The organism is Janthinobacterium sp. PLB04, assembly GCF_021165895.1.
GTDB classification, from domain to species: Bacteria; Pseudomonadota; Gammaproteobacteria; order Burkholderiales; family Burkholderiaceae_D; genus Janthinobacterium; species Janthinobacterium lividum.
In genome coordinates, this window is the sequence record NZ_CP088968.1 from 209,038 (window position 1) to 667,847 (window position 458,810).

Genomic DNA, 458,810 nt, shown 5'->3' on the forward strand with positions numbered 1-458,810 from the left:
ATATTACTCACCCGTTCGCCACTCGCCACCAGAGCAAGCTCCGTGCTGCCGTTCGACTTGCATGTGTAAGGCATGCCGCCAGCGTTCAATCTGAGCCAGGATCAAACTCTTCAGTTTAATCTCTGTTTAATGTCATTTCTGACAGGTCGGACAGTATCACTACCATCCAAATCTTTTGCATTGCAAAAGATTTGCTCACTCAAAAAACTGACAGGCCACTACTTTCGTAGCGCCTATTTCATTATTTCTTGTGAACATTTGATATATTTTAAGTATTACGCCAACCCTAAGATTGACGCTGCACTTACATCAAATGCCCACACTTATCGACTGTTAATTGTTAAAGAACTGTATTCGGTTACTGCTTTCGCGCCATCGACAAAGCGTTGTGTTTGTCAGCTGCGAAGAAGGAAGAGTATGAAGCATTTCAGCACAATCGTCAACACCTTCTTTTCTACTACCCAGCCCCTGAAGGCTGTCCCTTTTGTGCCGCAAACTAGTGCGTCTCATTGGGGAGGCGAACTATAGCAAAGCGCCCCGGGAGTAGCAAGACTTTTCCGGGGTATTTGCGGCCAACTGCTACAATTTCGCCCCCTCAGCGCACATTCGCGTCCATCCATAGAAGATTCACCATGAAACAACAAGCTCAAGGATCAGGCCTGACCCTGAAACGGGCTGGCTTTACCACTGGCTTCGGCGTGCTCGCCGCCACCCTCGGTTCCGCAGTCGGTCTCGGCAATATCTGGAAGTTCCCCTACCTGACGGGCGCCAATGGCGGCGCCGGCTTCCTGCTCATCTATTTGCTCGCCACCTTATTAGTAGGACTGCCCGTGATGATCGCGGAAATCACCCTGGGCCGCCGCGCCAAGGTCAACCCGATCTCCACCATGGAAAAGCTAGCGCCGAAGGGCAAGCCCTGGTGGCTGGTCGGCGTCATCGGCATGATCGCCGCCTTCCTGATCGTGGCGTTCTATTCGGAGGTAGTGGGCTGGGTGTTTGCGTATATCGCCAAGGCCATCGATGGTTCCATCCTCAGCAGCGACAAGCTGGTAACAGAAGCGGCCTTCGCCTCGCTGATCAGCAATCCTTTGCAATCGCTGTTGTGGCAATGGGGTGTATTGCTGTTTATCGGCGGCATCCTGATGCTGGGCGTGACCAAGGGCATCGAGGCAATCGCCAAGAAACTGATGCCATTGCTGTTCCTGCTGTTGCTGCTGCTCTGCGCGGTGAGCCTGTCGCTGGACAAGGCGGGCGAAGGCCTGGCGTTCCTGTTCCGTCCTGATTTTTCCAAGCTGACGGCCTCCGTCGTGCTGACAGCCATGGGCCTGGCCTTCTTCAAATTGTCTGTTGGCATGGGTACGATGATGACCTACGGCAGTTATTTCCGCGACGACCAGAATATCCCCGTCACTACCTTGCGCGTGATGGCGGCCGACCTCGGCGTATCCATGCTGGCCGGCATCGCCATCTTCCCCGCCGTATTCACCTTTGGCTTCGCCCCCAGCGCGGGGCCGTCGCTGGTGTTCATCACGATCCCCGCCGTGTTCTCGCAAATACCGATGGGACAAGCTCTGATGGTGGTGTTCTTCATCCTGGCTGCCGTGGCCGCCACGGGGGCGATGCTGTCGCTAATGGAAGTGCCCGTCGTGATTTTCCATGAACGTTTCGGCTGGACGCGCACCAAGTCCACCATCGTGACCATGCTGCTGCTGGCCGTGCTCGGTTCCGTATGCGCCCTGAGTAACAGCAGCCTGGCAGACTTCAAGCTGTTTAACTTGAATATGTTTGATCTGTTCGACTTCGTCTCATCGAATATCTTCCTGCCCGTGGGTGGCATCGCGATCGCCTTGTTTACAGGCTGGGCCTGGGGCAAGGACCATTTCATTGATGCGATCGGCAACCATGGCCAGCTGCAAAATAAAACCCTGGCGCATGTGCTGCTGTTCCTGCTGCGCTTTGTCTCGCCCGTGCTGATCCTGATCGTGATGCTGAAGGGTTTACAGGTCTTCTAATCAGAGTACCCGGGTGTAGGTCTGGCGCACCAGCACCCGGTCGCCGCAATCGAAATGCCACCATTCGCTGTTGATGCCGAAAAAGCCCGCCTGGAACATGGCGTCGCGCAACAATCGGCGGTGCGCCACGTGTTCCTCGGTAATTTCCCCTTTTTCCAGTAAAACCAGCTCCAGCGCCGGGTGCGAGCGCTCACTTAAATCGTCAAAGCCAGTTCCCATGTCCAGTTCCTGCCCATCCGGGCCGACGATGGTGATGTCGAGCGCCATGCCGAACGAGTGGATCGAGCCACGCGACGGTTCGGCGATATAGCCCAGCAACTCCGTTCCTTGCAACGCATCCCACAATTGCTGCTGCACCCGTTGCGGACGCAGGGCATCGAGCACCAATAAATGATGATCGGGGCGCTTCACGGCGAGCCAGGCCACGGCTTTTTCCAGGGCGGCCGCCGCATCGCGGTGCAGCCAGGCGCAATCGATGGGACTGTATAAGTCGCGGCCGACGAAATTGTCGGGCGTGGCATAGCGCAAGTCGACGGCGATGCCGGCGATGCTGCTCAGGTGGCGAAATTGCGGATCGCTGCCGACCGCTTCTAATTGCAAACTTGCAACAGACATCAGACTCCTCTTTCCAGGCAGTTGCGCGCCGCCACACCGATGCTGTCGGCCAGGCGCCGCGCGCCATGCGACAGCGGCGAGTGGCTCGCCGTCAATAAATACAGTTGGATGGGGATGGTGGGCGCCCAAGGACGGCGCTGCAGGCGCTCAGGCGAGCCGGACGCGGCCGTAAAAGGATCGACCACGGCCATGCCGGCGCCCGCTTCCACCAGGGAACGGGCGATTTGATAGGTTTGCACCACGGTGGAAAACACGGGGTGGATATCCTGCGCCTCGCAGGCGGCGACCACCAGTTCGCCCAGCGGATCATTGTCGGCATGGCCGATCAGTTCGCCGTTCAAGCCATGCGCCGTCAACGGCGTGCCGCAATCGGCCGCATGCCAGGTGCCGGCCGGCGCAATCACCGTCATGACGCCCTGCGCGATGGGTTCAGCCACGATGCCCGGATGACGCGGGTCTTGCAGCGACACGGCCAAGTCCGCTTCACCGAGGCGCAAGGTATTGACGATCTCGCCCGTGTGGTGGGTAGCCAGCTGACAACGCGTGTGGGGGAAGTCGCGCCGCCACTCCGTCATGGCAAACGGCAAGACGCTGATGGCGATCGTCGGCGTAGAGACCAGGCGGATGGTTTCCACCGCATGACCCTTCAGGCTGGCTGCCAGGCGGCGGATGCCCAATAAATCGCGGTTGAGCTTTTCCGTCTCGACAAACAAGCGGTGTGCCTCGGGCTTCGGATACAACTTGCCCCGTACGCGCTCGAACAGCGGCATGCCCAGTTGCAATTCGCAATGCTGCAAGACCTTGGTCACGGCCGGCTGCGAAATATGCAGCACCTGGGCCGCACCGCTGATGGTGCCAACTTGCATGATGGCGTGAAACACTTCGATATGACGCAGCCGCATGAGCTATTCCTTTACCTTGCCGTGGCCGCCAGGGCCGTCAATGTTCAGCATATAAGAAAAAGTCATGGGCTGGAACGGCCATGCTACTTTGCAACAACAGCCGGGGCCGGCGTCGTCAGCACTTCCAGCAGGGCCGCCGTTTCGCCATCGGGCGTGCCATCGAACAAGGTGTTGCGGTATTTCATCTGGAAAGCGATCAGCACATTGCGCGTCGCCTCATCGAAGACGCCCGTGTTCGGCGTCGCATAGCCGTGCTGGGCCAGCTTTTTCTGGAACCAGACGGCATCCGGCACTTGCTGCTCAAAAATGAGGCGCTGCGCTGCCACTCTGTTCGCATCGGGCCAGACAATCAGGCCCGCATCGGCCAGCTGGCGCCAAGGAAACAGCGGTCCCGGATCCTGCTTGCGCTGTGGGGCGATCTCGTTATGGCCAAGGATATTTTCCGGCGCGATGTTGTAGCGGGCCTGGATATCTTTCAGCAGTGGAATCAACTCATCGATCTGCGCTTGCGGGAATGGATACCAGAGGCGGCCTTCCGGCGTGTCCTTGTAGCCCGGGTTGACGATCTCGATACCGATCGAGCTGACATTCAGCTGTGTATAAGTCTTCCAGTTACTCACACCCGCATGATTGGCCTGGCGCGATTCATCGACCAGCACGTAAAACTTCGGCTTGTCCGTGTCGGTCAGCAAATAATGGCTGCTGACCACTTGTTCCGTCAGGATCTTGATCGAGCGAGGCAGGTCGCTGACCGTGTAATGGATGACGATGAATTTCACGCGCGGGCTCTGGCTGCGCGCGTTCAAGCTGTGGTCGAGGTGCGGCGCGGGCGTGGTACAGGCGGAGAGCAGGGCCACCAGCAGGGCGAGGGCGATTTTTTTCATGAAAGATCCGTGTTCGGGTTGGTAAAATGTTCAGTTCTTGCCAGTACGCTGGCTGGCTGCCCGGGCTGCCACCTTGGCCGCAGCCTCATGCGAACGGGCAACTTTTTGCTCCATCATCAACGATACCGGCAAAGCGGCGCGCATGGCAACCGCGATGGCCGGGTGCAATTGCGCTGCGCGGCCCGCCAGCACCACAGGACGGGGACCGTAGCGCGTCGTCAAGGCCAGCGCCAGACGCGCCAGTTCCTGTCCCGCGCGCTGCAAGATGTCCAGCGCCAGCGGGTCGCTTTCCGCACTGGCGGCCACGGCCAGCGCCAGCCGGCCGATGGCGCCCCGGTCCTGGCCATACATGAAGGCGCGCGACAGCGACCAGTCGCTGCCGCCCAGTTGCGCAAACACGGCCTCGGCCATGGGCGAGTCTTGCCAGCTGCCCGGCGCCTCGTCTTCGCGGCGCCAGATGTGGCGCAAGGCTTCGCGCGCGATCCAGTAACCGCCACCGCCATCGTCAAGCAGCACGCCGCGCCCGCCTGCGCGATGAAATACGCCATCCGCATCGATCCAGGCGGCAATCGAGCCCGTGCCAGCGTAGACCAGATAACCTTCGCCGGGTTCAAAACTGTCGCGATAAGCGATATCAATATCGTTGCCCAAGCGCACGTCGCCGGCGTCCAGCGCCAGCAACTCTGCCAGCATGGGTGCCAGCGCCACATCATCGCCGCCAAAGCCCGTCAAGCCCGCCACCACGGCACGCGGTTGGCCAACGGCCAGCACGGCCTGGCACAGTCTGGAAAATGCGGCGTGCACGGCCGCGCGGCCCGCTGCGCTGCTCATTTGCAAGGCAGACAAGCCTTCCACAGCCCCATCGGCCACGATGACGCCGTCCCCGTTGGCCAGGGCCCAGCGCGTCTGCGTGCCGCCCGCGTCGATGCCCAGCCCCAGCACGGCAGTGTCAGTATTGGTTACAGGGAAGGAAATCATGGCATGAGTGTAAAGCCAAGCTGAGCTTGCAGGCATGAAAGCTTGCGCATGTTTCATGCCTGCAGGTTATGGACTAGCGGTGAACGGTCAACAACTACTTGGCGGGGGCCGTAAACGGTGCGCGCACGGTAACGCGGGGGCTTTCATTGCCGAGGCGGTCCACGGCGCTGACCACTACCGCATTGACTTTACCAATGGCATCGTCGACCAGGGTCAGCTCGCCTTGCACGCCCGTGACCACGGTAAAGCGCCAGTCTTCGCCGTAGCGGGCCCAGACCGCGTACTGCGCCACGGCTTTGCCGCCGCCCGCCGTCAATTTGATGTTCAGGCTGGTGGAATCGCGGCGCAAGGCCAGCACGGGCGTACCCGGTGCTTCCTTGCCCAGCCATGGCGTGGCGGGAATGAGGGCAGGGCTTTGATATACAGTCGCCTTGAGTTGCTCGCTGACACCCTTGCGGTTCTGCATCAGGGGCACCATGCTGAAATGCACTTGTCCATTCGCGCCGGGGCGCGTGCGCGTCACTTCGATCTGCTTGATGATCTCTTGCGGCGTGAAGGACTTGGCGGAATTGTCGATGCGGCTCGTGTATAAACCGGGCCACACGTGGCGGCCATACGGATTTTGCGCCAGCCAGTAGTCGAGCAGCACGCCAAACGCTTGCGGCGCCTGCGCCACGGGCCAATACAACTGCGGCGACAGGTAATCGAGCCAGCCCTTGGCCAGCCACAGTTCCGCATCCGCATACAATTTATCGTACTGGCTGAAGCCAACGATGCCGGCCGGGCGGCGGTCCGGACGGCCGATGCCGAACGGGCTGATGCCGAAGCGCACCCAGCTCTTTTCGCGGTGGATGCCTGTATATAAGGCTTCGATCAGCTGGTTGACATTCTGGCGGCGCCAGGAAGCGCGGTCCAGCTGGCCACCGGCCAGCAAATATTGCTGCCAAGAAGGCTCATCGGGGAACGGCAGTTCACGCTTGGCGCCGCCATTGCCCGCATCCAGCGCGGCCGTCTCGGCGCCCGCACCGGCGCCAGGCGCATCGATCGGATACGGATAAAAGTAATCGTCGATGTGCACGCCGTCGATATCGTAGCGGCGCACGACGTCCAGCACCACGTCCGTCGTGTGCCTGGAGGCGGCGGCATCGCCCGGGTCCATCCACAGGTAGCGGCCGTATTGCTTGACGGACGCCGGGTTGGTGGAAGCGAAACTGTCGCGTGCCAGCGGCGACTTGGCCGTCGCGTGACGGGCACGGTAGGGGTTGAACCAGGCGTGCAATTCCAGGCCGCGCGCATGCGCCTGCGCCACCCAGAAGGCCAGCGGGTCATACATCGGCAACGGCGGCTGGCCTTGCTTACCGGTCAGGTATTCCGACCATGGCTCCAGTTGCGATGGGTAAATCGTGTCGGCGCTGGGCCGCACCTGCAGCACAATCGCGTTCAGATTCAAGGACTTGGCGCGGTCGAGAATGGCCAGCGCCTCCGCTTGCTGCTTGGCGACAGGCAAATTGCTGCGGCTGGGCCAGTCGATATTGGCGACCGTCGAGACCCAGGCGGCGCGGAACTCGCGCGGTGCTGGCGGCGGCACTTCGCCCGTGATGTGCTGCACGGGCGGCACGGCCGGCAAACCCGCTTCGCCTGGCGTCACTGCGGAGGGCAGCCTGGTACTGGTACAACTGCTGAGCAATGTGGCGGCGGCCAGCGCGGCCAGTACGCCGGCGCTGGCGCCCAGGCGTTTTTTGAAAGTAGACAACAAAACAATTCCTTGCAGTGGTGAAGCGCAGGTCTATCGGTGCGGGCATTTTACTGTGCGCCCGCCATCCATGCGGGCGCACGGTTCAAAAGAATCAGGCCTCGGCCTTCTTGCCGAATTCGGGATCGATCTTGACCAGCGCGGCCATGATGAAAGCGGGAATGGTAGCGATGCAAACCCAGATGAAGAAATGCTGGTAACCGAGCATTTGCTGGATCCAGCCGCTGGCCATGCCCGGCAGCATCATGCCCAGGGCCATGAAGCCCGTGCAAATGGCGTAATGGGCCGTTTTATGGGCGCCATCGGAGACCATGATCATGTACAACATATACGACGCAAAACCGAAGCCATAGCCAAATTGCTCCAGGGCGATGCCACCGGCGATCACATAGATGCTGCTGGGCAAAGCGGTGGCCAGATAGACAAACACCAGGTCGGGCAAATGGACGGACAGCACCATGATCCACAGGCAACGTTTCAAGCCGAAGCGGGAAATGATGAATCCGCCCAGCAAGCCGCCCAAGGTCAGGGCGATCACGCCAATGGTGCCGTAGACAAGGCCCACCTGTTCCGTGCTGAGGCCCAGGCCGCCCTTGGCAACGGGGTCGAGCAGGAAGGGCGCGGCCAATTTGAGCAGTTGCGCTTCGCCGAGGCGGAACAGCAGCAAGAAGCCCAGGATGACCAAAATATCCTTCTTCTTGAAGAAGGAGGCAAAGGTGGCAACGAACTCCTCCAGCGGAGAAACACCGGCGCCCTGGATGCTGGGGCGGTCATCCTGCGGTTTCGGCAGGACAAAATAGTGGTACAGGAAGAGGGCGATGAACAGGCCCGCCAAAATCGCAAACACGACGGACCAGGCCAGCTGCACATTGCCCGTCGCATGCGTCAGATAGCCAGCCAGATACACGAGGCCACCCTGGCCGGCGATCATCGCCAGGCGGTAAAACGTGCTGCGCACGCCGACAAAGGCCGCCTGCTGGTGTTCTTCCAGGCCCAGCATATAAAAACCGTCGGCGGCAATATCATGCGTGGCGGAACTGAAGGCCATCAGCCAGAAGATGGCCAGGCTGATCTGGAAAAAGTGCGGCAGCGACGTCGTCAGGGCCACCAGCGCCAGCGCGGCGCCGATCACCAGCTGCAAGCCGACGATCCAGAAGCGCTTGGTGCGGTACATATCGATAAAGGGCGACCACAGGGGCTTGATGACCCACGGCAAGTACAGCCAGCTCGTATACAGCGCGATATCCGTATTGGAAAAACCGTAGTTCTTGTACATGATCACGGAGAGTGTCATGACCACTACATAGGGGATGCCCTGGCCAAAATACAGGGAAGGGATCCACAGCCACGGCTTATTTGACGGCTTATTCGCGCGCGCCGGGGCGGTTTGTTTCACTAGCTCCATACATCCTTCGTTGTCTCCCAGACAGAAGAATGCCGCGCCATCGGATCACGCCGCCAGTGCCGCCCGCACACTGCCGTCCGCGCCGGCCAACAATGCCTGTGCCTGGTTCGTGTTGATTTTTTTGATCAAGGCAACTATCGCCACCTTGACGTGAAATTGGCATTGCTCCAGCACGGTCCTGGCCTGCACTTCGCTGGCGCCGGTGGCGTGCATGGTGAGACGCACCGCCCGCCAGATCAGCTTGGCGTTGGTCGGCTTCAAGTCTACCATCAAGTTTCCGTAAGTTTTATGCAAACCGACCATCAGCGCGCTGGAAATCGTGTTCAGGGTGATTTTTTGCGCCGTGCCCGCTTTCAGGCGGGTGCTGCCGGAAATGACTTCCGTGCCCGTGTCGAGCACAATGCCGCATTGCGCCTCGTGCGCCACGGGCGCATCCACATTGTTGGCGATGCCTATCGTCAAGGCGCCCGCCTTGCGCGCGGCCAGCAGGGCGCCCAGCACATACGGCGTGGCGCCGGAGGCGGCCAGCAGGATCACCACGTCATTGTCTTGCGGCTGCAGGGACAGCAAATCCGCCTCGCCTTGCTGCAAATCATCTTCCGCCCCTTCGACAGCCGTGAACATGGCGCCCGCGCCGCCGGCCAGGATGGCGACAGCCCGCTCGGGCGGCCACGAAAACGTGGGATTGAGTTCGACACTGTCGAGTACGCCCAGGCGGCCCGACGTGCCCGCGCCCACGTACAGCAGGCGTCCGCCGGCAGCGATGCGGGGCAGGGCGGCCGTGATGGCCGCAGCGATGTCGGGCGACGCCAGCCGCACAGCCTCGACGGCCCAGAACTGGTCATCGACCAGCGCCGCCACCAGTTGCTCCACCGGATACAGGTCCAGATCCGGATGCCGCCGGCTCGGAGTTTCAGTTTTCAACATGATTTCAGAACATGGTTAACCATGAAACCAGTTTAATACCAACGAGCGGGATCAACCATGAAAGGATGGCGGGCGGGCATAACGGGAGTTTATGGCCAGTGCAACTAGACGTACTTCGCTACGGCGACAAACCAGTTGCTGAATTTGTTCATTCAGTGGCCCAGAGGCAAGTTTTAGACCCGTTTATGTCTATACTTCAGTTCGACGCCAACATCCACGACACGCCCCATGATCGCTCGCCAATTGCTGTTCCTGTTTAGCGCCCTTGGCGCCATCAACGGCATTTTCCTGGCCGTCTATTTTTTCAGCCGCCGGCCCCGCTGCCTCGCCGACTGCATGCTGGGGGCATTGCTGCTTGCCGTCGGGGTGCGCACCGCCAAGTCCGCTTTCCTCTACTTCAACCCTGCGATCGCCATCGAATTCCGCCAGCTGGGCCTGTCGGCCTGCCTGCTGATCGGTCCCTTGACCTATCTCTATGTACGCGCCTTCATCGCCGGGCTGGCGCAACGGCCTGCCGGACAAGCATGGCGCTGGCATCTGAGCTTGTCCTTCCTGCTGATCGGCATTGGCGTTGCCTTTCCATATTCCGCGTATCGTTCTGTATGGAACCAGTCGAGCCATGCCATTCATGTGTTCTGGCTATGCTACCTGCTGGCAACCGCCAGGCTGCTGTGGCAAAGCCGCCGCGCATGGTGGAACGAGGGACAGCGGATGGCGACCAGCAGCGTGCTCCTGCTGAGCGTCTTTGCAGGCAGCTGCGTCATGCTGGCGGCGTACGCGAGCACGCCGTTCACGTCCTATATCATTGGCGCCTTGTCATTCACCTTCTCGCTGCATGTGGCGGTGATGGTCTTTCTGCTGAGAAAGGAAGGCTTGACGCCATCCGAGCCGAAACAGAAGTACCAGAATAACCGCCTGGCGCACGAAGATACGCTGGCCGTGCTTGCCGCGCTGGAACAACAGATGAGCGGACAGAAATCCTATCTGAATCCGAACCTGACCCTGGCCCAACTCGCCAAGCGGGCGGGATGCACGCAGGCGCAGGTGTCGCAGGTACTGAATGACAAGCTGGGCAAGAGCTTCACGACCTACGTCAACGAATACCGTATCGCCGAAGCGAAACAGGTATTGAGCGACGAGCCGCAATGGAACATGGATACCGTCGCCGAGCGCTGCGGGTTCAATTCCAGTTCCACCTTCTACTCGACCTTCAAGAAAGTGGCTGGACAGACGCCAGCCAGCTTCCGGGCTCAATCTGGCCAGGCGGCCAGGGCCATTTCCGCATGAAAGCACTCCGGAATCGCCATTCCGGAGTCTGAAATCGTGTTTGGCGACATCCATTCCCCTGCACTTCGATAAATTATCGAGCACCAGCGATCTGAAATAGTCGTTGCTCCGATAAACGCAGTTCTATATGCAGGGTACATCCATGATTCAGTTTTTATTGCGAACCATACTCGCCTGTTGCTTCCTGAGCATCACCGCCATCGGCACCGCCGCAGACCAGGACGAAAATGCCATCCGGGAAACCGTGCGCTTGTATATGCATGGCACCAGCTTTAACGTACAAAGCGAGATCAACCAGGCCTTCCATGCAAATTCCCGCCTTTACCTGGACGGCAAAAACGATGCGGAATGGGAGTTGAGCGGTCCGGAATACGCCAAACTCTTTTCCCAGGAGAAAGCAGGGCAATTCAATGGGCGCCACGGGCGGCTGATCAAGGTGGATGTGAGCGGCAAGGTGGCCACCGCCAAGGCCGAAATCCACATTCCTGAACAAGGGGTCCGCTATGTGGATGTCTTTCTGTTGAAAAAGATCGCCGGCAACTGGAAGATCGTCAGCAAGTCGGCCCATCGCGAGCCAGCAGCCCCGCGCCACGCACGCAAGGTGCTGCTGGTGGTGTCGAATGTGCATCAATATCCAGGCACAAAGGTTAACGCTGGCAATAATTTTCCGGAGATCGCGTATACCTATGATGTCTTTCGCAAAGCGGGGTATACCGTCGACTTCGTCAGTCCCGAGGGTGGCGCCATTCCCCTGGAAATGATCGTCACGTCGGACGAGCTGCTCAAGAAACACCTGTACGACAGTGATTTCATGTGGGCACTGGCCCATACCAAGCCCGTTTCCGAGGTCAGGGCAGACGAGTATGCGGGCATGGCTTTCGTCGGCGGCGGCGCGGCCATCGTCGGCATCCCGGAAAACAAGGCGCTGCAGGACATCGCCTTGCGTATCTACGAACAACAAGGTGGGGTGATCGCGGCCATCTGCCATGGCACCGAGGGCATCAAGAATCTGAAGCTGCGTGACGGTACTTTCCTGATCCAGGGCAAGGTGCTTACCTCGTTCCCCGATGCGTTTCTGAACAAGGAATCGCCGGTCTACAAGGCCTATCCTTTTTCGGCAGAAGCGAGCATCAAGCGCCATGGCGGCATATTCAGGCACGGCGCCAACGGCAAGAGCCACGTCGAGGTCGATGGCCGGCTGGTGACCGGCATGAGCTGGGAAGCGTCCGTCGGCGTGGCGGAATCCATGATCCGCCTGATCGAGCAGTAGATTTACGGAGCGCGGCGCATTTCCGCCACAAAGTCGTAATGATCGCTGCGGCAATACGAATGCGTGAGTTCCACCGCTTCGCCCGACTCCAGGTAGGCGATGCGCGTGATGAACAGCACGGCCTGGCCATCGGGGATGCCCAATTGCTTGGCCAGCACGTCCGTCGCATTCATGGCGCGGATGTGCTGCAAGGCGCGCACGGGGGCCTTCTTGATGCTGCTCAAGTATTCATATAGCGAATCACCCATCGCCTCAGGCTCCGGCACTACGTTGAACGGCAAGACGCTCACTTCATATGCCATCACGACGTCATCGGCCAGGCGCAGGCGCTCCAGGCGCGCCACTTTCGTGTTCTGCGCCAGGCCCAGGCTCAGCTGTTCATCGCTGCTGGCGATGACGACTTCGCGCTTGAGCCAGCGCGAGCCGGGGCGGTAGCCGCGCTGCTGCAGCTGCTCGGAAAAGCTCGACAGGTTCGACAGTGGCTGCTCGATGCGCGGGGCAATATAGTTGCCCGAACCGCGGCGGCGCACGACGAGGCCTTGCTCGACGAGCTGGTCGATGGCCTTGCGGGCAGTCACGCGCGATACGTCGAGCAGTTCGGACAGGGTACGTTCGGATGGCAGGGCCTGGTCTACCTGGTAGCGGCCGTTGCGTACGTCATCGCTCAGCTTGCGGGCGATCTGCATATATAAAGGCGAATTGTCATTTAAATCGACCTTGAGTTCTACGCTGGTCTGGCTCATACAGTTCTCCTTGTCCTCCTAGTGTAATAGCGATGGCGCCTGCGCGTAGCCCGTCCACCCATGAATAAATGGAAAATGACCATAAATAACGGTTATACACTTAAAAAAACAATGTTTTACCGTACGTATAGCTTTGTATTATGGATAAATAAGCAATTTTCATTAGCGCAGTAAACCATCGCGCCCTATGCTGGTGGCGCCTCCACCACACCGCGAAACAGGGAACATGCACAATAAAATGACGGGTTTACTGGGCTTGCTGCTGCTGGGTACAACGTGGACGGCGCTGGCCGCCCCGCCCGGTAGCGGCAAGGACCAGCAGCGCGCGCTCGATGCCACGCTGGCCGCCATCGTCGATGATGCGGCCCACCCGCTGGCCAGCCTGTCCGTGCTGGCCATCCGCCACGGCAAGGTGTCGTATCAACAACAATTTGGCTACCGGCATATCGGCGCCACGCCGACAGAGAACTTGCCCGTGACGCCAGCCACCCTGTTCCGCATCGCTTCCGTCTCGAAGATGATGACCACCCTGGGCCTGATGCGGCTGGTCGAGCAGGGCAAGCTGAGCCTGGACCAAGACGTGGGCATCTATCTGGGTTTTTCCCTGCGCAACCCGCATTTCCCCCAGCAACCGTTGACCTTGCGCAGCCTGCTCAGCCACACTTCCTCGCTGCGCGATGCGGGCGGCTATGCCTGGGGCCCCGAACGCAGCTTGCGCGACGTGTTTACGGCCGGCACCGATACGATGTGGGATGCGGCCGCGGCGCCGGGCCGCTATTTCACGTATGCCAACCTGAACTGGGGCGTGATCGGCACCGTGATGGAAAAAGTCACGGGCGAGCGCTTCGACTTGCTGATGCGGCGCCTGCTGCTCGATCCCCTCGATGTGCGCGGCGGCTACAATCCGGCCGCCTTCCCGGCGGAGGATGTAGCAAACACGGCTACCCTGTACCGCAAGCGCACGCTCGACACGGAGATCTGGCAGCCACACGGCCCCTGGATCGCGCAAGCCGATGATTTTTACCAACGCCCACCGGCCGCGCCAGCCGGCCTCGAACGGTATGTGATCGGCAGCAATGCCACCGTCTTCAGTCCCACGGGCGGCTTGCGCATCTCTGCTGCGGGCTTGGGCACGGTCATGCAGATGCTGCTCGACGGCGGGCGTTATCAGGGAAAACAACTATTGCAGCCGGCCAGCATCGCGCTGATGTTTGGCCGCCAATGGCAGCTGGCGCCGGACGGACGCAATGGCGACAGCGAACGGGGCCTGTACCACGCCTGGGGCCTGGGCAACCAGCAATTCGATGCGGTGGCAGGGCAGGGCAACCGCCTGGTCGAGGGTGCCAGCTTCACGGCCGTGGGCCACCTGGGCGACGCGTATGGCCTGGTCTCCGCCTTCGTGCTCGATTTCAAGAACAGGAACGGCATGGTGATGCTGGTGGGCGGCACGGGCAGCGATCCCGAACATTATTCTGGCACGTATTCCGCCATGGGGCGCAACGAGGAATTGATACTCGCCGCGCTATACCGTGGTGCGATTGACAACAATCCATCCTTGCATTGAAATGGTGCATTCCTGAAAGTTATGGCTGCACCATGATGTTTCATTGGCTGCGCTGACGGCCAGCCTCTAAGCTCTTCCCGAATGCTCCCGCACCATGGGAGCGCAACGCAGCGAGGCAACATGCAGCAACAAGTCATCATCATCGGCGGCGGCATCGTCGGTCTGACATCGGCCTGGTGGCTGGCCGAGGCCGGCTACAAAGTCACTGTACTGGAACGCAATGAACAGGTGGCGATCGCCGCCAGCTACCGCAATGGCGGCCAACTCAGCTATCGCTATGTAGCCCCGCTGGCCGATGCGGGCGTGCCCTTCAAAGCCCTGCAATGGCTGCTGCAGAAAGATGGTCCGCTGCGCTTCCGTCCCGAAGCGGACTGGCGCCAATGGCGCTGGATGGCCAGTTTCTTGCGTAATTGCAACAGCGCCAGCAATGCCCGCACGACGGCCAAGCTGCTGCAACTGGGAGAATGGAGCCGCGCCGGCATGGCGCAGCTGGAGCTGACCGTACCGCCCGAAGCGTATGCCTGGCGCGATGCGGGCAAACTCATCGTCTACCGTTCGCCCGCCATCTTTCAGCGGGCCGTGGCGCGGCCCGAGTCGGAAGAGGCGCGCATCGTCTTGTCTCCGGCGGAAGCCGTGCAACGCGAACCGGCGCTGGCCGCCTTGCAGGGCGCCCTGGCGGGCGGCATTTTTACGCAAGGCGAGGCGGTGGCCGATTGCCACGCCTTTTGCCTGGCGCTGGAAGCGCGCCTGCTGCAGCACCCGAATTGTTCGCTCTTATTAAAAGGCGAGGCGCGCCGCCTCGTCACGCACAAGGGCAGGATCACGGGCGTCGATACGAGCCTGGGCTTGCTGCAAGCGGATCACTATGTACTGGCGGCCGGCATCCAGAGCCGCGACCTGGCCGCCACGGCGGGCATCTACCTGCCTCTGTACCCGCTGAAAGGCTATAGCCTGACGGCGCCCATCCGCGCGCAGCACCGGGCGCCCGAGATCAGCATCACGGATTTCGAGCGCAAGGTACTGTATGCGCGCATCGGTGGCGACTTGCGCGTGGCCGCCATGGTCGACATCGTGGGCGCCGACAACAGCATCGACTGGGGCCGCATCGCGGGCCTGACGCGGCTGGCGCGCGAAGCCATGCCGCACGGCGCCGATTACGACCAGGCCACGGCCTGGGCCGGCCTGCGCCCCGCCACGCCGAACAGCGCGCCGCTGGTGGGCGCCAGCAAATATGCGAACCTGTGGCTCAACGTGGGCCATGGCCCCTTGGGCTTTACCTTTGCCGCCGGCACGGCGCGCATCCTGGCCGACCTCATGGCCGGCAAGGCGCCGCCGTTCGCGCTGGACTTCCTCAGCCCCAAAAAGTAGCCAGGCAAGGCGCGGCGCACGCGCCGCTGCCGATATGGCGGATAATTGCGGAACTTTTCAGTTCCCTCTTTTCTGTTCCTGATTGCCAGCGCATGCCCACACTCTCGACATCTGCCGCCTGCCCCTGTGGCGGCGCCTCCTACGCCGGCTGCTGCGGCCCGTATATCGCGGGCGATGCCTTGCCGCCCACGGCCGAAACCCTGATGCGATCGCGCTACACGGCGTTCACCCTGCGCGACGAGCCGTATCTGCTTGCCACCTGGCACGCCAGCACCCGCCCCACCGACGCTTTATTTGCCGAAGAAGAAAAAGTCCACTGGCTGGGACTTGAGGTAAAATCTGCTTTACGTTTACGTCAACGTAAAGCAGTATCAGCAGATCAAGCCGAAGAGATACACCGCGACAGCGTGGAATTCGTGGCCCGCTACAAGGTCAACGGCCGCGCGCACCGCCTGCATGAAGTGAGCCGCTTCGTGCGCGAAGCGGGTGAGGGCGGCGCCCTGCGCTGGTTTTATCTCGACGGCAGTTTTCCCGAATAGCGCGACCCGAGAGACCGGGCGATAATAAAAAGGAACCGCAATGCCGCACATCGAAAGCAAACTCAATCCGCGTAGTGAAGATTTCAAGGCCAATGCCGCGGCCATGCAAGCCATCGTCGACGATTTGCGCGACAAGGTCGAGAAAATCGCGGCCGGCGGCGGCGAAGCGGCTGCCGCCAAGCACCTGGCGCGCGGAAAGCTGCTGCCGCGCGACCGCGTGCAGATGCTGCTCGATCCCGGCACGCCCTTCCTCGAGTTTTCCCAGATGGCGGCCTATGCCATGTACCAGGACGCCAAGGGCGTCGATGCGGCGCCTTCCGCCGGCATCATCACCGGCATCGGCAGGGTCTCGGGCCAGGAATGCGTCATCGTCTGTAACGACGCCACCGTCAAGGGCGGCACGTATTACCCGATGACGGTGAAAAAACATTTGCGCGCCCAGGAAATCGCCGATCAGAACAACCTGCCCTGCATCTACCTGGTCGATTCGGGCGGCGCCAATCTGCCGAACCAGGACGACGTCTTCCCCGACCGCGACCATTTCGGCCGCATCTTCTACAACCAGGCGAACCTGTCGGCCAAGGGCATCCCGCAGATCGCCGTCGTGATGGGCTCTTGCACGGCCGGCGGCGCGTACGTGCCGGCCATGAGCGATGAGTCGATCATCGTCAAGGAGCAGGGCACGATTTTCCTCGGCGGCCCGCCGCTGGTCAAAGCGGCCACCGGCGAAGTGGTGACGGCCGAAGACCTGGGCGGCGGCGACGTGCACACGCGTTTGTCCGGCGTGGTCGACCACCTGGCGCAGAACGATCTGCACGCGCTGTCGCTGGCGCGCACCATCGTCTCGAACCTGAACCGCACCAAGCCGCAACAGATGGCGATGCGCGAGTCCGTCGAGCCGAAATATCCGACACAGGAGCTGTATGGCGTGATCCCCGTCGATACGCGCAAGCCCTTCGACGTGCGCGAAGTGATCGCGCGCATCGTCGACGGCAGCGATTTCGACGAATTCAAGGCCCGCTACGGCACCACCCTGATCTGCGGCTTCGCGCATATCTATGGGGTGAAAGTCGGCATCATCGCCAATAACGGCATCTTGTTCTCCGAATCGGCCCTGAAAGGCACGCATTTCATCGAATTGTGCTGCCAGCGCAAGATCCCGCTCGTCTTCCTGCAAAATATCACGGGCTTCATGGTGGGCCGCAAATACGAAAACGAGGGCATCGCCCGCAATGGCGCCAAGATGGTCACGGCCGTGGCCACGGCTGCCGTGCCGAAATTCACGGTGATCATCGGCGGCAGCTTCGGCGCCGGCAACTATGGCATGTGCGGCCGCGCGTTTTCCCCCCGTTTCATGTGGATGTGGCCGAATGCGCGCATTTCCGTCATGGGCGGCGACCAGGCCGCTTCCGTGCTGGCGACCGTCAAGCGCGACGGCATCGAAGGCAAGGGCGGCGAGTGGAGCGCGGACGAGGAAGCGGCCTTCAAGCAGCCGATCAAGGATCAATACGAACACCAGGGCCACCCGTACTACGCCACCGCGCGCCTGTGGGACGATGGCGTGATCGACCCGGCCGATACCCGCATGGTGCTGGGCCTGGGCCTGTCGGCCGCCTTGAACGCGGAAATCCCGGACACGAAGTTCGGCGTATTCCGCATGTAAGCGGCATTCAGGGAGAAGAGAATGGAATTTGAAACCTTAAAGCTGGTCATCGAGGGCAATGTCGCCACCGTGACCCTGAACCGCCCCGACGTGCGCAATGCCTTCAACGAGACGACGATCGCCGAACTGGCGCGCGCCTTCGAAGGCCTGGGGCGCAGCGACATGGTGCGCGCCATCGTGCTGGCGGCGAATGGCGCGGCCTTTTGCGCCGGCGCGGACTTGAACTGGATGAAGAAGATGGCAGGCTACACGCATGCCGAAAACCAGGCCGACGCGCTGCAGCTGGCGCAGATGCTGCGCACGATTTACCTGTGTCCCAAGCCCGTCGTGGCGAAGATCCAGGGCGACTGCTATGCGGGCGGCATGGGCCTCGTCGCCGCATGCGATATCATTCTGGTTGCGGAAGACGTGCATTTCTGCCTGAGCGAAGTGCGGCTGGGACTGATCCCGGCCACTATTTCACCGTATGTCATCAAGGCCATGGGCGAAAACGCGGCACGCCGCTATTTCCTGACCGCGGAGCGATTCTCCGCGCAGGAGGCGCTGCGCATCGGCTTTGCCCACGAGGTAGTCGCTGGCGACGCGCTGGACGCGAAAACGGCCGAGGTGCTCAAAGCGCTGACGGGCAACAGCCCGCACGCGGTGGCGCAAGCAAAAACGCTGGTGCGCGAGATCGTTGGCCAGCCGGTTGACGATGCGCTGCTGTTGGACACCGCCGAGCGCATCGCGCAGATCCGCGCCTCGGAGCAGGGACGCGAAGGCGTGCAATCGTTCCTCGACAAGCGCAAGCCGAGTTGGCTCATGGGCTAGCAATATCATTGGAGCAGTTTTGAAAGCAGAAAAACAATCGGGCTGGGTCGAACGCAGTCTGCGCAGCGTGTGGCATCCGTGCACGCAAATGCAGCACCACGAGACTGTACCGCTCATCCCCGTCAGCCATGGCCGCGGCGCCTGGCTGTATGACCACGAAGGCCGACGCTACCTGGACGCCATCAGCTCCTGGTGGGTGAACCTGTTCGGCCACGCGAATCCGCGCATCAATGCGGAACTCAAGGACCAGCTGGACCGCCTGGAACACGCGATGCTGGCCGGTTTCACGCATGAACCGGTGATCGAACTGTCGGAGAAGCTCTCCGCCTTGACGGGCGGCGTGCTTGGCCACAGCTTTTACGCGTCCGATGGGGCATCGGCCGTGGAAATCGCCCTGAAAATGAGTTTTCACGCCTGGCGCAACAGCGGCAAGAGTGAAAAGCAGGAATTCGTCTGTCTGAAAGGCAGCTACCACGGCGAAACCATCGGCGCGCTGGCCGTCACCGATGTCGCCCTGTTCAAGGATGCCTACGGCCCCTTGCTGCGCGCCACGCAGACGGTAATGTCGCCCGACTTCCGCCAGGCGGCCGAGGGCGAGTCCGCCCAGGACGTGGCGCGCCGCGCCGCCGCCGATGTGGAACAGCTTTTCCAGCAAAAAGCGGACAAGATCGCCGCCATCATCATCGAGCCGCTGGTGCAGTGCGCCACCGGCATGGCCATGCACGATCCCTTGTACCTGTCGCTGGTGCGCGCCCTGTGCGACCGTTATCAAGTCCATTTGATCCTCGATGAAATCGCCGTCGGCTGCGGACGCACGGGCACTTTCTTTGCGTGCGAACAGGCCGGCATCTGGCCCGACTTCGTCTGCCTGTCGAAAGGCATCAGCGGCGGCTATCTGCCTTTATCACTGGTGATGACGCGCGAAGATATCTATCAAGCCTTCTACAGCACCGACGTGCGCCGCGGCTTCCTGCATTCGCACTCGTACACGGGCAATCCGCTGGCCTGCCGCGCGGCGCTGGCGACGCTTTCCATCTTCGAGGAAGACGACGTGCTGGCCACCAACCGGGAACGCGCCGACAAGATCACGCAAGCGCTGGCGCCGCTGGCGCAGCATAACAAGGTAAAAAACTTCAGGCAGCAGGGCATGATCTGGGCCTTCGATGCGGTGGACGCTGCACCCGACTTTTCGCGCCGCTTCTTCAGCACGGCGCTGGAACACGAACTGCTGATGCGCCCCATCGGCTCCACCGTCTATCTGATGCCGCCGTACATCCTCGACGACGAGGAAATCGCGGGCCTGGGCCAGCAGACGCTGGCCGTCTTCAATCATGTGATCGGGGCCTGAGATGGAACTGATCGCGCGATTACAACAGCAGTTGCAAGGACTGGAAGAGCGCAGCCTGATCCGCCGCCGCCGTACCGTCGACACGCCGTGCGCACCGCGCCTGACGGTGGACGGGCGCGCCATGCTGGCCTTTTGCAGCAATGACTACCTGGGCCTGGCATCGCATCCGCGCATCGTCACCGCGCTGAAAGAGGGCGCCGACCTGTATGGCGCCGGCAGCGGCGCTTCGCATTTGATCAGCGGCCATAGCCGCGCCCACGCGCAGCTGGAAGAACGGCTGGCGGCATTTGTTGGCGCCAACCTGGAGCAGGCGCGCGCCCTGTATTTCTGCACCGGCTACATGGCGAATCTGGCCGTGCTGACGGCCCTGTCGGCGGGCGACCCGGACGCGGAAATCTTCTCGGAAGCGCTGAACCACGCCTCGCTGATCGATGGCACGCGCCTGGCGCGCGTGAAGACACGCGTATATCCGCACGCCGACCTCGAGGCCCTGGCGGCCCTGCTGGCAGCCAGCACGGCACAAACGAAAATCGTCGTCACCGACAGCGTCTTCAGCATGGATGGCGACCTGGCGCCGCTGCCCGCGTTGCTGGCCCTGTGCGAACAACATGGCGCCTGGCTGGTGGTCGACGACGCGCACGGCTTCGGCGCACTGGGAGCCCATGGCCGCGGGGCGCTCGAACACTTCGACCTGCATTCGCCCTACCTCGTGTATGTGGGCACCCTGGGCAAATCGGCCGGCGTGGGCGGCGCCTTTGTTGCCGCACACGAGGCCGTGATCGAAACCCTGATCCAGAAGGCCCGCCCGTACATCTTCACCACGGCGGCAGCGCCAGCGCTGGCGCATGCGCTACTGGCCAGCCTGGACATCATCGCCGGTGAAGAAGGAAAACAACGCCGGATGCACCTGGCGGCGCTGGTGGCGCAATGGAACGACGGCCTGCAGCTGCAACGCTGGCAAGCCTTGCCATCCGTGACCGCCATCCAGCCCGTCATCATCGGCGAGAACGCGGACATGCTGGACATCGCCGCCACCCTGTACCAGCAGGGCCTGTGGGTCGGTGCCATCCGCCCGCCCACCGTGCCAGCGGGGTCGGCGCGCCTGCGCGTGACCCTGTCGGCCGGCCACACGGCGCAGGAAGTGGCGCAATTGATCAACGCAGTCAACACCCTGGAAAGGAATCGCCATGAGCCTTGATGATCCTATCGTGGCGGAAGTGCTGGCGGACCTGGCGCCGGCCGTGCAGCCGGCTCCGGCCGCCACCGGCCTGCCATCGCGCTTTGCCTGTTTCGTCACCGGCACCGACACGGAAATCGGCAAGACCCTGACGTCGTCGGCCCTGCTGCACGCGCTGGTGGCGCGCGGCGTGCGCGCCTGCGGCATGAAGCCGGTCGCCGCCGGCGCCGAAATGCGCGACGGCGAACTGCATAATGAAGACGCCGACAGCCTGATCGCCGCCGGCAACGTCACCATGCTGCGCAGCCTGACGACGCCCTACATGCTGAAGGAGCCGGCCGCGCCGCACATCGCCGCCGCGCTCGAAGGCGTCAGCATCGAATCGGTGCCGATTCTGGCCGCCTACCTGGAAATCGCCGCCGCCTCGGACGCGGTCGTGGTCGAAGGCGTGGGCGGATTCCGCGTGCCGCTGTCTCCCGGCTTTGATTCGGCCGACCTGGCGCAGCAGCTCGATCTACCCGTGATCCTCGTGGTCGGCATGCGCCTGGGCTGCATCAGCCAGGCCTTGCTGACGCTCGAAGCCGTCGAGGCGCGCGGCTTGACGGTCATCGGCTGGGTCGCCAACACCCTGGAAGTGGAAATGCGCTTCCTCGACGAAAATATCGATGCGCTGATCGAGCGCATCCCCGCGCCGCTGCTGGGCAAGGTGCCGCGCCTGGCGCAACCGAGCGCGGAAGCGGCGGCGGCATATCTCGATTTCAGCGGCTTGCCGAACTGGCCGGCGCAGCAGTCGCAGAACTAGACCAAACAATTAAGCCAAACAACTGAACGTACTCAAAAATAGAAGCGAAGGAATCACCATGTCTTTAGTCCAAGAAGCAGCAAAAACCGTCGAACTGCACCGCCCTGCGGCGCGCATCACCCTGCCTGAAGCGGCCACCTGGCCCATCGATGATGTGCTGGCCCTGTTCGACCTGCCTTTCAATGACCTGATGTTCAAGGCCCAGCAAACGCACCGCATCAACTTCCCCGATGGCGACGTGGAACTGGCGACCCTGTTGTCGATCAAGACGGGCGGCTGCGAGGAAGACTGCGGCTATTGCCCGCAGGCGGCCCGCTACGACACGGGCGTGGAAGCGAAAAAAATCCTCGACATCGACACCGTGCTCGACGCGGCACGCCAGGCAAAAGCCAACGGCGCCACGCGCTTCTGCATGGGCGCCGCATGGCGCGGCCCGAAGGACCGCGACATGGACAAAGTCGAAGAGATGGTCAGCAAAGTGAAAGCGCTGGGCCTGGAAACCTGTGCGACTCTGGGCATGCTGGAAGAGGGACAGGCGGACCGCCTGAAAAACGCGGGCCTCGACTTCTATAACCACAACCTCGACACGGCGCCGGAATTCTACGACAACGTCATCTCGACGCGCGAATACCAGGACCGCCTGGACACCCTGGGCCGCGTGCGCGAAGCGGGCTTGAAAGTATGCTGCGGCGGCATCGTGGGCATGGGCGAAACACGTCTGCAACGCGCGGGCCTGATCGCCCAGCTGGCCAATCTGAATCCATATCCGGAATCGGTGCCCGTGAACCATCTGGTGCAAGTGGAAGGCACGCCATTGTTTGGCCTGGAAGCGCTCGACCCGTTCGAATTCGTGCGCACGATCGCCGTTGCCCGCATCACCATGCCGAAAGCGCGCGTGCGTTTGTCGGCCGGCCGCCGCCAGATGGGCGAAGCCGTGCAAGCCATGTGCTTCCTGGCTGGCGCCAACTCCATCTTCTACGGCGACAAGCTGCTCACCACCGACAACCCGGAAGCAGAAGACGACCGCACCTTGCTGGGCAAACTGGGCCTGCAGACGCGCGGCGCCATGCTGGACTCGGTACAGAAAGAGAAGTGCGGCTGCTGATCCAGCCCTGTCGGGTTACGCCGTGCCGGCTAACCCGACCTACGAATACCGCCTCACCATCCGTAGGTCGGCTTAGCGCGCAGCGCGTAAGCCGACAAGCCAACAGACCAGGTCCATCAAGAGACCGCTGCACCTTTGAGAGAATAGAGAGAGACCATGTTCACTAAAATCCTGATCGCCAACCGCGGCGAAATCGCCTGCCGTGTCGCCGCTACCGCGCGCCGCATGGGCATCCAGACCGTCGCCGTGTATTCGGAAGCGGACGCCAACGCCAAGCACGTTGCCGTGTGCGACGAAGCCGTGCTGATCGGCCCCGCGCCGGCCAAGGAAAGCTATCTGTGCGGCGACAAGATCATCGCCGTGGCGCTGGCGACCGGGGCGCAGGCGATTCACCCCGGCTACGGCTTCCTCTCCGAAAACGCGGATTTCGCCGACGCCTGCCACGCGGCAGGCCTCGTCTTCATCGGCCCGCCGGCGTCCGCCATGCGCGCCATGGGCTCGAAGTCGGCCGCCAAGTCGCTGATGGAAAAGGCGAATGTGCCGCTGGTGCCCGGCTACCACGGCGAGGAACAGGATGCGGACTTCCTGCACGGCCAAGCCGACAAGATCGGCTACCCGGTCCTGCTGAAGGCTTCGGCCGGCGGCGGCGGCAAGGGCATGCGCGTCATCGACAACAGCGCCGACTTCAAGGCCGCGCTGGCCTCGTGCAAGCGCGAAGCGATCAGCTCTTTCGGCGACGACAAGGTGCTGGCCGAAAAATACCTGTCGCGTCCGCGGCATATCGAAATCCAGGTGTTCGCCGATACCCTGGGTAACTGCATCTACCTGTTCGAGCGCGATTGCTCGGTGCAGCGCCGCCATCAAAAGGTGCTGGAAGAAGCGCCGGCGCCCGGCATGCCGGCTGAGCGCCGCGCGGCCATGGGCGAGGCGGCCGTCGCCGCCGCCAAGGCCGTCGGCTATGTGGGTGCGGGCACGGTGGAATTCATCGCCAACCAGGATGGTTCGTTCTACTTCATGGAGATGAACACGCGCCTGCAGGTCGAGCATCCGGTGACGGAAATGATCACCGGCACCGACCTGGTGGAATGGCAGTTGCGCGTCGCCTTTGGCGAGCCGCTGCCGAAAAAACAGAGCGAACTGACGATCCACGGCCACGCCATCGAGGCGCGCATCTATGCGGAAAATCCGGAAAAGGGTTTCTTGCCATCGATCGGCACGCTGCGCCACATGCAGTCGCCTTCCGCCGTGACGTTCGAGCTGGGTGGCACGGTCGTTCCAGCGTCCGTGCGCATCGATTCCGGCGTGCGCGAGGGCGACGCCATTTCGCCGTTCTACGACCCGATGATCGCCAAGCTGATCGTCTGGGGCGCGGACCGCCGCGAAGCGCTGGCACGCATGGCGCAGGCGCTGGCCGACTACCAGATCGTCGGCCTGGCCAGCAATATCGCATTCCTGAAACGCCTGGTCGAAGGCCAGGCGTTTGCCAGCGCCGACCTCGATACGGGCCTCATCGAACGCAATCAAGCGTCGCTGTTCCCCGCCCTGCAGGCGGCGCCCGACACGGCCCTGGCGCTGGCGTCCGTCGCCCTGCTGCTGGAAGAAAAAGCGGCCGCCGAAGCACAGTCGGCCAACCGCGCCGCCCCGTGGGGAAATGCCCTGGGCTGGCGCTTGAACAGCACCCTGGGACGCAGCCTGGCGTTTGCCGATGAATTCGCGCTCACTGGCGACAGCAAGGCCTATGCCGCGCGCATCGCCTACAAGACGGATGGCTGGCTGTTCAACGGCCAGCCCCTCACCCTGACGGCGCGCAAAGGCCTGGAACTGCACATCAAGCTCGGCGAGCGTGCCGTGCATGGCACCGTGCTGCGCGACGGGGAACAGTTCCACGTATTCAGCGGCGGCTTGCACTACACACTGCACTACAGCGATCCGATGGCGCATGCGGGCGAAGTGGAAGCGGAAGGCGGGCGCCTGACGGCGCCGATGCCGGGCAAGGTCGTCGCCGTGCTGGTCAACAAAGGACAGGACGTCAAGAAGGGCGAGCCTTTGGTCATCATGGAAGCGATGAAGATGGAACACACGATCGCCGCGCCGCACGACGGCCTGGTGGAAGACGTGCTATATGCCGTTGGCGACCAGGTGGCCGATGGCGCGCCGCTGCTGGCCTTCAAGGCTGCCGCGTAAGAGAACGCCATGCGCATCCTTTTACAACGTTCGGACGGCAAGGAAGCGGCGTGGATCAGCGACTTCCGCGACTTGCTGCCCGAGGCCGACATTATCTTCTGGCGCGAAGACGAAACAGTGGCGCCGTGCGACTACGCCGTCGTGTGGCAGCCGCCCGCCGCCATGCTGCCCGAGCTGGCCCACGTGAAAGCCATCTTCAACACGGGTGCCGGCGTCGACGCGCTGTTGAAATTTGGCGAGGCGCTGCCCGCCCACGTGCCGCTGGTGCGCCTGGACGACGCGGGCATGGGCGTGCAGATGGCCGAATATGTGAGCCACGCCGTGCTGCGCCACTTCCGCCGTTTCAACGATTACGAGGCGCAGGGCCGCGCCGGTATCTGGCAACCGCTGCCCGCATTCGACAAGGCGGATTTCCCCGTCGGCGTGCTGGGCATGGGCGTGCTGGGCACGCGCGTGCTGCAAGCGCTGGCGCAGTTCGAATTCCCCTTGCGCGGATGGAGCCGCAGCCGCAAGCACGTCGATGGCGTGCAGTGCTATGCGGGAGAAGAGGGACTCGAAGCATTCTTGCGCGGCACGCGCGTGCTGGTGTGCATGCTGCCGCTCACGCCGGACACGCACAACCTGCTCGACCGCGCGCGCCTGTCGATGCTGCTGCCGGGCGCCTATGTCATCAACGTGGCGCGCGGCGCGCATATCGCCGAACCGGATCTGCTGACCCTGATCCGCTCCGGGCATCTCGCCGGGGCGACACTGGACGTGTTCCGCAACGAGCCGCTGCCGCAGCAGCACCCGTTCTGGCAAGAACCGCGCATCACCATCACGCCGCATATTTCGGCCGCCACCCTGCGCCGCGAAAGCGTGGCGCAGATCGCCGCCAAGATGCGCCGCCTGCAAGCCGGAGACTCTGTCGCCGGCATCGTCAACCGTTTGCAAGGATATTGAAATGCATGCTCAAGCTAGTTTGCCGAAACAGGTCAAGATCGTCGAAGTAGGTCCGCGCGACGGCCTGCAAAACGAGAAGGACACCATCAGCGCCGCCGTCAAGATCGAACTGGTCGACCGCCTGACCCTGGCCGGCTTCGCCAATATCGAGGCGGCATCGTTCGTCTCGCCGAAATGGGTGCCGCAGATGGCCACCAGCGCGGAAGTGATGGAAAAGATCGCGCGCCGCGCCGGCACGATCTATTCCGCGCTGACGCCGAACATGCAGGGTTTCGAGGCGGCGCTGGCGGCAAAGGCCGATGAAGTGGTGATCTTCGGTTCAGCCTCCGAGGCGTTCTCGCAAAAGAACATCAACTGCTCGATCGCCGAATCGATCGCCCGCTTCGAAGGCGTGGCGAAGGCGGCCAAGGAACACGGCCTGCGCCTGCGCGGCAGCATCAGCTGCGCCTTCGGCTGCCCCTACCAGGGCGATGTGCCGCTCGACGCCGTGGCCGACGTGGTGGGGCGCATGCGCGACCTCGGCTGCGACGAGATCGACATCGCCGACACCATCGGCGTCGCCACGCCGCGCAAGACGCAGGCGGTGATGCAGCGCGCCATCGCAGCCTTCCACGTGAGCGGCCTGTCCGGCCACTTCCACGACACCTATGGACAGGCGCTGGCGAATATCTACGCCAGCCTGGAAACGGGTATCGCGATCTATCACTCGTCCGTGTCCGGCCTGGGCGGCTGCCCCTACGCCAAGGGCGCCACGGGCAATGTGGCGACCGAAGACGTGCTGTACATGATGCAGGGACTGGGGATTGCCACCGGCATCGACCTGGACCTGGTGGTCGATGCGGGGCAGTTCATCTCGCAGCAGCTGGGGCGCAAGGGTTCCAGCCGCGCGGGCAATGCCATCGCGGCGAAACGCCTCGCTGCGTAGGTCGGATTAGCGTGGCAACGCCACGCGTAATCCGACGTCACCGAGGTCATGGCTAACACTGTTGTCGGGTTACGCGCTTGGCGCTAACCCGACCTACGCCAACTTATTCCGCCCTGCCTGAACCGTACAGACGAAAAAAAACCCAAGAGCCGAAACTCTTGGGTTTTTTTCTACAAATTTGGTCGGAGTACAAGGATTCGAACCTTGGACCCCCTGGTCCCAAACCAGGTGCGCTACCGGGCTGCGCCACACTCCGAAGACCAAGATAATACAGGCCGTATCGACTTCGGTCAAGGGTCAGGTGAAACTCTATGTAAATTATTTACGGGCGGCACTGGAACCCATGTATTTTTCAAAACGATTGAAGTATGCGACACTGGCTTGGCAAGTTTTCCCGATCAGACATGAAGGCGACGACGGCAATGGAGTTCAGGATAGAAAGAAGCGACGGCGGCCGGCCCATGCCGAACCGCCGCGGCATCGTGCTGGGCATAGCCGTGTCCTTGCTGCTGCATGGCGCCTTGCTCTATCTGTGGCGCCATGTGCAGCCGCCTGTCCAGCAGGACACGGCACCGCGCGTCGAATCGATCGCCGTGTGGATACGTCCGCTGGCCGCCAAGGCGCCTCCGCCGCCTGTCGAAGTCGTCAAGCCGAAACGCGAACCCAAGCCCATCAGCAAGCCGAAACTCGCCACTGCCCGGGAAACGCCGGCGGCGGCCACGGCGCCGGCGGCCAGCCCGCAAGCCATCACTGTCGTACCGGCATCACCGGCCACGCCGGTGGCCAGTACCGATACCTTCAGGCAAAAAACCCAGGAAACGCCGAAATTCGATATGGAAGCGGCCAGAAGAACGGCGCGCAAGATGGCCGGCGAGCGCGATCCATCCAAGGTGGGCACGGCCGTGGGGCAAATCCCCGACAAGCCGCTGCAAACGGAAACCCAGCTGGCGCGCGACATCGCGCAAGGCAAGCGCGGCGATTGCCGCACCGCCTATTCAGGCGCAGGCTTGCTGGCGCCCGTGCTGATGTTGCTCGACAAGAAGGATAGCGGCTGCAAATGGTAACAATTTAACAATGCACCCATTTTGGGTGGGCCGTCATCCGCTTATTCCTGCCCCTTCAACTGCAACGCCCGCTCATACAGGGCGTTTTTCTTGCGGCCCGTGATCTGCGCCGTCAAATTCGCCGCCTGCTTGACGCTGCATTCGGCCAATAAAATATTCAGGATGCGTTCCGCTTCCACGTCTTCCGCGTCCTGCGCTTCCGTGGCGCCTTCCAGCAGGACGACGAACTCTCCCTTTTCGCGGTGCGCATCGGCGCGTATCCACGCCTCCGCTTCGGACAGGGGGCAACGGTGGATTTCCTCGAACAGTTTCGTCAGTTCGCGCGCGAACACCACCTGGCGCGTCGGCTCGAACGCTTCCACCAGGGCCGTGGCGCAATCGAGGATGCGGTGCGGTGCCTCGTAAAACACCATCGTTGCCGTCACGCCACGCAGGCTATGCAGCATGTTTTCGCGCTGCTTGGCCTTGGCCGGCAGGAAGCCGACAAAGTAAAACTGGTCATTCAACAGGCCGCTGGCGGAAATGGCGGTAATCGCCGCCGAAGGGCCGGGCAGGGGCAGCACGCGCAGGCCGGCCGCGCGCACGGCGTCGACGATGCGCGCGCCGGGGTCGGAAACGGCCGGCGTGCCCGCGTCGGAAACGAGGGCGATGCGCTCGCCGGCGTGCAGGCGGGCAATCAGGGTCTGCGCCACTTCGCGCTCGTTATGTTGATGCGCCGCAATTAACGGCTTGTTCAGGCCAAAGCGCGTCAGCAGGTGCGCCGTGTTGCGCGTATCTTCACAGGCCACGGCATCGGCAAGGCTCAGCAGATGCAGCGCGCGCAGGCTGATATCGGTCACATTGCCGATCGGCGTGGCCACTATATACAATGTTGCGATAGGATAGACCTGGTGCGCCGCCTCTGTCATGATGGGCAGGCTGGCGATGGAACTGATTTCTTGTACGGTCATTTTGGAGGTTAAATGCTTGCTAATAGTGTGAAGTTACTGCTTGTTTGTGCCGCGACCGGCATGCTGAGCGCTTGCAGCACGCCTTGCGACGCGCCCGGGCAATTGTGCGCGCCTATTGAATCTAACACAAGGGCGCTGCCGCCACCGAAGCCGCTGCCACCGCCCGTGCCGCCCAAGCCGCCCGCACCCGAACCAGTGACGTTTGCCGTGGCCGTGCCCGATATCACCGCGTACGACGGCAATGGCGCCCCGCTGGCGCCCATCAATACCAAGCCGGCGACCGGCACGCCGCAAGACATGCCGGCCGCCACGGCACCGGCACCGTCCGACGGCAAGGCCCACCACATCGGCCTGCTGCTGCCGCTGCGCTCGGCTTCGCTGGGTCCGGCCGCCGAACTGCTGCGCGCCGGTTTCATGGCCGCATACGAGCGCGACCGAAGCGGCTTTGAAGTGACGGTGATCGACACGGGCGACGGCAGCAGCGACGTCCTGAACAAGTTTGCGCAAGCACAGGAGGAACAGGACATCGTCGTGGGGCCTTTGTCACGCTCGGCCGTCACGGCCGTGGCGAATAGCGACCTGGTGCGCAAACCGACGATCGCCCTGAACCACCCGGACAACCGCGGCGAGGCGCGCCTGCCGGCCAAGCTGCTGGTGATGGGCCTGTCGATCGAGGCGGAAGCGCGTCAGGTCGCCGCCTGGGCCGCCAGCGAACAGCCTGGTGCCAGCGCGCTGGTCCTGTCGGCCGGATCGCCCTCGCAGCGCCGCATCAGCGCCGCCTTCAAGCAGGAATGGCTGCGCCAGGGCGGCAAGATCGAGACGATGGACTTGACGGCCACGAATGGCTACCTGAGTGATGCCGAACTGGTGCAACTGCGCGCGCGCTTGGCCGCCACGCCGCCGGGACTGCTGTTTGCCGCGCTCGACGCCGACCAGGCGCGCCAGCTGCGCGTGGCCATCGGCGGCGACTTGCCCCTGTATGGCACCTCGTCCTTGAATCCCGGCGCCGGGCGCGGCGCCAGCGGCCCCGAGCTCGATGGCGCGCGCCTGCTGGACTTGCCGTGGCAAGTGCAGCGCGACCATCCACAAGTGATGGTCTATCCACAGCCGCCGCAACCGGCCGACACCCGCCTGACGGCCGACATGGAGCGCCTGTACGCGCTGGGCATCGATGCCTTCCGCGTGGCGCGCGAAGTGGCGCTGCGCCCGAACGCGCCATTTACCCTTGATGGCGTGACGGGCCGCCTGGCCGTGCGCTTCGAGGGTGATCAAAGCGTGTTCGAACGCACGGAACAGGCCGCCACCTACCAGCAGGGCGTGCTGGGCACCTGGCCACCGGCCGCGCCTGTCGCCGTGCCACCGGCCCAATAAGGACACGCCATGCCTCCCCTGCCGTTCCAGAATAAACAGGCACGGGGACGGCAAGGGGAAGACGATGCGCTCGCGTATCTGCTGCTGCAAGGCTTGGTGCTGCTACAACGTAACTATCTGTGCAAGGGCGGCGAGCTGGACCTGATCATGCGCGATGGCGCATCGGTCGTCTTCGTGGAAGTGCGGCTACGCAGCAGTCCCACCTTCGGCGGCGCCCTGGCCAGCATTACGCCGGCCAAGCAGCGGCGCATGGTGGTGGCCGCGCAAACCTGGCTGCTGGGGCAAAAGGCGCTGCCGCCGTGCCGCTTCGACGCGCTGGCCATCGATGGCGGGCGCATCAGCTGGCTGAAGAACATCCTCGATATGTAAGCATTTTTAACAGTGCTTGTCCGCCATGCCGCGCGCCTGCACTATAATCGGCAGACTATGAATAATCAACGCATCCTCTCGCACTTCCACGAAAGTGCCGAACTCAAGATCCAGGCCGCTACCGTACTGGCGCAACCCATTGCGCAGGCGATCGACCTGATGTTTTATGCATTGTCCAACGGCAACAAGATCCTCGCCTGCGGCAACGGCGGTTCCGCCGCCGACTGCCAGCATTTCGCAGCCGAGCTGGTCGGACGCTTCGAACGCGAGCGCTTTCCGCTGCCGGCCCTGGCGCTGACGACGGATACGTCGATCCTGACGGCCGTGGCGAACGACTACAGCTACCGCGAGATTTTCTCGAAGCAGGTGCAGGCCTTCGGCCAGGCCGGCGACATCCTGCTGGCCATCTCCACGTCGGGCAATTCGGCCAACGTGATGGCCGCAGTGGAAGCGGCGCTCGAGCGCGAAATGCGCGTCGTGGCACTGACGGGCAAGGACGGCGGCGCCATCGGCAAGATGCTGACGGACGCCGACGTGCATATCTGCGTGCCGGCCGAGCGCACGGCGCGCATCCAGGAAGTCCATCTGACCACCATACATTGCATCTGCGACGGCATCGATGTCGCCCTATTCGGAGGAGACGTGAATGACTAAATTCGGTACTGGCCCAGGCTGGAAACGCGTACAACGCCCGCTGGCCACCGCACTGCTGTGCGGCGCCATGCTCACCTCGCTCACCGGCTGCATCGAACTGATGGTCGGCGGCGCGGTGATGGGCGGCGTTGCCGCAGCGGACCGCCGCACCCTGGGCGCGCAGACCGAAGACAAGTCGATCGCCCTCAAAGGCGAGTCGCGCATCCCCTCCATCGTCGGCGACGTGGGCCACGTGAATGTCACCAGCTTCAACCGCCGCGTCCTGCTGACGGGCGAAGTGCGCGATGAAGCGATGAAAAATGCCGTCGAGCGCGAAGTGCGCAATATCGAGGGCGTGGAATCGGTGGCCAATGAACTGATCATCGCCGGTCCGGCCAGCTACACCTCACGCTCGAACGACGCGCTGATCACCACCAAGGTCAAGGCCAGCCTGGTCGACATGAAAACCATTTCGGCGGCCTCGTTCAAGGTCGTCACCGAGAACGCCACCGTCTTCCTGATGGGCAGAGTCACCCAGCGCGAAGGCACGGTCGCGGCCGACGTGGCGCGCGGCGTGGGCGGCGTGCAGAAAGTGGTCAAGCTGTTCGACTACATTTCGGAAGCGGAACTGAAGCAATTGCAACCCGATCCGGCGCCAGCACGCACGACGAGCAGCGCCAGCGACACGGTCCAGCAATAAGCGGCATCCCCCATCCGGCCTACGGCGCCAGACTGATGATGCGTCTATAATGGACGCATCGTAGCGCTACTCTATTGAAAACCATGTCAACTTCGCCATCCGCAAGCAAGTCCTGGATCAAACCAGCCCTGATCGCCGTCTTCGTGGCGGGCGTGGCGGCGGCAGCCTACCTGTCGCTGAATGACAAGCAAAGCGCGCCGGACGTGACCTTCCACGGCATCCATGGCGAGAAAATCACCTCGGCCAGCCTGCGCGGCAAGGTGGTGATGGTCAATTTCTGGGCCACCTCGTGCACCACCTGCGTGGCGGAAATGCCGGACATGGTCGATACCTACAACAAGTACAAGGGGCAGGGACTGGAATTCGTGGCCGTGGCCATGAAATACGATCCGGCCAACTACGTGCTGAACTTCGCCGAAACGCGCCAGCTGCCGTTCAAGGTGGCACTCGACGTGACGGGCGAGGCGGCCAAGGCCTACGGCGACGTGGCCCTGACGCCCACCACCTTCGTGCTCGACAAGCATGGCAAGATCCTCAAGCGCTACGTGGGCAAGCCCGAGTTTGCCGAACTGCACAAGCTGCTGGAAACCGCCATCGCCGGTTGATCCAACGCAAAAATACCCGCTCTACACCGCACAAAACTCTGTTGCCAAGTGTTGCCAAACTGTTATAACCTTCCCAAGTGTGATTTCCACTCACCTTGTGAAGGCCAGCCGTGTCCCCAGCCGCCCAATCGCTCGACCCGCAGCAACTGAAAACCTGGCTGCTTGCCGCCGGTAACAAGGACGCCACCGCGTTCCGCCAGCTCTATCACTCCACCTCATCGAAACTGTTTGGCTTTGCGCTGCGTATATTGCATAAGCAAGAGCTCGCTGAAGAAGCCTTGCAAGAGGGTTTCGTCGCCATCTGGAACAATGCCGCCACTTACCAGAGCCATCTGGCGGCGCCGATGACCTGGATGGCCACCATCGTGCGCAACAAGGCGTTCGATGTGCTGCGGCGCAGCGACGATACCGTGGAAATCGATGCCGAACAGTTTGATAGCGAAGTCATGAATGCACTCCGGGATCCCCAGGCCACGCCGATCGAGTCACTGCAGCTGAGCGGTGACGCCAAGGCGCTGGCGTTTTGCATGTCCGCCCTGGAAGGGCTGCACCGGCAGGTGGTCGCCCTGGCGTTCTATCACGACCTGTCGCATAGCGAAGTGGCGCAGCAGATGTCGCTGCCGATCGGCACCGTGAAGACCTGGATACGCCGCAGCCTGGAACGGCTGCGCACGTGCCTGGCGAAACGGGAGGCATCATGAATATCCGCGGCAATGACGTGCTGCGCCAGAAACTGGCGTCCGAATACGTGCTGGGCACCCTGAAAGGGGGCGCGCGGCGGCGTTTCGAAGGCTGGCTGCACAACGACGCCGACTTGCGCAATATCACGGCCGAATGGCGCCAGCGCCTGGAACCGATGGCGGAATTTGCCACGCCCGTGGCGCCGCCCAAACGCGTGTGGCAGCAGATCGAACAGCGTCTGCACCTGGCGCCGCAAGGCGGCTGGTCGTTGTGGCGCGATTCGCTGACGTTCTGGCGTTCGCTGGGCATGGCGTCGAGCGCCATCGCCGCGCTGCTGGTGATCGTCGTGGCCACGCGCGTGATGGACGCGCCGCAGATCAGCTATGTCGCCAGCCTGACGGACGAGAAAGCGCAAACGGCCCTGCTGCTGACGGCCGACAGCCGCCACGGCGCCCTCGAAGTGCGCATGGTGGGCAATGCGCCCGTGCCTGCTGATCGCGATCTGGAACTGTGGGCCGTGCCGAAGAGCGGCAACCCGCGCTCCTTGGGCCTGCTGGCCGACAAGGGCAGCGTGAAACTGGCGTTGTCCCAGCGCGCCATCGGCAACGACGTGGCCCTGCTGGCCGTTACCCTGGAGCCGAAAGGCGGTTCGCCGGATCCGAACGGACCGACGGGACCAATCTTGTACAAGGGTAACTGGGTGAAAATATAGTCTTACTTGGGATACAGAATCATCTGCGTGCAGCGGAACAGGGCAATCGTCTTGCCCGTTTCCTTGCTTTTCACCACGGCATCCCACACCTGCGTGTTGCGGCCCTTGTGCTCGACCTTGGCCGTGCAGGTGAGCGTGCCTTCGCGGGCCGTGCCCAGGTGGTTCGATTTCAGTTCGATGGTCGTGAAATTGCTCGCGCCCTCGGGCAGGTTGACGATGCAGCCATAACCGGATGCCGTGTCGGCCAGGGTCACCACGCTGCCCGCGTGCAGATAGCCATTCGGCGCCAGCAGATGCGGCAGCACGGGCAATTCCGCCGTCAGCTGGCCATCGCCCACTTCCGTGATGACGATGCCCAGGTGGCCGGGCAGGCGGCCGGTGCCGCGTTCATTCAACATTGCTACGGTAATCTCGGGATTGCTCATGCTGGTCCTTGTGCGGGTGAATCCGGGATCCGCCGGAAAATACTATGATGATAGCAACTTTCCCCGCATCGGTTTGGCGGCCGCTTATTTCCGGCCGCGCCGCCGTTTCCACCACACCAAACTGCCCGTCAGCATGAACAACAGCGGCATGAGGCCGAAGACGGTAATGAAGGCGCGCCCCGCCGCGCCGAAGGCCTGGCCCGAATGCAGGGGAAATTGCCAGCCCAGGAAGACGTCACCGGCCGGCGCCCGCAAGGGATCGCGTATGCGCAGGGGCAAGCCGCTGCGCGCATCCAGGGTAATGCGCGTGGCGCCGTCGCCGTGGGCGATTTCACCGGGCTGGCGCACGCGCACGTCATACGGCTGGTCCTTTTTCGCCGGCAGCACGATGCGCGACACCCGCGCCTGTGGATACAGCTTCTGCGCGGCGGCCATGGCCTGGCCCGCATCGAGCACGGCGCCGTCCTGCTGCACATTCTTCAGTTTGGCCGTGTCCGGCACCGTCGACACGAGCGCCACCAGCGGCACGATCAATTGCGGCAAATTGAAATAGATGCCGGAAATGGCGAGCATGGCCAGCACGGGCGCGGCAAAGAAACCGGCCGCCTTGTGGAACGTATAGTTGAAGCGCGGCCAGGAGCCGCCATGCGACACCGTCAAGGCGCGCTTGATCGCCAGCCACTGCAGGCGCGGCCACCACAGATAGATGCCGCTCAAGGCCATCAGCAGCAGCATCACGCCCGAGATGCCCGTAATGGTCTTGCCCACCTCGCCCGACAGCAGATAGCGGTGCAGATGAAACATGCCCGACATCAGCAACGGGCGCGTGAGGCCGAAACGCCCCCAGTCGCGCTCGCCTTTGACTTGCAAGGTGTAGGGATCGACCATCACCTGGCGCACGATGGCCTGGCTGAACGGCGATGGCGTGCCGGCCTGGCGGTATGAGGCCACGTACACGTCGCGCGCATCGGCCGGTGGATTGAGCTGGCTCGGCTTGCCGTAGGCAGGGTCGGCCGTGAGCCCGTCCACCACGGCTTGCAGCGTGCGCGGCGTGACCTGGAACACCTGGCCAGGCGCGGGCGTACTCGCCTGCAACAGTGTGGGATTGAGCCAGGCATCGAGTTCCGGCATCCAGGCGATGGCGGACCCCGTCAAGCCCAACAGGACGAACAGGGCGCCAAACCACAGTCCCGCATACAGGTGCAGCTTGGCAAACAACCACTTGATCGAACGTTGCGACATGGAAACTTTGGAAAATTTGGGCTGCGAAACGATAGCATGAAAGGCCCGGAGTGAAAATCATTATCAGCTGGCATTCTGTCCTGCCCGCGCAGCGCAAATGACGCAACAAGCGCTGACAGCGGGGCGATTTTCTTGCTACTATGCGCCCATGTCTTCCCGCCAGCCCACCCGCACGCCTTACGGCGAGCCTGCCCATCACGGTGCCGCCGCCCTCGCGCGCACGCCGTGGCGGCTGTGCGTGGCGCTGTTCAGCGCGCTGGCCCTCGTGTTCCTGCTGTCGACGGCCGCCTCGCACCTGCACAAGACGACCATCGACGCGGAAGAGTGCGCGCTGTGCGCCACCGTCATCGACAAGGTGGCCGACATCGCCGTGCCGCCAGCCATCGCCGAGCCGCCAGCCCAATTACTGCCGTACCGCCTGCTGGCCCTGGCTCCCGCCACCCTGGCACCCATCACCGCCCTCATCCTGCCGCCCGTGCGCGGCCCGCCTGCCGCCTCGTTGTAGTTCCCACGCTGTTTTTATCCTTTTTTCAGGCTGCACCGCCGCGTCCTCATGCGCGCCGGGCCGCCTGGCGTTGACTATTTTTGAGGTTTACCATGCAACACACACCACGCTTGAGCGCGCTGTCGCTCGCCCTTGCCAGCCTGTTCAGCTTTTCCGCCCACGCCGCCGAGCCTGCCGAAGCCAGTGCCGATACTGCACCGCAAGACATGCAAAAGGTGGAAGTCACTTCCGCCCATTTGAAAAGCGCCCGCATCGAGCTGTCGCCGAAAGTCGGCACCACCATCTACAGCATCGACAGCCACATGGTCGACATGCTGGGCCAGGGCGACAACACGCCATTCAATGAAGTACTGCTGCGCCTGCCGGGCGTATCGCAGGATTCGAAGGGTTCCGGCGCCCTGCACGTGCGCGACGACCATGCCAACGTGCAATACCGCATCAATGGCGTGCAGTTACCGGAAAGCATCAGCGGCTTCGGCCAGTCGATCGATACGCGCCTGATCGACAAGACGGATTTCATGACGGGCGCCTTGCCGGCCCAGTTCGGCCTGCGTACGGCGGGCATTGTCGATATTGAAACGAAAGAGGGCGGCTTGAGCCCTGGCGGGCGCATCGGCATCATGGTCGGCAGCCACGACCATGTAGAGCCGAGTGCCGAATTTTTCGGCAGCGTGGGCAAGTTCAATTACTACCTGTCCGGCAGCTACCTGGGCAATTCCCTGGGCGTGGAAAACCCGCAGGATACGCGCAGCGCCCTGCACGACAAGACGCGCCAGAACAAATCGTTCGGCAGCCTGTCGTATTTCCTCGACGACAATACGCGCCTGGGCGCCATGTTCGGCACCTACAACGGCCGCTTCCAAATCCCGAACAATCCGGACCAGGCGCCGGGCTTCTCGCTGGCTGGCCACAGCGATGCGCAGGCGGGCACGTCCAGTATCCCGTCGTCGCAGCTGAATGAAAACCAGCGCGAAGTGAACCGCTTCCTCGTGCTGTCGCTGCAAAAGAGCCTGGGCGACCTCAATTACCAGGTTTCCGCCTTCCACCAGTATTCGGAACTGCACTTCACGCCGGATGCCATGGGCGACCTGATCTACAACGGCGTGGCGTCGGACTCGCGCCGCGCGAACAGCGCCTCGGGCGCCCAGTTCGACATCAGCTACAAATTGCATCAGGACCACACCGTGCGCGCGGGCCTGGCCTACACGCGCCAGAAGACGACCAGCGACAACACGGTGGCCGTCTTCCCCGCGATGGACGGCACGCAAACGTCCACCACACCCGTCACGGTACTGGACAACAGCGGCAAGACGGGCACCCTGGCCAGTTTCTACCTGCAGGATGAATGGCATATCAGCAAGCCTTTGACCCTGAACTATGGCGCGCGCTTCGACAAGGTATCGGCCTACACCAGCGAGCAGCAATGGAGCCCGCGCGTCAACCTGGCGTATCAACTGGCGCCGGGCACGGCCCTGCACGCCGGCTATTCGCGCTACTTCACGCCGCCGCCGCAGGAACTGGCCGCCCAGGGCAGCATCGACCTGTACGCGAACACGACGAATGCGCCGGAAATCGGCCAGTCCGACAACGTCAAGTCCGAGCGCACGCATTACTACGACGTCGGCATCAGCCACCAGGTGAATGCGAAACTGACCGTGACGGCCGATGTGTACTATAAAAAGATCAACAATCTGCTGGACGAAGGCCAGTTCGGCCAGGCGCTGATCCTGACGCCATTCAACTATGCGGACGGCTACGCCAAGGGCCTGGAATTGTCGGCCATTTACAGCGAGAAAAACTGGGGCCTGTTCCTCAACGCCAGCACGCAAAAGGCGCAGGGGCGCAACATCAATTCAGGCCAGGCCCTGTTTGGCGCCGATGAGTTGAACTACATCCGCTCCCACTATGTCTACCTCGATCATGACCAGAAATACACACTGTCCGGTGGCGGTCATTATCACTTTGGCGATTCGCAAGTGAGCGCTGACTTCCTCTACGGCAGCGGCCTGCGCATGACGCCGGACGGCGGCGCACCGAATTCCGGCCATTTGCCCAGCTACTTCACCGTCAACACGGCGCTCACGCACACGTGGAAAAACACGCCCGTCGGCAAGGTGGAAGGACGTCTGGCCCTGATCAACCTGTTCGACAAGTCGTACCTGCTGCGCGACGGTTCCGGCGTCGGCGTGGGGGCGCCGCAGTATGGCGCCCGCCGCAGTTTCTATGCCGGCCTGTCCACAAGCTTCTAAGAGTTACGCGCGAAGACAGCGGCAGAGAGCAACGCCTGCCGCTGTCGGTTGCCGTTCCGTGTCATGCCTTATCCCCAGGCGATGGCCTTCTGGCCATGCGCCTGCAAATACGCATTCGCCAGGCTGAACGGCTTGCTGCCAAAGAAACCTTTATTCGCCGACAAGGGAGACGGATGGGGTGCCGCCAGCACCAGGTGCTTGCCGGGGTCGATCAGGCTGCGCTTGGCTTGCGCGTAGCCGCCCCACAGGATGAAAACCAGGTGCTCGCGCTCGGCGGACAGGTGGCGGATCGCGCTGTCCGTCAATTTCTCCCACCCCTTGGCCGCGTGCGAACCGGCCGTGCCCGCGCGCACCGTCAGCACACTGTTGAGCAAAAATACCCCTTGCTCGGCCCAGTCGGACAAATCCGTACGCGTGCGCACCACGCCTGCGTCGCTATGTAATTCCTTGAAGATATTCTGCAGGCTGGGCTGCGGCGGCTTGCCTTCGGGTATGGAAAAACACAGGCCCATGGCCGCGCCGGGCGTGTGATACGGGTCTTGCCCCAGGATCACCACCTTGACTTGCTCGAACGGCGTCAGGTCGAACGCCCGGAAGATGGTTTTACCCGGCGGATAACACGACCCTGCCGCATACTCTTCCTTCACGAAGGCGGCCAGGCGTTCCCAGTAAGGCTGGGCAAACTCGCCTTCCAGCCGCGCCTTCCACGATGCGTCGATGCGTACGTCCATGCCTCACCTCATCACTTGTCCGTCAATCATGCTTTTTCAACATGCCAGTATAGGACGCCCGGCCGGATGAGGCACATACGATTCGAACAGGCAAAAAAAAAGCCGCCCAGCTCTGCAGCGGGCGGCTTTGATGTGACGCAAAGGGCTTAGAAATTCAGCGCCGATTCCACGCCGGCGCTGTGCGCCTGTTCATCCGCGTGGTACGAGCTGCGCACCATGGCGCCCACGGCAGCGTGGGTGAAGCCCATCTTGTACGCTTCTTCCTCGAACATTTTAAAGACGTCCGGGTGCACGTAGCGGCGCACGGGCAAGTGGCTGTTCGATGGCGCCAGGTATTGGCCGATGGTCAGCATGTCGATGTCGTGCTCGCGCATGTCGCGCATGACTTGCAGGATTTCCTCGTCCGTCTCACCCAGGCCCACCATGATGCCGGACTTGGTTTTCACGTCCGGGTACATGGCCTTGAAATCTTTCAGCAGCTTCAGCGAGTGCATGTAGTCGGACCCGGGACGGGCTTCCTTGTACAGGCGCGGCGCCGTTTCCAGGTTGTGGTTCATGACGTCAGGCAAGCCATCCTTGAACAGGTTCAGGGCTTTTTCCAGGCGGCCGCGGAAGTCGGGCACCAGCACTTCGATGCGGGTGTTCGGCGACAGGGCGCGCGTTTGCTGGATGCACTCGACGAAATGGCCGGCGCCGCCGTCGCGCAAGTCATCGCGGTCGACGGAGGTGATGACGACGTAGTTCAAACGCAGCTTGGCGATGGTTTTCGACAGGTTGGCCGGCTCTTCCTTGTCCAGCGGGTCCGGGCGGCCATGGCCGACGTCGCAGAACGGGCAGCGGCGCGTGCACTTGTCGCCCATGATCATGAAGGTGGCCGTGCCCTTGCCGAAACATTCGCCGATGTTCGGGCAGCTGGCTTCCTCGCACACCGTCACGAGTTTGTTTTCGCGCAGGATGTCCTTGATTTCATAGAAGCGCGTCGATGCCGAGGCGGCCTTGACGCGGATCCAGTCCGGCTTTTTCAGGCGCTCGACTTGCTCGATCGGAATGATCTTGATCGGGATGCGCGAAGTCTTGCTGGCGCCTTTTTGCTTTTCGCTCGGGTTGTACGCGGGAGCGGCAGTAGCGGCGGGGGCGGTGCTGGAAATGGTCTCAGAAGTCATGGCTGCAAGCCCTTGAGGGGCAAAGTTTGGTTTGTTTGCTCAGGCATCCGCTGCCTGAGGCGCGCCTGCGGCGCTGTTTGCTTCGCTTACATCGAGTAATACGGTCAATTCATGGGCCAGGGCCCGCTGCACCTCGGCCAGCGGCACCACGACGCCCATGCTGCGCATGTCCACCGTCTTCAGGCCGGAATAGCCGCACGGGTTAATCCAGGAAAACGGCGCCAGGTCCATCGCCACGTTGAGCGATACGCCATGGTAGGTGCAGCCGTTGCCGCGCACTTTCAACCCCAGCGCGGCGATCTTTGCACCCTTGTCTGGTCCGCCGGCAAGATAGATGCCAGGCGCGCCATCGATGCGCTCGCCAGCGAGATTATACGCCGCCAGCACGTTGATGATGGCTTGCTCGATTTTATGCACGAACTGGCGCGCATACAGCTTGCCGCCCGGCTTGTTGCGGCGCAAGTCCATCAACAGGTAAATCACCACCTGGCCGGGACCGTGGAACGTGACTTCGCCGCCACGGTCCGTCTGCACCACGGGGATCGCGTCAGCTCCCGCCAGCAAATGGCCGCGGTCGGCAGCCAGGCCCAGGGTGAACACGGGCGGATGCTCGACGATCCACAATTCGTCGCGCGTCTCCGTCGTGCGCGCGTCGGTGAAGGCGCGCATGGCGGCAAAGGTGGGCTCGTAATCGACGCGGCCCAGCTCGCGGATCAGCGCCGGTTCGGTTCGGGTGGTGGTCATGACGGATTCTGTAATCAGCTGCCGGCGCCCTGCGGACGCTGCGGCGAAGCCGTGATTATAAGCCAGGCAGCCGTTTCATTCCGGGACGGACTCTGGCAACAGCAGCAATCTGCCCAATTTTTGTGCAGCATGGCGTATCTGGGCCGCATTCAGGGCCGTGTAGCCGAGCAGCACGGCCGGTGCCAGCTTGGCGCTATGGCAAAAATCGCCGAGCGGCTGCAGCGCCAGCCCCTCTTGCGCCGCGCGGGCGCAAAATGCCCGCTCGTCGCTGCCTGGCGGCAGCCACAGCACGCAATGAAAGCCCGCCTGCTGGCCGGAAATGGCGTAGCGGCCGGGGGCCGTCTGCTCGAGGCAGGCCAGCAGCAGGTCGCGCCGCTCCTTGTAGGCCAGCCGCGCCTGGCGCAAATGGCGCACGAAAGCACCGTCTTCCATCCAGGCGGACAGCGCCAGCTGCTCCGTCACGCCCACGGACCTGCCCGTCAACTGCAGGGTGCGCAGCAACTGCGGGCGCAGGGCGGGCGGCAGCACCATGAAGCCCACGCGCAGGCCGGCAAACAGGGTTTTGTTGAAACTGCCACAGTAAATCACGCGCTGGTACTGGTCCAGCGCCTTCAGGGCTGCCAGCGGGGCGCTCTGGTAATTGAATTCGCTGTCGTAATCGTCCTCCACCACCCAGGCGCCGCTGTCGTTCGCCCATTCCAGCAAGGCCAGGCGGCGCGTGACGGACATGGTCACGCCCAGCGGCGACTGGTGCGCCGGCGTCACATACGCGAGGCTGGCGTCCGCATGCGCGGCCAGGGCGGCGCAATCGATGCCTTCGGCGTCGACGGCAATGTCCACCGGCACGGCGCCAGCCAGGGCGAACAGGGCGCGCGCGGCCGGGTAGCCGGGCTCTTCCAGGCAAACCTTGTCGCCATCGCGCACGATGCTGCGCGCCAACAAGTCGATCGCGTGGCGGATGCCGGTCGTGACAACGATGTCTTGCGGGTCGCAGCGGATGCCGCGGTACTTGGCGAGAAAATCGGCGATCTGCTGGCGCAGCTGGGGCAGGCCGGCCGGATCGGCGCTGCACAGCTGTTCCGGCGTGGCGGCGGCCAGGGCCCGCGTGGCGCACTTGGACCAGGCGGCCATGGGGAACAGGCTGGCGTCGGCGCGCCGCGCCACGAAGGGCAAGCCGTCGCGCACACCCGTATCGGACACAGGTATTGGCACGGAAAATGTCCCGGCCGGGGTGGCATCCGCAAATCCTGCCATCAGGAAGCGTTCCGGCACGACGGCGCACACGCGCGTGCCGGAACCGGGCACGCGCGTCACGTACGCCTCAGCATGCAGGCGGTCGAACACGGTTTCGATGGTGCCACGTGACAACTCCCACCGTTCCGCCAGGGTGCGGCTGGACGGCAAACGGCTGCCCGCCGGCAGCATCTTCGTCAGGATGGCCGAGCGCAGCGCTTCATACGCGCCATCCTGCTTGTTGACGCCCGCCTTGTCGAGCCAGCTGGTAGGACGAGGCAAGTCCAGGGCGTGTGGTGATTTTCCTCGCGGCATGATAATCGTCCAAGTGGTCCAATGAGTTTTCTAATGACTGGCACTTCGCATTACACCACAAACATTCTACTCTCACCGTTCCGGTGCGCCAGCGGGGCGCACGCTTGCATGGATCGTGTAAAACAATGCAGAAACAAATCGCTTTATGGGCCTGGGGCGGCATCGTGCTGCTGCTGGTCTGCCTGTCGCGCATCAGCATCGACATCTATCTGCCTTCGCTGCCGGCCATGGCCGATGCCCTGCACGCCAGCGATGCACAGTTGCAACTGACCCTGAGCCTGTTCATGGCCGGCTCGGCCGTCTCGATGCTCGCTTGCGGGCCGCTGGCCGACCGTTACGGGCGCCGCCCCGTGCTGCTGGCCGGCACTTTCATTTATGTGCTCGCCAGCATCGTCTGCACCGTGACCACCGACGTCCACGTGCTGATCGCCGCGCGCGTGCTACAGGCGTTCGGCGGCTGCAGCGGCACCATCATCGGCCGGGTGATGGTGCGCGACCGTTTTGATCCCGCCACGCAGGCGCGCATGCTGGGGAGAATATCGATGGTGATGGGCTTGTCGCCGATCCTGGCGCCGCTGGCCGGCAGCCTGCTCGATGCGGCGTTCGGCTGGCGCGCCGTGTTTGGCGTGCTGTGCCTGCTGGGAGCGCTGTCGCTGGGACTGATCGCCGCATACGTGCCGGAAACCAGGCCGGCCAGCGTCGTTCCCCAGGGAAATACCCTGGCCCTGTACCGGCGCCTGCTGGGCGACGCGTATTTCCTGCGCTATGCGCTGGCCATCGGCTTTGTGTATTGCACGTATTTCCCGTTCATCGCGGAATCGTCCGTGCTGTTGCAAAGGGGCATGCACCTGTCGCCGCGCGCGTATGCGCTGGTGTTCGCGCTGACGGTCAGCGGCTATGTGGCGGGATCGAGCCTGTTCCGCGCGCTAGGACCGCGCCTGGGCGCCGATTACATGCTGGGTGTGGCGGTGCTGATCAATGTGGCGGGCGCGGCCAGCCTGTTACTGGCGGGGACTTTGGCGCCGCAGCACGTGGCGTCGCTGGTGGCGCCCATGCTGCTGGTGATGGTGTCGGTGGGCATGGCCATCCCGGCCTGCCAGCTGGCCGTGCTGCAGCCGTATGGCGATCAGGCGGGCAGCGCCTCGGGCCTGTTCTTCTTCGTGCAGATGCTCATCACGGCCGCCTGCGGCGCCGTCATCGCCGCCATCACGGACGGCAGCGAAAAGCCGCTGCTGTGGGTAACGGCGGCGGCCAGCGCGGCCTTTGCCCTCGTGTGGCGGCTGACGAAACGCCAGCCCGGCCGGGGCAACAGCATGTCTTACATGACGATCTTGACCATCGGGTGGCCCGACAGCGCCATGTACAGGGCGTCGAGCTGCTCGCGGCTGACGGCGCGCACGGTGACGGTCAGGCCCGTGTAATTGCCCTTGCCCGATGGGCGCTCTTCCATGCGGCCCGCGTGGAAGGTCGGATCGTGGCTGATGACCAGTTCCAGCATGGTCGGCGCGAAGTCGACATGCGTCGGGCCCATGATCTTGATGGGAAAGTCGCTCGGGTATTCGATCAGCGATTCGCTGGGAGGAATCGTCACTTCGGTGGGTGGGGTGGTTTGCATGGGAAATCCAATCAGTGCCGGTCAGAACAGACGGCGCAGCGCATAGCGCGCGGCGGCTGCATAAAAACGTATTGTAGCCAACTTTGAGGGCGGCTGCGCCCGTTGCGATGACACACACGGCACGGCAAAAAAAAAGCCAGCTGGGTAAGCTGGCGAAAAACTATTTCGTTTGGACAAAATAGCCGGAAAAGTCAATGCTGTCACTTGGAGGATAAGCAGTGGTCGTACTGTAGACAAACCACGGCGGCTTTACCTCCGGTATGTGACGAACTGCGCATTTTGCGGCTTGAACGTCGATACGGCGCGACAGACGGCACGGCCGTCAGCGCTCCACTTCCTGCATCCGGCCATTACGGCCGGGACCGCCGCGCTCATGGTTGCGCTCACGCGGCGGCATCGGGCGCTCGGCACTGCGCGCCTCCTGTGGCGCACGCGCGGCAGGCGCAGGCATGGCTGGCGGCGGCGCCGTTTGCAGCACTTCGCGGCGGCGGCCACGTTCTGCGCGGTCCGGGCGCGGCGCATCAAATTGGCGTTCCATGACGGGGCGCGGCAGTGGCCGTTCGGCACGGGGCCGCTGCTCGCCACGCCAACCGGGGTGCGCCACCTGGTCTTGCACGGGTGGCAAGGCCGGCATCGCCGGCATCACGGGCTGGGGCGGCACCGGCGGCTGTTGCGGCTGTGCCGGCACGGGCGGGCGGTTCGGCTGCATGGGACGGGGCGCCATATGCGTCTGGCCATCGTCCGTATGCAAGCGGCCAGGGCGGTTGACCCAGTCGCGCCGGAACTCCCTGTCGCCGCGCGGCGCATCGGAAGGACGCTGCCAGTTGCCCGCCGGCGCAGGCGCCGTGCTCAACGGCAAGCTTTGCATGACGGGCGGCGGCATGGTGGTGCGGTTGCGGCGCGGCACGTCGACCGTGCGCGAGCCGCCAAAACGCTCGCCCGGCAGCATCGTCATGCCTGCACGGCGTTCGCGTTCGCCCGCCACAGGGCGGCGCCCTTCGGCGACGCGGTTGATGCGGCGTTCATACTCGGCGCTGGCGCGGTAGCCGGGCACGTAGCGCTCGTGCGGCGACAGGGGAAACCAGCCGACGCCAGGGCGCTGGCCATGCTGCGAACCGCGATCAGGCCTGCCGCCGACCCAGCCCACCAGGGCCGGCGCCCAGGGCACGCGGCCGCGCTCGCGCCCCGGTGCCCAGCCCCAGCGATGGCCCAGCAGCACCCAGCGGCCGTAGTGCGAGGGCGCATAGCCCCACGGCGCATTGTCCACCCAGGTCCAGCCCCACGGCGCGATCCACGTCCAGCGCCCGTCGCTGTACGGCGCCCAGCCGGCCGGCACCGTGCTCGGCAGCCACAAGGGGCCGTATTCCGCGTCGTCCTGCCAGGCACCGTAGCGGTCCAGCTCTTCATAGCCGGTGGTATCGTCCGTGACATAGCGCAAGGCCGGCGCGGCGGCGGGCAAGGCTTCGGGCCAGTTGTCGAAGGCGATCCTCTGCAAGGCGCCCGTGCGCAATTCCTCGTCCGTCAGCTCGGCGCGCTTGCCGGCGCGCAAGGTCACGCTGCCCGTCGCCCCATCCACGTCGGCCGCACCGTCGAGCACGCTGACGATGCTGGTGCCGGGCTGGCGCCCCGCCTCGATGCGCACCCAGCCCGGCTGGGTCAGGATCACGCGGGCCTGGGCCGTGGTCAGCTCGAAGCCGCGCAACGCGTCGGGATTGCGCACGCGCACGCTGACCGTGCCATAGCTGAGATGCAATTTGAAACTGTCGTCATCGAGCTCGCTCACTTCCAGCTCGGAATCGCCATCGAGACGCACGGCGGCCGCGCCCACGCGCAACTCCGCCAGCGCACCGCGCTGGGTGGTCAAACGGTTATCCGTGGTGACGGGCCAGTTCAGCAGGGCGTTTTGCGCCTCGCCATCGCCAGCGCGCACCAGCACCTGCCCTTCGACGGTGGAAATGCGCCCCACGCGGACGGGCGGGTCCTGCGCCAGGGCCAGGGAGCACGCCGACGACAGCAGCACGGCGCACACGGTGTTCAAGAAGGGGGAAGACAGGGTCGGACGCATGGCAGCGCTCCAGGCAGGACGGACAGAGATGAAAGGTAGACAACACCCCGATTACAGTCCTATCGGGCGGGCATCGCAAGCGGGCTTACAAATGTTTGCAACTTGATCTGGCTCAGGATGCCGCCTGGCCACCGCGCTTGACGAAGAACAAGGCCGTGCCGACAGCCATCAGCAAGCCGCCAAAGAAGCGGTTCTGCTTTTTCACGGCCCTGGCATCGCGGAAAAAGCGTTGCATCGACGAAGCCAGGAAGGCATAGCTGTGCATGACGACCTGATCGATCGTGCACATGGTGACGGCCAGGATCAGCAGTTGCGGCAGCAGGGGCGCAGCAGGGCTGATGAATTGCGGCAATACCGCCACCATGAAAATGATGCCTTTCGGATTCGTCACATTGGTCAAAAAACCCGTCAGCACGCGCCGGCCCATGGAGGGCACCACGGCGTCGGCATGCAGGTCGCCCGTCACGGCCACCTTGGCGCGCCACTGCGACAGGCCCAGGTAGATCAGGTACAAGGCGCCCACCGTCTTGACGATATTGAAGGCCACTTCGGAGGCCAGCAGCAAGGAACCGACGCCGGCGCCGGCGATGCCCAGCACCACCAGCAGCCCCAGCTGCAGGCCGAGAATGGTGGCGCTGGCCTTTTTCACCCCGTACGACAGGCCGTGCGACATCGACAGCACGGCGCCCGAGCCGGGCGAGACGGCGATGATGGAGGCGGCGATGACAAAGGTGATCCAGGTGGCGAAGTGCATGCGGTTTCCAAAAAATGGTGACGATGAACAATTTTAACCCGCTCAGTGCGGCCTTGCTGGCCCGCCCTGAGGTAAGATCGCACTCACACACCTCCTTGCCGTACAACCAAGAATAACATCATGAAAAACAACACTTTCCTCGCTCCGCCATGTCCTGCCACCACCGTGGGAGCGCGCTGAGATGGCCGGCTCCAGCCTGCTGGCCCTTCTCGACGACATCGCCAGCATCCTCGACGATGTTTCCCTGATGACCAAGGTAGCCGCCAAGAAGACGGCCGGCGTGCTCGGTGACGACCTGGCCCTGAACGCGCAGCAGGTGGCCGGCGTGCGCGCCGAGCGCGAACTGCCCGTCGTGTGGGCCGTTGCCGTCGGCTCGCTGAAGAACAAGGCCATCCTCGTGCCCGCCGCGCTGGCCATCAGCGCGTTTGCGCCGTGGGCCATCACGCCGCTGCTGATGGTGGGCGGCGCCTACCTGTGCTTCGAAGGCTTCGAAAAGATCGCGCACAAGTATCTGCACCCGGACGACAGCCACAAGGCCGAGCTGGCACAGGCGCTGCGCGACCCGCAGGTCGACCTCGTCGCGCTGGAAAAGGACAAGATCAAGGGCGCCATCCGCACCGATTTCATTTTGTCGGCGGAAATCATCGTCATCGCCCTGGGCACGGTGGCCGCGGCCACCTTCGCCGAGCAGGTGGCCGTCGTCGTCGGCATCGCCCTCATCATGACGGTGGGCGTGTACGGCCTGGTGGCGGGCATCGTCAAGCTCGATGACGCGGGCTTTTACCTGGCGGCGCGCAAGGGCGCGGGCGCGCTGATGGACGGCGTGCGCGGCTTTGGCCGCATGCTCGTGTCGGCGGCGCCGAAACTGATGAAATTTCTCTCCGTCGTGGGCACCCTGGCAATGTTCATGGTCGGCGGCGGCATCCTGACGCACGGCTGGCCGTGGGCCAGCGGCATGCTGCACCATGCGGAAGCAGCCGTCGGCGGCGTGGCCGGCATCGGCCCCGTGCTGGCCGCCGTCACGCCCAGTCTGATCAACGCGGTGGCCGGCCTCATCGCCGGTGGCCTGGTGCTGGCCGGCGTTACGGCCGTGTCGGCTTTATTGCGCATGGTCAAGCCAAGCAAATAAACTTTCTGGTCTGATGGGACGGCAGGCGCATCCGTGCCTGCCGCCCCGGCCATGCCGGCGGCGCTTGCCTGCCCATGGAGACCCTATGCAGACTTCCCCCATCCAACGTCCCAGCAGCGCCTTTATCGGCGCTTCCTGGGCGGCATTGCTGATCGGCGCCATCACCTACCTGTCCGGCCTGTGGAACGCCAGCATGGCGCTCAACGAGAAGGGCTATTACTTCACCATCCTCATGTATGGTCTGTTCGCCGCCATCTCGCTGCAAAAATCCGTGCGCGACCGCGCCGAAGGCATCGCCGTGACGGGCATCTATTTCGGCCTGTGCTGGATTTCCGTGCTGCTGGCCTTGCTGCTGCTCACGGTCGGCTTGTGGAACGCCACCCTGCAGAACAGCGAGAAGGGTTTCTATGCCATGGCATTCCTGCTCAGCCTGTTTGCCGCCGTCGCCGTGCAAAAGAATGTGCGCGACGTGGCGCGTGCCTCGGCCGCCTCGCCCGCCGAGGCACCGGGAACTTAAATAGCAGCAGCACGTCTATTCCTGTATCCATGTCGGGAGAGGATGATGGGCGACCAGCAGAAACGTTTACAGATGGCACTAGAGGCGGCGCACATGGCGATCTGGGATTCGCGCATCGTCGATGGCCAGGTCATCGACGGCACGGTCAGCTGGTCGGCCAAGGGCGCCACCTTGCTGGGCCTGGAAGAGCGCGCGCTGACGCAGCCATTTCGCAGCTTTCTCGACTGCGTGCACACCGGCGACCGCGACAAGGTGATCAAGGTGCTGCAGGACGGCGTGCGCCGGCGCGGCGGCTACGCCCTGCAATACCGCGTCGTCTGGCCCGACGGCAGCGAACACTGGCTGGCGGCCAAGGCGCACATCTTCATGGATGCCGGCGGGAAACCCGAACGCACCCTGGGCATCATCTGGGATATCACCGAACACATGGCGCGCGAGCTCATGATCGCCGAGCGCAAGGAACTGGCCGAAGTGACGCTCAGTTCCATCGGCGACGGCGTCATCACCACCGATCCGCACGGCAAGACGCGCTACCTGAACCGGGTGGCCGAGCAATTGACGGGCTGGAGCAACGAGCTGGCGCAGGGCCGGGACATCGGCCAGACCATGCCGCTGGCCGATGAACGCACGGGCGAAGCACGCGAGCACGTGGCCATGCGCTGCCTGCAACAGCGCCAGGCCATCGGCATTTCGCCCCGCTCGCAACTGATCACGCGCGAAGGGCGGCGCATCGCCATCGAAGAATCGGCCGCGCCCATCTGGTCGCGCGACGGCGACATCCTCGGCGCCGTCGTCGTGTTCCGCGACGTCAGCCACGAGCGCAAGCTGAGTCAGCAACTGTCGTGGCAAGCCACGCACGACGCCCTAACGGGGCTGATCAACCGGCGCGAATTCGAACACCTGGTGGCCGGCGCCCTGCACACGGCCAAGCAGGATGGCCACATGCATGCGCTGCTGTACCTGGACCTGGACCAGTTCAAGGTCATCAACGACACCAGCGGCCATGGCGCCGGCGACGTGCTGCTGCAGCTGCTGGCCAAGATGCTGCAGGCGCGCATGCGCGACAGCGACATCCTGGCGCGCCTCGGCGGCGATGAACTGGGCGTGCTGCTGCCGCACTGTCCGCTCGAGCATGCGCGCCAGATCGGCGAACAGCTGCGCCAGTCCATCCGCGATTTCCGTTTCGCCTGGGATAACCGCAGCTTCGAGCTGGGCGTGAGCATCGGCATCGTGGAAATCAACGAGGACAGCAAGTCCATGAGCGAGCTGCTGAGCGCCGCCGACCAGGCTTGCTACCTGGCCAAGGAGCAGGGCCGCAACCGCATCCATGTCTACCAGGAGTCGGACGTCATGCTGGCGCAGCGGCATGGCGAAATGCTGTGGATCTCGCGCCTGAACGAAGCGTTCGCGCACGATTATTTCCGCCTGTACGCCATGCCCATCGTGCACCTGCACGACAGCCCGGAACACCACGACGAAGTGCTGATCCGCATCCACAACAGCCAGGGCGACCTGATCTTGCCGGGCGCCTTCATTCCGGCCGCCGAACGCTACGACATGATGCTGTCCATCGACCGCTGGGTCATCCGTGCCGTCTGCCACCATATCCAGAGCGTGCGCGACAGCCTGCCGCCTTTGGCCGCGCTGGCGGAAAGCCGGCGCCGCGCACCGGCCCTGTATTCCGTCAACCTGTCGGGCATGTCGCTGGCCGATGCCGGCTTGCACGACTACATCACCGAGCAGTTCGTAGAATTCGCGATTGCCCCCGAGCAAATCTGCTTTGAAATCACGGAAACGGCCGTCATCGCCAACCTGCCCAAGGCGCAGGTGTTCATGCGGCAGCTCAAGGCCCTGGGCTGCCGCTTTTCGCTTGACGACTTCGGCAGCGGTTTTTCCTCGTTCGGCTACCTGAAGGCCCTGCCCGTCGACTATTTGAAGATCGACGGCGTCTTCGTGCGCGACATCGCCACCAATGCCATCAACCGCGCCATGGTGAAGGCCATCAATGAGGTGGGCCACGTGATGGGCTTGAAAACGGTGGCCGAATACGTGGAAGACGATGCCACCCTGGCCGTCATCCGCGAACTGGGCATCGACTACGCGCAAGGCTACGCCGTGGGCAGCCTGCGCCCCCTGACGGCGGGTATCGATTAGCCGCTGCCGACAACCAGTGCCTTTAAAACAATGCCGCATTGCTATCGCTAAATGCGTGCAAGCACGACCAATCTGGAGGATTTTGATCTACATCAATAAATTTGCGCAGGCGACTCCTTACACTGATCTCCATTCTTGCAATCGTGCAAGTCTTACTCACCAATTGCTTGTTTAACTGATCAGGAAGCCGCGACCATGCGACAAAATTTGCCAGTGACTAACCGTGAAGTCCTCGTCCTGGACGATCAGGCCATCGTGTCGAAAACGGATATGAACGGCAATATCGTATATGTGAACCCCTACTTCAGCCAGGTCAGCGGCTTCAGCGAGGCCGAGCTGCTCGGTTCGCCCCAGAACATCGTGCGCCACCCGGACATGCCGGCCGAAGCGTTTGCCGACCTGTGGGCCTCGATCCAGGCCGGCACGCCGTGGACGGGCCTGGTCAAGAACCGCTGCAAGAACGGCGACTTTTACTGGGTGCGCGCCAACGTCACGCCCATCCGCGAAGCGGGCAAGACCATCGGCTACATGTCCGTGCGCGTGAAAGCGGACAAGGACCAGGTCAAGGCGGCCGAAGAAGCCTATGCGGCCATCCGCAACAAGGAAGGCGGCAACATCGTCATCAAGAACGGACAGATCGTGCGCCCGGGCCTGGCGCACCTGCTGCACAACCTGACGCACATGTCGCTCAACCTGCGCATCTGGGCCGCCACCTCCATCGTCAACTGCCTGCAGCTGCTGGTGTGCGTCATCAGCCTGTTCGCCAGCGGCGGCAAGATCACCAATTACGCCATCTTCGGCGCCACCCTGTTCGGCTTCCTGATCAACGTCTTCCTCTGGTACACCTTGCGCATGTCCGTGCTCAAGCCGCTGGGCAAGGCCCTGAACGGCGCGCGGGCCATCGCCGCCGGCGACCTGTCGGGCAGTTTTGAAACGGAAAGCACGGATGAAGTGGGGCAACTGCTGCGCGCGCTGCAACAGATGAACAGCAACCTGATCGCCACCATCCGCGACGTGCGCATCAACGTGGAAACCATGGCCGTGGCCACCAAGCAAATCGCCGTCGGCAATATGGACCTCTCAGGCCGCACGGAATCGCAGGCGGCCAGCCTGGAAGAGACGGCCTCGAGCATCGAGGAATTCTCGTCGACCGTGAAACAGAACGCGGACAACTCGGTGCAGGCGAATGAACTGGCCGTGGCCGCCTCGAAAGTGGCCGTACAGGGCGGCGAGATCGTTTCCGAAGTGATCACCACCATGGACGAGATCAACACTTCGTCGAAGAAGATCGTCGACATCATCGGCCTGATCGAAGGCATCGCCTTCCAGACCAACATCCTGGCCTTGAACGCGGCCGTGGAGGCGGCGCGCGCCGGCGAGCAGGGCAGGGGCTTCGCCGTCGTGGCGGGCGAAGTGCGCAACCTGGCGCAGCGCTCGTCCGTGGCAGCCAAGGATATCAAGCAACTCATTGAAATTTCCGTCGGCAAGGTGGGCGCCGGCATGCTGCAGGTGAACCGCGCCGGCGCCACCATGGAACAAGTGGTCAGCTCCGTCAAGCAGGTGACGGCCATCATGCAGGAAATTTCCATCGCTTCGCGCGAACAGAGCATCGGCGTCGACCAGGTCAACCAGGCCATCGCCCATATGGACCAGGTGACGCAGCAGAACGCGGCCCTGGTGGAAGAAGCCGCCGCGGCCGCCACGCGCCTGGCGGAAGAAGCTGCCAGCCTGTCGCAAGCCGTGAGCCTGTTCAATTTCGGCAAGATGCCGCCACCGCGCCGCGTCGCCATGCCTGGCGGAAAATCGGGTGCCGCGGGCGCCGCGAACGCCGGCAAACCCGCCATGAAACGCCTGGCCGCCTAAACCTTTCAAGACTTCATACACACCATGCCTACACTACTCAGCAGTGCTTCCGCCGACCTGGACGCCGTCGTCGAATTCGACCCGGTCATCATCGGCAAGATGAGCCAGTCCGGCCCGCGCTACACGTCCTATCCGACCGCCGACCGTTTCCATGCCGACTTTGGCTACGGCAACTTCCTCGAAGCGCTGGCCGCCTTGCGCATGCGCGGCGGCCGCCGTCCGCTGTCGCTGTACGTGCATGTGCCGTTCTGCGACACCCTGTGCTACTACTGCGCCTGCAACAAGATCATCACGAAAGACCGCAGCAAGGCCGCCACCTACCTCAGCTATCTGAAACAGGAAATCGCCATGCAGGGCAAGCTGTTTGCCGGCATGAACCAGATCGAGCAGCTACATTTCGGCGGCGGCACACCCACTTACCTGAGCGAAAAGCAGATGGACGAACTGATGGCGCATTTGCGCCAGCATTTCGAGTTCGCGTCCGATGAAGACGGCGAATATTCGATCGAGATCGATCCGCGCACCGTGTCGCGCGAGCGTGTGTTTTCCCTGCGCGCGCAAGGTTTCAACCGCATCAGCCTGGGCGTGCAGGATTTCGACGCCGACGTGCAAAAGGCCGTCAACCGCATCCAGCCGGAAGCGGAGACGGTGGCCATCATGCAGGCGGCGCGCGACGCCGGTTTCCGCTCGATCAGCATCGACCTGATCTACGGCTTGCCCAAGCAAAGCCTGGACACCATGACGGAAACCTTGCGCAAGGTCATTTCCGCCAGCCCCGACCGCATCGCCCTGTACCACTACGCGCACATGCCGCACCTGTTCAAGCCGCAGCGCCGCATCCTCGACGCGGACATGCCCGACAGCGCCACCAAGCTGGCCATGCTGGGCCTGTGCATCGCGCGCCTGACGGCCGCCGGCTATGTCTACATCGGCATGGACCATTTCGCCAAGCCGACGGACGACCTGGCCGTGGCGCAGCGCCAGGGCCGTTTGCACCGCAACTTCCAGGGCTATTCCACGCGCGCGGAAGCGGACCTGATCGCCTGCGGCGTGTCGGCCATCAGTTCCGTCGGCGCCGTCTACAGCCAGAATGAAAAGACGCTCGACGCGTACTATGAAAAGCTCGACGAAGGCGTGCTGCCGATCGCGCGCGGCATCAAGCTCGATACGGACGATTTGTTGCGCCGTATCATCATCCAGATGCTGATGTGCAATTTCGAATTGTCGATCGCCAGCATCGAGCAAGCGCACCCCGTCAAATTCCGCAGCTATTTCGCCGCCGAACTGGACAAGCTGCGCGAACTGGCGCGCGACGGCTTGCTCGTCATCGAGGAAGACTGGCTGACGGTGACGCCGAAAGGGCGCTTGCTGATCCGCAATATCTGCATGGTCTTCGACCGCTACCTGACCCTGGCGCGCGCCAACACGGCGCCCGACGCCGTGCAGCCGCTGCGCTACTCGAAAACGGTGTAGCACAGCGCGATGAATGCCCTCAGCCTCGTGCCCATGTTCCTGGTCGGCCTGGCCGGCAGCGTGCACTGCATCGGCATGTGCGGCGGCATCGTCGGCGCCTTGTCGCTGGGCGGGGGCGCGGCGCCCGTGCGCCCCGTCATTTCCATCGCCGTGGCGCGCCCCGCATTGCAGACAAGCGTGCAAACGAACGTGCTGCGCGTGCTGGCGTACAACGGCGGGCGCATCGGCAGCTACATGCTGGCCGGCGCCATGGCCGGCAGCCTGGCGGGCGCCGGCATGCTGCACCTGGCGTCATTGCAGGTGGCCGGCTACTGGCTGGCCAACCTGATGCTGGTGGCTTTGGGACTGTACCTGATGGATGCCTGGCGCGGCCTGGCCCACCTGGAAGCGGCCGGCAATGTCGTCTGGCGCCGTGTGCGCCCCCTGCTGAAACCGCTGATGCCGATGGATACGCCGTTCAAGGCGCTGGCCGTGGGCGGCCTGTGGGGCTGGGTGCCGTGCGGCATGGTCTACAGCGCGCTGCTGACGGCCATGATGCAAGGTTCTGCCCTGAACGGCGCGGCCGCCATGGCCGCCTTCGGCCTGGGCACCCTGCCCACCCTGCTGGGCATGGGCTTGCTGGGCACGCGCTTGCGCGCGCAGATGCAGCGCCGTCCCGTGCGCATCGCCAGCGGCTTGCTGGTGCTGGGCTTTGGCGTGCTTGGCCTGCTGCGCGCCGCGAATGGCGTGTCGCTGGGCTGGCTCGACGCCCTGTGCGTCACGGGCCATCCATGAAAAGACGCATGAAACCAAACCTATGAATGCTGTTCTACAACCCTCCGCCTGCTTCCATTGCGGCTTGCCCGTCCCGAGCGGTTCCAGCTGGAACGTCACCATCGACGACGTGCCGCGCGCCATGTGCTGCCCCGGCTGCGAAGCGGTGGCGCAAACCATCGTCGACATCGGCCAGAGCGCGTACTACCGCGACCGCGATGAATACGCCGTCAACGCGTTTGATGCCACCCTGATGCCGCCCGAGCTGCGCCTGTACAGCAATGACGATGCACAATTCGCGCGCGACGCCAGCAGCTGCGAAGCGACGCTGTCCGTCGAAGGCATCCGCTGCGCCGCCTGCGTCTGGCTGATCGAGCGCCAGCTGACGCGCCTGCCCGGCGTGCAGGCGGCCAGCCTGAACGTCGCCACGGAGCGCCTGTACGTGCGCTGGAGCCGCGCCGAATGCGAGCCGGGCGACATCCTGCAAGCCGTGCGCCAAGTCGGCTATACGGCCTATCCGTACGACGCCGTGCGCCATGGCGAACGCCTGCAAAAGGCCAGCAAGACCCTGGGCCGCCAGCTGTTCGTGGCCGGCCTGTCGATGATGCAGGTGATGATGTACGTGGCGCCCGCCTATCTGGCCGAGGATGGCACCTTGGACGACAATATGGCCAGCCTGATGCGCTGGGCCAGCCTGCTCCTGACCCTGCCGGCCATCTGCTATTCGGCCATGCCGTTTTTCCAGGGCGCCTGGGCCAGCCTGCGCGCGCGCACCCTGGGCATGGACGTGCCCGTGGCGCTGGGCATCCTGGCGGCCTTCTTCGGCAGCGTGGTGGCGACCTTTACGGGCCGCGGCGAGGTGTATTACGACTCGGCCACGATGTTCATCTTCCTCTTGCTGTGCAGCCGCTATTTCGAGCTGCAGGCGCGCCGCAAGGCCGCCTCGGCCCTCGAGCGCCTGCAGCATGCCTTGCCCGCCTCCGCGTCGCTGATGGCGGGCTTCCCGGACAACCGCGCCACCACGCTGGTGCCGGCCGGCAGCCTGGCCATCGGTGACGTCATCCTGGTGAAACCGGGCGAGGCGATTGCCGCCGACAGCATCATCGTCGAAGGCACGAGCGCGCTCGATTTATCCCTGCTGACGGGCGAGAGCGCGGCGCAGCGCAGGAAAACCGGCGAGCGAGTGCCGGGCGGGGCGATCAACGCCAGCGCGGCGCTCATCTTGCGCGTGCTGAAACCGGCGCGCGAAAGCACCCTGTCCGACCTGTTGAAACTGATCGAACGGGCCGGCAGCGGCAAGCCGCAGATCGCGCAGTGGGCCGACAAGGTCGCCGCCTGGTTCGTGCTGGGCTTGCTGCTGTTTGCCATCGCCGTGTTCGCCTTCTGGAGCTGGCACGACCCGTCGCAGGCGTGGCCCGTGGCCATCGCCGTGCTGGTCGTCTCGTGCCCCTGCGCGCTGTCTCTCGCCACGCCGACGGCGCTGGCGGCGGCCACCGACAGCCTGCTGCGGCGCGGCGTGCTGATCGTCCAGCCGCATGTGCTGGAAACCCTGCACCGCGCCACCCACATCGTCTTCGACAAGACGGGAACCTTGACCCTGGGCCGGCCCGTGCTGCGGCAAATCGAGGGACTCGGCAGCATGAGCGAGGACGCTTGCCTGCAGGTGGCCGCCGCGCTGGAAGCGGGCAGCGCCCATCCGCTGGCGCAGGCCATCCTGGCAGCGGCAGACGGGTTGCCAATACAGCAGCCGCGCGCACATGTAGAGCACTTGCAGGAAGTGCAGGGCCAGGGACTCGAAGGCGTGATCAATGGCGTGCGCTACCGCCTGGGCAACGCGGCCTTTGTCGCCGCCATCGCCGGGCCGCCGCTGGGCGACACGGCCGTCGGCATGCAGGGCATGACGCCGCTGTACCTGGGTACGCAGGGGCGCTGGCTGACGCGCTTCTTACTCAGCGATGCGCTGCGCCCCGAGGCGCGCGACGTCGTCGCGTATTTCCAGCGGCGCGGCAAGCAGGTCGTGCTGCTCAGTGGCGACCAGGAAGCGCTGACGCAAAGCGTGGCGACGGAACTGGGCATCAACACGGCGTGCGGCGAATGCCTGCCCGATGAAAAGCTCGATTTCGTGCAGCAGTTGCAGGCGACGGGCGCCGTGGTGGCGATGGTGGGCGACGGCATCAACGACGCCGCCGTGCTGAGCGGTGCCGACGTGTCCTTCGCCATGGGTTCCGGCGCCGCCCTGGCGCAGGCGCATGCGGATACCGTGCTGCTGTCGAGCCAGTTGGTGTCCGTGCTCGACACGGCGAAAACGGCCGCGCGCAGTATGCGCATCATCCGCGAAAACCTGGGCTGGGCCACCCTGTACAATCTGACGGCCATCCCAGCCGCCGCGCTGGGTTTCCTCAACCCCTGGCTGTCCGGCGTCGGCATGGCTGCCAGCTCGGCCGTCGTCATCGCCAACGCCCTGCGCCTGCGGAAAGCCTGAACATGGAAGCACTCTACCTCCTGATCCCCTTGAGCGTCGTGGTCGTCTTCATCGCCCTGTGGGTGTATTTCACGGCCTCGGACGGCGGCCAGTTCGACGACCTCGTCGGACCGGGCCTGCGCGTGCTGCAGGACGACGATACGACGGCCAAGCCGGCGCCCGGCGAACCGCATCCCTGATTTCACCCGCCCGGATTGCCGGGATCTTGCATGGCTTTTTTGACCGAAATATCACTTTATTTCGATGCCAGTTCGCTACGCTTATTTCATCCGGGGAATTTTGATCCACATCAAAGTTTTTTCGCGGTCAAACACTTACTCTCTGGCCACCATCATAAATAGTAATTCCAGGGAGAGTCTTTGTGGATCAATCGCTGAACTATAACTACAAGATCGTGAAGCAATTCGCGGTCGCTACTGTGGTATGGGGCATCATCGGCATGCTGGTTGGCGTTATCATCGCCGCTCAGCTGGCCTGGCCTGCCCTGAACCTCGACATACCATGGCTGACATACGGACGCTTGCGTCCGCTGCACACGAATGCGGTGATTTTCGCCTTCGGCATCTGCGGCCTGTTCGCCACCTCGTACTACGTTGTCCAGCGCACCTGCCAGGTGCGCCTGTTTTCCGACAAACTGGCCGCCTTCACGTTCTGGGGCTGGCAAGCGGTGATCCTGTGCGCCGTCGTCACCCTGCCCTTGGGCATGACACGCGGCAAGGAATACGCGGAACTGGAATGGCCTATCGCCATCCTCATCGCCGTCGTCTGGATCGCCTACGCCATCGTGTTCTTCGGCACGCTGATCAAGCGCAAGGTCAAGCACATCTACGTGGCCAACTGGTTCTTCGGCGCCTATATCCTGGCCGTGACGATCTTGCACGTGGTCAATGGCGCCGTCATGCCAGCCTCGTTCACCAAGTCGTATTCCGCGTATGCGGGCGTGCAGGACGCGATGATCCAGTGGTGGTACGGCCATAACGCGGTGGGTTTCATCCTGACCGCCGGCTACCTGGGCATGGTGTACTACTTCATCCCGAAACAGGCCGAGCGCCCCGTGTACTCGTACCGTTTGTCGATCGTCCACTTCTGGGCGCTGATCTTCACCTACATGTGGGCCGGCCCGCATCACCTGCACTACACGGCATTGCCTGACTGGACGCAATCGATCGGCATGGTCTTCTCGCTGGTCCTGCTGGCACCAAGCTGGGGCGGCATGATCAACGGCATCATGACCCTGTCGGGCGCCTGGCACAAGCTGCGCACCGATCCGATCCTGAAATTCATGATCGTCTCGCTGTCGTTCTACGGCATCGCCACCTTCGAAGGTCCGATGATGTCGATCAAGACCATCAACTCGCTGTCGCACTACACCGACTGGACCGTTGCCCACGTGCATGCGGGCGCCCTGGGCTGGGTGGGCTTCATCACCATGGGTTCGATCTACTACCTGCTGCCGCGCCTGGCGGGCCGCACGCAGATGCACAGCACGCGCCTGGTCGACGTGCACTTCTGGGTGGCCACCATCGGCATCGTGCTGTACATCGCCGCAATGTGGATCGCCGGCGTGATGCAGGGCCTGATGTGGCGCGCGGTCAATCCGGACGGCACCCTGACCTACACCTTTGTCGAGAGCGTGAAAGCGACGTATCCGTACTACGTGGTGCGCGTGGCCGGTGGCCTGCTGTACCTGTCGGGTATGTGCATCATGGGCTACAACACCTGGATGACGCTGCGCGGCAGCAAACTCCCCGTCGCCCGCATTCCGGAACTGAACGCGGCGCACGCCTGATAGGAGCGAAAGCAAATGAAATTTTCACATGCATGGATTGAAAGAAACCCCTGGCTGCTGATCGCCCTGGTCACGGTGGTGATCAGCATCGGCGGCGCCGTCGAGATCGTTCCCCTGTTCTTCCAGAAGAGCACGACGGAGCCCGTCGCCGGCCTGAAACCGTACTCGCCGCTGCGCCTGGCGGGCCGCGACATCTACGTGCGCGAAGGCTGCTACAACTGCCACTCGCAGATGGTGCGTCCGCTGCGCGCGGAAACGGAACGCTATGGCCACTATTCGGTCGCCGGCGAATTCGTCTACGACCGTCCGTTCCAGTGGGGTTCCAAGCGCACGGGCCCCGACCTGGCCCGCGTGGGCGCGCGCTACAGCGACGAATGGCACCGCACGCACTTGAACAACCCGCGCGACGTGGTGCCCGAGTCGAACATGCCGTCCTACCCCTGGCTGGCGAAGACCAAGCTGGTGCCTGACGAGATCATGCCGAAGATGCGCGCCCTGAAACGCCTGGGCCAGCCGTACAGCGATGAAGAGATCGCCGCCGGCCCCGCGCAGCTGCAGGACAAGACGGAAGAAGACGCCCTGGTCGCCTATCTGCAAGGCCTCGGTACATTAATCAAAACAAGGAATTAGCATGGCAATCGAAAACCTGTTTGACAGCGCCAGCAGCGTCATGACGGTGGTTTCCTTTACGACGTTCGTGGGCATCCTGTGGTGGACGTTCAGCCGCAGCAACAGCGACTTCGACGCGGCGGCACGCCTGCCGTTCGCCGACGACGCGCTCGACTATCCGGCCGAAGCCGAAATGACCCTGGCGAAGGAGCACAACCATGGCTGACTTTACCAATGGCTTCTGGAATATCTATGTGATCGTGCTGTCCCTGCTGGGCATCATCGGCTGCGGCGTGCTGCTGTACTCGCAGTCGAAAGTGAAAGTGGCCGCCGGCGCCCCTGCCGACGGCACCACGGGCCACGTCTGGGACGAGGACTTGAAGGAACTCAATACGCCGATGCCGCGCTGGTGGATGTGGTTGTTCTACATCACCATCGTCTTCGCGCTGGCCTACCTGTTCCTGTACCCGGGCCTGGGCAACTATGCCGGCAGCCTGGGCTGGAAATCGACGGGCCAGTACGAGGAAGAACTGAAGAAGGCGGAAGCCGACTACGGTCCCCTGTTCAACAAGTACCTGAGCCAGGACTTGAAGACGGTGGCCGCCGATCCGCAGGCGCAAGCCATCGGCCAGCGCCTGTTCCTGACCTACTGCGCGCAATGCCACGGTTCGGATGCACGCGGCAACAAGGGCTTCCCCAACCTGACCGACAAGGACTGGCTGTATGGCGGCGAACCCGACGTCATCAAGACCACCATCCTGCACGGCCGCAATGGGCAGATGCCACCGATGGGCGCCGCCCTGGGTTCCGAAAAGGATGTCGAGAACGTGGCCCATTATGTGCTGAGCCTGTCCGGCTCGACCTCGGATCCCGTCAAGTCCGTGCTGGGCAAGGCCAAGTTTGGCGCCTGCATGGCCTGTCATGGCGCCGATGCCAAGGGTAACCAGATGCTCGGCGCGCCGAACCTGACGGACAAGACCTGGCTGTACGGCGGCAGCGCCGATACCATCATGGAAACCGTACGCAAGGGACGCAGCAGCACCATGCCGGCCTTCAGCGATTTCCTCGGCGAATCCAAGGTACACGTGCTGTCGGCGTATGTCTGGAGCCTGTCGAATCCGCAGGCACCCGCAAAGTAAAAATGGAACCTCAAGTCATCAAGATGTATGCGGCCCGCGAGCAAATCTACCCTCGCGAGGCCAAAGGACGCTACGCTACCTGGCGATGGGTATGCGTATGGCTTACCCAGCTGGCGTTCTACGGCTTGCCGTGGTTGACCTGGAATGGCAGGCAAGCCCTGCTGTTCGATTTGACCACGCGCAAGTTCTACATTTTCGGCGTCGTGCTGTGGCCCCAGGATTTCATCTATCTGGCGGCCCTGCTGATCATCTGTGCGTATTTGTTGTTCCTCGTCACGGCCATTGCCGGGCGGGTGTGGTGCGGGTTCTCCTGCCCGCAAACGGTATACACGGAAATTTTCCTGTGGGTCGAACGCCGCATCGAGGGCACGCGCAGCGCGCGCATGGCCCTCGACAAGCAGGGCCCCTCCGTGCGCAAGGCCTTCAAGAAAACGGCCAAGCACCTGGTATGGGGCGCCATCGCCCTGTGGACGGGCTTTACCTTTGTCGGCTACTTCACGCCGATCAAGGAACTGGCGCAGTCGGTGACCACCCTCAATTTCGGCCCCTGGGAATGGTTCTGGGTCTTGTTCTACAGCCTTGCAACCTACGGCAACGCGGGCTGGCTGCGCGAGCAGGTGTGCAAATACATGTGCCCGTACGCGCGCTTCCAGAGCGCCATGTTCGACCAGGACACGCTGATCATCACCTACGATGCCAAGCGCGGCGAACCGCGTGGCGCCATGAGCAAGAAGGCCGGCAACAACGACAAGCTGGGCGATTGCATCGACTGCACCCTGTGCGTGCAGGTGTGTCCGACCGGCATCGATATCCGCAACGGCCTGCAGTATGAATGCATCGGCTGCGCCGCCTGCGTCGATGCCTGCAACAGCGTGATGGACAAGGTCGAGCGGCCGCGTGGCCTGATACGCTACAGCACCGACCATGCGATGGAAAACAACTTCAATTCGAAGCAGATACGCCAGCGCGCCATGCGCCCGCGCGTCTTGATCTACACTTCCATCCTGGCCCTGATCATCATCGCCGTGTGTACCTCGCTGGCCCTGCGCACGCCCCTGAAAATGGACGTGATCCGCGATCGCGGTTCGATGGGGCGCGAAGTGGAGGACGGCATGATCGAAAACGTCTACCGCCTGCAGATCATGAATACGTCCGAGCAAAGCCAGCATTTTAAAATCAGCGCTTCCGGCTTGCCGGGCCTGACCTTGCTGACGCGCGAAGAAGTGACCTTGCAGCCGACGGAAACGCTGGGCTGGCCGATCCGCCTGCGCGTGCCGCACGGCGTCGGCGAGAAGGGCTCGAACAAGATTGCGATCGAATTGCAATCGCTGGACGATCCATCGCTGCATGTGCGTGAAAGCGCGGTATTCATCGTGCCACGTTAACAAGGAAAGGCGGACGGGGACCGGGTGCCCTCGCCGCCGCCACGAAGTTGCAGGAAGGCCGGTCCCCATGCGGGGGCTGGCTGATCAAACAGGAGAAATATCATGTCCGACAGTCTGAAACTGCAAGCACCCGTTGCACCGTGGTACAAGCATCGCTGGCCATGGCTGCTGATGATCGGTCCCGGCCTGTCCGTGGTCGTCGGCAGCTTCATGGGCTATATCGCGTTTACGCAGCCCGATGCGCTGGTGGTGGGCGATTATTACAAGCAGGGCAAGGCGATCAACCAGGATTTGAAGCGCGACACGATCGCCAGCGACCTGGCCATGGATACGCGCCTGTCATATGACGTGGCTGCAGCGCGCCTCAGTGGTTCCGTGCACAGCTTCGGCAAGGCCTATCAGGCGCCGCTGCAGCTGCACCTGGCGCATGCGACCCTGCCCGAAAAGGATATCAAGCTGCTGGTGCAGCCCGATGCGGCCGGCAATTTTTCCGTAGCACTGCCGATGCTCGAGCGCAGCCGCTGGCAAGTGCTGGTGGAAAACGACAAACGCGAGTGGCGCCTGTCCGGCATCTGGACCTGGCCCCTGCAACGCAGCATCGCGCTGCACGCGGATGAAGAGCTTTAACGTACAGCGCCGGGAAAACCGTCGCGAGCGGCAGTGATTTGTGGTTGAGAAGCGCAGCTGTGCTATGCACGGGCGCGCCGATCCAGCGAGCATCGCAGGCCGCAAAGCGCGACGCGCAGCAGGTTTTGACGGTGCTGTTACTTGCAGGTGTCCGTACCGGCCGTAATGGCTTTCAACTTGGCCGGCTGCAGGATTTCGATCTCGCGGTTCGAGACGCGCAGCCAGCCTTCCTTCTTGAATTTCGACAATAAGCGGCTGACGCTTTCGATGGTCAGACCCAGGTAGTTGCCGATTTCCTCGCGCGACATGCGCAGCTGGAAATTGCTGCCCGAATAGCCGCGTGCTTCATAGCGCGATGCCAGGTTGACGATGAAGGCGGCAAAACGCTGGGTCGCCTGCATATTGCCCAGCAATAGCATGACGCTTTGCTCGCGCGTGATTTCCTGGCTCATCATGCGGTGGAAATGACGCAGCAGGGTCGGCATATTGCCCAGCAATTGTTCCAGGCTGGAAAACGGAATTTCACACACTTCGCTGTCTTCCAGCGCCACGGCATTACAGTGGTGGCGGTCGGCGCTGATGGCATCCATGCCCAGCAGTTCACCGGCCATCTGGAAACCCGTCACCTGCTCTTCGCCACCCGGATTGATCTGGTAGGTCTTGAAGTGCCCCAGGCGGATCGCGTACAGGTTCTGGAACGAGTCGCCGATGCGGAACAGCGAGGCCCCACGCACGATCTTGCGGCGGCGGCCGATGATCTGGTCCAGCCTATCCATGTCGCCCACATCAAGGCCCATCGGCAGGCACAATTGATGCATGCTGCAGGTCGAGCATCGTGCACGCAACGCCTCCACGTTCACGGTGGGCAAGGTGGGAGTGAGTAGCGCTTCAGTCATGTCGGTACCTTTTAGAAAATGCAACAACAAGTTTACTGCATACAGCTGCATACAGGGTTGCCGTATGCCAATTTCACCGTAAATTCGGCGAATAAACGACGTCCAGCCTTTAATTATATGGCAACATCGTCAAAAGCCCATACGGGGCGGGCAATTTGCGCGGCGGCGCTTGCCAAGCTGGGGTATTGATAGGAAAATTCCTGACAGCATTATCTGCCGCCTGTGCCGCCCGGCACTGAAAAGGAAATCATGAAGCCTCTCGGCATTAAAGCAAAAGTCGCGCTGGCCACCAGCCTGACCTCGATCGCCATGATCGCGCTGGTCACCATGATCCAGGTGCAGCACATGCGCGACGACTTCACCCGAGTACTGCTGAGCCAGCAGTCATCCCTGATCAGCCGCACCGCTGCCGAGCTCGACGACAAGCTGGGCATGCTGCTGCAGATTGTCACCCTGACGGCCAGGCAGCAGCCGCCGGAACTGATCGCCCAGCCCGCCAAACTGCGCGAATACTATGCGCGCCGCTCGATGCTGGTGCTGTTCGACGACGTGCTGGTGCTCGATGCGCATGGCGCCATCGTGGCCGACATGCCGGAAGTGGCGGGGCGCGCCGGCATCAACGTCGCCGAGCGCGAGTATTTCCAGACCGTCCTGCGCACGCGCCAGCCCATGATTACCGAGCCGATGCTGGGCAAGTCGAGCGGCATGCCCATCGTGCAGATGGTGGCGCCCGTGCTGGCCGCCGATGGCCAGGTGGCCGGCGTGGTGATCGGCGTGCTGCGCCTGTACAAGGACAATCTGCTGGGCCGCCTGCGCTCGGAAAAGATCGGCAAGAGCGGCTATTACTTCATCCTCACGCGCGGCGCCGTGCCGCGCTATGTGCTGCACCCCGATACCAGCCGTTTGCTGCAGCCGCGCAAGCCGAACGCCAACCTGACGACCACCCAGCTGCTGAAGGAGGATGGCGAAGGCAGCATGGTCAGCACCAACAGCCGCGGCATCACGGCCGTCAACAGCTTCAAGCGCCTGAAATCCGTGAACTGGCTGCTGGCCGCCTCGCTGCCCGTCGAGGATGCCTTCGAACCGTTCGATGGCGTACTGTACCGGCTGGTGCTGTGGAGCATCCTCGCTTCGCTGCTGGCCGCCTTTGTTCTGGGCTTGGTCACCGTACGCCTGCTGTCGCCGCTGGTGCGCCTGCGCGACACCCTGCTGGCCCTGCGCACCAGCGGCAGCCGTTTCACCCCCGTGCCGGTACAGCAGCGCGACGAGATCGGCGAACTGACGGAAGCGTTCAATGGCCTGATGAGCGAACGCGACCGCCTGCAGCAGGAACTCGAAGCGCGCGCGGCGGAGCTGGAGCAGGAACGCGACCGGGCCGAGGCGGCCAACCGCGCAAAGAGCGATTTCGTGGCCAACATGAGCCATGAAATCCGCACGCCCCTCAATGCCGTGCTGGGCATGGTGTATTTGCTGGGCAATACCAGGCTCGACACGGAACAGCGCAAGTACCTGACCATGGTCAGAGTGGCGGGCCAGTCGCTGCTGGGCATCCTCAACGATGTACTCGACTATTCGAAGATCGAGGCGCGCCGCATGGAATTGTCACCCGTCGAATTCGACCTCGACGAAGTCATGAATACCCTGGCCACGACGATGACGATGAATGCGGGCGAAAAGGAACTGGAACTGGCCATCGCCGTCGAGCCCGACGTGCCGCGGCGCCTCGTGGGCGACGCCCAGCGCCTGCAGCAAATTCTCGTCAACCTGGCCGGCAACGCCATCAAGTTTACCGAGAGCGGCGAAGTGGTGGTGGCCGTCAGCCTGGCCGAGAGCGAAAACGGGCGCGCCTGGCTGCGCTTCGAAGTGCGCGACACGGGCATCGGCATGACGGAACTGCAGCAACAGCAGCTGTTTGCCGCGTTTTCGCAGGGCGACCAGAGCATCACGCGGCGCTTCGGCGGCACGGGCCTGGGCCTGGCCATCAGCAAGCAGCTGATCCACATGATGGGCGGCGACATCGCCGTCGCCAGCAGCGAAGGCAAGGGCAGCCGCTTCTGGTTCAGCGTGCCCTTCGAGATGCTGGCGCAGCCGGCCGAAACGCGGCGCACGCCGGCCCTGGGCCAGCTGCGCCTGCTGGTGGCCGACGACAACCGCACCACGCGCGAACTGATCGTCAAGCTGATCGAGGCGTGGGGCTGGCTGGCCGACGAAGTGGACTCCGGCTTTGCCGCCATCGAACTGTACCGCGAACGCCTGGCGCAGCAGCAGCCGTATGACGTGGTGCTGGCCGACTGGCACATGCCCGTGATGGACGGACTGGCCACGGCCAAGGCCATCCGCCAGGCGGCCAGCGGCCAGCGCCAGCCCATCGTGGTGATGGTCAACGCCTTCGCCCGCAACCACCTGGAGGAAATCTCCAGCGCGGCCGAGGCCGATGTCGTGCTGATGAAGCCGATCACGGGCTCCAGCCTGTTCGATGCCCTGCACCAGGCGCTGATCGCCAAGAATGACGGCGGCGAGCAGCGCATCCTGCACCAGCCGCTGGGCACGGAACTGGCCGGCGTGCATTTCCTGCTGGTGGAAGACAATCATTTGAACCAGGCCGTGGCGCGCGGCATCCTCGAACACATGGGCGCCACCCTGGACGTGGTGGGCGACGGCTTGCAAGCCGTGGAACGGCTGCGCACGGAAGCGCTGCGCTACGACATCGTGCTGATGGACATGCAGATGCCCGTCATGGACGGTTTCAGCGCCACCCACATCATCCGCACGGAACTGCGCCTGAACCTGCCCGTGATCGCCATGACGGCCGGCGTGCTGGCGTCCGAGCGCGAGCGCTGCATGACGGCCGGCATCAGCGACTTCATCGCCAAGCCCGTGGTGGTGGAAGAGATGATGGAAGTCATCCTGCGCCACCTGCCCAAGCGCCCGCAAGTGCAGGCGGCCGAGCCGGTACGCGTCGCCGATGAAGAAGTGTTTTCCATGGCGCCGCTGATGCGCGTGATGGGACGCGACGCGAAGGGGCGCGGCGTGCTGCGGCGCATGGTGGAAGACGCGCTGAACAAGGGCATGACGCCCGTGCGCGACGCCGAAACAGCGTTGCAATCGGGCCGCCACAGCGACGTGGCGCGCATCCTGCACGGCGTGCGCGGCTCCGTGGGCACCCTGGGCACGAAACGCCTGATCCGCGCCGCGTTCGCCACCGAGGAAGCCATCGACGCGGGCCGCCTGGACGAGGTGCCGGCGCTGCTGGCGCACACGGCGCAGGAACTGGAGCAGGCGCTGGCGGCGGCGACGGATTGGTTGTCCAGGCTGAAGGATTAAGCTCGTTTGAACCCAAGAGATAAAGGCCGGGGTCGTACCCTCAGGGTACGACCCCAGTCCTTGCTTTGGGTTTAGGCGGGCACGCCCAGAATCACGCTGGATGCCTTGAAGATCGCCGTCACGCTGCTGCCGATGGCGATGCCCAGGTCGGTGCTGCTCTGGTTGGTGATGATGGCGGCGATCGTGCCGCCGCGCGGCAAGTCCAGCACCACTTCCGTGTTGACGGCGCCCGTCTGCACCCGCGTGACGGTGCCGGCCAGCTGGTTGCGCGCGGAAAAGCGCGCGCCTTCGCTGTCCGCCACAAGGATGATGGACGAGGCCTTGATCAGCGCAAACGCTTCCGCGCCCGGCACCAGGCCCAGGCTTGCGCTGCTGCCTTGCGTGACGATGGCGACGATCTGCTGGCCGCCGGGCAATTCCAGGGTGACTTCGTCGTTGACGGCGCCCTGTTTCAGTTCGGCCACCTTGCCCAGGAATTGATTGCGTGCCGTGGTTTTCATGGCCATTCTCCGTATGAGTAAAAGATCGTCGGCGATGCCTTCCGCCTGGCTGCCCAGCTGGCGCAGGTAGCGGGCATGCTCACGCTCGATGATGCGGAAATTGTCGACCAGCTGGCGCCCCCGCTGCGTCAGCCGCGTGCCGCCGCCGCCCTTGCCGCCCGTCAGGCGCTCGACCAGCGGCTCGCCGGCCAGGTTGTTCATCGCGTCGATGGCGTCCCAGGCCGCCTTGTAGCTCATCTTCACAAGCTTGGCCGCCTGCGTGATGGAGCCGCATTCGGCGATAGCGCCCAGCAATTCCACCCGGCCGGCGCCGCCCAGGTTTTCTCCGCCCACCGTCATCCATACCGAGCCTTGCAAGCCGATTTCCGCTGCCGCTGATTTATCCAATGCGTTCACCCAATGCCATGTGTTCTTCCCTGTTATCGATCTGTCCGTCGCGCAAGTACAGCACATGCTCGCCCAGAATGCGCGCATCTTCCGGATCGTGTGTGATCAGGATCATGGGCACGTCCAGGCGCTGCTGCCACTGGCTCAGTTCCAAACGCATTTTGACACGCAGGGCCGGATCGAGGGCGGCAAACGGCTCGTCGAGCAGCAACGCGGCCGGCTCGGCCACGAGCGCCCTCGCCAGCGCCACCCGTTGGCGCTGGCCTCCGGACAACTCGTAGGGAAACTGGTGCGCCAGTTCCTGCAAGTGGAAGGCGTCAAGCCAATGCTCGACCTTCTGCAATTTTTCGCGCGCGCGCGGATTGAACCAGCCCCGCGCCAGGCCAAAGCCCACGTTCTGGCGCACCGTCAGGTGCGGGAACAGCGCGTAATCCTGGAACAGGTAGGCGACATTGCGCTGCTGCGGCGGCAGGTTGATGCCGGCGGCGGCATCGAACAGGGTGCGCCCGTTCAGGCGGATATGGCCCGCGTCAGGCGTGAAGAGTCCGGCAATGGCTTTCAGGGTCATGCTCTTGCCTGCGCCGGACGGGCCATACATGGCGATGCGCTGGCTATCGGACGTGCATTGCACTTGCATGTCGAAGCGGCGTTTGCCGGAGCGCAAGGTGGCGCGAATGTCGAGGTCGAGTTGCATAGGCGTCATCATAGCCGTCATTTGTGCGCGATGCGCCCGGGCGCCAGGCGGCCAGCCGACAACAGCACCACGATGCAGACAAAGGAGATAATCAGGACCAGCGTATTGGCCACGTCATCCTGGCCCGCCTGCACGGCTTCATACACGGCCACCGACAGGGTTTGCGTCTTGCCGGGGATGCTGCCGGCCACCATCAGGGTGGCGCCGAATTCGCCCAGGGCGCGCACAAAGCCCAGCAGCACGCCGGCCAGGATGCCGCGCCAGGCCAGCGGCAAGGTCACGCGAAAGAAGATCGCCATTTCCGAAATGCCCAGCACGCGGGCGGCCTGCTCCAGCTGGCCGTCGACGGCCTCGAAGGCGGCGCGCGCCGGCTTGAAGACGAGGGGAAAGGCGACCACGGTGGAGGCGATCACGGCGCCCTGCCAGGTAAAAATCAGGTTGATGCCGAAGCTGTCCTGCAGCCAGACGCCCAGGGTGCCGCGCCGGCCCAGCAGCACCAGCAGGTAATAGCCGAGTACGGTGGGCGGCATCACCATCGGCAGGGTCAACAGGGCGTCGAGCAGCTCGCGCCCGGGAAAACGCGTGCGCGCCAGCAGATAGCCCGTGCCGATGCCGAGCAACAAATTGAGCGCCGTAGCCCACGCCGCCACCTTGAGCGACAGGGCCAGTGCGGTCCAGGCGATATCCATGCAGGCGCCTACCTGAATTATGGCTTCTTAAAACCGTACTTGGCGAGGATGGCTTGCGCCGGCGCCGTCTGCAGGTAGCTGACGAAGCGCTTCGCTTCGGCGGCATTGCTGCTGCCCTTGATGGTGGCGATCGGATACAGCACGGGCGCGTCCAATGGCACGTCCAGCACCACGTTGACCTTGTCTTTCATGATGGCCGCGTCGGTGGCGTAGACAAAGCCCGCATCGACTTCGCCGCGCGCCACATAGTCGAGCGACTGGCGCACGTTCTGCGTGCCGATGGCTTTCGGCTGCACGGCTTCCCACAGCTTGGCCTTCTTCAGCGCGCCTTCGGAATAACGGCCGACGGGCACGCTGGCCGGATTGGCGATGGCCACGCGGGTCACACTTTTTTGCGTCAGGTCAGCCAGGCTCTTGATGCCCAGCTTGCTATCGTGCGGCACGATCAGCACCAGGCTGTTGCCGACGAAGTCCATGCGGTCGGCCGGCAAGACGAGGCCCTGCTTTTGCGCCGCATCCATGGTTTCCTGGTCGGCCGAAGCAAACACATCGACGGGCGCGCCCTTGACGATCTGTTGCAGCAGCACGCCCGAGGCGGCAAAGTTCAAGGACACCTTGCTGCCCGGATACTGCGCCTCATAGCTTTGCGCCGCATCCTTGAACGCATTCGTCAGGCTGGCCGCGGCCGACACCACCACTTCGCCGGCAAAGGCGGAGCTGGCGGCAGTAGCGAGAAGAGCGGTGCCAAGCAGGCGGGCGAGGGAGGTGAGGCGCATGATCGTATCCTTGTAAGTGAACGGTGACAAGGACCGTAATATACACTTATATATAGCGTTCTGCCATCGCGTGGATCAAGCAATGGCAAATCGGAGAAAGAGGAAAATGCAGCCAGCGCCGGGAAATGGCAGCTGGCTGCGGTATGTCAATACCGCCTGAGAGCAGAGAATCGATCACCTTTTCCCAGCCTCGCAGGCAATGCTTTTTTTGCCCGGGCGATGCAGAACTTGTCTTGATGCATTGTATTTTTACGCCGCCTGCCTGTCTTCCGACATCAGCACAAACCGTTGCGCATAATTTCTTCCCATCGCCATCGATCGCCCTCTGCTCCAGCGGCATGACGACAGGTTCATCACCCATCGCACGCCAGAGCCTATCGCGGTTTCGGGAACGAGCTCCAGCTTCGCAGAGAGTTCATTGCACCTACTCAGTGGCCCCTTCGCAAGCAGCAACTTCGTAATTCCACCGCCCACCGCGGTCCAGGCAGCTATCAATCGACGCTTCCCGCTTGATCCATATTCCGGCAGCAATGAGCACTGCCGCCAGAAGCAAGAGAACGCCTATAAGAAACGGTCGTTTCATCATTTCCTCAATAAGAATTAGACAAACCGTTAGGGCGGAACGTGCTGCACACGGCCTCACACGTCCCTCCTGAGCGTGCCTCTGAGCGGCCTGCCATATTGGCAACTTGATCGGCTGCCGAAGCACTCGCCGGGTCCAATTTCACGTACTGGTCAACCCCCTCGCGGACGTCCGAGATAACGCAAGCTGTCTTCTCACCGACCCATCCCCTCTGAGTTGCTTCGCAGTTGGCTTTGCAGTGGAAGTACTTGTCAGCGCCAATCGTGTTAGCAGTTCGCATGTCATTGTAATTGCGCGTGAAATCACGTGTGGCACCGGAGATCTGATTAGTGAAACCTGGCATGGGCCAAATGCTGCGCATGAAATCCCGGAACGCAACTGCTCCAGCCGGAGGTTCTAGCCCCGTAGGATCAACGAGACTAACTGGATTGCCACTCACATATGCGTAGGTATTGATTCCCCCAGCCAACCCGATCGGATCGCTCTGCAAATACCTTCCCAGCGATGCATCATAGTAGCGGTGCCAGTTGTACCACAGGCCCGATTCGGCATCGTAGTACTGGCTCGGGAAGCCGATATTCAGGCCGCCAATCGTGTCGACGATGACGGCGCGGTCAAATGCGGCATTGGCGGCGCGCCATACAACGGCACCACTGGCATTGCTCATGACTTCGGGACGACCCAGGTGATCGTTATGACTAAAGTAAACCTGGTTGGCACGCGCCAAGCCAATCAGCTCGCCGTTGAACCAGAAATAATGACTGGTTTGCGCTCCCACTTCTGCCAGCAATTCACCGCCTGGACCATAAATGGCTTGCGTGATGCCACCGGCTCCATCTTTTTGCACGCGCTGGTTCAGCGCATTGGTGCGATAGTCTCCGACATAACGGCCATTGACGATCACGCCACGCATGCGGTTGAATCCATCGTAGGTATAGGAACGGCTGCCATCATGGCGCGATTCGCTGGCCAGCGTGCCCACGGGGTTGTAGCTGAAGTTACGAAACTCGCCATTGCCGCTCCATGATGCGAGCCGGTTGCTGCCGCTATCGAGCACGAAACTATAATTGCTGCCTTTCCTGGCCTGGCCTGTACGATTGCCAGCCTGGTCCCAGGAGAAACTCTGATAGTCGATCCGGCGCGTCACCAGTCCTACGCGGTCAGCAGCATCATAGTCAATTCCCTGATTCATATGCTCATTGCCCGAATCGATCATGGCAATGATCTGATTCGTACTGTTATGGCGATATTCCACGTTTTCCACATTGCCGGAAATGCGCGTAATACGGCCATCCGCATCCAGCGTCACTCTGCGCGGTAAATTATTCCCGTAGCGCCATGCATGAGGCTGGCCGCTGACCGGCTGATACAGGACTGAATCAACGAGTTTCGTCCACACACCGGTCGCATTCGTCAACAGTTCACTCACGCGGCCATAAGCATCGTACGAATAAAAGGTACGCGTGCCCGATGGGTAATGGATGCCCTCCAGGCGACCAGCGGCATCATAGTCCCAGACAGTCGTATAGCTGGTGCCGTATATATTATTGACTTGTACAGTGAGCTGCCCAGATGCGTTGTAGGCGTAGCTGGTGTACCCCGTCAGATCCGTGAAACCAGTCAGGCGCCCCTTGCCAAACCGTCCCTCGTCATAGGTAAATTTCTCGGTTTCACCACTATTACTGCGTGATATTTGACGATCCAGACTATCCAGGGTGTAGCGGGTAACTCTGCCATCGGAACGTGTTTCACTTTCCAACCGGCCCGCCGGGTCATAGCCATATGTGGCGGTACCCGTATCTGGACTGACGATGCTGGTCACCTGCCCAAAACCATTATAGGTATAACGCGTTTGCAAGGGGCGCGGATCGGTCACCGATGCCAGCCTGCCTTCGGCATCATAGGCCCTTACGGTTACCCCGCCATCGGCCGCGGTCATCTTGACGAGACGATTCGCGGCGTCATACGCATATGAGGTCGAGCGGCCAGCCGCATCGGTAACGCTCACGAGATTGCCATTGTGATCGTATCGTTTGTCGAAACGCTGACCATTGTTACCAAGCTCGCTGTACGGACGGCCCAGGGTATCCGTTTCCATCGTGGCGCTCAACTCACCGGCAGCAACCGGGACTGGCAGGCCAGCACTCACCTCCGCATGATGCAGGGCGGAACTCACACGCACGCTGTTGTCGGGAACATTCACCGCAATATGCGTGAATTCCCCCAGCGCATTGCCGACATATTCGACCCGGCCGCCGGCAGTGTATTGATACTGCGTCATGCTGCCGTCCGGATAACTGATGGAACGCACCAGGTCGCCCGCATGATAGGCAAGATGCGTCGTCTGGCTGCCATTGAGCGTCGTTGCCAGCAGGCGGCCCATGTCATCGTAAGCATAGGTACTGGCGACACCATTGCTGTCGGTATAGCTCGATGGGCGCCCCATGCCGTCATGGCCTGCCCACGCTTGCTGGTGGCCCAGCGGATTCATCATGCCAGTCAGGTTGCCGCGCGTGTCGTAGTCATAGCGCGTGACTGCGGCGCCACCAGGCAGGCTGCGCGATACTGTCCAGCTCGACATGGTGCTGTTCGGATAAAACGTGTACGTGTGCACGAATTTCTTTTGCTTGCCGGTCTTCAGGTCATCCCAGGTTTCGCTCTCGAGCTTTCCCGACGGGGCCCACGCATGGTAGTAGGTATAGCTGACGCGCAAGTAGGCTACGTTGCCCGCATTGCGGTATTCGGTCTTCTCAATTTCATTCCCATTCCAGCTATGCACGACCGTCTGCGCCGCGCCCGTGCCTGCCGCCGTCGTCTGGCTCAACAGGCGGCCGCCAGCGTCATAGCTGTAATCCGTCTTGTTGCCATTCCAGTCCAGCGTATAGTCGACGTAGCCGTTGGCGTCATACGCGGTGCTGGCGGCCGCCGCGGCGCACGTCGCCGTGCCGGCGCGGGAAACCGATGTCGGCTTCAGCTCGCCACCGATCAGGGCAAACTTGTGGGTGGTCGCTTGTTGACGCGCATCGGTCACCGTCGTTTGATTAGCGCCATAGACGAACGTCTCGCGCTCCTCTCCACCCTCGAGGCCGCTCTCGCTGACCCGGCCATCGGCGAAATACGCATAGCGGCCATGGCGCTGCCCATTGATGCTGATCCCCGTCAACAAAACGGGATTGGCCGTCTCGTAGTGATACTCGCGTACCTCCTGGCTGGCTGGCGCCGTGACCTTGGCGAGCATGCCGCTGGCATGGTATTCATAATTCCAATCATTGCCCGCCGGATCACGCACGCGGCTCACCTTGCCATTGCCGCCCCAGGTGAACTGGATCAGCTGGCCGCTGCTGTTGCTGACACTGGCAAGCTGATTCGGATTGGCGCCGTACTGGAAATTGAGTTGCGCGCCTGCACCTTCCACGATGGAGACAATTGCCCCCACTTTATTGTAGGTATAGGTATTGCCGTTGGCCCACAAGGTCCAACCGGCGCCTGGGGCATACACCATTTCGCCGCTGCGCGCGGACTTTCCGGATAAGTACAAATAAGATTTTGCGCGCGGATCCTGAGGCGAGGGGAACTCGTTCTCTCCGACGAATTGATAATTGGTGGTGCTGCCGGTGGGATCAGTCACCGTCACGGAACGGGGTATGCATCGCCCCGTTCCCGTATTGCCGCAATTCGGTTCCTTCAACCTGGGCACATCCACGTTGGACAGCCACTGTGGTCCGAACAGGGTGCCGACCGCGTGCTTGCTGCGATAGGTCCTCTTCAGCCCCAGGCCGTACAGGCCCAAGGACTGGAAATCCACCTCGGGCTTGATCTTCTCACCGGTGGCAATGACCACCGGGTGCGCCGTCATGGCACCGCAGCGATTGATATTCGTATTGGCATTCGATGGCGCGGCATCGGTGTTGGCGGGGCCTGGCGTGCCGCCACCGCGCGAGGGACGGTCGTAGAGGTCGAACATGTCGCCGGGCCAGCGGCAAAATACACCGCTCATGGCGATGCAGTCTTCATAGGCCTGCCGTTCCCGCTCGGCGGTAACGGTGATGGTGGGCATGGTGTAGCTTTGCGCAAACGGACTCTGGAAGAAGAGAACGAGGAATACTAAAACGAGTTTTTTCTGGAATAGGCTGAACATGAGAGTGAATCGGAGGTATTTTTGGCTAAGCGTCTCAAAGAATGAAACTCCAGCTAACATTGACATGTTAGCACTATATTTCATTGCTTATACGTAATGTCCTTACCGTTTTCAGGCCATTCTTCCATATTCAAAAGACACGGCCCTTTGCAGGCAATGTCGCTGCACATTCCTGATATACTGTATATAAACACAGTATATCGGGGTGAGCCATGGAATTGACGGACAAGCTGGAAATCCTGGCCGATGCGGCCAAGTACGACGCGTCTTGCGCCAGCAGCGGCGCGCCCAAACGCGATTCCATCGGCAAGGACGGCTTTGGCGCCACCTCGGGCATGGGCATTTGCCACAGCTACACGCCGGACGGGCGCTGCGTTTCTCTGCTGAAAGTGCTGCTGACCAATTACTGCCTGTACGATTGCCAGTACTGCGTCAACCGCCGTAGTTCGAACGTGCCGCGCGCGCGGTTTACGGTGGCCGAAGTGGTCAAGCTGACGGCCGACTTTTACCTGCGCAACTATATCGATGGCCTGTTCCTCAGTTCCGGCATCATCCAGTCGGCCGACTATACGATGGAGCAGCTGGTGCAGGTGGCGCGCGAGTTGCGCGAGGTGCACCAGTTCCGCGGCTATATCCACCTGAAAACCATTCCGGACGCCGATCCCGCCCTGATCGCACAGGCGGGCCGCTATGCCGACCGGCTCAGCGTCAACATCGAACTGCCGACGCAAGACAGCGTGCAAAAGCTGGCGCCGGAAAAAAGCGTGCATACGATCAAGCTGGCAATGGGCGCCATCCGCCGCAAGCTCGATGAGAAAGCGGAAGAACCGCGCGCGCCGCGTTTCGCGCCGGCCGGGCAAAGCACGCAGATGATCGTCGGCGCCGACGCCAGCGACGACCAGCAAATCCTCTCCACGGCTGAGACCTTGTACGGCAGCTACAAACTCAAGCGCGTGTATTACTCGGCGTTCAGCCCCATCCCCGACAGCCCGAAAAGCGTGCCGCTGGCGCCGCCGCCCATGCTGCGCGAACACCGGCTGTACCAGGCCGATTTCTTGCTGCGCAGCTATGGTTTCCAGGCCAGCGAACTGCTGCCCGCCACGGGCGGCAACCTGGCGCTCGATATCGATCCGAAATTGGCGTGGGCGCTGGCGCACCGCGAACATTTTCCGCTGGACTTGAACCGCGCGGCGCAGCACATGATCGCCCGCGTGCCCGGCATCGGCCTGCGCAACGCGCAGCGCATCGTCGACCTGCGCCAGTTGCGGCAAGTGCGCTACGCCGACCTGTCGCGCCTGCGCTGCAGCATGAAGAAAATCGCTCCCTTCATCATCACGGCCGACTACTTTCCCGCGCGCGACACCACCGCCTCGGAACACCTGCGCCGCGCCATGGCGGAAGCGCCGCAGCAGATGAATTTGTGGCCGGAGCTGCAGGCCGCATGAGTACGGTGGTGCGGCTGGCGCAATCGTTCGACGAGTGGCGCGCGGCCGCGCGCGAACTGATCGCGCGCGGCGTGCCGCCTGCTGACGTTGCCTGGCAGTCACAGCCTGGTGATGGCGACCTGTTTTCCTCGACGCCAGATGCGACGGATACCAGCGCGCCGTTGCTGCGCCTGCCCCGTTCCCTGGTGGAATTGCTGGAAAGCGCCGCCTGTTTCAACGTGCATGACCGCTGGGCATTCCTGTACCAGGTGCTCTGGCGCTGGCAACTGGACCAGCACGATGTACTTTCTCCCGCCGACGCGGACGGTGCGCGCCTGCATGCCATGGCCAAGGCCGTGCGCCGCGAAGAGCACGACATGCATGCGTATGTACGTTTCCGCGAGCGGGCGGAAAGTGAGGGCGCACCACGCTTTGTCGCCTGGTTCGAGCCCACGCACGACGTGCTGCCGCAGGTGGCGCGCCATTTCGCCCGCCGCATGGGATCTGCCAGCTGGATGATCGCCACGCCCGCCGCCAGCATGCTGTGGGATGGCACGACCTTGCATGCGGGACCGGCCCTGCTGAGCGGAGCGGCCGATATCGACGATGCGGGCGAAGCCCTGTGGCTGACCTACTACCGCAGCATCTTCAATCCGGCCCGCGTGAATGCGGATTTGCTGCACAGCCATATCCCCTCGCGCTTCTGGAAAAACTTGCCCGAAGGCGCCATCGTGCCCGCCATGCTCAGCGGCGCCGCCAATGGCGAACGGCGCACGGGCCAGACGGCCAGCGTGGGCCAGCGCAGCGGCGCCACCATGATCCCGGTCTCCGCCGAGCGCGCCCAGCCCGCGCGCGAACTGCCCACCACCCTGGACCAATGCCGCCGCTGCACGCTGTGGCAGCACGCCACGCAAGCCGTGCCCGGCGCCGGGCCGCCACAGGCGCGCATCATGCTGGTGGGCGAGCAGCCGGGCGACCAGGAAGACCTGGCAGGCTTGCCCTTCGTGGGCCCGGCTGGCGCGCTGTTGGACCAGGCGCTGCGGGAAGCGGGCATGGCGCGCGACAGTATTTACCTGACCAATGCCGTCAAGCATTTCAAGTGGGAACCACGCGGCAAGCGCCGCCTGCACAAGACGCCAGCGCAGCGCGAGATCCTCGCCTGCCATGGCTGGCTGGAACAGGAATTGGCCAGCGTAAAACCGCAAGTGATCGTGGCGCTGGGCAGCACGGCATTGAAGTCCATCCTGCAAGACGGCGCGGCAAGCATGACGCCGCTGGTCGGCACGCCCATCCGGCACGATGGACGCTGGGTGGTCGCCGTATATCACCCCTCGTACGTGCTGCGCGCGCCCGATGCGGCGAGCCGGCGGCAGGCTTACGAAGTGATCGTGGCGGGGTTGCGGCAGGCGCTGCTGCTAGGGCAGGATAGCCATTACAGCGTTGAAGCCGGCACTTCCTGCCCCTCATCGCGCCGCGCATAGCGTTGCGCGATCACGGCGCAGATCATCAGCTGAATCTGGTGGAACAGCATCAGCGGCAAGATCACCATGCCCAGCGAACGGGTGGAAAACAGCACCTTGGCCATCGGCACGCCGCTGGCCAGGCTTTTCTTCGAGGCGCAAAAGACGATGGCGATTTCGTCTTCCTTGTTGAAACCCAGGCGGCGGCTGATGAAGGTGGAAATACCCAGCACCAGCGCCAGCAGCAGCAGGCTGATCAAGCCCAGGGCGACCAGGGTTTCCACCGAAATCGTATGCCACAGGCCTTCGCTGACGGCTTCGCTGAAGGCCGTGTAGACCACCAGCAAGATCGAACCCTGGTCGACATATTTCAGGGTGGCTTTATGGCGGTCGACCCAGCGGCCGATCCAGCGGCGCAGGAACTGGCCGGCCAGGAATGGCAGCAGCAGCTGCATGACGATGGACAGCACGGCGTCCACCGACGACTTGCTTTCCGCGCCCTTGGCCACCAGCAAGCCCACCAGGATGGGGGCGAGGAAGATGCCGATGAAGTTCGAGGCCGAGGCGCTGCAGATGGCGGCCGGCACGTTGCCGCGCGCCATGGCCGTCATGGCGATCGAGGATTGCACAGTGGAGGGCAGCGCGCACAGGAACAAAATGCCCATGTACAGGTCGGGCGTGAGGAAGGTCAGCGCCAGCGGACGCAGGGCCAGGCCCAGCAGCGGAAACAGGACAAAGGTGCTGGCCAGCACCAGCAAGTGCAGCCGCCAGTGCATGGCGCCGGCCACCACGGCTTCGCGCGACAGCTTGGCGCCATGCAGGAAGAACAGGGCGCCGATGGCAACAGTGGTGATGTTGCCGAAGACCACGGCCGTCTGGCCCGTGCAGGGCAGGAATGTGGCCAGCCCCACGGTGACGAGCAGGGCGATGGTGAAATTATCGGGTTTCAGATTGCGCAACAGGGCAGCGGGGGAAAAAGAAGACATGCGGTAGCCTGGTAACGGCGCAGCCTTGCAACAGCATGCTGTGCCGGGGATGACAAACAGCGCCGGGAGCGGCGCCAGTACTGGCTATTCTACCTGTATTGCCCAATTCCTTGCCTGATGGCATGGCCTGGCTTTTCGGCGCAAACCGGACAGACAAAAAAAATGCCCTGTCCGCAGACAGGGCAACCCGGAGTAAAGTACAGCGCGAGGCGTTACCGCGCGGGGATTAACCGGCGGCTTTGACTTTCAGCTCGTTCTTGATTTCTTTCACGCCGCTCACGGAAGCGACGATCTGCACGACGCGGTCACCCGCTTCGGCGCTCGGCACGTCGCCCGACAGGACGACCACACCTTGCTGGGTTGCTACCTTGACTGGCAGGGCAGCGGCTTGCGCATCGGCGCTCAGGGCGGCCTTGGCCGAGGAAGTGATGGTTTCATCAGGGACGGCAGCGGCAGCGTTGGCGGCCACGACGGTGTCAGCAGGAGCTTGTGCTTTTGGGGCGGAGTCAGCTGCATGCGAAGCGGTGATCGAGGCGCCCGACAGTACGATAGCGGCAACCAGGGTATTGAACAGTTTCGATGTTTGCATGGTAGTTCCTCTCAATGAAGTTAAAAGCTTCTTACTTGGATAAAGCAACACTTTGAAGCGTCACATCTACCCATACAGCAAGCACCGTGCCAGCTTTTAAATTTCCTTGAAAATCAACGACTTACACTCGAACTCGATTTCTCCAGCCCGTTTCAGACGGATCTGGCCGGAAAAACGGGGCTTTTTGTCGCCTGACAGCGACAGCTTGTGGCAATACCGTCAATGTTTTACGCCAAGCCCCTGATTTTCAACGCTTTATTTTTGTCGCTATTCAGCGACAGGGTCGCCGTCAAGCCGGAACAGGGCCGGCGTCAGCTCGTATTTCTGTAATAAACGATAGAACTCCGTGCGGTTGCGGTCGGCCAGGCGGGCCGCGTCGGCCACGTTGCCGTCCGTCAGACGCAGCAATTGAATCAGGTAGTCGCGCTCGAAGCGCTGCTTGGCTTCGTTGTAGCTGAGCGCCTCCAAGGACGGCACGCGCAGCGCGCGCTGCACCAGGGACAAGGGCACCAGCGGCGCCGTGGCCAGCGCGCACACTTGCTCAACGACATTGACCAACTGGCGCACATTGCCGGGCCATGGCGCGGCCACCAGGGCAGTCAAGGCATCGGGCGCGAAGCCATTCAGGGGTTTCTGGTACTTGGCCGCCAGCTTCTGCAGGAAATGGTTCGCCAGCAGGGAGATATCTTCGCGGCGCTCGGCCAGCGGCGGCAGGATCAAGGTCACCACGTTCAGGCGGTAATACAAGTCTTCGCGGAATTGCCCCTCCTGCATGGCCACGTCCAGGTCACGGTGCGTGGCGGACAGGAGCCGCACGTCGACCGGACGCGTCTGGTCGGCGCCCACGGGGCGTACGGCCCGCTCCTGCAGCACGCGCAGCAGTTTCACCTGCAGCGGCAAGGGCATGTCGCCGATCTCATCTAAAAACAGGGTGCCGCCATCGGCCGCCTGGAACAAGCCTTCGCGGTTGCCGACGGCCCCCGTAAATGAGCCTTTCACGTGGCCAAACAGTTCCGATTCCAGCAGCTGCTCGGGAATGGCGCCGCAGTTGACGGCAATGAACGGCGCCTTGGCGCGGCGGCTGGCGTTGTGCAGGGCACGCGCCAGCAATTCCTTGCCCGTGCCGGAGGGTCCGCGGATCAGGATGCTGGCGTCCGATCCCGCCACCAGCTTGGCTTCGGCCAGCAGTTCGGCCATCTGCGAACTGCGGCTGATCAGCTCGGCACGCCAGCTCTCGTCACCGGACGCTGCGGCCGGCATGACGGTGGACAAGTTGATGGCATACGCCACTTTTTCCATCAGCAGCTTGCCGTCGAACGGCTTTGTCAGATACGCAAACGCGCCGCGCGCCGTCGCGTCGACGGCGTCGGGGATGGTACCGTGCGCCGTCAAGAGAATCACGGGCAGGGCCGAATGCTGGCGGCGGATTTCATCGAACAAGGCCAGGCCGTCGCGGCCCGGTAATTGCACGTCGGTAATGACCAAGGCCGGCAATTCCACGGCCAGGCGCGCCAGTGCCGCTTCCGCGCTGCCCACGGCCGTGACCCGATAGTTGCCCGCCTTCAGGCGGATGGTCAGCAGGCGCAGCAGGTCGGGATCGTCGTCGACCAATAGAATGTGGGCGTGCTCGCTCATTTCGGCGCTCCCGCGGCGGGGCGCACGGACAGGCTGCGCTCGATGTTTTTCAGTGCTTCCAGTTTTTCATTGAGCTGGTCGATGCGGCGCTGGGCGTCGCGCAACTGCGTGTTGAGCTTGTCGAGGCTCTCATCCTGGCGGCGCAGCTCCGCATACTGGCTGCCGAGCAATTGCGCCAACGGTGCCAGCAATTGCGCGTCCTTGCCCGTGGCCGTGGCCAGCGGTTCCAGCAAGGCTTGCGCGCGGGCCAGGTCGCCGGGACCGCGCAAGGCCGCTTGCAGCATGGCGCGGCGCAGCGTGTTGTGCGGCGCGTGATCGGCCTTGGCCAGGTCCAGCTGCGCTTTCACCAGTTCCGACGGCGTCATCAGGCGCAAGGCGCCTTGATACGCGAGCAATTCGGTCAGCTGGGGATCGGCCACCACCACCACGCGCGGCGGCGTTTGCACCAGCACGGGCGTCTGGATGGGGGGCTTGGCGGCGCAAGCGCCCAACAGCAGCGCGCTGGCGGCCATGCCGGCCAGGGAAATTCTCGTCATCATAAGGGCAGTTCTATCCGAAAATGCGCGCCGGCGGGGCGCGGTAAAAGAGTGACGCTGCCATCGTGGGCGGCGATATATTCGCGCACGATGGACAGGCCGATGCCATTGCCGTTGCGCGCGCCGGCCGCCTGGCGCACTCCCTGGTAAAACGGTTCAAAAATCCGCGCGGCATCCTCGGGCGCCACGCCGGCTCCCTCGTCGATGCAGTCGATGCGCACGCGGCCGCCTTCGCAAGACAGGGTAAACCGTACGGTGCCGCCTTCCGGGCTGAAGCGCACGGCATTCGACAGCAGGTTCGCCAAGGCCGTCGCCAGCTTGTCGCGGTCGGCCTGCACGATCAGCGACTCGCCCTGCACCTCGACCGTCAAACGGCGCGCCAGCCATTGCAGGCGCTGCCCGGCCACCACATCTTGCAGCAAGACCAGCAGATCGACCTTGCTGTGCGCCAGGTGCTGGGCGTCAAAAGCGGCGGTATTGTAGCGCAGCAAGTCTTCGATCTGGGTTTGCAGCGAGGCCGTGTTTTGCTGCAGGATGCCGGCGATTTCGCGCTGGCTGTCGCTGAGCTTGCCGGCCACCTCGTCTTCCAGCAAGGCCACGCCTTCGCGCAGGGCTGCCAGCGGGGTTTTCAACTCATGCGAAATGTGGCGCAGAAAACGCTCCTTGTCGGCATCGAGATCGGCCAGGCGCTGGCGCAGCCAGTCGAGCTGCTGGCCCAGGCGGCGCGTATCGGCCGGTCCGCCGACGACGATGGGCTGGTCGTAGCGCTTGTCGCCCAGGCGCTCGATGGCCGTCTCGATGCGACGCAGCGGGCGCGACAGCAAGAAGCCAAAGCAGGTGGCCAGCACGGCCGCCAGCAGCACGGCGCCGCCCACCAGTACGCCCAGCAGGCGGCGCTGGCGTTCCAGCTCGGCCAGCAGGGCGTCGTTGCGGCTGCCGATTTCCGTCTTGCTTTCGCGCGCCAGGCTGTCATTGATCTGCGTCATGCGGGCAAACGCGCGGTACACGACGGCATGGCCATCGCGCTTGCGGCGCTTACCCGCTTGCAAGACTTCCCACGCCGATTGCGCCTGCACCGTCCATTCGTCGGCCAGCTGGGGAGCGAACTCGGGCGTGGCCCGGTTCAGCACTTGCAGCGCCGCCGTCGCTTCGTCGCGGGCCGCCGCGTAGCGCTCGCGGAACACGGGGTCGTCGAGCACGAGGAATTGGCGTGCGCTGCGTTCCATGGCCAGCGTGCGCTCGGACAGGCGCTGCGACTGTTCCGTCAAGGCAATCGCCTGCGCCGCCGTCTCGCGCCCCAGCCGCGCCAGGTGTTCCAGGGTCAGCAAGGCTTGCACGGAGGTGGCCGTCAAAATGCCCGTCGTCAAAATGAAGGCGGCAAATAACAGTTGGCGAAAGGAAAGTCGGGACAAGGTAGGCGCCTTCGGGTCAGTCTGGACAGTAAAAGGCGCATGGTACGCTAAGCTTTCATTCGGAGACGCCACCCACTCTGGAATGATCAATTTTACAACACTGTCGCTTTTCCAGCCGCCAGCAAGGCCCCGGCGGCGGCGCACGAATACTCCTAGTACAATAGGGAAAAGCTTCATACAGGCATCAAACTGGGACCCGCCCTGGCATTGCGCCAGTTTGCCCCCATATGTGATGCAGCCCCACCGACACTCCGAATCACCTACCGCAGAGATCCCATACCGCATGAGCACATTTGAAAAAGTCAGCAGCAACTTCATTCCAGTCTTGCAGGCAACCATCGAACAATATGTCGAGCCAGCAACGGGCATGCGCCATATCCACATGCATACCGAGCAGGCTGAGATGGTGTTCCTGGTGGCCTTTCCCACTGTGCCGGAAGTGAGCGACGGGCGCGCCCACATCCTCGAGCACCTGGCCTTGTGCGGCTCGTCCCGCTACCCGGTGCGCGACCCCTTCTTCTCGATGCTGCGCCGCTCGACGGCCACGTTCATGAATGCGATGACCTATCCGGACCGCACCGTGTACCCGTTCGCCAGCACCGACCGCAAGGATTTCTTCAACTTGCTCGACGTCTACCTGGACGCGGCCTTCTTCCCGAACCTCGATTACCTGAATTTCCGCCAGGAAGGCTGGCGCCATGCGTTCGAAGGCGACAAGCTGGTGTACCAGGGCATCGTCTTCAATGAAATGAAGGGCGCTTTCAACAGCCCCATGCGCGCGCTCGACAGCGGCATCGCCAGCGCCTTGCTCAAGGGTACGACGTATGAAGTGGAGTCGGGCGGCGATCCGCTGGTGATCCCGGAACTGACGCATGCCATGCTGAAAGAATTCCACGCCAGCCACTACCATCCGTCGCAAGCCGTGATCATGACCGCCGGCAATATCGAAGCGTCGGCCGTGCAGGAACAAGTCGCCGAGCGCGTGCTGTCCAAGCTCAGCGGCTTTAGCCCGCGCCGCCTGCCACAACTGGCGCCCGCGTGGACCGCGCCGCAGGAAAACGTGGTGAAAATTCCGTCGCAGGAAGCGCGCGACGATGAGTTCGGCCTGCAATTCGCCTGGCTGATGGGCGAGTCGAGCGACCCCATCGCGTACTACCACGCGCATCTGCTGTCGCACGGCTTGCTGGGCGAATCGTCGGCGCCCGTCATGCGCGCCATGGAATCGGCCGGCTATGGCCGCCCATCGGACATGAATGGCCGCGACGCGGGCATCCGCCAGATGGTGTTCCACATCGGCATGGAAGGTTTAACCCAAGAACAGATCGCCGATGCGCACCAGCGCATCTGGACAGCCCTGGAAGAAACGGCGCAAGAGGGTATTCCCGCCGCCGTGCTGCACGCTGCCTTGCGCGACATCAAGTACAGCCAGCGCGAAATCAGCAGCGGCCGCATGCCATACGGCCTGGGCCGCTTGCTGCACGCCTTGCCGCTGGCCATGTACGGCGGCGACGTGATGGACGCGTTCGACAACGCGGCCATCCTGGAAACCCTGGAACAGCAGATCGAGGACCCGGAATTCTTCAAGCAGCTGGTGCGCGAGCTGATCGCCAATCCGACCCGTTTGACGACCCACGTGGTGCCCGACAGCGCCTACTTCACGGACCGCGCCGCGCAGGAAGACGCCAAGCTGGCGGCCCTGCAAGCGACGCTGACGGACGCCGAACGCGAGCACATCATCGCCGAGTCCGCCGCGCTGGAAGCGCATCAGCAGCTGCCATCGAATTCCGAAGTCTTGCCGCGCATCCGCCCCGGCGACGTCAGCGCCTTGCCGCGCCCGGCCCTGCCGATTCCCCCGGCCGTCGACGGCGCCGTGGCGTTCAGTATCGCCTCGAACGGCATCAGCTATGCCAACGTGCTGTACGACGTGTCGAACCTGCCGGAAGCGTCATGGCCCTGGCTGCGCCTGTACACGGACCTGGCGCCGGAACTGGGCGTGGGCGACATGTCGTTCGACGATGCCAGCGCCTGGCGCCAGAGCATGGTTCCCTCGTTCCACATCGGCCTGGAAGCCATTCCCCGCCCGCAACAAGCGATGCGCGTGGAATTGTCGTTCTCGGCCAGCGGCTTGCGTGAAGAACACGCGGCGATCGCCGCCGTGCTGTCGGCCTGGATCGCCAAGCCCCGCTTCGATGAAGAAGAGCGCCTGGCTTTCCTGATCGAAAGCCTGGTGCAGGACAAACTCTCCAGCCTGGCCGAATCGGGCAACCGCTACGCCATGCTGGCCGCGGCGGCACCGCTGTCGCCCACGCGCCGCTTCGACGACATCGTCGGCGGCCCGGCAGCGCTGCCGTTCTACCGCCGCTTGCAGCAATTGAGCAAGACGTCGGCAGGCTTGCAGGAAATCGCCCGCGAACTCGACACCCTGCACGCGCACATCATCGCCCAGCAGCCGACCGTGCTGTGCGCAGGCCTGGAGCAAGATGGCATCACCCTGGCCCGCTTGCTGGAATTGCCAGCAGCCAGCACCGATGTCACGACGCCAAGCGACACGGCAACGCCAACTGCCTTGCCGCTGGCCAACACGGCCCTGCATGCGACGAGCCAGATCAACCATTGCTTCGTGTCCTGGGCCGTGCCTGGCGTGCACAACCCGGACGCGTCCGCCCTTGCCGTGGCCGCCGAACTGATGACCAACCAGGTGCTGCATACGGCCCTGCGCGAAAAAGGCGGCGCGTATGGCGGCAGCGCCAGCTATGCGGCCGGCGCCGGCACGTTTACGTTGAGCTCCTACCGCGATCCGCGCCTGGCCGGCACGTACGCCGACTTCGGCACGACCCTGGATCAAATCCTCGACGGCGATTTCTCGCAGGAACAAGTGGAAGAAGCCATCATCTGCGTCATCAAGGGCCTCGACAAGCCGCACTCGCCATACGCGGAAGCGCTGACGGCGTGGAACATGCAGCAGCGCGGTACGACGGAAGCCGTGCGCCAGCAATTCCGCACCGGCGTGCTCAATTGCACCCTGGCGCAGATCAAGGCTGTCACGCGCACCTGGCTGAAGAACGGCCAACCGAGCCGCGCCGCGTTTGCGGGCAACACGACGCAAGACCTGGCCGGCCTGGAAGTGGTCGATTTATTGGCGCTGGCCAGCTAAGGCGTGGGCTTAACAAGTGTTTTGACGTGGCTGTTGCAACGCCTGACAAAACCGTAGCGAGCGGCAGTGATTTGTGGCCGAGAAGCGCAACCGTACTTCTAGTACGGTGAGCATCGCCGGCCGCAAAGCGCGACGCGCAGTAGGTTTGGTCAGGCGTTTCCAGGTACAGAATTAGGTTCCATGTACATCAACTCCCACTGATGTCCATCCAGGTCCTGGAAACTGTGGCCATACATGAAGCCGAAATCCATCGGCTCCTTGTAGATGCTGCCGCCCGCCTGGACGGCCTTCGCCACCAGCTCATCGACTTCGCCGCGGCTCTCGGCCGACAGGCACACGAGCACTTCCGTCGCCACCTTGGTATCGCACAGCTGCTTGAGCGTAAATTGCAGGAATTTGTCGTGCGTCAACAGCATCACGAAGATGTCGTCGGCAACGATCATGCACGTCGCCGTTTCATCCGTGAAATGGGCGTTGAAACTGAAGCCCAGCGCCGTGAAGAACGTCACGGAACGTTCCAGCGACTGGACGGGCAGATTGACAAAGATTTTGCGGGCCATCATGTCTCCTTGTGGGTCGTATGAGTGTGCTGCCCGCCGATTCTACACCGGCTTTTTACGTGCCAGCGCGTCCCACGGTCTTCGGCGCGTAGCCGAAATAGCGGCTGAACGCGGCGCTGAAATTGGACGGATGACGATAGCCCGTTTGCCAGCCCGCTTGCGCCACCTGGCAACCATTTTCCAGCAGTAACTTTGCCCGCTGCATGCGCAGCGCCAGCAGGGTGCGCTGCGGACTGTCGTTGTAGCGGTAGCGCCATCCCTGCTTGAGCTTGAACAGGCTCAGCCCCACTTGCGCGCACAGGTAATCGAGCGTGAGGTCTTGCGCCATCTGCTCCTGCATCAACGCATGGGCACGCTCCAGCTTGATCATCTCGGCCTCGGGCCAGCGCGGCGCGGGAGCGGACGCGGGCGCCGGGCGCAGTGCCCGCAACTGTTCCGCCAGGACACTGAGCACGCCGATATGCACGGCCAGCGGGTCCGTCGCGCGCAACAGCGCCCGCGCCTGCAGGGCGGAGGCCGCCGTGGTGGCCGCATGCGCCAGCTGGCGCGCGCCTCCGTTGGGCAGCAGGGATGCCAGGCCCTCCGGCCAGTAGCGCGCCAGCGCGTCTTCAGCGACCAGCACGCGCAATTGCGCCGCCCGTTGATTCGCCTCGAAACGCCGCTCGCCGCTGACGTGGCGAAACGCCGTCACCGTCGTATGGCCCCCCCGGAAACGCAATTGTTCGCCATCGCGCGTCGTGTAGCCGGACACGCCGTCCAGGCCGATGGTGATCACCATGCCGCCCGCATCGTCATGCTTCGATTGCTCGACGAGCGCCAGCCGCGGGCGGTAATCGGAATGCACGAGCAGCAAGCCCTGATCGACCTGGCGCTGGTCGGCGCGGCACTCGCCCATGCCGGGATCAAGCTGGCGCCGCGTCCAGCCTGCCGCTTCCCTGTCCTGTTCCATCATCGCTCCTCCTGTTTTCCCGCGCGCCGTCGCGCATACGAAATGCACCGGGTCGCATACAAATGCAAATGATAATTATTCTCATTGTTGCATAAAATAGCGTTATGCACACCTCGTGCCCACTACGCCGAAAGGAAGCACCATGCCGTTCACCTCACAACACGCCTTGCAACCCTACTGGGACCTGGCCGTCGCCCCCGTGCAGGCGGACGGGCTTGCCGCCGCCCTGGAACTGGGCATTTTTGAACTGCTGGCCACGCCGCACACGCCGGCGCAGCTGGCCGACACCCTGTCGCTGCACGCGCCGCACACGGCCCTGCTGCTGGAATTACTCTGGAGCATGCAGGTGCTGGAACGCGATGCGGCCGATGGCGAGGCGCAGCGCTACCGCTGCACGGCCGCCACCTTGCAGTATTTCTGCCGCACCTCCGTTGCCTTTTGCGGCGACGCCTGGCTGTACCGGCTGCATGCGCTGCGCCATTTCGCCACGCAGCTGAGTACGCTGGTGCGCGAGGGTGGCAAAGCCGCACCGTACAACACGGCGACTGGGGTCAACTGGGCCGCTGCCGCGCAGCAGCAAATTGGCCAGGAACAACGCGCCGTCACCATGCGCGCGGCCCTGTCCGTGATGCAGCGCATCGCCCCGTTTGCAGACGGCCTCACGCCGCTGCGCCTGCTTGATGTGGGTGGCGGCCCGGGCTGGGTTGCCATTGCACTGGCACAAGCCCATGCGGGCTTGCACGGCTGCGTTTTCGACTGGCCGGAAACGGTGGCCGTGGCGGCCGCCAACATCGCCCATGCGCAACTATCGGACCGGCTGGAGACGCTGGGTGGCGACCTGGACAGTGACGATATCGGCAGTGGCTACGATCTGATCTGGTGCTCGTCCGTGCTGCATTTCGTGCCCGACATGGCGGCGGCCTTGCGCAAGATCCATGCAGCCTTGAAACCCGGAGGCGTGTTCGTCTGCGTGCAGGCGGAAATCGCCCCGGCAGCCGGCGACGCGGCGCGCGTGCTGCCGTATTACTTGCCGATGCGCATGCTGGGCCGCACGGTGACGCGCCAGGGAGAATTGGCGCAGTTGTTGCGCGACACGGGCTGGCGGCAAGTGGAGCAATACAGCGCCAGCGATTTCCCCATGGCGCCCGTGCAGGTGCTGATTGCGCGCACTTGAATTTCAGGCGTTTTCAATCGCCCCATTCTGCAGCGACTCGATGATCAGGCTGGCCAGCCGCTCGACGGGCGGCCTCGGCACGCTGGAGGCGCGCAGCAGCTCCAGCGACAACGGGGGCAGGGCGGGCAAGCCCGCCGCCACGTGATCGAGCGCGCGCACGGTTGAGGGCAAGCCCAGGCCCGTGCGCACCGTCACGCCCAACCCGGCGGCGGCCGCCGCCCACAGACCGGCCAGGCTGGGGCTGGTAAACGCCGTGCGCCAGGCGATGCCAGCATGATCCAGCGCCTGCGTAGCGCAGCGCTGGAACAGGCAGTCGCGATCGAACGCAATGAGCGGCAACGGTTCGCCCGACTCGGGCCGCCAGGCCAGGCTGGACGAAGCGATCCAGCGCATGGCCGGTTCGGCAATATGCTGGCGCTGCTGCGACGGGTACTCGGCCACGTCGGCGATGCACGCGCCGCCCCACAGCAGGGCCAGGTCCAGCTGGCCCATGGCCAGGCCTTGCATCAAGGCCGTGTTGCGCGCCACGTGCGCCTCGATGCGCACCTTCGGATGCGCGCGGGCAAAGCGCCCCAGCACGTCGGGTAGCAAGGCTTCGCCAAAATCCTCTTGCAGGCCCAGCCGGATCCAGCCTTCCAGTTCCGCGCCGCGCAAGGCGACGGCCGCCTCGTCGTTGAGTTCCAGCAAACGGCGCGCATAGCCGAGCAAGACTTCGCCGGCCGGCGTCAGCGCCAGTCCACGGCCATCCTTGCGGAACAGGGGCATGCCCGCCTGCTCCTCGAGTTTTTTCAGCTGTGCGCTGACGGCCGAAGTGGAACGGCCCACCTTGTCCGCCGCGCGGGCAAAGCTGCCCAGCTCGATGCCAGCCACATAGCTGCGCAAGAAGGCGATGTCGAAATTCAGCAAGCTCATGGCGTGACGGAGATTGTCCTGTTTTATGGGATGGTGACTGGTAAATTATCTGATATTCAGAATGATCGTACTGCGCAACACTGTCAGGGTCAACCACTTTCCCGTCCATGCCATGACCACCAGCTGCCCAGCCGTTCCTGTTCCTGTCCCTGTCCCCGTCACCGCGCCCACGTCGGGCAATGCCCACCGCTGGAAGGTGCTGGCCGTCGGCGTGGCCGCCAATGCCAGCTTTTCCGCCGCCGCCAACGGCATGCCCACCACGGCCATCTGGCTGCGCAGCGGCTATCACCTGAGCAATACGGAACTGGGCGTGGCGCTGGGCGCCATGGGCTTGGGCGTGGCCCTGACCGAATTGCCATGGGGCATGGCCACCGACCGCTGGGGCGACCGCCCTGTGCTGCTGACCGGCTTGCTGGGGACCATGCTGGCACTATTGACCTTGCTGCTATGGATCACCCCGACTGAGGGCACGGTGCCACCGCTATGGGCGCTGGCGGCCGGACTGGCGCTGGTCGGCGTGCTGGGCGGCAGCGTGAATGGCGCCAGCGGGCGCGCCGTGATGCGCTGGTTCGGCGCCGGCGAACGGGGTTTCGCCATGAGCATCCGCCAGACGGCCGTGCCCCTGGGCGGCGGTCTCGGCGCCCTCGTCCTGCCCAGCCTGGCATCGCGCTATGGCTTCATGCCCGTGTTTGGCGCCCTGGCCCTCGTATGCGCCCTGTCGGCGTTTTTTACGTGGCGCTGGATGCATGATCCCGATTTCTCTGCCGAGGCTGCCACAGGGCCGCATAACGCGTCCACGGGCCTGATGGAGGTCAAGCCTGCGCCGCCCTTGCGGAATCGTAAAGTCTGGCGCATGGTGGCCGCCATCGGCTTGCTGTGCGTGCCGCAATTTGCCGTGCTCAGCTTCGCCACCGTCTTCCTGCACGACCATGGCCACCTGGGCCTGGCGGCCATCACGGCCGTGATGGTGGCCCTGCAGGCGGGCGCCATGGTGATGCGCATCTGGAGCGGACACCACACGGACCGCCACGCGAACCGGCCCGCCTGGCTGCGCGGCTCGGCCCTGGTGGCGCTGGCCTCGTTCATTGTGCTTGGATGCATCGCCTGGCTGGACGCGCCAGGCTGGCTGTTGATGGCCGCCGTGGTGGCTGCCGGCATCGCCGTATCCGCCTGGCATGGCGTGGCCTACACGGAGCTGGCCACGGAAGCGGGCGGCGCCAACGCGGGCACGGCCCTGGGCATGGCAAACACGGCGGTCTACGTGGGGCTGTTCCTTACGCCGATCGCCATCCCGCACCTGCTGGCGGCCAGCAGCTGGCCCGTCGTGTGGTGGCTGGCGGGGCTGGTGGCGCTGTGCACCTGGCCCCTGTTTCCCAAGGCTTAGGGCAAGACAGAAATGCGGTAGACGCAGCGCATGGCATTGGCCAGCACATGCTGCTCGCGCACGATACTGGCGCCTGGCCCCACCACTTCCTGGAACAGCTGCAATTCGGAGCGGCAAAAGCCCTGGCAGGTGCGCGCGGCGGCGCAGATGGGGCAGTGGTCTTCGATCAGCAGCCAGTCGTCGCCGTCCGCTTCCACGCGCGCCATATAGCCCTCTTCATCGCGCACGGCCGCCAGCTGCTGCAAGCGCGTGGGCAAATCCGGCGCCGAGCACGCCAACGCATACGCGCTGCGGCTTTCCTCCTCGCGCTGGGTGATGAGTTTATCCAGCCCCGCTTCGCCGAACAGCTGGCGCACCGAGCCGATCAGCTTGATCGTCAGCTGCGCATGCGTGTCGGGAAAGCGCGCATTGCCCGCCTCCGTCAAGACCCAGTTCTGGCGCGGCCGTCCGGCGCCCGCCTGCGCTTCCTGGCGCCCCTCGATGAGGCCCGCCGCCACCAGCTTTTGCACTTGCTGGCGCGCCGCCTCGCCCGTCATGTCCAGCGTCTTGGCCAGGGTCGCCGTGGAGACGGGTCCCTTGGTCTTGATGAAATACAGGATGCGCTCCGTCGTTTGCGGCGCTTCGCTATTATCCAAACGTTTACTTGTGTAATTCATTTCGCTCAACTATCATGGGGCCAGTTAACCAACTAATTGCTTGCATAATAGGCCGGTAGCTCCCCGCTGTCGAGGAGTTTCCACGTCCGCGTGCCGGCAAGACACTCTTTGGACTGGAATCCCATGCAGCTGCAGCACTCCATCTGGCTGTTTCACGCCATCCTCGCCACCGGCCTGGCCATCTGGCTCACCCTGGCCGCCATCAACAACCTGCACGCCTTCCACGGCTCCGTCTGGGCCATCGGCAACACCATGCGCATGGACCCGCTGCGCCAGGACCCGACCATCCAGACGCCGCTGCTGCGCCGCGCGCTCACATCCTTGAGCTTGCATCGGCTGTCGCTGGGCGTGGTGCTGACGCTGCAACTGCTGGCAGCCATCGCCGCCTGGACGGGCGTAGCGCTGTTTGCCGGCGACGGCCTGGCCGCTGCCTTGCCCTGGCTGAATCTGGCCTTGTGCGCCATGGCCACATTTTTGCTGCTGATGCACCTGGGCGGCCTGTGGTTCGGCTACTGGATCGCACAGGAAGGCTTGCAGACGACGCATCTGGTGCTGCTGCTGTGGACCATCGCCCTGTTTGTACTTTTCAACGCGCAGCGGACCTGATCAGCCTCCGCTGCGCCTCTTCTCCCTTTGACTGCAGTAAAGGACTTCATCATGAATACGAAAATCGTCGGCGCCTCCGCGCTGGCCATCACCCTGGCCGTCGCCGGTGCCGCGCTGTATCCGCGTGCCGACTCGCATGCGGCCGATGCCGCCGCCTATCCTGCCACCAAGGTGGCGCTGGTCCCCGTCGTGCTGGGCACGCAGGAACGCTACTTCGCCGGCGTGGGCGAACTGGAAGCGGCGCGCCAGGTGCAGGTGGCGGCTGAGACGGGCGGGCGCGTCACGCAGATCCGTTTCGAGTCGGGGCAGACCGTGCCCGCCGGCGCCATCCTGGTGCAGCTGAATGACGCGCCAGAACAGGCGGCCCTGCTGCGCCAGCGCGCGCAGCTGAAAAACGCGGAAAGCAGCCATGCCCGCACGGTGCAGATGGTCAAGGAAAAGGCGGCCACGCAGGAGCAGCTCGACACGGCCCTGGCCGCCCGCGACGCAGCCCTGGGCGACGTGCGCCAGACGGAAGCGCTGATCGCGCAAAAGACCATCCGCGCGCCGTTCGCCGGGCAGCTGGGCATCCGCAAGGTGCACGCGGGCCAGTACCTGAACGCGGCCGACACGGTGGCCAGCCTGATCGACACGAAGTCGCTGATGGTGAACTTCGCCCTCGATGAACAGAGCAGCGCGAAGCTGGCGCCAGGCCAGGCCGTGCAAGTGCTGGTGGACGCCTATCCCGATGACATCTTCACGGCGAAGATCAACGCCATCGACCCGCTGATCGCCCGCTCGCGCATGGTGCAGGTACAGGCGGCATTGAGCAATCCCCGCGGCGCGCTGAAAGCGGGCATGTATGCGAATGTGCGTGTGGCGCGCGAGGCAGGCCAGCAACTGACGGTGCCGGAAACGGCGGTGACCTACAGCGCGTATGGCGACACCGTGTTCGTCGCGCAGCAGGAAGGAAAACAGCCGCTCACCGTCAAGCGCGTGGGCGTGAAACTGGGCGAGCGGGCCGGGGGCCGGGTCGCCATTCTTGACGGCTTGCGCGAAGGCCAGCGGGTGGTCGCCTCGGGCCAGCTGAAACTGGCCGACGGCATGGCAGTGCAAGCCGTGGCCAATACCCTGGACGAGGCCAAGCGCGCCGCGCCCAAGGCCGGCTCGTAAGGGAAGGCCATCACCATGAAATTTACCGATTTATTCGTACGCCGCCCCGTGCTGGCGCTGGTGATCAGCACATTGATCCTGATGCTGGGCGTGATCGCCATCCTGCAGCTGCCGATCCGCCAATATCCGATGCTCGAATCGTCCACCATCACGGTGAAAACCACGTATCCGGGCGCCTCGGCGGAACTGATGCAGGGTTTTGTCACGCAGCCCATCGCGCAAGCCGTATCGTCGGTGGAAGGCATCGATTACCTGACCTCGTCGTCGGTGCAGGGCAGCAGCACGGTCACCGTGCGCATGGAGCTGAACCGCGATTCCACGCAGGCGCTGACGGAAGTCATGGCCAAGGTCAACCAGGTGCGCTACAAGCTGCCCGAAGGCGCGTTTGACCCCGTCATCGAGCGCTCGGCCGGCGATTCCTCGGCCGTCGCCTATGTCGGCTTTGCCAGCGAGAGCGTGTCCGCGCCCGCGCTGACGGACTACCTGGCGCGCGTGGTGCAACCGATGTTCGCCACCATCGACGGCGTGGCCAAGGTCGACGTGTATGGCGGCCAGCAGCTGGCCATGCGATTGTGGATCGATCCGGCCAAGCTGGCCGCGCGCGGCTTGACGGCGGCCGACGTGGCCGACGCCGTGCGGCGCAATAACTACCAGGCGGCGCCCGGCAAGGTGAAAGGACAATTCGTCGTCTCGAACATCAGCGTCAACACGGACCTGACCAGCGTGGCGGAGTTCCGCGACATGGTCATCCGCAAGGGCGGCGATGACAGTGCTGCCCTGGTGCGCCTGAAGGATGTGGGCACGGTGGAACTGGGTGCGGCCGCCACGGAGACGAGCGGCATCATGGACGGCGTGCCGGCCGTGTATCTGGGCCTGTCGCCCACGCCAGGCGGCAACCCGCTGGTGATCGTCGACGGCATCAGGAAGCTGCTGCCGGAGATCCAGAAAACCCTGCCACCCGGCGTGAAGGTCGAGCTGGCATTCGAGACGGCACGCTTCATCCAGTCGTCCATCGACGAGGTGGCGCATACGCTGCTCGAAGCGCTGCTCATCGTCGTCATCGTCATCTACCTGTGCATGGGTTCCCTGCGCTCCGTGCTGATTCCCGTCGTGACCATCCCGCTGTCGATGCTGGGCGCGGCGGCGCTGATGCTGGCCTTCGGTTTCAGCATCAATCTGCTCACCTTGCTGGCGATGGTGCTGGCCGTGGGCCTGGTGGTCGATGACGCCATCGTCGTGGTGGAAAACGTGCACCGGCATATCGAGGAAGGCAAGACGCCCGTGGCGGCCGCGCTGGTGGGCGCGCGCGAAGTGGCCGGACCCGTCATCGCCATGACGATCACGCTGGCGGCCGTGTATGCGCCGATCGGCATGATGGGGGGACTGACTGGCGCGCTGTTCAAGGAATTTGCGCTGACCCTGGCCGGCGCCGTGGTGGTGTCGGGCGTGGTGGCGCTGACCTTGTCTCCCGTAATGAGCTCCCTGCTGCTGCAGCCGAAACAGACGGAAGGGCGCATGGCACGCGCCGCCGAGCATTTCTTCGAAGGCTTGACCTCGCGCTATGCGCGCCTGCTGGACCGCTCCCTGCACCACCGCTGGCTGAGCGCCGGTTTCGCCGCGCTGGTGATGGTCAGTCTGCCGTTTTTGTACCTGCTGCCGCAGCGCGAACTGGCGCCGGCGGAAGACCAGGCCAGCGTGCTGACGGCGATCAAGGCGCCGCAGCATGCCAACCTCGATTACGTGGAACGCTTTTCCTACAAGCTCGATGCCATCTACAAGAATATCCCCGAAACGGACTCGCGCTGGATCATCAACGGCGGCGAAGGCCCGGCATCGAGCATCGGCGGCATCAACCTGACGCCGTGGGCCGAGCGTTCGCGCAATGCGGCCGTCATCCAGGCGGAATTACAGCACGCCGTGGGCGACGTGGAAGGCACCAGCATCTTCGCCTTCCAGCTGGCGCCCTTGCCGGGATCGAGCGGCGGCTTGCCCGTGCAGATGGTCTTGCGCAGCGCGCAGGATTACGCCACCCTGTTCCGCACCATGGAAGACGTCAAGCAGCGCGCACGCGACAGCGGCCTGTTTGCCGTCGTCGACAGCGACCTCGATTACAACAACCCCGTCGTGAAAGTACGCGTGGACCGTTCCAAGGCGAACAGCCTGGGCATCCGCATGCAGGACATCGGCGAATCGCTGGCCGTGCTGGTGGGCGAGAATTATTTGAACCGCTTCGGCATGGATGGCCGCGCCTACGACGTCATCGCGCAAAGCCCGCGCGAACAGAGATTGACGGCGCAAGCCCTGACGCAGCAGTACGTACGCGCCGACGACGGCAGCCTGCTGCCCCTGTCCGCCGTGGTGTCCGTGACGGAACAGATCGAGCCGAACATGCTGACCCAGTTCAACCAGCAAAATGCGGCCACCTTCCAGGGCGTACCGGCGCCGGGCGTGACCCTGGGCGACGCCGTCGCCTTCCTCGATGGTGTCGCCAAGACCCTGCCGCCGGGCTTCAGCTACGACTGGCAGTCCGATGCGCGCCAGTTCGCCACGGAAGGCAATGCCCTGCTGCTGGCCTTTTTGGCGGCCGTCGTCGTCATCTACCTGGTGCTGGCGGCGCAGTATGAAAGCCTGACGGACCCGCTGATCATCCTGATCACCGTGCCGCTGTCGATCTGCGGCGCCCTGATTCCGCTGGCCCTCGGCTACGCCACCGTCAACATCTACACGCAGATCGGCCTCGTGACCCTGATCGGCTTGATCAGCAAGCACGGCATCCTGATGGTGGAGTTTGCCAATGAATTGCAGGTACATGAACAGCTCGACCGCATCACGGCCATCCGCAAGGCGGCGCAGATCCGCTTGCGCCCGATTTTGATGACGACGGCCGCCATGGTGGTGGGCCTGGTGCCGCTGCTGTTCGCTTCCGGCGCCGGCGCCAACAGCCGCTTCGGGCTGGGCGTGGTGATCGTCTCGGGCATGTTGATCGGCACCTTCTTCACCCTGTTCGTGCTGCCCACCGTGTACACCTTTCTGGCCCGCCGCCACACGGCCGACCATGCCACGCCGCGCGCGCGCGACCTGTCCCAGGCGCTGAAGGAATCCCCATGAAAAATTACCGCTATCTTGTCTCCCTTTTCCCCCTGCTGGCCGGCTGCGCCGTCAGCCCCGCCTATGTCACGCCGGGCACGCCCGCCATCACCCTGGCCAGCCCGCAGCAGGCGCAATTCGCACCCGGTGCAAGCGCCGTCAGCGAGGCCGCCTGGTGGACGTTTTTCGACGATGCGCGCCTGTCGCAGCTGATCGCCAGCGCGCTCGAACACAACCTCGATATCGTCCAGGCGCAAGCGAACCTGCTGGCCGCGCGCGCCGTCTTCGACGAACGCCGGCTCGATGAGCTGCCTGCCGTCACCAGCCACGCGGGATGGCAACGCCAGGTGCGACAGGACACACCCGATAGCCGCGCCGCCAGCGCCAGCACGCGCGTGGGTTTCGACGCGCAATGGGAGATCGACCTGTTCGGCCGCCTGGCCCATATCAGCCGCTCGGCGCAGGCGCGCGCCGAAGCGGTGCAGGCGGACTTGCGGCAAGTGCAGCTGACGATCGCCGCCGAGGTGGCGCGCAATTACTACGAGGCGCTGGGCTACCAGCAAAACCTGGCGCTGACGCAGGCGCAGGTGCACAGCTGGCGCGACACCGTCGCCCTGATCGATGCGCGCATCCGTGCCGGCAGCGGCTTGCCGGAAGAGCGCCACAACGCGCTGGCCAACCTGGCCCGCAGCGAGGCGATGCTGCCGCCATTGCAGGCGGGATTGCGCCAGGCGCAGTACCGGCTCGATGTGCTGAGCGGCCAGGCGCCGGGCGCCATTTCGCTGGCGACCATGCCGCGCCAGGAAGCGCTGCTGGCGGGCCAGCTGCCGCTCGGCGACGTGAACCGCCTGATCAAGCAGCGGCCCGACGTGGTGCGTGCCGAGCGCCTGCTGGCCGCCTCCAGCGAAGACGTGGGGGCCGCCACGGCCGACCTGTATCCGCGCCTGAGCCTGGGCGGCTTTTTGGGCTTCTTTGCGCTGCGCGGCAGCGGCGTGTTCGACGGCGGCGCGCGCGCCTTCGAGGTGGCGCCCTCCGTCAGCTATCCGGCCTTCCGCCTCGGCAGCGTCAAGGCGCGCTTGCGCGGCACGCAGGCCGAAGCGCAAGGCGCGCTGGCGCGCTATGAACAAACGATGTTATTGGCGCAGGAAGACGTGGAAAATGCCGTCACGCAGCTGGCGCAAAACCAGACGCGATTGGCTTCCCTGCTGGAATCGGCACGCCACGGCAACGCGGCCCTCGGCATCGCCAGCACGCGCTATCAGGGCGGTTCCGGCAGCTACCAGGCCGTACTGGAAAACCAGCGCGCCTTGTACGATATCCGGCGCGAAGCGCTGCTGGCGGAAACGGCGTCCTATATCGATGCGATTGCCCTGTACAAGGCGCTGGGATGGGGGCAAACTATGTGATCTTTTTAGCTCGGAAAGGCACGTAATGTTCACGCAAGGCAGCTGGCTCAATCCACCGGAAAACTGGTCCGCCGACGGCGCGCAATTGCGCGTGACGACGGATGCCAACACGGATTTCTGGCGCAAGACCGCGTATGGGTTTATCCGCGACAGCGGCCACTTTTTCGGCACTGACATCGAAGGCGATTTCACGGCGCAGCTGCATGTGGCGGCGCAGTACGCAGCGCTGTACGACCAGGCGGGAATGATGGTGCGCATCGACGCGGAAAACTGGATCAAATGCGGCGTCGAATTTTCCGACGGCCAGTTACTGTTGAGCACTGTGCTGACAGTGGACACATCGGATTGGGCCGTCAGCATCGCTCCCGCCATGCCGGACGGTTTCTGGCTGCGCGTGACGGTGGAAAAGGGTGTGATCCGGGTGCAGTATTCGACCGATGGCAAGCTGTGGCCGCTGCTGCGCCTGGCGCCATTTCCCGAGGCCAGCAGCTACCTTGTCGGGCCCATGTGCTGCACGCCGGAACGCGCCGGCCTCGAGGTCGCGTTTTCGCAATTTACGGTGGGCCCGGCCCAGCGCAAGGACTTGCACGACCTCACTTGAGTGCCCGTGTGTGCATGGCGGATCAGACGGCGGAATCCGTCCACTGATTCTCGATGCACCATTGCCGCACATCGGCGATCAGTTGCGCTGAAACGGGCTGGAGTCCCGGGAGTTTTTTCTCGTATTTACGGATGCTGGCGGCAAAAAAAGTGAAGAAAGCGGTGCCGATCAATTTGCGTTGCCCAGGCGTGTCTTTTTTCACCGGCACGAAGTCTTCCTCTTCCATGGCGATATCGAGGCCGAACATTTTGTCGCTGGCGTAATAGCGGCAGAATGTTTTTCGCTGCAAGTCTTTTGGCACGCAGCGCAGGCAGACAAACAATTCCCAGTCGAGATCAGGATATTTTTCTTCCATCAAGGGACCAAGCTGCCGCAGTTCATGACCAATGTCAAAGACCTTGGTCCAGCTTGGCGAGTCCGATGTCGTGTCTATGCGCATCTTTGTTTTCTCCGAGTGCAAGAACCGCATGATACGCGCATCGTCCTTCAGGCAGCGCGCGTGCCACCACGTGGCAAGATCAATCCGCCCGCGCCAGCCACGTCTCGTGCAAATGGCGCCACAGCAAGGCGCCATCCGGCGTTTTCTCATACACGACGGTCGACAGCCGCTCGGTATTTTCTCCACCGGGCAGCGACTGGAACTCGCGGTAAGACACGGTGGCGCCGGCAGCGCTGTCCTGGATCAATGCCAGGTCGGAAATACGCATGAGCAGGCCCGGACGGCTGCCGCCGGCGCCCTGGAAAAACGCCGTCAAGCCGGCATGATCGAGCTGTTTTCCGCCGGGTGACACCATCGTGAAAGCGGGCGAAAATCGCGCCAGCAAATCAGCGCAATGTTCCGGCGCCGTGGCCTCGCCGGAAAGCCATGTGCGGATCAGCACATGCGTGGATAACACGTCGTCAAAACAGGGATTCGTTGTCTTCATTTTTTGCTTGCTCCATGGTGATGTAAAAGGTCGAGAACGGCGCGGTTATCGATGCGCATGCACAGTGCCAGAGGCAGCACGCACGAGGCGGCGGCCAGCGCAAAGCACCAGTGAAAGACCCGCGCCGCGCGCGCATGCAGGGCAGGGTCGTCCAGGGTGGCGATGCCCTGCGCCGCCAGCAAGCCATTCAGAAGTACGCTGAGCAGCGCCACGCCCAGGCAAAAGCCCAGCTGGCGGTTGATATTCCACACGGCGCTGGCCTGGCTCAGTTGCGTATCCGGTGTGCGCAAGAACGCCGTACTTTGCGCCGTGCTGCTGCACAAGCCGCCGCCAAAACCCATCACGGCATATGCACCGGCCAGCCAGAAAAGCTGATCGGCCGCATCCACCCGCAGCAGCATCAGCATGCCCGCCGCCTGCAGCAGCGCACCAAAGATGAACAGGGGTTGCGGCCCCACACGGCGGTAGCTTTTTCCGGTGAGCGAAATGGCCGCAAACGAGGCCAGCGCCCACGGCAGCATCAGGGCGCCCGCCGTCGATGCCGACATGCCCAGCACGCCCTGCAGATACAGCATGGCCAGCAGGCTCACGCCCATGAACACGCCCGGCACCAGCAGATACATCAGCATGGCAATGCGCAGCAGCGGTTCGGCGGCCAGGCGCAGGTTGAGCAGCGGCGTCGATTTGCGCAGCGCGCCGCGCACATAGCCCCATGCGCAGGCAACACCCAGCGCCAGCATGGCGGCGCCGGCAAGCAGCTCGCCCGGCGTGCCCAGCATGGTCAAGCCCAGCAACAGCAAAAGGATGGCCGTGCTGCCCGCCAGCAGGCCGCCCGTGTCGAGACGGGGAACGGCCGCACGCGGCGGGTCGGGACGCAGCCAGCAGGCGGCCAGCAACAGCGCCAGCGCGGCAAACGGCACGTTCAGGTAAAAAATCCAGCGCCACGACAGGCTGTCGACGATGACGCCGCCCAAGGCGGGCGACAGGGCCGGCGCCAGCAAGCCCACCAGCATGATGACGGAGGACAGGCCGGGACGCTCGGCAGGCCGATACAGCTGGTAGGTCATGCTTTGTCCCAGCGGAATGAGCAAGCCGCCACCCAGGCCCTGCACGCAGCGCCAGGCGATCAGCGCCTCGATCGAGGGCGCCAGGCCGGCGCCGATGCTGGCGCATAAAAAAGTTAGCAACGATGCCATGAACACGGTTTTGCTGCCATAATAGGCAGCCAGCCAGGCGCTGGCGGGAATGACGATGGTCAGGCCGAGGATGTAGGCCGTGCTGATCCAGGCCAGCTGCGCCACCGAGGCGTGCAGGGCATGGCCGATGTCGGGATAGGCGACGCTGGTGATGAACATGTTGATCAGGTCGACGAAAAACCCCAGCAGATAGATGGCCGCCACTTTTTTGCGATAGTCCATGGTGCTCCGAATGGCAAACGGCCAGCTTAAGCGCCTAGCGCCATTTGCGTAACGGGCCGGCCCCGATTACACTGTCAAACAAATTTTGACAAACCGCTGGAAGCCGCATGTTTACTCATTTTTATTTATGATCAGTCTTGACCGCCTGGGTATTTTCATCGCCATCGTCGATGCCGGTTCGCTGACGGCCGCCGCCGCCGTGCTGGGCCAGAGCAAGGCCGTCGTCAGTTTTAACTTGAAACAGCTGGAAGCGGAGCTGGGCGTGTCGCTGCTGACGCGCAGCACGCGCAGCCTGGCGCTGACCGACGTGGGGCGGCGCTTTTATGAAGACTGCCAGCGCGTGCTGAGCGAAGCCCAGGGCGCCATCGAAACGGCGCGCCAGGGCCACCAGGGCTTGCGCGGCACCCTGCGCCTGACCACCACCGTCGAGTACGGCAGCCGCACGGTGATCCCCGCGCTGATCGCCTTTGCCGCCGCCCATCCGCAATTGCAGATCCAGCATTCCTCGTCGTCGTCGCATGAAGACTTGATCTCGGGCGGCTATGACCTGGCCATCCGCATGGGTTCACTCAACGACTCAAGCTACCGCGCCGCGCTGATCGAACCGTATGCGATCTGGCCAGTCGCCTCGCCCGCCTACCTGGCCAGCCTGCCCGGCAGGGACATCGCCACCTTGCCCGACTTGCAGCGCGCGCGCTGGCTGGCGCACAGCCGCCTCAGCACGCCCCTGCGCTGGGACGTGCACACGCCCGATGGCCCCGCCGCCTTTGCCGTGCAGGACGACGCCGCCATCCATTCCGACTCCGCCTCGGCCCTGCTGGGCTTTGCCCTGGGCGGCTGCGGCGTGGCCCTGCTGCCGCAATGGCAGGTGGAAGGGGAAGTGCGCGCGGGACGCCTGCGCCGCCTGCTGCCCGACGTCGCCTTCCCGGAGCAGGGCGTGTATGCCGTGTATCCGAACACCCAGCATATCGCGGAAAAGGTGCGCGCCTTTATCGACTTTTTGCGCACGTTTGTGGGCACGCCGGACTGAGATTTCACTTCGTCAATATTTGACGAAGACAACGGTTTCCAAGGGGCAAACGAGCGCCCCTTTCGGTTTTCACGGCCTACACTGGAAGGACGTTGTTCACCGATTGGAGACCATCATGGCACATACATTGGCAGCAGTTTTCGCCGTCCGCGACATGGCCGAGCGCGCCCGGCACGACCTGATCACGGCGGGCTTTCCCGGCGCCAGCATCCGCCTGCACGATGCGGGCAGTGACGACTTTTCCGCCACAGAAAACATCCGCCGCGACGACAGCGACAGCCTGCTCGACAATATCAAGCATTTCTTTACGGATCTGTTCGGCAGCCACGCCGACCGCCACATCTATGCGGAAGCCGTGCGGCGCGGACATGTCGTGCTGACACTGGAAGGCGCAAGCGACGCCGATATCCAGCGCGCCACCGACCTCGTCGAGCGCTACGCGCCGCTCGACATCGATGCGCATGCCGACCACTGGCGCGCCGGCGGCTGGCAAGGCGCGCCGCACGACGACGGCGCAATGCGCCAGGGCGCCAGCATGCAATCCAGCGAGCCATCGCAGCAGGGCGCGTCCGCCGGCAACCTGAACGAGGCGGCAAGGTCGCAGCAATTTGCGGGCGGCATGGCGCCGCCGTCATCGGGCGCGGGCGCCAACGCGCGCCGCTACCCCAGCGCGGACAACCTGCCAGGCACCAGCTACGACGACGAGCAGTACTACCGCAGCCACTGGAGCGCCACCTATGTCGCCACCGGCGCGCGCTTCGAGGACTACGATCCCGCCTACCGCTATGGCCATTCGATGGCCAGCAGCGACAGCTACCGGGGCCGCCCGTGGGAAGACGTGGAAGCGGACCTGCGTTCCACGTGGGAGCACACGTATCCGCAATCAGCGTGGGACAACTTCAAGGCGGCTGTCAAACATGGCTGGGAACGCATCACGTCCTGATGCGCGCTGAGGGGGACAGCCCCCCCTCAGCGCCCCTCGTGCGTGAGCTTGAGGAAGTGGTTCAGGATGTGAAAATGGTCTTCGAAGAATTGCTCTTCCATGGCCGGCAGGGCGCTCACCGGCACCCATTGCGCCAGCGCCGCATCGTCGGCCGCCTTCACGGCCGGCAGCTGGCGCGTCTTCAGGTCAAAATAATGCGCATGCGTGATGGTGCGCCCGCGCTGGCTGCGGTCCGGATGGTCGAACACGGCCACGCCGACCAGCGCCTCGACGAGGGTGGGCGCCAGCACGCCCAGCTGGGTTTCTTCCGCCAGCTCGCGCAGGGCGCCCTGCAGCAGACGTTCGCGCGGCTCCAGGAAGCCACCGGGCAATGCCCACAGGCCCTTGCCCGGATAGCCGCCGCGGCGCACGAGCAGCACGTGGCCACCCGTCTGCACCAGCGCGTCGACAGTCGTGAAGATGGGCGGATACGGCGCCGCGCGCCAGCGCGCTTTATACGCTTCGATGGCGCGGTATTCCTGCACCAGCGGTGCATACCATGGCAACAAGGTCCACGCCTTCACATACTGGCCGATGGCGGCCGGCAGCAGCTGCGCCACGGCGCTCAGCGACACATCCACGTCTTCCGCTTCGAACAGCACGTTGCGGATGGCCGTCGCGCCGATGGGCGCACCGGGATCGATCTCCAGATTCAATAACTGCCAGTGCGGGAAGTGGTGCAGGTAGTAGCTGGTGGCGTCCTTGAAGCAAGCCACCAGGGTGACGCGCTGCGCCGCGGGCAAGGCGCCCGCCACGGCGCGCCGCACGGCATCGGCCCACAAGCCATCGTCGTAGTAATCGCGCACGGCCACGTAGTGCACGCGCGCGCGCTGCGCCTCGGGCAGGGTGGCGGCGATCATGGCGGCCCGCTCCTGCCACGTAAACGGGTTCTTCGGGCTGCGCGCATGGAAGGCGGAACCGAGCACCACCACCACCTGGGCGGCCGTCGTCAGCGCCTTCTGCAACAAGCCCGCATGGCCATGGTGAAAAGGCTGGAAGCGGCCGATCAGGATGGCCGCGTCGGCAGGATAGGATGAGCTCATGCGTCGTCTCCGGTGGGGTAGTGGGCGGCGATCGGCAATTGGCGCCCGCTGCCAAAGGCGCGCGAACGCACGCGGATGATGGGCGCCGCCTGGCGCCGTTTGTACTCATTGCGGGCGACCATGCCGAGGATGCGCGTCACGAGGGCGCGGCCCTCGTCCGTCTCGCGCAGCTGGTCGACCAGGGTCAGCGCCTGCGCGCTTTCTTGCGCCGGCAGGCGGCGTCCCTCGATATGCCATTTCAAGATTTCATCGAGCACGGGATACGGCGGCAAGCTATCGGTGTCGCGCTGGCCCGGCGCCAGTTCCGCCGACGGGGGTTTCTCCAGCACGACGGCGGGAATCAGTTCGCGCCCGACTCTGGCGTTGAGGTGGCGCGACAGGGCGAACACCTCCGTTTTATACAGGTCGCCGATCAGTCCCAGTCCCCCGTTCGTGTCGCCATACAGGGTGCAGTAGCCCACCGAGATTTCGCTCTTGTTGCCGGTGGCGAGCAGCAGGGCACCGAAGGCGTTCGAGTATTCCATCAATATCGTGCCGCGCACGCGCGCCTGCAGGTTTTCCAGCGGCAGCCCCTGCAGCCTGCCGTCGAAGGCTTGGGCATAGCCGGCTTCGTATTGCGCCACGATGTCGCGTATCGGGTGCGTGTGCAGGACGATACCGAGGTTGGCGCACAGGGCGACGGAATCGGTAACGGAGCCGGCGCTGGAAAACACGGACGGCATGGTGATGCCCACCACGTTGTCGGCGCCCAGCGCCTCGACGGCCAGGGCCAGGGTCAGCGCCGAATCGATGCCGCCCGAGCAGCCGACGACGACTTTCGTAAAGCGGCAGCGGCGCGCATAGTCGCGCAAACCGAGCACGATCTGGCGCCGCGCAAATTCCACGGCGGGGATGCCGTCCGGGTCCGGCACGGGAAACGCCGATCCATCGGGTCGCGTAAAACGGCCATCGGCAAAGCGCAGCAAGGGAAAATCCTCGACGAAGCGGGCCGCCTCGAATTGCACGCCGTCGCTCGGCGACATGGCGAACGAGGCACCGTCGAACACGAGCTGGTCCTGGCCGCCCACCTGGTTGACGAACAGCAGGGGCAGCTTGACGCGCGCGCAGGCGGCGCCAAACACGGCGTGGCGCTGCGCGCGCTTGCCGATGTCGGACGGGCTGGCGTTGATGCTGACGACGAGGTCGGGCCCCGCCGCGTGCAAGGCCTCGAACGGGTTGACGGCGTAGGCGCGGCCATCGTCGTTCCAGCCATCCTCGCAAATCATGAAGCCGACCTTGCGGCCGGCGATATCGAGGGTGCAGGCGCCGGGCGGGCCCGGCTCGAAATGCCGCCCCTCGTCGAAGATGCCGTAGGTGGGCAGCAGCTGCTTGTAGTATTCGGCCACGATGCGCCCGTCGCGCAGCGCCAGCAAGGCGTTGTACAGGGGCTTGCCGATGCCGGGATTGGGCCGCGCCGTGCCGATGACGGTGACCAGCGCCGGCCAGCGCGTGGATGCCTGCAGCAGCGTATCGAGCGCCTGCTGCATGTCGTGCAGGAAGGCGGCATCCTCGAACAGGTCGCCCGGGTAATACGCACACAGCGACAGTTCGGGGCACACGAGCAGGTCGGCGCCATCGTCGCTGGCACGCTGCATGCGCACGATGATGGCGCCGACATTGGCGTCGAAATCGCCCACGGTGGGATTCATCTGGGCGAGGGCGATGGTCAGCATGGTGCTCCTTCAGTCGGTTGCGCGTGAAACCACTATCCTGCCTGAAAAGTTTTCTGAGCGTACTGATGCAATCGTGCAAGCCTGCCCGTCGGCTTGCTACAAGGTCTTCAACCAGGCCCGCAAGCGCGTGCGCGCATTCGCATACGGCGACGCCGTGTTGAACTGGATCATGCGCCCCATCGTGTAATGCGTGTACCAGGGCTGGCCATACAATTGCGCGTCGTCGTGCGCCTCGATCAGCACCAGCAGCTGGTTCTTCGCCTGTTCCAGGCGCTGCAGCAAGTCATCCATGCCCAGTTCAGCATAGTCCGCATAGAAGCGCTGCGCCAATTTTCCCAGAGCGTTCCACGTGAAACCTTCTGCCGGGAAGGCGATGTCCTCGATGCGTTTGCCGTCACGCAGCTGCGCATGCCAGTGCAAGACCAGCTCGTTCCAACCCACCAGATAGGCGAGCAGGTCGCACACGCTCATGCGCGTGCCCGCCACTTGTCCTTCCAGCACGGGATCCCGCGCCAGCGCGGGCGGCACGCGTGCCAGCTCTTGCATCAATTTTGCATACGTGCTGTTGATGGCCTCGATGAGTTCCTGCTTGCTGTCGGGGATCGCCATCACGCCGCCCGGCTCACCGGCAAGCCAGCCGCCTGCCAGTCATCGTAGCCGCTGCCGAGACGGCGCGCATGCAAGCCGTGCTGGCGCAGGGCCGCCACAGCCTGCACGGACAGCACGCAGTACGGGCCGCGGCAATACGCGGCGATCTCTGCGTTCGCGGGCAATTCGCCGAGGCGGCGCTGCAAGTCATCAAAAGGAATATTGATCGCACCGGGCAAGTGGCCGGCAGCGAATTCCTGCGCGGGCCGCACGTCGAGCACGGTGATGCTCGCTTCGTGCATGCGTTCCAGCAACTCATTGCCCGTGATCGCTTCCACGTGGTCGCCCCGGCTCAGCGCCTGCAGTTCGCTGCGCTGATGCTGCGCGTACACGTCCAGCGCGGCCAACAGCTGCACGATGGGACCGCTGCCGAGCCGGTACAGCACCCGCTTGCCGTCGCGCCGCGCCTGCACGAAACCGGCGCGCCGCAACTGCTGCAAATGCTGGGACGTATTCGCCACGGACAAGCCCGTCAACTCCACCAGCTGCTCCACCGCATATTCGCCATGTGCGATCTGCTCGAGCAGGCGCAATCGCGGCGCGCTGCCTAAAATATGGGCAAACCCGGCGGAACCGGTGAGAAATTCGATATCGGCATTTTTCATTGACACGATGCTAGCACCCTTATAACATTCAAGCAATTAATTGAATGTTAGGAGCGGCAATGCAAATACTCTGGCTCGATGCGCTGGCCATCGGCGTGGGCGCGACGGCGGTGATGGATGTGTGGGCGGTGGCGTTAAAACGCTTCTGGTGCATTCCTTCGCTGAACTTTGCGATGGTGGGGCGCTGGCTGGGACATCTGCCGCGCGGCACGATCACGCACACCAACATCGCCCAGGCGGCGCCCGTGCGCGATGAAGCCATCCTGGGCTGGACGTTTCATTATGTGATCGGCGTGCTGTTTGCGGCCGTGCTGCTGGCGCTGGTGGGAGAGGAATGGGTGCAAGGGCCGACGTTCGCGCCGACCCTGCTGGCGGGTGTGCTGAGCGTGGCCGCGCCATTTTGCATCTTGCAGCCGGGCATGGGCGCCGGCCTGGCCGCCTGCAAGACGCCGCATCCGACGGCCGCCCGCCTGCGCAGCCTGATGGCCCACACGGCGTTCGGCATCGGCCTGTACCTGGCGGCGCTGCTGTGGTCGACCGTGCGTTAAGAAGTCAGCGGCGGCACGGGTGTGGGTGCCGGTGCGGCTGCCACCGCCGACATGGCCGGTGCCTCCGGCTGGGCCGGCACCGTGCTCAGCACCATCGTGCTGGGCTTGGCGATGGCGATATGCGCCTCGTCCAGGCGCTTGAGCAGTTCGAACAGCAGCGCGCTGCGGATGCCCGACGTCAGGCGCGGCGACGAGGCAAAGCCGGTGGCGTTGAACAGCAACAGGCCATTGTCGATGCCATCGAGCTGCACGCTGGGCGCCGGCGTGTCGAGCACGTCGGGATTGTCGACAAAGACGGACAGGATCAGCGCGCGCGCCGCCTGCGCATCTGTGCCCAGCGGCAACGGCAGCTTGACCTGCACCAGGCCCAGCGGATTGGCCAGGGTCACGTTGCGCACCGTCTTGGTAATGAATTCCGAGTTCGGCACGATCACCGTGGAACGGTCGCCCAGTTGAATTTCCGTGGCGCGCACATTGATGCGGCGAATGTCGCCCTCCACGCCACCCAGCGATACCCAGTCGCCCACTTTCACAGGACGTTCGGCCAATAAAATCAAGCCGGAAACGAAGTTCTGCACCACCGCCTGCAAGCCAAAACCGATACCCACCGACAAGGCTGACGCCACCCACGCGATGCGTTCCAGGCCGATGCCGGCCGCCGACAGAGCCAGTGCCACGGCCAGCACGCCGCCGATGTAGCCGAACAAGGTGATGAACGACACTTGCATGCCCGTATCGAGATTAGTGGTCGGCAAATAACTGTTTTGCAGCCAGCGCTTGAACAGGCCCAGCGCAACAAAACCAACGAGCAGCACCAGCAGGGCCTGGATCAGCGCGGCAGGGCGGATCGCCACCTCGCCGATGGCCAGGCCATCCTGCAGCTTGCCGACCCGCTGGAACAGCTCGCCCGGACCTTCACCGAACGGCGCCAGCAGCAGCATCAGGGCCAGCAGCACGACGATGGCGCGGCCGATACCCGACAGCAGCACGGCCGCCTGGTCGCGCGCCTTGGGCGTGGCCAGTACAGGATGGGCCGCGTCCGGCGGCGGTGGCGTGGAGGCCAGCAGCATGCAGATATCGTCCACCAACACCGTCAGCAGATAGGTGCTGCACACCACCACGATGACCCAGGCGATTTGCTTGGCGACAAAGCTGCCGAACGCCACATAGCCGATCAACAAGCTGATGACGCTCGACGCCAGCGCCAGCCACAACAGCACCGTGACGCAGCGCAGCCACAGGGGCGTGACCAGGGTGGCGGGATCGGCCTCGCGCAACTGGCGCCAGCAGCGCTCGGCGCGCATCAAGCCATAGGCGATGGTCGTGCTCATCACCAGGGCGACGATGCAGTTGACGGCCACAGCCGTCGACAGGCCCGCATTGATGACGATGGTGACCCGTTCCGTCGCCCACACGAGCACGACGATGAAGGAAAACATCGACGGAAAGTTGCGCATGCGGTGCGCCAGCGCATCGGGCAGGGGCAGCAGACGCCACGACACGCGGCGCGGCGACAGCAGCGCGTGGCCGAGTCCCGCCGTAAAACCGGCAAAGCAGATGATGCCGATCAAGCTGCTGAGGAAAGTCGAGGTTTTTTCGGACAGGCCGCCCTCCCAGCGCAGCCCCATGGCCAGCAATTCCGCCACCAGGCCCGGCGTGGCCAGCGCCAGCACCAGCACGGCTAGCGCATGCAGCGAGCGGCGCAAGCGGCCGTGCGGCACGCGCGTGGACGTCACCACCAGCAAGTAGCGCGAAGCCCAGACGCTGGCGCCGATCACGGCCACGATGGCGGCCAGCAAGCCGCCCCAGGCCGACCACGGCGTGGCGCCTGCCGCATTCGCCAATTCCAGCTCCAGCGCGCGCAAGCGCTGCAGGTTTTGCGGCAATTCCGCATGCAGCTGTTTCCAGAACGAACCGGCGAGTATCGAGGCCGTGCGCTCGCCCAGGCGCGCCTGCAACTGGGCGCGGCGCACCGTCGACACCTGTTCCGAGGCCTGCGTCGCTTCCACCGCCAGCAGGCGCGCCAGTTTGACTTGCGCATCGAGCGCGCTGCTGGTGCGGTCCAGCTGGCTGCGCTGCGCCGCCACGTCGGGCGCATCTTTCGTACCCGCCGCCGGCTTGCCCAGCTCGGCCAGCCGCGCCTGCACGCTGGAGAGCGTCGGCGCGAGCGCATCGGCCACCTTGTCCGCCTCGGCGCTGGCCGCCAGCGCATCAGCCCGCATCTGCGACAGGGTCGCATCATCGAGCTCAGCCTCGCCATCGAGCGCCTTCTGGATACCGGTGATCTGCTTGCGCAAGCCATCGAGACGCTGGTCGGCCGTGGCGGCGTCATCGACGGGCTGCGACCAGGCGGGCGGCGGGGCGAGCGAGCACGCCAGCAGCAAGGCCAACAGGAAGGGGAAGAAACGGACACGGAAAGAAGTCATGCGGACCTATGGCTGGAAATGAGAAAAACGGCCGGATTGGCAGCAGCGCCAGTCATGGCGTGCTGCCCGGCAGGTGCCTGCCAATATAGCTGAAAACGCGGGCAAGCCGCAGGACAGGCGGAACTGGCGTGTGCCCCGGGGTGAAACTAGGCATATTGCCCTATGGAAATATCATTCAAAAAGGTCTAGGATCGTCGTCCGCTTGGCGGCGCGGCAGCCATCTGCACGCCGCCGATCTTTTCACCATTCCCTCCGTATTGAGACAGCCATGAAGTTTTTATCCCACCTGACCATCGGCACACGCCTCGCCACAGGCTTTGGCACCATCGGCGCCATGCTGATCATCATCTCTTGCCTGGGCATTGCCATGCTGGGCAAGATCAACCAGGGCACCGGCCATATCGTGCATGACAGCATGCCCAAGATCGAGCTCGCCAATAGCGTGTCGGCCAACATCAACGATATCGCCATTGCGCTGCGCAACATGATGCTCAGCGCCGATCCGGCCGACCAGCGCAAACAAACGGACGCCATCCTGGCTGCGCGCCAGGCGGCGGCCGGCAATCTCGGCAAGCTCGCGAACATGCTCGATTCCGACCGAGAGCGCGCGTTGCTGGCCAAGATGAACGACGCCAACACCCGCTACGCGCAGGGGCAGGAAGCCTTGCTTGAACTGATCCGTAGCGGCACCCCGGACGACAGCAGCGCCTACCTGTACGGCCAGCTGCGCCCCGTATTGCTCGTCTATAAACAATTGATTGCTGAACAGATCAGCTTGCAAAATACCCTGGCCAACACGGCGGGCGACAACGCCAATGCCACCTATGCCAATACGCGCACCTTGCTGATCGGCATGTCGCTGGCGGCACTGGCCATCGCGGCGGCGTTGGCGTATGGCATCACACGCTCGATCACCGGCCCCGTCACCACGGCGCTGCAGGTGGCCAACACGGTGGCCGCAGGCGATTTGCGCAGCCAGATCACCGTGCATTCGCGCGATGAAATGGGACAACTGTTGCAGGCACTGAAGCGCATGAACGACAACCTGGCGCAAACGGTGGGCACGGTGCGTGCCGGCACGGAAACGATCGCCTCGGCCTCGTCCGAAGTGGCGGCAGGCAGCCTGGACCTGTCTGCGCGCACGGAGCAGCAAGCCAGTTCGCTGGAAGAGACAGCCTCTTCCATGGAAGAACTGACCTCGACCGTCAAGCAGAATGCCGACAATGCGCGCCAGGCGCATGTGCTGGCCGATACGGCCTCCGGCGTGGCGCAGCGCGGCGGCGCCGTCATCGCGCAAGTGGTGGCGACCATGCGGCAAATCGATGCTTCGTCAAACAAGATTGCCGACATCATCGGCGTCATCGATGGCATCGCCTTCCAGACCAACATTCTGGCCTTGAACGCGGCCGTGGAAGCGGCGCGCGCGGGCGAGCAGGGCCGCGGCTTTGCCGTCGTGGCCACGGAAGTGCGCAGCCTGGCGCACCGCTCCGCTGCCGCGGCCAAGGAAATCAAGACCCTGATCGACGACTCGACCCAGACCGTGGCGGCGGGCAGCGAGCTCGTGCATCAGGCCGGCAACACCATGAGCGACCTGGTCGACAGCGTGCGCCGCGTTACCGACATCATGGAAGAAATCACCTCGGCCAGCGCGGAACAGACGGCCGGCATCGAGCAAATCAACCAGGCCATCAGCGAGATGGACAACGTCACCCAGCAAAACGCGGCCCTGGTGGAAGAATCGGCGGCCGCCGCCGCTGCCATGCAGGAGCAGGCGGCTACGTTGGCGCAGGTGGTGAGCGCCTTCAAGCTGGAAGCCGGCGCACCGGCAAGCAAGCCGGCAATCGCCGCGACAACCGTACCGCGCCAGCAAGCCGTCGCCCTGCGCGCGCCGGCGGCCAGGAAAACTGCGCCAGCCGCCACGGCGTCGTCCGACTGGGAAGAGTTCTAAGGCAGCAACGCCACAGGTGCCTCTCGGCGCCTGTGGCGTCATGCAGCATGGGCTGCTTCCTGCTACGCGATCTGATCCATGTCAATCAACAATCAAGTTTGACACGGCGCGGCTAGGCCGAGAGTTCTCTGCGGATGATGTCTGCGCCAGCACTGAGCGCATTGAGTTTGCCTCTGGCTACGTGACGAGACAAGGGCGCCATGCCGCAGTTGGTGCTTGGATAGAGTTTGTCGGCATCGACAAAGCGCAGCGCCTTGCGCAGGGTGTTGGCCACTTCCTCCGGCGTTTCAATGGTGTTGCTTGCCACGTCGATGGCCCCGACCATCACTTTTTTGCCGCGTATGAGTTCAATCAAGTCGATGGGAACACGCGAGTTATGGCATTCCAGCGAGATGATGTCGATATTCGATTTCTGCAGCTTGGGGAAAGATTCCTCATATTGACGCCATTCGGACCCCAGCGTATTTTTCCAGTCCGTATTGGCCTTGATGCCGTAACCATAGCAAATATGCACAGCCGTTTCGCACTTGAGCCCTTCGATCGCCCGCTCCAGGGTGGCAATCCCCCAGTCATTCACCTCATCAAAAAAGACATTGAACGCGGGTTCGTCAAACTGGATGATGTCGACGCCGGCCGCCTCCAATTCCCTTGCCTCCTGATTGAGGATCTTGGCGAATTCCCAGGCCAGTTTTTCGCGGCTCTTGTAGTGGCTGTCATACAGCGTATCGATCATCGTCATCGGACCTGGCAGGGCCCATTTGATCGGCTGCGTGGTTTGCTGGCGTAAAAACTTGGCGTCTTCCACAAACACCGGCTGCGGGCGGCTTACCGCGCCAACGACGGTCGGCACACTCGCATCGTAGCGGTCGCGGATTCTGACGGTCTCGCGTTTGTCAAAATCGACGCCGCTCAGATGCTCGATGAACGTGGTGACAAAATGCTGACGCGTCTGCTCGCCATCGCTGACGATATCGATGCCTGCCTGCTGCTGTTCCTGCAGTGACAAACGCAAGGCATCCTGTTTGCCCTCGATTAATTCCTCGTCCTGCAATTTCCACGGCGACCAGAGTTTTTCAGGTTGGGCAAGCCAGGATGGTTTCGGCAAGCTGCCGGCGGTCGAGGTAGGCAATAATTTTTTCATGGTGGTGATTTCGTGTGTTGGTTGGTCAGAGAGCGTAACTGGCAGTCCACTGTTCAAGAATATGCTTGTATGGCTTGATGAAATGCTCTTCCGTATATTTGCCCTGCTTGACTGCCAGCTGGCTGCGCTCTTCCCGGTCATAGACAATCTGCGTCAATGAATAGTCCTGGTTCTTCAGGCTCGGCTGATACGACTTGCCTGCCGCCGAATTGGCGTTGTAAATCTCCGGGCGGTAAATCTTCTGGAACGTCTCCATCGTGCTGATGGTGGCGATCAGCTCAAGATTGGTGTAGTCGCCAAGCAGGTCGCCGATGAAATAAAACGCCAAGGGGGCGGCGCTATCTGGCGGCATGAAGTAGCGAACCTGCATGCCCATTTTTTCAAAATATTGATCCGTCGAGGAAAATTCATTTTGTTGATACTCGACGCCCAATACGGGATGTTGATTCCCCGTCCGGTGATAGACCTTGCTGCTCGAGGCGCTGATGCAGATGACAGGCGGCTTGCTGAAGCGCTCTTTGTACGTATGTGATTTGACAAAGTGCCGGAACAGCTTGCCATGAAAATCGCCGAAATCGTCGGGCGCGGTGAAGGTGGATTGATTGTTGTTATGCTCAGGCAGCAGCACGCTGAAGTCGTAATCGCGCACGTAGGAGGAGAAATTATTCCCCGCGATCCCATCGATGCGTTCACCGGTTTTTTTGTCGATAACGGTCGGTTTCAATATCTCGATCAACGGGATATTACTGCCTTCGACATCAATATTCAGCTCCACCGAGATGATTTCAAGTTCTACCGAATAGCGGTCGCCGTTCGGGTTGTCCCAATGCGCCAGGTTGTTGAAGCGGTTATCTATCATCCTCAGGGTATTGCGCAGGTTTTCCTGGCGACTGTTTCCCCGGGCCAGATTGGCAAAGTTGGTCGTCAGGCGCGTATTGTCCGATGGGTGATAGTTTTCATCGAAAACAATGCTCTTGATACTGAATATAAAATCTTTGCTCATGGTGATCTGGTGTCCTGATTTTTGCGAATAATGTATGTGTTGATGGCTGAGCGTCGTGATGCGTATCAGGCTGCGACCAGCTCTTCAGCGGTGGCAGATCTCGCATGACGCGTCAAGTCGAGCAACGGCAATGCCCGTTGCACCGCCAGCGTGGCCCGCTGGATCAGGGCTTCGTCCTGCAGGCGGTAGTCGAGGAAATCCTTGTCGGTCGCATACACACCCAGCGGTAATGTGCGTGCCTGGAAAAAGCTGAACAGCGGCCGCAACTGGTGGTCGATCATCAGGGCATGGCGCTCGCTGCCGCCGGTGGCCGCCAGCAGGACCGGCTTGTCGATCAAGGCATCCTGGTCAATGAAATCGAAGAAGTGCTTGAACAGTCCCGTGTACGCGCCGCGGTAGACCGGTGTTGCCACCACCAGGATGTCGGCTTGCTCGACCGCTGCAAGTTCCCGCTCCACCGTATCGGGCAGCTGGGAGCGCCAGACCGCACCGGCAAGCTGCGGTGCGAGCTGGCCCAGTTCGACCAGGCGTTGTTCGCACAGCACTTCATCGGCGATCAGATCCATCAGGTGCTCGGCCAGGGCTGCTGCCTTGGAAGGGCGTTGCAGCCCGCCGGAAACCGCGACTAAACGAAGTGGACGTGTCATGTTTGCTTTCATGTGGATGGATGCGCCAGGGCCGTAAGAGTGCAGGCAACAAGGGGATCGATGATAGCGGCGGGAATCGATGAAGTATAATGGTCTTATTTCATACATCCATGAACATGGCTCATCTCAATGCTTGAACGCATCCACCTCAGCATCGTCCAGCAGGTCGAGAAACAAGGGTCGTTGACGGCTGCCGCAGGCGTGCTGCACCTGACCCAGTCGGCCCTGAGCCACAGCATGAAGAAGCTGGAGCAGCAACTGGGCACCGACGTCTGGCTGCGCGAAGGGCGCAACCTGCGCCTGACGCAGGCCGGCCAGTATCTGCTGGCGGTGGCGAACCGGGTGCTGCCGCAACTGGACCTGGCCGAAGAGCGCCTGGGCCAGTTCGCGCAAGGCGAGCGCGGTGCGCTGCGCATCGGCATGGAGTGCCACCCTTGCTACCAGTGGCTGCTCAAAGTGGTGTCGCCGTATCTGGCCGCATGGCCCGACGTGGATGTGGACGTCAAGCAGAAGTTCCAGTTCGGCGGGATCGGCGCGCTGTTCGGCTACGAGATCGACCTGCTGGTCACGCCCGACCCGCTGTACAAGCCTGGACTGACATTCGAGCCCGTGTTCGACTACGAACAGGTGCTCGTCGTGGCCAAGGGCCATGCCCTGGCTTCGGCGGCCTATGTGCAGCCCCAGCAGCTGACGCAGGAAGTGCTCATCAGCTACCCCGTGGACATCGAGCGCCTGGACATCTATAACCAGTTCCTGCTGCCGGCAGGTGTCACGCCCAAGCGCCACAAAGCCATCGAAACCACCGACATCATGCTGCAGATGGTGGCCAGCGGCCGCGGCGTGGCCGCCCTGCCGCGCTGGCTGGTCGAGGAATACGCGGCCAAGATGGACGTGGTGCCTGTGCGGCTGGGTGTGCACGGCATCGCCAAGCAGATTTTCCTGGGGGCACGCGAGACGGACACCGCCATCGACTACGTGCGGGCCTTCATCGCACTGGCGCGCCAGCCTGCCAGTGCGCAGTGACCGCGGCGACGCCATGGGTCATCTCTTGATGCATCCCGCTCAGCTCAGGGCCGCTGGCAACATCACGCACGCCTATTCCCTGGAAGTCAGTGCAAAGGACATGCCGGCGTTGAGCACGGCGGCGCCGCGGATAGCGCCCGCGTCCACCATTGCCATTCCCTACCTGCCACGCGAGGATAACGACGCGCGGCTGGCCGCGGCGCGGACCGTGCGCAGGCTCGGCTTCGAACCCATGCTGCACCTGTCTGCGCGCCGGATTGCCTCGCTTTCCGAGTTTGAGTCGTTCATCCAGCGCGCGGTCGCTGAAGCCGGCGTCGAGCGCTGCTTCGTGATCGCCGGCGATCCATCCACTGCGATGGGGCCGTTTTCCGACAGTGCCGCGCTGATCGACACGGGCGTGTTCGAGCGCGCGGGCATGCAGGTGATCGGCGTGGGTGGTCACCCGGAAGGCCATCCGGTGATGAGCACGGCCGAACAGTGGGAGGTGCTTGAACGCAAGTGCGACAGCATCGGCAAGCGCGGCATGGCGCCCTTGATCGTCACGCAGTTTGCGTTTGATGCCGACATCGTGTTGACGTGGTTGAAAACGCTGCGCGAGCGTGGCATTGACCATCCCGTGCGCGTGGGCGTGCCGGGCCCCGCCAGCATCGCGGTGCTGGCCCGTTATGCCGCAGTGTGCGGCGTCAGTGCATGCGCATCGATGTGGTCCAAGTACGGCGTGTCCATCGGCAAGCTGTTCGGCACGGCAGGACCGGATCTGTTTGTCGATCGCCTGGCCAATGGCCTGACCGAAGCACATGGCGAGGTCAGCCTGCATTTCTTTCCCTTTGGCGGCATCGCACAATCCGTGAAGTGGATAGAGCAGTACCGTGCTCGCACCGGCCCAGGCCTTTGACCATCCGGTGTGACGAGCGCCTCTCTGGCGGCACCACGCTGCCAGAGATGACTAGAACAAATAAAGTTGGTCGGATTTAAGAGTGTAACTCATTGATTCCTTGGTGTTCGTTTGCTGGCCGGATTGACCCTCTCAGATTGACCCTCCCTCCAGGTCCTCGCGAACGCCGCGACCCTGTCGTAAGACCCCTCGAACCCCAATTCTTTTAGGTCCTCATGGATCTGTTTCAGCGTGCGCCGCTGCTTGCGCGACTTGGCCGCCTCGGTCTTGAGGAGCGCTGAAAGCTGGAACGCGTATTTGTCGATGGCGCGGGTGGAGCGCCGCTCAGCGTAAGCTGGCTCTATGGTTTCCGAGCGCAGGTAGCGCCGGACGGTATTTCTGGAGATGCCCAACCGCCTGGATATCTCTCTCAATGGGATATGCTCGCGAATGTGCCAGCGTCGAATAATGCCTAGTAGTGCCACGTCGATCACTCCGATTCCCCGCTCAATGTCATGAGCAGGATTGTGTCTTAAACGTGGGTCAGATTCGTTTGCAAATTATGCTGCAAAGTGGGTCAGATTTCGCTGCAAATCAACAAAGCGCCGTTCCAGCCCTCAGAAAAATCGCCCTCGCGCCGCTGGACTGGCCGCTAACAATCGCAGTGATCGAAAATTTCATGGTGACGGCACCCTCCAACTGGGGAGGATCGCAAACGCACACTTCTCAACTAAAGTTGCTATAGGGCGTGCGTGCAGTTTGAAACAGTCAATTTTTTTCAAAATCCCGGTTGACGCAGCCGGACCCCATGTTCAAATGCGAATCGATAGTTTCAATCGAATCGAAAAGATAAGAAAGTAGCAACGCAACCATTTTTATGGTCAGGTATGCAAATCTTTGCTCTAAGTACTTGTCGAGAACCCAGTCCACCGTCCCTTTAGTCTTGTTTGACAATCTCGGCATAAATTTGACAAGCCAAGAATGGGGCAGAGCCTCTACCAAGGCGTCGCTTAGTAAACTTTGGCTGTCGCCCTTCGTGATCCCAATTCCTTGATGGAGGCAAGCGTCGAGGATGAGATCACATATATCACGTGAACGATACGGGACTTCTTTCTCCCTCCAAACCATGAGCAAGGCACTATAGCGGCGCAGGACAGGATTAGCGGCGTGTTCAGTACCCTCGACATAGACCGTTGGTGCGCCTACGGTCTTTGAGTCAGATGTAGGGTACTCAGTGTGGAGCATACGATAGCTCTCTAGGCCACAATAATGAACAGGGCACCAATCCACCGATGGCAAGTGGTGAGCGCGTCGCCAGAAAGACATCGAATGCACATGGCGATCGAGCTCTGAGCAGCGCGCGCAGTAATTGGCGGCAGTATTGATCTTTGGGCCAAAGAATGTTCGAAAACCGGCCCTTCTATTTACAATATCTACCAGGTTAGTCCCCCTATCTACAGCATACAGAAGGGGGTGCAAGGTATGCATTTTCAAAAACTCCGCGTTTCGGTAGCCCAGTGTCTGGGCGACCACTGAAACATGGCTTGATGACTTAGGTATACCGTAGAAACGTGCGAGCTTTGCAATAAGGGTATCGCTATCACAGCAATTCAAGAATGCTAGGCGCGCAATGATACTGTGCGCCAATTCATCAGGAAGGGGTTCTACATCAATAAAATCCAAATGCGCCACCTACCCACATCGGCCGGAAGCTAATAAAACGCCTCCGACCTGTTTGTCATCAACAAAGACAGCTGGCGGAAAACCTCGGAGTCACCGAATATGTTGGCTAAAAATCCGACCAACTTTATTGTTTTCCGACTGACTTTATTTGTTCTAGTCAGAGAAAGGCGCAATCCGCCTGCTTACTCCACCGTCACCGATTTGGCCAGATTGCGTGGCTTGTCCACATCCGTGCCGCGTGCCAGCGCCGTGTGATACGCGAGCAATTGCAGCGCTACCACGTGCAGGATCGGCGACAAATCGCCGTAGTGCTCGGGCAGGCGGATGACGTGCAGACCTTCGCCGGAGCTGATGCGCGAATCGACGTCGGCGAACACGTACAGCTGGCCGCCGCGGGCGCGCACTTCCTGCATGTTCGATTTCAGCTTTTCGATCAGGGCGTCGTTCGGCGCGATGGTGACGACGGGCATTTCATTCGTCACCAGGGCCAGCGGGCCATGCTTCAGTTCGCCGGCCGGATACGCTTCGGCGTGGATATACGAGATTTCCTTCAGCTTCAGCGCGCCTTCCAGGGCGATCGGGTAATGCATGCCGCGGCCCAGGAAGAGGGCGTTTTCCTTGCGGGCGAACTCTTCGGACCAGGCGATGATCTGCGGTTCCAGCGCCAGCACGGAAGCGATGGCGACGGGCAGGTGGCGCATGGCTTTCAGGTGCGCCGCTTCCTGTTCTTCGCTCAAGTGGCCATTGACTTGCGCCAGGCACAGGGTCAGCAGGAACAGGCCGGCCAGCTGCGTGGTAAACGCTTTGGTGGAGGCCACGCCCACTTCCACGCCGGCGCGCGTGATGTAGGCCAGGGCGCATTCGCGCACCATGGCGCTGGTGGCCACGTTGCAGATGGTCAAGGTGTGCTGCATGCCCAGGCTGCGCGCATGTTTCAGGGCGGCCAGGGTGTCGGCCGTTTCGCCGCTTTGCGAAATGGTGACGACCAGCGTGTTCGGGTGCGGCACGCTGTCGCGGTAGCGGTATTCGCTGGCCACTTCCACGCTGACGGGCACTTTGGCGATCGACTCGATCCAGTATTTGGCCGTCATGCCCGCATACGAACTGGTGCCGCAGGCGAGGATCAGCACGCGGTCGATCTGCTTGAAGATTTTATAGGCGTCGTCGCCGAACAGTTCCGGCATGATGCCCGTCACGCCTTCGAGCGTGTCGCCGATGGCGCGCGGCTGTTCAAAAATTTCCTTTTGCATGTAATGGCGGTACGGGCCCAGCTCTGCCGCGCCCGTGTGCGCATGCACGGTTTTCACTTCGCGCTCGACGGGCTTGCCATCGACGTCGACGATCCAGCAGCGCGACAGTTGCAGGTCGACCACGTCGCCTTCTTCCAGGTAGATGATCTGGTCGGTCGTGCCGGCCAGCGCCATGGCGTCCGACGCGACAAAGTTTTCACCATTGCCCAGGCCGACGATCAGGGGCGAGCCCTGGCGCGCGGCGACCACGCGGTGCGGTTCGTCGCGGCAGAAGACGGCGATCGCATATGCGCCGTCGAGGCGTTTCACGGCCTGTTGCACGGTTTCAAATAAATCGCCGTTGTACATGTGCTCGACCAGATGGGCGATCACTTCCGTATCCGTCTGGCTCTGGAAGACGTAACCGAGGGCCGTCAGTTCGGCGCGCAGTTCGTCATGGTTTTCGATGATGCCGTTATGCACCAGCGCCACGCGGGCATTCTCTTCCGTTGGGGAAAAGTGCGGGTGGGCATTGAACGAGACAGGGGCGCCATGCGTGGCCCAGCGCGTGTGGGCGATGCCCGTAAAACCGCTCAAGCCTTCTTCGGCGATCTGCTTTTCCAGCTCGGCCACGCGCGAGGTGGAGCGCGAACGCTGCAGACGGCCATCCGCATGCAGGGCGATGCCGCAGGAATCGTAGCCGCGGTATTCCAGGCGCTTCAAGCCTTCGACCAGGATGGGAGTGATATTACGTTGCGCTACCGCGCCGACGATGCCGCACATGGAAACCTCTGTCTAAAATTTAATCAATGCACGCATGCTAATGCAGAGTGAATGAAATATGCTTTCTAAATCCGTGTGTTTTTGACCGAATATTTCACTGTCATTTTGTAGTGAAATATTATTTCATTTAGAATCGATTTATTTTCCAATTCATCACAATCATGAACGATAGCAACATTACCCTCGACGAGATCGATCGTCGCATCCTGAACGCCATGCAAATTGATGCATCGCAAACCAACAGCGAGCTGGCCCAGGCGGTGCACGTTTCGGCGCCCACCTGTTTGCGGCGGGTCAAGCATTTACGGGAAAGCGGCGTCATCGAGCGGCAAGTGGCCATCGTCGCGCCGCAGCTGGTGGGCGCGCGCCTGACGGCCATCGTGGAAATCACGCTCGACGTGCAGGCGGCGGAACGCATGGCGGAATTCGAACAACTCGTGGCGGACGAGCCCGCCGTGTTGCAATGCTACCGCGTCTCGCCCGGGCCCGACTTCGTGCTGATGGTGCAGGTGGCCGACATGCCCGCCTATCACGCGCTGGCGCACCGCCTGTTCGCCGCGCACGCGAATGTGCGCAACGTGAAGAGTTATTTTTCCACGTTCCGCAGCAAATTCGAGACGCGCATCGCCGTGTGATTCATCGATTGTATTTGTCCACTGCTTGCCCACCGCTTGCCCACAGATTTATACGGTGCTTTTCCACTGCTTATGCCGTACTTGCCCACAGGTTTATACACAAGTGTGACGAGGGCTGGCCATGGCCGGCTGGCAGGGGGAGTAAGGCAGGCGCCACCGTCACCTGGTCCACGCGGTGCCGCAGCAGCATGAAAAGCGTGTAAAGATGCGGTAAGGCAAACTTGTGCACCGGCTGCACACAGCTTGCCAACAAGTTGCTAGCCTACTTATCGACAGGCTTATCCACAGCGCTTTCGCGGCGGCAGGCGGGAAACTCAGGGGCGCACTTCGGCGTCCGCATAGAAGCGGTAGCCGGCATTGCGGGCGGTATTGATGGGCAAGGCCAGGCCCGCCGCCTGTTCCGCCTTGCGGCGCAAGCGGCTGATCTGGGTATCCAGGCGGCGCTGGTCGTAGCTGAGAAAATCCTCGCCCAGCGATTGCACGATCTGCTGGCGGCTGACGATGCGTTCCGGCTCGGCCATCAACACGTGCAGCACGGTAACGTCCTGTTGCGACAGCGCAATGGCGCCACAGCCGGGCGGCAAGAGGCGACGCGGTCCCAGTTCCAGCACCCACGCCGTGGTGGGCGGCGGCACGGCGGCGGGCAGGGGCGCGCCGAGGCGCCGTGCAAGCGCGCCCAGGGTGGCGGCCAGTTCGTCCAGGTCGGCGCTCTTGGGCAGGTAGTAATCGGCACCACCGCCCAGTCCGTTGACCTTGTCCTGCGTCGCCCCGCGCGCCGTAAACACGACGATGCCGATGGGCTGCCCCTGCTCGCGCAAGGCGCGCACCAGCACCATGCCTTCGCCATCGGGCAAGCCGAGGTCGATGATGGCAATGCGGTGCAGGGCCGGCGTGTAGCAGGCATGGAAGGCGGCCAGGTCGGCCACGGCGCTGACGCGGTAACCGCAATCGCCGAGAAACTCGGTCAGCTCGTGGCGCAGCACGGCTTCGTCTTCAAGCAGGATGAGGTTCAACATGGCGCAAGGATAACCGATCGCCGTGGGGCCGGGAAGTTGTCTTTCTGACTGCCCCGATGGCCGTGGTAAGCTGCCTCGCCATGAAAATCCTGCTCGCCATTTGCCTGTTGTTCGCCACCCTGTTCCCCCACACTGCAGCAGCAGCGCCCGTGCCTGCGCCGCTGCTGCTGCCGGCCAGCGGGCAGCCCGTGTCCGCCAGCGGCCACCTGCAGATGCTGCGCGATGCCACGGGCAGGCTGGGCCCCGATGCGGCACTGGCGGCGCCCGGCTGGCGCACCTTGCCCGGCGCCGTCAGCGCCGGCTACACGCAGGACGCCGTCTGGCTGCGCCTGGACGTGGCACGCGCGGCCGCCGCCCCCGATGAATGGGTCCTGCGTTTCAGCAACGCAGTGCTCGACGATGTGCGGCTATACCGCTGGGATGCGGCGGGCCACTGGATCTTGCAGGAGGCGGGCGCCGACGTGGCGCGCAGCAACTGGCCCATCGATGCGCGCCAGGTGGTGTTTCCGCTGCGCCTGCAAGCCGATACGCCACAGCGCTGGCTGGTGCGCCTGCACAGCAAAAAGGCCATGTCGACGGAGCTGACCTTGCTGCCCAGCGATGCCTTCGACAACGCCTCGCGCCGCGAATACCTGTACTACGGCTTACAGTTCGGCACTTATTTGCTCTTGATCCTGTTCCATATCTTTTTCTGGCGCATGACGCGCGAAGCCCACAGCGGCTGGTATCTGCTGTACGTGCTGACGAATGCCACGACGGAAGCCCTGACGATCGCCATTCCCCAGCAAATCTTCAACATGCCGAACTGGCTGTCCGATCCCATGCTGGGCGTGTCGATGGCGATGTCCATCGCCGTCGGCGCGCGTTTTTCCACCTTGCAACTGGAACTGCCCGCTCTGTCTCCCCGCTTCAGCCGCGTCGTGGTGGGCTTGACGGCCGCTGCCGCGCTGTGCGGTGCGCTGCTGGTGCTGCATGGCGACTATGCCGCTGGCGTCCTCGTCGTGCAAATGACGGCCTTGCCATTGATCGTGCTGTTCATCGCCCTGGCCAGCTGGCTGGCGCTGCGCGGGCATCGACCGGCGCATGCCTTCCTATTTATCTTCGGCATCTTTTACGCGGGAGTAGTGATCAGTTTCCTGCGCAATATGGCCATCGTGCCACCGAACTTCTGGACCAACCACGCGGCCACCCTGGGTGCCTTCGTGCACATGATGCTGATGAGCCTGCGCCTCAACCGCCGCTACGCCGAATTGCGCCGCGCCAAGGACCGGGCGCAAGCGGAGGCGGTCAGCGCCGTGCGCGCCCTGAATGAACGCCTGGAAGAGCAGGTGGCGCTGCGCACCGTGGCGCTGCGGCAGGAAATCGGCCGGCGCGCCGCGCTCGAGGGCGAATTGCGCGCCGCGCTGGAAGTGGAAACCCGCACCCGCGAAGAACAACAGGATTTCGTTGCCATGGTGTCGCATGAATTCCACACGCCATTGGCCATCATCAATACCACGGCCCAGCAAATTGCCCGCAACGCGGACGCGCCACGGGAAAAAACCTTGCAGCGCTGCCAGAACTTGCGCGAAGCCAGCGGCCGCATGACGGCGCTGGTGGATGAATACCTGAGCGCCGACCGCATGGAAACGAGCGCGGCAACCTTCCGGCCCCTGCCGTGCGACTTGCCCGCCCTGCTGACGGCCGTGCTGGCCGAGTGGCCGCCGGGCCGCATCGAGGCCAGTGTGCAGGCGCTGCCCGCCAGCGCCGTAGTCGATGCCAGCCTGCTGCGCGTGGCCCTGCGCAACCTGCTCAGCAATGCCGACCGGCACGCGCCGCAAGCCCTGGCGATCCGCGTACAGGCCGGCACGCTCGAGGACGGCCACGTGCAGATTGCCGTCAGCAACGACGGCGAGCCGCTGCCTGCCGATGAAATCCCGCGCCTGTTCCAGAAATATTTCCGTGGCCGCATCGCCCAGCACAAGCCCGGCGCCGGGCTGGGCCTGTATCTGGTGCAACGCATCGCCGCATTGCACGGCGGCCAGGTCACGCTGGCCAGCGCCGGCAACGACGGCACCATCAGTTTCGTTCTGCGCCTGCCCGTCTGACTCTCTCCTGCATTCCCGACTAAATCAGTCGGGAATCGCTCAGGTTTGCTCAATTTTAAATTTCTCCGTTCTGATATCTTTCCGCTCAGAAATTTTTGTAGCTTTTTATAACGATCGTATCTAAAAAAGCAACAAATACAGCCGCTAACGGACGCCGTCCACGCACAGCACAGGGAAAACATGTATCACAACCAACTCGCCAGCCACCGCACCGGCCACTCCTTGTTCGCGCCGCGTTCCTGACCCGTTCTTTCCCCACTTCCCGTTTGCGCCAGCCCGGCCATGCCAGCTGACGCGCGGGCGTTTCCCCATTCATCTCAACAAGGACATCGCATGCACCGTCACGGATCGTTGAATCACATCTACCGCCTCGTCTGGAGCCACGTCTTGAACGCCTGGGTCGCCGTCGCGGAAACCTCGCGCGGACGCGGCAAGGGCAGCCGCCGCAAACTGGCCGCGGCAGCGGCCGCCATGACGGCGCTGGCGCTGGGAGGGCCGGCGCAGGCCGCGCCCACGGGTGGGCAAGTCATGGCAGGCACGGCCAGTATCAGCCAGCAGGGCAACAGCACCACGATCAGGCAATCGAGCCAGCAGGCAGCGCTGAACTGGAACAGTTTTAACGTGGGCGCGAATGAAACCGTCAACTTCGTCCAGCCCTCGGCTGGCGCGCTGGCCGTCAACCGCATCTTCGACAGCAATGGCACGCAAATTCTCGGCAGGGTCAACGCGAATGGCCAGGTGTACCTGATCAATCCGAACGGCGTGCTGTTCGGCCGCGGCGCGCAAGTCAATGTGGGCGGCCTGGTGGCCTCGACGCTCGACGTCGACAACGCCAGCCTGGGCGGCGCTAAGCATGCGTTTAGCGGCAATGGCACTGGCCAGGTCGTCAATGAAGGCACGCTGCGCGCGGCCGACGGCGGCTATGTCGCCCTGCTGGGCCGGCAAGTGAGCAACCACGGCAGCATTGCGGCCCGCCTCGGCACGGTCGCCCTGGGCGCCGGCAGCGCCGCCACCCTGAGCTTTGACGGTGCGCGCCTGCTGCAGTTGCAGATCGACCAAAGCACCCTGAACAACCTGGCCGAGAACGGCGGCCTGATCCGCGCCGATGGCGGCCAGGTGCTGATGAGCGCAGGTGCCCGTGATTCGCTGCTGGCCAGCGTCGTCAACAACACGGGCGTCATCGAAGCGCGCGGCGTGGAACAGCGCGACGGCAGCATCATCCTGCTCGGCGGCATGAGCGCCGGCATCACCCATGTGGCCGGCACCCTGGACGCCAGCGCCGCCGCTGGCGGCAATGGCGGCTTCATCGAAACGAGTGCCGCCCACGTGAAGATCGGCAACGACGCCCGCATCAGCACGGCAGCACCGTCGGGCCGCGCCGGCACTTGGCTGATCGACCCGGTCGACTTCACCATCGCCGCCAGCGGCGGCGACATCAGCGGCGCCGCCCTGACGAACAATCTGCGCAACGGCAATGTGGTCATCCAGAGCACGCAAGGCAGCCGCGGCACGGCGGGCGACGTGCACGTCAACGACCAGGTCAGCTGGTCGGCCAACCAGCTGACCCTGAACGCCCAGCGCAACATCAATATCAATGCCAACCTGAACGGTTCCGGCACGGCCAGCCTGGCGCTGGAATACGGCCAGGGCGCTGCTGCCGCCGGCAACACGGCCGTGTATCAGCTGGGCAGCGGCGCGCAGGTGAGTTTGCCCTCCGGGCAAAACTTCAGCACCAAACTGGGCGCGGACGGCGTGCGCACCAACTACACGGTGATTACCACCCTGGGAGCAGCCGGCAGCGTCACTGGCACCGACTTGCAAGGCATTAATGGCAAGCTGGATGGCAATTATGTGCTGGGCGCAAATATCGACGCCTCCGCCGCAGCCAGCTGGCAGGCCGGCTGGAGCGTTGGCTTCGCACCACTCGGCGGCGACACGGGTTTTAGCGGCGTGTTCGATGGGCTCGGCCACTCGATCAATCAACTCAGCATGCGAGCCTCGCGCAACCAGGGCAGCGGCCTGTTTTCCATCACCACCAAGGATGCCCTGATCCAGAATGTGGGCTTGAATGGCGGCAGTATCTGGGCCACGTATGTAGCGGGCGGCCTGGTCGGCACAAACGCAGGCACCATCCGCAACAGCTATGCTGCGCTCGACGTCGACAGCTACTCCGTCAGCGGCGGTCTGGTGGCGCGCAACAATGGCAGCATCGATAATAGCTACGCCACCGGCACCGTCAGGAGCCAGGCTCAGACAGGTGGCCTGGTCGGCAGCAATAACGGCAGCATCAGCAACAGCTATGCCGCGGGAAGCGTGGCGGGCCAGACTTATATTGGCGGCCTGATTGGCATCAACTGGGGCAGTGTCGACACCAGCTTCGCCACGGGCCGCCTGGTCCTCACCAGTGGCGGCAACGGCGTCGGCGGCCTGATTGGCAGTAATGCCTATTCCAACAAGGTCAGCAACAGTTTCTGGTCCATCAGCGGCACTGGCCAGGCCAGCTCGAGTGGCGGCACTGGCTTGACGGATGCGCAAATGCGCACGGCCAGCAGTTTTACGGGATTCAATTTCACCACCACGCCTGGCGCAACGGGCAACAACTGGGTGCTGGTCAACGTGGACGGCGGTCTGAACAATGCCGGTGGCGCGGCCGGCGCCACATATCCGATGCTGGCATCCGAGTACTCGACCACCATCCAGAATGCCCACCAACTGCAATTGATGGCCATGGCTCCAGGCGCCGCGTATGTGCTGGGTAGCAACATCGACGCCAGCGGCACGGCGAACGGCAAGGATGTCTGGGGCGGCACCGGCTTCGTTCCCGTCGGCACGCGCCATAACGCGTTCACAGGAAGCCTGGATGGCCAGGGCCATACCATCAGCGGCCTGTATATCAACCGCCCCAGCGACGACTATGCGGGCCTGATCGGCTATACAGACAGGACTTCGCTCATCAGCAATATCGGCCTGCTCGGTGGCAGCGTCAACGGCGCCTTCGCCGTCGGCAGCCTGGTCGGTTCGAATGCAGGTTTGGTCAGCAATAGCTACGCAACGACGACCGTCAACGGGGAAAGCAGTGTCGGTGGCCTGGTAGGCGAGAATTTCGACGGCACCATCAGCGCCAGCCATGCCAGCGGCACCGTCAGCGGCAGCAGTGGCAAAGTGGGGGGCTTGGCCGGGCAGAATAGCGGCAGCATCATCGACAGCTATGCCAGCGGCAATGCCAGCGGCTTGCGCAATATCGGCGGCCTGGTAGGGGATAATCGCGGCTATGATGGTGCTGTCGCCACCGTGCGCGGCAGCTATGCCAACGGCAATGTCACGGCCACCGAAGACAATGCGGGCGGCCTGGTCGGCTACAACAAGAGCGGTACGATCGCCGACAGTTACGCCAGCGGCGCGGTGAGCGGTGACCGCGATGTGGGCGGCTTGCTCGGTTACAATTCCCGCTCGACCGATAGCGTCAGCAACAGCTACGCGACGGGCGAGGTGCACGGCAATGCCAGCACGGGCGCCCTGGTCGGCTACAACGCGGGCGTGGTACGCGACAGTTTCTGGCGCGGCGAGTCCCTGGCAGCCGGCATCGCCGAGAACGAAGGCACGCTGAGCAATGTGCGCGGCCTGAGCGCTGCGCAGATGCGTTCGCAAGCCAGCTTCGACGGCTGGGACATGGCGTCCACCGCCGGCAGCCATGCCATCTGGCGCATCTATGAAGGCCAGACAGCGCCGCTGCTGCGCAGCTTCTTGACCGCCCTGACCGTCACCTCGGATGCTGTCAGCAAGACTTACGATGGAAAAAGTTATGCGGGCGGCCTGTCCAATGCCCGTTATTCGGTCGCTGGCGCTGCCGGTTCCGGGCAAATCTTTTCCTCAAACAATAGCCTGTACGGCGCCATCCGCGATGCCGGTCTCTACAACGCCGTCGGCACCTACCTGTATTCCGGCCAACAAGGGTATGACATCGATCTGCAGGCGGGCGCCCTGACGATCAACCGGGCCGTCATCAGTCTGAACGGCACGCGCACCTATGACGGCAGCGCCAGCATGGCGGCCGGTCTGCTGACACTGAACGGCCTGGTGCAAGGCGAGAACCTGCTGCTGTCGGGTAGCGGTATCCTCGACAACAAAAACGCGGGTGGAAAAAAGGCCATGGCCAACGGCACGCTGGCGCTGGCGGACGGCAGCACGGGCCAGGCCAGCAACTACACCTTGGAGGGCGGCAAGCATAGCGCCACCATCAACCGCGCCACGCTGTATGTGCAGGGCGTGGGAGCGGCCAATAAAGTCTATGACGCTGGCACGGGCGCCACCCTGACGGGCAAGGCCGGCGTGCTAGCGCTGGGCGATGACCAGCTCAGCGTAACCGGAGGCACCGCCCATTTTGCCGACAAGAACGCCGGCATGGGCAAGACTGTCACCCTCAGCGGCTTTACCTTGCAGGGCGCGGATGCGGCCAACTATGTGCTGGTGCAGCCGAACAACGTCACGGCCGACATCGGCAAGGCCAGCGTGGTGATCACTGGCGTGGCCGCGGCGAATAAAGTCTATGACGCCACCACCGGCGCCACCTTGACGGGCAAGGCCAGCGTACAAGCGCTGGGCGGCGACCAGTTGAGCGTGGCCGGCGGCGTGGCCCGCTTTGCCGACAAGAACGCAGGCCAGGGCAAGAACGTCATCATTGATGGCTACAGCCTGCAGGGTGCGGATGCGTCCAACTATATACTAGTGCAGCCGAGCAACGTCACGGCCGACATCGCCAAGGCCAGCGTCACCGTCGCTGGCGTGGCTGCGGCGAATAAAGTCTACGACGCCACCACGACCGCCGCCCTGACGGGCACGGCTAGCGTGCTGGCGCTGGGCGACGACGAACTGCGCGTCGCCGGCGGCAGCGCATCTTTTGCCGACAAGAACGCCGGCAGCGCCAAGACTGTTACCCTCGACGGCTTTATCTTGCAGGGTGCGGACGCGGCCAACTATGTGCTGGTGCAGCCGGGCAAGGTCACGGCCGACATCGGCAAGGCCAGCGTCACCGTCGCTGGCGTGGGTGCGGCAAACAAAGTGTATGACGCCACCACCGGCGCCACCCTGACGGGCACGGCCACCGTGCTGGCGCTGGGCGACGACGAACTGCGCGTCGCCGGCGGCAACGCATCTTTTGCCGACAAGAATGCTGGCATGGGCAAGACCGTCACCCTGAGCGACTTTGCCTTGCAAGGCGCGGATGCGGCCAACTATGTGCTGGTGCAACCGAACAACGTCACGGCCGACATCGACAAAGCCAGCGTGGTCATCACTGGCGTGGGAGCGGCGAATAAAGTCTATGACGCCACCACCGGCGCCACCCTGACGGGCGCGGCCAAAGTAACGGCGCTGGGCGATGACCAGCTTGGTGTGACGGGCGGCAATGCCCGCTTTGCCGACAAGCACGCCGGAACAGGCAAAACCGTCACCCTCGACGGCTTTGTCTTGCAAGGCGCGGACGCGGGCAACTATGAGCTCGTGCAACCGGGCAAGGTCACGGCCGATATCGGCAAGGCTACTGTCACCGTGAGCGGCGTGGCCGCGGCGAATAAAGTGTATGACGCCACCACGGGCGCCACACTGACAGGCAAGGCCAGCGTGCTGGCACTGGGCGACGATGAACTGCGCGTCGCCGGCGGCAGCGCATCCTTTGCCGACAAGCATGCCGGCAGCGCCAAGACCGTCATCATCGATGGCTACATCTTGCAAGGCGCGGACGCGGCTAACTACACCATCGTGCAGCCGGGCAACATCACGGCCGATATCGCCAAGGCCAGCTTGCTGTTGACGGCCACGGCTACCAGCCTGACGGGCGGCCGCACGCCCGATGGCTTGAGCGGCAAGGTCAGCGGCTTGCTGGGCGGCGATACCCTGGCCGATGCCACCAGCGGCAGCCTGGCCTGGACCAGCCCGGCCGCGGCCAGCAGTCCGGCTGGCAATTACGCCATCAGCGGCAGCGGCCTGGCTTCGAACGACTATGCCTTCGTACAAGCCGAGGGCAATGCCGGCGCCCTGACCCTGACGTCGGCCAGCCTGCCGCCGCCGGCCCAGGCAGCCGTGGTGCAACTGCAGGCGCAAGTGCTGGGCAGCTTTGCCGATACGCGTCCCGGCACGCTGGCGGCCGCGCCCACCATCACCGTCACGCAGACGGATGGCCCGGCCGGCACGGCTGCCGCCAGCAATGCCTCGCCAAACACCACCATGCAGATCGGCAGCCGTGGCCCGGCCCTGCAAGTCGTCTTGGGCGGCGTCAAGCTGCCCGCCAACATGCTCAACGTAAATCAATAACACCATGACTCATTCATCGACTCCGCGACACCTGCTGCAACAACCGTTGCTGTCCCTGCTGCTGCTGGCCTTCGCGCCATGCGCCGCCGCCCAGACCACCCCGGTCGTGCCCGACGCGGGCGCCATCCTGCGCCAGTTGCAACCGGCCACGCCCGCCAACGCGCCCCCCGGCGCGCCGGCGCTGCGCATCGAACAGAAAGAGGGCGCGCCGCTGCCCGCCAGCGTGCCATTTCTCGTCACGCAGATCGACATCAGCGGCAATAGCGCGTTCGACACGGCCACCTTGCAGGCGCTCGTCGCCAGCGCCCACGGCACGACCCTGTCCCTGGAGCAGCTGGGCGAACTGGCGGCCCGCATCACCAGCTACTACCGCGCCCATGGCTATCCGCTGGCGCGCGCCATCGTGCCTGCCCAGACCATCCGCCAGGGCATCGTGCGCATCGAGGTACTCGAAGCGCGCTATGGCCAGGTGGGCATCGCCAACCAGAGCGACGTCAGCGACGCCTTGCTGAATGCCACGCTGGCGCCGCTGCAAGCGGGCCAGACCATCAGCCAGGCGGAACTCGACCGCAGCTTGCTGTTGCTGTCCGACATACCGAACGTGGCCATTACGGCCACGCTCAAGCCCGGCACCGAGGTCGGCAGCTCCGACCTGCTGGTCGATGCCTGGTCCGGTCCGCGCATGGCTGGCGCTGCCTTCCTCGACAACAATGGCAACCGTTACACGGGCCGCGCCCGCCTTGGCGCCACCATGAACCTGTACAACCCGCTGCACCAGGGCGACGTGGCCAGCGCCAGCGTGCTCAGCTCGGGCAAGGGCATGTCGTATGCGCGTCTCGGCTATGACCTGCTGCTGAACGGCGCCGGCACGCGCGCCGGGGTCGCCATGTCCGCCTTGCGCTACCGCCTGCAAGGCGCCATGCGCCCGCTGGAAGCGCATGGCACGGCCCAGGTCGCCAGTGGCTGGCTGCGCCATCCGCTGCTGCGCAGCCGCGATGCGAACATGTCCATCCAGCTGCAATATGATCAGGTGCACTTGCGCGACCGTATCGACGCCAGCGCCATGCACAGCGACCGCCGCCTGGACAACTTGAGCGCGACCCTCGGCGGCGACGTGCGCGATGCTGCCCTGGCCGGCGCCATCACCAGCTGGAGCGTGGCCGCGACAGCCGGCAAGCTCGACATCACCGACCCGCTGGCGCGCCTGAACGACGCGTTCAGCGCACGCAGCCATGGCAATTACGCGAAATGGAACGTCAACCTGTCGCGCCTGCAAAACCTGGACCAGCGCAATGCCGTGTATCTGACCGTCGCCGGGCAGTGGGCGGACAGCAATCTCGACTCGTCCGAAAAGATGAGCGTGGGCGGGCCGTACACGGTGCGCGCCTATGACGTGGGCGCGGCAGCTGGCGACCTCGGCTATTTTGGCAGCGCGGAATGGCGGCATGAACTCAGCGCCAGCGAAGCGGGACAATGGCAAGCCGTGGCCTTCGTCGACAGCGCGCGCGTGACGGTCAACCAGCAGCGCTGGACGCCAGGCCCGAACAGCGCGCGCCTGCACGGCGCCGGACTGGGCGTGAACTGGGCGGGCGGGCAGCAGTGGAATGCCCGCGCATACGTCGCCAAGCCCATCGGCGGCACGCCAGTCCTGCTGGCGGCGCGCAGTTCGGCCCGCCTGTGGGTCGAACTGAATCGCCGCTTCTGATGCGGCAGCAACAGCCGCAAGCCGGGCTTGCGGCTGTTGCTTGATCCAAGGCACGACTTACCCACCAACTATTCACCGTCTGTGCACGGTTTTTCCACAGGTTTACCCACAGCAATATCCGGGGAGCGAGGGGTGAAAATGCAGTTATCCCCACTTGTACCCACGCTATCCAGCGCTTATCCGCAGACTTACGCACAGAGTTATCCACAATACGCCGAAAAAGGCGATTGCATCGCTGGCAAGCCGCTGGAATCAGCGGGAAAGGCAGCGACAAGCGCATGGCGGGCCAGATTGAAAAACTTGCCAACAGCTTATGCGCAGGCTTGCGCACAGGCTTATGCCCCACTTGTGCAATGGCTTGCCCACAGAGTTATCCACATACAAAAAAGGCAGGCCGGGCGGCCTGCCTGTGTGCAAAGGCTGACTGCGCCGCTTACTTCTTGATTTTCACGGGACGCGTCCAGCCGTCGATGGTCACTTGCCGCGCGCGCGAAACGGTCAGCTTGCCGGCCGGCGCATCTTTCGACAAGGTCGTGCCGGCACCCAGGGTGGCGCCCTTGCCGACGGTGACGGGCGCGATCAGCTGGCTGTCGCTGCCAATGAAGGCATCGTCTTCAATCACCGTGCGGAACTTGTTTACGCCATCGTAGTTGCAGGTGATCGTGCCGGCGCCGATGTTGACCTTCGAGCCGATGGTGGCGTCGCCGATGTAGGCCAGGTGGTTGGCCTTGCTGTGCGCGGCGATCTGGCTGTTTTTCACTTCGACGAAGTTACCGATGTGCACGTCTTCCGCCAGGACCGTGCCCGGGCGCAGGCGCGCGTACGGGCCGATGATGGAAGCGGCGCCGACGACGGCGTCCTCGATATGGCAGAAGGGCTTGATGTGCGCGCCAGCGGCCACCGTGGCATTGATGAAGACGTTGTTGGCGCCCACGCGCACGCCATCGCCCAGTTCGACTCTGCCTTCGAACACGCAGCCGACATCGATGGTGACATCGCGGCCGCAAATCAGTTCGCCGCGCACGTCGATGCGGGCCGGATCCAGCAGGGTCACGCCCCGTTCCAGCAGCGCTTGCGCGATATTGTTCTGGTGGATGCGTTCGAGCTGGGCCAGCTGCACCTTGCTGTTAACGCCCGCCACTTCCCACACGGCGGCCGGGTGGGCCGACGTGACGGCCACGCCATCGGCGACAGCCTGGGCAACGATATCGGTCAGATAGTATTCCCCTTGGGCATTGTCGTTCGACAAGGCCGACAGCCATTGTTTCAGTTGTACGGTGGGCGCGACCATGATGCCGCTGTTGATTTCCTTGATGGCACGCTCTTCTGGCGTGGCATCCTTTTCCTCGACGATGCGCACGATGGCACCGTGCTCGCGCACGATGCGGCCCAGGCCAAAGGGATCGTCCTGTTCCACAGTCAGAATGGCCAGCTTGTCCTGGCCGGCCGCCTGCACCAACTGCTGCAGGGAAACGGCGCTGGTCAGCGGTACGTCGCCATACAGGATCAGGGTCGGCACGCTGTCATCGAGCAAAGGCAGCGCTTGTTGCACGGCATGACCGGTACCCAGTTGCTGCGCCTGCTCGGCGGCGTCGATCTGCACGCCATGGTTCACCTTGTAGCCCTCGAGCAACTTCAGCACCGCTGCGCCCCCATGCCCGTAAATCACGCATAATCGGGACGGCGCCAGGCCACGCGCCGTGTCGATGACGTGCGACAACAGCGGCTTGCCCGCCAACGGGTGCAATACCTTGGGCAGTGCCGACTGCATGCGTTTGCCCATACCGGCAGCGAGAATGACAACGTTCATAGACCGTCTTTTATAAGTTAAGAATATGAAAAAGTTTAACACGCAGGCCCCGTTTTCCACGCCCTTTGGCCGTTTTACTTATGCCCTGCTGGCCATCCTGCTCGTCGTCATGGCCGGCTGCAGCGGCTTGCGTCTGGCCTACAACAATGGCGATACCGTACTGTACTGGTGGCTGAACGCGTATGTCGACCTGGACCGCGACCAGAAGGGCTGGGTGCGCGACGATATCGACAAGCTGTTCGACTGGCACCGCAAGACGCAATTGAAGGATTACGTGGAAATCCTGCGCACGGGCCAGAAGCAGCTGCAAGGCAATACCACGCAGGCAGACCTAATGGCGGACTACAGCGAGATCAAGCAGCGCACCCAGGCGCTGCTGCTGAAAGCTGCGCCCGAGCTGGCCGACCTGGCGCGCTCGCTCAAGCCCGAGCAGATCGCGCAGATGGAAAAGAAGTTCAAGTCGAACAATGATGATTACCGCAAGAAATACCTGAGCGGCGACCAGGAAAAGCGCCAGAAACTGCGCTACAAGAAAGCCATGGAGCAATTCGAACTGTGGTTCGGCAGCTTCAGCAGCGAACAGGAAGCCATCATCCGCAAGGCATCCGACGCGCGTCCGCTGAACAATGAGATCTGGCTCGACGAGCGCATGCGGCGCCAGCAGAATGTGTTGAACCTGGTCAAGAAAGTCCACCAGGAAAAACTCGGCAAGGAAGCCAGCGCAGCCCTGATCACGACCCTGATCAAGGACAGTTTCGAGCGCCTGGAACATTCGGAGCGCAAGGCCTTCTTCGATGCCTACGAAAGCAGCACGGCGCAGATGGTTTTGACGGTGATCAAGATCGCTACGCCGGCGCAAAAGGCCCATGCCGTCAAGCGCATGCAGGGCTGGATCGACGATTTTAATTCCCTGGCCACGCAACCCAAATAGAGCGGCAGCGCCAGCAGGGGGGGAGGGGGCCATATGCTATAGTGGCCGCCACCGAATTGAAGAAATCCCCATGCAAAAGAAAATAAAAAAACCCGCCAAAGTCCCCGTCCATCACGCGCCGCCACCGAACCAGGTACGCATCATCGGCGGCCAGTGGAAGCGTTCCGTGCTGCCTGTTTTACAGGCACTGGGCTTGCGCCCGACGCCAGACCGCGTGCGCGAAACCGTGTTCAACTGGATCAATCACTTGCGCGACGGCGACTGGGCCAACGCCCAGGTGCTGGACCTGTTCGCCGGCAGCGGCGCGCTGGGTTTTGAAGCGGCCAGCCGCGGCGCCGCCGCCGTCACCATGGTCGATACGCATACGCCCGTGATCCGCCAGCTGGAAGAGAACAAGGTGAAATTGCGCGCCGACAACGTGCAACTGCTGCGCGGCGATGCCCTGCTGACGGCGCAAGGCCTGGCATCGCGCGGCCAGCGTTTCGACCTGATCTTCCTCGATCCGCCCTACCAGCAGGATTTCCTGGCGAAAGTGTTGCCACTGTGCGCCAACCTGCTCAAGGAAGGCGGCATGGTGTACGCGGAATCGGGCTTGCCGCTGGTCTTCGATGCAGCCAGCGCACTGGAAAAACCGGAGTGGATGGCGCCGTGGGAAGTCATCCGCGCCGACAAGGCGGGCACCGTCTATTATCATTTGCTAACTTACAACAAAGTGCCGGCAACTGCCTGAATCTGCCTATAAATGAGGCAAAAAGGCTCCCTGCCCCGAGGCGCAGCACCAAGGTGGTCACCAATTTCAGGCATAATGCGCGTCTATATTGGTGCATCGTCAGGGAGCCGCAATGGTTGTAGCCGTTTATCCAGGAACATTCGATCCGCTCACGCGCGGTCATGAAGATTTGGTGCGCCGCGCATCGGGTCTGTTTGACAAGCTGATCGTCGGTGTGGCCGACAGCAAGAACAAGCAGCCGTTTTTCTCGCTCGACGAACGCCTGGAAATCGCCAACGAAGTGCTGGGCCATTACCCAAATGTGCAAGTGGAAAGCTTTTCCGGCCTGCTCAAGGATTTCGTGCGCAAGCATGAAGCGCGGGTCATCGTGCGCGGCTTGCGCGCCGTCTCCGACTTCGAATACGAATTCCAGATGGCGGGCATGAACCGCTACCTGCTGCCCGATGTCGAAACCATGTTCCTGACGCCATCCGACCAGTACCAATTCATTTCGGGCACCATCGTGCGCGAAATCGCGGCGCTGGGCGGCGACGTCTCCAAGTTTGTCTTCCCCTCGGTGAACCGCTGGCTGCAAAACAAGATTGCCGCCAACGCTGCATCATCGCAATAAGTAAGAGTGAAATCATGGCATTACTGATCACCGACGAATGCATCAATTGCGACATTTGCGAGCCCGAGTGCCCGAATGACGCGATCTACATGGGCGCGGAAATCTACGAAATCGATCCCAACAAGTGCACCGAATGCGTGGGCCACTTTGATGAGCCGCAATGCCAGCAAGTGTGCCCCGTCAGCTGCATCCCCTTCAATCCCGCCTGGCGCGAAAGCCCGGAGCAATTGATGGCCAAGTACGAACGCCTGCAGGCGGAACTCCCCGCCGCAAAAACCTGAGCATTTCTCCCGCGTCACTTCTGGCCCACTTCTGCGTGGCGCCAGCTTCTGCCAACTGTTCTACACTGTGTGCTGACTTATCCACAGCCCATGGTTTCCACGGAGGTAGAAGATGCAAATATGCACATCACGTTTGGGCCGCTCCCTCGCTGCCGTCGGCCTGTGCACCGCCCTGGCACAAGCAGCGCTGGCCGTCGAGATCGGCGGCGTCAAGCTGGACGACACGGTGCAGCTGGCCAGCCGCGAGTTGAAACTCAACGGCGCCGGCGTGCGCTACAAGGTCATCTTCAAGGTCTACACGATTGCGCTGTACCTGCCGGAAAAGAAAACCCAGCTGGCCGACATCCTGGCGCTGCCCGGACCGCGCCGCCTGGAAATCGTCATGCTGCGCGACATCACCTCGGACGAGCTGGGGCAAGCCTTCATGCAGGGCTTGAAGCGCAGCTCCGACCAGGCCGACCGCACGCGCCTGCTGAGCCAGACGATGCAGTTCGGCGCCATGTTCGAAATGGTGCCCGGCCTGAAAAAGGGCGACATTCTCACCGTGGACTGGCTGCCGGAAGAGGGCACGTTGTGCAAGCTGAACGGCAAGCAGGTGGGCGACATGGTGCCGGACCTGGCCTTCTATAATGCGCTGCTGAAAATCTGGATCGGCGCCCACCCGGCCGACACCTTGTTGCGCGCGCATTTGCTGGGCGACATGGCCTGAAGCGGCCTGAACGAAAACGCGGGCGTAAAAAAGCCGGCTCGCGCCGGCTTGTCATCTGCAACTGTTGATCGCTCAGGCGCGCGTCGACAGGGCACGCAGCTCGGCGGCATTGCTTGGCGACACGCCATCCATCTTGCCCAGGGTGCGCTTCAAGGCTTGCGCTTCGCGCATCTGCTGGCGCGCCAGGCGCTCTTCGCGGCTCAGCTTGGGACGCACCAGCAGCACCATGGCGCGGGCGATCCCCACCAGCAAAGGCTTGAACAGCAGGGCGAAGGCGCCCACGGCCACGATCACCAGCACGAGTTGCAGGGCATTCAGCAGGGAAATCTCCAGCACGGGTGCGGATACTGCGTACAGGGCGGAGGCGAAGGTAGACATAGTGTTCCAGTGCATTATAGAATTTGCCAGTACTATAGTGCAGTGCAACATATAAATCTAATTCCATTTCTTGATACCAATTATATGAATCATGAATGGAAAACTGTAATATTTTTTTACGAGTGAAAATATTCGTGCCCGGCGCGGTTTACACTCTTAAGTAATCAATTCAACTTTTATCTTGGGCTTTCCATGAGTTTTCTGACGCTGGATCTGAACTTGCTGCGTGTTTTCGACGCCGTCATGACGGAACAAAACCTGACGCGCGCAGCCGGCCACCTGGCGATGACGCAGCCGGCGGTATCGAACGCCATCAAACGCCTGCGCGAGAGCCTCGGTGACGAATTGCTGATCCGCACGGCGTACGGCGTGAAACCCACGCCCCGCGCCGAAGCGCTGTGGCCATCCGTGCGCTCGGCCCTGGCCAGCCTGGAAGCGGCCGTCACGCCGGAAACCTTCGACGTGTCGAAAACCCACGCCACCTTCCGCATGGCCATGGCCGATGCGACGGCCGCGTTCTGGCTGCCTTCGCTGATGCGCTCGATCGAACGGGAAGCGCCCGGCGTCAACGTGCGCATGATGCCGCTGACCACGCGTGAACCGCGCCCGATGCTGCTGCGCGGCGACATCGACCTGGCCGTGGGCTTCTTTCCCGGCGTGGCGGCGCAACTGTCGAGCGAAACGGGTTCGCCCATCCGCCATGAACGCCTGTATTCCGGCAAGTATGTGTGCGTGATGCGGCGCGGCCATCCGCTGGCCGACAAGGAATTGACCCTGGATAACTACTGCGCGGCGAACCATTTATTGGTGAGCTTTTCCGGCCGCGCGCATGGCTTGATCGACGAGGCGCTGTCGCAGATCCACCGCGAACGGCGCATCCTGTTGACGGTCAACCAGTTCTTTACCGCTGGGCGGGTCGTCGCCAATTCCGACCTGATCACGGTCTTGCCGCGCCACCTGATCGCCTCGACAGGCATGACGGAATCCCTGCTGTACAAGGATTTGCCATTGACCCTGCCAGCCGTCCACCTGGACATGCTGTGGCACGAGCGCGACGCCCGCAGCCCCGCCCACAAATGGCTGCGCAACCACCTGGAAAGCATGAACACGCCCACCCTGCGCACGGCCACGGCAGCCGGCGGCGGCGTGGCGCCCAAGCCGCATATTGAATAAGTGTTCTACCGGCACAAAAAAACGCCTGATGAAACATCAGGCGTTTTTTTATGCGTGACTGCTGGAGCGGTAACCGATTCTGAAACCGCCCCAGTGCTTGCCATCGACGTGGATGGGCACGGATAAATCGTGCATGACTTCGCCCGTGTCGCGTTTATAGGTCTGCAACAGGAACGCCCTGGTGTTGCTGCCGCAGCGCTTGCCCGTGCGGTCGCTGAAGATGCGTTTGGTGCGGTTATTCACGATATCCGTGGCGTAGTCGCCCGTCAGCGGCTGGGAAAACTTCTTGTTGTGCGTCGGGAAATATCCATTGTTGTCAACGGCACCCGCGTAGGCCAGGTGCGGCAGGGCGGCCAGCACGCCTTCCTGCACATCCGGCAGCACTTTGTCCGTAAACGCGTCGAACTTCGTGTTGTGCTTGGGCGGATTGGTATTCGGGATGGGCCGGTAGTGGCGGTCGAACAGGGCTTCGCGCGTGATGCGCCCCGACGCGATGGCTTGCTCGAAGAGTTTGCCCACGTCGCGCGCGGCGCGCTGGGCCGCCTCGCGGATCTCGTCGTGCGGCGTGGCCACGCTCGATTCGCCGAGGGCGCCGGCGATCACTTCGGCCCGCTCGGCCAGGGCCATGGCCGACTGCGTGGCGCGCGGCAATTCGGCGTTCGTCGACAGCATGCTGTCGCGGATTTGCAGGATGGCATCGGCGATCACTTGCGTCGTGTCGACGTGTTCGCGCGAGGCGCGGGCGATTTGCCCGATCTCGTCTTCCGACACGCCCGACGATTCCTCGATATGGCTGAGTGATGCATGCACGCTTTCCACATTGCGCGCCGCTTCCGTGACGCCGGCCGCCAGCGAACTCATGCCACGCGCAGCTTTTTCCGACTGTTCATTGATTTCGCGCACCATCACGCTGATTTCATCGGAGGCTTCCTTGGTGCGCTGCGCCAGTTGCCGCACTTCCCCGGCCACCACGGCAAAACCGCGTCCATGTTCGCCGGCACGCGCCGCCTCGATGGCGGCGTTCAGCGCCAGCAAGTTGGTGCGCGCGGAAATATCGGAAATGGCTTCCGTGAAACCTGTGATGCGTTTGGATTTTTCCTGCAAGCTCAGCATGGTACTGGAAGCGCCTTGCGCTTCTTCGCGTGCCTTATTGATGCGCTGCAAGCCCTGGTCCACTTCGGCGCGTGCCGCCACGCTTTCCACGCGCACGCCGGCGGCCACCTTGGCGGCCCGCTCCGCATTGGCGGCGATCTTTTCCGTCATGGCGGCATTTTGTACGGAACTGTCGGCAATGTCGCTGGCCGTGCGCACATCGAGTTCCACCTTCTGTTTGACGGAATCGACAAAATACGAGGTTTCCGCCGCGCCGATCATGATGGCATCGATAGCGTTGCCCACCGTATCGGCGAACTGATGCAAGCCTGGCTCGCCGCGCGCACGGCCGGCAAACGCCAGCAGCGCGGCGCCGATGGCGGCGGCCAGGCAGGCGATCAGATACGGATGGTCGCCGCCCGAGAGCAGCAGCAGATAGGCCAGGCAACAGGCCACGGCCATGGCCAGGATCGTGAATACAAAGAAACGCACCAGCTGATGCTGCAACTGCTTCATTTGTCCCCCGCTGCGCGAACCCGTCACGTCCCGTTGAGGGGACGTGCCGTAACCGTATGCGGGTGGGCACGATTGCCCACCTTGCACCCTGAACGTAACGTCTGCGCGGCGTTTCAGGCGGCTACCGGGTAGCAGAATTGTAGTTCTACCCTACAACATTTGTTCCGATAGCTCAATCAGAAAAGTAGGGCGGCTACACCAAGGTCACTTAATTGGCAATTTGGTGGTGTTTTTGACCTCTTCCATGACGGCATAAGTGTGGGTTTCCCGCACACCTTTCTGCAACAGCGTCTTGCCCAGGAATTCGCGGTAGGCGGCCATATCCTTGACGCGCGCCTTGACCAGGTAATCGAAACCGCCGGCCACCATATGACATTCCAGTACCTCTGGAATGATTTGTACGCTATGCTTGAAGGCATCGAACACTTCCGGTGTCGTGCGATCGAGCACGACTTCGATGAATACCAGCAGCGACACGTCGAGCAGCTGCGGGTTCAACTGGGCCGTATAGCCCATGATGTAACCGGATTCGTGCAACTTGCGCACGCGCTCCAGGCAGGCCGCCGGCGACAGGTTCACGCGCGCGGCCAGCTCCACATTGCTGATGCGTCCATCGCTCTGCAATTCCATCAAGATTTTCTTACTGATCTTGTCCAGCATTCCTATCACCCCCAAATTAATATTATTTGGTTAAATTGTCGCATCAAAAACTATCTATTGCTAGTCCCCTGTATTACCAGAATTAATCCATAAGAATCCCCTTTACAATCGAATCATCTTAACGTCCGACTTTCTGTATTTTTTTGCACCAAAAAAGAGCAAGAATTACGTCAGTTTTCGTCCCTTTTTCCTTGTAAAGAGCACTTATGCACCCTGCAGGCCCCTCGGCTTTTACCCCGATTCCTTTTGCTGCGTTCCAGGCAGAAATCCTGCCCGAAGCGACACCACAACGCGCTGCCATCACCTCCGCCTATAGGCGCGATGAGGTTTCCGCCGTGCAGTGGCTGTTGCAACAAGTGCGCCCCAGCAGCACCGAAACGACAGCCGAAGGACAAGCGCTGGCGCACGGCCTGGTCTCGAACGTGCGCCAAAAACGCACACGCGCATCGGGCGTCGATGCACTGATGCACGAGTTCTCGCTATCGTCGGAAGAAGGTGTTGCATTGATGTGTCTGGCTGAAGCGCTGTTGCGTATACCCGACAGTCAAACGGCCGATCGCCTGATCGCCGACAAAATCAGCAAGGGCGACTGGAAGAAGCACTTGGGTGAATCGCCATCGCTGTTCGTCAATGCCGCCACCTGGGGCTTGCTGATTACGGGCAAACTGGTCAGCACCAGCAGCGAATCGGGCCTCGGTTCGGCCATGAGCAAGCTCATCGCCAAAGGCGGCGAACCGCTGATCCGCAAGGGCGTCGACCTGGCCATGCGCATGCTGGGCAACCAGTTCGTGACGGGCCAGACCATCGAGGAAGCGTTGAAGAACAGCCGCGAGAATGAAACGCGCGGCTACCGTTACTCGTACGACATGTTGGGCGAGGCGGCCCTGACGCAGCAGGACGCGGCCAGCTACTACGCCTCGTACGAAACGGCGATCCATGCCATCGGCAAGGCGTCGAACGGGCGCGGCATCAAGAACGGCCCCGGCATTTCCGTGAAACTGTCGGCCCTGCACGCGCGCTACAGCCGCGCCCAGCGTGCCCGTGTCATGGAAGAATTGCTGCCAAAAGTCAAAGCGTTGCTGTTGCTGGCAAAACAGTACAACATCGGCTTCAACATCGATGCGGAAGAAACGGACCGCCTGGAACTGTCGCTCGACCTGATGGAAGCACTTGCCTTTGATACCGATTTGGCCGGCTTCGACGGCATCGGCTATGTGGTGCAGGCGTATCAGAAACGCTGCCCGTTCGCCATCGATTACCTGATCGACCTGGCGCACCGCAGCGGCCGCAAGTTCATGGTGCGCCTGGTGAAGGGTGCGTATTGGGATGCGGAAATCAAACGCGCGCAAGTCGATGGCCAGGAAGGCTATCCCGTCTACACGCGCAAGGTCTACACGGACGTCTCTTACCTCGTGTGTGCGCAAAAACTGCTGGCCGCCAGCAGCCTGATCTATCCACAATTTGCCACCCACAACGCGCAAACCCTGTCGACCATTTATACCTGGGCGAAACGCGACGGCATTACCGACTATGAATTCCAGTGCCTGCACGGCATGGGAGAGACCCTGTACGACCAGGTCGTCGGCCCCGACAATCTGGACAAGCCGTGCCGCATCTACGCGCCCGTCGGTTCGCATGAAACCCTGCTGGCCTACCTGGTGCGCCGCCTGCTGGAAAACGGCGCCAACTCGTCGTTCGTCAACCAGATCGTCGACGAAAACGTGGCCATCGATAGCCTGATCCGCGATCCCCTGGAACAGGCGCGCCTGCAGGGCGGCTTGCCACACCCGTCGATTCCGCTGCCGCTGGACATGTTTGGCAGTGAACGCAAGAACTCGGCCGGCCTGGACCTGTCGAATGAAGACACCTTGCGTACCCTGGCCACCGGCTTGGCGCAGCAACAGTCATGGCAGGCTGCGCCGCTGATCGATGGCGCCGTCAGCCTGAATGGCCCCACGCACATGCTGCACAACCCGGCCCAGCATGACGATGTCGTGGGCAAGGTCATGGAAGCCGGTCCGGCCGACGTGGAAACGGCCCTGGCCAGCGCCAGCGCGTATGCCATGGATTGGCAAACGACAGAGCCGTCGATCCGCGCGCAAGCTTTGCAGCGCGCGGCCGACCTGTTCGAAGAACACCACATCGAGCTGATGGCCCTGGCCGTGCGCGAAGCGGGCAAGTCCCTGCCGAATGCGATCGCGGAGATCCGCGAAGCCGTCGACTTCCTGCGCTACTACGCGGCGCAGGTGGAACACGCGCCGAATACCCTGGCGCTCGGTCCCGTCACCTGCATCAGTCCGTGGAACTTCCCGCTGGCCATCTTTACGGGCCAGCTGGCCGCCGCCCTGGCCGCAGGCAACGTGGTGCTGGCCAAGCCGGCCGAGCAGACGCCGCTGATCGCCCACCGCGCCGTGCAATTGCTGCATGCGGCGGGCGTGCCACGGGGCGCGCTGCAATTCTTGCCCGGCAGCGGCGAGATCGTCGGCGCCGGCCTGTGCAATGACGCGCGCGTGAAAGGCGTGATTTTCACGGGTTCGACGGAAGTGGCGCAATTGATCAACCGCAACCTGGCCGCCCGCGCCGTGGCCGAAGGCATCGACATCCCCCTGATCGCCGAAACGGGTGGTCAGAACGCCCTGATCGTCGATTCGTCCGCCTTGCCGGAGCAAGTGGTGCAGGACGTGATGTCGTCTGCTTTCGACAGCGCTGGCCAGCGCTGCTCGGCCTTGCGCGTGCTGTTCCTGCAAACGGAAATTGCCGACAAGACCATCCATATGCTCAAGGGCGCCATGCAGGAATTGCGCGTTGGCAATCCTGACCGCCTGGCGACCGATATCGGTCCCGTCATCGATGCGGAAGCGCAAGGCAATCTGCTGGCGCACATCAACAAGATGAAAACCATGGCCATCGACCATTATTCGCTCGATTTGCCGACCGTCAAAGGCACGTTTGTCGCCCCGACCGTGCTGGAAATCAAGTCGCTGGCGCAATTGACGCAGGAAGTCTTCGGCCCCGTGCTGCATGTGATCCGCTACAAGCGGGCCGACTTGCCGCAACTGGTGCAATCGATCAACGACAGCGGTTACGGTTTGACCCTGGGCATCCATACGCGCATCGATGAAACCATCGATTTCATCACCAAGCGCGCGCATGTGGGCAATATTTATGTGAACCGCAATATCGTCGGCGCCGTCGTCGGCGTGCAACCGTTCGGCGGCGAAGGCAAATCGGGCACGGGACCGAAAGCCGGTGGCCCCCTGTACCTGAAACGCCTGCAGCGCAATGCGCCAGCCGGCGCGCAACACCAGCGCCAGGCGCCACCGGCCCTAGATGCGCTGACCGTGTGGGCGAAGATGCATGGCCACGACAAGGTCGAGCAACTGGCACAGGACTATGCGCGCACCACCTTGCTGGGCAGCACCACCGTCTTGCCAGGCCCGACCGGCGAGCGCAATACGCTGAGCTTTGCCGCGCGCGGCACGATTTTGTGCGCGGCCGCCACCTCCGGCACGCTGATGAACCAGCTGGCAGCAGTCTTGGCCACCGGTAACCAGGCCCTCGTGCTGGCGCAAGCGCTGGATCTGATCCCTGGCGACTTGCCGCCGGCCCTGAAGGACCGCATCCAGGTCGTCACCAGCCTGGAGTCGGTCCAGCATGATTTCCAGATCGCCATGATCGAACCTAGCCTCGATGGCCAGCTCAAACCGCTGCTGGCGGCACGGGAAGGGGCCCTGGTGGCCACCATCGCCACCACGCAGGAGGGCGTCATCCCCCTGTGGCGCCTGGTCGCTGAGCGGGCGCTGTGCGTGAATACGACGGCAGCAGGTGGTAACGCCAGCCTGATGATGCTCAGCGTCTAAAGGAACCCGAGAAAAAGTCCATGGCGTTGTTGCCTTGCCTGGCCGTACATTCGTACTGCCTGCGGCAAGGCGCCTAGCCCTGAACATTTTTCAGGCTCCTTTATTGAAATAAGAAGGGCAGAACCAGTGGTTCTGCCCTTTTTTTATGCACGCTAGCTGAAAAATCAACCAGCCAGGCGCTGGCACAATTGCTGGATCACCGTCAACGCATACGGCGAGGCGACGGTCTGCACAAAACGCATGAAGTCGACTGCCGCCTCTTCGTTGGCATTGTCGGAAATGGTGCGCATGACCGTAAACGGCACGCCCAGTTCAAAACACACTTGCGCCACGGCGGCGCCTTCCATTTCGACAGCCAGCAGGTCGGGGATATCTTCTTTCAGCTGGTTCACATGCGCGGCGCTGCTGATGAACTGGTCACCGCTGGCGATCAGGCCGCGGTGGACCTGTGGGTGCTGCAAGCCAAATTCCACGATATGCGCTGCCTTGAGCACGCTGGAGACATCGTCACGCAAGAAATCTTCGGCTGCACCAGCCAGTTGCGTGCTCAAATCCAGGTCCGTGGCAAAACGCTGCAAGCCTGTCAGCGGCACTTCGAAGCGGGGAAACAGGGGACGGGCGTCCATATCGTGCTGCAGCAGCGCTTCGGCCACCACGATATCACCCACTTTCACGCGTTTATCCCCACTGCCGGCCACGCCGGTGAAGACGATGTGGGTAACTCCGTACTTTTCCACAAGGATAGAAGCTGTCATGGCAGCGGCAACCTTGCCCAAACGCGACAGGACGCACACAGCGTCGATATTCCACAGGGTTCCCAGGGTGTAGTCGCGCATGCCGTGTGAACGCCTCTGGGGGCCTTGCATGGCTTCTACGAGCCCCTGCTGTTCTTCGTGCAAGGCACTGATGATGCCTAAACGCATTTTTTTGTGTGAATTCATGCTGTTTTTACAGGTTTTTGGGATTGCAAAACGGTTTACACGGTGAAAACAGCTATTTCGGCGACTTTTCCACCGTGCGCGTTTGTCTCTGTGTTTTAAATAAAGATGTATACATAAAAATAGTAGTGATAGTAAACGGCCATTTTTTTGTGGATAAGTCGGTATACCGTATAAGAATCATCAACTTGGCGCTCAAAAAAGTAGGCGCACAAGCATTGTATCCAGCAAGGACTTGTTTGGGATAAAAATCGGGCTGTGGACAAAGATCGACTTTTCCCACATCTCATCCTGTGGATATGCAGGCACTTATCCACAGCAGCAAGCAAAAATCATGGTTTTTCTTGCTGTAGTGGCATGGTTGACGTGCTTCGTCTGCCTTGATCCTTGCCTGGCAATCCAGGTTGAGCAACCACGAACGTTGTTCTTTCACAGACCTTCGTATCCAGGTGATTCCTGGAAGACGGTTTGGTAGTGGGTCGTGATGTCGTCGTTGGCTTTTTTTTTGACGTTTTTTGCATGCTTTTGGGAAATATCCCCGGACTTCTGCTTTTTTTATCGGTTTACAATAGATCTATATATAAAAATAGTAGTAATAGTAAACGCGTTTTTTTCTGTGGATAAGTCGCTTTTTTTCAACAGGATCAATCGTTTACGCGCAAAATAAAGCGTGCATAATCGCTGTATCACGCGAGGAGCAAAATTGTATAAAATGCGGGCCTGCGCATAACTTCGTGTTTACTCACAAGTCATCCTGTGGATATCAAGTGACTTATCCACAATCGTCTCAAATTCCCCCTCTTTTTCATATCGAACCGCTTGCTGGCACTGTGCCCGCTCAAGCCTGTTGACGTTCCCATTTTGCAAAACGGTTTGGCAGTGCTGTGCGCGTGATGTTGGCCACACCGGTTTTCGTCGCGCAGTTGTTGGCTCGAATTTTTTTGTCAGCAAAGCCGCTCGTCGGCTTTTTTTTTGAAGACAAGCTTGCGAACCCTTTCAAAGACGAAGGGCAGGCAAAGTGCGCGTTGTCGGGTTTACCTTAACAAGTTCGTATACAAGAATAGTAATAGTAGTTAACGGGCACATCTTCTGTGGATAAGTCCCGATTTATCCTTGTAAACAATCGCTTGGCGTGCGGATAAACGCTGAGTAAGGGGTGTATCTGCCTGGGATGGTTTTGGGATAAAAAAAAGGCGTCCAAAAAAATTTTCGTTTACGCACATATCGTACCTGTGGATATCCATACGGTTATCCACAGCTTGATGACCCTGTTTTTGAGCTTGCCGTGACGCTCGCTCATATCGCTGGCCACGATTAATGTCGCCCTGGCCCGGCACTGGTGGTAATCTCAAGGCGGCTCAGCAGCCATGCATGCATGAACGAATACAGACTCTGGTAGCGGATCGCGGTGGGGAGACACGCCGCGCGACAGCTTGATGGCATACCGAAAGGAGCTTCATTGGAATCGGCAGGCGAATACGACTACATCATCGTGGGCGGCGGCACGGCAGGTTGCGTGCTGGCCAACCGGCTCACACGCGACAAGGATGCCAACGTTTTACTCGTGGAAGCGGGCGGCAAGGACGATTACGTGTGGATCCACATCCCCGTTGGCTATCTGCATTGCATCGGCAATCCCCGCACGGACTGGCTGTATTCCACGCAGGCGGACGCTGGCCTGGGCGGGCGCAGCCTGATCTATCCACGCGGCAAGGTGCTGGGCGGCAGCTCTTCCATCAACGGCATGATCTATATGCGCGGCCAGGCCGGCGATTACGACCACTGGGCCGACTTGACGGACGACGCTTCCTGGCGCTGGGACAAGGTCTTGCCGCTCTTTAAACAAAGCGAGGATTACTACGGCGGCGCGTCGGAAAACCATGGCGTCGGCGGCGAGTGGCGCGTGGAAAAACAGCGCTTGTCGTGGGATATCCTGAACGCGTTCCGCGATGCGGCGCAGCAGGTTGGCATCCCGAAAACCAGCGATTTCAATGGCGGCGACAATAGCGGCAGCGCATATTTCGACGTCAACCAGCGCCGCGGTATCCGCTGGAATACCTCGAAAGCGTTCCTGAAACCGGCATCGCGCCGCCCGAACCTGACCATCATGACGGGCTGCCACGTGGAACGATTGCTGTTGGAAACGACGGAGTCGGGGCCGCGCTGCACGGGCATTGTATTTACGGGCGGCGGCACGCAGTGGCAGGCGACAGCCAGGCGGGAAACCTTGCTCACGGCGGGCGCTATCGGTTCGCCGCAATTGCTGCAATTGTCCGGCATCGGCCCGGCCAACTTGCTGCAGCAGCATGGCATCGCGCCCGTGCTGGACGCGCCTGGCGTGGGCGGCAACCTGCAAGACCATTTGCAGCTGCGCATGGTCTTCAAAGTCCAGGGCGTGAAAACCCTGAACATCATGGCGGGCAATATGCTGGGCAAGATGCAGATCGGCTTGCAGTATGCGCTGTTCCAGAGCGGGCCCATGTCGATGGCGCCATCGCAGCTGGGCGCGTTCGCCAAGTCCGATCCGCAGCAAGCCACGCCGAACCTGCAATACCACGTGCAGCCGCTCTCCTTGGACAAATTCGGCGAGCCCTTGCATGCGTTTCCCGCGTTTACGGCCAGCGTCTGCAATTTGCGGCCCACTTCGCGCGGCCATGTGCAGATCGCCTCGGCCGACAGCTATGCGGCGCCGAAGATCTTGCCCAATTACCTGAGTACGGAGCAGGACCGCACAGTGGCGGCCGACGCCTTGCGGCTGACACGGGCCATCGTGGCCGCGCCGGCGTTAAGTAAGTTTGCGCCGCAGGAATACAAGCCCGGCGTGCAATTCCAGAGCCAGGAAGAGCTGGCGCAGGCGGCCAGCCAGATCGGTACCACCATCTTCCACCCGGTGGGTACTTGCCGCATGGGCCTGGCCAGCGATGGATCTAGCGTGGTCGACAGCCAGTTGCGCGTGATCGGCGTGGCTGGCTTGCGCGTTGTCGATGCATCGATCATGCCCTACATTACTTCTGGTAACACGAACTCGCCCACCGTGATGATCGCGGAAAAAGCGGCGCAAATGATACACGCGGCCTGGAAATAGCAGGAAATAGCTGAGTAAAGGCGCGAGTTTGCGCCATTCGGGCTGGCGCAAAATCCCCGTAGTTATACTGTATTGTGCGTTAAATTTAAGTTGTGTATTATAAAAATGACTAAGTAGTACAAAAAGTACAACTAGGAGACACGATGTCAAACGTAATCTTGGAAACAAGAAATTTGACCAAGGAATTCAAGGGTTTCACCGCTGTGAGCGAAGTGAACCTGAAGGTAGAGCGGGGCCATATCCACGCCTTGATCGGTCCGAACGGCGCCGGCAAGACCACGTGTTTTAACTTGCTCACCAAATTCCTGGTCCCCACTTCAGGACAGATCCTGTTCAATGGGAAAGATATCACTGCCGCCAAACCGGCCCAGATCGCGCGCATGGGCGTGATCCGTTCCTTCCAGATTTCCGCCGTCTTCCCGCATTTGTCGGTGCTGCAAAATGTGCGCATCGGCTTGCAGCGCCAGCTGGGCACGTCGTTCCACTTCTGGCAAAGCGAACGTTCCCTGAATCAGCTCAACGACCGCGCCATGGCCTTGCTGGCCGAGGTCGACCTGACGGAATTTGCCGACACCATCACGGTTGACATGCCGTACGGGCGCAAGCGGGCGCTGGAAATTGCCACCACCCTGGCGATGGAGCCGGAAATGATGCTGCTCGACGAACCGACGCAGGGCATGGGCCACGAAGACGTGCATCGCGTGACGGAACTGATCAAAAAGGTGTCGGCTGGCCGCACGATTCTGATGGTGGAACACAATATGAGCGTGGTCTCGGGCATCTGCGACAAGATTTCCGTCCTGCAGCGCGGCGCCATGCTGGCCGAAGGCAGTTACGCGGAAGTGTCGCGCAATCCGCACGTGATGGAAGCGTACATGGGCACCACCCACGCGGAACTGGAAGGGGCGCATTGATGGCGACACAAGCGAATCGCGGCGCACCCGCGTTGGAAATTGCACAGCTGCACACCTGGTATGGCGAATCGCACATCCTGCATGACGTGAACCTGAAAGTGGAGCAGGGTGAAGTGGTGACTTTGCTGGGCCGCAACGGCGCTGGCCGCACCACCACCTTGCGCGCCATCATGGGGCTGACGGGGGCGCGCACGGGCTCGATCAAGGTCAACGGTGTCGAAGCGATAGGTTTGGCCACGCACAAAATCGCCCACCTGGGCATCGGGTATTGTCCCGAAGAGCGCGGCATTTTTTCCTCGCTGTCGACGGAGGAAAACCTGCTGCTGCCGCCGACCCTGGCCAGCGGCGAGAAGGGCATGTCGGTGGAAGAAATCTACGCCATGTTCCCGAACTTGCAGGAACGCCGCCATAGCCAGGGCACGCGCCTGTCTGGCGGGGAACAGCAGATGCTGGCCGTGGCGCGCATCCTGCGCACGGGCGCGCGCCTGCTGCTGCTCGATGAAATTTCCGAAGGCCTGGCGCCCGTCATCGTGCAAGGGCTGGCGCGCATGATCACCACCCTGAAAGCGAAGGGCTACACCATTGTCATGGTGGAACAGAATTTCCGGTTTGCCGCGCCACTGGCGGACCGGTTTTATGTGATGGAGCACGGTCAGATCGTCGAGACTTTTGCTGCATCCGAACTGGAGGCCAAGATGCCGGTATTGACCGAGCTGCTTGGCGTGTAGTCCCCATGTAGTACGCGTACATCTGGTACGCGTTATCGTCCAGCAATCGACTGAATAGCAAACAATAATCCCAACGGAGACACTATGAAACGTAACGCTATCGCCATTGCCACCGCCACTCTTTGCGCCCTGGGCTTTTCCGCCGCCGCGCACGCCCAGGTATCGGGCGACACGATCAAGATCGGTTTTATTTCCGACATGTCGGGCGTGTACTCCGACGTCGACGGCCTCGGCGGCGCGGAAGCCATCAAGATGGCGATCGCCGATGCCGGCGTCGTGCTGGCCGGCAAAAAGGTGGAATTCATTTCTGCCGACCATCAAAACAAGGCCGACATCGCCGCCTCGAAGGCGCGCGAATGGTTCGACCAGCAGGGCGTCGACATGCTGATCGGCGGCACCAATTCCGGCGCCAGCCTGGCCATGGCCAAGGTCGCGGCGGAAAAGAAAAAAATCTTCATTGCCATCGGCGCCGGTTCCTCGCGCCTGACGAATGAAGAGTGCACGCCTTACACCGTGCACTACGCCTACGACACGGTGGCGCTGGCGCGCGGTACGGGCGGCACCATCGTCAAGCAGGGCGGCAAGAACTGGTACTTCATGACGGCCGACTACGCGTTTGGCCATTCGCTGGAAAAAGACACGGCCGAGGTCGTCAAGGCGGCCGGCGGCAAGGTGCTGGGCAGCGTCAAGCATCCGCTGGGCGCTTCGGATTTCTCTTCCTTCCTGCTGCAGGCGCAATCGTCCAAGCCGCAAATCCTCGGTCTGGCCAATGCGGGCGGCGACGCCATCAACAGCATCAAGGCGGCCAACGAGTTCGGCCTGACGAAATCGATGAAACTGGCCGGCTTGCTGATCTTCATCAATGACATCCATTCGCTGGGCCTGAACCTGACGCAAGGCATGTACCTGACGGATGGCTGGTACTGGGACTTGAATGCGGACACGCGCGCCTGGTCGAAACGCTATTTCGCCAAGATGAAGAAAGAGCCGTCGATGCTGCAGGCGGCCGACTATTCGGCCGCGGCGAACTACCTGAAAGCCGTCAAGGCGCTTGGGACGGATGACACCGAGAAAGTCATGGCTTACCTGAAAAAGACCAAGATCAACGACATGTTTACCCAGAATGGCGAAGTGCGTCCCGATGGCCGCATGGTGCACGATATGTATTTGATGGAAGTCAAGAAGCCATCCGAGTCGAAGTATCCATGGGATTACTACAAGGTGGTCGCCACCGTGCCCGGTGCGCAAGCGTATGTGACCAAGGCCGAGTCGAAGTGTTCGTTGTGGAAGTAACGCTGTAGCAACCTCCACAGAGTACCCGCCGCTGCGCGGGCGCTCTGTCCTGCACGCTTCGCCCGCAGGGTACGCCTTGCGCCGCCGCACCCGTTTGCGGCGGCGTGTTTCCCTTGATACCACACCGTCGTCCGGCGGTGCTTTTTATACTGTGATGCCATGGAAATTTTCGGCGTTCCAATACAAGCGATGATGAGCCAGCTGCTGCTGGGTCTCGTCAACGGCTCGTTCTATGCCATGTTGTCCCTCGGTCTGGCCGTTATCTTTGGCTTGCTTAATGTGATTAATTTCTCGCACGGCGCCATGTACATGATGGGCGCCTTCCTGGCCTGGATGGGCCTCAGTTATTTCGACATCAGTTACTGGGCCATGCTGGTCATCGCCCCGATCCTCGTCGGCCTGGTCGGCATCCTGATCGAAAAGACCATGCTGCGCTGGCTGTATAAACTCGACCACCTGTATGGCTTGCTGCTGACCTTTGGCATCACCCTGATCATGGAAGGCGTGTTCCGCTCCTTCTATGGCGTCTCGGGCCAGCCGTATGCCGTGCCTGAAGCGCTGGCCGGCGCGACGGACCTGGGTTTCATGATCCTGCCGAACTACCGCGCCTGGGTGGTGATCGCCTCGCTCACCGTTTGCCTGGCTACCTGGTTCGTCATCGAAAAAACCAAGCTCGGTGCCTACCTGCGGGCCGGCACGGAAAACCCGAAACTGGTGGAAGCGTTCGGCATCAACGTGCCGCTGATGGTAACCCTGACGTTCGGCTTCGGCGTGGCGCTGGCCGGTTTCGCCGGCGTGCTGGCGGCACCGATCATCCAGGTCTCGCCGCTGATGGGCTCGAACCTGATCATCGTCGTGTTTGCCGTGGTGGTGATTGGCGGCATGGGGTCCATCATGGGCTCCATCCTGACGGGCCTGGGCCTGGGCGTGATCGAGGGCCTGACTCGCGTGTTCTACCCGGAAGGCTCTGCCACCGTGGTGTTCGTCGTGATGGTCATCGTGCTGCTGCTGCGTCCCGCCGGCCTGTTTGGCAAAGAAAAGTAATCCTCATCAGTCATGTATTGGAGCTACCACGATGAATAAAAATGTAGGCTACGCCATTGCCTTGCTGCTGGCGTTGGCGGCCCCGTTTTACGGCTATCCCGTCTTCCTGATGAAGTTGCTGTGCTTTGCCCTGTTTGCCTGCGCTTTCAACTTGCTGATCGGCTACACCGGCTTGCTGTCGTTCGGCCATGCGGCCTTCTTCGGCGGCGCCGGCTATGTCACCGGCTACGCGCTGCGCACCTGGGGCTGGCCAACGGAACTGGGCTTGCTGGCCGGCGTCGCCACGGGCGCCTTGCTGGGCCTGGTGATCGGCGGCCTGGCGATCCGCCGCCAGGGCATCTACTTTACGATGATCACCCTGGCGCTGGCGCAGATGGTGTACTTCCTGGCCTTGCGTCTGCCCTTTACGGGGGGCGAGGATGGCTTGCAGGGTGTTCCACGTGGAACCTTGCTGGGCACGATAAACCTGGGCAATGACACCGTCTTGTACTACGTCGTGCTGGCCATTTTTGTCGCCGGCTTCGCCCTGATCGTGCGCACCATCCATTCGCCGTTCGGCCAGGTGCTCAAGGCGATCAAGGAAAACGAACCGCGCGCCATCTCGCTGGGCTACGACGTCAACAAGTACAAGCTGATGGCCATCGTGCTGTCCGCTTCACTGGCCGCGCTGGCCGGCGCCACCAAGACCCTGGTGCTGGGCTTTGAAACCCTGACCGACGTGTACTGGGGCATGTCGGGCCTGGTCGTGCTGATGACTTTGGTAGGCGGCATGGGCACCTTGTCCGGTCCCATCCTCGGCGCCGTCTTGATCATCGCGCTGGAAAACAAGCTGGGCGATGTTGGTACCTATCTGGCCACGCACACGGGCATCGAGTGGTTCGGTACCCTGGGCGAATCGGTCGGTATGGTCACCGGCGTGATCTTCGTTATCTGCGTACTGATGTTCCGGCGCGGCATTGTCGGCGAAGCCATCGCGCGCTTCGGCGGCAGGGCTGCCAAGGCCGCGGTCTGATTTTCAAGCAACGCCGGACGGATCGTCCGGCGTTTTTCATTGTGCGTCCACTGTTACTTCAACGGAGAGAACCACCATGCAAACGACGATCACGCGCGCGGGAAGCAGCCTGTGCACCTTGCTGGCGTTGGCAGCCTGCGGCAGCAACCATGCACCGGAAGAGCTGAACCAGATGCCCGGCTACCTGGGTACCATCACGCGCGCCGACTACGACGGCAAGACGAACGATCTGCTGACGGCCGGCCTCGGCAAGACTGGGCTGGCTGGCGCCGCGCCCGCGTATGCGAACGTGGAACAGCCGACACCGCTCGAACTGCGCCGCAATGCCATCTACGCCAATTACCGCGCCGTACTCGACATTGCCGCCAACAGCGGCTACGGCACCCTGTACGGACCGAACGTGGATGCGTCCGGGAACGTGGGCACGGGCGAGGGCCTGGTCGCGGGCAGTGAATACATCGCCTATGCCGACGATGGCTCGGGCAAGAAGAATGTCACCTTGATGGTGCAGGTGCCGGCCAGCTTCGATCCCGACCATGCCTGCATCGTCACGGGCACGTCCAGCGGCTCGCGCGGCATCTACGGCGCCATCGGCAGCTCGGGTGAATGGGGCTTGAAAAAAGGCTGCGCCGTGGCGTATGCCGACAAGGGCTCCGGCACGGGCTTGTACGTGTTCGAGGACGACAGTGTCAACCTGCAAAACGGCGTGCGCGCGGGCAGGGTGGCCGCCGGCAAGAACGCGCTCTTCGCGCCCGACTTGAGCGACGCCGACCGCCTGGCCTGGGCCGGCGCGAACCCGAACCGCATCGCCTTCAAGCACGCACACTCGCAGCAGAATCCGGAGAAGGATTGGGGCAAGGTGACCTTGCAGGCGGTCGAGATGGCGTATTACGTCTTGAACGAACGCTACGGCGTGCTGGCCCGCGACGGTAGTGCGCGCATCGTGCGCCTGACGCCGAAGAACACCATCACGATTGCCTCGAGCATTTCCAACGGCGCCGGCTCGGCCTTGCTGGCGGCGGAACAGGATACCAAGGGCTTGATCAGCGGCGTAGCGGCCAGCGAGCCGCAGATCCAGCCGGCGGCGTCAAGCGCCTACAGCGTGCGCCAGGGTGGGGCGGCAGTCGCCAATCCCGGCCGCGCGCTGTTCGACTACGCCACCTATGCGGCCCTGTATCAGCCGTGCATCGCTTCCGTGGCCGGCAATGCGGGACGCTGCACGGCGCTGGTCAGCAAGGGTTTATTGAACGGCGCCGACCTGGCCGCGCAACAGGCGGACGCGAAACAGCGCTTGCGCGCGTATGGCTGGCTGCTGGATTCCGATCCGCTGCAGGCGGCACACGCGGGCACGAATATCCTCGTGGCCGTCACGTATGCGTATGCCTACGGCAAATTCTCCGTCACGGACAAGGTGTGCGGTTTCACGTTTGCGCAGACTGACCTCAACGGTAATCCGGTCGCGTTCACGTCGGCGCAGAAGGCGGCCAGCTTTGCCGCGCAAAACGGCATCCTCGGCAACGTCGTGTACGAGAACAGCGTGGGCGGCGCCAGGGTGTACACGGCCGGCGTGTCGTCTTCCAGCGGCCTGGCGGACCAGTCGCTCGACGGCTTCCTGTGCCTGCGCAGCCTGGCGACGGGGCGCGATACCGTCAGCGGCGCCAATTTGCAAGGTACGCTGGCCGGGCAAAGCGTGCGCGTGCGTGCTGGCATGGCGGAGGTCGCGGCCAGCGGCAAATTGAATGGCAAGCCGGCCATCATCGTGCACGGTCGCAGCGATACCCTGATTCCCGTCAATCACGCGTCGCGCGCCTATCTTGGCCTGAACGCCGCCGGGGAAGGGAGCAATAGCCGCCTGCGCTATATCGAGGTGACCAATGCCAACCACTTCGATTCCTTCAGCAGCGCCTTGCCGACCCTGATCGTCCCCTTGCATGTCTACCTGAACCGGGCGCTCGATGCCATGTATGTGCACTTGAATGCCAAGCAAGCCTTGCCGCCATCGCAGGTGGTGCGCACGGTGACGCGCGCCGATGCGACAACCCTGATCACGAATGTCAACGTGCCAGCGATCGCCACGGCGCCGGCGCCCGGCAATGTCATCAGCGTGACGGGGACGGTCGTCGACATTCCCAACTAGGCTGTACCACCGATGGAACCTGCGGCCACGTTTCACGTGGCCGTTTTTATTCCCAGGCCGTATCGGGGATGTGGCCCAGTCCCTGGAAGACAGGCTTGCAAAACCAGTAGCCCTGCATCAGGGAAATGCCGCAGCTGGCCAGGAAATCGCGCTCGGCGCGTGTCTCGATGCCTTCGGCCAGTACGCGGATACCGAGCTCGCGGCACAGGCTGGCGATGGCCCGCACGATCGCCTGGCGTGGCGCGTGCATATCGATCCCGCGCACCAGGTCCATGTCGATCTTGATGATGTCGGGCTGGTATTCGGCCAGCAGGTTCAAGCCCGCATAGCCGGCGCCGAAATCATCGATGGCTGTCTGGAAACCGAAGCGCCGGTAGGCGCGGAAGATCTCGACCAGATGGGGACGGTCCTGCACCCGTTCGCCTTCCGTCACTTCAAAGATGATTTTATCGGTGGGGAAGCGGTGCAAGGTGGCCGCTTCCAGGGTGCTGCGGATGCACACTTCGGGACGGTAGACGGCGTTAGGCAAGAAGTTGATCGACAGAAAGCCCTGCATATCCAGCTTGGCTGCGCCGGCCACGGCCTTGACGCGGCAAGCCTGGTCGAAGCGGTAGCGGTTGGCGTCGTTGACTTGCGCCAGCACGCTGGCCGCGCTTTCGCCGTTGGGTCCGCGCACCAGCGCCTCGTGCGCATAGATACTGCGCGTGGCCAGGTCGACGATGGGCTGATAGGCATACTCGAAGGCAAACGGCAGCGGCGCGCTGTCGTGGCATCCTGCACAGGCACCGTGTGGAAAGCTGGTGGCGTCAGGATGAATCGGGATGTCGGGAGGTGTCATGGTGCTAGTGTAGGCGGATGGGTTGGCTGATTCCGTCTGCTGTCTCACAGTGCGGCAGCATAGATGGCGCGCGCATCGCGGCGCGTGACCGGCCGGGGATTGTTGCCCAGCAAGCGCGTCTGCAGCATGGCTTCATCGGCCAGACGGTCCAGGTCGCTGGCCGCGATGCCCACTTCGCGCAGGGTGCGCACGATGCCCGTCGCCAAGGCAATCTCCTGCAGGGCTTCGATCAGGGCCATGGCCCGCGCTTCCTCGCTGCCCGTGATGCCAGGTTGCAGGACGGCTGCCAGTTGCGCATACAGGGGCGCCGCGTGGGATAGATTGAAATGCAGCACGTGCGGCAGCACCAGCGCATTCGACAAGCCATGCGGCACGTGGAACAGTCCTCCGATGGGATAGGCGAGCGCGTGCACGGCGGCCACGGGCGCATTGGCAAACGCCTGGCCGGCCAGCATGGCGCCCAGCAGCATGGCCTGGCGCGCCGGCAAGTTGCTGCCATCGCGGCAGGCGGTGACCAGGTTGCTGGAGAGCAGTGACAAGGCTTGCGTGGCCAGCATGTCGGACAATGGGTTTTTCAACAGGCGGCTGGTGTACGCTTCGATCGCATGCACCATGGCATCGATGCCGGTGGCGGCCGTCACGGCGGGCGGCAAGCCCAGGGTCAGGCTGGCGTCGAGGATGGCCAGGTCCGCATACAGTTGCGGCGCGACCACGCCCATCTTGCTGGTGGCACCCGTGGTGACGATGGCGATGTGCGTCACTTCCGAGCCCGTGCCGGCCGTGGTCGGCAATTGCACCAGGGGCAGGCGCTGGCCGTGGACATTGCCGATGCCATATAGTTGGGCCAGTTCCTGGTGGCCCGGTGCCAGCACGGCGATGAGCTTGGCCACGTCCAGCGAGCTGCCGCCACCGAGGCCGATAATCAGTTCCACGTGAAACATCCGGGCCTGGGCCACACCGGCCAATACGATGGCTTCGGGCGGATCGGCTTGCACTTCGGAAAAGACGTGGACCTCGATGCCGGCCGCCTGCAGGTTGTGCAAGGAAGCATCGGCCAGACCCGTGCGCAAAAAGCCTGCATCGGTGACGAGCAGGGCGCGGCGCACGGTGGGGAAGTGTTGGGCGATATGCGCACCCAGCTGGGCGGCGGCGCCCGGTTCAACGATCAGGTGCGGGACAGTGCGGAACTGGAAGGCGGACATGCAGACTCCTGACAATGATGGCAGAAGCCCAGCTTACTCCGCTTTCCCGCCCCGCGCCTGTTTCACGTGGAACAAAAAGCGGGGACTACTCCCACTCCAGCGCGCCGCGTTTCCATTCATAGGCCAGGCCGATGGCCAGTATGCTCAAGAAACCTATGACGGCCCAGAAACCGGGCAAGCCGAGTTCATTCACGTTGGCCGCCCACGGCATCAGGAAGATCACCTCGATATCGAACAGGATGAAGAGAATGGCAACCAGGTAGAAGCGGATGTCGAACTTCATGCGCGCGTCGCCGAACGCTTCGAAGCCGCATTCGTACGGCGACAGTTTTTGCGGGTCCGGCTTGTGCGGTCCCAGCGTGCGGCCCAGCAGCATGGGCACGATACCGACCAGGATGCCGATCAGAATGAACAGGAGGACGGGGAAATAGTTTTCGAGAAGCATGGGGATTCCTCTCAGTGGCTGGACGACAGTTTCATCAGCACGATGCCGCACACGATGAGGACGGCGGCGCATACGCGCATGGTGTTGAGCTGCTCGCCCAGAAAAACGATGCCGACGATAAAGGCGCCGACGGCGCCGATGCCGGTCCAGATCGTATAAGCCGTACCAAGGGGCAGGGTGCGCATGGCAAGCGAAAGCAAGCCGAAGCTGGCGATCATCATGACGATGGTGACAACGGAGGGGGTGAGTTTGGTGAAACCCTCGGAGAGTTTCATCGAGTATGCCCACACGACTTCAAACATGCCGGCAATAAGTAAAAGTATCCAGGCCATGGCGGCTCCTTATACAGAGCGGGCCGTCCCGGTGTGTTCCCATGATGGGGGAGGCCGTCCTCCTGGATGATCGTCCCGCTGGCCACTGGCGTGGTCACGTTGGCGGACGATGCGGCAATTGTAGCAAACATTTCACGCTACCGCAGCCCTCCGCTTGCCCACGCTGCGTGTTCCACGTGAAACAGAAATCGTCGTTGACTTGCCCCTGCTGAGTAAAAATTAAGCAAAAAATGCGCTGCGCAAGGTTGCGCTTGCAAAAAGACTCTATAATCGGAGCTCTCATCCCGCATTTTTACTTGCACTGTTACCTATTTATCATGTTATTTCCTACAGAATTCGACGTCATCGTTGTCGGTGGTGGTCACGCCGGTACCGAGGCGGCCCTCGCTTCCGCCCGCATGGGGCAGAAGACGCTATTGCTCACGCATAATATTGAGACACTGGGCCAGATGTCGTGCAACCCTTCCATCGGTGGCATCGGCAAGGGCCACCTGGTCAAGGAAGTCGATGCCATGGGCGGCGCGATGGCGATTGCCACCGACGAGTCCGGCATCCAGTTCCGCATCCTGAACTCCTCGAAAGGCCCGGCAGTCCGCGCCACGCGCGCCCAGGCCGACCGTATTTTGTACAAGGCCGCCATCCGTACGCGCCTGGAAAACCAGACTAACCTGTGGCTGTTCCAGCAAGCCGTCGATGATCTGATCGTCGAAGGCGACCGGGTCGTCGGCGCCGTGACGCAGATCGGCTTGAAGTTTCTCGCGCGCGCCGTCGTGCTGACGGCTGGCACTTTCCTCGACGGCAAGATCCACGTGGGCTTGAATAACTACTCGGCCGGCCGCGCCGGCGACCCGCCCGCCATCTCGCTGTCGGCCCGCCTGAAAGAGCTGAAACTGCCGCAGGGCCGCCTGAAAACGGGTACGCCGCCGCGCATCGATGGCCGCACGATCGACTTTTCCGTGATGCAAGAACAGCCGGGCGATCTCGATCCCGTGCCCGTGTTTTCCGTGATGGGCAACACGTCCATGCATCCGCGCCAGGTACCGTGCTGGGTCACGCACACGAATAGCCAGACGCACGACATCATCCGCGCCGGCCTCGACCGCAGCCCCATGTACACGGGCGTGATCGAGGGCGTGGGCCCCCGTTATTGCCCCTCGATCGAAGACAAGATCCACCGTTTCTCGGGCAAGGAATCGCACCAGATCTTCCTCGAGCCGGAAGGCTTGACGACGCATGAGTTCTATCCGAACGGCATTTCGACCAGCCTGCCGTTCGACGTGCAGATCGCCCTGGTGCAATCGATGAAGGGCATGGAAAACGCCCACATCCTGCGCCCCGGCTACGCCATCGAATACGATTACTTCGACCCGCGCGGCTTGAAGGCCTCGCTGGAAACGAAGGCCGTCGCCGGCCTGTTCTTCGCCGGCCAGATCAACGGCACCACGGGCTACGAGGAAGCGGCCGCGCAAGGCATGCTGGCGGGCCTGAATGCGGCCTTGCTGACGCAGGACAAGGAAGCCTGGGTACCGGGCCGCTCCGAGGCCTATCTGGGCGTGCTGGTCGACGATCTGATCACCCAGGGCGTGCAGGAACCGTACCGCATGTTTACCAGCCGCGCCGAGTACCGCCTGAGCCTGCGCGAAGACAATGCCGACATGCGCCTGACGGAAATCGGCCGCGCCCTGGGCTGCGTGGGCGACGCCCAATGGCAAGCGTTTGAAACGAAGCGCGAAGCGGTGGCGCTGGAGCTCGAGCGCCTGCGTTCCACGTGGGTCAACCCGCGCATCCTGGCGGCCGCCGAATCGGAACGCATCGTTGGCCAGGCTATCGAACGCGAGTATTCGCTGGCGGACTTGCTGCGCCGCCCGAACGTGGCCTACGACACCCTGATGAGCATGACGGGCATGGAAGGCCAGGCATTGGCCGGCCCCGGCGTGGAAGACCCCGCCGTGCGCGAGCAGGTGGAAATCCAGCTCAAATATGCGGGCTACATCGAGCGCCAGAGCAAGGAAATCGAGCGCCACGAACACTATGAAAACCTGGCCTTGCCGGAAGGTTTCAATTATCTGGATATCGGCGCGCTGTCCGTCGAAGTGCGGCAAAAACTCGACAAGCAGCGCCCGGAAACCCTGGGCCAGGCATCGCGCATTTCCGGTGTGACGCCGGCGGCGATTTCGCTGCTGCTGGTGCACCTGAAAAAGCGCGGTTTTGGTGCCGCGCAGACCACCACTTTAAAGGACGAGGTTGTTGAATGAAGCAGTTTGACCGGGCCGCACTGGCCCAGATTTTGAATGAAGGCATCGCCGCGCTGGGGCTCGACCTGAGCGCGGATCAGACGGAAAAACTGCTCGATTACCTGGCCTTGCTGGCCAAATGGAACAGCGTGTACAACCTGACGTCGGTGCGCGATCCCATGCAGATGCTGACCCTGCACGTGCTCGATTCGCTGGCCGCCGTACCGGCGTTCGCGGACGCAAAGAATGTGCTCGACGTGGGCGCCGGCGGCGGCTTGCCGGGCATGGTGCTGGCCATCGCGCGCCCCGATGTGAAGGTGTCGATGATCGACACGGTGCATAAGAAGACGGCATTCTTGACGCAAGTGAAAGCGGAACTGGGCCTCGCCAACGTGACCGTGTACACGAAACGGGTGGAACAGCTGGAAGTGCAGCAGAAATTCGACGTGATCACCTCGCGCGCCTTTGCCGACCTGTCCGACTTCGTCAACTGGTCGAACCATGTGCTGGCCGAGGGCGGGCAATTCATCGCCTTGAAAGGGGTGGCACCGCCAGACGAGAGAGAGAGACTGCCGGCAGACTGGCAAGTGACGGAATTACGGCCTATCCAGGTACCAGGGCTAAATGCAGAGCGTCATCTGGTCTTTATAGCAAGAATTTAAACGCCAGAAAATTAAACGATATAAATCATATAAATGGTTTATACGGTATAAATAATATAAACCGTATAAACGATTTATATCGTATAAATGAAATAAACAGTATAAATCGTTTCGGCCAGATGCCGGGGCGCACGATGAAGTTTGCATCTCTTTACAACTAGAAGATACATGGCCAAAATTTTTTGTGTAGCAAATCAAAAGGGTGGTGTTGGTAAAACCACAACGAGCGTCAACCTCTCCGCCGGTCTGGCCAAGTTGAACCAGCGCGTGCTGCTGGTCGATCTCGACCCGCAGGGCAATGCGACCATGGGCGCCGGCATCAACAAGGCCGGCCTGAAGGCATCGACGTATGAAGTCATGCTGGGCGAGTCCGATGTCAAGACGGCACGCCAGCGTTCGGAAGCGGGGCGCTTCGATGTCTTGCCGTCGAACCGCGAACTGGCCGGCGCCGAAGTGGAGATGGTCGAGCTGGACAACCGCGAACGCCGCCTGAAGGATGCGCTGGCCGAAGTGGACGGCGAATATGACTTCATATTAGTAGATTGCCCACCGGCATTATCGATGCTGACCCTGAACGGCCTGTGCGCCGCGCATGGCGTGATCATCCCGATGCAGTGCGAGTACTATGCGCTGGAAGGTTTGTCCGACCTGGTCAACACCATCAAGAAGGTGCATGCGAACCTGAACCCGGACTTGAAGATCATTGGGCTCTTGCGTGTGATGTTCGATCCACGCATGACATTATCGCAACAAGTGTCGGCGCAGCTGGAACAGCACTTCGGCGACAAGGTTTTCAATACCATCATCCCGCGCAATGTCCGCCTGGCCGAAGCGCCATCGTACGGCCTGCCCGGCGTGACCTTCGACCCCAGCTCGAAAGGTGCCCAGGCGTATATCGCCTTCGGCGCCGAGATGGTCGAACGCATCAAACATATGTAAACAAGGGGCGAGCGTCTGCACGATTCGATGTAAGCGCTTACTCTGAAAACACGATTAGGACAGCATGGCTACGAAAAAATTAAAAGGACTGGGTCGCGGACTCGACGCTCTGTTGGGCGGCGGGGGCGGCGACTTTGCCAGTCCGGACACGCATCAACCGTCGAACTTGCCCGTGTCGCAAATGCAAGCCGGCAAATACCAGCCGCGCACGCGCATGGACGAGGGGGCCTTGAATGAACTGGCCGCCTCGATCAAGGCGCAAGGGCTGATGCAGCCTATCCTGGTGCGCCCGATCGGGCAAGACACCTTGAGCGGCTTGATCAAATATGAAATCATCGCTGGCGAACGCCGTTTCCGCGCTTCGCAACTGGCCGGCCTGACGGAAGTGCCGGTGCTGGTGCGCGACGTGGACGATCTGGCCGCCGCGGCCATGGCGCTGATCGAGAACATCCAGCGCGAAGACTTGAATCCCCTGGAAGAAGCGCAGGGCATCCACCGCCTGATCGCCGACTTCAGTTTTACGCATGAGCAAGCGGCCACTGCGCTGGGACGCTCGCGCAGCGCCGTGTCGAACCTGTTGCGTTTGATGAACCTGGCCGCTCCCGTGCAGACCATGCTGATGGCCGGCGATATCGACATGGGCCATGCGCGCGCGCTGCTGGCCGTCGATGCGGCCAGCCAGATCACCCTGGCCAACCAAGTCGTGGCCAAGCGCCTGTCGGTGCGCGAAACGGAAAAGCTCGTGACGCGCTCGGTCGAGGAAGCGGCCAACCCGGTCGAGCCGCGGCAAAAGGAAAAGTCCGGCGACATCGCGCGCCTGGAAGAAGAGCTGTCCGATGCGCTGGCCACGCCCGTGGTGTTCAAGATGGGCAACAAGGGCCGTGGCCAATTGGTGATTGATTTTGCCGATCTTGACGTGCTCGATGGTTTGTTGACCCGCTTGCGTGGTTAAATAGCAAGCTGCAAAGACAGGGATCATGCGGGTGTGGACAATCCGGCCATGCTTTCCAGATGCACCACGTGATTCCTTGATAACACGGCTGGAAGCGGCCAGACAAGCGACTTTGCCATATAGTGGTGCAAATGGCGGCGAATAGTCGGTAAAGCGTCAGTTTCACGCAGCAATTGCCCTGCTGCGGTGCAGCAACGTTTGACTCTATAGATCAAAGCCAACTATAATCCCGTGTCTTTGCGTGTGTAGATTTTTCTGGGAACCTGGCAATTGAGTGATTCACAACAAAGTATTGCCAAACCAGTCTACAAAGTAGTTGCATTGCAGCTAGCAATCGCTATCAGCTTTGCCACGGTCACCCTGTTTTTTGGTGGCAATGTCAGAGGCTGGTCCGCCGCATACGGCGGCGCTATCGCAGTCATCGGTAGCCTGGTGTATGCCCTGCTGGTGGTTCGCGGTTCTAGCGACGCCAACAAGGCATTCCGGGCGCATTTGCGCGCAGAAGTGGTGAAAATATTTATCACAGCGGTGCTGTTTATATTGGCACTGGTGTTGTTTCAGTCGGCCGCCTGGTTATGGCTGATCTTGGGTTTCGCGGTGGCAACCTTAGCATACTGGTTTTCATTGCTCGCTGTTTAATCATTGGTTTTGGGGCCTGTTGTGCTCTGGAACGACAAATCTAAATTCATTATGACCACAGAACACGCTATTGAAGCGGGCCATGCTGCCCCGGCCAACGCCACAGAATACATCAGTCACCATCTGGCCCACCTGAGAAGTGCCGACGGCATGATCAATCTGGATACGTTCTGGATTTCGGCCATTCTGGGCTTTGTTTTCCTGGCTGTTTTCTATATGGCGTCGCGCCGCGCGACGGCTGGTGTCCCTGGCAAGTTGCAAAACTTCGTCGAAATGGTCATGGAAATCGTCAATGACACTATTAATGGGGCCTTCCACGCGAAAAGCAAGGTCATCGCGCCGCTGGCCATCACTATTTTTGTGTGGGTCTGGTTGCTCAACGCGATGGACTTCCTGCCGGTTGACCTGTTGCCGAAGATTCTGAGCTGGTTTGGCGTGCATAAACTGCGCGCCGTGCCGACCGCCGACGTCAACCACACCTTCGCCATGTCGCTGTCGGTCGTGCTGTGCGTGATCGCCTTCTCGATCAAGGCCAAGGGCCTGGGCGGCTGGATCAAGGAACTGTTCACGGCACCGTTCCATGCGAGCGGCCTGATCGGCACGATCGCCCTGGCACCTGTCAATTTCCTGCTGCAAATGGTTGAGCTGGTTGCAAAACTGATCTCCCTGTCGCTGCGACTGTTCGGCAATATGTATGCCGGCGAACTGATTTTCATCTTGATCGCGTTGTTGCCTTGGTGGGCACAGTGGGCGTTGGGTGGTCCATGGGCAATTTTCCATATCTTGATTGTAACTTTGCAAGCTTTTGTGTTTATGGCGTTGACGGTTGTGTATCTGAGCCTTGCGGTTGAGAAACATTAATCATTAACTTTATATTTTGTTTTTTTAGTATCTTTCGTTTTTAAATTTAGGAGAATTTTATGCAAGCTCTGATCGCACAAGTACAAAGCATGACCGTTCTGGCAGCAGCAATCATCATCGGCCTGGCCGCAATCGGCACCGCTCTGGGCTTCGCTATCTTGGGTGGCAAATTCCTGGAAGCTTCGGCACGTCAACCAGAACTGATGCCACAACTGCAAACCAAACTGTTCGTTATCGCTGGTCTGCTGGATGCTATCTCGATGATCGGCGTTGGTGTTGCTCTGCTGTACACGTTCGCTAACCCGTTCCTGTCCGCTCTGACGGCTGTTGCTCAGTAATTCGCTCCAACCCTAGGAGAAACTTTTAGTTAGGAGCAAAGGTATGGACATCAATATGTCGCTCATCGGCCAGATGATCACCTTCGCGGTGTTGGTCTGGTTCTCGATGAAGTTCGTATTTCCAGCGCTGAACAATGCGCTGGATGAGCGTGCCAAACGAATCGCGGATGGATTGGCTGCGGCCGATCAAGGTCAAGCTTCGATGGCTGTCGCTGAAAAGCGTGCGCAAGAGGCATTGAACAGTGCACGTGAAGAAGCGTCGCAACGCGTTGCGGACGCTGAAAAGCGCGCGCAGCTGGTTGCTGAAGAGATCAAGCAAAATGCACAAGCTGAAGCTGCGCGTATCATTGCGCAAGCCCAGTCGGACGCCGAACAGCAACTGTCGAAAGCACGCGAACAATTGCGCGCTCAGGTGGCTGACCTGGCTGTCAAGGGTGCCGAGCAGATCTTGAAGCGTGAAGTTAACGCTACGGCTCACGCCGAAATGTTGCAGCGTCTTGCTGTCGAGCTGTAATCATGGCAGAACTCGCAACCGTCGCCCGTCCCTACGCGGAAGCTTTGTTCCGCGTAGCCCAAGCTGGTAAGGAGTCAAGCAACCTCGCGGCGTGGTCCGAGCTGGTGTCCGAACTGGCACAGATCGGTAGCCACCCCGAGGTACAGGCGTACGCGCGCAATCCGAAAGTTTCGGAAAGCGACGTCGCCGCCACCATCCTGTCGTTGTTGAAATCGCCGCTCAATGAGGAAGTGAAAAACTTCGTCACGATGTTGATCGAAAATGGCCGCATCAGCCTGCTGCCGGAAATCGGCGCGCAATTCCATACGTTGAAAAACGGTCTGGAAGGTGCGGCTGACGCCGAGATCACGAGCGCTTTCGATCTGAGCGAAGGCCAAACGGCCGAGCTGGTCGCAACGCTGGAAAAGAAATTCAGTCGTAAGCTCAACCCTGCCGTCACAGTGGATCCATCGCTGCTCGGCGGCGTGCGCGTGGTCGTTGGCGACCAAGTGCTCGATACCTCGGTGCGCGCCAAGCTGCAGCAACTGCACGCTGCACTGGTGTCGTAAGACACGCGCTTCGGCAGGCCAGCTAAGACAGACCCTTACCCCTCGCGCAAGCTGAGAGAAACACTTTTAGGAGTTAGTATGCAACTCAACCCATCTGAAATCAGCGAGTTGATCAAGAGCCGGATCCAAGGTCTTGACGGCGGCGCTGAAGTGCGTAATCAAGGCACGGTTATTTCCGTCGCCGACGGTATCTGCCGCATCCACGGTTTGTCGGACGTGATGCAAGGCGAGATGCTGGAATTCCCAGGCAATACGTTTGGCCTGGCAATGAATCTGGAACGCGACTCCGTCGGTTCCGTGATTCTGGGTGCCTACGAGCACATCTCCGAAGGCGACACGGTGAAATGCACCGGCCGCATTCTGGAAGTGCCAGTCGGTCCTGAGCTGCTCGGCCGCGTTGTCAACGCGCTGGGTCAGCCAATCGACGGCAAAGGCGCCATCGAGACGAAACTGACGGCCGCGATTGAAAAAATCGCTCCGGGCGTGATCGCCCGCGAGTCCGTTTCGCAACCAATGCAAACCGGCCTGAAGTCGATCGATGCGATGGTTCCAGTTGGCCGCGGCCAGCGCGAACTGATCATCGGCGACCGTCAAACCGGCAAGTCGGCTGTGGCGATTGATGCGATCATCAATCAAAAAGGCCAGGGCATGAAATGTATCTACGTCGCGATTGGCCAAAAAGCCTCGTCGATCAAGAACATCGTGCGCTCGCTGGAACAGCACGGCGCGATGGAATACACCATCGTTGTCGCCGCTTCCGCTTCGGAATCGGCCGCCATGCAATACATCTCGCCGTACTCCGGTTGCGCCATGGGCGAATACTTCCGTGACCGCGGTGAAGATGCACTGATCGTCTACGATGATCTGTCCAAACAAGCTGTTGCATACCGTCAAATCTCGCTGCTGCTGCGCCGTCCACCAGGTCGCGAAGCGTACCCAGGCGACGTGTTCTACCTGCACAGCCGCCTGCTGGAACGCGCAGCACGCGTGAACGCCGACTACGTCGAGAAGTTCACCGACGGCGCCGTCAAAGGCAAGACCGGTTCCCTGACGGCGCTGCCGATCATTGAAACGCAAGCTGGCGACGTGTCCGCATTCGTTCCAACCAACGTGATTTCGATTACCGACGGTCAGATCTTCCTGGAAACCTCGCTGTTCAACGCCGGTATCCGTCCTGCCATTAACGCCGGTATTTCCGTATCGCGCGTCGGTGGCGCCGCCCAGACCAAGGTCATCAAAAACCTGTCCGGCGGTATCCGTACCGACTTGGCGCAGTACCGTGAACTGGCTGCGTTTGCGCAGTTCGCTTCGGACCTGGATGAATCGACCCGCAAGCAGCTGGACCGTGGTGCCCGCGTAACGGAATTGCTGAAGCAAGCCCAATACTCGCCACTGTCGATCTCGCTGATGGCCGTATCGCTGTTCTCGGTGAACAAAGGCTTCATGGACGACGTGCCAGTCAAGCAAGTGCTGTCGTTCGAAGCTGGTGTCCACGCTTACATGAAGACCAAGCAAGCTGCTCTGCTGGCCAAGATCGAAGAAACCAAGCAACTCGACAAAGACAGCGAAGCAACTCTGTCGGCGGCCATTGCTGATTTCAAGAAATCCGGCGCATATTAAGCGGCCAGGCGGCGCCCACTTCGAGTGAGGCGCCGCCCTACGCGCAGAAGGAGTAAGGACTCATGGCATCAAGCAAAGAGATACGAGGCAAGATCAAGAGCGTAGAGAATACGAAGAAGATCACCAAGGCGATGGAAATGGTCGCCGCGTCCAAAATGCGCAAGGCGCAAGACCGGATGCGGGCCGCTCGTCCCTACAGTGACAAGATTCGGAATATCGCCGCCAATCTGGCGACCGCCAATCCGGAATACACGCACCCGTTCCTGGCAGCTGCCCAGGGTACGCAAGCGAAGGCAGTGGGTTTCATCGTTGTCACGACCGACAAGGGTCTGTGCGGCGGCATGAACACCAACATCCTGCGCCAGGTGACGTCGAAGTCGCGCGAGCTGGAAGCAGCTGGCAACCGGGTTGAAGCAGTTGCCATCGGTAACAAGGGTTTGGGTTTTTTGAATCGCATCGGCGTCAAGATCATTGCGCACGCCATTCAAACCGGCGATACGCCCCACCTGGATAAACTGATCGGACCTGTCAAGGTCATGCTCGAAGAGTTCCAGGCAGGCAAGATCGATGCAGTGTACCTGTGCTACACCAAATTCATCAACACGATGAAACAGGAACCAGTCGTGGAGCAATTGCTGCCCCTGACGGCCGACAAGATGGTCGCCGACAAGGGTGCCCACTCGTGGGATTACATCTACGAGCCGGACGCGCAAAGCGTGATCGACGAATTGCTGGAGCGCTATGTAGAAGCGCTGGTGTACCAGGCAGTCGCGGAGAATCTGGCGTCCGAGCAATCGGCACGGATGGTCGCGATGAAAGCTGCAAGCGACAACGCGGGTAGTGTGATCGGCGAATTGAAGCTGATCTACAACAAGACCCGCCAAGCTGCGATTACCAAAGAACTCTCCGAAATCGTCGCCGGTGCGGCTGCGGTTTAAACGAATTTAACTATATTGAAGGAACGAACATGGCTGATGGCAAAATCGTTCAGTGTATCGGCGCTGTGGTGGACGTTGAGTTTCCCCGCAACGCGATGCCTAAGGTATTTGATGCCTTGAAGATGGCAGGCTCGGAACTGACCCTGGAAGTACAACAGCAGTTGGGCGACGGCATTGTCCGTACCATTGCACTCGGTTCGTCCGATGGCCTGCGTCGCGGCATGATGATTCAAAATACCGGCAAACCTATCATGGTGCCAGTCGGTAAAGCAACCCTGGGTCGCATCATGGACGTGCTGGGCAACCCGATCGACGAATGCGGCCCTGTGTCGCACGAGCAGATCGCGTCGATCCACCGCACCGCTCCTGCATACGACGAACTGTCGCCATCGCAAGAACTGCTGGAAACCGGCATCAAGGTGATCGACCTGGTGTGCCCGTTTGCAAAAGGCGGTAAAGTTGGTCTGTTCGGCGGCGCTGGCGTAGGCAAGACCGTCAACATGATGGAACTGATTAACAACATCGCCAAAGCGCACAGCGGCGTGTCCGTGTTCGCCGGCGTGGGTGAGCGTACCCGTGAAGGTAACGACTTCTACCACGAGATGGCTGACGCGAAAGTGGTCGATCTGGAAAACCCGGAGAACTCCAAAGTCGCGATGGTCTACGGTCAGATGAATGAACCGCCAGGTAACCGTCTGCGCGTCGCGCTGACCGGCCTGACGATCGCTGAATCGTTCCGTGATGAAGGCAAGGACGTTCTGTTCTTCGTCGACAACATCTACCGCTTCACGCTGGCTGGTACTGAAGTATCGGCACTGCTGGGCCGTATGCCGTCGGCTGTGGGTTACCAACCGACCCTGGCGGAAGAAATGGGCCGTCTGCAAGAGCGTATCACGTCGACCAAGACCGGTTCGATCACCTCGATCCAGGCCGTCTACGTTCCAGCCGATGATTACACCGATCCGTCGCCTGCTACCACGTTTGCTCACTTGGATTCGACCGTTGCGCTGTCGCGTGACATCGCTTCCCTGGGTATCTACCCAGCCGTGGACCCGCTGGATTCGACCTCGCGTCAGCTGGATCCGTTGATCGTTGGTCAAGAGCACTATGACACCGCGCGTGCCGTGCAAACGACCCTGCAACGCTACAAGGAATTGCGCGACATTATCGCGATTCTGGGTATGGACGAGCTGGCACCGGAAGACAAACTGCTGGTCGCCCGCGCACGTAAGATGCAGCGTTTCCTGTCGCAGCCTTTCCACGTCGCTGAAGTCTTTACCGGCGCGCCTGGTAAATACGTTTCGCTCAAAGACACGATCAAGGGCTTCAAAATGATCGCTTCGGGCGAACTCGATCACCTGCCGGAACAAGCGTTCTACATGGTCGGCACGATCGAAGAAGCAATCGAAAAAGCCAAGAAACTTAACTAAGTTAAGTCTGGGCCTAACCCCGCCGCTTACACGGCGGGGTTCTTCAACCCGATAGGACACACATGGCACACACAATTCACGTTGACGTGGTTTCCGCTGAAGAACTGATTTTTTCAGGCGAAGCAGAATTCGTCGCGTTGCCGGGTGAACAGGGCGAGCTGGGTATCTACCCACGCCACACGCCTTTGATTACCCGCATCCGTCCGGGCGCGGTCCGCATCAAGGTAGTCGGCCAGGCTGAAGAAGAGTTCGTCTTCGTTGCCGGCGGCCTGCTGGAAGTGCAACCGGATACCGTGACCGTCCTGGCCGATACCGCGATCCGCGGTCACGACCTCGACGAAGCGAAAGCGCTGGAAGCGAAGAAGTTGGCGGAAGAAAATATCCACAACAAGGATTCGGGCATCGACTACGCGCAAGCGCAAGCCGAGCTGGCCAGCGCGATTGCGCAGCTGGCAGCGATCCAGAAGCTGCGCAAGATGTAATCCATCTGCGCCGCACAAGAAAGGCAGCCTGCGGGCTGCCTTTTTTTTCAGCAAAAATTAGCGGCGCTTGTCCTTTCCCCTTTCCAGCCCCGCCTTCAATATCGTCTTCCACTTGGCGCGCGCGGCAATGCGTTCGAGCGGCGTTTCCTCGCTGCGGCGCGCGTCGCGCAGCAGCTTGTGATAATTACGCAGGCGGTCCCCATCGACGGCGCCGCGCACGGCGCAACCGGGCTCGCTGGCATGCTGGCAATCGCGGAACTGGCATGTCGCTGCCAGCGCCGCGATATCGTCGAACGTGGCAGCCAGCGTCTCCGCATCGGCGTCCGCGCGCCAGCTGCGCAAGCCCGGCGTGTCGATGATGCAGGCGCCGCTGGCGCACAGGTGCAGCGAGCGCGCCGTCGTCGTGTGCCGGCCACGGCCGTCGCCATGGCGCACGCCGTTGGTTGCCTGCTGCGCCGCAGCCAGGGTGTTGGTCAGGCTGGACTTGCCCGCGCCCGATGAACCGAGCAGTACCAGGGTCTGGCCGGCGTCCAGCCAGGGTTCCAGGATGGCCACGTCATACGCATGGCGCGTATCGATGGCAAACAGCGGCACGTGGGGCGGCAGGCGCAGTTTGAGCTGCGCCAGTTTGCCCGGCACGTCATCGGCCACGTCGGCCTTGCTCAGCACCACCACGGGGCTGACCTGGGCCGCCAGCACGATGGCCAGATAGCGTTCCAGCCGGCGCGGGTTGAAGTCTTCGTCCAGTCCCATCACCAGCAGGGCCGTATCGACATTGCTGGCGAGCACTTGCCGCCGGCCGTCATTGCCGCGCCGGCCGATCTGCGTGACTGGGGATAAGTGCGCCGTTATCCACAGCATGCCGTAACCATCGTGTTCGGCGGCGACCCAGTCGCCAACAGCAAGGATGGTGTCCTGCGCCTGCAGCTCGTGCAGCAGGCGCGGCAGGACCTGCGCCCCGTGTTCCTGGATGCCGTCGTGCACGCCGATGCTGTCGCGGTGCACGGCGCTCACGCGCAGCAGCTGCGCGGCGGGGGAAGAGATGTCGAGTTGGGTGGCTGCGCTGGCGATGCCCTGCTGCAGCCCGATAAGGCGTAGTTGCGCAAAATCGAATGTGATCATGGTAGCGTGATTCCAGATTCTGTCGTCCGCGTGCGGACGTGAAGCCTGCGCGTGCAGGCACCGCCAGTCGCCATGACTGGCACGAAAAAGGGGGAAGTCGGCTACGCGATCACGCGTATGGGGAAGGGCGTGCTAAGGGAGTTAGCGGGGAAAACAGTGATCAGGCAGCCGACAGCACGGCAGTATCCGAATGGCGCATGTTGTCTACTCCTGAGGTGTGATGGAAAACGCCAGTGTGCCAGCGGCGCGCGCCGCCGTCAATGGAAGGTATGGCTCAGCTGCACATGCCGTAGGTCGGATTAGTCCGCAGGGCGTAATCCGACACATTGTTGGCGCGATTGTTGAATTAGCTGCACATGCCGTAAGCGCTGCGCTCGGGGAAATAGCGGTAGGTAAACGTGCGCACCGGGTAGCGCTTGCCGGCGACGAGCATGTCGGGCATGGACAGGTCGAAACGCTGCGGCAGCTGGCGCGGCAGTTGCAGGCGCAGCCGCCACTGGGTTTCCTTGCTGTTGCCGACGGCGGCAAACATGATGGGCAGCTTTTCGATGACGTCGACGATTTCCGCCTTCTGGTTCATGCCGCGCTGGTAGATGGTCAGCACTTTCGCCTCGGCGAACGGCTGCTGTTTCGGCTCTTCCAGCAGGAAGGACAGGCGCGTAAAACTGGCTTGCGTGCCGACGGGTAAAGTAAAAATCAGTGCCAGCTCCGTGCCGCCTTCCTTCAGCGTGACGGGCGGCGTGGCATACACGCTGATACCGCGCGGCAGCTCGAAGCGCGAACCCTCCGTCCACGTCTTGCACTCGGGCGTGGTGGCCTGGTACAGGCTGGGCGCCGTGTAGTCATCGCAGGCGGAAACCAGCAGCAGCAGGGGCAGGGCAAGTCGGGCGGAACGGCGCATGGGAGTCACGGTTGGGGGAATGAGCCGACAGTGTAAGCGATCCCCACGCGATCCACCAGCGACGCTAGGCTTGCCCGGGCGGCGCGCGCCGCACGGATTGCAGCTGGCAGTGCGCCGCCTGCAAGGCATCCTTGATGGCATCGAGCGCCAGTTGCGGCCGGGCCGCGCCGCACATGAAGATATCGACGGCGGCAAAGCTGCATTCCGGCCAGGTGTGGATGGAGATGTGCGATTCAGCCAGCAGCACCACGCCGGTGACGCCCTGGCCGGCGCCAAAGCTGTGGAAATGGCTGTGCAGCACCTGCGCGCCAGCCGTGATGGCAACGTCGCGCAGCAGGCGCTCGAGCGCGGCGCCGTCGCGCAGGCGTGCCGGCGCGATGCCCGACAAATCGGCCAGCAAGTGGGTGCCCAGGGGCAGATGCGGTGTGGCTGCCATGCCTATTTGTGGCTGCCGCCGCTGGAGCCGCCGCCATAGCTGCCGCCGCCGCTGCCCGTGCGCGAACTCCAGCTGCTGCCGCTGCTGCTGCCGGCCACCTTGAACATGCGCACCCAGTTGGCGGCCGTGACACTGAAGGTCACCATCAGGGCATAGATCACGTATTTACTCATGGGGGATTCTTTGCATTCTTGTCGAGAAAAGCGGCAGGCAGGAACAGCGCCAGGCAGCCCAGCAAACTCCACATCAAGGTGCTGGAGAACGAGACAAACATGGGAATCGCATTCAAGACCAGCACGATGATGATGAAGACCTTGGCGATGCCGCGATGGCTCAGCTGGATATTCTGCACTTTGTCGCCGCCATGGAAGGCGCTGCCGAACCAGGCGGCCATCTGGTCATAGGCGACGGGCACAGAGCGCGACCAGGTCATTTCCTCGCCGGTGAGCTCCGCCGCCAGCTTGGTCTGCCCCTGCTCGAATTCAAACACGCGCGTGCTGTCGCCGACGGCCACCTTCCAGTTGAAGGCGCCCGCCGCATACACGACCTGCGAGCCGTAGTCATACAGTTTGCGGTAGGTGGCGCCATCGAGCGTGCAGGTATCGGCGTCCAGCGACGCCCAGTTGGGCCAGTTCGGCAGCACGTTCGAGCGCGACCAGCCATCGTCCGTCTCCACCAGCCAGAAGAAGCCGGCGCGCGCGTTGTACAGCAGGTATTCATTCCACTCGCTGCCTTCGTCGTCGGCGCGGCGCATCATGCCGATCACCGTGAAGTCCGCATTGCTGATCTTCGCGCTGGCGCCCAGCTCCAGCGTGATGTCGGCGTTGTCGTGCACCTGCTTGCCGATGGCCAGCACCTGCGCTTCCGGGCCGCTGGCGTCGAGCTGCGCATGGCAGGCGGGGCACACCAGCTGCGCCGCCGCGCCGGGTACATAGCCGATGCCGCTGCCGCAGGACGGGCAGTCGAGCGCGTCGAGCTTGCCGCGGTACTTGCCGGCGCTCCTGGCGATGGCGTCGTCGTCGCGCAGCAGCTGGCACTGCAAGCCCTCCAGGGTGACGGCAACGCCCTGGTAGACGACGGGTTGCGGGCCATCCGTGTAGTCGAGCGTGACAAAGCTGGCGTAGTTGCGGAAGTCCGCCACCTGGATGCGCCAGCCGGCGCCCACCTTGAACGGCAATTCTCCCTGGCCGGCGATGCATTCGGCGCTGCGGATCTCGGCCGCCGTGTACGGTTCGCCGCAGATCGTGTAGCGCCTGCCCGGCGTCAGCTCGGCAAAGGCGGGCAGGGCGTCTTGCGTGCTGCGTACGCGCGTCAGGGTGTACAGGCCGGACGAGTCGCCCAGCCACGCCGTGCTGGCGTCGTCGAACAGCAGATACCACTCGTTCCACGTGCCGGCGCTGTAGCGCTGCTGGATGCGGCCGACGACGGTGAAGTGCACGCCATCGTGCACGCCGGCCGTGCCGACCTGGATCGGCGAGTAATCCTCGAGGACGGCCGACATCTTGCCCACGTCTCTGACGGAATCGGCGTCCTTGAGGATGGTGCTGTGGCAGTACTCGCACACGGCGAGCACGGAAGCGTGCGAGCGGAAGTGGACTTCCGCGCCGCAGCTGGGACAGGAAACAGTTTGCATGCAGTCGCGCTTAGCCGATCAGTTTTTTCAGCAGTTCAGCCTTGGCGCCGTCGTAGTCGGCCGGCGAGATGAGTCCCTTGTCGAGCAAGCCCTTGAGTTTTTCCAGGCGCGCCTCGATCGGTTCTTCCACGGGGGCCGGTGGCGCCGCAGGCGGCGCGGCCGGGGCAGGCGCCGGCTGCTGTAGCGCTCCGCCCATGCTTTGCGCCATCACCTGGCCGATCGACAGCCCGGCGCCCAGTCCCGCGCCGATGCCGGCCATGCCGCCTTCGTTTTGCGCCGCCAGCGGGATCGCATTGGCCACCTGGAATTTCGTAAAGCCGCTCATCTTGTCGGCGCCCAGGCCGCCCTTCATGCCGGCCGAGATGCGCTCGTCCAGCGCCGCCTGCAATTCCTCGGGCAGGCTGATGCTGGCCACATTGAATTCATCGAGACCCACGCCATAGCGGGCGAATGCCTGCGCCAGGCCATCCTTGACCTCTTGCGCCATCAGCGCCTGGTTGGCCGCCATGTCGAGGAAGGGGACATTCGCGCCGCCCAGCGAGCTGGCCATGCTCGACATCAGAATGCCGCGCAATTGATCTTCCACTTCGTCGCGCGTATAGACTTCGCGCGTGCCGCTGATCTCGGTGAAGAAGGTGCGGGCGTCGGCGATGCGGTACGAGTACATGCCGAAGGCGCGCACGCGGATCATGTCGAAATCCTTGTCGCGGATGGTGATCGGCTGCGGCGTGCCCCATTTGCGGCCCGTCTGCACGCGCGTGCTGAAGTAATACACGTCCGACTTGAAGGGCGAATCGAACAGCTTGTCCCAGTTTTTCAGGTTGGTCAGCAACGGCAAGGTCTGCGTCGTCAGCTTGTGCGTGCCGGGACCGAAGACATCGGCGATCTTGCCTTCATTGACGAAGACGGCCACCTGCGATTCGCGCACATTCAGGATGGCGCCGTTCTGGATCTCGAAATCCTGCATGGGAAAACGCCAGGCCAGTACGCCTTCCGTTTCTTCGTTCCACTGCAGTACGTCGATAAACTGCTTCTTGATAAAGCTGCCGAGGCTCATGATGGTGTCCTTGAATGAGGTAAAACGTCAGGAAATACAGGCGGCGTTGATGGCGCCGATCGACAGGGAAATGGCGGCCAGCAAGCCGCCGAAGGCGCTGTTGTTCGATTCGATCTGGTCTTTCGACATGCGCAGCAGGCGCGTGGTGACCACATAGGCGAGCAATTGCACCACCATGGCGCCAAAGGCCCAGGCGAAGAACTGCTGGTAGTCGTCCGTGTGCATCAGGGACGAGGCGATGGTGGCGGAAAAGCCCAGCATGGCGCCGCCCAGCGACAGGGCCGCCGCCTGGTTGCCCTGGCGGATCAGCAGCACTTCGTTATACGGCGTGACGCGCGTGTAGATGATAAAAAATACAATCAGCAGCCCGGCGGCCAGTAAAAGATGGATCAGATAGTTTAGGATGGCGGGCACGGCATTCCTCACAAATGAGTATTTGATAACGTCAACGCATATTAGAACAAAAAAAGTCCAATGAACAAAAAGATTCTGATTTTGTCCGTCTTCGTGGTCGCTTCCTGCGGCCTCGCGTATGAGCTGATCGCCGGCGCCATGTCCAGCTACCTGCTCGGCGACTCCATCCTGCAGTTTTCCACCATCATTGGCTGCTACCTGTTCGCGATGGGTGTGGGCGCTCACTTTTCCAAGTATGTAAAGGACGATGACGTGCTTTCGCGCTTCGTCGACATCGAACTGGCCGTGGGCTTGATCGGTGGCCTGTCGGCGGCCATCCTGTTCATGACCTTTTCGTGGATGGCCGCGCCATTTCGCACCTTATTGTATGTGATGGTGTTCCTGATCGGCGCACTGGTCGGCATGGAAGTGCCGCTGGTGATGCGCGCCCTGAACACGCGTCAGACGGAATTTTCTGAACTGGTCAGCCGCGTGCTGACATTCGATTACCTGGGCGCGCTGGCCGTGTCCCTGCTGTTCCCGCTGGTGCTGTCGCCGTACCTGGGTCTGGTGCGCACGGGCTTCCTGTTCGGCATGCTCAATGTGGGCGTGGGCCTGTGGAGCATTTATGTATTCCGCGCTGAGCTGAAAAATCTCACAGGACGTTTGCTGCGCGCCTGTGCCGTGATGCTGTTGCTGGTCGCCGGCTTTGCCATGTCGGACCGCATGGTGGCCTGGGGCGAACACGGGCTGTTCGGCGACCAGATCGTGTATTCCACCACCACGCCCTACCAGCGCCTGGTGATCACGCGCTGGAAGGACGATACGCGGTTGTACATCAATGGCAACCTGCAGTTTTCCTCGCGCGATGAGTACCGCTACCACGAAGCGCTGGTGCACCCCGTGCTGGAAGCGTTGCCGTGGGCGCGCCGCGTGCTGGTGCTGGGTGGCGGCGATGGCCTGGCCCTGCGCGAAATCCTGCGTTATCCACAGATCGAACACGTCACCGTCGTCGACCTCGACCCTGCCATGACGGCCGCGTTTACCACGCGCCCGGAACTGGCAAAGCTGAATAACAAGTCGTTCTCGGACAAGCGGGTTACCGTCGTCAATGCCGATGCCGCCGTCTGGCTGCGCAACAACGGCGACATGTTCGACGCGGCCATCGTCGATTTCCCCGACCCGTCCAGCTTCGCGCTCGGTAAACTGTATTCGGTGCCGTTCTACGACCTGGTGAAAAAGCACCTGGCGGCCAAGGGCCTGATGGTGGTGCAATCGACGTCGCCCTTCTTTGCGCCGCACGCTTACTGGACCATCAATTCGACCCTGCGCGAAGTGGGCATGCGCACCTGGCCCTATCACGCCTACGTGCCCTCGTTCGGCGAATGGGGTTTTATCCTGGCCTCGCCCCAGCTCGACTACAAACCGCCCACCAGCTATCGTCTGCCGATGCGCTACCTGAATGCGGACACCACGCGCGAGATGTTCATCTTCCCGCCCGACATGCAGCCGCTGCCCATGGCGCCGAATCGCTTGAATACCCAGTCGCTCGTGCATGAATTCGAGCAGGACTGGAACCGGGTGATCCGCTGATGCAGCGCCGCTCCTTCATGCTGTGGGCTGCCGGCGGCACGGCAGCGGCAGCCGCTGGCATCGGCAGCATCGCCGCGTATCTGCGCTGGCAGGAAATCACGCCCAAGGTGCTGTATCCGGGCCGCAGCGAGGGGCATTACTTGCGCAAGCTGCTGCGCGAGCGCACGGCGCTGCCGGCGCCTTCGGCAACCGTCACCACGGATGTCGCCATCCTCGGCTCCGGCATCGCCGGCCTGACGGCGGCCTGGCGCTTGAATAAACTGGGGCACAAGGATTTCCTCATGATCGATGGGCCGCAGCCGTATGGCAACGCGGCCGGCGGGCAGTTCGGCGACCTGGCCTATCCGACCGGCGGCCATTACCTGCCGCTGCCTTCGCCCGAATCGACCCATGTGCGCGAGATCCTGTTCGATTTGGGGATCATCCAGCGCGATCCGCAGGCGGAAAAGCCGACTTATGACGAGCGCTACATCCTGCACGCACCCGAGGAACGCCTGCTGTTCAACGGTCACTGGCAGGATGGCTTCATTCCCACCGAAGGCGTTTCCGCCGAAGAACTGGCGCAGCACGAGCGTTTCTTTGCCGACGTGCGGCGCCTGCGCCAGGTGCATGGCAACGATGGCAAGCGCGTCTTCGTTTTTCCTACCGTGGAGTCGTCGCAAGACCCGGCCTGGCAGGCGCTCGACACCATCAGCTTGAAGCAGTGGATGGAGCGCGAAGGCTATACCTCGCCCACCCTGCACTGGTATTTGAATTACTGCTGCCGCGACGACTACGGCACGCGCTACGACCAGGTCTCGGCCTGGGCGGGCCTGCATTACTACTGCAGCCGCTGGGGACAGGCGGCCAATGCCGGCAATGGCGCGTGGCTGACCTGGCCGGGCGGCATGCAACCTGTCGCCACGGCCATGGAGCAGGCCTCAGGTGTCAAGCGTCATGCGGGCACGGTGGTTTCCGTGCGGACGACGGAGCAGGGCGTGGAAGCGCTGTGCCTGGAACTGGTCGATGGCCAGCCGCGCACTTACCTGGTCAAGGCGCGCAAGGCCATCTGCGCCATGCCTTTGTTCGTGGCCGCGCGCGTGGTGAACAATATCGCCGAGTATGGCTTTGACGCGCAGCGCGATACGCCCGCGTATGCGCCGTGGCTGGTGGCGAATTTTTTACTGAAACGCTTTCCCGATGAACTGCCGCATGCGCCGCTATGCTGGGACAACGTGGTGTACCAGGAACCGGGCCTCGGCTATGTCGTCTCCACGCACCAGGATATCCGCGTGCGCCCGCCCGAGAAAACCGTCTTCAGCGCCTATGTTGCCCTGTCCGACCGCACGCCGCAGGAAGCGCGCAAGTGGTTAGATGTGGCCACGCCCGAGGCATTGCTGGCGCTGGCCAGCGTCGATTTGAAGACGGCGTATGGACGCGATTTTGCCAGCTGCGTCGAACGGGTCGACATCACCGTGCGCGGCCACGCCATGGCGGCACCGTTGCCGGGATTTCGCAGCAATGCGGGCTTGAAGGCGCTGCGCGAACACGACGGCGCCATCCTGTTCGCGCATGCCGATCTGTCGGGCTTTTCCGTGTTCGAGGAAGCGGCGTGGTGGGGTGACAGGGCGGCGCGCCTGGCTTCCACATGAGGATATCAATGAAAAAGGCCGGCGCAAGCGCCGGCCAGAGCCCCCTAAGGCTCGAACCGGTCTATTTGTTCTTGTTGATCACGTCGATGAACACGGCCGCCAGCAGCACCAGGCCCTTGATCACCTGCTGGTAGTCGATGCCGATGCCCATGATGGACATGCCGTTGTTCATCACGCCCATGATGAAGGCGCCGATCACGGCTCCCATCACCTTGCCCACGCCGCCCGAAGCCGAGGCGCCGCCGATGAAGCAGGCGGCGATCACGTCCAGCTCGAAACCCGTGCCGGCCTTTGGCGTGGCCGTGTTCAGGCGCGCCGCGAAGATCAGGCCGGCCAGCGCGGCCAGCATGCCCATGTTGACGAAGGTGTAGAAGCTGACCCGTTCCGTCTTGATGCCGGACAGGCGCGCCGCCTTCTCGTTGCCGCCCACGGCATATACGCGCCGGCCCAGCACGGTGCGGTTGGTAATGAAGGTGTAGGCGACGATGAGCAGCGACATCACGGCCAGCACGTTGGGAAAGCCGCGGTACGACGCCAGCAGGTAGCTGAAATACACCATCACGGCGGCGAAGATGGCGTTTTTCAGCAGGAAGAAGGCGCGCGGTTCGTTTTCCATGCCGTGCTTCAGTTGCTTGGCGCGGCTGCGCAGCGAAGTGATAATCAGCGCCGCGGCGGCGATCACGCCCAGCAGCAATGACAGGCCGCGCAGGTTTTCGCCGCCGAACGGGTCGGGCAGGAAGCCCGAACTGAGCATCTGGAAGCCTTCCGGGAAGGGGCCGACCGACTGGCCCGCCAGCAGGGCCAGGGTCAGGCCCTTGAACACCAGCATGCCGGCCAGGGTGACGATGAAGGACGGGATTTTAAAGAAGGCGACAAAATAGCCTTGCGCGCCGCCGATGACGGCGCCGGCCAGCAGGCAGATGATGCTGGCGGCGACAAAGTTCATGTTGTAGTTGACGATCAGGACGGCCGCCAGCGCGCCGACGAAGCCGACCACCGAGCCGACGGACAAATCGATATGGCCGGCCACGATGACCATCAGCATGCCCAGCGCCATGATGACGATGTAGCTGTTTTGCAGCACCAGGTTGGTCAGGTTGAGCGGCTGCATCAGGGTGCCGTCGGTCATGTACTGGAAAAAGCCCATGATGACGATCAGGGAAAGCAGCATGCCGTAGTCGCGCATATTGTTCTTCAAAAAGCCGGCATAGCTTTTCGCTTGCGGCGCCGCGGCTGGCGTTGCTGGCGCGCCTGCTGTCAATTTATTGTCCATTGTTTTCTCCGTGTGTAACGATCGCGCGCATGATGCGTTCCTGCGATGCTTCTGCCGCGCTCAGTTCTGCCGCGAAGCGGCCTTCGTTCATGACATAGATCCGGTCGCACATGCCCAGCAATTCCGGCATTTCCGAGGAAATCATGATGATGCATTTGCCTTCGGCGGCCAGCTCGCTGATGATGCTGTAGATCTCGTACTTGGCGCCCACGTCGATGCCGCGGCTCGGTTCATCGAGGATCAGGATGTCGGGGCGCGAAAACAGCCATTTCGCCAGCACCACTTTCTGCTGGTTGCCGCCTGACAGGTTGACCACCTTCTGCGCCACGCTCGAGCAACGGGTCTTGAGCTTGCGGCGGAACTCCTCGGCCACGCCGAATTCACGCTGCTCGTCGATCACCATGTGCTTTGAAATCGCGTCCAGGTTGGCAAGGCTGGTGTTCTTCTGGATGTCTTCCTCGAGGATCAGGCCCAGGCCCTTGCGGTCTTCCGTGACATACGCGAGGCCGTGGGCGATCGCCTTGCCGATGGTGCTGACGTCGATTTCCTGGCCATTCTTGAGCACCGTGCCGCTGATGCGCTGGCCGTAGGCGCGGCCGAAAATGCTCATCGCCAGTTCCGTGCGCCCGGAGCCCATCAAGCCGGCGATGCCGATGATCTCGCCCTTTTTGGCATGCATGTTGATGCCCTTGATGACGGGGCGGTCGGCATGCTCGGGATGGAACACGCGCCAGTCGCGCACTTCGAAAATGGTCTCGCCGATGGTGGGCGTGCGCGGCGGATAGCGGTCGGCCATTTCGCGCCCGACCATTTTTTCGATGATGCGGTCTTCGCTGACGGCGTCGATGCGGCAGTCGAAACTGTCGACCGTGTTCCCGTCGCGCAGCACCGTGATGGCATCGGCGACCCGTGAAATTTCATTGAGCTTGTGCGAGATCAGGATCGAGGCGATGCCCTGGGCTTTCAGGCCCAGCAGCAGGTCGAGCAGGGCCGCGCTGTCGCTTTCGTTCAGGCTGGCCGTCGGCTCGTCGAGGATCAGCAGCTTGACGTCCTTGCACAGCGCCTTGGCGATTTCGATCAGCTGCTGCTTGCCCACGCCCAGGTTGGTGATCAGGGTGTCGGGGGACTCTTTCAGGCCGACTTTGTGCAGCAGTTCGCGCGTCTTCGCTTGCGCGTATTCCCAGTCGATGACGCCCATGTGGGCCGGCTCGTTGCCGAGGAAGATATTCTCGGCGATCGACAACTGGGGCACCAGCGCCAGTTCCTGGTGGATGATGATGATGCCGATTTCTTCGCTGTCCTTGATGCCGCGGAAGTGCCGCGTCTGGCCCAGGTAATCGATGTCGCCCGTATAGCTGCCATGGCCGTAGACGCCGCTCAGCACTTTCATCAGGGTCGATTTGCCGGCGCCGTTTTCGCCGACGATGGCGTGGATCTCGCCGCTGCGTACCCGCAGGTTGACATTGTCGAGCGCAACGACGCCCGGGAATGTTTTGCGTATCCCGCGCATTTCCAGGATAGTGTTCGTCATATAACCTCTCTGGCACGGCCGCGCTGGTCGGCATCGGTCGTGCGGCAGTCTTGTTCTTGATCGTGCATGAAGCGAAAGGCCCGGCAGCGCCGGGCCTTCAGTACCTTGGATGCTTATTTCACTTGCGCTTCCGTGTAGTAGCCGCTGCCGGTGACGAGCACCTGCTTCCAGTTCGCCTTATCGACGGTGACGGGTTTGAGCAGATAGGACGGCACGACTTTCACGCCGTTGTTATAGGTCTTGGTATCGTTGACGGTCGGCGTCTTGCCGCTCATCATCGCGTCGACCATATTCGCCGTCACCTTGGCCAGTTCGCGCGTGTCCTTGAACACGGTCGATGCCTGTTCGCCGCGGATGATGGATTTCACCGACGGGATTTCCGCATCCTGGCCCGTCACGACGGGGAAGGGCTGTTTCGGCGTGCCGTAGCCGACGCCCTTGAGCGACGACAGGATGCCGATGCTCAAGCCGTCATACGGCGACAGCACCGCGTCGACGCGCGCATTGCCGTAGTAGGCGCTGAGCAGGTTGTCCATGCGCGCCTGCGCCACGGCGCCATCCCAGCGCAGGGTGGCGACCTTTTCCATCCCCATCTGCTTCGAGCGCACCACCAGCTTGCCGCTGTCGATGTACGGTTTCAGCACCGACAGCGCGCCGTTGTAGAAGAAGTGCGCGTTGTTGTCGTCGGCCGAGCCGCCGAACAGTTCAATGTTGAACGGGCCCTTGCCTTCCTTGAGTTTCAGCGCCGATTCGATATAGCCCGCTTGCAGCACGCCGACCTGGAAGTTGTCGAAGGTGGCGTAGTAATCGATATTTTTCGTACCGCGGATCAAACGGTCATACGAGATGACCTTGATGCCCTTGTCGGCCGCCTTTTGCAGCACGTTCGACAGGGTGGTGCCGTCGATGGCGGCGATCACCAGCACCTTGGCGCCCTTGGTGATCATGTTTTCCACCTGCGCCAGCTGGTTCGGGATATCGTCGTCGGCAAACTGCAAGTCCGTCTTGTAGCCGCGCTCCTTGAATACCTTGACCATGTTGTCGCCATCGGCGATCCAGCGCATGGACGATTTGGTTGGCATCGAGATGCCGATCGCGCCCTTGTCGGCGGCGCTTGCCACGGGCATTACCGCCATGCCGGAGATGGCCAGCGCCAGGCTCGCGGTCAGCATTTTCATTGTTGTTTTCATTTCAGGTCTCCACCGTCTTCGATAGTTGAATGTGCCAGGGCCGTCGTCCAGTGGGCGGGCTCCGTGCGGATGGCCGATTGCAGGCCACGGCTGATACTAGTTTGTCCATCCATCCCTCACCAATCACTTTTTTCGCATTGGCGATATCCAAAACGGTATCGATAAGCCAATTGATGCAATGCGCCATTGCGCGCCTTCCCGCCTGCTGGCAGGGCGGAAACGGGGGCCGGTCGGCGGCTTTTTTTGGTGCACTGCAATACCAATAATCATCATTCAATTTGGTGATTTTCGTAATTGCGGCGACACAGGGCGGCGCGCAGAATCGGTCCGAACTTGAAGACCAGCCATCCCGTCACGACCTTTTGAAAGCTTGCCATGCAGCCGATTTCTCCCGCCTCCCTGTTGCCCGCCGACCTGGCGCAGGCCCTCCTCATCGGCCGCATCTGGCGTGACGGCCCCTGCGTCGTCGCCGTGCGTGGCGGCGAGGTGGTCGACATCACGCAGACGGTGGCGACGGTGGCCGAGCTGTTCGAGCGCAGCGATGCGCTCGATATCGCCCGCCATGCACCCGGAATCGCGCTTGGCTCCGTGCAGGCCCTGCTGGTGCAGGCGCTGGCCGCACCGGCAGGAGAGCTGCTGCTGGCGCCGTGCGACCTGCAGGCCGTCAAGGCCTGCGGCGTGACCTTCGCCGTCAGCCTGCTCGAACGGGTGATCGAGGAGCAGGCGGGCGGCGACGCGGCGCGCGCGGCGAGCTTGCGCGCTGCATTGCAAATGACCCTGGGCGGCGACTTGTCGGCGTTGAAGCCCGGCTCGGACGCGGCGCAGCGCCTGAAACAGCAGTTGCAGCAGCGCGGCGCCTGGTCGCAATACATGGAAGTGGGCATCGGCCCCGATGCGGAAGTGTTTACCAAGGCGCAGCCGATGTCCTCGGTGGGCTGCGGCGCGCAGGTGGGCTTGCTGCCATCGTCCGCCTGGAACAACCCGGAGCCGGAGATCGTCCTGGCCGTCAACAGCCGCGGCGAGGTGCTGGGGGCGACCTTGGGCAACGACGTCAACCTGCGCGACATCGAAGGGCGCAGCGCCCTCTTGCTGGGCAAGGCCAAGGACAACAACGGTTCCTGCGCCATCGGCCCCTTCATCCGCCTGTTCGACGAACACTTCACGCTCGACACCGTACGCCAGGCGGAAGTGTCGCTGCTGATCGAGGGCGCGGACGACGGCTTTGTGCTCGAAGGAGCCAGCTTCATGCGCGAGATCAGCCGCGACCCGCTCGACCTGGTGCGCCAGACGGCAGGCCAGTACCACCAGTACCCGGACGGTTTCATGCTGTTCCTGGGGACCATGTTCTCGCCCGTGAAGGACCGCGGCGCGCAAGGCGGCGGCTTTACGCACCACCTGGGTGACCGGGTGACGATTGCCAGCGCTTCGCTGGGCGCGCTGGTCAACGAAGTGCAGCGCTGCGATGCGATTGCCCCCTGGACGTTCGGCGTGCGCGCGCTGTACCGGAGCCTGGCGCAGCGCGGCCTGATCTGATTTCCCAATTCCTATAACGAGAGACACCATGCAACATGCAATCTATCCCAGCCTGGCAGGTCAGCGCGTCGTCATCACGGGCGGCGGCACCGGCATCGGCGTGGCCATCGTCGAAGCGTTCGCGCGCCAGGGCGCCCACGTCACCTTTCTCGATATCGCCCGCGAGGCGTCGCTGGCGCTGCAGGAAAAGCTGACCGACCTGCCGCAGCCGCCCGTATTCCGTTATTGCGACCTGACGGACCTGGGCGCCCTGGCCGCCACCTTCGCCGAGATTGAACAAAGCGCGGGCGCCACGGATATCCTCATCAACAACGCGGCCAATGACGACCGCCACCAGTTACAGGACGTCACGCCCGCCTACTGGGACGAGCGCATCGCCGTCAACCTGCGCCACCAGTATTTCTGCGCCCAGGCAGTGGCGCCGGCCATGCGCGCCAAGGGGGGCGGCGTAATCCTCAATCTGGGTTCGATTTCCTGGCACCTGGCGCAAGCGAGGCTGTCGATCTACATGACGGCGAAAGCCGGCATCGAGGGCTTGACGCGCGGCCTGGCGCGCGACCTGGGTGTCGACGGCATCCGCGTCAATTGCATCATTCCCGGCGCCGTGCGCACGCCGCGCCAAGAGCGGCTGTGGCATACGCCGGAGGCGGAAGCCGTGATCCTGCAGGGACAATGCCTGCAACTGCGCGTGGAGCCGGAAGACGTGGCGGCGCTGGCGCTGTTCCTCGCGTCGGACAACGCGGCCAAGTGCGCCGGACGCGAATACTACGTCGACGCAGGCTGGTACGGCGCATGAGCATTCCCGCCCAACCCCAGGCGCGGCGCTTCCGCTCGCAGGACTGGTTCGACAATCCCGACCATATCGACATGACGGCGCTGTACCTGGAGCGCTTCATGAACTACGGCATCACGGCAGAGGAGCTGCGTTCGGGCCGGCCCATCATCGGCATTGCGCAAAGCGGCAGCGACATCAGTCCCTGCAACCGCATCCACCTGGAACTGGCCCAGCGTGTGCGCGACGGCATCCGCGACGCGGGCGGCATCCCGATGGAGTTCCCGCTGCATCCGATCTTTGAAAACTGCCGCCGTCCCACGGCCGCGCTGGACCGCAACCTGGCATATCTGGGCCTGGTGGAAATCCTGCATGGCTACCCGATCGACGCCGTGGTGCTGACGACGGGCTGCGACAAGACGACGCCGGCGCAATTGATGGCCGCCGCCACGGTGGACATTCCCGCCATCGTGCTGTCGGGCGGCCCCATGCTCGACGGCTGGATGGACGGTGAATTGGTGGGTTCCGGCGCCGCCATCTGGAAAGGCCGCCGCCAGCTGTCCGCCGGCTTGATCGACAACGACAAATTCCTGCAGATCGCAGCCGCCTCGGCGCCGTCGGCCGGCCACTGCAACACCATGGGCACGGCATCGACCATGAATGCGCTGGCCGAGGCGCTGGGCATGTCCCTGACGGGCTGCTCGGCCATCCCCGCGCCGTACCGCGAGCGGGGCCAGATCGCCTATGAAACGGGGCGCCGCATCGTCGGCATGGCGCATGACGACGTGCGCCCGTCGAGCATCCTCACGCGCGAGGCGTTTTTGGACGCCATCATCGTCAACGCGGCCATCGGCGGCTCCACCAACGCCCAGCCGCACCTGATGGCCATGGCGCGCCATGCAGGCGTGGAATTGCACTCGAGCGACTGGATGGCGCACGGCTATGACGTGCCGCTGCTGTTGAACATGCAGCCGGCCGGAAAATACCTGGGCGAGCGCTTCCACCGCGCCGGCGGCGTGCCGGCCGTGATGTGGGAGCTGCAGCAGGCGGGCTTGCTGCACACCGAGCGCTTGACGGTCACGGGCCAGAGCATGGCGCTAAACCTGGCGGGCCGGGAAAGCGCGGACCGCGAGATGATCCGCCCGTTTGCGGCGCCATTGAAGGAAAAGGCCGGTTTCATGGCCTTGCAGGGCAACTTGTTCGATTTTGCCATCATGAAGACTAGCGTGATCTCGCCCGCTTTCCGCGAGCGCTACCTGTCGCGTCCCGGCAGCGAAGGCGTGTTCGAAGCGCGCGCCATCGTCTTTGACGGTTCTGCCGATTACCACGCGCGCATCAACGACCCGGCGCTCAATATCGACGACAGCTGCATGCTGGTCATGCGCGGCGCCGGCCCTGTGGGCTGGCCAGGTTCGGCCGAAGTGGTCAACATGCAGCCGCCCGATGCGCTCCTCAAGGCCGGTATTTTGAATCTGCCGACCCTGGGCGACGGGCGCCAGTCGGGCACGTCGGACAGCCCGTCGATCCTGAACGCGTCGCCGGAAAGCGCCGTGGGCGGCGGCCTGGCCTTGCTGCGCACGGGCGACGTCATCCGCGTGGACTTGAGCGCGGGCCGGTGCGACATGCTGGTCGATGCTGACGAACTGGCGCGCCGCGCCACGGCGCTGCCGCCGCCTGTCAACGACAGCGCCACGCCATGGCAGGAAATCTACCGCGCCAGCGTGGGCCAGCTGGAAACGGGCGCCTGCATGGAGCTGGCGCTGAAATACCGCGCCGTGGGGCAGACCCTGCCGCGCCACAACCATTAGCAGGCAGGTCGGGGTAGGTCGGGTTAGCGCTCATCGCGTAACCCGACACCATCACAGACATAAAATTTTTCAGCAGTACCCCGTAGTGAAAAAACGTTGTTAATAAAATCCACAAGGAGACACACAATGAACAAGATCATCAGTGCAGCCATCATGACCGCCATGCTGGCATTGAGCAGCAGCGCCGCTCTGGCCGATGCGAAAAACCCGAAGATCGGCTTTTCCATCGACGATTTGCGCGTGGAACGCTGGACGCGCGACCGCGATTTCTTTATCGCCGCCGCCGAAAAGCAGGGCGCCAAGGTCTTCGTGCAGTCGGCCGACGCCAGCGAGCAGCGCCAGATTTCGCAGATCGAAAACCTGATCTCGCGCGGCGTCGACGTGCTGGTGATCGTGCCGTTCAACGCGACAGTGCTCAACAACACCGTCAAGGAAGCGAAAAAGGCCGGCATCAAGGTGCTGTCGTATGACCGCCTGATCCTGAATGCCGATATCGACGCATATATCTCGTTCGACAACGAGAAAGTGGGCGAAATGCAGGCCGAGGGCGTGACCAAGCTGCAGCCGAAGGGCAATTACTACCTGCTGGGCGGCTCGCCGACCGACAACAACGCCAAGATGCTGCGCGAAGGCCAGATGAAGGTGCTTAAACCGTTCATCGACAAGGGTGACATCAAGATCGTCGGCCAGCAGTGGGTGAAGGACTGGAGCGCCACCGAAGCGCTGTCCATCGTGGAAAACGCGCTGACGGCCAACGGCAACAAGATCGACGCCATCGTCGCCTCGAACGACGGCACGGCCGGCGGCGCCATCCAGGCCCTGGCCGCGCAAAAGCTGGCCGGCAAGGTGCCGGTCTCGGGCCAGGACGCCGATCTGGCGGCGGTGAAACGCGTCATCGCCGGCACGCAATCGATGACCGTCTACAAACCCCTGAAAACCATCGCTTCGGAAGCGGCCAAACTGGCCGTGCAACTGGCGCGCAATGAAAAGCCGGCCTATAACTCCAGCTATGACAACGGCTTGAAAAAGGTCAGCACGGTGCTGCTGAAGCCTACGCCGCTGACCAAGGCGAACGTGAACATTCTCGTCGACGATGGGTTCTATACCAAGGCGCAACTCGGTAATTGATCGCCTGTGTCATGTCGGGTTACGCGCCATGCGCTAATCCGACCTACCCGTTTTTACCGGTAGGTCGGATTAGCGTAGCGTAATCCGACATTTTTCCCCGTATCAGCAACGAGAGCAAGAATGTCCGACTATCTGCTTGAAATGAAAGGCATCGTCAAACAGTTTGGCGGTGTCCGCGCGCTTGACGGCATCGACCTGCAGGTGCGGGCCGGCGAGTGTATCGGCCTGTGCGGCGAGAATGGCGCCGGCAAGTCGACCCTGATGAAGGTGCTGTCCGGCGTGTACCCGCACGGCACCTGGGAGGGCGACATCCTGTGGGATGGCCAGCCCCTGCGCGCGCAATCGATCCGCGACACGGAAGACGCGGGCATCATCATCATCCACCAGGAACTGATGCTGGTGCCGCAGCTGTCCGTGGCCGAAAATATCTTCATGGGCCGCGAGCTCACCCTGCCCGGCGGGCGCATGCATTACGCGGCCATGTACAAACGCGCCGACGAGCTGCTGCGCGAACTGAAAATTCCCGAACTGAACGTGGCGCAGCCCGTGATGAATTACGGCGGCGGCCACCAGCAACTGGTGGAAATCGCCAAGGCGCTCAACAAGAATGCGCGTTTGCTGATCCTCGACGAGCCGTCGTCGTCGCTGACGGCGTCGGAAATCGCCGTGCTGCTCGATATCCTGCGCGCACTGAAGGCCAAGGGCGTCACCTGCATCTATATTTCGCACAAGCTCGATGAAGTGGCGGCCATCTGCGACACCATCGTCGTCATCCGCGACGGCAAGCACATCGCCACCACGCCGATGGCGCAGATGAACGTCGAACGCATCATCGCGCAGATGGTGGGCCGCGAAATGAGCCAGCTGTATCCGCAGCGCGCGCAGCCGCCGGCCATTGGCGAGGTGCTGTTCGAGGCGCGCCACGTGACCTGCATCGATGCCGACAACCCGCAGCGCAAGCGGGTCGACGATGTGTCATTCACCCTGCGCAAGGGCGAGATCCTCGGCATCGCCGGCCTGGTGGGGGCGGGGCGCACGGAGCTCGTCTCGGCCCTGTTCGGCGCATATCAGGGGCCGTGCCAGGCCGAAGTGTGGCTCGATGGCCGCAAGATCGATACCCGCTCGCCGCAAAAGGCCATCGCCATGGGCTTGGCGATGGTGCCGGAAGACCGCAAGCACCACGGCATCGTGCCCGACCTCGACGTGGGGCAGAACATCACCCTGGCCGTGCTGGAAGAATTCGCGCACGCCACGCGCATCGATGGCGAGGCGGAATTGACGGCCGTGCGCGGCGAGATCGCCCAGCTGGAGCTGAAGGCGGCCAGCCCTTCGCTGCCCATTACGAGCCTGTCGGGCGGCAACCAGCAAAAGGCCGTGCTGGCCAAGATGCTGCTGACGCGCCCGCGCGTGCTGATCCTCGACGAACCTACGCGCGGCGTGGACGTGGGCGCCAAATATGAAATCTATAAATTGATGCTGGCGCTGGCCGACCGGGGCGTGGCCATCATCATGGTCTCGTCGGAACTGGCCGAAGTGCTGGGCGTGTCCGACCGCGTGCTGGTGATGGGCGAAGGCCGCCTGCGCGGCGACTTTATCAACGATGGCCTGAGCCAGGAAACCGTGCTGGCGGCGGCGCTGGACCAGCGTCCGGCACCCGCCGCCAACACCGCAAACAAGGAACCCGCAGCATGAAACCGCACAGTATCAAACAGCTGTTCACCCAATACAAGATGCTGGCCCTGCTGATCGCCGTGGCGCTGATCTGGGCCTTCTTTTCGTGGAAGACGGAGGGTAGTTTCCTCACGCCGCGCAACCTGTCGAACCTGCTGCGCCAGATGTCCGTCACCGGCATCCTCGCCTGCGGCATGGTGCTGGTGATTATCGCCGGCGAGATCGACCTGTCGATCGGCTCCCTGCTGGGGCTGCTCGGCGGCATCGCCGCCGTGCTGGACGTGACGCAGCACTGGCCGCTGGCCCTGAACCTGGCGGCCGTACTCGGCTGCGGCCTGGTGATCGGTTTGCTCAATGGCTACCTGACGGCCTACCGGGGCATCCCCTCCTTCATCGTGGGACTGGGCGGCATGCTGGCGTACCGCGGCATCCTGCTGGGCATCACGGGCGGCATCACGATCGCGCCCGTCTCCGAGCCGATGGTCTACCTGGGGCAGGGCTACCTGCCCGCTGTGCCCGGCATCGTGCTGGGCATCGGCCTGTTCCTGCTGGCCGCCTTCCTGACGTGGCGCGCGCGTGCCAGCCGCTCACAGCATGGCTTGCCGCAGACGGCGCCCTGGGCCGACGGCTTGCGCCTGGCCGTCATCGGCGCCGTGCTGTATGCCTTCGTGCAAACCCTGAACGGCTATGAAGGCATCCCGCTGCCCGTGCTGTTGCTGCTGGCCTTGCTGGGACTGTTCAGCTACATCACCAGCCAGACCGTGTTTGGCCGGCGCATCTACGCTGTCGGCAGCAATATGGAAGCGACGCGCCTGTCCGGCATCAACGTGAAAGCCGTCAAGCTGTGGATCTTCGGCATCATGGGCCTGATGTGCGCGCTGGCGGGCCTGATCAACACGGGCCGCCTGGCGGCCGGTTCGCCCTCGGCCGGCACCTTCAGCGAACTCGATGCGATTGCCGCCTGCTTCATCGGCGGCACCTCGATGCGCGGCGGCTCGGGCACCGTGTACGGCGCCCTGATCGGCGCGCTGGTGATGGCCAGCCTGGATAACGGCATGTCCATGCTGGACGTGGACACCTACTGGCAGATGATCGTAAAAGGCAGTATCCTCACCCTCGCCGTGTGGGTCGATGTCAGCACCCGGGCCGGACGCAGATAGCGTGGACCCTCGACAAACCTACTGCGCGCCCCACTATCGCCTCTGCGTTGCTCAGCGTACCTTTGTACGCTTGCGCTACTCAAGACGATATTGGACCGCTCGCTACGGTTTTTCGAGGTCCCGAAAGGCCTGACTACGTCGTGCGGCCAGAGATACTTCTTTGGCCGCCACATGGAGGAGACACCTGCATGAAACTGCCGACCGCGCACCGGATCGCGCTGCTGTTTAACGGGAATAAAATCTATGACCGCGACATCATCGCCGGCATTGCGGCGTATTTGAACACCACGCGCGTGTCCTGGGACCTGTTCCTGGAAGAGGATTTTCGCTGCCGCCTGCCCGGCATCGAACGCTGGCAGGGCGACGGCATCATCGCCGATTTCGACGACCCGGCCGTCTGCGCGGCGCTGGCCAACAGCCACCTGCCGGTGGTGGCCGTCGGCGGCTCGTACGCAAAGGAGGAGGGCTATCCGGCCAATATTCCCTATGTGGCGACCGATAATTTCAAGATCGTCAAGCTGGCCTATGAACACCTGGTGGAAGCGGGATTGAGCCGCTTTGCCTGTTTCAGCCTGCCCGAGGCCGATGTCAACCGCTGGGCGCAGGAGCGCGAAACGGCGTTTTGCGCCTTGATGGAGCGCGACCATATGCGCGCCGACGTGTACCGGGGCGTCGCCACCAGCGCGCCCTCGTGGGACGAAGCGGTAGAGCAGCAGATCGCCTGGCTCAACAGCCTGGAAAAACCCGTCGGCATCATCGCCGTCAGCGACGCGCGCGCGCGCCAGTTGCTGCAGGCATGCATGCATGCGGGGATCGCCGTGCCGGAGCAAGTGGCCCTGATCGGCATCGACAACGACCCGCTGGCGCGCATGCTCACGCGCATTCCATTGAGTTCCGTGATCCAGGGCACGGAGGAAATGGGCCGCACGGCGGCGCATTTGCTGCACCAGATGCTGAATGGCGCGCGCCTGTCCGGCACACGTATCCTCGTGCCGCCGGCCGGCCTGAACGTGCTCGCTTCCACGCGCCACCAGCCCTTCCAGCATCCGCAGGTGATGCAGGCGCGCCACTTCATCCGCCAGTACGCCTGCCAGGGCATCAAGACGGAGCAGGTGGCCGATTACGTGGGGGTCTCGCGCTCCTCGCTCGAAGCGCACTTCCGCCACGAGCTGGGGCGCAGCGTGCACGATGAAATCCTGCATTTCAAGCTCGATGCGGCCAAGACCCTGCTGGCGCGCGGGCCGGGGCAGGTGGCCGAGGTGGCCGTGCGTTGCGGCTTTACCACGGTGCAGTACATGCATGCCGTCTTCAAGCGCGAACTCGGTTGCACGCCGCGCGAATTCCAGCAGCGCAGCCGGCCGCCGCCAGCGCCCGGGCCGGCGCCATGATGCATCTGCTGCGCAATGCGCGCGGCATGTGCGTGGCCATCGACGCGCACGATGCCAGCGTGCGGGCCTGGTGGGCGCCCGACCGCTATGGCCGTCTGGCCGATGTGCTGGGTGCGGTGCCCCCGGCGGCGCGTGCGTCCACGGGCTGGCAGTGCGCAGCGCCAAACGACGGCCACTTGCGGCTGCACCTGGCGCAAGATGGTCTGTCGGTGCGCCTGGCCTACCGGCTTGACGACGATGGCAGCCTGTACCTCGATTGCGATGCCACGGCCGATACGGCTTCCTGTTTCTCTCTTGCCGCGCCCCTGTTCAATCTGCAGGGCGGCCGTGCCGGCGTGGGCGACCATGTACTGCGCCTGGCCGCCGACCGCTACCGGCCCGGCGGCTGCGCGGGCGGCGCTCCGCTCGATGTGGCGGGCAGCGCATTCGATTTCCGTCACGCGGCGCCGCTCGCTTCGCGCCTGGCCTGGCCCGCGCTGGCGCAATCGCCGGGATTCCGGCATGACTTTTACTGGACGGGCAGCGGCCAGCTGCGCGAGGCGGCACGGGTTGCCGACCCCGCGTCGGGGCGGGTCTTGCGTTTTTCCAGCACCCAGGACAGCTGCCATCTGTATTCCGATGCACGCTGTTTTTCCCTGCTGGCGCAGGGCGTGCAACTGCAGCCGGGAGAGGCGAGGCGCTTCAACCTTGCCTACCGTTTGGGCGTGCAGGATATCGATGCGTTTGACATATCCGAACCGGTATCAATGATGTCAAATAAGTGATTGGTCAGATATGCGGGGCAGTTCTACCATGGGGTAGTTTTTCCCTCATTTATTTTTGTCCTGACCGACGCTGCGAACCTGCCCATGAACATACTCACCATCGATGCCGGCACTACCAATACGCGTACCTTGCTGTGGCGCGCGGGCGCCGTCGTCGCCCAGGCGCAGCTGGAAACGGGCGTGCGCAACACCGCCATCGATGGCCATAACGGCGCGCTGAAACAGGCGCTGCGCGACACCATTGCCAGCGTGCTGGCCAGTGCCGGCATCGCGCCATCCGAGGTGGACCTGGCGCTGGCGTCTGGCATGATCACTTCGCCCATGGGCGTGCGGGAAATACCGCATTTGCCGGCGCCTGCCGGCCTGGCCCAGCTGGCGCAAGGCATGCAGGCGGTGGACTTGCCCGACGTGCTGGCGCAGCCCCTGTGGCTGATTCCCGGCGTGCGCAACCAGCATGGCGCCGTCGGCCTGCATAACGTCGAAGCGATGGACATGATGCGCGGCGAAGAGACGGAAGTCGTCGCGCTGCTCGAGCGCCTGCAGTTGCGGGGCGCGGCGACCCTGATCATGCCCGGCTCGCATACCAAACTGATCAGCGTGGACGAACAGCGCCGCATCCTCGGCTGCAGCACCACCATCGCGGGCGAGCTGCTGCAGGCGATCACGCAGCACACCCTGATCAAGCAATCGGTCGACGGCGGATTTGCCCAGACCCTGGTGCCGAAAATGCTGCTGGCCGGCGCGGCCGCGGCACAAAAAACGGGGCTGGCGCGCGCCTGCTTCAGCGTGCGCACCCTGGGCCAGTTCAGCGCCATCGAATGCAATGAGCGGGCCAATTTCCTGATGGGCGCCGTCCTCAGCGGCGACCTGCTGGCGCTGCGCAACAGCACCGCCATCCAGATGCGGCCCGATACACCACTCGTCATTACCGGTAAACCCATGCTGCGCCAGGCGCTCGGGCTGCTGATCGAAGAACACGGATTTTTTTATGGCAAGCGCATCATCGTCGACGACCAGCAGCAAGCCTATCTGGCCGGTCACGGTGCGCTGCTGATCGCCGCCGCGCGCGGCTTGATTTCCCCGCAGGAGACAGTATGAGCAGCAACAAGAACAAGCGTCCCTTGCGTTCGCAAGCGTGGTTTGGCGGCGACGACAAGGACAGTTTTATTCACCGCAGCTGGATGAAGAACCAGGGCTACCCCAGCGACGCTTTCGATGGCCGCCCCGTCATCGGCATCTGCAATACCTGGTCCGAGCTGACGCCCTGCAATGGCCATTTCCGCGACCTGGCCGAGATGGTCAAGCGCGGCGTGCTCGAAGCGGGCGGCTTTCCCGTCGAATTTCCCGTCATGTCGCTGGGCGAGACGAATCTGCGCCCGACGGCCATGCTGTTCCGTAACCTGGCCAGCATGGATGTCGAGGAATCGATCCGCGCCAACCCGATCGATGGCGTGGTGCTGCTGACGGGCTGCGACAAGACCACGCCGGCCCTGCTGATGGGCGCGGCCAGCGTGGACTTGCCGACCATCGTGCTGTCGGGCGGTCCCATGTTGAACGGGAATTACCGCGGCAAACCGATCGGTTCAGGCACGGACGTGTGGAAGTTTTCCGAAGACGTGCGGGCAGGGCGCATGACTTCAAACGAATTCAAGCAGGCCGAATCGTGCATGTCGCGCTCCGCCGGTCACTGCATGACCATGGGCACGGCTTCCACCATGGCCAGCATGGTCGAAGCGCTGGGCGTGACCTTGCCCGGCAACGCGGCCATTCCCGCCGTCGATGCGCGCCGCAAGCTGCAGGCGCAGCTGACGGGCCGGCGCATCGTCGATATGGTGCATGAAGACCTGAAACTGTCGCAGATCCTCACGCGCGAAGCGTTTGAAAACGCCATCATGGTCAACGGCGCCATCGGCGGGTCGACCAATGCCGTGATCCACCTGCTGGCCATCGCTGGGCGCATCGGCGTGGACATGCGCCTGGGTGACTGGGACCGCCTGGGCCGCGACATTCCCTGCCTGCTTAACCTGATGCCGTCGGGCCAGTACCTGATGGAAGATTTTTACTATGCGGGCGGCCTGCCCGTGATCATCCGCGATCTGCTGGGCAAATTGCATGGCGAGGCGCTCACCGTCACGGGCGCCAGCATGGCCGTCAACGTGGCCGAAGCGGAAAATTTCAATCCCGAGGTGATCACGCCGCTGGCGCAGCCCTTCAAGGACGAAGGCGGCATCGCCGTCCTGCATGGCAACTTGGCCCCGCGCGGCGCCGTCATCAAGCCGTCGGCCGCTTCGCCGGAACTGATGCAGCACCGTGGCCGCGCCGTCGTCTTCAACAGTATCGAGCATTATAAAAAGCGCGTCGATGATCCCGCGCTCGATATCGACGCCAGCTGCGTGATGGTGCTGCAAAATTGCGGCCCGCAGGGCTATCCGGGCATGGCGGAAGTGGGCAATATGGGACTGCCGAAAAAACTGCTGGAGCAGGGCGTGCGCGACATGGTGCGCATCTCGGATGCGCGCATGAGCGGCACGGCCTACGGCACGGTGGTGCTGCACGTGGCGCCGGAAGCGGCCGTGGGCGGGCCGCTGGCATTGGTGCGCGATGGCGACATGATTGAACTGGATGTGGCGGGGCGCCGCTTGCACCTGGACGTCGACGAGGCCGAACTGGCGCGCCGGCGCGCCGAGTGGAGCGCGCCGCCGCCGGCCATGAAGGGTGGCTACCAGTCGATGTATATCAAGCACGTGACGCAGGCCGACGAAGGCGCGGACCTGGACTTTCTCGTCGGCTGCCGCGGCTCGGCGGTTCCGCGCGAATCACACTGAAAAACAAGGAAAAATGATGGGGACACAGGCCCAACTACTGGTCGATGCGCAGAACTTCCTGGGCGAGGGCGTGCGCTGGTGCGAACGCAGCGGCCGCGTTTTCTGGACGAATATCGAAGGCTGCCAGCTGCATGCGCTGGTGCTGGACACGGGGGAGCGCCAGAGCTGGGCCATGTCCGAGCGCCTGGCGTGCTTCGCGCTGACGGATAGCGACGATGTGCTGTTGCTGGGACTGGCTTCCGGACTGGCCTGGTTTGACGCGCGCAGCGGAGCCGTCACGCGCTTGCACACGGTGGAGGGGGACTTGCCCATGACGCGCCTGAACGATGGCCGCTGCGACCGCCAGGGACGCTTTGTCTTCGGCACGCTCGATGAACGCCCGTGCCGCGATGCGATCGCCAGCTTCTATCGCCTCAACCTGGACTTGACCCTGGAGCGCTTGCCGCTGCCGCAGATCGCCATCTCGAACAGCATCTGTTTCAGCGTCGACGGCACGGCCATGTACTTCTGCGATTCGATGAAAAAGGCGATCTATCGCTGGGATGATTACCTGGGGGGCGACGCCAGCCGGGTGCGCGTGTTTGCCGTGCTCGATCCGGGGCCGGGCGCCGCCGACGGCGCCACCATCGACGCGGATGACTACCTGTGGAGCGCGCAGTGGGGCGCCGGCAAGGTCTTGCGCTTCGCGCCGGACGGCAGCGTCGAGCGCAAGATCAGCCTGCCTGTCTCGCAGCCCAGCTGCGTGAGCCTGGGCGGTCCGCACTACGACGAATTGTTCGTCACGACGGCGCAGGAGAGCTTGACCCCGGCCCAGCTGGCGAGCGAACCGCTGGCCGGGGGATTGTTTCATGCGCGCCAGGTGGGCGTGCGCGGTTTGCCGGAAGTGCGCTTTGGCGCCCTGCCGGCCTGACAGGAGAGAGCAAATGCAGAAGCACACGGTTTTCGAGGGCATTATCGAACGGGGCATGGTCGGCATCGTGCGCGCCTCTTCGGCGCAGGCGGCCGTGCAGATTGCCGAGGCATGTATCGCCGGCGGCATCACGGCGCTGGAAGTGGCGTTCACCACGCCCGATACCCTGGGCGTGCTGCGCACCCTGCGCGAACGCCATGGTCATGACGTGCTGCTGGGCGCGGGCACGGTGCTCGATACGGAGACGGCGCGCGCCGCCATCCTGGCCGGCGCCCAGTTCATCATCTCGCCCGGCGTGAACGTGGAGACCATCACGCTGTGCCAGCGCTACCAGGTGCTGGCCATGCCGGGGGCGATGACGCCGACGGAGATCGTCACGGCCCTGCAGGCCGGCGCCGACATCGTCAAGGTCTTCCCCGCCGAGATGTTCGGTCCCGCCTACATCAAGGCCCTGCGCGCCCCCCTGCCGCAAGCGCCGCTGATGCCCACGGGCGGCGTGACGGTGGAAAACCTGCATGCATGGTTTGCCAGCGGCGCCGTGGCCGTGGGTATCGGCAGCAGCCTGAGTGGCCCGGGCGCCACGGGAGATTACGCGGCCGTGACGGCGCGCGCGCAAGCTTTCGTGGCGAAGATGGCGGCCGTGCGTTCTTAGTAACGTCCTGCTGAGAAAACCGTAGCGAGCGGATGTGAGTTGTGGCTGAGAAGCGGAGCTGTGCGAATGCACAGTGAGCATCGGAAGCCGCAAATCGCGCCGCGCAGTAGGTTTTTTCTGCTACGCTAGGCGGGCAATGTCGCACGCCTAACTACGACCCGAATATGCCCAACATCGCCCGCATCCTGCAAGACAGCCGCATCATCGCCATCGTCGGCATGTCCGACAAGCCCGAACGCGCCAGCCATGAAGTGGCCGACTACCTGCTGCAGCAGGGCTACCGCGTATTGCCCGTCAATCCGGCCCTCGCCGGGCGCGATGTGCTGGGGCAGCGCGCTTATGCCACCCTGACGGAGGCTGCGGCAGCCGTGGCGCCGGCGCGCATCGACATCGTCGATTGCTTCCGCAAGTCGGCAGACATCCTGCCCATCGCCGAGGAAGCCATTGCCGTCAAGGCCGGCTGCCTGTGGCTGCAGCTCGATGTCGTCAACGAACAGGCGGCGCAGCTGGCACGGGCGGCGGGGCTGGAGGTGGTGATGGACCATTGCACAAAAATAGAGCACCGCAAGCTGGCGGTGGCGGCATGAAGGCGCGCACACAATTTCGTGCCGGCAAGGATTTTGAGCTGAACGAGGATTTCGCCGGCAAGCGCCTGTTGGGCGCTGCCACCAAGGCGGCGAACAAGAAGCTGACGGCAGCCCAATGCAAGGCCCTGGACCGCGAGGAAACCGTGGCCCTGACGGCGCAGATCGCCGAGTGCCAGAGCATGCTGTATGCGCAGCACAAAAAGAAGGTGCTGCTGGTCTTGCAGGGCATGGATACGTCGGGCAAGGATGGCATGGTCAAGGCCATCTTCAGCAATATCAACCCGATGGGCATCCGCGCCGTGGCGTTCAAGGGGCCCACCGATATCGAACTGGCGCACGATTACCTGTGGCGCGTGCACCAGCACGTACCCATCAAGGGCGAGATCGCCATCTTCAACCGCAGCCATTACGAGGATGTGCTGATCACGCGCGTGCAGGACATGATCGACAAGGCCGAATGCCAGCGCCGCTACGCGCAGATCCGCGATTTCGAGCGCATGCTGAGCGAAACAGGCACCGTCATCCTGAAAATCTTCCTGCATATCTCGAAGGACGAGCAGCGCGGACGGCTGCAGGAGCGGCTCGACGATCCCGACCGCCAGTGGAAGTTCGACCCCAACGATATCGCCCAGCGCAAGAAGTGGGATGGCTACCAGCGCGCCTATGAAACGGCGATCCGCGAGACGGATGCCGATCACGCGCCGTGGTACGTGGTGCCGTCCAATTCCAAGACGCAGCGCAACCTGGTGGTGGCGTCCCTGCTGCTGGAAACCCTGCAGGGCATGAAGCTGGAATACCCGGCGCCGGACCCGAAACTGTCGTCTTTCAAGGTCGAGTAGTTCCGCGCATCGCCTGCGGAATCGGCCGCGCTGTGGCATAGTATCCCTCGTCGATAATTCAAACCAGACCGGAGATCCATATGCTGCAGTTGAAAGATCCTACCTTGTTGCGTCACCAGGCTTACGTGAATGGAGCCTGGGCGGATGCCGATGGTGGCCAGACGATTAATGTGAGCAATCCCGCCACGGGCGAGCATATCGGCACGGTGCCCCTGATGGGCGCAGCCGAGACGCGCCGCGCCATCGAGGCGGCCAATGCCGCCTGGCCCGCCTGGCGCAAGAAGACAGCCAAGGAGCGCGCGGCCGTGCTGCGCCGCTGGCATGACCTGATCCTGGAAAACGCCGACGACCTGGCGCTGATCATGACCACCGAGCAGGGCAAGCCCTTGCCGGAAGCGAAAGGCGAAGTGCAGTTCGGCGCCTCGTTCATCGAGTGGTTTGCGGAAGAAGGCAAGCGTGTGGCGGGCGATACCCTGCAATCGCCGTGGCCAGACCGCCGCCTGGTCATCACCAAGGAGCCGATCGGCGTATGCGCCGCCATCACGCCGTGGAACTTCCCCGCCGCCATGATCACCCGTAAAGTCGGACCGGCCCTGGCCGCCGGCTGCCCGATGGTCCTGAAACCGGCCGAAGCGACGCCGTTTTCCGCGCTGGCGCTGGCCGTGCTGGCCGAGCGCGCAGGCGTGCCTGCGGGCGTGTTCAGCATCGTCACGGGCGCGCCGAAAGACATCGGCGGCGAAATGACGTCGAACCCCATCGTGCGCAAGCTGACGTTCACTGGCTCGACCCAGGTGGGCCGCCTGCTGGCGGAACAGTGTGCGCCAACGATCAAGAAACTGTCGCTGGAACTGGGTGGCAATGCGCCATTCATCGTCTTCGACGACGCCGACCTGGACGCCGCCGTGGAAGGCGCCATCGCCTCGAAATACCGCAATGCGGGCCAGACTTGCGTGTGCGCCAACCGCCTGTACGTGCAGGACAGCGTGTATGACGCGTTTGCCGACAAGCTGGTGGCCGCCGTGGCCAAGCTGAAGGTCGGCAATGGCATCGAGGCAGGCGTCACGCAAGGCCCGCTGATCGACGCCAAGGCCGTCGCCAAGGTGGAAGAGCACGTGGCCGATGCGCTGGGCAAGGGTGGCCGCCTGCTGGCTGGCGGCAAGCGCCATGCGCTGGGTAACGGCTTCTTCGAGCCGACCATCATCGCCGATGTGACGAACGACATGCGCGTGGCTACCGAGGAAACCTTCGGCCCGCTGGCGCCCCTGTTCCGCTTCAAGACGGACGATGAAGTGATCGCCCTGGCCAACAACACGGAATTCGGCCTGGCCGCCTACTTCTATTCGCGCGACATCGGCCGCATCTGGCGCGTGGCCGAAGGCCTGGAAACGGGCATGGTCGGTGTCAACACGGGCCTGATCTCGAACGAGATCGCGCCCTTCGGCGGCGTCAAGCAATCGGGCCTGGGCCGTGAAGGGTCGACCTACGGTATCGAGGACTATCTGGTCATCAAGTACATCTGCATGGGCGGTATTTAAGGTCGCCTAGCGCGAGCCGCGGCGCGCGGCGAGGCGGTCCAGCATGCCCTTGACCGCTTCCATCTGCGTGCCGCTCTTGCGGTAGAAATCCGGGTCGATCGGATTGATGCTGGTGTAGCCCCAGAAATCCCAGCAGCCTTTCGGGTTGTACGGGTAGACGGGGCTCGGTTCGGCCTGCGGATACAGCACGATGATCTTGTTGGCGTCCGCCACCTGGTTGTAGCCGGTGCTGGTATAGAAGCGGTCGCCGATGGCCTGCGTCGTTTGCAAACAACCGTGGAACACCACGTGCACGCGGCAGCTCTCGCTGTCGCAGGCTTTCGGGATGTAGGCGTAGCCCGTATTGTTCATGCTGGAGTACGCGTTCTGGATGAAGGCGCGCTGGTTGAAGGATATCAACTTGCCCGTCAGCGTGGTCGACGACGGCTGCAGGTCCGGATACAGGTGCTGCAGGATGTCGCGCGCCTGCACGAAGTCGCAGTCATTGATGAAGGGCGACGCGGTTACATCGCAAGCCTTGTCCTGGTTGTTGTCCGTGATGATGGCGTGGCCTGCGCCGACCGTGTCGACGAAGCGGATCTGCTCGGCCGGCGTGCCCGCCAGCGCATAGAATTTTCCCACCTGCTCCACCACCGGCCGCGTCACGGTCTGGTCTTTCGTTCCACTGAACAGATATACGCGCTGGCGTTTCAGGTTGGCCGTGTCGTCGATGAGACGGGCGCGCGCAAAATCGCTCGCCGCGCGCAGCAATTCGCTGGCCACGGGTGGCGCCACCTGCGCGCTGCCCGGATTCATGCAGGTGGTCAGGGCATTCGTCAGGTAGGGAATGTAGGGGAAGCGGCCCGGCTGGCCCGAGCAGAAATACGGGCCGCCCGCGATGATGCCTGCGCCGGCCACCGTGGCCGAGTAGGCGACGGCAAATTGCGCCGCCATGAAGCCGCCCGAGGACAGGCCGGATACGGTGGTCTGGCTCAGGTCGGCCTGGTAGCCGGGCAGGGCGGGGGCGTCCTTGGTCGCGGCGGGCTTGACGGCTTTGGCCGTCGTGGCGGCGTGCGCGCCGCCTGGCGCCAGGATGAGCAGGCTGGCTGCCAGCAGGGCGGAGGGTAGTACGGTCAGGTGCGGGAAGGGCATGGCGACTCCACAGGGCAAGAAAAGGGACAGGAAGGCCGAGCATAGGTAAAAAAACTGTGCGCTGGGCAAGTACTGCACTGTCGTTGATGTCGCTCAAGCAATCGCTGTTGTTGTCCGTCTCATACGCGCGCGCGGCGTTTGACATAGAATGGTTTTTTTCCGTTCAACCATGGTGCCCTTCATGTCCAAGACCCTTGCCCAGCTGTTTGCGCTCACCACCCTTGCCGCCAGTGCCAGCCTGGCCATGCCGGCCCATGCTGCCGAAGCCGCTACAGCTACCGCTGCTCCGGCCGCCTGCCCCGCCATCCTCAAGCAAACCTTCAACCGCCTGCAGGATGAAGCGCCGCAAAACCTGTGCCAGTACGCGGGCAAGGTCGTGCTGGTGGTGAATACGGCCAGTTATTGCGGTTTTACCAATCAATATGAAGGGCTCGAGGCGCTGTACGCCAAGTATGGCAGCAAGGGCCTGGTGGTGCTGGGTTTCCCGTCGAACGATTTCGGCAAGCAGGAACCCGGCAACAGCAAGGAAATCGCCGATTTCTGCTACAACACCTACGGCGTGAAGTTCCCCATGTTTTCGAAGTCCGTCGTCTCCGGTCCCGCGCCGAATCCGCTGTATGTGGAGCTGATCAAGCAGACGGGCAAGACCCCGGCCTGGAATTTCCACAAATACCTGATCGACCGCCACGGTAAAGTGGTGGAAAGCTTCCCCAGCAAGGTGACGCCGGACGACAAGAAACTCGTCGGCGCGGTGGAAAAAGCGCTGGCGCTGTAAGTTGCCGAGACGCAAGCAGGCTTGAACGCCTGCTTTTTTTTAATGTTGCGCTTGTCGTCTTGCCATCATTGTCCTAAGCTGGTTGTTCGCGTTTGTCACAACAAAGGAGAACATCATGGCGTATGTCGATGGATTTGTGGTGCCCGTACCGAAAGCCAAGCTCGATGCCTACCTGGCCATGTCGCGCAGTTGCGGCGCCATCTGGCGCGAATATGGCGCGCTGGAATTTCGCGAATGCGTGGGCGACGATGTCAAGCCAGGCAAGCTGACCTCGTTCCCGCAGGCGGTGGACTTGCAGGATGGCGAAGTGGTGGTGTTTTCATGGATCGTGTATGCGTCGCGCGCCAAGCGCGATGAAATCAACGACAAGGTCATGAAAGATCCGCGCCTGGCCGAGATGATGGATCCGGCCAAGCTGCCGTTCGATGGCAAGCGGATGATCTACGGTGGTTATGAAATGCAGGTGGACCTCTAGCGGCTGAAACAGTCCATGGCGGCGTTGCAATGCCTCGTCGTGCAGTTGCACTGCCTTCGGCAATGCGCCTTGCCCTGAACGGTTTCAGGCGCTGGCGATAATATGTGCCGGCAACGCCCCGCGCAGCGCATTGCACACGACAATCGCTTCGGCCCGTGCCAGCATGGGGCGCGTGATGATGGTTTCCTGCGCGTTCCAGGCGGGATCAGCCAGCATGGCCGCGCGCTGCACGCCGGGCAGCAGGCCGCAGGACAGGGGCGGCGTATGCCAGCGGCCGTCCAGCCGGACGAAGACATTGCTGCGCCCGCCCTCCGTCAGTTCGCCCCGTTCGTTAAAGAACAGCATGTCGAAGCCGCCTTGCGCCTCGGCCGTGCGCCAGGCCGCGTCGTAGCGCGCACGCACGCTGCTCTTGTGGCGCAGGAACAGGTCGTCCGCCACGGTGGTATCGGGCGCCAGCAGGATGTTGACCGTGTCCGGCAAGGCGGTGAGCGCGCCGCTTTGCGTCGTGAACTGGCCATCCTGGCGCAGCGCCAGGCGCAGGCGGAAGGGGGCATCGTCGGGGCGTGCCGCGCAGGCGGCCTGCAGCGCGGCACGCGCGGCACTGTCACTCCAGGCAAAACCGAAGTAGGCGCAGGAGGCGGCCAGGCGCGCCAGGTGGCGCTCTTGCTGGCGGCAGCCACCGGCACGGCTGGCGTGCAGGGTTTCGAACAGTTCAAAGTCGTTGCTCAGCCCCGTCAGGAAGCGGGCCTTGAGCTGGCACTCCGCAAATTCCTCCTGCGGGTCGCTGTCGAGCACGATGCCGGCGCCCACGCCCATCTCGCCGCGCCGGATGCCGCCATGGCCCGCCGCTTGCAGGGCCAGGGTGCGGATCGGCACGGACATGCAGAAGTCGCCCACCGCGTGGGCAGCGCCGGCGGCCGGCGGATCGAACCAGCCGATGGCGCCCGTATAGATCCCGCGTGGCGCCGCTTCCAGTTCGGCGATGATTTCCATGGTGCGGCGTTTCGGCGCGCCCGTGATCGAGCCGCATGGATACAAGGCCTGGAAGATGTCGGCCAGGCTGGCGTCGTCGCGCAAGCGCGCCTGCACGGTGGAGGTCATTTGCAGCACGCTGCTGTAGCGCGTCACCTCGAACAGGGCCGGCACCTTGACGGAACCCGTGGCGGCGATGCGGCCGATGTCGTTGCGCAGCAGGTCGACGATCATCAGGTTTTCTGCGCGGTTCTTCGGGTCGTTGGCCAGGGCGGCGGCGCGGCGCGCGTTTTCTGCTACTTGGTCCGCAGGGGCGGCCGGCGCCGTGCCTTTCATGGGGCGCGCCATCAGCTCGCCCTGGGCATGGCGCACGAACAGCTCCGGCGACAGCGACAGCAGGGCGCCGCCATCGGGCAGCATCACCAGCGCGCCATACGGCACGGGCTGGCGCGCGCGCAGCCGCGCATACAGGGCCAGGGGCGAGCCGAAGGCGTCGAAGCGCAAACGATAGGTGTAGTTGACTTGATAGGTGTCGCCGGCCACGATGTAGTCGTGGATGCGGTGCAGCGCCTGCGTAAATTGCGCCTGGTCGACATTCGCGCGGATGCCGGCGATGCCGGCCGGCGTTGCCGTCGCCGGCGTACGTTCGGCCAGCCACTGCAGCACCTCATCCTGCGACAGCTGCGTGCAATGTTCAAAGACGAGCACTTGCGCCAGCGGCGGCGCGCCGGGATCTGCCGCGCGCGGTGGCATGCCCAGCAAGTGGGCCCCCAGTTCGTAGCTGCACACGCTGACGGCGTACTGGCCGCGTTGCAAGGCCTCTTGCAGCCCCCCGAGCAGGGTGGGCCACTGTTGCCCCTCGGTGCACTGCAAGACTGCCGCCAGGCCCGTGTACAGGCGCGAACCGGCGCCGGGCGTGCTGGCGTCGTCGAGCAGGGCGAAACAGTCGGTGTGCATGGGGACAGCCGCGGTGGTGACTTACCCCAGCAGCATGGCGATTTGCAGCGCCGCTTCCTGGGATGGGTTGATCTTGAAGCCGCTCTTGGCGTAGCGGTGCCAGCGTCCGATGACGAAGCTGACGATCAGGGTGGCGCGCGCCGCCACTTCGCTTTCCTTGCCATGGCCTTCGGCGGCTGCCACGCGCAAGGCCTGCTTGAGCGCCAGTTCCACGCGGTCGTAGAACTGGTTCATGCGCACTTGCAGGCGCTCGTCCTCATTGACCAGCGCATCGCCGATCAGCACGCGCGTCATGCCCGGATTGCTGATGGCGAAATTGAGCAGCATGCCGATGATGTCGCGTGTTTGCGTCATGCCGTCGCTGTGCTTTTCCGCGATCTGGTTGATCAGGCCGAAGACGCTCGACTCGATGAATTCGATCAGCCCTTCGAACATTTGCGCCTTGCTGGCGAAATGGCGGTACAGGGCCGCTTCCGACACGGTCAGTCTGGCCGCCAGTGCGGCAGTGGTGATCTTTTCGCCTTTCGGCTGCTCCAGCATTGCGGCGAGGGCCTGAAGAATTTGTAGCCTGCGTTGGCCCGGCGGTGTGCTTGCCATATTTTCTCTTGTCGTTAAAAAAAATGCTGCCTTGATGGGGGAGGTCCGTCACCGCCGCTAGCGGTGCGGCTTCCGGTGTCAACCGGAAGCCCAGGAGTCCCCTTCAACGCAGACGGTGAAGGCGGCGTGCCAAATGCCGGACAGATTTTACTTTGACATCGACGTAAGCGGGGCGATTTAACGCCTTGGGCAGCTTCGCCACGCCGATCGGATCGGCCATTTTCAAGTATTGCGTGATCCAGGCCGTGCGCAGACCCAGTTTTTTCGCGCCCTTCAGGTTGGCCAGAGTGTCTTCCACCAGGATGCAGCGGCCAGGGCGGATCTGGTGTTTGCGCATCAGTTTGCGCAGCATCAGCGTTGATGGCTTGGGCCGCAGCTGGCGGTGCACATGCATCGCCTCGATGGCGATATGCTGCGCAAAGTGCCGGCGCAAGCCCAGGTGGCGCATCACGTCGCTCGAATAGCGCAGCGGCGCGTTGGTGAGTAAAATTTTACGGCCAGGCAGGCGTTTGAGTAAAGCCCCCAGTCCCCGCTCGGCGCGTATCATGGCGCGCAAATCGTCGAAGCTATGCGTCTCGTGCAAAAAATGGGCTGCCTGTACCTGATGGTGCTTGACCATGCCCAGCAAGGTGGCGCCGTAGCGGCGCCAGTAGGCCGCGCGCGCCGCATTGACGATGGCGTCGTCGGCCGGCGTGACGCCATCGCCCAGCACGCGGGCAATATACGTGTTCATATTGGCCGTGATGGTGGGGAAGATGGCATGCGAGGCATTGTGCAGCGTGTTGTCGAGGTCAAACAGCCAGACCGGCGACGAGCGGTTAAGATGGGACACAGGCACAGGAGTCTTTAGGCAAGATGATAAGCAAGATGAAAAATTCAACAATCAGGAAAACCATGCGACGCCAGATTATAGTGATGTTTTGCGGATTATTCTTGCTGCCGTTGCCGGCGGCCTTTGCCGAAGCACCGCCCGTGGCGCAAAACCGGGGCGCCCTGTTCAAGGTGCAGGATGCCAGCCACACCCTGTATCTGTTCGGCACCATCCACGTCGGCGCGCCCGATTTTTATCCGCTGGAACCGACGGTGACGCAGGCGCTGCACCAGGCTGGCGCGCTGGCGCTGGAGATCGATCCCGGCGCCGATTCGCGTGCCGCCCTGGGCGCCGTGCTGAAATACGGCATGGAAGCGCCGGGCAGCAAAGTGCCGCCTGACTGTCGCCAGACGCTGGCGCCGCGCCTGGCGCCGCTGTTGCAAAAATACGGCATTCCAGCCGAGTCGGTGGCGCCGATGAAGCCGTGGATGCTGGCCAGCATGCTGGCCATCGGCGAATTTTCCACGCTCGGCTACCGCTCCGACCTGGCCGTCGACAATTATCTGTCGCAGCAGGCCAAGGCGCGCAAGATCCCCGTGCTGGAACTCGAGTCGATGGAAGGCCAGATGGCGCTGTTTGGCGCCATGTCGCCGGCCGACCAGTGCCGCTTCCTGGAAGACGGCGTGGCGTCGATCGAGGACCAGGAGCAAAGCCAGGAAGCGCGCGAGATCGCCAACGCCTGGCGCACGGCCGATGCCGCCGCCTTCGACAGGCTGGCCGCCAAGGCAGCGACAGACCCGTCGTTCGCCGCCCAGTTCGTGCAAAAGGTGTTGCTGGATGGCCGCAACCCGGCCCTGGCCGAAGGCATCGCCAAACTCCTGGCGCGCGAAAAGTCCAGCCTGGCCGCCATCGGCGTGCTGCACCTGGTGGGAACGAAAAGCGTCCCGGATTTGTTGCGTCAGAAGGGCTTGAAGGTCGAGCGGGTGTATTAGCGCTGGCTTAGCCGCGCAAGAACCGGCGGCAGAGCAGATGGAAAATTGTTCATGGCAAAGCGGACTGACGAAGACAGTACGCATGTACGGCGAGGAAGGACAACGCCGCCATGGACATTTTTACTATGGGGAGATGACGGCAGAGTAGATGAAAAGTGTTCAGGGCAAGGCGCCGAGCCGAAGACAGTACGCATGTACGGCGAGGCGAGGCAACGCAGCCATGGACATTTTTCAGATACGGGGATATATAGTTGGTGCCCTTGACGTGGATCGAACACGTGGCCTCTCCCTTACCAAGGGAGTGCTCTACCACTGAGCTACAAGGGCAAATTAAAAGCGGCGCCAGGTGATCTGCGCCGCCAAACTACTCGCTGTGATGCGTTGCGATTTTTTTAGTGCGAACGGATCATAGTACCAAAAGCCTGCTCGGTCAACACTTCCAGCAATAATGAGTGTTCGATACGGCCGTCGATGATGTGCACCGTGTTGACGCCGGACTTGGCGGCGTCGAGCGCGGACGAGATCTTCGGCAGCATGCCGCCCGAGATCGTGCCATCGGCGAACATCTCGTCGATTTCGCGCGCGGACAGGTCGGTCACCAGGTTGCCCTGCTTGTCCTGGACGCCGGCGATGTTGGTCATCATGATCAGCTTTTCCGCTTTCAGGATTTCCGCGATCTTGCCCGCTACCACGTCGGCGTTGATGTTGTAGGCTTGGCCATCCTGGCCGAAACCGATCGGCGAAATGATGGGAATGAAGGCGTCGTCCTGCAGCGCCTTGACGACGGCCGGGTTGATCGCGTCGATCTCGCCGACAAAGCCGATGTCGAGGAATTCGCCCGGATGTTCGCGGTCCGGCATCTGCATCTTGCGCGCGCGGATCAAGCCGCCATCCTTGCCCGTCAGGCCTACAGCCTGGCCGCCGTAATGGTTGATCAGCATGACGATATCCTGCTGCACTTCGCCGCCCAGCACCCACTCCACCACTTCCATGGTTTCTTCATCGGTGATGCGCATGCCTTGCACGAAGGTGCCTTGCTTGCCGATCTTTTTCAGCGCGTTGTCGATCTGCGGTCCGCCGCCGTGCACCACGACCGGATTCATGCCGACCAGCTTGAGCAGGATGACGTCGCGCGCGAAGCCGTGCTTCAGGCGTTCGTCCGTCATGGCATTGCCACCGTACTTGATGACGATGGTCTTGCCATGGAAATTGCGGATGTATGGCAGGGCCTCGGCCAGAATCTGCGCCTTGATTTGCGGCGACACCGCCGTCAAGTCGTCATTCATGTCCAGGTTCAAGTTAGCTAGTTGATTCATGGCGAGTCCGGAAAATAGATTTGTGCGATTTTACAGGGAAGAAGAAAATCCTGGAGGCATTATAGGGCGATCTTGTTGTATTTTCCCTGATGATCCTATAGTCTGGCCCGATATGTCCCCCAGCCAGCCCTTTTACTGCCAGTTACATCTGCGTCGCATGCCGGCGCAGCATGACACACACTTGCCAATTCACACACAGCCATGAGCCAGTGCACTCTCTGCGGCGCCACCTTCCAGTGTGGCCAGCTCGATCCGGCCGCCAATGAACCCTGCTGGTGCGTGGCCCTGCCGCCGGCCGTTCCCGTGCCCGGCAGCCTCGCCGTCGGCTGCTGGTGCCCCGCCTGCCTGCAAGCCCACATCGCCACCTTGACGCCCCCGGCAGCAACGCCGGCCAAATAAGAGCCGCGGCACGCCTTTTCCTTTGCAAAAGACCTTGCATTTTGTAGGGGAATACGTTCAGACTTCGATTTTCAAGAATTTCTTATAGGAAAGTCATGCGCTTCAGGGATATCAGTATCGGCGTGCGCATCAATGCCGGTTATGCCATGTTGATCGTGCTGATGCTGGTTGTTATCGTCCTGGCGGGTAGCCGCATCTATGCCATCCGCGCCGAGACCGACGATATCCTGCAGCGCGACTGGGTCGCCGCCAAGGCCACCAGCAAGATCCATGGGCTGGCGCGCGAGGCGGCCACGCGCATCGGCAACCTGCCGAACCAGCACGAGCTGGCGCTGCGCCAGGCGAACCAGGCGCGCCTGGAAGCGATCAGGCAAGACATCGATGAGCAGGTGCGCATCCTCGACGGTCTCGATGCGCGGCCCGAGGAGCGGCGCCTGCTGGAGCAGATGCACCTGGCCCGCGCCGGCTACTATGTGTCGCTCCAGACGATGTTTGAACTGGTCGAGCGCGGCGAGGATGCGCGCGCCGAGCAGGCCATGCAGACGCAGACCTTGCCGGTGCTGGAAAAGGTGCTGCTGTACGTGGGCCAGCTCGACGATCTGCAGCAGCAGCAGATCCGCGACAGCGCGGCCCGGATACGCAACGACATCGACACCTCGCTGCTGCTGATGGGCGGCATCGGTCTGGCGGCCCTGCTGACGGGGCTTGCCTTTGCCTGGTCGGCGCGCTCGATCACGCGTCCGTTGGGCGAGGCGGTGGCGATCGCCACGCGCGTGGCCAATGGCGACCTCAGTTCCGTCATCGAAGTGACATCGCGCGACGAGACGGGCGAACTGCTGCAGGCGCTCAAGGACATGAGCACCAGCCTGGCCGTGGAGCAGGACCTGCGCCACGCCGTCGAGGTGGCCGAGGATGCGACCAAGATGAAGTCGGACTTCCTGGCGAATATGTCGCATGAAATTCGCACGCCGATGAACGGCATCATCGGCATGACCCACCTGGCGCTGCAGACGGAGCTCACGTCGACCCAGCGCAACTACCTGGAGAAGGTGGAATCGGCTTCGAAGAACCTGCTGGCCATCATCGACGACATCCTCGATTTCTCGAAGATCGAGGCGGGCAAGATGGCCTTTGAAAAAGTCGATTTCTTCCTCGAGGACGTGCTGGCGCAGATCGCCGACCTGTCCGTGATGCGGGCGCAGGACAAGGGCCTGGAACTGCTGTTCGACATCGCCCCCGACGTGCCGAACGCATTGCAGGGCGACCCGCTGCGCCTGGGCCAGGTGCTGATCAATCTGACCAACAATGCGATCAAATTTACGGACAAGGGCGAGATCGTCGTCACCATCCGCCTGCAGCAGCTGGAAGAACATGCGGCTGTCTTGCGCGTCGATGTGCGCGACACGGGCATCGGCCTGACGCCGCCCCAGCGCAGCAAATTGTTCCAGGCCTTTACCCAGGCCGACACTTCCACCACGCGCCACCATGGCGGCACGGGCCTGGGACTGACCATCAGCAAGCGCCTGGTGGAAATGATGGAAGGCGAGATCGACCTGGTCAGCGAAGCGGGCGTGGGCAGCACCTTTTTCTTTACTGCCCGCTTCGGCCTGGCCGCCGTGCCGCGCGACAGCCTGCTTGCTCCGCAGCGCTTTGAGGGCTTGCGCGTGCTGGTGGTCGACGACAACCCCAGCGCGCGTGAAATCTTCGTCAGCATGCTGACGGCGCTGGGCTTCGAGGCGCGTGCCGTGTCTGGCGGCGTGCTGGCCATCGGCGCCGTGGCGCAGGCGCGCGCCGAGGGGCGTCCGTACGGGCTGGTGCTGATGGACTGGAAAATGCCGGGCATGAACGGTCTCGATACCCTGGCCGGCATCCGTGCCGATGCCGCCGGCATCGATGCGACGCCGGCCTGCATCATGGTCACGGCCTTCCATCGCGAAGCGCTGCTGGAGGCGGCGCGCCAGCGCGACTTGCCGCTCGACGGCGTATTGAACAAGCCGATCAGCGCCTCGACCCTGCTCGACCAGATAGCGTTCGTGTTTGGCGGCGTGACGGGACAGAGCCGCAAGACGCAGCGCCAGAGCAGCTACCGCGACGACGAGCGCGCCCTGCGCGGCGCCTGGCTTCTGCTGGTGGAGGATAATGAAGTGAACCAGGAAGTGGCGCAGCATATTCTCAACGACGCCGGCATCCGCGTCGATATCGCGGGCAATGGCGCCATCGCGCTGGCGAAGATCGAGGAAAACGCCTATGACGGCGTGCTGATGGATTGCCAGATGCCGGTAATGGATGGCTACCAGGCGACGCGCAAGCTGCGCCAGGATCCCAGGTATTCGAATTTGCCCGTGATCGCCATGACGGCCAATGCCATGGTGGGCGACAAGGAAAAATGCCTGGACGCCGGCATGAACGATTTCATCGCCAAGCCGATCGACGTGGCGCAGCTGTTCGGCACCCTGGCGCGCTGGATCGCGCCGGCCACGCCGCAGGAAATGACGGCGGTGGTGGCGCAGCCGGAAGCGGAGCTGCCCGTGATCGCCGGCCTGAAAATGGTGGAAGCCATGCGCCGCGTGGGCGGCAATACCGCTTTGATGCGAAAATTGCTGGACCGTTTTGTGGAAACCCAGTTCGATGCCATGCAGCGCATCGTTGCCGCCATCGAGAACAACCAGCTCGAGACGGCGATCCGCGAAGCGCATACCCTGAAGGGCCTGGCCGGCAATATCGGCGCCGGCGGCCTGGCCGACAGCGCCGCGCGGGTCGAGCATTTGCTCAGCCTGGGATCGCACGACGGCTTGCCGCAGGCGCTGGCCGCCTGCACCCTGGCGCTCGACGAGCTGGTGCCGAAGATCGTGCTGGCCATGCAGTCGCGCGGCCATGTGGCCGAGGCGGGCGGCGCGCCGGTGGCGCACGTGGCGCCGGTGGACCGGGCGTACCTGGAAGCGGGCTTGCGCGAACTGTCGCAGCTGCTGCAGCAGGACGACGCGCAGGCCGTCAAGCACCTGGACGGCATCGGCCCCGTGCTGGTCGCGGCCGGGCAGGCGGAACACGCGCGCCAGTTGAAGCGCATGCTGGGACAATACGATTTCGAAGGTGCGCTGGCGCAGCTGGGCGAGGTGGCCGATGCGCTGGAGCTGACACTGTGACAAGGATAACTATGCAGAGCGAAGGAAGGGCATGAAAGCGCCGGCAAGCAAGCCAACCATCCTGGTGGTCGACGACACGCCAGACAATATCGACCTGCTGCGCGCGGTGCTGGAAGACGATTACCGCACCAAGATCGCCGTCAATGGCGAGCGCGCCCTGAAGATCGCCGCCGGCAGCGACCAGCCCGACCTGATCCTGCTCGACATCATGATGCCGGGCATGAGCGGCTACGATGTGTGCCGCGCGCTGAAGGCCGATCCCGCCACGGCCGGCATCCCCGTGATTTTCGTCACCGCCATGAGCGAAGTGGCCGACGAGCAGCTGGGCCTGGCCCTGGGCGCCGTCGATTACATCACCAAGCCGATTTCAGCACCCATCGTGCTGGCGCGCATCAGGACGCAGCTGGCGATGAAGCAGATGCAGGATTTCCTGCGCGACCAGAATCATTACCTGGAAACGGAAGTGGAGCGCCGGGTGCAGGAAGTGGCCGCGCTGCAGGACGTCACCATTCACGCCATGGCGTCGCTGGCCGAAACGCGCGACAGCGAGACGGGCAACCATATCCGCCGCACTTCGCATTACCTGAAGGCGCTGGCCGAGAAGGTGCGCGGCTTGCCGCGTTTCCGCGATTTTTTGACGGACAAGAATATCGAACTGCTGTTCAAGACGGCGCCGCTGCACGATATCGGCAAGGTGGGCATCCCCGACCATATCCTGCTCAAGCCGGGGCGTTTCGAACCGCATGAAATGGCCATCATGAAGACGCATACCACGCTCGGGCGCGACGCCATCCTGGCGGCGGAACACGAGCTGGGCATCGAAGTCGATTTCCTCAAGTACGCGAAAGAGATCGCCTACAGCCATCACGAGAAATGGGATGGCAGCGGCTACCCGCAAGGCCTGGCTGGCGAAGCCATCCCGATTTCGGCGCGCCTGATGGCGCTGGCCGACGTGTATGACGCCCTGATCAGCCGTCGCATCTACAAGCAGGGCATGGACCATGCGCAGGCCGTGCAGATCATCGTCGAGGGGCGCGGTTCGCACTTCGACGCCGAGATCGTCGACGCCTTCCTGCAGATCCAGGACCAGTTCATCGCCATCTCCCACCGCTACGCCGACGGCGTGTGCGAGATCGCCGACAAGCAGCGGCAGATCGCGCCATACACCGAAAACATCAGCTGACGGATTAGCTCACCGTCTTGAAGAAGCGCAGCATCTCGCGGCTGGCGTCCGGCCCCTTGCCATCCGTGTAGCTGCCGTTATTGCTGCCGCCGGACCAGGCATGGCCGGCGCCGTGGATGACCCAGTGTTCTCCCAGCGGCGAGCCATCGGCCTGGCTGTGCGTGGTGCGCGTGTAGCGGTGGCCATTCGGCACGCTGCCGTCGATGGATGCGGCCTTGGCCGCCTTGCCGCCCGCCTGGCTGCGCACGCCCTGGGCGATCAGTTCATCGCCATTGCGCGGGTTGACGGTGGTGTCGCGGTCGCCGTGGAAAACGATGATGGGCACGCCGCCCGCCGGCGCCTTGCGCTGGGCATTGGGCATGGCACCGCCCTTCATTGCTGCCAGTGCCGACGGCAAGTCCTGCGCCGAGGCGAACGGCAGGCCCGAATGCACGCCGACGGCGGCAAACAGGTCCGGGTACAGGGTGCCGACGATGACGGCCATGGCGCCACCCGCCGACAGGCCGGCGACGAACACTTCGCGTTCATTCACCGGGTAGTCGTCGATGACTTGCCGCGCGATGCCGGCGATCAGCGATGGTTCGCCCTGGTCGCGCTGCTGGTCGATGGCATTGAACCAGTTCCAGCAGCGCGAACTGTTGGCGCCCTGCGTCTGCGCCGGGTAGACGACAAAGCATTCCTTTTCTTCTGCCAGCGCATTCATCTGCGTGCCGGCGGCGAAATCGTCGGGATTTTGCGTACAGCCGTGCAGCATGACGATCAGCGGCATGGCCTGGCCGTGGTAGCTGCTGGGGATATATAGCTTGTAGGAGCGCGTGCCCGCATGGTTGCGGTACACGCCGTCGATGAACTGCGCGCCAGCGGGCACCTCCGCCGGCGTGGTGGCCGGCGCGTTGAAGCCGGGCGGGTGGAAATTCGGCAGCTCGAAGCTGGGCATGTCGAAGCTGTGCTGGCCCAGGCCGGCCGGCACGCCCAGGCGCGCCATGAAATCCTGCGCGAAGTCCTGCGCCGCTTGCGCGGGCGTGGGCGGCGCATCAGGCGTTTCTGGCGCGGCAGCAGTTTGCGGCTGTTCGGCTCGGGCTCGGGCTTGCGCTGGTGGTGGCGGATTAATGTCGCGCATGGTCTGCGGCGGCGGCGCTTGCGTGGCTGCCGCCTGCGGTGCCAGGCCGGCGGCAGACAGCGCCTGCTGGATCGCTTCGGTGGCGGCGGCGGGACCGCGGCCCATCAGATTACGGGTTGCTGCGCGCATCTGCGCCAACATGTTGAGAGGGAGTTTCATGACCATCCTTAACGGTGCCGCGCATCGGCCGGGTCATCGCCGCGAACCGATACGCTAGTGAATTCGCCCTGCGAGCGCCGTCTTGACGACGGTGCTGGCGTGCAGGGCACCTAATACGAAAATCGACTCGATGGTGGCCAGTGCCAGTTCCACGGAGACGTCGCTGGCGATGCTGGCCAGTCCCAGCACCTGTATCTGCAGGCGCTGGCCGGCTGCCTGGATCGCTTCCAGGTCGGCGCGCGAATAGTGCTGCATGCCCAATACCAGGCTTTTACGGGCGACGGTTTGTTTCACCACGTCGGCGTGGATACCCAGCTGGTTGCGTATGGCCGTACGGATCAGATCCGTGCGGTTGGAATAAAATCCCTCCTGGACCAGCAGATCGATCTGCCCCAGGTCGATCAAGCCGAGGTTGATCGTGATTTTCTCGGATTCCCCAATTTTGGGCTTGCTGTCTTGCTTGGCCATATCTCTCCAAAAACTCCACGTGGCATCCAATTGCCATCTGTATGGATGGTAGTATAGTTGTGAAATATCTCAAGTCAAGCAGGATCTGACTTGATCGTGTTGTAGGACGGGTACTCGCAGAGTGAGAATGGGCTGCAAAATAAATTTCCGGAAGATGGTTTTTTGATCATATTTTTCTTGAAAATATATTCACAGAAACATTGCATGGCGATGCCACCGACTCGCCGGCACGGTTTCGCGGCATAATGCAAGCCTGTACCTACACCGATGCTGCTCCATGATGGTCACTCCCCCACCTCCGCCCGCCGTTCCGCTCCCCTTGCCGTCGCCGGTGCCGTCGCCCTGCGTCAGCCTGTGCAAGATGAACCGCAACAGCGGCTTGTGCGAAGGCTGCTTGCGCACGCTCGACGAGATCATCGCCTGGAGCAAGGCCGACGACGACTTCAAGCGCGCTGTGTGGGCCGAATTGCCAGGACGCGAATCCCAGCTCGATTTCGAGCCCGACTACTGAGGAAGCCATGCCGCGATCGCCAGCGCTGTTCCCCGATGCCATGCAGGTGTTCGAACGCGGCTGGCTGTCGTCGAATAACATCCTGTTCCAGGGCCGGGACGACACGGCGCTGATCGACAGCGGCTATGCCACGCATGCGCCGCAAACGCTGGCCCTCCTGCGTCATAGCCTGGCTGGCCGTCCCCTGGACCGCCTGTTCAACACCCATCTGCATTCCGACCATTGCGGCGGCAACGCGCTGCTGCAAGCGGAATACGGCTGCCATACGGCCATTCCCGTGTCGGAGGCGGACAAGGTGCGCGCGTGGGACGTGGACGCCCTGAGTTTCCAGGCCACGGGCCAGCAATGTCCGCGCTTCGGCTTTGATGACACCGTCTCGCCCGGCGACACGTTGACGTTGGCCGACATGCGCTGGCAGGCGCTGGGCGCGCCGGGCCACGATCCGCACTCGCTGATTTTTTACTGCGCCGAGGAGGGCATCCTGATCTCCGCCGACGCGCTGTGGGAAAACGGCTTTGGCGTGATCTTCCCCGAACTCGATGGCGGCTCCGGCTTCCCTGAAGCGCGCGCCACGCTGGACCTGATCGCCAGCCTCGATGTGCAGGTCGTCATTCCCGGCCACGGGCGGCCGTTCCAGGACGCCGCCGGCGCCCTGCAGCGCGCGTATTCACGCCTCGATTACCTTGCGTCCGATCCCGTGCGCAATGCGCAGAATGCGGTGAAAGTGCTGCTGAAATTCCTGCTGCTGGAACGCCAGCGCATCGCCCTCGCCGAGATACCGGCCCTGCTGCGGGGCATGCCCGTCTTCGAAGAGGCCAACCGGCGCTTCCTGCGCCAGGAGGCGGCCGCGCTGGCCGAGTGGGCCGTGTCGCAGCTGGTGAGGGCTACAGCGGCACGGATTGAGGGTGAGTACTTGCTTAACGAGGGCTGACACGGATAGGCAATAAATTCAGCACGACCGTACTTTTTCTGCACTATAATCAACGTTCAGTGTGTTTTTCACGTCCGATCAACTTTCCAGCGAGTCCGCCATGGCATTGCCTGTTGCGTTGCAAAACCTTTCCTTACCCGTTATCGCGTCGCCGATGTTCATCGCCAGCGGCCCGGCCCTCGTCGCGGCGCAGTGCAAGGCCGGCATCGTCGGTTCCTTCCCGGCCCTGAACGCGCGTCCCGCCGAATTGCTCGACACCTGGCTCACCGAGCTGCAGGCCGAGCTGGCCGCCTTCCAGGCCGCCAATCCCGATAAAAAAGTGGGACCGATCGCCGTCAACCAGATCGTGCACCAGTCGAACGACCGCCTGGCACATGACGTGGAAGTGTGCGTGAAACACCAGATTCCCATCATCATTTCCTCGCTGCGCGCGCCGCCCAAGGAAATGCTCGACGCCATCCACAGCTATGGCGGCATCGTGCTGCATGACGTGATCTCGATCCGTCACGCGAAAAAGGCCCTGGAGGCGGGTGTCGATGGCTTGATCCTGGTCGCCAGCGGCGCCGGCGGCCATGCGGGCACCCTGTCGCCGTTCGCGCTGGTGGGCGAAGTGCGCAAGTTCTTCGACGGCCCGCTGGCGCTGTCCGGCTCCATCGCCACGGGCGATGCCGTGCTGGCCGCGCAAGCGATGGGCGCGGACTTTGCCTACATCGGCTCGCGCTGGCTGGCGACCAAGGAATCGAACGTCAGCGATGGCTACCGCGACGCCATCGTCGATTCCAGCGCGGCCGACATCGTCTACACCAACCTGTTTACGGGCGTGCACGGCAATTACCTGAAAAAATCGATCGAAGCGGCCGGACTCGATCCGGAAGCCTTGCCCGAAGCGGACAAGAGCGCGATGAATTTCGGTTCCGGCAGCGCCAAGGCCTGGCGCGACATCTGGGGCGCGGGCCAGGGCGTGGGCTTGATGGATGACGTGCCGAGCGTGGAAGAGATGGTGGCGCGCCTGAAGGCCGAATACGATGCGGCGCGCGCGCGGTTGAAGCTGTAACGTTGGTGAGGATGTCGGATTACGCGCTGCGCGCTAATCCGACCTACTCGAACCTGGTGGCGTAGGTCGGATTAGCGCAGCGTAATCCGACAACCATCATGGATCACTGCTGCTTCAAATCCTCGGGCTTGATGGCCCACAGGCCCGGCAGGTTGCGCCAGTAGCCATACGCATCCATGCCGAAGCCGACGACGAAGCGGTTCGGGATCACCAGGCCGACGATGTCGGCTTGTACAGGCTTCTTCTTGCCGATGGCCTTGTCCGCGAAGACGGCCAGGATCACTTCCGAGGCGCCCATGTCCAGCAAGCGCTGCTTGACGTGCGCCAGGGTTTCGCCTTCGTCGAGAATATCGTCGAGCACGATGACGGTACGGCCCGCTACGTTCGAGCGGGGGATGACTTTCCACACCACTTCGCCACCCTTGTCGTCGTCGCCGTAGCGGCTCACATGGATGTAGTCGAATTCGAGCGGAAAGCTCAGTTGCGGCAGCAGGCTGCCCGTAAACACGACGGCGCCGCCCATCACGCCCAGCACCAGCGGGAATTCTTTCGAATCGTCGGCGTTGAAGCGCGTGTTGAGCACATCGGCCATGCGCGTGATCGACGCCTGCACGGCGTCTTGGTCGAACAGCAGTTCCGCGTTCTTGATCAGGTCACGGGCACGGTTGTGATGAAATTCTTGCATGGACTCTTGCATGGCGATGAATGGGGCTGATGGTCAATGCCGGTATTATCCCGCAAATCGGCCTTATTTGTAATCGCGCATGTCGTCGATAACTTTCCCATCCTGCGCCAGACTGCCCACGGCCACCAGCACTACGTCGCCGCGCAGCTTGGTCAGTTCGCGGATCGAGCCGATGATGGCTTCCACGCCGCTGGCGTCCGTCGGATCGTCGACTTCGCAATGCAAAGCCATCTCGTCGTTGGCCATGCGTCCCGATACCACCAGTCGCGCCTTCTTGATTTGCGGATGGCGGCGCGCGATCTCGTGCACCTGCGACGGATGCACGAACATGGCGCGCACCTTGGTGGTTTGATCCGCTCGCCCCATCCAGCCCTTGATGCGCGTATTCGTGCGGCCGCACGGCGAGTCCGGCGCGTCCATCAGCACGGCCGACAGATCGCCCGTGGCGAAGCGGATCAGCGGGTAGTCGGCATTGAAGACGGTGACGACGACTTCGCCCACTTCGCCCGGCGCGACGGGAATGCCGCTGCCCGGATGGACGATTTCCAGCAGCACGTTTTCGTCAACGACCATGCCCGGATTGAGCTTGCCATTGCTGGCCGTTTCATAGGCGATGCTGCCGATATCGGCCGAGGCATAGGTCTGGAACACGTGCGGCACGCCATTTTCGGCAAACCAGCTGCGCAAGGATTCGGGCAAGGCTTCCGCGCCCATCACTGCCTTGGTGACGCTGCTGATGTCGGCGCCCATTTCGCGCGCCTTCTCGATGATCAGTTTCAGAAATGACGGCGTGCCGATATACGTGTCCGGCTTCAGGTCAGCCATCGCCTGCACCTGCATTTCCGTCTGGCCGATGCCGGCCGGGATGACGGTGCAGCCGATGCGCGCGGCGCCCCCTTCGACCATGAAGGCGGCCGGCGTGAAGTGATACGAAAAGCAGTTCTGCAGCAAGCCGCCGGCGCGCACGCCGGCCGCATACATGGGCCGCGCGAAGCGCCACCAGTCAGGGCCGCGGCCTTCCGGATCGAAGATGGGGCCGGGTGAGACGAATACGCGCGACAGGGCGTTCTTTGGCGTTGTGTTCAAGCCGCCGAACGGCAGCGCGTCGTGCTGCAATTGCTTGAGGTCGGACTTGCGCGTCACGGGCAGCTGCGCCAGCGCGGCGCGGCTGGTGATGTCGGCCGCAGTGACGCCATCAAGGATGCGGGCCCAGCCCGGCGCCTTCTGCGCGCGCGCGATCAGCTGCGGCAGGCCGGCCATCAATTCGCTTTCACGCGCTTCGGGGGCGCGTGCTTCCAGACTGTCGAGCGTATCGGTCATGTTGCTGATTCTCCAATGTCACGTTGCATTTTTTTCGTCAGCCCCGCAACAATCAGGCTGTATGAGCGCTGCAGCAGGGCGGCCATTTCGTCGTCATCGAGGGCGTCGGGACTGGCGACCAGCACCCATTTGGCCCGTGCCAGGTAGGGTGCCGGGCGAAAACCGGGGCGGTCCGTCAACTCCAGGAAGCGTTCCGCATCGACCTTGAAGCTCATGCCACGCGTGCTGTGCGCCTCCGCGCCGCATAGCGCGAACAGGCGGCCACCGACGGAAAACGCCAGCACGTTGCTCCACTTGATGTCTTCTGTCGCGCCGGGAAAGCCGCGGCATACTTGCTTCGCCCGTTCCAGGTCCATGACGGCAACTCCGATGTCAGGCCAGCCAGCGCTTGCGGCGGCGGTAGAACTTCATGTCGCGGAAGCTCTTGCGCCCGGCGCTGGACACGCCCAGGTAAAACTCTTTGACGTCTTCGTTGCTGGCCAGTTCCTGCGCTTGCCCTTCCATCACGACGCGGCCGTTTTCCAGGATGTAGCCGAAGTCGGCGTAGCGCAGCGCCACGTTGGTGTTCTGTTCGGCCAGCAGGAAAGACACGTTTTCCTTGTGGTTCAGGTCCTTGACGATGCCGAAGATCTCTTCGACGATCTGCGGCGCGATGCCCATCGACGGCTCGTCCAGTAAAATCATCGATGGCTTGGCCATCAGCGCGCGGCCGATGGCGCACATCTGCTGTTCGCCGCCCGAGGTGTAACCGGCCTGGCTGCTGCGCCGGGTTTTCAGGCGAGGAAAGTAGTGATACACCTTTTCCAGCGCGTCTTTCAGCTCGCCGCGCGACAGGCTGCGCGTGTAGGCGCCCGTCAGGAGGTTTTCCTCGATGGTGAGGTGGCCGAAACAGTGGCGCCCTTCCATCACTTGCGACAGGCCCCGCTTGACCAGTTCATTCGGCGTCAATTGATCCACGCGCTCGCCCTTGAACTGGACTTCGCCCTTGGTGACGTCGCCCCGTTCGCCGCGCAACAGGGTCGAGATGGTTTTCAGGGTGGTCGACTTGCCGGCGCCGTTGGCGCCAAGGAGTGCCACGATCTTGCCTTGCGGGACTTGCAGCGACACGCCCTTCAGGACCAGGATCACGTGGTCGTAGATGACTTCGATATTGTTCACCGACAGGTAGGGCGGTGGCGTTTCCGGTGTTTGCGTGGCAGTGGGTGTCATGGCTGCTTCGTTTTCATATGTGTTGGCGATGCTGTCGGATTACGGCCTGCGGCCTAATCCGACCTACGTCATATCCAGGTAGGTCGGATTAGCGCAACGCGCGTAATCCGACACCACCATCGGCAGCGATTTACTTCATGCACGCCGGCGTGATCTTTTTCTCTTCGGCGTACTTGTTCGACGATTCCTCGACCAGCTTGCGCACCAGGGCCTTGTCGCCGACGATCCATTTCGGCGTGATGGCGGTCCATTTCTTGCCATCCCACTGCTGCACTTTCACGGCGCCCGAGCCTTCATGGTCGTCGCAGCTGGTTTTCACGGTCGGGAACATGCCCAGCGCGCCGACGGCCTTCTGGCGCGCATCGTCGACGTTCAGGTTTTCCAGGCCCCAGCGCATCTGCTCGCCCGTGATCGGTTTGCCCTTGCCGAATTTTTCCTGCGCCACGCGGATCGCTTCCACCCACAGGATGCCGGCCGTCACGCCGCGCATGTGGTAGACGGAGCCGATGCGCGACTGGTCGGACAGGTTGCCCTTGCCGGACGCGTAGAGCTTCTTGCGGATGTCGTCGAGCACGGGGTAGTTGCCCGGCGTATTGAACGTCATCGCCGTGTAGCCCTTGGCCGCATCGCCCGATGGAATCGTGTCTTCCTCGGAGCCGGCCCACCAGACGCCCAGCATTTTGTCGCGCGGAAAGCCGTTGCGCTGCGCCGTCTTGATGGCAACGGAGTTCATCACGCCCCAGCCCCACAGGATCACGTGGTCCGGCTTGGCCTGGCGGATCTGCAGCCATTGCGATTGCTGTTCGCTGCCTGGCGGCGCGACGGGAATTTTGACCAGCTCGAAGCCGTACTGTTTCGACAGCGCTTCGAGCACGGGCAGCGGCTCCTTGCCGAAGGCCGAATCGTGGTACAGGTGGACGATCTTCTTGCCTTTCAGCTTGTCCATGCCGCCATCCTTGTCGCCCAGGTACTTGATCATGGCGGCGGCCTGGCTCCAGTAGCTGGAGATCAGCGGATACACATACGGGAAGACCTTGCCGTTGGCGGCGTCCGAGCGGCCGTAGCCGATCATCGTCATGGGGATCTTGTCTTGCGCCACGCGGTCCAGGATGCCGTAGGCGACGCCGGTGGACAGGGTTTCGACCAGGGTGGCGCCGCCCTGCTTGGTTTTCAGGCGTTCATAGCATTCGACGCCGCGCGACGGGTTGTATTCGGTTTCGCATTCTTCCCAGCTGATCTTGACGCCATTCACGCCGCCGGCCTGGTTGACCAGATTGAAGTAGTCGATGATGCCGCCGTAGAAACCGGAGCCGCCGGCCGCGTACGGGCCCACGCGGTAGGACGGCAGGGCGATGTACTGTTCCTTGTCCTGGGCTTGCGCGCTGCCGGCCATGGTGAGTGCGGCACTGGCGATGGCGGCGGCCAGCATGAGCGATTTGATGTGTTTCATTGTGTGTCTCCTCTTGTTTTATTTGATTTCAAGTCAATCGACATCAGACAGCAAGGTACAAATTCCTAGTGCGGGAAAGGCCACAGGCGCAGTTTCTCCTTCGCGATCTGCCACAGCCTGGCCAGGCCATGCGGTTCGACGATCAGGAAGAAAATGATCAGCGCTCCGAACACCATCAGTTCCAGGTTCGAAGCCACGCTGGTCGGCAATGCCAGGCCATGCGCGATGGTGTTCAGGAAGACGGGCAGCAGCACGATGAAGGCCGCGCCGAGGAAGGAACCGAGGATCGAGCCGACGCCGCCGATGATGATCATGAACAGGATGCGGAAGGACAGGTCCAGGTTGTACGCTTCCGGCTCCACCGTGCCCAGGTAGGCATACGCATACAGCGCGCCGGCCACGCCGCAGTAGAACGAGCTGACGGCAAACGCCAGCAGCTTGGTGCGCATCAGGCGGAAACCGATCACTTCGGCCGCCATGTCCATGTCGCGCACGGCCATCCACGAGCGGCCCACGTTCGAGCGGATCATGTTCTTGGCCAGCAGCGCCATGCCGGCGACAATCGCCAGCACCAGCAGGTATTTGCTTTGCGGCGTGTCGAACTGGTAGCCGAGGATGGTCATTTTCTGCACCGTGATCACGCCCGAGGAGCTGTAGTTAGTGAGATACGGGATCTTGGTCAGACACCAGACGACAAAGAACTGCGTCGCCAGGGTGGAGGCGGCCAGGTAAAAGCCGCGGATGCGCAGGGAAGGCAGGCCGAAGGCGATGCCCACCATGGCCGCGCACAGGCCGCCGAGGATGAACGACACCAGCAGCGGCAAGCCTGGCAGGCGGGCCATGAAGTTATACGAGGCAAAGGCGCCCACGGCCATGAAGGCGGCCGTGCCCAGCGACAGCTGGCCCGCGTAACCGGTGAGGATGTTCAGGCCCAGTGCTGCCAGGGCGAAGATCAGGAAGGGAATCAGGATCGCCGACAGCATGTAGGGCGAGGCCAAATACGGCAGGAGGAAGACGGCGACGAGGAGCGTGGCCGTCAGCGCCAGGCGGTCTTGCCTGATCGGGAAAATCTGGTTGTCAGCCTGGTAGCTGGTCTTGAATTGTCCTGCTTCACGGTAAATCATGGCGTGTCCTTTGCTGGCTGTTTTGGCTGTTGTCGGGTTACGCGCCATGCGCTAACCCGACCTACGATGCTGTTACGGTGGCGTTATATTCGCCGGATGATCTTCTCGCCGAACAGGCCTTCCGGCCGCACCAGCAGGAACAGCAGGGCCAGCACATACGGGAACCAGCCTTCGATGCCGCCGCCCACCATGGGTCCGAGGTAGACTTCGGCCAGCTTTTCCGACGCGCCGATGATCAGGCCACCGACGATGGCGCCCGGCACCGACGTAAAGCCGCCGAGGATCAGCACCGGCAGCGCTTTCAAGGCGATGAAGGTGAGGGCGAACTGCACGCCGTTGCGCGCGCCCCACAGCAAGCCGGCCACCATGGCCACCAGGCCCGCCACGCCCCACACGACGGCCCAGATGCGCTGCAGCGGGATGCCTACGGCCAGTGCCGCCTGGTGGTCATCGGCGACGGCGCGCAAGGCGCGGCCCACCTTGGTTTTCGAGAACAGCAAGGCCAGGCAGATCACCAGCAGCGCGCAGATGCCGGCCGCCATCAGGTCGAACTGCGAGATGTTGATGTCGAAGCGGTCTATCAAAAACTGCATCGGCACGTCTTCGATGGGCAGGTCCAGCTTGTGCACTTGGGAGCCCCACATCAGCTGCGCCAGGCCTTCGATGAAAAAGGTCAGGCCGATGGTGGCCATGAACAGCGTGATTTCCGGCTGGTTGACGAGCGGGCGCAAGACCACCCGTTCAATCGCCATGCCCAGCACGATCATGGTGAGCATCGTCAGCGGGATGGCCAGCCACAGCGACAGGCCGAACTTGTCCATGATGCCGACGCAGGTGAGGGCGGCGAAAAACACCATCGCTCCCTGCGCGAAGTTGAACACGCCCGACGCCTTGTAGATCAGGACAAAGCCGATCGCCACCAGCGCATACATGACGCCCGACAGCAGGCCGCCGATCAGCACTTCAAAGAAAAAATTGATATTCATGAGGGTTCCAATGGGTTGCGCGTAGCCCTGCCCGATTACGGGCAGGTCGTTTCGCCGGCCGGCAGCGTGCTGCCTGAATTCCCGGCTACACTGCCGAGATAGGCGTTGATGACATCCTGGTTGCTGCGCACCTCGTCGGGCGTGCCGTCGCCGATCTTCTTGCCGTAATCGAGCACCACCACGCGGTCGGAGATATCCATCACCACGCCCATGTCGTGCTCGATCAGCACGATGGTCGTGCCCAGCTGGTCGTTGACGTCGAGGATGAAGCGGCACATGTCCTGCTTTTCTTCCACGTTCATGCCGGCCATCGGTTCATCGAGCAGCAAAATTTCCGGTTCGGCCACCAGCGCGCGGCCCAGCTCCACGCGCTTTTGCAGGCCGTAGGGCAGGCGCCCCACGGGCGTCTTGCGGATGGCCTGGATTTCCAGGAAGTCGATGATTTCCTCTGCCTTCTTGCGGTGCTCGATTTCCTCGCGCCGCGCCGGGCCCCAGTACAGGGCTTGCAAGAGGAAATTCGATTTCATCTTCAGGTTGCGTCCCGTCATGATGTTGTCGAGCACCGTCATGCCTTTAAAAAGGGCGATGTTCTGGAAGGTGCGCGCGATGCCGGACTTGGCGGCCGCATAGCAATCCATGCCGCGCCGGTGTTCGCCCCGGTAGATGATTTCTCCCTGCTGCGGGCGGTACACGCCGTTGATCACGTTGAGCATCGAGCTTTTGCCGGCGCCGTTCGGGCCGATGATGGCGCGGATTTCATGCTGCTTGACGTCAAACGAGATGTCGGTCAGCGCCTTCACGCCGCCAAATGACAGCGAGATGTTCTTCAGGTCGAGGATCACGGGGCCCGCCTTGCGGGCCGTGCCGAAATGGGCGTCGGGTTCGTTCATTTGCATCGTACTGTGCTCCATCATGCGGCCAGGCCCTGGGGCCGATACGTTTTGCTGTCCCAGATCTGCAGGTCGGCGCTGGTCGAACCGGTGCGGCCATCCTCGAATTTCACCTGGGTCTCGATGTATTGCGTTGCCTTGCCCTCATACAGGGCGGAAATGAGCACGGCGTACTTTTCGGCGATGAATTTGCGGCGCACCTTGCGCGTGCGGGTCAGCTCGTCGTCGTCCGGATCGAGTTCCTTGTGCAGCACGAGGAAGCGATGCACCTGCGTGCGGTCCATCAGCGGGTCGGCCGCCAGTTCCGCGTTGACTTGCTCGATGCAGTCGCGGATCAGGCCATAGGTTTCGGCGCGCGCCGCCAGGTCGGTGTAGCCGGAGTAGGCGATGCCGCGCCGCTCTGACCAGTTGCCCACCGCTTCGATGTCGATGTTGATGAAGGCGCACACCTGGTCGCGCGCATGGCCGAAGGCCACCACTTCCTTGATGAAGGGGAAGAACTTGAGCTTGTTTTCGATGTAGTTGGGGGCGAACATGGCGCCGCAATTCATCTTGCCCACGTCGGCCGCGCGGTCGATGATTTTCAGATGGCCTTCGCTATCGAACACGCCCGCGTCGCCCGTATGGAAATAGCCGTCGCTGTCGATCACTTCGGCGGTGGCGTCGGGACGCCTGAAGTAGCCGCTCATGGTGGCCGGCGACTTGACCAGCACTTCGCCATTCGCCGCCAGCTTGACTTCCACGCCCGGCGCCGGCAAGCCGACGCTGTCGAACTTGATATTGCCATCCGGTTGCAGACAGACATAGGCGCAGGTTTCGGTCGAGCCGTACAGCTGCTTGAGATTGACGCCGATGGAGCGGTAGAAGCGGAACAGGTCGGGGCCGATGGCGGCGCCGGCGGTATAAGCCACGCGCACGCGCGACAGTCCCAGCACGTTTTTCAGGGGGCCGTAGACGAGCAGCTCGCCCAGCTTGTAGCTGAGGCGGTCCGCCAGCGATACGGGCTTGCCATCCAGGATCTGCGCGCCGCAGCGCTTGGCCACGTCCATGAAATGGCTGAACATGTGACGCTTGATGCTGCTCGCGTCTTCCATGCGTATCATCACGCTGGTGAGCATGTTTTCGAACACGCGCGGCGGCGCAAAGTAGCAGGTGGGGCCGATTTCGCGCATGTCGATCATCACCGTGTCGCCCGATTCGGGGCAGTTGACGGTAAAGCCGGCCACCATGGCCTGCGCCAGCGAGAACAGGCAGTCGCCCACCCACGCCATGGGCAGGTAGGACAGGATGTCTTCCTCGTCGGTGAGCTTGTCGAAGGCGACGCCGCCAATGCCGGCAGCCAGCAGCGCCGTGTGGCTCTGGCATACGCCCTTCGGCTTGCCCGTGGTGCCCGAGGTGTACAGGATCACGGCGGAGTCGCTCCCTTGGCCCGCTGCCACGGCGGCATCGAAAAAGCCCGGGTGTTCGCGGTCATAGGCCCGGCCCAGCACCTGCAGGGCGGCAAAGGACATCAGTTCCGGCTGGCGATAATGGCGCATGCCCCGTTCATCGTCATAGGCGATGTGGGCGACGTGCGGGTACAGCGCTTTGAGTTCGAGCAGCTTGTCGACCTGCTCCTGGTCTTCGACGATGGCGTAGCGGATTTCCGCATCCTGCAGCACGTAGGCCATGTCGGCGGCCGGCGCGTCCTGGTACAGTGGCACGGGCACGCCGCCCAGGCTTTGCGCCGCCAGCATGGCCCAGTACAGGCGGGGACGATTATCGCCGATGATGGCCAGGTTCATGCCGCGATGGAAGCCGATGGCTGCCAGGCCGCAGGCCAGTGCGCGTACTTCCTCGTTGACTTCAAGCCAGGTCCAGGTTTGCCAGATGCCCAGGTATTTTTCGCGAAATGCGGGCTTGTCGGATCGTACTGTCCCGTGTTGCAATAAGCGCCGCGGAAAAGTCGGCATTGCTGCTGTGGTATTCGTTTGCACCAGTGTCTCCCTGTTGCTTGTCTCAGGCCCCACCTCGTTGGATGGCGCTCTGTGTTTTTTATGTGTAAGGCGTTTGTGCAATGATAGTAGCTTGCGTTAGTTTGCCAAGTTGTCTTTTCGGGGACATTTACCCACTTTTCGATGGTGCATCGCACAATGACCAATCCTGATATCAGCCTCAAGGATGCCGTGCGCGCGGCCCACTGGGCACAGCTGCTCGATCCCGTTCAACTGGCCCGGGTCGAGGCGGATGTGTTTGAAACCTTCGTGCCGAAAGGCGGCTTTGTCTGCCGCAAGGGCGAGCCCGTGGATAACTGGATCGGCGTCATCAGCGGCATGGTCAAGATGAATAATTTTTCCGCCTCCGGCAAGGCCATGACCTTTATCGGCGTGCCGCCCGGCAGCTGGTTCGGCGAAGGTTCATTACTGAAGAATGAAATCCGCAAATACGACACCATGGCCCTGCGCGACACGCGCGTGGCGCGCCTGCCCGGCGCCACCTTCCACTGGCTGCTGGAAACGAGCCTGCCATTCACGCGCTTCCTGCTGATGCAGCTCAACGAGCGCCTGGGCCAGTTCATCGGCATGGTGGAAAACGAGCGCCTGCTGGACCTGAACACGCGCGTGGCGCGCTGCCTGGCCTCGATGTTCAACTCGCACTTGTACCCGGGCGTGGAAACCCTGGTGCAGCTGTCGCAGGAAGAAATCGGGCTGTTGTCCGGCTCTTCGCGCCAGCGCGCCAACCAGGCCTTGCAAGTGCTGGAAAAAAAAGGTTTATTGCGCCTCGATTACGGCGGCATCCGCGTGCTGGACCTGGAAGGCTTGCGCCGCTATGAGGCCGATGATGGCGAATGAGGTGTCGATGGACGAGGTGCGGCAGCTGACGGAGCAGCACTACCAGTCGTTCCTGCAGGCGCGCCTGGCTGGCGCCAAGGCCCTGGCGCGGCTCGATGCGGCCATGCAGGCGCGCCACGCCGTGCTGCCGATGCCGATTACCCTGCGCGAACTGGCCTTGCTGCCGCAATTGCGCGATGCCTCCCTGCTGGCGCTGGCCCGCTCGCCGCACAGCGGACACTGGAGCCGCGACGACATCGGCGATACGGATCCCGCGCAGGAGCTGGCCGGCGATGCCGCGTATGCGGATTTTGCGCGCGTCATCCTGGAAGAAGCGGCTGCGCACGTCGCCGCCATCCATGCGGGCCAGCTGCCGTATGTGGCCGATGCGGCCTTTGCCACGGCCGATTCCGGCGTGCTGGCGCGCGCCGCGCGGGTGGCTGCCTACCGCGATGACGCATGGTTCGCGCCCGTCATCGCCACCTTGCTGCCGCAGGTATGCGTGGCGCCCGGCACGGCGAAAAGCGCGCCGTCGCAGTCGCTGGCCATGGCGCTGGGCCATGGCGTGGAAACCATCCCCACCCAGGCAAGCCTGGAAGCCCTGCGCGCGGCGCTGGACCAGGTGCGCCACGCGGGCATCCGGAAAAAACTCGAACGCAACCTGAAACCGGCGGAAAAGGCGTTGCGGGCGCGCAGTGCCTTACCCGGGCTAATCGGGGTATCATAGGCGCTTCCCAGCACCGCTTTTTCCGTCCCCATGCAGACACCTGACCAAGCCACTCCCGCCTCCCGTTTGTCGCAACTGCGCGGCGCCATGCGCGCGCAGCACATCGACGCCCTGATCGTGCCCTCGGCCGACCCGCACTTGTCCGAGTATCTGCCGGCCCGCTGGCAGGGCCGCGAGTGGTTGTCGGGCTTTACGGGCTCCGTCGGCACGCTGGTCGTGACGCAGGATTTCGCCGGCGTGTGGACCGATGGCCGCTATTGGGAACAGGCGGAAGACGAACTGGCCGGCAGCGGCATCGTCCTGAAGAAAATCCCGTCCGGCGCCAGCGTGCTGTATATCGACTGGCTGGGCGACGCCATGCAGCCGGGGCAGACGGTGGCCGTCGATGGCGCCGTGCTGGGCCTGGCCAATGCGCGCCTGCTGCAACAGGCGCTGGGCGCGCAAGTGATCCTGCGCACGGACACCGATGTGCTGCAAGCCGTGTGGCCGGATCGCCCGGCCATGCCCGCCGCACCCGTGTTCGAGCATACGGCCGCGTATCCCTCGCTGTCGCGCACGCAAAAACTGGCGGCCCTGCGCGCCGGCATGGCGACCCAAGGCGCCAGCCACCATGTGATTTCCACCCTCGACGACATCGCGTATCTGTTCAACCTGCGCGGCGCCGACGTCAATTACAACCCCGTCTTCCTCGCGCATGCGCTGGTGGGACCCGAGCGCGCCACGCTGTTCGTCGCCGACGGCAAGCTGCCGGCCGCCCTGCGCGCCACCCTGGAGAGCGAGGGCGTGGACGTGGCCGCGTATGACCGTGCCGGCGCCGCATTGGCCGCCTTGCCTGCCGGTGCCACCTTGCTGCTCGACCCGCGCCGCATCACGTTCGGCACGCGCCAGGCCGTGGCAGATGGCGTGCGCGTGGTCGAATCCATCAACCCGACCACCCTGGCCAAGTCGCGCAAGACGGACAGCGAGGCGGCGCATGTGCGCGCCGCCATGGAGCAGGATGGCGCCGCCCTGTGCGAGTTTTTCAGCTGGCTGGATCGCACCCTGGCCGACCCGCAGCGCGCACCGTTGACGGAAATCGGCGTCGACGAGCACCTGACGGCCGCCCGCGCCCGCCGCGCCGGGTTTGTCAGCCCCAGTTTCGGCACCATCGCCGGCTTCAATGCGCATGGCGCCATCATGCATTACCACGCGCATGCGGGCAGCGAGGCTACCATCGAAGGCGACGGCTTGCTGCTGATCGACTCGGGCGGCCAGTATTGGGGCGGCACCACGGATATCACCCGCGTGGTCCCCGTCGGCACGATCACGGCCGAGCACAAGCGCGATTTCACCCTGGTCTTGCGCAGCATGATCGCCCTGTCGCGCGCGCAATTCCCGCGCGGCGTGAAGTCGCCCATGCTGGACTCGATTGCGCGCGCGCCCCTGTGGGCCGAGGGCATCGATTTCGGTCATGGCACGGGCCACGGCGTGGGCTTTTTCCTCAACGTCCACGAAGGGCCGCAATCGATTTCCCAGTCCGCCATGCCGGAGCCGCAGACGGCCATGGAACCTGGCATGATCACTTCCATCGAGCCGGGCATCTACCGCCCCGGCCAGTGGGGCATCCGCATCGAGAACCTGGTGCTGAATGTCCCGGCAGGGACGACGCAGTTTGGCGAATTTTTGCGTTTTGAAACCCTGACCCTGTGCCCGATCGACACGCGCTGCGTGGAACGCTCGCTATTGCGCGACGACGAGGCGGCCTGGCTCAACGACTATCACGCGACCGTGCGCGCGCGCCTCGCGCCGCACCTGGCCGCGCCGGCCGATGCGCCTGCGCTGGCGTGGCTGGAACAGCGCACGGGAGCCATCTGATGCGTTCGACCCGCGCCACGTCCGCCATCGAGCGGCTCAAGGAACGCACCGGCCACCGCCTCTACACGATGGCGCGCACGGGCGATGAACTGTTCTTCCTCACGGAAGGGCCGGGCTTGCCGCCTTTGTGCCCGCCGCTGGAACTGGATGCCTTTGTCGCCTTCGTCAATGGCCTGGGGCCGCAAAAGGCGCGCCGCGTCAGCAAGCTCGACGTGGCGTTTGAAAAGCAGCTGAGCAAAAAGCCCTAAATGCCGACCATCGACTTCCTGCGCGCCTACTGGTCGCCGGCCGAGCTGGCGACGAATGGCGTGATCCTGCTGAACCTGCTGGGCGCGCTGCTGCTGGGCTTGCTGGTTGGCTATGAACGCTCGTATCACGGGCGCGCGGCGGGCATGCGCACCTACAGCCTTGTCTGCATGGCCTCGGCCGCGCTGACGGTGCTGGGCGGCTATCCCGAGTTCTGGTACGGCGGCCATGGCGCCATTGTCGGCAGCGACCCCACGCGCGTCATCCAGGGTATCGTCACGGGCGTGGGTTTTCTCGGCGCCGGCGTCATCATGCGCGAGGGTTTCAATATCAGCGGCCTGACGACGGCCGCCTCGATCTGGGCTTCGTCCGTGATCGGCATCATGGTCGGCATCGGCTTTTATCTGTCGGCCATGGGCCTGGCCTTCCTGTGTGCGATGGCGATGATTTTTCTGTCAAAATTGGAGAACTGGCTGCCGTCGCGCCACGCGGTGGCCATCACCATGCGCTTCCGCCAGGGGTTTATTCCGCGTGAAGATGCGCTGCGGCGCATGGCGGCCAAGCGCGGCTACGACATCGCCAGCGGCTCGCTGACCATCGGCAGCAATGAAGGCATGCAGGAATGGCGCTTCGTCGCCATCGCGCATGGCAAGAACACGGGCGCCAGCCTGTCCGCCATGTCGGCCGAACTGGCCGCTTTCGAAGGCATCGCCGGCTTCCAGCTGTCGCACGCACGCAATTGAAAAGGATGGACATGGATGCACAGGCCCAAGAGGTACTCGATTTCTGGTTCCTGCCGCCGGATAACCCGGATTACGGCCAGTCGCGCATGGAATGGTTCCGCAAGGATGACGGCTTCGATGCGCAGATACGCGATCGTTTCGGCGCGCTGATCGATGCCGCCATCGAGGGTGGCTTGCGCGAGTGGGACACGATGCCGCACGGCGTGCTGGCGCGCCTCATCGTGCTCGATCAATTCACGCGCAATGTGTATCGCGGCACGCCGCGCGCCTTTGCCGGCGACGCCCGGGCGCTGGCGCTGGCTCTATCCTTGACCGAGCAAGGCCTTGATCAGCAGCTGCCGCCGATGCTGCGCGCCTTCGCCTACCTGCCGTTCGAACACGCGGAAGACCTGGCCATGCAGGCGCGCGCCGTCGAGCTGTTCCAGATGCTGTCGCAGGCGCAGCCCGGCTTTGAGGGCATGCTCGACTACGCCGAGCGGCACCAGGAAGTGATCGCCCGCTTTGGCCGCTTCCCGCACCGTAACGCCATCCTGGGCCGCGCTTCCACGCCGCAGGAGCTGGAATTCCTGCGCCAGCCGGGATCAAGTTTCTAGACATGAACGTCACCCTGAATATCATCGGCGCCGGCCATGTGGGCCGTGTGCTGGGCCGTTTGTTCGCCGGCGTGGAGGGTGTCGCCGTGCAGGACGTGCTGACGCGCTCGATGGCGTCGGCGCAATCGGCCGTCGATTTCATGGGCGCCGGCACTCCCGTCGCCAGCTATGCGGCCTTGCGGCGCGCCGACGTCACCATGCTGGCCGTGGCGGACGACCAGATCGTCCCGGCCTGCGCGGCGCTGGTGGCCGAAGGACGCCAGGCGGGCGCCATCGTGTTCCACTGCAGCGGCGCGCTGGCGTCGAACGCGCTGCTGGCCGCCACGCAGGCCGGCGCGTTTGTCGCCAGCGCCCACCCGATCCGCAGCTTTGCCGACCCGCAGCAGGTGGCCGCCACCTTTGACGGCACGTTTTGCGGCGTCGAAGGCGATCCGCTGGCGCTGGCGTTCCTCACGCCGGCATTGAACGCCATCGGCGCACGTCCCGTGCCCATCGACCCGGCCGCCAAGACCCTGTATCACGCCGCTGCCGTCTTCGCCAGCAATTACCTGGTGACGGTGCTCGACGCCGCCTTGCGCGCCTACCAGGCGGCCGGCATTCCCGAGCCGGTGGCGCGCGAACTGGCGCAGCCTCTGGTGACGGAAGCGGTGGCCAATGTGTTCCGCCTGGGCGCCGCGCCCGCGCTGTCCGGCCCCATCGCGCGCGGCGATTCGGCCACCGTGCAACGCCAGCAACTGGCCGTGCAAAGCTGGGATGCCGCCACGGGCGAGTTGTACCGGGCGCTGGTGGCGCCCACGCAGGATCTGGCCAGGCGCAAGCGCGGGGGATGACTCAGGCGGCGTGCACGCCGTTGCGGCCGTGCTGCTTGGCCTGATACAGCGCGCTGTCTGCGCGCGAAAAGAAGGCCGATTCGCTTTCCTCTGGCCGGTACTCGGCCACGCCCAGGCTGATCGTCACGGGTACCTGCGGTTCGGGCAGGCCGAAATCGTGGCCTTCGATGGCGGCGCGCAGGTTTTCCGCCACTTCCGCCGCTTTGGCCAGGTTGCAGTTATTCAGCAATACCAGGTATTCCTCGCCGCCCCAGCGCGTGATGACATCGCTTTCGCGCACGGTGGCGTGCGCCACGTCGGCCACGCCACGGATGACTTTGTCACCCCACAGGTGGCCGTGCGTATCGTTGACGCGCTTGAAGAAATCGATGTCGAACAGGATGGCGGACATCGGTTGCTCGTTGCGCCTGGACAGGAGCATGGCGCGCTGGAACAGCAATTCCAGCGATTGGCGATTCAATAGCCCGGTCAGCGCATCCGTCGAGGCGATGCGCTCGATGCGGCGCTGGTAGCGGTTCACCGTCAGCAAGGTCAGCACCAGTACCAGCAGGGTGACGCCAAAGCTGATGGCCAGGTTGAGGATGAAGACGCGCTGCAGCGACTGGACTTCGTCGCTGACGTTCTGCTCGACCACCAGGTACCAGCCCAGTTCGGGAATGAAACGCGAGTTGACGAGGATTTGCGCGCGGCCAAGCTGGTACGACAGATGCGTCGGTTCGCTCTGGTGGTTGATGATCTGGTCGGCAATGGCGTTCACGCCGGGCAGGCTGCGGATGTTGCCGTGCCCGTTGCGCATGGTCTTGCCCGCCAACACCAGGGCGCCGGCGCCATCGACAAAATAGATGTTGCGGTGAAAGCGTGCCTGGTAGCGGTCGATGATGTGGCTCATGGTGTCCAGAGTCAGGCCGATGCCGGTGGCGCCGATGAACAGGCCGTCGTAGTCGAGTACGCGGTGGTTGATGAAGATGGTCATGCTGTCGCGGTTGGCCATGTCCACGTCGACATTCGTTTCATAGTCGCTGTTTTCCATGGCGCGCACGCGGTAGTACCAGATGTCGCGCGTCGCCTGCGGGCTGACGGATTTCAGGGTGCCTTCCGCGTAATAATATTTGCTGCTCTTGTCCGAGACGAGAAAGCTGGTGATGGCGCCGTATTTCTTCTTGACTTCGGCCAGGTAGCGCACGATCTGTTCCGGCTTGTTTTCGCCGGCGAGTATCCAGTCGCGCACGAAGGTGTCGTGCGCCATCAGCGAGGAAATGAAGACGGGGCGCAGCATGTCCTTCTGGATTTCGGAATAGATATTGTCGCCCGTCAGCGGCAAGGTCTGGTCGGCGATGCCATGTTCGATGGTCTGGCGCGACGCAAGGTAGCTGGCCAGGCTGGTGGCCATGAAGCCCGCGCCCAGGATCAGGGTCAGGAGGATGAGCAGGCGGTACTTGATCGACAGAAGACGCATGGAGACGAGGAGTGGCCGGCGGGAAGGCAATCGTGACGCAAGCCAAAAGTATGCAGCAGGGCGGGTATTGGCGCAATGATAACTGGATTTATTGACAATTTACCTTGCTGAACGCGACAAGATAACCACGACTTACCAAATAAAAGTGCCGATTTGTCGACAAAGATGCAAATTAGCAATAAGATTTGACGAGGGGAATCATTGCGCACCGCCCCTGTCTTGCCGCCCGTTTCAGGCGCGGGACATTAAGCGCAGGGAGTGTTGTATGTTATTTTTAAAGAGTACGTCTGTCAGCAAGGCCCCCGGCATCTACGAGGTCGACATCGCCGCCAAGCCGCCTGGCAAGACCTTCGGCATTTTTCTCGCCACCGATCCCGACCATCCACCATTGGCTTTGCTGGGGCAATTGAAGGCGCTCGGCTTCGAGAACACCTATAGTTCGCCCTACCTGCACAAGGATGCGGGCAAGGTGCTGGACCTGCATTTCCAGAAGGATGGCACGGATATCTTCAAGGGTTGGAAAACCGAGGAGTGCACGCACAACCTGGCGGCCATCACGGCCCTGTTCGAGGAACACGGCATCACTATCGCCCCACGGGTTATGTCGATGGCGGAAGCCTACGCCTAAACGCCTATCAAAACCTACTGCGCGTCGGTATAGGCGGCCTGCGATGCTCACTGCCTCGGCGGCCCCGTGCATTAGCACAGCTCCGCTTCTCAGCCACCTCTTCCTTCCGCTCGCTACGGTTTTGTTTGGCGTTTTAAGTAGCGTCAACCGGCCTCCACGCCAATGTGATACAGCGCCCACGGGCAGCTGGTGTAGCGTTCGGCCAGGGGCAGCGCCGCCACGGCCGCGATGCGGTCCGCATCGTGGATCGCCCATAGCGGTCCCAGGCCGCCCAGCGCCATCGCCTGCCCGTCCAGGTGGGTGGCGACAATAAAACGCTGTGCGCGCGCCTGCGCCATGGTCAGCGCCGCCGCATAGCCATCCACGGCGCGCAGCAGTAGCCGCACGGCATCTTCCTCAGGCGCGCCCGCCGCCTTCAATACATCGACCAGCAGCGGCCCGCGCAGGGCATGCGCCTTGCCATCGTATTCCAGGGTGGGGTGGATGGTGCGTGCCGGCAAGTTCGTCAGCGCCGCGAAGTCGAAGGCGCGCGCCCGTTCGAAACTGATCTTTTGCTTGTGCATCATCTGGTCGCGCACGGCGTCGAACGGGCCCCGGTTCGGCTTGTCGATGCTGCCCGTGATGGTCAGCAGGGCCGGACCTCGCAGGCCGGCGGGTGCCGCCCTGCTTATGGCGGGCAGGGCGCTGGCAGCCATGGCGGCGGCGAGAAACTGGCGTTTGTGCATGCACTTCTCCTCTTGACTGAAAATCGCTAATGCTCTTAAGTCTATCTTAAGTTCGCTTAACAGTGCGCATTTTACGGTTATTGTCAGTTTGCAATGTTGGCTTACATCTTGTCACAGTTCTTACGGAATGGAGAAAGACGTAGCTTTTTTCGGCTGTTATTGTGTAGTCATCGCACTTCGCTGAACTGCGAATCCAGGCAAGTCAACTAATTGAGAGAGAGAGAACATGATGAAGAAGAAAATCCTGTTTGCAATGATCGCTTCCGTTACCGCACTGACCGGCATGAGCGCCGCACACGCCGAAGGCGCCTATGTGGGTGCTGGCGTCACGGGCAACCGTTATAACTTCGATATTCCTGGTGCCACCAGCGCCGATAATCACAGCGGCTACAAGGCCGGCGCCAAGATCTTCGCCGGTTACGATTTCGATAAAACCTGGGCGGTCGAGGGCGGCTACGCCGATTTCGGCAGCAAGGATTACAGCTATGTCACTGGCGCCGGCAACGGTTCCGTGAAAAGCGATTCGCACGGCTACTATCTGGCCGGCAAGGCCACCATGCCCGTGACCGACAAGGTCGGTGTATTCGGCAAGCTCGGCGTCGCCAAGGTCAAGAACAGCTTGAGCGGCACCGGCCTGTCGACCGGCATCAGCGGCAACGACAAGACGGGCGTGTACGCTTCCGTCGGTGCCCAGTACGCGATCAACGAGAAAGTCTCGCTGACGGCGGAAGTGGAACACTTCGGCAAGAGCGCCGACCAGGGCCGCAAGGCCACCGGCCTCGCTTTGGGCGCACGTTACAACTTCTAAAAACCTACTGCGCGGCACGCTTTGCGGCCTCCGATGCTCACTGTGCTATAGCACAGCTCCGCTTCTCAGCCACAATTCGTTGCCGCTCGCTACGGTTTTAAAAACTGGAAGTTTGCTGAAAAAAAAGGCAGTTACCGCGAGGTAACTGCCTTTTTGCATGGCCAGACCGAAATTACGTGGTCAAAGGCTTGTAGCGGATACGTTTTGGCTTCGCGCCTTCTTCGCCCAGGCGTTTCTTCTTGTCGGCTTCGTACTCTTGATAGTTGCCGTCAAAGAAGGTGACCTGCGAGTTGCCTTCGAATGCCAGGATATGCGTGGCGATACGGTCGAGGAACCAGCGATCATGGGAAATGACCATGACGCTGCCGGCAAATTCCAGCAAGGCGTCTTCCAGTGCGCGCAAGGTTTCCACGTCCAGATCGTTCGATGGTTCATCGAGCAGCAGGACGTTGCCGCCCATCAGCAGAGTTTTCGCCAGGTGCAGACGGCCACGCTCACCGCCGGACAGGTTGCCGACCATTTTTTGCTGGTCCGAACCCTTGAAGTTGAAGCGGCCCAGATAGGCGCGCGACGGCATTTCAAAGCGGCCCACAGTCAGCATGTCGGCGCCGCCGGACACATCTTCAAAGACGGACTTGTTGTCGGCCAGCGAATCGCGGTTCTGGTCGACGATGGACACGCGTGCCGTCTGGCCGATGGCCACTTCGCCGCTGTCCGGCTGTTCCTTGCCGGTGATCATCTTGAACAGGGTCGATTTACCGGCGCCGTTGGGGCCGATGATGCCGACGATGGCGCCTGGCGGCACGGTAAAACTCAGGTTATCGATCAGCAAACGGTCGCCGAACGCTTTCGACACGTTCTTGAACTCGATGACGTCATTGCCCAGGCGTTCGGCCACGGGAATGAAGATTTCCTGCGTTTCATTGCGTTTCTGGTATTCGTGCTCGGACAACTCGTTGAAGCGGGCCAGGCGGGCTTTTGATTTGGCCTGACGCGCTTTCGGGTTCTGGCGCGACCATTCCAGCTCCTTCTGCAGCGCCTTCTGGCGCGCCGATTCCGTCGATTCTTCCTGCTTCAGGCGGGCTTGCTTCTGCTCCAGCCAGGTCGAGTAGTTACCCTTCCATGGAATGCCGCTGCCGCGGTCCAGTTCCAGGATCCACTCTGCCGCGTTGTCGAGGAAGTAGCGGTCATGGGTGATGGCCACCACGGTGCCGGGGAAGCGCAGCAGGAATTGTTCCAGCCAGTCGACCGATTCCGCATCCAGATGGTTGGTCGGTTCGTCGAGCAGCAGCATGTCGGGTTTCGACAGCAGCAGCTTGCACAGTGCCACGCGGCGCTTTTCACCGCCGGACAGCACGCCGACCTTGGCGTCCCATGGCGGCAGGCGCAGCGCGTCGGCGGCCATTTCCAGCTGCAGATTCAAATTGCCGCCGTCGGAAGTCGAGATGATCGCTTCCAGGCGTGCCTGTTCCGTGGCCAGGGCGTCGAAATCGGCGTCTTCCTCGGCATACGCGGCGTACACGGCTTCCAGCTTGGCTTGCGCTTCAAATACTTCGCCCAGGCCCGACTCGACTTCCTGGCGCACGGTCTTTTCCGGGTCCAGCTGCGGTTCCTGCGGCAGGTAGCCGATGTTCAGGCCCGGCATCGGCACGGCTTCGCCCTGGATGTCGGTGTCGATGCCTGCCATGATTTTCAGCAGGGTCGATTTGCCGGAGCCGTTCAGGCCCAGTACGCCGATCTTCGCGCCTGGGAAGAAGGAGAGGGAAATATCTTTCAGAATCTGGCGTTTGGGCGGGACGATTTTGCCCACGCGATTCATGGTGTAGACGTAATTTGCCATTAGAAATCTCGGGTGATATACAAAGACGGACAGGATACGGTAAACGCCCGCTTCCGGCCAGCGCTGCGCGCTGCGGAAACGGGTTTCAGGGCAAGACTAGGCGGCGGCGCGCGCCTTGCGGGCCGTCCACAGGCCCTCGGCCGCATACAGGCCCAGCGCCGTCCAGATGACGAGGAAGCCCAGCATGCGCTCGGGCGTGAACGATTCGTGGAAGACCCACACGCCGATCAGCAGCTGCCCCGTTGGGGCGATGTATTGCAGCAGCCCCAGCACGGCCAGCGGCAGGCGGCGCGCGCCGGCGGCAAACAGCAGCAGGGGAATGGCCGTGATGGGGCCGGACGCCAGCAGCAGCGCGCGCGTGGCGGTGGAATCTGTATTGACGAAGCCGCTCTGGCCATGCCAGCCCAGCCACAGCATATAGGCCAGCGCCAGAGGGAACAGAATCAATGTCTCGAACGACAAGCCTTCGAGCGCGCCCAGCGCGGCCGTCTTGCGCAGCAAGCCATAGCCGCCGAAGGTGGCCGCCAGGAGCAGGGCGATCCACGGCACTTGCCCCGCCTGCCAAGTGAGCCAGGCCACGCCGCAGGCGGCCAGGCCGATGGCCAGCCACTGCAGGCGGCGCAGGCGCTCGTGCAGCAGCAAAAAGCCCAGCATGACATTGATCAGGGGCGTAATGAAGTAGCCGAGGCTGGCGTCGACCACGTGGCCGTTGTTGACGGCCCAGATATAGATGAACCAGTTGGCGGACAGCAAGAACGCACTGGCCACGAAGCTGGCCACCACCCTGGGCTGCGCTTTCAGGCTGCCCAGCCAGCTCCACTGCCGGCGCACGGTCAGCACGATGCCCAGGAACAACAGCGACCAGACCATGCGGTGCGCCAGGATTTCCTGTGGCGCGATCTCGCCGATGGCGTGAAAGTACAGGGGGAACAGGCCCCAGCAGAGGAAGGCGAGGGAGGCGTAGAGCATGCCTGGATTCATGATGGGCTTCGCTGGAGAGTAGACAGTCTGTCATTATGGCTGAAAACATCGGGGGCTGCCCGGCGCCGCTGGCGAGGCGTAGAATGGCAACAAATTAATGCCGCAAGCCCGCGCAGCAAGGCGGAGCGGCACAAAACCACGACTTTGGGGCAGCTGCGGAACCATGCAAAAATACTCTTGCTATTTGCTAATACCTATCATATTGTGCGATGCAACAAAACAAAAACGGGTGCAACCTTGACGTCGGAACATAAAAAAAGCGGCCTTGCCGGCATGACGCTGGCGGCCGTGGGCATCGTTTACGGCGATATCGGCACCAGTCCGCTGTACACCCTGAAGACCGTCTTTGACCCGGCCCACGGCCTGCTGCTCTCGCACGAGAACCTGCTGGGCATCGTCTCGCTGATTTTCTGGGGCCTGACCCTGATCGTCTCGCTCAAGTACGTGACCTTGGTGTTGCGTGCCGACAACCGCGGCGAGGGCGGCATCATGGCCCTGATGGCGCTGGTACTGTCGTCCGTCAGCCGCCTGTCGCGCTGGCATTTCCCGCTGATGGTGATCGGCGTCTTCGGCGCCACCCTGTTCTATGGCGACAGCGTGATCACGCCGGCCATTTCCGTGCTGTCGGCGATCGAAGGCCTGGAAGTGGCCACGCCCGCCTTCAGTCCGTATGTGGTGCCGCTGACGATGGTGGTGCTGGTGGCGCTGTACTCGGTGCAGTCGCACGGCACGGCCGGCATCGGCCGCTATTTTGCCCCCATCATGGTGCTGTGGTTTGCCGCGCTGGCCGGCATGGGCGTGGTCAACATCATCAAGTCGCCGGCCATCCTGGCCGCACTCAATCCCCTGCACGCGGCCACTTTCCTGATGAATAACGGCTTTGTCGCCTTCGTTGCCCTGGGCGCCGTGGTGCTGGCGCTGACGGGTGCCGAGGCGCTGTACGCCGACATGGGCCATTTCGGCAAGAAGCCGATCCGCCTGGCCTGGTTCCTGATCGCCTTTCCCGCGCTGGCACTGAACTACCTGGGCCAGGGCGGCTTGCTGCTGGCGCATCCGGAAGCCGTCTCGAATCCGTTTTACCAGCAGCTGGGCGCGTGGAGCGTGTATCCGCTGGTGATCCTGTCGACCATGGCCACCGTGATCGCCTCGCAGGCGACCATTTCCGGCACCTTCTCGATGACCAAGCAAGCGATCGCGCTGGGCTTCTTGCCGCGCATGCGCGTGCGCCACACGTCGGAAAGCGAAATCGGGCAGATCTACATTCCCGCCGTGAACTGGCTGCAGCTGGCCGTGGTGCTGCTGGCCGTCATCGGTTTCGGTTCCTCGGAAAACCTGGCCGCCGCCTACGGCATTGCCGTGACGGCCACCATGCTGTCGACCACCATCCTGACCTTCTTCGTCATCCGCTACCGCTGGAAGATGAACCTGGCCCTGTGCTGGGCCGCCACGGGCTTTTTCCTGATCATCGACGTCAATCTGGTGTCGGCCACGGCGCTGAAACTGTTCCACGGCGGCTGGTTCCCGCTGCTGCTGGGCTCGATTTTGTTCATCGTCATGCTGACCTGGAAGCGGGGCCGCCAGCTGGTGTTCCAGAACCTGGAAAAGCATGCGATTCCGCTCGACGATTTCCTCTCGTCGCTGTTCATCGCGCCGCCGCTGCGCGTGCCCGGCACGGCCATCTTCCTGCGCGGCGAAACGGATGGCGTGCCGCATGCGCTGCTGCATAACTTGCTGCACAACAAAGTGTTGCATGAGCGGGTGATCTTCCTGACCGTCTTCATGCATGAAGAGCCGTGGGTGGCGCCTTCCGAGCGCGTGCGCGTGGTGGACCTGGGCCACCAGTGCTACCAGGTCAATGTGCATTACGGCTTCAAGGATGAACCGGACATTCCGGCCGCGCTGGCGCAGTGCGCCGAGCAGGGACTGGATTTCGAGATGATGGAAACGTCGTTCTTCATCGCGCGCCAGACCATCATTTCGACGCCGGGGGCCGGCATGATGCCATGGCGCGAGCACCTGTTCGTCACCATGTCGCGCAATGCGCGCACGGCGGCCGACTACTATCAGATCCCGAGCAACCGGGTGATCGAACTGGGCACGCAGGTGGAAATATAGATATTGTGTCAACGTTGCATCGAGACACACTTACTGCCTTGCTTACGTCTGCTTACAAATGGGCTACGCGAGTCCTGTTAAACTCCAGCCCGTACCGGTCCGCACCGTACGGGCTTAGCCACACACCAATATTTAAAGGGAAACCATGAAATCGGTATTTCAAATAATCGCCACTCTCGCTTGCGCCGTGGCCCTGACCGCTTGCGGCGCTGCTGCCAACACCGAGAAGCCGGTCGTGCTTGACCCGAATACGCAAGTGAAAGAATTCGCCTTTCCCGACCTGGTGAAAGGCACCGGCACGGCCGCCGCGGCGGGCGATACCTTGACGGTGGTCTACACGGGCTGGCTGTATGACGCGAGCAAGCCGGACGGCAAAGGCGTGCAATTCGACGCGTCTCCTTCTCTCTCCGGTTATACGTTTATCCTGGGTATCGGCAAACATATCCTGGGCTGGGACCGTGGCATGGTCGGCATGCAGGAAGGCGGCACGCGCCGCCTGCTCATTCCGTATGACCTGGGCTATGGCGTGAGCGGCACCCGTGACGCGACGGGTGCTGTGGTGATCCCGCCTTACGCCGGTCTGGTGTTCGACATCACCCTGCGAAAAGTGGAGAAAAAGTAAGCACGCGCAAGGTGCACGGACAAAGGGCGACTCCATGGAGTCGCCCTTTTTGCTTTTGCGGCCAATTCAAACTGGCGCCAGTTCCTGGAAGTAGTAGGTGGCGCCGCCCAGATTGGCTGGCGCGTCATATTGCAGCACCTGTGTGCGGCGCAGCGCCACCGGTGCGCTGAAGGCGGGGCCGTCGTAGACGAAGGTGTGGAATTCGCCGTTTTCGCCGCAGGCGTCGACGCCGGGCGGCAGGTCGGCGAGGAAGGCGGCATCGAACTCGCGCCCGCAAAATGCGCGCGGCAAGTGCTGGCCATTGATGCACACGACGATGGCCTTGAAGCCGGCGGCAAGGAACTCATCGACCAGCGCGCGGCGATCCTCGCCCCACAGGGGCAGGTGGGCCGTCAGACCGGCGCTGGCGCAGACTTTTTCTTCCCAGTCGCGGTGCGGCTGCAAGTCGATGTCGCCGAAGATGGCGTGGGCGATGCCTTCGTCTTTCGCCGCGCGCAGCATGGCGATGAATTGCTCTTCGTAGCTGGCCCAGCTGGCGTGATAGCGCTGCAGGCGCGCGCCCAGGCTGGCTGCCTGCGCCTCGAGCAGCGCGGGCGGCACGCCGTGCGAGCGCGACTTGCGGCCGTCTTCATCCATGGCCGTGATCAACAGCGGCACGCTCGTGCCGGCGTTGCGCGCGCGCCACAGGGCCAGGCAGGAATCCTTGCCGCCGCTCCAGGAAATGAGGGCCGTCGTCATGCCGCCGCTCCCGGCGGCACCGCGCGCAGCATGTCGACGTGCTGTATGCCGTCTTCATCGTAGGGCGCGCTGACGGTGACAAAGCCGAAGGACTGGTAGAAGCGCTCCAGGTAGTGCTGGGCGCCGATGCGGATGGCGTGGCCAGGGTGCTGGCGTTCCGCGCGTGCGATGCCTTCCGCCAGCAGATGCTTGCCGGCGCCCGTGGTGCGCGCCTCGGGCGCCGTCAGCACGCGGCCCAGCGACATTTCCACATACTTGGCGCCGGGCGCCAGCACCCTCAGGTACGCGGCCAGCCGGCGCTGGCCATCGGCCGTTTGCCAACCCAGCAAATGCATGGCTTGCTGGTCATGGCCATCGAGGTCCGGGTAAATGCATTGCTGTTCGATGACGAACACGCGCTGGCGCAAGGCCAGCACCTGATACAAATCGTGGGGGCCGAGTTCGTCGAACGTGTTCCATTGCCAAGTGATCATGCGCCATCCTTGATTGAGAGTGGCCGTGATTTTACCGGCTTCGGAGCCCGGATGTTGACTAGCTGGCGCACAGGAGCAGCGTGGTGTTACGTGCCACTAGCGAATTGCAAGCTTTTTCCTACGCTCTGCAGCAAGCCGCAGTTGGATGGATATTGCAAATATGCTAATATCAATATGGCAAGTGACTGTCACTTGTAATTTGGGCACCGGCCTGAATTCCCTTGAAAATGTTCTGCAAAAATACGAGGAAGCTATGAAAAAGAAGCTGTTATGCGCCGCCCTATTTGTCGCCGGGATTTCTTCGGCCCATGCCGAAGTGACGACGTGGAGTTTTGTTTATCAAGGTTTTGTCGATGCGGCTACCGGCTTGTTCGATCCACAGGTGAAGTTCACTGGGAGTTTCACCGGGGAAGACCGTAATCTGGACGGTGTTATTGCATTTGATGAGCTCAGCTATTTTGAATCTCAGGGCATCACGTTCTTGTCTGACAAGGCAGAACCGGACTTTGGCGGATGCGGCACTCCCTATTTGAGGTGCCAAGTGGAGAAATTCAATTATGCACTGACGGGTAATCTTGATTACACCGTCGCCACGAACGGTGCTGACGAATTTGGTATCTACTGGTGGTATAGCCGCGCCGATACCGGCAGTTTTTTCCACACCGGCGGAGGCAATGTACCCTCGAACTTAGCGTGGGTAAATCAATATAATTGGTCCGACCAGACGAGCTTTAGCATTTCGCCAGCGCCAGTCCCCGAACCAGCGGTCGCGCTGATGTTGCCTGCGGGCTTGGCGCTCATGTACTTGACACGACTGCGCCGGCGTAAAAATTCCATTTGACCAAGTTGGTCTTGCATCCAGGCAGCCGGCGTTGGCACGCCAAAAAAATCCCCGGCAGCTTTGCGCGGCCGGGGAGGGGGCGGATGACGGGTGTTGCCGTCCGATTAAACGATTGTCAGGGTGACGTCGATGTTGCCGCGCGTGGCGTTCGAGTAAGGGCACACGATGTGGGCGGCGGCGACCAGCGCTTCGGCGGCGGCGCGTTCCATGCCTGGCAGCGAAATTTTCAGTTCCACTTCGATGCCGAAGCCCGTTTCGATGGCGCCGATGCCGACGTGGCCTTCGATGGACAGGTCCGCTGGCAGGGCGATCTTGTCGCGGCCGCCGACGAATTTCATGGCGCCGATGAAGCAGGCCGAGTAGCCGGCAGCGAACAGTTGTTCCGGATTGGTGCCGACGGCGCCATTGCCGCCCAGTTCTTTTGGCGTGGTCAGCTTGACGTCCAGCACATTGTCGGACGACACGGCACGGCCTTCGCGGCCTCCGGTGGCGGTAGCTTGAGCGCGGTACAGGACTTGTTTGATCGACATGATGGTTTTCCTTGAGTTGATTAAATAGTTGACTACTAAATAGTGTGCTACTTGTTTCGTGGGCTGGTGCCCCAGGATGCCCGTCTGAAGAAGCGGTATGCGGCGTCCATGTACACAATATATATCGCACGCTATTTAATTGCAAGCGATTTTATTTGCGCGTGGCGCGAATTGAAGCTTTATTTTCTTGCCTTTGTCGCCAGTATTGCCCTTCCATCGCATAATGGCCACCGCCGGTGGGGCCGGTGGTTATGCTTGGTCCCACTTCACACCCCAAGGAAAAATCATGACTAGCCTCTTCTTTATCCTGCGCATCACCCTGGCCACGATGGTCACCTACATCATCGCCACGGCGATCCTGGTCGAGAATTTCCTGCGCTATATCTTCGGGCGGACGGAAGGCTTTTTTGTCATCGTTGGCGCACTGCTGGCCAGTGCCGTCATCACGAATGCGTTTTCGCACGTGCGGCGCGTGCGCCTGATCGCCGGCACCGTCAATGCCGGCACCCTGTCGAGCCGCCAGCGGCGCCAGATCGAGATCCCGTTCGAGGCAGGCGAAGCGTTCGACATGATCGACGCGGCCATCCGCGAACTGCCGGGCAGCGAAGTGGTCGAGAGCGCGCGCGACAGCCTGCAGGTGCAGGCCCGCGTGCGCCGCGCCGCGCCCTACACGCACACGGGCTTGCCCCGCATGCGCTTGCTGAGCTTCATTGAACCGCGGCCGAACCAGATTCTCGCCACCGTGACGCCGAATGGCGAGGCGGGCAGCGTGACCCTGATCTGCGAGCCGGCGCGCAATGCCTGGACCGACTGGTTCCTCGTCGACCATGGCAGCAACCTGGAAAACGCGGAAGCGGTGACGCGGGCGATGACGCGCCGGGTGGCGCAGCGCCGCCGCGGCGAGCAGGCCGAGGCGCGCCAGACGGTGACGGAAAAGGAACTCACGGTGGCCAAACTGAGCCTGCTGCACGCGCAGGTGGAACCGCACTTCCTGTACAACACCCTGGCCAGCGCGCAGCTGCTCACGCGCAGCGATCCCGTGCGTGCCGACGAGATGCTGGGTAATCTGATCCTGTACCTGCGCCACTCGCTGCCGCGCACGGAGCAAGCCATGTCGACCCTGGGCACGGAGCTGGAACGGGCACGCGCCTATCTCGATATCCTGAAAATCCGCATGGGTGGACGCCTGAACCTGCAGATCGAAGTACCGCAATACCTGCGCCAAGTGGAACTGCCGCCGATGATGCTGCAAACCCTGGTGGAAAACGCTATCAAGCATGGCCTGGAGCCGAAAAGCGGTGGCGGCACGATCTGGATCATGGCGCGCAGCGGCGACGGTACGGTGATCGTCACGGTGGCCGACGACGGCAAGGGCTTCAGCGACGATGGCGCCGGCACGGGCATCGGCTTGCGCAATGTGCGCGAACGCCTGCGCCTGACCTATGGCGCGGCCGCGTCGTTTTCCATCCTCGCCAATTTCCCCGATGGCGTGACGGCCACCATCACGGTGCCAGACAGCACGGCGCAGGGAGTCTCCTATGCATAATCCCGAGATGACGTGCGTCATCGCCGAAGATGAAACCCTGCTGCGCGATGCGCTCGTGGCCCTGCTGGCCGAAGAGTGGCCCAACTTGCGCATCGTAGCCGCCTGCGACGACGGCGGTGCCGCGCTCGACGCCATCGCCACGCATCAGCCCGACATCGCCTTCCTCGACATCCGCATGCCGGGCTTGACGGGGCTGGAAGTGGCGGCCGGCGCGCTCGAAGCGAGTCCCGCCACGCAGGTGGTGTTCGTCACCGCCTACGACCAGTACGCGATCGATGCCTTCGACAAGGGCGCCGTCGATTATTTATTGAAACCCATAGCCCGCGAGCGCCTGCAAGCGACCGTGCAGCGCGTGCAGGCACGGGCCGGCAAGACCCAGGTGGATGACGGCGCGCTGGCCGGCCTGCTGCAGCAATTGAGCAGCGCCTTGCCGGCGGCCGCCAAGTCGCCGCCGCTGGTATGGCTGACGGCCAGCAGCGGCAAGGATACGCGGCTGATCATGGTGGAAGACATCGCCTATTTTCAGTCCGACACCAAGTACACGGCCGTCATGACGGCGGAAGGCGAGGCGCTGCTGCGCAAGCCGATCCGCGAACTGCTCGACGTGCTCGACCCGGCCATCTTCAAGCAGATCCACCGCTCCACCATCGTCAACATGAAGATGGTGGCGTCCGTCACGCGCGACGAAGTGGGGCGCGGCGCCTTGCGCCTGAAGACGCGGCCGGAAACCCTGGCCGTGAGCCAGCCGTTCATGGCTTTGTTCCGGAATATGTAACGATGCTAAAGCCGGGGTCAGACCCTCAACACCGCTAACGCCAGGCTCACCGTCAACGTGGACGGGGGTCTGACCCCAGAATTACTCTGCGGTTTCAAACCCTTCGAGCACATTGACGACATTAATGCCGATTTCCTTCACCGCATAGCCGCCTTCGAGGATGAAGGCGGTGGGCAGGTTCAGATGCGCGAGGCGCTCGCCCACGCGCAGGTAGTCGCCGCTTTGCAGGGAGAAGTGCGACAGCGGGTCGCCGGCGAAAGTATCGACACCGAGCGACACCACCAGCGCGTCGGGCGCATACATATTGATGCGCAGGCAGGCCGTTTCCAGCGCGGCGAACCAGCTGGCCGTGCTGCTGCCGGACGGCAGCGGCAGGTTGACGTTGTAGCCGAGCCCCGCGCCGCTGCCCGTTTCATCGGCGTGCCCCAGGTAAAACGGATATTCGCTGCGCGGGTCGGCGTGGATGGAGGCGAACAGCACGTCGTCGCGCTGGTAAAAGATGCTTTGCGTGCCGTTGCCGTGGTGGTAATCGATATCGAGGATGGCGACCTTGCGGGCGCCGTCGTCGAGCAGATGCTGCGCGGCCAGGGCCGCGTTGTTGAGAAAACAGTAGCCGCCAAAGAAATCGCTGCCCGCGTGGTGGCCCGGCGGGCGGGTGAGGGCAAACGTGGCCCGCTCGCCCAGGCGCAGCGCATGGGCCGCATTGACGGCGCAGTCGGCGCCCGTCTTGGCCGCCGTCCACGTGCCGGCCGTCAGCGGCGTGCCATTGTCCATCGAGTACAGGCCCAGCTTGGCCGTGAAGTCGTCCGGTTCGATGTCGCTGCGCAGGGTGCGCACGGGCCACACGGACGGCAAGGCATCCCTGCCCGCATTGTCGGGGTCGAGCGCCAGCCAGTCGTGCCAGGCGTGGCGCAGGAAATGCAGGTAACGGGGCGTGTGGATGCGCTCCAGCGAGGTCAGCGGCACGCCGTGCGGCGTGACGATGCGGCCCAGGTTGCGCCGTCCCAGTTCGGCCACCACCATGTCGGCCCGCTCGGGCGTCTCGAAGCAGGGCACCATGGTGCCGCGAAACATTTCGAAGCGGCCCCGATGCTGGCTGTGCAATTCATTGTAGAAGGTCAGCATGGGGCGCCAGGCAGGAAGTCAGGCAGGATCAGGTGTGCGAACACAGGGTGCTGGCGCGGTAGGCGGCGACGAAATCGTCGAAGCTGCCGGCTGGCGCCGCCTCCATGGCGCGCTGCTCGGCCAGCGAGCTGGCGGCCATCTTGTCGAAATACGCGCTTTGTTCCGGTGTTGCCGGATGCGTGCGGAAATAGGCGGCGTGGCGCTCGCTCTGGCGCAGGCCGAAGGCGGCAAACGAGCCGCCGTTGGCGCGCAGTTCGGCCAGGACCTTCGCCGATGGCGTCGCATCCGGGTCGGCCAGCTTGATGGCTTGCGCCGCCAGACTGTCCGCGTGCTGCGTGCCGCCAAGGCGCGCGTCCAGCAGGGCCGCCACGGGGGCGATGCGCGCCAGCAATTCCTCGCCCCACGCCTGCAGGGTGATGTCCTCGCCATCGCGGCGCAGGGTCAAGCCCGGCTTGCGGCCTTCCTTGACGGTGCGGGCGAAATTGTTCGTGTAGCAGGCGCTTTGCTCAGCCGAGATGGGCGCGCTGTCGTCGAGCGCGCAGAACAGCAGAAACGCGTCGAGGAAGCGACCCGTTTCCAGGCTGATGCCGACCGGTTCGAACGGGTCGACATCCATGCAGCGCACTTCGATGTATTGCACGCCGCGCAGGCACAGGGCCTGGATCGGGCGCTCGCCCGTGCGGATCACGCGTTTCGGGCGGATGGTCGAATAGTATTCATTTTCGATCTGCAGCACGTTGGTGGACAACTGGATCCACTCGCCCTCTTTTTTTGTTCCCAGCGCTTCGTACGGCGGATACGGGTCGTTGACGGCATGCGTGAGCGCGTTGACGTAATCTTCCAGGCTGTTTTCGTGCGGACGCAGGCCGGACTGGGCATCGTTCTGGTAGCCGAGGTCGCTCATGCGCAGGCTGGTGGCATACGGCAGGAACAAGGTGTCGTCGGACAAGGTGTCGAGCTTGTGCGCGCGGCCGCGCAGGAAACCGGCGGACAGGGCCGGCGAAGCGCCGAACAGGTACATCAGCAGCCAGCTGTAGCGGCGGAAATTGCGGATCGTCGCCAGATAGCTTTCCGACTGCACGTCTTTCGGCGTGGCCGCCGCGTGTGTCGGGCTGGCGCTGGTGTCCGGATTGCTGGCCAGAACTTGCCACAGCTGCTCGTCGAGCGAATAGTTGTAATGGATGCCGGCGATGCATTGCATGGCTTTGCCGTAACGCAAGGCCAGGCCGCGCCGGTAGACGTGCTTGAGCATGCCCATGTTCGAGCTGCCGTAGTTGGCGATTTCGATGTCCGCTTCGGGCGGCAGCTGGCACGGCATCGACTGGCTCCACAGCAACTCGTCGCCGAGGCGGCTGTAGGCGTGGCGGTGCACGGTGTCGAGCTTGTCGAGCGTGACGCCGATGTCGGCTTCGGCCGGGGTGATGAATTCGAGCAGCGCTTCGGCGTAGTCGGTGGTGATTTCTGGGTGCGTCAGCGCCGAACCCAGGGCAACGGGGTGGGGCGTGGAAGCCAGATGGCCGGCGTGGTCGACGCGCAGGGTTTCACGCTCGATGCCGCGCAAGCCGCCCAGCAGCGCGCGGTTGGCATCTTCAGTCAGCAATGCCAGGCGGCGAGTCAACAGGTTGGGCAATTTGAGCTTCCTTTCTTGTGCAGCATATAAATAATTTGTGCTGAGATTAACCGAATTTTGGCAAATGCGTCGGCGCCGGCCCAAAAAACGCCACGTCGCCAGCGTCCGCCCCGGGGAGCGGGGACGGCGCTTCGGTCAGGAATTCGCTTGATATTTTAACAAACTGCGGGGGGATCTGGCGCGCTGCCGGGTCAAGCTTTGCGCAGGTGGCGGCGGTCAGCCCAGGCGGGCGCCGCTGACTCGTTCGATGCCGGCCAGGTCGCGCCAGCTTTGCACTTTGCTGTAGCCGGCGTCGGCCAGCAAGCCGCGCACGGATGCTGCCTGGTCATAGCCGTGCTCCATCAGCAGCCAGGCGCCTGACGCCAGGTGGCGTGCGGCGCCGGAGACGATGGTGCGCAGGGCCGACAGGCCATCCGCATGGTCGGTCAGCGCGCCGGCAGGCTCGAAGCGCAGATCGCCTTCGGCCAGGTGGCGGTCGCCGCTGGCGATGTAGGGGGGATTCGAGACGATCAGGTCGAACTTTTCCGTGCCCAGCGCTTCGAACCAGTCGCTGGCCATGAAGGTGATGTTGACGCCATTGGCGCTGGCGTTGCGGCGCGCCACGGCCAGCGCTGTGCTGCTGACATCCAGGGCCGTGACGACGGCGTCGGGCCGCGTGTGCGCCAGCGCGACGGCAATGGCGCCGCTGCCCGTGCCCATGTCGAGCACCCGTCCGCCGGGCGGCAGGCGCTCGAGCGCCAGTTCCACCAGCACTTCCGTGTCGGGGCGGGGGATCAGCACGGCGTCGTTCACTTCGAACGGCAGGCCGAAGAATTCGCGCTGGCCCACGATGTAGGCGATCGGCTCGCCCTGCAGGCGGCGTGCCAGCAAGCTGGACAGGCGTTCCGCTTCATCGGGAGTGAGCACACGCTCCGATTGCGTGATCAGGCTCACGCGCGACAGGCCCAGCGCATGGCCCAGCAGGATGCGGTTGTCGAGCGGATCGAGCAGTGGACGGATTTGCAGGGCGCCGACAGTGCTGCCGGCGGGGATCAGTGTTTCTGGCATGGTGCTTTCAATTATTTCTGACGGCGCAGCAAGGTCCACAGCAGGCCGACGCTAAAAATGGCGAACCAGATGAACGCCCATTGCGGAATCGACAGGCCGAAAAACGGCTCGCCGGCGTTCTCGCAGGCGCCATAGGATTCAAACATGAAGGGCATGACTTGCGCCGTGAAAATCTTGTTCAGCGCCGTTTCCACCGGATCGATGCCGCACGAGAAGCCGGGGTTGGCCAGCACGTACAGATGCTTGGCGCCCACGCCCAGGCCGCCCAGGGCCGCCAGCAAGCCGATGCCGGCGCCGATCTTTGGACGGTTGGCGGCCGCGCCGGCCAGGCAGGCGATGCCGATGGCGAGGAACAGGTAGCGCTGGATCACGCACAGCGGGCACGGCGCCATGTTCATGGCATGCTGCAAATACATGGCCACGCCCAGCATCAGGAAACACAGGGCGGCGATCGACAGGAGGACGGTGCGTGAATTTTTCATGGGCGACACGGTGAGGTGGATGGAATCGAGCTGGTCATTTTCGCACAAGGCTGGATTTTTATTGCTTAGCCGCTACTTAAAGCTGTCGGCTTACGCGCTACGCGCTAAGCCGACCTACAAACTCGGTAGGTCGGTTTAGCGTAGCGTAAGCCGACAACAACGGTGTCAGCGTTTAATCGCCCAAGGCAGCCAGCAGTTCCGCCTGGTGCTCTGCCGCCAGCGCATTCGTCAGGTCCGTCAAATCCCCATCCATGATGAAGTCCAGCTTATACAAGGTCAAATTGATGCGGTGGTCCGTCAGGCGGCCTTGCGGGAAATTATAGGTGCGGATGCGCTCGCTTCGGTCGCCCGAGCCGATCAGGCTCTTGCGGGTGGCCGCTTCCTTCGACTGCTGTTCGCGCAATTGCACGTCCTTGATGCGTGCGGCCAGCACTTTCATCGCCTGCGCCTTGTTCTTGTGCTGGCTGCGGTCATCCTGGCATTCCACCACGATGCCGGTCGGCAAGTGGGTGATGCGCACGGCGGAGTCCGTTTTGTTGATGTGCTGTCCACCGGCGCCCGAGGCGCGGTAGGTGTCGATGCGCAGGTCGGCCGGGTTGATGTTGACGTCTTCCACTTCATCGGCTTCCGGCATCACGGCCACCGTGCAGGCGGACGTGTGGATGCGGCCTTGCGTTTCCGTGGCCGGCACGCGCTGCACGCGGTGGCCGCCCGACTCGAATTTCAGCTTTGAATACGCGCCGTTACCCACTATGCGCACGATCACTTCGCGGTAGCCGCCCAGGTCGGAGTCGGATGCCGACACCAGTTCCACCTGCCAGCGGTTGCGTTCGGCAAAGCGCGTGTACATGCGCAGCAGGTCACCGGCGAACAGGGCCGATTCATCGCCGCCCGTGCCGGCGCGAATTTCCAGGAAGATATTGCGTTCGTCATTGACGTCCTTCGGCAGCAGCATGGTTTGCAATTCGCGCTCCAGCCGCGCCATGGTGGTCTTGGCCGCCTCGATTTCTTCCTGGGCGAATTCCTTCATGTCCGGATCGGACAACATCTCTTGCGCTGTCGTAATATCGTTGCCCGCTTCCTGGTAGGAATGGTACAGGGCGACCAGCGGACCCAGTTCGGCGTGCTCACGCGTCATCTTGCGGTAGCTGTCCATGTTCGACGTGGCGTCCGGGTGCATCAGCAGTTCGTCGAGTTCGACCAGGCGGTTCGCCAGTTGATCGAGTTTGGCCAGCATGGATGGTTTCATAGCGATTCGCGGTAAAAGAGTGTAGGGATGGTGCAGGCCCGGCAGGCGGGCAGGGGGCGGTCGCGCGCGGGCGGCCAGCGGGGCTGCGCTAACGGCGGGGGCGGAACAGTTTTGGCAGCAGGGTGACCAGCTGCTTGCGCTCGTCGCCTTGCGCGTGGTGCAGCGCCTGCTGCGGGCCGTGCAGGAACTTGGCCGTCAAGCCTTTCGACAGCGCTTCCAGGACGGCGTCGATGTCAGCGCCCTTGGCCAGCATCTTGCGCGCCCGCTCCACTTCCATCAGGCGCAGCGCTTCGCTGTTTTCATGCAAATGCTGGATCACGGGCACCATGGCGCGGTCGTCGACCCAGCTCATGAACGATTGCACGCGCGTTTCGATGATGGCTTCGGCTTGCGCCACGGCCGCTTGCCGGCTTTCCAGGCCCGTCTGCACGACCTTGCCCAGGTCGTCGACCGTGTACAGGAAGACGTCGTTCAAACGGCCCACTTCCGCTTCGATGTCGCGCGGCACGGCCAGGTCGACCATGAACATGGGCTTGTGGCGGCGTGCCTTGATGGCGCGCTCGACCAGGCCCAGGCCCAGCAGCGGCAAGGACGACGCCGTGCACGAGATGACGATGTCGAACTGGTGCAGCTGCTCCGGCAGGTCGGCCAGGCGGATGGCCTTGCCGTTGAAGCGGTGCGCCAGTTCCTCGCCCCGTTCCATGGTGCGGTTGGCAATGGTGATGCTTTTCGGGTTTTGCGCCGCGAAGTGCGTGGCGCACAATTCGATCATTTCGCCGGCACCGATGAACAGCACGTTCTGCTCGGCGATCTTGTCGAAGATGCGCTGCGACAGGCGTACGGCGGCGGCCGCCATGGACACGCTGTGCGCGCCGATTTCCGTGCTGCTGCGTACTTCCTTGGCGACGGAAAAGCTGCGCTGGAACAACTGGTGCAGATACGTGCCCAGGCCGCCCGCTTCGTCGGCCGTGCGGATGGCGTCCTTGATCTGGCCCAGGATCTGCGTTTCGCCCAGCACCATCGAATCGAGCCCGGAGGCGACGCGGAAGGTGTGGCGCACGGCATCGTGCTGCGGCAGCATATATAAGTGGGGGCGCAGCTCGCTGTAGTTGAGCTTGTGATAATCGGCCAGGAAATGCGCGCCCGCGTCGAGCGGATTGGGCACGTGGCTGGCCGCATACAGCTCGGTGCGGTTGCAGGTCGACAGGATGGCCGCTTCGTCGTTGTCGCGCAAGTCGATGCGCTGGAACCAGGTGCGCGCCGCCATCACCGCCGAACCCAATTGCTCAGGCGCAAACGCCAGCTGTTCGCGGAGCGACACTGGGGCGGTGGTATGGTTGAGGCCGACGGCGAGCAGTTGCATTTCAGGGCTGTTGGGATGACTTATGCCGACATTATAGCGCTTTGTGCCCGCGCTTTGAGCAGGTCAGCCGTTTGCCGCCGTTCAGCCGCCCAGTTTTTCCAGGCGATAACCGTAGCTGTAGACGGGCACCAGCCTGTAGCCGTGTTCCGGTTTCAGCTGCAGCTTGTTGCGCACGCGCGAGACGTGGGTATCCATGGTGCGCGAAGGCAAGGCCGTGTCGCGCTGCCACACGGCTTCGTGGATGTAGGCACGCGACAGGGGACGGCCCAGGTTGCGGAAAAACAGCAGTGCCAGGGCGAATTCCTTGTGTGTCACATCCAGTACTTCGCCATCGCGCAGCAGGCGGCCGGGGCGGGTTTCAAATGTGTAATGACCGAATTGCAAGTATTCCGCGCCATTCTGGGCCGGGTAGGCCACGCGCAGCAGCGCCTGGGTGCGCAAGGTCAGCTCGCTGCGCCGCAGGGGCTTGATCATGTAGTCGTCGGCGCCTGCCGTCATGCCCGCCACCACGTCGTCTTCGCCGGAACTGTTGGTCATAAACAACACGGGTGCCTTGGGCGCCAGTTTTTCCCGGGCTCGGCGCAAGACTTCTGCACCGTCCAGATCGCTCACATGCCAGTCGAGGATGAGCATGTCGCAACTGTCCTTGCGCAGTTGCCCCAGCATGTCCTTGGCACTTTGAAACTCGTGGCAAGCGTGGCCGGCGGCGGTGAGCACCTGGCAGATCAGTTCTGCCTGGCTATGGTCGCTATCGAGTACGGCAATTCGCATAATTGGCTGGAGTGTGTAGCAACAAACAGACGGTCCGCTCTGCTTATCGTAATGTTAAGGAATGCTCAAGTGAAATATAACAGAGATTGCAACTGTGTCCAGTGAAATCGGCAGCTGAGGCCTTTACGTTACACTTGTTCATCTACCCTACTCGCGGAGAAACGGCCATGTCAGACAAGAGCACTACCGATTGGACACTGATACCGGGCAGTCGTGCCGAAATCGAGCAAGTGCGCGAGCGTTGCCGGCGCCTGGTGCAGCGGCGTGCCATGATGTCGGCGGGCGCTTCGGCCATTCCCATTCCCGGCATCGACCTGATGTCGGATGTCGGTCTGTTTTCCATGCTGATCAATGATATCAACCACGAATTCGGCCTTACGCCCGAGCAGATCGAGCGCCTCAACCCGCAGTTCAAGATGATGGCCTACCGCGCGGCGGTGGGCATGGGCGGCATGTTGGTGGGAAAGCTGGTATCGCGCGAACTGATCCTCCACCTGCTCAAGCGCAGTGGCGTCAAGATTGCCACCAAGCAGGTGGCGCGCTTCGTGCCGTTTGCCGGACAGGCGGTGGCGGCAGCCATTGGCTACGCCGTATTCCGCCAGATCGGCAACCAGCACGTGAACGCCTGCGCCGCGGTGGCGCAGGAATTGCTCACGGTCAGGCCGGATTGACGCTTAGGCGTCCGGCAGCACCACGTTGACGTCGAGTACCTCCAGGTTGCCCTGGCGGTCCAGCGAAATCTTGATGTCGTCGGCATTGACCTTGGTGTACTTGGAAATGACGGCGATCAATTCCTTGTGCAGGGCGGGCAGGAAGTCCGGACCATCGCGTCCGCTGCGTTCGCGGGCGATGATGATCTGCAGGCGTTCCTTGGCCGCGGTGGCCGTCTTCGGCTTGGGGGGGAACAGGAAAGAAAGCAAGGCCATATCACTTCGCCCCAAAAATGCGCTGGAGTAATCCAGGCTTTTCATAGTTGGTAAAGCGCAACTCGACATCTTCGCCGAGGAAACGCGAGACCACGTCTTCATAGGCTTGCGCCACGTCCGTGCCCGTGAAATGGATGGCCGGATTGCCCTGGTTCGAGGCGGCCAGCACTTGCTCCGATTCCGGAATGATCCCCACCAGCGGGATGCGCAGGATTTCCTGCACGTCCTGGTAGGACAGCATTTCATCCGATTCCACGCGTTTCGGCGAGTAGCGGGTGATCAGCAGATGTTCCTTGACGGGCTCGCCGCCCGTCTGCGCGCGGCGCGACTTGGCTTGCAGGATGCCCAGGATGCGGTCCGAATCGCGCACCGACGACACTTCCGGGTTGGTGACGATGATGGCTTCGTCGGCAAACGTCAGCGCCATCAGCGCGCCATGCTCGATGCCGGCCGGCGAATCGCAGATGATGAACTCGAAACCCATGTTGATCAGGTCGTTCAACACGCGTTCCACGCCTTCTTCCGACAAGGCATCCTTGTCGCGCGTTTGCGAGGCGGGCAGGATGAACAGGTTGTCGCAGTGCTTGTCCTTGATCAGGGCCTGGTTCAGCGTGGCCTCTTTGTTGATCACATTGATCAGGTCGTAGACGACGCGGCGTTCGCAACCCATGATCAGGTCGAGGTTACGCAGGCCCACGTCGAAGTCGAGCACGGCTGTCTTGTGGCCGCGCATGGCCAGACCAGTGGAAAAACTGGCGCTAGAGGTCGTCTTGCCGACACCGCCCTTGCCGGACGTCACAACAATAATTCTTGCCACAAATAATCCTTTTCAGATATCTCTTGAATTGTGCAGCTTAAGAGCGGTTCACAGGAGTGACCGGATTGACAGAGTGTATATCGATTCTGTCGCCAGCCAAACGAATTTGCGCGGGTCCGCGCGCCATTTCCGCAGGGAAACCATCCTCGAACGTGCGGTACACGCCGGCGATCGAGACCAGTTCCGGTTCCATGGCCAGCGCGAAGATGCGCGCCTGGGCATTGCCCGAGGCGCCGGCCAGCGCGCGGCCGTACAGAGAGGAATACACGTGGATGCTGCCGTCGGCGATGATTTCGGCGCCATTGTTGACGACTGCGGTGATGATCAGGTCGCAGCCGCGCGCATAAATGCGCTGGCCGGCGCGCACGGGCGTGTCGATCACCATCACCTGTGCGTCGGCGCCCGACTGGGCGGCGGCCGTGGGCGTATCCTTGGGGCCATCCTTGGGCGGCGCATCGTCGCGCGTCTTGCCGCTGTCGAGGCTCAAGCCTTGCGCCAGGATGGCGTCATGCATGTCGGCCGGCGCATTGCGCACGGCCACGGCATTCAAGCGGTATTTTTTCAGCAGGGCCACGAGGGCGGCCCAGTCGATGGGCACGCCGCCGGGCGGCAAGGCCGCCACGTCCAGCACGGCCAGGTCGTCCTCGAAAAAGTCGGCCACGCCTCCCGTCATGTCGCGCAAGGCGGCATCGAGTGCCTGCGTATCGGCGCTATGCAGAATGGCGGAGACAGCAACGACGGTGGAAATCTTGATTTCGATAGGCTTCTGCGACGGGCTTTTGGACATAAACATTTATCAAAGTGAAACTGCGGCAGGCCAGATGTTCCGTACGGCAACAATGGGAGCAGTAAATTTCTTGCATTCTACTGCAAAAAAATCAGCATCAGGGGCCTGGCGCGTGCTATTCCGCAGGGCAACACCTACTTCATGTCAAAAAAAACGGACGGCGCCCCGGAAAACCGGTGCGCCGTCCTGAAAGCAGCCCTGCATGCGGCCTGGGTAGGCCTATGTCATGCCGCCGCGCGCATCTGCTGCGCCGCCGCGACCATATTTTTTAAAGCCGCCTCCGTTTCCGCCCAGCCCCGCGTTTTCAAGCCGCAGTCCGGGTTCACCCATAAATTGGCTGGCGGAATGACCGTACTGGCTTTTTGCAGCAATTTCACCATGTCGAGAGTCGAGGGGAGGTGCGGCGAGTGGATGTCGTACACGCCGGGGCCGATTTCGTTCGGATACTGGAACTGGCCAAAACCCTTCAGCAGTTCCATGTCGGAGCGGCTCGTCTCTATCGTGATGACGTCGGCGTCCATGGCGGCGATCTGCGGCAGGATGTCGTTGAATTCGGCATAGCACATGTGGGTGTGGATCTGCGTCGTGTCGCTGACGACGGACGCGGCGATGCGGAAGGCGCGCGTGGCCCAGTCCAGATAGGCGTCCCACCGGCCGCGGCGTAGCGGCAAGCCTTCGCGGATGGCCGGCTCGTCGATCTGGATGATGCCGATGCCGGCCGATTCCAGGTCTTGCACCTCGTCGCGGATGGCCAGGGCCAGTTGCCGCGCCGTGGTGGCGCGCGGCTGGTCGTCGCGCACGAACGACCATTGCAAGATCGTGACCGGGCCCGTCAGCATGCCCTTCACCGGTTTATGCGTCAGGCTTTGCGCGTGCACCGTCCATTCGACGGTCATGGCGGTGGGGCGCTGCACGTCGCCGTAAATGACGGGCGGCTTCACACAGCGCGAGCCGTACGATTGCACCCAGCCGTGGCGCGTGAAGATAAAGCCGTCCAGTTGCTCGCCGAAGTATTCGACCATGTCGTTGCGTTCCGCTTCGCCATGCACGAGCACATCCAGACCCAGCGCTTCCTGGCGGCTCACGGCGTGGGCGATTTCGGCGCGCATCTGCTGTTCGTAGTCGTTCACAGCCAGTTCGCCTCGCTTGAAACTGGCGCGGGCGGCGCGGATGGCCGTCGTCTGCGGGAAGGAACCGATGGTCGTCGTCGGGAAGTCGGGCAGTTGCAAACGCGCGCGCTGCATGGCCTGGCGCTGCGGGAAGCTGGAATCGCGGCGGTCGACGGTGGGCGTGAGCGCTTGCAGGCGCTGCGCCACTTGCGGGCGGTGCACGCGGGGACTGGCACGGCGGCCGGCGATAGCCAGGCGAGACGCGGCCAACGCGGCATCATCGGGATGGCCTGCGAGCGCGCCCTTGAGGACGGCGATTTCGGACAGTTTTTCCGTGGCAAACGCCAGCCAGGTCTTGATTTCGCCATCGAGCTCCGTCTCGGCCGCCAGGCTGAACGGCACGTGCAGCAGGGAGCACGACGGCGCCAGCCACAGGTGGCCGTTGCGTTTGGCCGCCAGCGGCTGCAGCACGGCCAGGGCCTCGTCGAGGTCGGTGCGCCAGATATTGCGGCCATCGACGATACCGACCGACAAGACTTTATGCGCGGGCAGCCAGTCCGTCACGCTGATCAATTCATGCGGCGCGCGGATGCCGTCCACGTGCAGGCCGGCCACGGGCAGGCGGCACGTCAGGCTGAGGTTTTCTTCCAGCGGCGAGAAATACGTGGCCAGCAGGATATTTATACCTACCTGGTTCAGTTGCCAGTAGGCGCTCTCGAAGGCGCTGCGCCAGGCACCAGGCAAGTCCAGGCCCAGGATCGGCTCGTCGAGCTGCACCCATGCCACGCCTTGCTGTTTCAGGCGGTCGAGCAGGGCGCCGTAGACGGGCAGCAATTGTTCCAGCAGGGCCAGGCGGTCGAAGCTTGACTCGCCGGGCGTCTTTTCCTTGCCCAGCCAGAGGAAGGTGAGGGGGCCGATCAAGGCCGCCTTGACCTGGTGGCCCAGCGCCTGCGCCTCGGCCACTTCCGCCAGCAGGCGTTCGCAAGCGAGAGAAAACCGGGTCTGCGGCGATAGTTCGGGCACCAGGTAATGGTAATTGGTGTCGAACCACTTGGTCATTTCCAGCGCGGCAGTCCCGGCGGCGTGTGCATGGTGGGCGTGGCCGCAGCCGGCATGGGCGGCGTGCGTGTCTGCGCCGCGCGCCATGGTGAAATAGCGTGACAGCGGCGACTGCTCTGGCGCGAAGCTGAAACGGGCCGGTTCGCAGCCCAGCAGCTGGATATGGTTGGCCACCTGGTCGTAAAAGGCGAAGTCGCCCACGGTAACGTAGTCAAGACCGGCGTCGCGTTGCAGGGCCCAGTGGCGCGCCCGCAGTTGCCGGCCCGTCGCTTCCAGGGCCGCCTCGGACACCTCGCCGCGCCAGTGGCTTTCCAGCGCCAATTTCAGTTCACGCGCGGCGCCGATGCGGGGAAAACCAAGGATGTGGGTGTGCACGGTCATGATGTCATCGAGATTTAATGTGAATGCGCTAGAGTGTGCGGCAACTTGGTCTATAATCAAAACGAAACATTTTGCCGAATAACATGAAAATCATTCACGTACGCCATTTCATTTGCCGATGCTAGAAATCCGCCACCTGCGCACCCTGAGTGCCCTGCGTTCGTCCGGCAGCCTGGTGCGCGCCGCGCAGCTGCTCAACCTGACCCAGTCGGCCCTGTCGCACCAGATCCGTTTGCTGGAAGAGCGCTACCAGGCGCCCTTGTTCGAACGCAAGTCCATGCCGATCGCGTTTACGGCCACGGGCAGCCGTCTCTTGGCCCTGGCCGACAAGCTGCTGCCCGAGATCGAACTGGCCGAGCGCGACGTGGCGCGCCTGTCGCAAGGCGACAAGGGGCAGTTGCGCGTGGCGCTCGAATGCCATACCTGTTTCGATTGGCTCATGCCCGTGATGGATGCGTTTCGCCAGCGCTGGCCGGAAGTGGAAATCGACCTGGTGTCCGGCTTTCACAGCGAACCGGCGGACTTGCTGCGCTCGGGCGAGGCGGACCTCGTGATCGGTTCGCCATATGGTCCCGACTTCACCGTGTTTCCCCTGTTCCGCTTTGAAATGCTGGTGGTGATGGCGCAGAAGCACCGGCTGCAGGCGCAGCGCCGGCTGGTGGCGGCCGACTTTACGGGCGAAACATTAATTACCTATCCCGTGCCGGAAGAGCGCATCGACCTGATCCGCGAAGTGCTGCGGCCCGCCGGCATCGCGTTTGAACGCCGTACGGCGGAATTGACGGTCGCCGTGCTGCAACTGGTGGCGAGCCGGCGCGGCATTGCCGCCTTGCCGAACTGGGCCATCAAGAATTACGTCGATTACGATTATGTGGTGGCGCGCCCGGTGGGCGAGCACGGCTTGTGGAGCGACCTGTATGTCTCCGTGCCTGATCATTTGCAGGACAAGGCGTATGTGCGCGATTTCGTCAGCGTGATACGCGAGCAGTGCGCGGCGTCGCTGGACGGTATCAAGTTGTTGTCCTGATCAACGTTGAGTTGGAAACAAACCAACAGCAAAGCTTGATAAATATCAAGGTTCAGCAATGAACCACCGCTTACAGTTGAGTACTGTGCGGCGCAACATGCACCGCCATCAAATTGGAGAGGAACACTATGTTTTCATTTTCCGAGCAATGGGCACTGGCCGGCAAGGCCCTGGTGGAAGCACAATTGATCAGCGCGCAAGCGTATGCCCAGGCCGCTGTCGACAGCGGCGCCAGCGTGCTGGACTTGCAGATCGATGCGGCCCGCGCGGCGCTGGCCGCCGCTACGGTGGCAGGCAATCAGCTGCTGTCCGTGAAGGATCCGCAAGCGCTGCTGGAACTGTCGCGCACGCAGTCGCAACTGGCCATCGAACGCATCGGTGCATATGGCCGCCAGGCAAAGGATGTTGCCCAAGAAACCCAGGAGAAATTCGACACTGTGACAAAGGGTGAGTTTGCTGCATCGCGTCAAAAATTTGGCGAGCTGGTGCAGGTGGTAAAGCAAACGCCTGTGCCCCTGATTATTCCCTTCAATAATTTTCTAAAAACCACTTTCGGCGGCGCCGATGAAGGGTATGATAAAAATAAAAATACGCGTCCTGCTCGCCAGGCGTAAGCGTGTTGCGGCCCGGCAGCGGCTATCCGCCGCGCCAGGCCGCCCGCCGCCACCGCAAGCAGGCTGTCATCGCCGCCGCCTGCGGTGCGGCGCTGGAACTGCGGCGCGTGCCGCGCTAGAATGAAACGCAGCTTGCTGTGTCTTCCCGGATACTCATTGGATTGTATTAACACCTTGACCTTGGCCCTCGTGGCCTGCTTATCGGAGAAATAAATGGATGATGTCGTAATCGTGGCCGCCGGCCGTACCGCAGTCGGCAAATTCGGTGGCAGTCTGGCCAAGATTCCTGCGTCCGAACTGGGCGCGCATGTAATCAAGGGCTTGCTGGCACAAACCGGCATCGACCCGAACCTGATCGGCGAAGCGATCCTGGGCCAGGTGCTGACGGCTGCCGTCGGCCAGAACGCCGCGCGCCAGGCCGTCATCAAGGCTGGCCTGCCCAGCTCGATCCCGGCATTCACCATCAACAAGGTATGCGGCAGCGGCCTGAAGGCCACGCACCTGGCGGCGCAAGCGATCAAGTGCGGCGACGCCAACATCATCATCGCCGGCGGCCAGGAAAACATGAGCGCCTCGCCGCACGCGATGAACGGCTCGCGCGACGGTTTCCGCATGGGCGACTTCAAGATGATCGACACCATGATCGTCGACGGCCTGTGGGACGTGTACAACCAGTACCACATGGGCATCACGGCGGAAAACGTCGCCAAGAAATACGAAGTGACGCGCGCCGAGCAGGATGAATTCGCGCTGCAGTCGCAACTGAAAGCGGAAGCGGCGCAAAAAGCGGGCAAGTTCAAGGATGAAATTCTGCCGCTGGAAATCGCCAATAAAAAAGGCACGGTCGTCTTCGACAGCGACGAATACATCAAGCCCGGTTCGACCCTGGAATCGCTGGCCGGCCTGCGCCCCGCGTTCGCCAAGGATGGCACCGTCACGGCCGGCAACGCGTCCGGCCTGAACGACGGCGCCGCCGCCGTGATCATGATGTCGGCCTCGCAAGCGAAAGAACTGGGCTTGAAGCCGCTGGCGCGCATCAAGGCCTACGCTTCGTCGGGCCTGGACCCGGCCGTCATGGGCATGGGCCCCGTCTCCGCATCGCGCCTGTGCCTGAAAAAAGCCGGCTGGACGCATGAAGAGCTGGACCTGATGGAAATCAACGAAGCGTTTGCCGCGCAAGCGATTGCCGTCAACAAGGAAATGGGCTGGGATACCAGCAAGATCAACGTGAACGGCGGCGCGATTGCCATCGGCCACCCGATCGGCGCGTCCGGTGCGCGCATCCTGGTCACCCTGATCCACGAAATGATCCGCCGCGACGCCAAGAAAGGCCTGGCCGCATTGTGCATCGGCGGCGGCATGGGCGTGGCCCTCGCAATTGAGCGTGATTAATCGCTGACACCGAACTTGGGCCGTTACGCGCAATGCGTGGCGGCCTGGTTCGGTGCAGTACGCCGCCGTCACGCGGCGGTTTTGGATTGCTTTCATTAAATAATTAACTTTTTAGCAATAGAACGACACTGAGGGGATGAAAATGGCAAGAGTTGCATTGGTAACTGGTGGCATGGGTGGTCTGGGCGAAGCGGTGTGTTTCAAGCTGGCCGCGCTCGGCTATCGCGTGGTGACCACATATTCCCCAGGCAATCCGAAGGTCGCGGAATGGCTGGCGTCGACCAAGGACATGGGTTACGACTTCAAGGCATATCCGTGCGACGTGGCCGACTACGATTCGGCGGCTGCCTGCGTGGCGGCCGTGGAAGCGGAAATCGGTCCTGTCGACGTGCTGGTGAATAACGCCGGCATCACGCGCGACATGACGTTCAAGAAGATGGACAAGCCGAACTGGGACGCCGTGATGGGCACCAACCTCGATTCCGTCTTCAACATGACCAAGCCCGTCTGCGACGGCATGGTGGAACGCGGCTGGGGCCGCATCATCAATATCTCGTCCGTGAATGGCCAGAAGGGCGCCTTCGGCCAGACCAACTATTCGGCCGCGAAAGCCGGCATGCATGGTTTCACCAAGTCGCTGGCGCTGGAAGTGGCACGCAAGAACGTCACCGTCAACACTATCTCGCCCGGCTACATCGGCACCAAGATGGTCATGGCGATTCCGCAGGAAGTGCTCGACAGCAAAATCATCCCGCAAATTCCAATGGCGCGCCTGGGCAAGCCGGAAGAAGTGGCTGGCCTGGTCGCTTACCTGGCTTCCGATGAAGCCGCGTTCGTCACGGGCGCCAACATCTCGATCAACGGCGGCCAGCACATGTCGTAATCGGTATTGAGGTCAAACAAAAAGACAGCTGCGGCTGTCTTTTTTTATGCTTGCCAGCAAAACAAGGTGATCGCCGGATTTGCCTTAGAATCATCATTTCTCCACTGCACCATTTCCATGCCCCTCTTTCCTGTCTTGCGCCGCGCCAGCGTGGCCGCCATTCTTTTCCTGGGCGCCAGCGCGGCCCAGGCCAGTGTCGCGTTCCATGTCACGGTGACTACCGAGCGCGTCGACAAGCCCGGCGTGAAAACCAGCCTGCCCGCGCGCGAGACGCAGGAAAGCGATGTCGTGCTGGGCCCGCATTACCTGAGCGTGCGCGATGGCATGAGCTTGTCCATGTTCGATTTTGCCACGCGCCGCCGCCACCTGATCGATATGGCCGCGTCCACCTACGACAGGTATTCGCTGTTCGACGTGGCGGGATTTCGCGTCTTCGAACTGCGCCACCGGCAAGGGATCGTCGGCATATTGAAGGCGGGCGGCCTTGAGCAGCACGCAACGTTGCCCGTGTATGAGGAACAGGCTTTGTCGGTGCTGGACAACAAGCGGCGCAACGCGCTGGCGCCGCAAGTGCTCGACGGCGCCGTGCTGTGGTCGCTCGACGGGCAGCCCCTGCTGCGCCTGGGGATAGCCGGCAGTCCCGTCAGCGGCGACGATGCCACGGCATTTGCCCAGTACCTGCGCTACACCTGGGGCGGCCATCCGCTGGTGCTGAAGATGCTGGCCGACGGCAAGCGCATTCCCGCCGAATTTACCATGCACTACCAGGAGGTGGGTGGCAGCGTGACGCGCCACTTCCGCGTCAGCGCCATGACGGCGGGTGCGCCCGCCACGTATACCCTGGCCGCTTACAGGCCACGCCCGCTGGCGGCCGATGCGCCCCCGCTTGAGCGCGTGCTGGCGCAGGCGGCGCGGTTGCCGCCGCCGGGACCGCAGGCACATCCCGCGCTGCGCACCGAGGCCGAGCGCCTGTTTGCGGCAGAAAAACCCTTCGAGGCTTTCTTGACCTTGCTGGAAGACCATTTTTCCACGGGCGCGCTGGTGGACAAACTGACGCCCCAGCAACAGCGGGCCATGCAGGAGTGCCAGCCCATCCACGACTTGACGCGCGCACTGCTGGCCAAGGACCAGGAAGGCATCAAGGCAGCATTGACGACGGTGCAGGAATCAAGGACGCAAACGGGGCTGGAGCAGCCCGTGCTGGCCTTGTTCGAGGGAAATTTGCGCGCCAAGCTGGGCCAATGGCCGGAAGCGACCGCGCTGTATCTGCAAGTGCTGCAGGCCAAGCCGCAGATGGCGGCCGTGTACCAGGACTTGGGCGACGCCTTGCTGGCGCAATTCGATGCGCCGAATGCCTGGCGCAGCTGGGATGCGGGACGGGCCATGGCGCCCACGCTGCGGCAATTTCGCAAGGTCAACGAGCTGGAGCGCAGCCTGCTGAACGATTACCCCGCCTTTTTTGCCTGCGGGGCGCCGCTTCCGCTGAAAAGTCAGCCCAGCACCAGCCGCCCGGCCAGCAAGACGAAGACGGTGGGCAGCACGAACTTGCCGTAAGGCGAAGGTTTGCCGCGCAGGCGGCGCGCCAGGCGCGCGGCCAGCACGGCGTACAGGGCATCGAACAGCAGGCCGACCAGCACCAGGACGGCGCCCAGGCGCAGGTATTGCATGCCGACCTGCTCGCTGCCGGCGACGAATTGCGGCAGGAACATGCTGCAAAACAGCAGTGCCTTCGGATTGAGCAGATTTGTCAGGAAGCCCCGCACCAGGCTGGCGCGGGCGCCATGCGCCGTGGCGGGCGCGGCCGCTTCCTGCGCCGTTTGGGTCGACAGGGCCGACTGCAGCAGGCGCAGCGCCAGGTACAGCAGGTAGGCGGCGCCCGCCCATTTGACCCACTGCAAGGCTTGCGGATGCGTCACCATCAATGCCGCCAGGCCCGCGCCCGAGAGCGCCACGTGGACGGCGCGCGCGCCGGCGATGCCGAGGGCTGTCACCAGCGCCGTGGCCACGCCGCGCGCGGCGCCCGTCGCCAGCACCAGCGCCATGTCGGGGCCCGGTAATAAAAAGGCGCCAGCCAGTGCCAGCAGGTACATCAGGAAGGTAGAATCGGACATGGACCAGTCGAAAAGAAAAGCGGGAGCATGCGCACGGTGCAGCCTGCTCGCCGGATCCCATTATGTTCTTGCTGTGATGAAATGTGCTTGCTTTTCCTGCCCTGCATGCCCTAGTATTCGGGTAGATTCCACTCCTATAAAAACAAAAAATAGATGAAAATTCCAGAAGTTAGCCTCGACGCCACCGATTTGCAGATACTCAGGCTGTTGCAGGATGAAGGACGGCTGTCGAATGCGCGCCTGGCCGAGCGCTTGAAGCTCAGCGAAACCCCCGTCTGGCGCCGTCTGCGCCGCCTGGAAGAGGAAGGTTTTATTACCGGCTACCAGGCTTTGCTCAACCGCAAGAAGCTGGGCATCGGCCTGGTCGCGTTCGTCCGGGTCGTGTTTGCCAACCATGGCGGCGAGCAGCCGTCGCAGTTCGAGCAAGCCATCGCGACGATTCCCGAAATCTTGTCGTGCCACAATGTGGCGGGCGAAGCCGATTATTTCCTGCAAGTGGTGGCGCGCGACCTGGAAGCGTATGGCGAATTCGTCTCGACCGTGCTGCGCCGCCTGCCTGGCGTGGCGGAAATCCAGTCCAGCCTGTCGATGCGGGAAATCAAGTCCTCGAACCGCCTGCCCTTGCTGCTGGCCTGAGGCGCCGGCGGCGCACTATAATTGGAACAGTTGCCAGGTCTCGTGCCTGGCGCCCTGACCGCCACTCCGAGGACCGCCATGCCCGATTCCCTGTCTCCCCTGTTTCCCGTCCTGTCGCCGAACCGGCACGGCATGCTGGCGGTCGATGACATCCACACCATTTATTGGGAAGAGTGCGGCAACCCCGACGGCATTCCCGTGCTGTTCCTGCACGGCGGGCCCGGCGCGGGCCTGTCGCCGCAGCACCGCCGCTTCTTCGATCCGCAGCGCTACCGCGTGATCCTGTTCGACCAGCGCGGCGCGGGCAAGTCCACGCCGCTGGGCGAATGGCGCAACAACACGACGCAGCTGCTGATCGCCGATATCGAACGCCTGCGTGCCCAGTTCGGCATCGATCAATGGCTGGTGTTTGGCGGCTCCTGGGGCTCGACCCTGGCGCTGGCGTATGGCCAGGCGCATCCGGAAGCCTGTCTCGGTTTCGTGCTGCGTGGCATTTTCCTGTGCACGCAGGCGGAAATCGACTGGTTCATCGACGGCGTGCGCTGGTTCTATCCGGAACTGTACGAGGAATTCGCCGCGCCCATTCCGGCAGAGGAACGGGGCGACTTGCTGGCCGCCTACGTGAAACGCATCCTCAGCAGCGACCCGGCCGTGTACTGGCCGGCCGCGCGCGCCTGGAGCCGCTTCGAAGGGCGCCGCGTGTACCTGATGCCGCAACCGGAAGATGCGCCGAACGATGCGCTGGACCTGGGCGTGGGCCGGCTCGAATCGCATTACATGGCCAACCTCGGTTTCTTCGAGGAAGACCAGCTGATCCGTAACATCGGGCGCATCGCGCATTTGCCGGCCGTCATCGTGCAAGGGCGCTACGACGCCATCTGCCCGCCGCTGTCGGCCTACCGCCTGCAGCAAGCCTGGCCCGGCGCACAGCTGGAAATGATCCCGGATGCGGGCCATGGCGCGCTCGAGCACGGTATCGCTTCGGCGCTGGTGCGCGCCACCGAGCGCTTCGTGCCGGGGCGCGGCTTCGCATGACGTTCAACCACGCCGGTTGGCAAAGCGGCCAGCCGGCGTGCGCCACCTGCTACACTATGGCCTGTGCTGGCGCCACGGTCGGGCGCCGGTGTGAACCCACGACTTTTTATCCATGAACATACAGATCGGCGACATCGGCCATATCATCCAGCTGGCGATTGCGCCGGTTTTCCTGTTGACCGGTATCGGTACCATGCTGGTGGTGCTGACCAACCGCCTGGGCCGCATCATCGACCGCACGCGCGTGCTGGAAGACCGGCTCGACATCGGCTACAACGATTTCTATATGGATGAGCTTGATACCCTGTATCGGCGTACCCATCTGATCAACTATTCGATTTCGCTGAGCACGGCGTGCGGTTTCTTCGTCTGCGTCATCATCGCCATGCTGTTTTTGGGCGATATTCTGAACCTGACCCTGGACAAATACATCGCGGCCTTCTTTGTGCTGGCCGTGATTTGCCTGATCGGCTGTTTTATTTATTTACTGCGCGAAATTTATCTGGCCGCGACGGCCCAGCGCATCCGGCGCCATATCCGCCCGCCCCGTTAAGCGGCGCGCCGGCTTACCCTACTATTGAAGAACGAGTCCAGCATGCACGATTACAAACGTCCCCCCACCCTGCACCGCTACGGCCAGCGCAGCGAACTCGAGCTGGCGCTGAGCCTGGGCCAGTTCCGCCTGGCGCCAGCGGGCAATTGTCTGACCCTGAGCTTTTCGCAAGTGTGGGACAAACAGTTGTTCGATCTGTTCGCCCCGGCCGACGCCTGCTTGATCATCCACAATACGGAAGAATTCGGCGAACGCCTGCACCGCGCCGTGCAGCGCACCCTGCCCAGCTGGGCAGGCATCGATGGCCTGGTCGAATACGGCCAGCGCGCCGCCCTGGGCGCCGCCTTCACCAAGACGCGCGCCGAAGCGCCCGAGCAGGAATGGCTGTTCGCCTGGCGCTCGATGCAGCCGCAAGCGAGCCTGAACCCCGTCACGGTGAAACTGGGCAGCCTGGAAAACTTCGCGGAAATCCGCGACCGCGATACCTATTTGGCCTGATTTTTTAACACCGGATGAAACCGTAGCGAGCGGATGGGAGTTGTAGCTGAGCAGCGGAGCTGTGCTTTAGCACAGTGAGCAGCGGAGGCTGCAAATCGCGACGCGCAGTAGGTTTTTTCCGGTGTCGTTATCCGGATTTATCGGCGTACTGGCTGTCGATGCGGGTGAGTACTGCCCCCATCATGCGCTCGATATCGCCGCGTATCATGGTCGTGCCCAACATGCCGGGCACATAGAAGCCCGGCATCAGCCGGCTGGAAAAGACGATGCGCGTGCCGCCCGTCTCGGGGATGGGATACAGATTCCAGCGCGATTCGTAATGCCGCATGTCGCCCGAGATCAGGGCGATATCGATGGCCGTGAACGGTGTTTCCGTGGCCCGCACCACCAGGTGGATGGGGTGGTTCATGAACAGGAAGCGCGCCATGCCCTGCTGCTCGATGATGACTTCATTGCCGTTGCGCGACAGCACGCGGCAGGAGCTGAGGTCGGGCACGAATTCATGCATGCGCTCGTACGTGGTCAGGGTCTTCCAGACGGAGGCCGGCGGCGCCTGCACGCTGCCGCTGGCATCGACTTCATACATGCGCTGCCCGTCGACCTCGATACGCTTGACGTCGACCTTCAGCCTGTCCAGGCGTGTCGCCTGTGCCAGCGCGGTCGCGGGGACGGCGCACAGCATCAGCAGGCAAAGGAAGAGTCGCGTCATGCACCTAGCCTACGGGAAACTTGCCCCCGGCACAAGCTGTACGCATCGCCGGCCCGTGCGCCGGGCGATTTAGAACTCCCGGTCTAGAGAAATACGCTGCGGCGAGCGGCAATGCTTGCTACCGTACGGCCTGCATACCACCTCTACCGGACCGATCACCATGACTGCCTATCCCCATCTGCTGGCCCCGCTCGACCTGGGTTTTACCTCTTTGCGCAACAGAGTCATCATGGGGTCCATGCACACGGGCCTGGAAGACCGCTTTTACCATTATGGCAAGCTGGCCGCGTTTTACCGCGAACGGGCGCGCGGTGGCGTGGGGCTGATCGTCACGGGCGGCATCTCGCCGAACCGCCAGGGATGGCTGCTGCCGTTCGGCGGCACGCTCAATTTCCTCGGCGACGTGCCGAATCACCGCAAGGTGACGCGCGCCGTGCACGAGGAGGGCGGCAAGATCGTCATGCAGATCCTGCATGCGGGCCGCTATGGCTATCAGCCGTTCGTCGTCTCGGCGTCGGCGAAGAAATCGCCGATCTCGCCATTCCGGCCCCGTCCCCTGAGCGAACGGGGCATCGAGCGCACCATCTGCGACTACGTGCGCTGCGCGCGCCTGGCGCAAAAGGCCGGCTATGACGGCATCGAAGTGATGGGCAGCGAGGGCTACCTGTTGAACCAGTTCCTGTGCGCGCGCACGAATCTGCGCCAGGACCGCTGGGGCGGCACGATCGAGAACCGCATGCGCCTGCCCGTGGACATCGTGCGCCGCATCCGCGCCGCCGTCGGCCCCAACTTCATCATCATGTACCGCCATTCCCTGCTCGACCTGGTCGAGGGCGGCAATACCTGGGACGACGTGGTGACGGTGGCCAAGGCCCTGGAACACGCCGGTGTGACCATTCTGAATACGGGTTTCGGCTGGCATGAGGCCAGAGTCCCCACCATCGTCACGTCCGTGCCGCGCGCCGCCTTCGCTTCCGTGGCGGGCCGGCTGCGCCGCGAAGTCAATATCCCCGTGGTGGCGTCGAACCGCATCAACATGCCGCACGAAGCGAACGCCATCCTGGAACGCGGTGACTGCGACCTGGTATCGATGGCGCGGCCTTTCCTGGCCGACCCGTTTTTTGTCGCCAAGGCCGCCGCAGGCCGCGCCGACGAAATCAACACCTGCATCGGCTGCAACCAGGCGTGTCTCGACCATACGTTTGCCAACAAGCGCGCCAGTTGCCTGGTCAACCCGCGCGCCTGCCATGAAACGGAACTCGTCTACGCGAAAAAGGCCGTGCCGCGCCGGGTGGCCGTCGTTGGCGCCGGGCCGGCCGGCCTGTCCGCCGCCTGCGTGGCGGCCGAATGCGGGCACGAGGTGACCTTGTTCGATAGCAGCGACAGTGTCGGCGGCCAGTTCAAGGTGGCGATGCAGATACCGGGCAAGGAAGAATTTACGGAAACCATCCGCTACTTTGCCCGCCGGCTGGCGCTGCTGGAAGTCAAGCTGTGCCTGGGCCAGCGCGTGACGCGCGACCAATTGCTGGCGGGCGGCTATGACGACGTCATCGTCGCCACCGGCATCAAGGTGCGCCTGCCGGCCATTCCCGGCATCGAGCACCCGAAAGTGCTGTCGTATCTGGATGTGCTGCAAGCCAAGAAACCCGTCGGCGCGCGCGTGGCCATCATCGGCGCGGGCGGCATCGGCTTTGACGTGGGGGAGTATTTGCTGCACGACCCGGCGCACCCGCTGCCGCAATCCGTGGCGACGTGGGCGGGCGAGTGGGGCGTGGACTTGAATGCGGCCACGGGTGGCGGCCTGGTGGCGCCCGTGGCTCCTGCTCCCGTGCGGCAGATTTTCCTGTTGCAGCGCAAGACGTCGAAAGTGGGCGCGGGCCTGGGCAAGACCTCGGGCTGGGTGCACCGCGCGGCACTGGCGAGAAACGGCGTGGCCATGCTGGCCGGCGTGAGCTACGACAAGATCGACGAGCAGGGCTTGCACATCACCGTGGGCGGCGAGCAGCGCCTGCTGGCGGTGGACAATGTGGTCATCTGCGCGGGCCAGGACAGCTTGACGGAACTCATGCCGGAAATGGGCAAGGATGGCAAGCCGCTGGCCGCAGGCGGCCCCCGTTTCCATAAGATCGGCGGCGCCGCGCTGGCGGCCGAACTCGACGCCAAGCGGGCGATACGGGAAGGCGCGGAACTGGCCGCCAGTTTATAACCCGGAAAAAACTGGGGTCGGACCCTGAGGGTCCGACCCCGGCATTTGCATGGGCTAGAGGTTCGGTATCAAAGAACCTTAATGGCCATGCCCCTTCTTCGCCGCATCAAAACTCTGCAGCACGTGCTCGGCCATGCCATTCGCCAACTCGTGCTCGCCGATAAACACCTTGCCCGCGTTTTCCGCGCGCAGCAATTCCGCCTCTTCCTCGCTGTGCGTGCGCACCACCGTCATGATGGAGGGGTTCAGCGCGCGCGCCGTCTCGATCATGGCGCGCACGTGGAAGGTATCGGGCGTGGCGATGACGAGCATGGTGGCGTGCGTGATGTGCGCCTGGATCAGCACGGCCGGTTCGCCCGCATTGCCGGCCACGGCCGGGATACCCTGCTTGCGCAGCTGGTCGACAATTTCGCGGTTTTCCTCGGCCACGACGAAGTGGATGCCCCGTTCCATCAGGGCGGCGGCGATGCGCCGGCCCACGCGGCCATAGCCGACCAGGACGATCTGGCCCGACAGTTTTTCCTGCGGCACCGTCATCGGCAGCTCGGCCAGCGGGTCGGTGGTGCGTTCGAACTTGCGCGCGAAATCGCTGTTGCTCATCACGCGCAGCAGCGGCTTGGCCATGCTGAACACGAGCGGATTGAGGGCGATGGACAGGATGGCGCCAGCCAGGATCAGGCTTTGGCCTTCCTGCGGCATCAGGCCCAGCGACAGGCCCAGGGCGGCCAGGATGAACGAGAACTCGCCGATCTGCGCCAGGCTGGCCGAGACGATGATGGCCGTTTTCGGCGGATAGCGCAGCGCCATCACGAGCAAGAAGGCGGCGATCGACTTGCCGAAGATAATGATGGCGCACACGGCCAGCACTTGCAGGGGCTTCTCGATGAGGATGTTCGGCTCGAACAGCATGCCGACGGAAACGAAGAACAGCACGGCAAACGCGTCGCGCAGGGGCAGCGACTCTTCCGCGGCGCGGTGGCTGAGTTCCGATTCGCGCAGCACCATGCCGGCGAAGAAGGCGCCCAGCGCGAAGGACACGCCGAACAGCTTGGTCGACGCATAGGCGATGCCAACGGCGGCGGCGATCACGCACAGGGTGAACAGCTCGCGCGAACCGGTGCGCGCCACCTGCCACAAAATCCACGGGAACAGCTTGCGGCCGACCACCAGCATGAAGACGATGAAGCCGGCCACTTGCCCCAGGGTAATGGCCAGGGTTTGCCACAGGCTGACGGCCTCGGCATCCGGTGCGACCTTGCCGCCCAACACGCCGGCAAACGCCGGCAGCAGCACGAGCACCAGCACGGTGACGAGGTCTTCCACCACCAGCCAGCCAACGGCGATGCGCCCATTCAGCGAGTCGAGGATGCCCCGTTCTTCCAGCGCGCGCAGCAGCACCACGGTACTGGCCACGGACAGGGCCAAGCCGAAGATCAGCCCGCCACCGAGGGTCCAGCCCCACCAGTGGGCCAGGCCCATGCCCATCGCCGTGGCGACGCCGATCTGCAGGATGGCCCCAGGCAGCGCGATCTTGCGCACGTCCCACAAATCTTCGATGGAAAAGTGCAGGCCGACACCGAACATCATCAGCATCACCCCGATTTCCGCCAATTGCCCGGCTATTTCCGCATCCGCCACAAAACCGGGCGTGGCCGGTCCGATGATGATGCCGGCGGCCAGATAGCCGACCAGGGCCGGCAGTTTCAGGCGCGCGGCGATGAAGCCGAAGATGAGGCCGAACCCTAGGGCGGCGGCGATGGTGGTGATCAGGCTGATGTCATGGGGCATGCGTGTGGGGTTCCTTATGGGACGTGCGGATGGAAAAAGATGTTGCTCAGCGACCAAGTATAAACGCATCAAAGCCCCTGCCGGAAGGTTCCTGCGGCTTTATTGCAAAAAACCTGTGCACTATCTTCGTCCAGGTGGCCACGAACGCATGTCATCCACCCGGATCTTCTCCTAATTCAAGGATTCCACCCTATGCCACCCCGTGTCTTTACACCTTGCGCACGATCACGCAGCCGATGGAATAACCGGCGCCGAACGAGCAGATGACGCCCGTGGCGCCCGCCGCCATATCATCCTGATACTTATGGAAGGCGATGATGGAACCGGCCGACGAGGTGTTGGCGTAGGTGTCGAGGATCACGGGCGCTTCGTTGGCTTCCGCATCGCGGCCCAGGATCAGGCGCGCGATCAGCAGGTTCATGTTCAGGTTAGCCTGGTGCAGCCAGTAGCGGCTCACTTGCGCCACTTCCACGCCGGCCTTGGCCAGGGTCGCCTTGATCATCTCGGCCGCCATCGGGCACACTTCCTTGAAGACCTTGCGGCCTTGCTGGCGGAACAGCTTGTCGGCCTGGCCCACGCCGGACTCGTCAAAACGGTTGAGGAAGCCGAAATTGTTGCGGATGGCGTTAGAGAAGCGCGTTTTCAGTGCCGTGCCGATGATCTCAAACTGGTGCTTGGACACGGCCGTGTCTTTCGCTTCCACGATGATGGCCGTGCAGGCGTCGCCGAAAATGAAATGGCTGTCGCGGTCGCGCCAGTTCAGGTGGCCGCTGGTGATTTCGGGATTCAACACCAGCACGGCGCGCGCCTGGCCGCTTTGCACGGCGGCCACGGCTTGCTGGATGCCGAAGGTGGCGGACGAGCACGCCACGTTCATGTCAAAACCATAACCGTCGATGCCCAGCGCATCCTGCACTTCCACGGCCATGGCCGGGTAGGCGCGCTGCATATTGCTGCAAGCCACCAGTACCATGTCGATATCGGCTGGCGTGCGGCCCGCGCGCGCCAAGGCGTCGCGCGCGGCGGCAACCGCCATTTCCGCTTGCAGGGACAGTTCGTCATCGCCCCGTTCCGCGATGCGCGAGACCATGCGCGCCGGGTCGAGGATGCCTTCCTTTTCCATCACGAAGCGCGACTTGATGCCGGACGCCTTTTCGATGAAGGCCACGCTCGACAGGTCCAGCGCCGTCACTGTGCCCGCGGCGATCGCGTCGGCGTTGTCGGCATTGAACTTTTCCGCGTAGGCATTGAAGCAGGTGACCAGCTCTTCGTTGGAGATCGAAAATGGCGGCGTGTACAGTCCGGTACCGCTGATGACGACTTGTTTCATGGTTAAGCTTTCAAATTTGGCAATCGGCGCGATGCCGATAAGTGAAGCAAATTTTACACAAACGGGCTCGACTGTAGAGAGTTTCGTGTTGCGGGGCGGGGCGATGTGTGGCGGAAGATTGATTTTTGTCGCGTGGACGGGTGACCGGGGGGCATTGCGCCCCCCTGTGATGCTGGCGCTGCTGCTTATTTCTTCTGTTCTTTCTTGACGTCGGCCTGCACCACCACGGGTTCGGCCTTGGCCAGTTGCACCGGCAAGCCCTTCAGGTGGTTCAGCGCCTGGTGCAATTGAAAATCGTCCTTGCTGCCAAATTCCAGCGGCTTGCGGGTCTTTTCCAGGGCGATGATGCGCAATTGCTCTTCCATCTCGTCGTTGACGGGCGCGGCCTTGGCGCTTTCTTGGTCGCGGTCGTTGCTCAGGTGCTTGGTCAGGTCCGCTTCGCGGATGCGCAAGCCGTTGAGGCCGTCGCCGTCCGCATTTTCATCGACCAGCAGGTCGGGCACGATGCCCTTGGCCTGGATCGAGCGGCCGTTCGGAGTGTAGTAGCGGGCCGTCGTCAGCTTGACGGCCGTGTCGGCTGTCAGCTGGCGGATGGTTTGCACGGAACCCTTGCCGAAGGTTTGCGTGCCGATGATGGTGGCACGCTTGTAATCCTGCAGGGCGCCGGCGACGATTTCCGAGGCCGAGGCCGACCCCGTGTTGACGAGCACCACCAGCGGCACTTTCTTGATGGCGGCCGGCAATTTCGCCAAGGCATCGCCTTCCGAACGGAAGGTATAGTATTCGGCGCGGCCGTAGAACACCTGTTTCGAATCCGGCAACTGGCCATTCGTCGAGACGATGGCCGCGTCCTTCGGCAGGAAGGCGGCCGAGACGCCGATGGCGCCTTGCAGCACGCCGCCTGGATCGTTGCGCAGGTCCAGCACCATGCCCTTGATGTTCGGGTCTTGCTTGTATAACGCCGTGATCTGCGCGGCCATGTCGTCGACGGTCGGTTCCTGGAATTGCGACACGCGCAACCAGGCGTATCCAGGCTCGACGATCTTCGCCTTCACGCTCTTCTGGTGGATTTCCTCGCGCGTGATGGTGAAGGCCAGCGGTTGCGGTTCATCTTTGCGGGCAATCGTCAGCGACACCTTGGTGCCCGGTTCGCCGCGCATGCGCTTGACGTTGTCGTCCAGGCTGACGCCTTTCACGGGCTGGCCATCGAGGCGGGTGATCAGATCGCCGGCCTTGATGCCGGCGCGGTAGGCGGGAGAATCTTCAATGGGCGAGACGATCTTGATGTAGCCGTCTTCGCTGAGGCCGATTTCAATGCCCAGGCCGACGAACTTGCCTTCGGAGCCTTCGCGCAGCTCGGCGTAGGCTTTCTTGTCCAGGTAGGCGGAATGGGGGTCGAGCGAGGCGACCATGCCGGAAATGGCGTCTTCCAGCAGTTTCTTGTCTTCGACGGGTTCCACGTAATCGGACTTGATCAGGCCAAATACGTCGGCCAGCTGACGCAGCTCTTCCAGCGGCAGGGGCGGCTCGACGGTTTTTTGCGCCATGGCGGAAAATTGCAGCGACACGGCGACGCCGGCCACCACGCCCAGGCCGATCAAGCCGGTATTTTTGAGTTTGCCCATCATTGCACCTTTGCAGCTAGCGTGTCTTGCACAAGCGCCAGTCCCCGTGGAGCGGCGCTTTCCTGAAAGTATAGACCTGAATCTCTGCCGGCGTGGGCCGGCCGTGGAAAAAGCATGCCTGGGCCCAGTCTACGCGCGAAAACGGGGCTGTCAGCTTGCCATATGTTGCGGTTTTGTATGCGATGTATAGTTACTCTTGAGGGGAGTAAGCATTTGTAAGAGTCGAAAAAAAGCGTGTGCGGCGGCTCTATAGTGGACTCGCATTCTCGACCCGAAGTGGTTTTGCCTGCGTCTGCGGACGCAGGCTTTTTTTTATCCGGAGCCCCCATGACCTCGTTGACCTTTTCCCCCGCCGTGCGCCGTCTCGGCCTGGCCTTGCTGCTGGGTACCACCGCCTTGACCGCTTCGGCCGTGCCGATTGCCGAGATGCGCCTGGAAGACTTGTTGCCGATGGCGCCCGATTTCAAGACGGAATTGAAGCTCAATGCGAATCAAACCACCTTGTGGCAGCAGGTGGAAGGGAAATCGCGCCAGCTGTTGCGCGAACGCAAGGCGCGCCGCGAACGCCTGCAAGCGGGCGTGACGCAGGGTTTGCAGGCGCCGCGGCTGGAGTTGCGCGACTTGCTCGCCGGCCTGGACACGGAAAGCACGCAGAGCCTGGCCGAAGAAAAGCAGTTGCGCGAATGGTGGCTGAGCGTCAACGACGCCCTCGACGAAAACCAGCGCCAGATGGTGGCCCAGTTCATCGCCGGCCAGATGGCGCGCGTGATGGATGCCGCCGCGCCCCGCAGCGAATCGCGCGGCGCGCCCGGTGGCGAGCATGGCGGGCGCAAGGGCGGCATGGGAGGCGCGGGCGTGAGCATGGGCAGCGGGGGCGCGGGCATGACGCTGCCCGGCAACTGAGGGTAAGCAGGGGGCAGGCGCGGGGGGCAACCAAGGGGCAAGGATGGTCAAAAGGCATGCTTGCGTGCTACATTCCTGCAGCGCCTGGCGCGGCAGGCTATCCGCCCGAAGCTATCCGCCCGGTCTTTTTGACATGCCCCATAAGGACAATCCGTGAATCGCTATCTCTTGAGCAGTCTGACCCTGACCCTGTTGGCTGCGTTTGCCCATGCCGCCGAACCCGTATCCGCCGCTGCCGCCCCGACCGTGGCGCCCGGCGTCGCACCTTCCGCACCTGCCACCGCCGGCGTCGTTTCCGGTATCGATGTGCAGTACATCGACCCCGCCGTGCGCGTGCAGGACGATTTCTTCACCCATTTGAATGGCAAGTGGCTGGCCACGGCCGAGATTCCTGCCGACAAGTCGAGCTGGGGTTCGTTCGCCAAGCTGCGCGATGACACCACGCCGCAGTTGCGCGGCATCATCGAAGCCACGCAAAAGGACAAGAACAGGAAGGCCGGTTCCGAAGCGCAGAAAATCAGCGACCTGTACGCCAGCTACATGGATGAAGCCAAGCTCGAGTCGCTGGGCACGAAGCCGCTGGCCGGCGAACTGAACCGCATCCGCTCGCTGCGCGACAAGAAGGGCGTGCCGGCCCTGATCGCTCACCTGAGCCAGACGGGCGTGGCGACCCCGTACGCCGTCTACGTGGGCCAGGATGCGCGCGCCTCGACGAAATATGCGGCGTATGTGAGCCAAAGCGGCCTGGGCATGCCAGACCGCGACTACTACCTGGAAGCCAAGCAGGCTGGCGTCAAGGAAAAATACCAGGCGCACGTGGAAAAAATGCTGGCCATGGCGGGCGACAAGAACGCCGCCGCCCGCGCCAAGGCTGTCGTTGCGCTGGAAACGGCTCTGGCCGAAGTGCAATGGACCAAGGTCGAGAACCGCGACCCCGTCAAACGCTACAACAAGACCGACATCAACAAGCTGAACGACCTGACGCCGGGCTACGACCTGAAGTCCGGCCTGGCCGCCCTGGGCATCGCCAACAAGGTCGACTACGTGATCGTCAACCAGCCGAGCTACCTGGCCGGCTACAACAAGGTGCTCGCGTCTGCCGACCTGGATACCCTGAAAGCGTATTTCGAATGGCAGTTGCTGCGCAGCTATGCCAGCTACCTGTCGAAAAACTTTGTCGATGAAAGCTTTGCCTTCTACGGCACGGTGCTCAGCGGCGTGACGGAAAACCAGCCGCGCTGGAAGCGTGGCGTGGGCGCCGTCGAAGGCGTGCTGGGTGAAGCCGTCGGCAAACTGTATGTCGCGCAATACTTCCCGGCAGAACGCAAGGCGCACATGCAGGAGCTGGTGAAAAACGTGCTGGCCGCCTACAAGGACAGCATCGATACCCTGGACTGGATGAGCCCGGAAACCAAGAAGGAAGCGCAAGCCAAGCTGGCCAAGTTCACGCCGAAGATCGCGTATCCGAACAAATGGCGCGATTACACGAAGCTGCAAATCGTCCAGGGCGACCTGGTGGGCAACATGATGCGCGCCGCCAACTTCGGTTCCGCGCGCCAGGTGGCCAAGCTGGGCAAGCCGATCGACCGCGAAGAGTGGGGCATGACGCCGCAAACGGTGAATGCCTATTACAGCTCGACGATGAATGAAATCGTCTTTCCCGCGTCCATCCTGCAGCCGCCGTTCTTTGACGCCAACGCGGACGACGCCGTCAACTATGGCGCCATCGGCGCCGTCATCGGGCATGAAATCAGCCACGGCTTCGACGACAAGGGCAGCCAGTCCGATGGCGACGGCAACCTGCGCGACTGGTGGACCCCGGCCGACCGCAAGAATTTCGCTGCCAAGGCCGACGCGCTGACCAAGCAATATGACGGTTACAGCCCCTTGCCGGGCTACCACGTCAACGGCGCCCTGACCCTGGGCGAGAACATCGCCGACAACTCGGGCGTGGCGATCGCCTACAAGGCCTATAAAATCTCGCTGGGCGGCAAGCCGGCGCCCGTGCTGGACGGCTTGACGGGCGACCAGCGCTTCTACATGGGCTTTGGCCAGGTGTGGCGCAGCAAGATGCGCGAAGCGCAGCAGATCGTGCAGATCAAGACCGACCCGCATTCGCCGGGCCAGTACCGCGCGAATGGCACCATGGTCAACCAGCCTGGCTTCTACGAAGCGTTTGGCGTGAAACCGGGCGACAAGATGTATGTCGCTCCGGAAAACCGCGTCATCATCTGGTAAGCGCTGTCGCAATGAAAACGTAATCCTGTAGCAACAAAAAAGGCCACTTGCGTGGTCTTTTTTGCATTCTGGCCAAAGTTCTTTCTGTCATTTCGGCCGGTATGCTACAGTCAAAAACCGGGCCAGAAGCCTTGGGCCTTCTGACCCTTATATTCCACACAATACAATATTGAGGACAACCGTGAATCGTTATTTGTTAAGTGCATTGACCCTGAGTTTGCTGGCCGGCGTGTCCGGCATGGCTGGTGCCGCTGATGCGGCCAAGAAAGCCGCTCCCGCCACGGCCGTTGCTGCTGCGGCGCTGACGTCCGGCATCGCCGTCGAATACGTCGATCCTGCCGTGCGCGCGCAGGACGATCTGTTCCAGCACCTGAATGGCAAATGGCTGGCGGAAACCGTGATTCCTGCCGACAAGTCGAGCTGGGGCAGCTTTGCCAAGCTGGCCGACGATACGCAAACGCAGCTGCGCGGCATCGTCGAAGGCGCTGCCGCCGACAAGGCCCGCGCGGCCGGTTCGAATGCCCAGAAGATCGGCGATTTCTATAACAGCTTCATGGATGAAGCCAAGCTGGAAAGCCTGGGCCTGACCCCCTTGAATGCGGAGCTGGCGAAGATCGCCGCGCTGCAGGACAAGGCGGAATTGCCTGCCGTAATCGCCCATTTCAGCAAGCTGGGCGTGACCTCGCCTTACGACTTCGGCATTCACCAGGACGCCAAGGATTCCACCAAATACGTGGCCGACATCGTGCAAAGCGGCCTGGGCTTGCCTGACCGCGACTACTACCTGGAAGCAGGCAAGGCCGACACGCGCGCCAAATACCTGGCCCACGTGGAAAAAATGCTGAGCCTGGCCGGCGACGCGAACGCTGCCGCCAACGCGAAAGCCATTGTGGCGCTGGAAACGGAACTGGCCAAGGCGCAATGGAGCAATGTGCAGAACCGCGACCCCGTCAAGACCTACAACAAGGTGGAACTGGCGAAACTGGCCGCCGTGGCGCCAGGCTACGACTGGGCCCGCTACCTGAAGGATACGGGCATCGCCGGCAAGGTCAATTACGTGATCGTCAGCCAGCCCAGCTACCTGAAGGGTTTTGCCGAGATCGCCAACAAGACCCCGCTGGAGACGTGGAAAGCGTATTTCCAGTGGCATTTGCTGCACGCTAACGCCGGCTACCTGCCGAAAGCGTATGTCGATGAAAACTTTGCTTTCTATGGCACCACCCTGACGGGCGTGACGGAAATGCGTCCGCGCTGGAAACGCGGCGTGGGTGCCGTCGAAGGCGCGCTGGGCGAAGCCGTGGGCCAGCTGTACGTGGAGCAGTATTTCCCGGCCGAGCGCAAGGTGCGCATGGAAGCGCTGGTGAAAAACCTGATGACGGCCTACAAGCAAAGCATCGACAAGCTCGACTGGATGAGCCCTGTCACCAAGAAACAGGCGCAGATCAAGCTGGCCAAGTTCACCACCAAGATCGGCTATCCGAACAAATGGCGCGATTACTCGGGCCTGACGGTGGCGTCGGACGATTTGATCGGCAACATCCAGCGTTCGCATTTGCTCAACTACAACCGCGAATTGAATAAGCTGGGCCAGCCTATCGACCGCGACGAGTGGGGCATGACGCCGCAGACCGTGAACGCCTATTACAACCCGGAACTGAACGAAATCGTTTTCCCGGCCGCCATCCTGCAAGCGCCGTTCTTCGACGCCAACGCGGACGACGCCGTCAACTATGGCGCCATCGGCGGCGTCATCGGCCATGAAATCAGCCACGGCTTCGACGACCAGGGCGCCCAGTACGACGGCGACGGCAACCTGCGCGACTGGTGGACCAAGGCCGACCATAAAAACTTCGCCAAGAAAACCAAGCAATTGGTGGCACAGTACAACAGCTTCAGCCCCGTCAAGGGCCACTTCGTCAACGGCGAACTGACCCTGGGCGAAAACATCGCCGACAATTCCGGCGTGGCGATCGCGTATAAGGCGTACAAATTGTCGCTGAACGGCAAGCAAGCTCCCGTCATCGATGGTTTCACGGGCGAGCAGCGCTTCTACGCGGGCTTTGCCCAGGTCTGGCGCATGAAGATGCGCGAAGCGCAGCAACTGGTCTTGCTGAAAACGGACCCGCACTCGCCAGGCCAGTTCCGCGCCAATGGCACCATGCGCAACCAGCCCGGCTTCTACCAGGCCTTCGACGTGAAACCGGGCGACAAGATGTATCTGCCGCCGAAAGACCGCGTCATCATGTGGTAACAGCAGTTCTGACGCGCTAGTACCGAGCCGCCCCGCATCAAGCCGGGCGGCTTTTTTACGCCGTGTGATCTGGCGCAAACTGCGGGTAAAAAAAAACCGCCCATCCGGGCGGTTCCTTGCTACTGCGAGCTGCTTACTTGGCAGGTTCCGCGGCTGGTGCGGCAGCGGCTGGTGCCGGCACTTCCGGTTCCTTGAACTTGCCGCCCGACGCATTGGCAATGTAGACGACGGCGCGCGCCACTTCCACATCGTCGAGGTCGGGATTGCCGCCCTTGGCCGGCATCGCGCGCAAGCCTTCGATGGCGTGTTTCAGGACCGTATCGTAGCCCTGGGCCAGGCGGGCCGACCAGCCGCCCGCATCGCCAAACTTCGGCGCACCGGCCACGCCGGCGCCATGGCAAGCCACGCAGGTCGCCGTGTAGACGGCTTCGCCGCTTTGCAGCACTTTCGGACCGCTGGCATCCTTGAAGGTGAAGCCGGCATTGGCAACCGGACTCAAGCGCTCGGCAATGGCTTCCGGCGACTGGCTGTCCGTACCGGCGCCCGTCAGTTTTTGCGCCGTGACGAACTGCACCAGCAGGATGATGCCGATGACGGTGATGAGGAAGAAGCCAGCTACGGCGGCAAGCAATTGTTTAGGCGTTTTGATCGCTGATTGTTGTTCGTTATGTGCGTCGCTCATGATGTCCTTAGTCCAGATTTGAAACTGATGGCCGTGTAAGGTAGCATTTTTACATGCCTGGATGTAAACCTTTATGAAACCCACAATTATAGGCACAAAAATTGAGCAGTGACATGCAATTGCCAGCGATACGACAGTTTCCGTAGACGTAGGTAAAGAAAAACGGTATCCTTCGCATCACTTCAGAAATTCCCCCTACGCGGCTGTAGCTCAGTGGATAGAGTATTGGCCTCCGAAGCCAAGGGTCGTGGGTTCGATCCCCGCCAGCCGCACCAGACAAATCAAGACTCCCGTTTTATCCAGCCAGCATTGCCATGCGGCTGCATGCCGTGTTCTCCATTGTGATTTCAACCCGGCAGGGACTGCGACGCTGCGCAGCGTGCGAATCCAATACCTCCACACCTTCGTGCGAGAACGACGCTTGCCTCGGCACGCGACTGTTTCTGCTTGCCATGGGCACCTGTGCCGCCACATGTCGATAATGCCACTTTTTTGTGCGCCCCCTTCCGAAAACGCCCCTGACGCCTCTGCCGTTGTCCGTTTGCAACCTCCAAAGTCCGCTAACCGCCGATATCAAAATTGATATCGAAACAGTGGAAAAATTGATTGGAGAGATTATCGCCCAGCCCCTAAGATAAACGCCGAGCATGCGAACGACATGCAAGCAGCACAAAAAATATCAATACAATATCTGGAGATTCATGATGCGCAACGCCACCGGCCCGCTCGCGGCCACTTCCCCTCGTCCATTCACCTTGAAGGAAGCCGTTGCGGCATTGGCCGGTATTGGCCTGCTGAGCACGGCTTCGGTATGGGCGCAGGAGGCGGTGGTGGCCGATGCCAGTGCCGAGCCTGCTGCGGAAGTGTCGGTCGTGACCGTCAGCGGCGTGCGCCGTTCGGCGCAAAATTCGCAGCAGATCAAGATGCGCTCGGACCAGGTCATCGATTCCATCGTCGCCGACGACATCGGCAAATTCCCTGATAACAATGTGGCCGAAACCCTGGCGCGCATTTCCGGCATCCAGATCCGCCGCGATTCGGGCGAGGCCAGTGCTGTCATGATCCGCGGCTTGCGCGATGTCACGACCCTGCTCAATGGCCGCGAACTGTTCACCACCACGGGGCGCTACGTCAACCTGGCCGACATTCCCGCCACCATGCTGCAGCGCGTGGACGTGTACAAATCGCAGGGCGCGGACCAGGTCGAAGGCGGTGTGGCCGGCATCATCGACGTGCGCACCAACCGCCCGTTCGACTTCAAGGAGTTCACGGCCAGCGTGAACACGCGCGCCGTCTACAGCGACAAATCGAAAGCCACGGACCCGAACATCAGCGGCATGGTGGCGAACCGCTGGAAGACGGGCATCGGCGAAGTGGGCGCGCTGCTGGGCTTGTCGCAGCAGCAGCACCGTTACCACGAAGAACGCGCATTCAATACGGCGCCCGTGGATAAAAGTTTCCTGTTGCCCGGTTTGACGGGGCCGGACCAGGTGGGCTTGCTGCCGATCAAGGGCGACCGCCGCCGCACCACCGCCAATGCCGTGCTGCAATGGCGTCCGAACGCCGACGTCGAGCTGTATGCGGAAGGCATGGCCACGCGTTTCCTGCTCGATGCCGAGTCCGACTACTTTGTCGGCTTGCCATGGTGGGGCACGCCCGTGTCGGCTACAAAGATTCCCGGCACCGACCAGCTGCAAACGCTCACTTCCACCAACGTCAACACCATCATGTCGACGCAGGCGAACAAGAACCAGACGAAGACGCATCAATTTGCCGTCGGTGGCTTGTGGGATATCAACCCGGAATGGCGTTTCACGTCGGAAGTGGCCAGCACCAAAAGTACCTATGCCTGGCGCAACCCGATTCTCGATGCGATTACCGTCGTGCCGAATGCCCGCATCAATACCAACCAGAATGGCACCTTGCACGTCGACTACACGGGCATCGATTTGCAAGACCCGTCGAATTACTATCTGAAGGGCTTTTTCGACCGCTACGGCCGTGACCAGGGCAGCTCGAACGACTTGCGCGCCGACCTGGCGTACACACCCAGTGCCGGCGGCATCTTCAAGGAAATCAGCGTCGGCCTGCGCGGCGTGAAGCGCGAAGCCGAATCGATCAAGAGTTTCGAGGGCAATGCGGAAGCACCGGACGTGTCCGGCGCAGCGTTTCCGTTTGGCCGCCAGAGCGTGACGTCGATTCCTGGCCTCAATTGTCTGTCGGAACCGATGTCCAGCGGCGGCCCCGACTATGGCTTGAAGCAGTGGTACACGCCATGCGCCAGCTTCCTGCTCAATAACACGGGCACCATCCGCCAAGCCGTCACGGGCAGCAGCGCGGCGCGCGCCATGGACCCGGGTTCGTTCTTCAAGGACACGGAAAAGACGTATTCCATCTATACCAAGGCGAAGATCGCCTTCAAGCTGGGCGCCTACCCTGTCGACGGCACCCTGGGCGTGCGCGTCGTGCGTACCGAGCAAAGCCTGCAAGGCAACAGTTCGCAAGATGGCGTCTACACGCCCGTCATCAGCGACACGGCCAGCACCGACGTGCTGCCGAGCGTGGCCCTGAAAATCAAGCTGCGTTCGGACCTGGTCGGCCGCTTCGCTGCCGGCCGCACCATCAGCCGTCCGGGCTTTTCCCAGCTGAACCCGGGCGTGGCCCTGGTCAACTCGACGGAAACGGTGAAAGCGACGGGCGCGGGCGGCAATCCGAACTTGAAACCGGTGACGGGCGACAATGTTGACGCGGCACTGGAATGGTATTTCGCGCCAGCCGGTTCCGTGACGGCCACCGTGTTCCACCACAAGTTCGACGGCTATATCCAGCAACGCATTTCCAGCGAAACCATCGGTGGCAAGACCTATGACGTGGACCGCCCGTACAACACGGCCGCCGGCAAGCTGCAGGGCCTGGAAATTGGCTACCAGCAGTTTTATGACGGCTTGCCGGGCCTGTTGAGCGGCCTGGGCTTGCAGGCGAACGGCACCTACATGAGCGGCACCACCGACGACGAGACGGGCAGCCATGCCATCACGGGCGTGTCGCGCTATGCCTACAACCTGGTGCTGCTGTACGAAAAAGACGCGTGGTCGGGCCGCCTGGCCTACAACTGGCGCTCGAAATTCATCGACAGCTACAACCAGGGCGGCCCCGGCCTGGACTTGAAAGTGGCGCCGACGGCCCAGCTCGACGGTTCGCTGTCGTACAAGATCAACGACCAGTTCACGGTGACCCTCGATGGCAATAACTTGCTGGACACCAAGTTCAAGGATTACTGGAACGATCCGGGCGTGTATGCGCGCGATACGCGCCGCTATGACCGCACGGTAGGTCTTTCTTTACGCTGGAAAATGTAAGTTGATCGCACAGTAAACAATCAAGGGCGTTGCCATGGTTTCGGCCGGCAACGCCCCTGTCAGTTGGACAGTCACGCACGATTCATCATAAAAAGAATGGACGGAAAGCATGGAGACGCAAAAATTATCCACCGTTGAAAAGGTCGGCTTCGGCGCCGGCGACATGGCGCTCAATGTCGTCATCTCGTCGATGATGCTGATCATCACCTTTTTCTATACCGATATCTATGGCTTGAAAACCACCGACCTGGCCCTGCTGTTCGTGGCCGTGAAAGTCATCGGCGCCATCGCCGACCTGGTCATGGGCCAGATCACCGACCGCTACAGCTTTGCCTCGGGACGCTACCGGCCGTACCTGCTGTGGCTGGCCGTGCCGTATGGCGTCAGCGTCTTCTTTGTCTTCAGCACGCCCGAATGGCAGTATGACGCCAAGCTGATCTGGGCATATTCCACGTATATCCTGATGACCATCATGACGGCCGGCGTGGGCATTCCCTATATTTCCCTGATCAGCGGCTTGACCAGCGACCCGCAGGACCGCCTGTCGGCCAACGGCTACCGCCTGTTCTTCGCCAAGATCGGCGCCTTCATGGTGACCATCGTCGTGCCGGTCCTGTCGCAGCGCTGGGGCGGCGGCAACCCGGCCGTCGGCTACCAGGCGGCCATGGCCGTGATGGCCGTCATGGGCGTGGCCCTGTTCCTGTTCTGCTATTTCTCCACCACCGAAAGAGTCGTGCACGTGGTGGAAAAGCAATCGTTGCTGGCGCAATTGAAAGTGCTGCTGCGGAACGACCAGTGGCTGGTGCTGTGCGGCGTGTGCGTCACGGGCACCATCGGCTATGTGGTGCGCGGCTCCGTCGCCATTTATTACGCGAAATACTATCTGGGCGGCAGCACGGAAACGGTGGCCGCCTTCCTCACGACGGGCGTGGTGGCCGCCATCCTGGCCATGATCGCCTCGACCTGGATCACCAAGTTCTATTGCAAGGTGAAACTGTTCCGCTACACGCAGATCGGCGTCGCGCTGATCAGCCTGGCGATCTATTTCTTTGTAAAACCGAGCGACACCGTGCTGGCCTTCGCCCTGTATTTCCTGCTGTCCTTTGTGGTGGACTTGCATGCGCCCGTGTTCTGGTCGGCCATCGCGGAAACCATTGATTACGGTCAAGTCAAGACGGGCAAGCGCGTCTCCGGCTTCGCCTTTGGCGGCATTTCCGTCTGCCAGAAGGCAGGCATGGCGGTGGCGGGCGGTCTGGTGGGCGTGCTGCTGGCGTATTTCGACTACCAGCCCAACCATGAGCAAACGCAATTCGCCCTGAACGGCATCGCCCTGATGCTGTCGATCATCCCCGGCTTTTTCCACTTGCTGATGGGCTTGCTGATGTTCAAGTACCGCATCAGCGACAGCTATTACACGGGCGTGAAAACCGAAATGCACAAGCGTGGCTACGTCGCCGCATGAGGACACCTGAGCTAACCTACTGCGCGTCGGTATAGGCGGCCTGCGATGCTCACCGTACTAGAGTACGGTTGCGCTTCTTAGCCACCTCTCCCTTCCGCTCGCTACGGTTTTCTCAGGTGTTGTAAGGCAAACTAATTTTATCTAATGAAATGATTTGGAGTGCTTATGGTTGAAGTACTGAAACCGCTGATCGAACAGCGCGCCGACCCGCATATCTATCGCCACAGCGACGGCTATTATTACTTTACGGCCTCCGTGCCGCAGTACGACCGCATCGAGCTGCGCCGCGCCGACAGCATCGCCGGCCTGGCGGACGCGCAGACGGTCGACGTGTGGCACAAGCCGCAAACGGGGCCGTACAGCGAACTGGTATGGGCGCCGGAACTGCACTTCAACCAGGGCGCCTGGTATGTGTATTTCGCCGCCGCGCCGAGCCGCGAGATCAAACATAAATTGTTTCAGCACCGCATGTATGCGATCCGCAATACCAACGCCAATCCGCTCGAAGGCGAATGGGAATTCATGGGGCAGATCGACACGGGCATCGACACCTTTTGCCTGGACGCCACCACGTTTGAGCACGACGGCGTGCTGTATTACCTGTGGGCGCAGAAAGATGTCGCCATCGAGGGCAATTCCAACCTGTACATTGCGCCGATGGCCACGCCGTGGCAGCTGGCCGGCCCACCCGTGATGCTGAGCAAACCGGAATTCGACTGGGAAATCCGCGGCTTCTGGGTCAACGAGGGGCCGTCCGTGCTGAAACGCAACGGCAAGATCTTCATCAGCTATTCGGCCAGCGCCACCGATGAAAACTACGCGATGGGGCTGCTGTGGGCCGACGAGTCCGCCGACTTGCTCGACCCGTTTTCATGGAGCAAGTCGCCCGAGCCCGTGTTTGCCACCTGCTATGAGCACGGCATCTACGGTCCCGGCCACAACAGTTTCACGACGGCCGACGACGGCGACGGCGTATTGCTGGTGTACCATGCCCGCACCTACACGGAAATCGTCGGCGACCCTCTGTGGAACCCGGATCGCCACACGTTTGTCAAACCGCTGCGCTGGGATGCGCAAGGCATGCCCGTGTTTGGCCGCTCATCGACCCTGTAACGTTACGGACCCGACGCCATGACCCCAGTTGATTCTGTTTCAGTGACGCAAGCGCCGTTCGGCATCCTGCCCGATGGCCAGCACGTCAGCGTATTTACCCTGACGAACCGCCAGGGCATGCAAGTCAAGGTGCTCGACTTTGGCGCCATCATCAGCGAAATCCACGTGCCGGACCGCGACGGCAGCTTTGCCGACGTGGTGCTCGGTTTCGAGCGCATCGAACCGTATCTGCACAACAGCGCTTTCCTGGGCGCCGTCATCGGCCGCTTCGGCAACCGCATCGCGCAGGGGCGTTTCAGCCTCGACGGCAAGGATTACCAGCTGGCCGTCAACAATGAGCCAAACCACTTGCATGGTGGTAATCAGGGCTTTCACCAGGTCATGTGGCAGGCCGAGCCGTTCACCAGGAATGATGTGGTCGGCGTCACGTTCACGCGCAGCAGCCCGCACGGCGAAGACGGCTACCCGGGCAAGCTGGATGTCACCGTCGTGTACGAACTGGACAACGACAATGCGCTGAGCCTGCGCTACCATGCCGTCACGGACCAGGCCACGCCCGTCAACCTGACCAACCACAGCTATTTTAATCTGGCGGGGCAGGGCGATATCCTCGGCCACGCGCTGTCCATCAACGCGGACCGCTACCTGCCCGTGGACGCGGGGTCGATCCCCACGGGTAAGCTGGCGGACGTGGCCGGCACGCCGTTCGACTTGCGCCAGAGCACCATCATCGGCGACAGCATCGCCCTGTCGCATGAGCAGCTGGGCATCGGCCGTGGCTATGACCATAACTTCGTGCTGAATCAACAGGCGGAGCGAGGGCTGAAGCTGGCCGCCACCGTACGCGATCCGCAATCGGGCAGGGTGATGCAGGTGTACACGCAGGAGCCCGGTGTCCAGTTTTATTCGGGCAATTTCCTCGACGGCAGCCAGCCCGGCAAGCTGCGCGCCAACAGCTATCGCAGCGCGCTATGCCTGGAAACCCAGCATTTCCCGGATTCGCCGAACCAGTCCCACTTCCCCAGTACCATTTTGCGGCCGGGTCAGGAGTATCGGACGCAAACCGTGTACCGCTTTTCCGCAGAGTAAGCACCCCGGCCAAAACAGCCTGCGCCCTGCCGCCACGTGCGCGCAGGGCGTTTTCATTGGGGGATGCTGATATCGTTTTCGATATCGGAACGCATTAAAAATTGATTGGAAAGGCATGGCAGGATTCTTTAGTATTCCAACATCGCTGCCCGGGCCGACGACATTAGATCCGGCATAGCACAACCAGGAGAATGGCATGTCTGAGACAAAAAAGAAGGTTGCCCTGCGCTCTGCCGAGTGGTTCGGCTCGCAGGACAAGAACGGCTTCATGTACCGCAGCTGGATGAAAAACCAGGGCATACCTGACCACGAGTTTCACGGCAAGCCGATCATCGGCATCTGCAATACCTGGTCCGAACTGACTCCCTGCAACGCCCATTTCCGTCAATTGGCCGAACACGTCAAGCGCGGCATCCTGGAAGCGGGCGGTTTCCCCGTGGAATTCCCTGTCTTCTCGAATGGCGAATCGAATTTGCGCCCGACGGCCATGCTGACGCGCAACCTGGCCTCGATGGATGTGGAAGAATCGATCCGCGGCAATCCGATGGACGCCGTCGTGCTGCTGGTCGGCTGCGACAAGACCACGCCAGCGCTGCTGATGGGCGCGGCCAGCGTCGACATCCCCACCATCGTCGTCAGCGGCGGCCCCATGCTGAACGGCAAGCTCAATGGCAAGGATATCGGTTCCGGTACGGCCGTGTGGCAGCTGCACGAGCAGATGAAGGCCGGTTCCATCACCTTGCACCAGTTCATGTCGGCTGAATCGGGCATGTCGCGCTCGGCCGGTACCTGCAACACCATGGGTACGGCCTCGACCATGGCCAGCATGGCCGAAGCGCTGGGCACGTCGCTGCCGCACAATGCCGCCATCCCCGCCGTCGATTCGCGCCGCTACGTGCTGGCGCATATGTCGGGCATCCGCATCGTCGAAATGGTGCACGAAGACCTGCGCCTGTCGAAAGTGCTGACGCGCGAAGCGTTTGAAAACGCCATCAAGGTCAACGCCGCCATCGGCGGCTCGACCAATGCCGTGATCCATTTGAAAGCGATTGCCGGCCGCATCGGCGTGCCGCTGGAGCTGGAAGACTGGACCAAGGTAGGCCGCGGCACGCCGACCATCGTCGACCTGCTGCCGTCGGGCCGTTTCCTGATGGAAGAGTTTTACTATGCGGGCGGCTTGCCGGCCGTGATACGCCGCCTGGGCGAGGGCGACTTGCTGCCGCACAAGAATGCGCTGACCGTCAACGGCAAGTCGCTGTGGGACAACTGCGTCGAAGCGCCGATCTACAACGATGAAGTGGTGCGCACCCTGGACAACCCGCTGCTGGCCGATGGCGGCATCTGCGTGCTGCGCGGCAACCTGGCACCGCGCGGCGCCGTGCTGAAACCGTCGGCAGCTTCGCCGCACCTGATGCAGCACCGCGGCAAGGCTGTCGTGTTCGAAGATTTCGAGCATTACAAGGCCCGCATCGTTGATCCGGATCTGGATGTGGATGCGAACTCCGTGCTGGTGATGAAGAACTGCGGTCCGAAAGGCTATCCGGGCATGGCTGAAGTGGGCAACATGGGCTTGCCGCCGAAACTGCTGGCGCAAGGCATCACCGACATGGTGCGCATCTCGGATGCGCGCATGAGCGGTACCGCCTACGGCACCGTCGTCTTGCACGTGGCGCCGGAAGCGATGGCGGGCGGCCCGCTGGGTATCGTGCGCGATGGCGACATGATCGCCCTCGATTGCCACAACGGCAGCCTGAATATCGACATCAGCGACGCGGAAATCGCCGAGCGCCTGGCGGCCCGCGAACTGGGCAGCGCGCCCGGGCCGAAGAGCGGCTACCAGCAGCTGTACATCGAACACGTGTTGCAGGCCGATGAAGGCTGCGATTTCGACTTCCTGGTCGGCAATCGCGGTTCCGCCGTGCCGCGCCACTCACACTAAGCGGAGAATCCCATGCTGTTGCTGCAATTTACGAATGAACACGGCGGCCGCCTGGTCGGCCTGCTGCAAGATGACCAGATCCGCGTCATCGAAGGCTACAACACGACGTATGCGCTGGCGCAAGACGCCATCCGCAAGAAGGTCAGCCTGGCGGAACTGGTCAATGCTACTGTCGGCAACACTACGCATTCCTATGCGGACGTGGCCGCCGGCGGCCGTGTGCTGCCGCCGCTGGACCACGCGGACGAAGCGCACTGCTACGTGACGGGCACGGGCCTGACCCACCTGGGCAGCGCCGGCGCGCGCGACGCCATGCACAAGAAGATCGGCGGCGACGCCGAGTCTTTGAGCGACTCCATGAAAATGTTCCGCCTGGGCGTGGAAGGCGGCAAGCCTGCCGCTGGCACGGCCGGCGCCCAGCCGGAATGGTTCTATAAAGGCGACGGCTCCATCGTGCGCGCCGGCGGCCAGCCGCTGCGCATGCCGGACTTTGCCCTCGATGGCGGCGAAGAGCCGGAAATCGCCGGCCTGTACGTGATCGGCGACGATGGCCAGCCCTACCGCGTCGGCTACGCCATCGGCAATGAATTCTCGGACCACATCACGGAACGCCAGAACTATCTGTACCTGGCCCACTCGAAACTGCGTGCCTGCAGCGTCGGGCCGGCCCTGCTGGTGGGTGAATTGCCCGCGCACATCGCCGGCGCCTCGCGCGTGCTCGATGCGGCTGGCAATGTGCGCTGGGAAAAGGCGTTTGTCAGCGGCGAAGAGAATATGTCGCACACGATTGCCAACCTGGAACACCACCACTTCAAGTATCCGCTGTTCAAGCGCCCTGGCGACGTGCATGTGCACTTCTTCGGTACGGCCACCCTGAGCTTTGCCGATGGCGTGAGCGTGGCGCCGGGCGAAACCTTTGAAATCGAAGCGCCGGCCTTTGGCCCTGCCTTGCGCAACCGCCTCGACGTCTTCCCAACCGAATTTGCGAAAGTGAGCACATTATGAGTTTCAATATCACCGGTGATGCATTGATCGGCGGCGTTGCCGTCCAGGGCAATGGCGGCTCCTTCCAAGCCTGGGATCCGGCCGCGCGCGCGCACATCGCGCCTGCCTTCCACATGGTTGACGTAGCGCAAATCGACGCAGCCTGCCGCCTGGCGCAAGCCGCGTTCGACCCGTTCCGTGCCACCACGGATGCGGAACGCGCCGATTTCCTCGATACCATTGCCGCGCAAATCCTGGAACTGGGCGACGACCTGATCGTGCGCGCCATGACGGAAAGCGGCTTGCCGCGCGCGCGCCTGGAAGGCGAACGCGGCCGCACGGTCGGTCAGCTGAAACTGTTCGCCGGCTTGCTGCGTGAAGGCTCGTGGACGGATGCGCGCATCGACAGCCCGCTGCCTGACCGCGTGCCGCCGCGTCCTGACTTGCGCTTGCGCATGATCGGCCTGGGCCCCGTCGCCGTGTTTGCGGCCAGTAACTTCCCGCTGGCCTTCTCCGTCGCCGGTGGCGATACGGCCTCGGCCTTGGCTGCCGGCTGCCCTGTCGTCCTGAAAGCCCACTCGGCCCACCCTGGCACGTCGGAGCTGGTGGCGCGCGCCATCGTGAAAGCGATTGCTATCTGCAAGCTGCCGGCCGGCGTGTTTGCCTTGCTGACGGGAACGGGCAATGGCATCGGCCAGGCGTTGGTGGCCCATCCGGCCATCCAGGCCGTGGGCTTTACGGGTTCGCGTTCGGGCGGCATCGCCCTGATGAAGGTGGCGGCGGAACGTCCGCAACCGATCCCCGTGTATGCGGAAATGAGCAGCATCAACCCCGTGTTTGTGCTGCCGCAAGCCTTGGCCGCCCGCGGCGCGGCGATCGCCAGCGGTTTTGCCGCCTCGCTGACCATGGGTGTGGGCCAGTTCTGCACCAATCCCGGCCTCGTGCTGGGCCTGGAAGGCGCCGACTTTACGGCCTTTGCCGCCGCTGCCGCCGAAGCGCTGGCGCCTGCGCCTGCCGCCACCATGTTGACGGCTGGTATTGCCAGCAGCTATGCCAAGGGCGTCGCCGCCCTGGCGCAGCACGCCGATGTGACGCCGCTGGTGCAAAATACGGGCGACGAAGGCAAGGGCGCCGCCGCCCTGTTCGTCACTTCGGGAGAAGCGTTTTTGGCCAAGCACGACTTGCGCGACGAAGTCTTCGGCCCCGCCTCCCTGCTGGTGGCTTGCCGCGACATGCAACAGTTGCTGGCGATCACGGAAAGCCTGGAAGGCCAGCTGACGGCCACCCTGCAGATGGATGCGGGCGACCTGGAAGATGCGCGCCGCCTGCTGCCCGTGCTGGAACGCCGCGTGGGCCGCATCCTGGCCAACGGTTTCCCCACCGGCGTGGAAGTGTCGACGGCCATGGTGCACGGCGGCCCGTTCCCGGCCACGTCCGATGGCCGCAGCACGTCCGTGGGCACGGCAGCCATCAACCGCTTCCTGCGTCCCGTGTCGTACCAGAACCTGCCGCAGGACTTGCTGCCGGAGTCGCTCCGCGATGATAATCCGCTGGGGATCTGGCGCCGTCACGATGGCGTGCTGGGCAAGGACTAAAACCTGCTGCGCGGCGGGGCCAACGGGTCTTGCCGCGCCGGCTTGTGTTGCACGTTGTATATAAAAAAATAAACAGGTGGAGACAAGATGAAGCAATTGGCGAAATATGGCAGCTTGCAGGGCAAGCGCGTGTTCATCACGGGTGGCGGCAGCGGCATCGGCGAATCCCTGGTGGCGGAATTTGCCGCCCAGGGCGCGTTGGTGGCGTTTGTCGATATCGCCGTGGAAGCGAGCGAGGCCCTGTGCCGCCGCCTGGCCGAAGCGGGCCTGACGGCGCCCTTGTTCCGCCATTGCGACATCACGGATATTGGTTCCTTGCAAGCCGTCATGGCCGAACTGGCACGCGAGCTGGGCGACTTCGATATCCTCGTCAACAATGCCGCCAACGACCAGCGCCACCAGGCGCAGGACGTCACCCTGGAATACTGGAACGAGCGCATTGCGATCAATCAACGTCCCATGTTCTTCACGTGCCAGGCCGTCTTCGAAGGCATGAAGCGCCAGGGCGGCGGTTCCATCATCAACGTCAGCTCGATATCCTGGCACATGAAGTCGGGCGGCTACCCCGTGTATGCCACCACCAAGGCGGCCGTCGTGGGCCTCACGCGGGGCCTGGCGCGCGATTATGGCGCCCACAATATCCGCGTCAACACGGTCACGCCGGGCTGGGTCATGACGCAGCGCCAGATCGACCTGTGGGTCGACGACGCGGCCGAAGTGGAAATCAAGAAAAGCCAATGCTTGCCAAGCAAGCTGATGCCGCAGGACATCGCCGCCATGGTGCTTTTCCTGGCCTCGGATGACGGCGCGATGTGCTCGTCCCAGGAATTCATCGTCGACGCCGGCTGGGTTTGACAAAACGTCCAGGGCGTTGTTGCCTTGCCTAGCCGTACGTTCGTACTGTCTTCGGCAAGGCGCCTAGCCCTGAACGTTTTGTCGGCCGCGGGCCTTCCCGCCTTACCCCATTCGAGTATGCCTCCCACTCCGTAGCAGGAGAGGCATCGCCACATCCATTGCCGGCTTGATTCCGGCCCTTGCTTTTCACTTAAAAACAGGAGACAGCATGAAATTCATCCATACCAGCATCGTGGCCCTCAGCCTGGCCACCGGCAGCGCCTTTGCCGCGCCCGTCAGCGTCACCATCGACGTGGCCAAGCCCGGTCCCGTGATCAACAAGAATGTGTACGGTCAGTTCGCCGAGCACCTGGGTACCGGTATCTACGAAGGCATGTGGGTGGGGCCGGACTCGCCCATTCCGAACACCAAGGGCTGGCGCAATGACGTGCTGGGCGCGCTGAAGCAGTTGCACGTGCCCCTGGTCCGCTGGCCGGGCGGCTGTTTTGCTGATGAATACCACTGGAAGGATGGCATTGGCGCGCGCGCCCAGCGTCCGACCAAGGTCAATACCAACTGGGGCGGCGTGGAAGAGTCGAACGCCGTCGGCACGCACGAATTCTTCGACCTGGCCGAGCTGCTGGGCGCACAGACCTACATCAACGGCAACCTCGGTTCCGGCACGCCGCAGGAAATGTCCGAATGGCTCGAATACATGACGTCGGACAGCAAGTCCACCCTGGCCGAGCTGCGCCGCAAGAATGGCCGCGCCCAGCCGTATAAAGTCGATTACTTTGGCATCGGCAATGAAGCCTGGGGTTGCGGCGGCAATATGCGCCCGCAATACTACGCCGACCTGTACAAGCACTATCACACCTTCATGAAGACGCCGGAAAGCGCGCGCCCGAAATTCATCGCCAGCGGCGGCAATGACGACGACATCAGCTGGTCCAGCACCTTGAGCCGCGAAATCAAGCCGAACATGATGGACGCCATCAGTTTCCACTACTACACGGTACCGACCGGCGTGTGGGAAAAGAAGGGCGCCGCCACGGGCTTTGGTGAAAATGAGTGGATTTCCACCCTGAGCCGTACTCTGCGCATCGATAGCTTGATCAAGAACAATCTCGCCGCCATCGACAAGAACGACCCATCGAAAAAGACGGGCTTGTACGTCGATGAATGGGGCACCTGGTATGACGTCGAGCCGGGCACCAACACTGGTTTCTTGTTCCAGCAAAACAGCTTGCGCGATGCGCTCGTTGCCGCCCTGAACTTCAATATTTTCCACGCCCATGCAGACCGCGTGCGCATGACTAATATCGCGCAAATGGTCAACGTGCTGCAGGCGATGATCATCACCGACAAGGACAAATATTTCCTCACGCCCACGTATCACGCGTTTGAAATGTACGTGCCGTTCCAGGATGCCACATCGTTACCGGTCGCCATCAATGGCAATGGCAAGTACAGCCTGGGTAAGGTCAGCATTCCTGAAGTCAGCGCCTCGGCCGCGCGCGCCAAGGATGGCAAGGTGTACTTGTCCTTGGTGAATACCAACCCGCACAAGGCTGTCGACGTGAGCGTGGCGCTGGCCGGCAAGCAAGTGGGTAGCGTGACGGGCCGCGTGCTGACCGCAGGCAAGATGGATGCCGTCAACAGCTTTGCGCAACCGCAAGCCGTACAACCGGTGGCGTTCAATGCCAAGGCGCAAGGCGGCAAGCTGACCGTGTCGGTGCCCGCCAAGGCCGTCGTGGTGGTGGCTGTCGAATAGTCTTCACCCCTTGTCATTCATCCGGCCGGCCCGCATGATGGGCCGGCCCATTCATATCGGAGTAGACGATGCATACATTGACCCGCGGCATGGCTGCCATCCTGGGCACCCTGGCGATCATGGCTGCCGCGCACGCGGCCCAGGTCAGCGTGCACGACCCCGTGATGGCCAAAGAAGGCGACACGTATTATCTGTACAGCACGGGTCCCGGCATCACCTTTTACAGTTCAAAAAACATGGTCGACTGGCAGCCCGAAGGGCGCGTCTTCGCGGGCCAGCCCACGTGGGCAAAAACAGCCGCTCCATCGTTTGACGACCATATCTGGGCGCCCGACGTACAATTCCATGACGGAAAATATTACCTGTATTACTCCGTGTCCGGCTTCGGCAAGAACACGTCCGGCATCGGCGTGACCGTCAACACCACCTTGAATCCCCGTTCGCCCGACTACCGCTGGGTGGACCAGGGCATGCTGCTGCAATCCGTGCCCGAGCGCGACGAGTGGAACGCCATCGATTCGAACATCATCACCGATGCCAAGGGCACGCCATGGATGTCGTTCGGCTCGTTCTGGAATGGCATCAAGCTGGTGAAACTGACGCCCGACTGGACCCGTATTGCGGAACCGCAAGAATGGCATTCCCTGGCGCGACGCGTGCCCTTGCCGCCAAGGGCCGGCGAATTCAAGCCCGCACCGGAGGAAATCGAAGCGCCGTTCATCTTCCAGCGCGGCAAGGATTACTTCCTCTTCGTTTCCTGGGGCTTGTGCTGCCAGAAGGAAAAAAGTACCTATCACCTGGCCGTGGGACGCGCCAACAGCGTGACGGGGCCGTACCTGGACAAGGATGGCCGCGACATGGCGCAGGGTGGCGGCACGGTGGTGCTGCAAGGCGACAAGGACTGGAAGGGTCTGGGCCACAACAGCGCCTACACCTTCGATGGCAAGGATTACCTGGTGCTGCACGCCTACGAAACGGCGGACAATTACTTGCAGAAGCTCAAGATCCTGCCCATGACGTGGGACAAGGACGGCTGGCCGCAGGTCGATGCGCGCGACTTGAACCGCTATCAAAGCCGCCAACTGCCGGCCGCCAAACCCTGAGGGCGTCCATGCAAAAGACCTTGTTGACGCTGGCGCTGGCCGCTGGCGGCCTGCTCGCGCCTGCGGCGCAGGCAGCCGAGCTGTTTCCCCTCTCGTCCGTGCGCTTGAAAGCGGGACCGTTTCTCGATGCGCAAACGACGGACTTGCACTATCTGCTGGCGTTCGATCCGGACAAATTGCTGGCGCCGTTTCGCCGCGAGGCGGGCTTGCCGCAGGTGCAGTCCAGCTATGGCAACTGGGAATCGACAGGGCTGGACGGCCACATGGGCGGGCATTACCTGTCCGCGCTGGCGCTGATGGTGGCATCGACGGGCGACGCGCAGGCGCGCGAACGCCTCGACTACATGCTGGTGGAATTGAAGAAATGCCAGGATGCCAATGGCAACGGCTATCTGGGCGGCATCCCCGACGGCAATGCCGCCTGGCAAGCCATCGCCAAGGGAAAATTGCAGGCCGACACCTTCTCCGTCAACGGTAAATGGGTGCCGTGGTACAACCTGCACAAGGTGTTCGCCGGCTTGCGCGACGCCTACCAGCACGCCGGCAATCTTGAAGCGAAAACCATGCTGATCGCCTTGTCGGACTGGGCCGTGAATCTGTCGTCCTCGCTTACCGATGCACAGATGCAAGCCATGCTGCGCGCCGAACATGGCGGCATGAACGAAGTACTTGCCGACGTCTACGCCATGACGGGCGAGCAGCGCTACATGGACCTGGCCGTGCGCTTTTCGCACCAGGCGATCTTGCAGCCGCTGGCGGCGCAGCAGGACAAGCTGACGGGCCTGCATGCGAATACGCAGATCCCGAAGGTGATCGGCTTCGAGCGCATCGGTGCATTGACGGGGTGGCGCGACTGGCAGCAGGCGGCGCAATTCTTTTGGCAAACCGTGCACGACAAGCGCACGGTGGCCATCGGCGGCAATAGCGTCAAGGAGCATTTCCACGACGAGCACGATTTTTCCGCTATGCTGGAAGAGGTCGAGGGGCCGGAAACCTGCAATACCTACAATATGCTCAAGCTCACGGAGCAGCTGTTCCGCCGCGATGAGCAGGTGCGCTACGCGGATTACTACGAGCGCGCCCTGTACAACCACATTTTGTCGTCGCAGCGCCCGGGCACGGGCGGCTTTGTCTACTTTACGCCCATGCGCCCGAACCACTACCGCGTATATTCGCAAGTGGACAAGGGCATGTGGTGCTGCGTGGGATCCGGCATCGAAAGCCAGGCCAAGTATGGCGAGTTCATCTACGCGCACGAAGGCGACGCCCTGTACGTGAACCTGTTCATGGCGTCCACCCTGGACTGGAAAGAGCAGGGCGTGAAGATTATCCAGAGCACGCGGTTCCCTGACCAGGACACGACGCGCATTACCGTGCAGGGCAATAAAACCTTCAGCATGAAGATCCGCTACCCGCAGTGGGTAGCCAAAGGCAAGCTGCGCCTGAAGCTCAACGGCAAGTCCCTGCGCGTGAACGGCGTGCCCGGTGACTACGTGACCATCACGCGCGCCTGGAAGTCCGGCGACACCATCGACGTGGTACTGCCGATGACCACGCGCCTGGAGCAGATGCCGGACCAGTCGAATTACTATGCCGTGCTGCATGGCCCCATCGTGCTGGCCGCCAGGACGCAGCCGTTCGCCAATGAAGCCCTGAATTACTTTGCCGACGACTCGCGCATGGGCCATATCGCCCAGGGGCAAGTGTGTCCGTTGGAATCGTCGCCCCTGTTCGTCAGCGATGAGAAGGATTTCATGCGGAGAATCCGTCCCGTGAAGGGACAGCCGCTGACGTTTACGGCGCCCGGGTTGATACAGGGCAAGGATGCGGCGAAGATAAAACTGATCCCGTTCTTCCGCCTGCATGACTCTCGCTACATGCTGTACTGGCCCGTGTCCACGCCGGCCAGGATGGCGCAGTTGCAGCAAAGCACCCGGCAGGCGGAAGCGCAGCGCCTGGCGCTCGATGCGCAAACCATCGACCAGGTGGCGCCCGGGCAGCAGCAGCCCGAGTCCGACCACGGCTTCCAGGCGGAAGGGGGAGAAAACGGCGTCAACAAGGGCAGGCACTGGCGCCATGCGACAGGCTGGTTCAGCTATGAACTGAGCGACCCGCAAGCCGAAGCGAAGCGATTGCGCCTGACCCTGTCCACCCTGGATGCGGGCCGCGTCTTTGACGTCCTGATCAACGGCATCAAGGTCGAGACGGTCGCCGTGGCGGCCGATGCGCCGCAAGAGCTGCATACGGTCGATATTGCCGTGCCTGCGGCCTTGGTAGCGGCCGCCAAGGGTAAATTGCGCGTGAAATTTGTCGCTGGCAAGGATTCCGTGGCGGGCGGCCTGTACGGACTGCGCCTGCTGCGCTGAGGGAAGAGGGACTCTACTGGCGATACCGATACGCAAATCGGTATCGCAAGCGAAAAAGAATTGATTGGATGGCTATGTTGCTTTCTCCTACCATGGGTTCATAAAAAACCGCCCATCCGGCATCCGGCTGTGATGGTATTCCAAAAAAAACTGGAGACAAGAATGAAATTGACACGCCGCAAACTCCTCGCCAGCGCCATGCTGCTCGCACTGTCCGCTACTTCTTCCGCTTTCGCCGCCAAGCCCCTCGTCATGGGCTTTTCGCAGGTGGGCGCCGAAAGCGAATGGCGCACCGCCAATACCGTCTCCATCAAGGATGCCGCCAAGAAAGATGGCGTCACCCTGAAATTTGCCGATGCCCAGCAAAAGCAGGAAAACCAGGTCAAGGCGCTGCGCTCGTTCATCGCGCAAAAGGTCGACGTCATCGCCTTCTCGCCGGTCGTTGAATCGGGCTGGGATACCGTCTTGCGCGAAGCTAAAGCTGCCAAGATCCCCGTCATCTTGACGGACCGCGCCGTCAACGTGGCCGACAAATCGCTGTACGTGACCTTCATCGGTTCCGACTTCGTGGAAGAGGGCCGCCGCGCCGGCCAATGGCTGCTCGAGCATGCCAAGAAAACCCCGGACGCCACCCTGAACATCGTCGAGCTGCAGGGCACGGTGGGCTCCGCCCCGGCCATCGACCGCAAGGCGGGCTTCCTGGAAGTGGTGGGCAAGAATCCGAAGATGAAGATCATCCGTTCGCAAACGGGCGACTTTACGCGCGCCAAGGGCAAGGAAGTGATGGAAGCCTTCCTGAAGGCCGAAGGCAAGAAGATCAACGTGCTGTACGCGCACAATGACGACATGGCCATCGGCGCCATCCAGGCCATCGAAGAAGCGGGCATGAAACCGGGCAAGGACATCATCATCATCTCGATCGATGGCGTCAAAGGCGCGTTCGAGGCCATGATCGCCGGCAAGCTGAATGTCACCGTCGAGTGCAGCCCGCTGCTGGGTCCGCAACTGATGTCCATCGCCCGCGATGTGGTGGCTGGCAAGCCCGTGCCAGCGCGTATCACGACGGTGGAAGGCGTGTTCCCTGCCGAGGTGGCCGCCAAGGAATTCCCGAACCGTAAGTACTAAGCTTGCCGCATGATGAAGACGCAAGTGAAACACAATGCCGCGCCAGCTCCCTTGCTGGAGTTGCGCGGCATCAGCAAGTCCTTTCCCGGCGTCAAAGCCCTCAGCGACGTAGCCCTGCGCCTGTATCCGGGTGAAGTGCACACCTTGATGGGGCAAAATGGTGCCGGGAAATCGACCCTGATCAAGGTGCTGACGGGCGTCTACACGCCCGACAGCGGCCAGATTTTGCTCGATGGCAAGCCTATTGCGCCCGCGTCCACCTCGGATGCCCAGGGACTGGGCATCAGCACCGTGTACCAGGAAGTCAATCTGTGCCCGAACCTGTCGGTGGCGGAAAACATTTTTATCGGCCGCTATCCGCGCCGCTTTGGCGCTATCGACTGGCGTGGCATGCAGCAACAGGCGCGTGCCTTGCTGCAGCAATTGCAGATCGATATCGATGTCACGGCGCAACTGTCCAGCTTTCCGCTGGCCATCCAGCAAATGGTGGCCATTTCGCGCGCGCTGAACATTTCGGCCCGCGTGCTGATCCTCGATGAACCCACGTCCAGCCTGGACGAGGCGGAAGTCAATCTGCTGTTCTCCGTGCTGCGCCGCCTGCGCGAGCAGGGCATGGCGATCCTGTTCGTCACGCACTTTCTGGACCAGACGTATGCCATTTCCGACCGCATCACCGTCATGCGCAATGGCGAGCGCGAGGGAGAGTACGCGTGCAGTGAGCTGTCGCGCCTGGCGCTGGTGAACAAGATGATCGGCGTGGCGGCCGACACCGTGGTGCAAGAGCTTGATCTGGCGCAAGACGCGAGCGCCGCCAGCTTTGGTCCCACCGTGCTCGAAGCGCAGGGACTGGGCCGCAAGGGCGCCTTGCTGCCCATGGATTTCCACATCCGCCAGGGTGAATTGCTGGGCCTGGCCGGCTTGCTCGGTTCGGGCCGCACGGAACTGGCGCGCCTGCTGTTTAGCGCCGACAAGGCCGATTCCGGCACGATCACGATGCAGGGCCAGCCGCGCCACTTCAGCGTGCCGCGCGATGCGATTGCCCGGGACATCGGCTTTTGCTCGGAAGACCGCAAGCACGAGGGCGCGATTTTGTCGCTGTCCGTGCGCGAAAACATCATCCTGGCCTTGCAGGCCCGCACGGGCTTGCTGCGCGCCATTCCGTTCAAACGCCAGCAGGCGCTGGCCGACGAATATGTGAAAGCGCTCGGCATCAAGACGGCCAGCATCGAAACCCCCATCGGCAGCCTGTCGGGCGGCAATCAGCAGAAAGCCTTGCTGGCGCGCTGGCTGGTGACGTCGCCCGCCATGCTGATCCTCGATGAACCGACGCGTGGCATCGACGTGCGCGCCAAGCAGGAAATTATGAGCTATGTGGCCAAACTGTGCCGCAAGGGCATGGCCATCCTGTTCATCTCTTCCGAACTGCCGGAAGTGCTGCGCTGCAGCGACCGCATCGTCGTCATGCGCGACCGCAAGGCCTGCGGCGACTATGCGCGTGGCGAGCTGGACGACAGTTCCGTGCTGCAAGTGATCGCCGGAGACGCCACATGAGTTTATCCACGCCATCGAGCGCGCCGCTGGCGCGTGCGGCTTCCCTTACGAATGCTTCCATGTTGCAGAGTGTCTTGCATCACCCCCTGAGCCGGCCCCTGGCCGCGCTGTTCTTGCTGCTGCTGGTCGATTTCTTCGCCATCCCCGGATTTTTCCATCTGGAAATTCGCGACGGTCACCTGTACGGCAGCGTGATCGACATCGTCAACCGCGCCGCGCCGCTGATGCTGGCGGCCTTGGGCATGACCCTGGTGATCGCCACGCGCGGCATCGATATTTCCGTGGGCGCCGTCGTGGCCCTGTCCGGCACCGTGGCCGCCATGCTGATCGGCGGCACCATGGTGATGGAGAACGGCGTTCCTACGTATGTGAGCAACATTCCCATGGGCTGGGCCCTGGCCGCCGCCCTGGGCGCGGCCTTGCTGTGCGGCGCCTGGAATGGCGTGCTGGTGGCGGGCCTGGGCTTGCAGCCCATCGTCGCCACCCTGATTCTGATGGTGGCGGGGCGCGGCCTGGCGCAATTGCTCACGGATGGGCAGATCGTCACCGTCTACTACCAGCCCTTCTTTTTCATCGGCAGCGGTTACCTGTTCGGCTTGCCGTTTTCCCTGTTCCTCGTCGCTGCCGTGTTCCTCATCACGGCCGTGCTGATGCGCAGGACGGCCCTGGGCCTGTTCATCCAGGCCGTCGGCATCAATCCCGTCGCCGCGCGCCTGGCCGGCATCAAGACGGCGACCCTGATCTTCTTCGTCTACGTGTTTTGCGCCGCCTGCGCGGGGCTGTCGGGCCTGATGATCAGCTCGAACATCAAGAGCGCCGACGCGAACAACGCGGGCCTGATGCTGGAACTGGACGCCATCCTGGCCGTGACCCTGGGCGGTACGTCCCTGGCTGGCGGCAAGTTCAGCCTCGTGGGCAGCATGATCGGCGCGCTCATCATCCAGACCCTGACCTACACCATCTATTCTCTGGGCGTGCCGCCGGAAGTCAACATGGTCGTCAAGTCGGTCGTCGTCTTCCTCGTCTGCCTGTCGCAATCGTCGGAATTCAAGCAATTGCTGCATCGGAGAAAAGCATGAAGGGCTTGCTGCACACCCCGTATTTCACCTCGCTCGTCACCGTCTTGCTGCTGGTGGTGATGCTGGGCCTGGGCGGCGCCGCCTACCCGGGCCTGCTGTCGACGCAGGTCATTTTTAACTTATTGATCGATAACGCCTTTTTGCTCGTCATCGCCGTCGGCATGACCTTCGTCATCGTGTCCGGCGGCATCGATCTGTCCGTCGGTTCCGTGCTGGCCCTGTCGACCATGATCGCCGCCTGGCTGCTCAACGTGGCGCACTGGCCGCCGCTGCTGGTGATCGTCACCGTGCTGGCGCTGGGCACCGTATTTGGCGCCAGCATGGGCGCGCTGATCCATTATTTCAAATTGCAGCCGTTCATCGTCACCCTGGCCGGTATGTTTCTGGCGCGCGGGCTGTGCTACTTGATCAGCATCAACTCCATCACCATCGATGATCCGCTGTTCGTGGCCATGTCGCAGACGCAGTTGCAATTTCTCGGTGGTTTTGTCTCGCCGGGCGTGGTGATCGCCGTGGTCACTTTGCTGCTGGCCATCTGGCTGGCGCACGCCACGCCGTTCGGCCGCGCCGTGTATGCGATCGGCGGCAATGAACAATCGGCCTTGATGATGGGGCTGCCTGTCGGCCGCACCAAGGTGCTGATCTATGCTTTCAGCGGTTTCTGCGCCTCACTCGGCGGCGTGCTGTTTTCGTTCTACATGCTGTCCGGCTATGGCTTGCATGCGCAAGGCACGGAACTGGACGCGATTGCCGCCGTTGTCATCGGCGGCACCCTGCTCAGCGGCGGCTACGGCTATGTGGCGGGCGCGCTGTCGGGCGTGCTCGTGCTGGGCACCATCCAGACCCTGATCGCCTTCGACGGCACGCTCAGCTCGTGGTGGACCAAGATCGTCATCGGCGGCCTGCTGTTTGTCTTTTGCGTCGTGCAAAGACTGATGGCCATGGGCCAGAAAAATACCAACGGGAGTTAATCTGATGTTCAAGCAACACACACTTGCCGCAGCCATCGGCATGGCGGCGGCGCTCGCCTGCGCCCCATTCGGCGTGCAGGCGGCCAACCCCATCGTGAAAAATATCTACACGGGCGACCCGGCCGCGCTGGTCGACAATGGCAGGGTGTACCTGTACGTTGGCCACGATGAAGCGAGCGCCACGGATACGGATTACCGCATGAACGAGTGGCGCGTGTATTCCTCGTGCGACATGGCGAACTGGACGGACCACGGCTCCCCCGTGCGTTACTCGACCTTCGCGTGGGCCGGCAAGGATGCCTGGGCCGGCGACATCGTCAAGCGCGGCAACAAATACTATTTTTATTCGACCGTCGACCACAAGACCATCGCCGGCAAGGCCATCGGCGTGGCCGTGTCCGACAGCCCGACCGGGCCGTTCGTCGATGCGCGCGGCAGCGCCCTGATCACGAACGACATGACGAAGCAGACGGCCATTCCCTGGGACGACATCGATCCGGCCGTCTTCATCGATACGGACGGCCAGGCCTATATTTACTGGGGCAACACGGTCTTGAAATACGCCAAGCTGAAAGCGAACATGACGGAGCTGGACGGCCCGATCCTGACCTTCGGCATGGATGCGTTTACGGAAGCGGCCTACATGCACAAGCATGCGGGCACGTATTATTTGTCGTACTCGCGCAACTTCCCCGAGGAAACGGCGTATTCGACCGGGCCGACGCCGACAGGTCCCTGGCATTTCCGCGGCACCATCATGGACAAGAATGCCGTCGTGAAAACCATTCACCAGGCCATCATCGAATTCAACGGCAAGTCCTACATCTTCTATCACAACGACAAGTTGCCCGGCGGCGGAGAATACCGGCGTTCCGTGGCAGTTGAGGAGCTGAAATACAAGCCCGACGGCACCATTGAATTCATCCAGCAGACGGCTGGCCCGGCCGCCAATCCTAGCGCCGCCTGCAAGGCATCCTGAACGCTCGTTGACTACGCACAAAAAGGAGACACACCGATATCTATAACATCGATATTGAGTTAGAACCGATATCGATCATGATATGATTTATTCATGGATACCCTCAACCCCAACTGGTTCTTGCGAGCCCGCCTGAAGACGCGGCAATTGCTGCTGTTGATCGCCCTTGACGAGCAGCGCAACATCCACCGCGCGGCGGAAGAATTGCACATGACGCAGCCAGCGGCGTCCAAGCAAATCAAGGACCTGGAAGAGATGCTGGACGTGCGCCTGTTCGACAGGTTGCCGCGCGGCATGGAGCCGACCATCTATGGCGAGACGATGATACGCCACGCGCGCATGGCCCTGACGAGCCTGTCGCTGGCGCATGACGACATCGTCGCCCTGAAGTCGGGCTTGACGGGCCAGGTGGAAGTGGGCGTCATCATGACGCCGGCCATGGCCTTGCTGCCGCGCGCGATCGCCCGGATCAAGCAGCAGGCGCCGCTGATGCGCATCGGCGTGCATCTGGAGCACAGCAATACCCTGATGGACATGCTGCAGCACGGCACGCTGGACTTCATGATCGGGCGCATCCTGGAAAAGGAAAGCAGCGCCGGTCTGATCTACGAGGAATTGACGGAAGAGCCGGCCAGCGCCGTGGCGCGCAATGGCCATCCGCTGCTGTCGCGCAAGAATTTGCAATTGAAGGACCTGGCGGGCCAGCCGTGGATCTTGCCGCCGCAAGGCAGCATCCTGCGCCACCGCTTCGACATGATGTTCCGCCGCGCGGGCCAGGAACCGCCTGTCGACGTGGTCGACACGACGGCTTTGCTGTTGATCACGTCCTTGCTGCAGCAAACGGACTCGCTGCACGTGATGCCGACGGAAGTGGCCCATTACTATGAATCGTTGAACGTGCTGAGCATTTTACCCATCGAATTGCCATGCAAGATGGATGCGTTCGGCATCATCCGCCAGCAGGATCATTTGCTGTCGCCGGGGGCGGATATGCTGCTCAAAGCTGTGCGGGCGACCGCCGCGGACATGTATTGACGATCACCCAATAAAACGTCCATGGCGTTGTTGCCGTGCCTTGTCGTACATTCGTACTGCCTGCGGCACGGCGCCTAGCCCTGAACATTTTCTTCGGCGCCGTCACCAACTTCGGGGATTTTTACCGCCAATTAATCGGGCACTTCAAAAAAGACAGGTAGGTCGGATTAGCCCGCAGGGCGTAATCCGACAATACCCGCGCAGCATGCTTAATCGGGCACCTCAAAGAAAAACAGCTGCACCAGTCTGCCATTTTCCGGCGTGTCGCCAAACACATTGCTGATCGAGTGAAAGTAATGGCCCTTGTACACGATCAGGCGGTTGTGGCGCATGGGCACTTCCAGCAGCGCTTGCCAACTGTCGCGCTGTTCCTGCAAGTCGTTGAATTTCTGCACTTTACTGTTCGGCAGCCAGCGTTTCTGGAAGTCCTTGAAGCTGGCGTAGCCGCCCGCTTTCACGTCCGCCTCGGGCAGTCTCCGGTACCAGCCGCTGGGCTGGTGGCGCCAGAACGTGGTGCCGCCCTGGCACTGCTCGGGCGGGTTCAGATATAGCACGCCCGCATAGAAATTGAAATTGTTGCCCGTCTCATTATCCACGTGGATATCCGTGCGCGCCATCGCGTCCGCATAGCTGAGGCGGTAGGACCCGTTGTCGGGCGAGATAAAACGGATGGGGCGGCCCAGTGCCGTGGCGATGCGCTCCATGATGGCTTGGCTGGGCTGGCCCGCCGTCTGGCTGCCCGGATAGTTTTGTCCCGCATAGCGCTGCTGCTCGAACGGCAACGCCAGCGCCTGCGCGCGCCAGGCGGCGGGGTCGGGCAGGAAATCGTCGAGGATGTGCAAATCTGTTTCGCGCAGGAAGTCGTGCAGGCTTGCCGGCACGTCGGGCGTGCTCACCCGTTCCGTGTTTTCCGCGCTGGGGCTGGCAAAGCCGATGCAGCACGTTTGCGCCAGCGCCGGATGCAGCACCAGGCCTTGCGCGTAGCGGGCCAGCGCCAGTTCCTGCTGTCCCGTGCGGTAATACAGCTCGGCCAGTCCCTGCAGGGTTTGCCAGCGCTGCGGACGCAGGGCATGGGCCCGTTCCAGTTCGGCGATGGTGTCCGCCAGTTGCTGTTTGCCCATCAGCAATTCCGCATGGCTGATGGCGAAATCGTGTTCGTGCGGCGCCAGCCGCGCCGCCGTGGCGTAGCTGGCTAGCGCCGCCTCGTTGTCCGTGCCGCGCAGCACATTACCGAGGTTGTAGTGGAACAGGGCATTGTGGGGCTGTTGCTTGAGCGACAGTTTTAACAGGCCCAGGCCGATGGCGCCCTGACCCAGCTCCAGCATCGCCAGGCCCTGGAAATGCTGTGCTTCGGCCAGGGCCGGGTTCAGTTTATGGGCGGCCTGGTAGGCGTTGATCGCCTCGATCAGCTTGCCCGCCTGCTGCAGCCGTTGCCCGTTTGCCAGATGTTGTTCCGCCAGTGTCTGTTCGCCCATGTTGCTATCCCGATGCAGTGTGGCGAACAGTGTAACCGAGCCCGTTCTACTGCGCCTGGCTGACGGGAATTTCTTCTCCGTTCAGCTTGATCGCCACCTTGACGATCTGCGCCTTGACCTGATGGCTGGCCATGTCCGCTTCCTGGGCGTAGGCGTACACGACGATGGCGAAGTCCTTGTAGCCGCTGCGCGCCGCCTCGATCTTGCGCGCCGCGTCCTGATCCACTTTCAGCAGCGAATAGCCATCGCCATTCGTGAACGCCAGCTTGTAGTCGCCATTGTCGTACATGTAGTAATACGTGCCCGCTTCGGCGAACTTGGCGGGGAAGGCGGCCTTGTCCATGGCGTACGGCGACAGCGCGCCCTGGCCATTGATCTGGTAGCGCAGGTAGCGCCTGGTTTTCGCTTCGCTGACCTTGGCGTCGATCTGCGGTTTCAGGGCGTCGAGCACTTCCTGCTTGCGGAAGGCATCGTTGCTGCCCGCATATTCGCGCGAGATGCGCTGCGCCACGGCCGCATAGTCGGGCGGCACGCCGGACAGGGCGATGTAGCTGTACATCAACTGGTTGCCGCTGGTGATGTCGACATAGCTGGCGCTTGGCGTGGCAGCGTCCGCTTGCGGCAGGCTGGCGGCGGCCGCTTTTACCTGCGCCTTGGCGGCCAGGTCCGCGACATTCGCGGCGACGGGGGCGGAGGCGGCTGGTGTGGCGGTGTCGTTCTTGCCGCAGGCGGACAGGAGCACGGCGATGGCGAGCAGGGCGGAGAAAGTGCGGTTCATGGTATTTCCTTCAGTATGGGTGTGTAAGAGGTGACTTAGCCGACGGTTTTACGTTTGTATTCGCCATAACCGTAAGCGGCCAGGACAATGCTGGCGGCCAGCACCAGGTAAAAGCCGATGCCGAACGAGAGTCCTTGCCACACTTGCCCCAGCATTTCGCTGGCCATCTGCTCTGCCATGCGTGCCGCGCGCGAGCCCATGATGCCGCCCATGGCGTTGCCCGCGTCGCTGACGGCGCCCTTGATCTTGAGGAACAGCAAGCTGCTGTGGATGACGACGAACAGCAGCGGCGCGCACTTGCCCAGCGCCGCTTTCGGGTGGCTGCTGGCCATGGTGGCGCAGCAGGCGGCAATGGCCAGCAGGAAGAAGAATTGTGCTGAGGTAAAACCGCCGCCGCCATCGCGGGCAAAGCTTTCCAGGCTGTCGGCGGACAAGCCCAGCAGCTGCCAATAGGTGCGCGAAACGGAGGCGAACAGGCGGATGCCGATGGTGTTGAAGACAAAGGCGCCGGCGATCAAGACGCCCAGGCTGGCCAGCACCTTGATGCCCAGGGCGGACACGGCCTGGCCCCATAGCTGCTGGCCCTTGTCGCGCGCCAGCTTCGCCGCGCCGGCCATCTCTTCCTGCGCCAGTTGCTGCGTTGCCACGGCGCTGACGGTGGCGAGGCCGCCTGCGTCATCGAAGCGCACGTCGACGACGGCATTGATGGCGGGCGCCACGTCCGAACGCCAATGCGTGGCCACGTCGAAGGCATGTTGAATGCCGGCCACGCTGACGGAACCTTGTCCGCTCGGTTGGTAGGCGAGGATGCGGCCCCGTTGGCCGGTGGTAATGGTTGCTGCTGGGCTGGATGGTTGCATGGGATTTCCCTGGTCACTGTCATGCTGTATTGCATGTACCCACGGATAACGGGGGCAGTTCAGGGAAATCCAAAATTATTTTGAATTATTTTTTCGGCGGCTGCATCAGGTCCTTGGCGGCGCCCTGGTAATCCTTCATCAAGCCCATGAAGGCGTCCTGCAAATGCCGGGCAGCATCCTGCGGCGGCGCGCCCGTGCGCCGCGCCAGGTCGAATTTATACGCGTGCGCGGCCGTGTAGCCGGCCTGCGAGGCGGCGTCCAGCAGCACGCCGGCCCGTTTCAGCGAGGCTGGGTCACCTTTGACCATCAGCAATTCCGCCAGATAGGTCTGGGCAATCGGAAAGTCTTTCGCGGCGGCTTTTTCCAGCCACTGCATGCCCGCCTTCGGCTGTTTCACACCCGCATCGCCGCCGCCGATGCCATAGCCGAGGGCCGTCAGCGCCACCAGGTCGCCGCCGCGCGCGCGCTTTTCCAGTTGCTGGCGGGGAAACGGACGGGCCGCGATCTGCATGCGAATTTCATAGTTGATGTCTTGCAGCACGTTGCCTGGCCACACCTTGGCACCGGATGCGGCAGGCTTCTCCACCGTCGGGGCAGGCGCCCGCATGCCGTTGTTGCCCGATGCCAGCACGCCCGGTGTTGCCTGGCTGACGCCCTTGCCGCTGCCCATGTTCAGCACCAGCCGTGCCGACGTTTCGCCAAACGACACGCGGGGCTTTTGCACGTCGTGCGTCATGGCGGCGACCCGTGCCGCCACTTGCGAAAACACGTCGCCCATGGACATGCCCGGTGCGTCGAGCGCGTCGAGCAGGGCGCTCGTGTAGGGACTGTTGCGCGAATCAGGCGACCAGAAATCGCGCGCCAGGGCGCCGGGGCCGGCTGAATAGGCGATCACCACGCCGCGTGGCGCTTGCGTGTCGGCAAAGCCATGGCTGGCCGCATTGCCGCCGCCGGGAACCACCACGGCGCCGCCGCGCGTATATTCCTGGCGGCAAGCGTCAAGGATCAGCACGGCGCCGCGCGCGCCCGTGCGCTGCAAGTCGCCTGCCAGGCTGGAAACGGACACGCCCTGCGCGGCAATGGCGGCCGCACTGAGCGCATTCATGTTCGCGCCCAGCGGCAGCACATAATTGGCTTCGCCCGCCTGCGCGCCGTGGCCCGCGTAAAACACGAGGGCGATATCGGCGCCGCGCGCCTGCGTGGAAAACTCGGCCGAGGCCTTTTGCAGCTGCGCCGCATTGATGTCCGTGCGCAACAGCACTTCAAAGCCCAGGCGGCGCAAGCGCTCGGCCATGGCGCGTGCATCGTTCACGGGGTTCAGCAAGGGTTGCGGATAGGCTGCGTTGCCGATCACCAGGGCGATGCGCTTGCCGGAACCGCTGGCGGCGGTCCCCACGGCCGCTTGCACGACATTGCCGCAGAGTAAAAAGATGAGGCTCAAAAACAGGGGAATCAGGCGATGCATCGGGGTCTCGGGGATTGTCGTGTGAGTAACAAAAGTTAGCGATTTCCAGTACGGTATGAGAAAATTGCCTAAATGCATTTTACCTGACTGACAAGTTTGTCTTGTTGTCCAGCGTATTTCCTCTTTACCGGCCAGCCTCGCTCCCGGCCAGTGGCGCGCGCCGCCCCAACACACGATCGGACCGGCTGTGCAATCGGAACAATTTGAACGGATTCATGCTTTCTGGACCCGCCGCCCGCAGCTGACACAAGGCGAACTGGGCGAGTTTTACCAGCGCGTCATTGCCGCGCTGACGCCATGCCGCCCGCGCGAGGCGGCGTCGCTGGGCGATTCACTGGCCGACTTGCGCCACCAGTTTTTCATTGAAAAAGTCCTCCACAGCGATAGTGACGCGGCGCCTCACCACGTCGGCGCCCTGTTTTTGTACTTCAAGCGCTTCATCATCGACCAGCTGCGCAAGCAGCGCATCGAGGAGGATGCCGATGCGCAAGAAGGCTGCGAACTGCGCGCACCCGACGCCTATGCGGAAGCGCTGCGCGATTACCGGCTCACGCCACAGCAGGTGCGCGAGGCGGCAGACAGTTTTATCGCCAGCTTGCCGCGTGACTTGATCTTGCTGCTGCGCCATTGCGGTTGCGGCGGCATGCCCGTCAAGGAACTGGCCGAGCAGATCGCTTCCGCGCATTACCACGGCGGCAAGCTGGGCCTGGTGCACAGGCAGAAGGACGATCCTGCCAGCGCGGGACGCCAGATCGTCGAACCGGCCCACCGCGCCACCTTGCTGGGCAGCTGGGTCTTGAGCCTGCTCAAGCTGCGCGTGGGGGACTCCTTGGCCGCGCGCGACATGCAGGCGGCGCAAATAGTTTTGGATATTTTATGTGTGGCCGCGTTATCCCTGCACATGGACCCCGTGTCCATCCACCCGAATACTGATGAAAGGCCACCGGCATGACTGCATTGACGCCCACACTGGCCATCGTTGCCGCGCGCCTGCCGTCGCCACCGTCTTCCATCGACATGCTGGACGACGAGGTGGCGGGCGATACCCCCGACTGGCGCGGCATTCCCGTGCCGGAACACGTGATGCAACGCTTCGCGCGCCGCAGCGACGCCGCACCGCTGGCAGCAAGGCCCATCGCCGGTGGACAGATCCATTTGCTGGCCCGCCGTCCCGGCTTCGGCGCCGTGCTGCTCGACGCCTGGGACAGCACGCGGCAGCGCTGGCGCGGCTGGCTCGTCACGCCCGATACGGCGTATGCGGATGCCTGCGGCCTGGTGGTCGAGGAGCGCGACGCGCCCGCCGATCCGCGCGCCGGCCTGGTGCTGTGCGACATGCCGGTGACCCTGGCCGTGACGGACCTGGGCGCCTGCCTGGGCGTGTTCAGCCAGGACCGCCTGCAGGCGGCGCGCTGGCTGGAAACGCATGGCCGCGCGAACGGGGCGGGGGTAGCTGCGGCACCGGGCGTGATCGCCCGCGTGGCCTTGCCCGGCGACGATTACGTCTTGACGGGCACGCCGCTGTCTAGCGAGCTGGGCAATGATGGCCGCGTGGCGTACCGGCAATTGCTGCGCCAGGGGCTGCAGCAATTGCAGATCGCTTCGGCCGATGCGGCCGCGTCCCAAACGACGGCACCGATATCGAGGCCTGTGCAGGCAGCCAATGCGAACCGCTGGCTGAAGCTCGTCACCGCCGTGGCCGCCAGCGTGATGGTGCTGCAATCGGCGTGGCTGTTCCTGCCGAAAGACCCGGCCGTGGTCGGCAATGCGGAGTTCCGCAGCGGCGGCGGCAGCGGCGTCGAGAAGGGCGTGCGCATGCGCGTGCTGTTCCGCGCCGAGGCCACGGAGGCGGAAATCCGCACCTGGCTGCAGCGCGAGCAGCTGGAAATCGTTGCCGGGCCGGACACCCTGGGCGCCTTCACCCTGCTGTCGCGCGACCGCCAGAAAGTCTTGCCGCCGCCAGGCCCGGGCAATCCGCTGGCCGTGATCAATCCCTGACCCCGAAATAAGAGAAAGTTATCGAGCATGACAATGTATAAGAACTTTGCATCTGCGCACTGGCGCAAACTGGCCATGGGCCTGGCTGCTGGCGTCCTGTTGACGGGCTGCGCCATGACGCCGAATGGCCGTGGCGGCGTGCTGGTGGGCCTGGATACGGCCGAACTGTTCGGCACGCCGATTTCCACCTTCCGCCTGCGCGACGGCACGGAAGGCACCTTGCGCAAGGATCCGAAGGGCAAGTATTCGATCAAGCTGTCGCAGGCGTTCCGCGTCGTGCCGCTGGACAAGGCCATCACGGCCCGCGTGGCGCGCGTGGAAAACGTGGGCGAGCGCACCGTCGTGATCGTGGAAACCCAGGAGCGCGGCTGCGCCTACCGCTATGAAGTGCTGGCATTCCAGGGTACGGACGTGCTGCAGTGGACGGTCGGCAATTGCAAGGACCGCCCCCGCGTGGAGCTGGCGGCGGACGCCAAATCGCTGAATATCGATTTCCCCAACTACAACCGCCTGTCGCGCATGATCTACACGGACAACCGCCTGCTCAACGCCAGCGTGGCCGTGCCGCCCGGCGTCGATACGCGCGCGCAGCCGTTTGCCGACGACGCCTTGCGCGCCACCGGTCCCGCCATCGCCACCATGCCCGGCAGCGACGGCGGCCGCGTGATCCCGGCGCCACCGGCCCCGGCATCGGCCCCGGCACCTGCCGCCGCGCCGAAAGCGGGCAGCCGCGCCAGCGCCAAGGCGCGCCGCCAGGACACCCCGGCCAGGGCGGCGGCGCCCGCGGCCATCAGCCTGCCCGCGCCGCGTGCCGCAGCGGCAGCCCCGGCGGCGCCGATGATCTTCCAGGCAGAAGAGATCAAGCCCGTCGTCATCGATTTGAGGAAATAAGATGGCCGCGAGTTTGCGCAGTCTGCAAATCCGGCAGACCCTGATTCTGATCGTCCTGACGATCATTTACCTGTGCTTCGAGCTGGGCTTCAATGCCCGCCTGCTCGACGTGGTGGGCGGCAACGTCAAGCCGGAAGACGTGGAAGGGGTGGAATTCTACGGCCGCAGCCTGTCCGGCATCGCCGCCGCGCTGGTGGTGCTGCAGCTGATGTGGCGCCGCCGGCTGAAGAACAATGGCAGCGGCCCTGGCTGGGTAAAAATCGTCGTTTGCTGCCTGGTCACGGCCGGCGTCGTCTTCGGCGTGCTGAAGACCACGGTGAATGTGCTGGTCAACACGCGCGACGCGGAATTTCGCCGCATGGCCTTCAACACCACCTTGCTGCAGCGCTCGCTGGTAGGCGGCAGCCTGCAACTGCAAGGCCTGGTCGACGATCCGACCCTGTTCGCCAAGCCGGAAGGCAAGTCCTTCCTGGCCCTGTTCCCCTTCCTGGCCGTGTCGGTGCGGCATCTTGACGAGCGCATGGGGCCGGCCAAGGAGCAGCTGGTGCGCGCCAACGTGCGTCAGGTGGCGGGCGGCCCGTCCGGTTACTATGACAAATATCAGGAAGCCATGCGCGAGCTGGCCGGCAAGTGGGAGCTGTATGCGGGCATTATTCCCGACAGCGATGCCGGTTTGCGTGCCAAGCAGCAATCCTCGTGGCAGGAATACGTGAGCAGCCTGTCGCGGCGTGGCTGGCAGCCGCATTCCGTGCCGATGCGGCGCCAGGCGGCCGTCGTCAATAATGTGCGCAAGAAAGTCCCCGTGCCCGCCAACTGGCGTACCGACGATGAGCGGGGCTTCCGCGCCGCCGTCAAGCGCCGCTACACAGCCGAGGCGGCCAGCAAGGGCGTCACCGTGCGCGGCGAACGCATCCCGCCGGGCTTGCCCTTTGCCGCTTTTGTCGCGCGCCCTGGCGTGCAGGCGGAATTGCGCGAAGCGTTGAAACTGCCGTCCAGCGCCACGGTGCAGCCAGCGTATGCCAGTCCTGCCGAGTTCGGGCGCCTGTTCGAGCAGTTCCTCGATCGCCAGACGGCGGAAAAGCTGGTGGAATACCGCGCCAGCCGCACCGACTTTGAAGCGGGTGGCAGGTTCTTCCATGAAGGCAAGGAAGCGGCGCGCGCCGCCATCGTGCCGCCCGTGGCCCTGTTCTTCTCGCTGCTGGGCGCCATCGGCCACTTTTCCAAATTGCTGTACCTGGTCGCCACCGTCGTATTATTGCTGCTGGCCATGCGCCGTGGTGAGCAGGCGGGTGCCGATGGACAGCTGAGCCGCCGTTCCGCCTGGATCGCCACAGGTGTGCTGGCGACGGCCTTTGCGGGCAGCTGGGGCATGCTGTCCATTCTCGACAACAACGTCACGCGCAGCGAGCTGTTCGGGCAAATGCTGGACTGGGCGCGCCAGCCCGAGCCCGACAGCACGCGCTGGCAAATAGCCGGCAAGGGCTTGCTGGCCAATATCACGCACGTCGTGGCGGTGGGGCAGGGCTACAGCTACCCCGTCAACGAAGCGATCCGCATCCACGTTTTGCAGGGAATTCATTATGGCTATCACGCGCAACAAAAATAAGGCGGCCGCGCTGGCATTGCTGCTCAGCACGTTCTGCACGTTGGTACAGGCCGACTGCCTGGGCATGAAGGTGCACGCCCACCGCGGCGCCGGCAATGCGCCGGAAAACTCGCTGAGTGCGCTGCGCAACACGTATTTCGGCACCTGGGACGGCGTCGAGACGGATTTGCAGCTGCTGGGCGACGGCAGCTGGGTGGTGCATCACGATCTGTTGACTGGCCGGGTGGTCGACACGGGATCGCCGCGCACCGTCAAGCAGATGACGGCCGACGACTGGCGCGCCGCCAGCATGAAGAACCGTGGCGTGGCCACGCCGGAAACGCCGCCGTTCGTCAGCGACGTCGCCGACCTGGCCACGGCTTTCCCTACGAAAACCCTGAATGCGGAAATCAAGGATGTGGTCTCGTCGTGCGCGCCGATCGCCACCCTGGTGGCGCAGTTGCGTACGAACATCAAGCACGGCAACTGGTTCCTGACGTCGGGCGTGCCGAACAACCTGGCGTGCGCGCGCCGCGCCGACCCGCAGGGTTATCTGGGCTTGCTCGTGTTTGACGCGCGCAATGCACAGGCGGCCGGCGCCAACCGGGTCAGCCGCTATATCGCGAAAAATGCCCGCCCGCCCAAGCTGGACAAGCCGTGGCTGCAGCGCGTGCAGCAGCAGATCGGCATGCCCACGGGCGTGCACGTGGATGCGCGCAGCCTGGACGCCAATCCGAATCTGCTGGGCGACGCCGCCAGCCTGAACATGCCCGTCTTCGTCTACGCCGTCGATGGCGACTCGGCCCTGGCCGCGTCCTTGCTGCGCGCGCAGCAGCGCAGCCACCGCTGGCCCAGCGGCGTCATTCTTGACGGCAATCCCGAGACGTTTTGCGCGATGATGAAATAAGTTCTCCCTGATCTGCGACACGGCGTTTTGCCGTGCAGCAGAATACCTCGCCGCCACAGAAATAGCCGCTTGCGGCGGCCCGCGCAGGCCCACTCTTGTGCCGCCTTTCTGCCTCTTTTTTGCGCATTGCAGCATCGATATTGTTTGCATCGGGCGCGCGACTGGCTTATAAATGTAATCGATTACATTTTATTGAAAAGCGCCATGCCAGCAGCCGTTCCATCACCTTTGCCCGCCGAAACCGTCTCCATCAGCGCCGTCGCCGCGCATGCGGGCGTGTCGGTGGCCACCGTCTCGCGCGTGATGAACGAGCAGGCCGGGGTGCGGGCGCCCACGCGCGACAAGGTGCTGGCGTCCGTGGCCGCGCTCGGCTACCGCATGAATCATCTGGCGCGCAGCCTGCGCACGGCCGAGAGCCGCATGCTGCTCACCATGGTGCCCGACGTGGGCAACCCCTTCTATGCGCAGATCGTGCGCGGCATCGATACGGTGGCGCGCGAACACGGCTATTTCGTCTTGCTGTGCGACACGGGCGCCGACGCGGGCCGCGAGCGTTCCTACTTCGACTTGCTGCGCATGCACCGCGCCGATGGCGCCATCTGCCTCGATCCGGACACGGTGCAGCATGCCCTGTCGCATGAATCCGTCAGCCTGCCGTGGGTAGCGTGCTGCGAATTCGATCCCGCCGTGGCCGTACCCTATGTCGGCATCGACAACCACCGCGCCGCCTCCGACGCCGTCGCGCATTTGCTGTCGCGCGGCCATACGCGCATCGGCCTGATCAACTCCGACGAGCGCTATCTGTACGCGCGGCAACGCCAGCAAGGCTACCTGGACGCCCTGGCGGCGGCCGGCCTGCCCGTACAGCCGCAGTGGGTGCACACGGTGCAAAGCCTCGATTACGAAGCGGGCACGGCCGCCACCTTGCGGATGATGGCGGGACCGGATGCGCCCACGGCCATCTTTGCCGTCTCCGACACCCTGGCCATCGGCGTGCTGAGTGCGCTGCGCCAGCTGAAAAAAAGGGTGCCCGAAGACGTGGCTGTCATCGGCTTCGATGATATCGCCATCGCCGCGCAGATCGATCCGGGCCTCACCACCATCGCCCAGCCGATGCGCGAACTGGGCGAGACGGCGGCGCGATTATTGCTGCAGCGTCTGGCGGACCCGGCGGCCAGTGTGCCGGGCGTGCTGCTGCAACACCGATTAATTCTGCGAGGGAGTGCATAGTGAGCGTTGCCGTCGGTTTCGAGGGGGTCTGCAAGGATTTCGGCCCCGTGCGCGTCTTGCATGGCGTCAGTTTCAACCTGTCGCCAGGACGCGTGTATGGCTTGCTGGGCGAAAATGGCGCCGGCAAGTCGACCCTGATGAAAATCCTCGCCGGCTACGAGGCCGTGAGCGAAGGGCAGTTGCTGATCGATGGCCAGCCCCGGCGCTTTAGCAGCTCGCGCGCGGCGGAGAGCGCCGGCATCGTGCTGATCCACCAGGAATTCAACCTGGCCGAGCACCTGACGGTGGCGCAAAACATGTTTCTCGGCCACGAAAAGACGCGCGGCTGGCTGCTCGACGAGGCTGCCATGCAGGAAGAAGCGTCGCGCTACCTGAAACAGGTGGGCCTGGATGTATCGCCCGACACGAAAATCCGCGACCTGATCGTGGCCGAGAAGCAACTGGTGGAAATCGCCAAGGCCCTGTCGCGCCGCGCCCGCTTCCTGATCATGGACGAACCGACGGCCACCCTGACGTCGTCGGAAACCCAACGATTGTTTACCGTCATGGCCCAGCTGAAAGCGGACGGCGTGACCATTTTGTATATTTCCCACAAGCTCGACGAAGTCGAGCGCAACACGGACGAAGTCATCGTCATGCGCGACGGGCGTTTCGTCACGCGCGAGCCGACGGCCAGCCTGACGCGCCAGCAGATGGCGAACCTGATGGTGGGGCGCGAGTTGTCCGACATGTTCCCGGCGAAAGTGGCATTGGCGCCGGACGCGCCCGTGCTCCTGAAAGTCGATGGCTTGTGCGTGCCCGGCTGGTCGAAAGACCTGTCGTTCGAGGTGCGCGCCGGCGAAGTGCTGGGCTTTGCGGGCCTGGTGGGCGCGGGGCGCACGGAATCGTTCGAGGCCTTGCTGGGCTTGCGCCCGCGCAGCGCGGGCACGATTGAGCTCAATGGCCAGCCGGTGGATATCCGCACGCCCAAGCAAGCGATGCAGCATGGCATGACGTATCTGAGCGAAGACCGCAAGGGAAAAGGTCTGCATGTGAACCTGGGCTTGCGCGAAAACCTCACCATGATGACGATGGAGCGCTATGCGCGGCCGTGGCTCGATGTGGCAGGCGAGAAAGCGGCGCTGGCCAAGGCGGTGCTTGACTTCAATATCCGCACGGGCGACCTGGACAGCCGCGCGCGCATGCTGTCGGGCGGCAACCAGCAAAAGCTGGCGCTGGCGAAATACCTGCATTCCGACCCGCGCGTCGTCGTGCTCGATGAACCGAGCCGCGGCGTGGATGTGGGCGCCAAGCGCGACATTTACTTTTTGATACACCGCCTGGCCGCCGAAGGGCGCGCCGTGATCGTGATTTCATCCGAACTGATCGAATTGATTGGCCTGTGCCACAGAGTCGCCGTGATGCGCGCCGGCACCTTGCAAGCCACCCTGTCTGCTGACCACCTGACTGAAGAGGAGTTGATTGCCCATGCAACCGGCACGCACTGATACCACCGTATCCCCTATTGCTCGATTCGGCGCGCGCATCAAGGGCTTTGGCCCCGTGCTGGGCCTGCTGGCCCTGTGCATCGCGGGCACCTTGCTCAATGGCGATTTCGCCACCCTGGACAACCTGATGAACGTGCTCACGCGCACGGCCTTCATCGGCATCATCGCCGTCGGCATGACCTTTGTGATTATCTCGGGCGGCATCGACCTGTCCGTTGGCTCGATGGCGGCCCTGATCGCCGGCTGCATGATCTATTTCATGAATGCACTGGCGCAAGGCGCAGGGGGGAATCTGGCGCCGATCACCATGCTGGTGCTGGGCATCGCCATGGCGCTGATCCTTGGCGCGGGCTTTGGCCTGATGCATGGCTTGCTCATCAGCAAGGGCAATATCGAGCCGTTCATCGTGACATTGGGCACCCTCGGTATCTTCCGCGCCGTATTGACGTACCTGGCCGATGGTGGCGCCCTGACCCTGGACGCCACCCTGTCCGAGCTGTACAGCCCCGTGTATTACACGAGCGTGCTGGGCGCGCCGATACCGATCTGGATTTTCCTGTTCGTGGCGGCGGCCGGCGCCATCATCCTCAACCGCACGACGTTTGGCCGCCACGTGCAGGCGATCGGTTCCAACGAGCAAGTGGCGCGCTATGCGGCCATCAACGTCGACAAGGTGAAAATCGCCACCTACATGCTCTTGGGCGTGTGCGTGGGCATCGCCACGGTGCTGTACGTGCCGCGCCTGGGCTCGGCTACGCCAACCACGGGCTTGCTGTGGGAACTCGAAGCCATCGCCGCCGTTGTCGTGGGCGGCACGGCGCTGAAGGGAGGCGAGGGACGCATCGTCGGCACCGTGATCGGCGCCATCCTCTTGTCCGTAATCAGCAATATTCTGAATTTGACCAGCATCATCAGTGTCTACCTGAATGCCGCAGTGCAAGGCGTGGTGATCATCGCCGTCGCCTTCCTGCAGCGAGGCCGCAAATAAAACAAGAGCGGCGTTCTGAAAGGGCGGCCAACGGGCGCCCACAACCTTGGAGGAGAGCAGCATGAAGAGCTTTATACGGGTAGCAGGGATGGCAGTGCTGGTGATGCAGGCGTGGGCGCTGCCAAGCGCGCAAGCGGCCGGGAATGGGGGAAATAAGCTGGTGGTGGGCGTGGCCATTCCCACGGCCACGCACAGTTTCACGTCGGGTATCGTGTGGTGGGCGAACCAGGCCAAGGCGGAGCTGGAAAAAGCCCATCCTGGCCTGAAAATCATCGTCAAGACGGCCGCCACGGCGCCCGAGCAGGCGAACCAGTTGCAGGACATGTTGACGGTGAACAAGATCAACACCCTGGTGATCTTCCCCATCGAATCGGCCTCGCTGACGCAGCCCGTGGCGCAAGTCAAAAACAAGGGCGTGTACGTGACCGTGGTCGACCGTGGCTTGACGAACACGCAGTCGCAGGATGCGTACATCGCGGGCGACAACACGGCCTTCGGCAAGCTGCCGGCCGAATACCTGGCGAAGAGCCTGAATGGCAAGGGCAATATCGTCGTGCTGCGCGGCATGCCGACCACCCTGGACAACGAGCGCTACGATGCATTCAGTGCCGTCATGAAAGGCCATCCCGAGATCAAGGTGCTGGACGCCAAGTACGGCAACTGGAACCGCGACGATGCCTTCAAGGTCATGCAGGATTACCTGACCCGCTTCAAGCACATCGACGCCGTCTGGGCCGCCGATGACGACATGGCCATCGGCGTGCAAAAGGCCATCGCGCAAGCCAAGCGCACTGACATCAAGCAAGTGTTCGGCGGCGCGGGCGCGAAGGGCGCCGTGAAAAAGATCATGGATGGCTCCGACCCGCTGATCGTGGCCGACGTGTCGTACTCGCCGAAATTCATGTACGACGCCATCAAGCTGACGACGGAAGCGCGCCTGAAAGGTGATAAATTGCCGGCCAACACCATCATCCCGTCGGTGCTGATCACGCGCGAGAACGCCAAGCAGTTCTACTTTCCGAACTCGCCTTTTTAACGACACCCCAAAACAAGGACTGGGGTCGTAACCTGACGGGGGAAGGCGTCCCAATGGGGCGCATTCCGCTCCCGCAGGGACCGACCTTCCAATTTGATTTTAAGGAATTTCCATGAAAACCATCCAGGGCCCGGCCATTTTCCTGGCCCAGTTTCTCGGCGACGAGCCGCCGTTCGACTCGCTCGAGCACCTGGCGCAATGGGCGGCCGGCCTCGGTTACAAGGGCTTGCAGCTGCCGACGGCGCCGCGATTGTTTGACCTGGAACAGGCGGCCAGCAGCCAGCAGTATTGTGACGACGTGAAAGCCTTGCTGGCGCGTCACGGCTTGCAGGTGACGGAATTGTCGACGCATTTGCAGGGCCAGCTGATCGCCGTGCATCCCGCCTACGACGCCCTGTTCGACGGCTTTGCGCCCGAGCATGTGCGCGGCGACAGCGCGGCCCGTACGGCCTGGGCCACGCAGCAATTGCTGTGGGCGGCCACCGCCTCGCAGCGCCTGGGCCTGAAGGCGCACGTGACGTTTTCCGGCGCGCTGGCCTGGCCGTATCTGTATCCATGGCCGCAGCGCCCCGCCGGCCTGGTGGAAACGGCGTTCGCGGAACTGGCGAAACGCTGGCTGCCCATCCTCGACGCGTTTGATGCAGCGGGCGTGGACCTCTGTTATGAGTTGCATCCGGGTGAGGACTTGCACGATGGCGTGACGTTCGAGCGCTTCCTTGCCGCCGTCAACGACCACCCGCGCGCATCGATTCTGTACGACCCCAGCCATTTCGTGCTGCAGCAGCTCGACTATCTGGCCTTCATCGATATTTATCATGCGCGCATCAAGGCCTTCCACGTCAAGGACGCGGAATTCCGGCCGAACGGGCGCCAGGGCGTGTATGGCGGCTATGGCGACTGGCAAGACCGGGCCGGGCGCTTCCGCTCGCTGGGCGACGGGCAGATCGACTTCAAGGCGATCTTTTCCAAGATGGCGCAGTATGACTTTCCGGGCTGGGCCGTGCTGGAATGGGAATGCTGCCTGAAACACCCGGAAGATGGCGCGGCCGAGGGCGCGCGATTCATCCGCGAGCACATCATCCACGTGGCCGAACACGCGTTCGACGATTTCGCGGGCAGTGCGGTTGACCAGGGTCAAATTCATCACTTGCTTGGCTTGAAATAAGGAGACGACATGCAGCGACGCTTACGACTGGGCATGGTAGGGGGCGGGCAGGGCGCGTTCATCGGCGCCGTGCACCGCATCGCGGCGCGCATCGACGACCAGTACGAGCTGGTGGCGGGCGCCTTGTCGTCCGACCCGGATCGCGCGCGTGCAAGCGGCGCCGCGCTGCACCTGGCGCCCGAACGCTGCTACAGCGACTACCGCGCCATGGCGCAGATGGAGGCCGCGCGCGCGGACGGTATCGAGGCCGTGGCCATCGTCACGCCGAATCACTTGCACGCGCCCGTCGCCACGGCGTTCATGGAAGCGGGCATCCATGTGATCTGCGACAAGCCGCTGGGAATATCGTTGGCGGAAGGCCAGGCGCTGGCGGCGCTGGCCGAGCGGAAAAACCTGCTGTTTGCGCTCACGCACACCTATAGCGGCTACCCGCTGCTGCGCCATGCGAAGGCCATGGTCGAGGCGGGCGACATCGGCGAATTGCGCCTCGTGCAGGTGGAGTATTCGCAGGACTGGCTGGCCGATTCGATTGCTGCCGGCGGCATGAACGAGGGCAACTGGCATAACGATCCGCACAAGGCCGGGCCGGGCGGCGTCCTGCTCGACGTGGGGCTGCATGCGTATCACCTGGCGCAATTCGTCAGCGGCTTGACGCCGCATGCCGTGCTGGCGGAACTGTCGACTTTTGTACCGAACCGCAGCCTGGACGACCACGTGCAGGTCATGCTGCGCTACGCCAACGGGGCGAAAGGCACCCTGTGGGCTAGCCAGGTGGCGACCGGTTGCGAAAACACGGTGCGCCTGCGCCTGTTCGGTAGCAAGGCGCAGCTGGACTTTGACCAGGAACAGCCGAATGCGCTGTGGTTCACGCCGCAGGGCGGCAACCGCCAGCTGCTGCGTCCGGGCCGGGTCGACAGCGCCGCCGCGCGCCACGCCACGCGCGTGCCGGCCGGCCATCCGGAGGGTTATCTGGAAGCGTTCGCCCAGCTGTACCTGGATGCGGCCTTGCGCATTCGCGCCTTGCAGGCGGGCTTGCCCGTGCCCAAGGAAGCGGGCTGGCTGCCGACTGTTACCGATGGCGTGGCGGGCCTGGCCTTTGCCGAGGCCGTGCTGCGCAGCCATGCGGATGGCGCGAGCTGGACAACCTTGGCAAGCTGACTGTTACACTGCGCGCATGAGTGCGCCCTTTATTATCACCATCGTTCCGCAAGGCTGGCAATTCCCGGCCGAGGCAGGCACCACCATCCTGGCTGCCGCCGAACTGGCCGGTATCCGCCTGCTCAGTTCCTGCCGCAACGGCACCTGCCGCACGTGCATCTGCCACATGCACGAAGGAAAGATACGCTACACGGTGGACTGGCCCGGCATCAGCCCCGATGAGCGGCTGGACGGCTACATTCTGCCCTGCGTGGCCGCGGCCGAAAGCGATATCACCATCCAGGCGCGCGCCGTGCGCAAGTAAAGCACCGCCGTGAGTATTTGTTAGATTTTGGCAATGTTTCCCATGCTATAACATTTGATTCAGGTTTCCAGCACACCTCCATTGGGGAGGAAATGAAACCTCAACATGGATATCGCATGCGTACATTATTCCCTTTGTTGTGGCGGGCCGCCGCATTGCCGCTGGCTATCACGACGACCTTGTCCGCCTGTGGCGGCGGTTCCGGCGGTGCCGTTGGCGTACCGCCTGGCTTGCAGGAAAAACCCGGCATGACCTTATCGGCAGTCAGTAGCCACTGCACGGCCCAGCCTGGCGCCATCTGCGATGACATCCACGTAACAGTGCGCCTGGCCGATGGCGTGACCGATACGCGTCCCCAGTCGCATGAAAAACCGGCTAGCGGCACGGCCGGCGTGCTGCAGCAGGCCGACCGCCAGAAGCAGGCAGACGGCAGCTGGCTGCTGACGTTCAAGGCGGTGCCTGGTCTGGCTCCCGGGGTGTACGCGGGCAAGATCGAGCTATCCTTGCCGCTCACGGTGGGGGTGTACAAGACGGAAAGCATGGATTACCAGGTCACTGTCGCGCCGTTCGCCGGCAGCATGGGCGCACTGCAGGCCTTGCCCGGCGTGGGCGACTGGGAAGGCGTGAATGGCAATGCCGCGCATACGGGCCTGGTGCCGGCCACCTTCGACAGCCGCCGCTTCACGCGGCGCTGGACTTGGCTGGGGCCCAGTTCCCCGCGCGCGGTCGTCGGCAGTCCCGTGGTGGCTGCCAATGGCCTCGTGTATGTCAGCCAGCAATCGGCCGCACCGGTGGAAGGCAGCAGCACCAAATACGTCACCACCTCGACCGCGACGGCGCTCAACGAGAGCGACAGCCAGGCGCGCTGGACGCAGTCGCTCACGTCCGATGGTTATCTGGGCGCGCCGGCCGTTTCGGGCGGCAAGCTGGCCATGGCTGGCTACGATACCGTGCATGTCTTCGATGCGCATGCCGGCGGTGTGCCGCTCGGCGTGCGTCCGCCGAATACGAATGGCACGCTGCTGGGGGTTTCCCTGGCGACGGCGCCCACCTTTTTTGGCGGCAATGTCTACGTGGGTGGCAATAATGATATCAGTGGCATCGATGCGGCGGCGGGGCAGACACGCTGGTCTGCCAGCCTTGGCTTGCCCAAGCTGGGCAACGTCAATGACTGGACGCCCGCCGTCAATGGGGACACGGTGTACAGCCATGCGGCAGGGACATTGACGGCGTTCAATATCGCAGATGGCAAGGCCCGCTTCAGCGTGGCGGTGCCGGGGCAGGTGCTGGGTGGGCTGAACAAGAGCAGCCTGCGCCAGGCGCCCGTGCTGGTCGATGCGGACAGCGTGCTGCTGCTCAATCAGCGGCCGCTGGCCGGCGAGGCGGCGAATAACAGCCTGAGTCTGGTTGACGTGCATAGCCGCGCCGTGCGCTGGACGGTGCAGGGACAGTTCAGCACGCAGCCGGTGGTGGCGCAGGGCGTCGTGTATGTGGGCAACCAGGCCAGCCAGGCGCTCGAAGCGCGCAGGCTCGGCGACGGCGCGGTCCTGTGGAGCTGGCCCCTGGATACGGCCCTCGACGCGTACTTCGGCGGTGATCTGATCGTCACCGGCAATCTGCTGTTTGTTGGCGGGCGCAACAATACCTATGCGATCGACCTGGCCAGCCACAAGACTGTCTGGATTTACCGCATGGGGGGCAGCCTGGCGTTGTCGCGCCATGGCGTGCTGTACATCCGCCAGGGCACGGATCTACCCGGCGGCGGCATGGTCTTGACGGCCATCAACCTGCAGTAGCCGCCTGCCGCTTGCACGGCGCCTGACTCAGGTGGGCTTGCCGCCCTTGAGCCGCTGCAGCAGCGCGTCCACGCTGTCGCTGACGGGCAAGCCATGGCGGCGCAGCAGCTGCACGTGCAATACCAGGTTTTCCAGCACCAGCTTGGCCGCCACGGCCAGCAGGGCCAGGTTGCGGTCTTCCGGGCTGAAACTTTCCATCGCGTCGGCCATCTCGCACAGGTGGTTGGCGATCAGCCCGCGCAATTCCTGCTCGTCGAACGGCAGGTCGGCAAAATCGATGGGATCGGCCACTTCCACTTCCTGCATCAGCACCGCTAGTTCTTCCGGGGTAATCGTCATGCCTGGCCTCCTTGTGTGCTTGCCTCTATTTTAATTGTATTGGCCGCAAAGGGGACTAGAATGAGTCGAGGCCGACGACGTCGAAGGGCAGCATGGCGCATTTGCATTTTACGCAACAACTGGCACGCTACCTGGACGTTCCTACGGTGGAGGTGGCCGCGCCACGGCTGCGCGCCGCCCTCGATGCCGCGTTTGCCCGGCAGCCGCGCCTGCGCGGTTACGTGCTCGACGAGCAGGGCGCCCTGCGCCCGAATGTGGTGATCTTCATCGATGGCGCCCGCTGCCGCGAGCGGCGCGTGCTCGACGACGCCTTGCTGCCCGACAGCCAGGTGTATATCTTGCAGGCACTTTCCGGAGGTTAATCATGGGACAAGGCATGGCTCAACGCGCGTATCTCGGCACCCGCAAGGGCTTGTTCCAGTTCGATGTCGATGCGGCCGGCGCCTGGCAGCTGGCGCTGGTGCAGTTTGCCGGCGATCCCGTTTCCATGCTGCTGCACGATGGCCGCGACGGCACCTTGTATGCGGCCCTGAACCTGGGGCACTTCGGCGCCAAGCTGCACCGACGCGACGGGGGCGCCAGCGCGTGGCAGGAAGTCGCTGTGCCCGCCTATCCCGCCAAGCCGGAAGACAGCACCGATACCGTGGACTGGACCTTGCAGCAGATATGGTCGCTGGCGGCCGGCGGCGCGGACCAGCCCGGCGTGCTGTGGGCGGGCACCTTGCCTGGCGGCCTGTTTCGTTCCAGCGACCGCGGCGACAGCTGGCAGCTGGTGGAATCCCTGTGGCACGTGCCGCAGCGGGCGCAGTGGTTTGGCGGCGGCTATGACGTGCCCGGCATCCACAGCATCTGCGTCGACCCGCGCGACAGCCAGAAGGTGTTGGTCGGCGTGTCCTGCGGCGGCGTGTGGCAAACGGTCGATGGCGGCGCCAGCTGGGCCTTGAGCGCGATGGGCATGCGGGCCGACTACATGCCGCCCGAGCTCGATGAAAACGAAGCCGTGCAAGATCCGCACCGCATCGTGCGCAGCGCCGGCACGCCGGACGCGCTGTGGTGCCAGCACCATAACGGCATCTGGCGCTCGCACGATGCCGGCTGGCACTGGCAGGAAGTGACGACGGCGCCGCTGTCGCATTTCGGCTTTGCCGTGGCCGTGCACCCGCGCGATGGCGACACGGCCTGGTTCGTGCCGGCGCAGGCGGATGTGTTGCGCATTCCCATCGATGGCGCGCTGGCCGTCACGCGCACGCGCGATGGCGGAAAAACCTTCGAGGTGTTGCGCGCGGGATTGCCGCAGCAGCATTGCTATGACCTGGTCTACCGCCACGGGCTGGCGCTGGCCGACGATGGGCGCAGTTTATTGATGGCGTCGACGACGGGCGGCGCCTGGTATTCCGGCGACGAGGGCGAGCATTGGCAGACCATCTCTGCCCACTTGCCGCCCGTTTATGCCGTCTGTTTTGCCACGCCGTAGTAGCACAGGAAGATATCGACGGCCAGTGCCGTCACTTCGCGCCGGCGTGCCGGGCCCAGCAGAGGCTCACCGAGGGTGATCTGCGGCCAGAATGCAAAGGTTTTTAACGGCGACATCAGCAGGTGCGCCACTTCCAGCGTCTCGCCCGCCTTGATGCGCCCGTCTTGCTGCGCCGCGCGGATCCAGATATTCAGGCCCGTTTCCTTTTCATTCAGGCGCGCCACCATCGCTTGCGCCCGCTCGGGCGAGTGGATGGTTTCGCCAAAGATCACGCGCGCCAGGTCGATGAAAGCCGGATCGCACAGCAAGTCCATTTTCTGCTCGACCAGGGCCAGCACTTGCGGCCGCAGGGGCTGGTCGGCAACATAGGGCACGGCAGGCTGGGCCATGCTGCTTTCCCACATGCGCTGCAGGATTTCCGCGAACAGCTCGTCCTTGCTGGGGAAATGGTTGTACACGGTGCGCTTGGATACGGCGGCCGTGGCAGCGATCTTGTCCATGCTGGTCGCATCAAAACCGTGCTCGCGGAACTCGGCGATGGCGGCATCGACGATGGCGACGCGCTTGCGGTCGGTGAGGCGTTGCGGTGCGGCCATGGCGGGAAATCTCCTTTGAAAACAATATTTTACACCTCTTGGTTTACTTTGCCAGAAATAGGAACTACACTGTGTAGTGTAATTTAATCCTTGTTAATTCTTTGCCGGGCCGCATATGCACTTGCACCGAGTCGCACGTCGTCTCTTCTTTCTGGGAGTCCTGATCATCATGAGTTCTTGCACCTTGCGCGCCGCGCCTGCCGCACCGATAGAATCGCCCCAACGCCACGAAGGCAAGTTCCGTAATCCCGTGCAGATGCACAAGCTGGGCACGGCAGCCACGCTCAAGCTGATGTGGACATTTTTCTTTGACAAACCCGACAGCACGGTGCCGGCTGCGGCTGTGCCCGTGCAAGCCTTGACCCGGGCGCAACTGCTGGCCGCACCCGACAACAGCCTGTTTCGCCTCGGCCATTCGACCCTGTTGCTGAAACTGAACAATGAATTTTTCCTCACCGATCCCGTGTTTTCCGAGCGCGCCTCGCCGGTGCAGTGGGCAGGACCGAAACGTTTCCATCAGCCGCCCATCAGCATCGCCGACTTGCCGCCGATCAAGGCCGTCATCCTGTCGCACGACCATTACGACCACCTCGACCATGCTGCCGTGCTGCAACTGGCCGCCAAGACCGAACACTTCGTCACGCCGCTGGGCGTGGGTGACACCTTGGTCGAATGGGGCGTGCCGAAAGACAAGGTGCAGCAATTCGACTGGTGGCAGGGCGTGACGATTGCCGGCGTGAAACTTGTCGCCACGCCATCGCAGCATTTTTCGGGACGCGGCTTGTTTGACGGCAATCAAACCCTGTGGGCATCGTGGGTCATCGACGCACCGGACGTGCGCGTGTTTTTCAGTGGCGACTCCGGCTATTTCGACGGTTTCAAGCAAATCGGCGACAAGTACGGCCCGTTCGACGTGACCATGATCGAGACGGGCGCGTATGACAAGCTGTGGCCGGACGTGCACATGCAGCCGGAACAGACCTTGCAAGCCCACCTGGACTTGCGCGGCAAGTGGTTGATGCCCGTGCATAACGGCACCTTCGACCTGGGGCTGCATGCCTGGCATGAACCGTTTGACCGCATCACGGGGCTGGCGGCCAAGCAGGGCGTGAACCTGGCCACGCCGCAAATGGGCGAGGCAGTCGACCTGGCGCAGCCGAAGAAGGGCAATAAGTGGTGGCTGGCGATGCTGGAAGAGGAGATGATTCGGTAATTTACGCCGTCACGTCGATCAGGCGTCCCAGGGTCTGGCCATAGCTGTTCAGCTGGGGCGTGCTTTTCGGCGCGGCGGGGACCGCTTGCTGCGGCACGGCCAGCTTGATCGCCTGGTCCAGCTGCGGCGCCTTGATGGCGGTGGGGGCATCTGCCTGGGCTTGCTGGCTGTTGCGTTGGGTCTGGCTCAGCGATTCCTGTTCCCGTGCCAGCAACTGGCGGCTTTGCGCCAGCTGTTCACTGTCGCGCTGTACCTGGTTCTGGCCTTGTTCGACCCGGCGTTGCGCCGTGGCCAGCGAGGCTTGCAAGTTGTTGACGGACGTTAGCGTGACCACATTGTTCACCTTTGAAAGTATGTCCAGGCGTGCAGGGATGGGGGAAGCCCGGGCCGATGTGCTGCGCCAGGCATCATTGTCCGAACATGCCAGGCGGTAATCTTTACCTGAATCAAGAGTAGGACAAATTCTCGCACAGTTCCAGTAAATTATGTTTTCTTGATAATGCTAACGTGCGCGCCTTGCATGCCCAAGCCGGCATCCTGAAGTTGCTGCAGCACTTGTCAAAGTGAGTACCCGCTGTCGCTTTTTACCTTGTCTTGACTGCTATCGCCGATGTGGCGCTACGGAGAGGGTGGAAGTGGTCGCATTCAAAACGTTGCTTTTTAAATAGTCAATGTATTGTTGTTTTTATACCATGTCTGCGCACGCTAATGCGCAGCCTGTTTGGCGCTCTGGGCTATAATTGACGGTCAGAGTTGGTTTCTTTTGCCATACAGACAGGTAGTTAACATGAATCTCAAGAGCCTCGCAATTGCCCTCGGCATGTCGAAAACGACAGTCAGCAGGGCGTTGAACGGCTATCCGGAAGTCAATTCCCGCACCCGTGAAATCGTCCTGGCCGCCGCCAAGAAAGTCGGCTACCGGCCCAACCCGCTGGCGCGCAGCCTGGCCGTCGGCCGCACGAATGTGCTGGGCATGATCTATCCCCTGCTGCCCAGCGACCTGGGCGACAGCGTCTTTCTTTCCGTGGTGAATGGCATGTCGGACGCCGTGGAAGCATCGAAGATGAGTTTGATCATCGCTCCCGTATCGCCGCAGAACGAACAGCCCTCGTATGAAACCATGGTGCGCGGACGCCAGGTCGATGGCCTGGTGGTGGGCCGCACCAAGGTGGTCGACGAGCGCATCGCCTACCTGACGAAGGTCGGCTTTCCTTTTGTGGCGAACGGCCGCACGCGCATCGATGCGCCGTATGCGTATTTTGACTACGACAACGATACGGGTATCGACCTGGCCGTGTCTTTCCTGGCGGCACACGGCCACCAGCGCATTGCCCTGCTGAGCGCGCCGCTGGATTTGCACTTCGCGTATGAACGCAAGGAAAGCTTTATCCGCTGCATGGCGCAAGCGGGCTTGCCGGTCGATCCCGCCTATCTGCTCGAAAATACTTTTGATCGCCGCAGCGGTTATCAGGCCATGCAGCAATTGCTGGCCTGTTCGCCCCGTCCCACGGCCGTCATCGTCGACAATCACTTGTCCGGCGTGGGCGTGGTGCGCGCACTCATGGATGCGGGCATCGAGATTGGCAAGGAAATTTCCGTCATCGTCTGGGGCAATGTGGAAGACACCTTGATCGGCATCAACGTCACCACCATCGACCAGCCCGACCTGCGCCGCGCCGGCGCCAAGATGGTGGAAATGCTGCAATCCCTGCTGGCTGGCACGCCGCCGGAGCGGCTGCAGGAAATCTGGCAGCCGGTGCTGTTGCCGGGGGCGACGGTGGGGCGCTGTCCTGACTGAAAAAAAACGCAGAGCCTCGGCTCTGCGTTGTCATGTCAAGCCCAGCTGACCGGCTTATGCCGCGTGCTTGCTGCCTTGCGCCAGCTTGGCCAGCAATCTCGCCTTGTCCTGGCGATACGTGGCGACGGCCGCTTCCTTGACGTGGCCGAAGCCGCGGATTTTCTCGGGCAGCGACGCCAGTTCCACGCAGGTGGCCAGGTTCTCCGCCGTCAAGCTGACCAGCAGTCCCGCCAGCAGTTCGCGGTATTCGACAATCAGCGCGCGTTCCATCTTGCGCTCGGCCGTATAACCGAAGACGTCGAAGGTGCCGCCTCTGAGCCCCTTGGCTTTCGCCAGCAGCTTGAAGGCGCGCCACATCCAGGAACCGAACTCCGCTTTCACGAGGTGGCCTTTCGCATCTTTTTTCGCGAACAGCGGTGGCGCCAGGTTGAATTTCACGGAGAAATTCCCCTCGAACTGCTGCTGCAATTGCTCCACGAAACGGCCATCCGTGTACAAACGCGCCACTTCATACTCGTCCTTGTAGGCCAGCAATTTGAAATAGCTCCTGGCGACAGCCGTCGACAGCTTCTGGCCCAATCCCAGGGTGTTTTCGCGGTCGCGTACCTGCTTGAGCAAGGTCACATAACCATCCGCATATGCGGCGTTTTGGTAGGCCGTGAGGAACTCCACGCGCTTCTTGATGACGCTATCGAGGCTTTGCGGCATTTGCACGATGATCGCCTGCGTGGGCGTGGCGATCTGCGTGACACGGCGCACGTCGACGGCGGCGCGGCGGCCCCACAGGAAACTTTTCTTGTTCGATTCGATGCCCACGCCATTCAATTCAATGGCGCGCAGCAAGGCCGCTTCCGTCAGCGGGATGCGCCCCTTTTGCCAGGCGTAGCCGAGCATGAACAGGTTGGCGGCGATCGAGTCGCCCATCAGCGCGGTGGCCAGTTTTGTAGCATCGATAAAGTCGGCTGCCTCGGCGCCGCCGACGGATTCCTCGATCAGCTGGCGCACTTCCGCCGTTGGATATTGCCAGTCGGCATTTTGCGCAAACGTGCCTGGCGGCTGCTCATGCAGGTTGACGACGGCCAGGCTGCGGCCCGGGCGCATTTTCGACACGGCATCCTGCGCGCCGGCCGTCAGCATGTCGCAGCCTAAAATCAGGTCCGCTTCGCCCGTGGCGATGCGCTGGGCGCGGATGTGCGCGGGAGACCTGGCGATTTTCACGTGCGAGGTGACGGAACCGTTCTTTTGCGACATGCCCGTCATGTCCAGCACGGACGCGCCCTTGCCTTCCAGGTGGGCCGCCATGCCCATCAGGGCGCCCACGGTGATCACGCCCGTGCCGCCGATGCCGTTGATCAGGATGTTGTACGGCGCGTCGCAAGCAGGTAGTTGGGGTTCCGGCAGCGGGCCGAAGTTGTCCGTCTCGCCCGCTTTGCTGGCACCCGTCTTGGTCTTTTTCAGGCTGCCGCCTTCGACGGTGACGAAGCTGGGGCAGAAACCCTTGGCGCACGAGTAATCCTTGTTGCACGAGGATTGGTCGATGGTGCGCTTGCGGCCAAATTCCGTCTCCTTTGGCAGGATCGACACGCAGTTCGATTGCACGCCGCAGTCGCCGCAGCCTTCGCAGACGGCGTCGTTGATGACCATGCGTTTGGCCAGGTCAGGGTATTCGCCCTTTTTCCTGCGCCGGCGTTTCTCGGCCGCGCACGTCTGGTCGTAGATCAGCACGGATACGCCCTGCACTTCGCGCAATTCGCGCTGCACGGCATCCATATCCTTGCGGTCGTGCAAGGTCACGTGGGCGGGCAGGTTGCTGCGGTCGCTGTAGCGCGACAGATCTTCCGTCACCAGCGCGATGCGCGCGATGCCTTCGGCCGCCACTTGCTGCGCCATCATCGGCACGGTGATCAAGCCGTCCACGGGCTGGCCGCCCGTCATGGCGACGGCGTCGTTGTACAGAATCTTGTAGGTGATGTTGACCTTGGCGGCCTGCGCGGCGCGGATGGCCAGATAGCCCGAGTGGAAGTACGTGCCGTCGCCCAGGTTCTGGAACACGTGCGGCAGCTCGGAAAACGCGGCTTGCCCGATCCACGGCGCGCCTTCGCCGCCCATGTGCGTGGTCAGCTTGTTCATTTCCGGGTAGATCGACGTGGCCATCACGTGGCAGCCGATGCCGGCCAGGGCTAGGCTGCCGTCCGGCACCTTGGTCGACGTGTTATGTGGGCAGCCGGAGCAGTAGAAGGCGGGGCGGAACGGCGTGTTCACGGCTTTCTTCAATACCGCATCCTTGGCGTCGAGGAAACTTAATCTCGCCTTGATCAGGTCGCAGGTGACGGGGTCGGAAATCAGGCGCGCGATGCGGCTGGCGATGACACGCGCCACTTGCGAGACGGAAAAGTCCGCCTTCGAGGTCAGCAGCCATTCGCCGCGCGGCGCCACCCACTCGCCCTTTTCGTCGAACTTGCCGATGACACGTGGGCGCACGTCGTCGCGCCAGTTGTACAGCTGTTCCTTGAGCTGGTATTCGACGATCTGCCGTTTTTCTTCGACGACGAGAATTTCATCGAGGCCTTGCGCGAATTCGCGCACGCTGTCTGGCTCCAGCGGCCACGGCATGGCTACCTTGAACAGCCGCATGCCGACGTCGGCCGCCATCTGCTCGTCGATGCCCAGCTCTTCCAGCGCTTCCAGGACGTCCAGGTAGGACTTGCCGGACGCAATGATGCCCAGCTTGGCGTTCGGGCTGTCGATGGTGGTGTGGTTGAGCTTGTTTTCGCGCGCGTAAGCCAGGGCCGCGTAGATCTTGTAGTCCTGCATCAGCGCTTCCTGGTTGCGCGCCTGCTGGCCCAGCGGGATGCTCGACAGGCGGGCATTCAGGCCGCCTTCGGGCATGACGAAGTCCTGCGGAATCCTGACTTCCACGCGGAACGGATCGGCATCGATGGAAGCCGACGATTCGACCGTGTCGGCCAGCGCCTTGAAGGCCACGGTGCAGCCGGAAAAGCGCGACATGGCCCAACCGTGGATGCCCAGGTCCAGGTATTCCTGCACATTGCACGGATACAGCACGGGAATCATCGAGGCGGAGAACAAGTGGTCGGACTGGTGCGGCAGGGTCGAGGAATACGCGCCATGGTCGTCGCCGGCCACCAGCAGCACGCCGCCCAATTTGGAGGTGCCCGCGTGGTTCATGTGCTTGAAGACGTCGCCGCAGCGGTCCACGCCGGGGCCCTTGCCGTACCACATGGCAAACACGCCGTCGTACTTGGCCGGGCCGATCAGGTCGACTTGCTGCGAACCCCAGACGGCCGTGGCGGCCAGGTCTTCGTTGACGCCGGGGACGAATTGCACGTGGTGCGCTTCCAGCTGTTTCTTGGCTTTCCACAGGTTCTCGTCGAGGCCGCCCAGGGGCGATCCCCGGTAGCCGGAAATGAAGCCGGCCGTGTTGAGTCCGGCGGCCTGGTCGCGCAGGCGCTGCATCATGGGCAGGCGCACGAGGGCCTGGATGCCGGACAGGAAGATGGCGCCGGAAGTGGCCGTGTATTTGTCGTCGAGGCTGACGGTGGTCAAACGGGAAGTGTCGGGGGGCGTAGATGGCGCGGCACCGGCGTTTCTAGCGAACGCTGCGGAGCCGTTTTCCGTGGTCACGGACATGGCTGTCTCCAAAAGGGTGTTTCAGATGACGGCTGTACAAGTGACGCGCCCGGTAAGGCGCGCACTGTGCAGACGGGATGGCCGCGTGTGGGCGGCACATAACCATTTTAAATTTAAAATAGTTAATGTGGTCAGTGTAGAACGAGTCAGGAAAGGGGGCAAATACGCTTTGCCGATGGGGGTATAAGAAATACTTATGCCATGGGCGAGAGCACATTCGCCCCCACCCAGCGCCCGCTGCCGCACAGTTCGGCGGCCACTTGCAGCACGAGGTTTTTCACGGCGTTGCCCGCATTGGTGAGGGGAATGTTTTTCGAGGCGCACAGGGCCACCGTGCGCGACAGCACGGGGCTGTGGATGGCGTAGCTGCGCATGGCGCCGCTGTCCAGCTCGGCCAGCAGGGGGGCTGCCGGCAGGATGGTGGCGCCCATGCCGGCCAGGATGGCCGATTTCAGGATGGCGATCGAGTTGATCTCGATCACGTTTGCCGTTTCCAGGCCCAGCTCGCGCGCGCGGCTGTCGATGCGCGGGCGCACGCCATGCTGCAGGCCGGGCAGGATCAGGGTGGCGCTCAAGGCTTGCTGGAACGACACGGCATGGCCGGCGGGGGCGAATGGCGAATCGTTGCGGCAGATGAAGCGCATCTCTTCTTCCACCAGCGGGCTGCAGGCAAACGGCGTGAGCTGGCCATCGTCGAACAGCACGGCCAGGTTGATGCGGCCCGATTTGAGCTGTTCATTGAGGTTGCCCGTGATTTCTTCCGTCAATTGCAGGGTGATTTCGGGATAGCGTTCGCGCGCGGCCAGCAGCAGGGGCAGGGCCAGGGCGCCGGAAATACTGTGCGGCAAGCCCAGGGTGACATTGCCGGACGGCCGCGTGGCGCTTTGCGTGACGGCCGAGCGGGCGTCGGCCACCTGTTTCAGGATCGCTTGCGCATGTTCGTAGAACACCTTGCCCGCATCCGTGCTGAGCACGCCCTGGGCCGAGCGGTGCAGCAGCTGCACGCCCAGTTCCTCTTCCAGCTGACGCAGCTGCTGTGTCAGGGCCGGCTGGGCCACGTGCAGGATCAGGGCCGCGCGCGACAGCGAGCCGTGGTCGACGATGGCAACAAAGTAGCGTAATTGGCGCAGTTCCATGGGTCCCAGAAGCGGTGCGTTGAGCGGAAAAAACACGGTGTTGCGCCGCAGCGCCGAACGCGGCCAGCAGAATAACAATTTTGTTATACTCATTCTAGCGCCTTCGGTGCTCCAGCCGCGTATTTGTGGGATGACAGCATGCTCAAGAAAGTTGATTCGTCTCAATTAAAAGTGGGCATGTACATTCATGACCTCAGCTGCGACTGGATGACGCATCCATTCGTGCGCAACCGTTTCCTGTTGCGCAGCGACGATGAAATCCGCAAGATCATGCAAGCCGGCATCCACGACGTGGTGATCGACAGCGGCAAGGGCCTCGACGTGCAGGATGCGCCTACCGTGGCGCAGGCACAGGCCACCACCGAGCGCGAACTGGTGCAGATCGCCGCGGCGCCGCAAGTGGTCACGCGCGTGTCGCTGGGCATGGAACTGGCGCGCGCCACGCAAGTGCGGCGGCAGGCGGCCAGCCTGGTGCGCACGGTGATGGCCGATGTGCGCCTGGGCAAGGCTGTCGAGCTGGACCGCGTGCAGCACACGGTGCAGGACATCACCGAATCGATCCTGCGCAATCCCGGTGCCCTCGTCGGCTTGTTGCGCATCAAGACCAAGGATGACTACACCTTTTTGCATTCCGTCAGCGTGTGCGCGCTGCTGGTGGCGTTTTGCCGCTCTCGCGGCATCGATGCGGCCACCACGCACCAGGCTGGCCTCGGTGGCTTGCTGCACGACACGGGCAAGGCCCTGGTGCCCGACAGCGTGCTCAACAAGCCGGGCCCCCTCACGCCGGAAGAATTTGCCCTGATCAAGCGCCATCCGCGCGACGGCTACGAAATCCTGCGTCAGTCGCCCGAGGTGGGCGCGATTCCCCTCGACATCGCCCTGCACCACCACGAACGGCGCGATGGCAGCGGCTATCCGGACCAGCTGGCCGGCGACGCCATCAGCGAACTGGCGCAGATGGCCGCCATCGTCGACGTGTATGACGCGCTGACGTCCGACCGCAGCTATCACAAGGGCATCGCCGCCGCCGAAGCCCTGCGCAAGATCTATGAGTGGAGCAAATTCCATTTCAACCCCGTGTTCGCCCAGGATTTCATGCGCTGCGTGGGCATCTATCCGGTCGGCACCATGGTGATGCTGGAATCAGGCCGCCTGGCCGTCGTCATCGAGGCGCACGAAAGCAATCTGCTGGCGCCGAAAGTGAACGTGTTTTTCAGTACGAAGAGCAAGACCTACATCAAGCCGGAAACGGTCGACCTGTCGCGCGGCTTCGGCTTCGGCGGCGCCGACAAGATCGTCGGCCATGAGTCGGCGGCCAAGTGGCAGGTCGATCCCATGCGCTTTTTATCGCTGGCGGATGCCTAGAAGAATTCCGCCGTATCGTTCGAGGTAATGGTAGTTAACAGGCCCTTGGCGACCAGCTCGTCGTAATGGCAAGCCAGGTTGCGGCCATGGCTCTTGGCGTAATACAGGGCCTGGTCGGCGCGGCCGAGGATGATGACGGGCGCCTCGTAGGCGTTGATGCTGACGAAGCCCACGCTGACGGTCACTCGCCCCACTTGCGGGAAGTCGTGCGCTTCGACATTGGTGCGGAAGCGGTCGATGATTTTCTGCGCATTTTCCAGGGTGATTGAGCGCAGCAGCACGACGAATTCTTCGCCGCCGAAGCGGAAGATGCGGTCTTGCGAGCGGAACGACGATTGCAGCTGGTTGGCGATCAGGATCAGCACTTCATCGCCATACAGGTGGCCAAATTTATCATTGACCAGTTTGAAATGATCGACGTCGATCACGGCCAGCCATTGCCGTTCCGTGTCCGTATGGTGGCGCCGTTCTGCATCGACGGGAAGCGGCTTTTCCGCCTCCGGTTCGCCGCGGCTTTGCAGGATTTTCGCCAGCTGGTCGTCGAAGGTCTTGCGGTTCAACAAGCCGGTGAGCGAATCGCGTTCGCTGTAGTCGAGCAGGTTCTGGAAATTGCGGTACACGCTGACGATGCCGCCGATCACCTGGATGGTGGCGCCCGTGTACGGCGTGGGGTTGGTGATTTCCAGGCAGGTGGTGACCTGGTCGCCGATCCAGATGGGCAGCCACAGCAGGTGGCGGCCATCGGCGCACAGAGTGTCGGCGCTCGCTTCATGGCGCTTGATGCAGGCGGCCAGGGCCGGGTAGTCCGACAGCGGTTCGCCTGGCAGAGTCGGGTCGTTATGCTCTTCCATGCGGGCTACGCTGCCCGCCACGATGATGGCCCGCGACCGCACGAACACCTGGCCACGCACGGTGGTCAGGGCCAGCACACGGGTCTGCGACGCGGCAGCGAGTTCCTGGACGGCCGAGATCACGGAGATGTCGAGCATCGTGTGGTCGCGGTGCCCGGTCATGTCCACCATGTGTTTCAGTAGGGAATCCATTGTCGATCTCTGGAAAGTAGTCACACAAGTGTCGTCATACCAGCATTGCATCAAGCAAGAGCATGTTCGCGTCCGTCTACAAGAAGCCAAGATTTATTTGGTGGCATGACGCTCTTTACCGCCGGGCGAGAGGCCTTTCCAAAGAAGAGCTAAGCAGGATAATGTCTTTTTGCCTAATAGGCAATTAACGTATGCAATATTTCATGTAAATACATGAGATTCATGCACCGCATTGCAAAAAACTTGCCCTGACGAAGGCTTTCAATCCGGATCGCAACATTTGTTTGCGCCAGCCGGCATTTCAACAGGGTTTGATAATTTCCATATGGAAACTTGTGGCGCGTCAATTTGCCAAAACGTGGACGCTTTATAGTCAATGCAATGGCGCAGAAATTTACGGCAGGAAACATATTAGCAGGAATGGGCAATGTTTCACACCCGATTGCGCCAGGGACTTGTGATTCACTTTTGGGAGCTTGTCATGCATACCTTCCTGTCGGCAGTACAGCAGTTTGTCAAGGATGAGGATGGCATTACGGCAATCGAATACGGCCTGATTGCGGCCTTGATGGCTACCGCCATCACGGCCGGTTTCTTGCTGATCAAGACCAACTTGCTGGCCGTCCTCACCGACATTTCGTCGAACCTGGTGTTGACGCCCTAAGCGGGTGCCCGCCGCTGGCCGGCCAGTGGCGGGTTTTTTTTCAGGAGGTGTCGCATGCCTGCCTATGCCGTATTCGACCTGCTGTTGCTGTGCTTCGTGACGGGGGCCGCCGTCAGTGATTTGATCCGCCGCAAGATACCGAATGGCGTGGTGTTGTCCGGCATCCTTGCCGCCCTGGTGCTGCACTTGTGGCTGTGGCCGCAAAACGTGCTGCCGCTGTGGCTGGGCGGCATGGCCACGGGCTTTTTCCTGTTTCTACCGCTGTACGTGCTGCGCGGCATGGCTGCCGGCGACGTCAAGCTGATCGCCATGGCGGGCGCCTTTGCCGGTCCCTGGCCCGTGCTGCAGATCTGTTTCGCCACGTTTGTCCTGGGCGGCCTGATGGCCGTGCTGATGATCACCTGGCAGGGCAAGTGGCGCGCCTGCCTCGGCAATCTGCGCCAGCTGCTGTGGCCGATGATCGCGCGCATGGCCGGCATTCCCCTGGCGCCAAACGCTTTGGGCAGCGGCGCCAGCGTGGGCAACATGCCCTACGGACTGGCCATTGCCCTGGGCTGCCTGCTGGTGCAAGGGCGGCATTATTTCTGATTGGTATTCATTGCTCTTGATCAATGGGCACCGGTCCCCGCTCGCTAGAATGAATTCTGTTGAATGCAGTCTTAACCGGCTAGGAGACGCAGCATGACCGAGGTCGACTATTCCATGAGCACCGAGAGTGCGCCGCGCCCTGCCGATGCGAACCTGATGCCGCCCTTGCCGCCGCAGCCGAAGAGCTTGCGTGAAACGGGACTGGAGCGGCCCCTGGTGGTTGAACTGATCGCCAAGCTGATGTTTGTGAGCGGCAAGACGCACCTGTCCGCACTGACGACGCGCTTGCGCCTGTCGATCAATGTCTTGCGCGAAGTGCTCGACTTCATGGTGAGCGAGCAGATGGCCGAAGTGGCCTGGCGCGGGGAATCCGATATCGACGTGCAGTACCAGCTGACGAGCGCCGGCAAGCAGCGCGCCAGCGCCTTCCTCGAGCGCTGCGCGTATATCGGCGCCGCGCCCGTTACCCTGGAAGCCTACCGCGCCATGGTGGCGCGCCAGTCGTGGCTGGCGCAGGAGCAGCGCGTCGGCAGCGATGACCTGGCTGCCGTGCTGGGTGGCGCCCACGCGGGGCCGGGCATGCTCGACGTGGTCGGCGCGGCCCTGCATTCGGGGCGCTCGCTGCTGCTGTACGGTCCGCCCGGCAGCGGCAAGTCGACCCTGGCGCTGCAGCTGGGACAATTGCTGCACGGGCTGGTCGCCGTGCCGTACGCCGTCATCGTCGGCCACGACATCATCCAGTTGTACGATCCGGCCCAGCACTTGCCGCCCGCACCGCAGCATGTCAGCCATGCGCGCCAGGCGCTGGAGCGGCGCAGCACGGACATCCGCTGGGTGCTGTGCCAGCGTCCCGTGATCCACGTGGGCGCCGAGCTCGACGCCGGCATGCTGGAACTGCGGCTCGACGCCAGCGGCGGCTGCTACCAGGCGCCGCCCCATGTGCGCGCCAACAATGGCATGCTGATCATCGACGACCTGGGCCGCCAGCGCCTGGGCGCGCCGGAATTGCTGACGCGGCTGATGCAGCCGCTGGCGCACGGCAGCGACCAGCTGGGCTTGCCCGGCGGCGTGCAGATCTGCGTGCCGTTCGACAATGCCCTCGTGCTGGCCACGAACGTGCCGCCGGGCGAGCTGTTTGACGCCGCCTTGCTGCGCCGTATCGGCTACAAGGTGCATGTGGGGCCGCTGGCCGAGAGCGCCTATCGCGCGCTGTTCCGCCAGCAATGCCGGCTGGCCGGCATGGCCATCGACGAGCTGGCCCTGAACCATCTGCTGCACCTGCATGGCGCGCAGGGACGGCCCCTGCTGGCCAGTTATCCGCAGGAATTGCTGGCGCGCATAGGCGACTTCGCCGGCTTTGCCGGCTGCGAAGCGCGCCTGACGGTGGGCGCCTTGGAACAGGCCTGGGGCAGCCTGTTTGCCAGCTGCGACATGCCGGCCGCCAGCCTGTGCGAGCGTATCGCATGAAAAACCGGCGCGCCCTCCTGATGATGGGCCTGGCGGTCGTGCTGGGTCTGCTGGCCGTGCTGCTGGCCTCGCACTGGCTGCTGCGCCAGACGCCGGCCGGCAAGGGCAAGATCGTCGTCGCCGCCAGCGATGTCAACCTGGGCCAGCGCCTGACGCCCGAGATGCTGCGCCTGGCAGAGTGGCCGGCGGAAAGCTTGCCGCAAGGCGCGCTGCAAGACCCGGCGAAACTGGCGGGAAGGGTGCTGAAAACCAGCGTGCTGCGCGGCGAACCGCTGAGCGAAGCCAAGCTGGCGCCGGCCGGCACCCTGGGCGGCCTGTCGGCTCTCATCACGGAAGGGCGGCGCGCCATTACCGTGCGCGTCAACGATGTGATCGGCGTGGCCGGCTTCGCCTTGCCGGGCAACTATGTCGACATCATCGTGAGCACGCAGCAGGATTCTGGCGACCGCGCCTTTCCGCAAAGCCGCAACATTTCCAAGATCGTGCTCGAACGCATCCTCGTGCTGGCCGTGGCGCAGGAAGTGGGGCGCGACGAGACCAAGCCGCGCGTGGTCAATGCGGTGACCCTGGAAGTGACGCCGGAACAGGCGGAAAACCTGGACCTGGCGCGCAGCGTGGGCAGCCTGTCGCTGGTGCTGCGCAACCAGGTCGACCCGCAGCCGGGCGTGACGGCGGGCGCCACCAAGCTGACCCTGCTGGGAGGACCGCACGAAGCCGACGAGCCCGTTCCTGCCGCCGCGCCCGTGCCGGCCGCAGCGCCGCGTCCGGTACGCGTGGCCAAGGCGCCGCCGGAGCCAGCGCGCCAGTGCAGCGGCGTCATCGATGGGACGCGCCAGTCGCGCGAATGTTTTTAGCCAACCATGGACACGCTCATGAACCGCGCCCTGCTGATACTGTGCTGCCTGCTGTCGCCGCTTGCCGGCGCGGCGGCCGATCCTGGCCCGCGCTGCGGCGGTGAAGCGGCCTCGCCCGGGAACCTGCAACTGCAGGTGGGCAAGTCGAGCATGCTGCGCCTGCCCGAGGCGGTGCTGGCCCGCAGCGTCGGCAATCCTGCCGTGGTGCAAGCCATGCTGGTGGCGCCCGACACCTTGTATGTGGTCGGCGTCGACGTGGGCAGCACGAACATGATCATCCAGGGACGCAGCGGCGTGTGCAGCGTGGTGAACGTCAGCGTCAGCATGGACCCGGCCGGCTTGCAGGCAACTCTGGCGGCGCTGATGCCGGACGAAAAAGCCATCCGCGTCACGGCCGTGGCCGACACCCTGGTGCTGTCGGGCACGGTACAGGACGCGGGCGCCGTGCTGCGCGCCGTCGAGCTGGCGCATGCGTACGTGCGCCGCGCCACGGTGCCGCTGGCGCTGCCCAAGCCCGCCGATGGCGCCGCCATGCCGCCCGCCGCCACGGCGCCCGCTGGCGGCGCGGGCAGCGCGAACAGCCGCATCATCAATATGCTCGACGTCAGTGCGCCGCAGCAAGTGATGCTGGCCGTGCAGATCGCGGAAGTGTCGAAGTCGCTGCTGGAACGGCTGGAAGTGGGCGCCACCCTGCGCTTTGCTTCCGGCAGCTGGGCCACCACCTTGCTGTCGAATTTCTTGAGCGGCACGGCCAACGGCCTGCTCGACGTGCGCAAGTCGAATGGCCAGCAGCTGACCATCGAGGCGCAGAAACAGGATGGCCTGGTGCGCATCCTGGCCGAACCGACGGTGATGGCGATCAGCGGGCAAGAGGGCAGTTTTCTGGCCGGCGGCAAGATATTCATTCCCGTCGGCCAGGACAACAACAAGATCACGCTGGAAGAGCGCGAGTACGGCGTCGGCCTGCGCTTCACGCCGACCGTGCTGTCGGGCGGGCGCATCAATCTGAAGGTGGCGCCGGAAGTGTCGGAACTGTCGCGCGAAGGGGTGGGCATTTCCGCCGCCGGCGTCAGCGGGCGCTCGATTTTGCCCGTCATCACCACGCGGCGCGCCTCGACCACGGTGCAGCTGTACGACGGCCAGAGCTATGCCATCGGCGGCTTGATCAAGAACAACCAGGTGAGCAACATCACGGGCTTGCCCTGGCTGAGCGAAGTGCCGATCCTCGGCGCGCTGTTTCGCAGCACGGATTTCCAGCACGACCGCACGGAATTGTTGTTCGTCATTACGGCGCACCTGGTCAAACCCTTGCCGGCCGATGCCGTGCTGCCGACGGCGCAGCTGGCACCGCCGTCGCGCATGGACTTGATGTTGGGCGGCAAGATGGAAGGGCCTGTACCCTCGGCGCCGCCGTCCGTGCCGCCGCTCGTGCCGCCACCGCGCGCGGCCAACGGTTTCGAGTTGAAATGAGACGGGGAGATACGCCATGCCGAACTCGCTCTTGACGTCGCTGCGGCGCCTGGCCGCCCTGGCCCTGGCCTTGCAGCTGATCGCCTGCGCGCACGGCAGCACGCCGCAGCTGGACCGCCGCTTCGGCGACGCCGTGCGCCTGTCCATGGCGCAGCAGGTGCGCGATCCGGCCGGCGCGGGCAATCGCACGCCGGCAGATGGCCTCGACGGCCCCAGCGCGCACGCCGTCATGCAGCGCTACCGCGCCTCGTTTGCCGAACCGAATGCCCAGGCGCCGCAGCCGGTGCAATTCATGCTGGGAGGCGGCAATGGCAAATAGACGCCGGCGCCAGCGCGGGGCGATGCTGATCGCCTTTTCCATCCTGCTCATCGTGGTGTTGGGCTTTATCGGCCTGGCGCTGGACGTGGGGCAAGTCATCGGCCGCAAGACGGAACTGCAGAACCTGGCCGACAACGCGGCGATGGCGGCGGCGGCGGAGCTGGTGGGCACGCCCGAGGGCCTGCTTGTCGCCGTGACGAAAGCCAAGAGCAGTGCGGCCGACCGCAGCGCATGGCGCCGCCGCATGGAGGGCGCGACCTTGTCGGACGCCAGCATCCGCTTCGCCAGTGCGCCCGACGCGCCCGCCAGCGAATGGCATGCGGCGGGCGCCGTGCCCGACGCCGCCACGGCGCTGTTCGTGCGCGTCGATACGCAGGCCAATGATCCCTCGCTGGGGCGGGTGGCGACGGCGTTCCTCGGCGCCTGGTCGCCGGCGCTGCGCACCCTGGACACGGGCGCGCGCGCCGTGGCGGGGCGCAGCAGCTTGAATCTGATGCCGCTGGCTGTCTGCGCGCTGTCGGCCAGTGCCGCCAGCCCGCGCACGAATGCGGCACTGCTGCCGGCCGTCGAGCTGCTGGAATATGGCTTTCGCCGCGGCGTGGCGTATAACTTGTTGAAGCTCAATCCGCACGGCCCGGCGGCCGAACATTTCGTGCTCAATCCGCTGGGCCGGCCGGGCGTGGTGGGACCGTCGCAGCAGGTCAGCGAATCGAACGTGTTGCCGTTTGTCTGCAGCGGCACGGTGCTGTATCCGCGCATCGGCAGCGCCCAGGTGCATGTGCACCGGCCTTTTCCCGCCGCGCTATGGACGGCCTTCAATGCACGCTTCAACCAGTATCCGGGCAGCGGCTGCCATCCGGTGGTGGCGCCGTCCGACACGAACATCCGCGCCTATCCGAATACGGCGGCGAACTGGTGGATGACGAATGCGCCCGATGCGCCCAGTGCGCTGAGCACGGGCAATCCGCTGCTGTCCGTGGCCGATCCGGAGTCGAATGCGACGCCGCCGGCGGTCGGCAGCTACGGGCCGCTGTGGTCATTTTCCAGGGCGGCCAGGTACAGCAACCCGAAGCCGGCCGGCGGTTATCCGCCGTTTGCCACCACCGACTGGCCCAAACTGTATCCGGCCACGCCGGCCGCCCCGGCCGCCAAATCCAGCTATCCGACCGACAAGTCGCCGTACCTGACGCTGGCATACCAGACGGCGCCGACCGGCAACGCGGGCCTGGCGCAGCGGCGTTTGCTGCACATTGCGCTGCTCGCCTGTCCCGTGCCGGCCGGCAGCGACGTGCTGGCCCAGGTGCTGGGCATCGGCCGCTTCTTCATGACGGCGCCGGCCAGCAATGGCGTGCTGAGCGCCGAATTTGCCGGCCTGGCAGCCGAGGGATCGCTGATCGGCCCGGCGGAGCTGCTGCAATGAAGCCGGCCTGCCGCGCGCCACGCCGCCAGGGCGGTGTCGCCGCCATCGAGCTGTCGCTGATCCTGCTGTTTTTCATGGGACTGCTGCCCTTCGTGCTGCTGTTCGGCCGCGCGCTGCTGGTGTACACGGCCCTGCAAAAAAGCGTGCACGATGCGGCGCGCTACATGGCGACCATGCCGCTGCCGCAGATGGGCAGCATCGGCACGGCGAACCAGGGCGCCGCCCTGGCCCGGCAGATGGTGGTCGATGCGATGGCGGAAAGCTGGCCCGACATGGAGGCCGCCAGGGTCAACGTGGATTGCGTGTATGCCGACGATTCCTATGGCTGCGGCAGCTACGCGACGGCGCCGCTGCAGGTGCGCATCAAGGTCACCGTGGACATGCCGGTGGATTTCCTGCCTGAGCTGACCCGCAAGTGGCTGCCGCAGCTGGAGCCGATTCCCCTGCGCGCCAATGCGACATTGCGCTATGTTAATTAATCTGCGCCCCCGCCGGCAGCGCCAAGAGGGCGTCTTCGCCGTCGAATTTGCCATGCTGGCGCTGCTGTTCTTTTTGTTTCTGTTTGCCATGCTGGAAATGGCGCGCGCCGTGTACGTGTGGAACATGGTGCATGAGATCACCCGGCGCGCGGCGCGCGCTGCCGCCGTCACCGATTTCAGCAATGCCGGCGCCTTGCAGGCCGTGCGCACGCACGCCGTGCTGCGCGCCACGCCGGGCACGCTGCCGCTGGGCGGCGGCATCGGCGACGCGCATGTGCGCATCGATTATTTGTCGGAGAGCAGCGGCGGTGCCGCGCTGGCGGCAGTGCCGGTGACGGTGCTGCCGGGCTGCCCGCAACGCAACCGCATCAATTGCCTGGACGATCCGCATGGCGCCAGCTGCATCCGCTTCGTGCGCGCGCGCCTGTGCCAGCCGGGTCTCGGCGCGCGCTGCGAGGGCGTGCCCTACCGGCCCATCCTGCCGCTGCTGGGGGTGATGTTTCCTTCCGGCGCAGGCGCCATACGTTTGCCCAGCGGGACCACCATGGCGGTGGCCGAGTCGCTGGGCTATCCGGACAATCCCGGTTTTTGTCCATGAGCGCCGCTTCGCTGGCGCAGCCGAATGTGTAGCCTTGAATGAAGGAGGGGCGATGAAAGCCTTGATGATTACCCGCGACGCCAGCTTGCACGATGAAATCGCGGCGCAAGGCGCGGCCCGCATGCCCGTGCTGCGGCTGCTGGACCGGCGCAGCGGCCTGCGCGACGCCGTCGAGCGCATGCTGGCCGAAGCGCCGGAACTGGTGATCGTCGACGCCAGCGGCATCGATGCCGACGAGGCCGACCTGCTCGAGCGCCTGGCGCGCCAGTATCCGCTGGCCGTGCTGATGCTGCTCACGCGCGGCCAGCAGCAGGATGTTTTGATACGCGCCATGCGCGCCGGCATGCGCGAAGTGCTGCAACTGCCGCTGGTGCACAAGGCCTTCCACGAGGCGATGGACAGGGTCGATATCCAGGCCGGCGTGACGCAGATGCGCGACGGCAAAGTGCTTGCCTTCATCTCTTGCAAGGGCGGCAGCGGCGCCACCTTTTTGTCGACGAATTTTTCTTATGCGATGGCGACACTGGCCGGCTGCAAGGTGTTGCTGATCGACCTGCACGGCCAGTTCGGCGACGCCACCCTGTATGTCTCGGACCAGAAACCGGCCATGACCTTGTCCGACATCTGCGCGCAGATCGCGCGCATGGACGGCGCCTTTCTCGCCTCGTGCCTGGTGCACGTGACGCCGAACTTCGGCGTGCTGGCGGCGGCCGACGATCCCGCGCACAAGGTCGACATGCAGCCCGAGCACATGGACCGCATCCTGGCCGTGGCGCGCCAGCACTACGACTATATCGTGCTCGACGTGGGACGCCAGATCGATGCGCTGTCGCTGCGCGCGCTCGACAACGCCGACGCCATCTATCCGGTGCTGCAGCTGGCCTTGCCGGACATCCGCGACGGGCGCCGCCTGCTCGACATTTTCCGCTCGCTCGGCTATCCGGGCGAGCGCCTGCGCCTGATCGTCAACCGCTATGAAAAGGGCGGCCGCCTGCGCCTGGCCGACCTGGAGCAGGCGCTGGGCGCGGAAGTGGTGCACACGGTGCCCAACGATTACATTGCCGCCACCGATTCCGTCAACCAGGGCATCCCGCTGCTGCAGCTGTCGCGTACCAGCGCCGTGGCGCGCAGCCTGGCCGAACTGGTGGAACTGGTGACGGCGCGCCGCGTGACGGAAAGCCGCGGCCTGTTCGACCGCCTGTTCAGCCGCAGCGAGGCTTAGGACAGGAAGAGATGTCAAGGCTCCCGCCGGGAGCCATCATGGGAGCCGAGATGACTTTACGCGAACGCCTGGCGGCGAATGAAACGGTGCGCCCCGCCACCAACGCACAAGGCGCGCTGGCGCTGCACGCCTACCAGGAACTGAAAAAAACCATGCACCAGACGATACTCGACCGTATCGACCTGGAACGCCTGAAGCGCCTGACGGCCGAGCAGTTCAAGCACGAGCTGGCGCTGCTGGTGCAGCGCGTGATCGAGGAAGAACGCATCGTGCTGAACCAGCATGAGCGGCATAGCCTGGTGCTCGACATCCAGCACGAGATGCTGGGCTTCGGTCCGCTGGAACCGTTGCTGGCCGATGCCAGCGTGTCCGATATCCTCGTCAATACCTGCGACAAGGTGTATGTGGAGCGGGGCGGGCGGCTGCAGCTGACGGACGTGACCTTCCACGACAATGCGCACCTGATGAAGATCATCGAAAAGATCGTCTCGCGCGTGGGACGGCGGGTCGACGAATCGAGCCCGATGGTCGACGCGCGCCTGCCGGACGGTTCCAGGGTCAATGCCATCATTCCGCCGCTGGCCGTCGATGGCCCGATCCTGTCGATCCGGCGCTTTGCCGTGCAGCCTTTGACGATCGCCAACCTGCTCGACTACAAAAGCCTGACGCCGCCCATGGTGCAGGTGCTGCAGGCGCTGGGGCAGGCCAAGGTCAACATCCTGATTTCGGGCGGCACGGGCAGCGGCAAGACGACCCTGCTCAACGTGCTATCCGGCTTCATCCCGGGCAGCGAGCGCATCGTCACCATCGAGGATGCGGCCGAACTGGCGCTGCGCCAGCCGCACGTGGTGCGCCTGGAAACGCGCCCGCCGAATATCGAGGGCAAGGGCGAGGTGAGCCAGCGCGCGCTGGTGCGCAATGCGCTGCGCATGCGGCCCGACCGCATCATCCTGGGCGAGGTGCGCGGCGCCGAGGCGCTCGACATGCTGCAGGCGATGAACACGGGCCATGAGGGTTCGCTGGCGACGATCCACTCGAACACGGCGCGCGACGCGCTGGCGCGGCTGGAAAACATGGTCGGCATGGCTAGCGTGAACCTGACGCCGCGCGCCACGCGCCAGCAGATCTGTTCGGCCGTGACGGTGGTGATGCAGGTGTCGCGCCTGACGGATGGCGCGCGCAAGCTGGTCAGCCTGCAGGAAGTGACGGGCATGGAGGGCGACATCATCGCCATGCATGAAATCTTCCGCTTCGAGCAGACGGGCGTCGATGCCGCCGGCAAGGTGCTGGGCCACTTTTGCGCCACGGGCGTGCGGCCCCGTTTCACGGAACGCTTGCGCATGTTCGGCGCGCCGGTGCCCGACAGCGTGTTCGACCCCGACCGTATTTACGAATGAAAAACCTACTGCGCGGCGCGCTTTGCGGCCTGCGATGCTCACTGTGCTAAAGCACAGCTCCGCTTCTCAGCCACAAATCACATCCGCTCGCTACGGTTTTCTTATCTGTTTTATGGAGGCATCATGGACCTGGTGTTCTACGGCTTTGCCGTGCTGCTGTTCGCCGCCTGCATCCTGATGGTGGAAGGCGCCTGGCTGTGGTGGTCGGGTACGCACGGCAGCGCGGCGCGGCGCATCAACCGGCGCTTGCGGCTGATGGCGGCGCGCGGCGAGGCGGGCGGCGAGCGGGTCTCGATCCTCAAGCAGCGCCGCTATGCGCGCTCGCCCGGCCTCGAGCGTTGCCTGCGGCGCCTGCCGCAGGCGGCACGGCTCGACCACCTGCTGCTGCAATCGGGCTTGTCCTGGTCGGTGGCGCAGTTCCTGGGCGGTGCGGGCGGCTTGCTGCTGCTGGCGCTGCTGTGGCTGGCCATCTGGCCCATGCCGTTACCGGGCGCCTTGCTGCTGCTGGGCGTGGCAGGCGGCGGGCCGTGCATGGTCGTGCTGCGCGCGCGCGCCGCGCGGCTGAAAAAGATCGAGGCGCAATTGCCGGAAGCGGCCGATTTCCTGGCCCGCGCGCTGCGCGCCGGACACTCGTTTTCGAATGTGCTGCAGATGGTGGGCGATGAACTCAATGAGCCGATCAGCGGCGAATTCAAGATGGCGCACGAAGAGATCAATTACGGCGTGCCGATGAACGAGGCGCTGCAAAACCTGGCCGCGCGCATTCCGCTGACGGACTTGCGCTACCTCGTCATTGCCGTGCTGGTGCAGCGCGAATCGGGCGGGAACTTGGCCGAAGTGCTGGTCAGCATCGCGCGCATCATCCGCGCCCGTTTAAAACTGCTGGGACAGGTGCGCGTGCTGTCGGCCGAGGGGCGCATGTCGGCCTGGGTGCTGGGCTTGATGCCGGTGGTGATGATCGGCGTCATGGCGCTCGTCAACCCGCAATACATCAGCCTGCTGTGGACCGATCCCAGCGGCATCAAACTGCTGTGGTACGCGGCCGGCATGGTGGCGCTGGGTGTCGTGTGGATGCGCAACGTGATCCGCATCCGCATCTAAGAGATCCTCTGAAAAAAGTCCATGGCGTTGTTGCGTCGCCTTGTCGTACTTTCGTACTGCCTTCGGCGACACGCCTAGCCCTGAACGTTTTGTCAGTCGATCAACCGGAGGAAATGCCATGACTGGCTCGCAACTGCTGTTTCTGTTGATTGTCTTCGCCGTGGTGGTGGCGCTGGCCCTGCTGGCATGGCTGATCTTCTTTCCTGGTGCCTTGCGCCAGCGCCTGTTCGGTTCCATGGCGCCGGCCGCCAGCGAGGCGGTGGCGGAAAACGGCTGGGTGGAGCGCGTGGCGCGCGTGGCGCAGCCGTTCAGCAAGCTGTCGCTGCCGGAAGAGGGCTGGGAGCGCTCGCCGCTGCGCACGCGCTTCATGAACGCGGGCTGGCGCCAGGCCAGCGCGCCGGCCCTGTACTTCGCGGCGAAGAGCGTGCTGGCCCTGCTGTTTCCCACCGTGCTGGGCCTGTATGCGGCCAGCGCCATGGCGGCGCAGTTGCGCAGCGTGCTGCTGTTGCTGCTGTGCGTCAGCGCCACCATCGGCTATTACCTGCCGAACCTGGTGCTGGCCAGCACGGCCAAGCGGCGCCAGCGCGACATCTTTGAAAACATCCCGGACGCGCTCGACTTGCTGACCGTCTGCGTGGAAGCGGGTCTGAGCCTGGAGCGGGCGCTGGTGAAGGTGTCGGGCGAAATCCATATCAAGAGCGTGGTGCTGGCACAGGAGTTGCAGCTGGTGCTGATGGAAATGCGCGCCGGCTTTTCCAAGGAAAAGGCGCTGCGCAACCTGGCCCTGCGCAGCGGCGTGGAAGACGTCGATACCTTGGTCGCCATGCTGATCCAGTCGGAACGCTTCGGCACCAGCATGGGCGATTCGCTGCGCGTGCATTCGGAAAACCTGCGCGGCAAGCGCAGCCTGCTGGCCGAGGAGGCGGCAGCGAAGATTGCCCTGAAACTGCTGTTCCCGCTGATCTTTTGCGTCTTTCCCACCCTCATGCTGGTGCTCATGGGGCCGGCCGTGATCGAAGTGTATCGCGTGCTCGTGCCGGCCATGGCCAGCCGCTGAAAGGAGCTACCATGCGCTTGACGATTTCCCGCCTGGCCGCCGCCTGTGCCTGTCTGGGCCTGGGCGCGTGCGCCAGCCACACGGCGCACGCGCCGCTGCTGCCGGCGCCGCCCGCTGCCGCTGCCGATGCCGCCTACGTGGCGGGACGCCAGTATTTTGATGCGGGCGACCTGCCTGCCGCGCAAGCGGCGTATGCGCAAGCCTTGCGCGCCGCGCCGCGCCATGTGAATGCGCGCAACGGCCTGGCCGTGCTGCACGCGCAGCGGGGCGAGCACGATGCGGCGATTGCCCATTGGCTGGCCTTGACGCAGGAGGCGGGCACGCCGCAGCCGCAACAGGCATATCTGTTCAGCAATCTCGGTCATGCTTATTATCTGAGTGGACGCGATGCGCAAGCCTTGCCCGCGCTGGAGCAGGCGTGTCTGCTCGACCCGCTCAATGCGCTGGCCTGGCAGCATCTGGCGCAAGTGCTCGAACGGCTGGGGCAACACGCGCGCGCGGCCGTCATGCGGCGCCAGGCGGCCAGCTTGCAGGAGCACGATTTGCGGCGCGACATGGCTGTCTTGCGCAAGGAGGCGCCGCCGCACGGCGTACCCGTGGCCGCGCCGGTGCCGGATGCGCCCGCCATGGCGCGCATCGAGATCACGCAAGGCGAGGGCATGGCCCGCTTGCAGCGTGTGCCGGCAGCCGTGCGCAGCGTGCCCGTCGCCGTTGCCGTACCCCGTCCGCGCCTGGAAATTGTGAATGGCAATGGCGTGCCTGGCTTGGCCGCCGCACTGGCGCGCAGCCTGGCCGGCAGTCCCGTGCAGGTGGTGCGCCTGGCCAATGAGACCAGCTTCCAGGTGGCGCGCACGCGCGTCGAATACCGGCCCGCGCAGGAGCAGGCGGCGCGCCAGCTGGCCCGCCAGTTGGGGATGCAGGTACAAACCCAGGTGCAGACCCAGGCCGCCGATTGCCCTGTCAGCGAGCTGCGCCTGGTACTGGGGCGCGACCTGAGCGATCCGGCCATGCTGCACCGCTATTATCTGCAGCAGTTGCAGCTGGCGCGCCAGGCGCTGGCGCGACTCGGTTAACACGCCTCTGTTGATGCAAAATAAAACGGCGCCCAGGAGGCGCCGTTTTATTTCATGCCGCTGATTATTGTGGCTGGCGGCGCCGCGTAAAAGCCAGGGCCGCCAGTCCCATGCCCAGCAGGAACAGGGTGCCCGGTTCCGGCACGGCCAGGGGATCGATGACGACGATGTCGGTGCGCGTGGACTTGGAAAAGTTCAAGGTGTAGCTGCCAGCCGGCAGGGCGAAATTCGAGGTCAGGGAAAACATCGCAAAGCCATTCGTGAAGGCGCGCCCGGTGGCCGGGTCGTTGGTGCCTGCCGTCATGTTCAGGCTGAACGGATCCAGGCTGCCGACCGTATGGTTGCCGTTGATGTCGCTGCCATTGTTGGCATCGCCATCAGGTGCGAACTGGAAGATCACGCCATCGGCATTCGCGTTCGACAGGCAGCCGACGGGGCTGGCGCTGTTGCAGGAGATATTGAAGATATCCATGATCGACACGTTCGACTTGTCGCCCATGGTCGTCACGCTGGTGCGCAGGTCGCGCCGTCCCATGAAGCTGAAGGTGATGAAGCCGGCGCTCGACAGGGTCAGGTTGACGGAGCCGGTGAGCGTGTCGCCGGCCGTGGACGTGGCGGCACCGACCGTGTTGCGCTGGGCTTCCGCCACGGCGCGCACCGTGGCGCCGCCATTGAGCATGTTGCCGAAGGCATGTGCATCGCCGCGGGCGAACTCCAGGGTGGAACTGGGGCTGGGGGCGTAATTGTTTTGCGGCAAGCCGCTGCAGCCTCCGCCCGAGCACACTTGCAGCACGTCGGCGTTGGCGGCCGGCCCCGTATTGACGGCACGCGGATTGACGGCCACGCCGCCTTCGAAAAACGCGCTGTCGCTGGCATTGCGGTTCGCGCCGGCCAGCGACAGCGCGCCGGCGCTGGTGGTGATGCGGAAATTGTTCAACTCATTGACGGCCAGGCCGTACGCGCCGGCCTGCGCCTGGCCGCTGGCCAGCAGGCTTGCCGCCGCCAGTGCGCCCAGCCAGCCCAGGGTCTTGCTTCGTGTGTGATCGACGTTCATCGCAGCCTCTTATCGTGGTCAGTCTCGAAAAATCCGGGGGACAAAGAATCCAGGATGACTTGCCTGGATTCATCTCGTAGACAGGGATAAGCAGCTTGCGTGCCACACAAAAAAATCACGTGAAATCAATTGCTTGCGCAAAGCGGACCGAGCTGGCGGGAGCAAAGTGTAAGAAAGGCCGACGCCGCTTGGCGGGTGGCGCCGGCCAGCCTCAGGTGCCCCGGTGATAGCCGAGGTGGCCACCGGAATTGCGTGCGCAGCCGCATCCGATGCGCGCCACTTCCTCGCCTTCCGTCAATTTCCAGTTGGTAATCGTTGTGTGATTCCAGTCGATGTCGCTTTTCTTGACAGGTTTGACCGTCAGGGTGCGTGCTTCCGCATCCGTGTACTCCATCAGCTCCTCATCGTCGGCGATGTCGAAATGGCGGTGGATCAGGGAAATGCCGAAGCGGTCGAGCGCGCCATAGCGTTGCAGCACATCGCGCAGTTCGCGAAAGCAGGCGAGATCGTCGGGCAGCAGCGGATCGACGGCGGAAATATCGGCAACGGGCTGCCATTGCATGGCGTGGATGTTCAGGCTGTGCATGATAGGCTCCTGTGCCCCATGATGATAGGCCCAGGCTGGCAGAGGGGCGCTGGCACGCCTGGCGAAATACCCATCATGGACGCAAAGCCGCTGCGGCGCTTGCGCCGGATCAAAGGTGCGGCACATCGCCTCTCGTCCGATCATTGCCCGGTAAAATAGGCCATGGCAAACAAAACCCCCACCTTCCCCGGCGCGCGCACGGGCCGCGGCCAGGTCCTGGCCGTGCTGCTGTCGAACCGCGACCAGTCCGGCGCCGAACCGCTGCAAGGCCGCGTTTCCCTGGCCGCCATCGTCAAGGCGCTCAAACGCAAATACCACTGGCCCATCGAGACGCACAGTTTTCCCGCCAACACGCAGGATGGCCGGGCCAGCTGGGCGACCGTCTACAGCCTGCCGGAAAAGGTCATCGAGACCGCGCTGGAGGCCGGCGGCCGGGAGTGGCTGGAAAGCCGGGGAGCGGCAGGGCGGCGGTGAATGCGCCGCCGGCCTTAATCGATCCGTTTACTCGAGCCGGAAGCCGACCTTGAGCGTGACCTGGAAGTGCGCCACCTTGCCGTCGACGATATGTCCCCGCGACTCGGTCACTTCATACCAGTCCATGTGCTTGACCGTCAGCGCCGCCTTGGCAATGGCATCGCGTATCGCCTGATCGCTGCTCTCGGTCGATGTGCCAACCAGTTCGATCAGCTTGTAAGTGTGTGCGGACATGATATTTCCCCAGATAGGCAAGCCAGACATCGGGAGCCTGCTTTGCGCAAGCACGTGCTCATCTTGCGCCTAAATGTGCGGGACGTCATTGCGCGGTGCAGCAATGCGCGGGCGAGGCTGGCGAAGGCCTGCGTCATGCTGGCGGCATTGCGGTCGATTCAGGCTGCGGCTTTAGTCGAACGTGCGTGGTTACTGGGATGCTACTTTAGTGCTGTGCGAGGATGAAACTTACATAGGGCTGAAAGTCTGCAGACGTTATCCTTCACGCGCCATTTGCTTCAGCGCGGGGGAGCTCCCCGTCTGCCTTACTCCACACTCTGTGGTTGCATAGGCACATCTTATTCGCCCATTGCTGCGCGAGTCAGGGCGCTCTGCGTAGATGGTTACAGATGATCTTGGTTCCAATCTCCTCGGCCATTTTCCACCGTCTGCAGTCATTGGTGAAAAAAATGTTCCTCGCTTCTTACTCCTGCGAAATTGAATGCCGACGTCACACACAGTAACCGCAAATGCACTGAGGTTTGTCACGGTGATACTAAGTCCGATGGACGAAGGCGCGCCACCTAGCGGAATGGCGTGCGCGGGACTCACCCTAAGCTTGACGCGAGATTTATCGAGTCCGTGCCACGTGTTGATGATGCCTAGAACGGCGCCAAGAAATGCTATGGCCAATGTAGTTATTTGGAGCAACGTCACTCCCTGTATTGCCGAACTCAAAGTCTCTACCATGATTGGTCCTCAGATTGCAATGTTGCTATCTTAGCATTTTAAATGGCCTGTTATAAAACGATGCTTTTTTGATTGTCAATGGGAGCCTAGCCTGGCAACGTTCGCATATGCCCAAGTAAGCCTCGAGGAACAGACGATATACAATCAGCGTTCGGAGATTGACGTTACTAGCTATCAGGTCGACTACTGGGCTGTCGACCCATTAGTGACAAGACTCGCGCTGTAGTGGTTTAATGTACCCGGACACTGATTTAGGCGAGAATGCTCGCCATGGACAGGTGTTTGATGAGCAAGCAAAGACGTACGTTTTCCCCTGAGTTCAAACAGCAGGCAGCATGCTTGGTGCTGGATCAAGGATACAGCCACGTGGAGGCAAGCCGGTCGGTCGGCATCGGCGAATCGGTGCTGCGCCGCTGGGTGCAGCAGCTGCAGTTGGAGCGGCAAGGCATCACGCCGCAGAGCAAGGCAATGACGCCAGATCAGCAGCGAATACAGGAACTCGAAGCACGTATTGAGCGTCTCGAGCGGGAGAAGTCCATTTTAAAAAAGGCTACCGCGCTCTTGATGTCGGAAGGGATAGAACGTACGAGGTAATCGATCAGATTTGTGGTGACGAATCAATCGAGTTGATCTGCTCGGTGTTCGACGTAGCGCGGTCATGCCTGTATGCGCATCGGGAGCGCGCCCGGCACATTGATGTTGAGCGCATGGCATTGCGTGGCCGCGTGCACGAGCTGTTCGTCGAGAGTCGCAGTTCGGCGGGAAGCCGCAGCATTATGGGCATGATGCGCGAGGAAGGCACGGCAATTGGCCGCTTCAAAGTCAGTCGTTTGATGGAAGAGCTAGGGCTGGTCTGCAAACAGCCTGGCAGCCATGCCTATAAGCAGGCTACGGTGGAACGGGTCGATATTCCGAACCACCTCAACCGTGAATTCACAGTGGAGGCGCCAAATCAGGTCTGGTGCGGGGACATCACCTATGTCTGGGCGCAAGGCCGATGGTATTACCTGGCTGTGGTGTTGGATTTATTTGCTCGCCGAGCGGTGGGCTGGGCATTCTCGCTACGACCCGATGCCGACCTTGTTGTGCAAGCGCTGGAAATGGCTTACGAGCAGCGAGGTCGACCGCAGAGGCTGCTGTTTCATTCGGATCAAGGTAGCCAGTACGCCAGTCGAAAATTCCGTCAGCGCTTGTGGCGCTATCGGATACGACAGAGTATGAGCCGTCGGGGAAATTGTTGGGATAACTCTCCGATGGAACGGCTGTTCCGCAGCTTCAAAACTGAATGGCTGCCGTCAACTGGTTACATGACGGCACAGGAAGCACAACGGGACATCAGCCACTACCTGATGCACCGGTATAACTGGATACGACCACATCAGTTCAACCAGGGACTGGCACCGGCCGTCGCCGAAAAAAAACTTAACGTAGTGTCCGGGATGGGTTGACCACTACACGCCAGCCAGTACCCGCAGTTCACCGCGCTCTTAGCTCAGATTCGGGAAACCTTGGTGGTGTCTAAGTTGGACCGCCTAGGACGCGATGCTCAAGATACCGGTATCACGGTTAAGTTGCTTGTCGCGTGGGAAAGTGCTCACATCTGACTGCAATTCGGCAAGCTGGACTTAGCTTCCCCTGCCTGTATGGTAGTGTTGGCTATGCTGCTCACTGTTGCTGAGATGAAAGGGGATTTACTGGTGGAGTGCATATATTCGTGCCTCGCTGGTACTAAGAGCGAAGGTTAGACTCTCTAAGGTCAGGTAGCGTGCCGAAATCGTGACTAAATGTGTCTCGCGGATGAGAGCGTCAGCGCCTTGGCGCGGCAGTGTACTGTGTTGCGTGCAAGTATTCTAGATATATAAAAAGCAGAGGCCTAAAAAAAGCCCGCGTTACGCGGGCCTTTAACAATCAAGATTACTTCGTTCCAAATTTTAATGGGGTGGCTGTCTGTTTTTCATAGACCATCCGTGCGAACTCACTTGCCTTCACCATCTGACTCTGTTGAGTCTGCTGCATCTTCTTTAGGCTCGCCTGCTTCGGTGGCGCCTTCGGTACCGTCTTCAGTCGTTCCAATATCAACATCATTCCCTCCTTCATCAACATTGTCATCATTGCGGATAAACAGGGGGCCTACCCCACCTTGTTCACCTAACACGTGCCAAAAATTTTTACAGAAATCGTCTTCTTCAGGGGTTGGTTTTTGAACATTGTTAAATAATTCAGAAGCCTCTTTTCTATCGATGACAAATCCATGTGCAGGATAGTTCGCTACTAAGTTTTCTAGTGCGCCAGGCTTAAGGGATTTACTACTCTTGTTCAGCCGCTGCCCATATTCGTGAGCAATTCTCATTGCTCGTTGCATCTCCCCAAGGCGATTTGGGTCGATTTGATTGTACAGTGGAGCGGCCACGCCAATTGCAACAGTAGCCGCGAACTCTCCTGCCAGTTTAGTAGATAATCGCCCACCACGCCTGATTTCAAACAACGTAGTGTGAAATGCCTCACGTGTGTGATTTTGCGCAGCCTCTAACGCTTGGATGATATCGAGACCAGAACTACGCTCTTCAAGCTCTGAAGACTTTCGTACCTGAATATCAAGAGGGCCCAACTCCCCTAAGTCCCCAATAGCAACTTCATTCGCACCTATGACGACGAGAGTTCCTGCACTCTTGCATAGGCTCGCGATGACGACTCGAATATGTGAATAGTGATGACGTAAGCACCTTGCTATACGATATCCTCCGTCCGGGTCTCCCCCGCGTGTCGTTAGAAACACCGTACATTTATCTTGCTTCTTCCCTCCGGCAATCAGTTGCGTGAGCTCATAGTGGAGCTCACGAGAAATTGATTGACTTATGAGAATAATATCGCGGTCTTGCGAGCTGGCAACTAGCTTTGCAATCGATTCAGTGGCTATCGTCATGGAAAAATCCCGATGTTGGTAAGCAATATTACCTCGGGAAAACCTCTTACCGAAGCAATTTCTGAATTGTTGCAAACATGCTTCGCCGGGCCCCCTTCAATAATTTACAGGGCGCCGACACAAGCTAAATTAGCGGTCTCATATGGCAAAGGGTTGCACGCTGGATAGCGTGCAACCCTTTGATTTACTGCTGAATTCTGGTGCCGACTGCCGGTTTCGAACTGGCCACCTGATGATTACAAATCAACTGCTCTACCAAATGAGCTAAGTCGGCAAAAACTGCGCGTTGCGAATTATACGCTATTTAATGCGTGTCAGGGTCGGGCGGCCGCCTTTTTTTGGTGGCTCGTCGTCGCCGGGCGTGGCGTTGTCGCGTTGTTCGGGGGAGCCGGTCGGCACGGACGACAGGGTGGGACCGCTGGCGGCGGGGGCGAGCACGGGTGGCGGGACGTCGGCCGAGGCCGGGCTGTCCGTCGGTTGCGCGTCCGGGTCATCGTTGCCCAGCACGGGCTCGAAGGCCATGCCCTGGCCGTTTTCGTTGGCGTAGATGGCCATCACGTTGTCGACCGGTACGTAGATTTCACGCGAGACGCCGCCAAAGCGGGCGTGGAAGCGGATGGCGTCGTTGTCCATCTTCAGGCCGCTGGTGGCGCCGAAGCTGATGTTGAGCACGATTTCGCCCTTTTTCACGTATTCCATCGGTACCGTGGTGCGCGAATCGACTTTGACCGCGAGATACGGCGTGTAGCCGCTGTCGGTGCACCACTCGTAGATGGCGCGCAGCATATAAGGTTTGGTTGAGATTTCAGACATGGTAGGCACGGTGAGGCGGGAGCGCCCCCGTCAGCATGAGGCGGGCGCACCGGTAGTTCAAAAGACTGGGACAGCGCAAAAAGCAACTTTACCACATGCCCCAAGATATCCCGGCAGGCGCGGCCTGCCGGGATGATCTTTAGCGGCGCATGACCTTTTCGGAAGGGGTCAATGCCTCGATATACGCAGGACGCGAGAAGATGCGTTCGGCGTATTTCATCAGCGGTGCGGCCGTCTTCGACAGTTCGATGCCGTAGTGGTCCAGGCGCCACAGCAGCGGCGCGACAGCCACGTCGAGCATCGAGAATTCGTCGCCCAGCATGTACTTGTTCTTCAGGAACAGCGGCGCCAGGGTCGTCAGGCGGTCGCGGATTTCCGCGCGTGCCTTGTCGTGGGCCTTGTCGTTGCTCTTGGCGCGTTCGCTTTCCAGCACGTGCACGTGCACGAACAGTTCTTTTTCGAAATTGAACAGCATCAGGCGCGCGCGGGCACGCATCAGCGGATCGGCCGGCATCAGTTGCGGATGCGGGAAGCGCTCATCGATGTACTCGTTGATGATGTTCGATTCATACAGGATCAGTTCGCGCTCAACCAGGATAGGCACCTGGCCGTACGGATTCATGGTCGAAATGTCTTCCGGTTTGTTGAACAGGTCGACGTCGCGCACTTCGAAGTCCATGCCTTTTTCAAACAGGACCAGGCGGCAGCGTTGCGAAAATGGGCAGGTTGTACCCGAATAGAGAACCATCATTTTTTATAGTTCCTTAGAAACAAAGGGGGTGAAGCCGCGAACGGCTCACCCCAGGTCGCTTGTCCACTCATGCGGACAACGCAGAAACAGGCATAAACCGGCCTATGGCCGGCGCCTCACTTATTTGACTTCCTTCCAGAACGACGCGTTAAGGCGCCATGCCAGCAGAGCAAAGACCGACAGGAACAGCAACACCCACACGCCCAGGCGCTTGCGTGTTTGCTGTGCCGGTTCGGCCATCCACTCCATGTAGCCGACCAGGTCGGCTACCGCATTGTCATACTCGATCTTGTTCAACGTACCTGGCTTGACCTGCTCGAAGCCGGCAAATTTGTGGATCTTCTTGCCAGCTTCGTGCGGATCATTCTCTTCCACGAACTTGGCAGTCTGGACACCTTGCAATTCCCATAATACATGCGGCATGGCAACATTCGGCACGACCATGTTGTTCCAGCCGGTCGGACGAGTGTCGTCTTTATAGAACGTACGCAGGTAAGTATACAGGTAGTCGCCGCCTGTGCCAGCGGAAGATGATTTCGCGCGCGAAATTACTGACAAATCCGGCGGTACGACGCCAAAGAAGGCCTTGGCGTCCTGCGGTGCCAGGGCCGTCGTCATCAGGTCGCCTACTTTATCACCTGAGAACAACAGATTCTCCTTGATCTGGATTTCCGTCAAGCCCAGGTCGCGCAGGCGGTTGTAGCGCATCGACACGGCGGCGTGGCAATTCAAGCAATAATTGACGAACAATTTGGCGCCATGCTGCAGCGCTGCCATGTTGGTCTGGCGGTCAGGTGCCTTGTCCAGCGGAAAGCCGCCTTCGCTGGCGAGAGCCATGGCAGGCACGAAGGCCAGGATGGCGAGCAGTTTTTTTGCAATCTTCATATGATGTATGTCCTTTGAGCGTGGCGTGAGAGCGGCTTAGTGCGGGTGAAACGTCACACGCGACGGCACGGTCTTGAACTGGCCCATTGCACTCCACCATGGCATCAACAGGAAGAAGCTGAAGTAAATCAGGGTGCACACTTGCGACACGATGGTCTTCGTATCCGTTGGCGCCTGGGTCCCGAGGTAGCCGAGGATCAGGAACGACAGGCCGAAGATGGCATAGATGTATTTGTGCCAGGTCGGACGGTAGCGGATCGATTTCACCGGCGAATGGTCCAGCCATGGCAGGAAGGCCAGGATCACGACGGAACCGCCGAAGAACACCACGCCCCAGAATTTCGCATCGAGCACCTGCGGCAGCATGCCGATGATGGCGACGATGGCGATGCCGGCGATGATGGATTTGACGGTTGTCGACAGGCGCGACTTGAGCCAGATGAACACCACGTAGGCAGCCACGACACCCATCAGCACGTACATGAAGTCGGCCGTGGTAGCGCGCAGCACTGAGTAGAACGGCGTGAAGTACCAGGTTGGCGCGATGTGCAGCGGGGTTTTCAGCGAGTCGCCCGGCAGGAAGTTGTTGTACTCCAGGAAGTAACCGCCCATTTCCGGCGCGAAGAAGACGACGGCGCTGAAAATGACGAGGAAGATCGATACGCCGAACAGGTCATGCACGGTGTAGTACGGATGCGAAGGAATCGAATCGACCGGGTGGCCATCGGCGCCCAGGTTTTCCTTCACTTCGATGCCGTCCGGATTGCTCGAACCGACTTCATGCAGGGCGATCAAGTGCGCTGCAACCAGGCCCAGCAGTACCAGCGGGATGGCGATCACGTGGAAGGCGAAGAAGCGGTTCAGGGTCGCGTCGGACACGACATAGTCGCCGCGGATCCACAGCGACAGGTCAGGGCCGATCAGCGGGATGGCGCCAAACAGGTTGACGATCACTTGTGCGCCCCAGTACGACATCTGGCCCCATGGCAGCAGGTAGCCGAAGAACGCTTCGGCCATCAGGCACAGGAAGATGGCGAAACCGAACAGCCAGATCAATTCACGTGGCTTGCGGTAGGAGCCGTACAGCAGGCCGCGCGTCATGTGCAGGTAGACGATGATGAAGAAGGCCGAGGCGCCCGTCGAGTGCATGTAGCGCACCAGCCAGCCCCACGGCACTTCGCGCATGATGTACTCGACGGAATTGAAGGCCAGGGCCGCATCCGGTTTGTAGTGCATGGTCAGGAAGATGCCGGTGACGATCTGCAGCACCAGCACCAGCATGGCCAGCGAGCCGAAGATGTACCAGAAATTGAAGTTTTTCGGGGCGTAGTACTTGCCCCATTGGTCGTTCCACAGCTTGGTCAGGGGAAAGCGGTCATCGACCCAGCCCAGTGCTTTTTCGGCGACGGGAGCGTCTGCCGGGAATTTCGTCTCTTTGAAAGCAGCCATGATCAAGCCTCGCCTTTCTCGTCTTTACCTATCAGCAATTTGGTGTCGCTCAGGTACATATGGCGCGGCACTTGCAGGTTGTCCGGCGCCGGCTTGTTCTTGAACACGCGGCCTGCCATGTCGAAGGTGGAGCCGTGGCAAGGGCACAGGAAGCCGCCTTCCCAGTCATCGGGCAGCGACGGTTGCGGGCCAGGGGTAAATTTCGAGGAAGGGGAGCAGCCCAGGTGGGTGCAGATGCCGACGGCGACGAGAATTTCAGGCTTGATCGAGCGCGCTTCATTCATGCAGTATTCAGGCGTGAATTCGGCGGGATTGCGTTGTGAATTGGCATCGGCGACCTTGCCATCGGTTTGCTTGAGCGACGCGATCATTTCCGGCGTGCGCTTGAGGATCCAGACCGGCTTGCCGCGCCATTCGACGGTGCGCATTTCGCCGGGTTGCAAGGTGGTGATGTCTACTTCGACCGGCGCGCCTGCCGCTTTCGCGCGCTCCGACGGCTGGAAGGTGCTTACCAAGGCTCCCGCGGTTGCCAATCCAACTACACTGCCCGCCGCGCACGTGGCGACGAGCAAGCCGCGACGGCCTGAATCGACCTGCTTTTCGTTACTCATGCAAACCCCAATCAGTCAAAATGCGAATCTTTATTATGAGTGGCAGCCGCGAAAAACCCGTCGCCGAAGCTCTTTCCCACTGTTTGCCGCAACCCGCATCTTTGTACGGTAAAGTGGCAACATCCCTGCGGAACTTCGGCCAATGGCGCAGCCCGTGCCAGTTTCTTGTTGATTATCCGGAAGTGAAAAAGCCACTTCTGGCAACCGCAAATTATAAGTGAAGCAAACAACGAATAAAACAAAAACGTTGCTTGTACCATAATTTATATACTTTTGCAGGAGGTGGCTAGTTCTTTCGAACTAGATGCGCACGGCTGTGCCGGAATTGGTCCTGCTGGCAACCACAAGTTGGTGTCCCCAGGAATCAATAGTATGATCGGCATGTTTTTATATCTATCCGAAGGAGAAATTCATGGCAATGATGAAGGAATTTAAAGAATTTGCAATGAAAGGCAATGTCGTCGATCTGGCGGTCGGTGTCATTATCGGTGGCGCCTTCGGCAAGATTGTCGATTCCCTGGTGCAAGACGTGATCATGCCGCCCATCGGCCGCATTTTCGGCGGCCTCGATTTTGCCAATTACTACCTGCCCCTGAATGGCCAGGCGACAACGATGACCCTGGTGGAAGCGAAAAAGGCGGGCGCCGTGCTGGCCTACGGTAACTTCCTGACCATTTTGCTCAATTTCATCATTCTTGCTTTCATCATCTTCCAGATGGTGCGCCTGATGAACAAGGCCCGCCGCAGCGAACCGGTCGCGCCGGCGCCTGCACCGGCCACGCCGGAAGACATCGTGCTGCTGCGTGAAATCCGCGACTCCCTGCAGCAGAACGCACGCAACAGCAACAATCTGGCAAAATAAGTCGTTCCGGCACGGGCCGGCTGACCTGGGCAGAGAACTGTATGCGACGATTCTGGTTATTGTTTGCGCAAACCGTGACGATCGCGTTGGCGCTGTACTTTGTGTACGGCGCGCTGCGCCCGGCCAGCCGGGTACAGCAGCTGGGCTCTCCTGCGAAACCGGTGCCCGTGGTGGAAACGGCGTCCAGCAGCCTGGCGCCCGGTTCCTACCGCGACGCGGCGGCGCGCGCCATGCCCGCCGTCGTCAATATCCTCACCCTGCAAGTACCCAAGCGCGGCGCCCATCCGCTGGCGCGCGATCCCTTCTTCAAACGTTTCTTCGGCGACCGCGACCCGGACGGCGAGGATGGCGACGACTTGAAAAACAGCCTCGGCTCGGGCGTCATCGTCAGCCATGAAGGCTATGTGCTGACGAATAACCACGTGGTCGAAGGCGCCGACGAAATCGAAGTCGTGCTCACCGATGGCCGCAAGGCGCCCGCCAAGGTGGTGGGCCTGGACCCGGAAACGGACCTGGCCGTGATCAAGATCGACCTCGACAAGCTGCCCGTCATCGTGCTGGGCCAGTCGGAACTGGCGCGCGTGGGCGACGTGGTGCTGGCCATCGGCAACCCCTTCGGCGTGGGCCAGACGGTGACCATGGGCATCATCTCCGCCCTGGGCCGCAACAACCTGCACATCAACAGCTTTGAAAACTTCATCCAGACGGATGCGGCCATCAACTTCGGCAATTCGGGCGGCGCCCTGGTCGATACGCGCGGCAATCTGATCGGCATCAATACGGCGATCTACTCGCAAAGCGGCGGTTCCGTCGGCATCGGCTTCGCTATTCCCGTCTCGACGGCCAAAACGGTGATGGAAGCCATCATCAAGGATGGCCACGTGGTGCGCGGCTGGATCGGCGTGGAAACGCAGGACATCACCCCCGAGCTGGCGCAAAGCTTCAACTTGCAGCGCACCAGCGGCGCCATCATCGCCGGCGTGGTGCGCAATGGCCCGGCCGACAAGGCGGGCATCGTGCCCGGCGACATCCTGCTGACGGTGGACGGCAAGCCCGTGGGCGATACGACGGAAATGCTGAACCTGATCGCCCAACTGCCGCCCGGCGGAAAAGCTAAAATGACGGTGCTGCGCAAGAATCGCGAAGCGGCGCTCGACGTGATGGTGGGCAAGCGCCCCATCCCGAAAGAGCTTTCCAAATAGTTGCTGATCGGAATTTGACACATGCATGTGCGTGATTTGACCCAATTTTTACGTGAACTGAGCGACAACAACAACCGTCCCTGGTTTGTCATGAACAAGCCCCGCTACGACATCCTGCGCGAGGAATTCCTCGCCCTGGTCACCAGCCTGATCGGTGAGCTGGGCAAGTTCGACCCGGCCGTGAAGTACTGCAATCCGAAGAAGGCGATGTTCCGCATCAACCGCGACGTGCGTTTCGCGCACGACAAGAGCCCGTATAAAACGCGTTTTTCGGCCGCCATCGCGCCGAACGACATGCGCCGTCCCAGCAAGGCGGGCGGCCCCACGTATTATCTGCAGATCGATGGCCAGGGCAACCTGCTGTTCGGCGCCGGCGAATACATGCCGCCGCCGGGCCGCCTGAAGGCGCTGCGCGAACACATGGTCAACGACGCGCCAGGTTTCTCCAAAGTGCTGAAGAATAAGCGCTTGAAGGCCCGCTTCGGCACCATCCAGAATGAGGGCAAATTGCAGCGCCCGCCCAAGGGTTTCGAGGCGGATGCCGAACATATCGAATTCATCAAGCTGAAAAGCTTTTTTGTCTGGACCGAAGTGCCGCTGCCCATCACCGCGCCCGAGAAACTGCTGCCGACCCTGGCGGAAGGCTTGAAGGATGCATGGCCGCTGGTCGAGTGGATGCGCGGCGCGAAAGAGCCGGAGGAAGTCACCGAGTAATTGCGGAAGGAGCACATGATGGCACTGGAGCACGCAAGTTCAGGACAGGTGATCGAGGTGCTGCGCAGGGACGGCGACGACCTGTCGCAGTTTTCCGCCATTGCGCTGGCCAAGACGGACGAACTGGAATTGATCCGCATGTGCATGCCCAAGGGCAAGACCATGCCCGAGCATCATGTGCTCGGTGAAATCACCCTGCTGTGCCTGCAGGGGCAGGTGGCGGTGACGGCGCATGGCGGCGTGCAGCTGCTGGGGCCGGGGCAGATGCTGTACCTGCTCGGCGGCCAGGCGCACGCCCTGGAAGCGCGCGAAGACAGTTTATTGTTGCTGACTATACTCATGCACAAGGCGGGGCGCTAGTCCTGTCAGGCCGCCTCGGCGCGCGGATCGCGCGACAGCAGTTGCTGCACCATCACGTGGGGCAAATCGCCGTCGAACAGCACGCCGGCCACCGCGTTGGTGATCGGCATATCGACGCCCATGCGGCGTGCCAGTTCGCGCACGGCCTTGGCGCAGGGCACGCCTTCGGCCACATGACCGAGTTCGGCCACGATGGTGGCCAGCGCCTTGCCTTGCGCCAGGCCCAGGCCGACGCGGCGGTTGCGCGACAGGTCGCCCGTGCACGTCAGAATCAAGTCGCCCATGCCCGTCAAGCCCATGAACGTTTCCGTCTGGCCGCCCAGGGCCGTGCCCAGGCGCGTGATTTCCGCCAGGCCGCGCGTGATCAGCGCGGCGCGCGCATTCAAGCCCAGGCCCAGGCCGTCTGCCACGCCCGTGGCAATGGCCAGCACGTTCTTGACGGCGCCGCCCACTTCCACGCCCACCAGGTCTTCGCTCGCATACACGCGGATGGTGCCGCCATGCAAGGCCGAGACGACGGCGCCGCGCAAGGCGGCGCTGTACGAGGCGATGGTCAGCGCGCACGGCAAGCCGCGCGCCACTTCCTGCGCGAACGAAGGGCCGGACAAGGCGCCGCCGGGAATATTGTCGCCCAGCACTTCCTGCACGATCTGGTGCGGCAGCAAGCCCGTGCCGCCTTCAAACCCTTTGCACAGCCACACCAGGTTGCCGATGGCCTTGTCTTTCAATTGATGCAGCATGGGCCGCAAGCCCGCCACGGGGCAGGCGGCGATCAAGAGGCCGTGTTCGCCGTCGGCATGCGCGACGGCGGCGTCGAAATCGGCACCGATGCGCAGTTGCGGCGGCAAGGGGAAGCCTGGCAAATAGCTGTTTTCACCGCTGGCGGCCATGGCGGCCATGGCTTCGCCATTGCGGCCCCACAGCAGCACGTCGTGGCGGCCGGCCAGGGCCATTGCCACGGCCGTGCCCCAGGCGCCAGCGCCCAGGATGGTGATCTTGCGGGCGGTGGGAATGATATCGGGAGTGACTTCAGGAGAAACTTGCATGCAACCTCAATGGGGCAGGGGGAACGGGTGCGGTGCTTACATGCCCCACACTTCGCTGGTCTTGACGTAGCCGCTCTGGCCATCCTTGTGGCGCACCTTGACCCAGCCGGAGGTCGGTTGCTCGCTCATTTCCAGCAGCACGCCCTTGTCGACGAGGATGATGGCGGAGGCGGTGTCGTCGGGGCTGGCGCGAACCTTGAGGTTCGCGGCGCGCGCCACGAGGTTGCGCTTGGCCGACAGGCCCTTGGCTTCCGTCCAGGCCATTTCGCCGCTGGCGTCGCGCACCTTGACCCATTCGCCGTAGCTGAGCACGACTTCCAGCGGCATGCCGCGTGGCGCCACGTACAGCTTGCCGCCTTTGGAGGATGGCGCGTCGTACAGGATCACGGGAGCCGCGCCCACCGTTTTGAAATCGACGGCATGGCTGGCGGCGGTCGCCAGCAGCAGTACGGCGCCGGCCATCCAGCGGAACTTGCTCAAGAGCGCACTTTTCAACATGATATTTTTGAACCTTAACGAAACACGGCGGCCAGGCCGCCGTGTCAGGCCAGCCTTGACGGCTGGCGGGGTCTTGCAAGAGCTTAGTGCGTTTCGCTAGCTGCTGGAGCTGCGGCAGCGGCGTCAGCAATAGCTTGCAGACGTTGTTGGTAGAACACTTCGAAGTTGATCTCGGCCAGGTGCACTGGCGGGAAGCCTGCACGGGTGATCACGTCGGCGATGTTGGCGCGCAGGTAAGGGTAGATGATGTTCGGGCAGCCGATTCCCAGCAGTGGATCGAGTTGATCAGCAGGAATGTTGCGTGCTTCGAAGATACCGGCTTGCTTGCCTTCAACCAGGAAAGCGACTTTTTCGCCGACTTTGGCGGTCACGGTGATGGTCACGGTGGCTTCGAAGATGCCGTCGGCCAGAGGCGCAGCGCCCACGTCCAGAGCTACTTCGATCGCTGGTGCTTCTTGTTCCAGGAAAATAGCTGGGGAATTTGGTTGTTCCAGCGACATGTCTTTCAGGTAGACGCGTTGGATTTGGAAGACTGGTTGCAGATTTTCGTCAGACATGGAACGCTTTCGTTGTAAAGGACAAGAACGGCACACCGTTCAAATATGGTGCTTGCGGTATTCAAACCGCGCCGGGTAGGCGCGGCCAGATCAGGTGCGAGGGCAATTGTATCAAAACAATACGACAAAAAACCAAGCAATTTCTCGAACCCGCTTTATATCAGGCTGCCGTGCCATTTAACAAGGGGTCCAGCTTGCCGGCTTGATCGAGCGCATACAAATCGTCGAATCCGCCCACGTGGGTATCGCCCACATAGATCTGCGGCACCGTGCGGCGGCCCGTGCGTTCCATCATCTTGATGCGCTCTTCCGGGTCGAGGTCCACGCGGATCTTTTGCACGGCGACGCCCTTGGCTTCCAACAGGCGCTCGGCGCGCACGCAATACGGGCACACGGCGGTGCTATACACAATTACTGGGACGGTCATGATGATTCCTTCAGTTAAGGCCGGCTTATTTCGCCAGCGACAAGGTTTTCAATGGCAAACCCTGCTTTTTCCATTCGTCGAGGCCGCCTTCCAGGCTCGTTGCCTCAGCGAAACCGGCTTTGCCCAGCAGGCCGACGGCGGTTGCCGAACGCGAACCTTTCTGGCAAACCACTACAATGGGGCGCGTTTTGAATTTTTCCAGCTCGCCCATGCGTTTTGCCAGTTCCGGCAGCGGAATATTTTTTGCGTCAGGCAAGTGGCCCGTGGCGAATTCTTCCGCGCTGCGCACATCGACGATGATGGTTTTGCCACGGTTGATCAGTTGCGTGACTTCCAGCACGGTCGCGCGCTTGCCGCGCATCGACAGCAGTGGCCAGAGGAGGGCGCCGCCGGAAATAATGACGATGGCAAACAGAAAAATGTGGTCGATAATGAATTTCACGTAGGGTCCAATGGTTTAAGTCAATCCGCGCATTATAAAATAGAAGCTGGACGAGGTCTTTTTACGTTTTGCTTTTTTGATTTGAACCCCTTGAGAAGATAGAACTATGTACAAAATCGTTTTCATGCGTCACGGCGAGTCCACCTGGAACCTCGATAACCGCTTCACCGGCTGGACCGACGTCGATCTGACGGAAAAGGGCGTCAACGAAGCCAAGGCCGCCGGCCAGATCCTCAAGCAGGAAGGTTTTACGTTCGACGTGGCCTACACTTCCGTCCTGAAGCGCGCCATCCGCACCCTGTGGCTGGCGCTCGACGAGATGGACATGATGTATTTGCCAATCAAGAACGACTGGCGCTTGAACGAGCGCCACTACGGCGCGCTGCAAGGCCTGGACAAGGGCGAGACGGCCGCCAAGTATGGCGACGAGCAAGTATTGGTATGGCGCCGCAGCTACGACACACCGCCGCCGCCGCTGGCGGAAGACGACGACCGCGCCTCGTTCAACGATCCGCGCTACGCGGGCTTGCCGAAAGCGTCGATTCCGCTGACCGAATGCCTGAAAGACACCGTGGCGCGCGTGATGCCGGCCTGGGATGAAGAAATCGCCCCGGCCATCCGCGCTGGCAAGAAAATCATCATTTCGGCCCACGGCAACAGCTTGCGCGCGCTGATCAAGATGCTCGATGGCATCAGCGACAGCGACATCGTCGGCCTGAACATCCCGAACGGCCAGCCGCTTGTGTATGAACTGGACGCCGACCTGAAACCGATCCGTCATTACTACCTGGGCGACCCGGCAGCGATTGCGGCAGCGCAAGCGGCCGTGGCGAACCAAGGGAAGGCCAAGTAATTTTGTCGTCTTTCTTCCGCGGCACAGCCATCGCCCCCTCTGCTGAACGACCCCTGCCGGCGTGGCGCGCCGGTGCCATGCTGTGCCTGGCGCTGCTGCTTTCCAGCGGTGCCGCGCAGGGCGCCAAGCCCACCGAACGCAGCAAGCAGAAGGCGGCCGCGGAAGCACAACGTGCTGGATTGCAACAAAAGCTGACGGCGCTCAAGCGCGACATCAGCCGCACGGAAAGCGCCAAGGATGACGCGGCCGATACCCTGGCCGAATCGGAAGAAGCCATTTCCAACGCCAACCGCGCCTTGCGCGACCTGGCGCAGGAGCAAAGCGAGACGGGTGTGAAACTCAATGCGCTGGGGCAAGAGCACCAGCAATTGACGGCCACCGTCGAGAAACAAAAGACGCAGCTGTCCAAGTTGCTGCGTGAACAATATGTCGCCGGCAACGAAGACCGCATCAAGCTGCTCTTGTCGGGCGACAACCCCAACCGCATCAACCGCGACTTGCAATTGATGGCGTACGTATCGCAGGCGCAGGCGCGCCTGCTGGAAGCCTTGCGCGCCAACTTGCTTGCCGTGGAGAAAAACCAGGCGGATGTGCAGAACGCCAAGGATGAACTGGAAGAAATCGCGCAGGAAGAGCGCGACCAGAAAGCCCTGCTGGTGCAGGAGAAGGCGCGCCGCGCGGCATTGCTGACGAGCTTGTCTCAGCGCCTGGTGGCGCAGCGCAAGGAAGTGGGCAATGTCGAGCGCGACGAACAGCGCATGGGCAACCTGGTCGACAAGCTGGCAAAACTGATCGAAGAGCAGGCTGCCGCTGCCGCGGCGGAAAAGAAACGCCAGCAATTGCTGGCCGAGCAACGGGCCGCCGCCAAGGCAGCCGCCGACGCCAAGATCGCGGCGGAAAAACGCGAACGCTTGCTGGCCGCGCGCGCCAAGGCCGCACAGGCGCAGGCTGAACGCGAACGCATTGCGAAAGAGCAACAAAACAAGTCGGGCAAGATCAAGCCGCAAACGCCGCCACCACCGCCCGTGAAACTGGAACCGATCGACGACGACGAACCGCCGCAAGTGGCGAAGGTGACGCCGAAACCCGAACCGAAGCCGGAACCGGAGCCGGAACGCCCAAGCCTGGGACCGGCCGCGCCAGCTGGCGCCTTTGCCAGCCTGAAAGGGCAGCTGCGCGCCCCCGTGGCGGGCAAGATCGCGGCCCGTTTCGGCAGCAAGCGCGGTGACGGCCCCAGCTGGAAGGGCGTGTTCATCCGCACGGGCGAAGGCAGCGAGATCCACGCCATCGCTGGCGGCCGTGTCGTGTTTTCCGACTGGCTGCGCGGTTTCGGCAATTTGATCATCGTCGACCATGGCGGCCAGTACATGAGTATTTATGGCAATAACCAATCGCTGCTGAAACGCGTGGGCGACGCCGTCAAGGGCGGCGACGCCATTGCCAGCGCGGGCAACAGCGGCGGCAACGAGGAATCAGGGCTATACTTTGAACTGCGTCATCAGGGCCGCGCCTTCGATCCAGCCACCTGGGTGAAGTTTTAAGTTCCCACCATTGCTGCGGCAGCGAATTTGTAGATTGCGAAGAATACATGGGTATCAAAGTCAAAAGTATCGGCCTGATCGGTCTGGGCGTTCTGGCCGGCATCGGCATGTCGCTGCAGTTCCCGGCCGTGGCGCAGAAAATCACGAATGCCCCGCTGCCCCTCGACGAGTTGCGCCAGCTGTCCGACGTCTTCGGCCTGATCAAGACCGATTACGTCGAGAAGGTGGAAGACAAGAAACTCTTGACGGAAGCCATTTCCGGCATGGTGTCGTCGCTGGACCCGCATTCTGTCTACCTCGATAAAAATGCCTTCAAGGAAATGCGCGAAAGCGTGCAGGGCAAGTTTGTCGGCATCGGCATCGAAGTGAGCATGGAAGACGGCTACGTGAAAGTCGTTTCGCCCATCGAGGACAGCCCTGCCGCCAAGGCCGGCATCCAGGCGGGCGACCTGATCACCCGCCTCGACAATATCCCGCTGAAAGGCTTGCAGCTGGAAGAAGTCATCAAGAAGATGCGCGGCCAGCCTGGCAGCAAGCTGGTGCTGACGATGTCGCGCAAGGGCGAGAGCAAGCCGCTGGTGTTTCCCATCGTGCGCGAGGAAATCCGCGTGCAAAGCGTGAAGGCCAAGATGGTCGCGCCCGGCTATGCCTGGCTGCGCATCGCCCAGTTCCAGGAACCGACCGTTGATGACATGGTCAAAAAGATCAACGCGCTGTATGCGCAAGACCCCAAGCTCAAGGGCCTGGTGCTGGACTTGCGCAACGATCCCGGTGGCGTCGTGCCGGGCGCCATCGGCGTGGCAACAGCATTCCTTCCGGGCAACTCCGTGATCGTGTCCACCAAGGGCCAGTTGCCCGAGTCGAAACAGGTGTTCTATGGCCGCCGCGAATTCTATGCGCCGCCGGGCGCCAAGGCCGACCCGCTGGCCAAGCTGCCGGCCGCGCTGAAAACCGTGCCGCTGGTGGTGCTGGTCAATGCCGGCTCCGCTTCCGCGTCGGAAATCGTCGCCGGCGCCTTGCAGGATTACCAGCGCGCCACCGTCATCGGCACGCAAACGTTCGGCAAGGGTTCCGTGCAAACCTTGCGCCAGATCACGGCCGACACGGCCGTCAAGCTGACGACGGCCCGCTATTACACGCCGAAAGGCCGGGCCATCCAGGCGCGCGGCATCGTGCCCGACTTGCTGGTCGATGAAACGGCCGAAGGCGATGGCTGGAACAGCCTGCGCATCCGCGAGGCGGACCTGGAAAAACACTTGAGCAGCAACGATGGCAAGCCGGAAACGGCCAAGCCGACGATGGAAGGCATGCAGGATCAGCTGGAAGAAGAGCAACGCCTGATCGCCACGGCGAAAAAGCGCAAACCGCTGGAATACGGCGCCAAGGATGATTTCCAGCTGCAGCAAGCCTTGAACCACTTCCAGGGCTTGCCGGTGCAGCTGGCCAAGGTGGACCCGAAGGCGGAGAAGATCGGCGCCAAGGCGGAAATTGCTTCCGACATCAAGGCCGATGACAAGAAGACTCCTGTACGGAAACCGTAGTCGCCGCCATGAACGACCATCAGCTGCTGCGCTACTCGCGCCACATCCTGTTAGACGAGATCGGCATCGAAGGCCAGCAAGCCTTGCTCGATGCGCATGTGCTGGTGATCGGCGCGGGCGGGCTCGGCTCGCCCGCGGCCATGTACCTGGCGGCCAGCGGCGTCGGCAAGCTGACCCTCGTCGATGACGACACGGTCGACCTGACCAATCTGCAGCGCCAGATCGCCCACACGACGGCGCGCGTGGACCAGCCGAAAGTGCTGTCGGCGCGCGAAACCTTGACCGGCATCAATCCTGAGATCGACATCATCGCCTTGCAGGAACGCCTCGACGGTGCGCGACTGGCCGAACTGGTCTTATCCAGCACGGTGGTGCTCGACTGCACCGACAACTTCGCCACGCGCCACGCCGTCAACCGCGCCTGCGTGGCGGCCAGGGTGCCGCTGGTGTCGGGCGCCGTGATCCGTTTCGACGGACAAGTGAGCGTGTTCGACCCGCGCACGGGCACGCAGCCATGTTATTCCTGCCTGTTTCCGCAGGAGCAGCAGTTCACGGACGAGGCATGCTCGACCATGGGCGTGTTCGCGCCGCTGGTGGGTGTGGTGGGCGCCATGCAGGCGGCCGAAGCGCTGAAACTGATCATGGGCGTGGGAGAGTCCTTGGCCGGACGGCTGCTGCTGCTCGACGGTTTGCACATGGAATGGAGCAGCATGCGCGTCGCGCGCGACCCCGGCTGCGCCGTTTGCGGCCAAGTGGTCTTGCCGGCCTGACAGCCCCCGCAGAAATTTTTCCCTATATGACAGGCTTTGTCATATTTCCGCTTTATACTCTGCACTCATTACTCACCTTCTTCTCTCTTTCTTATGCAAAACGCAGCAAACCGTTCGATACGCCAGCGCCGTGCGCGCGGCTTCACTTTGATCGAAATCATGGTCGTGGTGGTGATCATGGGTATCCTCGCGTCGCTGGTGGTGCCCAAGCTGATCGCCCGCACGGGTGAGTCGAAAGTGGCGGCGGCGAAGGTCGACATCGCCACCGTGATGCAAGCTTTGAAACTGTATCGCCTGGATAACCAGCGCTACCCGACCACCGAACAGGGCTTGCAGGCGCTGATCGAAAAACCGACCACGGGACCGGCCGCGAATGGCTGGAAAGCGGGCGGTTACCTGGAAAAGATGCCGAAGGATCCATGGGGCAATCCGTACCAGTTCCTGTCGCCGGGCGTGAAAGGCGAAGTCGATATCATTTCGCTGGGCGCCGACGGCCAGCCTGGCGGTAGCGGCGACGATGCCGATATCGGCTCCTGGGAACTGTAAGTTTTCCATTGCATGCCTGCCATGACCACCGGCCGTGCACTGCCCCGGCCCCGCGCCAGCGGCTTCACGCTGATCGAGCTGCTGGTGGTGATGGTCATCATTGGCGTCACCCTGGGCCTGGTGTCGCTGAACGCCATGCCGAATGGCCAGCAAGCGCTGCAGAAGGAAGCCGAGCGCATCGCGCTGCTGCTGCAACTGGCGCGCGATGAAGCCATCGTGCGCAGCCGGCAGGTGGCGTTCGAGGCTGACGAAAATCAATACCGTTTCCTGGTCCTCAATGAAAAGCTGTGGCAACCCGTGACGCAGGACGATTTGCTGCGCGAGCGGGCGTTTGCCAACACGCCCATGCTGCTCAGCGTGCAGCCGTCGAACAGCGTAGCCCAGCCTTTGCGCATCATCTTCGGCCGCGAACCGGTCGACAAGCCTTTCGTGCTGACCCTGGCCAGCGGCGAACGCAGCGTGGCCATCCGCGCCGACGGCATCGGCCACTTCACGGTCGAGCAATGATGCGGCTCCCACGTCATGGCCGCCAGCGCGGCTTCACTTTGCTGGAAGTCCTGGTCGCCCTCGTCATCGTCGGCACGGCCCTGGGCGCCTCGCTGCGCGCCGTCGGCAGCCTGACGCAGAACAGCGATGGCTTGCGCAGCGCCATGATGGCCACCTGGTCGGCGGAAAACCACCTGGTGCGCTTGCGCTTGGCGAAGACGTTCCCGCAGACGGGCAAGCGCACGGTCGATTGCCCGCAGGGCGACCTGAAACTGATCTGTGAAGAAGAAGTGGTGGCCACGCCGAATCCCCGCATCCGGCAAGTGCGCGTCAACGTGTATGACGCGCAATATCCGGCCCGGCGCATCGTGCGCCTGGTGTTACTTTCCTTTAACGACTGATGGCGCGCCGCACTGTTCCTGCTGGCGGTTTCACCCTGATCGAGCTGCTCGTGGCGATCGGCATCCTGGCCATGGTCGCCGTGCTGGGCTGGCGCGGCCTGGACAGCATCATGCGTTCGCGCGAAGTGCTGACCAGCCAGCTGGAGCAGGCGCGCGGCATGCAGCTGGCGTTTGCCCAGATGCAAAGCGATTGCGACCACCTGGCCGGCGCCGGCTTGAGCACGAGTTTGCTTAATGGCCGCATCAACCTGTCGGCGGAAAATGACCGCCTGACTCTGGTGCGCCTGGCCGCGTCGGAACAGGAACCGCAACAGTTGCAAGTGGTCACTTACCGCCTGCGCGGCGGCGTGCTGACGCGGCGCGAGTCGAACGGCACGCGCGACCTGGCCGTACTTGACACCTTGTGGCAGGCCGCGCGCGACGATACGGATACCTCCAGCGCCGACGTGGCCCTGATGCAGGGTGTCGACAGCATGGTCATGCGCGGCTGGAGCAATGGCGCCTGGAATGTGCTGACGGCGGGCGCCACCATCTCCAAGCAGGTGCCGGGCCTCGAAGTGACCTTGCAGATGCCGGGGCAGGACGCGGGCCTGTCCAAAGTCTTTTTACTGGGGCCGGGATGAAGCCGTTTACGCGCCCTTCGCGCCAGCGCGGCGTGGCCGTCATCACGGCCTTGCTGCTGACGGCGCTGGCGATTACCGTCGTCGCCAGCCTGTTCTGGCAACAACAGGTGCAAGTGCGTTCGATGGAAAACCAGCGTTTGCGCCTGCAGACGCAGTGGGCCATGCGTGGCATGGTCGACTTTGCCCGCTTCTGGCTGCGCCAGGACAATCCCATGCTGACGGCCGCCGACGGCGTGTGGGCCACGCCCATCGAGGAAGCGCGGCTCGACGATTATGTGGACCGCGAAAAGGTCGACACGGAAAAATTCGACGCCACCGTCTCGGGCCGCGCGCTCGACGCGCAGGCGCGCTTCAATATCACCAACCTGGTCGACGCCACGGGCAGCATCAATCCGAAACAGGTGCTGGCCTACCAGCGCCTGTTGGCCAACATGAAGCTCGACAGCGGCCTGGCGCAAGCGACGGCCGACGCCGTGCTGCGCGCGCGGCCGAAACCACGCACTGCCGACAGCGGCGCCGATGGCAAGACGCCCGTTGCCACGCCTGCCACGGGCGGCAGCAGCGAGCCGGTGGCCTTCACGCAGGTCGAGGATTTGCTGGCTGTGCCCGGCTATACGCCGCAGATGGTCGAGCAGCTGCGCGATGTCGTCATCATCTTGCCGGAGATCACAGGAGTCAACGTGAATACGGCGCCGGCCGAGGTGTTGGCGGCCGTGACGATGATGTCGCTGTCCGAGGCCAGCGCCCTGACCTTGAGCAATCCGCGCAAAAAGTTTGTCGATAAAGCAAATTTCCAGAATAATATTAATGCTGAACTGATTGAAGGCGTGGAACTCGATGTGAAGAGCCGCTATTTCCTTACCGTCATCCGCGTGCGGCTGGACCGTGCCGCCCTGGATGCCGTGGCGCTCATCAATCGAAAAACGGATCCGCAGCGCACCACCAGCCTGGTCTGGTTGCGGGAAAATTAACAGCTGAAAGCGAGTCACTTTGACAATATTGTATATCCGTCACCCGGCCAAGGCGTCCACCGACAGCGCGCCTGCCTGCTCCTTCGTGCTGGCCGGCGACGGCGGCGCCCTGCTGCAGCAAGGCAGCGCGCCGCTGGGCAGCCTGGGCCAGTTGATTGCCGGCGCGAAGCAGGTGGTGCTGCTGCTGGCCGCAGCCGACGTGACCCTGCTGCGCCTGAAAACGCCGCCGCTGGCTGGCGCCCGCTTGCGCGCGGCCTTGCCCGGCCTGGTGGAAGAACACATCCTTGGCGACACCCAGGATTGCCTGCTGGCCGCTGGCGCGCCCGACGCGGCCGGCATGCGCACGGTGGCCGTGGCGCAGCGCGCCTGGGCCGAGGTACTGGTGAAGGCCTTGCTGGCGCAGGGCGCGCGCAAGGTGGCGCTGCTGCCGTCGCAGCTGTGCCTGCCTTTGCAGCCGGGCAGCGTGACGGCCGCCCTGCAGGCAAGCGGCGACGGCCTGGAACTGGCCTTGCGCCAGGCGCCGCAAGAGGGCCTGGGCCTGGTCTTGCCAGCCCAGCCGCAGCAGGCGTTGCTGACGACGCGCGCGTTTGCCGGCGACGTGCCCCTGACGGTCTATGTGGCGCAGGCCGAGCTGGCGCAGTATCAGCAGCTCGCTGCAGGCATGGATGGCGTGACGGTGGAGCTTGACCATTGGGCGCACTGGATCGCCGGCGCCAAAAATGCGGGACTGGACCTGGCTGCCGCCCTGGGCACGGCGACGGGATCGGCCACCGAATGGCGCCGCTGGCGCTGGCCGCTGCGCCTGGCGCTGCTGGCCGTGATCGTCAACCTGGCCGGCATGAATATCGAATGGATGCGGCTGAAGCGCGAGGCCGCCACCGTGCGCACCTCGATGCAGCAAACCTTCAAGGCCGCGTATCCGAACGAAGCGCCCGTGTATGGCCTGGAAGCGGAGCAGATGCGTCGCAATATCGCTGCTGCCCGCCTGCAGGGCGGGCAAGCCAGCATGGATGACTTCACCAGCATGAGCGCGGCGCTGGGCGAAGCGCTGGGCGGCCTGGCCGGACGCGGCGTGGTGGCGTCGCTGGAATACCGCGAGCGCAGCCTGATCGTCAGGCTGAAGCCGGACATGGTCGACGCCAGCGCCCAGGCGCAGGTGCGCGACGGCCTGGCCGCGCGCAAGCTGGCCTTGAATGAAACGGCGCCGGGCGTGTGGAAGATCACGCCGGCCACGGGAGCAAAAGCATGAGTGCAGCAGTCAACAAGGCGCGCGCCGCGTGGGCGGGGCAGCAGCAGGCCGTGCAGGCCTTCTGGGCCGAGCGCACGCAGCAGGAGCGCAAGCTCTTGAGCATCGGCGGCGTGGTGGCGGGGCTGGCCCTCGTCTACGCCGTATTCTTCGAGCCGGCCTGGACGGGCCGCATCGCCTTGCAAAAGAGCTTGCCCGAGCTGCGCCAGAACGCGGCCCAGCTGCAGGCGCTGGCGCGTGAAGCGGGCGACCTGGCGCGCCAGGCACCCGTGCAGGTGGCACCCATGAGCCGTGACAGCATTGACGCCTCGCTGAAAGCGCGCGGCCTGGCGCCGCAATCGCTGTCGCTGACGGGAGAGTACGCGCGCGTGCAGCTGAATGGCGTGCCATTTGCCAGCGTCATGCTGTGGCTGGACGGCTTGCGCCGCGAAGGCCGCGTGGCGGTGCAGGAAGCAAAAATTACGGCGCAGGGCAAGGCGGGACTGGTCGATGCCAGCCTGACCTTGCACCAGAGCCCGGGCGCGGCGCGATGATGCGCTTGCTTGCCTGGCTGCTGGCCATCATCGTCAGCGTCTGCGTCACCCTGCTGGTGTTTTTCCCGGCAGGCTGGGTGGCCAGTATCGTGGAAAAGCAGACGGGCGGACGTTTGACCTTGGGCGATGCGCAAGGTACCCTGTGGCGCGGCTCGGCCTTTATCGGCGGGGCGGCCAGCGCGAATGGCGCCGTGACGCCGCTGCTGCCGGGGCGCTTCAGCTGGCGCATTTCGCCATCCGTGCTGTGGGGATCGGTGGATGTGGAATTGCAGAATGCGCAGGCGCTGTCGCAGGCGGTGAACCTGCGCGGTTCATGGTCGCACTGGCAGGTCAGCCCGGCGGCCCTGCTGCTGCCGGCCGATGGCCTGGGCGGCCTGGGGGCACCTTTGAATACCGTGGCGCCGACGGGCAGCATGCGCCTATCGTGGAGCACCCTGCAACTGGCACTGGAAAAACAGCAGTTTTCCGCCGTCGGCCGCACGACCTTGCAAATGACGGACATGGCGTCGCGCCTGTCGTCCTTGCGTCCGCTGGGCAGTTATGAGCTTGATTTTGATTGGCAGGGGCAGCAGGCGGCATTGACCTTGCGCTCCATCAGGGGACCGCTGCTGCTCGACGGCAGCGGCAGCCTGCAACAGGGGCGCATGCAGTTTTCCGGCCAGGCCCAGGCCGCAGCAGGATATGAAGAGACCTTGGCGAGTTTGTTGAATTTGCTGGGACAGCGCCGTAGCAATAGCGAAAAAAACATCATCGCCTTAGAGTTCAGACAATGAAAAAACCATCCGTGAGCCCAAATAAATCCACCTTCTCGCTGCGCCGCCTCTCGGCCGCCGCCTTGCTGTGCTGTTCCGTGGCCGGCATGCCGGCGCCCGTCTGGGCCGCACCCGGCGACGAAGCGGCGCTCAATTTTGTCGGCGCCGACATCGAGTCCGTGATCAAGGCGGTGGGCCATTACACCAACATCAATTTCGTCATCGACCCGCGCGTCAAGGGCACGATCACGCTGGTGTCGGAAAAATCGATCAGCAAGACGCAGGCCTTCGCCCTGCTGGCATCGGCCTTGCGCCTGCAAGGCTATGCGGTGGTCTCCGGCGACGGCTATGCGAAAGTGGTGCCGGAAGCGGACGCCAAGCTGCAATCCGTGCCGACCCAGGTGGGCAACGGCGCCAGCCAGGTGAAGGGCGACCAGATCGCCACCCAGGTGTTTTACCTGAACTATGAATCGTCGGCCAACCTGCTGGCCGTGCTGCGCCCTTTGATTTCGCCGAACAACACGATCAACGCCAACCCGGGCAACAACTCGCTGGTGATCACCGATTACGCGGATAACCTCAAGCGCCTGGCGAAGATCATCGCCGCGCTCGACGTACCCGCCTCGACGGATCTGGACGTGATCCCCGTGCGCTATGCCATCGCGTCCGACCTGGCCTCGATGGTGAACAAACTGATGGAAGGCGGGAATGCGGGCGGCGCCGCAGGGGCCGATGCGGGCAAGGTCTCCGTGCTGGCCGATCCGCGCACCAATTCGCTGGTGCTGCGCGCACCGTCGGCGGCGCGCGCCAACCTGGCCAAGTCGCTGATCTCGAAGCTGGATCAGCCCACCACGCAGCTGGGCAATGTGCACGTGGTGTACCTCAAAAATGCGGACGCCACCAAGCTGGCGCAAACCCTGCGCTCGGTCGTGACGTCGGACGGCACGGCCGCCTCGGCACAGCAGCCGACCAGCAACAGCCTGAATACGAATAACCAGAATAACCAGGGCAGCGGCATGAACAGCACTGGCCTGGGCGGCAATACGCAAAGCGGCACCTCGGGCGGCGCTTCGCTGAGCAACGGACCGCAGCAGCTGTCGTCGGGCGGCGCGGCCGGCTTCATCCAGGCCGACGCTTCCACCAACACCCTGATCCTGACCTGCAACGAGGCTGTCTACCGCAACCTGCGCGCCGTGATCGACCAGCTCGACGTGCGCCGCGCCCAGGTCTACATCGAGGCGCTGATCGTCGAAGTGACGTCGGCCAAGGCCTCCGAATTCGGCGTGCAGTGGCTGGGGCTTTCCGGCGACAGCAACAGCAGTTACCGCGTGGGCGCGCTGCAGTCGTTCGCCGGCGGCACCGACAACAATATCGCCAAGCTGGCGCTGGGCGGCGGCAAGGTGCTGCCGACGGGCGGCCTGACGCTGGGCATCTTCAAGCAGATCAACGGCGCGCTGGGCCTGGGCGCCGTGGCGCATGCGCTGGAATCGGACGGCAACGCGAATATCCTGTCGACGCCGAACCTGATCACCCTGGACAACGAGCTGGCCACCATCAAGGTGGGCCAGAACGTGCCTATCCTGACGGGCCAGTACACGAGCACGGCCGGCACCAACACGAATCCGTTCCAGACCATCGACCGCAAGGAAGTGGGCCTGACCCTGAAGGTGCGTCCGCAGATTTCCGAAGGCGGCACCATCAAGCTGGGCATCTATCACGAAACGTCGAGCGTGGACAAATCCACGTCGACGGCCGTCAGCGGCATCACCATCAACAACCGCGTGATCGAAAACAATGTGCTGGCCGACGATGGCCAGATCATCGTGCTCGGCGGCCTGATCGAGGACAGCACGGGCGACAATGCGGAAAAAGTGCGCGGCCTGGGCGACATTCCCCTGATCGGCAACCTGTTCAAGTACCAGACGCGCGAGCGCAAGAAAACCAATCTGATGATCTTCCTGCGCCCTGTCATCGTGCGCAACAAGGAGCAGAGCGGTAGCCTGGCGGCCGACCGCTACGACTACATGCGTTCGGCCGAGACGGCCGCCGTGCCGGCGTCGGGCAATTTGATGCTGAAAGACCTGGGCACGCCTGTGCTGCCGGCCTTGCAGGATGGCCAGCCGGTGGGCGGCAACATGGTGACGCGTCCCGTGCCGCCGGCGCCGACGCCGCCGCCAGGCGCGCCGGCCAACGCGGCCACGCCGCCGCAGTCGCTGCTGCAGCAATACCAGCAGCAGCCGCAACAGCTGCCGCAGCCGCAGAAGTGATGGGACAGCCATGAGTAATCTGCTTCCCTACGCCTACGCGCGCGATTTCGGCTTGCTGGCCCGGCCCGGTGCCGTCGACGGCGCACCCGTCGACGTGCTGGTGGCCGCATCGACGGCGCCGGCGGCGATTGCCGAAGTATCGCGCCGTTTCGGCCAGATCCAGTTGACGGTGCTGCCGCGCGCCGAACTCGATGCGGCCATTGCCGGCGCCTACGCGGGCGGCGGCGGCGATGCGTCGCAGATGGCCGATGAATTCGACGCCGACCTGGATTTGACCAAGCTGCTGCAGGACGTGCCGGCCATCGAGGATTTGCTCGAATCGTCCGACGACGCGCCCGTCATCCGCATGATCAACGCGCTGCTGACGCAGGCGCTGCGCGAAGGCGCGTCCGACATCCACATCGAACCGTTCGAGCAGACCTCCGTCGTGCGCTTCCGCATCGACGGCAGCCTGCGCGACGTGGTGCGCCCCCGTAAGGCCATCCACGGTTCGCTGATCTCGCGCATCAAGATCATGGCGCAGCTCGACATCGCGGAAAAGCGCTTGCCGCAGGATGGCCGCATCACCCTGCGCGTGGGCGGAAAACCCGTCGACGTGCGCGTCTCGACCCTGCCTACCGGGCATGGCGAACGGGCCGTGCTGCGTTTGCTGGACAAGGAAGCGGGCCGCCTCGACCTGCAGCACCTGGGCATGAGCGCGCCCATGCTGGGGCAGTTCGATGGCCTGATCACGCAGCCGCACGGCATTGTGCTGGTCACGGGCCCCACCGGCTCGGGCAAGACGACGACCTTGTACGCGGCGCTGTCGATGCTCAACGCCACCACGACGAACATCCTGACGGTGGAAGACCCGATCGAGTACGACCTGGCCGGCGTAGGCCAGACGCAAGTCAATCCGCGCATCGACATGACCTTTGCGAAGGCGCTGCGGGCGATCCTGCGGCAGGACCCGGACGTGATCATGATCGGCGAGATCCGCGACCTGGAAACGGCGCAGATCGCCGTGCAGGCATCCTTGACGGGCCACCTGGTGCTGGCGACCCTGCACACGAACGACGCTTCGGCGGCCGTCACGCGTTTGCTCGACATGGGCATCGAACCGTTCCTGCTGTCGTCGTCGTTACTTGGCGTACTGGCGCAGCGCCTGGTGCGCAAATTGTGCGGCTCCTGCAAGACCTTCGACGGGCAATACTGGCAGGCCGTCGGCTGTGAGCATTGCGGCCAGACGGGCTACCAGGGCCGCGTGGGCGTGTACGAGCTGCTGCGCACGACGGAACAGATCCGCGCGCAGATCCACAACCGCGCGTCGGAAGCGGAAGTGCGCACGGTGGCCCTGCAGGATGGCATGACGAGCATGCGCGACGACGGCGAACGCTGGCTGCGCGACGGCACCACCACGCAGGCTGAATTGCTGCGCGTGACCAAAGACTAGGCCCGCCACCATGCCCGCATTCCGCTATGAAGCCGTCGACGCCCAGGGCGCCACCCGCAAGGGCGTGCTCAATGCCGACAGTCCCCGTTCCGCGCGCGCCGAGCTGCGCGTGCAAGGCCTGGTGCCGCTGGCCGTCGAACCGATCGCCGCGCAGGTCGATGCCGCCGGCGTCACCAAACGGCGCGGCTTCGGCGAGCGCCTGTCCAGCACCGAGCTGGCCCTGTTTACGCGCCAGCTGGCCAGTTTGCTGGAAGCGGGCCTGCCGCTGGAGCAGGCGTTTTCCGCCTTGCTGGAACAGGCCGAGCGGCCGTATTTGCGCGACCTGATCGCCTCGATCCGCTCGGAAGTGATCGGCGGCGCCGCGTTTTCCGACGTGCTGGCGCGCCATCCGCGCGATTTCGCGGAGATTTACCGGGCGCTGGTGGCGTCGGGCGAGCAGATCGGCCATCTGTCGCGCGTGCTGTCGCGCCTGGCCGACTACATCGAGCGGCGCAACGCGCTGGTGCAGAAGGTCAAGCTGGCCTTTACGTATCCGGCCATCGTCACGGTGGTGGCGTTTTCCATCGTGATCTTCCTGCTTACCTATGTGGTGCCGCAGATCGTTTCCGTGTTCGCCAATACCAAGCAAAAGCTGCCCATGCTCACCGTGATCATGCTGGCGCTGTCGGATTTCGTGCGCAACTATGGCCTCGTCGTGGCCGTGATCCTGGCCGGCGCCTGGTTCGCCTGGCGCCGCGCGCTGCAGCAGCCGGCCCTGAAACGGCGCTGGCATACCTGGCTGCTGACGGCGCCCCTGTACGGCAAATTCGAGCGCAGCCTGAACACGGCGCGCTTTGCCAGCACCCTGGCCATCACCACGGGTTCCGGCGTGCCGATCCTGCGCGCGCTCGACACCAGCCGCGACACGCTCACCAACGTGGCGATGCAGGAGCTGGTACAGGAAGCCAGCGGCGCCGTGCGCGAGGGCGTGAGTCTGGCGCGCGCGTTGTCGGCGCAAAAGCATTTTCCGCCGATGCTGATCCACATGATACGCGCCGGTGAAATCACGGGCGAGCTGCCGGCCATGCTGGAACGCGCCGCCAGCGCGCAGGAACAGGACCTGGAGCGCCGCACCCTGACGATTGCCGGCCTGCTGGAGCCGGCCCTGATCCTGGCGATGGGCGTGGTGGTGCTGCTGATCGTGCTGGCCGTGCTGATGCCGATTATCGAAATCAATCAGCTCGTAAGATAAGAATCCAAGGAAGCCATGAAGCGTTTGCCTCAAGTTACAAGTTTGCTCGCCGTCGTGGCGCTGTCCGTATCGCTGGCCTATTGGGCCATGCAGCTGTTCAAGGCGCCGCAACGTCCCATCAACCCGCCCGCCGTGCCGGTGGTGCAGGATGCCAGCGTGGAGGCGGGCGCTTCGCTGTTTGGCGGGCAGGTCAGCGTGGCCACGGCCAGCAATTACCAGCTCAAGGGCGTGGTCGCCGCCGGCAATGGCCGCGGCAGCGTGGCCATCATCTCGACCGATGGCAAGCCTTCCGTGGCCCTGCCGGAAGGCGCCGAGGTGGTGCCAGGCGTGACGGTGCTGGAAGTGCATGCGCGCCACGTGCTGCTGCGCGATGGCGGCGTGAGCAAGCGCATCGACCTGGTGGCCGATGACAAGGCGCTGGCCTTGCCGGGGCAAGTGTCCGCCACCCCAACGCCGGCCGCGGCCCCTGCGCCGGTCTCGAACCTGGTGCCGCCGCCGCTGCCGATGGAGCAGCAGCGGCCGGCGACCATGATGCCGGCGCCGCAAGTGAGCAGCGTGCCGCCGCCGAATTAACGCTGTTCTTATCGTATTTTGCCGATGGCGCCATGCCGCCATCGCTACAGGAGTCTTCATGTTCTCGATCCGTGCCGTCCTGGCGGGCTGCGTGGCGGCGCTATGCGCCTTGCCGGCGGCTGCCGCAGCCGACGTCCCCGCCGCCACTACCTCTACCTCCGCTGCCACCCTGGCCGTGCCCGCGACCGTGGCGGCGCGCCCGCGCATCGCCCTGGTGCTGTCGGGCGGCGGCGCGCGCGGCCTTGCGCATATCGGCGTATTGAAAGTGCTGCAGGAGCTGCATGTGCCGATCGACATGGTGGTCGGCACCAGCATGGGCGGCGTGGTGGGCGGCGCGTATGCGGCCGGCGCTTCCGTGGCGGACCTGGAAAAGATGGCGCGCGAGACCAACTGGGCGCGCGTGGTGGCCGACCGGCCGCCGCGCGACGAACTGGCATTCCGCCGCCGCGAGGAAGATTTGTTGCTACCGTCGCGCATCGAATTTGGCGTGAGCCGCAACGGCATTTCCACGCCGCCGGCGGCGGCCAGCAATGCGGCGCTGGAAATGGCCTTGAACCGCCTGCTGCCGGCCGGCATGCGCGACCGCCCCGCCAGCCAGCTGCCGCTGCCCTTCCGTTCGGTGGCGTCGGACCTGGTCAATGGCGAGCTGGTCGAGCTGGTCGACACGCCCCTGTTCCTGTCGATGCGCGCCTCGCTGGCCGTGCCGGGGGTGTTTGCGCCCGTGCGCGTGAACAACCGGCTGGTGGTCGATGGGGGCCTGGTGCGCAACCTGCCCGTCGACATGGCGCGCGCCATGGGCGCCGACATCATCATCGCCGTCAACGTGGGCACGCCGCTGGCGCCGGAAAAAGACCTGGGCAGCGCCATCGGCGTGGCGCAGCAGATGCTGCAGATTCTCACGGAGCAGAACGTGCAGCGTTCGCTCAAGGAGCTGCGGCCGCAGGATATCCTGGTGGCACCCGATTTGACGGGCGTGAGCTTCCTCGACTTTGAAAACTATGCGCGCGCCATGCGCGCCGGCGAGCAGGCGGCGCAGGCCTTGGCCGCCCGCCTGGCGCCGCTGGCCCTGCCGCCGGAACAGTATGCGGCGCGCGAGCAGCTGCGCCTGGCCGCGCCGGCCCTGCTGGACGTGGCCCTGCCGCTCACGCGCCTGGCCGTGGAGAGCGAAGGCGATATCAATCCGCGCATCCTGCAGGCGCAATCGGGCCTGGTGGAAGGGCAGGCGGTCAGCCAGGAAGATGTGCTGGCGGCGGCGGCCAAGCTGTATGGCCGCGGCGACGTGGCGCGCGTGGAGACGGACGTGGTCGACGCGGGCGACCAGCGCGCCGTCACCATCAAGGCGGTCGAAGCGCCGTGGGCCAGCAACCGCCTGCGCGTGGGCCTGGAACTGGCCAGCGATTTCAGGGACAGCAATAATTTCGCCCTGAAGCTGCTGCATGCGCGCTCGAACCTGAACAGCTGGGGTGGCGAGTTGCGCAGCACGGCGCAGATCGGTAATACGCGCGGCTATGGCGTGCAGTTCTGGCAGCCGCTGGGCGCCGGCAACCCGTGGTATATCGCGCCGCAGTTGCAATACACTTCGTCGGCGATGGATTTGTTCGACAAGGGCCGGCGCAGCGCGCGCCTGGCGTATAACGGCCAGACAGCTGCACTGGTGCTGGGGCGCCAGTTCGGTACCTGGGGCGATCTGCAGTTCGGCGTCGCCCGTACGGAAGTCAAGGGCAAGCTGGCGATTCCGGCCGACCCTACGCAGCCGGAGTCGCGCGCGCTGGGCACCACGCAGTTCGTGCGATTCCGCGCCGATACGCTCGATTCGCCGGGCTTTCCCACGCGCGGCGTCCTGCTTGAGGCCATCTGGGCGCGCGATACGACCACGGGGGTGGGCGAGGCGGCTCTGGGCCAATCGTCCATCACGGGGTTGAAGGCCTTTGGCCGCGGCAACTGGGCCGGTCACGTGTATGGCGAATGGGCGCGCTCGCAGCGTGACGAAGCGCCGCTCAATCTCGGTGGTTTCCTGCGCTTGTCCGGCACGGAATTTGACTCGGTGAGAGGACGCAGTATCGCCTTCGCGCGCTTCGTCATGGCGCGCCGCATCGGTTCCCTGCCCAGCACTCTGGGCGGCGTCGTGCGGGCCGGTTTTTCACTGGAAATGGGCGGCGGCTTCGATCAGAGCGAGCGCTGGAAAGCCAGCAAGTTCACGCAGGCCAGCAGTGCCTTCATCTCCGTCGATACGCGCTTCGGTCCCGTGTACGTGGCATCGGGCGCGTCGAAGGGCGGCGAGAGCACCTTCTATCTGTTCCTGGGACCGGTCTGGTAAACGGCGCCTGGCGCGGTGGACGAGGCGGACGCCGTGCTGCGGCGCAGGGCCGTGAAGGCGGCGAATTCCCATGAGCGAAAGCCCAGCAGCAGGGTAAAACCGTCGCGCTCGGCAGGCGCAAGGCGCCGGTCGTTCTGGTGCAGCCGCGCCAGTTCCTCGGCCAGCTGGCGGATCTTTTGCACCAGCTCCTGCGCGCTCGACAGCGACAGGCGCGCCGGGATGCACATCAGGGTTTCGCCGGCGCCGTCAAAATGCCCGCTGAAATAATCGGCCACCACGTGTTCGCGGAAGTACTGCTGCACCGGACCGTCGGCCAGCCAGTGGAAGGCGTTCGAGACGCGCAGGCTGTAGCGGTTCAGCGGCTTGAGTTCGATCAAGCCCAACCGGTCCAGTTCGGCCAGGCAGCCGATGCATTCGGCCTGCGTCAACGCATACGTTTCCACCACCTGCTCCAGGCTCCAGTGGCCGAGGCAGCAGATCGCCACCAGCAGCAGGCGCGGATGCGCCACCAGCGACTTTTCCTGCACCAGCGTGAGCGTGTCGGCATGGGGCGTGATGTCGGCCGCGCCGCGCAGCACGTCCTCCATGGCGATGCCCGAGGCCTTGCAGATCAGGGCCAGGCGCGACAGCGACATGTCGTGCTGGCCAAACATGCGCTTGACGCTTGATTCGCTCATGCCGATGCGTTCGGCCAGTACCTTGTAGGTGATGCCGGCGGCGCGCAGTTGGGTGCGCAGTACGCGCAAAACCAGTTCAGGTGAACTCACGATAGTTCCTTTATGCAAGTTTGGTAGCGGATGACGGTACCGAATGTAGCCGTTAATGGCACTTTGCACAAGGTGATAGTACTTTTCGGCAAAAGCGATGACACTCCCGCTTGTGGCTCGCGCAGCGCGCTACAACCAGGCAATCCATCCACTTGTAGAGGTTATCCATGTTCCCATCTTTCCGTTTCCCCGCAGCGCTGCTGGCGCTGGCCACCATCGCCCCCCTGCATGCCGTCGCAGCTGAACCGGCACCGGGTCCGTTCTATGCGGGCGCCAGCTATGGCTTTCGCGCCAGTAGCGGCCTCGATTGCATCGCCGGACAAAGCGATTGCGACAAAAGCAGCAAGCGCAATGGCAAGGCCTACCTGGGTTACAGTTTCGACGCGCTGCCGTTTCAGGGCGGCGTGGCCCTGCCTTCGATTGAGCTGGTGGGGTACATGGGCGGCGAGGTCAAGTCCGGCTTCGACACGGAGGCGGGCAAGCGCGCTGGCCGCGGCAAGTTCACGGGCCTCGGCATGCAGGGCGTGCTCGGTTACCAGTTTGACGCGTTTACATTGAGTGGCCGCGCCGGCGCGGCATACACGCAGGGCAAGGTCGATTATCTGGGCGGCGGTTCGGACAAGAAGAGCAAGATCGGCCTGACCTACGGCATCGGCGCGGCGTATGCGCTGAACAAGAATTGGTCGCTGCACCTGGACTGGGACTGCGTGCCCGTCAAGTACAACAGCAAGCAAACGACCAAGGTCGACATGTTTTCGCTGGGCGCGTCCTACCGCTTCTAAGAGGGACGTTCAGCAGACGATGGCCTGATGGCGGACGCCCCCAGAACGGGGTGTCCGCGGGCGGCCTATTTGTCTGTTTTCACCTTCTGCAGCAATTTCGCCAGCAGGCGTTTTTCCTGCTGGCGCTGGCCTGACACGGTTTTCACGTGTGCCCCGGCGGCGCGCTGCAGGGCGGCAGTGGCGACCGGGTTGCGCGGTTTTTGCGAGGGTTCGACGCGGAACTGCATTTTCTGCCGCGTCGCCAATGCCTTGTTTGCCATCGGTTTCCCCCTTCTTTCCTACAGCACGTAGCGCGACAGGTCCTCGTTGACCGACAGCGCTTCCAGGCGTTCGTTGACATACGCGGCATCGATCACCAGCAGGTTTTCCGTGCTGCTGCTGTTTTCGCTGGCCGTAAACGACACTTCTTCCAGTAGTTTTTCCATCACCGTGTGCAGCCGGCGCGCGCCGATGTTTTCCGTGCGCTCGTTCACCGCATAGGCGATTTCCGCCAGGCGGGTGATGCCTTCCGGCGCGAATTGCAATGTGAGGTTTTCCGTCGCCAGCAAGGCTTCGTACTGCATCGTCAGGCAGGCGTCGGTACTCGTCAAAATGCGCTCGAAGTCCGAGATCGACAGCGATTCCAGTTCCACGCGGATGGGGAAGCGTCCCTGCAGTTCCGGGATCAGGTCCGACGGCTTCGACAGGTGGAAGGCGCCCGAAGCGATGAACAGGATGTGGTCCGTGCGGATCATGCCGTACTTGGTATTGACGGTCGTGCCCTCGACCAGCGGCAGCAGGTCGCGCTGCACGCCGGCGCGCGAGACGTCGGCGCCGCCCGATTCCGAACGCGAGGCGATCTTGTCGATCTCGTCCAAAAAGACGATGCCGTTCTGCTCGACGTTCTGGATCGCCTTCTGTTTCAGTTCATCTTCGTTGAGCAGCTTGGCCGCTTCTTCCTCGAGCAGCAGTTTCAAGGCTTCGCGGATCTTGACCTTGCGCGCCTTCTTGCGCTGCCCGCCCACGCCCGAAAACATGGACTTGATCTGCTCCGTCATTTCTTCCATGCCCGGCGGCGCCATGATTTCCATCTGCGGACCCGCCTCGGCCAGCTCGATCTCGATTTCCTTGTCATCGAGCTCGCCCTGGCGCAAGCGCTTGCGGAAGGTCTGGCGCGTGCTGTCGCCGCTGCCGCTGTCCACGGCCGCCGCCGTATTCGGCGTGAAGCCGAAGTCGCGCGCCGGCGGCACGAGGATGTCGATCACGCGGTCCTCGGCCGCATCTTCCGCGCGCGCGCGCACTTTCTTCATTTCCAGCGCGCGCGTCTGCTTGATGCCGATGTCGATCAGATCGCGGATGATGGTGTCGACGTCGCGCCCCACATAACCGACTTCCGTGAACTTGGTCGCTTCGATCTTGATGAACGGCGCCTCGGCCAGCTTGGCCAGGCGGCGCGCGATTTCCGTCTTGCCGACGCCCGTGGGGCCGATCATGAGGATGTTCTTGGGCGTGATTTCATGGCGCAGGGGCTCGGCCACCTGCTGGCGGCGCCAGCGGTTGCGCAAGGCGATGGCGACGGCGCGCTTGGCCTTGGCCTGGCCTACCACGTGCTTGTCGAGTTCGGTGACGATTTCCGCCGGGGTCATGTTCATGATCATAGTTGGCTTTCTATTCTGTGCTCAGGCGCGCTTGGAGGTTTAGTCCAAGGTCTCGATGATGTGGGACATATTCGTGTAAATGCACAGCTCGGCGGCGATGGTCAGCGATTTCCTGACCACGTCGGCCGGCGACAAGTCCGTGTTTTCCTGCAGCGCCTTGGCGGCGGACTGGGCGTAGGTGCCGCCCGAGCCGATGGCGCCGATGCCGTCTTCCGGTTCCAGCACGTCGCCATTGCCCGTGATGACCAGGGTCGACTCGCTGTCAGCCACCAGCAGCATCGCTTCCAGGCGGCGCAGCACGCGGTCGGTGCGCCAGTCCTTGGCCAGTTCGACGGAGGCGCGCAGCAGATTGCCCTGGTGTTTTTCCAGCTTGCCTTCAAATCGGTCGAGCAGGGTGAAGGCGTCGGCGGTGCCGCCGGCAAAGCCGACCAGGACCTTGCCCTGATACAACTTACGCACTTTGCGGGCCGTGCCCTTCATGACGATGTTGCCGAGCGTTACCTGGCCGTCGCCGCCCAGGGCGACCTGCTTGCCGCGCCGGACGCAGAGGATGGTGGTGCCGTGAAATTGTTCCATAGTGACCTCAAAAGATTCGTGCCGATGCGTGCAAGGCCATGCGATTGCGCGCCCATGCCCCAAAAGTGGGGATGGAAAAGGCAATTGCAAGCGGCAGTGCCTGCTTCAGTGTAGTCGGCGCGGGACGAAAAAAAAGCACGCAACCGAAGCTTGCATGCTTTTTTATTCGTCATCGCGTGGCCGCCGGGGCGACCGCGCAAGGGAGGGGCGATCAGTCGCCGTAGAGTTTTTGCTTCAGTTCGCGCCGTTGCTGGGCTTCCAGCGACAGGGTGGCGGTTGGGCGGGCGATCAGGCGCGGGATGCCGATAGGCTCGCCCGTTTCTTCGCACCAGCCATAGTCGCCGGCGTCGATGCTGGCGATCGATTGCTGCACTTTCTTCAGCAGTTTGCGCTCGCGGTCGCGCGTGCGCAGTTCCAGCGCATGCTCTTCCTCGATGGTGGCACGGTCGGCAGGATCCGGTACGAGCACGGTTTCACGCAAGTGTTCCGTGGTTTCGCCGGCGTTTTTCAGCAGGTCTTTTTCGAGCTGCTGCAGGCGCGCCTTGAAGAATGCCAGTTGTGCCGGATTCATGTAGTCATCTTCACTCATGGCGCGAATTTGGTCTTCGCTGATGAGAGGGATGTCTTGGTTGGCGGCCGGGGTCGATTTATTAGTTTTGGTCATAACTTCGCTTACCTTCGATACGACAGAGTTTTCAAATTGATCAGTTGATGCGGCGATACCGAGCAACTGTACAGGTTCCGCTTGGCATTGCTGTCCCGCTGTACTGCGTGCGACCTTGGCTTGCCGGCGAAAGCCAGGACTACCGGCCGGCTAAGGTGCCATGTTGATAACTTTTTACCGCTCTATGCCAGTCGCGCTATGCGCGCGTCAACAGGCGTGTTGGGTGGATCGGTTGCATGCCTGGCATGCGGCCAGCGGCAGTTTGCCAGCATTTCATGACAGGCGAACGACATGGGCCGTTTTCGTCGCTGATTTTGGCACGCTTTGCCTTATATTGCCATCCCGATTTGTTGACTAGCCGATCAGAAACGGCTACTTGTTGGTTTATGCCAGCAAGATGGGTGTCGGACAGCGGGAAAGCGTGCTTAACTTTCCCTTTTGTTTCTGCTTTGCAACGGATACTTTGCAAAACCCGGCTAGTTTATACCAAACATTGTTCGAGTCCGCGAATAAAAATGTCTTTTGGTAGATTCTTGCCAATAAATACCATTTTGCTGCCACGCACTTCGTTTTCGCCCCATTTGGCGCCCAGGTCGCTGCCCATCAGCTGGTGCACGCCCTGGAAGACCACCTTGCGCTCGGCGCCCTGCATCAGCAGCACACCCTTGTAGCGCAGCATGCGCGGGCCATACACTTGCACCAGGCCGCCGAGGAACTCGTCGAGCTTGGCGCTGTCGAACGGTTGCGTGCTCTTGAAAACAAAGGCGGCGATATCGTCGCTGTGCTGCGCATGGTGGTGGTCGGCATGGCCGCAATCGGTGGCGCAGGCGTCGCTGTGCTCGTGCTTATGACCATGCTCATGCTCATGCTCATGTCCATGTCCGTGTGCATGGTCGTGCGCCTTGTCGTGATCATGCACGTGCGCCGTTTCTGTGGCCAGGAAATCCGGGTCCAGTTCCAGCTTTTCATTCAGATTGAAACCGCGGATGTCGAGTACTTCGGCCAGCGGCGCGCGGCCGAAATCGACCTTGGCGATGGGCGCGCGTGGATTGATGCGCTTCAGGCGGCGCGTCAGGGCGGCCACGTCCTCTTCACTGACGAGGTCGGTTTTCGACAGCAGCAGCTTGTCGGCAAAGCCCACTTGCCGCTGGGCTTCCTCGTATTCGTCCAGTTGCTTCATGGCATGGCGGGCATCGACTACCGTGATGATGGCGTCGAGCATGTAGTGGCTGCCCACTTCTTCGTCGACAAAGAAGGTTTGTGCCACGGGACCGGGATTGGCCAGGCCCGTCGTTTCGATGACGACGCGGTCGAATGCCAGCAAGCCGGCGTCGCGCTTGCGCGCCAGTTCCGTCAGGCCCACGATCAGGTCACCTCGCACGGTGCAGCAGATGCAGCCGTTGTTCATCTCGATGATGTGTTCGTTGCTGTCCTGTACCAGGATCTCGTTATCGATGTTTTCCTGGCCAAACTCATTCTCGATCACGGCGATACGCATGCCATGGTCTTCCTGCAGTATGCGGTTGAGCAAGGTGGTTTTGCCGGCGCCCAGGAAACCGGTGAGGATGGTGGTTGGAATCAGTGCCATGAGAGATGCCTTGTAATCGGTGGTGCCGCCGCGCAAGCGGAAGAATGCGGACGATTATGCCGGAATTTTGCAAAAGCTTGCAAATGCGCGCCCATCCGCTTGATATGGATCAGGCCGTCCAGCGGGAGCGGCTGCCTACTTGAGCTTGGCGCGCGGGTGCGCCTGGTCATACACGTGCGCCAGGTGCTGGAAATCGAGGGCCGTGTAAACCTGGGTCGAGGTGATGCTGGAATGGCCCAGCATTTCCTGCACGGCGCGCAAGTCGCCCGACGATTGCAGCACGTGCGAGGCAAACGAGTGGCGCAGCACATGCGGGTGCACGTTGGCGGGAATGTCCGTCGCCAGCGCATGCGCCTTCAGGCGCAGCTGCAGTACGCGCGGCGAGATGCGCGTGCCGCGCGTGCTTAAAAACAAGGCAGCGCTGCCATCGGCCGCCGGCGGGCGCACGCCCAGCCAGGCCGTTAAGGCCACGAGGGCCGCCTTGCCGACGGGCACCTTGCGCATCTTGCTGCCCTTGCCCGTGACGATGACTTCGAAGCTGGCCATGTCGAGCCAGCCCAGCGAGGCGGGCTGGTCGCCGTCGGCCTTGCAGTAATGGGTGTCCAGGCTGGTCAGTTCGGACACGCGCAAGCCGCTCGAATACAGCAGTTCGAACATGGCGCGGTTGCACAGTTGTTCCGGCTCGGCGGCGCCTTGCTGGTGTTGCGCGGGCGCCACGAGGCGCACGGCGTCATCCACCGACAGGGCTTTCGGCAAGGTCTTGGCCCGCTTCGGGGCGCGGATGCCGTCGACAGGATTGGCGTCGAGCTGGGTCTCGCCGCTGAGCCAGTTGAAGAAGCCACGCCACGACGACAGCTTGCGGGCGATGGAACGCGGGTCGAGGCCGCCAGCGTGCAGCTTGGCCGTGTAGCGGCGCACTTCGTTGTGCGCAAGAGCCGTCCAGGGCGTGTTGCCGCTCAGTTCCAGCAAGGCGCGCAGGTCGCGCCCGTAGGCATCAAGCGTATGCGGCGACAGCTTGCGCTGCGTGGCCAGCTGCGCCAGGTAGGCGTCGAGCCACTCGGCCTTGCCGCGCGTGTCGCCCATGGCGTTCTCAGGCAGGCGTGCCGGCGCGCAGCGCGGCCAGGGCGGCGCTGGCCGTGGCGCCGATATGCACGAGGAAGTCCGTGCCCATGCTGGACGTAAAGCGCTCGCTGTCGGGCGAGCCGAGCACCAGCAAGCCGAAGGTGCCCGTCGTGCCGGGCGCGCGCAGGGCGATCATGACGGTCGATTCGATCTTATCGGCCTGCAGCCAGTGCACGGCTTCGAAATCGCGGTTGCTGCCGCAGTACGGCGTTTGCAGGCTGTTGGCGAACATGCGCACATCGGCCGTGACATCTTCCGTGAACCAGCCGTTGGCGTGTTCCGGCAGCACTTGCCACAGGCGCAGGCTGACGTAGGGCACGTCGAAATTGCTTTGCAAGGCGTCGACCAGCACGCGCGGCATGTCCGTATCGTTGCGCACTTGTAGCATGGCCTGGTTCCAGCCGTGGAACTTGCTGGCGATGTCGCCATTTTCCTCGGCCACGCGGCTCAGCTTTGACATGCGCAGTTCGAGCGCCTTGTATTTGTCGCGCATCACTTCCATCTGCCGCTCCTGCAGCGAGATGGTGCGTCCCGTCAGCGGGCTGCTCAGTTTGACCTCGCCGAGCAGAGCGGTATGCTCTTCGAAGAAATTCGGGTGCTCGCTCAGGTACTGGGCGACGGTGCTGGAATCGAGTGTGGCGGTCATTGAGAATATCTGTCAGTGAAAGTTGAACACTTCATTCTAACCGAGAGTGCGCCGGCATAGGCGCAAAGGGCATGGCGCCCGTGCATTTTCCGCGTGCCCATGAAAAAAGCGGCATGGTTGCCCATGCCGCTTTGTATTTCCTGGTCAGCTGTCACCCGCGAAGGGTGACAGGCGGGCCATTAGAAATTGTGGTGTACGCCGACGCCGATGTAGTTGACGGTTTTCGCAACGGTGTAGTTGAGGCTATTAGCAGCGGCTGCTTTCTTGTTCGAAATATCTGCGTAGACATAGGTGCGTTTCGACAGATTGTAGTCATAGCCCAGCGATGCTTGCTTGGTTTTGACGACGCCATCCGGGGCTTTCTGGCCATAGCCAGCGCGGATCTTGCCTGGGCCGACATCGTAGTTGGCGCCCAATACCCACGATTTGGTACCGGTATTGATGATTTTGAATTCATCATCGTTCTGGTGCTGGATCGACAGCATGACTTTCAGCTCAGGAATCGGATTGACCGAGGCGGCAACCGACCACAGTTTGGCTTGTACGCCATTGCGCTCATAGGCTGCCATGGCGGCAAATCCAGGCGATGTGTACGTCAGGGACATCGAGTACGGATTCGATGCTGGCGCCACATTGCCCGGCAATGCATAGTTGCCCGAGGCAAATGTTACTGCGTTGCCTGGCGCACGAGCTGGGACGGCTGAATTGTTGTTTGCTTCTTTGGCGGCCACGGTGGCGTTGAGCTGGAAGCCGCTGATGACTGGCGAGTTGTAGAACACGGCGTTCGAGAAGCGGTTACGCGAATTGCCATCTGCACTCAGCGGATCGCTGCTGTAGCCGGCAACGGTCAGGTCGGTCTGGAAACCGGCTGGCGTAGGCATGCCCGACCATGGTTCGAACGCGGTGCTCGATTCCTGGAAGGCGGTCAGGCCACGGCCCAGGCGCACGGTACCGAAGTCGCCTTGCAGGCCGACGCGGCTTTGACCCTGGAACAGTGGACGCGAATTGGCGCCCGACGTGTTTTCTACGGTGCCGGTGTCGGATTCATAGCGAATTTCCAGTTGGAAAATGGCTTTCAAGCCATTGCCCAGATCTTCCGTGCCCTTGAAACCCAGCTTGTTGTTATCGCGCTTGGTGACAGCGGTGGTGGAACCAGTCGCTTTGCCCAGGCCTGCATCGATCGTGCCGTAGATTTGGACGGACGACTGCGCTTGTGCGGTTGCGGCAAAGGCGCCGAAGAGTGCGAGGGCAACGAGTGATTTTTTCATGTCTTATTCCCTATTAAAAGTGAGTTCCGTCCGAGATCCGAGCAGATTGAAACACGCTAACTGTCGCGTTTCGATGAATGAACCTTAATTCGTCGGCGCGCAAGACGTGCGGGATTGGTCAAATGTGCGTGAAAAGATTGGTGAAAAGCGGCATAACTGCATGCCCCTGTTGTATTTTTGTAACGCGCGGTTTCTGCCGATCCTGCGCCGATGGACAGCGTTCTCCCACCGCCACGCTGGCGGCGCCTTGCCATATTGGCATGTCCGCGCCAGGACATTGTTGCGTTGAATCAAGTTCTTGAGGCGGCTTTGGCGGATTTATGACACAAGGACGGTACACTAAGGGAAGGCCTGCGTTGATGGGCCTGGAGACGGCTCACTATTATTAGAATCATTGACTCAATATCGAGAATCGATGGCAAATCGCGAAACATTAGGATTGATCAAGGGCGCACGTGCGGGCGATGTTGCCTGCCAGCTGGCGTTGGGGCGGGTGTATCTGTTTGGACAGGGCGTGCCGCAAAGCCTGCCCACGGCCTTGCACTGGCTGGCGCGGGCGGCCCAGGAGGATAGCGAGGAAGCGTGCTTGCTGATTGGCACGCACGTGCCGTTCGAAGTGGCGCAACCGGCAGCCAAGGCGCTGATTCCCTATTACGCGCAGGCGTTCGATGCAGGCCTGGTGCAGGCGGGCCTGGTGCTGGCGCAGCTGGTGCTGGGCAATGCCGCCAGTCACTGTGAATCCCTGCGCGCCAAGGCGCGCGTGGCGCTGGATGCCGCCGTGCACGCCGGCTTGCCCGATGCACAATGGTTGTTATCCATGCAAGATGGCTCGCTTGCCGCTGCCGGGCGGGACACCGGCCTGGCTGGCGAGAAAGCCATCGATGGCGACGCGCCGCTGCACGCCTGGCTGGAGCAGGCATGGCGCCAGGGCAACCATGCCGGATTCCTGTCGCAAGGCTTGCCGCTGGCGCGCGAGTTGCTGCAGCGCCAGGCGGCGGCCGGTGCGCGCACGATCGCCCTCGACGCGCAGCAGGTGCTGTTGCTGTCGCGTTGTGCCCAAGCATTGGCGCCTGGCGGCGACGCCGAAGGCTGGCAGTGTTGCGAGCTGGCAGCGCATGGCGGCGACCGCACGGCGCAGCTGGAGCTGGGGCTCGGCTATGCGCGCATGGATGCGCATGGCCAGCGGCTGGCCACGCGCAATGGCGCGGCCAATTTCAAGCGTGCCGTGCGCTGGCTGACGCAGGCTGGCGAGCAGGGGCTGGCCGAAGCCTGGTTCGTGCTGTCGCGCATCTACACGAAACCGGAATTTTCCCAGCGCAATGTGGTCGAAGCCCATTCCTGCCTGGAGCGTGCCGCCGACCTGGGGCATGGCCCGGCCCAGCTCGAGTGCGGCATGCATGCCTGGCGCAATCGCCGCGATGGCGTCAACAATGATGTGCGGGCCGCGTATTGGCTGCTGCAGGCGCAGGCGCAAGGCAGCCGCGAAGCGGAGGCGGCGCTGGCAAAGATCGCGCCGCAGGGCGAAGCCGGCGACTGGGGTCAGTGCACCGCCATGCAGGCCGATGGGCACTTGCGGCAATTGGGCCAGAGCCACCCCTTGCTGGCGGCGCGGCTGGAACTGGCGCGCTGCTTCCATCTGTCGCGTGCCGAGGCGCTGCTGCTCGATATCCACGCGGCTGACCAGGGACATTGTCTGTTGATCGATATCAGTGCCACACATGGGCGCGGCAAGCGGCGCCTGGTACTGATCCGCACGGCGCAGGAGCGCCAGCTGCTCGATCAGGTGGTGCGCCTGTTCGAGCGCGTCGATTGCGGTGTGGCGGGGCCGGAAGGCAATTACCGGCAGCGCCTGTACCGCCTGAAGTGCTACCTGGCCGAACTCGATGTCGCACAGGAACAGCAGTTCCTGGCGGCCTGACTATGACTGCTCACTTTCACCCGTTTACAGCTCGATCGTGCCCTCGAACACGGTCACGGCCGGGCCCGTCATCAGGACGGGATGGCCGTCGCCTTGCCAGGCGATCGACAGTTCGCCGCCACGCGCGCTGATGCGCACGGGGGAATCGAGCAAGCCGCGCAGGATGCCGGCCACGGCGGCGGCGCAGGCGCCCGTGCCGCATGCCAGGGTTTCGCCCGCACCCCGTTCAAACACGCGCAGTTTCACGTGCTGGCGGTCGACGATCTGCATGTAGCCGGCGTTGACCCTGCGGGGAAAGCGCGGGTGGTGCTCGATGCGCGGGCCCGTCACTTCCAGGTCTTGCGCATCGACATCCTCGACCACTTGCACGGCATGCGGATTGCCCATCGAGACGACGGACACCAGCACGGGCGACGTTTGGCCCGGCAGCGCCAGGTCCAGCGGCCACACGGTGTCGTTGCCTTGCGCTACACCGTCCAGGCCGTTCGCATCGAACGGCACCAGCGCGGGGTCGAGCACCGGCGCGCCCATGTCGACCGTGATGCTGCCATCGGGCTCCAGGCGTGGCGCGATGACGCCGGCCATGGTTTCCACGCGGATGCTGTCCTTGCTGGATAGCCCTTTTTCGCTGACGAACTTGACGAAGGCGCGCGCGCCATTGCCGCACTGCTCGACTTCGCCGCCATCGTTGTTATAGATGCGGTAGCGGAAATCGCAGCCGGGCAGGCGCGGCTTTTCCACCACGAGGATCTGGTCGGCGCCGATGCCGAAACGGCGGTCGGCCAGGCGCTGCCACTGGGCTGGCGTGAAGTCGATATCTTGATGGATGGCGTCGATGACGATGAAGTCATTGCCGGCGCCATGCATTTTGGTAAATTGGAGTTTCATGGTCTGCCGTATCACTTGTGCTGGTTATAGAACGACGCTTCGCCTTCCGGACGCGTCTTGAAGCGTTTATGCGTCCAGAAATACTCGGCCGGCGCTTCGCGCACGCGCTCTTCGATGAATGCGTTCATGCGGCGCGTGGCGGCCGTGATGTCGTCGCCCGGATAGTCATCCCACGCTGGATAGTAGGTCACTTGCCAGCCCTGGTAATTGGGCAGGAAGGTGGCGATGACGGGAATGACTTGCGCCTTGGCGGCAAGCGCCAGGCGCGCCGTGGCCGTCAGGGTGGCGGCGGGCACGCCGAAGAAGGGCACGAATTCCGCATCCTTCTCGCCGAAATCCATGTCCGGCAGCATGAAATAGGGCAAGCCGTCGCGCAGCGCGCGCAGAATCGTCTTGATGCCGTCCTGGCGCGTAAACAGCTTGGGCGGCTTGAAGCGCGAACGGCCGTTGCGCAAGGCCTGGTCGAAGGCGGCGTTCTTTTGCTGCACATACATCGACGAAGCGGAAATTTCCATGGCCGTGGCGGCGCCGGCCACATCGAGGCAGACAAAGTGCGGGCACAGCAGGATGGTTGGCTTGGCCGCGATCTGCTGGCCCGGGAAGGCGGGCACCTTTTTGATCAGGCGGTTCAGGCGCGCTTCCGACGACCACCACAGGATGCTGCGTTCCCACACGCTGCGCGAATAGGCCTGGAAATGCTGGCGCGCCAGCGCCACGCGCTGGGCTTCCGTCAATTCCGGCATGCACAGGCGCAGATTCGTCAGGGCAATCTTGCGCCGCGTGGGCATGGCGATGAACAGCAGGCTGCCGACGGCCACGCCGAAACGGCCGAGGATGGGCAGGGGCAGCCAGTGCAGCAGCCACATGAAGGCGATCAGCAGTCTCATGCCTGCTCCCCGGCGGCATTCGGCGTCGCGGGCGTGGGCGGCGGCGCGCCGCGCGGCACTTTATAGCGGTTGTAGCTCCACAGGTATTGCGCCGGGCTGCGCGCGATCAATTGTTCCATGGCGGCATTGATGGTGCGCGCCTGCTCCGCCGAGGTGCTGTCGAGGGACTCGGTGAAGGGCACGAAATGCACGATATAGCCGCGCCCGCCCGGCAGGCGTTCCGCGTAGGTGATGATGACTTCGGCGCCACCCATCTGCGCCAGCTTGGCCGGCAGGGTCATGGTGTAGGCGGGACGGCCAAAGAAGTCGGCCCACACGCCTTCGCCTTCCTGCGGCACCTGGTCGGGCAGCAGGCCGATGGGCTGGCCTTTTTTCAGGCATTTGGCGAAGATGCGTACGCCCGACATGTTGGCCGGCGCCAGCATCAGGTTTTCGCGCGCGCGGGCCCCTTCGATCAGCGGTTTCAAGGCGGCGCGCTTGGGCGGACGGTACATCACGGTGAGCGGCGTGCGCAGGGCGATTTGCTGGGCGACGATTTCAAAGCAGCCCAGGTGCGGCGTCAGGAAGACGATGCCGCGGCCGTGCTGCAGCGCTTTTTCCACCAGTTCCCAGTTTTCCACCGTCGCATGGCGCGCCACGCGCTCGGCTGGCGCGCACCAGATGAAGGGCAATTCCAGCACGCTCTTGCCCGCTTCGGCCACGGCCGCGTGCAAGTGTTGCGAAAACCCCGCACCTTGCATGTTCTCGCGCATGCGGCGGCGGTAGGAAGGGGAAATGGCGTAAATCACCCAGCCAAGCGCAGTGCCCAGAGCATGCAGGACGGGCAGGGGAAAGATGGACAGGAAGCGGAAAATTGGGACTAACATGTATAAGCGGTTTCCAGGAATGGCGTGTTGCCGTGCCAAAATTTTTTAAGAAGCGTAAAATACCACGTATGCAGTAACCGCTGAGTTAATAGACAACTTGCGATGCGGAATATAAATCTCGCTAAAGCGTCGCAGGCAAAATCCTCTTTACTGCGACAGAACATTCACATAGTAAACAGGAGCTTGCAATGTCAAACGACTATCTCTTCACTTCCGAATCCGTTTCGGAAGGCCATCCCGACAAGGTTGCCGATCAAATTTCCGACGCCATCCTTGACGCCATCCTGACCCAGGATCCAGCCGCCCGCGTGGCTGCCGAAACCCTGTGCAACACGGGTCTGGTGGTGCTGGCTGGCGAGATTACCACCCACGCCAATGTGGATTATATTCAAGTTGCGCGCGAAACCATCAAACGCATCGGTTACGACAACACGGAATACGGCATCGACTACAAGGGTTGCGCCGTGCTGGTGGCCTACGACAAGCAGTCGCCGGACATCGCGCAAGGCGTCGATGAAGGTGCGGGGATTGACCTGGATCAAGGCGCTGGCGATCAGGGCCTGATGTTCGGCTACGCCTGCGATGAAACGGCCGAGCTGATGCCTGCCGCCATCCACTACGCGCACCGCCTGGTCGAGCGCCAGTCGCAGCTGCGCAAGGATGGCCGTTTGCCATGGCTGCGTCCGGACGCGAAATCGCAAGTGACCCTGCGCTACGTCGATGGCCGTCCGGTCGGCGTGCACACGGTCGTGCTGTCGACCCAGCATGCGCCGGAAATTTCGCACAAGCAGATCGAAGAAGCCGTCATCGAAGAGATCATCAAGCCGATCCTGCCGCGCGAATGGCTGACGGAGACCAAATTCCTCGTCAACCCGACGGGCCGTTTCGTCATCGGCGGTCCGCAAGGCGATTGCGGTTTGACCGGCCGCAAGATCATCGTCGACACCTACGGCGGCGCAGCCCCGCACGGCGGCGGCGCGTTCTCGGGCAAGGATCCTTCGAAAGTCGACCGTTCGGCAGCTTATGCGGCCCGCTACGTGGCGAAAAACATCGTCGCGGCCGGCCTGGCGCGCCAATGCCAGGTGCAGGTCAGCTACGCCATCGGCGTGGCCAAGCCGATCAACATCACCGTCTACACGGAAGGCACGGGCGTGATTCCCGACGCGGAAATCGCCAAGCTGGTGCTGGAACATTTCGATTTGCGTCCAAAAGGCATCGTGCAAATGCTCGACCTGCTGCGCCCGATCTACCAGAAGAGCGCCGCCTACGGCCACTTTGGCCGCGAAGAGCCGGAATTCACGTGGGAACGCACGGACAAGGTCGCCCTGCTGCGCGACGCTGCCGGCCTGAAGTAATCTAGTCTAGTCAGACTTGCAAGAAAAGCGCCCCGGCCTGCTGGCCGCGGGCGCTTTTTTTATGTGTTGTTACGTGGCAATGTATGGCGAACAAGCTGGCGCGCCAGCCTTGACAATGATAAAATCCCCCGTCCGAGGAGCGTTGCGACGAAGAAATTCGCCAGGCTCGGAATATCCTGCAACTGCGCTCACGTACCTTTTTCAACAACTGAAAGGAGGGCGTGATGAACGCCGTACTCAAATCGCAACACGACTACACCATCGCCGATATCACTCTGGCCGCATGGGGCGACAAAGAAATCAAGATTGCTGAAACGGAAATGCCTGGCCTGATGGCCATCCGCGAAGAATTCGCGGCAGCGCAGCCTCTGAAAGGCGCGCGCATCACCGGTTCCATCCACATGACCATCCAGACCGCCGTGCTGATCCAGACCCTGGAAGCACTGGGCGCGCAAGTGCGTTGGGCATCGTGCAACATTTACTCCACGCAAGATCATGCCGCCGCCGCCATCGCTGCCGCCGGCACGCCTGTGTTCGCCGTCAAGGGCGAGTCGCTGGATGACTACTGGGAATACACGCACCGCATCTTCGAATGGCCGAACGTGGACGGCAAGGCTGTCTACTCGAACATGATCCTCGACGATGGCGGCGACGCCACCCTGCTGCTGCACCTGGGCGTGCGCGCGGAAACCGACCTGTCGGTGCTGGCGAATCCAGGTTCGGAAGAAGAAATCTGCCTGTTCAACTCGATCAAGAAACACTTGCTGGCCGATCCGACCTGGTACTCGAAGCGCCTGCCGGAAATCCTCGGCGTGACGGAAGAAACCACCACCGGCGTGCACCGTTTGTACCAGATGCACAAGGAAGGCAAGCTGGCTTTCCCTGCGATCAACGTGAACGATTCCGTCACGAAATCGAAATTCGACAACCTGTATGGCTGCCGCGAATCGCTGGTCGATGGCATCAAGCGCGCCACCGACGTCATGATCGCCGGCAAAGTGGCCGTCATCGCCGGTTACGGTGACGTCGGCAAGGGTTCGGCCCAGGCCATGCGCGCCCTGTCGGCGCAGGTATGGGTAACGGAAGTCGATCCGATCTGCGCACTGCAGGCGGCGATGGAAGGCTACCGCGTCGTGACCATGGATTACGCGTGCGAACACGGCGACATCTTCGTCACTTGCACCGGCAACTATCACATCCTCACGCACGATCACCTGACGCGCATGAAAGACCAGGCCATCGTCTGTAACATTGGTCACTTCGACAATGAAATCGATGTTGCTTCGCTGAAGCAATACGAGTGGGAAAACATCAAGCCGCAAGTCGACCACATCATCTTCCCGTCGGGCCGCCGCATCATCCTGCTGGCCGAAGGCCGCCTGGTCAACCTCGGCTGCGGCACGGGCCACCCGTCGTACGTGATGAGCTCGTCGTTCGCCAACCAGACGATCGCCCAGATCGAACTGTACGCAAACACGGCCAACTACCCGGTCGGCGTGTACACCCTGCCAAAACACCTGGATGAAAAAGTCGCTCGTTTGCAACTCAAAAAGTTGAATGCGCAGCTGACGGAACTGACGCAAGAGCAAGCCGACTACATCGGCGTGCGCACGGAAGGTCCATACAAACCCGAGCACTACCGTTACTAAGATGGTTGCCTCATGAACCTACTGCGCGGCGCGGGGCGCGGCCGGCGATGCTCACTGTGCTACAGCTGTACCTTCGTACAGCTGCGCTTCTCGGCCACGCCGCGCATCCGCTCGCTACGGTTCGCGAGGCAAGGAGACTCACTTGTGTAATCTGAACAGTCCGGCCGTCGCCGGTCGATTATCATTTTTGACAGGCTAGAGAAATGCGCTTGCTACTGATTTGGTTTATCAATGCGGCAGCCCTGTTTGCCGTCCCTTACCTGATGCACTCGGTGACGATGAGCAGCGGCTGGACCGCGCTGCTGGCCGCTGCTGTGCTGGGGCTGGTCAATGCGCTGATCCGTCCTCTGCTGATCCTGCTGACCTTGCCCGTGACGTTCTTGTCGCTGGGCCTGTTCATTTTGATCATCAACGGCTTCCTGTTCTGGCTGGTGGCGCAGGTGATCGATGGTTTCCATGTCGCCAGTTTCTGGTCTGCCGTGGGTGGTGCCATTCTGTACAGCATCATTTCTTGGGCCTTGTCGACCTTACTTTTGAGTAACGACGATGGAAAAGCATAATTTCAGTATTGAGTTTTTCCCGCCGAAAACCCCGGAAGGGGCGGAAAAGCTGCGCGCCACGCGTGTCAAGTTGTCTGAATTGCATCCGAAGTATTTCTCGGTGACCTTTGGCGCCGGCGGCACCACGCAGCAGGGTACGCTGGACACCGTGCGCGAGATCCTGGCGGCCGGCGAACAGGCCGCACCCCATCTGTCTTGCGTCGGCGGTTCGCGCGAATCGATCCGCGCCGTGCTGGCCGACTTCAAGGCGGCGGGCGTGAACCGTATCGTTGCCTTGCGCGGTGACTTGCCGAGCGGCTATGGCGCCTCGGGCGAGTTCCGCTATGCCAACGAGCTGGTGGAATTCATCCGCGCCGAGACGGGCGACCATTTCCATATCGAAGTGGCCGCCTATCCGGAGGTGCACCCGCAAGCCCGTTCGCCGCAGGATGATCTGAACGCGTTTGCGCGCAAGGTGCAGGCCGGCGCCGATGCGGCCATCACCCAGTACTTCTACAATGCCGACGCGTATTTCCAGTTTGTCGAGCAGACGCAGAAGATGGGCATCAACGTGCCTATCGTGGCCGGCATCATGCCGATCACGAATTACACGCAGTTGATGCGCTTTTCGGACATGTGCGGCGCGGAAATTCCACGCTGGGTGCGTCTGAAACTGGCCAGCTTCGGCGACGACAGCGCGTCCATCAAGGCGTTTGGCCTGGACGTGGTGACGGGCTTGTGCGAGCGTTTGCTGGAAGGCGGCGCGCCAGGCTTGCATTTCTATAGCATGAACCAAGCGGCGCCTACGACCGCACTGTGGCAGCGGCTGGTGAAGTAAATCGTTCTGCTGTTATCAGAACAGATCGCCCTCGGTCACGATGTGATCGAGGGCGATGTCGTATTCGCCGTTGGGAAAGCTTGCCGCCAGGCAGGTATAGGCGATACCGAGGGTGCGCGGACGGGGGACCTGTGCCAGGGTGCGGTCGTAATAGCCGCCGCCATAACCGAGCCGGTAGCGTTCCCCGTTAAACCCCAGGCAGGGCACCAGCAGGGTGGCGGGTGCCGGGCGCAGGCGTAATCGGGCCGGCACAGCCACGCCCATGCCATCCTTGACCATGGCTTCGCCCGGCGTCCAGTCGCTGAATGCCAGCGGTGCATGTTTTTCCAGCACCACCGGCAAGCTTAATTGCACGCCGCGCGCGGCCAGCTGCGCATAGGCGCCGTGCAAGTCCGGCTCGCCATGCAGGGGCCAGTACACGCCCAATTCCTCGACGTTTTCCTGTGCGCACCAGTCCAGCAGGCGCTGCGCGATGGCCGCATCCCACGTTACTCGCGTGGCGTCGGGCAGGGCGCGCCGGGCCGCCAGCAGGGCCTTGCGCAAGCCGGCTTTGTCCTGTGGCGCAATGGGTGGCCGTGCAGCCGGATCGCATGTTATTCTAGGGTCGCTATTCATATCACCATCAAGTTAAGATTGAGAGTCGTACATTGATTTCCCCACTGAAATGGATTGCCGGCACGATGCTGTGTGTTGCATCGGCCTTGTCTCCCCTGGCAGCCCTGGCCCAGGTATCGGCCACCGTAGCCCCAGCCGCCCCCGACACGCGCAGCGAGGACGATGCCTTCCTGCTGCTGCGCGACGCCGCGCGCAAGGATGACGTCGAAAAAGCCGACTTTTATGCGGGGCGCCTGACGAATTACCAGATTCCCTCGTATGTTGACTATTATCGGCTGAAACCGCGCATCAAACTGCTGACCGAGGCGCAATTTCGCGATTACCTGAACCGCTACAAGGGCAGCGCCATCGCCGACCGTTTCCGCAACGACTGGCTGCTGGAGCTGGGCCGCAAGCGCGACTGGGTCGTATTCGACGAGCAATACCCGCAATTCGCCCTCGACGACGATACCCAGCTCAAGTGCTACGCGCTGATGTCGCGCGCGGCCAAGGGCCAGAATGTGGCGTCCGAAGCGCGCAACCTGCTCGTCTCGCCGCCCGGCTATGGCGAAGCGTGCGGCAGCCTGATCGCGGCATTGGCGCAAAATGGCCAGTTTGACACGAATGACCTGTGGGCGCAGATCCGCCTGGCGGGCCAGACCAATGCCACGGGCCCGGCGCGCCGCATCGCGCTGCTGCTGGGCGCGTCCGACGCGAAGATGGCGCAAGCCATCGACTTGCCGGCGCTGGTGCTGGCCAAGGGACCGGGCGCCAGCCGCGCCGACCACGAGATGTACCTGGTGGCCGTCGGCCGCATGGCGAAAAGCACCTTGAAACTGGGCGTCGTGGCCCTGCAAAAGGCCAGCGCGCAGCTGACGCCGCAGGAACAGGCCATCGGCTGGGCCAGCCTGGCCTTGCAAGCGTCGTATTCGCTGGCGCCGGAAGCATTTGAATATTGGCAAAAAACCAATGGCGCGCCCTTGACCCAGGAGCAGATGCAGTGGAAGGCGCGTATCGCCTTGCGTGAAGGCAATTGGCCCGTAGTGAAGTCTTCCATTCTGGCCATGCCGGCGTCCCTGCGCGCCGACCCTACCTGGGTCTACTGGCTGGCGCGCGCGCAGCAGGCGGAAACGCCGGGTCGCCCGAATCCGCAGGCCGACGCCCTGTACCGCACGATTTCCGAGCAATCGAATTTCTATGGCTTGCTGGCCAATGAAGAGCTGGGCAACCACCTGGTCTTGCCGCCGCCGGGCCAGCCGATCTCGCCCACGGAAATCGCCGCCATGGCTGCCAATCCGGGTTTGCAGCGTGCCTTGAAATTCTTCAATATGCGCTTGCGCTTCGAAGGTACGCGCGAGTGGAACTGGGAATTGCGTTCGATGACGGACCGCCAGCATCTGGCGGCCGCGGAATTTGCGCGCCAGAACAATGTGCTCGACCGCATGGTCAACACCTCGGACCGCACGCGCCTGGAAGTGGACTATACGCAGCGCTATCCGACGCCGCATGACGACGTCATGCATCCGGCCACGCAAACCCTGGGCCTGGATAAAGCCTGGGTGTATGGCCTGATCCGCCAGGAATCGCGCTTCATCATGGATGCGCAGTCGCACGTGGGCGCATCCGGCCTGATGCAGGTGATGCCGTCGACGGCCCGTTATGTCGCCAAGAAGATCGGCCTCACCGATTTCGTTACGGAAACCTTGAGCGACGTGCGCACCAACGTCTTGCTGGGCACGAATTACCTGAACATGGTGCTTGGCGGTCTCGACGGTTCGCAAGTGCTGGCCAGCGCCGCCTACAACGCGGGGCCGGGGCGCTTGCGCATCTGGCGCGCCACCATGACGCGTCCGCTGGAAGGCGCCGTCTTTGCCGAGATCATTCCGTACACGGAAACGCGCGGCTACGTGAAAAACGTGATGGCCAACGCCACCTATTATGCGGCCCTGTTCGAGAAGAGCCCGCAGTCGCTGAAAGCGCGCCTGGGTACCGTCGGGCCGAAAAACAGCGCTGTTTCTGCCGATTTGCCATCATCCAACTAAAGTTCGCCGACCATGCAAACGACCATCCTTGATCCCAGCCTGACGCAAACCCTGGCCGCCGCGCGCGAACCGGGCCTGACCCTCATCATCGGCAACAAGAATTACTCATCGTGGTCGATGCGCCCGTGGGTGGCCATGACGGCCTTCGGCATCCCGTTCCAGGAAGTGCGCGTACTGCTCGACCAGAGCGACACGGCCACCAAAATTGCCGAGTATTCCGCCTGCGGCCGGGTCCCCGTGCTGCTGGCCGGCGAGATCACGATCTGGGACAGCCTGGCCATCTGCGAATACCTGGCCGAGCAGTTTCCCGATAAACACATGTGGCCGCAAGACGTGGCCGCGCGCGCCATGGCGCGTTGTGTCTGTGCGGAAATGCATTCCGGTTTTGCCGGCTTGCGCACGGATATGTCGATGAATATCAAGGCGAAGTTGCCGGGACGGGGCCGCACGGCCGCCGCGCAGGCCGACATTGGCCGCATCAGCGAAATCTGGGAAGAGTGTCTGTCCCGCTTTGGCCACCACCAGTTCCTGTTTGGCGACTTTTCCATCGCCGACGCGTATTTCGCGCCCGTCGTCATGCGTTTCCGCACGTACGGCGTGAGCCTGGCGCCGGCCCTGAATGCGTATTGCGAGCGCGTGCAGGCGCACCCGGCTGTGGCCCGCTGGATCACGGAAGCGCTGGCGGAAACGGAAATCGCTGCCAAGCACGACGCGGAACTGCCTGATTAAGAAAAGAGTGTTATGAAGATATACACGGTCGGTGGCGCGGTGCGCGACCAACTGCTGGGCTTGCCCGTGAAAGACCACGATCACGTCGTCGTGGGCGCCACGCCGGAAGACATGCTGCGCCAGGGCTTCCGCCCCGTCGGCAAGGATTTTCCCGTCTTCCTGCACCCGAAGACGCAGGAAGAATACGCCCTGGCCCGCACGGAACGCAAGACGGCGCCCGGCTACCGGGGCTTTGTCTTCCACACGGCGCCCGACGTTACGCTGGAAGACGACCTGGTGCGGCGCGATCTCACCATCAACGCCATCGCGCAAGCCGGGGACGGGACCTTGACCGACCCGTTCGGCGGCATCGAGGATATTCGCAACAAAATCTTCCGCCACGTCTCCGACGCGTTTGGCGAAGACCCCGTGCGCATCTTGCGCCTGGCCCGCTTTGCCGCCCGTTTTCATACTTTCACTGTCGCACCGGCCACCATGGAGCTGATGCGCCGCATGGTGGCCGATGGCGAAGTCGACGCCCTGGTGGCCGAGCGCGTGTGGCAGGAAGTGGCCAAGGGGCTGATGGAAAGCCATCCTTCGCGCATGCTGACGGTGCTGCACGAGTGCGGTGCCCTGGCGCGCATCATGGGGGAAATCGCGCTGAGCGAACGCTTGCTGCACGTGATCGACCATGCCGCCGCGCAAGGTCATGACTTGCCCGTGCGCTTTGCCGTACTGATGCTGGCTGTGCCGTTGGCGCAGATCAACGCGCTGAGCGAGCGCCTGCGCGTGCCCAACGAGTGCCGCGAGCTGGCCGTCATGGCGGCGCGCGAGCAGGCGGCGGTCGCTGGCGCGCTGGCGTTGAGTGCCGAGGAACTGGTGAGCTTGTGCGAGCGCTGTGACGGACTGCGCAAGCCGCAGCGTTTCGTGCAGATGCTCGACGCCATCGCCTGCGATGTGCATGCACGGGATCCCGTGTTTCCACAGTCCGCCTGGCTGCAAGCCATGCTGGTGGCCGTGCGCGGCGTGGATGCGGGTGCGCTGGCGCAAGCGTGCGCACAGGAACCGAAGCGCATTCCGGCCGTCATCCATGCTGCGCGGGTCGAGGCCGTCACGAACGTGATCAGCAGCCGGGAACTGCCATGACCTTACCCAAGCTGTTTCAAAACCCGTTCCGCCGCTGGCTCAGCCGTAGCGGCGGAGGGCGTCCGACCGTGCTCGTCAAGCAGTTGCATGAGCGCGACCGGCGCCGCATGATGAAGCATTTCCTGTCGCTCGAGAAAAGCGACCGCTTGCTGCGTTTCGGCAGCGCCTTGCCCGATGAATTGGTGGCTCAGTACGTGCAGAAGATGGATTTCTCGCGCGACATGATCTACGGCGTCTACAACAGCCTGTTCAAGCTGGTGGGGGTGGGGCATCTGGCGTTCGCGCCGAAGGACAAGTCGCCGGCGAAAAGTGTCGTCACGGACAAGGAGCAGGTGGCCGAGTTTGGCGTGTCCGTGTCGAAATCCATGCGCGGCATGGGGGTCGGTTCAAAGCTGTTCGAGCGGGCGGCGATTCACTGTCGCAACAACGATGTCGATACCCTGTACATGCATTGTCTGTCGTCCAACAAGACGATGATGCATATCGCCAAGAAGGCGGGCATGGAAATCCAGCGCGACTATGGCGAAGCCGATGCATATTTGAAACTATTGCCGCCGAACCCGTCGAGCATGCTGCAGGAAGCCGTGCAGGAACAGTTCGCCATGTTCGACTACACGTTCAAGGCCAACGCGCGCGCCGCGTTCAAACTGTGGGATCGCTTGCCGGGGCGTAAGAAGAAGCCCGGGCCGCCATCACAATAAGGGCAGGGCAGTCGTATCCTTGATGCGCTGCAAGGCAAAGCTTGATTTCACATCCAGCACGGCCGGGTGGCGCAGCAGCGTCGCCATCATGAAGCGCGAAAAGTGCTCCATGTCTTCCACGTGCACGCGCAGCAGGTAATCCATCTCACCCGTCATCGCATAGCAGGCCACCACTTCCGGCCATTGCGCCACGGCCACGGCGAAGTCGGCGCGCGGCGACGTGTTCGTCACCAGATTGGGCGCCAGCACGCGCGCCGTGCTGTGGGCGGTGGCGTCGCTGTGCTTTTCCAGCCGCACGTTCACGTAGGCCAATAGCCCCAGGCCGATCTTTTCCGGGTCCAGCAGGGCCACGTACTGGCGGATCACGCCCGCTTCTTCCAGCCGTTTGACGCGGCGCAAGCATGGCGACGGCGACAGGCTGACCTGCTCGGCCACGTCCTGATTCGACAGGCGGCCATCGGCCTGCAGGACGGCGAGGATCTTGCGATCCGTTTTATCCAGCGTAATTTTGCTCATGCTTCCTCCGGTGGTTCTTGTTTCACGCAATATTATTGCGCAAATCATGATTGTTCGGGAGATCTTTGGCATTTAATGCCCACAGACCGCGCCTATACTGTGCGCTACTTCTTGGAGGAGACATCATGCAATTTCAGCCTTGGGATAACCCGATGGGTACCGATGGTTTCGAGTTCGTCGAGTATGCAGCACCAGACCCAAAAGCATTGGGCAAGCTGTTCGAGAACATGGGCTTCACGGCCATCGCGCGCCACCGCCACAAGGATGTGACCCTGTACCGTCAGGGTGACATCAATTTCATCATCAATGCCGAACAAGATTCGTTCGCGCAGCGTTTTGCCCGCCATCACGGCCCGTCCGTGTGCGCCATCGCCATCCGCGTCGACGACGCGGCCTTCGTGTACCGCCGCGCGCTGGAACTGGGCGCCTGGGGTTTCGATAACAAAACAGGTCCGATGGAGCTGAATATCCCCGCCATCAAGGGTGTGGGCGATTCGCTGCTGTACTTCGTCGACCGCTGGCGCGGCAAGGGCGCCGACAAGCCGGACGCGGCCGCACCAGGCGGCATCGGCGACATCAGCATCTATGACGTCGACTTCGTCGCCATTCCCGGCGCCGTCGCCAATCCGGTCGGCCATGGCCTGACCTATATCGACCACCTGACGCACAATGTGCACCGTGGCCGCATGAAGGAATGGGCCGGTTTCTATGAAAACCTGTTCAACTTCCGCGAAGTGCGCTACTTCGATATCGAAGGAAAGCATACGGGCCTGAAGTCGAAAGCCATGACTTCGCCATGCGGCAAGATCCGCATCCCGATCAACGAATCGTCGGACGACAAGTCGCAGATCGCCGAATACCTGGACCAGTACCATGGCGAAGGCATTCAGCATATCGCGCTGGGCACCGATGATATCTACGGCTCCGTGCAAGGCATGCGCGATACGGGTATCGATTTCCAGGACACGATTGAAACTTACTATGAGCTGGTCAACCGCCGCCTGCCGAACCACGGCGAGCAGCTGGAAGAACTGCGCCGCCTGCGCATCCTGATCGACGGCCACAGCACGGAAAACGAACGCGAACTGCTGCTGCAAATCTTCACGCAGACGGTGATCGGCCCGATCTTCTTCGAGATCATCCAGCGCAAGGGCGACCAGGGCTTCGGCGAAGGCAATTTCCGCGCCCTGTTCGAATCGATCGAGCTGGACCAGATCAAGCGCGGCGTGCTGAAAGATACGAACGCGGCGTAATGTTGCTTTGTAACAAATAGTAGTAAAAAGAGTACCGGCCCGGGAGTGCAGCGCAGCAAAGAACTGCGCGCATTCCTGTGGTAGTCTACGACAAACAAGTCATTTTTCCGCACCGGCATGCTCACAAAGCGCGGCCGGTACGTGTGAGTTCAACCGACTTTGCACGCGTAGCACAGAGAATAATGGAGACAAGTAATGAATGCACCAATCAAGGGCTCGAGTCTTGAGCCGGGCGCGCACGCGTCTGAAATTTCCCTGAACGACAAATACACCTTGGAGCGTGGCCGCGCCTTCATGACGGGCACGCAAGCGCTGATCCGCCTGCCCATGCTGCAGCGCGAGCGCGACCTGAAGGCTGGCCTGAATACGGCCGGCTACATCACCGGTTACCGCGGTTCGCCTGTGACGTCCGTCGACATGACGGCGATCAAGGCCAAGAAATACCTCGATGAGCACCACGTCAAATTCCACCCGGGCCTGAATGAAGACCTGGCCGCCACGGCCGTCTGGGGCACGCAGCAAACGAATCTGTTCGAAGACGCGAAATACGATGGCGTGTTCGGCATGTGGTATGGCAAGGGCCCCGGCGTCGACCGCTGTGGCGACGTGTTCAAGCACGCGAATAATGCCGGCTCCGCCAAGCACGGCGGCGTGCTGGTGCTGGCCGGCGACGACCATGCGGCCAAGTCCTCGTCCACGGCGCACCAGTCCGACCATATCCTGAACGCCTGCGGCATTCCCGTGCTGTATCCGTCGTCGGTGCAGGAATACATCGACTACGGCTTGCACGCCTGGGCCATGAGCCGCTACACGGGCTTGTGGGTGTCGATGAAATGCGTGACCGACATCATCGAGTCGGGCGCCGCCGTCGACTTCGACCCGGACCGCGTGCAGATCACCCTGCCGACCGACTTCGAGATGCCGGCCGGTGGCCTGAACATCCGCTGGCCCGACACGGTGCTGGAACAAGAAGTACGCATGAACAGCTACAAATGGTATGCGGCGCTGGCGTATGCGCGTGCCAACAAGCTCAATAAAATCATCTGGGACAGCCCGAAGGCGCGCATCGGCATCATCACGGCCGGCAAATCCTACCTCGACACGCGCCAGGCGCTGGCCGACCTGGGCATCGACGAGCAGACGGCGTCCGACATCGGCATCCGCCTGTACAAGATCGGCATGACGTGGCCGCTGGAAGCGGACGGCGTGCACGAATTCGCCAAGGGCCTCGATGAAATCCTCGTGGTGGAAGAAAAGCGCCAGATCCTCGAATACGCGCTGAAGGAAGAACTCTACAACCTCAAAGACGGCGAGCGTCCGCGCGTGGTCGGCAAGTTCGACGACACCGGCGAGTGGAGCAACCAGAAGGGCACGGGCCACGGCGACTGGCTGCTGCCGGCCACATATGAGCTGAACCCGGCCATGATCGCGCGCGCGATTGCCAGCCGCATTTCGCGCTATTACGCGGGCCACCCGGTGGAGCAGCGCGTGAAGGAGCGCATCGCCTACCTGGAAGCGAAGGAAAACGTCCTCAAGGCCATCAGCGTGAAACCCGATCCGCAAAAGGACCGCACGCCGTTCTTCTGCTCCGGCTGCCCGCACAACAGCTCGACCAAGGTGCCGGAAGGCTCGCGCGCGCTGGCCGGCATCGGCTGCCATTACATGGTGCTGTGGATGGACCGCGAAACGTCGACATTTACCCACATGGGCGCCGAAGGCGTCACGTGGGTGGGGCAGGCGCCGTTCACGAATGAAAAGCACGTGTTTACCAACCTCGGCGACGGCACGTATTTCCACTCGGGCATCCTGGCCATCCGCGCGGCCGTCTCGGCCAAGGTGAACATCACCTATAAAATCCTGTTCAACGATGCGGTGGCCATGACGGGCGGCCAGGAATTCGACGGCCCTCTGTCTCCGGCCATCATTTCGCGCCAGATCGCCGCCGAAGGCGTGGGTCCGATCATCGTCGTCACGGACGAACCGGAAAAATACCCGGACGATTACGCCTGGGCCGAAGGCGTCACCGTGCGCCACCGCTCGGAACTGATGGACGTGCAGCGCGAACTGCGCGACATGCCCGGCGTGTCGGCCATGATCTACGACCAGACCTGCGCTTCGGAAAAACGCCGCCGCCGGAAACGCAATGAATATCCGGACCCGGCCAAGCGCGCCGTCATCAACGAAGCCGTCTGCGAAGGCTGCGGCGACTGTTCCGTGCAATCGAACTGCCTGTCGGTGGAACCGCTGGAAACGGAACTGGGGCGCAAGCGCCAGATCAACCAGTCGTCCTGCAACAAGGATTTCTCGTGCACGACGGGCTTCTGCCCCAGCTTCGTGACGGTGGAAGGCGGCGGCCTGAAAAAGCCGAAAAAAGCGGCTGCCGCCGACAAGGATGCGCCAGCCGTACCGGCCTTGCCGACGCCGACGATTCCATCGACGGCCGAGCCGTTCGGCATTCTGGTCACCGGCATCGGCGGCACGGGTGTCGTCACCGTCGGCCAGATCCTGGCCATGGCGGCCCACGTGGAAGGCAAGGGCTGTTCCGTGCTGGACATGAGCGGCCTGGCGCAAAAAGGCGGCCCTGTCATGTCGCACGTGCGCCTGGCGGACCGCCAGGAAGATATCCACTCGACGCGCGTCGGCACCGGTGCGGCAGATCTCGTCATCGGCTGCGACCTGATCGTCACGGCCAGCCGCGACGCCCTGTCGCGCATGGGTGAAGGACGCAGCTGGGCCATGATCAACTCGACCAGTTCGTCGACGGCTGCCTTCGTGAAGAACCCTGACTGGCAATTCCCCGGCGCTTCCGCGCGCATGGAAATCGAAAAGGCGTGCGGCAGCGACCACGTGGACTTCATCGACGCGGGCCAGATCGCCACGGCATTGATGGGCGACTCGATTGCGACGAATATGTTCATGCTGGGCTATGCCTGGCAAAAGGGCAAAGTGCCATTGAGCGAAGCGTCCATCATGAAGGCCATCGACTTGAACAACGTCTCGGTGGCGTTCAACAAGGCCGCCTTCAACTGGGGCCGCGCCGGCGCCCACGATGCGGCCAGCCTGGTACGCATGACAACGCCAGCCAAGGTGGTGGAATTCAAGCGCATCGATACGCTCGACGACATCATCGAAAAACGGGTGGCCCTGCTGACGGCCTACCAGGACCGCGCGTATGCGCAGCAGTACCTGGACTTCGTCGGCCAGGTGCGCGCCGCCGAAAGCGCCCTGAATGGCCCGCAGCTGCGCCTGACGGAAGCCGTGGCCCGCTACTTCTACAAGCTGATGGCCTACAAGGACGAGTATGAAGTGGCGCGGCTGTACACGGACGGCGCCTTCCAGGCGAAGATCGCCGCCATGTTCGAAGGCGACATCAAGCTCAAGTTCCACCTGGCGCCGCCGATCATGGCGAAAACCGACGCCCAGGGCCACCTGGTCAAGAAGGAATTCGGCCCGTGGATGATGAAGGCGTTTGGCGTGCTGGCCAAGTTCAAGGGCTTGCGCGGCACGGCCTTCGACGTGTTCGGCCATACGGCCGAGCGCAAGATGGAGCGCGCGCTGATTCTTGAGTACCGCGCGACGGTAGGCGGCTTGCTGCCGAAACTGACGACGGCCAAGCTGGCGCAAGCAGTGGCGATTGCCAGCATTCCGGAAGACATCCGCGGCTATGGCCATGTGAAGGAGCGTCATTTGAAGGCGGCGAAAGAGAAGGAAGCCAGTTTGCTGATCGCCTTCAATGCGCCGACGCCGCTGCCGCCCGTCGTGGCTGCGCCCGTGGCGGCCACCGTGGCGTGATGGGGGTGAACTCCACGCTGTAGCAATGGCGCCTGCGGGCGCCATTTTTTTGTGTCAAAGAAAACAACGCCCGCCGGGAAAACGCATTATAATTTTTAGATAATTTCTTTTCGGAAAGTTTGTCATGCATTCCCTGCGCCGTCGTTCCCTCGCTGTGTCCCTCGTATTAGTGTTGAGTGCCTGCGGCGGAGGCGGAGGCGGCAGCGACGGCGCGCCCGTCGTCCCGCCCTTGACTCCAACCGGGCCGACGGCGCTGGTCGCTTCATCCACGGTGGCGAACCGCTGCGAGGCGCCGCGCAGCGGCAGCAGCATCGACAAGCCGGGCACCTTGCTCAATGAACAGACGTGGGTGCGCAGCTGGATCGATGAAACGTATCTGTGGTACCGCGAAGTGCCGACCACCTACCTGCCGCAAAGCTTCACCACGGCCAAGGCGTACTTCGATGTGCTGAAAACGACGGCCACGACGGCGTCCGGCAAACCGAAGGACCAGTTCCATTTCACGTATACGACGGCGGAATGGGAAGCCTCGCTCAATGGCGTGGAACTGGGCTATGGCATGCTGCTGGCGCTGACGCGCACCACGCCGCCGCGCAAGGCGGTGGTCACCATTGTCGAGCCAGGCTCGCCGGCGGCACTGGCGGGCTTGCGGCGCGGTGACGTGCTGCAAACCGTCGATGGCGTCGATTTCGTCAATGCCCCCGACACGGCCAGCGTAGATATCCTCAACGCGGGCCTCTTCCCTGCAGCGCAAGGCACGCATACGCTGGCGTTCAGCCGCAACGGGGTGCCCATCTCCGTGAGCCTGCAGGCGGTGGAGGTCAGCACCAGCGCCGTGCAGAACGAGCGCATCATCGACACGCCCACGGGCAAGGTGGGCTACCTGACCTTCAATACGCATAACAATGTGGCCGAACGCCAGCTGATCGAGACCATGACCCGCTTCCAGGCGGCCGGCATCAGCGACCTGGTGCTCGATGTGCGCTACAACGGCGGCGGTTATCTGGATGTCGCCAGTGAACTCGCTTACATGATTGCTGGCCCGCAACTTACTACCGGCAAGACCTTCGAGCAGGTGCTCTTCAATGACAAGACCCGGCCGGAAGCGCCCGTGCCATTCCATGCGCAAAGCCAGGGCTTTGGCGGCCCGAATCCCCTCGCCAAGGGAACGCCACTGCCTTCGCTGGGTCTCAAGCGCGTGACCTTGCTGACAACCGGCAATACCTGTTCGGCCAGCGAAGCGATCATCAACGGCTTGCGCGGCGTGGACGTGCAGGTCAACCTGATCGGCGGCACGACGTGCGGCAAGCCCTACGGTTTCTTTCCCGCGCCGAATTGCGGCACCACGTATTTTGCCGTGCAGTTCCAGGGCGTCAATGCCAAGGGCTTTGGCGACTTTGCCGATGGCATGGCGCCGACCTGCGACGTGGCGGACGATTACCAGCACCAGTTGGGCGACGCGGCCGAAGGCATGCTGGCGGCGGCGCTGCGCTACCGCAGCAGTGGCAGCTGCACGCCGGCCGCGGGCTCGCTCAGACTGCTGGGTTCAATCGAGAGTCCGGCCGACACGGCCACGCGCCTGCTGCGCCCGGCCTACAAGGAAATTGCCATCATTCGCCGTTAAGGCGCATGTTCCTGCCATGTGCCAACCCAGGCGCGTGGCGTTTTCCTGCTCATAAATATTTCTATATAACAATTTTGATATATAGAAAGATGAATCCATTCGTTCTGTAATTACTGGCATTTTGATATCTTTCGCCTTCTCCCTAACCTTGAGAAGCGCAAAGATGCCTATACAATTCAAGTTACCACCGCTCACCGTAGCCGTACTGGCTATCCTGGGCGGTTCCGCATGGCAGGTGCACGCGCAAACGCAAGCGCCCGCAGCGGATCAGCAGCCGGCGGCCACCCCGCCAGCCGTCGTGGTCACCGGTTCGCGGATTCCCCGCGCCAGCCTGGAAGGCCCGTCTTCCGTCACCATCCTGACGGGGGATGAAATCACCAAGCAAGGGTACAAGAACGTCTTCGATGCGCTGACCAACCAGGTACAGAACAGCGGCTTTACGCAAGGCGAAGACTTCGGCAATACGTTCACGCCGTCGGCCAATACCATCAGCTTGCGCGGCCTGGGCCCGAACCACACCTTGATCCTGCTGAACGGCCGCCGCCTGGCCGACTTCCCCGTCGCCTACGAAGGCACGGTCAACTTCACCAACCTGGCGAATATCCCATCGAGCATTGTCGACCGCATCGAGATCCTCAACGGTGGCGCTTCGGCCATCTATGGTTCCGACGCGATCGCCGGCGTGGTCAACGTCATCCTGAAAAAGCAGACGGAAGGTTTCGACATCAATGTCAAGGCGGGCGGCACCACGCGTGGCGGCGCCGGCAACCAGCGCGTGCAACTGACGGGCGGCGGCAATTTCGACAAGTTGCATACCTTGTTCAGCTTGGAGCTGAGCCAGCGCGATCCGCTGTCGAGCCTGCAGCGCGACTTCATGGCCACCCGTTCGGGCACGCCGACGAATATCGCCTCGCGCCGCGTGGTACAGGCGGGCACCTCCGGCAGCTACGTGGACCTGGGCGATACCTGCAACCAGTTCGGCGACCTGTTCGGCGGCAGCGTCGTCAAGTACCAGGCGAAGAACGGCAGCTATTGCGCCAGCCCGAAAGTCGGCCCCACTTACTGGACCACGCAAACCAAGAACCGCAGCCAGAACGTGTTCGGCAGCGCCAACTATGAGCTGTCGCCGGAAACGACCCTGTTCGCCGACATCCTGATCGGCAAGAACTCGACCGAGAACAACACGCGCGGCCCGACGTGGACGTCGTCGTCGACGGGCAGCAGCTATTTCCGCAACCAGAACACGAATCGCTACGAAGCGTGGACGCGTTATATATCGCCCGAGGAAATGGGCGGCGTGGAGCGCTACAACCGCAAGTGGGACGACCTGGCCACGGCCATCTCGCTGGGCGCCAAGGGCCGCATTCCCGGCACGACATCCTGGCAGTATGAAGCGAACTACAATGCCTCGGTGTACAAGAGCGAAAGCCACACGCCGCGCGCGCTGGCCAATATCGACAGCTTCTTCCTGGGACCGAAACTGGGCACCGACGCTGCCGGCGTGCCGATCTACGCACCGGATCCGGCCCGCCTGTCGCGCCGCGTGACGGCGGCCGAATTCGACACCATCACGGGCAATTCCGACAGCGACGACAAGGCCTGGACGAATACCCTGAGCCTGTCCACGAATGGCGACCTGTTCCAGCTGCCCGCCGGCGTGGCGAAGATCGCCACCATCGCCGAAGTGGGCAAGCAGGGCTTCAGCAATGTGCCCGATGCGCGCCTGAACGACGGCTACTTCAACGTCGCCACCAAATCCGATATCACGGCCGGCACGCGTACCCGCTATGCGCTGGGGGCGGAATTGAATCTGCCGCTGCATGAAAAGCTGACCGGTACCCTGGCCGGCCGTTACGACCGCTACAGCTTTGCCGGCCGCCATGAGGGCAAGTTCACCTACAACGGCGGCCTGGAACTGCGTCCCGCGCCTGAGCTGCTGTTCCGCGCCAACTACGCCACCAGCTTCCGCGCGCCGGACATGAATTACATCTACAAGGCGCGCGGCACCGGTTACTACTCGAGCACCACCGACTACTACCGCTGCGGCGCGGCTGGCCAGGCCATCGAAGGCTGCGAATTTGCCAACAAGTCGCCGGGCGCCGATTATGTGCAGAACGGCAGCAAGGATCTGCAGTCGGAAAAAGGCAAGTCGTTTGGCGTCGGCGCCGTCTGGTCGCCCAGCTCGAACTTCGACGTCTCCGTCGACTACTGGAACATCAAGATCGATGACCTCGTGACGAACCTGAGCTCCGACAAGATCTTGCGCGACGAAGCCGATTGCCGCCTGGGCAAGACGGATATCAATTCGCCGACCTGCGTCGATACCCTGGGCCGCGTCGAGCGCTTCGCGGCGAATGCCCTGAACCGCGCCGGCGAGATCAAGACCATCACCGTCAATCCGATCAATGCGGCAAAGCAGAGCAGCAGCGGCATCGACGTGAGCCTGAAGTACCTGCTGCGCACGGCGGACTATGGCCGTTTCGCCTTCAAGGCCAACTACGCCAAGGTGCTGAGCAAGAAGTCGCAGCAATTCGTCGGCGACGAAGAGATCGACGAGACGAAATCGCTGACGAACATGGATTGGCCCGACAAGCTGAACCTGAGCGTGAACTGGAGCGCGGGCGACTGGTCGAACACCCTGCTGGTCAGCCGCTACGGCAAGATCCCGAACGCCGCCAGCACGGGCTATCTGACGCCGACGGCGCTGGCCAATATCAGCACCGTCTACCGCATCAACGACCGCGCCACCTTGTCGCTGATCGTCAACAACGTCTTCGACAAGATCAAGCGCGACACGAGCGGAGGCTGGCCGTACTACCCGGTGGGCAGTTTCAGCCCGCAGGGACGCCAGGGCTGGGTCGAGTTCAACTACCACTTCGGCTCGTAACTCACGCTTGCCAGAGCAAGGCCGGAGCAGCTGACGCTGTTCCGGCTTTTTTATTTGCCGCTGCGTTTTTACCTGACCGCCACTCTATAATTGCCCGCTTGTCCCTCTTGATGGAGCTAGTCCGATGCTACGCCGTGCCCTGCTGTCCGCCGCCGTGTTTTCCCTGTTTGCCGTCAACGCACACGCCGCACGCGATATGCGGCTGTTTTCACTGAAGACGGAGGCCGAGTACTCGGGTTTCAGGAATACGGGCCGCTACGAGGAAGTGGAAGCCTTGTGCCGGCGCTTCGAAGACCAGTATCCGAAACAGGTGCGCTGCTTTGAATTTGGCCGCACGCCGGAAAACCGGCCCATGCTGGCGCTGGCCGTTTCCAACACGGGCGCGCTGACGCCGGACGCGGCCAGGCTGCGCAAGATACCGGTGCTGCTGGTGCAGGGCGGTATCCATGCGGGGGAAATCGACGGCAAGGATGCGGGTTTCCTGGCCCTGCGCGAAGCATTGGAAGGCAAGGCGGCCGCCGGCGTGCTGGACAAGCAGGTGATGCTGTTCGTGCCCGTGTTTAATGTCGATGGCCATGAGCGCTTTGGTGCGTGGAACCGCCCGAACCAGCGGGGACCGCAGGAAATGGGCTGGCGCAGCACGGCGCAGAATTTCAATTTGAACCGCGACTACATGAAGGCCGATTCTCCCGAGATGCAGCACATGCTGGCGCTGGTCAATGCCTGGGATCCGCTGGCGTATGTCGACCTGCACGTGACGGATGGCGCGCAGTTCGAACCCGATATCTCGATCCAGGTCGAACCCGTGCATGCGGGCGATGCGGCCTTGCGCGCGGCGGGAACGGCGCTGCGCGACGGCGTGCTGGCCGACCTGGCAAAGCAGGGTTCCGATCCGAAGCCGTTCTACATGTCGTTTGCCGAAGAAGACAATCCGCAGTCGGGTTTTGTCGATTCGACGCCTAACCCGCGCTTTTCGCACGGCTATTTCCTGTTGCGTAACCGTTTCGGCGTGCTGGTGGAAACCCACTCGTGGAAGGACTACCCGACGCGTGTGCGCATCACGCGCAATACCATCATTTCCCTGCTGTCGCAGATGGCGCAGCACGGCGCGGCATGGCGGCAGAGCGCGATGGAAGCGGACCTGCGCGCGACGCAGCTGGCCGGCAGTGCGCTGCCCCTCAGCTACAAGACCACGGAGAAAAGCCGCATGATCGCGTTTCGCGGCTATGCCTACACGCGCACGCCGTCCGAGGTATCGGGCGCCCTGATGACGCGCTATGACGAAAAGACACCGCAAATCTGGAACGTGCCGCTGCGCGACGAGATCGTGCCTGACCTGCAGCTGGCCGCACCGAAGGCCGGTTACCTGGTGCCGCGTGCGCAGGCGGCCATGGTGGGCGCCAAGTTGCGCCAGCACGGCATCGCCTACAGGGAAATGCGCAGCATCTTCGCCCGGCAGAATGTGGAAGTCTTCCGCGCCACCGCCGTCAAGTTTGGCGCGCAGTCGTTCGAGGGACGCCAGACGGCGGCGGTACAGGGCGAGTGGCAGAAAGAGGAGCGCCTCGTCGATGCCGGCGCGTTGTACGTGCCCGTCAACCAGCCGAAGGCGCGCCTGGTGGTGGCGCTGCTCGAGCCGCGCGCGCCCGACTCGCTGCTGGCCTGGGGCAGCTTCAACACGGCGTTCGAGCGCAAGGAATACATGGAGGACTATGTGGCCGAGGATGTCGCGCGCGCGCAGCTGGCGGCCGACCCGGCGCTGGCCGCGCAGTTCCGGCAGAAGCTGGCCGACGAGCCCGATTTTGCAAAAAGTCCGCGCGCGCGCCTGGAGTTTTTCGCCCGCCGCCACGCGTCGTGGGATGAGCGGCTGAACCTGTATCCGGTCATGCGCGTCGACGTGGCGCCTGTCAGTTTCATGGATTTGTAACGCTCAATATGCGCGTCGCCGCACGGCGCACACCGGAGTTGTCAAATCGCGCAGATTAATCGAAAGAAAATGCTATTCTCCGCTCGATGATGGCGCCGCCAGCACGAGCAGAGACGAGGAATGGGTAATAACACACTGTATAACCAGCACCGGGAGACATTTTTTCGCCTTTGCGACGCCGTGGGCGAGAATCAGGTGGAGCAGGTGCGCAGCCTGCTCCAGGCCACGCCGCTGCTGTTGACCTTGCGCCGCTACAACATGGATGACGGCGAATCGCTGCTGCATCTGGCTGCGGCCGGCGGCAGCCGCGACGTCTGCGCCCTGCTCGTGTCGCTGGGCATGGACATCGATCTGCCCTTGCCCGGTTACCGCAACCACACGCCGCTGGACGCGGCGGCAAGCCATGGCCATCTCGATACCTGTCGCTGGCTGCTCGAGCATGGCGCTGCCGTCGATGGCCTGCCGGACAATATACTGTCGCCGCTGGACAGCGCCTGCATTGGCGGCCATCAGGACGTGGTCGCGTTGCTGCTGCAGCGGGGCGCCAATCCGAACCGCCTGCATACGCGCTGGAACCAGGCGCCGGTCGATATCGCCACCGGCTGGGGTTTTCCCGCGATCTCCCAATTGCTCGCTGCCGCCGGCGGCGTCAGCATACTCGACGTGCCGCAGCAGGCGGCCGCGTCGCCGCAGGAATCGATCCGCACCTTCATGCACAACAGCGCCGGCTGGGTGCTGCCCGCCGTGTTCAGCCCGGACAGCGGCGACGCGCGCTTTTCGCTGGGAATCAGCTGCATCGATGGCAAGAGCGATTTCAAGCTGTTGTTTACGGTCGGCCTGTTCCAGCAATCGCCGATGACCGAACTGGCCATCTGCCTGCCGGCCCGCTGGCCGCTGACCGTGCACGGTTTCACGGAGCACAGCCCATGGCGCTTCCCGGTGGCGCTGCTGGCACGCCTGGGACGGCGCACGCTTGATCAGGCCCGCCTGGCCGCGGGCGAGCTGCTGCGGCGCGACGATCCGCACCTGGCGGACCTGGCCTGGCCGGACGGCGTCGATGCGCTGCTGGCCATCGACAAGCGCTGGAATCCGGCGCCCGAGGAAGAAGACATTGCCGACGATGACAAGGTCACCATCTATCTGCTGGTGCCGGTGAAGTTCACCAAAAAAGGCGCGCCCGACGCCAGTACCTTGCCGGCTTTGATGGAGCGCAAGCTCAAAGGCAGCTGGAAAGTGTCGGCCCTGCCTGTCCCCGTGATTGGCTAGCTCATGACAAAAAAAATTCTTCTCCTGAGCGTCTCGGCCGGCGCCGGCCACATGCGCGCGGCGCAAGCCATCGAGGCGTATGCGTCGCGCGATGGCGGCGCAGGCCCTGCGGCGCTGGTCCTGCATCTCGACGTGATGGACTTCGTCACGCCGGCATTTCGCAAGCTGTACACGGATTTCTATATCAAGCTGGTCAACAAGGCCCCCGCGCTGTGGGGCTATCTGTATCACGCCACCCACGATGCGCCGCGCGACAGCACCATGCAGCGCCTGCGCCGTGGCATCGAGCGCCTCAACACGCGCGCGCTGATGGCGCAGATCGCCGCCTTCCAGCCAGACGCCATCATCTGCACGCATTTCCTGCCGGCCGAACTGCTGTCGCGCGCGCTGCGCCAGCAGCAGCTGGCTTGCCCCGTCTGGGTGCAAGTCACGGATTTCGACTTGCACCGCATGTGGGTGCATGAACAGATGCAGGGATATTTTGCCGCCACCGACGAAGTGGCGTTCCGCATGCGCCACGAAGGCATCCCCGCCGAACGCATCCACGTGACGGGCATCCCCATCATGCCCGCGTTTGCGCAGGTGCCCGACCGCGTGTCGTGCGCGCAGGCGTTTGGCCTCGACCCGCAGCGCACGACGATATTGCTGATGGGCGGCGGGGCAGGACTGGGCAGCCTTGAAACGGTCGCCGCGCGCCTGCTGGCGCTGCCGGGCGACTTCCAGCTGATCGTACTGGCGGGGAAAAACGCCGCCGCGTTGGCGGCGCTGCAGACACTGGCCGGCCAGTATCCGGGGCGCCTGCTGGCGCAAGGCTTTACCAGCGAAGTCGAGCGCCTGATGGCATGCGCCGATCTGGTGATCACCAAGCCGGGCGGACTGACCACGTCCGAATGCCTGGCCCTGGGTTTGCCCATGATCGTCAACTCGCCGATTCCGGGGCAGGAAGAGCGCAATGCCGACTATCTGCTGGAGCAGGGCGTGGCCCTGAAGGCATTCGATGCCGTCACCCTGGAATACAGGGTGCGCCTGCTGCTCGATCATCCTGAACAGTTGCAATCGATGCGCGCGAAAGCGCAGGCCCTGGGCCGTCCGCGCGCCGCTTTGGACGTACTGGCGCAGGTGCTGCGCGCTGGCGCCATTCATCAATAACAAGGAAGCCATGATGTTGCATGCAGTACTTTTGACGCTCGCCCTGGGGCTGGCCGCCGCGCCCGCCGGGGCGCAGTCATCGCCGCCACGCCATCCGGACTGGGCCACGCCGTTGCCGCAGGTGTCGAACCTGCACCAGGTCACGCCCGTCCTGTACCGCAGCGCCAGGCTTGACAGCGCCGACGTGGCCCAGCTGCAGGCGCTGGGTGTGAAGACGGTGATCAGCCTGCGCTCCTTCCACTCCGATACGCAGGTGCTGGAAGGCAGCGGCATCCGCGCCGTCCGTATTCCCATCAATACCTGGGCCATCTGCGACCGGCATGTGATCGACACCATGCGTGCCATCCGCGCCGCCGGACAGCACGGTCCCGTGTTGCTGCACTGCCTGCACGGCGCCGACCGCACGGGCATGATGGCCGCCATGTACCGCATGCTGTACCAGGGTTGGCCGCGCGAGAAGGCGATCGACGAGCTGAAAAATGGCGGCTACGGCTACCACGCCGTGTGGAAGAATATCGAAAGCTACCTCCAGCGCGTGAATGTCGACGAACTACGCGCACGTATCGATGCGCCGCAACCCTGATACCCCGCTGGCGCGCCACTTCAGGCATGATTGCGATTCCAGTCACGTTTTTCCGGAATCCGCATGGAACACCATAGCTTTCTCATCAACATACTGTTTTACCTGGTTGCCGCCATCATCATGGTGCCGCTGGCCAAGCGCCTGGGCATGGGCGCCGTGCTGGGTTATCTGGTGGCCGGCGTCGTTATCGGTCCCTGGGGCCTGGGCCTGATCAAGAATGTCGAGGTGATCCTCAGTTTTTCCGAATTCGGCGTGGTGCTGCTGCTGTTCCTGATCGGCCTGGAGCTGGAACCCAAACGATTGTGGCTGCTGCGCCGTCCGATTTTTGGCTGGGGCGGGACGCAGGTGGGTGTCGTCAGCGCGGGCTTGTGCGCCATGGCCATGGCCTTTGGCGTGGACTGGCGCACCGCGCTGGTGGGCGCGCTGGGGCTGTCGCTGTCGTCGACGGCCATCGTGCTCGCTACCCTGGGTGAACGCAAGCTGATGACGACGCCGGCCGGTTCCGCGGGCTTTTCCATTTTGCTGTTCCAGGATATCGCCGCCATTCCCATGATCGCGCTGGTGCCGCTGCTGGGCGGCCTGGTCACGCACAGTGGTGAGCCGGGCTGGCTGCGCGTGGCCAAGCTGGCCGCCGTGCTGGCGGCCCTGGTGATCGGCGGGCGCTTCCTGGTGAACCCCATCCTGCGCTTCATCGCCAGGACGGACTTGCGCGAAATCTTCACGGCCTTCGCCCTGCTGCTGGTGATCGCCATTTGCGTGCTGATGGAATCGGTGGGCTTGTCGATGGCGCTGGGTACCTTTATGGCGGGCGTGCTGCTGGCCGATTCAGAATACCGCCATGAACTCATTTCCGACCTGGAGCCGTTCAAGGGACTGCTGCTGGGCCTGTTTTTCATCGCCGTCGGCATGTCCGTCGATTTCGGCGTGTTGCGCGCCCAGCCCCTGCTGATTCTGGCCCTGGTGGCGGGGCTGCTGGCGGTCAAGATCGCCTTGCTGTACCTGCTGTCAAAGTTTGTCGACATTCCCCGCGGCCAGCAGCTGTTCTTTGCGCTGCTGCTGTCGCAGGGTGGCGAATTCGCCTTCGTCGTGTTTGCCGCCGCCGAGGCCGCGCATGTGTTTGCGCCGGAGACAGCCGCGCTGCTGGTCGTGGTGGTGACCCTGTCGATGGTGGCCACGCCCTTGCTGCTGCTGGCGCACGACAAATTCGTCGCGCCGCGCCTGCAAGGCGAAAAGAAGCGCCGCCCCGACGACCATATCGAGGCGCAGGACAACCCCATCGTCATCGCCGGTTTCGGCCGCTTCGGCCAGATCATCGGCCGCCTGCTGGCGGCCAATAAAATCGGCGTGACGGTGCTGGACCACGACCCGGACCAGATCGACCTGCTGCGCAAGTTCGGCTTCAAGGTGTTCTATGGCGACGCCACGCGCGTGGATCTGCTGGTGGCGGCCGGCATCGAGAAGGCCAGGGCGCTGGTGATCGCCATCGACAATGTGGATGACAGCCTGGCCCTGGTCGACGCCGTGCGCCTGCGCCTGCCCGAACTGACGATTCTGGCGCGCGCGCGCAACGTCACGCATTACTATGAATTGATGAAGCGGGGCGTGACCCTGATCGAACGCGAGACGTTCGCGGCGGCGCTGCTGCTGGGCGAGCAGACCTTGCAGCAGGTGGGTTTCAGCCCGGAGCGGGCGCAGCGCGCGGCCGGCATCTTTGGCCGGCATAACCTGAAAACCCTGCTGGAAGTGGCGCCGCACTTCCAGGACCAGCAAAAAGTCATGTCCCTCACGCGCCAGGCGCGCGAGGAACTGGAAGACATGTTCGAGAGCGATGCGGCGGCGTTTGCGGCGGCTGAAACTTCGGGGTCAGACCCTCAACATCGTTAACTCAGAGCTCTGAGTTAACTCTTCCGGGGGGCTGACCCCAGCCGTTCGGACGTTGGGGTTTTACTTCCCCCGCTTCGCTTCAATCGCCTCGATCTGGTCCATGATGCCGTTCATGCGTGCCACCAGCGCCTGGTACGGTTTCGGTGACGCCAGGTCGACGCCGGCCGCCTTCACCAGTTCATACGGATAGGCCGAGCCGCCCGCGCCGAGCATCTTCAGGTAGGCGGCCAGCGCGCCCGGTTCCTTGTCGAGGATGCGCTGCGCGAAATCCTGCGCCGCCGCGATCGAAGTGGCGTACTGGAACACGTAGAAGCCGTGATAAAAATGCGGCACGTAGGCCCATTCCAGCGCGTAGGCGGGATCGATGGTCATGACGCCCTGCGCTTCGCCGTGGTAGCGCTTGAGGATGCCGGCATAGATGGCCGTGATCTCTTCGCCCGTCAGCGATTCTCCCTTGTCCACCTTGCCGTGGATGGCCGCCTCGAATTCGGCAAACATGGCCTGGCGGAAGAAGGTGCCGCGCAGGTTTTCCAGCGCCGCACCCAGGTACAAGAGGCGCTCGTCGTCATCCTTGGCCTGCTTCAGGCGCGCATCGAGCAGCAGCGCCTCGTTCGTCGTCGAGGCGATTTCCGCCACAAAGATGCTGTACGGTGCATAGATCGATGGCTGCGCCTTGTTGGCCAGCACCGAGTGCATGGCGTGGCCCCATTCGTGCGTCAGGGTGCTGACGGCTTCGTAATTGTCCGTGTAGTTGAGGAGCACGAACGGATGCACGTCGTACGCGTCGCCATTCATATAGGCGCCCGCCACCTTGCGCGGGCGCGGATACACATCCATCCAGCGCGCGTCCACGGCGGCGGTGAGTGCCTTCACATAGTCGGGCCCCAGCGGCGCGACGGAGTCGAGCATCATCTGCTTGCCTTCGGCCAGCGGGAAGGTGCGGTCGCTTTTCAGCAGCGGCGCATAGATGTCGTAATACGCGAGGTCCTTGACGCCCAGCATGCGCGCGCGCAGCTTGAAGTAGCGGTGCAAGGTGGGCAGGTTGGCGTTGGTTTGCGCGATCAGGGTCTGGTAGACGGCCGGCGGCAAATGGTCGGTGTCGAGCGCCGCGCTTTGCGAGTCGGCATAGCGGCGCACCTTCGCATACGCGGCATCCGTCTTCAGCTGGCCGTACAGGGTTTCGCCGAACGTGCGTTCATATTCCTTCCACTTGCCGAAGAAGGCGTCGAACACCAGCTTGCGGTCGGCACGTTTGTCATCGTCGCGGTATTTCGTGTAGGCCGCCTGGTCGAGGCGCACTTGTGTACCGTCCGACAGTGTGACGGTCGGCCACGGGATTTCCGCATTGGCCAGAGTGCGGTAGACGCTGGCGGCCGAGCTTGTTGCCAGGCCAAACTGCGCCACCAGCTGCTCGCCAGCCGCGTCGAGCGTATGCGGCGCGCTGCGCAGCATGTTGCTCAATTGAAAACGGTACAGCTGCAAGCCCTTGTCCTTCGCCAGCATGGCATCGATGCGCTGGCTGCCCAGGGCAAGGATTTCCGGCTGCAGAAAGGTCGTCGCCTGGGAGAAATCGTTGCCCAGCAGGGCGGCGCGCTGGTTCAGCTGGTTGCCCTTGCTGTCGCCCGTATCCTGGTCGTAGTACTGCGCCGCATAGGTGGTGAGCGTGTTGACGCGCTTGCGCGCATCGGCGTACAGGTCCAGGCAGCTTTTCAGGCGGGCCGGCGAGGCTTTCAGCTGTCCTTTGCAGGCGCCCAGTTGCTGCAGCTGGGCCGACAGCTTTTTCGCGTCGGCGTCGAACGCGGCATCGTTTTGATACAGCGCCGTCAAATCCCAGCGGTCGGCTTGCCGGTCGGTGGGCGCCGGCGCGGCGAAGGCGGTGGAGATGGCAAAGCCGAGGGCCAGCAGGGTCAGTACGGGGCGTTTGAGCGCGGTTGTCGGCATACAGTATCCATTCATGGTCTGGTTGCTAGGGATGCCGGCACGAACGTGGCGGCAGACAACGAGCTTACTGCAGCAGGGGGATGAAGGAAAGCATTTCGGACGAGGGGGAGGGGCGCGGGGAAAAGCAGCTTCCCCGCGCACTGCCTGATTACTGCTTCTTGCCCAGCAAATCGAGCAGGATCGACGTTTCCGCCGTGATCGCCGCCTTGATGGTCGGCTGGTACTCGGGTGCCCATTGCGGCGAGTGCGGGCCGGCCAGCGGTTTGCCGCTGGCCTTGGCCGCCGCCAGCTTGCCTGGCTCCACCGCGCCGATATGCAGCAGCACGGCTTTCACGCCGGCCTGGCCGTAGTTGGCGAAGTCTTCCGACGTCATCTTGGCCGGCATTTCCGTCACGTTGGCCGCGCCCAGCGATTTTTGCAAGGTAGACACCATGCGCAGGGTCAGGTCCGGGTCGTTGTAGACGGCGTCCGTGCCGGGACGAATCTCCACCAGCGGCTCTTTCGGCGCGCCGGCGGCAAATGCTTCGCCCTTGACTTCACGCGCGATGCTGGCCAGCACGCGCTTGCGCACGGCATCCTTGAAGGTGCGCACCGTCAGTTGCATGGTGACCTGGTCGGGCACGATGTTGGCCTGCGTGCCGCCATGGATACTGCCCACCGTGATGACGACGGGGTCCATCGGATTGTTTTCGCGCGAGACCAGCGTTTGCAGTGCCAGCACGATGCGCGCGGCCATCACGACGGGGTCGCGCGTGTCGTGCGGCGCGGCGCCGTGGCCGCCCTGGCCATACACGGTGATGCTGATGGTGTCGGCGGCGGCGCGGAAGTAGCCGGCGTGGTAGCCCACCGTGCCCGATGGCAGCGTCGCTTCATCGTGGAAGGACAGGGCGTAGTCCGGTTTCGGGAAGCGCGTGAACAAGCCGTCCTTCAGCATGGCAGCCGCGCCCAGCAGCGGCTCTTCGGCCGGCTGGCCCACCAGCATCAGAGTGCCGCTCCAGTGCTGGCGGTTGTCGGCCATCAGCTTGGCGCTGCCATACCAGGCCGACATGTGCACATCGTGGCCGCAGGCATGCATCACCGGCACGCTTTCGCCGGCCGCGTTTTTCGTCACCACGCTGCTGGCAAACGGCAGGCCGGTCTTTTCCAGCACCGGCAGCGCATCGATTTCCGTGCGCAGCATGACGACGGGACCGGGGCCGTTGCGCAGGATGGCGACGACGCCCGTGCCGCCGACGCCGGTGGTCACGTCAAAACCGAGCGCCTTGACCTTCTCGGCCAGTTTTTTTGCCGTCTCGACTTCCTGGAACGCCAGTTCCGGGTGGCGGTGCAAGTCCAGGTACAGGCTTTCCACGGCCGGGTAATTGGCTGCGAGCTGGGCCGCGATGGCGGGTGGCAGGGCCGCGCCGTGGGCGCTGCCGGCACAGGCGAGGACGGCGGCAAAGGTGATTTTCTTCAGGGGCAATGCGGAAAGTTTCATAGATTTCTTTGAGAAACAGGCGGGCGGACAAGCGCGGCGCGCCTGTAGTTGCGGAGGAGATTTTTAACTTAACAGAAACATTTCTCAAAATCAATAAATCAGCTACATATATTTCAACAATGTATAATCTGCAATGCAAAAAATTCCATATGGAATTAAATATATCTTTGATGCATTTATTGAGAGAAAAGACACCATGGGCTTTATCGCAAATATCAAGATCGGCAAGCGCCTGAGTATCGGCTTTGTCCTGATCCTGGCAATGACCGTTCTGATCGCTACAGTGGGCGTGTGGCGCCTCAATGAGGTGGCGACGTCGACGCGGGCCATGATGGCCGAACCGCTGACCAAGGAACGCCTGATTACCGACTGGTATGGCTTGAACTTTGCCTCGATCCGTCGCACGGCCGCCATCGTCAAGAGCAGTGACCCGGCGCTGGGACCGTATTTCAAGGAAGACTCGGCCGCGTCCGTGAAGAAGGCGGCCGAATTGCTCAAGCAGATCGAGCCGCTGGTCGCGGGCGACAAGGAAAAAGCCCTGTTTGCCAAGATCCTCGAGCAGCGCAAGGTGTACAGCGCCTCGCGCGACGGCGCCGTCAAGGCCAAGGCCGATGGCGACGTGGAAGGCGCGGCGAAAATCCTCGACACCGCGTTCACCCCGGCGGCCAAGGTTTACCAGGATTTACTGCAGGAACTGGTGACCTTGCAGCGCGAAAGCATCGATGCGACGGCCAAGCAGATCGACGCTTCCGCCGTGCATGACACCACCGTCATCAGCCTGCTGACGCTGTTCGCCGTGGCATTCGGCGTGTTGTGCTCGTGGCTGCTGACGACGGGCATCACGCGTCCGCTGCGCCAGGCGCTGGCGCTGGCCGAAACGGTGGCCGCCGGCGACCTGACGCAGACCGTCGCCACGACGGCGAAGGATGAAACGGGGGCGTTGCTCACCGCCCTGGGCAATATGAACAACAATCTGGTCAGCATCGTCAGCCAGGTGCGCAGCGGCACGGACAGCATCGCCACGGCATCGTCGGAAATCGCGGCCGGCAACCTGGACCTGTCATCGCGCACGGAACAGCAGGCCGGTTCGCTGGAAGAAACGGCTTCGTCGATGGAAGAGCTGACCAGCACCGTCAGGCAGAACGCGGATAACGCGCGCCAGGCCAACCAGCTGGCCATCGCGGCGGCCGGCATCGCCAGCCGCGGCGGCTCGGTGGTGGCCGAAGTGGTGGCGACCATGGGGTCGATCAACGAGTCGTCGCGCAAGATCGTCGACATCATCAGCGTGATCGACGGCATCGCCTTCCAGACGAATATCCTGGCGCTCAATGCGGCCGTGGAGGCGGCGCGGGCCGGCGAGCAGGGACGCGGTTTTGCGGTCGTGGCCGGCGAAGTGCGCAACCTGGCGCAGCGTTCGGCCGCGGCGGCCAAGGAAATCAAGGGCTTGATCGACGATTCCGTCAGCAAGGTGGGCGTGGGGGCCAAGCTGGTCGACCAGGCCGGCGCGACGATGGATGAAGTGGTGTCCAGCGTCAAGCGCGTGACCGACATCATCGGCGAGATTTCCAGCGCCAGCCAGGAACAGACGCACGGCATCGGGCAAGTCAACCAGGCGATTACCCAGATGGACCAGGTGACCCAGCAGAATGCGGCCCTGGTGGAAGAGGCGGCGGCCGCCGCCGGTTCGCTGCAAGAGCAGGCGAACGGCCTGGCGCAAGTGGTCAGCGTATTCAAGCTGCGCGATCAGCCAGGCTTGCTGCGCCGTCCGGCGCCACAGCCGGCAGCCGCGCGTCCTGCGCCGGCGCCGCGTATTGCCGCGCGCAGCATTCCCGTCAAGGCGAAGCCGCCGGCTCCCGCGAAAGCGCTGGCCGGCGACGATTGGGAAGAGTTTTAAAGCAGGCTAATACATAAACTGCGCCATCGTCATGATGGCGCCGTGCGTCAGGGTCAGCCTTGCTGCAGCTGAATGGTGCCGAACGTGGTCGGCGTCGAGCACGGCTCTTCGTCGAAGGCGATGTCGCCCATGGGGCTGGCCACGCCGTCCGCCTTCAAATCCTTGAAGCCGAACAGTTTCGGATCCATCAAGTGCGATGGCGCCACGTTCGACAGGGCCGAGAAGATGCTTTCCACGCGGCCGGGGAATTTCTTGTCCCATTCGCGCATCAAGCCCTTGATCTGCTTGCGCTGCAGGTTTTCCTGCGAACCGCACAGGTCGCATGGAATGATGGGGAAGCCCTTGACTTCCGCATAGCGCTGCGTGTCTTCTTCCTTCACATAGGCCATCGGGCGGATGACGATGTGCTTGCCGTCGTCCGATTGCAGCTTGGCCGGCATGCCTTTCAGTTTGCCGCCGAAGAACATATTCAGGAAAAATGTTTCCAAAATATCATCGCGGTGGTGGCCCAGGGCGATCTTGTTGGCGCCCAGCTCGTCGGCCACGCGGTACAGGATGCCGCGGCGCAGGCGCGAGCACAGCGAGCAGGTGGTCTTGCCTTCCGGGATCAGGCGCTTGACGATGCTGTAGGTATCCTGGTTTTCGATGTGGAAGGCCACGCCCAGTTCCGTCAGGTAGGCGGGCAGGATTTCCGGCGGGAAGTTCGGCTGCTTCTGGTCCAGGTTGACGGCGACGATGTCAAAATGGATAGGCGCGCGTTCGCGCAAGGTCATCAGAATGTCCAGCAGGGCGTAGCTATCCTTGCCGCCGGACAAGCACACCATCACCTTGTCGCCGTCTTCGATCATGTTGAAATCGCCGATGGCCTGGCCCACCAGGCGGCACAAGCGCTTGTGCAGCTTGTTGTTTTCCAGGGCGATCTTTTCCGCCTTCTTGCGCGCCAGTTTTTGCGCTTCCACATTGGCCGGCACTTCCACGGCGGCTGTCATCGTTTCCAGTACGGCAGTGTCATTCATGTTGTTCATGCTTCATCCTTGATCTTGAATACTTCCACGCCCACGCCTTCGCAGTCGGGATACACGTCCGGTTTCATGCTCGAAACGCGCGCGGCGCGCACGCGCGGGTGGGCCAGCATGGCCGCGAGCACGTCGTCGACCAGGCTTTCCTGCAGCTGCACGTGGCCTTGCGCCATGCGCCTGGCGATGGTTTCGCGCATGAAGTCGTAGTCGACCACTTCTTCCAGCTGGTCATCCTTCGGCGTCGACAGGGCCAGGGGAATGTACAGGTCGACGTTGATGAGGACGCGCTGCTCGCCCTTTTTCTCGAAGTCGTAGACGCCGATGTTGATGAGGACTTCGTAATTGCGCAGGAACAGGCGGCGGCAATCGGCCAGGCGAGGGTGGGACAGGGCGGACGACATAGTTTTACCTTTTCGGGGATGCTGGAATGCTGGTTGTTTGGTGTGGCTGCTGATTATTTGGTCAAAAACATGACGTCGCGCGGCAAGCCGATCAAATGCTGGCCGCCATCGACCAGCAGGGTCGTGCCCGTCAGCGCGCGCGCGCCGGCCACGTAACAGACGCAGTCGGCCACATCCTCGGGCGTGCTGGAGCGTCCCAGCGGCGTGTTTTCATGCGCCTTGGCGAAGTTCGCTTCCGTCTGTTCGCCGGAGACCATGGTGATGCCGGGGGCAATGCCCACCACGCGCACTTTCGGCGCCAGCGCCTGGGCCAGCATGGTGGTCGCCGACAGCAGCGCCGCCTTGGACAGGGTGTACGACAAAAAATCAGGATTGAGATTGTACAGTTTTTGATCCAGCAAGTTGATGACCACGGCTTGCCCGCCTGCCGGGGTGGCCTGGTACAGCGCTTGCGCCAGCAGGATGGGGGCGGCCAGGTTGGCGTGCATGTGGGCGTCGAGCGCGGGGAAAGAAAAATCGCCCGCATTGTCGTATTCAAACAACGATGCGTTGTTGACCACGCAAGTCACGGCGCCCAGCGCCGCCTGTGCCTGTGGCAACAGCTGGCGCACGGCGTCTTCCTGCGCCAGGTCGCAGGGGAACGCTTGCGCGCGGCGCCCCAGCGCCGTGATTTCCGCCACCAGGCTGAGCGCCTCGTCGCGCGAGTCGCGGTAGTGGACGGCGATATCCCAGCCGTCGCGCGCCAGGCCGAGCGCGATGGCGCGGCCGATGCGTCGCGCCGCGCCCGTGACGAGGGCGACGCGGGGAGTGCTGTGTGGCAGTGTCGATGCTGGTGTCATGTCTTTACTGTCTATATGGAGTGAGCGGGCTTGCCATGGCCGGTACTGGCGGCCCGCGCCGCCGATTCGCTACAATACGGTATGTCTCTTCCCGTACCCGATAGCGACGCGCTGGCCGCGTCCCATGCCTTGCAGCACCAGATTGCCGCCGAAATCGCGCGCAATGACGGCGCCATTCCCTTTGTCCGCTTCATGGAGCTGGCGCTGTATGCGCCTGACCTCGGCTATTACAGCGGCGGCGCCGCCAAGCTGGGCAAAGATGGCGATTTTACAACCGCGCCGGAAATCTCTCCCCTGTTCGGCGCCACCCTGGCCCATGTGGCAGCCGCTATTATGGCGCAAACGGCCCCGCGCATCCTCGAATTCGGCGCCGGTACGGGCAAGCTGGCCTGCGATATCCTGACGGAAGCGGCGAATGCCGGCATCCCTATCGAACAGTATGCGATCGTCGAACTGTCCGGCGAATTGCGCGCGCGCCAGGAGCTGGCCCTGGCCGGCTTCCCGCAAGTAGTGTGGCTCGACGGCTTCCCCGACAGTTTCGAAGGCGCCGTGTTCGGCAATGAAGTGCTCGACGCCATGCCCGTCAACCTGATCAGCAAGACGCCCGCCGGCTGGTGCGAACTCGACGTCAGCATTGCCGATGGCCAGTTCGTGTTTGTCGAACGTCCGGCCGGCGCCGACGTGGCTGCGCAGATCGCCGCCCAGGTGCCGGATGCCGAGCACTTGCCGGTCGGCTATGTCAGCGAGATCCATGGCGTGGCCTGCGGCTTCATGCGCTCGCTGGCGCGCATGCTGACCAATGGCAAGGGCGGCGCTGCCGTGCTGTTCGATTACGGCTTCCCCGCCCACGAGTATTACCTGGACTTGCGCGCCACGGGCACCCTGATGTGCCATTACCGCCACCACGCCCACGCGGAACCGTTCTATCTGCCCGGCTTGCAGGACATCACGGCCCACGTGGATTTCACGGCCATGGCGGTGGCGGCGCAGGATGCGGGTCTCGATGTGCTTGCCTACATGAACCAGGCGTCCTTCCTGCTGGGCGCGGGCATCGGCGACTTGCTGCTGCGCACCGATCCGGCACAGGTCAAAACGTATTTGCCGCAGGCCAGCGCCGTGCAAAAGCTGGTGTCGCCCGCCGAGATGGGGGAATTGTTCAAGGTGCTGGTGGTAGGGCGCCAGGTGGAGCTGCCGGAAGCCCTGTTGTCCAGTGACCGCAGTCACCGCTTGTAAGCGCCTGCAATATCAAGGCAGGGCAGTGCCGCCCTGCAATTTCCTGTCCGCCGGTGGTTATTATCTTGTCATATCGTATATGATGACCGACACAGCACGGTTCCATCCTGCAAGAACCCGTCGCCGCGCACCGATTTCAAGATAGAACGATGGGAAAGATACATACACACTATGACAACCTGAAAGTGGCGCGCCTGGCGCCGCAGGAAGTCATACGTGCCGCGTACAAAGCCCTCAGCCAGAAATACCACCCGGACAAGAATCCTGGCGACGAAAAGGCCGCCCGCATCATGGCGATCCTCAACAGCGCCTATGGCACCTTGTCCGATCCACAACGCCGCAAGGAACACGACGAGTGGATCGCCGCCGAGGAGTGGGAAATCGAATGGCTGGAAAGCACCCACCACGAGGAAGGCAAGAGCCGCGATGGCCGTGCGAAAGGCCATGCCCAATCGCATGAGCACGCCTGGGCGCAGGATGTGCCGCCGCCGAAGGGCAAGGCGTTGCCCATCTGGCGCAACTGGCGCTGGTGGCTGAGTCTGCTTGTCTGCCTGTTGCTGGGCTGGCTGGGCGCCTTGCTCATGCTCGATACCTCGCAGCCGATGCCGGCCGCGCTGGCGTCGGCCTGGAGCGGCCTGGCCCGCGATGGCGCCAGGGCGCACCCGGACACGTCTTCGGCGGATGGCGTCGCCACGCCGCCGGCAAAAAACGAGGCGGTGGCTATCGATAGCTGGGCCGTGGGCAAGCCGTATGCGGCCGAGCCCGCGCAAGCGAAGGCAGCGGAGATCCGCGTGCTGGCCGTCTCACAGCTGAGCCTGAAAGCCAGCCGTCCCGCCTGTGATGGCGCCAGCCAGGCCGAGTCGGCGGCGCTGGTGGCGCCGAATGGCGAGCCATGGCCGGCGCAATCGGGCTACGTGGATGGCTTTCCGATCGGTAACAAGGGCGAGGAACTGAGCTTGACCATCGATAACAGCAGCAACGCGGCGCCCGTCTTCGTCAAGCTGTATGACCAGGAGCGGCGCTCGAATGTGCGCTACCTGTACATCCTGGCCAATGACAAGCTGACGGTGGAGCAGCTCAGCGCGGGCAAGTACGAAGTGCGTTACCAGGCTGTCGGGCCAGGCCAGGACAATTGCGGCGGCGCCACGCGCAGCGGTGCTGCGCTACCCGCGCCGGCGCCGGCCGCCGGAGACGGCGCTACGCAGAATCCTGTTGTAAGCAGCATCTAATCTGATTATGCTTGATAGGCGTCAACGCAGCGTCCACATCGAACTTATCCCTTAGGAGTATTCATGACCGACCTCAAAGCCGATGCAGATGATAACTGGCTGCTCGACGAAGATGAGCCGGTGGCCAGTCCTGCCGGGCTGGCCGCGCCCGACCAGCGCCTGTGGCGTGTCCTGATCGTCGACGATGACGTGGATGTGCATGCGGTCACGCGGCTGGCGCTGCGCAATGTCAGCTTCAAGGGCCGCGAACTGGAACTGTTTTCCGCCTACAGCGGCCGCGAAGCGTACGACATCCTGCGCGACACGCCCGATATCGCGCTGGTGCTGCTCGACGTGGTGATGGAAACGGACGATGCCGGCCTGATCCTCGCCAAGCGCATCCGCGCCGACCTGAACAATTCCATCGTGCGCGTCGTGCTGCGCACGGGCCAGCCGGGCCAGGCGCCCGAGCAGCGCGTCATCATCGAATACGACATCAACGATTACAAGGCCAAGACGGAACTGACGACGCAAAAGCTGTTTACCACCGTCATCTCGGCCTTGCGCGCCTACGAGAGCCTGATGATGCTCGAGCGCAGCCGCATCGGCCTGGGCAAGATTCTCGCCGGCGCCACCAATCTGTACCAGATCCATTCCCTGCGCGAATTCGCTTCCGGCGTGCTCAACCAGGTCAGCGCCATCCTCGACGTGGGCGCCGACGGCGTGCTGTGCCTGATGCAGGGCGGCGCCGGACGGCCCGAAGTGGTGGCCGCCACGGGCACGTATGCCGTGCTGGCCGAGGCGGAAGCCATGCCGGCCGACCATGCCCTGACGCCCACCATCGACAAGGCGTTCGCGGAAAAGCGCAGCCAGTTCGAGCATCCGGCCAATGTGCTGTTCATCCATACGGAAGGCAACCGCGAACTGGCCATCTCCGTCACGCCGCCGTGGCCGCTGGCGCAGATCCAGCGCGACTTGCTGGAAGTGTTTTGCCAGCGCATCGCCGCCGCCTTCGACAACCTGTACATGTTCGGCCAGCTGCGCAAGGCGCAGGAAGCGACCGTGGTGGCGCTGGCCGACCTGGCCGAGTTCCGCGACAGCGACACGGGCGGCCACGTGCGGCGCGTGCAGCTATTGTCCGACGCCATCGCCCGGCGCATGCAGCAGCGCGGCGTGTACCCGGATGAGCTGACGCCGCAGTTGCTCGACATGATCGGCCTGGCCAGCATCCTGCACGACGTGGGCAAGGTGGCCACGCCGGACGCCGTGCTGCTCAAGCCGGGCAAGCATACGGACGAGGAGCGGGCGCAGATGCAGCTGCATGCCAGCGTCGGGCGCACCATCCTCGAGCGGGCCGCCAACATGGTCGACGGCGTCAGCTATCTGACCTATGGCGCGCAGATCGCCGGCGGCCACCACGAACACTTCGATGGCGCCGGCTACCCGCATGGCCTGAAGGGGCGCGATATTCCCGTGGCCGCGCGCATCGTTGCCGTGGTCGACGTTTTCGATGCCTTGCTGCACGAGCGGCCTTACAAGGAACCGTGGCCTTATCCGCAGGTGCGCGAGTACATCGAGCAGCGCAGCGGCAGCCAGTTCGATCCGGAAGTGGTGACGGCGCTGCTGGAACTGATCGACCATGAACCGCAACTGTGGCATCCGGAGCGCGCCGTCGCTTGAGTAGCCGCTCCGTTGGCATTTTTCGGCGCGTCGCCATTCCCTTGCGCGCGGCGCCGTCATATACTCGGCAGCCTCATGCTGGCTGGCGCCACGCACCAGTGTGGCGCGCCGCGGAGTTTTCGGACATCACGACATGAAAGAACTCAAGGGCCTCAGCGCACTGATCATCGAGCCGCATCCGGGCATGCGCGCCAGCCTGCACAATATGCTCAACCTGTGCGGCCTGGCAAAGATCGACGACGCGGCCAGCTCCGGCCAGGCGATCCGCATGCTGGGCAGCAAATCGTATGACTTGATCCTGTGTGAATACGATCTCGATGGCGGGCAGGATGGCCAGCAGATGCTGGAAGACCTGCGCCACCACAAATTGATGCACGCATCGACCATGTTCTTCATGGTCACGGGCGAAGGCAGCTTCGCCAAGGTGGTCAGCGCCGTCGAGTTATTGCCTACCGATTACATCCTCAAGCCCTTCACCGCTGACAACATGCTCGAGCGCATCGGCCGCGCGCTGGACAAGCGCAATGCCTTCGTGCCCGTGTATGAACTGATCGACGTGGGCAATGAGCGCGCGGCGATTGCCGCCTGCGCCGAGGGCGCCAGCCTGTATCCCCGCTACGCCACCGATTTCCTGCGCTTGCGCGCGGAACTGCACCTGCTGCTTGGCGAGGCGGCCGACGCCGAGCCGATCTACGCGGCCCTGTATGAGAGCAAGTCCATCGGCTGGGCGCGCCTGGGGCAGGCCAAGACGCAATTCCTGCTGGGCGAGTACGAAGCGGCGCAGGGCACGCTGGAAGGGCTGCTGGAAAACAACAAGCGTTTTCTCGACGCCTATGACTGGCTGGCGCGCACGCACCTGGCGCAAGGCAAGCCGGAACTGGCGCAGGCGGCCCTGAGCGAAGCGGTGGCCCTGTCGCCGCACGCCGTGCGCCGCTTGCGCCGCCTGGGCGAGGCGGCCCTGGCGGCCGACGATATCGAGATGGCGGAAAAATCCCTCAAATTGGTGGTCAGCAAGGCCAAGTATTCGGAATTCCGCGACCCGGAAGACCATGTGCGCCTGGTGCAGACCCTGGTGCGCAAGGGCGACCCGCTGCAGGCGGGCGCCGTGATCCGCGACCTCGACAAGTCGATGGGCGGGCAAAAGAATGCGGAACTGTGCAGCGCCCTGTGCAGCGCCATGCTGCATGCGCATACGGGCAACGAGGAACGTCTGCAGCAATCGCTGGACGCGGCCCTGGCCGCCAACCGCCACAGCGTGGGCGGCTCGAACATGCTGAAAACGGAACTGGCGCGCCATTGCCTGGCGCATGGACGCGAGGATGGCGCCGCCGAGGTGATGCGCGAAGTCATGCGCAACGCGCCCGACAGTGCGGCCATGACGCGCGCCATGGCCGTGTTCGAACAGGCGGGGCGCGAAGAGCTGGCCAAGGCATTGGCGCGGCAAAGCCGCCAGGAGGTGGCCGACATGGTGGCGGCCGGCGCCGCCAGGGCGGGAGAGGGCGATTTCCGCGGCGCCGTCGACCTGATGGGCGAAGCCGTCACGCGCCTGCCAGACAATCCGCAAGTGGTGTTCAATGCGGCCGTGGCCGTGCTGAAGTGCCTGGAACACGAAGGCTGGGATGAGCGCATGGGCCAGCAGGCGCTGACGTTTATCGCCGGCGTGCGCCGTCTGGACCCGCGCAACCCCAAATTGCCCGTACTGTCGGGCCTGCATCAGCAGTTATTGCGCAAATATAAGCCCCTTGGCAACTCCTGGATGCATCCGCCTGATGCCCGGTAAATAGAAAAAATGCGGGGTGAGTGACGGGAAAATGCGGCTTGCGGGCAGGGGGGATAAAAAAAATGCGAAAAAAGTCGACTTTTTCGCGCCAACCCTTGCACATTCTCAAATCGGGAGCTTATAATCACGCCCCGAAGCAGCCAACTTCTTCTTTATAAGCAAATGCAGCAGTCAGGCATCAGTAAATAAGGTTGACAGTTGTGAGTAGATGCTTCATACTCTGCGGTTCCCGCGGAGGGGTGGCCGAGTGGTTAAAGGCGACAGACTGTAAATCTGTTCTCTATGAGTACGCTGGTTCGAATCCAGCCCCCTCCACCAAGTTTTTGCAAGGAAAACTGGGTAGTAGCAAAAAGCAAGTGAAGATAAAGTAAACGATACCTCGCGGGTGTAGCTCAATGGTAGAGCAGAAGCCTTCCAAGCTTACGACGAGGGTTCGATTCCCTTCACCCGCTCCAGTTTCCGTTCAGATGCTTGATGCATCGCATGCAACAAATTACAGCCCTTGTAGCTCAGTGGTAGAGCACTCCCTTGGTAAGGGAGAGGCCACGTGTTCGATCCACGTCAAGGGCACCAGAATTCGCAGCAGGCAGCACAGAAGCAATTCAAACCAGACCGTCGGGCGTGTGCCTGAGCAATCTAATCAAATCATTAGGAGTTCAAAATGGCAAAAGGTAAATTCGAACGGACCAAGCCGCACGTCAACGTCGGCACCATCGGCCACGTCGACCACGGTAAAACCACGCTGACCGCTGCAATCGCAACGGTTCTGTCGAAGAAATTCGGCGGCGAAGCTAAAGCATACGACCAGATCGATGCAGCACCAGAAGAAAAAGCGCGCGGTATCACGATTAACACCGCCCACGTCGAGTACGAAACGGAAACGCGTCACTACGCGCACGTTGACTGCCCAGGCCACGCCGATTACATCAAAAACATGATTACCGGTGCTGCCCAGATGGACGGCGCGATCCTGGTGTGCTCCGCAGCTGACGGCCCAATGCCACAGACCCGCGAACACATCCTGCTGGCCCGCCAAGTTGGCGTTCCATACATCATCGTGTTCCTGAACAAGTGCGACCTGGTCGACGACGCAGAGCTGCTGGAACTGGTTGAAATGGAAGTGCGCGAGCTGTTGTCGAAGTACGAATTCCCAGGCGACGACCTGCCAATCATCAAAGGTTCGGCACGTATGGCGCTGGAAGGCAAAGAAGGCGAAATGGGCGTTGACGCAGTGCTGCGTCTGGCCGATGCGCTGGATGCATACATCCCAACGCCAGAGCGCGCTGTTGATGGTGCTTTCCTGATGCCAGTGGAAGACGTGTTCTCGATCTCGGGTCGCGGTACCGTTGTGACCGGTCGTATCGAGCGCGGCATTGTTAAAGTCGGCGAAGAGATCGAAATCGTCGGTATCACCGATACTGTCAAAACGACTTGCACCGGCGTGGAAATGTTCCGCAAACTGCTGGACCAAGGTCAAGCTGGCGACAACGTTGGTCTGCTGCTGCGCGGCACCAAGCGTGAAGACGTGCAACGTGGTCAAGTTCTGGCAAAGCCAGGCTCGATCAAGCCGCATGCACACTTCACCGGCGAGATCTATGTTCTGTCGAAAGACGAAGGCGGCCGTCATACGCCATTCTTCAACAACTATCGTCCACAGTTCTACTTCCGTACGACGGACGTAACCGGTTCGATCGAGTTGCCAGCAGACAAAGAAATGGTCATGCCAGGCGATAACGTGTCGATCACCGTCAAGCTGATCAACCCGATCGCGATGGAAGAAGGTCTGCGCTTCGCTATCCGTGAAGGCGGCCGTACCGTCGGCGCCGGCGTGGTTGCAAAAATCCTCGCATAAGGAAATGTTATGCTTCCACCCGGGGCGTCCTGGGTGGTAGAATAGCACTCCTCGAAAGTTTTACGTAGGGACGTAGCTCAATTGGCAGAGCGTCGGTCTCCAAAACCGAAGGTTGGGGGTTCGATGCCCTCCGTCCCTGCCACCGTCAAGGTGCAGGGCACCGAAAGTAGAAAAATGTCAAATCAATCCGTGCAAACCGTTAGCACGTCGAGTGACAAGATAAAAGTCGCGCTGGCAATAGTGGCTGCGATTGCAGGAGTAGTCGGGTTTTATTACCTGGCAGGCCAACCAGCTCTGGTGCGTGCAAGCGCGCTTGTGGCTGGTTTGGTTATTGCTGTTGCGCTCTTGTATGTCTCGACGACCGGCCGTGAATTTCTCAATTTCGCCAAAGAAGCTGTGCGCGAAACCAAGAAAGTCGTTTGGCCTACCCGCAAAGAAGCCACGCAGATTACTGCGATCGTGTTTGCCTTTGTGCTGGTCATGGCGATTTTCCTGTGGGGCACGGATAAATTGCTCGAGTTTTTGTTGTATGACGTAATTCTGGGTTGGAAAAAATAATGAGCGAAAATGTGCATGATGAAGCGGCGGACGAGTCCGTTCCGGGCGACGCTCCGGTAGCGGACACTGGTGCAGCGCTGAGCGTGCCAGTAAGCAGCAAGCGCTGGTATGTCGTGCATGCTTATTCCGGCATGGAAAAAAGCGTCATGCGCGCACTGACCGAGCGCATCGAGCGCGCGGGCATGCAAGACCAGTTCGGCCAGATCCTGGTGCCGATCGAAGAAGTCGTTGAAGTCAAGAATGGTGTGAAGTCCGTCACCGAACGTCGTTTCTATCCTGGCTATGTGCTGGTTGAAATGGAAATGACGGACGAGAGCTGGCACTTGGTCAAGAACACCAGCAAGGTTACCGGTTTCATTGGTGGCAAGTCGAACAAGCCGACGCCGATCTCCGCGCGCGAAATCGACGGCATCATGAAGCAGATGCAGGAAGGTGTTGAAAAGCCCCGTCCAAAAACCTTGTACGAAGTGGGCGAGCAAGTACGCATCAAGGATGGTCCGTTCACCGATTTCAACGGCAATGTCGAAGAAGTCAATTACGAGAAATCCAAAGTGCGCGTCTCGGTCACCATTTTCGGCCGCGCTACCCCGGTAGAGCTCGAATTCGGCCAAGTCGAAAAAGTTTAAGCATTAGCAAGCGCCACCAGGAGCGTTGCGGCAGTCTCAGCAAAATCCGGTCAGAGGAGCCCCGCCAGGGTAGGATCGGCGGGGCGCTACTACTCAATCCAAGATAGGAGCCATCATGGCAAAGAAAATCATTGGTTTTATCAAGCTGCAAGTGCCAGCTGGTAAAGCAAACCCATCCCCACCAATCGGTCCAGCTCTGGGTCAACGTGGTCTGAACATCATGGAATTCTGCAAAGCGTTCAACGCGCAGACCCAAGGTATGGAACCAGGCATGCCGATCCCAGTCGTGATCACCGCGTTTGCGGACAAGTCCTTCACGTTCGTGATGAAGACGCCTCCAGCAACCTACCTGATCAAAAAAGCTGCTGCGATCACCAAAGGTTCGCCGAAGCCACATACCGACAAAGTCGGTACGCTGACCCGCGCACAAGCTGAAGAAATCGCTAAATTGAAAACCCCTGATCTGACCGCTGCCGACATGGATGCTGCTGTACGCACCATCGCTGGTTCCGCTCGTTCGATTGGTATCACGGTGGAAGGTGTTGTATAATGGCTAAGTTATCCAAACGTATCAAGGCTTTGAAAGCCAAAGTCGACCGTACCAAAGTGTACGCTTTCGACAACGCTGTCGCTCTGATCAAAGAGTGCGCAACGGCCAAGTTCAATGAATCGATCGACGTATCGGTACAACTGGGTGTTGATCCTAAGAAATCCGACCAAGTGGTGCGCGGCTCCGTCGTGCTGCCAGCTGGTACCGGCAAAACCGTACGCGTGGCTGTATTCGCGTCGGGCGAAAAAGCGGAAGCTGCCAAAGCAGCTGGCGCCGACATCGTTGGTATGGAAGACCTGGCTGAGCAGATCAAAGCCGGCGACATGCCTTTCGACATCGTGATCGCTTCGCCAGATACCATGCGTATCGTTGGTACCCTGGGTCAGATCCTGGGCCCACGCGGCATGATGCCTAACCCGAAAGTCGGCACTGTTACTCCTGACGTCGCTACCGCCGTGAAAAACGCGAAAGCCGGTCAAGTTCAGTACCGTACCGACAAATCCGGTATCATCCACGCTACCATCGGCCGTAAATCGTTCGCTGACGCAGATCTGAAGTCGAATCTGGTCGCACTGATCGACGCACTGAACAAAGCCAAGCCAGCATCGAGCAAAGGCGTGTACCTGCGCAAAGTTTCGCTGTCGTCGACCATGGGCGCTGGCGTCCGTGTTGATCAGGCTAGCCTGGCAGCTTAAGTAACAGAATCAAGTCCCACGCGCCTTCGGGCGCTGTGGGCGCATCTTTGGGCTGTCGGCCCGGTGTTCGCACCAGGCCGGCAGACAATCAAAGACCGTTGGGCCGACTGCGATCGCTCATGCAGAAGGTTAATAGGCTTGCCGGCAACGGCAGGTGCCCAACGCAGATGGTGTACCCGAACAAGTTTTGTAGTCCTCATGCTGCGTGAATCCATCCGCTCAGTTTAGTACTTCTTGACTTCGGACGCCGTGTTCGAACCGATGCAAGGCGCTCAACCACTCGGTTGTGATTGCCGAACATCATTTAAGGAGGTTGACCGTGAGTCTCAATCTGAATGACAAAAAGGCCGTCGTCGCCGAAGTTTCCGCACAAGTAGCAAATGCGCAAACGATCGTCGTGGCCGAATATCGTGGCATCCAGGTTGGTCACTTGACGCAACTGCGTGCTAAAGCGCGTGCCCAAGGCGTGTACCTGCGTGTGTTGAAAAACACTCTGGCTCGTCGCTCCGTTGAAGGTACCGCATTCGCCAGCCTGGCAGATGCCATGACCGGCCCGTTGATCTACTCGATCTCGGCCGATGCCGTTGCAGCAGCTAAAGTCATCGCTGACTTCGCTAAAACCAACGACAAACTGGTCATCAAAGCAGGTAACTACGCAGGCAAGCCGCTGGATACAGCTGCTGTCACCGCGTTGGCGAGCATTCCTAGCCGTGAAGTCCTCATTTCGCAGTTGTTGGGCGTTATGCTGGCTCCGGTTTCGGGCTTTGCACGTGGTCTGGCTGCCCTGGCAGCGAAAAAAGGCGAAGGCGCCGAAGCTCCTGCAGAAGCAGCAGCAGAAGAAGCCCCAGCAGCCGCTTAATTGCGCGCGCTTTTTTCTCTCAGTACCAATCTGATGTAACTAACGTAATAAATTTAGGAGTTTCAAAATGGCAATTAGCAAAGACGATATCCTGGAAGCAGTTAGCGCCATGTCCGTAATGGACCTGAACGACCTGGTTAAAGCATTCGAAGAAAAATTCGGCGTGTCCGCAGCAGCAATGGCTTCGGCCGGTCCTGCAGCAGGCCCAGCAGCAGCTGCTGAAGAGCAAACCGAATTCAACGTCATCCTTGACACCTTCGGCGCAAACAAAGTTGGCGTTATTAAAGCAGTTCGCGAAATCACCGGCCTGGGCTTGAAAGAAGCTAAAGACCTGGTCGATGGCGCACCAAAAACTGTGAAAGAAGCAGTGTCGAAAGCTGACGCTGAAGCTGCACAGAAGAAACTGGTAGAAGCCGGCGCAACCGCTTCGATCAAGTAATATCTGTACCGGCGGCAGTTAGCGCCCGAGTCAAAGTCTGAGGTTTCCCCTCGCAAGGGGGGGAATCCGACTTTGGCTCCTTTGTCGTCTGCATCGTATTTGTCATGTAGTTGTAGCAGCAGTTTTTATTCGATTCAAGCCGGAAAGCAGAGCCTTGAGGTTTCGTCTGTGTCACACGCAGCGGTGCAAACGAACACTTGCAAAACCTGAATTTTCTATCCTTTCTGTCACTCACGGAGTGTCCATGCACTACTCATTTACTGAGAAGAAACGCATTCGCAAATCATTCGCGAAGCGCGCCAACGTTCACCACGTTCCGTTCCTGCTGGCGACCCAGCTCGAGTCTTATCATAGCTTCTTGCAAGAGGACATAGCACCGTCCGGCCGCAAGAATGATGGCCTGCAGTCGGCTTTCACTTCGATTTTCCCTATCGTGTCGCACAATGGTTTTGCGCGTCTCGAATTCTTGTCGTACGTTCTGGGCGATCCTGCCTTCGACGTCAAAGAATGTCAACAACGTGGCCTGACGTTCGCGTCGCCGCTGCGCGCGAAAGTGCGCCTGGTGATCCTGGACAAGGAATCGCCAACCAAGCCCGTCGTCAAAGAGATGAAGGAACAGGAAGTCTACATGGGCGAATTGCCGCTCATGACGACCACCGGTTCGTTCGTGATCAACGGCACGGAGCGGGTTATCGTTTCCCAGTTGCACCGTTCGCCTGGCGTGTTCTTCGAGCACGACCGCGGCAAGACCCACTCGTCCGGTAAACTGCTGTTCTCCGCGCGTATCATTCCTTACCGCGGTTCGTGGCTGGACTTCGAGTTCGACCCGAAAGACATCCTGTTCTTCCGCGTCGACCGCCGCCGCAAGATGCCAGTGACGATCCTGCTCAAAGCCATCGGCATGTCGCATGAGCAAATCCTGGCGAACTTCTTCGTCTTCGACAATTTCAACCTGCGCTCCGAAGGCGCGGAAATGGAATTCGTTTCCGAGCGTCTGCGCGGCGAAGTGGCGCGTTTCGACATCGTCGACAAGTCGGGCAAGACCCTGGTGCTGAAAGACAAGCGTATCAACGCGAAACACGTGCGTGATATCGAAGCTGCCGGCATCAAGCACATTTCCGTACCGGAAGACTACCTGCTGGGCCGCGTATTGGCGAAGAACATCGTCGATGGCGATACCGGTGAAGTCGTCGCTTCCGCGAACGATGAGCTGACCGAAGATCTGTTGGGCCGCCTGCGCGATGCCAACATTTCCGAAATCCAGACCTTGTACACGAACGACCTGGATCAGGGCGCCTACATCTCGCAAACCCTGCGTATCGACGACACCGCCGATCAGATGGCTGCGAAAGTGGCGATCTACCGCATGATGCGTCCAGGCGAACCGCCAACGGAAGATTCCGTTGAAGCGCTGTTCAATGGTCTGTTCTACAACTCGGACCGCTACGACCTGTCGGCCGTGGGCCGCATGAAGTTCAACCGCCGCATCGGCCGCGATGAACTGACCGGCGCCATGACCCTGTCGAACGAAGACGTGCTGGCCGTGATCAAGATCCTGGTGGAACTGCGCAATGGCCGCGGCGAAGTCGACGATATCGATCACCTGGGTAACCGTCGCGTACGTTGCGTGGGCGAACTGGCCGAGAATCAATTCCGCGCCGGCCTGGTGCGTGTTGAGCGCGCCGTCAAGGAACGCCTCGGCCAAGCCGAAGCGGACAACCTGATGCCGCACGACCTGATCAACTCGAAGCCGATTTCGGCCGCGATTCGCGAGTTCTTCGGTTCGTCCCAGCTGTCGCAGTTCATGGACCAAACCAATCCTCTGTCGGAAATTACCCACAAGCGCCGCGTATCGGCTCTGGGACCCGGCGGTCTGACACGCGAACGCGCCGGCTTTGAAGTGCGCGACGTGCATCCGACCCACTACGGCCGCGTCTGCCCGATTGAGACACCGGAAGGTCCGAACATTGGTCTGATCAACTCGCTGGCTCTGTATGCCCGCCTGAATGAATACGGCTTCCTGGAAACCCCGTACCGCAAGGTCGAAGGCTCCAAGATTACCGATCAGATCGACTACCTGTCCGCCATCGAAGAAGGCCGCTACATCATCGCTCAGGCGAATGCGACCATCAACGACGAAGGCATGCTGTCCGATGAACTGGTCTCGGCCCGTGAAGCCGGCGAAACCATCCTGGTCTCCCCGGAACGCATCCAGTACATGGACGTGGCGCCAGGCCAGATCGTTTCCGTCGCTGCCTCGCTGATTCCGTTCCTCGAACACGATGATGCAAACCGTGCATTGATGGGCGCCAACATGCAACGCCAGGCTGTGCCTTGCTTGCGTCCGGAAAAAGCGCTGGTCGGTACCGGTATCGAACGCACTGTTGCGGTCGACTCGGGCACCACCGTGCAAGCGCTGCGTGGCGGTATCGTCGATTACATCGATGCGGGCCGTGTCGTGATTCGCGTCAACGATGACGAAGCTACCGCTGGTGAAGTGGGCGTCGACATCTACAACCTGATCAAGTACACCCGTTCGAACCAGAACACCAACATCAACCAGCGTCCTATCGTGCAAGTGGGCGACCGTGTTGCCAAGCGCGACGTGATCGCCGACGGCGCATCGACCGACCTGGGTGAATTGGCTCTGGGCCAGAACATGACCGTGGCCTTCATGCCATGGAATGGTCTGAACTTCGAAGATTCGATCCTGATCTCGGAAAACGTCGTCAAGGACGACCGCTACACCTCGATTCACATCGAAGAGTTGTCGGTTGTTGCCCGTGACACGAAACTGGGCGCGGAAGAAATTACGCGCGACATCTCGAACCTGGCTGAAAATCAGCTGGCACGTCTGGATGAGTCCGGTATCGTCTACATCGGCGCTGAAGTACAAGCCGGCGATACCCTGGTTGGTAAAGTGACGCCAAAAGGCGAAACCCAGCTGACCCCGGAAGAGAAGCTGCTGCGCGCGATTTTCGGCGAAAAAGCATCCGACGTGAAAGATACGTCGCTGCGCGTGCCTTCGGGCATGATCGGTACCGTGATCGACGTGCAAGTCTTCACCCGTGAAGGCATCGTGCGCGACAAGCGTGCCCAGCAAATTATCGATGACGAACTGAAACGCTTCCGTCTGGATTTGAACGACCAGATGCGTATCGTTGAAGGCGATGCCTTCCAGCGTCTGGAAAAAATGCTGATCGGCAAAGTTGTCAACGGCGGCCCTAAAAAGCTGGCCAAAGGCGCCAAGATCACCAAGGATTACCTGGCCGATCTGGACAAATACCACTGGTTCGACATCCGCCCTGCGGACGACGATGCAGCGGTAGCGCTGGAAGCGATCAAGGAATCGATCAACGAGAAGCGTCACCAGTTCGATCTGGCCTTCGAAGAGAAGCGCAAGAAACTGACGCAAGGCGATGAGCTGCAACCAGGCGTGCAAAAAATGGTCAAGGTGTACCTGGCCGTGAAACGCCGCCTGCAGTCGGGCGACAAGATGGCAGGTCGCCACGGTAACAAGGGTGTGGTTTCCCGTATTGTTCCTGTGGAAGACATGCCATACATGGCCGACGGCACGCCAGCCGACGTTGTGCTGAACCCGCTGGGCGTTCCTTCGCGGATGAACGTTGGTCAGATTCTCGAGACTCACTTGGGCTGGGCTGCCAAGGGTCTGGGTATCCGCATCGGCGAAATGCTGAAGGCGCAAACCAAGGTCGAGCAAGTGCGCAAGTACCTGACGACGATCTACAACGACAACGGCCGTGCCGAAGAGCTGAACGACTTCGACGACGAAGAGATCATGAAGCTGGCGGAAAACCTGAAAAAAGGTGTTCCATTCGCCACGCCAGTGTTCGATGGCGCCAATGAAGAAGAGATCCGCCGCATGCTGGACCTGGCGTATCCGGACGACATCGCCAAGAACTTGGGCATGACCGCTTCGAAAAACCAGGTGACCATGTATGACGGTCGCACCGGTGAAGCGTTCGAGCGCAAGGTCACTGTCGGCGTCATGCACATGCTGAAACTGCATCACTTGGTGGATGACAAGATGCATGCGCGTTCGACCGGTCCTTACTCGCTGGTGACGCAACAGCCACTGGGCGGTAAAGCCCAGTTCGGTGGTCAGCGTTTCGGTGAGATGGAAGTCTGGGCACTGGAAGCGTATGGCGCGTCGTATGTCTTGCAAGAGATGTTGACCGTCAAGTCCGATGACGTGAATGGCCGTACCAAAGTGTACGAGAACCTCGTCAAGGGCGACCACGTGATCGACGCCGGCATGCCGGAATCGTTCAACGTGCTGGTCAAGGAAATCCGTTCGCTGGGTATCGATATCGACCTCGAACGCAACTAAACGACAGGCTTATTGACCCAATAAGCGTCATTTGGTTTGGGAAACACAAAGCCCGGCTGGGAAACCATGCCGGGCAATGTAGTCTCAGGAATATAGAAATTTAATCACCTCTGGAGTGATACATGAAAGCACTGCTCGATCTATTCAAGCAAGTACAGACCAACGAGACCTTCGATGCAATCAAGATCGGTCTCGCTTCGCCTGAGAAAATCCGTTCGTGGTCCTACGGCGAAGTCAAAAAGCCGGAAACCATCAACTACCGTACCTTCAAGCCTGAGCGCGACGGCCTGTTCTGCGCCAAGATCTTTGGCCCGATCAAGGATTACGAATGCCTGTGCGGCAAGTACAAGCGCCTGAAACACCGTGGCGTGATCTGCGAAAAGTGCGGCGTCGAAGTCACGCTGGCCAAGGTGCGCCGCGAGCGCATGGGCCACATCGAGCTGGCCTCGCCGACCGCCCACATCTGGTTCCTGAAATCGCTGCCGTCGCGTCTGGGCATGGTCCTGGACATGACCCTGCGGGACATCGAACGCGTGCTGTACTTTGAAGCATACGTCGTGACCGATCCAGGCATGACTCCGCTGAAAAAGTGCCAGATCATGTCGGAAGACGACTACGCCGCCAAGTACGAAGAGTACGGCGACGACTTCACCGCCTTCATGGGCGCCGAAGGTATCCGTGAACTGCTGCGCTCGATCGACATCCACCGCGATGCCGAAACCCTGCGCGTGGAACTGAAGGAATCGAAATCCGAAGCCAAGATCAAGAAATACGCGAAGCGCCTGAAAGTGCTGGAAGCGTTCCAACGTTCGGGCATCAAGCCTGACTGGATGATCATGGAAGTGCTGCCAGTGCTGCCGCCGGAACTGCGTCCGCTGGTACCGCTGGATGGTGGCCGTTTCGCGACCTCGGATCTGAACGATCTGTATCGCCGCGTCATCAACCGTAACAACCGTCTGAAACGCCTGATGGAGCTGCGTGCTCCAGAGATCATCACGCGCAACGAAAAGCGCATGCTGCAAGAAGCGGTCGATTCGCTGCTGGACAACGGCCGTCGCGGCAAAGCGATGACCGGCGCCAACAAGCGTCCGCTGAAATCGCTGGCAGAGATGATCAAGGGCAAGGGCGGCCGTTTCCGTCAAAACTTGCTGGGCAAACGCGTCGATTACTCCGGTCGTTCGGTCATCGTCGTGGGCCCGCAATTGAAACTGCATCAGTGCGGCTTGCCGAAACTGATGGCGCTGGAACTGTTCAAACCATTCATTTTCAATAAACTGGAACTGATGGGTCTGGCTACCACGATCAAGGCCGCGAAAAAGCTGGTCGAGATTCAAGAGCCGGTCGTGTGGGACATCCTGGAAGACGTGATCCGTGAACATCCGATCATGTTGAACCGCGCACCTACGCTGCACCGTCTGGGTATCCAGGCATTCGAGCCAGTCCTGATTGAAGGCAAGGCCATCCAGTTGCACCCGCTCGTCTGCGCCGCATTCAACGCCGACTTTGACGGTGACCAAATGGCGGTCCACGTTCCTCTGTCGATCGAAGCGCAGATGGAAGCACGCACCCTGATGCTGGCATCGAACAACATCCTGTTCCCATCGAACGGCGAACCGTCGATCGTTCCTTCCCAGGATATCGTGCTGGGTCTGTACTACGCGACCCGCGAAGCGATCAATGCGAAGAACGAAGGGATGATGTTCCCTGACGTGTCGGAAGTGATCCGCGCCTACGACAACAAGGAAGTCGAACTGACGACCCGCGTGACCGTGCGTATTACCGAATACCCGAAAAACGCCGAAACGGGCGAATTCGAGAAAACGGTTACCCGCTACGAAACGACGATCGGCCGTGCGATCCTGTCGGAAATTCTGCCAAAAGGCTTGCCGTTCTCCGTCCTGAACCGCGCGCTGAAAAAGAAAGAAATTTCCAAGCTGATCAACACGTCGTTCCGCAAGTGCGGCCTGCGCGCCACCGTGGTGTTCGCAGACAAACTGATGCAATCGGGTTTCCGCCTGGCGACACGCGCCGGTATCTCGATCTGCGTCGACGACATGCTGGTACCGCCTCAAAAAGTCACGCTGATCGCGACGGCCGAATCGGAAGTCAAGCAGATCGAACAGCAATACGCCTCGGGTCTCGTGACCGCCGGCGAGCGTTACAACAAGGTAGTCGATATCTGGGGCAAGACCTCGGATGAAGTTGGCAAGGCCATGATGGACCAGCTCAAAGTCGAAGACGTGATCCGCCGCGACGGCACCAAGTCGACGCAAGAATCGTTCAACGCCATTTACATGATGGCCGACTCCGGCGCGCGCGGTTCCGCAGCCCAGATTCGCCAGTTGGCCGGTATGCGTGGTCTGATGGCCAAACCGGATGGCTCGATTATCGAAACGCCGATTACCGCGAACTTCCGCGAAGGTCTGAACGTTTTGCAGTACTTCATTTCGACCCACGGCGCTCGTAAAGGTCTGGCCGATACGGCGCTGAAAACGGCTAACTCCGGTTACCTGACGCGTCGTCTGGTTGACGTGACGCAAGACTTGGTGGTGATCGAGGACGATTGCGGCACCATGAACGGCGCCGTCATGAAGGCACTGGTTGAAGGTGGTGAAGTCATCGAACCGTTGCGTGACCGTATCCTCGGCCGCGTGGTGGTGCATGACGTCGTCAATCCTGAAACCCAGGAAACGCTGTACGAAGCCGGCACGCTGATGGATGAAGACATGGTCGAAGAGATCGAGCGTCTGTCCATCGATGAAGTCAAGGTCCGCACGCCACTGACTTGCGACACGCGCTTCGGCCTGTGCGCCAAGTGCTACGGCCGCGACCTGGGCCGCGGCATGCTGGTCAACGCTGGCGAAGCCGTCGGTGTGGTGGCAGCGCAGTCGATTGGTGAGCCTGGTACCCAGCTGACCATGCGTACGTTCCACATTGGTGGTGCGGCATCGCGTGCAGCAGTGGCATCGTCGGTGGAAGCCAAGTCGAACGGTACCATCCGCTTCACGGCAACCATGCGTTACGTGACGAACGGCAAGGGCGCGCAAATCGTCATTTCCCGTTCCGGCGAAGTGCTGATCACCGACGACCATGGCCGTGAGCGTGAGCGTCATAAAGTACCGTACGGTGCGACCCTGATCGTCAAGGACGGCATGGTCATCAAGGCCGGTACGGCCCTGGCAACGTGGGATCCGCTGACCCGTCCGATCATTACCGAATACGCCGGTCAAGTGCGTTTCGAGAACGTCGAAGAAGGCGTCACCGTAGCCCGTCAGGTCGACGAAGTGACCGGTCTGTCCACCCTGGTGGCGATCGATGCGAAACGTCGCGGTTCGTTGACGAAAACGTTGCGTCCGCAAGTCAAGCTGATCAACGACGCGAACGAAGAAGTCAAGATCGCGGGCACCGAACACTCGGTGGCGATCGGCTTCCAGGTCGGCGCGCTGATCATGGTCAAGGACGGTCAACAGGTATCGGTTGGTGAAGTGCTGGCACGTATTCCTACCGAATCGCAAAAAACGCGCGATATTACCGGTGGTCTGCCACGCGTTGCGGAACTGTTCGAAGCGCGCTCGCCGAAAGATGCCGGTATGCTGGCGGAAGTCACGGGTACGGTTGCGTTCGGTAAAGAAACCAAGGGCAAGCAGCGTCTGGAAATCACGGACATGGACGGCAACAAGCATGAGTTCTTGATCACCAAGGACAAACAAGTGCTGGTGCATGACGGCCAAGTCGTGAACAAGGGCGAGATGATCGTGGACGGCCCGGCCGATCCGCAAGACATCCTGCGCCTGCTGGGTATCGAAGCGCTGGCACGTTACATCGTTGACGAAGTGCAAGACGTGTACCGTCTGCAAGGCGTGAAGATCAATGACAAGCATATCGAAGTGATCGTGCGTCAGATGCTGCGCCGTGTTCAGATCGTCAATGCCGGCGACACCAACTACATCGTTGGCGAGCAGGTTGAGCGTTCGGAACTGCTGGACGAGAACGATCGCATGGCCGTTGAGAACAAGATTCCAGCGACCTACGAAAACGTCTTGTTGGGTATTACCAAGGCATCGCTGTCGACCGATTCGTTCATCTCGGCCGCATCGTTCCAGGAAACCACCCGCGTGCTGACCGAAGCGGCGATCATGGGCAAGCGCGATGGTCTGCGCGGCCTGAAAGAGAACGTCATCGTCGGCCGCCTGATTCCTGGCGGTACGGGCCTGGCATTCCACCGCGCACGCAAAGAGAAAGAAGCGTGGGAAGTGGAAGAGCGTCAAGCACTGCTGCTGGCCGAGAAAGCCTCGATGGCTGGCGAAGCTGCCGAAGCGCTGCAGGACATCGAAACCCAGCAACACCACGGCGACGAAGCGTAATCTACGCTGCTAGCTGATGTAAAAAAGGCACCTTCGGGTGCCTTTTTTTATGCCCGCTGCTTGGCCGATAAAGCCACCCTGGCCGGTGAAACCACCGAAGATCTGCTGGCTATCGAAACCCGGCAACACCACGGTGACGAGGCGTAATCTTTATCAAGCAGCGTACAATTTTTAATTAATTGCAATCGCATGGATGTCGTCCGTTTTATTTCTCCGGGAATTTGTAATCATTTAATTGATGAAAGTTCCAGTTGGCCAGAAAAATTTATTACGTATGCTTTCAGCGGTCATTCGTTAATGATTTGATTTATTAAGTATATTCAACGCACTGTTGGCTCATAAGAACGGCACCAGGGAGAAATATCCTGGTGCCGTTTTTTTATATCCGTTACTGCGGCCTTCCAGCGCGCATGCAAACAGAAAGCAGCATCCAGGGACCCCATGGCGTCAGCAAGTCTGCAGTATCGATCGGCATTCTTTTTTGCTTGCATCGTAAAACACATAGACTGCGGCCTCGTCATGAAAATAGCCGTCCACCGCGAGCTGTCCCAGAAACACCAGCGGACCGTGCGCTTCGATGGGCCAGCTTGGCGCTTGCAGCCAACGGGGCGGCTTTTTCGCATAGCGGAACAATTCGAGCAGCTGCGCCCGCAGCCACTGCGTGCGTTCACTTTTTTTCGCATGTGGCGGTGCCTTGTCCAGCAGCGCCGTTACATAGGCCAGATCCACATCCAGCCACTTCGGCTGGGCCGCCAGCAACAGCTGGTGCAGCTGGGTCGGTTTTTCCGAGACGAATACCGGAATACCGGCGGCGCGCAAGAACTCAGCCAAGGCGCCCTGCGCATTCAGCACGTCCGCCGGATTTCGCAAGTCGAGCGATATCAGATAGTGATACAGCGTGTGCCCCGCATGCGCATACCTGGGCGCGGGCTGCGCCGACAAGAGGCGCTCCGTTTCCGCGTCTTGATATAGAAGGTGTTCAAAGGCCGCCGTATCGAGCTGCCCTTCGACAAACCCGACCACGCTGCTGGTGGCTGATGACATACAAGTGCTCCCCTGAAAGTACGGTTCGTCGACAAGCGCGGGTGTGAGGTGGACCGCCGGCTTTTTCAGATCGACGGGGGCCGCGCAAACCATGGCGATTATGCACGATGCCGTCAAGCAGCCACACTCTGTTGTCGCGGTGCAAAGCACGCTTGCCACGCCAATTTCCGGCGCGCTCATGCTAATATCTGGCACATGATTGCCCAAGCCCTGTTTACTCCCGCCCAGCAGAAATTGCTGGGACTGCTCTTTGTCCGCGTGAATGAAGGCTTTCACTTGAACGAGATCATGCGCTTGACGGGATTGGGCAGTGCGTCGGCGCAGCGGGAACTGCGCCGGCTGCATGAGTCCGGGCTGATCACGTCGGAGCGGATCGGTAATGTGCGGCGCTTCTGGCCCAACAAGGAAAGTCTCGTGTATCCGGAATTGAGCGGACTGGTGCAGAAGACCTTCGGCATCGTCGGCGTGCTCAGCATGACGCTGGCGCCCTTGCGTGCCCAGCTGCACCTGGCCTTCGTGTCTGGCGCCACGGCGAAGGGACAGGACATGCCTGGCAGCGCCATCGATTTGCTGCTGGTGGGCGAAGAAGCCAATTATGGCGATCTGTTGACGGGATTGGCCCCGGCCGAGCGAACCTTAAGGCGTAAAATCAATCCCAACTTATATACGCTGGCCGATTATCGCCGACGCCTGCGTGAAGGCCAGCCATTTCTGCTGCAGGTATTACAGCAGCCGAAGTTGTTTGTCATCGGCGATGAATCGCTATTGCAAGCGCTGGCTTTGCCAGAATCCTCAATGCAGACGAATGACATGCCATCTGTATTTTAAAGGCCGGGCCTGGCATTCAATTTTTAATGCATGACATTGTTGGCCAGGAAAATATCTGAGGCGGATTGATCGTATGATGAATAAACTACAGGCTTTCGGTTTAATTGTTTCCCAGGCGGTGCGCGGTGAATTAACATTTCCCACAAGTGTTAATTCCGCACTGCAATTGCAATTGGCCCTGGCTGAACCGGATTGCCATATCGACCATGCCATCAAACTGGTACTGGCCGAGCCCTTGCTGGCGGCGCGCACGGTCGCGTTGGCCAACTCGGCCGTGTACAGCCGCGGCGATGCGGCGCCCGTGACCAGCGTGCGCGCCGCCGTCATGCGTATGGGCTACCGCAATCTGTACGCGCTGGTGGCGGCCATGGTGGTGCGCCAGTTCGGCAGCAAGATCATCGACCCCATCCTGCGCCAGAAGGCGACGCAGCTGTGGGAGCACACGGCCCACGTGGCGGCGCTGGCGCACGTGCTGGCCCGCCGCGTGACGCACGTCGATGCCGACACGGCGCTGTTCGCCGGCATAGTGCATGAGGTGGGCGGTTTTTACCTGCTGTCGCGTGCCGATGAATTCCCCGGGCTGCTCGATGACGATGCGGATCACTGGATGGAGTCCGCCGAAGAGATCATTTCCCGCGAAGTCATGAAGAAGCTGCTGATCCCGGCGGCCGTGAGCGAGGCCATCGAAGGCTTGCGCGATGGCTTGCTATCGATCCCGCCCGATTCCCTGCTCGATACCTTGTTGTTGGCCAAGCAACTGTCGCCCGTGCCGTCGCCCTTGCAGGTGACGTACGTGGAAATGCTCACCCCATCCGATTCCGTCATCGATTTCATTATCGACAACGAGACCCTGCAAAGCATCCTGGCCGAATCGGCCGAGGAAGTGCGCTCGATGAGTGCGGCGTTGCTGGTGTAGTCTCAAACGCTCAGGCGAAAAAAACGGCAACCCCGTCAAGGGCTGCCGTTTTGCTTTCAGGTGCGGTCGCTTACTTCTGCTGCGCGATCCACCGGTCGACCTTGGCTTCCAGCAGTTTCAAAGGCAGGGTGCCGTCGCCGAGCACCACTTCGTGGAACTTCGGCAGGCTGAATTTGTCTCCCAGCGCTTGCTGCGCGCGCTGGCGCAGTTCGACGATCTTCAGCGAACCGATCTTGTAGCCCAGGGCCTGGCCGGGCCACGCCATGTAGCGCTCCGTCTCGCTTTTCGCCACGGCGTCATAGCCGAGGGTGTCGCGCATGTACTTGATCGTCTGTTCGCGCGTCCAGCCCTTGGTGTGCAAGCCCGTGTCCACCACCAGGCG

At 62.5% G+C, this 458,810-nt stretch carries 402 protein-coding genes, 8 tRNA genes, 1 pseudogene and 1 riboswitch (1 of these 412 running past the window's edge); of the genes and pseudogenes, 255 read left to right on the top strand and 156 right to left on the bottom strand.

Translation table 11 applies throughout. The features are described from left to right. The first annotated feature begins 632 nt into the window (after positions 1–632). On the top strand, positions 633–2,012 hold the full coding sequence (locus LSO07_RS00790; RefSeq protein ID WP_151091805.1) for a sodium-dependent transporter: 1,380 nt from the start codon (positions 633–635) through the stop codon (positions 2,010–2,012). Here LSO07_RS00790 and LSO07_RS00795 read toward each other — a convergent pair whose 3' ends face one another. The 7 genes from LSO07_RS00795 to LSO07_RS00825 all read right to left on the bottom strand — a co-directional run bounded on the left by LSO07_RS00795 (position 2,013) and on the right by LSO07_RS00825 (position 9,476). Beyond that, positions 2,013–2,627 carry a M15 family metallopeptidase gene (locus tag LSO07_RS00795; RefSeq protein WP_034782807.1) on the bottom strand — a complete coding sequence of 205 codons (615 nt, stop codon included), beginning with the start codon at positions 2,625–2,627 and terminating at the stop codon, positions 2,013–2,015. Beyond that, positions 2,627–3,529 (bottom strand): LysR family transcriptional regulator, encoded by a 903-nt coding sequence (locus tag LSO07_RS00800; protein ID WP_034782805.1) that lies wholly within the window; start codon positions 3,527–3,529, stop codon positions 2,627–2,629. Before LSO07_RS00800 ends, LSO07_RS00795 begins: the two co-directional genes overlap by 1 nt. A gap of 83 nt (positions 3,530–3,612) precedes the next feature. Beyond that, positions 3,613–4,413: an N-acetylmuramoyl-L-alanine amidase gene (locus LSO07_RS00805; protein ID WP_034752412.1), complete on the bottom strand. Its 801-nt coding sequence runs from the start codon at positions 4,411–4,413 to the stop codon at positions 3,613–3,615. 30 nt (positions 4,414–4,443) lie between these two features. Continuing rightward, positions 4,444–5,391: an N-acetylglucosamine kinase gene (locus tag LSO07_RS00810; protein ID WP_225317138.1), complete on the bottom strand. Its 948-nt coding sequence runs from the start codon at positions 5,389–5,391 to the stop codon at positions 4,444–4,446. Positions 5,392–5,485: 94 nt separating this feature from the next. Next, entirely contained in the window at positions 5,486–7,147 is a 1,662-nt protein-coding gene (locus tag LSO07_RS00815; RefSeq protein WP_151091809.1) for a glycoside hydrolase family 10 protein, read from the bottom strand. Between the two features lie 91 nt (positions 7,148–7,238). After that, entirely contained in the window at positions 7,239–8,549 is a 1,311-nt protein-coding gene (locus tag LSO07_RS00820) for an MFS transporter (RefSeq protein WP_151091811.1), read from the bottom strand. Positions 8,550–8,594: 45 nt separating this feature from the next. Continuing rightward, positions 8,595–9,476 (bottom strand): N-acetylmuramic acid 6-phosphate etherase, encoded by an 882-nt coding sequence (locus tag LSO07_RS00825; protein WP_151091814.1) that lies wholly within the window; start codon positions 9,474–9,476, stop codon positions 8,595–8,597. Between the two features lie 228 nt (positions 9,477–9,704). On the opposite strand from LSO07_RS00825, the gene LSO07_RS00830 reads away from it, so the two are divergent. Then, positions 9,705–10,763 carry a helix-turn-helix transcriptional regulator gene (locus LSO07_RS00830; protein WP_151091817.1) on the top strand — a complete coding sequence of 353 codons (1,059 nt, stop codon included), beginning with the start codon at positions 9,705–9,707 and terminating at the stop codon, positions 10,761–10,763. Positions 10,764–10,905: 142 nt separating this feature from the next. Continuing rightward, positions 10,906–12,033, top strand: coding sequence for a nuclear transport factor 2 family protein (locus tag LSO07_RS00835; RefSeq protein ID WP_191909556.1), 1,128 nt, complete (start codon positions 10,906–10,908; stop codon positions 12,031–12,033). A gap of 2 nt (positions 12,034–12,035) precedes the next feature. Here LSO07_RS00835 and LSO07_RS00840 read toward each other — a convergent pair whose 3' ends face one another. After that, positions 12,036–12,776 carry a GntR family transcriptional regulator gene (locus LSO07_RS00840; protein WP_151091823.1) on the bottom strand — a complete coding sequence of 247 codons (741 nt, stop codon included), beginning with the start codon at positions 12,774–12,776 and terminating at the stop codon, positions 12,036–12,038. A 238-nt stretch (positions 12,777–13,014) separates the two neighbouring features. Between LSO07_RS00840 and LSO07_RS00845 the strand changes: the two genes are divergently transcribed. The 12 genes from LSO07_RS00845 (at position 13,015) to LSO07_RS00900 (ending at position 27,203) form a co-directional block, all read left to right on the top strand. After that, the gene (locus LSO07_RS00845) at positions 13,015–14,340 is read left to right on the top strand and encodes a serine hydrolase domain-containing protein (protein ID WP_151093932.1); all 1,326 of its coding nucleotides are present in this window, start codon (positions 13,015–13,017) and stop codon (positions 14,338–14,340) included. 120 nt (positions 14,341–14,460) lie between these two features. After that, the gene (locus LSO07_RS00850; RefSeq protein ID WP_231772998.1) at positions 14,461–15,708 is read left to right on the top strand and encodes a D-amino acid dehydrogenase; all 1,248 of its coding nucleotides are present in this window, start codon (positions 14,461–14,463) and stop codon (positions 15,706–15,708) included. A gap of 92 nt (positions 15,709–15,800) precedes the next feature. Continuing rightward, the gene (locus LSO07_RS00855) at positions 15,801–16,247 is read left to right on the top strand and encodes a YchJ family protein (RefSeq protein WP_151091829.1); all 447 of its coding nucleotides are present in this window, start codon (positions 15,801–15,803) and stop codon (positions 16,245–16,247) included. A gap of 40 nt (positions 16,248–16,287) precedes the next feature. Next, positions 16,288–17,910 (top strand): carboxyl transferase domain-containing protein, encoded by a 1,623-nt coding sequence (locus LSO07_RS00860; RefSeq protein WP_070278418.1) that lies wholly within the window; start codon positions 16,288–16,290, stop codon positions 17,908–17,910. Positions 17,911–17,931: 21 nt separating this feature from the next. Beyond that, positions 17,932–18,720: an enoyl-CoA hydratase/isomerase family protein gene (locus LSO07_RS00865; RefSeq protein WP_034782795.1), complete on the top strand. Its 789-nt coding sequence runs from the start codon at positions 17,932–17,934 to the stop codon at positions 18,718–18,720. Between the two features lie 19 nt (positions 18,721–18,739). Continuing rightward, positions 18,740–20,068, top strand: a complete 1,329-nt coding sequence (gene bioA / locus LSO07_RS00870) for an adenosylmethionine--8-amino-7-oxononanoate transaminase (RefSeq protein ID WP_225317139.1) — start codon at positions 18,740–18,742, stop codon at positions 20,066–20,068. A gap of 1 nt (position 20,069) precedes the next feature. Beyond that, positions 20,070–21,266 (top strand): 8-amino-7-oxononanoate synthase, encoded by a 1,197-nt coding sequence (bioF, locus tag LSO07_RS00875; RefSeq protein ID WP_151091835.1) that lies wholly within the window; start codon positions 20,070–20,072, stop codon positions 21,264–21,266. Further along, complete coding sequence (gene bioD / locus LSO07_RS00880) at positions 21,256–22,047, top strand: dethiobiotin synthase (RefSeq protein WP_034782791.1); 792 nt, start codon at positions 21,256–21,258, stop codon at positions 22,045–22,047. The genes bioF and bioD overlap by 11 nt, the downstream gene beginning before the upstream one ends. A gap of 58 nt (positions 22,048–22,105) precedes the next feature. After that, positions 22,106–23,152: a biotin synthase BioB gene (bioB, locus tag LSO07_RS00885; protein ID WP_034782789.1), complete on the top strand. Its 1,047-nt coding sequence runs from the start codon at positions 22,106–22,108 to the stop codon at positions 23,150–23,152. Positions 23,153–23,308: 156 nt separating this feature from the next. After that, the gene (locus LSO07_RS00890) at positions 23,309–25,336 is read left to right on the top strand and encodes an acetyl/propionyl/methylcrotonyl-CoA carboxylase subunit alpha (RefSeq protein ID WP_151091838.1); all 2,028 of its coding nucleotides are present in this window, start codon (positions 23,309–23,311) and stop codon (positions 25,334–25,336) included. A gap of 9 nt (positions 25,337–25,345) precedes the next feature. Then, a complete protein-coding gene (locus LSO07_RS00895) occupies positions 25,346–26,278 on the top strand; it encodes a 2-hydroxyacid dehydrogenase (RefSeq protein ID WP_151091841.1) in 933 nt (310 codons plus the stop codon). A gap of 1 nt (position 26,279) precedes the next feature. Further along, a complete protein-coding gene (locus tag LSO07_RS00900) occupies positions 26,280–27,203 on the top strand; it encodes a hydroxymethylglutaryl-CoA lyase (RefSeq protein WP_151091844.1) in 924 nt (307 codons plus the stop codon). 179 nt (positions 27,204–27,382) lie between these two features. Here the strand turns inward: LSO07_RS00900 and LSO07_RS00905 are convergent. Continuing rightward, positions 27,383–27,459, bottom strand: a tRNA-Pro gene (locus LSO07_RS00905). 205 nt (positions 27,460–27,664) lie between these two features. Between LSO07_RS00905 and LSO07_RS00910 the strand changes: the two genes are divergently transcribed. Further along, positions 27,665–28,267, top strand: a complete 603-nt coding sequence (locus tag LSO07_RS00910) for a hypothetical protein (RefSeq protein ID WP_151091847.1) — start codon at positions 27,665–27,667, stop codon at positions 28,265–28,267. Positions 28,268–28,308: 41 nt separating this feature from the next. Here the strand turns inward: LSO07_RS00910 and rsmI are convergent, their stop codons facing one another. Further along, complete coding sequence (rsmI, locus tag LSO07_RS00915) at positions 28,309–29,217, bottom strand: 16S rRNA (cytidine(1402)-2'-O)-methyltransferase (RefSeq protein ID WP_034782777.1); 909 nt, start codon at positions 29,215–29,217, stop codon at positions 28,309–28,311. 165 nt (positions 29,218–29,382) lie between these two features. On the opposite strand from rsmI, the gene LSO07_RS00920 reads away from it, so the two are divergent. From LSO07_RS00920 to LSO07_RS00950, 7 genes are all read left to right on the top strand, one after another. Further along, positions 29,383–30,588, top strand: a complete 1,206-nt coding sequence (locus LSO07_RS00920; RefSeq protein WP_081345741.1) for a penicillin-binding protein activator — start codon at positions 29,383–29,385, stop codon at positions 30,586–30,588. A gap of 9 nt (positions 30,589–30,597) precedes the next feature. Next, on the top strand, positions 30,598–30,957 hold the full coding sequence (locus LSO07_RS00925) for a YraN family protein (RefSeq protein ID WP_092609823.1): 360 nt from the start codon (positions 30,598–30,600) through the stop codon (positions 30,955–30,957). A 57-nt stretch (positions 30,958–31,014) separates the two neighbouring features. Continuing rightward, the gene (locus LSO07_RS00930; RefSeq protein ID WP_034752465.1) at positions 31,015–31,611 is read left to right on the top strand and encodes a phosphoheptose isomerase; all 597 of its coding nucleotides are present in this window, start codon (positions 31,015–31,017) and stop codon (positions 31,609–31,611) included. Then, complete coding sequence (locus LSO07_RS00935; RefSeq protein WP_070257900.1) at positions 31,604–32,290, top strand: BON domain-containing protein; 687 nt, start codon at positions 31,604–31,606, stop codon at positions 32,288–32,290. The genes LSO07_RS00930 and LSO07_RS00935 overlap by 8 nt, the downstream gene beginning before the upstream one ends. A gap of 83 nt (positions 32,291–32,373) precedes the next feature. Further along, positions 32,374–32,895 (top strand): TlpA disulfide reductase family protein, encoded by a 522-nt coding sequence (locus LSO07_RS00940; RefSeq protein ID WP_151091850.1) that lies wholly within the window; start codon positions 32,374–32,376, stop codon positions 32,893–32,895. 110 nt (positions 32,896–33,005) lie between these two features. Next, a complete protein-coding gene (locus LSO07_RS00945) occupies positions 33,006–33,596 on the top strand; it encodes a sigma-70 family RNA polymerase sigma factor (protein ID WP_034782766.1) in 591 nt (196 codons plus the stop codon). Beyond that, positions 33,593–34,288 carry an anti-sigma factor gene (locus tag LSO07_RS00950; RefSeq protein WP_151091853.1) on the top strand — a complete coding sequence of 232 codons (696 nt, stop codon included), beginning with the start codon at positions 33,593–33,595 and terminating at the stop codon, positions 34,286–34,288. The genes LSO07_RS00945 and LSO07_RS00950 overlap by 4 nt, the downstream gene beginning before the upstream one ends. Positions 34,289–34,290: 2 nt before the next feature. Here LSO07_RS00950 and LSO07_RS00955 read toward each other — a convergent pair whose 3' ends face one another. Next, positions 34,291–34,713 (bottom strand): PaaI family thioesterase, encoded by a 423-nt coding sequence (locus tag LSO07_RS00955; protein ID WP_034782761.1) that lies wholly within the window; start codon positions 34,711–34,713, stop codon positions 34,291–34,293. Between the two features lie 84 nt (positions 34,714–34,797). Then, entirely contained in the window at positions 34,798–35,955 is a 1,158-nt protein-coding gene (locus LSO07_RS00960) for a PepSY-associated TM helix domain-containing protein (RefSeq protein ID WP_151091855.1), read from the bottom strand. A 148-nt stretch (positions 35,956–36,103) separates the two neighbouring features. On the opposite strand from LSO07_RS00960, the gene LSO07_RS00965 reads away from it, so the two are divergent. Together LSO07_RS00965 and LSO07_RS00970 are read left to right on the top strand one after the other, a co-directional pair. After that, complete coding sequence (locus tag LSO07_RS00965; protein WP_151091858.1) at positions 36,104–36,460, top strand: hypothetical protein; 357 nt, start codon at positions 36,104–36,106, stop codon at positions 36,458–36,460. Positions 36,461–36,552: 92 nt separating this feature from the next. Further along, positions 36,553–38,709, top strand: coding sequence for a TonB-dependent receptor (locus LSO07_RS00970; RefSeq protein WP_151091861.1), 2,157 nt, complete (start codon positions 36,553–36,555; stop codon positions 38,707–38,709). A gap of 68 nt (positions 38,710–38,777) precedes the next feature. On the opposite strand, the gene ung is transcribed toward LSO07_RS00970, so the two are convergent. From ung to pdxR, 4 genes are all read right to left on the bottom strand, one after another. Beyond that, the gene (ung, locus tag LSO07_RS00975) at positions 38,778–39,440 is read right to left on the bottom strand and encodes a uracil-DNA glycosylase (RefSeq protein WP_151091863.1); all 663 of its coding nucleotides are present in this window, start codon (positions 39,438–39,440) and stop codon (positions 38,778–38,780) included. A 146-nt stretch (positions 39,441–39,586) separates the two neighbouring features. Further along, positions 39,587–40,603: a lipoyl synthase gene (gene lipA, locus LSO07_RS00980; RefSeq protein WP_034782748.1), complete on the bottom strand. Its 1,017-nt coding sequence runs from the start codon at positions 40,601–40,603 to the stop codon at positions 39,587–39,589. Between the two features lie 39 nt (positions 40,604–40,642). Continuing rightward, the gene (gene lipB / locus LSO07_RS00985; RefSeq protein WP_092609803.1) at positions 40,643–41,347 is read right to left on the bottom strand and encodes a lipoyl(octanoyl) transferase LipB; all 705 of its coding nucleotides are present in this window, start codon (positions 41,345–41,347) and stop codon (positions 40,643–40,645) included. Positions 41,348–41,422: 75 nt separating this feature from the next. Continuing rightward, positions 41,423–42,895 carry a MocR-like pyridoxine biosynthesis transcription factor PdxR gene (gene pdxR / locus LSO07_RS00990; RefSeq protein ID WP_151091865.1) on the bottom strand — a complete coding sequence of 491 codons (1,473 nt, stop codon included), beginning with the start codon at positions 42,893–42,895 and terminating at the stop codon, positions 41,423–41,425. A gap of 125 nt (positions 42,896–43,020) precedes the next feature. Between pdxR and LSO07_RS00995 the strand changes: the two genes are divergently transcribed. Beyond that, positions 43,021–44,316: a multidrug effflux MFS transporter gene (locus LSO07_RS00995; RefSeq protein WP_151091867.1), complete on the top strand. Its 1,296-nt coding sequence runs from the start codon at positions 43,021–43,023 to the stop codon at positions 44,314–44,316. Here LSO07_RS00995 and LSO07_RS01000 read toward each other — a convergent pair. The 3 genes from LSO07_RS01000 to LSO07_RS01010 all read right to left on the bottom strand — a co-directional run bounded on the left by LSO07_RS01000 (position 44,214) and on the right by LSO07_RS01010 (position 47,329). Further along, positions 44,214–44,510, bottom strand: a complete 297-nt coding sequence (locus LSO07_RS01000) for a DUF493 family protein (RefSeq protein ID WP_034782741.1) — start codon at positions 44,508–44,510, stop codon at positions 44,214–44,216. The genes LSO07_RS00995 and LSO07_RS01000 overlap by 103 nt on opposite strands. A gap of 322 nt (positions 44,511–44,832) precedes the next feature. Beyond that, the gene (locus tag LSO07_RS01005) at positions 44,833–46,575 is read right to left on the bottom strand and encodes a DUF6600 domain-containing protein (RefSeq protein ID WP_151091869.1); all 1,743 of its coding nucleotides are present in this window, start codon (positions 46,573–46,575) and stop codon (positions 44,833–44,835) included. A gap of 112 nt (positions 46,576–46,687) precedes the next feature. Then, positions 46,688–47,329: a LysE family transporter gene (locus tag LSO07_RS01010; RefSeq protein WP_070257886.1), complete on the bottom strand. Its 642-nt coding sequence runs from the start codon at positions 47,327–47,329 to the stop codon at positions 46,688–46,690. Between the two features lie 181 nt (positions 47,330–47,510). Here LSO07_RS01010 and LSO07_RS01015 point away from each other — a divergent pair, with 181 nt between their 5' ends. The 14 genes from LSO07_RS01015 to LSO07_RS01080 all read left to right on the top strand — a co-directional run bounded on the left by LSO07_RS01015 (position 47,511) and on the right by LSO07_RS01080 (position 63,249). Further along, complete coding sequence (locus LSO07_RS01015; protein ID WP_034752497.1) at positions 47,511–48,458, top strand: DUF808 domain-containing protein; 948 nt, start codon at positions 47,511–47,513, stop codon at positions 48,456–48,458. 85 nt (positions 48,459–48,543) lie between these two features. After that, the gene (gene yiaA / locus LSO07_RS01020) at positions 48,544–48,975 is read left to right on the top strand and encodes an inner membrane protein YiaA (protein WP_034782737.1); all 432 of its coding nucleotides are present in this window, start codon (positions 48,544–48,546) and stop codon (positions 48,973–48,975) included. Between the two features lie 93 nt (positions 48,976–49,068). Continuing rightward, positions 49,069–51,129: an EAL domain-containing protein gene (locus tag LSO07_RS01025; protein ID WP_225317140.1), complete on the top strand. Its 2,061-nt coding sequence runs from the start codon at positions 49,069–49,071 to the stop codon at positions 51,127–51,129. Positions 51,130–51,324: 195 nt separating this feature from the next. Then, positions 51,325–52,992 carry a methyl-accepting chemotaxis protein gene (locus LSO07_RS01030; RefSeq protein ID WP_034782732.1) on the top strand — a complete coding sequence of 556 codons (1,668 nt, stop codon included), beginning with the start codon at positions 51,325–51,327 and terminating at the stop codon, positions 52,990–52,992. Positions 52,993–53,016: 24 nt separating this feature from the next. Beyond that, positions 53,017–54,465, top strand: a complete 1,449-nt coding sequence (hemN, locus tag LSO07_RS01035; protein ID WP_070278461.1) for an oxygen-independent coproporphyrinogen III oxidase — start codon at positions 53,017–53,019, stop codon at positions 54,463–54,465. Between the two features lie 9 nt (positions 54,466–54,474). Further along, a complete protein-coding gene (locus LSO07_RS01040; protein WP_151091871.1) occupies positions 54,475–55,239 on the top strand; it encodes a sulfite exporter TauE/SafE family protein in 765 nt (254 codons plus the stop codon). Positions 55,240–55,261: 22 nt separating this feature from the next. Further along, entirely contained in the window at positions 55,262–57,700 is a 2,439-nt protein-coding gene (locus tag LSO07_RS01045) for a heavy metal translocating P-type ATPase (RefSeq protein WP_151091873.1), read from the top strand. A 2-nt stretch (positions 57,701–57,702) separates the two neighbouring features. Further along, positions 57,703–57,879 carry a cbb3-type cytochrome oxidase assembly protein CcoS gene (gene ccoS / locus LSO07_RS01050; protein ID WP_034782725.1) on the top strand — a complete coding sequence of 59 codons (177 nt, stop codon included), beginning with the start codon at positions 57,703–57,705 and terminating at the stop codon, positions 57,877–57,879. Between the two features lie 182 nt (positions 57,880–58,061). Beyond that, on the top strand, positions 58,062–59,489 hold the full coding sequence (ccoN, locus tag LSO07_RS01055) for a cytochrome-c oxidase, cbb3-type subunit I (RefSeq protein WP_034782722.1): 1,428 nt from the start codon (positions 58,062–58,064) through the stop codon (positions 59,487–59,489). A gap of 15 nt (positions 59,490–59,504) precedes the next feature. Continuing rightward, positions 59,505–60,119, top strand: a complete 615-nt coding sequence (gene ccoO / locus LSO07_RS01060; protein ID WP_034782720.1) for a cytochrome-c oxidase, cbb3-type subunit II — start codon at positions 59,505–59,507, stop codon at positions 60,117–60,119. A 1-nt stretch (position 60,120) separates the two neighbouring features. Beyond that, entirely contained in the window at positions 60,121–60,324 is a 204-nt protein-coding gene (locus LSO07_RS01065) for a cbb3-type cytochrome oxidase subunit 3 (protein WP_034782719.1), read from the top strand. After that, positions 60,317–61,237 (top strand): cytochrome-c oxidase, cbb3-type subunit III, encoded by a 921-nt coding sequence (ccoP, locus tag LSO07_RS01070; RefSeq protein WP_151091875.1) that lies wholly within the window; start codon positions 60,317–60,319, stop codon positions 61,235–61,237. The genes LSO07_RS01065 and ccoP overlap by 8 nt, the downstream gene beginning before the upstream one ends. 2 nt (positions 61,238–61,239) lie before the next feature. Then, the gene (ccoG, locus tag LSO07_RS01075) at positions 61,240–62,622 is read left to right on the top strand and encodes a cytochrome c oxidase accessory protein CcoG (protein WP_034782714.1); all 1,383 of its coding nucleotides are present in this window, start codon (positions 61,240–61,242) and stop codon (positions 62,620–62,622) included. Positions 62,623–62,724: 102 nt separating this feature from the next. Further along, on the top strand, positions 62,725–63,249 hold the full coding sequence (locus LSO07_RS01080) for a FixH family protein (protein ID WP_092609780.1): 525 nt from the start codon (positions 62,725–62,727) through the stop codon (positions 63,247–63,249). A gap of 137 nt (positions 63,250–63,386) precedes the next feature. Here the strand turns inward: LSO07_RS01080 and fnr are convergent, their stop codons facing one another. Further along, positions 63,387–64,145, bottom strand: coding sequence for a fumarate/nitrate reduction transcriptional regulator Fnr (gene fnr, locus LSO07_RS01085; protein WP_092609777.1), 759 nt, complete (start codon positions 64,143–64,145; stop codon positions 63,387–63,389). 249 nt (positions 64,146–64,394) lie between these two features. Here fnr and LSO07_RS01090 point away from each other — a divergent pair, with 249 nt between their 5' ends. Beyond that, the gene (locus LSO07_RS01090; RefSeq protein ID WP_151091877.1) at positions 64,395–67,469 is read left to right on the top strand and encodes a response regulator; all 3,075 of its coding nucleotides are present in this window, start codon (positions 64,395–64,397) and stop codon (positions 67,467–67,469) included. 71 nt (positions 67,470–67,540) lie between these two features. Here the strand turns inward: LSO07_RS01090 and LSO07_RS01095 are convergent, their stop codons facing one another. The 6 genes from LSO07_RS01095 to LSO07_RS01120 form a co-directional block, all read right to left on the bottom strand. Beyond that, positions 67,541–68,308, bottom strand: coding sequence for a TOBE domain-containing protein (locus tag LSO07_RS01095; RefSeq protein ID WP_052140146.1), 768 nt, complete (start codon positions 68,306–68,308; stop codon positions 67,541–67,543). Positions 68,309–68,348: 40 nt separating this feature from the next. After that, positions 68,349–69,050 (bottom strand): sulfate/molybdate ABC transporter ATP-binding protein, encoded by a 702-nt coding sequence (locus tag LSO07_RS01100; RefSeq protein ID WP_151091879.1) that lies wholly within the window; start codon positions 69,048–69,050, stop codon positions 68,349–68,351. A 17-nt stretch (positions 69,051–69,067) separates the two neighbouring features. Next, complete coding sequence (gene modB, locus LSO07_RS01105) at positions 69,068–69,739, bottom strand: molybdate ABC transporter permease subunit (RefSeq protein WP_034782706.1); 672 nt, start codon at positions 69,737–69,739, stop codon at positions 69,068–69,070. A 17-nt stretch (positions 69,740–69,756) separates the two neighbouring features. Then, positions 69,757–70,515, bottom strand: a complete 759-nt coding sequence (modA, locus tag LSO07_RS01110; protein ID WP_151091881.1) for a molybdate ABC transporter substrate-binding protein — start codon at positions 70,513–70,515, stop codon at positions 69,757–69,759. Between the two features lie 46 nt (positions 70,516–70,561). Beyond that, complete coding sequence (locus LSO07_RS01115; protein WP_151091883.1) at positions 70,562–70,876, bottom strand: hypothetical protein; 315 nt, start codon at positions 70,874–70,876, stop codon at positions 70,562–70,564. A gap of 229 nt (positions 70,877–71,105) precedes the next feature. Further along, positions 71,106–75,236, bottom strand: coding sequence for an RHS repeat-associated core domain-containing protein (locus LSO07_RS01120; RefSeq protein WP_191909558.1), 4,131 nt, complete (start codon positions 75,234–75,236; stop codon positions 71,106–71,108). A 212-nt stretch (positions 75,237–75,448) separates the two neighbouring features. Between LSO07_RS01120 and LSO07_RS01125 the strand changes: the two genes are divergently transcribed. Beyond that, the gene (locus tag LSO07_RS01125; RefSeq protein WP_151091889.1) at positions 75,449–76,681 is read left to right on the top strand and encodes a putative DNA modification/repair radical SAM protein; all 1,233 of its coding nucleotides are present in this window, start codon (positions 75,449–75,451) and stop codon (positions 76,679–76,681) included. Continuing rightward, complete coding sequence (locus tag LSO07_RS01130; protein ID WP_151091892.1) at positions 76,678–78,141, top strand: UdgX family uracil-DNA binding protein; 1,464 nt, start codon at positions 76,678–76,680, stop codon at positions 78,139–78,141. The genes LSO07_RS01125 and LSO07_RS01130 overlap by 4 nt, the downstream gene beginning before the upstream one ends. Here LSO07_RS01130 and LSO07_RS01135 read toward each other — a convergent pair. The 5 genes from LSO07_RS01135 to LSO07_RS01155 form a co-directional block, all read right to left on the bottom strand. Further along, positions 78,093–79,106 carry a bile acid:sodium symporter family protein gene (locus LSO07_RS01135; protein WP_070257873.1) on the bottom strand — a complete coding sequence of 338 codons (1,014 nt, stop codon included), beginning with the start codon at positions 79,104–79,106 and terminating at the stop codon, positions 78,093–78,095. The genes LSO07_RS01130 and LSO07_RS01135 overlap by 49 nt on opposite strands. Positions 79,107–79,332: 226 nt before the next feature. After that, positions 79,333–79,695: a BON domain-containing protein gene (locus LSO07_RS01140; protein ID WP_034752546.1), complete on the bottom strand. Its 363-nt coding sequence runs from the start codon at positions 79,693–79,695 to the stop codon at positions 79,333–79,335. 267 nt (positions 79,696–79,962) lie between these two features. After that, entirely contained in the window at positions 79,963–81,330 is a 1,368-nt protein-coding gene (locus tag LSO07_RS01145) for a sigma 54-interacting transcriptional regulator (protein ID WP_151091895.1), read from the bottom strand. Beyond that, positions 81,327–81,869 carry a hypothetical protein gene (locus LSO07_RS01150; protein ID WP_225317141.1) on the bottom strand — a complete coding sequence of 181 codons (543 nt, stop codon included), beginning with the start codon at positions 81,867–81,869 and terminating at the stop codon, positions 81,327–81,329. The genes LSO07_RS01145 and LSO07_RS01150 overlap by 4 nt, the downstream gene beginning before the upstream one ends. Continuing rightward, positions 81,866–83,278, bottom strand: coding sequence for a HAMP domain-containing sensor histidine kinase (locus LSO07_RS01155; protein ID WP_070257870.1), 1,413 nt, complete (start codon positions 83,276–83,278; stop codon positions 81,866–81,868). The genes LSO07_RS01150 and LSO07_RS01155 overlap by 4 nt, the downstream gene beginning before the upstream one ends. Before the next feature lie 283 nt (positions 83,279–83,561). On the opposite strand from LSO07_RS01155, the gene LSO07_RS01160 reads away from it, so the two are divergent. Next, complete coding sequence (locus tag LSO07_RS01160) at positions 83,562–86,432, top strand: insulinase family protein (RefSeq protein ID WP_151091898.1); 2,871 nt, start codon at positions 83,562–83,564, stop codon at positions 86,430–86,432. 149 nt (positions 86,433–86,581) lie between these two features. Here the strand turns inward: LSO07_RS01160 and LSO07_RS01165 are convergent, their stop codons facing one another. Together LSO07_RS01165 and LSO07_RS01170 are read right to left on the bottom strand one after the other, a co-directional pair. Further along, a complete protein-coding gene (locus LSO07_RS01165; protein ID WP_151093938.1) occupies positions 86,582–86,992 on the bottom strand; it encodes a VOC family protein in 411 nt (136 codons plus the stop codon). 55 nt (positions 86,993–87,047) lie between these two features. After that, positions 87,048–87,944 carry a helix-turn-helix transcriptional regulator gene (locus tag LSO07_RS01170; RefSeq protein ID WP_151091901.1) on the bottom strand — a complete coding sequence of 299 codons (897 nt, stop codon included), beginning with the start codon at positions 87,942–87,944 and terminating at the stop codon, positions 87,048–87,050. Between the two features lie 139 nt (positions 87,945–88,083). On the opposite strand from LSO07_RS01170, the gene LSO07_RS01175 reads away from it, so the two are divergent. After that, entirely contained in the window at positions 88,084–89,115 is a 1,032-nt protein-coding gene (locus tag LSO07_RS01175) for a methyltransferase domain-containing protein (RefSeq protein ID WP_151091904.1), read from the top strand. A gap of 3 nt (positions 89,116–89,118) precedes the next feature. On the opposite strand, the gene LSO07_RS01180 is transcribed toward LSO07_RS01175, so the two are convergent. Further along, complete coding sequence (locus tag LSO07_RS01180; RefSeq protein ID WP_151091907.1) at positions 89,119–90,027, bottom strand: LysR substrate-binding domain-containing protein; 909 nt, start codon at positions 90,025–90,027, stop codon at positions 89,119–89,121. Between the two features lie 112 nt (positions 90,028–90,139). Here LSO07_RS01180 and LSO07_RS01185 point away from each other — a divergent pair, with 112 nt between their 5' ends. After that, complete coding sequence (locus tag LSO07_RS01185; protein ID WP_151093940.1) at positions 90,140–91,411, top strand: MFS transporter; 1,272 nt, start codon at positions 90,140–90,142, stop codon at positions 91,409–91,411. On the opposite strand, the gene LSO07_RS01190 is transcribed toward LSO07_RS01185, so the two are convergent. Next, the gene (locus tag LSO07_RS01190) at positions 91,408–92,067 is read right to left on the bottom strand and encodes a helix-turn-helix transcriptional regulator (protein ID WP_034782669.1); all 660 of its coding nucleotides are present in this window, start codon (positions 92,065–92,067) and stop codon (positions 91,408–91,410) included. The genes LSO07_RS01185 and LSO07_RS01190 overlap by 4 nt on opposite strands. 123 nt (positions 92,068–92,190) lie before the next feature. Here LSO07_RS01190 and LSO07_RS01195 point away from each other — a divergent pair, with 123 nt between their 5' ends. Genes LSO07_RS01195 through LSO07_RS01215 form a run of 5 tightly spaced genes read left to right on the top strand, consistent with a single transcriptional unit; the run spans position 92,191 to position 98,919 of the window. Further along, positions 92,191–92,673: a DUF2165 family protein gene (locus LSO07_RS01195; protein WP_151091910.1), complete on the top strand. Its 483-nt coding sequence runs from the start codon at positions 92,191–92,193 to the stop codon at positions 92,671–92,673. A gap of 51 nt (positions 92,674–92,724) precedes the next feature. Further along, positions 92,725–93,825: an efflux RND transporter periplasmic adaptor subunit gene (locus tag LSO07_RS01200; RefSeq protein ID WP_151091913.1), complete on the top strand. Its 1,101-nt coding sequence runs from the start codon at positions 92,725–92,727 to the stop codon at positions 93,823–93,825. A gap of 15 nt (positions 93,826–93,840) precedes the next feature. Continuing rightward, positions 93,841–96,933, top strand: coding sequence for a MexW/MexI family multidrug efflux RND transporter permease subunit (locus LSO07_RS01205; RefSeq protein WP_151091916.1), 3,093 nt, complete (start codon positions 93,841–93,843; stop codon positions 96,931–96,933). Continuing rightward, entirely contained in the window at positions 96,930–98,318 is a 1,389-nt protein-coding gene (locus LSO07_RS01210) for an efflux transporter outer membrane subunit (RefSeq protein ID WP_151091918.1), read from the top strand. Before LSO07_RS01205 ends, LSO07_RS01210 begins: the two co-directional genes overlap by 4 nt. 25 nt (positions 98,319–98,343) lie before the next feature. Continuing rightward, positions 98,344–98,919: a DUF1349 domain-containing protein gene (locus LSO07_RS01215; RefSeq protein ID WP_151091921.1), complete on the top strand. Its 576-nt coding sequence runs from the start codon at positions 98,344–98,346 to the stop codon at positions 98,917–98,919. A gap of 22 nt (positions 98,920–98,941) precedes the next feature. Here LSO07_RS01215 and LSO07_RS01220 read toward each other — a convergent pair whose 3' ends face one another. The 3 genes from LSO07_RS01220 to LSO07_RS01230 form a co-directional block, all read right to left on the bottom strand. Continuing rightward, positions 98,942–99,358 carry a hypothetical protein gene (locus LSO07_RS01220; RefSeq protein WP_151091924.1) on the bottom strand — a complete coding sequence of 139 codons (417 nt, stop codon included), beginning with the start codon at positions 99,356–99,358 and terminating at the stop codon, positions 98,942–98,944. 79 nt (positions 99,359–99,437) lie between these two features. Then, complete coding sequence (locus LSO07_RS01225; protein ID WP_151091927.1) at positions 99,438–99,845, bottom strand: DUF4440 domain-containing protein; 408 nt, start codon at positions 99,843–99,845, stop codon at positions 99,438–99,440. Next, complete coding sequence (locus tag LSO07_RS01230; protein WP_151091930.1) at positions 99,842–101,263, bottom strand: MFS transporter; 1,422 nt, start codon at positions 101,261–101,263, stop codon at positions 99,842–99,844. The genes LSO07_RS01225 and LSO07_RS01230 overlap by 4 nt, the downstream gene beginning before the upstream one ends. Positions 101,264–101,390: 127 nt before the next feature. On the opposite strand from LSO07_RS01230, the gene LSO07_RS01235 reads away from it, so the two are divergent. Both LSO07_RS01235 and LSO07_RS01240 read left to right on the top strand, forming a co-directional pair. Beyond that, complete coding sequence (locus LSO07_RS01235; protein WP_070282988.1) at positions 101,391–102,293, top strand: LysR family transcriptional regulator; 903 nt, start codon at positions 101,391–101,393, stop codon at positions 102,291–102,293. A 115-nt stretch (positions 102,294–102,408) separates the two neighbouring features. Continuing rightward, positions 102,409–103,236: a hypothetical protein gene (locus tag LSO07_RS01240; RefSeq protein ID WP_151091933.1), complete on the top strand. Its 828-nt coding sequence runs from the start codon at positions 102,409–102,411 to the stop codon at positions 103,234–103,236. A 26-nt stretch (positions 103,237–103,262) separates the two neighbouring features. Here the strand turns inward: LSO07_RS01240 and LSO07_RS01245 are convergent, their stop codons facing one another. The 4 genes from LSO07_RS01245 to LSO07_RS01260 all read right to left on the bottom strand — a co-directional run bounded on the left by LSO07_RS01245 (position 103,263) and on the right by LSO07_RS01260 (position 107,283). Further along, on the bottom strand, positions 103,263–104,318 hold the full coding sequence (locus LSO07_RS01245) for a bifunctional nicotinamide-nucleotide adenylyltransferase/Nudix hydroxylase (RefSeq protein WP_151091936.1): 1,056 nt from the start codon (positions 104,316–104,318) through the stop codon (positions 103,263–103,265). Next, positions 104,315–106,030: an NAD+ synthase gene (locus tag LSO07_RS01250; protein WP_151091939.1), complete on the bottom strand. Its 1,716-nt coding sequence runs from the start codon at positions 106,028–106,030 to the stop codon at positions 104,315–104,317. Before LSO07_RS01250 ends, LSO07_RS01245 begins: the two co-directional genes overlap by 4 nt. A 96-nt stretch (positions 106,031–106,126) precedes the next feature. Continuing rightward, on the bottom strand, positions 106,127–106,639 hold the full coding sequence (locus tag LSO07_RS01255; RefSeq protein WP_151091943.1) for a ClbS/DfsB family four-helix bundle protein: 513 nt from the start codon (positions 106,637–106,639) through the stop codon (positions 106,127–106,129). Beyond that, positions 106,639–107,283 (bottom strand): ArsR/SmtB family transcription factor, encoded by a 645-nt coding sequence (locus LSO07_RS01260; RefSeq protein WP_034782640.1) that lies wholly within the window; start codon positions 107,281–107,283, stop codon positions 106,639–106,641. The genes LSO07_RS01255 and LSO07_RS01260 overlap by 1 nt, the downstream gene beginning before the upstream one ends. Positions 107,284–107,342: 59 nt before the next feature. Here LSO07_RS01260 and LSO07_RS01265 point away from each other — a divergent pair, with 59 nt between their 5' ends. Further along, positions 107,343–107,831, top strand: a complete 489-nt coding sequence (locus tag LSO07_RS01265) for a DUF2938 domain-containing protein (RefSeq protein WP_208672443.1) — start codon at positions 107,343–107,345, stop codon at positions 107,829–107,831. On the opposite strand, the gene LSO07_RS01270 is transcribed toward LSO07_RS01265, so the two are convergent. Continuing rightward, positions 107,828–110,257: a DUF3772 domain-containing protein gene (locus tag LSO07_RS01270; protein WP_034782637.1), complete on the bottom strand. Its 2,430-nt coding sequence runs from the start codon at positions 110,255–110,257 to the stop codon at positions 107,828–107,830. The two genes, LSO07_RS01265 and LSO07_RS01270, sit on opposite strands and share 4 nt — an antisense overlap. A 268-nt stretch (positions 110,258–110,525) precedes the next feature. Between LSO07_RS01270 and LSO07_RS01275 the strand changes: the two genes are divergently transcribed. Beyond that, entirely contained in the window at positions 110,526–112,205 is a 1,680-nt protein-coding gene (locus tag LSO07_RS01275; protein ID WP_151091950.1) for a methyl-accepting chemotaxis protein, read from the top strand. A gap of 112 nt (positions 112,206–112,317) precedes the next feature. Here the strand turns inward: LSO07_RS01275 and LSO07_RS01280 are convergent, their stop codons facing one another. From LSO07_RS01280 to msuE, 3 genes are all read right to left on the bottom strand, one after another. Further along, positions 112,318–113,346, bottom strand: a complete 1,029-nt coding sequence (locus LSO07_RS01280; protein ID WP_034782633.1) for a methionine synthase — start codon at positions 113,344–113,346, stop codon at positions 112,318–112,320. Positions 113,347–113,371: 25 nt separating this feature from the next. Beyond that, complete coding sequence (locus LSO07_RS01285) at positions 113,372–114,349, bottom strand: DUF1852 domain-containing protein (protein WP_034782631.1); 978 nt, start codon at positions 114,347–114,349, stop codon at positions 113,372–113,374. A 65-nt stretch (positions 114,350–114,414) separates the two neighbouring features. After that, on the bottom strand, positions 114,415–114,996 hold the full coding sequence (gene msuE / locus LSO07_RS01290) for an FMN reductase (RefSeq protein ID WP_151091953.1): 582 nt from the start codon (positions 114,994–114,996) through the stop codon (positions 114,415–114,417). A 129-nt stretch (positions 114,997–115,125) separates the two neighbouring features. On the opposite strand from msuE, the gene LSO07_RS01295 reads away from it, so the two are divergent. Continuing rightward, the gene (locus tag LSO07_RS01295) at positions 115,126–116,019 is read left to right on the top strand and encodes a LysR family transcriptional regulator (RefSeq protein ID WP_151091956.1); all 894 of its coding nucleotides are present in this window, start codon (positions 115,126–115,128) and stop codon (positions 116,017–116,019) included. A gap of 13 nt (positions 116,020–116,032) precedes the next feature. Next, entirely contained in the window at positions 116,033–116,914 is an 882-nt protein-coding gene (locus tag LSO07_RS01300) for a methylenetetrahydrofolate reductase (protein ID WP_151091959.1), read from the top strand. Between the two features lie 128 nt (positions 116,915–117,042). Here the strand turns inward: LSO07_RS01300 and LSO07_RS01305 are convergent. From LSO07_RS01305 to glmS, 3 genes and pseudogenes are all read right to left on the bottom strand, one after another. Beyond that, positions 117,043–117,378, bottom strand: a pseudogene (locus tag LSO07_RS01305) (helix-turn-helix domain-containing protein); the annotation flags it as partial. Positions 117,379–117,661: 283 nt separating this feature from the next. Next, complete coding sequence (locus LSO07_RS01310) at positions 117,662–118,576, bottom strand: TniQ family protein (protein ID WP_191909559.1); 915 nt, start codon at positions 118,574–118,576, stop codon at positions 117,662–117,664. Positions 118,577–118,758: 182 nt separating this feature from the next. Further along, positions 118,759–120,588: a glutamine--fructose-6-phosphate transaminase (isomerizing) gene (glmS, locus tag LSO07_RS01315; RefSeq protein WP_034782627.1), complete on the bottom strand. Its 1,830-nt coding sequence runs from the start codon at positions 120,586–120,588 to the stop codon at positions 118,759–118,761. Between the two features lie 161 nt (positions 120,589–120,749). Between glmS and LSO07_RS01320 the strand changes: the two genes are divergently transcribed. After that, positions 120,750–121,223, top strand: a complete 474-nt coding sequence (locus LSO07_RS01320; protein ID WP_151091965.1) for an Lrp/AsnC family transcriptional regulator — start codon at positions 120,750–120,752, stop codon at positions 121,221–121,223. Positions 121,224–121,537: 314 nt separating this feature from the next. On the opposite strand, the gene LSO07_RS01325 is transcribed toward LSO07_RS01320, so the two are convergent. Continuing rightward, positions 121,538–122,239 carry a response regulator transcription factor gene (locus LSO07_RS01325; protein WP_151091967.1) on the bottom strand — a complete coding sequence of 234 codons (702 nt, stop codon included), beginning with the start codon at positions 122,237–122,239 and terminating at the stop codon, positions 121,538–121,540. Positions 122,240–122,319: 80 nt separating this feature from the next. Between LSO07_RS01325 and LSO07_RS01330 the strand changes: the two genes are divergently transcribed. The 3 genes from LSO07_RS01330 to LSO07_RS01340 all read left to right on the top strand — a co-directional run bounded on the left by LSO07_RS01330 (position 122,320) and on the right by LSO07_RS01340 (position 132,340). Then, positions 122,320–124,326, top strand: a complete 2,007-nt coding sequence (locus LSO07_RS01330; protein WP_191909560.1) for a sensor histidine kinase — start codon at positions 122,320–122,322, stop codon at positions 124,324–124,326. Between the two features lie 333 nt (positions 124,327–124,659). Continuing rightward, a complete protein-coding gene (locus LSO07_RS01335) occupies positions 124,660–130,635 on the top strand; it encodes a YDG domain-containing protein (protein ID WP_191909561.1) in 5,976 nt (1,991 codons plus the stop codon). A 4-nt stretch (positions 130,636–130,639) separates the two neighbouring features. Beyond that, complete coding sequence (locus tag LSO07_RS01340) at positions 130,640–132,340, top strand: ShlB/FhaC/HecB family hemolysin secretion/activation protein (protein ID WP_151091973.1); 1,701 nt, start codon at positions 130,640–130,642, stop codon at positions 132,338–132,340. Between the two features lie 433 nt (positions 132,341–132,773). Here LSO07_RS01340 and glmU read toward each other — a convergent pair whose 3' ends face one another. Further along, positions 132,774–134,150: a bifunctional UDP-N-acetylglucosamine diphosphorylase/glucosamine-1-phosphate N-acetyltransferase GlmU gene (glmU, locus tag LSO07_RS01345; protein ID WP_099395533.1), complete on the bottom strand. Its 1,377-nt coding sequence runs from the start codon at positions 134,148–134,150 to the stop codon at positions 132,774–132,776. A gap of 25 nt (positions 134,151–134,175) precedes the next feature. Here glmU and LSO07_RS01350 point away from each other — a divergent pair, with 25 nt between their 5' ends. The 5 genes from LSO07_RS01350 (at position 134,176) to LSO07_RS01370 (ending at position 137,411) form a co-directional block, all read left to right on the top strand. Further along, positions 134,176–135,081 carry a DUF6279 family lipoprotein gene (locus LSO07_RS01350; RefSeq protein WP_180278492.1) on the top strand — a complete coding sequence of 302 codons (906 nt, stop codon included), beginning with the start codon at positions 134,176–134,178 and terminating at the stop codon, positions 135,079–135,081. A 70-nt stretch (positions 135,082–135,151) separates the two neighbouring features. Next, positions 135,152–135,811 carry a 16S rRNA (guanine(966)-N(2))-methyltransferase RsmD gene (gene rsmD, locus LSO07_RS01355; protein WP_099389704.1) on the top strand — a complete coding sequence of 220 codons (660 nt, stop codon included), beginning with the start codon at positions 135,152–135,154 and terminating at the stop codon, positions 135,809–135,811. Positions 135,812–135,923: 112 nt separating this feature from the next. Continuing rightward, positions 135,924–136,421: a pantetheine-phosphate adenylyltransferase gene (coaD, locus tag LSO07_RS01360; RefSeq protein WP_034752633.1), complete on the top strand. Its 498-nt coding sequence runs from the start codon at positions 135,924–135,926 to the stop codon at positions 136,419–136,421. A gap of 14 nt (positions 136,422–136,435) precedes the next feature. After that, positions 136,436–136,702, top strand: coding sequence for a YfhL family 4Fe-4S dicluster ferredoxin (locus tag LSO07_RS01365; protein ID WP_034752637.1), 267 nt, complete (start codon positions 136,436–136,438; stop codon positions 136,700–136,702). Between the two features lie 112 nt (positions 136,703–136,814). Then, complete coding sequence (locus LSO07_RS01370; protein WP_151091975.1) at positions 136,815–137,411, top strand: chalcone isomerase family protein; 597 nt, start codon at positions 136,815–136,817, stop codon at positions 137,409–137,411. A gap of 72 nt (positions 137,412–137,483) precedes the next feature. Here LSO07_RS01370 and LSO07_RS01375 read toward each other — a convergent pair whose 3' ends face one another. Further along, a complete protein-coding gene (locus LSO07_RS01375; RefSeq protein WP_034783860.1) occupies positions 137,484–137,789 on the bottom strand; it encodes a hypothetical protein in 306 nt (101 codons plus the stop codon). 192 nt (positions 137,790–137,981) lie between these two features. On the opposite strand from LSO07_RS01375, the gene LSO07_RS01380 reads away from it, so the two are divergent. Then, the gene (locus tag LSO07_RS01380) at positions 137,982–138,962 is read left to right on the top strand and encodes a LysR family transcriptional regulator (protein WP_034752642.1); all 981 of its coding nucleotides are present in this window, start codon (positions 137,982–137,984) and stop codon (positions 138,960–138,962) included. Positions 138,963–139,010: 48 nt separating this feature from the next. On the opposite strand, the gene LSO07_RS01385 is transcribed toward LSO07_RS01380, so the two are convergent. Next, on the bottom strand, positions 139,011–140,570 hold the full coding sequence (locus tag LSO07_RS01385) for a methyl-accepting chemotaxis protein (protein WP_151091977.1): 1,560 nt from the start codon (positions 140,568–140,570) through the stop codon (positions 139,011–139,013). A 204-nt stretch (positions 140,571–140,774) separates the two neighbouring features. Beyond that, positions 140,775–141,230 (bottom strand): Lrp/AsnC ligand binding domain-containing protein, encoded by a 456-nt coding sequence (locus tag LSO07_RS01390; RefSeq protein ID WP_010393827.1) that lies wholly within the window; start codon positions 141,228–141,230, stop codon positions 140,775–140,777. A 206-nt stretch (positions 141,231–141,436) separates the two neighbouring features. On the opposite strand from LSO07_RS01390, the gene putA reads away from it, so the two are divergent. Beyond that, on the top strand, positions 141,437–145,090 hold the full coding sequence (gene putA / locus LSO07_RS01395; RefSeq protein ID WP_151091979.1) for a trifunctional transcriptional regulator/proline dehydrogenase/L-glutamate gamma-semialdehyde dehydrogenase: 3,654 nt from the start codon (positions 141,437–141,439) through the stop codon (positions 145,088–145,090). 164 nt (positions 145,091–145,254) lie between these two features. Here putA and LSO07_RS01400 read toward each other — a convergent pair whose 3' ends face one another. Next, positions 145,255–146,013, bottom strand: coding sequence for a 5'-methylthioadenosine/adenosylhomocysteine nucleosidase (locus LSO07_RS01400; protein ID WP_191909623.1), 759 nt, complete (start codon positions 146,011–146,013; stop codon positions 145,255–145,257). A 1,474-nt stretch (positions 146,014–147,487) separates the two neighbouring features. Here LSO07_RS01400 and LSO07_RS01405 point away from each other — a divergent pair. The 7 genes from LSO07_RS01405 to LSO07_RS01435 all read left to right on the top strand — a co-directional run bounded on the left by LSO07_RS01405 (position 147,488) and on the right by LSO07_RS01435 (position 156,241). Further along, a complete protein-coding gene (locus LSO07_RS01405) occupies positions 147,488–149,113 on the top strand; it encodes a GMC family oxidoreductase (RefSeq protein ID WP_151091983.1) in 1,626 nt (541 codons plus the stop codon). A 143-nt stretch (positions 149,114–149,256) separates the two neighbouring features. Continuing rightward, the gene (locus tag LSO07_RS01410; protein ID WP_070279921.1) at positions 149,257–150,027 is read left to right on the top strand and encodes an ABC transporter ATP-binding protein; all 771 of its coding nucleotides are present in this window, start codon (positions 149,257–149,259) and stop codon (positions 150,025–150,027) included. After that, positions 150,027–150,755 (top strand): ABC transporter ATP-binding protein, encoded by a 729-nt coding sequence (locus tag LSO07_RS01415; RefSeq protein WP_034783852.1) that lies wholly within the window; start codon positions 150,027–150,029, stop codon positions 150,753–150,755. Before LSO07_RS01410 ends, LSO07_RS01415 begins: the two co-directional genes overlap by 1 nt. A gap of 84 nt (positions 150,756–150,839) precedes the next feature. Beyond that, complete coding sequence (locus tag LSO07_RS01420; protein ID WP_092609614.1) at positions 150,840–152,048, top strand: ABC transporter substrate-binding protein; 1,209 nt, start codon at positions 150,840–150,842, stop codon at positions 152,046–152,048. A gap of 159 nt (positions 152,049–152,207) precedes the next feature. Further along, a complete protein-coding gene (locus LSO07_RS01425) occupies positions 152,208–153,092 on the top strand; it encodes a branched-chain amino acid ABC transporter permease (protein WP_034783850.1) in 885 nt (294 codons plus the stop codon). A 31-nt stretch (positions 153,093–153,123) separates the two neighbouring features. Next, positions 153,124–154,104, top strand: a complete 981-nt coding sequence (locus LSO07_RS01430; RefSeq protein WP_151091985.1) for a branched-chain amino acid ABC transporter permease — start codon at positions 153,124–153,126, stop codon at positions 154,102–154,104. A 76-nt stretch (positions 154,105–154,180) separates the two neighbouring features. Beyond that, complete coding sequence (locus LSO07_RS01435; RefSeq protein WP_151091987.1) at positions 154,181–156,241, top strand: 3-hydroxybutyrate oligomer hydrolase family protein; 2,061 nt, start codon at positions 154,181–154,183, stop codon at positions 156,239–156,241. A 46-nt stretch (positions 156,242–156,287) separates the two neighbouring features. Here LSO07_RS01435 and LSO07_RS01440 read toward each other — a convergent pair whose 3' ends face one another. From LSO07_RS01440 to sugE, 4 genes are all read right to left on the bottom strand, one after another. Continuing rightward, positions 156,288–157,079 carry an EAL domain-containing protein gene (locus LSO07_RS01440; RefSeq protein WP_151091989.1) on the bottom strand — a complete coding sequence of 264 codons (792 nt, stop codon included), beginning with the start codon at positions 157,077–157,079 and terminating at the stop codon, positions 156,288–156,290. A gap of 44 nt (positions 157,080–157,123) precedes the next feature. Beyond that, complete coding sequence (locus LSO07_RS01445; protein WP_151091991.1) at positions 157,124–158,281, bottom strand: iron-containing alcohol dehydrogenase; 1,158 nt, start codon at positions 158,279–158,281, stop codon at positions 157,124–157,126. 85 nt (positions 158,282–158,366) lie between these two features. After that, positions 158,367–158,726, bottom strand: coding sequence for an NADH-quinone oxidoreductase subunit A (locus LSO07_RS01450; RefSeq protein ID WP_151091993.1), 360 nt, complete (start codon positions 158,724–158,726; stop codon positions 158,367–158,369). 11 nt (positions 158,727–158,737) lie between these two features. After that, positions 158,738–159,058, bottom strand: coding sequence for a quaternary ammonium compound efflux SMR transporter SugE (gene sugE, locus LSO07_RS01455; protein ID WP_034783843.1), 321 nt, complete (start codon positions 159,056–159,058; stop codon positions 158,738–158,740). Positions 159,059–159,375: 317 nt separating this feature from the next. On the opposite strand from sugE, the gene mnmG reads away from it, so the two are divergent. The 13 genes from mnmG to LSO07_RS01520 all read left to right on the top strand — a co-directional run bounded on the left by mnmG (position 159,376) and on the right by LSO07_RS01520 (position 171,215). Beyond that, on the top strand, positions 159,376–161,313 hold the full coding sequence (gene mnmG / locus LSO07_RS01460; protein ID WP_092609599.1) for a tRNA uridine-5-carboxymethylaminomethyl(34) synthesis enzyme MnmG: 1,938 nt from the start codon (positions 159,376–159,378) through the stop codon (positions 161,311–161,313). Then, a complete protein-coding gene (rsmG, locus tag LSO07_RS01465) occupies positions 161,310–161,954 on the top strand; it encodes a 16S rRNA (guanine(527)-N(7))-methyltransferase RsmG (protein ID WP_034783841.1) in 645 nt (214 codons plus the stop codon). Before mnmG ends, rsmG begins: the two co-directional genes overlap by 4 nt. Positions 161,955–162,122: 168 nt before the next feature. Next, positions 162,123–162,893, top strand: a complete 771-nt coding sequence (locus LSO07_RS01470; RefSeq protein WP_034752687.1) for a ParA family protein — start codon at positions 162,123–162,125, stop codon at positions 162,891–162,893. 64 nt (positions 162,894–162,957) lie between these two features. Next, on the top strand, positions 162,958–163,845 hold the full coding sequence (locus LSO07_RS01475) for a ParB/RepB/Spo0J family partition protein (protein WP_034783839.1): 888 nt from the start codon (positions 162,958–162,960) through the stop codon (positions 163,843–163,845). Positions 163,846–164,115: 270 nt separating this feature from the next. Beyond that, positions 164,116–164,484 carry an ATP synthase subunit I gene (locus LSO07_RS01480; RefSeq protein WP_035823464.1) on the top strand — a complete coding sequence of 123 codons (369 nt, stop codon included), beginning with the start codon at positions 164,116–164,118 and terminating at the stop codon, positions 164,482–164,484. A 51-nt stretch (positions 164,485–164,535) separates the two neighbouring features. Then, entirely contained in the window at positions 164,536–165,345 is an 810-nt protein-coding gene (gene atpB / locus LSO07_RS01485) for a F0F1 ATP synthase subunit A (RefSeq protein ID WP_046681851.1), read from the top strand. A gap of 59 nt (positions 165,346–165,404) precedes the next feature. Next, positions 165,405–165,683 carry a F0F1 ATP synthase subunit C gene (gene atpE, locus LSO07_RS01490; RefSeq protein WP_034752695.1) on the top strand — a complete coding sequence of 93 codons (279 nt, stop codon included), beginning with the start codon at positions 165,405–165,407 and terminating at the stop codon, positions 165,681–165,683. A 43-nt stretch (positions 165,684–165,726) separates the two neighbouring features. Further along, complete coding sequence (locus LSO07_RS01495) at positions 165,727–166,197, top strand: F0F1 ATP synthase subunit B (protein WP_034752697.1); 471 nt, start codon at positions 165,727–165,729, stop codon at positions 166,195–166,197. A gap of 2 nt (positions 166,198–166,199) precedes the next feature. Then, a complete protein-coding gene (locus LSO07_RS01500) occupies positions 166,200–166,745 on the top strand; it encodes a F0F1 ATP synthase subunit delta (RefSeq protein WP_034783838.1) in 546 nt (181 codons plus the stop codon). 78 nt (positions 166,746–166,823) lie between these two features. After that, on the top strand, positions 166,824–168,365 hold the full coding sequence (gene atpA / locus LSO07_RS01505) for a F0F1 ATP synthase subunit alpha (RefSeq protein ID WP_034752701.1): 1,542 nt from the start codon (positions 166,824–166,826) through the stop codon (positions 168,363–168,365). A gap of 62 nt (positions 168,366–168,427) precedes the next feature. Then, the gene (atpG, locus tag LSO07_RS01510; RefSeq protein ID WP_034783836.1) at positions 168,428–169,303 is read left to right on the top strand and encodes a F0F1 ATP synthase subunit gamma; all 876 of its coding nucleotides are present in this window, start codon (positions 168,428–168,430) and stop codon (positions 169,301–169,303) included. A gap of 29 nt (positions 169,304–169,332) precedes the next feature. After that, entirely contained in the window at positions 169,333–170,733 is a 1,401-nt protein-coding gene (atpD, locus tag LSO07_RS01515) for a F0F1 ATP synthase subunit beta (protein WP_034752705.1), read from the top strand. Positions 170,734–170,795: 62 nt separating this feature from the next. Next, a complete protein-coding gene (locus tag LSO07_RS01520) occupies positions 170,796–171,215 on the top strand; it encodes a F0F1 ATP synthase subunit epsilon (protein ID WP_034752707.1) in 420 nt (139 codons plus the stop codon). A 57-nt stretch (positions 171,216–171,272) separates the two neighbouring features. Here LSO07_RS01520 and rsgA read toward each other — a convergent pair whose 3' ends face one another. The 7 genes from rsgA to LSO07_RS01555 all read right to left on the bottom strand — a co-directional run bounded on the left by rsgA (position 171,273) and on the right by LSO07_RS01555 (position 176,778). Continuing rightward, positions 171,273–172,337: a ribosome small subunit-dependent GTPase A gene (gene rsgA, locus LSO07_RS01525; RefSeq protein WP_151091995.1), complete on the bottom strand. Its 1,065-nt coding sequence runs from the start codon at positions 172,335–172,337 to the stop codon at positions 171,273–171,275. Between the two features lie 346 nt (positions 172,338–172,683). Then, complete coding sequence (locus LSO07_RS01530) at positions 172,684–173,238, bottom strand: hypothetical protein (protein ID WP_151091997.1); 555 nt, start codon at positions 173,236–173,238, stop codon at positions 172,684–172,686. A 64-nt stretch (positions 173,239–173,302) separates the two neighbouring features. After that, positions 173,303–173,674, bottom strand: a complete 372-nt coding sequence (gene speD / locus LSO07_RS01535; RefSeq protein WP_151091999.1) for an adenosylmethionine decarboxylase — start codon at positions 173,672–173,674, stop codon at positions 173,303–173,305. A 2-nt stretch (positions 173,675–173,676) separates the two neighbouring features. Next, complete coding sequence (locus tag LSO07_RS01540) at positions 173,677–173,847, bottom strand: hypothetical protein (protein WP_157814714.1); 171 nt, start codon at positions 173,845–173,847, stop codon at positions 173,677–173,679. Then, a complete protein-coding gene (locus LSO07_RS01545; protein ID WP_151092001.1) occupies positions 173,844–175,307 on the bottom strand; it encodes a DUF4178 domain-containing protein in 1,464 nt (487 codons plus the stop codon). Before LSO07_RS01545 ends, LSO07_RS01540 begins: the two co-directional genes overlap by 4 nt. Positions 175,308–175,317: 10 nt before the next feature. Continuing rightward, complete coding sequence (locus LSO07_RS01550; RefSeq protein WP_070279933.1) at positions 175,318–176,364, bottom strand: SPFH domain-containing protein; 1,047 nt, start codon at positions 176,362–176,364, stop codon at positions 175,318–175,320. Positions 176,365–176,391: 27 nt separating this feature from the next. Continuing rightward, on the bottom strand, positions 176,392–176,778 hold the full coding sequence (locus LSO07_RS01555) for a DUF350 domain-containing protein (RefSeq protein ID WP_151092003.1): 387 nt from the start codon (positions 176,776–176,778) through the stop codon (positions 176,392–176,394). Between the two features lie 60 nt (positions 176,779–176,838). On the opposite strand from LSO07_RS01555, the gene LSO07_RS01560 reads away from it, so the two are divergent. Further along, positions 176,839–178,350, top strand: coding sequence for a polyamine aminopropyltransferase (locus LSO07_RS01560; protein WP_151092005.1), 1,512 nt, complete (start codon positions 176,839–176,841; stop codon positions 178,348–178,350). Then, positions 178,350–179,981 (top strand): NAD(P)/FAD-dependent oxidoreductase, encoded by a 1,632-nt coding sequence (locus tag LSO07_RS01565; RefSeq protein ID WP_151092007.1) that lies wholly within the window; start codon positions 178,350–178,352, stop codon positions 179,979–179,981. The genes LSO07_RS01560 and LSO07_RS01565 overlap by 1 nt, the downstream gene beginning before the upstream one ends. A 61-nt stretch (positions 179,982–180,042) precedes the next feature. On the opposite strand, the gene mmsB is transcribed toward LSO07_RS01565, so the two are convergent. The 3 genes from mmsB to chvE all read right to left on the bottom strand — a co-directional run bounded on the left by mmsB (position 180,043) and on the right by chvE (position 183,921). After that, on the bottom strand, positions 180,043–181,254 hold the full coding sequence (gene mmsB, locus LSO07_RS01570; protein ID WP_034783824.1) for a multiple monosaccharide ABC transporter permease: 1,212 nt from the start codon (positions 181,252–181,254) through the stop codon (positions 180,043–180,045). Then, entirely contained in the window at positions 181,244–182,785 is a 1,542-nt protein-coding gene (gene mmsA, locus LSO07_RS01575) for a multiple monosaccharide ABC transporter ATP-binding protein (RefSeq protein WP_070258325.1), read from the bottom strand. Before mmsA ends, mmsB begins: the two co-directional genes overlap by 11 nt. A 113-nt stretch (positions 182,786–182,898) precedes the next feature. Then, positions 182,899–183,921, bottom strand: a complete 1,023-nt coding sequence (gene chvE, locus LSO07_RS01580) for a multiple monosaccharide ABC transporter substrate-binding protein (RefSeq protein WP_223278970.1) — start codon at positions 183,919–183,921, stop codon at positions 182,899–182,901. Between the two features lie 429 nt (positions 183,922–184,350). Between chvE and LSO07_RS01585 the strand changes: the two genes are divergently transcribed. The 15 genes from LSO07_RS01585 to gabD all read left to right on the top strand — a co-directional run bounded on the left by LSO07_RS01585 (position 184,351) and on the right by gabD (position 201,547). After that, a complete protein-coding gene (locus LSO07_RS01585; protein ID WP_151092009.1) occupies positions 184,351–185,508 on the top strand; it encodes a fumarylacetoacetate hydrolase family protein in 1,158 nt (385 codons plus the stop codon). Between the two features lie 28 nt (positions 185,509–185,536). Next, the gene (locus LSO07_RS01590) at positions 185,537–186,304 is read left to right on the top strand and encodes an SDR family NAD(P)-dependent oxidoreductase (protein WP_151092011.1); all 768 of its coding nucleotides are present in this window, start codon (positions 185,537–185,539) and stop codon (positions 186,302–186,304) included. Further along, positions 186,301–188,088 (top strand): IlvD/Edd family dehydratase, encoded by a 1,788-nt coding sequence (locus tag LSO07_RS01595; RefSeq protein WP_151092013.1) that lies wholly within the window; start codon positions 186,301–186,303, stop codon positions 188,086–188,088. The genes LSO07_RS01590 and LSO07_RS01595 overlap by 4 nt, the downstream gene beginning before the upstream one ends. Before the next feature lie 153 nt (positions 188,089–188,241). Further along, positions 188,242–189,216 (top strand): D-xylose ABC transporter substrate-binding protein, encoded by a 975-nt coding sequence (gene xylF, locus LSO07_RS01600; RefSeq protein ID WP_099389834.1) that lies wholly within the window; start codon positions 188,242–188,244, stop codon positions 189,214–189,216. Positions 189,217–189,336: 120 nt separating this feature from the next. Continuing rightward, positions 189,337–190,908, top strand: coding sequence for a D-xylose ABC transporter ATP-binding protein (gene xylG / locus LSO07_RS01605; protein ID WP_151092015.1), 1,572 nt, complete (start codon positions 189,337–189,339; stop codon positions 190,906–190,908). After that, a complete protein-coding gene (locus LSO07_RS01610) occupies positions 190,905–192,047 on the top strand; it encodes a sugar ABC transporter permease (protein WP_151092017.1) in 1,143 nt (380 codons plus the stop codon). Before xylG ends, LSO07_RS01610 begins: the two co-directional genes overlap by 4 nt. 188 nt (positions 192,048–192,235) lie before the next feature. Next, a complete protein-coding gene (locus LSO07_RS01615; protein WP_034783809.1) occupies positions 192,236–193,435 on the top strand; it encodes a XylR family transcriptional regulator in 1,200 nt (399 codons plus the stop codon). Further along, the gene (locus LSO07_RS01620; protein ID WP_151092019.1) at positions 193,432–194,199 is read left to right on the top strand and encodes an aldose epimerase family protein; all 768 of its coding nucleotides are present in this window, start codon (positions 193,432–193,434) and stop codon (positions 194,197–194,199) included. The genes LSO07_RS01615 and LSO07_RS01620 overlap by 4 nt, the downstream gene beginning before the upstream one ends. A gap of 84 nt (positions 194,200–194,283) precedes the next feature. Next, positions 194,284–195,297: a 2-dehydro-3-deoxygalactonokinase gene (locus LSO07_RS01625; RefSeq protein ID WP_151092021.1), complete on the top strand. Its 1,014-nt coding sequence runs from the start codon at positions 194,284–194,286 to the stop codon at positions 195,295–195,297. Next, the gene (araD, locus tag LSO07_RS01630) at positions 195,294–197,024 is read left to right on the top strand and encodes an L-arabinonate dehydratase (RefSeq protein ID WP_034783805.1); all 1,731 of its coding nucleotides are present in this window, start codon (positions 195,294–195,296) and stop codon (positions 197,022–197,024) included. The genes LSO07_RS01625 and araD overlap by 4 nt, the downstream gene beginning before the upstream one ends. A gap of 13 nt (positions 197,025–197,037) precedes the next feature. Then, positions 197,038–197,934 (top strand): SMP-30/gluconolactonase/LRE family protein, encoded by an 897-nt coding sequence (locus LSO07_RS01635; RefSeq protein ID WP_404811476.1) that lies wholly within the window; start codon positions 197,038–197,040, stop codon positions 197,932–197,934. Between the two features lie 13 nt (positions 197,935–197,947). Beyond that, positions 197,948–198,586 carry a bifunctional 2-keto-4-hydroxyglutarate aldolase/2-keto-3-deoxy-6-phosphogluconate aldolase gene (locus tag LSO07_RS01640; RefSeq protein WP_151092023.1) on the top strand — a complete coding sequence of 213 codons (639 nt, stop codon included), beginning with the start codon at positions 197,948–197,950 and terminating at the stop codon, positions 198,584–198,586. Positions 198,587–198,750: 164 nt separating this feature from the next. Then, the gene (locus LSO07_RS01645; protein WP_070258345.1) at positions 198,751–199,173 is read left to right on the top strand and encodes a CoA-binding protein; all 423 of its coding nucleotides are present in this window, start codon (positions 198,751–198,753) and stop codon (positions 199,171–199,173) included. After that, positions 199,170–200,012 carry a PPK2 family polyphosphate kinase gene (locus LSO07_RS01650; protein ID WP_151092025.1) on the top strand — a complete coding sequence of 281 codons (843 nt, stop codon included), beginning with the start codon at positions 199,170–199,172 and terminating at the stop codon, positions 200,010–200,012. Before LSO07_RS01645 ends, LSO07_RS01650 begins: the two co-directional genes overlap by 4 nt. Positions 200,013–200,092: 80 nt before the next feature. Further along, positions 200,093–201,547, top strand: coding sequence for an NADP-dependent succinate-semialdehyde dehydrogenase (gene gabD, locus LSO07_RS01655; RefSeq protein WP_070218955.1), 1,455 nt, complete (start codon positions 200,093–200,095; stop codon positions 201,545–201,547). 6 nt (positions 201,548–201,553) lie between these two features. Here gabD and LSO07_RS01660 read toward each other — a convergent pair whose 3' ends face one another. Continuing rightward, positions 201,554–202,678 carry an extracellular catalytic domain type 2 short-chain-length polyhydroxyalkanoate depolymerase gene (locus LSO07_RS01660; RefSeq protein WP_151092027.1) on the bottom strand — a complete coding sequence of 375 codons (1,125 nt, stop codon included), beginning with the start codon at positions 202,676–202,678 and terminating at the stop codon, positions 201,554–201,556. Positions 202,679–202,859: 181 nt separating this feature from the next. Between LSO07_RS01660 and LSO07_RS01665 the strand changes: the two genes are divergently transcribed. Together LSO07_RS01665 and LSO07_RS01670 are read left to right on the top strand one after the other, a co-directional pair. Further along, positions 202,860–203,453 (top strand): glutathione peroxidase, encoded by a 594-nt coding sequence (locus LSO07_RS01665; RefSeq protein WP_151092029.1) that lies wholly within the window; start codon positions 202,860–202,862, stop codon positions 203,451–203,453. Between the two features lie 115 nt (positions 203,454–203,568). Continuing rightward, positions 203,569–203,928, top strand: coding sequence for a DUF1428 domain-containing protein (locus tag LSO07_RS01670; protein ID WP_034783795.1), 360 nt, complete (start codon positions 203,569–203,571; stop codon positions 203,926–203,928). Between the two features lie 84 nt (positions 203,929–204,012). Here LSO07_RS01670 and pabB read toward each other — a convergent pair whose 3' ends face one another. The 3 genes from pabB to LSO07_RS01685 form a co-directional block, all read right to left on the bottom strand. Continuing rightward, positions 204,013–205,857 (bottom strand): aminodeoxychorismate synthase component I, encoded by a 1,845-nt coding sequence (pabB, locus tag LSO07_RS01675; RefSeq protein ID WP_151092031.1) that lies wholly within the window; start codon positions 205,855–205,857, stop codon positions 204,013–204,015. Positions 205,858–205,878: 21 nt separating this feature from the next. Beyond that, complete coding sequence (gene slmA / locus LSO07_RS01680; protein ID WP_034752791.1) at positions 205,879–206,454, bottom strand: nucleoid occlusion factor SlmA; 576 nt, start codon at positions 206,452–206,454, stop codon at positions 205,879–205,881. 103 nt (positions 206,455–206,557) lie between these two features. Continuing rightward, entirely contained in the window at positions 206,558–207,292 is a 735-nt protein-coding gene (locus tag LSO07_RS01685; RefSeq protein WP_092609535.1) for a pyrimidine 5'-nucleotidase, read from the bottom strand. Between the two features lie 95 nt (positions 207,293–207,387). On the opposite strand from LSO07_RS01685, the gene LSO07_RS01690 reads away from it, so the two are divergent. Further along, positions 207,388–208,257, top strand: a complete 870-nt coding sequence (locus LSO07_RS01690) for a TraB/GumN family protein (protein WP_225317143.1) — start codon at positions 207,388–207,390, stop codon at positions 208,255–208,257. Positions 208,258–208,509: 252 nt separating this feature from the next. Here LSO07_RS01690 and LSO07_RS01695 read toward each other — a convergent pair. After that, a tRNA-Thr gene (locus LSO07_RS01695) sits at positions 208,510–208,584 on the bottom strand. Positions 208,585–208,649: 65 nt separating this feature from the next. After that, positions 208,650–209,543, bottom strand: a complete 894-nt coding sequence (gene argB / locus LSO07_RS01700; RefSeq protein WP_010393729.1) for an acetylglutamate kinase — start codon at positions 209,541–209,543, stop codon at positions 208,650–208,652. A 231-nt stretch (positions 209,544–209,774) separates the two neighbouring features. Here argB and LSO07_RS01705 point away from each other — a divergent pair, with 231 nt between their 5' ends. From LSO07_RS01705 to LSO07_RS01715, 3 genes are all read left to right on the top strand, one after another. Next, positions 209,775–209,972 carry a cysteine-rich CWC family protein gene (locus LSO07_RS01705; protein WP_151092035.1) on the top strand — a complete coding sequence of 66 codons (198 nt, stop codon included), beginning with the start codon at positions 209,775–209,777 and terminating at the stop codon, positions 209,970–209,972. Between the two features lie 95 nt (positions 209,973–210,067). Then, positions 210,068–213,115, top strand: coding sequence for a response regulator (locus LSO07_RS01710; RefSeq protein WP_151092037.1), 3,048 nt, complete (start codon positions 210,068–210,070; stop codon positions 213,113–213,115). A 31-nt stretch (positions 213,116–213,146) separates the two neighbouring features. Beyond that, a complete protein-coding gene (locus LSO07_RS01715) occupies positions 213,147–214,298 on the top strand; it encodes a response regulator (RefSeq protein ID WP_034783788.1) in 1,152 nt (383 codons plus the stop codon). Positions 214,299–214,302: 4 nt separating this feature from the next. On the opposite strand, the gene LSO07_RS01720 is transcribed toward LSO07_RS01715, so the two are convergent. Together LSO07_RS01720 and LSO07_RS01725 are read right to left on the bottom strand one after the other, a co-directional pair. After that, positions 214,303–215,577, bottom strand: coding sequence for an extracellular catalytic domain type 1 short-chain-length polyhydroxyalkanoate depolymerase (locus LSO07_RS01720; RefSeq protein ID WP_225317144.1), 1,275 nt, complete (start codon positions 215,575–215,577; stop codon positions 214,303–214,305). Between the two features lie 54 nt (positions 215,578–215,631). After that, positions 215,632–216,045 carry a CopG family transcriptional regulator gene (locus LSO07_RS01725; RefSeq protein WP_034783786.1) on the bottom strand — a complete coding sequence of 138 codons (414 nt, stop codon included), beginning with the start codon at positions 216,043–216,045 and terminating at the stop codon, positions 215,632–215,634. Between the two features lie 277 nt (positions 216,046–216,322). On the opposite strand from LSO07_RS01725, the gene LSO07_RS01730 reads away from it, so the two are divergent. The 3 genes from LSO07_RS01730 (at position 216,323) to LSO07_RS01740 (ending at position 218,541) form a co-directional block, all read left to right on the top strand. Continuing rightward, positions 216,323–216,556: a DUF1289 domain-containing protein gene (locus LSO07_RS01730; RefSeq protein WP_070258360.1), complete on the top strand. Its 234-nt coding sequence runs from the start codon at positions 216,323–216,325 to the stop codon at positions 216,554–216,556. Between the two features lie 7 nt (positions 216,557–216,563). Beyond that, complete coding sequence (locus LSO07_RS01735) at positions 216,564–217,487, top strand: MBL fold metallo-hydrolase (protein ID WP_151092039.1); 924 nt, start codon at positions 216,564–216,566, stop codon at positions 217,485–217,487. Between the two features lie 100 nt (positions 217,488–217,587). Continuing rightward, the gene (locus LSO07_RS01740; protein ID WP_034752807.1) at positions 217,588–218,541 is read left to right on the top strand and encodes an NAD(P)H-dependent flavin oxidoreductase; all 954 of its coding nucleotides are present in this window, start codon (positions 217,588–217,590) and stop codon (positions 218,539–218,541) included. 103 nt (positions 218,542–218,644) lie between these two features. On the opposite strand, the gene LSO07_RS01745 is transcribed toward LSO07_RS01740, so the two are convergent. The 9 genes from LSO07_RS01745 to LSO07_RS01785 all read right to left on the bottom strand — a co-directional run bounded on the left by LSO07_RS01745 (position 218,645) and on the right by LSO07_RS01785 (position 228,157). Next, the gene (locus LSO07_RS01745; protein WP_034783782.1) at positions 218,645–219,226 is read right to left on the bottom strand and encodes a hypoxanthine-guanine phosphoribosyltransferase; all 582 of its coding nucleotides are present in this window, start codon (positions 219,224–219,226) and stop codon (positions 218,645–218,647) included. A gap of 63 nt (positions 219,227–219,289) precedes the next feature. Next, positions 219,290–220,546, bottom strand: coding sequence for a phenylacetate--CoA ligase family protein (locus LSO07_RS01750; RefSeq protein ID WP_034783780.1), 1,257 nt, complete (start codon positions 220,544–220,546; stop codon positions 219,290–219,292). Next, on the bottom strand, positions 220,543–220,902 hold the full coding sequence (locus LSO07_RS01755; protein ID WP_034783779.1) for an MmcQ/YjbR family DNA-binding protein: 360 nt from the start codon (positions 220,900–220,902) through the stop codon (positions 220,543–220,545). Before LSO07_RS01755 ends, LSO07_RS01750 begins: the two co-directional genes overlap by 4 nt. 16 nt (positions 220,903–220,918) lie before the next feature. Further along, entirely contained in the window at positions 220,919–221,755 is an 837-nt protein-coding gene (locus LSO07_RS01760; protein ID WP_070258366.1) for an ABC transporter ATP-binding protein, read from the bottom strand. Positions 221,756–221,885: 130 nt separating this feature from the next. Beyond that, on the bottom strand, positions 221,886–223,205 hold the full coding sequence (locus LSO07_RS01765) for an ABC transporter substrate-binding protein (protein ID WP_034783778.1): 1,320 nt from the start codon (positions 223,203–223,205) through the stop codon (positions 221,886–221,888). Positions 223,206–223,270: 65 nt separating this feature from the next. Next, complete coding sequence (locus LSO07_RS01770; protein WP_070258369.1) at positions 223,271–224,329, bottom strand: branched-chain amino acid ABC transporter permease; 1,059 nt, start codon at positions 224,327–224,329, stop codon at positions 223,271–223,273. A gap of 83 nt (positions 224,330–224,412) precedes the next feature. Beyond that, positions 224,413–225,309, bottom strand: coding sequence for a branched-chain amino acid ABC transporter permease (locus LSO07_RS01775; RefSeq protein ID WP_208672484.1), 897 nt, complete (start codon positions 225,307–225,309; stop codon positions 224,413–224,415). A gap of 41 nt (positions 225,310–225,350) precedes the next feature. Next, positions 225,351–226,211: an ABC transporter ATP-binding protein gene (locus LSO07_RS01780; RefSeq protein ID WP_225317145.1), complete on the bottom strand. Its 861-nt coding sequence runs from the start codon at positions 226,209–226,211 to the stop codon at positions 225,351–225,353. Positions 226,212–226,225: 14 nt separating this feature from the next. Further along, entirely contained in the window at positions 226,226–228,157 is a 1,932-nt protein-coding gene (locus LSO07_RS01785; protein ID WP_151093946.1) for an AMP-binding protein, read from the bottom strand. Between the two features lie 180 nt (positions 228,158–228,337). Here LSO07_RS01785 and LSO07_RS01790 point away from each other — a divergent pair, with 180 nt between their 5' ends. From LSO07_RS01790 to LSO07_RS01820, 7 genes are read left to right on the top strand one after another with little or no spacing between them, the layout of a single operon-like run. Continuing rightward, positions 228,338–229,036, top strand: a complete 699-nt coding sequence (locus tag LSO07_RS01790) for a Crp/Fnr family transcriptional regulator (RefSeq protein WP_034783773.1) — start codon at positions 228,338–228,340, stop codon at positions 229,034–229,036. After that, positions 229,023–229,742: a hypothetical protein gene (locus LSO07_RS01795; protein WP_143451082.1), complete on the top strand. Its 720-nt coding sequence runs from the start codon at positions 229,023–229,025 to the stop codon at positions 229,740–229,742. The genes LSO07_RS01790 and LSO07_RS01795 overlap by 14 nt, the downstream gene beginning before the upstream one ends. Before the next feature lie 30 nt (positions 229,743–229,772). Then, complete coding sequence (locus tag LSO07_RS01800) at positions 229,773–231,596, top strand: aminopeptidase P family protein (protein WP_151092043.1); 1,824 nt, start codon at positions 229,773–229,775, stop codon at positions 231,594–231,596. Further along, positions 231,596–231,844, top strand: a complete 249-nt coding sequence (locus tag LSO07_RS01805; protein ID WP_034783769.1) for a hypothetical protein — start codon at positions 231,596–231,598, stop codon at positions 231,842–231,844. The genes LSO07_RS01800 and LSO07_RS01805 overlap by 1 nt, the downstream gene beginning before the upstream one ends. After that, positions 231,845–232,585, top strand: coding sequence for an MgtC/SapB family protein (locus LSO07_RS01810; RefSeq protein ID WP_034783768.1), 741 nt, complete (start codon positions 231,845–231,847; stop codon positions 232,583–232,585). 5 nt (positions 232,586–232,590) lie between these two features. After that, positions 232,591–233,178, top strand: a complete 588-nt coding sequence (locus LSO07_RS01815) for a DUF924 family protein (protein ID WP_151092045.1) — start codon at positions 232,591–232,593, stop codon at positions 233,176–233,178. A gap of 2 nt (positions 233,179–233,180) precedes the next feature. Continuing rightward, on the top strand, positions 233,181–234,008 hold the full coding sequence (locus LSO07_RS01820; RefSeq protein WP_092609510.1) for a Rossmann-like and DUF2520 domain-containing protein: 828 nt from the start codon (positions 233,181–233,183) through the stop codon (positions 234,006–234,008). Between the two features lies 1 nt (position 234,009). Here LSO07_RS01820 and LSO07_RS01825 read toward each other — a convergent pair whose 3' ends face one another. Further along, complete coding sequence (locus tag LSO07_RS01825; protein ID WP_151092047.1) at positions 234,010–235,464, bottom strand: sensor domain-containing diguanylate cyclase; 1,455 nt, start codon at positions 235,462–235,464, stop codon at positions 234,010–234,012. 265 nt (positions 235,465–235,729) lie between these two features. Here LSO07_RS01825 and LSO07_RS01830 point away from each other — a divergent pair, with 265 nt between their 5' ends. Next, positions 235,730–236,092, top strand: a complete 363-nt coding sequence (locus LSO07_RS01830) for a hypothetical protein (protein ID WP_151092049.1) — start codon at positions 235,730–235,732, stop codon at positions 236,090–236,092. 143 nt (positions 236,093–236,235) lie between these two features. Here LSO07_RS01830 and LSO07_RS01835 read toward each other — a convergent pair whose 3' ends face one another. After that, complete coding sequence (locus LSO07_RS01835) at positions 236,236–236,817, bottom strand: molybdopterin-dependent oxidoreductase (protein ID WP_151092051.1); 582 nt, start codon at positions 236,815–236,817, stop codon at positions 236,236–236,238. Positions 236,818–237,043: 226 nt separating this feature from the next. Between LSO07_RS01835 and LSO07_RS01840 the strand changes: the two genes are divergently transcribed. Further along, the gene (locus tag LSO07_RS01840; protein WP_034752848.1) at positions 237,044–237,625 is read left to right on the top strand and encodes a porin family protein; all 582 of its coding nucleotides are present in this window, start codon (positions 237,044–237,046) and stop codon (positions 237,623–237,625) included. A gap of 172 nt (positions 237,626–237,797) precedes the next feature. Here the strand turns inward: LSO07_RS01840 and ettA are convergent, their stop codons facing one another. Beyond that, complete coding sequence (gene ettA, locus LSO07_RS01845; RefSeq protein WP_034783756.1) at positions 237,798–239,465, bottom strand: energy-dependent translational throttle protein EttA; 1,668 nt, start codon at positions 239,463–239,465, stop codon at positions 237,798–237,800. A 96-nt stretch (positions 239,466–239,561) separates the two neighbouring features. Beyond that, entirely contained in the window at positions 239,562–240,446 is an 885-nt protein-coding gene (gene rarD, locus LSO07_RS01850; RefSeq protein ID WP_070258387.1) for an EamA family transporter RarD, read from the bottom strand. Between the two features lie 237 nt (positions 240,447–240,683). On the opposite strand from rarD, the gene LSO07_RS01855 reads away from it, so the two are divergent. Together LSO07_RS01855 and LSO07_RS01860 are read left to right on the top strand one after the other, a co-directional pair. Further along, positions 240,684–242,561 carry a potassium transporter Kup gene (locus LSO07_RS01855; protein WP_070258389.1) on the top strand — a complete coding sequence of 626 codons (1,878 nt, stop codon included), beginning with the start codon at positions 240,684–240,686 and terminating at the stop codon, positions 242,559–242,561. Between the two features lie 145 nt (positions 242,562–242,706). Further along, positions 242,707–243,183, top strand: a complete 477-nt coding sequence (locus tag LSO07_RS01860) for an FKBP-type peptidyl-prolyl cis-trans isomerase (RefSeq protein WP_151092053.1) — start codon at positions 242,707–242,709, stop codon at positions 243,181–243,183. Positions 243,184–243,249: 66 nt separating this feature from the next. Here the strand turns inward: LSO07_RS01860 and LSO07_RS01865 are convergent, their stop codons facing one another. Both LSO07_RS01865 and LSO07_RS01870 read right to left on the bottom strand, forming a co-directional pair. Further along, the gene (locus tag LSO07_RS01865; RefSeq protein WP_070279966.1) at positions 243,250–243,921 is read right to left on the bottom strand and encodes a diphthine--ammonia ligase; all 672 of its coding nucleotides are present in this window, start codon (positions 243,919–243,921) and stop codon (positions 243,250–243,252) included. Beyond that, the gene (locus LSO07_RS01870; protein WP_151092055.1) at positions 243,918–244,394 is read right to left on the bottom strand and encodes a GNAT family N-acetyltransferase; all 477 of its coding nucleotides are present in this window, start codon (positions 244,392–244,394) and stop codon (positions 243,918–243,920) included. The genes LSO07_RS01865 and LSO07_RS01870 overlap by 4 nt, the downstream gene beginning before the upstream one ends. A gap of 145 nt (positions 244,395–244,539) precedes the next feature. Here LSO07_RS01870 and LSO07_RS01875 point away from each other — a divergent pair, with 145 nt between their 5' ends. Continuing rightward, on the top strand, positions 244,540–245,235 hold the full coding sequence (locus LSO07_RS01875) for a PEP-CTERM sorting domain-containing protein (RefSeq protein WP_151092057.1): 696 nt from the start codon (positions 244,540–244,542) through the stop codon (positions 245,233–245,235). 104 nt (positions 245,236–245,339) lie between these two features. On the opposite strand, the gene LSO07_RS01880 is transcribed toward LSO07_RS01875, so the two are convergent. Beyond that, positions 245,340–245,765 carry an organic hydroperoxide resistance protein gene (locus LSO07_RS01880; protein ID WP_151092059.1) on the bottom strand — a complete coding sequence of 142 codons (426 nt, stop codon included), beginning with the start codon at positions 245,763–245,765 and terminating at the stop codon, positions 245,340–245,342. Positions 245,766–246,051: 286 nt separating this feature from the next. Here LSO07_RS01880 and LSO07_RS01885 point away from each other — a divergent pair, with 286 nt between their 5' ends. Then, on the top strand, positions 246,052–247,311 hold the full coding sequence (locus LSO07_RS01885) for a histidine kinase (protein ID WP_151092061.1): 1,260 nt from the start codon (positions 246,052–246,054) through the stop codon (positions 247,309–247,311). Next, positions 247,304–248,086 (top strand): LytR/AlgR family response regulator transcription factor, encoded by a 783-nt coding sequence (locus tag LSO07_RS01890; RefSeq protein ID WP_151092063.1) that lies wholly within the window; start codon positions 247,304–247,306, stop codon positions 248,084–248,086. The genes LSO07_RS01885 and LSO07_RS01890 overlap by 8 nt, the downstream gene beginning before the upstream one ends. An 81-nt stretch (positions 248,087–248,167) precedes the next feature. Here LSO07_RS01890 and LSO07_RS01895 read toward each other — a convergent pair whose 3' ends face one another. The 7 genes from LSO07_RS01895 to LSO07_RS01925 all read right to left on the bottom strand — a co-directional run bounded on the left by LSO07_RS01895 (position 248,168) and on the right by LSO07_RS01925 (position 255,753). Then, positions 248,168–249,211 (bottom strand): histone deacetylase family protein, encoded by a 1,044-nt coding sequence (locus LSO07_RS01895; RefSeq protein ID WP_099389750.1) that lies wholly within the window; start codon positions 249,209–249,211, stop codon positions 248,168–248,170. Between the two features lie 28 nt (positions 249,212–249,239). Next, the gene (gshA, locus tag LSO07_RS01900) at positions 249,240–250,841 is read right to left on the bottom strand and encodes a glutamate--cysteine ligase (protein WP_151092065.1); all 1,602 of its coding nucleotides are present in this window, start codon (positions 250,839–250,841) and stop codon (positions 249,240–249,242) included. A 216-nt stretch (positions 250,842–251,057) separates the two neighbouring features. Next, positions 251,058–251,888: a peptide chain release factor N(5)-glutamine methyltransferase gene (prmC, locus tag LSO07_RS01905; RefSeq protein ID WP_034783738.1), complete on the bottom strand. Its 831-nt coding sequence runs from the start codon at positions 251,886–251,888 to the stop codon at positions 251,058–251,060. A gap of 11 nt (positions 251,889–251,899) precedes the next feature. Then, positions 251,900–252,370: a disulfide bond formation protein B gene (locus LSO07_RS01910; RefSeq protein WP_034783901.1), complete on the bottom strand. Its 471-nt coding sequence runs from the start codon at positions 252,368–252,370 to the stop codon at positions 251,900–251,902. A 172-nt stretch (positions 252,371–252,542) separates the two neighbouring features. Beyond that, entirely contained in the window at positions 252,543–253,619 is a 1,077-nt protein-coding gene (gene prfA, locus LSO07_RS01915; protein WP_151092067.1) for a peptide chain release factor 1, read from the bottom strand. Between the two features lie 88 nt (positions 253,620–253,707). Next, positions 253,708–254,982, bottom strand: coding sequence for a glutamyl-tRNA reductase (hemA, locus tag LSO07_RS01920; protein ID WP_034783735.1), 1,275 nt, complete (start codon positions 254,980–254,982; stop codon positions 253,708–253,710). 81 nt (positions 254,983–255,063) lie between these two features. Next, positions 255,064–255,753 (bottom strand): response regulator transcription factor, encoded by a 690-nt coding sequence (locus LSO07_RS01925; RefSeq protein ID WP_034783734.1) that lies wholly within the window; start codon positions 255,751–255,753, stop codon positions 255,064–255,066. A gap of 167 nt (positions 255,754–255,920) precedes the next feature. Here LSO07_RS01925 and LSO07_RS01930 point away from each other — a divergent pair, with 167 nt between their 5' ends. Beyond that, the gene (locus LSO07_RS01930) at positions 255,921–256,424 is read left to right on the top strand and encodes a hypothetical protein (RefSeq protein WP_034783732.1); all 504 of its coding nucleotides are present in this window, start codon (positions 255,921–255,923) and stop codon (positions 256,422–256,424) included. 3 nt (positions 256,425–256,427) lie between these two features. On the opposite strand, the gene minE is transcribed toward LSO07_RS01930, so the two are convergent. The 4 genes from minE to metE form a co-directional block, all read right to left on the bottom strand. Beyond that, complete coding sequence (minE, locus tag LSO07_RS01935) at positions 256,428–256,679, bottom strand: cell division topological specificity factor MinE (protein WP_034752886.1); 252 nt, start codon at positions 256,677–256,679, stop codon at positions 256,428–256,430. Position 256,680: 1 nt separating this feature from the next. After that, the gene (gene minD, locus LSO07_RS01940; protein ID WP_034783730.1) at positions 256,681–257,496 is read right to left on the bottom strand and encodes a septum site-determining protein MinD; all 816 of its coding nucleotides are present in this window, start codon (positions 257,494–257,496) and stop codon (positions 256,681–256,683) included. A gap of 37 nt (positions 257,497–257,533) precedes the next feature. Further along, positions 257,534–258,283 (bottom strand): septum site-determining protein MinC, encoded by a 750-nt coding sequence (minC, locus tag LSO07_RS01945; protein ID WP_034783729.1) that lies wholly within the window; start codon positions 258,281–258,283, stop codon positions 257,534–257,536. Positions 258,284–258,507: 224 nt separating this feature from the next. Further along, on the bottom strand, positions 258,508–260,832 hold the full coding sequence (gene metE / locus LSO07_RS01950; RefSeq protein ID WP_151092069.1) for a 5-methyltetrahydropteroyltriglutamate--homocysteine S-methyltransferase: 2,325 nt from the start codon (positions 260,830–260,832) through the stop codon (positions 258,508–258,510). 118 nt (positions 260,833–260,950) lie between these two features. Here metE and LSO07_RS01955 point away from each other — a divergent pair, with 118 nt between their 5' ends. From LSO07_RS01955 to LSO07_RS01975, 5 genes are all read left to right on the top strand, one after another. Then, positions 260,951–261,859 (top strand): LysR family transcriptional regulator, encoded by a 909-nt coding sequence (locus LSO07_RS01955; RefSeq protein WP_034783726.1) that lies wholly within the window; start codon positions 260,951–260,953, stop codon positions 261,857–261,859. A gap of 128 nt (positions 261,860–261,987) precedes the next feature. Next, positions 261,988–262,473, top strand: a complete 486-nt coding sequence (gene phaP / locus LSO07_RS01960; protein WP_034783725.1) for a TIGR01841 family phasin — start codon at positions 261,988–261,990, stop codon at positions 262,471–262,473. Positions 262,474–262,686: 213 nt separating this feature from the next. Next, positions 262,687–263,865: an acetyl-CoA C-acetyltransferase gene (locus tag LSO07_RS01965; protein WP_034783723.1), complete on the top strand. Its 1,179-nt coding sequence runs from the start codon at positions 262,687–262,689 to the stop codon at positions 263,863–263,865. 142 nt (positions 263,866–264,007) lie between these two features. Next, positions 264,008–264,748 (top strand): acetoacetyl-CoA reductase, encoded by a 741-nt coding sequence (phbB, locus tag LSO07_RS01970; protein ID WP_034783722.1) that lies wholly within the window; start codon positions 264,008–264,010, stop codon positions 264,746–264,748. A gap of 117 nt (positions 264,749–264,865) precedes the next feature. Further along, positions 264,866–266,302 carry a hypothetical protein gene (locus tag LSO07_RS01975; protein ID WP_151092071.1) on the top strand — a complete coding sequence of 479 codons (1,437 nt, stop codon included), beginning with the start codon at positions 264,866–264,868 and terminating at the stop codon, positions 266,300–266,302. On the opposite strand, the gene LSO07_RS01980 is transcribed toward LSO07_RS01975, so the two are convergent. Continuing rightward, positions 266,239–266,859 (bottom strand): LysE family translocator, encoded by a 621-nt coding sequence (locus tag LSO07_RS01980; RefSeq protein ID WP_225317146.1) that lies wholly within the window; start codon positions 266,857–266,859, stop codon positions 266,239–266,241. The two genes, LSO07_RS01975 and LSO07_RS01980, sit on opposite strands and share 64 nt — an antisense overlap. Positions 266,860–267,012: 153 nt before the next feature. On the opposite strand from LSO07_RS01980, the gene LSO07_RS01985 reads away from it, so the two are divergent. The 4 genes from LSO07_RS01985 (at position 267,013) to LSO07_RS02000 (ending at position 269,581) form a co-directional block, all read left to right on the top strand. Continuing rightward, a complete protein-coding gene (locus LSO07_RS01985) occupies positions 267,013–267,495 on the top strand; it encodes an Lrp/AsnC family transcriptional regulator (protein WP_034783718.1) in 483 nt (160 codons plus the stop codon). 78 nt (positions 267,496–267,573) lie between these two features. After that, the gene (gene pip / locus LSO07_RS01990; RefSeq protein ID WP_151092073.1) at positions 267,574–268,530 is read left to right on the top strand and encodes a prolyl aminopeptidase; all 957 of its coding nucleotides are present in this window, start codon (positions 267,574–267,576) and stop codon (positions 268,528–268,530) included. Between the two features lie 112 nt (positions 268,531–268,642). Then, positions 268,643–269,083, top strand: a complete 441-nt coding sequence (locus LSO07_RS01995; protein ID WP_034783716.1) for a DUF2721 domain-containing protein — start codon at positions 268,643–268,645, stop codon at positions 269,081–269,083. A gap of 42 nt (positions 269,084–269,125) precedes the next feature. Continuing rightward, the gene (locus LSO07_RS02000) at positions 269,126–269,581 is read left to right on the top strand and encodes a hypothetical protein (protein WP_034752899.1); all 456 of its coding nucleotides are present in this window, start codon (positions 269,126–269,128) and stop codon (positions 269,579–269,581) included. 127 nt (positions 269,582–269,708) lie between these two features. Here LSO07_RS02000 and LSO07_RS02005 read toward each other — a convergent pair whose 3' ends face one another. Then, positions 269,709–270,290, bottom strand: coding sequence for an SRPBCC family protein (locus LSO07_RS02005; protein ID WP_225317147.1), 582 nt, complete (start codon positions 270,288–270,290; stop codon positions 269,709–269,711). 160 nt (positions 270,291–270,450) lie between these two features. Between LSO07_RS02005 and LSO07_RS02010 the strand changes: the two genes are divergently transcribed. Beyond that, positions 270,451–272,496 carry an NADPH-dependent 2,4-dienoyl-CoA reductase gene (locus tag LSO07_RS02010; RefSeq protein WP_151092075.1) on the top strand — a complete coding sequence of 682 codons (2,046 nt, stop codon included), beginning with the start codon at positions 270,451–270,453 and terminating at the stop codon, positions 272,494–272,496. 78 nt (positions 272,497–272,574) lie between these two features. On the opposite strand, the gene ybaL is transcribed toward LSO07_RS02010, so the two are convergent. From ybaL to LSO07_RS02025, 3 genes are all read right to left on the bottom strand, one after another. After that, complete coding sequence (ybaL, locus tag LSO07_RS02015; protein WP_070258417.1) at positions 272,575–274,284, bottom strand: YbaL family putative K(+) efflux transporter; 1,710 nt, start codon at positions 274,282–274,284, stop codon at positions 272,575–272,577. Positions 274,285–274,492: 208 nt separating this feature from the next. Next, the gene (locus LSO07_RS02020; RefSeq protein ID WP_151092077.1) at positions 274,493–275,614 is read right to left on the bottom strand and encodes a beta-ketoacyl-ACP synthase III; all 1,122 of its coding nucleotides are present in this window, start codon (positions 275,612–275,614) and stop codon (positions 274,493–274,495) included. 185 nt (positions 275,615–275,799) lie between these two features. After that, positions 275,800–277,242, bottom strand: a complete 1,443-nt coding sequence (locus LSO07_RS02025; protein ID WP_151092079.1) for a S41 family peptidase — start codon at positions 277,240–277,242, stop codon at positions 275,800–275,802. A 324-nt stretch (positions 277,243–277,566) separates the two neighbouring features. Here LSO07_RS02025 and LSO07_RS02030 point away from each other — a divergent pair, with 324 nt between their 5' ends. The 3 genes from LSO07_RS02030 to LSO07_RS02040 all read left to right on the top strand — a co-directional run bounded on the left by LSO07_RS02030 (position 277,567) and on the right by LSO07_RS02040 (position 282,631). Then, on the top strand, positions 277,567–278,142 hold the full coding sequence (locus LSO07_RS02030; RefSeq protein ID WP_151092081.1) for a hypothetical protein: 576 nt from the start codon (positions 277,567–277,569) through the stop codon (positions 278,140–278,142). Between the two features lie 153 nt (positions 278,143–278,295). Next, positions 278,296–280,380: a M13 family metallopeptidase gene (locus LSO07_RS02035; RefSeq protein WP_151092083.1), complete on the top strand. Its 2,085-nt coding sequence runs from the start codon at positions 278,296–278,298 to the stop codon at positions 280,378–280,380. Between the two features lie 181 nt (positions 280,381–280,561). Next, a complete protein-coding gene (locus LSO07_RS02040) occupies positions 280,562–282,631 on the top strand; it encodes a M13 family metallopeptidase (protein ID WP_151092085.1) in 2,070 nt (689 codons plus the stop codon). A gap of 133 nt (positions 282,632–282,764) precedes the next feature. Here the strand turns inward: LSO07_RS02040 and LSO07_RS02045 are convergent, their stop codons facing one another. Further along, positions 282,765–283,313 carry a c-type cytochrome gene (locus LSO07_RS02045; protein WP_151092087.1) on the bottom strand — a complete coding sequence of 183 codons (549 nt, stop codon included), beginning with the start codon at positions 283,311–283,313 and terminating at the stop codon, positions 282,765–282,767. Positions 283,314–283,512: 199 nt separating this feature from the next. Between LSO07_RS02045 and LSO07_RS02050 the strand changes: the two genes are divergently transcribed. The 18 genes from LSO07_RS02050 to LSO07_RS02135 all read left to right on the top strand — a co-directional run bounded on the left by LSO07_RS02050 (position 283,513) and on the right by LSO07_RS02135 (position 307,671). Then, positions 283,513–283,588: transfer RNA gene (locus LSO07_RS02050), tRNA-Arg, on the top strand. Between the two features lie 426 nt (positions 283,589–284,014). Continuing rightward, positions 284,015–286,672: a TonB-dependent receptor gene (locus tag LSO07_RS02055; RefSeq protein ID WP_151092089.1), complete on the top strand. Its 2,658-nt coding sequence runs from the start codon at positions 284,015–284,017 to the stop codon at positions 286,670–286,672. A 109-nt stretch (positions 286,673–286,781) separates the two neighbouring features. Continuing rightward, positions 286,782–288,134: an MFS transporter gene (locus tag LSO07_RS02060; protein ID WP_034783697.1), complete on the top strand. Its 1,353-nt coding sequence runs from the start codon at positions 286,782–286,784 to the stop codon at positions 288,132–288,134. Positions 288,135–288,299: 165 nt separating this feature from the next. Then, positions 288,300–289,247: a glycoside hydrolase family 43 protein gene (locus tag LSO07_RS02065; RefSeq protein WP_151092091.1), complete on the top strand. Its 948-nt coding sequence runs from the start codon at positions 288,300–288,302 to the stop codon at positions 289,245–289,247. Between the two features lie 18 nt (positions 289,248–289,265). Next, a complete protein-coding gene (locus LSO07_RS02070; RefSeq protein ID WP_151092093.1) occupies positions 289,266–290,336 on the top strand; it encodes an aldose epimerase family protein in 1,071 nt (356 codons plus the stop codon). A 196-nt stretch (positions 290,337–290,532) separates the two neighbouring features. Further along, on the top strand, positions 290,533–292,275 hold the full coding sequence (locus LSO07_RS02075; RefSeq protein WP_034752921.1) for an IlvD/Edd family dehydratase: 1,743 nt from the start codon (positions 290,533–290,535) through the stop codon (positions 292,273–292,275). Positions 292,276–292,287: 12 nt separating this feature from the next. Then, positions 292,288–293,280, top strand: coding sequence for an AraD1 family protein (araD1, locus tag LSO07_RS02080; protein WP_092609450.1), 993 nt, complete (start codon positions 292,288–292,290; stop codon positions 293,278–293,280). Then, complete coding sequence (locus tag LSO07_RS02085; RefSeq protein ID WP_151092095.1) at positions 293,277–294,854, top strand: aldehyde dehydrogenase (NADP(+)); 1,578 nt, start codon at positions 293,277–293,279, stop codon at positions 294,852–294,854. Before araD1 ends, LSO07_RS02085 begins: the two co-directional genes overlap by 4 nt. A gap of 87 nt (positions 294,855–294,941) precedes the next feature. After that, positions 294,942–295,709 carry an SDR family NAD(P)-dependent oxidoreductase gene (locus tag LSO07_RS02090; RefSeq protein ID WP_151092097.1) on the top strand — a complete coding sequence of 256 codons (768 nt, stop codon included), beginning with the start codon at positions 294,942–294,944 and terminating at the stop codon, positions 295,707–295,709. A 208-nt stretch (positions 295,710–295,917) separates the two neighbouring features. Continuing rightward, positions 295,918–297,462 (top strand): alpha-N-arabinofuranosidase, encoded by a 1,545-nt coding sequence (locus LSO07_RS02095; protein ID WP_151092099.1) that lies wholly within the window; start codon positions 295,918–295,920, stop codon positions 297,460–297,462. A gap of 68 nt (positions 297,463–297,530) precedes the next feature. Continuing rightward, on the top strand, positions 297,531–298,565 hold the full coding sequence (locus tag LSO07_RS02100; RefSeq protein WP_225317148.1) for an arabinan endo-1,5-alpha-L-arabinosidase: 1,035 nt from the start codon (positions 297,531–297,533) through the stop codon (positions 298,563–298,565). 8 nt (positions 298,566–298,573) lie between these two features. Then, entirely contained in the window at positions 298,574–300,931 is a 2,358-nt protein-coding gene (locus LSO07_RS02105) for a glycoside hydrolase family 127 protein (protein WP_151092101.1), read from the top strand. Between the two features lie 162 nt (positions 300,932–301,093). Continuing rightward, complete coding sequence (locus LSO07_RS02110; protein ID WP_151092103.1) at positions 301,094–302,056, top strand: ABC transporter substrate-binding protein; 963 nt, start codon at positions 301,094–301,096, stop codon at positions 302,054–302,056. A 9-nt stretch (positions 302,057–302,065) separates the two neighbouring features. Beyond that, on the top strand, positions 302,066–303,607 hold the full coding sequence (locus LSO07_RS02115; RefSeq protein WP_225317149.1) for a sugar ABC transporter ATP-binding protein: 1,542 nt from the start codon (positions 302,066–302,068) through the stop codon (positions 303,605–303,607). Continuing rightward, a complete protein-coding gene (locus LSO07_RS02120) occupies positions 303,604–304,686 on the top strand; it encodes an ABC transporter permease (RefSeq protein ID WP_151092105.1) in 1,083 nt (360 codons plus the stop codon). Before LSO07_RS02115 ends, LSO07_RS02120 begins: the two co-directional genes overlap by 4 nt. Continuing rightward, positions 304,683–305,657: a galactofuranose ABC transporter, permease protein YjfF gene (gene yjfF, locus LSO07_RS02125; protein WP_070279994.1), complete on the top strand. Its 975-nt coding sequence runs from the start codon at positions 304,683–304,685 to the stop codon at positions 305,655–305,657. The genes LSO07_RS02120 and yjfF overlap by 4 nt, the downstream gene beginning before the upstream one ends. A 4-nt stretch (positions 305,658–305,661) precedes the next feature. Next, positions 305,662–306,636, top strand: a complete 975-nt coding sequence (locus LSO07_RS02130) for a glycoside hydrolase family 43 protein (RefSeq protein ID WP_151092107.1) — start codon at positions 305,662–305,664, stop codon at positions 306,634–306,636. A gap of 93 nt (positions 306,637–306,729) precedes the next feature. Continuing rightward, a complete protein-coding gene (locus LSO07_RS02135) occupies positions 306,730–307,671 on the top strand; it encodes a LysR family transcriptional regulator (RefSeq protein WP_034752932.1) in 942 nt (313 codons plus the stop codon). Between the two features lie 209 nt (positions 307,672–307,880). On the opposite strand, the gene LSO07_RS02140 is transcribed toward LSO07_RS02135, so the two are convergent. The 4 genes from LSO07_RS02140 to LSO07_RS02155 all read right to left on the bottom strand — a co-directional run bounded on the left by LSO07_RS02140 (position 307,881) and on the right by LSO07_RS02155 (position 312,249). Beyond that, positions 307,881–309,146, bottom strand: a complete 1,266-nt coding sequence (locus tag LSO07_RS02140) for a DUF6445 family protein (RefSeq protein WP_151092109.1) — start codon at positions 309,144–309,146, stop codon at positions 307,881–307,883. Positions 309,147–309,192: 46 nt separating this feature from the next. Further along, positions 309,193–309,924, bottom strand: a complete 732-nt coding sequence (locus LSO07_RS02145; RefSeq protein WP_151092111.1) for a hypothetical protein — start codon at positions 309,922–309,924, stop codon at positions 309,193–309,195. A 35-nt stretch (positions 309,925–309,959) separates the two neighbouring features. Then, entirely contained in the window at positions 309,960–310,784 is an 825-nt protein-coding gene (locus LSO07_RS02150) for a hypothetical protein (protein WP_151092113.1), read from the bottom strand. Positions 310,785–310,869: 85 nt separating this feature from the next. Further along, positions 310,870–312,249 carry a caspase family protein gene (locus tag LSO07_RS02155; RefSeq protein WP_191909562.1) on the bottom strand — a complete coding sequence of 460 codons (1,380 nt, stop codon included), beginning with the start codon at positions 312,247–312,249 and terminating at the stop codon, positions 310,870–310,872. A gap of 187 nt (positions 312,250–312,436) precedes the next feature. Here LSO07_RS02155 and LSO07_RS02160 point away from each other — a divergent pair, with 187 nt between their 5' ends. The 13 genes from LSO07_RS02160 to LSO07_RS02220 all read left to right on the top strand — a co-directional run bounded on the left by LSO07_RS02160 (position 312,437) and on the right by LSO07_RS02220 (position 326,791). Continuing rightward, on the top strand, positions 312,437–313,201 hold the full coding sequence (locus LSO07_RS02160) for a hypothetical protein (protein WP_151092117.1): 765 nt from the start codon (positions 312,437–312,439) through the stop codon (positions 313,199–313,201). Beyond that, complete coding sequence (locus LSO07_RS02165) at positions 313,198–314,244, top strand: hypothetical protein (RefSeq protein WP_151092119.1); 1,047 nt, start codon at positions 313,198–313,200, stop codon at positions 314,242–314,244. The genes LSO07_RS02160 and LSO07_RS02165 overlap by 4 nt, the downstream gene beginning before the upstream one ends. Before the next feature lie 33 nt (positions 314,245–314,277). Then, a complete protein-coding gene (locus tag LSO07_RS02170) occupies positions 314,278–315,135 on the top strand; it encodes a hypothetical protein (protein ID WP_151092121.1) in 858 nt (285 codons plus the stop codon). Between the two features lies 1 nt (position 315,136). Continuing rightward, positions 315,137–316,741 carry a hypothetical protein gene (locus LSO07_RS02175; protein WP_225317150.1) on the top strand — a complete coding sequence of 535 codons (1,605 nt, stop codon included), beginning with the start codon at positions 315,137–315,139 and terminating at the stop codon, positions 316,739–316,741. After that, positions 316,716–317,627, top strand: coding sequence for a glycerophosphodiester phosphodiesterase (locus LSO07_RS02180; RefSeq protein ID WP_151092123.1), 912 nt, complete (start codon positions 316,716–316,718; stop codon positions 317,625–317,627). The genes LSO07_RS02175 and LSO07_RS02180 overlap by 26 nt, the downstream gene beginning before the upstream one ends. A gap of 204 nt (positions 317,628–317,831) precedes the next feature. Next, complete coding sequence (locus LSO07_RS02185) at positions 317,832–318,857, top strand: LacI family DNA-binding transcriptional regulator (protein ID WP_151092125.1); 1,026 nt, start codon at positions 317,832–317,834, stop codon at positions 318,855–318,857. Continuing rightward, complete coding sequence (locus tag LSO07_RS02190) at positions 318,857–320,344, top strand: sugar ABC transporter ATP-binding protein (RefSeq protein ID WP_151092127.1); 1,488 nt, start codon at positions 318,857–318,859, stop codon at positions 320,342–320,344. The genes LSO07_RS02185 and LSO07_RS02190 overlap by 1 nt, the downstream gene beginning before the upstream one ends. Then, complete coding sequence (locus LSO07_RS02195) at positions 320,325–321,332, top strand: ABC transporter permease (RefSeq protein ID WP_151092129.1); 1,008 nt, start codon at positions 320,325–320,327, stop codon at positions 321,330–321,332. Before LSO07_RS02190 ends, LSO07_RS02195 begins: the two co-directional genes overlap by 20 nt. A gap of 103 nt (positions 321,333–321,435) precedes the next feature. Continuing rightward, a complete protein-coding gene (locus LSO07_RS02200) occupies positions 321,436–322,368 on the top strand; it encodes a substrate-binding domain-containing protein (protein WP_225317255.1) in 933 nt (310 codons plus the stop codon). Between the two features lie 112 nt (positions 322,369–322,480). Next, positions 322,481–323,533 (top strand): sugar phosphate isomerase/epimerase family protein, encoded by a 1,053-nt coding sequence (locus LSO07_RS02205; RefSeq protein WP_151092131.1) that lies wholly within the window; start codon positions 322,481–322,483, stop codon positions 323,531–323,533. Between the two features lie 9 nt (positions 323,534–323,542). Then, positions 323,543–324,691, top strand: a complete 1,149-nt coding sequence (locus LSO07_RS02210; protein ID WP_225317151.1) for a Gfo/Idh/MocA family protein — start codon at positions 323,543–323,545, stop codon at positions 324,689–324,691. A 16-nt stretch (positions 324,692–324,707) separates the two neighbouring features. Further along, entirely contained in the window at positions 324,708–324,995 is a 288-nt protein-coding gene (locus LSO07_RS02215) for a 2Fe-2S iron-sulfur cluster-binding protein (RefSeq protein WP_151092133.1), read from the top strand. Between the two features lie 116 nt (positions 324,996–325,111). Beyond that, positions 325,112–326,791, top strand: coding sequence for an outer membrane protein assembly factor BamB family protein (locus tag LSO07_RS02220; RefSeq protein WP_191909563.1), 1,680 nt, complete (start codon positions 325,112–325,114; stop codon positions 326,789–326,791). A gap of 27 nt (positions 326,792–326,818) precedes the next feature. On the opposite strand, the gene LSO07_RS02225 is transcribed toward LSO07_RS02220, so the two are convergent. Continuing rightward, positions 326,819–327,130, bottom strand: coding sequence for a hypothetical protein (locus tag LSO07_RS02225; protein ID WP_034783657.1), 312 nt, complete (start codon positions 327,128–327,130; stop codon positions 326,819–326,821). 92 nt (positions 327,131–327,222) lie between these two features. On the opposite strand from LSO07_RS02225, the gene LSO07_RS02230 reads away from it, so the two are divergent. Both LSO07_RS02230 and LSO07_RS02235 read left to right on the top strand, forming a co-directional pair. Then, complete coding sequence (locus tag LSO07_RS02230) at positions 327,223–327,492, top strand: MoaD/ThiS family protein (RefSeq protein ID WP_034783656.1); 270 nt, start codon at positions 327,223–327,225, stop codon at positions 327,490–327,492. 14 nt (positions 327,493–327,506) lie between these two features. Beyond that, positions 327,507–328,604, top strand: coding sequence for a WD40/YVTN/BNR-like repeat-containing protein (locus LSO07_RS02235; RefSeq protein ID WP_151092137.1), 1,098 nt, complete (start codon positions 327,507–327,509; stop codon positions 328,602–328,604). On the opposite strand, the gene LSO07_RS02240 is transcribed toward LSO07_RS02235, so the two are convergent. Next, positions 328,577–329,200: a TetR/AcrR family transcriptional regulator gene (locus LSO07_RS02240; protein ID WP_070280007.1), complete on the bottom strand. Its 624-nt coding sequence runs from the start codon at positions 329,198–329,200 to the stop codon at positions 328,577–328,579. The genes LSO07_RS02235 and LSO07_RS02240 overlap by 28 nt on opposite strands. A 169-nt stretch (positions 329,201–329,369) precedes the next feature. On the opposite strand from LSO07_RS02240, the gene LSO07_RS02245 reads away from it, so the two are divergent. After that, positions 329,370–330,413 carry an MBL fold metallo-hydrolase gene (locus tag LSO07_RS02245; protein ID WP_099395454.1) on the top strand — a complete coding sequence of 348 codons (1,044 nt, stop codon included), beginning with the start codon at positions 329,370–329,372 and terminating at the stop codon, positions 330,411–330,413. 1 nt (position 330,414) lies between these two features. Here LSO07_RS02245 and LSO07_RS02250 read toward each other — a convergent pair whose 3' ends face one another. Further along, a complete protein-coding gene (locus LSO07_RS02250) occupies positions 330,415–330,747 on the bottom strand; it encodes a hypothetical protein (RefSeq protein ID WP_139179280.1) in 333 nt (110 codons plus the stop codon). A gap of 453 nt (positions 330,748–331,200) precedes the next feature. Here LSO07_RS02250 and LSO07_RS02255 point away from each other — a divergent pair, with 453 nt between their 5' ends. Then, positions 331,201–332,211: a substrate-binding domain-containing protein gene (locus tag LSO07_RS02255; RefSeq protein ID WP_151092139.1), complete on the top strand. Its 1,011-nt coding sequence runs from the start codon at positions 331,201–331,203 to the stop codon at positions 332,209–332,211. A 54-nt stretch (positions 332,212–332,265) separates the two neighbouring features. On the opposite strand, the gene LSO07_RS02260 is transcribed toward LSO07_RS02255, so the two are convergent. Together LSO07_RS02260 and LSO07_RS02265 are read right to left on the bottom strand one after the other, a co-directional pair. Beyond that, the gene (locus LSO07_RS02260) at positions 332,266–335,862 is read right to left on the bottom strand and encodes an indolepyruvate ferredoxin oxidoreductase family protein (protein WP_151092140.1); all 3,597 of its coding nucleotides are present in this window, start codon (positions 335,860–335,862) and stop codon (positions 332,266–332,268) included. Between the two features lie 194 nt (positions 335,863–336,056). Further along, positions 336,057–336,998: a LysR substrate-binding domain-containing protein gene (locus LSO07_RS02265; RefSeq protein ID WP_034783889.1), complete on the bottom strand. Its 942-nt coding sequence runs from the start codon at positions 336,996–336,998 to the stop codon at positions 336,057–336,059. A gap of 177 nt (positions 336,999–337,175) precedes the next feature. Here LSO07_RS02265 and LSO07_RS02270 point away from each other — a divergent pair, with 177 nt between their 5' ends. Continuing rightward, entirely contained in the window at positions 337,176–338,363 is a 1,188-nt protein-coding gene (locus LSO07_RS02270) for an HD-GYP domain-containing protein (RefSeq protein ID WP_230522825.1), read from the top strand. On the opposite strand, the gene LSO07_RS02275 is transcribed toward LSO07_RS02270, so the two are convergent. Beyond that, on the bottom strand, positions 338,360–339,406 hold the full coding sequence (locus tag LSO07_RS02275) for a GGDEF domain-containing protein (protein ID WP_034783647.1): 1,047 nt from the start codon (positions 339,404–339,406) through the stop codon (positions 338,360–338,362). The two genes, LSO07_RS02270 and LSO07_RS02275, sit on opposite strands and share 4 nt — an antisense overlap. Positions 339,407–339,887: 481 nt before the next feature. Here LSO07_RS02275 and LSO07_RS02280 point away from each other — a divergent pair, with 481 nt between their 5' ends. The 14 genes from LSO07_RS02280 to LSO07_RS02345 all read left to right on the top strand — a co-directional run bounded on the left by LSO07_RS02280 (position 339,888) and on the right by LSO07_RS02345 (position 353,115). Further along, positions 339,888–340,070 (top strand): Flp family type IVb pilin, encoded by a 183-nt coding sequence (locus LSO07_RS02280; RefSeq protein ID WP_034752975.1) that lies wholly within the window; start codon positions 339,888–339,890, stop codon positions 340,068–340,070. Between the two features lie 54 nt (positions 340,071–340,124). Next, the gene (locus tag LSO07_RS02285) at positions 340,125–340,658 is read left to right on the top strand and encodes an A24 family peptidase (RefSeq protein WP_070280010.1); all 534 of its coding nucleotides are present in this window, start codon (positions 340,125–340,127) and stop codon (positions 340,656–340,658) included. 93 nt (positions 340,659–340,751) lie between these two features. Beyond that, positions 340,752–342,125 carry an ATP-binding protein gene (locus LSO07_RS02290; RefSeq protein ID WP_151092142.1) on the top strand — a complete coding sequence of 458 codons (1,374 nt, stop codon included), beginning with the start codon at positions 340,752–340,754 and terminating at the stop codon, positions 342,123–342,125. Continuing rightward, positions 342,122–342,979, top strand: coding sequence for a Flp pilus assembly protein CpaB (gene cpaB / locus LSO07_RS02295; RefSeq protein WP_151092144.1), 858 nt, complete (start codon positions 342,122–342,124; stop codon positions 342,977–342,979). Before LSO07_RS02290 ends, cpaB begins: the two co-directional genes overlap by 4 nt. Before the next feature lie 18 nt (positions 342,980–342,997). Next, a complete protein-coding gene (locus LSO07_RS02300; RefSeq protein WP_151092146.1) occupies positions 342,998–344,449 on the top strand; it encodes a type II and III secretion system protein family protein in 1,452 nt (483 codons plus the stop codon). 16 nt (positions 344,450–344,465) lie between these two features. Continuing rightward, on the top strand, positions 344,466–344,768 hold the full coding sequence (locus LSO07_RS02305) for a hypothetical protein (protein ID WP_151092148.1): 303 nt from the start codon (positions 344,466–344,468) through the stop codon (positions 344,766–344,768). After that, positions 344,758–346,188: a pilus assembly protein TadG-related protein gene (locus LSO07_RS02310; RefSeq protein ID WP_191909564.1), complete on the top strand. Its 1,431-nt coding sequence runs from the start codon at positions 344,758–344,760 to the stop codon at positions 346,186–346,188. The genes LSO07_RS02305 and LSO07_RS02310 overlap by 11 nt, the downstream gene beginning before the upstream one ends. Continuing rightward, on the top strand, positions 346,185–346,667 hold the full coding sequence (locus LSO07_RS02315; RefSeq protein ID WP_151092152.1) for a TadE/TadG family type IV pilus assembly protein: 483 nt from the start codon (positions 346,185–346,187) through the stop codon (positions 346,665–346,667). The genes LSO07_RS02310 and LSO07_RS02315 overlap by 4 nt, the downstream gene beginning before the upstream one ends. Further along, positions 346,657–347,265 carry a TadE/TadG family type IV pilus assembly protein gene (locus LSO07_RS02320; RefSeq protein ID WP_151092154.1) on the top strand — a complete coding sequence of 203 codons (609 nt, stop codon included), beginning with the start codon at positions 346,657–346,659 and terminating at the stop codon, positions 347,263–347,265. Before LSO07_RS02315 ends, LSO07_RS02320 begins: the two co-directional genes overlap by 11 nt. Positions 347,266–347,317: 52 nt before the next feature. Continuing rightward, positions 347,318–348,487: an AAA family ATPase gene (locus tag LSO07_RS02325; RefSeq protein ID WP_034783630.1), complete on the top strand. Its 1,170-nt coding sequence runs from the start codon at positions 347,318–347,320 to the stop codon at positions 348,485–348,487. Between the two features lie 50 nt (positions 348,488–348,537). Beyond that, a complete protein-coding gene (locus LSO07_RS02330) occupies positions 348,538–349,884 on the top strand; it encodes a CpaF family protein (RefSeq protein WP_180277092.1) in 1,347 nt (448 codons plus the stop codon). Between the two features lie 123 nt (positions 349,885–350,007). Further along, positions 350,008–350,985: a type II secretion system F family protein gene (locus LSO07_RS02335; RefSeq protein ID WP_151092156.1), complete on the top strand. Its 978-nt coding sequence runs from the start codon at positions 350,008–350,010 to the stop codon at positions 350,983–350,985. A gap of 118 nt (positions 350,986–351,103) precedes the next feature. Continuing rightward, a complete protein-coding gene (locus LSO07_RS02340) occupies positions 351,104–352,042 on the top strand; it encodes a type II secretion system F family protein (RefSeq protein WP_034783626.1) in 939 nt (312 codons plus the stop codon). An 11-nt stretch (positions 352,043–352,053) separates the two neighbouring features. Continuing rightward, a complete protein-coding gene (locus LSO07_RS02345) occupies positions 352,054–353,115 on the top strand; it encodes a LytR C-terminal domain-containing protein (protein ID WP_151092157.1) in 1,062 nt (353 codons plus the stop codon). A gap of 64 nt (positions 353,116–353,179) precedes the next feature. On the opposite strand, the gene LSO07_RS02350 is transcribed toward LSO07_RS02345, so the two are convergent. Next, a complete protein-coding gene (locus LSO07_RS02350) occupies positions 353,180–354,169 on the bottom strand; it encodes an EDSAP-1 family PEP-CTERM protein (protein ID WP_151092159.1) in 990 nt (329 codons plus the stop codon). A gap of 211 nt (positions 354,170–354,380) precedes the next feature. Next, positions 354,381–354,755 (bottom strand): hypothetical protein, encoded by a 375-nt coding sequence (locus LSO07_RS02355; protein WP_151092161.1) that lies wholly within the window; start codon positions 354,753–354,755, stop codon positions 354,381–354,383. A 162-nt stretch (positions 354,756–354,917) separates the two neighbouring features. Between LSO07_RS02355 and LSO07_RS02360 the strand changes: the two genes are divergently transcribed. Further along, positions 354,918–355,229 carry a hypothetical protein gene (locus tag LSO07_RS02360; protein ID WP_034783620.1) on the top strand — a complete coding sequence of 104 codons (312 nt, stop codon included), beginning with the start codon at positions 354,918–354,920 and terminating at the stop codon, positions 355,227–355,229. Positions 355,230–355,256: 27 nt separating this feature from the next. On the opposite strand, the gene LSO07_RS02365 is transcribed toward LSO07_RS02360, so the two are convergent. Further along, entirely contained in the window at positions 355,257–355,463 is a 207-nt protein-coding gene (locus tag LSO07_RS02365; RefSeq protein ID WP_034753599.1) for a dodecin, read from the bottom strand. A gap of 1,014 nt (positions 355,464–356,477) precedes the next feature. On the opposite strand from LSO07_RS02365, the gene LSO07_RS02370 reads away from it, so the two are divergent. Together LSO07_RS02370 and LSO07_RS28445 are read left to right on the top strand one after the other, a co-directional pair. Continuing rightward, a protein-coding gene (locus tag LSO07_RS02370; RefSeq protein WP_231773012.1) for an IS3 family transposase occupies positions 356,478–357,640 on the top strand; the annotation gives its coding sequence in 2 pieces (ribosomal slippage) (positions 356,478–356,733 and positions 356,733–357,640; 1,164 coding nt in all). Between the two features lie 66 nt (positions 357,641–357,706). Continuing rightward, entirely contained in the window at positions 357,707–357,796 is a 90-nt protein-coding gene (locus LSO07_RS28445; RefSeq protein WP_423221735.1) for a hypothetical protein, read from the top strand. A gap of 371 nt (positions 357,797–358,167) precedes the next feature. Here the strand turns inward: LSO07_RS28445 and LSO07_RS02375 are convergent, their stop codons facing one another. The 7 genes from LSO07_RS02375 to petA form a co-directional block, all read right to left on the bottom strand. Continuing rightward, positions 358,168–359,115 carry an SDH family Clp fold serine proteinase gene (locus LSO07_RS02375; protein WP_151092163.1) on the bottom strand — a complete coding sequence of 316 codons (948 nt, stop codon included), beginning with the start codon at positions 359,113–359,115 and terminating at the stop codon, positions 358,168–358,170. 198 nt (positions 359,116–359,313) lie between these two features. Next, positions 359,314–359,389: transfer RNA gene (locus tag LSO07_RS02380), tRNA-Thr, on the bottom strand. A gap of 26 nt (positions 359,390–359,415) precedes the next feature. After that, complete coding sequence (locus tag LSO07_RS02385; protein ID WP_070258525.1) at positions 359,416–359,928, bottom strand: ClpXP protease specificity-enhancing factor; 513 nt, start codon at positions 359,926–359,928, stop codon at positions 359,416–359,418. Between the two features lie 139 nt (positions 359,929–360,067). After that, positions 360,068–360,679: a glutathione S-transferase N-terminal domain-containing protein gene (locus tag LSO07_RS02390; RefSeq protein WP_010394154.1), complete on the bottom strand. Its 612-nt coding sequence runs from the start codon at positions 360,677–360,679 to the stop codon at positions 360,068–360,070. A gap of 120 nt (positions 360,680–360,799) precedes the next feature. After that, positions 360,800–361,564, bottom strand: coding sequence for a cytochrome c1 (locus LSO07_RS02395; RefSeq protein WP_034783597.1), 765 nt, complete (start codon positions 361,562–361,564; stop codon positions 360,800–360,802). A gap of 36 nt (positions 361,565–361,600) precedes the next feature. After that, positions 361,601–363,013: a cytochrome b gene (locus LSO07_RS02400; RefSeq protein ID WP_034783596.1), complete on the bottom strand. Its 1,413-nt coding sequence runs from the start codon at positions 363,011–363,013 to the stop codon at positions 361,601–361,603. Between the two features lie 2 nt (positions 363,014–363,015). After that, positions 363,016–363,624 carry a ubiquinol-cytochrome c reductase iron-sulfur subunit gene (petA, locus tag LSO07_RS02405; protein ID WP_034783594.1) on the bottom strand — a complete coding sequence of 203 codons (609 nt, stop codon included), beginning with the start codon at positions 363,622–363,624 and terminating at the stop codon, positions 363,016–363,018. Between the two features lie 412 nt (positions 363,625–364,036). On the opposite strand from petA, the gene mscL reads away from it, so the two are divergent. The 4 genes from mscL to LSO07_RS02425 are packed head-to-tail and all read left to right on the top strand — an operon-like array spanning position 364,037 to position 366,762. Continuing rightward, positions 364,037–364,486 (top strand): large conductance mechanosensitive channel protein MscL, encoded by a 450-nt coding sequence (gene mscL / locus LSO07_RS02410; protein ID WP_070223752.1) that lies wholly within the window; start codon positions 364,037–364,039, stop codon positions 364,484–364,486. A gap of 41 nt (positions 364,487–364,527) precedes the next feature. Then, positions 364,528–365,688 (top strand): Do family serine endopeptidase, encoded by a 1,161-nt coding sequence (locus LSO07_RS02415; protein WP_191909566.1) that lies wholly within the window; start codon positions 364,528–364,530, stop codon positions 365,686–365,688. Positions 365,689–365,709: 21 nt separating this feature from the next. Beyond that, positions 365,710–366,402 (top strand): DUF2461 domain-containing protein, encoded by a 693-nt coding sequence (locus LSO07_RS02420; RefSeq protein WP_151092165.1) that lies wholly within the window; start codon positions 365,710–365,712, stop codon positions 366,400–366,402. A 15-nt stretch (positions 366,403–366,417) separates the two neighbouring features. Next, positions 366,418–366,762 carry a hypothetical protein gene (locus tag LSO07_RS02425; protein ID WP_225317152.1) on the top strand — a complete coding sequence of 115 codons (345 nt, stop codon included), beginning with the start codon at positions 366,418–366,420 and terminating at the stop codon, positions 366,760–366,762. A 5-nt stretch (positions 366,763–366,767) separates the two neighbouring features. Here LSO07_RS02425 and LSO07_RS02430 read toward each other — a convergent pair whose 3' ends face one another. From LSO07_RS02430 to LSO07_RS02450, 5 genes are all read right to left on the bottom strand, one after another. After that, on the bottom strand, positions 366,768–367,808 hold the full coding sequence (locus tag LSO07_RS02430; protein WP_151092167.1) for an NAD(P)H-dependent glycerol-3-phosphate dehydrogenase: 1,041 nt from the start codon (positions 367,806–367,808) through the stop codon (positions 366,768–366,770). A gap of 36 nt (positions 367,809–367,844) precedes the next feature. Next, the gene (locus tag LSO07_RS02435; protein WP_034783582.1) at positions 367,845–368,306 is read right to left on the bottom strand and encodes an SH3 domain-containing protein; all 462 of its coding nucleotides are present in this window, start codon (positions 368,304–368,306) and stop codon (positions 367,845–367,847) included. Positions 368,307–368,389: 83 nt separating this feature from the next. Continuing rightward, the gene (gene secB / locus LSO07_RS02440; RefSeq protein WP_034783580.1) at positions 368,390–368,863 is read right to left on the bottom strand and encodes a protein-export chaperone SecB; all 474 of its coding nucleotides are present in this window, start codon (positions 368,861–368,863) and stop codon (positions 368,390–368,392) included. Between the two features lie 160 nt (positions 368,864–369,023). Next, on the bottom strand, positions 369,024–369,290 hold the full coding sequence (grxC, locus tag LSO07_RS02445) for a glutaredoxin 3 (RefSeq protein WP_070220900.1): 267 nt from the start codon (positions 369,288–369,290) through the stop codon (positions 369,024–369,026). Between the two features lie 25 nt (positions 369,291–369,315). Beyond that, positions 369,316–369,732, bottom strand: a complete 417-nt coding sequence (locus tag LSO07_RS02450) for a rhodanese-like domain-containing protein (RefSeq protein ID WP_070220898.1) — start codon at positions 369,730–369,732, stop codon at positions 369,316–369,318. A 106-nt stretch (positions 369,733–369,838) separates the two neighbouring features. On the opposite strand from LSO07_RS02450, the gene gpmA reads away from it, so the two are divergent. The 17 genes from gpmA (at position 369,839) to LSO07_RS02535 (ending at position 387,815) form a co-directional block, all read left to right on the top strand. Then, complete coding sequence (gene gpmA, locus LSO07_RS02455; protein WP_034753030.1) at positions 369,839–370,585, top strand: 2,3-diphosphoglycerate-dependent phosphoglycerate mutase; 747 nt, start codon at positions 369,839–369,841, stop codon at positions 370,583–370,585. A 77-nt stretch (positions 370,586–370,662) separates the two neighbouring features. Then, positions 370,663–372,126, top strand: coding sequence for a murein hydrolase activator EnvC family protein (locus LSO07_RS02460; RefSeq protein ID WP_034783576.1), 1,464 nt, complete (start codon positions 370,663–370,665; stop codon positions 372,124–372,126). Positions 372,127–372,173: 47 nt separating this feature from the next. Then, positions 372,174–373,667 (top strand): S41 family peptidase, encoded by a 1,494-nt coding sequence (locus LSO07_RS02465; RefSeq protein WP_151092169.1) that lies wholly within the window; start codon positions 372,174–372,176, stop codon positions 373,665–373,667. An 8-nt stretch (positions 373,668–373,675) separates the two neighbouring features. Then, entirely contained in the window at positions 373,676–374,437 is a 762-nt protein-coding gene (locus LSO07_RS02470) for a HesA/MoeB/ThiF family protein (RefSeq protein WP_151092171.1), read from the top strand. Between the two features lie 93 nt (positions 374,438–374,530). Beyond that, a complete protein-coding gene (gene gspG / locus LSO07_RS02475; RefSeq protein ID WP_034783572.1) occupies positions 374,531–374,983 on the top strand; it encodes a type II secretion system major pseudopilin GspG in 453 nt (150 codons plus the stop codon). Between the two features lie 12 nt (positions 374,984–374,995). After that, positions 374,996–375,490 carry a GspH/FimT family pseudopilin gene (locus LSO07_RS02480; RefSeq protein WP_046681998.1) on the top strand — a complete coding sequence of 165 codons (495 nt, stop codon included), beginning with the start codon at positions 374,996–374,998 and terminating at the stop codon, positions 375,488–375,490. After that, a complete protein-coding gene (gspI, locus tag LSO07_RS02485) occupies positions 375,487–375,870 on the top strand; it encodes a type II secretion system minor pseudopilin GspI (protein ID WP_034783570.1) in 384 nt (127 codons plus the stop codon). Before LSO07_RS02480 ends, gspI begins: the two co-directional genes overlap by 4 nt. Further along, entirely contained in the window at positions 375,870–376,493 is a 624-nt protein-coding gene (locus tag LSO07_RS02490; protein WP_034783569.1) for a PulJ/GspJ family protein, read from the top strand. Before gspI ends, LSO07_RS02490 begins: the two co-directional genes overlap by 1 nt. Beyond that, complete coding sequence (gene gspK, locus LSO07_RS02495) at positions 376,490–377,464, top strand: type II secretion system minor pseudopilin GspK (RefSeq protein ID WP_070258549.1); 975 nt, start codon at positions 376,490–376,492, stop codon at positions 377,462–377,464. The genes LSO07_RS02490 and gspK overlap by 4 nt, the downstream gene beginning before the upstream one ends. Positions 377,465–377,483: 19 nt before the next feature. Continuing rightward, positions 377,484–378,713, top strand: a complete 1,230-nt coding sequence (gene gspL, locus LSO07_RS02500; RefSeq protein WP_070280028.1) for a type II secretion system protein GspL — start codon at positions 377,484–377,486, stop codon at positions 378,711–378,713. Further along, positions 378,710–379,243, top strand: coding sequence for a type II secretion system protein GspM (gspM, locus tag LSO07_RS02505; protein ID WP_034783565.1), 534 nt, complete (start codon positions 378,710–378,712; stop codon positions 379,241–379,243). The genes gspL and gspM overlap by 4 nt, the downstream gene beginning before the upstream one ends. Then, entirely contained in the window at positions 379,240–380,016 is a 777-nt protein-coding gene (locus LSO07_RS02510) for a type II secretion system protein N (RefSeq protein ID WP_034783563.1), read from the top strand. Before gspM ends, LSO07_RS02510 begins: the two co-directional genes overlap by 4 nt. Continuing rightward, complete coding sequence (gspD, locus tag LSO07_RS02515) at positions 380,013–382,262, top strand: type II secretion system secretin GspD (RefSeq protein ID WP_070258553.1); 2,250 nt, start codon at positions 380,013–380,015, stop codon at positions 382,260–382,262. The genes LSO07_RS02510 and gspD overlap by 4 nt, the downstream gene beginning before the upstream one ends. 10 nt (positions 382,263–382,272) lie before the next feature. After that, positions 382,273–383,694: a type II secretion system ATPase GspE gene (gspE, locus tag LSO07_RS02520; RefSeq protein WP_034783561.1), complete on the top strand. Its 1,422-nt coding sequence runs from the start codon at positions 382,273–382,275 to the stop codon at positions 383,692–383,694. A gap of 10 nt (positions 383,695–383,704) precedes the next feature. After that, positions 383,705–384,925, top strand: a complete 1,221-nt coding sequence (gene gspF / locus LSO07_RS02525; protein ID WP_034783560.1) for a type II secretion system inner membrane protein GspF — start codon at positions 383,705–383,707, stop codon at positions 384,923–384,925. Between the two features lie 15 nt (positions 384,926–384,940). Continuing rightward, positions 384,941–385,498, top strand: a complete 558-nt coding sequence (locus LSO07_RS02530) for a type II secretion system protein N (protein WP_052140217.1) — start codon at positions 384,941–384,943, stop codon at positions 385,496–385,498. A gap of 58 nt (positions 385,499–385,556) precedes the next feature. Continuing rightward, positions 385,557–387,815: a patatin-like phospholipase family protein gene (locus LSO07_RS02535; protein ID WP_092609291.1), complete on the top strand. Its 2,259-nt coding sequence runs from the start codon at positions 385,557–385,559 to the stop codon at positions 387,813–387,815. Here LSO07_RS02535 and LSO07_RS02540 read toward each other — a convergent pair. After that, a complete protein-coding gene (locus LSO07_RS02540; RefSeq protein WP_225317153.1) occupies positions 387,788–388,582 on the bottom strand; it encodes a helix-turn-helix domain-containing protein in 795 nt (264 codons plus the stop codon). The genes LSO07_RS02535 and LSO07_RS02540 overlap by 28 nt on opposite strands. Before the next feature lie 167 nt (positions 388,583–388,749). On the opposite strand from LSO07_RS02540, the gene LSO07_RS02545 reads away from it, so the two are divergent. Continuing rightward, entirely contained in the window at positions 388,750–389,364 is a 615-nt protein-coding gene (locus LSO07_RS02545; protein ID WP_151092173.1) for an outer membrane protein, read from the top strand. 65 nt (positions 389,365–389,429) lie between these two features. Here LSO07_RS02545 and LSO07_RS02550 read toward each other — a convergent pair whose 3' ends face one another. The 8 genes from LSO07_RS02550 to LSO07_RS02585 all read right to left on the bottom strand — a co-directional run bounded on the left by LSO07_RS02550 (position 389,430) and on the right by LSO07_RS02585 (position 396,865). After that, positions 389,430–389,624 carry a hypothetical protein gene (locus LSO07_RS02550; protein ID WP_151092175.1) on the bottom strand — a complete coding sequence of 65 codons (195 nt, stop codon included), beginning with the start codon at positions 389,622–389,624 and terminating at the stop codon, positions 389,430–389,432. A gap of 18 nt (positions 389,625–389,642) precedes the next feature. Continuing rightward, the gene (gene hslU, locus LSO07_RS02555; protein WP_099395595.1) at positions 389,643–390,995 is read right to left on the bottom strand and encodes an ATP-dependent protease ATPase subunit HslU; all 1,353 of its coding nucleotides are present in this window, start codon (positions 390,993–390,995) and stop codon (positions 389,643–389,645) included. Between the two features lie 45 nt (positions 390,996–391,040). After that, positions 391,041–391,577 carry an ATP-dependent protease subunit HslV gene (gene hslV, locus LSO07_RS02560; RefSeq protein WP_034783551.1) on the bottom strand — a complete coding sequence of 179 codons (537 nt, stop codon included), beginning with the start codon at positions 391,575–391,577 and terminating at the stop codon, positions 391,041–391,043. 211 nt (positions 391,578–391,788) lie between these two features. Further along, positions 391,789–392,241, bottom strand: coding sequence for an RNA polymerase-binding protein DksA (gene dksA / locus LSO07_RS02565; protein WP_034753066.1), 453 nt, complete (start codon positions 392,239–392,241; stop codon positions 391,789–391,791). 481 nt (positions 392,242–392,722) lie between these two features. Then, positions 392,723–393,829, bottom strand: coding sequence for a CobW family GTP-binding protein (locus LSO07_RS02570; RefSeq protein ID WP_034783549.1), 1,107 nt, complete (start codon positions 393,827–393,829; stop codon positions 392,723–392,725). A 135-nt stretch (positions 393,830–393,964) separates the two neighbouring features. Next, positions 393,965–394,912, bottom strand: coding sequence for a tyrosine recombinase XerC (locus tag LSO07_RS02575; protein WP_151092176.1), 948 nt, complete (start codon positions 394,910–394,912; stop codon positions 393,965–393,967). 7 nt (positions 394,913–394,919) lie between these two features. Then, positions 394,920–395,597 carry a DUF484 family protein gene (locus LSO07_RS02580; RefSeq protein WP_151092178.1) on the bottom strand — a complete coding sequence of 226 codons (678 nt, stop codon included), beginning with the start codon at positions 395,595–395,597 and terminating at the stop codon, positions 394,920–394,922. A 179-nt stretch (positions 395,598–395,776) separates the two neighbouring features. Beyond that, on the bottom strand, positions 395,777–396,865 hold the full coding sequence (locus LSO07_RS02585) for a porin (RefSeq protein WP_151092180.1): 1,089 nt from the start codon (positions 396,863–396,865) through the stop codon (positions 395,777–395,779). Positions 396,866–397,280: 415 nt separating this feature from the next. Between LSO07_RS02585 and LSO07_RS02590 the strand changes: the two genes are divergently transcribed. Next, positions 397,281–398,783 carry a tetratricopeptide repeat protein gene (locus tag LSO07_RS02590; protein ID WP_151092182.1) on the top strand — a complete coding sequence of 501 codons (1,503 nt, stop codon included), beginning with the start codon at positions 397,281–397,283 and terminating at the stop codon, positions 398,781–398,783. A gap of 24 nt (positions 398,784–398,807) precedes the next feature. On the opposite strand, the gene dapF is transcribed toward LSO07_RS02590, so the two are convergent. From dapF to LSO07_RS02605, 3 genes are read right to left on the bottom strand one after another with little or no spacing between them, the layout of a single operon-like run. Further along, the gene (gene dapF / locus LSO07_RS02595) at positions 398,808–399,671 is read right to left on the bottom strand and encodes a diaminopimelate epimerase (RefSeq protein WP_151092184.1); all 864 of its coding nucleotides are present in this window, start codon (positions 399,669–399,671) and stop codon (positions 398,808–398,810) included. Between the two features lie 11 nt (positions 399,672–399,682). Continuing rightward, complete coding sequence (locus LSO07_RS02600; RefSeq protein ID WP_034783539.1) at positions 399,683–400,558, bottom strand: LpxL/LpxP family acyltransferase; 876 nt, start codon at positions 400,556–400,558, stop codon at positions 399,683–399,685. After that, positions 400,555–401,424, bottom strand: a complete 870-nt coding sequence (locus tag LSO07_RS02605; protein WP_070280037.1) for a lysophospholipid acyltransferase family protein — start codon at positions 401,422–401,424, stop codon at positions 400,555–400,557. Before LSO07_RS02605 ends, LSO07_RS02600 begins: the two co-directional genes overlap by 4 nt. Positions 401,425–401,612: 188 nt before the next feature. Here LSO07_RS02605 and metK point away from each other — a divergent pair, with 188 nt between their 5' ends. The 4 genes from metK to metF all read left to right on the top strand — a co-directional run bounded on the left by metK (position 401,613) and on the right by metF (position 405,805). Then, complete coding sequence (gene metK, locus LSO07_RS02610; RefSeq protein ID WP_151092186.1) at positions 401,613–402,779, top strand: methionine adenosyltransferase; 1,167 nt, start codon at positions 401,613–401,615, stop codon at positions 402,777–402,779. 128 nt (positions 402,780–402,907) lie between these two features. Next, positions 402,908–402,976: riboswitch (S-adenosyl-L-homocysteine riboswitch) on the top strand. A gap of 27 nt (positions 402,977–403,003) precedes the next feature. Beyond that, complete coding sequence (ahcY, locus tag LSO07_RS02615) at positions 403,004–404,428, top strand: adenosylhomocysteinase (protein WP_070258574.1); 1,425 nt, start codon at positions 403,004–403,006, stop codon at positions 404,426–404,428. 203 nt (positions 404,429–404,631) lie between these two features. After that, positions 404,632–404,988 (top strand): phage holin family protein, encoded by a 357-nt coding sequence (locus LSO07_RS02620; RefSeq protein ID WP_034783534.1) that lies wholly within the window; start codon positions 404,632–404,634, stop codon positions 404,986–404,988. After that, the gene (gene metF, locus LSO07_RS02625) at positions 404,975–405,805 is read left to right on the top strand and encodes a methylenetetrahydrofolate reductase [NAD(P)H] (RefSeq protein ID WP_034783533.1); all 831 of its coding nucleotides are present in this window, start codon (positions 404,975–404,977) and stop codon (positions 405,803–405,805) included. Before LSO07_RS02620 ends, metF begins: the two co-directional genes overlap by 14 nt. Before the next feature lie 15 nt (positions 405,806–405,820). On the opposite strand, the gene LSO07_RS02630 is transcribed toward metF, so the two are convergent. Beyond that, positions 405,821–406,348: a 5-formyltetrahydrofolate cyclo-ligase gene (locus tag LSO07_RS02630; protein ID WP_151092188.1), complete on the bottom strand. Its 528-nt coding sequence runs from the start codon at positions 406,346–406,348 to the stop codon at positions 405,821–405,823. Positions 406,349–406,485: 137 nt separating this feature from the next. Here LSO07_RS02630 and LSO07_RS02635 point away from each other — a divergent pair, with 137 nt between their 5' ends. From LSO07_RS02635 to LSO07_RS02650, 4 genes are read left to right on the top strand one after another with little or no spacing between them, the layout of a single operon-like run. Further along, complete coding sequence (locus LSO07_RS02635; RefSeq protein WP_225317154.1) at positions 406,486–408,441, top strand: lytic transglycosylase domain-containing protein; 1,956 nt, start codon at positions 406,486–406,488, stop codon at positions 408,439–408,441. Between the two features lie 12 nt (positions 408,442–408,453). Continuing rightward, a complete protein-coding gene (locus LSO07_RS02640; RefSeq protein WP_151092191.1) occupies positions 408,454–409,170 on the top strand; it encodes a glutathione S-transferase family protein in 717 nt (238 codons plus the stop codon). Between the two features lie 12 nt (positions 409,171–409,182). Continuing rightward, positions 409,183–410,295: a multifunctional CCA tRNA nucleotidyl transferase/2'3'-cyclic phosphodiesterase/2'nucleotidase/phosphatase gene (locus LSO07_RS02645; protein WP_151092193.1), complete on the top strand. Its 1,113-nt coding sequence runs from the start codon at positions 409,183–409,185 to the stop codon at positions 410,293–410,295. Beyond that, positions 410,292–410,996, top strand: coding sequence for a GNAT family N-acetyltransferase (locus LSO07_RS02650; RefSeq protein ID WP_034783526.1), 705 nt, complete (start codon positions 410,292–410,294; stop codon positions 410,994–410,996). The genes LSO07_RS02645 and LSO07_RS02650 overlap by 4 nt, the downstream gene beginning before the upstream one ends. Here LSO07_RS02650 and LSO07_RS02655 read toward each other — a convergent pair. Further along, positions 410,988–411,512 carry an Lrp/AsnC family transcriptional regulator gene (locus LSO07_RS02655; RefSeq protein ID WP_034753092.1) on the bottom strand — a complete coding sequence of 175 codons (525 nt, stop codon included), beginning with the start codon at positions 411,510–411,512 and terminating at the stop codon, positions 410,988–410,990. The genes LSO07_RS02650 and LSO07_RS02655 overlap by 9 nt on opposite strands. Before the next feature lie 125 nt (positions 411,513–411,637). Between LSO07_RS02655 and hppD the strand changes: the two genes are divergently transcribed. The 9 genes from hppD to kefC all read left to right on the top strand — a co-directional run bounded on the left by hppD (position 411,638) and on the right by kefC (position 427,874). After that, a complete protein-coding gene (gene hppD, locus LSO07_RS02660; RefSeq protein WP_034783523.1) occupies positions 411,638–412,765 on the top strand; it encodes a 4-hydroxyphenylpyruvate dioxygenase in 1,128 nt (375 codons plus the stop codon). Positions 412,766–412,960: 195 nt separating this feature from the next. Then, positions 412,961–416,557 carry an indolepyruvate ferredoxin oxidoreductase family protein gene (locus LSO07_RS02665; RefSeq protein ID WP_151092195.1) on the top strand — a complete coding sequence of 1,199 codons (3,597 nt, stop codon included), beginning with the start codon at positions 412,961–412,963 and terminating at the stop codon, positions 416,555–416,557. Between the two features lie 124 nt (positions 416,558–416,681). Next, positions 416,682–418,181, top strand: a complete 1,500-nt coding sequence (locus tag LSO07_RS02670; RefSeq protein WP_151092197.1) for a S41 family peptidase — start codon at positions 416,682–416,684, stop codon at positions 418,179–418,181. Between the two features lie 163 nt (positions 418,182–418,344). Then, positions 418,345–421,068: a TonB-dependent receptor plug domain-containing protein gene (locus tag LSO07_RS02675; protein ID WP_151092199.1), complete on the top strand. Its 2,724-nt coding sequence runs from the start codon at positions 418,345–418,347 to the stop codon at positions 421,066–421,068. Between the two features lie 124 nt (positions 421,069–421,192). Then, positions 421,193–422,992 carry a M14 family metallopeptidase gene (locus LSO07_RS02680; RefSeq protein WP_151092201.1) on the top strand — a complete coding sequence of 600 codons (1,800 nt, stop codon included), beginning with the start codon at positions 421,193–421,195 and terminating at the stop codon, positions 422,990–422,992. Positions 422,993–423,112: 120 nt separating this feature from the next. Then, positions 423,113–424,258 (top strand): ankyrin repeat domain-containing protein, encoded by a 1,146-nt coding sequence (locus tag LSO07_RS02685; protein WP_151092203.1) that lies wholly within the window; start codon positions 423,113–423,115, stop codon positions 424,256–424,258. A 3-nt stretch (positions 424,259–424,261) separates the two neighbouring features. Beyond that, positions 424,262–425,407: an MGDG synthase family glycosyltransferase gene (locus LSO07_RS02690; RefSeq protein WP_191909568.1), complete on the top strand. Its 1,146-nt coding sequence runs from the start codon at positions 424,262–424,264 to the stop codon at positions 425,405–425,407. 10 nt (positions 425,408–425,417) lie between these two features. After that, positions 425,418–425,990, top strand: a complete 573-nt coding sequence (locus LSO07_RS02695) for a dual specificity protein phosphatase family protein (RefSeq protein ID WP_225317155.1) — start codon at positions 425,418–425,420, stop codon at positions 425,988–425,990. 63 nt (positions 425,991–426,053) lie between these two features. After that, a complete protein-coding gene (gene kefC / locus LSO07_RS02700) occupies positions 426,054–427,874 on the top strand; it encodes a glutathione-regulated potassium-efflux system protein KefC (protein WP_151092205.1) in 1,821 nt (606 codons plus the stop codon). Between the two features lie 60 nt (positions 427,875–427,934). On the opposite strand, the gene pepF is transcribed toward kefC, so the two are convergent. Continuing rightward, a complete protein-coding gene (gene pepF / locus LSO07_RS02705; protein ID WP_151092207.1) occupies positions 427,935–429,815 on the bottom strand; it encodes an oligoendopeptidase F in 1,881 nt (626 codons plus the stop codon). Between the two features lie 148 nt (positions 429,816–429,963). Continuing rightward, positions 429,964–431,292, bottom strand: coding sequence for an amidohydrolase (locus tag LSO07_RS02710; protein ID WP_070258600.1), 1,329 nt, complete (start codon positions 431,290–431,292; stop codon positions 429,964–429,966). Between the two features lie 196 nt (positions 431,293–431,488). On the opposite strand from LSO07_RS02710, the gene LSO07_RS02715 reads away from it, so the two are divergent. Then, positions 431,489–433,186 (top strand): methyl-accepting chemotaxis protein, encoded by a 1,698-nt coding sequence (locus LSO07_RS02715; RefSeq protein ID WP_151092209.1) that lies wholly within the window; start codon positions 431,489–431,491, stop codon positions 433,184–433,186. A gap of 53 nt (positions 433,187–433,239) precedes the next feature. Here LSO07_RS02715 and ttcA read toward each other — a convergent pair whose 3' ends face one another. From ttcA to LSO07_RS02730, 3 genes are read right to left on the bottom strand one after another with little or no spacing between them, the layout of a single operon-like run. Next, positions 433,240–434,175, bottom strand: a complete 936-nt coding sequence (gene ttcA, locus LSO07_RS02720) for a tRNA 2-thiocytidine(32) synthetase TtcA (protein WP_052140234.1) — start codon at positions 434,173–434,175, stop codon at positions 433,240–433,242. Between the two features lie 32 nt (positions 434,176–434,207). After that, positions 434,208–434,606, bottom strand: a complete 399-nt coding sequence (locus tag LSO07_RS02725; protein ID WP_034783508.1) for a dihydroneopterin aldolase — start codon at positions 434,604–434,606, stop codon at positions 434,208–434,210. 53 nt (positions 434,607–434,659) lie between these two features. Further along, complete coding sequence (locus LSO07_RS02730; RefSeq protein WP_151092211.1) at positions 434,660–435,445, bottom strand: SDR family oxidoreductase; 786 nt, start codon at positions 435,443–435,445, stop codon at positions 434,660–434,662. A gap of 81 nt (positions 435,446–435,526) precedes the next feature. On the opposite strand from LSO07_RS02730, the gene LSO07_RS02735 reads away from it, so the two are divergent. From LSO07_RS02735 to rpoC, 17 genes are all read left to right on the top strand, one after another. Continuing rightward, positions 435,527–436,678, top strand: coding sequence for a class I SAM-dependent methyltransferase (locus LSO07_RS02735; RefSeq protein ID WP_151092213.1), 1,152 nt, complete (start codon positions 435,527–435,529; stop codon positions 436,676–436,678). Positions 436,679–436,827: 149 nt separating this feature from the next. Further along, entirely contained in the window at positions 436,828–437,907 is a 1,080-nt protein-coding gene (locus LSO07_RS02740; RefSeq protein ID WP_151092215.1) for a J domain-containing protein, read from the top strand. Positions 437,908–437,970: 63 nt separating this feature from the next. Continuing rightward, a complete protein-coding gene (locus LSO07_RS02745) occupies positions 437,971–439,566 on the top strand; it encodes a DUF3369 domain-containing protein (RefSeq protein ID WP_070258612.1) in 1,596 nt (531 codons plus the stop codon). Between the two features lie 133 nt (positions 439,567–439,699). Beyond that, positions 439,700–441,346 carry a tetratricopeptide repeat-containing response regulator gene (locus tag LSO07_RS02750; protein WP_034753121.1) on the top strand — a complete coding sequence of 549 codons (1,647 nt, stop codon included), beginning with the start codon at positions 439,700–439,702 and terminating at the stop codon, positions 441,344–441,346. A 233-nt stretch (positions 441,347–441,579) separates the two neighbouring features. After that, a tRNA-Tyr gene (locus LSO07_RS02755) sits at positions 441,580–441,664 on the top strand. A gap of 63 nt (positions 441,665–441,727) precedes the next feature. Beyond that, positions 441,728–441,801, top strand: a tRNA-Gly gene (locus LSO07_RS02760). Positions 441,802–441,844: 43 nt separating this feature from the next. Beyond that, positions 441,845–441,919 (top strand) — tRNA-Thr (locus tag LSO07_RS02765). Positions 441,920–442,007: 88 nt separating this feature from the next. Continuing rightward, complete coding sequence (tuf, locus tag LSO07_RS02770) at positions 442,008–443,198, top strand: elongation factor Tu (RefSeq protein ID WP_034753125.1); 1,191 nt, start codon at positions 442,008–442,010, stop codon at positions 443,196–443,198. Positions 443,199–443,264: 66 nt separating this feature from the next. Further along, positions 443,265–443,340 (top strand) — tRNA-Trp (locus LSO07_RS02775). Between the two features lie 32 nt (positions 443,341–443,372). After that, positions 443,373–443,756 carry a preprotein translocase subunit SecE gene (secE, locus tag LSO07_RS02780; protein ID WP_010394308.1) on the top strand — a complete coding sequence of 128 codons (384 nt, stop codon included), beginning with the start codon at positions 443,373–443,375 and terminating at the stop codon, positions 443,754–443,756. Continuing rightward, positions 443,756–444,382, top strand: coding sequence for a transcription termination/antitermination protein NusG (nusG, locus tag LSO07_RS02785; protein WP_034753130.1), 627 nt, complete (start codon positions 443,756–443,758; stop codon positions 444,380–444,382). The genes secE and nusG overlap by 1 nt, the downstream gene beginning before the upstream one ends. A gap of 115 nt (positions 444,383–444,497) precedes the next feature. Further along, complete coding sequence (gene rplK, locus LSO07_RS02790; RefSeq protein ID WP_034783246.1) at positions 444,498–444,932, top strand: 50S ribosomal protein L11; 435 nt, start codon at positions 444,498–444,500, stop codon at positions 444,930–444,932. Continuing rightward, positions 444,932–445,627, top strand: coding sequence for a 50S ribosomal protein L1 (rplA, locus tag LSO07_RS02795; RefSeq protein WP_034753134.1), 696 nt, complete (start codon positions 444,932–444,934; stop codon positions 445,625–445,627). Before rplK ends, rplA begins: the two co-directional genes overlap by 1 nt. Before the next feature lie 319 nt (positions 445,628–445,946). Continuing rightward, positions 445,947–446,486, top strand: coding sequence for a 50S ribosomal protein L10 (gene rplJ, locus LSO07_RS02800; RefSeq protein WP_034753621.1), 540 nt, complete (start codon positions 445,947–445,949; stop codon positions 446,484–446,486). A 67-nt stretch (positions 446,487–446,553) separates the two neighbouring features. Next, positions 446,554–446,925: a 50S ribosomal protein L7/L12 gene (gene rplL, locus LSO07_RS02805; RefSeq protein WP_034753136.1), complete on the top strand. Its 372-nt coding sequence runs from the start codon at positions 446,554–446,556 to the stop codon at positions 446,923–446,925. 244 nt (positions 446,926–447,169) lie between these two features. Continuing rightward, on the top strand, positions 447,170–451,276 hold the full coding sequence (gene rpoB, locus LSO07_RS02810; RefSeq protein WP_034783248.1) for a DNA-directed RNA polymerase subunit beta: 4,107 nt from the start codon (positions 447,170–447,172) through the stop codon (positions 451,274–451,276). Positions 451,277–451,398: 122 nt separating this feature from the next. After that, positions 451,399–455,640: a DNA-directed RNA polymerase subunit beta' gene (gene rpoC, locus LSO07_RS02815; protein ID WP_034753138.1), complete on the top strand. Its 4,242-nt coding sequence runs from the start codon at positions 451,399–451,401 to the stop codon at positions 455,638–455,640. A gap of 447 nt (positions 455,641–456,087) precedes the next feature. On the opposite strand, the gene LSO07_RS02820 is transcribed toward rpoC, so the two are convergent. Then, a complete protein-coding gene (locus LSO07_RS02820) occupies positions 456,088–456,960 on the bottom strand; it encodes a hypothetical protein (RefSeq protein ID WP_208672524.1) in 873 nt (290 codons plus the stop codon). Between LSO07_RS02820 and LSO07_RS02825 the strand changes: the two genes are divergently transcribed. Both LSO07_RS02825 and LSO07_RS02830 read left to right on the top strand, forming a co-directional pair. Beyond that, positions 456,961–457,512 carry an ArsR family transcriptional regulator gene (locus LSO07_RS02825; RefSeq protein WP_225317156.1) on the top strand — a complete coding sequence of 184 codons (552 nt, stop codon included), beginning with the start codon at positions 456,961–456,963 and terminating at the stop codon, positions 457,510–457,512. It begins immediately after the preceding gene. A gap of 76 nt (positions 457,513–457,588) precedes the next feature. After that, on the top strand, positions 457,589–458,428 hold the full coding sequence (locus tag LSO07_RS02830) for an HDOD domain-containing protein (RefSeq protein ID WP_070259968.1): 840 nt from the start codon (positions 457,589–457,591) through the stop codon (positions 458,426–458,428). Between the two features lie 70 nt (positions 458,429–458,498). On the opposite strand, the gene LSO07_RS02835 is transcribed toward LSO07_RS02830, so the two are convergent. Then, positions 458,499–458,810 carry the 3' portion of a DUF885 domain-containing protein gene (locus LSO07_RS02835; protein ID WP_151092218.1) on the bottom strand. 1,500 nt of this gene lie beyond the right edge of the window, so only the last 312 of its 1,812 coding nucleotides appear in the window; its start codon lies beyond the right edge, outside the window; it ends in the stop codon at positions 458,499–458,501.

What these genes read in the sequence shown, in the direction of transcription:
- LSO07_RS00790 (WP_151091805.1), top strand. Translation starts at nt 633, where the DNA reads ATGAAACAACAAGCTCAAGGATCAGGCCTGACCCTGAAACGGGCTGGC.
- LSO07_RS02570 (WP_034783549.1), bottom strand. Translation starts at nt 393,829, where the DNA reads ATGGCACTGATTCCAACCACCATCCTCACCGGTTTCCTGGGCGCCGGC.
- LSO07_RS01190 (WP_034782669.1), bottom strand. Translation starts at nt 92,067, where the DNA reads ATGAATTACACAAGTAAACGTTTGGATAATAGCGAAGCGCCGCAAACG.
- hslU (WP_099395595.1), bottom strand. Translation starts at nt 390,995, where the DNA reads ATGAACATGACCCCGGCGGAAATCGTCACCGAACTCGACAAGCACGTG.
- nusG (WP_034753130.1), top strand. Translation starts at nt 443,756, where the DNA reads ATGAGCGAAAATGTGCATGATGAAGCGGCGGACGAGTCCGTTCCGGGC.
- bioD (WP_034782791.1), top strand. Translation starts at nt 21,256, where the DNA reads ATGAGCCTTGATGATCCTATCGTGGCGGAAGTGCTGGCGGACCTGGCG.
- LSO07_RS01975 (WP_151092071.1), top strand. Translation starts at nt 264,866, where the DNA reads ATGCCCCTCTTTCCTGTCTTGCGCCGCGCCAGCGTGGCCGCCATTCTT.
- LSO07_RS02085 (WP_151092095.1), top strand. Translation starts at nt 293,277, where the DNA reads ATGAGTTTCAATATCACCGGTGATGCATTGATCGGCGGCGTTGCCGTC.
- LSO07_RS01795 (WP_143451082.1), top strand. Translation starts at nt 229,023, where the DNA reads ATGATGGCGAATGAGGTGTCGATGGACGAGGTGCGGCAGCTGACGGAG.
- LSO07_RS01115 (WP_151091883.1), bottom strand. Translation starts at nt 70,876, where the DNA reads ATGGGTGATGAACCTGTCGTCATGCCGCTGGAGCAGAGGGCGATCGAT.
- mscL (WP_070223752.1), top strand. Translation starts at nt 364,037, where the DNA reads ATGGCAATGATGAAGGAATTTAAAGAATTTGCAATGAAAGGCAATGTC.
- LSO07_RS02260 (WP_151092140.1), bottom strand. Translation starts at nt 335,862, where the DNA reads ATGTCCGTGACCACGGAAAACGGCTCCGCAGCGTTCGCTAGAAACGCC.
- LSO07_RS01250 (WP_151091939.1), bottom strand. Translation starts at nt 106,030, where the DNA reads ATGCTGACCATCGCCCTCGCCCAGATGAATCCCACCGTGGGCGATTTC.
- putA (WP_151091979.1), top strand. Translation starts at nt 141,437, where the DNA reads ATGCACCCTGCAGGCCCCTCGGCTTTTACCCCGATTCCTTTTGCTGCG.
- LSO07_RS02735 (WP_151092213.1), top strand. Translation starts at nt 435,527, where the DNA reads ATGTCTCTTCCCGTACCCGATAGCGACGCGCTGGCCGCGTCCCATGCC.
- LSO07_RS02135 (WP_034752932.1), top strand. Translation starts at nt 306,730, where the DNA reads ATGGATACCCTCAACCCCAACTGGTTCTTGCGAGCCCGCCTGAAGACG.
- LSO07_RS02055 (WP_151092089.1), top strand. Translation starts at nt 284,015, where the DNA reads ATGATGCGCAACGCCACCGGCCCGCTCGCGGCCACTTCCCCTCGTCCA.
- LSO07_RS01995 (WP_034783716.1), top strand. Translation starts at nt 268,643, where the DNA reads ATGAACATACAGATCGGCGACATCGGCCATATCATCCAGCTGGCGATT.
- LSO07_RS01265 (WP_208672443.1), top strand. Translation starts at nt 107,343, where the DNA reads ATGCAAATACTCTGGCTCGATGCGCTGGCCATCGGCGTGGGCGCGACG.
- fnr (WP_092609777.1), bottom strand. Translation starts at nt 64,145, where the DNA reads ATGACTGAAGCGCTACTCACTCCCACCTTGCCCACCGTGAACGTGGAG.
- LSO07_RS02430 (WP_151092167.1), bottom strand. Translation starts at nt 367,808, where the DNA reads ATGCAAGTTTCTCCTGAAGTCACTCCCGATATCATTCCCACCGCCCGC.
- LSO07_RS01175 (WP_151091904.1), top strand. Translation starts at nt 88,084, where the DNA reads ATGCCGTTCACCTCACAACACGCCTTGCAACCCTACTGGGACCTGGCC.
- LSO07_RS02285 (WP_070280010.1), top strand. Translation starts at nt 340,125, where the DNA reads ATGCCTGCCTATGCCGTATTCGACCTGCTGTTGCTGTGCTTCGTGACG.
- LSO07_RS01610 (WP_151092017.1), top strand. Translation starts at nt 190,905, where the DNA reads ATGAAACCGCACAGTATCAAACAGCTGTTCACCCAATACAAGATGCTG.
- LSO07_RS01380 (WP_034752642.1), top strand. Translation starts at nt 137,982, where the DNA reads ATGAGTTTTCTGACGCTGGATCTGAACTTGCTGCGTGTTTTCGACGCC.
- LSO07_RS01390 (WP_010393827.1), bottom strand. Translation starts at nt 141,230, where the DNA reads ATGCTGGACAAGATCAGTAAGAAAATCTTGATGGAATTGCAGAGCGAT.
- araD1 (WP_092609450.1), top strand. Translation starts at nt 292,288, where the DNA reads ATGCTGTTGCTGCAATTTACGAATGAACACGGCGGCCGCCTGGTCGGC.
- yjfF (WP_070279994.1), top strand. Translation starts at nt 304,683, where the DNA reads ATGAAGGGCTTGCTGCACACCCCGTATTTCACCTCGCTCGTCACCGTC.
- LSO07_RS01595 (WP_151092013.1), top strand. Translation starts at nt 186,301, where the DNA reads ATGAGCATTCCCGCCCAACCCCAGGCGCGGCGCTTCCGCTCGCAGGAC.
- LSO07_RS02470 (WP_151092171.1), top strand. Translation starts at nt 373,676, where the DNA reads ATGAACGACCATCAGCTGCTGCGCTACTCGCGCCACATCCTGTTAGAC.
- LSO07_RS02550 (WP_151092175.1), bottom strand. Translation starts at nt 389,624, where the DNA reads ATGGCAAACAAGGCATTGGCGACGCGGCAGAAAATGCAGTTCCGCGTC.
- LSO07_RS01590 (WP_151092011.1), top strand. Translation starts at nt 185,537, where the DNA reads ATGCAACATGCAATCTATCCCAGCCTGGCAGGTCAGCGCGTCGTCATC.
- LSO07_RS01475 (WP_034783839.1), top strand. Translation starts at nt 162,958, where the DNA reads ATGGCTACGAAAAAATTAAAAGGACTGGGTCGCGGACTCGACGCTCTG.
- LSO07_RS02725 (WP_034783508.1), bottom strand. Translation starts at nt 434,606, where the DNA reads ATGTCGTCCGCCCTGTCCCACCCTCGCCTGGCCGATTGCCGCCGCCTG.
- LSO07_RS01835 (WP_151092051.1), bottom strand. Translation starts at nt 236,817, where the DNA reads ATGCACAAACGCCAGTTTCTCGCCGCCGCCATGGCTGCCAGCGCCCTG.
- LSO07_RS00810 (WP_225317138.1), bottom strand. Translation starts at nt 5,391, where the DNA reads ATGATTTCCTTCCCTGTAACCAATACTGACACTGCCGTGCTGGGGCTG.
- msuE (WP_151091953.1), bottom strand. Translation starts at nt 114,996, where the DNA reads ATGACACGTCCACTTCGTTTAGTCGCGGTTTCCGGCGGGCTGCAACGC.
- LSO07_RS02000 (WP_034752899.1), top strand. Translation starts at nt 269,126, where the DNA reads ATGCACGATTACAAACGTCCCCCCACCCTGCACCGCTACGGCCAGCGC.
- LSO07_RS01965 (WP_034783723.1), top strand. Translation starts at nt 262,687, where the DNA reads ATGGATGATGTCGTAATCGTGGCCGCCGGCCGTACCGCAGTCGGCAAA.
- LSO07_RS00890 (WP_151091838.1), top strand. Translation starts at nt 23,309, where the DNA reads ATGTTCACTAAAATCCTGATCGCCAACCGCGGCGAAATCGCCTGCCGT.
- rsmI (WP_034782777.1), bottom strand. Translation starts at nt 29,217, where the DNA reads ATGACCGTACAAGAAATCAGTTCCATCGCCAGCCTGCCCATCATGACA.
- LSO07_RS00935 (WP_070257900.1), top strand. Translation starts at nt 31,604, where the DNA reads ATGACTAAATTCGGTACTGGCCCAGGCTGGAAACGCGTACAACGCCCG.
- LSO07_RS01740 (WP_034752807.1), top strand. Translation starts at nt 217,588, where the DNA reads ATGGCATTGCCTGTTGCGTTGCAAAACCTTTCCTTACCCGTTATCGCG.
- LSO07_RS00825 (WP_151091814.1), bottom strand. Translation starts at nt 9,476, where the DNA reads ATGTTGAAAACTGAAACTCCGAGCCGGCGGCATCCGGATCTGGACCTG.
- LSO07_RS02025 (WP_151092079.1), bottom strand. Translation starts at nt 277,242, where the DNA reads ATGATGGGCAAACTCAAAAATACCGGCTTGATCGGCCTGGGCGTGGTG.
- atpB (WP_046681851.1), top strand. Translation starts at nt 164,536, where the DNA reads ATGACCACAGAACACGCTATTGAAGCGGGCCATGCTGCCCCGGCCAAC.
- LSO07_RS01185 (WP_151093940.1), top strand. Translation starts at nt 90,140, where the DNA reads ATGACCACCAGCTGCCCAGCCGTTCCTGTTCCTGTCCCTGTCCCCGTC.
- LSO07_RS01130 (WP_151091892.1), top strand. Translation starts at nt 76,678, where the DNA reads ATGAGTACGGTGGTGCGGCTGGCGCAATCGTTCGACGAGTGGCGCGCG.
- LSO07_RS02290 (WP_151092142.1), top strand. Translation starts at nt 340,752, where the DNA reads ATGACCGAGGTCGACTATTCCATGAGCACCGAGAGTGCGCCGCGCCCT.
- LSO07_RS02270 (WP_230522825.1), top strand. Translation starts at nt 337,176, where the DNA reads ATGTACATTCATGACCTCAGCTGCGACTGGATGACGCATCCATTCGTG.
- LSO07_RS02745 (WP_070258612.1), top strand. Translation starts at nt 437,971, where the DNA reads ATGACCGACCTCAAAGCCGATGCAGATGATAACTGGCTGCTCGACGAA.
- LSO07_RS02530 (WP_052140217.1), top strand. Translation starts at nt 384,941, where the DNA reads ATGAAGCGTTTGCCTCAAGTTACAAGTTTGCTCGCCGTCGTGGCGCTG.
- LSO07_RS02420 (WP_151092165.1), top strand. Translation starts at nt 365,710, where the DNA reads ATGCATGTGCGTGATTTGACCCAATTTTTACGTGAACTGAGCGACAAC.
- prmC (WP_034783738.1), bottom strand. Translation starts at nt 251,888, where the DNA reads ATGCCAGAAACACTGATCCCCGCCGGCAGCACTGTCGGCGCCCTGCAA.
- LSO07_RS02255 (WP_151092139.1), top strand. Translation starts at nt 331,201, where the DNA reads ATGAATCTCAAGAGCCTCGCAATTGCCCTCGGCATGTCGAAAACGACA.
- LSO07_RS02215 (WP_151092133.1), top strand. Translation starts at nt 324,708, where the DNA reads ATGAGTGCGCCCTTTATTATCACCATCGTTCCGCAAGGCTGGCAATTC.
- LSO07_RS02240 (WP_070280007.1), bottom strand. Translation starts at nt 329,200, where the DNA reads ATGGCCGCACCGCAACGCCTCACCGACCGCAAGCGCGTCGCCATCGTC.
- LSO07_RS02045 (WP_151092087.1), bottom strand. Translation starts at nt 283,313, where the DNA reads ATGAGCGACGCACATAACGAACAACAATCAGCGATCAAAACGCCTAAA.
- LSO07_RS02340 (WP_034783626.1), top strand. Translation starts at nt 351,104, where the DNA reads ATGACTGGCTCGCAACTGCTGTTTCTGTTGATTGTCTTCGCCGTGGTG.
- LSO07_RS02320 (WP_151092154.1), top strand. Translation starts at nt 346,657, where the DNA reads ATGTTAATTAATCTGCGCCCCCGCCGGCAGCGCCAAGAGGGCGTCTTC.
- LSO07_RS00925 (WP_092609823.1), top strand. Translation starts at nt 30,598, where the DNA reads ATGCCTCCCCTGCCGTTCCAGAATAAACAGGCACGGGGACGGCAAGGG.
- atpA (WP_034752701.1), top strand. Translation starts at nt 166,824, where the DNA reads ATGCAACTCAACCCATCTGAAATCAGCGAGTTGATCAAGAGCCGGATC.
- mnmG (WP_092609599.1), top strand. Translation starts at nt 159,376, where the DNA reads ATGTTATTTCCTACAGAATTCGACGTCATCGTTGTCGGTGGTGGTCAC.
- LSO07_RS02300 (WP_151092146.1), top strand. Translation starts at nt 342,998, where the DNA reads ATGAACCGCGCCCTGCTGATACTGTGCTGCCTGCTGTCGCCGCTTGCC.
- LSO07_RS01910 (WP_034783901.1), bottom strand. Translation starts at nt 252,370, where the DNA reads ATGAAAAATTCACGCACCGTCCTCCTGTCGATCGCCGCCCTGTGTTTC.
- gspE (WP_034783561.1), top strand. Translation starts at nt 382,273, where the DNA reads ATGAGTAATCTGCTTCCCTACGCCTACGCGCGCGATTTCGGCTTGCTG.
- LSO07_RS01635 (WP_404811476.1), top strand. Translation starts at nt 197,038, where the DNA reads ATGATGGGGACACAGGCCCAACTACTGGTCGATGCGCAGAACTTCCTG.
- pabB (WP_151092031.1), bottom strand. Translation starts at nt 205,857, where the DNA reads ATGCACACCGACTGTTTCGCCCTGCTCGACGACGCCAGCACGCCCGGC.
- LSO07_RS02710 (WP_070258600.1), bottom strand. Translation starts at nt 431,292, where the DNA reads ATGAAACTTTCCGCATTGCCCCTGAAGAAAATCACCTTTGCCGCCGTC.
- LSO07_RS02315 (WP_151092152.1), top strand. Translation starts at nt 346,185, where the DNA reads ATGAAGCCGGCCTGCCGCGCGCCACGCCGCCAGGGCGGTGTCGCCGCC.
- LSO07_RS01840 (WP_034752848.1), top strand. Translation starts at nt 237,044, where the DNA reads ATGATGAAGAAGAAAATCCTGTTTGCAATGATCGCTTCCGTTACCGCA.
- LSO07_RS01320 (WP_151091965.1), top strand. Translation starts at nt 120,750, where the DNA reads ATGAACGATAGCAACATTACCCTCGACGAGATCGATCGTCGCATCCTG.
- LSO07_RS01870 (WP_151092055.1), bottom strand. Translation starts at nt 244,394, where the DNA reads ATGATCACTTGGCAATGGAACACGTTCGACGAACTCGGCCCCCACGAT.
- LSO07_RS02535 (WP_092609291.1), top strand. Translation starts at nt 385,557, where the DNA reads ATGTTCTCGATCCGTGCCGTCCTGGCGGGCTGCGTGGCGGCGCTATGC.
- hemN (WP_070278461.1), top strand. Translation starts at nt 53,017, where the DNA reads ATGCCTACACTACTCAGCAGTGCTTCCGCCGACCTGGACGCCGTCGTC.
- LSO07_RS01295 (WP_151091956.1), top strand. Translation starts at nt 115,126, where the DNA reads ATGCTTGAACGCATCCACCTCAGCATCGTCCAGCAGGTCGAGAAACAA.
- LSO07_RS02400 (WP_034783596.1), bottom strand. Translation starts at nt 363,013, where the DNA reads ATGGCTGCTTTCAAAGAGACGAAATTCCCGGCAGACGCTCCCGTCGCC.
- gspM (WP_034783565.1), top strand. Translation starts at nt 378,710, where the DNA reads ATGAGTGCAGCAGTCAACAAGGCGCGCGCCGCGTGGGCGGGGCAGCAG.
- ccoO (WP_034782720.1), top strand. Translation starts at nt 59,505, where the DNA reads ATGAAATTTTCACATGCATGGATTGAAAGAAACCCCTGGCTGCTGATC.
- LSO07_RS02280 (WP_034752975.1), top strand. Translation starts at nt 339,888, where the DNA reads ATGCATACCTTCCTGTCGGCAGTACAGCAGTTTGTCAAGGATGAGGAT.
- LSO07_RS02140 (WP_151092109.1), bottom strand. Translation starts at nt 309,146, where the DNA reads ATGGGCGAACAGACACTGGCGGAACAACATCTGGCAAACGGGCAACGG.
- LSO07_RS02005 (WP_225317147.1), bottom strand. Translation starts at nt 270,290, where the DNA reads ATGACGCGACTCTTCCTTTGCCTGCTGATGCTGTGCGCCGTCCCCGCG.
- cpaB (WP_151092144.1), top strand. Translation starts at nt 342,122, where the DNA reads ATGAAAAACCGGCGCGCCCTCCTGATGATGGGCCTGGCGGTCGTGCTG.
- LSO07_RS01280 (WP_034782633.1), bottom strand. Translation starts at nt 113,346, where the DNA reads ATGAAAAAATTATTGCCTACCTCGACCGCCGGCAGCTTGCCGAAACCA.
- LSO07_RS02145 (WP_151092111.1), bottom strand. Translation starts at nt 309,924, where the DNA reads ATGAACCGCACTTTCTCCGCCCTGCTCGCCATCGCCGTGCTCCTGTCC.
- rarD (WP_070258387.1), bottom strand. Translation starts at nt 240,446, where the DNA reads ATGAATCCAGGCATGCTCTACGCCTCCCTCGCCTTCCTCTGCTGGGGC.
- LSO07_RS02310 (WP_191909564.1), top strand. Translation starts at nt 344,758, where the DNA reads ATGGCAAATAGACGCCGGCGCCAGCGCGGGGCGATGCTGATCGCCTTT.
- speD (WP_151091999.1), bottom strand. Translation starts at nt 173,674, where the DNA reads ATGGCAGCCACACCGCATCTGCCCCTGGGCACCCACTTGCTGGCCGAT.
- LSO07_RS01160 (WP_151091898.1), top strand. Translation starts at nt 83,562, where the DNA reads ATGAGCACATTTGAAAAAGTCAGCAGCAACTTCATTCCAGTCTTGCAG.
- argB (WP_010393729.1), bottom strand. Translation starts at nt 209,543, where the DNA reads ATGAATGACGACTTGACGGCGGTGTCGCCGCAAATCAAGGCGCAGATT.
- LSO07_RS02750 (WP_034753121.1), top strand. Translation starts at nt 439,700, where the DNA reads ATGAAAGAACTCAAGGGCCTCAGCGCACTGATCATCGAGCCGCATCCG.
- rsgA (WP_151091995.1), bottom strand. Translation starts at nt 172,337, where the DNA reads ATGATCACATTCGATTTTGCGCAACTACGCCTTATCGGGCTGCAGCAG.
- LSO07_RS02580 (WP_151092178.1), bottom strand. Translation starts at nt 395,597, where the DNA reads ATGACCGCCACACTCGATTCCAGCACCGTCGCCCAGTACCTGAGCGAG.
- LSO07_RS02010 (WP_151092075.1), top strand. Translation starts at nt 270,451, where the DNA reads ATGACTGCCTATCCCCATCTGCTGGCCCCGCTCGACCTGGGTTTTACC.
- mmsA (WP_070258325.1), bottom strand. Translation starts at nt 182,785, where the DNA reads ATGACGAACACTATCCTGGAAATGCGCGGGATACGCAAAACATTCCCG.
- LSO07_RS00820 (WP_151091811.1), bottom strand. Translation starts at nt 8,549, where the DNA reads ATGGAGCTAGTGAAACAAACCGCCCCGGCGCGCGCGAATAAGCCGTCA.
- LSO07_RS00960 (WP_151091855.1), bottom strand. Translation starts at nt 35,955, where the DNA reads ATGTCGCAACGTTCGATCAAGTGGTTGTTTGCCAAGCTGCACCTGTAT.
- dapF (WP_151092184.1), bottom strand. Translation starts at nt 399,671, where the DNA reads ATGAAACTCCAATTTACCAAAATGCATGGCGCCGGCAATGACTTCATC.
- pepF (WP_151092207.1), bottom strand. Translation starts at nt 429,815, where the DNA reads ATGCCGACAACCGCGCTCAAACGCCCCGTACTGACCCTGCTGGCCCTC.
- metE (WP_151092069.1), bottom strand. Translation starts at nt 260,832, where the DNA reads ATGACCGTGCACACCCACATCCTTGGTTTTCCCCGCATCGGCGCCGCG.
- ttcA (WP_052140234.1), bottom strand. Translation starts at nt 434,175, where the DNA reads ATGACAGCCGCCGTGGAAGTGCCGGCCAATGTGGAAGCGCAAAAACTG.
- LSO07_RS00855 (WP_151091829.1), top strand. Translation starts at nt 15,801, where the DNA reads ATGCCCACACTCTCGACATCTGCCGCCTGCCCCTGTGGCGGCGCCTCC.
- LSO07_RS01125 (WP_151091889.1), top strand. Translation starts at nt 75,449, where the DNA reads ATGGAATTGACGGACAAGCTGGAAATCCTGGCCGATGCGGCCAAGTAC.
- LSO07_RS02155 (WP_191909562.1), bottom strand. Translation starts at nt 312,249, where the DNA reads ATGCATCGCCTGATTCCCCTGTTTTTGAGCCTCATCTTTTTACTCTGC.
- gspF (WP_034783560.1), top strand. Translation starts at nt 383,705, where the DNA reads ATGCCCGCATTCCGCTATGAAGCCGTCGACGCCCAGGGCGCCACCCGC.
- kefC (WP_151092205.1), top strand. Translation starts at nt 426,054, where the DNA reads ATGGAACACCATAGCTTTCTCATCAACATACTGTTTTACCTGGTTGCC.
- LSO07_RS02600 (WP_034783539.1), bottom strand. Translation starts at nt 400,558, where the DNA reads ATGAGACTGCTGATCGCCTTCATGTGGCTGCTGCACTGGCTGCCCCTG.
- LSO07_RS02740 (WP_151092215.1), top strand. Translation starts at nt 436,828, where the DNA reads ATGGGAAAGATACATACACACTATGACAACCTGAAAGTGGCGCGCCTG.
- LSO07_RS00795 (WP_034782807.1), bottom strand. Translation starts at nt 2,627, where the DNA reads ATGTCTGTTGCAAGTTTGCAATTAGAAGCGGTCGGCAGCGATCCGCAA.
- LSO07_RS01930 (WP_034783732.1), top strand. Translation starts at nt 255,921, where the DNA reads ATGTCAGACAAGAGCACTACCGATTGGACACTGATACCGGGCAGTCGT.
- LSO07_RS02395 (WP_034783597.1), bottom strand. Translation starts at nt 361,564, where the DNA reads ATGAAGATTGCAAAAAAACTGCTCGCCATCCTGGCCTTCGTGCCTGCC.
- LSO07_RS02365 (WP_034753599.1), bottom strand. Translation starts at nt 355,463, where the DNA reads ATGTCCGCACACACTTACAAGCTGATCGAACTGGTTGGCACATCGACC.
- LSO07_RS01765 (WP_034783778.1), bottom strand. Translation starts at nt 223,205, where the DNA reads ATGAAACACATCAAATCGCTCATGCTGGCCGCCGCCATCGCCAGTGCC.
- LSO07_RS02195 (WP_151092129.1), top strand. Translation starts at nt 320,325, where the DNA reads ATGCAACCGGCACGCACTGATACCACCGTATCCCCTATTGCTCGATTC.
- LSO07_RS02390 (WP_010394154.1), bottom strand. Translation starts at nt 360,679, where the DNA reads ATGATGGTTCTCTATTCGGGTACAACCTGCCCATTTTCGCAACGCTGC.
- LSO07_RS02650 (WP_034783526.1), top strand. Translation starts at nt 410,292, where the DNA reads ATGACCTTACCCAAGCTGTTTCAAAACCCGTTCCGCCGCTGGCTCAGC.
- LSO07_RS01015 (WP_034752497.1), top strand. Translation starts at nt 47,511, where the DNA reads ATGGCCGGCTCCAGCCTGCTGGCCCTTCTCGACGACATCGCCAGCATC.
- LSO07_RS01440 (WP_151091989.1), bottom strand. Translation starts at nt 157,079, where the DNA reads ATGACACCTCCCGACATCCCGATTCATCCTGACGCCACCAGCTTTCCA.
- petA (WP_034783594.1), bottom strand. Translation starts at nt 363,624, where the DNA reads ATGAGTAACGAAAAGCAGGTCGATTCAGGCCGTCGCGGCTTGCTCGTC.
- gspG (WP_034783572.1), top strand. Translation starts at nt 374,531, where the DNA reads ATGCAAAACGCAGCAAACCGTTCGATACGCCAGCGCCGTGCGCGCGGC.
- LSO07_RS02360 (WP_034783620.1), top strand. Translation starts at nt 354,918, where the DNA reads ATGGCAAACAAAACCCCCACCTTCCCCGGCGCGCGCACGGGCCGCGGC.
- LSO07_RS00950 (WP_151091853.1), top strand. Translation starts at nt 33,593, where the DNA reads ATGAATATCCGCGGCAATGACGTGCTGCGCCAGAAACTGGCGTCCGAA.
- LSO07_RS02060 (WP_034783697.1), top strand. Translation starts at nt 286,782, where the DNA reads ATGGAGACGCAAAAATTATCCACCGTTGAAAAGGTCGGCTTCGGCGCC.
- LSO07_RS01300 (WP_151091959.1), top strand. Translation starts at nt 116,033, where the DNA reads ATGGGTCATCTCTTGATGCATCCCGCTCAGCTCAGGGCCGCTGGCAAC.
- LSO07_RS01005 (WP_151091869.1), bottom strand. Translation starts at nt 46,575, where the DNA reads ATGCGTCCGACCCTGTCTTCCCCCTTCTTGAACACCGTGTGCGCCGTG.
- LSO07_RS01415 (WP_034783852.1), top strand. Translation starts at nt 150,027, where the DNA reads ATGGCGACACAAGCGAATCGCGGCGCACCCGCGTTGGAAATTGCACAG.
- LSO07_RS01665 (WP_151092029.1), top strand. Translation starts at nt 202,860, where the DNA reads ATGTCCAAGACCCTTGCCCAGCTGTTTGCGCTCACCACCCTTGCCGCC.
- lipB (WP_092609803.1), bottom strand. Translation starts at nt 41,347, where the DNA reads ATGACCACCACCCGAACCGAACCGGCGCTGATCCGCGAGCTGGGCCGC.
- xylF (WP_099389834.1), top strand. Translation starts at nt 188,242, where the DNA reads ATGACCGCCATGCTGGCATTGAGCAGCAGCGCCGCTCTGGCCGATGCG.
- LSO07_RS01710 (WP_151092037.1), top strand. Translation starts at nt 210,068, where the DNA reads ATGCGCTTCAGGGATATCAGTATCGGCGTGCGCATCAATGCCGGTTAT.
- LSO07_RS01620 (WP_151092019.1), top strand. Translation starts at nt 193,432, where the DNA reads ATGATGCATCTGCTGCGCAATGCGCGCGGCATGTGCGTGGCCATCGAC.
- LSO07_RS00850 (WP_231772998.1), top strand. Translation starts at nt 14,461, where the DNA reads ATGCAGCAACAAGTCATCATCATCGGCGGCGGCATCGTCGGTCTGACA.
- LSO07_RS01140 (WP_034752546.1), bottom strand. Translation starts at nt 79,695, where the DNA reads ATGCAAACATCGAAACTGTTCAATACCCTGGTTGCCGCTATCGTACTG.
- LSO07_RS01760 (WP_070258366.1), bottom strand. Translation starts at nt 221,755, where the DNA reads ATGACACCCACTGCCACGCAAACACCGGAAACGCCACCGCCCTACCTG.
- LSO07_RS00940 (WP_151091850.1), top strand. Translation starts at nt 32,374, where the DNA reads ATGTCAACTTCGCCATCCGCAAGCAAGTCCTGGATCAAACCAGCCCTG.
- mmsB (WP_034783824.1), bottom strand. Translation starts at nt 181,254, where the DNA reads ATGGACAATAAATTGACAGCAGGCGCGCCAGCAACGCCAGCCGCGGCG.
- LSO07_RS02620 (WP_034783534.1), top strand. Translation starts at nt 404,632, where the DNA reads ATGCGCTTGCTACTGATTTGGTTTATCAATGCGGCAGCCCTGTTTGCC.
- LSO07_RS02210 (WP_225317151.1), top strand. Translation starts at nt 323,543, where the DNA reads ATGCAGCGACGCTTACGACTGGGCATGGTAGGGGGCGGGCAGGGCGCG.
- LSO07_RS01350 (WP_180278492.1), top strand. Translation starts at nt 134,176, where the DNA reads ATGAAAAAGTTTAACACGCAGGCCCCGTTTTCCACGCCCTTTGGCCGT.
- LSO07_RS01200 (WP_151091913.1), top strand. Translation starts at nt 92,725, where the DNA reads ATGAATACGAAAATCGTCGGCGCCTCCGCGCTGGCCATCACCCTGGCC.
- gabD (WP_070218955.1), top strand. Translation starts at nt 200,093, where the DNA reads ATGCTGCAGTTGAAAGATCCTACCTTGTTGCGTCACCAGGCTTACGTG.
- tuf (WP_034753125.1), top strand. Translation starts at nt 442,008, where the DNA reads ATGGCAAAAGGTAAATTCGAACGGACCAAGCCGCACGTCAACGTCGGC.
- LSO07_RS02350 (WP_151092159.1), bottom strand. Translation starts at nt 354,169, where the DNA reads ATGAACGTCGATCACACACGAAGCAAGACCCTGGGCTGGCTGGGCGCA.
- LSO07_RS02120 (WP_151092105.1), top strand. Translation starts at nt 303,604, where the DNA reads ATGAGTTTATCCACGCCATCGAGCGCGCCGCTGGCGCGTGCGGCTTCC.
- LSO07_RS01340 (WP_151091973.1), top strand. Translation starts at nt 130,640, where the DNA reads ATGACTCATTCATCGACTCCGCGACACCTGCTGCAACAACCGTTGCTG.
- LSO07_RS01860 (WP_151092053.1), top strand. Translation starts at nt 242,707, where the DNA reads ATGAAATCGGTATTTCAAATAATCGCCACTCTCGCTTGCGCCGTGGCC.
- LSO07_RS01725 (WP_034783786.1), bottom strand. Translation starts at nt 216,045, where the DNA reads ATGGCCAAGCAAGACAGCAAGCCCAAAATTGGGGAATCCGAGAAAATC.
- LSO07_RS02105 (WP_151092101.1), top strand. Translation starts at nt 298,574, where the DNA reads ATGCAAAAGACCTTGTTGACGCTGGCGCTGGCCGCTGGCGGCCTGCTC.
- slmA (WP_034752791.1), bottom strand. Translation starts at nt 206,454, where the DNA reads ATGGCAAGCACACCGCCGGGCCAACGCAGGCTACAAATTCTTCAGGCC.
- LSO07_RS01370 (WP_151091975.1), top strand. Translation starts at nt 136,815, where the DNA reads ATGCAAATATGCACATCACGTTTGGGCCGCTCCCTCGCTGCCGTCGGC.
- LSO07_RS00845 (WP_151093932.1), top strand. Translation starts at nt 13,015, where the DNA reads ATGACGGGTTTACTGGGCTTGCTGCTGCTGGGTACAACGTGGACGGCG.
- LSO07_RS01195 (WP_151091910.1), top strand. Translation starts at nt 92,191, where the DNA reads ATGCAGCTGCAGCACTCCATCTGGCTGTTTCACGCCATCCTCGCCACC.
- gpmA (WP_034753030.1), top strand. Translation starts at nt 369,839, where the DNA reads ATGTACAAAATCGTTTTCATGCGTCACGGCGAGTCCACCTGGAACCTC.
- LSO07_RS01800 (WP_151092043.1), top strand. Translation starts at nt 229,773, where the DNA reads ATGCAGACACCTGACCAAGCCACTCCCGCCTCCCGTTTGTCGCAACTG.
- LSO07_RS01875 (WP_151092057.1), top strand. Translation starts at nt 244,540, where the DNA reads ATGGATATTGCAAATATGCTAATATCAATATGGCAAGTGACTGTCACT.
- LSO07_RS01040 (WP_151091871.1), top strand. Translation starts at nt 54,475, where the DNA reads ATGAATGCCCTCAGCCTCGTGCCCATGTTCCTGGTCGGCCTGGCCGGC.
- LSO07_RS00840 (WP_151091823.1), bottom strand. Translation starts at nt 12,776, where the DNA reads ATGAGCCAGACCAGCGTAGAACTCAAGGTCGATTTAAATGACAATTCG.
- LSO07_RS01785 (WP_151093946.1), bottom strand. Translation starts at nt 228,157, where the DNA reads ATGCCGACTTTTCCGCGGCGCTTATTGCAACACGGGACAGTACGATCC.
- LSO07_RS01810 (WP_034783768.1), top strand. Translation starts at nt 231,845, where the DNA reads ATGCCGACCATCGACTTCCTGCGCGCCTACTGGTCGCCGGCCGAGCTG.
- LSO07_RS01335 (WP_191909561.1), top strand. Translation starts at nt 124,660, where the DNA reads ATGCACCGTCACGGATCGTTGAATCACATCTACCGCCTCGTCTGGAGC.
- LSO07_RS01625 (WP_151092021.1), top strand. Translation starts at nt 194,284, where the DNA reads ATGAACATACTCACCATCGATGCCGGCACTACCAATACGCGTACCTTG.
- rplL (WP_034753136.1), top strand. Translation starts at nt 446,554, where the DNA reads ATGGCAATTAGCAAAGACGATATCCTGGAAGCAGTTAGCGCCATGTCC.
- LSO07_RS02645 (WP_151092193.1), top strand. Translation starts at nt 409,183, where the DNA reads ATGAAGATATACACGGTCGGTGGCGCGGTGCGCGACCAACTGCTGGGC.
- LSO07_RS01830 (WP_151092049.1), top strand. Translation starts at nt 235,730, where the DNA reads ATGTTATTTTTAAAGAGTACGTCTGTCAGCAAGGCCCCCGGCATCTAC.
- LSO07_RS01420 (WP_092609614.1), top strand. Translation starts at nt 150,840, where the DNA reads ATGAAACGTAACGCTATCGCCATTGCCACCGCCACTCTTTGCGCCCTG.
- ettA (WP_034783756.1), bottom strand. Translation starts at nt 239,465, where the DNA reads ATGGCAAATTACGTCTACACCATGAATCGCGTGGGCAAAATCGTCCCG.
- LSO07_RS01670 (WP_034783795.1), top strand. Translation starts at nt 203,569, where the DNA reads ATGGCGTATGTCGATGGATTTGTGGTGCCCGTACCGAAAGCCAAGCTC.
- LSO07_RS02180 (WP_151092123.1), top strand. Translation starts at nt 316,716, where the DNA reads ATGGCTATCACGCGCAACAAAAATAAGGCGGCCGCGCTGGCATTGCTG.
- glmU (WP_099395533.1), bottom strand. Translation starts at nt 134,150, where the DNA reads ATGAACGTTGTCATTCTCGCTGCCGGTATGGGCAAACGCATGCAGTCG.
- ybaL (WP_070258417.1), bottom strand. Translation starts at nt 274,284, where the DNA reads ATGCCCCATGACATCAGCCTGATCACCACCATCGCCGCCGCCCTAGGG.
- LSO07_RS02185 (WP_151092125.1), top strand. Translation starts at nt 317,832, where the DNA reads ATGCCAGCAGCCGTTCCATCACCTTTGCCCGCCGAAACCGTCTCCATC.
- LSO07_RS01090 (WP_151091877.1), top strand. Translation starts at nt 64,395, where the DNA reads ATGAAGCCTCTCGGCATTAAAGCAAAAGTCGCGCTGGCCACCAGCCTG.
- LSO07_RS01215 (WP_151091921.1), top strand. Translation starts at nt 98,344, where the DNA reads ATGTTCACGCAAGGCAGCTGGCTCAATCCACCGGAAAACTGGTCCGCC.
- LSO07_RS01450 (WP_151091993.1), bottom strand. Translation starts at nt 158,726, where the DNA reads ATGCTTCTCGAAAACTATTTCCCCGTCCTCCTGTTCATTCTGATCGGC.
- LSO07_RS01500 (WP_034783838.1), top strand. Translation starts at nt 166,200, where the DNA reads ATGGCAGAACTCGCAACCGTCGCCCGTCCCTACGCGGAAGCTTTGTTC.
- LSO07_RS01255 (WP_151091943.1), bottom strand. Translation starts at nt 106,639, where the DNA reads ATGGCGATCCCCGACAGCAAGCAGGAACTCATCGAGGCCATCAACAGC.
- rsmD (WP_099389704.1), top strand. Translation starts at nt 135,152, where the DNA reads ATGCAAAAGAAAATAAAAAAACCCGCCAAAGTCCCCGTCCATCACGCG.
- LSO07_RS01705 (WP_151092035.1), top strand. Translation starts at nt 209,775, where the DNA reads ATGAGCCAGTGCACTCTCTGCGGCGCCACCTTCCAGTGTGGCCAGCTC.
- atpD (WP_034752705.1), top strand. Translation starts at nt 169,333, where the DNA reads ATGGCTGATGGCAAAATCGTTCAGTGTATCGGCGCTGTGGTGGACGTT.
- LSO07_RS02665 (WP_151092195.1), top strand. Translation starts at nt 412,961, where the DNA reads ATGAATGCACCAATCAAGGGCTCGAGTCTTGAGCCGGGCGCGCACGCG.
- LSO07_RS02510 (WP_034783563.1), top strand. Translation starts at nt 379,240, where the DNA reads ATGATGCGCTTGCTTGCCTGGCTGCTGGCCATCATCGTCAGCGTCTGC.
- LSO07_RS01955 (WP_034783726.1), top strand. Translation starts at nt 260,951, where the DNA reads ATGCTAGAAATCCGCCACCTGCGCACCCTGAGTGCCCTGCGTTCGTCC.
- LSO07_RS01645 (WP_070258345.1), top strand. Translation starts at nt 198,751, where the DNA reads ATGCCCAACATCGCCCGCATCCTGCAAGACAGCCGCATCATCGCCATC.
- LSO07_RS01815 (WP_151092045.1), top strand. Translation starts at nt 232,591, where the DNA reads ATGGACATGGATGCACAGGCCCAAGAGGTACTCGATTTCTGGTTCCTG.
- LSO07_RS02235 (WP_151092137.1), top strand. Translation starts at nt 327,507, where the DNA reads ATGGCTCAACGCGCGTATCTCGGCACCCGCAAGGGCTTGTTCCAGTTC.
- LSO07_RS02385 (WP_070258525.1), bottom strand. Translation starts at nt 359,928, where the DNA reads ATGTCTGAAATCTCAACCAAACCTTATATGCTGCGCGCCATCTACGAG.
- gspD (WP_070258553.1), top strand. Translation starts at nt 380,013, where the DNA reads ATGAAAAAACCATCCGTGAGCCCAAATAAATCCACCTTCTCGCTGCGC.
- LSO07_RS01220 (WP_151091924.1), bottom strand. Translation starts at nt 99,358, where the DNA reads ATGCGCATAGACACGACATCGGACTCGCCAAGCTGGACCAAGGTCTTT.
- LSO07_RS01425 (WP_034783850.1), top strand. Translation starts at nt 152,208, where the DNA reads ATGGAAATTTTCGGCGTTCCAATACAAGCGATGATGAGCCAGCTGCTG.
- LSO07_RS01895 (WP_099389750.1), bottom strand. Translation starts at nt 249,211, where the DNA reads ATGCTGACCTTCTACAATGAATTGCACAGCCAGCATCGGGGCCGCTTC.
- LSO07_RS01030 (WP_034782732.1), top strand. Translation starts at nt 51,325, where the DNA reads ATGCGACAAAATTTGCCAGTGACTAACCGTGAAGTCCTCGTCCTGGAC.
- glmS (WP_034782627.1), bottom strand. Translation starts at nt 120,588, where the DNA reads ATGTGCGGCATCGTCGGCGCGGTAGCGCAACGTAATATCACTCCCATC.
- LSO07_RS01010 (WP_070257886.1), bottom strand. Translation starts at nt 47,329, where the DNA reads ATGCACTTCGCCACCTGGATCACCTTTGTCATCGCCGCCTCCATCATC.
- LSO07_RS02435 (WP_034783582.1), bottom strand. Translation starts at nt 368,306, where the DNA reads ATGTTGAAAAGTGCGCTCTTGAGCAAGTTCCGCTGGATGGCCGGCGCC.
- LSO07_RS01565 (WP_151092007.1), top strand. Translation starts at nt 178,350, where the DNA reads ATGCAGCGCCGCTCCTTCATGCTGTGGGCTGCCGGCGGCACGGCAGCG.
- bioF (WP_151091835.1), top strand. Translation starts at nt 20,070, where the DNA reads ATGGAACTGATCGCGCGATTACAACAGCAGTTGCAAGGACTGGAAGAG.
- LSO07_RS00860 (WP_070278418.1), top strand. Translation starts at nt 16,288, where the DNA reads ATGCCGCACATCGAAAGCAAACTCAATCCGCGTAGTGAAGATTTCAAG.
- LSO07_RS02460 (WP_034783576.1), top strand. Translation starts at nt 370,663, where the DNA reads ATGCTGTGCCTGGCGCTGCTGCTTTCCAGCGGTGCCGCGCAGGGCGCC.
- LSO07_RS01780 (WP_225317145.1), bottom strand. Translation starts at nt 226,211, where the DNA reads ATGCAAATGAACGAACCCGACGCCCATTTCGGCACGGCCCGCAAGGCG.
- ahcY (WP_070258574.1), top strand. Translation starts at nt 403,004, where the DNA reads ATGAACGCCGTACTCAAATCGCAACACGACTACACCATCGCCGATATC.
- hslV (WP_034783551.1), bottom strand. Translation starts at nt 391,577, where the DNA reads ATGGAACAATTTCACGGCACCACCATCCTCTGCGTCCGGCGCGGCAAG.
- LSO07_RS00910 (WP_151091847.1), top strand. Translation starts at nt 27,665, where the DNA reads ATGCCGAACCGCCGCGGCATCGTGCTGGGCATAGCCGTGTCCTTGCTG.
- LSO07_RS01585 (WP_151092009.1), top strand. Translation starts at nt 184,351, where the DNA reads ATGCAGCCGATTTCTCCCGCCTCCCTGTTGCCCGCCGACCTGGCGCAG.
- LSO07_RS01410 (WP_070279921.1), top strand. Translation starts at nt 149,257, where the DNA reads ATGTCAAACGTAATCTTGGAAACAAGAAATTTGACCAAGGAATTCAAG.
- LSO07_RS02205 (WP_151092131.1), top strand. Translation starts at nt 322,481, where the DNA reads ATGAAAACCATCCAGGGCCCGGCCATTTTCCTGGCCCAGTTTCTCGGC.
- ccoS (WP_034782725.1), top strand. Translation starts at nt 57,703, where the DNA reads ATGGAAGCACTCTACCTCCTGATCCCCTTGAGCGTCGTGGTCGTCTTC.
- LSO07_RS01330 (WP_191909560.1), top strand. Translation starts at nt 122,320, where the DNA reads ATGAAAATCCTGCTCGCCATTTGCCTGTTGTTCGCCACCCTGTTCCCC.
- LSO07_RS01080 (WP_092609780.1), top strand. Translation starts at nt 62,725, where the DNA reads ATGTCCGACAGTCTGAAACTGCAAGCACCCGTTGCACCGTGGTACAAG.
- LSO07_RS01640 (WP_151092023.1), top strand. Translation starts at nt 197,948, where the DNA reads ATGCAGAAGCACACGGTTTTCGAGGGCATTATCGAACGGGGCATGGTC.
- atpE (WP_034752695.1), top strand. Translation starts at nt 165,405, where the DNA reads ATGCAAGCTCTGATCGCACAAGTACAAAGCATGACCGTTCTGGCAGCA.
- LSO07_RS02715 (WP_151092209.1), top strand. Translation starts at nt 431,489, where the DNA reads ATGGGCTTTATCGCAAATATCAAGATCGGCAAGCGCCTGAGTATCGGC.
- LSO07_RS00800 (WP_034782805.1), bottom strand. Translation starts at nt 3,529, where the DNA reads ATGCGGCTGCGTCATATCGAAGTGTTTCACGCCATCATGCAAGTTGGC.
- LSO07_RS02635 (WP_225317154.1), top strand. Translation starts at nt 406,486, where the DNA reads ATGCTGTGTGTTGCATCGGCCTTGTCTCCCCTGGCAGCCCTGGCCCAG.
- LSO07_RS00955 (WP_034782761.1), bottom strand. Translation starts at nt 34,713, where the DNA reads ATGAGCAATCCCGAGATTACCGTAGCAATGTTGAATGAACGCGGCACC.
- LSO07_RS02095 (WP_151092099.1), top strand. Translation starts at nt 295,918, where the DNA reads ATGAAATTCATCCATACCAGCATCGTGGCCCTCAGCCTGGCCACCGGC.
- LSO07_RS02170 (WP_151092121.1), top strand. Translation starts at nt 314,278, where the DNA reads ATGTATAAGAACTTTGCATCTGCGCACTGGCGCAAACTGGCCATGGGC.
- LSO07_RS02150 (WP_151092113.1), bottom strand. Translation starts at nt 310,784, where the DNA reads ATGCAACCATCCAGCCCAGCAGCAACCATTACCACCGGCCAACGGGGC.
- LSO07_RS01135 (WP_070257873.1), bottom strand. Translation starts at nt 79,106, where the DNA reads ATGTCTTCTTTTTCCCCCGCTGCCCTGTTGCGCAATCTGAAACCCGAT.
- LSO07_RS02695 (WP_225317155.1), top strand. Translation starts at nt 425,418, where the DNA reads ATGATGTTGCATGCAGTACTTTTGACGCTCGCCCTGGGGCTGGCCGCC.
- LSO07_RS01980 (WP_225317146.1), bottom strand. Translation starts at nt 266,859, where the DNA reads ATGTCCGATTCTACCTTCCTGATGTACCTGCTGGCACTGGCTGGCGCC.
- rplK (WP_034783246.1), top strand. Translation starts at nt 444,498, where the DNA reads ATGGCAAAGAAAATCATTGGTTTTATCAAGCTGCAAGTGCCAGCTGGT.
- LSO07_RS02480 (WP_046681998.1), top strand. Translation starts at nt 374,996, where the DNA reads ATGCCTGCCATGACCACCGGCCGTGCACTGCCCCGGCCCCGCGCCAGC.
- ung (WP_151091863.1), bottom strand. Translation starts at nt 39,440, where the DNA reads ATGGACGTACGCATCGACGCATCGTGGAAGGCGCGGCTGGAAGGCGAG.
- araD (WP_034783805.1), top strand. Translation starts at nt 195,294, where the DNA reads ATGAGCAGCAACAAGAACAAGCGTCCCTTGCGTTCGCAAGCGTGGTTT.
- LSO07_RS02030 (WP_151092081.1), top strand. Translation starts at nt 277,567, where the DNA reads ATGACCTCGTTGACCTTTTCCCCCGCCGTGCGCCGTCTCGGCCTGGCC.
- LSO07_RS02640 (WP_151092191.1), top strand. Translation starts at nt 408,454, where the DNA reads ATGCAAACGACCATCCTTGATCCCAGCCTGACGCAAACCCTGGCCGCC.
- LSO07_RS01240 (WP_151091933.1), top strand. Translation starts at nt 102,409, where the DNA reads ATGGCACATACATTGGCAGCAGTTTTCGCCGTCCGCGACATGGCCGAG.
- hppD (WP_034783523.1), top strand. Translation starts at nt 411,638, where the DNA reads ATGCAATTTCAGCCTTGGGATAACCCGATGGGTACCGATGGTTTCGAG.
- LSO07_RS02830 (WP_070259968.1), top strand. Translation starts at nt 457,589, where the DNA reads ATGAATAAACTACAGGCTTTCGGTTTAATTGTTTCCCAGGCGGTGCGC.
- LSO07_RS01925 (WP_034783734.1), bottom strand. Translation starts at nt 255,753, where the DNA reads ATGCGAATTGCCGTACTCGATAGCGACCATAGCCAGGCAGAACTGATC.
- sugE (WP_034783843.1), bottom strand. Translation starts at nt 159,058, where the DNA reads ATGGCCTGGATACTTTTACTTATTGCCGGCATGTTTGAAGTCGTGTGG.
- LSO07_RS02165 (WP_151092119.1), top strand. Translation starts at nt 313,198, where the DNA reads ATGACTGCATTGACGCCCACACTGGCCATCGTTGCCGCGCGCCTGCCG.
- LSO07_RS01065 (WP_034782719.1), top strand. Translation starts at nt 60,121, where the DNA reads ATGGCAATCGAAAACCTGTTTGACAGCGCCAGCAGCGTCATGACGGTG.
- LSO07_RS01560 (WP_151092005.1), top strand. Translation starts at nt 176,839, where the DNA reads ATGAACAAAAAGATTCTGATTTTGTCCGTCTTCGTGGTCGCTTCCTGC.
- LSO07_RS02115 (WP_225317149.1), top strand. Translation starts at nt 302,066, where the DNA reads ATGATGAAGACGCAAGTGAAACACAATGCCGCGCCAGCTCCCTTGCTG.
- LSO07_RS02065 (WP_151092091.1), top strand. Translation starts at nt 288,300, where the DNA reads ATGGTTGAAGTACTGAAACCGCTGATCGAACAGCGCGCCGACCCGCAT.
- LSO07_RS02130 (WP_151092107.1), top strand. Translation starts at nt 305,662, where the DNA reads ATGTTCAAGCAACACACACTTGCCGCAGCCATCGGCATGGCGGCGGCG.
- LSO07_RS02335 (WP_151092156.1), top strand. Translation starts at nt 350,008, where the DNA reads ATGGACCTGGTGTTCTACGGCTTTGCCGTGCTGCTGTTCGCCGCCTGC.
- LSO07_RS02325 (WP_034783630.1), top strand. Translation starts at nt 347,318, where the DNA reads ATGAAAGCCTTGATGATTACCCGCGACGCCAGCTTGCACGATGAAATC.
- minC (WP_034783729.1), bottom strand. Translation starts at nt 258,283, where the DNA reads ATGTCCAAAAGCCCGTCGCAGAAGCCTATCGAAATCAAGATTTCCACC.
- pip (WP_151092073.1), top strand. Translation starts at nt 267,574, where the DNA reads ATGCCCGATTCCCTGTCTCCCCTGTTTCCCGTCCTGTCGCCGAACCGG.
- LSO07_RS01145 (WP_151091895.1), bottom strand. Translation starts at nt 81,330, where the DNA reads ATGAGCGAGCACGCCCACATTCTATTGGTCGACGACGATCCCGACCTG.
- LSO07_RS02220 (WP_191909563.1), top strand. Translation starts at nt 325,112, where the DNA reads ATGCGTACATTATTCCCTTTGTTGTGGCGGGCCGCCGCATTGCCGCTG.
- phbB (WP_034783722.1), top strand. Translation starts at nt 264,008, where the DNA reads ATGGCAAGAGTTGCATTGGTAACTGGTGGCATGGGTGGTCTGGGCGAA.
- LSO07_RS01720 (WP_225317144.1), bottom strand. Translation starts at nt 215,577, where the DNA reads ATGAAACTCCCTCTCAACATGTTGGCGCAGATGCGCGCAGCAACCCGT.
- LSO07_RS01790 (WP_034783773.1), top strand. Translation starts at nt 228,338, where the DNA reads ATGACCAATCCTGATATCAGCCTCAAGGATGCCGTGCGCGCGGCCCAC.
- prfA (WP_151092067.1), bottom strand. Translation starts at nt 253,619, where the DNA reads ATGAAACCATCCATGCTGGCCAAACTCGATCAACTGGCGAACCGCCTG.
- chvE (WP_223278970.1), bottom strand. Translation starts at nt 183,921, where the DNA reads ATGGCGGTAATGCCCGTGGCAAGCGCCGCCGACAAGGGCGCGATCGGC.
- LSO07_RS01170 (WP_151091901.1), bottom strand. Translation starts at nt 87,944, where the DNA reads ATGATGGAACAGGACAGGGAAGCGGCAGGCTGGACGCGGCGCCAGCTT.
- LSO07_RS01260 (WP_034782640.1), bottom strand. Translation starts at nt 107,283, where the DNA reads ATGAAAAATGCCGATATCGAATTTCTCACCGGTTCCGCCGGGTTTGCC.
- secB (WP_034783580.1), bottom strand. Translation starts at nt 368,863, where the DNA reads ATGTCTGACGAAAATCTGCAACCAGTCTTCCAAATCCAACGCGTCTAC.
- LSO07_RS02100 (WP_225317148.1), top strand. Translation starts at nt 297,531, where the DNA reads ATGCATACATTGACCCGCGGCATGGCTGCCATCCTGGGCACCCTGGCG.
- LSO07_RS02575 (WP_151092176.1), bottom strand. Translation starts at nt 394,912, where the DNA reads ATGGGCGACACGCGCGGCAAGGCCGAGTGGCTCGACGCCTACCTGGCG.
- LSO07_RS01100 (WP_151091879.1), bottom strand. Translation starts at nt 69,050, where the DNA reads ATGCAACTCGACCTCGACATTCGCGCCACCTTGCGCTCCGGCAAACGC.
- LSO07_RS00895 (WP_151091841.1), top strand. Translation starts at nt 25,346, where the DNA reads ATGCGCATCCTTTTACAACGTTCGGACGGCAAGGAAGCGGCGTGGATC.
- rsmG (WP_034783841.1), top strand. Translation starts at nt 161,310, where the DNA reads ATGAAGCAGTTTGACCGGGCCGCACTGGCCCAGATTTTGAATGAAGGC.
- hemA (WP_034783735.1), bottom strand. Translation starts at nt 254,982, where the DNA reads ATGCAACTGCTCGCCGTCGGCCTCAACCATACCACCGCCCCAGTGTCG.
- LSO07_RS02590 (WP_151092182.1), top strand. Translation starts at nt 397,281, where the DNA reads ATGGCAAATCGCGAAACATTAGGATTGATCAAGGGCGCACGTGCGGGC.
- yiaA (WP_034782737.1), top strand. Translation starts at nt 48,544, where the DNA reads ATGCAGACTTCCCCCATCCAACGTCCCAGCAGCGCCTTTATCGGCGCT.
- gspK (WP_070258549.1), top strand. Translation starts at nt 376,490, where the DNA reads ATGAAGCCGTTTACGCGCCCTTCGCGCCAGCGCGGCGTGGCCGTCATC.
- LSO07_RS00865 (WP_034782795.1), top strand. Translation starts at nt 17,932, where the DNA reads ATGGAATTTGAAACCTTAAAGCTGGTCATCGAGGGCAATGTCGCCACC.
- rplA (WP_034753134.1), top strand. Translation starts at nt 444,932, where the DNA reads ATGGCTAAGTTATCCAAACGTATCAAGGCTTTGAAAGCCAAAGTCGAC.
- metK (WP_151092186.1), top strand. Translation starts at nt 401,613, where the DNA reads ATGTCAAACGACTATCTCTTCACTTCCGAATCCGTTTCGGAAGGCCAT.
- ccoG (WP_034782714.1), top strand. Translation starts at nt 61,240, where the DNA reads ATGGAACCTCAAGTCATCAAGATGTATGCGGCCCGCGAGCAAATCTAC.
- LSO07_RS01735 (WP_151092039.1), top strand. Translation starts at nt 216,564, where the DNA reads ATGCCGCGATCGCCAGCGCTGTTCCCCGATGCCATGCAGGTGTTCGAA.
- LSO07_RS01445 (WP_151091991.1), bottom strand. Translation starts at nt 158,281, where the DNA reads ATGTCCGCCTTCCAGTTCCGCACTGTCCCGCACCTGATCGTTGAACCG.
- LSO07_RS01730 (WP_070258360.1), top strand. Translation starts at nt 216,323, where the DNA reads ATGATGGTCACTCCCCCACCTCCGCCCGCCGTTCCGCTCCCCTTGCCG.
- LSO07_RS02690 (WP_191909568.1), top strand. Translation starts at nt 424,262, where the DNA reads ATGACAAAAAAAATTCTTCTCCTGAGCGTCTCGGCCGGCGCCGGCCAC.
- phaP (WP_034783725.1), top strand. Translation starts at nt 261,988, where the DNA reads ATGTTTTCATTTTCCGAGCAATGGGCACTGGCCGGCAAGGCCCTGGTG.
- LSO07_RS01230 (WP_151091930.1), bottom strand. Translation starts at nt 101,263, where the DNA reads ATGGACTATCGCAAAAAAGTGGCGGCCATCTATCTGCTGGGGTTTTTC.
- LSO07_RS00995 (WP_151091867.1), top strand. Translation starts at nt 43,021, where the DNA reads ATGCAGAAACAAATCGCTTTATGGGCCTGGGGCGGCATCGTGCTGCTG.
- LSO07_RS02415 (WP_191909566.1), top strand. Translation starts at nt 364,528, where the DNA reads ATGCGACGATTCTGGTTATTGTTTGCGCAAACCGTGACGATCGCGTTG.
- LSO07_RS00930 (WP_034752465.1), top strand. Translation starts at nt 31,015, where the DNA reads ATGAATAATCAACGCATCCTCTCGCACTTCCACGAAAGTGCCGAACTC.
- LSO07_RS01400 (WP_191909623.1), bottom strand. Translation starts at nt 146,013, where the DNA reads ATGCGTTTAGGCATCATCAGTGCCTTGCACGAAGAACAGCAGGGGCTC.
- LSO07_RS02265 (WP_034783889.1), bottom strand. Translation starts at nt 336,998, where the DNA reads ATGGAACTGCGCCAATTACGCTACTTTGTTGCCATCGTCGACCACGGC.
- xylG (WP_151092015.1), top strand. Translation starts at nt 189,337, where the DNA reads ATGTCCGACTATCTGCTTGAAATGAAAGGCATCGTCAAACAGTTTGGC.
- LSO07_RS01745 (WP_034783782.1), bottom strand. Translation starts at nt 219,226, where the DNA reads ATGCAAGAATTTCATCACAACCGTGCCCGTGACCTGATCAAGAACGCG.
- LSO07_RS00900 (WP_151091844.1), top strand. Translation starts at nt 26,280, where the DNA reads ATGCATGCTCAAGCTAGTTTGCCGAAACAGGTCAAGATCGTCGAAGTA.
- LSO07_RS01885 (WP_151092061.1), top strand. Translation starts at nt 246,052, where the DNA reads ATGACTAGCCTCTTCTTTATCCTGCGCATCACCCTGGCCACGATGGTC.
- LSO07_RS02675 (WP_151092199.1), top strand. Translation starts at nt 418,345, where the DNA reads ATGCCTATACAATTCAAGTTACCACCGCTCACCGTAGCCGTACTGGCT.
- LSO07_RS02355 (WP_151092161.1), bottom strand. Translation starts at nt 354,755, where the DNA reads ATGCACAGCCTGAACATCCACGCCATGCAATGGCAGCCCGTTGCCGAT.
- LSO07_RS02245 (WP_099395454.1), top strand. Translation starts at nt 329,370, where the DNA reads ATGAGTTCTTGCACCTTGCGCGCCGCGCCTGCCGCACCGATAGAATCG.
- secE (WP_010394308.1), top strand. Translation starts at nt 443,373, where the DNA reads ATGTCAAATCAATCCGTGCAAACCGTTAGCACGTCGAGTGACAAGATA.
- pdxR (WP_151091865.1), bottom strand. Translation starts at nt 42,895, where the DNA reads ATGCCGCGAGGAAAATCACCACACGCCCTGGACTTGCCTCGTCCTACC.
- minE (WP_034752886.1), bottom strand. Translation starts at nt 256,679, where the DNA reads ATGGCCTTGCTTTCTTTCCTGTTCCCCCCCAAGCCGAAGACGGCCACC.
- LSO07_RS01120 (WP_191909558.1), bottom strand. Translation starts at nt 75,236, where the DNA reads ATGTTCAGCCTATTCCAGAAAAAACTCGTTTTAGTATTCCTCGTTCTC.
- LSO07_RS01470 (WP_034752687.1), top strand. Translation starts at nt 162,123, where the DNA reads ATGGCCAAAATTTTTTGTGTAGCAAATCAAAAGGGTGGTGTTGGTAAA.
- LSO07_RS01275 (WP_151091950.1), top strand. Translation starts at nt 110,526, where the DNA reads ATGAAGTTTTTATCCCACCTGACCATCGGCACACGCCTCGCCACAGGC.
- LSO07_RS02175 (WP_225317150.1), top strand. Translation starts at nt 315,137, where the DNA reads ATGGCCGCGAGTTTGCGCAGTCTGCAAATCCGGCAGACCCTGATTCTG.
- LSO07_RS00965 (WP_151091858.1), top strand. Translation starts at nt 36,104, where the DNA reads ATGTCTTCCCGCCAGCCCACCCGCACGCCTTACGGCGAGCCTGCCCAT.
- LSO07_RS01805 (WP_034783769.1), top strand. Translation starts at nt 231,596, where the DNA reads ATGCGTTCGACCCGCGCCACGTCCGCCATCGAGCGGCTCAAGGAACGC.
- LSO07_RS01365 (WP_034752637.1), top strand. Translation starts at nt 136,436, where the DNA reads ATGGCATTACTGATCACCGACGAATGCATCAATTGCGACATTTGCGAG.
- LSO07_RS01660 (WP_151092027.1), bottom strand. Translation starts at nt 202,678, where the DNA reads ATGCCCTTCCCGCACCTGACCGTACTACCCTCCGCCCTGCTGGCAGCC.
- LSO07_RS01180 (WP_151091907.1), bottom strand. Translation starts at nt 90,027, where the DNA reads ATGAGCTTGCTGAATTTCGACATCGCCTTCTTGCGCAGCTATGTGGCT.
- LSO07_RS01770 (WP_070258369.1), bottom strand. Translation starts at nt 224,329, where the DNA reads ATGATTTACCGTGAAGCAGGACAATTCAAGACCAGCTACCAGGCTGAC.
- LSO07_RS01755 (WP_034783779.1), bottom strand. Translation starts at nt 220,902, where the DNA reads ATGGACCTGGAACGGGCGAAGCAAGTATGCCGCGGCTTTCCCGGCGCG.
- LSO07_RS01825 (WP_151092047.1), bottom strand. Translation starts at nt 235,464, where the DNA reads ATGCGTCTTCTGTCGATCAAGTACCGCCTGCTCATCCTCCTGACCCTG.
- ccoP (WP_151091875.1), top strand. Translation starts at nt 60,317, where the DNA reads ATGGCTGACTTTACCAATGGCTTCTGGAATATCTATGTGATCGTGCTG.
- LSO07_RS02075 (WP_034752921.1), top strand. Translation starts at nt 290,533, where the DNA reads ATGTCTGAGACAAAAAAGAAGGTTGCCCTGCGCTCTGCCGAGTGGTTC.
- grxC (WP_070220900.1), bottom strand. Translation starts at nt 369,290, where the DNA reads ATGACCGTCCCAGTAATTGTGTATAGCACCGCCGTGTGCCCGTATTGC.
- LSO07_RS01235 (WP_070282988.1), top strand. Translation starts at nt 101,391, where the DNA reads ATGATCAGTCTTGACCGCCTGGGTATTTTCATCGCCATCGTCGATGCC.
- LSO07_RS01520 (WP_034752707.1), top strand. Translation starts at nt 170,796, where the DNA reads ATGGCACACACAATTCACGTTGACGTGGTTTCCGCTGAAGAACTGATT.
- modA (WP_151091881.1), bottom strand. Translation starts at nt 70,515, where the DNA reads ATGCGCCTCACCTCCCTCGCCCGCCTGCTTGGCACCGCTCTTCTCGCT.
- LSO07_RS02090 (WP_151092097.1), top strand. Translation starts at nt 294,942, where the DNA reads ATGAAGCAATTGGCGAAATATGGCAGCTTGCAGGGCAAGCGCGTGTTC.
- LSO07_RS01540 (WP_157814714.1), bottom strand. Translation starts at nt 173,847, where the DNA reads ATGAGTAAATACGTGATCTATGCCCTGATGGTGACCTTCAGTGTCACG.
- LSO07_RS00970 (WP_151091861.1), top strand. Translation starts at nt 36,553, where the DNA reads ATGCAACACACACCACGCTTGAGCGCGCTGTCGCTCGCCCTTGCCAGC.
- LSO07_RS01205 (WP_151091916.1), top strand. Translation starts at nt 93,841, where the DNA reads ATGAAATTTACCGATTTATTCGTACGCCGCCCCGTGCTGGCGCTGGTG.
- LSO07_RS00830 (WP_151091817.1), top strand. Translation starts at nt 9,705, where the DNA reads ATGATCGCTCGCCAATTGCTGTTCCTGTTTAGCGCCCTTGGCGCCATC.
- LSO07_RS01245 (WP_151091936.1), bottom strand. Translation starts at nt 104,318, where the DNA reads ATGAGCTCATCCTATCCTGCCGACGCGGCCATCCTGATCGGCCGCTTC.
- LSO07_RS02685 (WP_151092203.1), top strand. Translation starts at nt 423,113, where the DNA reads ATGGGTAATAACACACTGTATAACCAGCACCGGGAGACATTTTTTCGC.
- LSO07_RS02680 (WP_151092201.1), top strand. Translation starts at nt 421,193, where the DNA reads ATGCTACGCCGTGCCCTGCTGTCCGCCGCCGTGTTTTCCCTGTTTGCC.
- LSO07_RS01375 (WP_034783860.1), bottom strand. Translation starts at nt 137,789, where the DNA reads ATGTCTACCTTCGCCTCCGCCCTGTACGCAGTATCCGCACCCGTGCTG.
- gspI (WP_034783570.1), top strand. Translation starts at nt 375,487, where the DNA reads ATGATGCGGCTCCCACGTCATGGCCGCCAGCGCGGCTTCACTTTGCTG.
- LSO07_RS01615 (WP_034783809.1), top strand. Translation starts at nt 192,236, where the DNA reads ATGAAACTGCCGACCGCGCACCGGATCGCGCTGCTGTTTAACGGGAAT.
- LSO07_RS01890 (WP_151092063.1), top strand. Translation starts at nt 247,304, where the DNA reads ATGCATAATCCCGAGATGACGTGCGTCATCGCCGAAGATGAAACCCTG.
- LSO07_RS01325 (WP_151091967.1), bottom strand. Translation starts at nt 122,239, where the DNA reads ATGTTGAACCTCATCCTGCTTGAAGACGAAGCCGTGCTGCGCCACGAG.
- LSO07_RS00835 (WP_191909556.1), top strand. Translation starts at nt 10,906, where the DNA reads ATGATTCAGTTTTTATTGCGAACCATACTCGCCTGTTGCTTCCTGAGC.
- LSO07_RS01530 (WP_151091997.1), bottom strand. Translation starts at nt 173,238, where the DNA reads ATGCGCCGTTCCGCCCGACTTGCCCTGCCCCTGCTGCTGCTGGTTTCC.
- LSO07_RS01150 (WP_225317141.1), bottom strand. Translation starts at nt 81,869, where the DNA reads ATGATGACGAGAATTTCCCTGGCCGGCATGGCCGCCAGCGCGCTGCTG.
- dksA (WP_034753066.1), bottom strand. Translation starts at nt 392,241, where the DNA reads ATGACCAAAACTAATAAATCGACCCCGGCCGCCAACCAAGACATCCCT.
- LSO07_RS02670 (WP_151092197.1), top strand. Translation starts at nt 416,682, where the DNA reads ATGCATTCCCTGCGCCGTCGTTCCCTCGCTGTGTCCCTCGTATTAGTG.
- LSO07_RS02490 (WP_034783569.1), top strand. Translation starts at nt 375,870, where the DNA reads ATGGCGCGCCGCACTGTTCCTGCTGGCGGTTTCACCCTGATCGAGCTG.
- LSO07_RS01025 (WP_225317140.1), top strand. Translation starts at nt 49,069, where the DNA reads ATGGCGATCTGGGATTCGCGCATCGTCGATGGCCAGGTCATCGACGGC.
- LSO07_RS02070 (WP_151092093.1), top strand. Translation starts at nt 289,266, where the DNA reads ATGACCCCAGTTGATTCTGTTTCAGTGACGCAAGCGCCGTTCGGCATC.
- LSO07_RS01865 (WP_070279966.1), bottom strand. Translation starts at nt 243,921, where the DNA reads ATGACGACGGCCCTCATTTCCTGGAGCGGCGGCAAGGATTCCTGCCTG.
- LSO07_RS01225 (WP_151091927.1), bottom strand. Translation starts at nt 99,845, where the DNA reads ATGAAGACAACGAATCCCTGTTTTGACGACGTGTTATCCACGCATGTG.
- modB (WP_034782706.1), bottom strand. Translation starts at nt 69,739, where the DNA reads ATGGATATCGCCTGGACCGCACTGGCCCTGTCGCTCAAGGTGGCGGCG.
- LSO07_RS01430 (WP_151091985.1), top strand. Translation starts at nt 153,124, where the DNA reads ATGAATAAAAATGTAGGCTACGCCATTGCCTTGCTGCTGGCGTTGGCG.
- bioB (WP_034782789.1), top strand. Translation starts at nt 22,106, where the DNA reads ATGTCTTTAGTCCAAGAAGCAGCAAAAACCGTCGAACTGCACCGCCCT.
- LSO07_RS01435 (WP_151091987.1), top strand. Translation starts at nt 154,181, where the DNA reads ATGCAAACGACGATCACGCGCGCGGGAAGCAGCCTGTGCACCTTGCTG.
- atpG (WP_034783836.1), top strand. Translation starts at nt 168,428, where the DNA reads ATGGCATCAAGCAAAGAGATACGAGGCAAGATCAAGAGCGTAGAGAAT.
- LSO07_RS01210 (WP_151091918.1), top strand. Translation starts at nt 96,930, where the DNA reads ATGAAAAATTACCGCTATCTTGTCTCCCTTTTCCCCCTGCTGGCCGGC.
- LSO07_RS01820 (WP_092609510.1), top strand. Translation starts at nt 233,181, where the DNA reads ATGAACGTCACCCTGAATATCATCGGCGCCGGCCATGTGGGCCGTGTG.
- LSO07_RS02655 (WP_034753092.1), bottom strand. Translation starts at nt 411,512, where the DNA reads ATGAGCAAAATTACGCTGGATAAAACGGATCGCAAGATCCTCGCCGTC.
- LSO07_RS02605 (WP_070280037.1), bottom strand. Translation starts at nt 401,424, where the DNA reads ATGTTAGTCCCAATTTTCCGCTTCCTGTCCATCTTTCCCCTGCCCGTC.
- LSO07_RS02375 (WP_151092163.1), bottom strand. Translation starts at nt 359,115, where the DNA reads ATGACGATAGCCACTGAATCGATTGCAAAGCTAGTTGCCAGCTCGCAA.
- LSO07_RS01165 (WP_151093938.1), bottom strand. Translation starts at nt 86,992, where the DNA reads ATGGCCCGCAAAATCTTTGTCAATCTGCCCGTCCAGTCGCTGGAACGT.
- LSO07_RS01880 (WP_151092059.1), bottom strand. Translation starts at nt 245,765, where the DNA reads ATGTCGATCAAACAAGTCCTGTACCGCGCTCAAGCTACCGCCACCGGA.
- LSO07_RS02545 (WP_151092173.1), top strand. Translation starts at nt 388,750, where the DNA reads ATGTTCCCATCTTTCCGTTTCCCCGCAGCGCTGCTGGCGCTGGCCACC.
- LSO07_RS01545 (WP_151092001.1), bottom strand. Translation starts at nt 175,307, where the DNA reads ATGCAAACTGTTTCCTGTCCCAGCTGCGGCGCGGAAGTCCACTTCCGC.
- LSO07_RS02020 (WP_151092077.1), bottom strand. Translation starts at nt 275,614, where the DNA reads ATGAAACAAGTCGTCATCAGCGGTACCGGACTGTACACGCCGCCATTT.
- LSO07_RS01270 (WP_034782637.1), bottom strand. Translation starts at nt 110,257, where the DNA reads ATGACTTCTTTCCGTGTCCGTTTCTTCCCCTTCCTGTTGGCCTTGCTG.
- LSO07_RS02230 (WP_034783656.1), top strand. Translation starts at nt 327,223, where the DNA reads ATGGCGCATTTGCATTTTACGCAACAACTGGCACGCTACCTGGACGTT.
- LSO07_RS02345 (WP_151092157.1), top strand. Translation starts at nt 352,054, where the DNA reads ATGCGCTTGACGATTTCCCGCCTGGCCGCCGCCTGTGCCTGTCTGGGC.
- LSO07_RS02330 (WP_180277092.1), top strand. Translation starts at nt 348,538, where the DNA reads ATGACTTTACGCGAACGCCTGGCGGCGAATGAAACGGTGCGCCCCGCC.
- LSO07_RS02225 (WP_034783657.1), bottom strand. Translation starts at nt 327,130, where the DNA reads ATGACGATTACCCCGGAAGAACTAGCGGTGCTGATGCAGGAAGTGGAA.
- rpoC (WP_034753138.1), top strand. Translation starts at nt 451,399, where the DNA reads ATGAAAGCACTGCTCGATCTATTCAAGCAAGTACAGACCAACGAGACC.
- LSO07_RS01385 (WP_151091977.1), bottom strand. Translation starts at nt 140,570, where the DNA reads ATGAAGCAGTTGCAGCATCAGCTGGTGCGTTTCTTTGTATTCACGATC.
- LSO07_RS00805 (WP_034752412.1), bottom strand. Translation starts at nt 4,413, where the DNA reads ATGAAAAAAATCGCCCTCGCCCTGCTGGTGGCCCTGCTCTCCGCCTGT.
- LSO07_RS01715 (WP_034783788.1), top strand. Translation starts at nt 213,147, where the DNA reads ATGAAAGCGCCGGCAAGCAAGCCAACCATCCTGGTGGTCGACGACACG.
- LSO07_RS01000 (WP_034782741.1), bottom strand. Translation starts at nt 44,510, where the DNA reads ATGCAAACCACCCCACCCACCGAAGTGACGATTCCTCCCAGCGAATCG.
- LSO07_RS02465 (WP_151092169.1), top strand. Translation starts at nt 372,174, where the DNA reads ATGGGTATCAAAGTCAAAAGTATCGGCCTGATCGGTCTGGGCGTTCTG.
- coaD (WP_034752633.1), top strand. Translation starts at nt 135,924, where the DNA reads ATGGTTGTAGCCGTTTATCCAGGAACATTCGATCCGCTCACGCGCGGT.
- rpoB (WP_034783248.1), top strand. Translation starts at nt 447,170, where the DNA reads ATGCACTACTCATTTACTGAGAAGAAACGCATTCGCAAATCATTCGCG.
- LSO07_RS02110 (WP_151092103.1), top strand. Translation starts at nt 301,094, where the DNA reads ATGAAATTGACACGCCGCAAACTCCTCGCCAGCGCCATGCTGCTCGCA.
- LSO07_RS01985 (WP_034783718.1), top strand. Translation starts at nt 267,013, where the DNA reads ATGAAAATTCCAGAAGTTAGCCTCGACGCCACCGATTTGCAGATACTC.
- LSO07_RS01550 (WP_070279933.1), bottom strand. Translation starts at nt 176,364, where the DNA reads ATGAGCCTCGGCAGCTTTATCAAGAAGCAGTTTATCGACGTACTGCAG.
- LSO07_RS01495 (WP_034752697.1), top strand. Translation starts at nt 165,727, where the DNA reads ATGGACATCAATATGTCGCTCATCGGCCAGATGATCACCTTCGCGGTG.
- LSO07_RS02585 (WP_151092180.1), bottom strand. Translation starts at nt 396,865, where the DNA reads ATGAAAAAATCACTCGTTGCCCTCGCACTCTTCGGCGCCTTTGCCGCA.
- LSO07_RS01650 (WP_151092025.1), top strand. Translation starts at nt 199,170, where the DNA reads ATGAAGGCGCGCACACAATTTCGTGCCGGCAAGGATTTTGAGCTGAAC.
- LSO07_RS02730 (WP_151092211.1), bottom strand. Translation starts at nt 435,445, where the DNA reads ATGACACCAGCATCGACACTGCCACACAGCACTCCCCGCGTCGCCCTC.
- LSO07_RS02305 (WP_151092148.1), top strand. Translation starts at nt 344,466, where the DNA reads ATGCCGAACTCGCTCTTGACGTCGCTGCGGCGCCTGGCCGCCCTGGCC.
- metF (WP_034783533.1), top strand. Translation starts at nt 404,975, where the DNA reads ATGGAAAAGCATAATTTCAGTATTGAGTTTTTCCCGCCGAAAACCCCG.
- LSO07_RS01750 (WP_034783780.1), bottom strand. Translation starts at nt 220,546, where the DNA reads ATGACCGATACGCTCGACAGTCTGGAAGCACGCGCCCCCGAAGCGCGT.
- lipA (WP_034782748.1), bottom strand. Translation starts at nt 40,603, where the DNA reads ATGACTTCTGAGACCATTTCCAGCACCGCCCCCGCCGCTACTGCCGCT.
- LSO07_RS01045 (WP_151091873.1), top strand. Translation starts at nt 55,262, where the DNA reads ATGAATGCTGTTCTACAACCCTCCGCCTGCTTCCATTGCGGCTTGCCC.
- LSO07_RS01095 (WP_052140146.1), bottom strand. Translation starts at nt 68,308, where the DNA reads ATGACGGTGGGCGGAGAAAACCTGGGCGGCGCCGGCCGGGTGGAATTG.
- LSO07_RS02275 (WP_034783647.1), bottom strand. Translation starts at nt 339,406, where the DNA reads ATGGATTCCCTACTGAAACACATGGTGGACATGACCGGGCACCGCGAC.
- LSO07_RS02200 (WP_225317255.1), top strand. Translation starts at nt 321,436, where the DNA reads ATGCAGGCGTGGGCGCTGCCAAGCGCGCAAGCGGCCGGGAATGGGGGA.
- LSO07_RS01285 (WP_034782631.1), bottom strand. Translation starts at nt 114,349, where the DNA reads ATGAGCAAAGATTTTATATTCAGTATCAAGAGCATTGTTTTCGATGAA.
- LSO07_RS02425 (WP_225317152.1), top strand. Translation starts at nt 366,418, where the DNA reads ATGATGGCACTGGAGCACGCAAGTTCAGGACAGGTGATCGAGGTGCTG.